This window comes from Pseudomonas sp. LBUM1666 (assembly GCF_059695775.1).
Map to the genome: position 1 here is coordinate 3,376,145 of NZ_CP166789.1, position 454,318 is coordinate 3,830,462.

The 454,318-nt window shown below is 58.9% G+C and carries 421 protein-coding genes, 4 tRNA genes, 23 pseudogenes and 2 riboswitches (2 of these 450 cut by a window edge); of the genes and pseudogenes, 207 read left to right on the forward strand and 241 right to left on the reverse strand.

All coding sequences use genetic code 11. The features are described 5' to 3' along the window. From ACA056_RS15255 to rarD, 3 genes are all read left to right on the forward strand, one after another. Positions 1 to 254, forward strand: the 3' portion of a protein-coding gene (locus ACA056_RS15255) for an MFS transporter (RefSeq protein ID WP_046047218.1). 1,057 nt of this gene lie to the left of the window's left edge; only the last 254 of its 1,311 coding nucleotides appear in the window; the start codon falls outside the window, past its left edge; it ends in the stop codon at positions 252 to 254. A 133-nt stretch (positions 255 to 387) separates the two neighbouring features. After that, positions 388 to 1,401: an aldo/keto reductase gene (locus ACA056_RS15260; protein ID WP_111450105.1), complete on the forward strand. Its 1,014-nt coding sequence runs from the start codon at positions 388 to 390 to the stop codon at positions 1,399 to 1,401. Positions 1,402 to 1,699: 298 nt separating this feature from the next. Next, positions 1,700 to 2,587: an EamA family transporter RarD gene (rarD, locus tag ACA056_RS15265; RefSeq protein WP_497265777.1), complete on the forward strand. Its 888-nt coding sequence runs from the start codon at positions 1,700 to 1,702 to the stop codon at positions 2,585 to 2,587. A 65-nt stretch (positions 2,588 to 2,652) separates the two neighbouring features. Here rarD and hppD read toward each other — a convergent pair whose 3' ends face one another. Together hppD and ACA056_RS15275 are read right to left on the reverse strand one after the other, a co-directional pair. Beyond that, complete coding sequence (gene hppD, locus ACA056_RS15270) at positions 2,653 to 3,729, reverse strand: 4-hydroxyphenylpyruvate dioxygenase (protein WP_046047435.1); 1,077 nt, start codon at positions 3,727 to 3,729, stop codon at positions 2,653 to 2,655. A gap of 252 nt (positions 3,730 to 3,981) precedes the next feature. After that, the gene (locus ACA056_RS15275; RefSeq protein WP_497265779.1) at positions 3,982 to 4,926 is read right to left on the reverse strand and encodes a DMT family transporter; all 945 of its coding nucleotides are present in this window, start codon (positions 4,924 to 4,926) and stop codon (positions 3,982 to 3,984) included. A gap of 79 nt (positions 4,927 to 5,005) precedes the next feature. Between ACA056_RS15275 and ACA056_RS15280 the strand changes: the two genes are divergently transcribed. The 3 genes from ACA056_RS15280 to ACA056_RS15290 all read left to right on the forward strand — a co-directional run bounded on the left by ACA056_RS15280 (position 5,006) and on the right by ACA056_RS15290 (position 8,122). Then, positions 5,006 to 5,878 carry a LysR family transcriptional regulator gene (locus ACA056_RS15280; RefSeq protein WP_497265781.1) on the forward strand — a complete coding sequence of 291 codons (873 nt, stop codon included), beginning with the start codon at positions 5,006 to 5,008 and terminating at the stop codon, positions 5,876 to 5,878. Between the two features lie 112 nt (positions 5,879 to 5,990). Continuing rightward, positions 5,991 to 7,526 (forward strand): EAL domain-containing protein, encoded by a 1,536-nt coding sequence (locus ACA056_RS15285; protein ID WP_497265783.1) that lies wholly within the window; start codon positions 5,991 to 5,993, stop codon positions 7,524 to 7,526. Between the two features lie 233 nt (positions 7,527 to 7,759). Further along, on the forward strand, positions 7,760 to 8,122 hold the full coding sequence (locus ACA056_RS15290; RefSeq protein WP_008155126.1) for a histone-like nucleoid-structuring protein, MvaT/MvaU family: 363 nt from the start codon (positions 7,760 to 7,762) through the stop codon (positions 8,120 to 8,122). Positions 8,123 to 8,295: 173 nt separating this feature from the next. On the opposite strand, the gene ACA056_RS15295 is transcribed toward ACA056_RS15290, so the two are convergent. After that, positions 8,296 to 8,820, reverse strand: a complete 525-nt coding sequence (locus ACA056_RS15295) for a DUF4946 domain-containing protein (RefSeq protein ID WP_403143384.1) — start codon at positions 8,818 to 8,820, stop codon at positions 8,296 to 8,298. A gap of 145 nt (positions 8,821 to 8,965) precedes the next feature. Here ACA056_RS15295 and gloA point away from each other — a divergent pair, with 145 nt between their 5' ends. After that, on the forward strand, positions 8,966 to 9,487 hold the full coding sequence (gene gloA / locus ACA056_RS15300) for a lactoylglutathione lyase (protein ID WP_033055156.1): 522 nt from the start codon (positions 8,966 to 8,968) through the stop codon (positions 9,485 to 9,487). 74 nt (positions 9,488 to 9,561) lie between these two features. Here gloA and ACA056_RS15305 read toward each other — a convergent pair whose 3' ends face one another. From ACA056_RS15305 to ACA056_RS15320, 4 genes are all read right to left on the reverse strand, one after another. Next, positions 9,562 to 10,557, reverse strand: a complete 996-nt coding sequence (locus ACA056_RS15305) for an IS110 family RNA-guided transposase (RefSeq protein WP_497265786.1) — start codon at positions 10,555 to 10,557, stop codon at positions 9,562 to 9,564. A 354-nt stretch (positions 10,558 to 10,911) separates the two neighbouring features. Then, a complete protein-coding gene (gene ahpF, locus ACA056_RS15310) occupies positions 10,912 to 12,474 on the reverse strand; it encodes an alkyl hydroperoxide reductase subunit F (protein WP_497265788.1) in 1,563 nt (520 codons plus the stop codon). Between the two features lie 122 nt (positions 12,475 to 12,596). After that, the gene (ahpC, locus tag ACA056_RS15315; protein ID WP_007975937.1) at positions 12,597 to 13,160 is read right to left on the reverse strand and encodes an alkyl hydroperoxide reductase subunit C; all 564 of its coding nucleotides are present in this window, start codon (positions 13,158 to 13,160) and stop codon (positions 12,597 to 12,599) included. Positions 13,161 to 13,305: 145 nt separating this feature from the next. Beyond that, positions 13,306 to 14,250: a site-specific integrase gene (locus tag ACA056_RS15320; RefSeq protein WP_497265793.1), complete on the reverse strand. Its 945-nt coding sequence runs from the start codon at positions 14,248 to 14,250 to the stop codon at positions 13,306 to 13,308. 178 nt (positions 14,251 to 14,428) lie between these two features. Here ACA056_RS15320 and ACA056_RS15325 point away from each other — a divergent pair, with 178 nt between their 5' ends. Continuing rightward, a complete protein-coding gene (locus ACA056_RS15325; protein ID WP_497265795.1) occupies positions 14,429 to 15,448 on the forward strand; it encodes a DNA-binding protein in 1,020 nt (339 codons plus the stop codon). Here ACA056_RS15325 and gorA read toward each other — a convergent pair. Together gorA and galU are read right to left on the reverse strand one after the other, a co-directional pair. Then, positions 15,445 to 16,803 carry a glutathione-disulfide reductase gene (gene gorA, locus ACA056_RS15330; RefSeq protein ID WP_497265797.1) on the reverse strand — a complete coding sequence of 453 codons (1,359 nt, stop codon included), beginning with the start codon at positions 16,801 to 16,803 and terminating at the stop codon, positions 15,445 to 15,447. The genes ACA056_RS15325 and gorA overlap by 4 nt on opposite strands. A gap of 133 nt (positions 16,804 to 16,936) precedes the next feature. Then, positions 16,937 to 17,776: a UTP--glucose-1-phosphate uridylyltransferase GalU gene (gene galU, locus ACA056_RS15335; RefSeq protein WP_056739849.1), complete on the reverse strand. Its 840-nt coding sequence runs from the start codon at positions 17,774 to 17,776 to the stop codon at positions 16,937 to 16,939. A gap of 267 nt (positions 17,777 to 18,043) precedes the next feature. Here galU and ACA056_RS15340 point away from each other — a divergent pair, with 267 nt between their 5' ends. Continuing rightward, positions 18,044 to 18,232, forward strand: coding sequence for a hypothetical protein (locus ACA056_RS15340; RefSeq protein WP_497265799.1), 189 nt, complete (start codon positions 18,044 to 18,046; stop codon positions 18,230 to 18,232). Between the two features lie 139 nt (positions 18,233 to 18,371). After that, on the forward strand, positions 18,372 to 18,653 hold the full coding sequence (locus ACA056_RS15345; protein ID WP_497265801.1) for a hypothetical protein: 282 nt from the start codon (positions 18,372 to 18,374) through the stop codon (positions 18,651 to 18,653). 11 nt (positions 18,654 to 18,664) lie between these two features. On the opposite strand, the gene ACA056_RS15350 is transcribed toward ACA056_RS15345, so the two are convergent. Both ACA056_RS15350 and ACA056_RS15355 read right to left on the reverse strand, forming a co-directional pair. After that, a complete protein-coding gene (locus ACA056_RS15350; RefSeq protein ID WP_123364930.1) occupies positions 18,665 to 18,895 on the reverse strand; it encodes a hypothetical protein in 231 nt (76 codons plus the stop codon). A gap of 72 nt (positions 18,896 to 18,967) precedes the next feature. Next, positions 18,968 to 19,324, reverse strand: coding sequence for a hypothetical protein (locus ACA056_RS15355; protein WP_497265803.1), 357 nt, complete (start codon positions 19,322 to 19,324; stop codon positions 18,968 to 18,970). A 212-nt stretch (positions 19,325 to 19,536) separates the two neighbouring features. On the opposite strand from ACA056_RS15355, the gene ACA056_RS15360 reads away from it, so the two are divergent. The 6 genes from ACA056_RS15360 (at position 19,537) to ada (ending at position 23,208) form a co-directional block, all read left to right on the forward strand. Beyond that, positions 19,537 to 19,839, forward strand: a complete 303-nt coding sequence (locus ACA056_RS15360; RefSeq protein ID WP_024164534.1) for a DUF1883 domain-containing protein — start codon at positions 19,537 to 19,539, stop codon at positions 19,837 to 19,839. A 29-nt stretch (positions 19,840 to 19,868) separates the two neighbouring features. After that, positions 19,869 to 20,045, forward strand: a complete 177-nt coding sequence (locus tag ACA056_RS15365) for a hypothetical protein (protein WP_497265805.1) — start codon at positions 19,869 to 19,871, stop codon at positions 20,043 to 20,045. 126 nt (positions 20,046 to 20,171) lie between these two features. After that, positions 20,172 to 20,678, forward strand: a complete 507-nt coding sequence (locus ACA056_RS15370; protein ID WP_497265807.1) for a methylated-DNA--[protein]-cysteine S-methyltransferase — start codon at positions 20,172 to 20,174, stop codon at positions 20,676 to 20,678. Continuing rightward, entirely contained in the window at positions 20,675 to 21,379 is a 705-nt protein-coding gene (locus ACA056_RS15375) for a 2OG-Fe(II) oxygenase (protein ID WP_497265809.1), read from the forward strand. The genes ACA056_RS15370 and ACA056_RS15375 overlap by 4 nt, the downstream gene beginning before the upstream one ends. Before the next feature lie 4 nt (positions 21,380 to 21,383). Continuing rightward, positions 21,384 to 22,049 carry a DNA oxidative demethylase AlkB gene (alkB, locus tag ACA056_RS15380; RefSeq protein WP_497265811.1) on the forward strand — a complete coding sequence of 222 codons (666 nt, stop codon included), beginning with the start codon at positions 21,384 to 21,386 and terminating at the stop codon, positions 22,047 to 22,049. Positions 22,050 to 22,134: 85 nt separating this feature from the next. After that, positions 22,135 to 23,208, forward strand: a complete 1,074-nt coding sequence (ada, locus tag ACA056_RS15385) for a bifunctional DNA-binding transcriptional regulator/O6-methylguanine-DNA methyltransferase Ada (protein WP_497265813.1) — start codon at positions 22,135 to 22,137, stop codon at positions 23,206 to 23,208. Here the strand turns inward: ada and ACA056_RS15390 are convergent. Next, positions 23,172 to 23,660: a GyrI-like domain-containing protein gene (locus ACA056_RS15390; protein WP_497265815.1), complete on the reverse strand. Its 489-nt coding sequence runs from the start codon at positions 23,658 to 23,660 to the stop codon at positions 23,172 to 23,174. The two genes, ada and ACA056_RS15390, sit on opposite strands and share 37 nt — an antisense overlap. A gap of 52 nt (positions 23,661 to 23,712) precedes the next feature. Next, positions 23,713 to 24,696 (reverse strand): acrylyl-CoA reductase (NADPH), encoded by a 984-nt coding sequence (gene acuI, locus ACA056_RS15395; RefSeq protein ID WP_497265817.1) that lies wholly within the window; start codon positions 24,694 to 24,696, stop codon positions 23,713 to 23,715. Positions 24,697 to 24,885: 189 nt separating this feature from the next. Between acuI and ACA056_RS15400 the strand changes: the two genes are divergently transcribed. The 8 genes from ACA056_RS15400 (at position 24,886) to ACA056_RS15435 (ending at position 30,998) form a co-directional block, all read left to right on the forward strand. Then, a complete protein-coding gene (locus ACA056_RS15400; RefSeq protein WP_497265819.1) occupies positions 24,886 to 25,950 on the forward strand; it encodes an NAD(P)H-dependent flavin oxidoreductase in 1,065 nt (354 codons plus the stop codon). A gap of 156 nt (positions 25,951 to 26,106) precedes the next feature. Beyond that, positions 26,107 to 26,874 carry a molybdate ABC transporter substrate-binding protein gene (gene modA, locus ACA056_RS15405; protein WP_497265821.1) on the forward strand — a complete coding sequence of 256 codons (768 nt, stop codon included), beginning with the start codon at positions 26,107 to 26,109 and terminating at the stop codon, positions 26,872 to 26,874. Continuing rightward, entirely contained in the window at positions 26,875 to 27,555 is a 681-nt protein-coding gene (gene modB / locus ACA056_RS15410) for a molybdate ABC transporter permease subunit (RefSeq protein WP_497265823.1), read from the forward strand. A 3-nt stretch (positions 27,556 to 27,558) separates the two neighbouring features. Further along, positions 27,559 to 28,638: a molybdenum ABC transporter ATP-binding protein gene (gene modC, locus ACA056_RS15415; protein ID WP_497265825.1), complete on the forward strand. Its 1,080-nt coding sequence runs from the start codon at positions 27,559 to 27,561 to the stop codon at positions 28,636 to 28,638. Between the two features lie 75 nt (positions 28,639 to 28,713). Then, a complete protein-coding gene (locus ACA056_RS15420; protein ID WP_497265827.1) occupies positions 28,714 to 29,754 on the forward strand; it encodes a DNA topoisomerase IB in 1,041 nt (346 codons plus the stop codon). Between the two features lie 73 nt (positions 29,755 to 29,827). Then, positions 29,828 to 30,049 (forward strand): hypothetical protein, encoded by a 222-nt coding sequence (locus ACA056_RS15425; protein WP_497265829.1) that lies wholly within the window; start codon positions 29,828 to 29,830, stop codon positions 30,047 to 30,049. 125 nt (positions 30,050 to 30,174) lie between these two features. Continuing rightward, on the forward strand, positions 30,175 to 30,405 hold the full coding sequence (locus ACA056_RS15430; RefSeq protein WP_010460746.1) for a hypothetical protein: 231 nt from the start codon (positions 30,175 to 30,177) through the stop codon (positions 30,403 to 30,405). Between the two features lie 308 nt (positions 30,406 to 30,713). Then, positions 30,714 to 30,998 (forward strand): hypothetical protein, encoded by a 285-nt coding sequence (locus ACA056_RS15435; RefSeq protein WP_046047412.1) that lies wholly within the window; start codon positions 30,714 to 30,716, stop codon positions 30,996 to 30,998. Here the strand turns inward: ACA056_RS15435 and ACA056_RS15440 are convergent. Then, complete coding sequence (locus tag ACA056_RS15440; protein ID WP_497265832.1) at positions 30,995 to 31,681, reverse strand: TetR/AcrR family transcriptional regulator; 687 nt, start codon at positions 31,679 to 31,681, stop codon at positions 30,995 to 30,997. The genes ACA056_RS15435 and ACA056_RS15440 overlap by 4 nt on opposite strands. A 169-nt stretch (positions 31,682 to 31,850) precedes the next feature. Between ACA056_RS15440 and ACA056_RS15445 the strand changes: the two genes are divergently transcribed. From ACA056_RS15445 to ACA056_RS15455, 3 genes are all read left to right on the forward strand, one after another. After that, a complete protein-coding gene (locus ACA056_RS15445) occupies positions 31,851 to 32,687 on the forward strand; it encodes an NAD(P)H-binding protein (RefSeq protein WP_497265834.1) in 837 nt (278 codons plus the stop codon). Between the two features lie 172 nt (positions 32,688 to 32,859). Further along, positions 32,860 to 33,069 (forward strand): hypothetical protein, encoded by a 210-nt coding sequence (locus tag ACA056_RS15450; protein WP_497265836.1) that lies wholly within the window; start codon positions 32,860 to 32,862, stop codon positions 33,067 to 33,069. Between the two features lie 247 nt (positions 33,070 to 33,316). Further along, complete coding sequence (locus ACA056_RS15455; RefSeq protein WP_497265838.1) at positions 33,317 to 33,526, forward strand: hypothetical protein; 210 nt, start codon at positions 33,317 to 33,319, stop codon at positions 33,524 to 33,526. 28 nt (positions 33,527 to 33,554) lie between these two features. On the opposite strand, the pseudogene ACA056_RS15460 reads toward ACA056_RS15455, so the two are convergent. Next, positions 33,555 to 33,766 (reverse strand): annotated as a pseudogene (locus tag ACA056_RS15460) (hypothetical protein). A 227-nt stretch (positions 33,767 to 33,993) separates the two neighbouring features. On the opposite strand from ACA056_RS15460, the gene ACA056_RS15465 reads away from it, so the two are divergent. Next, positions 33,994 to 34,731 carry an abortive infection system antitoxin AbiGi family protein gene (locus ACA056_RS15465; RefSeq protein WP_497265840.1) on the forward strand — a complete coding sequence of 246 codons (738 nt, stop codon included), beginning with the start codon at positions 33,994 to 33,996 and terminating at the stop codon, positions 34,729 to 34,731. A gap of 429 nt (positions 34,732 to 35,160) precedes the next feature. Then, positions 35,161 to 35,847: a hypothetical protein gene (locus ACA056_RS15470; protein ID WP_497265842.1), complete on the forward strand. Its 687-nt coding sequence runs from the start codon at positions 35,161 to 35,163 to the stop codon at positions 35,845 to 35,847. Positions 35,848 to 35,880: 33 nt separating this feature from the next. Here the strand turns inward: ACA056_RS15470 and ACA056_RS15475 are convergent, their stop codons facing one another. The 14 genes and pseudogenes from ACA056_RS15475 to gabT form a co-directional block, all read right to left on the reverse strand. Beyond that, positions 35,881 to 36,081, reverse strand: coding sequence for a hypothetical protein (locus tag ACA056_RS15475; RefSeq protein ID WP_497265844.1), 201 nt, complete (start codon positions 36,079 to 36,081; stop codon positions 35,881 to 35,883). A 166-nt stretch (positions 36,082 to 36,247) separates the two neighbouring features. Beyond that, a tRNA-Leu gene (locus tag ACA056_RS15480) sits at positions 36,248 to 36,334 on the reverse strand. A gap of 195 nt (positions 36,335 to 36,529) precedes the next feature. Then, positions 36,530 to 36,603: transfer RNA gene (locus ACA056_RS15485), tRNA-Cys, on the reverse strand. Positions 36,604 to 36,807: 204 nt separating this feature from the next. Continuing rightward, positions 36,808 to 36,979 (reverse strand): annotated as a pseudogene (locus ACA056_RS15490) (DUF3079 domain-containing protein). Next, on the reverse strand, positions 36,973 to 37,416 hold the full coding sequence (locus ACA056_RS15495) for a CopD family copper resistance protein (protein ID WP_046027234.1): 444 nt from the start codon (positions 37,414 to 37,416) through the stop codon (positions 36,973 to 36,975). Before ACA056_RS15495 ends, ACA056_RS15490 begins: the two are co-directional and overlap by 7 nt. Positions 37,417 to 37,570: 154 nt before the next feature. Further along, positions 37,571 to 38,011, reverse strand: coding sequence for a CBS domain-containing protein (locus ACA056_RS15500; RefSeq protein WP_497265846.1), 441 nt, complete (start codon positions 38,009 to 38,011; stop codon positions 37,571 to 37,573). Continuing rightward, the gene (gene nirD / locus ACA056_RS15505; RefSeq protein WP_497265848.1) at positions 38,008 to 38,388 is read right to left on the reverse strand and encodes a nitrite reductase small subunit NirD; all 381 of its coding nucleotides are present in this window, start codon (positions 38,386 to 38,388) and stop codon (positions 38,008 to 38,010) included. The genes ACA056_RS15500 and nirD overlap by 4 nt, the downstream gene beginning before the upstream one ends. After that, on the reverse strand, positions 38,388 to 40,949 hold the full coding sequence (nirB, locus tag ACA056_RS15510; protein WP_497265850.1) for a nitrite reductase large subunit NirB: 2,562 nt from the start codon (positions 40,947 to 40,949) through the stop codon (positions 38,388 to 38,390). The genes nirD and nirB overlap by 1 nt, the downstream gene beginning before the upstream one ends. 362 nt (positions 40,950 to 41,311) lie before the next feature. Next, complete coding sequence (locus ACA056_RS15515; protein ID WP_497265852.1) at positions 41,312 to 42,655, reverse strand: OprD family porin; 1,344 nt, start codon at positions 42,653 to 42,655, stop codon at positions 41,312 to 41,314. A 66-nt stretch (positions 42,656 to 42,721) separates the two neighbouring features. After that, on the reverse strand, positions 42,722 to 43,927 hold the full coding sequence (locus ACA056_RS15520; RefSeq protein WP_497265854.1) for an acetyltransferase domain-containing protein: 1,206 nt from the start codon (positions 43,925 to 43,927) through the stop codon (positions 42,722 to 42,724). A gap of 28 nt (positions 43,928 to 43,955) precedes the next feature. After that, positions 43,956 to 44,726 (reverse strand): DUF4198 domain-containing protein, encoded by a 771-nt coding sequence (locus tag ACA056_RS15525; RefSeq protein ID WP_497265856.1) that lies wholly within the window; start codon positions 44,724 to 44,726, stop codon positions 43,956 to 43,958. A 394-nt stretch (positions 44,727 to 45,120) separates the two neighbouring features. After that, complete coding sequence (locus tag ACA056_RS15530; protein ID WP_008055821.1) at positions 45,121 to 45,609, reverse strand: Lrp/AsnC family transcriptional regulator; 489 nt, start codon at positions 45,607 to 45,609, stop codon at positions 45,121 to 45,123. 45 nt (positions 45,610 to 45,654) lie between these two features. After that, positions 45,655 to 46,311 carry an HAD family hydrolase gene (locus ACA056_RS15535; RefSeq protein ID WP_497265859.1) on the reverse strand — a complete coding sequence of 219 codons (657 nt, stop codon included), beginning with the start codon at positions 46,309 to 46,311 and terminating at the stop codon, positions 45,655 to 45,657. 95 nt (positions 46,312 to 46,406) lie between these two features. Beyond that, positions 46,407 to 47,699 (reverse strand): 4-aminobutyrate--2-oxoglutarate transaminase, encoded by a 1,293-nt coding sequence (gabT, locus tag ACA056_RS15540; RefSeq protein WP_497265861.1) that lies wholly within the window; start codon positions 47,697 to 47,699, stop codon positions 46,407 to 46,409. Positions 47,700 to 47,971: 272 nt separating this feature from the next. Between gabT and ACA056_RS15545 the strand changes: the two genes are divergently transcribed. Next, a complete protein-coding gene (locus ACA056_RS15545) occupies positions 47,972 to 48,898 on the forward strand; it encodes a 2-hydroxyacid dehydrogenase (protein WP_497265863.1) in 927 nt (308 codons plus the stop codon). A gap of 224 nt (positions 48,899 to 49,122) precedes the next feature. Here the strand turns inward: ACA056_RS15545 and ACA056_RS15550 are convergent, their stop codons facing one another. From ACA056_RS15550 to ACA056_RS15610, 13 genes are all read right to left on the reverse strand, one after another. After that, entirely contained in the window at positions 49,123 to 50,202 is a 1,080-nt protein-coding gene (locus ACA056_RS15550; RefSeq protein ID WP_497265865.1) for a tartrate dehydrogenase, read from the reverse strand. Positions 50,203 to 50,227: 25 nt separating this feature from the next. Beyond that, complete coding sequence (locus ACA056_RS15555; protein WP_497265867.1) at positions 50,228 to 51,685, reverse strand: NAD-dependent succinate-semialdehyde dehydrogenase; 1,458 nt, start codon at positions 51,683 to 51,685, stop codon at positions 50,228 to 50,230. Between the two features lie 260 nt (positions 51,686 to 51,945). Next, entirely contained in the window at positions 51,946 to 53,103 is a 1,158-nt protein-coding gene (gene argE / locus ACA056_RS15560; RefSeq protein WP_497265869.1) for an acetylornithine deacetylase, read from the reverse strand. Continuing rightward, positions 53,100 to 54,254, reverse strand: coding sequence for an NAD(P)/FAD-dependent oxidoreductase (locus ACA056_RS15565; RefSeq protein ID WP_497265871.1), 1,155 nt, complete (start codon positions 54,252 to 54,254; stop codon positions 53,100 to 53,102). The genes argE and ACA056_RS15565 overlap by 4 nt, the downstream gene beginning before the upstream one ends. Then, on the reverse strand, positions 54,251 to 55,642 hold the full coding sequence (locus ACA056_RS15570; protein WP_497265873.1) for an FAD/NAD(P)-dependent oxidoreductase: 1,392 nt from the start codon (positions 55,640 to 55,642) through the stop codon (positions 54,251 to 54,253). Before ACA056_RS15570 ends, ACA056_RS15565 begins: the two co-directional genes overlap by 4 nt. After that, positions 55,624 to 55,932, reverse strand: coding sequence for a (2Fe-2S)-binding protein (locus ACA056_RS15575; RefSeq protein ID WP_415769402.1), 309 nt, complete (start codon positions 55,930 to 55,932; stop codon positions 55,624 to 55,626). Before ACA056_RS15575 ends, ACA056_RS15570 begins: the two co-directional genes overlap by 19 nt. Continuing rightward, positions 55,929 to 57,770 carry an ABC transporter ATP-binding protein gene (locus ACA056_RS15580; RefSeq protein WP_497265875.1) on the reverse strand — a complete coding sequence of 614 codons (1,842 nt, stop codon included), beginning with the start codon at positions 57,768 to 57,770 and terminating at the stop codon, positions 55,929 to 55,931. The genes ACA056_RS15575 and ACA056_RS15580 overlap by 4 nt, the downstream gene beginning before the upstream one ends. Before the next feature lies 1 nt (position 57,771). Then, positions 57,772 to 58,647 (reverse strand): ABC transporter permease, encoded by an 876-nt coding sequence (locus ACA056_RS15585; RefSeq protein WP_497265877.1) that lies wholly within the window; start codon positions 58,645 to 58,647, stop codon positions 57,772 to 57,774. Then, the gene (locus ACA056_RS15590) at positions 58,644 to 59,600 is read right to left on the reverse strand and encodes an ABC transporter permease (RefSeq protein ID WP_497265879.1); all 957 of its coding nucleotides are present in this window, start codon (positions 59,598 to 59,600) and stop codon (positions 58,644 to 58,646) included. Before ACA056_RS15590 ends, ACA056_RS15585 begins: the two co-directional genes overlap by 4 nt. A 45-nt stretch (positions 59,601 to 59,645) precedes the next feature. After that, on the reverse strand, positions 59,646 to 61,283 hold the full coding sequence (locus tag ACA056_RS15595) for an ABC transporter substrate-binding protein (RefSeq protein ID WP_497265881.1): 1,638 nt from the start codon (positions 61,281 to 61,283) through the stop codon (positions 59,646 to 59,648). Positions 61,284 to 61,366: 83 nt separating this feature from the next. Next, entirely contained in the window at positions 61,367 to 62,641 is a 1,275-nt protein-coding gene (locus tag ACA056_RS15600) for an NAD(P)/FAD-dependent oxidoreductase (protein ID WP_497265883.1), read from the reverse strand. 56 nt (positions 62,642 to 62,697) lie between these two features. Beyond that, on the reverse strand, positions 62,698 to 63,366 hold the full coding sequence (locus ACA056_RS15605) for a haloacid dehalogenase type II (RefSeq protein WP_056743952.1): 669 nt from the start codon (positions 63,364 to 63,366) through the stop codon (positions 62,698 to 62,700). A 461-nt stretch (positions 63,367 to 63,827) separates the two neighbouring features. Then, a complete protein-coding gene (locus tag ACA056_RS15610) occupies positions 63,828 to 65,300 on the reverse strand; it encodes an aldehyde dehydrogenase family protein (protein ID WP_497265886.1) in 1,473 nt (490 codons plus the stop codon). 242 nt (positions 65,301 to 65,542) lie between these two features. Here ACA056_RS15610 and ACA056_RS15615 point away from each other — a divergent pair, with 242 nt between their 5' ends. Both ACA056_RS15615 and ACA056_RS15620 read left to right on the forward strand, forming a co-directional pair. Next, positions 65,543 to 66,400, forward strand: coding sequence for a GNAT family N-acetyltransferase (locus ACA056_RS15615; RefSeq protein ID WP_497265888.1), 858 nt, complete (start codon positions 65,543 to 65,545; stop codon positions 66,398 to 66,400). A 40-nt stretch (positions 66,401 to 66,440) separates the two neighbouring features. Beyond that, on the forward strand, positions 66,441 to 67,154 hold the full coding sequence (locus ACA056_RS15620) for a cupin domain-containing protein (RefSeq protein WP_497265890.1): 714 nt from the start codon (positions 66,441 to 66,443) through the stop codon (positions 67,152 to 67,154). A gap of 82 nt (positions 67,155 to 67,236) precedes the next feature. Here ACA056_RS15620 and ACA056_RS15625 read toward each other — a convergent pair whose 3' ends face one another. The 11 genes from ACA056_RS15625 to ACA056_RS15675 all read right to left on the reverse strand — a co-directional run bounded on the left by ACA056_RS15625 (position 67,237) and on the right by ACA056_RS15675 (position 79,458). Beyond that, positions 67,237 to 68,463 carry an RtcB family protein gene (locus tag ACA056_RS15625; RefSeq protein WP_497265892.1) on the reverse strand — a complete coding sequence of 409 codons (1,227 nt, stop codon included), beginning with the start codon at positions 68,461 to 68,463 and terminating at the stop codon, positions 67,237 to 67,239. A 225-nt stretch (positions 68,464 to 68,688) separates the two neighbouring features. Then, on the reverse strand, positions 68,689 to 71,442 hold the full coding sequence (metC, locus tag ACA056_RS15630) for a cystathionine beta-lyase (RefSeq protein WP_497265894.1): 2,754 nt from the start codon (positions 71,440 to 71,442) through the stop codon (positions 68,689 to 68,691). Positions 71,443 to 71,465: 23 nt separating this feature from the next. Further along, the gene (locus ACA056_RS15635; RefSeq protein WP_497265896.1) at positions 71,466 to 72,122 is read right to left on the reverse strand and encodes a glutathione binding-like protein; all 657 of its coding nucleotides are present in this window, start codon (positions 72,120 to 72,122) and stop codon (positions 71,466 to 71,468) included. Continuing rightward, positions 72,119 to 72,715 (reverse strand): cysteine dioxygenase family protein, encoded by a 597-nt coding sequence (locus ACA056_RS15640; protein ID WP_497265898.1) that lies wholly within the window; start codon positions 72,713 to 72,715, stop codon positions 72,119 to 72,121. The genes ACA056_RS15635 and ACA056_RS15640 overlap by 4 nt, the downstream gene beginning before the upstream one ends. Before the next feature lie 17 nt (positions 72,716 to 72,732). Further along, the gene (locus tag ACA056_RS15645) at positions 72,733 to 73,569 is read right to left on the reverse strand and encodes an amino acid ABC transporter ATP-binding protein (RefSeq protein ID WP_497265900.1); all 837 of its coding nucleotides are present in this window, start codon (positions 73,567 to 73,569) and stop codon (positions 72,733 to 72,735) included. Beyond that, positions 73,556 to 74,344 carry an amino acid ABC transporter permease gene (locus ACA056_RS15650; protein WP_497265902.1) on the reverse strand — a complete coding sequence of 263 codons (789 nt, stop codon included), beginning with the start codon at positions 74,342 to 74,344 and terminating at the stop codon, positions 73,556 to 73,558. Before ACA056_RS15650 ends, ACA056_RS15645 begins: the two co-directional genes overlap by 14 nt. Further along, positions 74,334 to 75,068 (reverse strand): amino acid ABC transporter permease, encoded by a 735-nt coding sequence (locus ACA056_RS15655; RefSeq protein ID WP_462050301.1) that lies wholly within the window; start codon positions 75,066 to 75,068, stop codon positions 74,334 to 74,336. The genes ACA056_RS15650 and ACA056_RS15655 overlap by 11 nt, the downstream gene beginning before the upstream one ends. Next, positions 75,065 to 76,276: an aminotransferase class I/II-fold pyridoxal phosphate-dependent enzyme gene (locus tag ACA056_RS15660; RefSeq protein ID WP_497265904.1), complete on the reverse strand. Its 1,212-nt coding sequence runs from the start codon at positions 76,274 to 76,276 to the stop codon at positions 75,065 to 75,067. Before ACA056_RS15660 ends, ACA056_RS15655 begins: the two co-directional genes overlap by 4 nt. After that, complete coding sequence (locus ACA056_RS15665) at positions 76,273 to 77,697, reverse strand: FAD-binding oxidoreductase (RefSeq protein WP_497265906.1); 1,425 nt, start codon at positions 77,695 to 77,697, stop codon at positions 76,273 to 76,275. Before ACA056_RS15665 ends, ACA056_RS15660 begins: the two co-directional genes overlap by 4 nt. Further along, complete coding sequence (locus tag ACA056_RS15670; RefSeq protein WP_497265908.1) at positions 77,694 to 78,545, reverse strand: transporter substrate-binding domain-containing protein; 852 nt, start codon at positions 78,543 to 78,545, stop codon at positions 77,694 to 77,696. Before ACA056_RS15670 ends, ACA056_RS15665 begins: the two co-directional genes overlap by 4 nt. 70 nt (positions 78,546 to 78,615) lie before the next feature. Beyond that, positions 78,616 to 79,458 (reverse strand): transporter substrate-binding domain-containing protein, encoded by an 843-nt coding sequence (locus ACA056_RS15675; RefSeq protein WP_497265910.1) that lies wholly within the window; start codon positions 79,456 to 79,458, stop codon positions 78,616 to 78,618. Positions 79,459 to 79,710: 252 nt separating this feature from the next. On the opposite strand from ACA056_RS15675, the gene ACA056_RS15680 reads away from it, so the two are divergent. Further along, complete coding sequence (locus tag ACA056_RS15680; protein WP_497265912.1) at positions 79,711 to 80,580, forward strand: LysR substrate-binding domain-containing protein; 870 nt, start codon at positions 79,711 to 79,713, stop codon at positions 80,578 to 80,580. 35 nt (positions 80,581 to 80,615) lie between these two features. On the opposite strand, the gene ACA056_RS15685 is transcribed toward ACA056_RS15680, so the two are convergent. Both ACA056_RS15685 and ACA056_RS15690 read right to left on the reverse strand, forming a co-directional pair. Then, positions 80,616 to 80,831 (reverse strand): TOBE domain-containing protein, encoded by a 216-nt coding sequence (locus ACA056_RS15685; RefSeq protein ID WP_140678013.1) that lies wholly within the window; start codon positions 80,829 to 80,831, stop codon positions 80,616 to 80,618. 137 nt (positions 80,832 to 80,968) lie between these two features. Further along, positions 80,969 to 82,231 (reverse strand): OprD family porin, encoded by a 1,263-nt coding sequence (locus ACA056_RS15690; RefSeq protein ID WP_497265914.1) that lies wholly within the window; start codon positions 82,229 to 82,231, stop codon positions 80,969 to 80,971. Positions 82,232 to 82,501: 270 nt separating this feature from the next. Here ACA056_RS15690 and ACA056_RS15695 point away from each other — a divergent pair, with 270 nt between their 5' ends. The 4 genes from ACA056_RS15695 (at position 82,502) to ACA056_RS15710 (ending at position 88,842) form a co-directional block, all read left to right on the forward strand. Next, positions 82,502 to 83,449, forward strand: a complete 948-nt coding sequence (locus tag ACA056_RS15695) for a LysR family transcriptional regulator (RefSeq protein ID WP_497265916.1) — start codon at positions 82,502 to 82,504, stop codon at positions 83,447 to 83,449. Positions 83,450 to 83,540: 91 nt separating this feature from the next. Continuing rightward, positions 83,541 to 84,344 (forward strand): putative hydro-lyase, encoded by an 804-nt coding sequence (locus ACA056_RS15700; protein ID WP_497273541.1) that lies wholly within the window; start codon positions 83,541 to 83,543, stop codon positions 84,342 to 84,344. Positions 84,345 to 84,718: 374 nt separating this feature from the next. Continuing rightward, positions 84,719 to 85,834 carry a substrate-binding domain-containing protein gene (locus ACA056_RS15705; RefSeq protein WP_497265918.1) on the forward strand — a complete coding sequence of 372 codons (1,116 nt, stop codon included), beginning with the start codon at positions 84,719 to 84,721 and terminating at the stop codon, positions 85,832 to 85,834. Continuing rightward, positions 85,822 to 88,842, forward strand: coding sequence for an EAL domain-containing protein (locus ACA056_RS15710; protein WP_497265920.1), 3,021 nt, complete (start codon positions 85,822 to 85,824; stop codon positions 88,840 to 88,842). The genes ACA056_RS15705 and ACA056_RS15710 overlap by 13 nt, the downstream gene beginning before the upstream one ends. A 4-nt stretch (positions 88,843 to 88,846) precedes the next feature. On the opposite strand, the pseudogene ACA056_RS15715 reads toward ACA056_RS15710, so the two are convergent. Beyond that, positions 88,847 to 88,978 (reverse strand): annotated as a pseudogene (locus ACA056_RS15715) (DUF3859 domain-containing protein); the annotation flags it as partial. Between the two features lie 119 nt (positions 88,979 to 89,097). On the opposite strand from ACA056_RS15715, the pseudogene ACA056_RS15720 reads away from it, so the two are divergent. The 9 genes and pseudogenes from ACA056_RS15720 to ACA056_RS15760 all read left to right on the forward strand — a co-directional run. Continuing rightward, positions 89,098 to 89,400, forward strand: a pseudogene (locus ACA056_RS15720) (LysR substrate-binding domain-containing protein); the annotation flags it as partial. A gap of 302 nt (positions 89,401 to 89,702) precedes the next feature. After that, the gene (locus ACA056_RS15725) at positions 89,703 to 98,351 is read left to right on the forward strand and encodes a GH36-type glycosyl hydrolase domain-containing protein (RefSeq protein ID WP_497265922.1); all 8,649 of its coding nucleotides are present in this window, start codon (positions 89,703 to 89,705) and stop codon (positions 98,349 to 98,351) included. Between the two features lie 76 nt (positions 98,352 to 98,427). Further along, positions 98,428 to 99,153 carry a Crp/Fnr family transcriptional regulator gene (locus tag ACA056_RS15730; RefSeq protein ID WP_201181617.1) on the forward strand — a complete coding sequence of 242 codons (726 nt, stop codon included), beginning with the start codon at positions 98,428 to 98,430 and terminating at the stop codon, positions 99,151 to 99,153. Positions 99,154 to 99,806: 653 nt separating this feature from the next. Then, the gene (locus ACA056_RS15735; protein WP_046056025.1) at positions 99,807 to 100,658 is read left to right on the forward strand and encodes a sugar phosphate isomerase/epimerase family protein; all 852 of its coding nucleotides are present in this window, start codon (positions 99,807 to 99,809) and stop codon (positions 100,656 to 100,658) included. Positions 100,659 to 100,672: 14 nt separating this feature from the next. Further along, positions 100,673 to 101,734 (forward strand): isopenicillin N synthase family dioxygenase, encoded by a 1,062-nt coding sequence (locus tag ACA056_RS15740; RefSeq protein WP_497265925.1) that lies wholly within the window; start codon positions 100,673 to 100,675, stop codon positions 101,732 to 101,734. 54 nt (positions 101,735 to 101,788) lie between these two features. After that, on the forward strand, positions 101,789 to 102,583 hold the full coding sequence (locus ACA056_RS15745; protein ID WP_497265927.1) for an ABC transporter substrate-binding protein: 795 nt from the start codon (positions 101,789 to 101,791) through the stop codon (positions 102,581 to 102,583). A gap of 64 nt (positions 102,584 to 102,647) precedes the next feature. Beyond that, a complete protein-coding gene (locus tag ACA056_RS15750) occupies positions 102,648 to 104,195 on the forward strand; it encodes an amino acid ABC transporter permease/ATP-binding protein (RefSeq protein ID WP_497265929.1) in 1,548 nt (515 codons plus the stop codon). A 59-nt stretch (positions 104,196 to 104,254) separates the two neighbouring features. After that, complete coding sequence (locus tag ACA056_RS15755) at positions 104,255 to 105,043, forward strand: SDR family oxidoreductase (RefSeq protein WP_497265931.1); 789 nt, start codon at positions 104,255 to 104,257, stop codon at positions 105,041 to 105,043. 371 nt (positions 105,044 to 105,414) lie between these two features. Further along, complete coding sequence (locus ACA056_RS15760) at positions 105,415 to 106,341, forward strand: transporter (RefSeq protein ID WP_497265933.1); 927 nt, start codon at positions 105,415 to 105,417, stop codon at positions 106,339 to 106,341. A gap of 199 nt (positions 106,342 to 106,540) precedes the next feature. Here the strand turns inward: ACA056_RS15760 and ACA056_RS15765 are convergent, their stop codons facing one another. Together ACA056_RS15765 and ACA056_RS15770 are read right to left on the reverse strand one after the other, a co-directional pair. Next, on the reverse strand, positions 106,541 to 107,413 hold the full coding sequence (locus ACA056_RS15765) for a DNA/RNA non-specific endonuclease (RefSeq protein ID WP_497265935.1): 873 nt from the start codon (positions 107,411 to 107,413) through the stop codon (positions 106,541 to 106,543). 237 nt (positions 107,414 to 107,650) lie between these two features. After that, positions 107,651 to 107,774: pseudogene (locus tag ACA056_RS15770) on the reverse strand (AraC family transcriptional regulator); the annotation flags it as partial. Between the two features lie 264 nt (positions 107,775 to 108,038). On the opposite strand from ACA056_RS15770, the pseudogene ACA056_RS15775 reads away from it, so the two are divergent. Beyond that, positions 108,039 to 108,275 (forward strand): annotated as a pseudogene (locus ACA056_RS15775) (glutathione S-transferase C-terminal domain-containing protein); the annotation flags it as partial. A 79-nt stretch (positions 108,276 to 108,354) separates the two neighbouring features. Beyond that, a pseudogene (locus ACA056_RS15780) lies at positions 108,355 to 108,619 on the forward strand (hypothetical protein); the annotation flags it as partial. On the opposite strand, the gene ACA056_RS15785 reads toward ACA056_RS15780, so the two are convergent. The 7 genes from ACA056_RS15785 to ACA056_RS15815 all read right to left on the reverse strand — a co-directional run bounded on the left by ACA056_RS15785 (position 108,570) and on the right by ACA056_RS15815 (position 117,605). Further along, positions 108,570 to 109,886 carry an MFS transporter gene (locus tag ACA056_RS15785; RefSeq protein WP_497265937.1) on the reverse strand — a complete coding sequence of 439 codons (1,317 nt, stop codon included), beginning with the start codon at positions 109,884 to 109,886 and terminating at the stop codon, positions 108,570 to 108,572. The pseudogene ACA056_RS15780 and the gene ACA056_RS15785 sit on opposite strands and share 50 nt — an antisense overlap. A 93-nt stretch (positions 109,887 to 109,979) precedes the next feature. Further along, positions 109,980 to 111,197 carry a fumarylacetoacetate hydrolase family protein gene (locus ACA056_RS15790; protein WP_497265939.1) on the reverse strand — a complete coding sequence of 406 codons (1,218 nt, stop codon included), beginning with the start codon at positions 111,195 to 111,197 and terminating at the stop codon, positions 109,980 to 109,982. A gap of 26 nt (positions 111,198 to 111,223) precedes the next feature. Continuing rightward, entirely contained in the window at positions 111,224 to 112,282 is a 1,059-nt protein-coding gene (locus ACA056_RS15795; RefSeq protein WP_497265941.1) for an Ldh family oxidoreductase, read from the reverse strand. Between the two features lie 16 nt (positions 112,283 to 112,298). Then, positions 112,299 to 113,879, reverse strand: coding sequence for an aldehyde dehydrogenase (NADP(+)) (locus ACA056_RS15800; protein WP_497265943.1), 1,581 nt, complete (start codon positions 113,877 to 113,879; stop codon positions 112,299 to 112,301). A gap of 36 nt (positions 113,880 to 113,915) precedes the next feature. Beyond that, on the reverse strand, positions 113,916 to 115,463 hold the full coding sequence (locus ACA056_RS15805; protein ID WP_497265945.1) for a UxaA family hydrolase: 1,548 nt from the start codon (positions 115,461 to 115,463) through the stop codon (positions 113,916 to 113,918). A gap of 160 nt (positions 115,464 to 115,623) precedes the next feature. Continuing rightward, positions 115,624 to 116,586, reverse strand: a complete 963-nt coding sequence (locus tag ACA056_RS15810; protein ID WP_497265947.1) for a LysR family transcriptional regulator — start codon at positions 116,584 to 116,586, stop codon at positions 115,624 to 115,626. A 71-nt stretch (positions 116,587 to 116,657) separates the two neighbouring features. Further along, on the reverse strand, positions 116,658 to 117,605 hold the full coding sequence (locus ACA056_RS15815) for a LysR family transcriptional regulator (protein WP_497265949.1): 948 nt from the start codon (positions 117,603 to 117,605) through the stop codon (positions 116,658 to 116,660). Positions 117,606 to 117,706: 101 nt separating this feature from the next. Here ACA056_RS15815 and ACA056_RS15820 point away from each other — a divergent pair, with 101 nt between their 5' ends. The 5 genes and pseudogenes from ACA056_RS15820 (at position 117,707) to ACA056_RS15840 (ending at position 122,789) form a co-directional block, all read left to right on the forward strand. Further along, positions 117,707 to 119,023 carry an L-fuconate dehydratase gene (locus ACA056_RS15820; protein ID WP_497265951.1) on the forward strand — a complete coding sequence of 439 codons (1,317 nt, stop codon included), beginning with the start codon at positions 117,707 to 117,709 and terminating at the stop codon, positions 119,021 to 119,023. Between the two features lie 305 nt (positions 119,024 to 119,328). Beyond that, a pseudogene (locus tag ACA056_RS15825) lies at positions 119,329 to 120,062 on the forward strand (sigma-54-dependent Fis family transcriptional regulator); the annotation flags it as partial. A gap of 432 nt (positions 120,063 to 120,494) precedes the next feature. Next, positions 120,495 to 120,713, forward strand: a pseudogene (locus tag ACA056_RS15830) (hypothetical protein); the annotation flags it as partial. A 105-nt stretch (positions 120,714 to 120,818) separates the two neighbouring features. Then, positions 120,819 to 121,832, forward strand: a complete 1,014-nt coding sequence (locus ACA056_RS15835) for a response regulator (protein WP_497265953.1) — start codon at positions 120,819 to 120,821, stop codon at positions 121,830 to 121,832. Between the two features lie 3 nt (positions 121,833 to 121,835). Continuing rightward, complete coding sequence (locus tag ACA056_RS15840; RefSeq protein WP_497265955.1) at positions 121,836 to 122,789, forward strand: sensor domain-containing diguanylate cyclase; 954 nt, start codon at positions 121,836 to 121,838, stop codon at positions 122,787 to 122,789. Between the two features lie 142 nt (positions 122,790 to 122,931). Here ACA056_RS15840 and ACA056_RS15845 read toward each other — a convergent pair whose 3' ends face one another. The 9 genes from ACA056_RS15845 to ACA056_RS15885 form a co-directional block, all read right to left on the reverse strand. After that, entirely contained in the window at positions 122,932 to 124,353 is a 1,422-nt protein-coding gene (locus tag ACA056_RS15845) for a mannose-1-phosphate guanylyltransferase/mannose-6-phosphate isomerase (protein ID WP_497265957.1), read from the reverse strand. 133 nt (positions 124,354 to 124,486) lie between these two features. Further along, a complete protein-coding gene (locus ACA056_RS15850) occupies positions 124,487 to 125,578 on the reverse strand; it encodes a mannuronate-specific alginate lyase (RefSeq protein ID WP_497265959.1) in 1,092 nt (363 codons plus the stop codon). Further along, positions 125,578 to 126,975 (reverse strand): alginate O-acetyltransferase AlgX-related protein, encoded by a 1,398-nt coding sequence (locus ACA056_RS15855; protein WP_497265961.1) that lies wholly within the window; start codon positions 126,973 to 126,975, stop codon positions 125,578 to 125,580. The genes ACA056_RS15850 and ACA056_RS15855 overlap by 1 nt, the downstream gene beginning before the upstream one ends. Before the next feature lie 11 nt (positions 126,976 to 126,986). Beyond that, complete coding sequence (algG, locus tag ACA056_RS15860) at positions 126,987 to 128,504, reverse strand: mannuronan 5-epimerase AlgG (RefSeq protein ID WP_497265963.1); 1,518 nt, start codon at positions 128,502 to 128,504, stop codon at positions 126,987 to 126,989. A gap of 85 nt (positions 128,505 to 128,589) precedes the next feature. Continuing rightward, positions 128,590 to 129,978, reverse strand: coding sequence for an alginate export family protein (locus ACA056_RS15865; RefSeq protein WP_497273542.1), 1,389 nt, complete (start codon positions 129,976 to 129,978; stop codon positions 128,590 to 128,592). A 41-nt stretch (positions 129,979 to 130,019) separates the two neighbouring features. Further along, on the reverse strand, positions 130,020 to 131,420 hold the full coding sequence (locus ACA056_RS15870; RefSeq protein WP_497265965.1) for an alginate biosynthesis protein AlgK: 1,401 nt from the start codon (positions 131,418 to 131,420) through the stop codon (positions 130,020 to 130,022). After that, positions 131,417 to 132,631 carry a PilZ domain-containing protein gene (locus tag ACA056_RS15875; protein ID WP_497265967.1) on the reverse strand — a complete coding sequence of 405 codons (1,215 nt, stop codon included), beginning with the start codon at positions 132,629 to 132,631 and terminating at the stop codon, positions 131,417 to 131,419. Before ACA056_RS15875 ends, ACA056_RS15870 begins: the two co-directional genes overlap by 4 nt. Positions 132,632 to 132,748: 117 nt before the next feature. Next, entirely contained in the window at positions 132,749 to 134,230 is a 1,482-nt protein-coding gene (locus tag ACA056_RS15880) for a glycosyltransferase family 2 protein (protein WP_497265969.1), read from the reverse strand. Positions 134,231 to 134,291: 61 nt separating this feature from the next. Next, the gene (locus ACA056_RS15885; protein WP_497265971.1) at positions 134,292 to 135,602 is read right to left on the reverse strand and encodes a nucleotide sugar dehydrogenase; all 1,311 of its coding nucleotides are present in this window, start codon (positions 135,600 to 135,602) and stop codon (positions 134,292 to 134,294) included. A 1,220-nt stretch (positions 135,603 to 136,822) separates the two neighbouring features. Here ACA056_RS15885 and ACA056_RS15890 point away from each other — a divergent pair. From ACA056_RS15890 to ACA056_RS15905, 4 genes and pseudogenes are all read left to right on the forward strand, one after another. Beyond that, complete coding sequence (locus ACA056_RS15890; RefSeq protein ID WP_462049986.1) at positions 136,823 to 137,056, forward strand: hypothetical protein; 234 nt, start codon at positions 136,823 to 136,825, stop codon at positions 137,054 to 137,056. Between the two features lie 7 nt (positions 137,057 to 137,063). Beyond that, entirely contained in the window at positions 137,064 to 137,315 is a 252-nt protein-coding gene (locus ACA056_RS15895; RefSeq protein WP_497265973.1) for a hypothetical protein, read from the forward strand. Between the two features lie 441 nt (positions 137,316 to 137,756). Beyond that, positions 137,757 to 138,032, forward strand: a pseudogene (locus tag ACA056_RS15900) (PAS domain-containing protein); the annotation flags it as partial. A 216-nt stretch (positions 138,033 to 138,248) separates the two neighbouring features. Continuing rightward, complete coding sequence (locus ACA056_RS15905) at positions 138,249 to 139,322, forward strand: methyl-accepting chemotaxis protein (protein WP_497273543.1); 1,074 nt, start codon at positions 138,249 to 138,251, stop codon at positions 139,320 to 139,322. Between the two features lie 296 nt (positions 139,323 to 139,618). Here the strand turns inward: ACA056_RS15905 and ACA056_RS15910 are convergent. From ACA056_RS15910 to ACA056_RS15920, 3 genes and pseudogenes are all read right to left on the reverse strand, one after another. Then, positions 139,619 to 139,714 (reverse strand): annotated as a pseudogene (locus ACA056_RS15910) (type II toxin-antitoxin system ParD family antitoxin); the annotation flags it as partial. 152 nt (positions 139,715 to 139,866) lie between these two features. Further along, complete coding sequence (locus tag ACA056_RS15915) at positions 139,867 to 141,270, reverse strand: MFS transporter (protein ID WP_497265975.1); 1,404 nt, start codon at positions 141,268 to 141,270, stop codon at positions 139,867 to 139,869. 418 nt (positions 141,271 to 141,688) lie between these two features. Next, on the reverse strand, positions 141,689 to 142,321 hold the full coding sequence (locus ACA056_RS15920) for a trimeric intracellular cation channel family protein (protein ID WP_415760009.1): 633 nt from the start codon (positions 142,319 to 142,321) through the stop codon (positions 141,689 to 141,691). A 605-nt stretch (positions 142,322 to 142,926) separates the two neighbouring features. Between ACA056_RS15920 and ACA056_RS15925 the strand changes: the two genes are divergently transcribed. Then, positions 142,927 to 143,112: a ribbon-helix-helix protein gene (locus ACA056_RS15925; protein ID WP_045060687.1), complete on the forward strand. Its 186-nt coding sequence runs from the start codon at positions 142,927 to 142,929 to the stop codon at positions 143,110 to 143,112. Here the strand turns inward: ACA056_RS15925 and ACA056_RS15930 are convergent. Then, positions 143,073 to 143,405: an STAS domain-containing protein gene (locus ACA056_RS15930; RefSeq protein ID WP_497265978.1), complete on the reverse strand. Its 333-nt coding sequence runs from the start codon at positions 143,403 to 143,405 to the stop codon at positions 143,073 to 143,075. The genes ACA056_RS15925 and ACA056_RS15930 overlap by 40 nt on opposite strands. Before the next feature lie 276 nt (positions 143,406 to 143,681). On the opposite strand from ACA056_RS15930, the gene ACA056_RS15935 reads away from it, so the two are divergent. The 4 genes from ACA056_RS15935 to ACA056_RS15950 all read left to right on the forward strand — a co-directional run bounded on the left by ACA056_RS15935 (position 143,682) and on the right by ACA056_RS15950 (position 148,549). Then, a complete protein-coding gene (locus ACA056_RS15935) occupies positions 143,682 to 143,912 on the forward strand; it encodes a hypothetical protein (RefSeq protein WP_140893163.1) in 231 nt (76 codons plus the stop codon). Between the two features lie 812 nt (positions 143,913 to 144,724). Continuing rightward, positions 144,725 to 145,969, forward strand: coding sequence for a malic enzyme-like NAD(P)-binding protein (locus ACA056_RS15940; protein WP_497265980.1), 1,245 nt, complete (start codon positions 144,725 to 144,727; stop codon positions 145,967 to 145,969). 316 nt (positions 145,970 to 146,285) lie between these two features. Further along, positions 146,286 to 147,047: a YoaK family protein gene (locus ACA056_RS15945; protein ID WP_497265982.1), complete on the forward strand. Its 762-nt coding sequence runs from the start codon at positions 146,286 to 146,288 to the stop codon at positions 147,045 to 147,047. A 488-nt stretch (positions 147,048 to 147,535) separates the two neighbouring features. After that, on the forward strand, positions 147,536 to 148,549 hold the full coding sequence (locus tag ACA056_RS15950) for an isocitrate dehydrogenase (protein ID WP_497265984.1): 1,014 nt from the start codon (positions 147,536 to 147,538) through the stop codon (positions 148,547 to 148,549). 486 nt (positions 148,550 to 149,035) lie between these two features. Here ACA056_RS15950 and ACA056_RS15955 read toward each other — a convergent pair whose 3' ends face one another. Then, on the reverse strand, positions 149,036 to 149,266 hold the full coding sequence (locus ACA056_RS15955) for a hypothetical protein (RefSeq protein ID WP_045060682.1): 231 nt from the start codon (positions 149,264 to 149,266) through the stop codon (positions 149,036 to 149,038). A gap of 517 nt (positions 149,267 to 149,783) precedes the next feature. Here ACA056_RS15955 and ACA056_RS15960 point away from each other — a divergent pair. Then, entirely contained in the window at positions 149,784 to 150,050 is a 267-nt protein-coding gene (locus tag ACA056_RS15960) for a hypothetical protein (protein WP_497265986.1), read from the forward strand. Positions 150,051 to 150,194: 144 nt separating this feature from the next. Here ACA056_RS15960 and ACA056_RS15965 read toward each other — a convergent pair. Then, positions 150,195 to 150,350: pseudogene (locus tag ACA056_RS15965) on the reverse strand (diguanylate cyclase domain-containing protein); the annotation flags it as partial. 42 nt (positions 150,351 to 150,392) lie between these two features. On the opposite strand from ACA056_RS15965, the gene ACA056_RS15970 reads away from it, so the two are divergent. Continuing rightward, the gene (locus ACA056_RS15970) at positions 150,393 to 150,614 is read left to right on the forward strand and encodes a transposase (RefSeq protein ID WP_497273544.1); all 222 of its coding nucleotides are present in this window, start codon (positions 150,393 to 150,395) and stop codon (positions 150,612 to 150,614) included. Positions 150,615 to 150,784: 170 nt separating this feature from the next. Here ACA056_RS15970 and ACA056_RS15975 read toward each other — a convergent pair whose 3' ends face one another. Together ACA056_RS15975 and ACA056_RS15980 are read right to left on the reverse strand one after the other, a co-directional pair. Further along, positions 150,785 to 151,573, reverse strand: a complete 789-nt coding sequence (locus ACA056_RS15975) for an SMP-30/gluconolactonase/LRE family protein (RefSeq protein WP_497265988.1) — start codon at positions 151,571 to 151,573, stop codon at positions 150,785 to 150,787. A 97-nt stretch (positions 151,574 to 151,670) separates the two neighbouring features. Next, positions 151,671 to 152,516, reverse strand: a complete 846-nt coding sequence (locus ACA056_RS15980) for an SDR family NAD(P)-dependent oxidoreductase (RefSeq protein ID WP_497265990.1) — start codon at positions 152,514 to 152,516, stop codon at positions 151,671 to 151,673. A 285-nt stretch (positions 152,517 to 152,801) separates the two neighbouring features. Between ACA056_RS15980 and ACA056_RS15985 the strand changes: the two genes are divergently transcribed. Next, on the forward strand, positions 152,802 to 153,740 hold the full coding sequence (locus ACA056_RS15985) for a LysR family transcriptional regulator (protein ID WP_497265992.1): 939 nt from the start codon (positions 152,802 to 152,804) through the stop codon (positions 153,738 to 153,740). A 183-nt stretch (positions 153,741 to 153,923) separates the two neighbouring features. On the opposite strand, the gene ACA056_RS15990 is transcribed toward ACA056_RS15985, so the two are convergent. Next, positions 153,924 to 155,492, reverse strand: a complete 1,569-nt coding sequence (locus ACA056_RS15990; RefSeq protein WP_497265994.1) for a carbohydrate porin — start codon at positions 155,490 to 155,492, stop codon at positions 153,924 to 153,926. A gap of 169 nt (positions 155,493 to 155,661) precedes the next feature. On the opposite strand from ACA056_RS15990, the gene ACA056_RS15995 reads away from it, so the two are divergent. The 8 genes and pseudogenes from ACA056_RS15995 to ACA056_RS16030 all read left to right on the forward strand — a co-directional run bounded on the left by ACA056_RS15995 (position 155,662) and on the right by ACA056_RS16030 (position 164,014). Next, entirely contained in the window at positions 155,662 to 156,936 is a 1,275-nt protein-coding gene (locus tag ACA056_RS15995) for an ABC transporter substrate-binding protein (protein ID WP_497273545.1), read from the forward strand. 21 nt (positions 156,937 to 156,957) lie between these two features. Next, positions 156,958 to 157,920, forward strand: a complete 963-nt coding sequence (locus tag ACA056_RS16000; RefSeq protein ID WP_497265996.1) for a carbohydrate ABC transporter permease — start codon at positions 156,958 to 156,960, stop codon at positions 157,918 to 157,920. After that, positions 157,917 to 158,759, forward strand: a complete 843-nt coding sequence (locus tag ACA056_RS16005; RefSeq protein WP_497265998.1) for a carbohydrate ABC transporter permease — start codon at positions 157,917 to 157,919, stop codon at positions 158,757 to 158,759. Before ACA056_RS16000 ends, ACA056_RS16005 begins: the two co-directional genes overlap by 4 nt. Positions 158,760 to 158,786: 27 nt before the next feature. Next, the gene (locus ACA056_RS16010; RefSeq protein ID WP_497266000.1) at positions 158,787 to 159,932 is read left to right on the forward strand and encodes an ABC transporter ATP-binding protein; all 1,146 of its coding nucleotides are present in this window, start codon (positions 158,787 to 158,789) and stop codon (positions 159,930 to 159,932) included. After that, positions 159,929 to 161,431: a glycoside hydrolase family 32 protein gene (locus ACA056_RS16015; protein ID WP_497266002.1), complete on the forward strand. Its 1,503-nt coding sequence runs from the start codon at positions 159,929 to 159,931 to the stop codon at positions 161,429 to 161,431. The genes ACA056_RS16010 and ACA056_RS16015 overlap by 4 nt, the downstream gene beginning before the upstream one ends. 75 nt (positions 161,432 to 161,506) lie before the next feature. Beyond that, complete coding sequence (locus tag ACA056_RS16020) at positions 161,507 to 162,499, forward strand: LacI family DNA-binding transcriptional regulator (protein WP_497266004.1); 993 nt, start codon at positions 161,507 to 161,509, stop codon at positions 162,497 to 162,499. A 190-nt stretch (positions 162,500 to 162,689) separates the two neighbouring features. Further along, positions 162,690 to 162,794: pseudogene (locus ACA056_RS16025) on the forward strand (IS5/IS1182 family transposase); the annotation flags it as partial. 107 nt (positions 162,795 to 162,901) lie between these two features. Next, complete coding sequence (locus ACA056_RS16030; RefSeq protein ID WP_497266006.1) at positions 162,902 to 164,014, forward strand: CapA family protein; 1,113 nt, start codon at positions 162,902 to 162,904, stop codon at positions 164,012 to 164,014. A 156-nt stretch (positions 164,015 to 164,170) separates the two neighbouring features. Here the strand turns inward: ACA056_RS16030 and ACA056_RS16035 are convergent. The 6 genes from ACA056_RS16035 to ACA056_RS16060 all read right to left on the reverse strand — a co-directional run bounded on the left by ACA056_RS16035 (position 164,171) and on the right by ACA056_RS16060 (position 168,697). After that, a tRNA-Gly gene (locus tag ACA056_RS16035) sits at positions 164,171 to 164,246 on the reverse strand. 62 nt (positions 164,247 to 164,308) lie between these two features. Further along, positions 164,309 to 164,869, reverse strand: a complete 561-nt coding sequence (pgsA, locus tag ACA056_RS16040) for a CDP-diacylglycerol--glycerol-3-phosphate 3-phosphatidyltransferase (RefSeq protein WP_008150904.1) — start codon at positions 164,867 to 164,869, stop codon at positions 164,309 to 164,311. Positions 164,870 to 164,901: 32 nt separating this feature from the next. Continuing rightward, positions 164,902 to 166,725 carry an excinuclease ABC subunit UvrC gene (gene uvrC, locus ACA056_RS16045; protein WP_497266009.1) on the reverse strand — a complete coding sequence of 608 codons (1,824 nt, stop codon included), beginning with the start codon at positions 166,723 to 166,725 and terminating at the stop codon, positions 164,902 to 164,904. 2 nt (positions 166,726 to 166,727) lie between these two features. After that, the gene (gene gacA / locus ACA056_RS16050) at positions 166,728 to 167,369 is read right to left on the reverse strand and encodes a response regulator transcription factor GacA (RefSeq protein WP_123368181.1); all 642 of its coding nucleotides are present in this window, start codon (positions 167,367 to 167,369) and stop codon (positions 166,728 to 166,730) included. A gap of 126 nt (positions 167,370 to 167,495) precedes the next feature. Next, positions 167,496 to 167,939, reverse strand: a complete 444-nt coding sequence (locus tag ACA056_RS16055; RefSeq protein ID WP_497266011.1) for a GNAT family N-acetyltransferase — start codon at positions 167,937 to 167,939, stop codon at positions 167,496 to 167,498. Further along, positions 167,939 to 168,697 carry a carbon-nitrogen hydrolase family protein gene (locus ACA056_RS16060; protein WP_497266013.1) on the reverse strand — a complete coding sequence of 253 codons (759 nt, stop codon included), beginning with the start codon at positions 168,695 to 168,697 and terminating at the stop codon, positions 167,939 to 167,941. The genes ACA056_RS16055 and ACA056_RS16060 overlap by 1 nt, the downstream gene beginning before the upstream one ends. 160 nt (positions 168,698 to 168,857) lie before the next feature. Here ACA056_RS16060 and ACA056_RS16065 point away from each other — a divergent pair, with 160 nt between their 5' ends. From ACA056_RS16065 to ACA056_RS16120, 12 genes are all read left to right on the forward strand, one after another. Further along, the gene (locus ACA056_RS16065) at positions 168,858 to 168,986 is read left to right on the forward strand and encodes a hypothetical protein (RefSeq protein WP_497266015.1); all 129 of its coding nucleotides are present in this window, start codon (positions 168,858 to 168,860) and stop codon (positions 168,984 to 168,986) included. 336 nt (positions 168,987 to 169,322) lie between these two features. Beyond that, positions 169,323 to 170,411: a 3-deoxy-7-phosphoheptulonate synthase gene (locus tag ACA056_RS16070; protein WP_497266017.1), complete on the forward strand. Its 1,089-nt coding sequence runs from the start codon at positions 169,323 to 169,325 to the stop codon at positions 170,409 to 170,411. Positions 170,412 to 170,699: 288 nt separating this feature from the next. Next, positions 170,700 to 171,581: a lipase family alpha/beta hydrolase gene (locus ACA056_RS16075; protein WP_497266019.1), complete on the forward strand. Its 882-nt coding sequence runs from the start codon at positions 170,700 to 170,702 to the stop codon at positions 171,579 to 171,581. 108 nt (positions 171,582 to 171,689) lie between these two features. Beyond that, positions 171,690 to 171,971, forward strand: coding sequence for a peptidylprolyl isomerase (locus tag ACA056_RS16080; protein ID WP_046048458.1), 282 nt, complete (start codon positions 171,690 to 171,692; stop codon positions 171,969 to 171,971). Positions 171,972 to 172,106: 135 nt separating this feature from the next. Then, positions 172,107 to 173,975, forward strand: a complete 1,869-nt coding sequence (locus tag ACA056_RS16085) for an extracellular solute-binding protein (protein WP_497266022.1) — start codon at positions 172,107 to 172,109, stop codon at positions 173,973 to 173,975. Beyond that, positions 173,975 to 175,036 carry a microcin C ABC transporter permease YejB gene (locus tag ACA056_RS16090; protein ID WP_497266024.1) on the forward strand — a complete coding sequence of 354 codons (1,062 nt, stop codon included), beginning with the start codon at positions 173,975 to 173,977 and terminating at the stop codon, positions 175,034 to 175,036. Before ACA056_RS16085 ends, ACA056_RS16090 begins: the two co-directional genes overlap by 1 nt. Next, entirely contained in the window at positions 175,036 to 176,058 is a 1,023-nt protein-coding gene (locus tag ACA056_RS16095) for an ABC transporter permease (RefSeq protein WP_497266026.1), read from the forward strand. The genes ACA056_RS16090 and ACA056_RS16095 overlap by 1 nt, the downstream gene beginning before the upstream one ends. Before the next feature lie 26 nt (positions 176,059 to 176,084). Continuing rightward, positions 176,085 to 177,668: an ABC transporter ATP-binding protein gene (locus ACA056_RS16100; RefSeq protein ID WP_497266028.1), complete on the forward strand. Its 1,584-nt coding sequence runs from the start codon at positions 176,085 to 176,087 to the stop codon at positions 177,666 to 177,668. After that, entirely contained in the window at positions 177,665 to 179,080 is a 1,416-nt protein-coding gene (locus ACA056_RS16105; RefSeq protein WP_497266030.1) for a sigma-54 interaction domain-containing protein, read from the forward strand. Before ACA056_RS16100 ends, ACA056_RS16105 begins: the two co-directional genes overlap by 4 nt. 298 nt (positions 179,081 to 179,378) lie before the next feature. Next, positions 179,379 to 180,770 (forward strand): GntP family permease, encoded by a 1,392-nt coding sequence (locus ACA056_RS16110; protein ID WP_497266032.1) that lies wholly within the window; start codon positions 179,379 to 179,381, stop codon positions 180,768 to 180,770. Between the two features lie 7 nt (positions 180,771 to 180,777). After that, the gene (gene hbdH, locus ACA056_RS16115; protein WP_489263237.1) at positions 180,778 to 181,551 is read left to right on the forward strand and encodes a 3-hydroxybutyrate dehydrogenase; all 774 of its coding nucleotides are present in this window, start codon (positions 180,778 to 180,780) and stop codon (positions 181,549 to 181,551) included. 165 nt (positions 181,552 to 181,716) lie between these two features. Then, complete coding sequence (locus ACA056_RS16120) at positions 181,717 to 183,672, forward strand: acetoacetate--CoA ligase (RefSeq protein ID WP_497266034.1); 1,956 nt, start codon at positions 181,717 to 181,719, stop codon at positions 183,670 to 183,672. A 111-nt stretch (positions 183,673 to 183,783) separates the two neighbouring features. On the opposite strand, the gene ACA056_RS16125 is transcribed toward ACA056_RS16120, so the two are convergent. Then, positions 183,784 to 184,893, reverse strand: coding sequence for a PilT/PilU family type 4a pilus ATPase (locus ACA056_RS16125; protein ID WP_497266036.1), 1,110 nt, complete (start codon positions 184,891 to 184,893; stop codon positions 183,784 to 183,786). Positions 184,894 to 185,013: 120 nt separating this feature from the next. Between ACA056_RS16125 and ACA056_RS16130 the strand changes: the two genes are divergently transcribed. Both ACA056_RS16130 and ACA056_RS16135 read left to right on the forward strand, forming a co-directional pair. Then, positions 185,014 to 187,551: a hybrid sensor histidine kinase/response regulator gene (locus ACA056_RS16130; protein ID WP_497266038.1), complete on the forward strand. Its 2,538-nt coding sequence runs from the start codon at positions 185,014 to 185,016 to the stop codon at positions 187,549 to 187,551. A 66-nt stretch (positions 187,552 to 187,617) separates the two neighbouring features. Further along, on the forward strand, positions 187,618 to 187,893 hold the full coding sequence (locus tag ACA056_RS16135; protein ID WP_007898282.1) for a peptidylprolyl isomerase: 276 nt from the start codon (positions 187,618 to 187,620) through the stop codon (positions 187,891 to 187,893). 121 nt (positions 187,894 to 188,014) lie between these two features. On the opposite strand, the gene ACA056_RS16140 is transcribed toward ACA056_RS16135, so the two are convergent. From ACA056_RS16140 to ACA056_RS16180, 9 genes are all read right to left on the reverse strand, one after another. Beyond that, positions 188,015 to 188,950, reverse strand: coding sequence for a sugar kinase (locus ACA056_RS16140; RefSeq protein ID WP_497266042.1), 936 nt, complete (start codon positions 188,948 to 188,950; stop codon positions 188,015 to 188,017). Between the two features lie 140 nt (positions 188,951 to 189,090). Next, a complete protein-coding gene (locus ACA056_RS16145) occupies positions 189,091 to 190,308 on the reverse strand; it encodes an amino acid deaminase (RefSeq protein ID WP_497266044.1) in 1,218 nt (405 codons plus the stop codon). 39 nt (positions 190,309 to 190,347) lie between these two features. Further along, the gene (locus tag ACA056_RS16150; protein WP_033061664.1) at positions 190,348 to 191,112 is read right to left on the reverse strand and encodes an IclR family transcriptional regulator; all 765 of its coding nucleotides are present in this window, start codon (positions 191,110 to 191,112) and stop codon (positions 190,348 to 190,350) included. A gap of 86 nt (positions 191,113 to 191,198) precedes the next feature. After that, positions 191,199 to 191,588, reverse strand: coding sequence for a RidA family protein (locus ACA056_RS16155; protein WP_497266046.1), 390 nt, complete (start codon positions 191,586 to 191,588; stop codon positions 191,199 to 191,201). Between the two features lie 44 nt (positions 191,589 to 191,632). Beyond that, entirely contained in the window at positions 191,633 to 192,424 is a 792-nt protein-coding gene (locus tag ACA056_RS16160) for an amino acid ABC transporter ATP-binding protein (protein WP_497266048.1), read from the reverse strand. Continuing rightward, positions 192,421 to 193,083, reverse strand: a complete 663-nt coding sequence (locus ACA056_RS16165; RefSeq protein ID WP_253428635.1) for an amino acid ABC transporter permease — start codon at positions 193,081 to 193,083, stop codon at positions 192,421 to 192,423. The genes ACA056_RS16160 and ACA056_RS16165 overlap by 4 nt, the downstream gene beginning before the upstream one ends. Before the next feature lie 9 nt (positions 193,084 to 193,092). Further along, positions 193,093 to 193,755, reverse strand: coding sequence for an amino acid ABC transporter permease (locus ACA056_RS16170; protein WP_008015908.1), 663 nt, complete (start codon positions 193,753 to 193,755; stop codon positions 193,093 to 193,095). Positions 193,756 to 193,807: 52 nt separating this feature from the next. Next, positions 193,808 to 194,656 (reverse strand): transporter substrate-binding protein, encoded by an 849-nt coding sequence (locus ACA056_RS16175; RefSeq protein ID WP_497266051.1) that lies wholly within the window; start codon positions 194,654 to 194,656, stop codon positions 193,808 to 193,810. Between the two features lie 340 nt (positions 194,657 to 194,996). Further along, positions 194,997 to 195,164 (reverse strand): hypothetical protein, encoded by a 168-nt coding sequence (locus tag ACA056_RS16180; protein ID WP_497266053.1) that lies wholly within the window; start codon positions 195,162 to 195,164, stop codon positions 194,997 to 194,999. Between the two features lie 242 nt (positions 195,165 to 195,406). Between ACA056_RS16180 and ACA056_RS16185 the strand changes: the two genes are divergently transcribed. Beyond that, entirely contained in the window at positions 195,407 to 195,838 is a 432-nt protein-coding gene (locus ACA056_RS16185) for a thioredoxin family protein (RefSeq protein ID WP_497266055.1), read from the forward strand. A 68-nt stretch (positions 195,839 to 195,906) separates the two neighbouring features. Here ACA056_RS16185 and ACA056_RS16190 read toward each other — a convergent pair whose 3' ends face one another. Next, complete coding sequence (locus ACA056_RS16190; RefSeq protein ID WP_497266057.1) at positions 195,907 to 197,466, reverse strand: TerC family protein; 1,560 nt, start codon at positions 197,464 to 197,466, stop codon at positions 195,907 to 195,909. A 267-nt stretch (positions 197,467 to 197,733) separates the two neighbouring features. Then, positions 197,734 to 198,600, reverse strand: a complete 867-nt coding sequence (locus tag ACA056_RS16195; protein WP_497266059.1) for a LysR family transcriptional regulator — start codon at positions 198,598 to 198,600, stop codon at positions 197,734 to 197,736. A 103-nt stretch (positions 198,601 to 198,703) separates the two neighbouring features. Between ACA056_RS16195 and ACA056_RS16200 the strand changes: the two genes are divergently transcribed. Then, positions 198,704 to 200,254, forward strand: a complete 1,551-nt coding sequence (locus ACA056_RS16200) for an MFS transporter (RefSeq protein ID WP_497266061.1) — start codon at positions 198,704 to 198,706, stop codon at positions 200,252 to 200,254. Here ACA056_RS16200 and ACA056_RS16205 read toward each other — a convergent pair. Continuing rightward, a complete protein-coding gene (locus tag ACA056_RS16205; RefSeq protein WP_111449822.1) occupies positions 200,244 to 200,648 on the reverse strand; it encodes a MerR family transcriptional regulator in 405 nt (134 codons plus the stop codon). The genes ACA056_RS16200 and ACA056_RS16205 overlap by 11 nt on opposite strands. Before the next feature lie 77 nt (positions 200,649 to 200,725). On the opposite strand from ACA056_RS16205, the gene ACA056_RS16210 reads away from it, so the two are divergent. Beyond that, positions 200,726 to 201,952: an NADH:flavin oxidoreductase/NADH oxidase family protein gene (locus ACA056_RS16210; RefSeq protein WP_497266064.1), complete on the forward strand. Its 1,227-nt coding sequence runs from the start codon at positions 200,726 to 200,728 to the stop codon at positions 201,950 to 201,952. A 127-nt stretch (positions 201,953 to 202,079) separates the two neighbouring features. Here ACA056_RS16210 and ACA056_RS16215 read toward each other — a convergent pair whose 3' ends face one another. The 5 genes from ACA056_RS16215 to cobW all read right to left on the reverse strand — a co-directional run bounded on the left by ACA056_RS16215 (position 202,080) and on the right by cobW (position 210,478). After that, complete coding sequence (locus ACA056_RS16215) at positions 202,080 to 203,726, reverse strand: phospholipase D-like domain-containing protein (protein WP_497266066.1); 1,647 nt, start codon at positions 203,724 to 203,726, stop codon at positions 202,080 to 202,082. A 25-nt stretch (positions 203,727 to 203,751) separates the two neighbouring features. Then, a complete protein-coding gene (locus ACA056_RS16220; RefSeq protein ID WP_497273546.1) occupies positions 203,752 to 204,408 on the reverse strand; it encodes a vWA domain-containing protein in 657 nt (218 codons plus the stop codon). A 2-nt stretch (positions 204,409 to 204,410) separates the two neighbouring features. Continuing rightward, the gene (locus tag ACA056_RS16225) at positions 204,411 to 205,409 is read right to left on the reverse strand and encodes a magnesium chelatase ATPase subunit I (protein ID WP_497266068.1); all 999 of its coding nucleotides are present in this window, start codon (positions 205,407 to 205,409) and stop codon (positions 204,411 to 204,413) included. Between the two features lie 230 nt (positions 205,410 to 205,639). Beyond that, positions 205,640 to 209,413 (reverse strand): cobaltochelatase subunit CobN, encoded by a 3,774-nt coding sequence (gene cobN / locus ACA056_RS16230; protein ID WP_497266070.1) that lies wholly within the window; start codon positions 209,411 to 209,413, stop codon positions 205,640 to 205,642. 3 nt (positions 209,414 to 209,416) lie between these two features. Further along, the gene (gene cobW / locus ACA056_RS16235; RefSeq protein WP_149630175.1) at positions 209,417 to 210,478 is read right to left on the reverse strand and encodes a cobalamin biosynthesis protein CobW; all 1,062 of its coding nucleotides are present in this window, start codon (positions 210,476 to 210,478) and stop codon (positions 209,417 to 209,419) included. Between the two features lie 100 nt (positions 210,479 to 210,578). Further along, positions 210,579 to 210,793, reverse strand: a riboswitch (cobalamin riboswitch). Positions 210,794 to 210,968: 175 nt separating this feature from the next. Further along, positions 210,969 to 211,197: riboswitch (cobalamin riboswitch) on the forward strand. A 121-nt stretch (positions 211,198 to 211,318) separates the two neighbouring features. On the opposite strand from cobW, the gene ACA056_RS16240 reads away from it, so the two are divergent. The 4 genes from ACA056_RS16240 to cobM all read left to right on the forward strand — a co-directional run bounded on the left by ACA056_RS16240 (position 211,319) and on the right by cobM (position 213,481). Next, positions 211,319 to 211,522 carry a CbtB domain-containing protein gene (locus ACA056_RS16240; RefSeq protein ID WP_056741506.1) on the forward strand — a complete coding sequence of 68 codons (204 nt, stop codon included), beginning with the start codon at positions 211,319 to 211,321 and terminating at the stop codon, positions 211,520 to 211,522. Between the two features lie 11 nt (positions 211,523 to 211,533). Further along, positions 211,534 to 212,241, forward strand: coding sequence for a CbtA family protein (locus tag ACA056_RS16245; RefSeq protein ID WP_497266073.1), 708 nt, complete (start codon positions 211,534 to 211,536; stop codon positions 212,239 to 212,241). Continuing rightward, positions 212,238 to 212,651: a cobalamin biosynthesis protein gene (locus ACA056_RS16250; RefSeq protein WP_497266075.1), complete on the forward strand. Its 414-nt coding sequence runs from the start codon at positions 212,238 to 212,240 to the stop codon at positions 212,649 to 212,651. The genes ACA056_RS16245 and ACA056_RS16250 overlap by 4 nt, the downstream gene beginning before the upstream one ends. An 83-nt stretch (positions 212,652 to 212,734) precedes the next feature. Further along, the gene (gene cobM / locus ACA056_RS16255; RefSeq protein WP_008150987.1) at positions 212,735 to 213,481 is read left to right on the forward strand and encodes a precorrin-4 C(11)-methyltransferase; all 747 of its coding nucleotides are present in this window, start codon (positions 212,735 to 212,737) and stop codon (positions 213,479 to 213,481) included. A gap of 161 nt (positions 213,482 to 213,642) precedes the next feature. Here cobM and nfuA read toward each other — a convergent pair whose 3' ends face one another. Together nfuA and ACA056_RS16265 are read right to left on the reverse strand one after the other, a co-directional pair. After that, a complete protein-coding gene (nfuA, locus tag ACA056_RS16260; RefSeq protein ID WP_007898222.1) occupies positions 213,643 to 214,227 on the reverse strand; it encodes a Fe-S biogenesis protein NfuA in 585 nt (194 codons plus the stop codon). 188 nt (positions 214,228 to 214,415) lie between these two features. Further along, positions 214,416 to 216,710, reverse strand: a complete 2,295-nt coding sequence (locus ACA056_RS16265) for a fatty acid cis/trans isomerase (RefSeq protein WP_497266078.1) — start codon at positions 216,708 to 216,710, stop codon at positions 214,416 to 214,418. A 155-nt stretch (positions 216,711 to 216,865) separates the two neighbouring features. On the opposite strand from ACA056_RS16265, the gene metH reads away from it, so the two are divergent. After that, on the forward strand, positions 216,866 to 220,576 hold the full coding sequence (gene metH, locus ACA056_RS16270; protein ID WP_497266080.1) for a methionine synthase: 3,711 nt from the start codon (positions 216,866 to 216,868) through the stop codon (positions 220,574 to 220,576). A gap of 98 nt (positions 220,577 to 220,674) precedes the next feature. After that, positions 220,675 to 220,893, forward strand: coding sequence for a DUF2970 domain-containing protein (locus tag ACA056_RS16275; RefSeq protein ID WP_497266082.1), 219 nt, complete (start codon positions 220,675 to 220,677; stop codon positions 220,891 to 220,893). Here the strand turns inward: ACA056_RS16275 and ACA056_RS16280 are convergent. Continuing rightward, the gene (locus ACA056_RS16280) at positions 220,890 to 221,933 is read right to left on the reverse strand and encodes an ABC transporter substrate-binding protein (protein ID WP_497266084.1); all 1,044 of its coding nucleotides are present in this window, start codon (positions 221,931 to 221,933) and stop codon (positions 220,890 to 220,892) included. The genes ACA056_RS16275 and ACA056_RS16280 overlap by 4 nt on opposite strands. Positions 221,934 to 222,485: 552 nt before the next feature. Here ACA056_RS16280 and ACA056_RS16285 point away from each other — a divergent pair. Then, the gene (locus tag ACA056_RS16285; RefSeq protein WP_497266086.1) at positions 222,486 to 224,144 is read left to right on the forward strand and encodes a nitrite/sulfite reductase; all 1,659 of its coding nucleotides are present in this window, start codon (positions 222,486 to 222,488) and stop codon (positions 224,142 to 224,144) included. After that, positions 224,128 to 224,622, forward strand: a complete 495-nt coding sequence (locus ACA056_RS16290; protein WP_497266088.1) for a DUF934 domain-containing protein — start codon at positions 224,128 to 224,130, stop codon at positions 224,620 to 224,622. The genes ACA056_RS16285 and ACA056_RS16290 overlap by 17 nt, the downstream gene beginning before the upstream one ends. Positions 224,623 to 224,706: 84 nt before the next feature. Here ACA056_RS16290 and sohB read toward each other — a convergent pair whose 3' ends face one another. Then, complete coding sequence (gene sohB, locus ACA056_RS16295; RefSeq protein WP_489263264.1) at positions 224,707 to 225,729, reverse strand: protease SohB; 1,023 nt, start codon at positions 225,727 to 225,729, stop codon at positions 224,707 to 224,709. Positions 225,730 to 225,932: 203 nt separating this feature from the next. On the opposite strand from sohB, the gene ACA056_RS16300 reads away from it, so the two are divergent. The 6 genes from ACA056_RS16300 (at position 225,933) to ACA056_RS16325 (ending at position 232,485) form a co-directional block, all read left to right on the forward strand. After that, complete coding sequence (locus ACA056_RS16300; protein ID WP_497266091.1) at positions 225,933 to 226,643, forward strand: histidine phosphatase family protein; 711 nt, start codon at positions 225,933 to 225,935, stop codon at positions 226,641 to 226,643. A gap of 64 nt (positions 226,644 to 226,707) precedes the next feature. Continuing rightward, a complete protein-coding gene (locus ACA056_RS16305; RefSeq protein WP_008154977.1) occupies positions 226,708 to 227,022 on the forward strand; it encodes an SCP2 sterol-binding domain-containing protein in 315 nt (104 codons plus the stop codon). Positions 227,023 to 227,329: 307 nt separating this feature from the next. Beyond that, positions 227,330 to 229,177 carry an amidohydrolase gene (locus ACA056_RS16310; RefSeq protein ID WP_497273547.1) on the forward strand — a complete coding sequence of 616 codons (1,848 nt, stop codon included), beginning with the start codon at positions 227,330 to 227,332 and terminating at the stop codon, positions 229,175 to 229,177. A 103-nt stretch (positions 229,178 to 229,280) separates the two neighbouring features. Continuing rightward, the gene (locus ACA056_RS16315) at positions 229,281 to 230,144 is read left to right on the forward strand and encodes a LysR family transcriptional regulator (protein ID WP_111449840.1); all 864 of its coding nucleotides are present in this window, start codon (positions 229,281 to 229,283) and stop codon (positions 230,142 to 230,144) included. A 107-nt stretch (positions 230,145 to 230,251) separates the two neighbouring features. Next, positions 230,252 to 231,397, forward strand: coding sequence for an SRPBCC family protein (locus tag ACA056_RS16320; protein WP_497266094.1), 1,146 nt, complete (start codon positions 230,252 to 230,254; stop codon positions 231,395 to 231,397). After that, a complete protein-coding gene (locus ACA056_RS16325) occupies positions 231,394 to 232,485 on the forward strand; it encodes an SMP-30/gluconolactonase/LRE family protein (RefSeq protein WP_497266096.1) in 1,092 nt (363 codons plus the stop codon). The genes ACA056_RS16320 and ACA056_RS16325 overlap by 4 nt, the downstream gene beginning before the upstream one ends. A gap of 11 nt (positions 232,486 to 232,496) precedes the next feature. On the opposite strand, the gene ACA056_RS16330 is transcribed toward ACA056_RS16325, so the two are convergent. Further along, positions 232,497 to 232,736 carry a hypothetical protein gene (locus ACA056_RS16330; RefSeq protein ID WP_497266098.1) on the reverse strand — a complete coding sequence of 80 codons (240 nt, stop codon included), beginning with the start codon at positions 232,734 to 232,736 and terminating at the stop codon, positions 232,497 to 232,499. A 111-nt stretch (positions 232,737 to 232,847) separates the two neighbouring features. Further along, positions 232,848 to 233,090, reverse strand: coding sequence for a DUF465 domain-containing protein (locus ACA056_RS16335; protein ID WP_076030754.1), 243 nt, complete (start codon positions 233,088 to 233,090; stop codon positions 232,848 to 232,850). A gap of 217 nt (positions 233,091 to 233,307) precedes the next feature. Here ACA056_RS16335 and ACA056_RS16340 point away from each other — a divergent pair, with 217 nt between their 5' ends. Further along, complete coding sequence (locus ACA056_RS16340; RefSeq protein ID WP_497266100.1) at positions 233,308 to 233,829, forward strand: DUF4142 domain-containing protein; 522 nt, start codon at positions 233,308 to 233,310, stop codon at positions 233,827 to 233,829. Positions 233,830 to 233,880: 51 nt separating this feature from the next. Here ACA056_RS16340 and ACA056_RS16345 read toward each other — a convergent pair whose 3' ends face one another. Beyond that, entirely contained in the window at positions 233,881 to 234,069 is a 189-nt protein-coding gene (locus tag ACA056_RS16345) for a hypothetical protein (RefSeq protein WP_497273612.1), read from the reverse strand. Between the two features lie 174 nt (positions 234,070 to 234,243). On the opposite strand from ACA056_RS16345, the gene ACA056_RS16350 reads away from it, so the two are divergent. Further along, the gene (locus tag ACA056_RS16350) at positions 234,244 to 236,190 is read left to right on the forward strand and encodes a PAS domain-containing hybrid sensor histidine kinase/response regulator (protein WP_497266102.1); all 1,947 of its coding nucleotides are present in this window, start codon (positions 234,244 to 234,246) and stop codon (positions 236,188 to 236,190) included. 106 nt (positions 236,191 to 236,296) lie between these two features. On the opposite strand, the gene uvrA is transcribed toward ACA056_RS16350, so the two are convergent. The 3 genes from uvrA to ACA056_RS16365 all read right to left on the reverse strand — a co-directional run bounded on the left by uvrA (position 236,297) and on the right by ACA056_RS16365 (position 242,200). After that, complete coding sequence (gene uvrA / locus ACA056_RS16355) at positions 236,297 to 238,921, reverse strand: excinuclease ABC subunit UvrA (protein ID WP_497266104.1); 2,625 nt, start codon at positions 238,919 to 238,921, stop codon at positions 236,297 to 236,299. Positions 238,922 to 239,086: 165 nt separating this feature from the next. After that, complete coding sequence (locus ACA056_RS16360) at positions 239,087 to 241,198, reverse strand: hybrid sensor histidine kinase/response regulator (RefSeq protein ID WP_497266106.1); 2,112 nt, start codon at positions 241,196 to 241,198, stop codon at positions 239,087 to 239,089. Between the two features lie 312 nt (positions 241,199 to 241,510). Further along, the gene (locus ACA056_RS16365; protein WP_008154995.1) at positions 241,511 to 242,200 is read right to left on the reverse strand and encodes a GntR family transcriptional regulator; all 690 of its coding nucleotides are present in this window, start codon (positions 242,198 to 242,200) and stop codon (positions 241,511 to 241,513) included. A 140-nt stretch (positions 242,201 to 242,340) separates the two neighbouring features. On the opposite strand from ACA056_RS16365, the gene ACA056_RS16370 reads away from it, so the two are divergent. The 7 genes from ACA056_RS16370 to ACA056_RS16400 all read left to right on the forward strand — a co-directional run bounded on the left by ACA056_RS16370 (position 242,341) and on the right by ACA056_RS16400 (position 249,706). Beyond that, positions 242,341 to 243,426 (forward strand): ABC transporter ATP-binding protein, encoded by a 1,086-nt coding sequence (locus ACA056_RS16370; RefSeq protein ID WP_497266108.1) that lies wholly within the window; start codon positions 242,341 to 242,343, stop codon positions 243,424 to 243,426. Position 243,427: 1 nt separating this feature from the next. After that, entirely contained in the window at positions 243,428 to 244,345 is a 918-nt protein-coding gene (locus tag ACA056_RS16375; protein ID WP_497266110.1) for an ABC transporter permease, read from the forward strand. Continuing rightward, positions 244,342 to 245,130, forward strand: coding sequence for an ABC transporter permease (locus tag ACA056_RS16380; protein WP_497266112.1), 789 nt, complete (start codon positions 244,342 to 244,344; stop codon positions 245,128 to 245,130). Before ACA056_RS16375 ends, ACA056_RS16380 begins: the two co-directional genes overlap by 4 nt. 36 nt (positions 245,131 to 245,166) lie before the next feature. Continuing rightward, positions 245,167 to 246,219 carry an extracellular solute-binding protein gene (locus tag ACA056_RS16385; RefSeq protein ID WP_497266114.1) on the forward strand — a complete coding sequence of 351 codons (1,053 nt, stop codon included), beginning with the start codon at positions 245,167 to 245,169 and terminating at the stop codon, positions 246,217 to 246,219. Between the two features lie 140 nt (positions 246,220 to 246,359). Then, on the forward strand, positions 246,360 to 247,547 hold the full coding sequence (locus ACA056_RS16390; protein ID WP_497266116.1) for an amidohydrolase family protein: 1,188 nt from the start codon (positions 246,360 to 246,362) through the stop codon (positions 247,545 to 247,547). Beyond that, positions 247,544 to 249,031 (forward strand): amidohydrolase family protein, encoded by a 1,488-nt coding sequence (locus ACA056_RS16395; RefSeq protein ID WP_497266118.1) that lies wholly within the window; start codon positions 247,544 to 247,546, stop codon positions 249,029 to 249,031. Before ACA056_RS16390 ends, ACA056_RS16395 begins: the two co-directional genes overlap by 4 nt. Positions 249,032 to 249,043: 12 nt before the next feature. Further along, positions 249,044 to 249,706, forward strand: coding sequence for a flavin reductase family protein (locus ACA056_RS16400; RefSeq protein WP_497266120.1), 663 nt, complete (start codon positions 249,044 to 249,046; stop codon positions 249,704 to 249,706). A 155-nt stretch (positions 249,707 to 249,861) separates the two neighbouring features. On the opposite strand, the gene ACA056_RS16405 is transcribed toward ACA056_RS16400, so the two are convergent. From ACA056_RS16405 to ACA056_RS16470, 14 genes are all read right to left on the reverse strand, one after another. After that, complete coding sequence (locus ACA056_RS16405; RefSeq protein ID WP_497266122.1) at positions 249,862 to 252,957, reverse strand: error-prone DNA polymerase; 3,096 nt, start codon at positions 252,955 to 252,957, stop codon at positions 249,862 to 249,864. Beyond that, complete coding sequence (locus ACA056_RS16410; protein ID WP_497266124.1) at positions 252,933 to 254,348, reverse strand: Y-family DNA polymerase; 1,416 nt, start codon at positions 254,346 to 254,348, stop codon at positions 252,933 to 252,935. The genes ACA056_RS16405 and ACA056_RS16410 overlap by 25 nt, the downstream gene beginning before the upstream one ends. 7 nt (positions 254,349 to 254,355) lie before the next feature. Further along, a complete protein-coding gene (gene imuA, locus ACA056_RS16415) occupies positions 254,356 to 254,973 on the reverse strand; it encodes a translesion DNA synthesis-associated protein ImuA (protein ID WP_497266126.1) in 618 nt (205 codons plus the stop codon). Beyond that, positions 254,973 to 255,590 (reverse strand): transcriptional repressor LexA, encoded by a 618-nt coding sequence (gene lexA, locus ACA056_RS16420; protein WP_415769598.1) that lies wholly within the window; start codon positions 255,588 to 255,590, stop codon positions 254,973 to 254,975. Before lexA ends, imuA begins: the two co-directional genes overlap by 1 nt. A 69-nt stretch (positions 255,591 to 255,659) precedes the next feature. Further along, positions 255,660 to 255,935, reverse strand: a complete 276-nt coding sequence (locus ACA056_RS16425) for a DUF971 domain-containing protein (RefSeq protein WP_497266128.1) — start codon at positions 255,933 to 255,935, stop codon at positions 255,660 to 255,662. Beyond that, positions 255,932 to 256,894 (reverse strand): HEAT repeat domain-containing protein, encoded by a 963-nt coding sequence (locus ACA056_RS16430; protein WP_497266130.1) that lies wholly within the window; start codon positions 256,892 to 256,894, stop codon positions 255,932 to 255,934. The genes ACA056_RS16425 and ACA056_RS16430 overlap by 4 nt, the downstream gene beginning before the upstream one ends. Further along, positions 256,891 to 257,739: an ABC transporter ATP-binding protein gene (locus tag ACA056_RS16435; protein ID WP_497266132.1), complete on the reverse strand. Its 849-nt coding sequence runs from the start codon at positions 257,737 to 257,739 to the stop codon at positions 256,891 to 256,893. Before ACA056_RS16435 ends, ACA056_RS16430 begins: the two co-directional genes overlap by 4 nt. Continuing rightward, positions 257,739 to 258,521 carry an ABC transporter permease gene (locus ACA056_RS16440; protein WP_497266134.1) on the reverse strand — a complete coding sequence of 261 codons (783 nt, stop codon included), beginning with the start codon at positions 258,519 to 258,521 and terminating at the stop codon, positions 257,739 to 257,741. Before ACA056_RS16440 ends, ACA056_RS16435 begins: the two co-directional genes overlap by 1 nt. 138 nt (positions 258,522 to 258,659) lie before the next feature. Continuing rightward, positions 258,660 to 260,066: an ABC transporter substrate-binding protein gene (locus ACA056_RS16445; RefSeq protein ID WP_497273548.1), complete on the reverse strand. Its 1,407-nt coding sequence runs from the start codon at positions 260,064 to 260,066 to the stop codon at positions 258,660 to 258,662. Positions 260,067 to 260,348: 282 nt separating this feature from the next. Beyond that, on the reverse strand, positions 260,349 to 260,594 hold the full coding sequence (locus ACA056_RS16450) for a 4Fe-4S dicluster domain-containing protein (RefSeq protein WP_007946457.1): 246 nt from the start codon (positions 260,592 to 260,594) through the stop codon (positions 260,349 to 260,351). Positions 260,595 to 260,619: 25 nt separating this feature from the next. Beyond that, positions 260,620 to 262,350 (reverse strand): fumarate reductase/succinate dehydrogenase flavoprotein subunit, encoded by a 1,731-nt coding sequence (locus ACA056_RS16455; RefSeq protein WP_497266137.1) that lies wholly within the window; start codon positions 262,348 to 262,350, stop codon positions 260,620 to 260,622. 11 nt (positions 262,351 to 262,361) lie between these two features. Further along, positions 262,362 to 263,114 carry a GntR family transcriptional regulator gene (locus tag ACA056_RS16460; protein ID WP_497266139.1) on the reverse strand — a complete coding sequence of 251 codons (753 nt, stop codon included), beginning with the start codon at positions 263,112 to 263,114 and terminating at the stop codon, positions 262,362 to 262,364. Between the two features lie 280 nt (positions 263,115 to 263,394). Then, complete coding sequence (locus ACA056_RS16465) at positions 263,395 to 264,363, reverse strand: Gfo/Idh/MocA family protein (RefSeq protein ID WP_497266141.1); 969 nt, start codon at positions 264,361 to 264,363, stop codon at positions 263,395 to 263,397. Between the two features lie 16 nt (positions 264,364 to 264,379). Next, positions 264,380 to 265,267, reverse strand: coding sequence for a Dyp-type peroxidase (locus tag ACA056_RS16470; RefSeq protein ID WP_497266143.1), 888 nt, complete (start codon positions 265,265 to 265,267; stop codon positions 264,380 to 264,382). 185 nt (positions 265,268 to 265,452) lie between these two features. On the opposite strand from ACA056_RS16470, the gene ACA056_RS16475 reads away from it, so the two are divergent. Beyond that, on the forward strand, positions 265,453 to 267,078 hold the full coding sequence (locus ACA056_RS16475; RefSeq protein ID WP_497266145.1) for an NADP-dependent glyceraldehyde-3-phosphate dehydrogenase: 1,626 nt from the start codon (positions 265,453 to 265,455) through the stop codon (positions 267,076 to 267,078). 68 nt (positions 267,079 to 267,146) lie between these two features. Beyond that, on the forward strand, positions 267,147 to 268,166 hold the full coding sequence (locus ACA056_RS16480) for an FUSC family protein (RefSeq protein ID WP_150656028.1): 1,020 nt from the start codon (positions 267,147 to 267,149) through the stop codon (positions 268,164 to 268,166). Between the two features lie 14 nt (positions 268,167 to 268,180). Here the strand turns inward: ACA056_RS16480 and ACA056_RS16485 are convergent, their stop codons facing one another. Continuing rightward, the gene (locus ACA056_RS16485) at positions 268,181 to 269,077 is read right to left on the reverse strand and encodes a DMT family transporter (protein ID WP_095129658.1); all 897 of its coding nucleotides are present in this window, start codon (positions 269,075 to 269,077) and stop codon (positions 268,181 to 268,183) included. Positions 269,078 to 269,212: 135 nt separating this feature from the next. Here ACA056_RS16485 and ACA056_RS16490 point away from each other — a divergent pair, with 135 nt between their 5' ends. Continuing rightward, a complete protein-coding gene (locus ACA056_RS16490; protein WP_497266147.1) occupies positions 269,213 to 269,650 on the forward strand; it encodes an Lrp/AsnC family transcriptional regulator in 438 nt (145 codons plus the stop codon). Positions 269,651 to 269,715: 65 nt separating this feature from the next. Here the strand turns inward: ACA056_RS16490 and ACA056_RS16495 are convergent, their stop codons facing one another. Further along, positions 269,716 to 270,387, reverse strand: coding sequence for a Bax inhibitor-1/YccA family protein (locus ACA056_RS16495; protein ID WP_497266149.1), 672 nt, complete (start codon positions 270,385 to 270,387; stop codon positions 269,716 to 269,718). A 123-nt stretch (positions 270,388 to 270,510) separates the two neighbouring features. Between ACA056_RS16495 and ACA056_RS16500 the strand changes: the two genes are divergently transcribed. Then, a tRNA-Ser gene (locus ACA056_RS16500) sits at positions 270,511 to 270,598 on the forward strand. A 204-nt stretch (positions 270,599 to 270,802) separates the two neighbouring features. Next, complete coding sequence (locus ACA056_RS16505) at positions 270,803 to 271,012, forward strand: hypothetical protein (RefSeq protein WP_497266151.1); 210 nt, start codon at positions 270,803 to 270,805, stop codon at positions 271,010 to 271,012. Between the two features lie 41 nt (positions 271,013 to 271,053). Here the strand turns inward: ACA056_RS16505 and ACA056_RS16510 are convergent, their stop codons facing one another. After that, positions 271,054 to 271,290, reverse strand: coding sequence for a hypothetical protein (locus ACA056_RS16510; RefSeq protein ID WP_497266153.1), 237 nt, complete (start codon positions 271,288 to 271,290; stop codon positions 271,054 to 271,056). A 184-nt stretch (positions 271,291 to 271,474) separates the two neighbouring features. On the opposite strand from ACA056_RS16510, the gene ACA056_RS16515 reads away from it, so the two are divergent. Together ACA056_RS16515 and ACA056_RS16520 are read left to right on the forward strand one after the other, a co-directional pair. After that, complete coding sequence (locus tag ACA056_RS16515) at positions 271,475 to 272,203, forward strand: hypothetical protein (RefSeq protein ID WP_497266155.1); 729 nt, start codon at positions 271,475 to 271,477, stop codon at positions 272,201 to 272,203. A 24-nt stretch (positions 272,204 to 272,227) separates the two neighbouring features. Then, positions 272,228 to 272,905 carry an SOS response-associated peptidase family protein gene (locus tag ACA056_RS16520; protein ID WP_497266157.1) on the forward strand — a complete coding sequence of 226 codons (678 nt, stop codon included), beginning with the start codon at positions 272,228 to 272,230 and terminating at the stop codon, positions 272,903 to 272,905. A gap of 117 nt (positions 272,906 to 273,022) precedes the next feature. Here ACA056_RS16520 and ACA056_RS16525 read toward each other — a convergent pair whose 3' ends face one another. Further along, a complete protein-coding gene (locus ACA056_RS16525; RefSeq protein WP_497266159.1) occupies positions 273,023 to 273,424 on the reverse strand; it encodes a YfeK family protein in 402 nt (133 codons plus the stop codon). Between the two features lie 522 nt (positions 273,425 to 273,946). Between ACA056_RS16525 and ACA056_RS16530 the strand changes: the two genes are divergently transcribed. Both ACA056_RS16530 and ACA056_RS16535 read left to right on the forward strand, forming a co-directional pair. Beyond that, positions 273,947 to 274,150: a hypothetical protein gene (locus ACA056_RS16530; protein ID WP_497266161.1), complete on the forward strand. Its 204-nt coding sequence runs from the start codon at positions 273,947 to 273,949 to the stop codon at positions 274,148 to 274,150. Positions 274,151 to 274,282: 132 nt separating this feature from the next. Further along, complete coding sequence (locus tag ACA056_RS16535) at positions 274,283 to 274,996, forward strand: metallophosphoesterase (RefSeq protein WP_497266163.1); 714 nt, start codon at positions 274,283 to 274,285, stop codon at positions 274,994 to 274,996. A gap of 99 nt (positions 274,997 to 275,095) precedes the next feature. On the opposite strand, the gene ACA056_RS16540 is transcribed toward ACA056_RS16535, so the two are convergent. Beyond that, positions 275,096 to 275,293 (reverse strand): YbdD/YjiX family protein, encoded by a 198-nt coding sequence (locus ACA056_RS16540; protein ID WP_007900300.1) that lies wholly within the window; start codon positions 275,291 to 275,293, stop codon positions 275,096 to 275,098. Positions 275,294 to 275,307: 14 nt separating this feature from the next. Beyond that, positions 275,308 to 277,365 carry a carbon starvation CstA family protein gene (locus ACA056_RS16545; RefSeq protein ID WP_497266166.1) on the reverse strand — a complete coding sequence of 686 codons (2,058 nt, stop codon included), beginning with the start codon at positions 277,363 to 277,365 and terminating at the stop codon, positions 275,308 to 275,310. Positions 277,366 to 277,608: 243 nt separating this feature from the next. On the opposite strand from ACA056_RS16545, the gene ACA056_RS16550 reads away from it, so the two are divergent. Together ACA056_RS16550 and ACA056_RS16555 are read left to right on the forward strand one after the other, a co-directional pair. Continuing rightward, positions 277,609 to 278,976 carry a cache domain-containing protein gene (locus tag ACA056_RS16550; protein ID WP_497266168.1) on the forward strand — a complete coding sequence of 456 codons (1,368 nt, stop codon included), beginning with the start codon at positions 277,609 to 277,611 and terminating at the stop codon, positions 278,974 to 278,976. A gap of 33 nt (positions 278,977 to 279,009) precedes the next feature. After that, positions 279,010 to 279,642 (forward strand): response regulator, encoded by a 633-nt coding sequence (locus ACA056_RS16555; RefSeq protein WP_497266170.1) that lies wholly within the window; start codon positions 279,010 to 279,012, stop codon positions 279,640 to 279,642. Positions 279,643 to 279,909: 267 nt separating this feature from the next. Here ACA056_RS16555 and ACA056_RS16560 read toward each other — a convergent pair whose 3' ends face one another. The 4 genes from ACA056_RS16560 to ACA056_RS16575 all read right to left on the reverse strand — a co-directional run bounded on the left by ACA056_RS16560 (position 279,910) and on the right by ACA056_RS16575 (position 284,512). Beyond that, on the reverse strand, positions 279,910 to 281,256 hold the full coding sequence (locus tag ACA056_RS16560; RefSeq protein ID WP_497266172.1) for a glutamine synthetase family protein: 1,347 nt from the start codon (positions 281,254 to 281,256) through the stop codon (positions 279,910 to 279,912). A 24-nt stretch (positions 281,257 to 281,280) separates the two neighbouring features. Continuing rightward, positions 281,281 to 281,835: a helix-turn-helix domain-containing protein gene (locus ACA056_RS16565; RefSeq protein ID WP_497266174.1), complete on the reverse strand. Its 555-nt coding sequence runs from the start codon at positions 281,833 to 281,835 to the stop codon at positions 281,281 to 281,283. 25 nt (positions 281,836 to 281,860) lie between these two features. Then, a complete protein-coding gene (locus tag ACA056_RS16570) occupies positions 281,861 to 283,150 on the reverse strand; it encodes an NAD(P)/FAD-dependent oxidoreductase (RefSeq protein ID WP_497266176.1) in 1,290 nt (429 codons plus the stop codon). A gap of 159 nt (positions 283,151 to 283,309) precedes the next feature. Continuing rightward, a complete protein-coding gene (locus ACA056_RS16575; protein WP_497266178.1) occupies positions 283,310 to 284,512 on the reverse strand; it encodes an NAD(P)/FAD-dependent oxidoreductase in 1,203 nt (400 codons plus the stop codon). A gap of 283 nt (positions 284,513 to 284,795) precedes the next feature. Here ACA056_RS16575 and ACA056_RS16580 point away from each other — a divergent pair, with 283 nt between their 5' ends. Next, entirely contained in the window at positions 284,796 to 285,365 is a 570-nt protein-coding gene (locus ACA056_RS16580) for an RrF2 family transcriptional regulator (RefSeq protein WP_497266180.1), read from the forward strand. 3 nt (positions 285,366 to 285,368) lie between these two features. Here ACA056_RS16580 and ACA056_RS16585 read toward each other — a convergent pair whose 3' ends face one another. Together ACA056_RS16585 and ACA056_RS16590 are read right to left on the reverse strand one after the other, a co-directional pair. Beyond that, the gene (locus ACA056_RS16585; RefSeq protein WP_497266182.1) at positions 285,369 to 285,704 is read right to left on the reverse strand and encodes a hypothetical protein; all 336 of its coding nucleotides are present in this window, start codon (positions 285,702 to 285,704) and stop codon (positions 285,369 to 285,371) included. Between the two features lie 70 nt (positions 285,705 to 285,774). Further along, on the reverse strand, positions 285,775 to 285,993 hold the full coding sequence (locus ACA056_RS16590; protein ID WP_129443501.1) for a hypothetical protein: 219 nt from the start codon (positions 285,991 to 285,993) through the stop codon (positions 285,775 to 285,777). 170 nt (positions 285,994 to 286,163) lie between these two features. Between ACA056_RS16590 and ACA056_RS16595 the strand changes: the two genes are divergently transcribed. Both ACA056_RS16595 and osmE read left to right on the forward strand, forming a co-directional pair. After that, positions 286,164 to 286,403: a hypothetical protein gene (locus tag ACA056_RS16595; RefSeq protein WP_149630398.1), complete on the forward strand. Its 240-nt coding sequence runs from the start codon at positions 286,164 to 286,166 to the stop codon at positions 286,401 to 286,403. Between the two features lie 13 nt (positions 286,404 to 286,416). Next, positions 286,417 to 286,770, forward strand: a complete 354-nt coding sequence (gene osmE, locus ACA056_RS16600) for an osmotically-inducible lipoprotein OsmE (protein ID WP_497266185.1) — start codon at positions 286,417 to 286,419, stop codon at positions 286,768 to 286,770. 56 nt (positions 286,771 to 286,826) lie between these two features. Here the strand turns inward: osmE and ACA056_RS16605 are convergent, their stop codons facing one another. Beyond that, positions 286,827 to 287,030, reverse strand: a complete 204-nt coding sequence (locus tag ACA056_RS16605) for a DUF2188 domain-containing protein (protein ID WP_111452175.1) — start codon at positions 287,028 to 287,030, stop codon at positions 286,827 to 286,829. Between the two features lie 211 nt (positions 287,031 to 287,241). Between ACA056_RS16605 and ACA056_RS16610 the strand changes: the two genes are divergently transcribed. Next, entirely contained in the window at positions 287,242 to 287,604 is a 363-nt protein-coding gene (locus ACA056_RS16610; RefSeq protein WP_497266187.1) for an NUDIX hydrolase, read from the forward strand. Between the two features lie 5 nt (positions 287,605 to 287,609). Here ACA056_RS16610 and ACA056_RS16615 read toward each other — a convergent pair whose 3' ends face one another. The 8 genes from ACA056_RS16615 to ACA056_RS16650 all read right to left on the reverse strand — a co-directional run bounded on the left by ACA056_RS16615 (position 287,610) and on the right by ACA056_RS16650 (position 295,059). Beyond that, on the reverse strand, positions 287,610 to 288,383 hold the full coding sequence (locus ACA056_RS16615) for a 1,6-dihydroxycyclohexa-2,4-diene-1-carboxylate dehydrogenase (RefSeq protein WP_497266189.1): 774 nt from the start codon (positions 288,381 to 288,383) through the stop codon (positions 287,610 to 287,612). Positions 288,384 to 288,407: 24 nt separating this feature from the next. Next, a complete protein-coding gene (gene benC, locus ACA056_RS16620; protein WP_497266191.1) occupies positions 288,408 to 289,421 on the reverse strand; it encodes a benzoate 1,2-dioxygenase electron transfer component BenC in 1,014 nt (337 codons plus the stop codon). Positions 289,422 to 289,431: 10 nt separating this feature from the next. After that, positions 289,432 to 289,920, reverse strand: coding sequence for a benzoate 1,2-dioxygenase small subunit (gene benB / locus ACA056_RS16625; protein ID WP_497266193.1), 489 nt, complete (start codon positions 289,918 to 289,920; stop codon positions 289,432 to 289,434). Next, positions 289,917 to 291,281, reverse strand: a complete 1,365-nt coding sequence (benA, locus tag ACA056_RS16630; RefSeq protein ID WP_497266195.1) for a benzoate 1,2-dioxygenase large subunit — start codon at positions 291,279 to 291,281, stop codon at positions 289,917 to 289,919. Before benA ends, benB begins: the two co-directional genes overlap by 4 nt. A 269-nt stretch (positions 291,282 to 291,550) precedes the next feature. Continuing rightward, entirely contained in the window at positions 291,551 to 292,510 is a 960-nt protein-coding gene (locus ACA056_RS16635; RefSeq protein ID WP_497266197.1) for an AraC family transcriptional regulator, read from the reverse strand. 114 nt (positions 292,511 to 292,624) lie between these two features. Further along, complete coding sequence (gene catA / locus ACA056_RS16640) at positions 292,625 to 293,554, reverse strand: catechol 1,2-dioxygenase (protein WP_497266199.1); 930 nt, start codon at positions 293,552 to 293,554, stop codon at positions 292,625 to 292,627. A 55-nt stretch (positions 293,555 to 293,609) separates the two neighbouring features. Next, positions 293,610 to 293,900 (reverse strand): muconolactone Delta-isomerase, encoded by a 291-nt coding sequence (gene catC, locus ACA056_RS16645; protein ID WP_497266201.1) that lies wholly within the window; start codon positions 293,898 to 293,900, stop codon positions 293,610 to 293,612. A gap of 10 nt (positions 293,901 to 293,910) precedes the next feature. After that, positions 293,911 to 295,059, reverse strand: coding sequence for a muconate cycloisomerase family protein (locus tag ACA056_RS16650; RefSeq protein WP_497266203.1), 1,149 nt, complete (start codon positions 295,057 to 295,059; stop codon positions 293,911 to 293,913). 127 nt (positions 295,060 to 295,186) lie between these two features. On the opposite strand from ACA056_RS16650, the gene ACA056_RS16655 reads away from it, so the two are divergent. After that, positions 295,187 to 296,071, forward strand: coding sequence for a LysR family transcriptional regulator (locus tag ACA056_RS16655; RefSeq protein ID WP_497266205.1), 885 nt, complete (start codon positions 295,187 to 295,189; stop codon positions 296,069 to 296,071). Here the strand turns inward: ACA056_RS16655 and ACA056_RS16660 are convergent. The 3 genes from ACA056_RS16660 to ACA056_RS16670 all read right to left on the reverse strand — a co-directional run bounded on the left by ACA056_RS16660 (position 296,068) and on the right by ACA056_RS16670 (position 298,376). Continuing rightward, positions 296,068 to 296,310 (reverse strand): DUF1652 domain-containing protein, encoded by a 243-nt coding sequence (locus ACA056_RS16660; protein ID WP_497266207.1) that lies wholly within the window; start codon positions 296,308 to 296,310, stop codon positions 296,068 to 296,070. The two genes, ACA056_RS16655 and ACA056_RS16660, sit on opposite strands and share 4 nt — an antisense overlap. Positions 296,311 to 296,429: 119 nt before the next feature. Further along, positions 296,430 to 297,329, reverse strand: a complete 900-nt coding sequence (locus ACA056_RS16665) for a polysaccharide deacetylase family protein (protein ID WP_497266209.1) — start codon at positions 297,327 to 297,329, stop codon at positions 296,430 to 296,432. Positions 297,330 to 297,428: 99 nt separating this feature from the next. Beyond that, positions 297,429 to 298,376, reverse strand: coding sequence for an ABC transporter substrate-binding protein (locus ACA056_RS16670; protein WP_497266211.1), 948 nt, complete (start codon positions 298,374 to 298,376; stop codon positions 297,429 to 297,431). Positions 298,377 to 298,671: 295 nt separating this feature from the next. Between ACA056_RS16670 and ACA056_RS16675 the strand changes: the two genes are divergently transcribed. From ACA056_RS16675 to ACA056_RS16700, 6 genes are all read left to right on the forward strand, one after another. Further along, on the forward strand, positions 298,672 to 299,670 hold the full coding sequence (locus tag ACA056_RS16675) for an aliphatic sulfonate ABC transporter substrate-binding protein (RefSeq protein ID WP_497266213.1): 999 nt from the start codon (positions 298,672 to 298,674) through the stop codon (positions 299,668 to 299,670). Between the two features lie 49 nt (positions 299,671 to 299,719). Next, positions 299,720 to 300,556 (forward strand): ABC transporter permease, encoded by an 837-nt coding sequence (locus tag ACA056_RS16680; RefSeq protein ID WP_497266215.1) that lies wholly within the window; start codon positions 299,720 to 299,722, stop codon positions 300,554 to 300,556. A gap of 3 nt (positions 300,557 to 300,559) precedes the next feature. Next, the gene (locus tag ACA056_RS16685; protein WP_497266217.1) at positions 300,560 to 301,273 is read left to right on the forward strand and encodes an ABC transporter ATP-binding protein; all 714 of its coding nucleotides are present in this window, start codon (positions 300,560 to 300,562) and stop codon (positions 301,271 to 301,273) included. Between the two features lie 51 nt (positions 301,274 to 301,324). Beyond that, positions 301,325 to 302,005 (forward strand): SOS response-associated peptidase, encoded by a 681-nt coding sequence (locus tag ACA056_RS16690; RefSeq protein WP_497266219.1) that lies wholly within the window; start codon positions 301,325 to 301,327, stop codon positions 302,003 to 302,005. 263 nt (positions 302,006 to 302,268) lie between these two features. After that, complete coding sequence (locus tag ACA056_RS16695) at positions 302,269 to 302,541, forward strand: hypothetical protein (protein ID WP_497273549.1); 273 nt, start codon at positions 302,269 to 302,271, stop codon at positions 302,539 to 302,541. Between the two features lie 90 nt (positions 302,542 to 302,631). After that, entirely contained in the window at positions 302,632 to 302,859 is a 228-nt protein-coding gene (locus ACA056_RS16700) for a DUF6555 family protein (protein ID WP_497266221.1), read from the forward strand. Positions 302,860 to 302,923: 64 nt separating this feature from the next. On the opposite strand, the gene ACA056_RS16705 is transcribed toward ACA056_RS16700, so the two are convergent. Genes ACA056_RS16705 through ACA056_RS16715 form a run of 3 tightly spaced genes read right to left on the reverse strand, consistent with a single transcriptional unit; the run spans position 302,924 to position 304,152 of the window. After that, positions 302,924 to 303,082 (reverse strand): hypothetical protein, encoded by a 159-nt coding sequence (locus tag ACA056_RS16705; protein ID WP_497266223.1) that lies wholly within the window; start codon positions 303,080 to 303,082, stop codon positions 302,924 to 302,926. A 60-nt stretch (positions 303,083 to 303,142) separates the two neighbouring features. Beyond that, positions 303,143 to 303,454 (reverse strand): AzlD domain-containing protein, encoded by a 312-nt coding sequence (locus ACA056_RS16710; RefSeq protein ID WP_497273550.1) that lies wholly within the window; start codon positions 303,452 to 303,454, stop codon positions 303,143 to 303,145. Then, entirely contained in the window at positions 303,454 to 304,152 is a 699-nt protein-coding gene (locus ACA056_RS16715) for an AzlC family ABC transporter permease (protein WP_008157336.1), read from the reverse strand. The genes ACA056_RS16710 and ACA056_RS16715 overlap by 1 nt, the downstream gene beginning before the upstream one ends. 418 nt (positions 304,153 to 304,570) lie before the next feature. Between ACA056_RS16715 and dapA the strand changes: the two genes are divergently transcribed. Genes dapA through ACA056_RS16730 form a run of 3 tightly spaced genes read left to right on the forward strand, consistent with a single transcriptional unit; the run spans position 304,571 to position 306,821 of the window. After that, the gene (gene dapA, locus ACA056_RS16720; RefSeq protein WP_497266226.1) at positions 304,571 to 305,446 is read left to right on the forward strand and encodes a 4-hydroxy-tetrahydrodipicolinate synthase; all 876 of its coding nucleotides are present in this window, start codon (positions 304,571 to 304,573) and stop codon (positions 305,444 to 305,446) included. Positions 305,447 to 305,506: 60 nt separating this feature from the next. Next, on the forward strand, positions 305,507 to 305,881 hold the full coding sequence (locus ACA056_RS16725) for a DUF2784 domain-containing protein (protein ID WP_497266228.1): 375 nt from the start codon (positions 305,507 to 305,509) through the stop codon (positions 305,879 to 305,881). 22 nt (positions 305,882 to 305,903) lie between these two features. Next, positions 305,904 to 306,821: a LysR family transcriptional regulator gene (locus ACA056_RS16730; RefSeq protein ID WP_497266230.1), complete on the forward strand. Its 918-nt coding sequence runs from the start codon at positions 305,904 to 305,906 to the stop codon at positions 306,819 to 306,821. Between the two features lie 2 nt (positions 306,822 to 306,823). Here ACA056_RS16730 and ACA056_RS16735 read toward each other — a convergent pair whose 3' ends face one another. The 3 genes and pseudogenes from ACA056_RS16735 to ACA056_RS16745 form a co-directional block, all read right to left on the reverse strand. Further along, the gene (locus tag ACA056_RS16735) at positions 306,824 to 308,401 is read right to left on the reverse strand and encodes a sensor domain-containing diguanylate cyclase (protein WP_497266232.1); all 1,578 of its coding nucleotides are present in this window, start codon (positions 308,399 to 308,401) and stop codon (positions 306,824 to 306,826) included. Positions 308,402 to 308,573: 172 nt separating this feature from the next. After that, positions 308,574 to 308,744 (reverse strand): annotated as a pseudogene (locus tag ACA056_RS16740) (histidine/lysine/arginine/ornithine ABC transporter ATP-binding protein); the annotation flags it as partial. Positions 308,745 to 308,792: 48 nt separating this feature from the next. Then, entirely contained in the window at positions 308,793 to 309,320 is a 528-nt protein-coding gene (locus ACA056_RS16745) for a DUF3087 domain-containing protein (protein WP_497266234.1), read from the reverse strand. A 211-nt stretch (positions 309,321 to 309,531) separates the two neighbouring features. Here ACA056_RS16745 and ppnN point away from each other — a divergent pair, with 211 nt between their 5' ends. Beyond that, entirely contained in the window at positions 309,532 to 310,905 is a 1,374-nt protein-coding gene (ppnN, locus tag ACA056_RS16750) for a nucleotide 5'-monophosphate nucleosidase PpnN (RefSeq protein WP_008151729.1), read from the forward strand. A 140-nt stretch (positions 310,906 to 311,045) separates the two neighbouring features. Here ppnN and ACA056_RS16755 read toward each other — a convergent pair whose 3' ends face one another. Continuing rightward, on the reverse strand, positions 311,046 to 312,107 hold the full coding sequence (locus tag ACA056_RS16755; RefSeq protein ID WP_497266236.1) for an alpha/beta fold hydrolase: 1,062 nt from the start codon (positions 312,105 to 312,107) through the stop codon (positions 311,046 to 311,048). A 65-nt stretch (positions 312,108 to 312,172) separates the two neighbouring features. Further along, positions 312,173 to 312,436, reverse strand: coding sequence for a DUF2790 domain-containing protein (locus ACA056_RS16760; protein WP_497266238.1), 264 nt, complete (start codon positions 312,434 to 312,436; stop codon positions 312,173 to 312,175). A 184-nt stretch (positions 312,437 to 312,620) separates the two neighbouring features. Here ACA056_RS16760 and ACA056_RS16765 point away from each other — a divergent pair, with 184 nt between their 5' ends. From ACA056_RS16765 to ACA056_RS16775, 3 genes are all read left to right on the forward strand, one after another. Beyond that, positions 312,621 to 313,361 (forward strand): response regulator, encoded by a 741-nt coding sequence (locus ACA056_RS16765; protein WP_017339377.1) that lies wholly within the window; start codon positions 312,621 to 312,623, stop codon positions 313,359 to 313,361. Between the two features lie 197 nt (positions 313,362 to 313,558). Next, positions 313,559 to 313,861 (forward strand): phage infection protein, encoded by a 303-nt coding sequence (locus tag ACA056_RS16770; RefSeq protein ID WP_497266241.1) that lies wholly within the window; start codon positions 313,559 to 313,561, stop codon positions 313,859 to 313,861. A gap of 257 nt (positions 313,862 to 314,118) precedes the next feature. Then, entirely contained in the window at positions 314,119 to 314,343 is a 225-nt protein-coding gene (locus tag ACA056_RS16775) for a hypothetical protein (RefSeq protein ID WP_134417138.1), read from the forward strand. 76 nt (positions 314,344 to 314,419) lie between these two features. Here ACA056_RS16775 and ACA056_RS16780 read toward each other — a convergent pair whose 3' ends face one another. From ACA056_RS16780 to ACA056_RS16810, 7 genes and pseudogenes are all read right to left on the reverse strand, one after another. Next, positions 314,420 to 315,847, reverse strand: a complete 1,428-nt coding sequence (locus tag ACA056_RS16780) for an FAD/NAD(P)-binding protein (RefSeq protein ID WP_497266243.1) — start codon at positions 315,845 to 315,847, stop codon at positions 314,420 to 314,422. Between the two features lie 23 nt (positions 315,848 to 315,870). Then, positions 315,871 to 315,954, reverse strand: a pseudogene (locus ACA056_RS16785) (ABC transporter ATP-binding protein); the annotation flags it as partial. Further along, positions 315,955 to 316,098: pseudogene (locus tag ACA056_RS16790) on the reverse strand (AMP-binding protein); the annotation flags it as partial. 193 nt (positions 316,099 to 316,291) lie between these two features. Next, positions 316,292 to 317,695: an LLM class flavin-dependent oxidoreductase gene (locus ACA056_RS16795; RefSeq protein ID WP_497266245.1), complete on the reverse strand. Its 1,404-nt coding sequence runs from the start codon at positions 317,693 to 317,695 to the stop codon at positions 316,292 to 316,294. Next, positions 317,695 to 318,132 (reverse strand): acyl-CoA dehydrogenase, encoded by a 438-nt coding sequence (locus tag ACA056_RS16800; protein ID WP_497266247.1) that lies wholly within the window; start codon positions 318,130 to 318,132, stop codon positions 317,695 to 317,697. Before ACA056_RS16800 ends, ACA056_RS16795 begins: the two co-directional genes overlap by 1 nt. Positions 318,133 to 318,142: 10 nt before the next feature. After that, positions 318,143 to 319,345 (reverse strand): SfnB family sulfur acquisition oxidoreductase, encoded by a 1,203-nt coding sequence (locus ACA056_RS16805; protein ID WP_497266249.1) that lies wholly within the window; start codon positions 319,343 to 319,345, stop codon positions 318,143 to 318,145. 155 nt (positions 319,346 to 319,500) lie between these two features. Continuing rightward, the gene (locus ACA056_RS16810) at positions 319,501 to 320,064 is read right to left on the reverse strand and encodes a helix-turn-helix domain-containing protein (RefSeq protein WP_497266251.1); all 564 of its coding nucleotides are present in this window, start codon (positions 320,062 to 320,064) and stop codon (positions 319,501 to 319,503) included. Between ACA056_RS16810 and ACA056_RS16815 the strand changes: the two genes are divergently transcribed. The 7 genes from ACA056_RS16815 (at position 320,059) to ACA056_RS16845 (ending at position 327,418) form a co-directional block, all read left to right on the forward strand. Continuing rightward, the gene (locus tag ACA056_RS16815) at positions 320,059 to 321,084 is read left to right on the forward strand and encodes a DMT family transporter (RefSeq protein ID WP_497266253.1); all 1,026 of its coding nucleotides are present in this window, start codon (positions 320,059 to 320,061) and stop codon (positions 321,082 to 321,084) included. The genes ACA056_RS16810 and ACA056_RS16815 overlap by 6 nt on opposite strands. Positions 321,085 to 321,357: 273 nt before the next feature. Continuing rightward, a complete protein-coding gene (locus ACA056_RS16820) occupies positions 321,358 to 324,276 on the forward strand; it encodes a monovalent cation/H+ antiporter subunit A (protein ID WP_497266255.1) in 2,919 nt (972 codons plus the stop codon). Next, positions 324,276 to 324,620: a Na+/H+ antiporter subunit C gene (locus ACA056_RS16825; RefSeq protein ID WP_007986256.1), complete on the forward strand. Its 345-nt coding sequence runs from the start codon at positions 324,276 to 324,278 to the stop codon at positions 324,618 to 324,620. The genes ACA056_RS16820 and ACA056_RS16825 overlap by 1 nt, the downstream gene beginning before the upstream one ends. Further along, on the forward strand, positions 324,617 to 326,299 hold the full coding sequence (locus ACA056_RS16830) for a monovalent cation/H+ antiporter subunit D (RefSeq protein ID WP_497266257.1): 1,683 nt from the start codon (positions 324,617 to 324,619) through the stop codon (positions 326,297 to 326,299). Before ACA056_RS16825 ends, ACA056_RS16830 begins: the two co-directional genes overlap by 4 nt. Next, entirely contained in the window at positions 326,296 to 326,784 is a 489-nt protein-coding gene (locus ACA056_RS16835; RefSeq protein WP_497266259.1) for a Na+/H+ antiporter subunit E, read from the forward strand. The genes ACA056_RS16830 and ACA056_RS16835 overlap by 4 nt, the downstream gene beginning before the upstream one ends. Continuing rightward, positions 326,781 to 327,059: a K+/H+ antiporter subunit F gene (locus ACA056_RS16840; protein WP_497266261.1), complete on the forward strand. Its 279-nt coding sequence runs from the start codon at positions 326,781 to 326,783 to the stop codon at positions 327,057 to 327,059. Before ACA056_RS16835 ends, ACA056_RS16840 begins: the two co-directional genes overlap by 4 nt. Then, complete coding sequence (locus ACA056_RS16845) at positions 327,056 to 327,418, forward strand: Na+/H+ antiporter subunit G (protein ID WP_497266263.1); 363 nt, start codon at positions 327,056 to 327,058, stop codon at positions 327,416 to 327,418. Before ACA056_RS16840 ends, ACA056_RS16845 begins: the two co-directional genes overlap by 4 nt. A gap of 143 nt (positions 327,419 to 327,561) precedes the next feature. On the opposite strand, the gene ACA056_RS16850 is transcribed toward ACA056_RS16845, so the two are convergent. From ACA056_RS16850 to ACA056_RS16865, 4 genes are all read right to left on the reverse strand, one after another. Further along, on the reverse strand, positions 327,562 to 327,999 hold the full coding sequence (locus ACA056_RS16850) for a DUF3995 domain-containing protein (RefSeq protein ID WP_497266265.1): 438 nt from the start codon (positions 327,997 to 327,999) through the stop codon (positions 327,562 to 327,564). A gap of 129 nt (positions 328,000 to 328,128) precedes the next feature. Continuing rightward, complete coding sequence (locus ACA056_RS16855) at positions 328,129 to 329,145, reverse strand: ABC transporter substrate-binding protein (protein WP_497266267.1); 1,017 nt, start codon at positions 329,143 to 329,145, stop codon at positions 328,129 to 328,131. Between the two features lie 118 nt (positions 329,146 to 329,263). Then, positions 329,264 to 329,467 carry a hypothetical protein gene (locus tag ACA056_RS16860; protein ID WP_497266269.1) on the reverse strand — a complete coding sequence of 68 codons (204 nt, stop codon included), beginning with the start codon at positions 329,465 to 329,467 and terminating at the stop codon, positions 329,264 to 329,266. Then, positions 329,467 to 329,937 (reverse strand): hypothetical protein, encoded by a 471-nt coding sequence (locus ACA056_RS16865; RefSeq protein WP_497266271.1) that lies wholly within the window; start codon positions 329,935 to 329,937, stop codon positions 329,467 to 329,469. The genes ACA056_RS16860 and ACA056_RS16865 overlap by 1 nt, the downstream gene beginning before the upstream one ends. A 415-nt stretch (positions 329,938 to 330,352) precedes the next feature. On the opposite strand from ACA056_RS16865, the gene ACA056_RS16870 reads away from it, so the two are divergent. The 3 genes from ACA056_RS16870 to ACA056_RS16880 all read left to right on the forward strand — a co-directional run bounded on the left by ACA056_RS16870 (position 330,353) and on the right by ACA056_RS16880 (position 331,361). Next, complete coding sequence (locus tag ACA056_RS16870; protein ID WP_497273551.1) at positions 330,353 to 330,601, forward strand: hypothetical protein; 249 nt, start codon at positions 330,353 to 330,355, stop codon at positions 330,599 to 330,601. 158 nt (positions 330,602 to 330,759) lie between these two features. Beyond that, positions 330,760 to 330,990, forward strand: a complete 231-nt coding sequence (locus tag ACA056_RS16875) for a hypothetical protein (protein WP_497266273.1) — start codon at positions 330,760 to 330,762, stop codon at positions 330,988 to 330,990. Positions 330,991 to 331,121: 131 nt separating this feature from the next. Further along, on the forward strand, positions 331,122 to 331,361 hold the full coding sequence (locus tag ACA056_RS16880; protein WP_497266275.1) for a DUF2789 domain-containing protein: 240 nt from the start codon (positions 331,122 to 331,124) through the stop codon (positions 331,359 to 331,361). On the opposite strand, the gene ACA056_RS16885 is transcribed toward ACA056_RS16880, so the two are convergent. From ACA056_RS16885 to ACA056_RS16955, 15 genes are all read right to left on the reverse strand, one after another. Further along, positions 331,358 to 331,573 (reverse strand): hypothetical protein, encoded by a 216-nt coding sequence (locus ACA056_RS16885; protein ID WP_046048115.1) that lies wholly within the window; start codon positions 331,571 to 331,573, stop codon positions 331,358 to 331,360. The two genes, ACA056_RS16880 and ACA056_RS16885, sit on opposite strands and share 4 nt — an antisense overlap. Positions 331,574 to 332,410: 837 nt before the next feature. After that, positions 332,411 to 334,015 carry a methyl-accepting chemotaxis protein gene (locus tag ACA056_RS16890; protein ID WP_497266277.1) on the reverse strand — a complete coding sequence of 535 codons (1,605 nt, stop codon included), beginning with the start codon at positions 334,013 to 334,015 and terminating at the stop codon, positions 332,411 to 332,413. Between the two features lie 201 nt (positions 334,016 to 334,216). Beyond that, positions 334,217 to 334,621, reverse strand: a complete 405-nt coding sequence (locus ACA056_RS16895) for a TraR/DksA family transcriptional regulator (protein WP_007907888.1) — start codon at positions 334,619 to 334,621, stop codon at positions 334,217 to 334,219. Between the two features lie 328 nt (positions 334,622 to 334,949). Beyond that, the gene (locus tag ACA056_RS16900) at positions 334,950 to 335,972 is read right to left on the reverse strand and encodes an ABC transporter permease (protein WP_008153855.1); all 1,023 of its coding nucleotides are present in this window, start codon (positions 335,970 to 335,972) and stop codon (positions 334,950 to 334,952) included. Positions 335,973 to 336,029: 57 nt separating this feature from the next. Continuing rightward, positions 336,030 to 337,595, reverse strand: coding sequence for a sugar ABC transporter ATP-binding protein (locus ACA056_RS16905; RefSeq protein WP_283188239.1), 1,566 nt, complete (start codon positions 337,593 to 337,595; stop codon positions 336,030 to 336,032). 70 nt (positions 337,596 to 337,665) lie between these two features. Beyond that, complete coding sequence (locus tag ACA056_RS16910; RefSeq protein WP_134417173.1) at positions 337,666 to 338,592, reverse strand: sugar ABC transporter substrate-binding protein; 927 nt, start codon at positions 338,590 to 338,592, stop codon at positions 337,666 to 337,668. Positions 338,593 to 338,748: 156 nt separating this feature from the next. Then, a complete protein-coding gene (locus ACA056_RS16915; RefSeq protein WP_497266281.1) occupies positions 338,749 to 339,801 on the reverse strand; it encodes a Gfo/Idh/MocA family protein in 1,053 nt (350 codons plus the stop codon). A 152-nt stretch (positions 339,802 to 339,953) separates the two neighbouring features. Further along, the gene (locus ACA056_RS16920; protein ID WP_497266283.1) at positions 339,954 to 340,814 is read right to left on the reverse strand and encodes a sugar phosphate isomerase/epimerase family protein; all 861 of its coding nucleotides are present in this window, start codon (positions 340,812 to 340,814) and stop codon (positions 339,954 to 339,956) included. A 146-nt stretch (positions 340,815 to 340,960) separates the two neighbouring features. Further along, positions 340,961 to 341,986 (reverse strand): bifunctional inositol 2-dehydrogenase/D-chiro-inositol 1-dehydrogenase, encoded by a 1,026-nt coding sequence (gene iolG / locus ACA056_RS16925; protein ID WP_497266285.1) that lies wholly within the window; start codon positions 341,984 to 341,986, stop codon positions 340,961 to 340,963. A 42-nt stretch (positions 341,987 to 342,028) separates the two neighbouring features. Then, the gene (gene iolD, locus ACA056_RS16930) at positions 342,029 to 343,960 is read right to left on the reverse strand and encodes a 3D-(3,5/4)-trihydroxycyclohexane-1,2-dione acylhydrolase (decyclizing) (protein ID WP_497266287.1); all 1,932 of its coding nucleotides are present in this window, start codon (positions 343,958 to 343,960) and stop codon (positions 342,029 to 342,031) included. Positions 343,961 to 344,121: 161 nt separating this feature from the next. Further along, positions 344,122 to 344,943, reverse strand: coding sequence for a TIM barrel protein (locus ACA056_RS16935; protein WP_497266289.1), 822 nt, complete (start codon positions 344,941 to 344,943; stop codon positions 344,122 to 344,124). Between the two features lie 25 nt (positions 344,944 to 344,968). Next, positions 344,969 to 346,471 (reverse strand): CoA-acylating methylmalonate-semialdehyde dehydrogenase, encoded by a 1,503-nt coding sequence (locus ACA056_RS16940; RefSeq protein WP_497266291.1) that lies wholly within the window; start codon positions 346,469 to 346,471, stop codon positions 344,969 to 344,971. Between the two features lie 44 nt (positions 346,472 to 346,515). Next, positions 346,516 to 347,325, reverse strand: coding sequence for a 5-deoxy-glucuronate isomerase (gene iolB, locus ACA056_RS16945; protein WP_497266293.1), 810 nt, complete (start codon positions 347,323 to 347,325; stop codon positions 346,516 to 346,518). After that, positions 347,322 to 348,215, reverse strand: a complete 894-nt coding sequence (gene iolE / locus ACA056_RS16950) for a myo-inosose-2 dehydratase (RefSeq protein WP_497266295.1) — start codon at positions 348,213 to 348,215, stop codon at positions 347,322 to 347,324. The genes iolB and iolE overlap by 4 nt, the downstream gene beginning before the upstream one ends. Positions 348,216 to 348,383: 168 nt before the next feature. Beyond that, positions 348,384 to 350,321 (reverse strand): bifunctional 5-dehydro-2-deoxygluconokinase/5-dehydro-2-deoxyphosphogluconate aldolase, encoded by a 1,938-nt coding sequence (locus ACA056_RS16955; RefSeq protein WP_497266297.1) that lies wholly within the window; start codon positions 350,319 to 350,321, stop codon positions 348,384 to 348,386. A 311-nt stretch (positions 350,322 to 350,632) separates the two neighbouring features. On the opposite strand from ACA056_RS16955, the gene ACA056_RS16960 reads away from it, so the two are divergent. Continuing rightward, complete coding sequence (locus ACA056_RS16960; protein ID WP_497266299.1) at positions 350,633 to 351,553, forward strand: MurR/RpiR family transcriptional regulator; 921 nt, start codon at positions 350,633 to 350,635, stop codon at positions 351,551 to 351,553. A gap of 77 nt (positions 351,554 to 351,630) precedes the next feature. Further along, the gene (locus tag ACA056_RS16965; RefSeq protein WP_497266301.1) at positions 351,631 to 352,242 is read left to right on the forward strand and encodes a glutathione S-transferase; all 612 of its coding nucleotides are present in this window, start codon (positions 351,631 to 351,633) and stop codon (positions 352,240 to 352,242) included. A 309-nt stretch (positions 352,243 to 352,551) separates the two neighbouring features. On the opposite strand, the gene ACA056_RS16970 is transcribed toward ACA056_RS16965, so the two are convergent. Beyond that, positions 352,552 to 353,487 carry a hypothetical protein gene (locus ACA056_RS16970; RefSeq protein WP_497266303.1) on the reverse strand — a complete coding sequence of 312 codons (936 nt, stop codon included), beginning with the start codon at positions 353,485 to 353,487 and terminating at the stop codon, positions 352,552 to 352,554. Positions 353,488 to 353,766: 279 nt separating this feature from the next. Here ACA056_RS16970 and ACA056_RS16975 point away from each other — a divergent pair, with 279 nt between their 5' ends. Next, positions 353,767 to 354,450, forward strand: a complete 684-nt coding sequence (locus tag ACA056_RS16975; RefSeq protein WP_033058247.1) for a response regulator transcription factor — start codon at positions 353,767 to 353,769, stop codon at positions 354,448 to 354,450. Next, positions 354,428 to 355,822, forward strand: coding sequence for a sensor histidine kinase (locus tag ACA056_RS16980; protein ID WP_497266306.1), 1,395 nt, complete (start codon positions 354,428 to 354,430; stop codon positions 355,820 to 355,822). Before ACA056_RS16975 ends, ACA056_RS16980 begins: the two co-directional genes overlap by 23 nt. A 148-nt stretch (positions 355,823 to 355,970) precedes the next feature. On the opposite strand, the gene ACA056_RS16985 is transcribed toward ACA056_RS16980, so the two are convergent. The 5 genes from ACA056_RS16985 to ACA056_RS17005 all read right to left on the reverse strand — a co-directional run bounded on the left by ACA056_RS16985 (position 355,971) and on the right by ACA056_RS17005 (position 360,443). Then, positions 355,971 to 356,723 (reverse strand): HvfC family RiPP maturation protein, encoded by a 753-nt coding sequence (locus ACA056_RS16985; RefSeq protein ID WP_497266308.1) that lies wholly within the window; start codon positions 356,721 to 356,723, stop codon positions 355,971 to 355,973. Further along, positions 356,716 to 357,555: an HvfB family MNIO-type RiPP peptide maturase gene (locus ACA056_RS16990; RefSeq protein ID WP_497266310.1), complete on the reverse strand. Its 840-nt coding sequence runs from the start codon at positions 357,553 to 357,555 to the stop codon at positions 356,716 to 356,718. Before ACA056_RS16990 ends, ACA056_RS16985 begins: the two co-directional genes overlap by 8 nt. 144 nt (positions 357,556 to 357,699) lie before the next feature. Further along, positions 357,700 to 359,034 (reverse strand): acetamidase/formamidase family protein, encoded by a 1,335-nt coding sequence (locus ACA056_RS16995; RefSeq protein ID WP_497266312.1) that lies wholly within the window; start codon positions 359,032 to 359,034, stop codon positions 357,700 to 357,702. A 267-nt stretch (positions 359,035 to 359,301) separates the two neighbouring features. Further along, positions 359,302 to 360,138, reverse strand: coding sequence for an IS3 family transposase (locus tag ACA056_RS17000; RefSeq protein WP_497273552.1), 837 nt, complete (start codon positions 360,136 to 360,138; stop codon positions 359,302 to 359,304). After that, entirely contained in the window at positions 360,135 to 360,443 is a 309-nt protein-coding gene (locus tag ACA056_RS17005) for a transposase (RefSeq protein ID WP_497266314.1), read from the reverse strand. Before ACA056_RS17005 ends, ACA056_RS17000 begins: the two co-directional genes overlap by 4 nt. Positions 360,444 to 360,776: 333 nt before the next feature. On the opposite strand from ACA056_RS17005, the gene ACA056_RS17010 reads away from it, so the two are divergent. Further along, entirely contained in the window at positions 360,777 to 361,823 is a 1,047-nt protein-coding gene (locus ACA056_RS17010; protein WP_497266316.1) for a class I SAM-dependent methyltransferase, read from the forward strand. An 88-nt stretch (positions 361,824 to 361,911) separates the two neighbouring features. After that, entirely contained in the window at positions 361,912 to 362,754 is an 843-nt protein-coding gene (locus ACA056_RS17015; protein WP_497266318.1) for an NAD-dependent protein deacetylase, read from the forward strand. Positions 362,755 to 362,923: 169 nt separating this feature from the next. Here the strand turns inward: ACA056_RS17015 and ACA056_RS17020 are convergent, their stop codons facing one another. Then, positions 362,924 to 363,853 (reverse strand): LysR family transcriptional regulator, encoded by a 930-nt coding sequence (locus tag ACA056_RS17020; RefSeq protein WP_497266320.1) that lies wholly within the window; start codon positions 363,851 to 363,853, stop codon positions 362,924 to 362,926. A 185-nt stretch (positions 363,854 to 364,038) separates the two neighbouring features. Here ACA056_RS17020 and ACA056_RS17025 point away from each other — a divergent pair, with 185 nt between their 5' ends. Genes ACA056_RS17025 through ACA056_RS17035 form a run of 3 tightly spaced genes read left to right on the forward strand, consistent with a single transcriptional unit; the run spans position 364,039 to position 366,632 of the window. Next, a complete protein-coding gene (locus tag ACA056_RS17025) occupies positions 364,039 to 364,737 on the forward strand; it encodes a CoA transferase subunit A (protein WP_497266322.1) in 699 nt (232 codons plus the stop codon). A 36-nt stretch (positions 364,738 to 364,773) separates the two neighbouring features. Next, positions 364,774 to 365,439: a CoA transferase subunit B gene (locus tag ACA056_RS17030; RefSeq protein WP_054051104.1), complete on the forward strand. Its 666-nt coding sequence runs from the start codon at positions 364,774 to 364,776 to the stop codon at positions 365,437 to 365,439. A gap of 11 nt (positions 365,440 to 365,450) precedes the next feature. Further along, positions 365,451 to 366,632, forward strand: a complete 1,182-nt coding sequence (locus ACA056_RS17035; RefSeq protein ID WP_497266324.1) for an acetyl-CoA C-acetyltransferase — start codon at positions 365,451 to 365,453, stop codon at positions 366,630 to 366,632. A 100-nt stretch (positions 366,633 to 366,732) separates the two neighbouring features. Here the strand turns inward: ACA056_RS17035 and ACA056_RS17040 are convergent, their stop codons facing one another. Both ACA056_RS17040 and ACA056_RS17045 read right to left on the reverse strand, forming a co-directional pair. Continuing rightward, complete coding sequence (locus ACA056_RS17040) at positions 366,733 to 367,335, reverse strand: NADPH-dependent F420 reductase (RefSeq protein WP_497266326.1); 603 nt, start codon at positions 367,333 to 367,335, stop codon at positions 366,733 to 366,735. Between the two features lie 26 nt (positions 367,336 to 367,361). Then, entirely contained in the window at positions 367,362 to 368,114 is a 753-nt protein-coding gene (locus ACA056_RS17045) for an SDR family NAD(P)-dependent oxidoreductase (protein ID WP_497266328.1), read from the reverse strand. 112 nt (positions 368,115 to 368,226) lie between these two features. Between ACA056_RS17045 and ACA056_RS17050 the strand changes: the two genes are divergently transcribed. Further along, positions 368,227 to 369,129: a LysR family transcriptional regulator gene (locus tag ACA056_RS17050; protein ID WP_497266330.1), complete on the forward strand. Its 903-nt coding sequence runs from the start codon at positions 368,227 to 368,229 to the stop codon at positions 369,127 to 369,129. Positions 369,130 to 369,255: 126 nt separating this feature from the next. Here ACA056_RS17050 and ACA056_RS17055 read toward each other — a convergent pair whose 3' ends face one another. Then, the gene (locus tag ACA056_RS17055; protein ID WP_497273553.1) at positions 369,256 to 370,572 is read right to left on the reverse strand and encodes an Nramp family divalent metal transporter; all 1,317 of its coding nucleotides are present in this window, start codon (positions 370,570 to 370,572) and stop codon (positions 369,256 to 369,258) included. Here ACA056_RS17055 and ACA056_RS17060 point away from each other — a divergent pair. Continuing rightward, a pseudogene (locus ACA056_RS17060) lies at positions 370,526 to 371,029 on the forward strand (hypothetical protein); the annotation flags it as partial. The gene ACA056_RS17055 and the pseudogene ACA056_RS17060 sit on opposite strands and share 47 nt — an antisense overlap. An 84-nt stretch (positions 371,030 to 371,113) precedes the next feature. Here the strand turns inward: ACA056_RS17060 and ACA056_RS17065 are convergent. Further along, positions 371,114 to 371,383 (reverse strand): hypothetical protein, encoded by a 270-nt coding sequence (locus ACA056_RS17065; protein ID WP_497266332.1) that lies wholly within the window; start codon positions 371,381 to 371,383, stop codon positions 371,114 to 371,116. Between the two features lie 170 nt (positions 371,384 to 371,553). Here ACA056_RS17065 and yddG point away from each other — a divergent pair, with 170 nt between their 5' ends. From yddG to ACA056_RS17080, 3 genes are all read left to right on the forward strand, one after another. Then, positions 371,554 to 372,486 carry an aromatic amino acid exporter YddG gene (yddG, locus tag ACA056_RS17070; protein WP_497266334.1) on the forward strand — a complete coding sequence of 311 codons (933 nt, stop codon included), beginning with the start codon at positions 371,554 to 371,556 and terminating at the stop codon, positions 372,484 to 372,486. A gap of 84 nt (positions 372,487 to 372,570) precedes the next feature. Then, positions 372,571 to 373,245 carry a glutathione S-transferase family protein gene (locus ACA056_RS17075; protein ID WP_497266336.1) on the forward strand — a complete coding sequence of 225 codons (675 nt, stop codon included), beginning with the start codon at positions 372,571 to 372,573 and terminating at the stop codon, positions 373,243 to 373,245. Positions 373,246 to 373,273: 28 nt separating this feature from the next. Beyond that, positions 373,274 to 373,600 carry a putative quinol monooxygenase gene (locus tag ACA056_RS17080; RefSeq protein WP_095131236.1) on the forward strand — a complete coding sequence of 109 codons (327 nt, stop codon included), beginning with the start codon at positions 373,274 to 373,276 and terminating at the stop codon, positions 373,598 to 373,600. Positions 373,601 to 373,682: 82 nt separating this feature from the next. On the opposite strand, the gene ACA056_RS17085 is transcribed toward ACA056_RS17080, so the two are convergent. Both ACA056_RS17085 and ACA056_RS17090 read right to left on the reverse strand, forming a co-directional pair. After that, positions 373,683 to 374,051 carry a DUF6124 family protein gene (locus ACA056_RS17085; RefSeq protein WP_497266338.1) on the reverse strand — a complete coding sequence of 123 codons (369 nt, stop codon included), beginning with the start codon at positions 374,049 to 374,051 and terminating at the stop codon, positions 373,683 to 373,685. 566 nt (positions 374,052 to 374,617) lie between these two features. Beyond that, positions 374,618 to 375,130: a DUF2938 domain-containing protein gene (locus ACA056_RS17090; protein WP_497273554.1), complete on the reverse strand. Its 513-nt coding sequence runs from the start codon at positions 375,128 to 375,130 to the stop codon at positions 374,618 to 374,620. Between ACA056_RS17090 and ACA056_RS17095 the strand changes: the two genes are divergently transcribed. The 7 genes from ACA056_RS17095 to ACA056_RS17125 all read left to right on the forward strand — a co-directional run bounded on the left by ACA056_RS17095 (position 375,113) and on the right by ACA056_RS17125 (position 383,970). Further along, complete coding sequence (locus ACA056_RS17095; protein WP_497266340.1) at positions 375,113 to 375,403, forward strand: MerR family DNA-binding protein; 291 nt, start codon at positions 375,113 to 375,115, stop codon at positions 375,401 to 375,403. The genes ACA056_RS17090 and ACA056_RS17095 overlap by 18 nt on opposite strands. A gap of 159 nt (positions 375,404 to 375,562) precedes the next feature. Beyond that, entirely contained in the window at positions 375,563 to 376,999 is a 1,437-nt protein-coding gene (locus ACA056_RS17100) for an IS1182 family transposase (RefSeq protein WP_497266342.1), read from the forward strand. 493 nt (positions 377,000 to 377,492) lie between these two features. Further along, positions 377,493 to 380,009, forward strand: coding sequence for an arylsulfatase (locus ACA056_RS17105; RefSeq protein ID WP_497266344.1), 2,517 nt, complete (start codon positions 377,493 to 377,495; stop codon positions 380,007 to 380,009). Positions 380,010 to 380,139: 130 nt separating this feature from the next. Beyond that, positions 380,140 to 381,228, forward strand: coding sequence for a formylglycine-generating enzyme family protein (locus tag ACA056_RS17110; protein ID WP_497266345.1), 1,089 nt, complete (start codon positions 380,140 to 380,142; stop codon positions 381,226 to 381,228). Between the two features lie 221 nt (positions 381,229 to 381,449). Continuing rightward, positions 381,450 to 382,070 (forward strand): tyrosine-type recombinase/integrase, encoded by a 621-nt coding sequence (locus ACA056_RS17115; RefSeq protein ID WP_497266347.1) that lies wholly within the window; start codon positions 381,450 to 381,452, stop codon positions 382,068 to 382,070. 234 nt (positions 382,071 to 382,304) lie between these two features. After that, complete coding sequence (locus ACA056_RS17120; protein ID WP_497266349.1) at positions 382,305 to 383,060, forward strand: bestrophin-like domain; 756 nt, start codon at positions 382,305 to 382,307, stop codon at positions 383,058 to 383,060. A gap of 601 nt (positions 383,061 to 383,661) precedes the next feature. After that, positions 383,662 to 383,970 (forward strand): hypothetical protein, encoded by a 309-nt coding sequence (locus tag ACA056_RS17125; RefSeq protein WP_497266351.1) that lies wholly within the window; start codon positions 383,662 to 383,664, stop codon positions 383,968 to 383,970. 371 nt (positions 383,971 to 384,341) lie between these two features. On the opposite strand, the gene ACA056_RS17130 is transcribed toward ACA056_RS17125, so the two are convergent. Beyond that, positions 384,342 to 384,896: a YdeI/OmpD-associated family protein gene (locus ACA056_RS17130; RefSeq protein ID WP_497266353.1), complete on the reverse strand. Its 555-nt coding sequence runs from the start codon at positions 384,894 to 384,896 to the stop codon at positions 384,342 to 384,344. Between the two features lie 178 nt (positions 384,897 to 385,074). After that, positions 385,075 to 385,968 carry a LysR family transcriptional regulator gene (locus ACA056_RS17135; protein WP_497266355.1) on the reverse strand — a complete coding sequence of 298 codons (894 nt, stop codon included), beginning with the start codon at positions 385,966 to 385,968 and terminating at the stop codon, positions 385,075 to 385,077. A 96-nt stretch (positions 385,969 to 386,064) separates the two neighbouring features. On the opposite strand from ACA056_RS17135, the gene ACA056_RS17140 reads away from it, so the two are divergent. Then, the gene (locus ACA056_RS17140) at positions 386,065 to 387,210 is read left to right on the forward strand and encodes an alpha/beta hydrolase (protein WP_497266357.1); all 1,146 of its coding nucleotides are present in this window, start codon (positions 386,065 to 386,067) and stop codon (positions 387,208 to 387,210) included. A 45-nt stretch (positions 387,211 to 387,255) separates the two neighbouring features. Then, a complete protein-coding gene (locus ACA056_RS17145) occupies positions 387,256 to 388,467 on the forward strand; it encodes an MFS transporter (protein ID WP_497266359.1) in 1,212 nt (403 codons plus the stop codon). Here the strand turns inward: ACA056_RS17145 and ACA056_RS17150 are convergent. Continuing rightward, positions 388,445 to 388,759, reverse strand: coding sequence for a hypothetical protein (locus ACA056_RS17150; protein WP_497266361.1), 315 nt, complete (start codon positions 388,757 to 388,759; stop codon positions 388,445 to 388,447). The two genes, ACA056_RS17145 and ACA056_RS17150, sit on opposite strands and share 23 nt — an antisense overlap. Before the next feature lie 99 nt (positions 388,760 to 388,858). Between ACA056_RS17150 and ACA056_RS17155 the strand changes: the two genes are divergently transcribed. Further along, a complete protein-coding gene (locus ACA056_RS17155) occupies positions 388,859 to 389,446 on the forward strand; it encodes a DcrB/PsbP domain-containing protein (protein ID WP_497266363.1) in 588 nt (195 codons plus the stop codon). Positions 389,447 to 389,449: 3 nt separating this feature from the next. Here the strand turns inward: ACA056_RS17155 and ACA056_RS17160 are convergent, their stop codons facing one another. From ACA056_RS17160 to ACA056_RS17170, 3 genes are all read right to left on the reverse strand, one after another. Beyond that, complete coding sequence (locus ACA056_RS17160; RefSeq protein WP_497266365.1) at positions 389,450 to 390,166, reverse strand: alpha/beta hydrolase; 717 nt, start codon at positions 390,164 to 390,166, stop codon at positions 389,450 to 389,452. 183 nt (positions 390,167 to 390,349) lie between these two features. Continuing rightward, positions 390,350 to 391,462 (reverse strand): succinylglutamate desuccinylase/aspartoacylase family protein, encoded by a 1,113-nt coding sequence (locus ACA056_RS17165; protein ID WP_497266367.1) that lies wholly within the window; start codon positions 391,460 to 391,462, stop codon positions 390,350 to 390,352. A gap of 98 nt (positions 391,463 to 391,560) precedes the next feature. Further along, positions 391,561 to 392,340 carry an ABC transporter substrate-binding protein gene (locus ACA056_RS17170; protein WP_497266369.1) on the reverse strand — a complete coding sequence of 260 codons (780 nt, stop codon included), beginning with the start codon at positions 392,338 to 392,340 and terminating at the stop codon, positions 391,561 to 391,563. A 248-nt stretch (positions 392,341 to 392,588) separates the two neighbouring features. On the opposite strand from ACA056_RS17170, the gene ACA056_RS17175 reads away from it, so the two are divergent. Next, on the forward strand, positions 392,589 to 393,263 hold the full coding sequence (locus tag ACA056_RS17175) for a type 1 glutamine amidotransferase (RefSeq protein WP_497266371.1): 675 nt from the start codon (positions 392,589 to 392,591) through the stop codon (positions 393,261 to 393,263). Here the strand turns inward: ACA056_RS17175 and ACA056_RS17180 are convergent. Further along, positions 393,231 to 393,665, reverse strand: a complete 435-nt coding sequence (locus tag ACA056_RS17180; protein WP_497266373.1) for a rhodanese-like domain-containing protein — start codon at positions 393,663 to 393,665, stop codon at positions 393,231 to 393,233. The two genes, ACA056_RS17175 and ACA056_RS17180, sit on opposite strands and share 33 nt — an antisense overlap. 101 nt (positions 393,666 to 393,766) lie before the next feature. On the opposite strand from ACA056_RS17180, the gene ftrA reads away from it, so the two are divergent. Beyond that, the gene (ftrA, locus tag ACA056_RS17185; protein ID WP_497266375.1) at positions 393,767 to 394,741 is read left to right on the forward strand and encodes a transcriptional regulator FtrA; all 975 of its coding nucleotides are present in this window, start codon (positions 393,767 to 393,769) and stop codon (positions 394,739 to 394,741) included. 123 nt (positions 394,742 to 394,864) lie between these two features. Here ftrA and cobF read toward each other — a convergent pair whose 3' ends face one another. Both cobF and ACA056_RS17195 read right to left on the reverse strand, forming a co-directional pair. Next, entirely contained in the window at positions 394,865 to 395,620 is a 756-nt protein-coding gene (gene cobF / locus ACA056_RS17190; RefSeq protein WP_462001639.1) for a precorrin-6A synthase (deacetylating), read from the reverse strand. Next, entirely contained in the window at positions 395,620 to 396,192 is a 573-nt protein-coding gene (locus ACA056_RS17195; RefSeq protein ID WP_497266377.1) for a histidine phosphatase family protein, read from the reverse strand. Before ACA056_RS17195 ends, cobF begins: the two co-directional genes overlap by 1 nt. 341 nt (positions 396,193 to 396,533) lie before the next feature. On the opposite strand from ACA056_RS17195, the gene ACA056_RS17200 reads away from it, so the two are divergent. The 8 genes from ACA056_RS17200 (at position 396,534) to ACA056_RS17235 (ending at position 404,739) form a co-directional block, all read left to right on the forward strand. Then, complete coding sequence (locus tag ACA056_RS17200; protein WP_497266379.1) at positions 396,534 to 397,388, forward strand: MurR/RpiR family transcriptional regulator; 855 nt, start codon at positions 396,534 to 396,536, stop codon at positions 397,386 to 397,388. A 2-nt stretch (positions 397,389 to 397,390) separates the two neighbouring features. Next, positions 397,391 to 398,035, forward strand: coding sequence for a cysteine hydrolase family protein (locus ACA056_RS17205; protein ID WP_497266381.1), 645 nt, complete (start codon positions 397,391 to 397,393; stop codon positions 398,033 to 398,035). After that, entirely contained in the window at positions 398,032 to 399,363 is a 1,332-nt protein-coding gene (locus ACA056_RS17210) for a type I glutamate--ammonia ligase (protein WP_497266383.1), read from the forward strand. Before ACA056_RS17205 ends, ACA056_RS17210 begins: the two co-directional genes overlap by 4 nt. Further along, entirely contained in the window at positions 399,347 to 400,099 is a 753-nt protein-coding gene (locus tag ACA056_RS17215) for an N-formylglutamate amidohydrolase (RefSeq protein WP_497266385.1), read from the forward strand. Before ACA056_RS17210 ends, ACA056_RS17215 begins: the two co-directional genes overlap by 17 nt. A gap of 58 nt (positions 400,100 to 400,157) precedes the next feature. After that, positions 400,158 to 401,507 carry an APC family permease gene (locus ACA056_RS17220; RefSeq protein WP_008153807.1) on the forward strand — a complete coding sequence of 450 codons (1,350 nt, stop codon included), beginning with the start codon at positions 400,158 to 400,160 and terminating at the stop codon, positions 401,505 to 401,507. Between the two features lie 119 nt (positions 401,508 to 401,626). Further along, entirely contained in the window at positions 401,627 to 402,643 is a 1,017-nt protein-coding gene (locus ACA056_RS17225; RefSeq protein ID WP_497266387.1) for an arginine N-succinyltransferase, read from the forward strand. A gap of 61 nt (positions 402,644 to 402,704) precedes the next feature. Further along, positions 402,705 to 403,739, forward strand: a complete 1,035-nt coding sequence (gene astA, locus ACA056_RS17230) for an arginine N-succinyltransferase (RefSeq protein ID WP_497266389.1) — start codon at positions 402,705 to 402,707, stop codon at positions 403,737 to 403,739. A 130-nt stretch (positions 403,740 to 403,869) separates the two neighbouring features. Continuing rightward, a complete protein-coding gene (locus tag ACA056_RS17235; RefSeq protein WP_497266391.1) occupies positions 403,870 to 404,739 on the forward strand; it encodes an isocitrate lyase/PEP mutase family protein in 870 nt (289 codons plus the stop codon). Between the two features lie 66 nt (positions 404,740 to 404,805). On the opposite strand, the pseudogene ACA056_RS17240 reads toward ACA056_RS17235, so the two are convergent. The 3 genes and pseudogenes from ACA056_RS17240 to ACA056_RS17250 all read right to left on the reverse strand — a co-directional run bounded on the left by ACA056_RS17240 (position 404,806) and on the right by ACA056_RS17250 (position 408,227). Continuing rightward, positions 404,806 to 405,107 (reverse strand): annotated as a pseudogene (locus tag ACA056_RS17240) (hypothetical protein). 589 nt (positions 405,108 to 405,696) lie between these two features. Then, the gene (locus ACA056_RS17245; RefSeq protein WP_497266393.1) at positions 405,697 to 406,941 is read right to left on the reverse strand and encodes a M20/M25/M40 family metallo-hydrolase; all 1,245 of its coding nucleotides are present in this window, start codon (positions 406,939 to 406,941) and stop codon (positions 405,697 to 405,699) included. A gap of 212 nt (positions 406,942 to 407,153) precedes the next feature. Beyond that, positions 407,154 to 408,227, reverse strand: coding sequence for a diguanylate cyclase (locus ACA056_RS17250; RefSeq protein WP_497266395.1), 1,074 nt, complete (start codon positions 408,225 to 408,227; stop codon positions 407,154 to 407,156). A 193-nt stretch (positions 408,228 to 408,420) separates the two neighbouring features. On the opposite strand from ACA056_RS17250, the gene ACA056_RS17255 reads away from it, so the two are divergent. From ACA056_RS17255 to hglS, 3 genes are all read left to right on the forward strand, one after another. After that, a complete protein-coding gene (locus tag ACA056_RS17255) occupies positions 408,421 to 409,875 on the forward strand; it encodes a flavin-containing monooxygenase (protein WP_497266397.1) in 1,455 nt (484 codons plus the stop codon). Positions 409,876 to 409,897: 22 nt separating this feature from the next. Continuing rightward, entirely contained in the window at positions 409,898 to 410,854 is a 957-nt protein-coding gene (locus tag ACA056_RS17260; RefSeq protein ID WP_497266399.1) for an alpha/beta fold hydrolase, read from the forward strand. 110 nt (positions 410,855 to 410,964) lie between these two features. Next, positions 410,965 to 412,344, forward strand: coding sequence for a 2-oxoadipate dioxygenase/decarboxylase HglS (gene hglS / locus ACA056_RS17265; protein WP_497266401.1), 1,380 nt, complete (start codon positions 410,965 to 410,967; stop codon positions 412,342 to 412,344). A 60-nt stretch (positions 412,345 to 412,404) separates the two neighbouring features. On the opposite strand, the gene ACA056_RS17270 is transcribed toward hglS, so the two are convergent. Next, positions 412,405 to 413,082: a type 1 glutamine amidotransferase domain-containing protein gene (locus ACA056_RS17270; RefSeq protein ID WP_497266403.1), complete on the reverse strand. Its 678-nt coding sequence runs from the start codon at positions 413,080 to 413,082 to the stop codon at positions 412,405 to 412,407. A 445-nt stretch (positions 413,083 to 413,527) separates the two neighbouring features. Here ACA056_RS17270 and ACA056_RS17275 point away from each other — a divergent pair, with 445 nt between their 5' ends. The 11 genes and pseudogenes from ACA056_RS17275 (at position 413,528) to ACA056_RS17325 (ending at position 427,668) form a co-directional block, all read left to right on the forward strand. After that, entirely contained in the window at positions 413,528 to 414,043 is a 516-nt protein-coding gene (locus ACA056_RS17275; protein WP_054051032.1) for an Hcp family type VI secretion system effector, read from the forward strand. Positions 414,044 to 414,174: 131 nt separating this feature from the next. Beyond that, complete coding sequence (locus ACA056_RS17280) at positions 414,175 to 416,217, forward strand: type VI secretion system Vgr family protein (protein ID WP_497266405.1); 2,043 nt, start codon at positions 414,175 to 414,177, stop codon at positions 416,215 to 416,217. Then, entirely contained in the window at positions 416,207 to 416,947 is a 741-nt protein-coding gene (locus ACA056_RS17285) for a DUF4123 domain-containing protein (RefSeq protein ID WP_497266407.1), read from the forward strand. Before ACA056_RS17280 ends, ACA056_RS17285 begins: the two co-directional genes overlap by 11 nt. Then, entirely contained in the window at positions 416,944 to 421,740 is a 4,797-nt protein-coding gene (locus tag ACA056_RS17290) for an RHS repeat-associated core domain-containing protein (protein WP_497266409.1), read from the forward strand. Before ACA056_RS17285 ends, ACA056_RS17290 begins: the two co-directional genes overlap by 4 nt. A 12-nt stretch (positions 421,741 to 421,752) precedes the next feature. Continuing rightward, a complete protein-coding gene (locus ACA056_RS17295) occupies positions 421,753 to 422,187 on the forward strand; it encodes an SMI1/KNR4 family protein (RefSeq protein ID WP_497266411.1) in 435 nt (144 codons plus the stop codon). 75 nt (positions 422,188 to 422,262) lie between these two features. Then, positions 422,263 to 425,299 (forward strand): annotated as a pseudogene (locus tag ACA056_RS17300) (RHS repeat-associated core domain-containing protein); the annotation flags it as partial. 8 nt (positions 425,300 to 425,307) lie between these two features. Continuing rightward, positions 425,308 to 425,571 (forward strand): hypothetical protein, encoded by a 264-nt coding sequence (locus ACA056_RS17305; RefSeq protein WP_497266413.1) that lies wholly within the window; start codon positions 425,308 to 425,310, stop codon positions 425,569 to 425,571. A 94-nt stretch (positions 425,572 to 425,665) separates the two neighbouring features. Beyond that, positions 425,666 to 426,166 carry a hypothetical protein gene (locus ACA056_RS17310; protein WP_497266415.1) on the forward strand — a complete coding sequence of 167 codons (501 nt, stop codon included), beginning with the start codon at positions 425,666 to 425,668 and terminating at the stop codon, positions 426,164 to 426,166. Between the two features lie 163 nt (positions 426,167 to 426,329). After that, positions 426,330 to 426,665, forward strand: a complete 336-nt coding sequence (locus tag ACA056_RS17315; RefSeq protein WP_497266417.1) for a hypothetical protein — start codon at positions 426,330 to 426,332, stop codon at positions 426,663 to 426,665. Positions 426,666 to 426,847: 182 nt separating this feature from the next. Beyond that, positions 426,848 to 427,165, forward strand: coding sequence for a hypothetical protein (locus ACA056_RS17320; protein ID WP_497266419.1), 318 nt, complete (start codon positions 426,848 to 426,850; stop codon positions 427,163 to 427,165). Continuing rightward, positions 427,162 to 427,668, forward strand: coding sequence for a hypothetical protein (locus ACA056_RS17325; protein ID WP_497266421.1), 507 nt, complete (start codon positions 427,162 to 427,164; stop codon positions 427,666 to 427,668). Before ACA056_RS17320 ends, ACA056_RS17325 begins: the two co-directional genes overlap by 4 nt. Here the strand turns inward: ACA056_RS17325 and ACA056_RS17330 are convergent. The 13 genes and pseudogenes from ACA056_RS17330 to ACA056_RS17390 all read right to left on the reverse strand — a co-directional run bounded on the left by ACA056_RS17330 (position 427,634) and on the right by ACA056_RS17390 (position 438,078). After that, positions 427,634 to 428,446, reverse strand: a complete 813-nt coding sequence (locus tag ACA056_RS17330; protein WP_497266423.1) for a VanW family protein — start codon at positions 428,444 to 428,446, stop codon at positions 427,634 to 427,636. The two genes, ACA056_RS17325 and ACA056_RS17330, sit on opposite strands and share 35 nt — an antisense overlap. 356 nt (positions 428,447 to 428,802) lie before the next feature. Beyond that, the gene (locus ACA056_RS17335; RefSeq protein WP_497266425.1) at positions 428,803 to 429,381 is read right to left on the reverse strand and encodes a hypothetical protein; all 579 of its coding nucleotides are present in this window, start codon (positions 429,379 to 429,381) and stop codon (positions 428,803 to 428,805) included. Between the two features lie 87 nt (positions 429,382 to 429,468). Beyond that, positions 429,469 to 429,636, reverse strand: coding sequence for a hypothetical protein (locus tag ACA056_RS17340; protein WP_415769812.1), 168 nt, complete (start codon positions 429,634 to 429,636; stop codon positions 429,469 to 429,471). 11 nt (positions 429,637 to 429,647) lie between these two features. Then, positions 429,648 to 429,890: a hypothetical protein gene (locus tag ACA056_RS17345; RefSeq protein WP_497266427.1), complete on the reverse strand. Its 243-nt coding sequence runs from the start codon at positions 429,888 to 429,890 to the stop codon at positions 429,648 to 429,650. A gap of 62 nt (positions 429,891 to 429,952) precedes the next feature. Beyond that, complete coding sequence (locus ACA056_RS17350; RefSeq protein WP_497266429.1) at positions 429,953 to 431,017, reverse strand: lipocalin-like domain-containing protein; 1,065 nt, start codon at positions 431,015 to 431,017, stop codon at positions 429,953 to 429,955. After that, on the reverse strand, positions 431,007 to 433,478 hold the full coding sequence (locus tag ACA056_RS17355) for an ABC transporter permease (RefSeq protein WP_497266431.1): 2,472 nt from the start codon (positions 433,476 to 433,478) through the stop codon (positions 431,007 to 431,009). Before ACA056_RS17355 ends, ACA056_RS17350 begins: the two co-directional genes overlap by 11 nt. A gap of 1 nt (position 433,479) precedes the next feature. Continuing rightward, a complete protein-coding gene (locus tag ACA056_RS17360) occupies positions 433,480 to 434,148 on the reverse strand; it encodes an ABC transporter ATP-binding protein (RefSeq protein WP_497266433.1) in 669 nt (222 codons plus the stop codon). A gap of 77 nt (positions 434,149 to 434,225) precedes the next feature. Beyond that, positions 434,226 to 434,471 (reverse strand): annotated as a pseudogene (locus ACA056_RS17365) (SAM-dependent methyltransferase); the annotation flags it as partial. Between the two features lie 51 nt (positions 434,472 to 434,522). Continuing rightward, positions 434,523 to 435,467: a tyrosine-type recombinase/integrase gene (locus ACA056_RS17370; protein ID WP_497266435.1), complete on the reverse strand. Its 945-nt coding sequence runs from the start codon at positions 435,465 to 435,467 to the stop codon at positions 434,523 to 434,525. 1 nt (position 435,468) lies between these two features. Next, positions 435,469 to 435,792 (reverse strand): annotated as a pseudogene (locus tag ACA056_RS17375) (transposase domain-containing protein); the annotation flags it as partial. An 83-nt stretch (positions 435,793 to 435,875) separates the two neighbouring features. After that, positions 435,876 to 436,211 (reverse strand): IS66 family insertion sequence element accessory protein TnpB, encoded by a 336-nt coding sequence (gene tnpB / locus ACA056_RS17380; RefSeq protein WP_497266437.1) that lies wholly within the window; start codon positions 436,209 to 436,211, stop codon positions 435,876 to 435,878. Then, positions 436,208 to 436,492 (reverse strand): annotated as a pseudogene (gene tnpA / locus ACA056_RS17385) (IS66-like element accessory protein TnpA); the annotation flags it as partial. The pseudogene tnpA (ACA056_RS17385) and the gene tnpB (ACA056_RS17380), both read right to left, overlap by 4 nt. Positions 436,493 to 436,540: 48 nt before the next feature. Beyond that, positions 436,541 to 438,078 (reverse strand): IS3 family transposase gene (locus ACA056_RS17390; protein WP_497266439.1). Its coding sequence is split into 2 segments (ribosomal slippage): positions 436,541 to 437,610 and positions 437,610 to 438,078, totalling 1,539 coding nucleotides; the frame shifts between segments, so codons are not numbered across the junction. A gap of 166 nt (positions 438,079 to 438,244) precedes the next feature. Between ACA056_RS17390 and ACA056_RS17395 the strand changes: the two genes are divergently transcribed. Then, on the forward strand, positions 438,245 to 438,502 hold the full coding sequence (locus tag ACA056_RS17395; protein WP_497266441.1) for an AbrB/MazE/SpoVT family DNA-binding domain-containing protein: 258 nt from the start codon (positions 438,245 to 438,247) through the stop codon (positions 438,500 to 438,502). Positions 438,503 to 438,755: 253 nt separating this feature from the next. Here ACA056_RS17395 and ACA056_RS17400 read toward each other — a convergent pair whose 3' ends face one another. After that, entirely contained in the window at positions 438,756 to 439,793 is a 1,038-nt protein-coding gene (locus ACA056_RS17400; protein ID WP_497266443.1) for a GGDEF domain-containing protein, read from the reverse strand. Positions 439,794 to 440,248: 455 nt separating this feature from the next. Between ACA056_RS17400 and ACA056_RS17405 the strand changes: the two genes are divergently transcribed. After that, positions 440,249 to 440,560 (forward strand): hypothetical protein, encoded by a 312-nt coding sequence (locus ACA056_RS17405; protein WP_497266445.1) that lies wholly within the window; start codon positions 440,249 to 440,251, stop codon positions 440,558 to 440,560. A 47-nt stretch (positions 440,561 to 440,607) separates the two neighbouring features. Here ACA056_RS17405 and ACA056_RS17410 read toward each other — a convergent pair. The 4 genes and pseudogenes from ACA056_RS17410 to ACA056_RS17425 form a co-directional block, all read right to left on the reverse strand. Further along, positions 440,608 to 440,769 (reverse strand): annotated as a pseudogene (locus ACA056_RS17410) (LysE family translocator); the annotation flags it as partial. Next, entirely contained in the window at positions 440,770 to 440,985 is a 216-nt protein-coding gene (locus ACA056_RS17415) for a hypothetical protein (RefSeq protein WP_461998138.1), read from the reverse strand. 637 nt (positions 440,986 to 441,622) lie between these two features. Then, a complete protein-coding gene (locus ACA056_RS17420; RefSeq protein WP_497266447.1) occupies positions 441,623 to 443,194 on the reverse strand; it encodes a hypothetical protein in 1,572 nt (523 codons plus the stop codon). Between the two features lie 42 nt (positions 443,195 to 443,236). Then, a complete protein-coding gene (locus ACA056_RS17425) occupies positions 443,237 to 443,392 on the reverse strand; it encodes a hypothetical protein (protein ID WP_497266449.1) in 156 nt (51 codons plus the stop codon). Positions 443,393 to 443,615: 223 nt separating this feature from the next. Between ACA056_RS17425 and ACA056_RS17430 the strand changes: the two genes are divergently transcribed. Continuing rightward, positions 443,616 to 443,825, forward strand: a complete 210-nt coding sequence (locus tag ACA056_RS17430) for a hypothetical protein (protein WP_225570222.1) — start codon at positions 443,616 to 443,618, stop codon at positions 443,823 to 443,825. 23 nt (positions 443,826 to 443,848) lie between these two features. Here ACA056_RS17430 and ACA056_RS17435 read toward each other — a convergent pair whose 3' ends face one another. Then, positions 443,849 to 444,322 (reverse strand): hypothetical protein, encoded by a 474-nt coding sequence (locus ACA056_RS17435; RefSeq protein ID WP_497266451.1) that lies wholly within the window; start codon positions 444,320 to 444,322, stop codon positions 443,849 to 443,851. A gap of 355 nt (positions 444,323 to 444,677) precedes the next feature. On the opposite strand from ACA056_RS17435, the gene ACA056_RS17440 reads away from it, so the two are divergent. From ACA056_RS17440 to ACA056_RS17450, 3 genes are all read left to right on the forward strand, one after another. Then, positions 444,678 to 445,643, forward strand: a complete 966-nt coding sequence (locus ACA056_RS17440; RefSeq protein WP_497266453.1) for an endonuclease — start codon at positions 444,678 to 444,680, stop codon at positions 445,641 to 445,643. Positions 445,644 to 445,832: 189 nt separating this feature from the next. Beyond that, a complete protein-coding gene (locus tag ACA056_RS17445; RefSeq protein WP_497266455.1) occupies positions 445,833 to 446,114 on the forward strand; it encodes a hypothetical protein in 282 nt (93 codons plus the stop codon). A gap of 63 nt (positions 446,115 to 446,177) precedes the next feature. Beyond that, positions 446,178 to 446,402, forward strand: coding sequence for an AbrB/MazE/SpoVT family DNA-binding domain-containing protein (locus tag ACA056_RS17450; protein WP_497266457.1), 225 nt, complete (start codon positions 446,178 to 446,180; stop codon positions 446,400 to 446,402). Positions 446,403 to 446,711: 309 nt separating this feature from the next. Here ACA056_RS17450 and ACA056_RS17455 read toward each other — a convergent pair whose 3' ends face one another. Both ACA056_RS17455 and ACA056_RS17460 read right to left on the reverse strand, forming a co-directional pair. Beyond that, positions 446,712 to 448,271: a sensor domain-containing diguanylate cyclase gene (locus ACA056_RS17455; protein WP_497273555.1), complete on the reverse strand. Its 1,560-nt coding sequence runs from the start codon at positions 448,269 to 448,271 to the stop codon at positions 446,712 to 446,714. 350 nt (positions 448,272 to 448,621) lie between these two features. Further along, the gene (locus ACA056_RS17460; RefSeq protein ID WP_497266459.1) at positions 448,622 to 448,960 is read right to left on the reverse strand and encodes an antitoxin Xre/MbcA/ParS toxin-binding domain-containing protein; all 339 of its coding nucleotides are present in this window, start codon (positions 448,958 to 448,960) and stop codon (positions 448,622 to 448,624) included. Between the two features lie 422 nt (positions 448,961 to 449,382). On the opposite strand from ACA056_RS17460, the gene ACA056_RS17465 reads away from it, so the two are divergent. Continuing rightward, complete coding sequence (locus tag ACA056_RS17465; RefSeq protein ID WP_214382609.1) at positions 449,383 to 449,751, forward strand: hypothetical protein; 369 nt, start codon at positions 449,383 to 449,385, stop codon at positions 449,749 to 449,751. 51 nt (positions 449,752 to 449,802) lie between these two features. Here ACA056_RS17465 and tnpC read toward each other — a convergent pair whose 3' ends face one another. The 5 genes from tnpC to ACA056_RS17490 form a co-directional block, all read right to left on the reverse strand. Continuing rightward, the gene (gene tnpC, locus ACA056_RS17470) at positions 449,803 to 451,329 is read right to left on the reverse strand and encodes an IS66 family transposase (protein WP_497266461.1); all 1,527 of its coding nucleotides are present in this window, start codon (positions 451,327 to 451,329) and stop codon (positions 449,803 to 449,805) included. A gap of 83 nt (positions 451,330 to 451,412) precedes the next feature. Next, the gene (gene tnpB / locus ACA056_RS17475) at positions 451,413 to 451,748 is read right to left on the reverse strand and encodes an IS66 family insertion sequence element accessory protein TnpB (protein ID WP_497266463.1); all 336 of its coding nucleotides are present in this window, start codon (positions 451,746 to 451,748) and stop codon (positions 451,413 to 451,415) included. After that, positions 451,745 to 452,077: an IS66-like element accessory protein TnpA gene (tnpA, locus tag ACA056_RS17480; RefSeq protein ID WP_497266465.1), complete on the reverse strand. Its 333-nt coding sequence runs from the start codon at positions 452,075 to 452,077 to the stop codon at positions 451,745 to 451,747. The genes tnpB (ACA056_RS17475) and tnpA (ACA056_RS17480) overlap by 4 nt, the downstream gene beginning before the upstream one ends. Before the next feature lie 557 nt (positions 452,078 to 452,634). Continuing rightward, a complete protein-coding gene (locus tag ACA056_RS17485; protein WP_497266467.1) occupies positions 452,635 to 453,666 on the reverse strand; it encodes a sensor histidine kinase in 1,032 nt (343 codons plus the stop codon). Further along, positions 453,659 to 454,318: the 3' end of an ATPase domain-containing protein gene (locus ACA056_RS17490; RefSeq protein WP_497266469.1), read on the reverse strand. Its footprint extends 831 nt past the window's final position; only the last 660 of its 1,491 coding nucleotides appear in the window; its start codon lies beyond the right edge, outside the window; the stop codon is at positions 453,659 to 453,661. Before ACA056_RS17490 ends, ACA056_RS17485 begins: the two co-directional genes overlap by 8 nt.

A 454,318-nucleotide genomic window follows, 5' to 3' on the forward strand; every position in this document is an offset into this window, starting at 1 on the left:
CCACCATGGGCGCCCTCACCGGCCTGCCGATGTTCTGGCCGGTGCCGACTGCGCTGCTGAGCGCGGGCGCTGCGGCGGGTGGTCTGGCGTTGATCAACTCCATGGGGCAGATGGCGGGGTTCTTGAGTCCGTATCTGGTGGGTTGGGTCAAGGACAGTACCGGGTCGACTGATGCCGCGCTTTATTTGCTGGCGGGCGTGATTGTTTGCGGGAGTTTGCTGGCACTGCGCATGACTCGGACGTTGCGGGTTTAACGCGTTGACCAATCCCCTGTGGGAGCGAGCTTGCTCCCACAGTTTGGTCCGGGGATGATCGATAATTCCGTTTGCCCCGCCCCACCATTCTGGTATTTGATTGAGCCTTTCTCACCGGTAAAAGGATTTCGTCATGAGCTACCGCACACTGGGTCATTCGGGTTTGCAAGTATCCACCCTGACCCTGGGCACCATGATGTTCGGCGAACAGACCAGCACCGAAGATTCCCTGCGGATCATCGACAAGGCCTGGGACCAGGGCATCAATTTCATCGACACCGCAGACGTTTACACCAACGGCCGCTCCGAAGAGATCGTCGGCGAAGCGATTGCCGGTAACCGCCACGAATGGGTGCTGGCGACCAAGGTCGGTTTCGGCCCGGTGGACGGTGTTCCGAACCGCAGCGGTCTGAGCCGCAAGCACCTGTTCAATGGCATCGACGCCAGTCTGACGCGTTTGGGCACTGACTATCTCGACATCTATTACCTGCACCGCGAAGACCACAACACGCCGCTGGAAGTCACGGTGTCGGCCATCGGCGATTTGATCCGCCAGGGCAAGATTCGCTATTGGGGTTTGTCGAACTACCGTGGCTGGCGCATCGCCGAGGTGATTCGTGTGGCCGATCAACTGGGCGTCGACCGGCCGGTGATCAGTCAGCCGCTGTACAACATCGTCAACCGTCAGGCGGAAACCGAGCAGATCACCGCCGCGCAAAACTATGGCCTGGGCGTGGTGCCTTACAGTCCGCTGGCTCGTGGTGTGCTCAGCGGTAAATACGCGCCGGACGTGAAGCCGGATGCCAACAGCCGCGCCGGCCGCGCAGATAAACGCATTTTGGAAACCGAATGGCGCGTCGAATCCCTGCGCATTGCTCAGCAGATCCAGCAGTACACCCAGGGTCGCGGCGTGGGCATCGTGGAATTCGCCATCGCCTGGGTGCTGAACAACAGCGCCGTCACCTCGGCCATCGTTGGACCGCGTACCGAAGAACAATGGGATGCCTACACTAAGGCTCAAGCGGTGAAGATTACGGCTGAGGATGAGGCGTTTATTGATTCGCTGGTTGTGCCTGGGCATGCGTCGACGCCGGGGTTTAATGATGTGAGCCACTTTGTGTCGGGGCGAAAACCGCGTCTGGCTTGAGATCTTCCCCTCACCCTAGCCCTCTCCCGGAGGGAGAGGGGACTGAATGGGGGATGTTCAGCATATCCTTCGACCTGAAAGTTCCGCATCGAATCCATAATCGAATAGGTCTTTCAGGTCGCAAAATTTCTTGAATCCACTCGGTCAGTCCCCTCTCCCTCCGGGAGAGGGCTAGGGTGAGGGGACGACGGTTTTAAATTCTGCAGGGATGTTGGAAATATTGATCACTCGGCCAATATTCAGCACAAAAACCACGTATCCTGCGCGCCCCGTTTGACCTTCAACCCGCGAGGACAGTTTGTCTAAAGGTATCGCTCTATCGGTTTCAGCCTCGGTGCTGTTTGCCGTCATGTATTACTACACCTCGCTGCTCACGCCTTTGAGCGGCGTAGAAATCTTCGGCTGGCGGATGCTGCTGACCCTGCCATGCATGACCGTGTTCATGGTGATCTCCGGTGAATGGAAACGCGTGGTCGCCCTTTTTCGGCGGCTGGTTGGCCAACCAAAACTGCTCGCCGGCCTGATCGTTTCCGCGACGCTGCTTGGCCTGCAACTCTGGCTATTCATGTGGGCACCGCTCAACGGCTATAGCCTCGACGTGTCCCTCGGCTACTTCCTGTTGCCGCTGTCCATGGTGCTGACCGGACGGTTCGCCTATGGCGAGCGATTGTCTTATCTGCAAAAGGTGGCCGTGTTTTTTGCTTCCCTCGGCGTGCTCAACGAGCTGTATCAGGTCGGCGGTTTTTCCTGGGCGACCTTGCTGGTCGTCATCGGTTATCCGCTCTACTTCATCCTGCGCAAACGACTGGCGACCGACAACCTCGGCGGTTTGTGGATGGACATGGCCTTGATGATTCCGGTGGCGTTCTGGTTCGTTCAGGGCGGTGAACAGGGTTTCGCCGTGTTCGATCAACACCCGTGGCTGTCGCTGTTGATCCCGTTGCTCGGCGTCATCAGCGCATCGGCGCTGGTGGTTTACATCATCGCCAGCCGGCTGTTGCCGTTCAGCCTGTTCGGATTGTTGAGTTACGTCGAGCCGGTGCTGTTGCTCGGCGTCGCGTTGCTGCTGGGGGAAACCATCAAGCCCGGCGAATGGTTGACCTACATCCCGATTTGGTTGGCTGTTGTGGTGTTGGTGTTCGAAGGGTTCAAACATCTGGTCCGGCATCGACGGAAATCGATGTAGGACCGGCACGAAAAAGCCCGGCCAGCATTGCTGCTGACCGGGCTTTTTTTTACATCTGAAACGGCTTAGTCGGTGGAGAGCACGCCACGACGAACCTGGTCGCGTTCGATGGATTCGAACAACGCCTTGAAGTTGCCTTCGCCGAAACCATCGTCGCCTTTACGCTGGATGAACTCGAAGAACACCGGGCCCATCAGGGTTTCCGAGAAGATCTGCAGCAGCAGACGCTTATCGCCTGACTCGGACGAACCGTCCAGCAGAATGCCGCGCGATTGCAGTTGATCAACCGGCTCACCGTGGTTCGGCAAACGGCCTTCGAGCATTTCGTAGTAGGTTTCCGGCGGCGCGGTCATGAAGCGCATGCCGATGCTTTTCAGGTGATCCCAGGTCTTGATCAGGTCATCGGTCAGGAAGGCAACGTGTTGAATGCCCTCGCCGTTGAACTGCATCAGGAACTCTTCGATCTGCCCGGCGCCCTTGGACGATTCTTCGTTCAGCGGGATTTTGATCATGCCGTCCGGGGCGGTCATCGCCTTGGAGGTCAGACCGGTGTATTCGCCCTTGATGTCGAAGTAGCGGATCTCGCGGAAGTTGAACAGCTTCTCGTAGAAGTTGGCCCAGTAGGCCATGCGACCGCGATACACGTTGTGGGTCAGGTGGTCGATGATCTTCAGGCCGGCCCCGACCGGGTTGCGGTCAACGCCTTCGATGAACACGAAGTCGATGTCGTAGATCGAGCTGCCTTCGCCGAAACGGTCGATCAGGTACAGCGGCGCGCCGCCGATGCCTTTGATCGCTGGCAGGTTCAGTTCCATCGGGCCGGTTTCGATATGAATCGGCTGAGCGCCCAGTTCCTGAGCCCGGGCAAACGCCTGCTGGGCATTCTTGACGCGGAACGCCATGCCGCACACCGACGGACCGTGCTCGGCCGCGAAGTACGACGCGACGCTGTGAGGTTCGTTGTTGAGGATCAGGTTGATCTGGCCCTGACGATACAGGTGCACGTCTTTGGAACGGTGGGTCGCAACCTTGGTGAAGCCCATGATCTCGAAGATCGGCTCCAGGGTGTTCGGGGTTGGCGATGCGAATTCGATGAATTCAAAGCCCATCAGGCCCATTGGGTTTTCGTATAAATCTGCCATGGTTGGCGCCTCATCATTTTCTTGTCAATTAACGGATCGTTAGTTGCTAGCAATGCTGAGACCGGCGGGTGGCGCGCAGGAGATGCCCCGCACGCTGCGGGCGAGGAAGTCACCGTAGATCAATTGAAACCCAAAACTCTTCATTGTCGACCCAAGGCTATTGCGGGCGAGGCTTCTGCTGCCAGAAGACGATTATTCTTATATGCGTAACCCGATTCTACACAGCGTAAATCGGTTTGTCCGCCTTCTGTATCAAATCCCCTTTTTCCCTGCTCGCGCAAGGGGTTTGTTGCACAGGAAAATCCCCGCGAGGATCAGCCCTCCTCCCAGGCACATCGCCAGGGTCAACTGCTCGCCTAACAACAGCGCCCCGAGGATCACCGCGGTCAGCGGGTTCAGGGCAATGAACACGCCTGAACGCGTCGCGCCGATTTTGCGAATGCCGTCGTAATAGCCGATATAGGCCAGCGCCGAACCCAGTACGCCCAGGTACATCAGGCTCAACCATTGCGTTGGTCCGAGGCTGGCGAGTGCAGTAACACTCAACTCACCGCGAACAGCGCTGGTCACCCACAGCATCAGCGTGCCCAACAGAATCGAGTACGTCACCGTTTGCACCGGCCCCAGGGTTTGATTCAAATCTTTGGAGAACAGCGAATAAACGCCCCAGCCAAGCACGCAGCCGAAGATCAACAGATCGCCGATCCAGGCATCGGGATTGCTGGCCAATAGTTGAGGATTACGGCTGACGATCACCAGGCTCGCCCCGGTAATGCAGATCGCGATTCCGAAAACTTTTGCTCGGCTCAAGCGCTCCTTGGACAACAGCCATGACGCCAGCCCGATCACGGCCGGGTTCAACGCCACGATCAATGACGCCCGTGAGGCATTGATGTAGTGCAGCCCATAAAAGAAGCACAGGTTGTAGAAAAAGATCCCGAAAAACCCCAACAGTGCCAATTGCAGCCATTGCCTGGGGCTGGGCCGTGCGAGAGGCACGCGAGCCAGGAGCAGAAACACCAGTAACGCCGCGCTGGCCAACAAGAATCGCAGGCTGGCGGCAAACAAGGGGCTGAGGCTGTCGGCCAGAAACCGCCCGGCGACAAAGGTGCCGCCCCAGATCATGGTGACGGCAGCCAGTTTCAGATAAACCGGCACATCCGAAGGGTTGGACAGGCTCTGCTCATAGGTCGTCATAGGTTTCCAGAACGAGAAATCGGGGGAGATGACGTATCATTTGACTAATACCTTCTCATCGTAAAATGAGTAAACACTCATGACCCTTACCCAACTCGAGATATTTTCTCTGGTCGCCGAGCTTCAAGGTTTTACGGCGGCAGCCAATCGCTTGGGGATTTCCCAATCCGCGGTCTCTCACGCCCTCAAGTCGCTGGAACAGGAATTGGGCATCGAGCTGCTGCGACGGCATCAGTCCCGGGTCGAACTCAGCGACATCGGCCAACAGCTTTTGCTGCGCGCCCGGGCGATGCTGGGCCTGGCCAACACCTTGCGCCAGGAAGCGGCCGATGCACGCGGAATGAAACGCGGCACGTTGCGCATCGGCTCGTTCGGCCCGACCTCATCGATCAAATTGCTGCCGCGGATCCTGCAGCACTACCGCGTGGCCCACCCGGGCATCGAGGTCCACATTGACGAAGGCCCGGACCGGCAGGTGATCCAGTGGCTGGAGGAGCGGCGTATCGATATCGGCTTCGTGGTGTTGCCCGAGGAGCGGTTCGACACCTTTGCGCTGATAGAAGACCAAATGGTCGCGCTGCTGCCCGTCGATCATCCGCTGGCCCGTCGCGACAACCTGGCCCTGAGCGATTTGTGCAACGACCCGTTTGTGTTGACTGAGGCCGGCTCGTCGGAACTGGTGTCGCGGCTGTTCAGTGCCGCGCGGCTGACACCGAACATCCGTTATCGCTGCTCACAGCTACTGAGCACGCTGGACACCGTTGGCCGAGGCGATGCGCTGACGGTCGTCGCCGAAAGCTCATTGCCCGACGACCGCGACAGTCGCTACGTGAAAAAACCACTGTCTCCACCGGTCGCCCGTCAGGTCGGTATGGCAGTGCTCGATCAGCGCCAGTCATCACCCGCGACGCTGGCTTTTATCAAATTGGCCGAGGGCCTGAACTACCGCTAAGCGGCACACTTACCGAGGGCCAACTATCATGGCCTCTACCCCAACTCTTTTTGGAAGGCGTCCCGTCCTGCCAGCATTTGAGAGCCCAACTTCATCGTTACAGGTTTCGCAAATGCCACTGAACGTCAAAACCCGCCGCAAACGCGCCACCAGGATGGCTGTCACGCTACTGAGCGGATTACTCCCGGTGTTGTTGGGGTTCGCCATTCTTTATATGCAAGCTGAACGTACGCTCAAGCAAAGTACTGAACAGACGGCCGAAGAAGCCATTCGCCAGTTCGAATTGATGCTCGACAACACCGCCCAAGCCGCTCAGGAACTGCTGCCGCTGGCCGGCCAAAACTGCAACGACATCAAACTGGCATTGCGCGAACAGGTCACCCGCCGGCCGTTCGTGCGCTCGACCAATCTGGTGTGGGACAACACCCTTTACTGCAGCTCTTTGTTCGGTGACGTTCAGGAAAAGATCGTTTCCGGCGACTACAGCAAAGGCGCGTTGTTGCTGATGAAAGGCAACCCGGTCACGCCGGATACCGCATTGCTTGTGTATCGACTCAGCAAAGAAAAACAGGGCGCGATGAGCGCCCTGGACGGGTATCACCTGAGCAACGTACTGCGGCTGATCGGCCGCAAGACATTGCTGCTATTGCAAGTCGGCCCCCATTGGTTGTCCGCCGATGGCAAATTCCATGAGGGTGCCCTGCCTGCCTTTGCGGTGGCGCAAACCAAATTGGCGTCCTCGCGTTACGCCTTTTCGGTGGCGGCCGGATTTCCTGAAGGCGAAACCTGGCGCTTCATGAGCAGTGAATATCCACCGCTGTTCAGCTTGCTGATCTTCTTCGGTGTGATTTCCGGCTTGATCGGGCACTTTGTGCAAAAACGCTCGTCATCGCCGAGCAATGAAATACGGCGCGCCCTGGAAGCTGCGGAATTCATTCCGTACTTTCAACCTGTGGTGCATGGCGACAACAAGAAGTGGTCCGGCGCCGAGGTGCTGATGCGCTGGAATCATCCCAAGGAAGGTCTGGTGCGCCCGGAGCTGTTTATTCCGTTTGCCGAACACTCCGGGTTGATTGTGCCGATGACCCGCTCGTTGATGCAGCAGACGGCCGAATTGTTGGCGCCTGTTTCATCCTCTTTCGATGGCGCTTTTCACATAGGCATCAACATTACCGCCAGCCACTGCAAGGACCTGGAACTGGTCGAGGATTGCCGCCAATTCCTCGCGGCCTTCGAACCGGGTGCCGTCAGCCTGGTGCTGGAACTCACCGAGCGCGAACTCATCGAACCCACGACCATCACCCACCAACTGTTCGAGCAGCTTCATGCGCTGGGCGTGATGATCGCGATCGATGACTTCGGCACCGGTCACTCAAGCCTCGGTTACCTGCGTCAGTTCAATGTGGACTTTCTGAAAATCGACCAGAGTTTTGTCGCCATGATCGGCGTTGACGCCCTCTCACGGCATATCCTGGACACCATCATCGAACTCTCGGCCAAGCTCGATCTGGGTATCGTCGCCGAAGGCGTGGAAACCACTGAGCAAAGTGATTATCTGACCGCCCACGGTGTGAACTTCTTGCAAGGTTATCTGTTCGGTCGGCCGATGCCCGGCGCGGACTTCATTAACGCATTAAGTCACCATTAACTAGCGGCGCTAAGCGACGAGACAAGGAGATCGCGCACCAATTTTAATCAAAAGACTACTGTTGTTACATGAAGAAAAAGACAGGATTTACTCTTGGCCAATTAACTACTACAATTTTTCATGCCTGCGCTAGATTGGCAGGTGAGCCATTATCACCGAGTCGCTTCAAGGCTCTTGGCTTATAGCTTTGTTTGCGGTTGGTATCAGCCAAACACACTATTGGAGTAAAGATATTGTCCAGACTCGCTGAATTTCGTGCAGCTGAAAAGGCCCTTCAAGAGCAGCTCAAGCAGCTGGAAACCCTGAAGAATGATGCCGGGCTCAAGAAAGAAATCGAATTCGAAGAAAAGCTCCAGGGGCTGATGAAAACCTACGGCAAGAGCCTGCGCGACATCATCGCCATTCTCGATCCGAACCCGGCAAAATCCGGTCTGCAACAGGCAACGCCTAAAACCCGCCGCGCTCGCGTGGTCAAGGTTTATCAGAACCCGCACACCGGTGAACTGATTGAAACCAAGGGTGGCAACCACCGCGGCCTGAAAGCCTGGAAGGAACAATACGGTGCAGCTACCGTTGATTCCTGGCTGCGTGGCTAAGCACTCGCGGTGACAAAAAAGCCCTGCCAATGCAGGGCTTTTTCATGGACGCCTTCTAAATGCAACGATTGGCGTCGATCAACTCGCTACTTGTTGAATAACTTTGTGCTTAATCCCTTTGGTATCTAAAAATTTCCGAATGCGCTGAAACCGGCAGCCATTGAAATCTTTAACTAAAGTTTCAAGCTGTTACGGGCAGCCTCTATTTCGTCCTGACTTGCCTTATAAACCTCGGCCTGCCCCGCGTACGAAAGAACATAGGCCTTATCGGCATCCACGGCTGCGACCAATGTTTGAGAGAGCACATGCCTTCCGTTCTGCGTGATCGTGCAGGTAGTTTCCAGCGCTGATAAGCGGCTCAACGTCGTCGGGTGAATCTTGTTGCAGACACTTTGATAACCGCCTTGAAAGAAGTCCTTCTGCACCGACTTGCGCATCTCCAGCAACACGCCTTGCAGATTCACCTGATGACCACTTTCTACCTGAGTCATGGTCAACTCCATCACCATCACCGGTGTGCCGTCCTGATCGTTTTTCACCGCACGCTGGCGCGAAACGTGGGTGTTGGCGTCATCTTGCGGGACGGCTTCGACCTCCCAGCCGTTGGGCCAGGTCATGATTGGCTCGTCTGCGTGAGCGCTGTTAACACCTGAAAGCACGCAGATCAGGACGAACATCGATTTACAAAAACGAATCATTGCAATGAACACTCACGGATTGAACCGTAAAGTCTGAGCCTCGCCCGTCTGTCAGGCAATAGCCGACTGTTTTGGTTTGGTGATGTCAGAGCCCTTGCGTATCATTGTCGCCATTCGTTAGCCCCACTTATTTTCCGGAGGGCCCATGAGCCTGCACGAATTGAACACCTTCCCAGGCGTGACAGCCCAACCTGACACCGCCACCCAGAAATTCGTCTTCAATCACACCATGCTGCGGGTCAAGGACATCACCAAGTCACTGGATTTCTACACGCGCATTTTGGGTTTCTCGCTGGTGGAAAAGCGCGATTTCCCGGAAGCCGAGTTCAGCCTGTACTTCCTGGCGCTGGTCGATAAAAACCAGATCCCGGCCGACGCCGCTGCACGCACTGAGTGGATGAAGTCGATCCCGGGTATTCTCGAACTGACCCACAACCACGGCACCGAGAACGACGCGGATTTCGCTTACCACAACGGCAACACCGACCCGCGCGGCTTCGGTCACATCTGCATCTCGGTGCCGGATATCGTCGCTGCGTGCGAGCGCTTCGAAGCGCTGGGCTGCGATTTCCAGAAACGCCTGAATGACGGCCGTATGAAGAGCCTGGCGTTCATCAAAGACCCGGATGCTTATTGGGTTGAGATCATTCAACCCGCACCGATGTAATCAAAATCAAAAGATCGCAGGCTTCGCCAGCTCCTACAGGTGTACACAGAACCCTGTAGATACTCTGTTCACGGTCAAGCTTTCGCGAGATGTTTTTCGCTAAAAAGCTTGGCCGTATTAAATTCTTCTCCGGAACGCATGCATGCCCATAACCCGGTTAGGTATTTGCGCATGACCGCACCGATGGCCTGCATTTTCTTCTTGCCGCGCGCTACCAGAGCCTCGTAGAAGGCCTTCACACTCTCATCACAACGGATTGCCGTCATCGCCGGCATGAACATCGCTGCGCGCAAGTAAGCATTACCGCATTTGGACATTCGCCCTGGCCGGTTCACGCTGGTGCCTGACTGGGTCAACCTGACATCCAGGCCTGCATAGCGGCTTACCTGCGCCGATTTAAGCGTTACCGGAAGGGTTGTCAGCTCAGCCAGTGCGGCGATGGCTGAGGCTTCTCCAACGCCGGGGGCCGCCATCATGCAGCGAAACTGTAAACTCAGATCCGGGCATTTGGCGATGGCATCACGTGCGGCTTTCTTCAAGCGATCAATCCGTGTGTCCAGCCCTGCAATCGCCTCTTTCTCATCCTCGATCAGCAGCTCCACACTCGTTTCTGTCGCTTGTAGCGCGTGTAATTCGTTTTTGGCTCGTGTTCGATGACCAATCAGCCGATTGATATGGCGGCCAATCGCACGCAGCGTCATTTGATCGGTAGTAGGCGGAACCCAAAGCCTGGGAGTCATGCGCTCGCCATATTCAGCCAGCAATTGAGCGTCTATCTGGTCAGTTTTGCTGTTTTGCAGCATCACTTTTGCAAAATTGTGGAAGCTTTTGGGGTTGATCACCGAGACCGGCAGGCCGGCAGCGTGCAACTCCAATGCAAGATCCAGGTAGTAAATGCCAGTGGCCTCCATGACCACACTCAGCGGTTTGAGACCTAACATCTTTGTCACGGCAGCCTTACGTCCTTTGGGCGTGTGCTGAACGTCCCACTGGCCTGATGTTTTACCGCTCTGCCGCCATCCCATGACAGACGTGCGCGCACCAATGTCTATGCCGACATGAGTATTCATGCTTTTCACTTCCCTGACTTTCGGTAAGATTGCCCCTGGTTCCCCCGACCTCGAATTTCATGCCACTGCAACCTTGTAATGCGAAGTCCGACTTGTCGGCTTCTCGATACTCTTCGTGGTGGGCAATGAGGCGGGGGGGCCTCTCTACAGACAAGGTCAGGAGCAAATCCTGCCTTCAGGAGCTATCGGCCTCCCCCAGAAACGCACTTGCTGTTGTATGAATCCTTGAGCGTAACCTCTCTCGTTGGAATCAAGGTCAACATACAAGGAGCTGGCGAAGCCTGCGATCTTTTGAGTCACACACAAAAAACCCCATGATCGCTCATGGGGTTTTTGTGTTTTCAGCGTCGGGTTTTATGCCGGAGCGGAGGTGCGGATCAAGTGATCGAATGCGCTCAGGGAGGCTTTGGCGCCCTCGCCCACCGCAATCACGATCTGTTTGTACGGCACGGTGGTCACGTCACCGGCAGCGAACACGCCCGGCATCGACGTTTCACCGCGGGCATCGACGATGATCTCACCGCGAGGCGACAACTCGATGGTGCCTTTGAGCCAGTCGGTGTTAGGCAGCAAACCGATCTGCACGAAGATCCCTTCCAGCTCGACGGTACGCAGCTCGTCCGACTGACGATCCTTGTAGCGCAGGCCGTTGACCTTCTGACCGTCGCCCAACACTTCAGTGGTTTGCGCACTGGTGATCACGGTGACGTTCGGCAGGCTGTGCAACTTGCGCTGCAAAACCGCATCGGCGCGCAGCTGCTCGTCGAACTCCAGCAGTGTTACGTGGGACACGATACCCGCCAGGTCGATGGCCGCTTCGACGCCGGAGTTACCGCCGCCAATCACCGCCACACGCTTGCCTTTGAATAGCGGACCGTCGCAGTGCGGGCAGTACGCCACGCCTTTGTTGCGGTATTGCTGCTCACCCGGGACGTTCATTTCACGCCACCGCGCACCGGTCGCCAGGATCACGGTCTTGGCTTTCAGGGTCGCGCCGCTGGCGAAGTGGACTTCGTGCAGCTCACCGCTCTTGCCCGGCACCAACTTGTCGGCGCGTTGCAGGTTCATGATGTCAACGTCGTATTGTTTGACGTGTTCTTCCAGCGCCACGGCCAGTTTCGGCCCTTCGGTTTCCTGCACGGAGATGAAGTTCTCGATGGCCATGGTGTCCAGCACCTGCCCACCAAAACGTTCAGCCGCCACGCCGGTACGAATGCCTTTACGGGCGGCATAGATCGCGGCCGACGCACCTGCCGGGCCACCGCCGACGACCAGTACGTCAAAGGCTTCTTTGGCGCTGATCTTCTCGGCCTGACGTTCGATGCCGCTGGTGTCGATCTTGGCAAGAATCTCCTCCAGGCCCATGCGGCCCTGGCCGAAGTTCACGCCGTTGAGGTAAATGCTTGGCACGGCCATGATCTGACGATCATCGACTTCGGCCTGGAACAGCGCGCCGTCGATAGCGACGTGGCGGATGTTCGGGTTCAGCACGGCCATCAGGTTCAATGCCTGGACCACGTCCGGGCAGTTCTGGCAGGACAGCGAGAAGTAAGTTTCGAAGTTGAACTCGCCTTTGAGCGAACGGATCTGTTCGATCACTTCAACGCTGGCCTTCGAAGGGTGGCCGCCGACTTGCAGCAAGGCCAGCACCAGGGATGTGAATTCATGTCCCATCGGGATGCCGGCGAAACGCAGGCTGATATCGGCACCCGGGCGGTTGATCGAGAACGATGGTTTACGGGCATCGTCACCGTTGTCGAACAAGGTAATTTGGGTAGAAAGACTGGCAACGTCTTTCAGAAGAGCGAGCATTTCCTGGGATTTCGCACCGTCGTCGAGGGATGCAATGATCTCGATTGGCTGGGTGACCCGTTCCAGGTATGACTTCAACTGGGCTTTAAGATTGGCGTCCAACATACGGGCGATTTCCTTTTACTTGAGACGAAAAAAACGCCCGAGCGAATCTCGCCCGGGCGTTTTTGAGGGCGGTTGCAGCTTACTTAGGTGCGGAAACCCGCCCTGATAGTGCTTTCACAGACTTAGATCTTGCCGACCAGGTCCAGGGACGGAGCCAGAGTGGCCTCGCCTTCTTTCCACTTGGCTGGGCAAACCTGGCCTGGGTGAGCAGCGACGTACTGAGCAGCCTTGATTTTGCGCAGCAGCTCGGAAGCGTCACGGCCAACGCCGCCGTCGTTCAGTTCGACGATTTTGATCTGGCCTTCAGGGTTGATCACAAAGGTGCCACGGTCAGCCAGACCTGCTTCTTCGATCAGCACGTCGAAGTTGCGGGAGATGGCGTGAGTCGGGTCGCCGATCATGGTGTACTGGATTTTGCCGATGGCTGGCGAAGTGTTGTGCCAGGCCGCGTGGGCAAAGTGGGTATCGGTGGAAACGCTGTAGATCTCGACGCCCAGCTTCTGGAAAGCGTCGTAGTTGTCAGCCAGGTCTTCCAGTTCGGTCGGGCAAACGAAGGTGAAGTCGGCAGGGTAGAAGAACACGACAGACCACTTGCCTTTCAGGTCAGCGTCCGACACTTTTACGAAGTCGCCATTTTTAAAGGCGTCAGCTTTGAACGGTTTAACTTGGCTGTTGATGATAGGCATCGATGACTCTCCGTCAGGGTTGAAAAGTTTGGTTGAGAAGTTGATGGAGTGAATCCTACCGACTCGATTGCCGGATGGCTCATTGGCAAAGCTCATGCTGCTCATTGGTTTTCGCTATTAGCCGAACGTATTAATAGAAGAAAACTTACTTAGCAGCGCCAATGGTTTTTTCTGCGAGCGGTGTCATCCCAAGAAACGGGCTGGCATCAACATAGCGCATGGCGGACTTCATATCCTTCCAGCCCACGTAACTCATCAACGACTTCAAGTCCCACCCGCTCTGATGGGCCCAGGTGGCAAAGCCGCGCCGCAATGAGTGACTCGTGTAGTGCTCGGCCGGGATGCCGGCGCGCTCCAGCGCCTGGCGCAGTAACGGGATCACACTGTTGGCGTGCAGCCCCTCCTCGCTCAGGTGGCCCCAACGGTCGATGCCCCGGAATACCGGTCCACGGACCAGCGCGGCTTCGGTGATCCAGTCGATGTACGCCTGCACCGGACACAGGCGCAGCAACGCTGGCGTCTGGTAAGTCTTGCCGAGGTTTTCGCGGTCACTCTTGGTTCGCGGCAAATAGAGCGTGATGCCTGAACCGACAGCCGCTTGCACGTGTTCGATCTGTAACCGGCACAACTCATCACTACGAAAGCCGCGCCAGAAACCCAACAGGATCAGCGCCCTGTCGCGTCTGGCCCGCAAAAGGGCCGGTTGATCGTGTTCAGATTTCGCGGTTTGCGCTTCCTGCTCCAACCAGGCAACCACTTGCTCCAGATGCTGAAGCTGTAATGGCTCGGCCTGTTTTTCTTGAGCCGGGTGTAGCGCGCGAATGCCCTTGAAGACCTTGCGCACCACCGGCGCCTTGGTGGGATCAGGAAAACCCTGACTGTTGTGCCATTGCGCCAGTGCTGACAAACGCAACTTCAAAGTATTGATCGACAGCACTCCCGCGTGAGCGACGAGGTAGCGCGCGACGCTGTCGCTGGTCGCCGGCAGGAAGCCGCCCCAACTGACTTCGAAATGCTCGATAGCCGCCCGGTAGCTACGGCGGGTGTTGTCGCGGGTGGCGGCTTGCAGGTAACGATCCAGCTCAGTCATGGGCTCAACTCTCTAAAACGTACCGCTTTGGCGGGTGAAAACGCGCCACATGGCTCATCACACGGGGTAATACCAGTATATCCCGCATGAATACCTATCGTATTTTAAGTTTTAAGTTAGCGTGGTACAGTGTGTACTTAAGTGGCATGTACCACAGTACGAAATCGTAGGAGAACTCATGGCTCGTGGCGGTGTAAATAAAGCAGTGGTCCAGGCAGCACGCTTGGCAATTTTGGCTCGCGGCGAAAACCCAAGCATTGATGCGGTACGGATCGAGATGGGCAACACGGGCTCGAAAACCACGATTCATCGCTATTTGAAGGAGCTGGATGACGGCGCCGAGCGCGCCGAAGTGGCGCCGGAACCGATTGATGACGAGCTGGCGGGGCTGGTTTCGCGACTGGCACAACGACTCAAAGAGCAGGCGCAGGAGCCCATCGATCAGGCCCGCGAGCAGTTCGACAAACAAAAGAAAGCGCTGGATACGCAACTGCATGAAGCCCAACAAGCCAACACGCAACTGCAGCAGCAGTACGAGATACAAAGCCTGGCACTGACCCAAGAGTCCGAGGCCCTGCTAGAAACCCGCGCCATGCTGCAGACCGAGCAAACCCGCAACGCCGGACTGAACCAGGCGCTGGCCGATTTCGAATTACGCTTGCAAGACAAGGATGAGCAGATCCGCTCACTGGAAGAAAAGCACCTTCACGCTCGCGATGCCCTGGAACATTATCGCAACGCCGTCAAAGAACAGCGCGAGCAGGAACAACGTCGCCACGAAGGCCAGGTGCAGCAGATTCAGATGGAGTTGCGCCAGGCCCAGCAAAGCTCATTGGTGCGCCAGGATGAGATCACGCAACTGCACCGCGACAACGAGCGTTTGTTAACGGAGAACCGTGGCACCCTGAGAGAGTTGAGTCTGCTGCAGGATCAACTCAAGCAAACCAACGCTCGACAGGATCAGCTACTGGAACAGGCCAATCGTATCGACAGCGAACGCACCCTCCTCCAGGAACGCTTGCGCGCTGCCCTGCTGGAAAGCCAGTCGCTGAAACAGAGCGTCGATGAGCAGTCGCAGATAAATAAAGCGCTGGAAATTGAGTTGCTCAAGACTCAGGCGAGCCTCGATGAGAGCGTGCGCCTGGCGGCCGTCATTGCGACAGCGCCAGACGCGTCCGACCCCCAAAAGGACGATTAACCCGCGACCGGCGTACGCATGGTGACGAACTCTTCGGCGGCAGTTGGGTGCACGCCGATGGTTTCATCGAAATCGCGCTTGGTGGCACCCGCCTTCAAGGCGATCGCCAAGCCCTGCACAATTTCCCCAGCCTCCGGACCGACCATGTGGCAGCCCAGAACCTTGTCGGTCTTGGCGTCCACCACCAGCTTCATCAGGGTGCGCTCCTGGCATTCGGTCAGGGTCAGCTTCATGGGCCGGAAGCGGCTTTCGAAGATCACCACCTCGTGACCGGCCTCCCGGGCCTCCTCCTCGGTGAAACCGACCGTGCCGATGTTCGGCAAGCTGAATACCGCGGTCGGGATCATCTTGTAATCCACCGGGCGATATTGCTCAGGCTTGAACAAACGTCGTGCCACGGCCATGCCTTCAGCGAGCGCTACCGGCGTCAATTGAACACGACCGATCACATCGCCAAGCGCCAGGATCGACGGTTCAGCAGTCTGATACTGCTCGTCGACCTCGACGAAACCTTTCTTGTCGAGTTTGACCCCGGTGTTTTCCAGCCCAAGATTGTCGAGCATCGGACGTCGACCGGTGGCGTAGAACACACAATCCGCCTCCAGCTCACGGCCGTCCTTGAGGGTCACCTTCAGGCTGCCATCGGACTGCTTGTCGATACGTTCGATGTCGGCGTTGAATTGCAGATCCATGCCGCGCTTCGTCAGCTCTTCCTGCAGGTGTTTGCGCACCGCACCGTCGAAGCCGCGCAGGAACAGCTCACCGCGATACAGCAACGTGGTGTCGGCGCCCAGACCGTGGAAGATCCCGGCGAATTCAACGGCGATGTAACCACCGCCCACGACCAGAACGCGCTTGGGCAATTCCTTGAGGAAGAACGCCTGGTTGGAACTGATTGCATGCTCATGCCCCGGAATTTCCGGAATCTGTGGCCATCCACCGGTAGCAATCAGGATGTTTTTGGCGGTGTAGCGTTCGCCATTGATCTCGACCTGGTGCGGATCAACGATTTTGGCGTGGCCTTCATGCAAGGTCACGCCACTGTTAACCAGCAGATTGCGATAGATACCGTTCAGGCGATTGATCTCGCGATCCTTGTTGGCGATCAGCGTTGCCCAATCGAACTTCGCTTCGCCCGGTGTCCAGCCAAAACCTTGCGACTGCTCGAAGTCTTCGGCGAAATGCGCACCATAGACCAGCAGCTTTTTCGGCACACAGCCGACATTCACACAAGTTCCACCCAGGTAGCGGCTCTCGGCCACAGCCACTTTCGCGCCAAAACCGGCAGCAAAACGCGCAGCCCGCACACCGCCGGAACCGGCGCCAATCACATAAAGGTCAAAATCGTAGGCCATTTTCAATCTCCTCGGCAGTCCACAAGCATACCCGCAGACGTCCGCTGGGCAAGTAGCGCTGCAATCGATATGGGGACGAAAAATGAAAAAGCCACCCGAAGGTGGCTTTTCAATACAAGTGGATCAGAGGCTATTAGTAAGCCTTGCCAGTCTTGTAGAAGTTCTCGAAGCAGAAGTTGGTAGCTTCGATGTAGCCTTCAGCGCCACCGCAGTCAAAACGCTGGCCCTTGAACTTGTAGGCAATCACGCAACCGTTTTTCGCCTGTTTCATCAGGGCGTCGGTGATTTGAATCTCGCCGCCTTTGCCTGGCTCGGTTTGTTTGATCAGCTCGAAAATATCCGGCGTCAGGATGTAACGACCGATGATCGCCAGGTTCGACGGTGCGTCTTCCGGGGCTGGTTTTTCGACCATGTTGCGAACACGGTACAAATCATCAGCGATCAGCTCGCCGGCGATCACGCCGTACTTGTTGGTTTCCTGCGGATCCACTTCCTGGATCGCAACGATGGTGCAGCGATACTGCTCGTACAGCTTGACCATCTGGGTCAGGACGCCGTCGCCTTCGAGGTTGACGCACAAATCGTCCGCCAGCACTACCGCGAACGGTTCGTCACCGATCAGTGGGCGGCCAGTCAGGATCGCGTGGCCCAAGCCTTTCATTTCGGTCTGACGGGTGTAGGAGAACGAGCACTCGTCCAACAGTTTGCGGATACCGACCAGGTATTTTTCCTTGTCGGTGCCTTTGATCTGGTTTTCCAGCTCGTAGCTGATATCGAAGTGGTCTTCAAGAGCGCGTTTGCCGCGACCGGTCACGATGGAGATTTCGGTCAACCCAGCGTCCAGTGCTTCTTCGACGCCGTACTGGATCAGTGGCTTGTTTACCACCGGCAGCATTTCTTTGGGCATGGCTTTAGTCGCTGGCAGGAAGCGAGTACCGTAACCGGCTGCTGGGAACAAGCATTTCTTGATCATAAAAGTCCTTGATAGGGCTGTGTGTACGAGTTTCGGCGCAGTCTAATCAGGCGGCGTGCACCTTACAATGCCCCCGCGCTGGCTAACCGATGCCATCATAGAGAAATATTCTCGCGGATAGTTCCCGAGATAGCTCCGCAGCCTTTATAGATAGCACAGACCACCAGATCTGCACGGCCGCGAATCGCACCACCCTACACCATCAGCACCCGTCGAGTGCATTTGGCGCTATCATTGCGCGATTGAACCAGTCAACGAGGCAGATAGATGTCGGAAGCAAAAAGTGTCAACGGATTCCTGATCAATCAGGCAAAAGACGGCCAGTGGTGGGTAGACAGTACTGGCGGCGAAAATATCGCCGGGCCTTTCCCTACCGAAGCGTCGGCGATTGAAGTGGCATCCGTTCTGGAACTCGAACACCCAGCCCCGAAGCGTCGCGGCAAGGACAAGTCCTGAGAAGCACCGGACTCGACCCAAGCCCTGCCTCGCGCAGGGCTTTTTTGTGATTTCCTGCCACGAAGTGGCCATTCGCTATAACCTTTTGATGCCAGCGCTGTCACAGGCTCAGCCCCTTCATCCTGACGACGACAACGACATGAATAAATTTTTGCCACTGATCGCGGTACTGGCCCTGAGCGGCTGCGCGACTTCCGAAACAACCTACCTGAACAACGGCGAGCAAGGCCTGGCCATCGACTGCTCCGGGGAAGCCAATTCCTGGGCGACCTGCTACGAAAAAGCCGATGCCTCTTGCGCCGGCACCGGCTATCGGATCGTCGGTACCGATGGAACACCTTCGACCAAGGAAAGCGACAAGACCCTGGGTGTCGACGTCGGCAACTACAAGAACCGCAACGTCGTGGTTGTCTGCAAGTAAGGCGCCCTGCCCTACATGTGAATTTCGGCGAACTTGATCCCGAGACCGCGCACCGTCTCGATCAAATCGTCGAGGCTACTGAAGGATTCGACTTCGTCGTTTTCATCCACCAGAAAATAACTGCGCCCGGCGCTTTTCTTGAAAAACACGATCCATTCTCCCGGATTCGCCGGATTCTGAATCACGTGGGTGGCAGAGATGTGACCCTCTGCATGGCGCTCCCGTACCTGCTCTCGCTTCATGCTCGACTCCAGAAATGACAATGCCGCCAAAGCGCTGCTTTGGCGGCATCGGTGCTGACGGGCGACAGTCTATCAGCCGGAAATGCACGCAGTAGCGGCATTGCGTACGTCCATGGGGCGCAACGGCACATTGGAGATACGCTCATGCAACTTGATGCTGCTGCCAGTGGAGCGGTCTTCGATATCAAATACTGCCGCCGGGCCTGAGGAGAACTTCTGCGGCACGATGACTCGCGTACCGTCCTTATGCGGCTCGACTTGCAGGGCTCCCCGGCTGCTGGCCAGTTTCTCGGTCAGGCATTGCGCGTACTCATGAGGCTTCTTGCCTGAAATCACGCTCATGGTCGGCAGCGACTCATTGATCTCCGAGACATTTGCACAACCACTCATCGCTATCGCCATAGGCAGGAACAGAACACCCCACTTCATACAACACCTCCGATAAAGACACTCCGACAGTACAAATGCTGTTTTTCTCCGAGGCTTTCCGCGTTTATCGCTCATAGAATTCCGTATAACTGTTTTTAATTGTCAAAGCAGACCTCGACGACCGGATAATAACCCGTTCGGGCTGATAAACTGCGCCAATCGCACATGCTATCGTTTTGATTTTGTAGAAAAAGCCCTTCTGGAGGCGCCTCATGAAATTTATCCACCAGCGCGAGCACCTCAACGAAGACGACATCGTCGTCATTCAATGCTCCCAAACATGCAATATCCGCTTGATGAACGACGCCAATTTCCGCAGCTTCAAGAATGGCGGCCGCCACACTTACCATGGCGGAGCATTCGACACTTTCCCTGCCCGGATTACTGCACCGAGCACCGGTTTCTGGAACATCACCATCGACACGGTCAACCGCCGGCCGATCAGCGTGACTCGCAAACCGACCCTGACTCACACCATCAAGATCATCCGCCGCTCCAGCACGAAACTGAGCTGAGTGACACCCAAACACCCAGACAAGCAGGTATGACCGTGGCCCAAACGACCAAGTACGTCATCAAATACAAACTCAATGGTGAGCGTCGCTTCGAATTTGCCCAGCTTGAAAACGGCACCGAAGAAGAAGCCAAGGCCGCGCTGGATGCTCTTCATGGTTCGAGCGAAGACGTCATCAGCGAAGTAAGCGTCAGCAAAGCGCTGTAACGGGATCCGGAGCGACAACATGGACGTCTGCTCCTGCCTCTGGAATTCAACCGCAAGCGCCGGAGTGTTCGCTCCATCCCCGCTCCCTAGACTGGCCACCTCAACCTTTGGTTAAGGAGTCAGAACATGTCTACTTCCTCGATTCGCTTCATCAGTGGCACTTCCAGCCTTGGCGTCTTGCTGCTGGCGTTCAGCACCGAAGGTCTGTGCGCGCTGCTGATCGGTGATGATCTGGCAACGCTGGAACGCGATCTTTCGCAACGCTTCCCCGGCCAACCAGCACCGCAGCGCGATGAAGGCTTGATGCCTGCGCTGGAGCAAACCCTGCGCCACCTCGAAGACCCGCGCAGCACCCTGGATTTGCCGCTGGATCTGACGGGCAGCGTTTTTCAACGGCGAGTCTGGGATGCCCTGCGGCAAATACCGCTGGGTGAAACCGCCAGCTATCTGGATATCGCGCGACAATTGGGTCAACCCACGGCTTTTCGGGCGGTGGCCAATGCCTGCGGAGCAAACCCGCTGGCGGTGATCGTGCCGTGCCATCGAGTGCTGCGTCAGGATGGCAGCCTTGGCGGCTACCGTTGGGGGTTGGAGCGTAAACGGCAACTGCTGGATCGTGAGGCGCGGCGATGAGCGAGCGTTCTCTCGATGGACTGGACTGGGAAGCGCTGGCACAACAACTCGATCAGGATGGCTGCGCGATCATCAGGTCGCTTTTAAGCCACGAGAAGTGCGATGAAATCAGCGCTCTATATGCCAGTGCCGAACCGTTTCGCTCGCAAGTGATCATGGCTCGTCACGGCTTTGGCCGTGGCGAGTACAAATACTTCAAATACCCGTTGCCAGATGTCGTCGCCCGTTTGCGCAGTGCGCTCTATCCTCGATTGGTGCCCATTGCCAATCGCTGGTACGAGCACATGGACCTGCCGACCCGTTTCCCTGAAGCGCATGAAGCGTTCCTCGAACGCTGCCATGCCGCCGGTCAGGAACGCCCGACGCCGTTGTTGCTGCAATATGGACCGCAGGACTACAACTGCTTGCATCAGGACCTGTACGGCGAACACGTCTTCCCGCTGCAAGTGGCGATTCTGCTGTCAGAACCGGACGACGACTTCACCGGCGGCGAGTTCGTGCTGACGGAACAGCGCCCACGGATGCAATCGCGCCCTCAGGTCATTGGTCTGAAGAAAGGCGACGGGCTGATCTTTGCCGTCAACCAACGACCGGTCAAAGGCGTTCGTGGCTATTACCGAGTCACCCTGCGCCACGGCGTGAGTCGCCTGCACAGCGGAAAACGGCATACCCTTGGAATCATCTTTCACGACGCGTTATGACCCCATGAACCCGATCACCTTCGACTTGTTTGCCGACGCGGAACCCGAGCAGCAACCCAGGCTCGATCGTATCGGCGAACAGTCCTGCGTCCTCAGAGGCTTTGCCCTGCCCTGGCTGGATCAGTTGCTGCCCGCACTGGACGCGGTTCTGGCGGCGGCACCGTTTCGGCAGATGATCACGCCCGGGGGCTTTACCATGTCGGTCGCCTTGAGCAGTTGCGGCGTGCTGGGCTGGACCACCGACCGCAGCGGTTATCGTTATACCCTCAATGATCCGCTGACCGGAAAACCCTGGCCGAAAATGCCCGAGGTGTTTTTCGAACTGGCGCAAGCGGCTGCGCGGGAAGCAGGCTTTGCGGATTTCGTGCCTGATTCCTGCCTGATCAACCGTTATGTTCCCGGGGCCAAGATGTCGTTGCACCAGGACAAAGACGAAGTTTCCTACGCAGCGCCCATTGTTTCAGTGTCCCTGGGATTGCCGGCGATGTTCCTGTTCGGCGGTTTCGAGCGCAGCGATAAAAGCCAACGGGTGCCGCTGTTGCATGGTGACATCGTGGTCTGGGGTGGCGTGGATCGCTTGCGTTATCACGGGGTCTTGCCGATCAAGGACGGCCTACATCCGCGACTGGGCGAACAACGGATCAACTTCACCTTTCGTACCGCGGGATGAAGCCTTCGAATTCGACCGCAAGACCCGGGGTGCAGCGACCCCGTCGGCTGGTTAATCTGCATGAAACAGGTCAGGACATGAAGCCATGACAAGCCATTCGAAAAAAATTGCCACCGAGAACGATCCTCGCTGGGCCGCCGTCGTCGCGCGTGATCCCCGGGCAGACGGACAGTTTGTGTATGCGGTGAAAACCACCGGCATTTACTGCCGCCCCAGCAGCCTGGCACGGTTGCCGAAACCGCAGAACGTCGAATTCTTCGACACGGCCGAGCAGGCCCAGGCGGCGGGCTATCGCCCCAGCAAACGCGCCGCCAAGGATCAAAGCGACATCGCCGCGCAACATGCTGCGACCGTGGCGGCCGCTTGCCGCCAGATCGAAACCGCAGAGAATCTGCCTGTCCTGAGCGAACTGGCTGTTGCTGCGGGCCTCAGTAGCTTTCACTTCCATCGTGTGTTCAAAGCGGTGACCGGTCTGACGCCCAAGGGTTACGCCGCGGCCCATCGTTCACGCAGGGTCCGTGAGCGCCTCGCGGACGGAGGCTCAGTGACCGACGCGTTGTATGACGCCGGCTTCAATTCCAACAGTCGTTTTTATGAAGCCGCTGATCAGTTATTGGGCATGAAACCCTGTGATTACCGCGCAGCCGGTCAGAACAACGACATTCGTTTTGCCGTCGGCCAGTGTTCCCTCGGGGCGATTCTAGTGGCGCAGAGTGAACGGGGTGTTTGCGCGATCCTCCTGGGCGATGATCCGCACCAATTGGTCTGCGATCTGCAGGACAAGTTTCGGCGTGCGAATCTGATTGGCGCCGATCACACGTTCGAGCAACTGATCGCCAAGGTTGTTGGTTTTATCGAAGCGCCGGCACTGGGCCTGGACTTGCCGCTGGATGTTCGTGGCACCGCTTTTCAAAGACGGGTCTGGCAAGCCCTGCGGGAGATTCCCGCCGGTTGCACCGCCAGCTACGCCGATATCGCTCAGCGTATCGGCGCGCCAAAAGCGATGCGCGCCGTGGCTCAAGCCTGCGGCGCGAACAATCTGGCGGTGGCGATCCCTTGCCACCGCGTGGTGCGCAGCGACGGCAATCTGTCGGGCTATCGCTGGGGTGTGGAACGCAAGCGTCAGTTGCTTGAGCGCGAAAACCCGTCCGAGTCCTGAATTCCGATATAGACCGACACTGAATCCGGGCTGGTATAGACCTCGAAGTCTGTGGCGAACGTGCGGCAAACCTGCGGGTTGTCCTTAAAGTAGGCCCAGATCAGGCCCCACGTCTGAATGACGCTGTCTGGCATCGCCCCTTTGGCGCTGAATACCAGGTAATCGCCTCCCTGCACCTGAACCTGCGGAAAGTCCTCGGAGGGCGCGGTGACTGCCACCCCCGCGGTTACATCGAAGTGGCCCGAAGCGTCGGACTCGTAGTTGGAGTAGACGCCGTACATGAAGGAATCCGGCTGTTTGTGGGGGATCTTGTCGAAGATGTCCTCAACGAAAAATTGTTCCCACATAGGGCCGATGCGCGCAGTGTCTGGCTGCTGCTCTGCGGCATTGCAGGTGCGCACTCGCAGGCCCGAGACGCTAAAGGGCCGCACTTCACGCTGTTTTACATCCATGGTCGATAGTCCTTGTCTCTGTCGTTTGTCTGTTTGATTGGCGGTGAGATGGTCACCGATTGACGTCGACCACCACCCGCCCACGCAATTGACCGGCGAGCAAACGCGGTGCGGCGTCGATCACTTCGCTCAAGCCGATTTCGTGGCTGATCAACGGCAACAAGGTGAAGTCGAGATCCTTGGCCAGACGATTCCAGGCCAGTATCCGCTTGGCTTTGGGCTGAGTCACGCTGTTGATCCCGGCCAGGGTCACGCCGCGCAAAATGAACGGTGCGACTGAAGCCGGGAAGTCCATGCCTTGCGCCAGGCCACACGCGGCGACAGTGCCGTTGGCCTTCGTGCTGGCACAGGCATTGGCCAGGGTGTGGCTGCCGACCGAATCGATGACCGCCGCCCAACGCTCCTTGGCCAAGGGCTTGCCCGGCTCGGACAGCGTGGCGCGGTCGATGATTTCGCTGGCGCCCAGTTGCTTGAGGTAATCATGCTCGGAGGTGCGGCCAGTAGACGCGACCACCCGATAGCCGAGCTTGCTCAGCAATGCGATGGCGAAACTGCCTACACCGCCATTGGCGCCGGTGACCAATACTTCGCCCTGCTCGGGCGTCGCGCCATTATGTTCCAGCGCCAGGATGCTCAGCATCGCCGTGTAACCCGCCGTGCCGATGGCCATCGCTTGCGCCGCGGTGAACGCCTTGGGTAACGGAATCAGCCAGTCGCCATTCAAGCGAGCCTTCTGCGCCAGTCCGCCCCAATGCCCTTCGCCAACACCCCAGCCATTGAGTACGACCTGATCACCGACCTTGTAGTCCGGATGCCCACTGACTTCGACAGTGCCTGCCAGATCGATCCCCGGCACCATCGGGAATTTTCGCACCACTGGGCTGCTGCCGGTAATCGCCAGGCCATCCTTGAAGTTCAGCGTGCTGTACGCCACACGCACCGTCACATCGCCCTCGGGCAGTTGATCGTCATTGATCTCTTGCAGCGTGGCCCGGTAACCGCTGTCGTCTTTGTCGATCAAAATACCTTGGAACATTGCTGCCTCCGTTTGGAATCGCCCAGTTGTGGTGCAATTGAAATAACACATCACAATATTTCACCGTACTCGACTTTAAGCTAAAAGTGGCACTCGAACCGAAAACGCGACTGGCCTTGTATCCGTCATTGCTGATACAAAAACGGTCCTACCGTCCCTGCCCTGTTATGACGTCGGAGAACCCTGCAAATGAGCAAATGGCCAGACACTCGCATTCTTGACCTGCTCGGCATTGAACTGCCGATCATCCAGGCGCCCATGGCCGGCGCGACCGGTACGGCCATGGTTATTGCAGCCAGTAACGCCGGCGGCCTGGGCTCGATGCCCGCCGCCATGTTGAGCATCGATCAGTTACGCGAGGAGCTGAAAACGATTCGTCAGCACACTCAGCGCCCGATCAACGTCAACTACTTCTGCCATCAGCCACCCGCCGCCGATGAGCAACGCGCTCGAGACTGGAAGAATCTGCTGGAACCCTACTACCGGGAACTTGGCGTGGACTTCGACGCGCCGACGCCGGTGTCCAATCGAGCGCCGTTCGATAACGCGGCCTGCGAAGTGATCGAAGAGTTTCGCCCTGAAGTCGTGAGTTTCCACTTCGGCCTGCCGGAAAAATCCCTACTGGATCGCGTGAAAGCCACTGGGGCGAAAGTGCTCTCCTCGGCCACCACGGTCGAAGAGGCCATCTGGCTCGAACAGCAGGGTTGTGACGCGATCATCGCCATGGGGTACGAAGCCGGCGGCCATCGGGGCATGTTTCTCAGTGATGATTTGAGCAGCCAGGTGGGCCTCTTTGCGCTGGTGCCGCAAATCGTCGATGCCGTGAAAGTACCGGTGATTGCTGCCGGCGGGATTGCCGACGCACGAGGCGTCGCGGCGGCTTTCCTGTTGGGGGCTTCGGCGGTGCAAGTGGGCACGGCGTACTTGTTCACGCCAGAGGCCAAGATCAGCGCGTCTCATCACAAGGCGTTGCGCACCGCCAAGGAAAGTGAGACGGCCGTCACTAACATTTTCACCGGACGCCCGGCGCGCGGCATTCTCAATCGGGTGATGCGCGAACTCGGACCGATGAGCGCAAAAGCCCCGGCCTTCCCGCTGGCGGGTGGTGCGCTGATGCCGTTGCGGGCCAAGGGAGAAGCGGATTTCAGCAATCTCTGGGCGGGTCAGGCATTCACGCTGGGCGTTGACATGACCACGGCTGAACTGACTCGGAAGTTGGCTGAAGAGGGGCTGGCGAAATTGCTTCGTCACTAAACACGGCCCTGTAGCGCTGCCGAAGGTTGCTACAAGGACATGCGCGACCTCAACAACGCGCATCCAACACGTTCCGTTTGCAGGCATTTCGCTATATATTCCGCTATATAGCGATTACCCCTCCCTCGCAGCACTTGCCTATAACGGAGCCGTTTCATGACCATTCGTGCCTCACGTTTTGCCCCAACCTGCCTGGCAACCCTGCTTGCAGTGTTCGCTTTCGGGTCCGCCCAGGCGGACGAAGTCCAGGTCGCCGTCGCTGCCAACTTCACTGCACCGATTCAGGCGATCGCCGCCGATTTCGAAAAAGACACCGGGCATAAACTGGTCACCTCCTTTGGTGCCACCGGCCAGTTCTATACCCAGATCAAGAACGGCGCACCGTTCGAAGTGTTCCTCTCGGCGGACGACACCACCCCGCAAAAACTCGAAACCGAAGGCGACACGGTCAAGGGCTCACGCTTCACCTATGCCGTCGGCACCCTGGCGCTGTGGTCGGCGAAAGAAGGTTACGTCGATGCCAAAGGCGAAGTGCTGAAGAAGAACGAATACCAACACCTGTCCATCGCCAACCCGAAAGCCGCGCCTTACGGTCTGGCCGCCACTCAGGTACTGGCCAAACTGGGCCTGACCGACAAGGTCAAAGCCAAGATCGTTGAAGGCCAGAACATCACCCAGGCCTACCAATTCGTCTCCACCGGCAATGCCGAACTGGGTTTTGTGGCCTTGTCGCAGATTTACAAAGACGGCAAAGTCACCGGCGGCTCGGCCTGGATCGTTCCGGCCGACATGCACGACCCGATCAAACAAGATGCGGTGATCCTCAACAAGGGCAAGGACAACCCGGCTGCCAAGGCGCTGGTTGACTACCTCAAAGGCCCGAAAGCCGCCACAATCATCAAATCCTACGGTTACCAACTCTAAATGACACTATCGAGTGCCGACTTTTCTGCCATCTGGCTAACCCTGAAACTGGCGTCGCTGACGACGGTTATCCTGCTGGTCATCGGCACTCCGATTGCGTTATGGCTGTCGCGCACCCGCTCGTGGTTGCGCGGCCCGGTCGGGGCGATCGTCGCCCTGCCCCTGGTGCTGCCGCCGACGGTGATTGGCTTCTATCTGTTGCTGGCACTCGGCCCTAACGGGTTTGTCGGCCACTTCACCCAGTCACTCGGCCTCGGTACCCTCACTTTCAGTTTCGCAGGGTTAGTGATCGGCTCGGTGCTCTACTCTATGCCGTTCGTGGTCCAGCCCCTGCAAAACGCTTTTTCTGCCATCGGCACTCGCCCATTGGAAGTGGCCGCGACCTTGCGCGCCAATCCCTGGGATACGTTTTTCAGCGTGATCCTGCCGCTGGCCCGCCCCGGTTTCATCACCGCTGCCATTCTCGGGTTTGCCCACACCGTGGGTGAATTCGGTGTGGTGCTGATGATCGGTGGCAACATTCCCGACAAGACCCGCGTGGTCTCGGTGCAGATCTACGATCACGTCGAAGCCATGGAATACGCCCAGGCCCATTGGCTGGCCGGGGCGATGCTGGTGTTCTCCTTTATTGTGTTGCTGGCGCTCTACTCCAGCCGTAAAACCGAAGCGGGCTGGAGCTGATCGATGATTCATACGCGTCTGAAACTGAGGTACTCGGGATTCGCCCTGGAGGTGGATCTGCAATTGCCCGGCCGTGGAGTCACCGCGCTTTACGGTCATTCCGGTTCGGGCAAAACCACCTGCCTGCGTTGCATCGCCGGCCTGGAGAAGGCCGAGCAGGGTTTCATCCAGGTCAACGATGAAGTCTGGCAGGACAGCGACAAGAAGATTTTCGTGCCGCCACACAAACGTGCATTGGGTTACGTCTTCCAGGAAGCCAGCCTGTTTCCCCATCTGTCGGTGCTGGCCAATCTGCAGTTCGGTCTCAAGCGCATTCCTCGCCAACAGCGCCGGGTCGACATGGCACACGCGACTGAACTGCTCGGTATCGGCCATTTGCTGGATCGCCATCCGCGGCACCTTTCCGGCGGTGAACGGCAGCGGGTCGGCATCGCCCGCGCCCTGCTCACCAGCCCGAAACTGTTGCTGATGGACGAGCCGCTGGCGGCATTGGATAGTCAGCGCAAAAACGAAATTCTGCCTTACCTGCAACGACTGCACGATGAGCTGGACATCCCGGTGCTGTACGTCAGCCACTCTCAAGATGAAGTGGCGCGGCTGGCCGACCATCTCGTCCTGCTCAGCAATGGCAAGGCGCTGGCCAGCGGTCCCATCGGCGAAACCCTGGCCCGTCTCGACCTGCCCTTGGCGCTGGGCGACGACGCCGGCGTGGTCATTGAGGGGCACGTCAGTGCCTATGACCCCGACTATCAGTTGCTGACCCTGCAACTGCCGAACACGACCCTGAACATTCGGGTGGCTCACTCACCGATGACTCCAGGTCAGGCGCTGCGCTGCAAGGTTCAGGCGCGGGATGTCAGCCTGAGCCTGCAAAGCGTCGAGCAAAGCAGCATCCTCAATCGACTGCCGGTCACCGTGATCAGTGAAATGGGCGCGGACAATGCCGCCCATGTGCTGATTCGTCTGGACGCTGGCGGCACACCGCTGCTGGCGCGGATCACCCGCTACTCCCGGGACCAATTGGGTGTGCACCCCGGCCAGCAACTCTGGGCACAGATCAAGGCGGTCGCGGTGCTGGCCTAAATCCGCTGGCACGACTGCAATGGCGTGCGGTCAATGGCTGTAACGGCCCCTGATCCGTCGCCAAGGACTACCGCCATGCCTGATATCGCGCTGCCCGATGTGCTGCCATCCGACCTGCATTACGTCGATGACACCCAGCCCGGCATCACCCGCAAGAAACTGCGCGGCACGTTCTGCTATTACGACCCTGCGGGTCAGCGCATCACCGATCAAGTTGAGATCAAACGCATCAACGCCCTCGCCGTGCCCCCGGCCTATACCGATGTGTGGATCTGTGCCGACCCGCGCGGTCATCTGCAAGCCACCGGCCGTGATGCCCGAGGTCGCAAGCAATACCGTTATCACCCGCGCTGGCGAGAAGTGCGCGATGCCGACAAATACTCGCGCCTGCGGGACTTCGGCCTGGCCCTGCCGAAACTGCGCAAACAGCTTGAAGCACTACTGGCGGCTCCCGGTTTCAGTCGCGACAAGGTCATGGCCACGGTCATCACCTTGCTCGATGCGACGCTGATCCGGGTCGGCAACACCCAGTACGCTCGGGACAACCGCTCCTACGGCCTGACGACCTTGCGCAGCCGTCACGTCGAGGTCAACGGCAGTGCGATCCTGTTCCAGTTCCGCGGCAAGAGCGGCGTCGAGCATCAGATCACCGTGAAAGACCGGCGCCTGGCGCGGATTATCAAACGCTGCCTGGAAATTCCCGGGCAAAACCTGTTTCAGTACCTGGATGAAAACGGTGAGCGTCACACCGTCAGTTCCTCCGACGTCAACGCCTACCTGCAAACACTCACCGGTGCCGACTTCACTGCCAAGGATTACCGAACCTGGGCCGGCAGCGCGTTGGCGTTGGCAGTCTTGCGGAAACTGCAGTGGGAACCTGAGTCGGATGCGAAGCGGCATGTGGTGGAGATGGTCAAGAACGTCGCCAAACAACTGGGCAACACCCCGGCCGTCTGCCGCAAGTGCTACATCCACCCGGCGGTGCTCGATGGTTTTCTTTTGGGTGCGTTGGCTGAGCTGCCCAGACCACGAGCGCGCAAAGGGCTCAGGGCGGAGGAAGTCGGGCTGGCGGTATTCTTGGAGATGAGGGTCGCAATGGCTGAGGCGACGAACTGACCTGTCTATTTTTTTGCATGATCGCCAATGGCTTCTATAGTTGATGTGAACCTGAATTAGCTGCGGTGACGCCATGGAAGACATTTTCGTTGTGAAGCGATGCAACAAGATCATCATCCATGGTCGCCGGACAGGAGAAACCGATCATCCACCACCCGACGCCGCCGTCTGGTATCGCATCGCCGATACTCGAACTCGCGGCTTCATCGGTGACGGTTTCGATCGTGAAGAAGATGCCCTGCGTGAATGCTGGCAGCTCAATGCCAGGTCGCAAGTGACGGCCCGACAAGGCTAAGGTCACCTGCCTTTTAGGGGTCTATACTGAAAAAGCTGAAGGAACAGCGACCCCAACGGCAGAAAGCTCGCTCCCCGCGGGCTTTTTGCTGCCAATTACAGGTTTCTTGAACGGAGGTGTTTGCCATGTCCGAAAAAGAGTCCATCACCACTCTGCTCACCCTGCTCGACTCCCGTCAGGCTCGCCTGGCAGCGGCGTGCAAGGAAATCGCCGACTGGGTCGATCATCAAGGCGGGCACCCGACGGCCCTCAGAATCCGTGATCGTCTGAACGACATCGAGAAGGACGCGCCACTGATTCGCAATACGCTGTCGTCGCTCAAACCCGTCGACCCGCCCCTACCGCGGTTCAGATGATTCGATCTGGACATCCTCAAGGACACGGCCTGATTCAGGACGCATGAACGGCGACTTTATCGTCACCGGGTGCGTCCTTGCCTGAGCACTTCCTGCTCCATCCCCAACCCAGCCTGGCGCTGGGCTTTTTTATGGCTGCGCAGTCTATTTCACACTGTGTTCACAACTCACGCCCTACAGTGACCGGACTCCTTTGAAGAATCCCCCTGGCCCGCCCGCATGCGGGCCTTTTTTTGCCCATTAACCAGGCAACGAACGTCGCCGTACGCTGGAGGTCAAACCATTACACGCAACGAAGGAGACGTCTGATGGTTACTCACTTCAAAGTTGGCGGGCATTTGGCCTGCGGTCACAAAGGCAGCAAACTCGTTTCAACCAGCGAACTGACCCGAGTGAAATGCAGAAGCTGCCGCAACACCGACGCGTTCAAGGATGCGCGCAAAGACCAGCGCAACGCTGCACGCCGCGCCGCCCGCAAGGCCAAAGTTACGCACACCGCCAATGACTGGCGCGCGGCCTGGGTCGAACGGCTCACCGCCATGGAAGGACTGCAACGATTGCCTCGTGGTTTCACCGGTCAGCCTTTCGTTTAGCTGACAGCATCAGCGGCTGAATCGAATTCACTCGATCCGGCCGCTGGCGCCATGATTTCCAGCAACGACATGCGCTTGAAGGCTTCGACCAGACCACGCCCCTCCTCGGGTGCACATGAGATGGCCAGCCGCATGGTCGCCTCCCCCAAATGCCAGATCAGAAACGCAGACTCCCGAACCCGCAACGCATCACTGTCGGGGAATACCCGAAGCATCGCGTCGGCCAACAACCCGCCCGCAATACGACTTTCCTGCAGTTCCAACTCCATGAGCTGTTTGTCTGCCTGCATCCCGGACCAGATATCACGCATCACCGGTGTAGCAAAAACGATCTCGTAATACTGATCGAGCAGCTCCAAATAGGCTGCTTGCAATCCTTGCGCGTCCTCGACTGCACCCAACGCCTCTTCGATACAGCGACGGCTTTCGGCGTTATAGCGCTCGGCCAGCATCTGAATCACCGAACTCTTGTCGGGAAAGTATTGATAAAGCGATCCGATCGATATCTCTGAACGCTCGGCAATTTCACTCATTTTTAATTGATCGCTGCCCTTGGTCTCGATCAACTGAGTTGCCACGGCCAGAATTCGCTCCTGCCGCTCTCGACTGCGTTGTTGCGTGGGAGTGCGCCGAGTCGGCTCTGAAACAAGCGGCTCGAGCACCTCAGGAATTTTCTTGGGCATGGGTGCACTTCCCGCTCAATAAACATGACATAGGCTCACCTTAGCACCGCTCAACAGATAGCTTCCATACGTCGGTTTCCAGGGTTCTGTCGGTTGACGGCATAACGTGAGGGTTTATCATCTTTTCAACGTGAGCAACACTCACATTAACCCGATGGAGGTGAACGCGATGAAAACTACTCAAGAGAACATCCTGATTCTCGGCGCGACTGGCAAAACCGGTCGGCGAATTGCCCAACGACTGGAAGCTGCCGGCCGGTCTGTGCGTCTGGGTTCCCGTGTGGCGACCCCACCCTTCGACTGGGAAGATCGAGCTACCTGGGAAGCAGCCCTTGATGGCATTCACGCGGTCTACCTTTCCTTTCAACCAGATCTCGCTGTCCCTGGCGCGCTGGAAACGGTTCAGGCATTCACCGATCAGGCGGTCACAAGCGGTGTCAGCAAGCTAGTGCTGCTATCAGGGCGCGGCGAGGTCGAAGCAGAACAGGCCGAACGCGTCATCCAGAACAGCGGAGTCGACTGGACAATTCTGCGTGCCAGTTGGTTCTTCCAGAATTTCAGCGAGTCGCACTTCCTGGGGCCTATCCTTCAAGGGGAGTTGGCCCTCCCCGTCGGTCATATCGCAGAACCCTTCATCGATGCGGAAGACATCGCCGAGATCGCTGTCGAGGCGCTGACCAAACCAGAGCACTCAGGGCAACTCTATGAACTGACGGGCCCACGAGCACTGACATTTGCCGAAGCCGTCGACGAAATCGCCCGTGCGACAAACCGCGAAATTCGATTCGCCGCGGTGCCGCCGGACGCTTATCGTCAGGCGTTGGAACAGGAAGAGCTTCCTGCACAACTGATCGACCTGGTGCTGTATCTCTTCACCACCGTGCTTGATGGACGCAATACACCAGTTGCCGATGGCGTGCAGCGTGCGCTGGGTCGGCCGGCGCGGGACTTCTCCGACTATGTTCGGCGCACGGAGGCTACGGGCGTCTGGGCAAATGAGGGATGAAATCGAAGCAGCGTGCGCTTTCGGTTGGGATAACGGGTGTGCGTTAGTTAGATGATTCTCAAGCCCCTGGCACCCTGCCATTTTTTGGCGGCAAACAGATTTCTCGACTAGGGTTCTATCGAATCGAAATTGCGCCGACGGTATTGGCGGGCACTCATCAAGGAGGGGACAGATGACATCAATTCGAGATACCGAGAAAACCTATCGCACCTGGTCCAGCCCAATCTTGCTTGAACTCAAGGAGAGAGAAGACCAGCTAGACGCTGCAGCCCGCCAGGCCCTTCAAAATGTCTTGGTAGAGAGAAGGCTTGTCGATATCGGCAACCCTTCTGGCGAAGATCGACGCGGCGCTAATCCAGGGGCTAGCGGCCGGGGTCAATAACTGCCACGGGGCTAAAAAACAGCAAGCCAGAAACAAACAAGGGTTTGCCTCAGCTTTCGCTCGCAAACCCTTGGTTTCACAACAACCAGCCAAATCGCAGCCAGCGGGACGACCCCGATATTCAACTGAATCAGCAAATCAACATTGGCGCTATGTCCGCTGTCGAGGCCGGAATGCGCGTGGCCTATGCCTTGCACCTGGCCCTTCACGCACAACGTGAACTCGAAGAGCAACGGGAGAAACTGCTGTGAGCTATCAGGGTGACGACTACCAGTTCAAACACGATCCCGTGTTCGTCTACGACGAAGCCGATCCGCGAACCTACGCCGAGCAGTGGGAGACGTGGTTGATCTGCCGCGACACCACAGCCTGTGACATCACCAATTACCCCGGCACCGCCGAGGAACGGGGCACCCCAAAACCTGTGTACCGGGTCGTGACCAAACGCCGTCGATAAAAAAAGCCCGCCGAAGCGAGCCAGCAATCTAGGACTGGCGTAGCCGCATAATTGCATCGGTGATGGCTTGTGCATTTGCGTCCAGCGTTTTCATGGCCGTCGTGGCGTTAGCTGCAACATCCCTACGCCATTATCTGAGAGCCACTTGGTTATCTCTTCTATCGCTGCACCGAGGGCGTGCTGGTTGTGCAGGAGCAATGTCAGGGCATCCGCCGTGGCGATCTTGCTATCTGAAGACATGGCTATCGTCCTTGAGTGATGATGCGTAAAGCCTAGATCATCTTGCCGTTGGCTGGTTGCGGGTAAAGACACGGCCGACAGGCCCATAGATGCTTTTTGTCAGCTGTATTTTCGGCATATGCACCAATGGCAGATTGCCTTCAGAAAGTACAACCGGCAAAATGGATCCAGTTGATGCGCCAAATCTACCCTCCCCCATTGATTATCATTAACACAAGGCTTTGTACATGTTGCCACGCTCGGTGTCATTGTTTCATTTCACAAAAAACATGGAAATTTTAAAGGCAGTTTTGAAAGAAGGATTTTGGCCAAGATACTGTTTGGAGGATGTGGAGTGGCAAGGTCGCGAACAGAACGACTTTATAGCATATCCAATGGTCTGCTTTTGTGACATTCCCATAAGCAGAATTTCCGAGCATGTTAAATTTTACGGCGACTTCGGAATTGGGTTAACTAAAGAGTGGGGAGCAAAAAACAATCTAAACCCTGTGTTTTATTTCTCCGGAGACAATCCAGTTCACGGGGCAATTAAAAAACTCACAACTGCAGTTGGCGACTTGGAGGATGTCAAAAAGAAAAGTAGCTATGAAAGTGTGCGATATATTTTAGCTCATTCCAAACCCACTAAAGGGCGCATGATTGTTTCTGGCGAGACCGAGCTAAAAGATTTCTATCAGGAGTCGGAATGGCGGTACGTCCCCCAACATAAGGAGGTAAAAGACTTTTTAAGCCTTAAGGATTACAAGTCTGAAGAAAAACTTAATGCGAGCAATGAGAAAACTAATCGACTCTGCAGATTAAAATTTTCGCCAAAAGATGTTAAATACATCTTTGTGCCTAAAGACAGCGAAATACCGGCCATCATGAACTTCATACAAGCCGAGCTTGATACTTTTACAAATGCTGATTTAAAACTATTAATGTCGCGAGTTACCTCTTTGGAAAGTATTTCCTCGGATGTGTAAATTTTAAAAAAGCCTCTAGATTTTCCTCGCGCGTGTCGGGTATTGACCAAATTGGGGCGCCCGGCAAGTGAATCGGCGCCCCGTCAGTTGCGGACCAGCATATCCCCAGAGTAACCCCGACCCGAAACAGAAAGGGCTTGCGTCGCTCCCTTGGCGACCGATAGAGACCACAGCGGACCTTCCTTTTTGTATGTTATAAAATCAGTTAAATTCACAGTTTAAAGGGTGCGAAATGAATTATGAGTTAGGCGTTGATGTCTCAGGCTCTCCGGCACTTCAGAAATACATGGACACCCATAAATTTTTATCCTTGGTACAGGGTAAAAAATTATTCATGTCAAAAATGAGCGGCTTCAAAGACAACTTGGAAGGAGGTTTAACAGCGTCGGATTTTTTGAGTGCACGAATGATGCCCCCATATTTGATGTCATGATGAATAGTCGTGGTGAAGAAGCCGCCAAGGCAATTGAAGAGATTAATAGGCAAACTTTCAAAACAATTTTCGGCCCTCAATTGAAAAACGATGCTGTTGATTTTTTCTACGAGGCAAGAGAGTGGATATATGTTAGCTGTTGGTACAAATCAAATGAAGAATGCCCAGCAATGTGGGATCTCTATGGCGGGAAAAATTCAGTATGTATTTTCACAACGGAAGAGAAATTAAGAAAAGTCACTCTTCACAATCAGGATATTAACAATCTTGTTTTCGAAAGCGTTAAATACATAGATCACAAAAAATCGAAACACCAGGATGTCTTGGCCCCATTTAAATCCAAGGCAACCCCTTATAGCTTTGAAAAGGAATTCCGGAGCATAGCGTGGAAAGATGATGCCGCACCGCTGTCTCAAAAAACAAATGATCTTCCAGGAATAACCTCCGATGAAATCAATTTAACCGAGTTCATTGACCGAATAGTAATCTCTCCCTTTTCTGATCCGTGGTACGCAGAGTCAATTAAAAGCATTTGTGCCCAGTATGCAATAGACGTAGAGATAACCGAATCCACACTTAAAACCGGCAGAATTGACGATCTTTACAAAGCAATGGATTCTCTTGAAGAATTGATAGCCTTGGAAGATCGACGCCAAGGGCCAGCATCGCTGCCCGCTGAATAGCAGTCGGCTGCGCACATGGGGGTGTTTCATTCGCTACCCGCGATCCGTCCAGTACGTACCGTCAGCATTGATCGCGGCAAAAACTTCTGCCAGACACTTTTTATAAAAGGCCTTCGCCTCTAGCTCCGTATCGGGTACTAGATTTTCAAGTCTGATCCTTGCCCTTTTCTGTCCGTAGTTGATTTCAAGCTCTGCGGTGCTGTTGTCTATGGCTTCCCATCTGATGGTGTCCATGGCTTCGGCCTCCTAAGCTCGACACGGTATGTCAGTGTAGGGGCGCCCGGCATTGGCGGAATCATGCCTGACAGGTGGCGGCCGTCTAACAGATACGCTACAGACACGAAAACCACTCACCCAACAAAAAAGGCCTACACCGTTAAGCGTAAGCCTTTGATAAATATGGTGCCCGAAGCCGGAATCGAACCGGCACGCCCTTACGAGCGGGGGATTTTAAGTCCCATGCGTCTACCAGTTTCGCCATTCGGGCGGTAGCGCGGTGAAGCAGTCTGAAGACTGTCAAATAACGATCTGGCAGTTCTGACGCCTGTGCAGCAGAGGGGGAAATATATACATCCCGCCCCGGCGAAGCAAGTTCGCGACTGGCCTTTTCAAGACTAAATCTTGCAGGACAGTGCAAATAAAAAAGCTCCGTAAATCATAGATCTACGGAGCTCGTTTAAAGTGGAGGCCGAGGTCGGAATCGAACCGGCGTAGGTGGATTTGCAATCCACTGCATAACCATTTTGCTACTCGGCCTCAAACATCTGATGTCATGTAGCACAACATCAAACGCGTACAAACTTGGAGTAAGATTCATGATCTAACCCCTTGAAAACATTGAGCTTTTTCAGCGGTCAGTGCTTTCGATGGCGTGAATTATGTACTGATTTCCCGAGGCTGGCAACCCCTTGATTTCAAAAAAAATTCCGTCAGGTGGTTTCTATGTTTAAAGGGGGTTGCTCAGCCCTTCCGGCTGGGATCGTCTTCTACGGCGATCAACGGTTCAATTCCCCAATCCCCATGCAAATACCAATCGTCCGCGATCATTTCGACCGGATGCATCGACCTGTCGGAGCCATCAAGCGCAAGCCAGTGTCTGCACAACGCACCACCGGTCAGCCCCGATTACCACGTCAGGTAAAACATGCCCTTGGCCAGCAGCACGATAACGACCATATGGCAAAACAGGCTGCCATGGATGAAGTGCAGGTAGCGTGGGCTCATTCGGCCGCTTTTGAACAAAAACATGGCGCCCAGGAAATGCAGCAGCACGCTCACGGCCACCGCGATTTTCAACGCCAGCAATGTGCCGAACGATGAGGTCAGTGGTGAGGCAAGGGCTGGCAAGTAACGCAACCAGACCATGCCCAGTCCCGCACCGAACAACACCAGCAACACCCACGGCATCAGCGAGCGGGCCCGGCGACCGATACCCTGCTCCACCAGCAGCATCACCCTGGCAGGTAACTGTTTGCGGATGCTTTCCAGGAACAGGACTTCGAAGAACACTGTGCCGATGAAAATCAGCGCGGCAAACAGGTGCAAGGTCAGAATCAGCGGATAGATCATGGAGTTTTCGCCTTGAGTCAAGGCAACCCGCGCCACGGCGAACAGGGGGTGAGCGCACTGGCTGTCGGTCTCTGGAGACTACAGAGACCGCTTGTCCATGTGGTTGACACCGATCAAGAAACGCGCAAACCCATTCACCGTGGCACCGACCCGTTCAGTGCCCGCGAATGTAATGCTCCAACTGCCGAATCAGATCCGCCTGCTCAACGATAGCTTCCTTGACCAAATCTCCAATCGATAACAACCCAATCAGCTCGCCACCATCCACCACCGGCAGATGACGCAGATGGCTGTCGGTCATGACCGCCATGCAACGCTCGATGCTCTGCTGACTGTCAGCGGTCACCACGGGCGCGCTCATAATGTCGCGCACCGGCGTACCGACCGAAGAGCGCCCCTGCAGAACCACCTTGCGCGCATAGTCACGCTCGCTGATCACACCGACCACCTGCCCACCCTCGATCACCGGAAGCGCACCCACGTTCTTTTCAGCCATTATCCTCAAGGCTTCCACCACCATTTCATCGGGCGCGATGCTATGCACCTGCCGATTTTGCTCGACCTTGAGTTTCAGCAGTTGTGCGGCTGTTTTCATAAGTGTACCCCGACTTCCACCACGCCGCTGTTCAACCGCACGGGCCAGACACGCAGACGCTGTTGCGGATACTCCAGGCAGCTGCCGTCCTCAAGGCGGAAATGCTGTTTGTAGATCGGCGATGCAACCACCAGATCCCCCTTGATGCTGCCCACCAACCCGCGACCGATCACATTCGCCCCGGATTGCGGGTCATGATTGTCGATGGCATAGAGGGTCCGACCCTCAGCACCCGGCAAGTAGAACAGCGCCACTTGCGCGCCGTCGAGCCAGACGACAACGCCGGAGTTGCTGACCAGGTCCTGTTGCTCGCACACCGTTTGCCAGGCCTCGGGATTTTCCAGGGAATCGATGCGTTGGGTATTGGACTGGCTCATCAGGCAATCTCCTCGATAACAGGGATAAGGTTGAGTTCGGTGGCCATGATCGGGCGCCGCTGGCCGCGCTCCTGGACAAAGTGGATGTCCGGATCCGGGCGTTTATCGTTGACGAAGGTACGGAAGCGCTTGAGTTTTTCCGGGTCTTTGAGGGCGTTGGCCCACTCGCATTCATAGCGGTTGACCACCAGTTGCATCTGCGATTCGAGCTCTTCACCCAGCCCGAGGCTGTCGTTGATGATCACGTCCTTGAGGAAATCGAGGCCGCCCTCCAGGCTTTCGCGCCACACCGAGGTACGCTGCAATTTGTCGGCGGTGCGGATGTAGAACATCAGGAAACGGTCGATGTAACGGATCAGGGTCGCATCGTCGAGGTCGGTGGCGAACAGCTCGGCGTGACGTGGGCGCATGCCGCCATTGCCGGCGATGTAAAGGTTCCAGCCTTTCTCCGTGGCGATCACGCCAACGTCTTTGCTCTGGGCCTCGGCGCATTCCCGGGTGCAACCAGACACCGCGAATTTGAGCTTGTGCGGTGAGCGCAGGCCCTTGTAGCGGTCCTCGATGGTCAGCGCCATTTGCACGCTGTCCTGCACGCCATAACGGCACCAGGTACTGCCGACGCAAGACTTCACCGTGCGGGTGGACTTGCCGTAGGCATGCCCAGTCTCGAAACCGGCTTCAATCAGCTCGGCCCAGATGTCCGGCAATTCATGCAACTGCGCGCCAAACAGGTCGATACGCTGGCCGCCGGTGATTTTGGTGTAGAGGTCGTATTTCTTCGCCACCACACCAATCGCGATCAGTTTGTCGGCGGTGATTTCGCCACCGGGGATACGTGGCACCACCGAATAGGTGCCGTTTTTCTGCATGTTGGCCATGAAGGTGTCGTTGGTGTCCTGCAGCGGCACCAGTGAGGCGTCCATGATCGGCTGGTTCCAGCACGACGCGAGGATCGAGCCCACCGCCGGTTTGCACACGTCGCAACCGGTGTGGCCACGGCCATGCTTGGTCAGCAGTTCTTCGAAGGTGATCACCCCTTCTACTCGCACCAGCGCATAAAGCTCTTGGCGGGTATAGGCAAAGTGTTCGCACAGGCTCTTGTCGACGCTGACGCCACGGGCGATCAACTCATGTTCGAACACCTGCTTGAGCAGCCCGGCACAGCCACCGCAACCGGTGCAGGCCTTGGTCTGCGATTTGAGCAGGCCGAGGTCGGTGCAGCCACCGTCGATGGCCGAGCAAATGGAACCCTTGGTCACGTTGTGGCACGAGCACACCGTGGCCGCTTCGGGCAACGCGCCCGGGCCCAGGGTCGGCGCGCCTTCGGACGACGGCAGAATCAGGCTGGCGGGTTCCGCCGGCAGCGCAATCGCGTTCTGCATGTATTGCAGCAGCGTGTCGTAGTAGCTGTTGTCACCGACCAGCACCGCACCGAGTACGTGCTTGCCGGTCGCGTCCACCACCAGGCGACGATAGCTGGCCGTGGTTTCGTCGATGAACTGATAACTGCGCGCGCCCGGCGTGCTGCCGTGCGCGTCGCCGATGGAACCGACATCGACGCCCAGCAGCTTGAGCTTGGTCGACATGTCCGCGCCCATGAACGGCTCGGCGGTTTCGTTGCACAACAGTGCGGCAACACCGCGCGCCATTTGGTAACCGGGGGCGACCAGGCCAAAAATACTGCCATTCCACGCCGCACACTCGCCGATGGCGTAGATGTTCGGATCGCTGCTCTGGCATTGGTCGTCAATCACCACACCGCCGCGCGGGCCGACTTCCAGCGAGCATTGACGGGCCAGTGCGTCTTGCGCACGAATACCGGCGGAGAACACGATCAGGTCGGTTTCAAGGAATTCGTCATTGGCGAAATTCATCCGGTAGCGGTATTCCTCGCCCGCACTGATCGATTGCGTGCCACGCGACAGGTGCATACCAACGCCGAGGCGTTCGATCTGCGCCTTGAGCGCCAGGCCACCGTACTCGTCCAGCTGCACCGGCATCAGGCGCGGGGCGAATTCCACCACATGAGCTTCCAGCCCCAGGGTTTTCAGGGCGTTGGCGGCTTCCAGGCCCAGCAACCCACCGCCGACCACCACACCGCGTCGGGCGTTGCTTGCCGCGGCACGAATGGCGTCGAGGTCTTCAAGGGTGCGATACACCAGCCGCGAATCGCCCTCGGCGCCTTCGATCGGCGGCACAAACGGATAGGACCCGGTGGCCAGCACCAATTTGTCGTAAGAGACACAGCCTTGCGCGGTGATCACTTGGCGGCGGGCGCGGTCGATTTCGAGGACCGGCACCCCCAGATGCAGCGTGACGCCCGGTGTCTGGTACAGCGACGCTTCACCGAGGGCCAGCGACTCGGCATCACGGCCGGAGAAATACTCGGAAAGGTGCACGCGGTCGTAGGCACGCATCGGCTCCTCGCTGAACACGTGCAGCCGATAGTGATCAAGGGCACCGCGTTCGATCAGCTGTTCGACACAATGATGTCCGACCATGCCATTGCCGATCACGATCAGCGTTTGCAGCTTGTTCAAAGTGGCAACATTGGAATTCATAAGAGACACCCGTCGATAGCTGTTCAAAAAGCAAAAAAAAAACGCCTGAAACCTTGCGGTTCCAGGCGTCTTTGCCTGTTCATTTACGGTGCCAGGTCAGGCATCTATGCCGGATCCACCGATGTTGCCCACGACCTGTTCGGCCAATCGATCGTCGTTGACCGAGGGGGCTGCCCACTCGACTGCGTTCACAGTGGGCCTGAACAGTGTCTTGCAGACTTTGTGCCAGTTGGCCAATGGCAGTCCTTGCGCCAGTAAACGTTGACCACAGGTGTCCATGAACGCCCGATGTTTGCCTTCGCATAGTGCAGCGCAGGGATGCGCGGCCTTATAAAAGTGCACAAAGGCGATCCCGTTCCGGATCAGAATTTGCCGCCCAACGGGTATTCGATCGCCAGGCGGATCTGATTGGCGTCCAGCTCCGCCTGCGCCGCGTTCCCGCGATGAACCGCATGGCGCAGGCTGAACGCGAGGTTTTTCGCGACGCCCGACTGCACCACGTATTTGGCCTGCAGATCACGTTCCCAGTGCTTGCCGCCCTGCCCGTAACCCAGCCACTTGTAGCCGCCGTTCGGGTCCATGTGAGTGCCGTCGATACCGCTGCCGCGAACATACAGTGCGCCGAAGGTCAGGCCGGGAATGCCGTAACCGGCCATGTTCAGGTCGTAGCGCGCTTGCCAGGAAGCCTCCCGGGGCGCGTTGAAATCGGACAGTGCCACGGCGTTGCTCAGGTAGATCGCGCCACGGGTCACGTAATCGAAAGGCGTGTCGCCATCGACCTTTTGATAGCCCAGGCCGAAGCTGTGGGCGCCGAGTTTGTAGGTCGACAGCAAACTCCAGGTGGTGTTGTCGATGCGACCGGACAAGGCTTTACCAGTGTCCTGGGTTCGGTACAGATTGAGATCAAAGATCAGGTCCTGGCCTTCCGCCAATGGCTGGGTGTAGACCGCCCCAAGGTAGTGCTGTCGCCAGGTGTCGGCGTAGTCCGCGCTGAACAGGCTGGCGTTGAGTCCTTTGACCGCCGTGTTGCGCACCCCCACCAGATCGAAGCTGTCGCCCTGTTTGCCGTTGGAGTAATTGACCACAAAACCCTGGTCATGACTGGTGGCGTTACGGTCGGTGCTTTCGTTGAAATGCCCGCCATACAGGGTGGTGGCGGGCAGTTCGCGACTGGTCAGCAGCCAGCCGGTGGCGGTCTCCGGTAGCAAGCGGCTGTCGGATGAACCGAACACCGGGGTTTTCACCCGCTGCTCGCCGTAACGCAATTCCGTCGAGGAAAACCGCAGCTTGGCCACGGCGCCGCCTCGGCTGAACTCATCCTTGGGGTGCCCGTCATTGTCCACGCCCAACACCCGCGCCTTGCCGGCCCGGCCGCCGCCGCTGTCCAGTTGCCAGCCGGAATAGACATGGGCGTCCAGCCCCAGCCCCACGGTGCCGGCGGTGTAGCCGGAGGTGAAATCGGCCATCAGGCCGTAAGCCCACTCCTCGGCCAGGTCGCTGCGTTCGGCGCGGGGCTTGAAGGCATTGCGCGCGCCATTGCTCAGTGAGCCGTGTTCATAGTCGCGACGGTCATAGAGGCTGCGGTTGAGCAGGCTCCATTGACTGTCCTCGATAAAGCCTTTTGCGGTGTCTTGCTCTGAAGCCAGGGCGAGCAGGGACTGCCCGCCCAATGCCAATAGCAGGGTATGCGTCGATAGGGTTTTCACAGTGCAACTCCACAGAATTCGGGGTCTGCAAGGTGTCCCGCCGAACGGGGGACACCCTTGGGCACGTCAGAGGTATTTGAGGATCGCGATATCGCGGCGGCGCTGTTTGAGGTTGGCGAACCAGCGCGTCGGGAAGAACAGCAACACCCCGAGGATCACACTCCACAGCCACACCGTGGGCAGGTTATCGAAGCCATAGTAGGCACCTTGATTGGCGCCCCAGATCGCGACTGCCACCAGGTACATGGCCTTGAGTACGTACAAGTGCAGCAAATAGAAGAACATCGGCGCCCCGCCGTAAATCGCCAGGGTCGCGGTGGACCAGCGATCCTGCAGCTTCTCGAACAGCGCCAGCAAGATCAGCGAAAGGCCAATCGTCGGCATCAGGAACATCAGCGAGGGCGGGTACTTCTTGGCGCTCATGAAACTCATGAAGGTGCGCAACGAGTCACCGGTCTGCACCCAGGGTTTCTCGCCATAGACGTTCAAGTAGCGAATGAACACGAACGCCACCAGCAGGCCGGCGCCCAGTTTGAGCAGGCGGGAAATCCGCTCGGCCGGGTCCACGTCCTTGCCGAACCACGGCCCGATCCCCCACCCCAGCAGGATCACGCCAATCCAGGGCAATACCGGGTACGTGGTGCGGGCCCGGGTGAACTCGGTGATGTCGATGAACACCCGCTGATGCAGGATCGACCACGGCACAAAGAACGGCGACTCCGGCCCCACGGTCACACCATCGAGCAGGTTGTGCCCGGCAACAATCGCCACGGCTAGCACAATCAACCAACTGCGTTTGAAGTGCAGCAACCCGGCGAGCACGATCATGCAGATGCCGATGCACCAGATCACCTGCAGCCACAGGGTCTTGGGCGGGAACTCGGCGTTCCAGGCAAAGCACACGAAGGTGACTTCGAGAAACACCAGGAACAACCCGCGCTTGAGCAGGAACACCGAGGTTTCTTTCGCCGTGTGTTTCTGGCTGTAGAGCCAGGCCGACAAACCAGTGAGGAAGATGAACGCAGGCGCGCAAATCTCGCTGAGCATGCGGGTGAAGTACAGGTCCGGCGTGACGCTCAACGCATCGATCGGGTCGGTGACCTGACGGTGCAGCAGAAAGGTTTCCCGCACATGGTCGATCAGCATCAACAGCATGACGAAACCGCGCAAGGCGTCGATCGCCAGCATTCGGGTGTTGGCCTTGACGGCACTGGTTGCAAGCGCAGGGGAAGCGGTTGTCGCCTGCCCTGCCAATCCTGAAGATGGGGTCATATCAGTCACTCATGTAGTGGTCGAGGGATCAGGCCTGTTTCTTGAGCCTGGCGACTTCCGATGCCGGCAGCTGCGACGGCGCACGCGGCAACGGTGTCTGGCCCTGTGATCGATAGAACGACAGCGTCGAACTGAAGCTCTTTATATCGAACGGTTCGGCCTTGCCTTGAGGGCTGATGCGCTCGCCGGGCGTGCGGTCCTTGTATTCGACAGCCACCACGTAAGTGCCCTGCCACGGCAGCTCGAAGCTGACTTTGCCTGCCGCATCGGTGCGCTGGGTGAACACTTCACCGGAGCCGGTTTCCAACACCACGTCCTGGTCGGCCAACGGTTTGGACGCATAGAACACCTGGAACTGCGCCTTGCCTGCATCGGCGACGCCGGTGGGCACGATGTCCAGGGTCAGTTCCGGGGTGCGCGCGCGCAAGTCACCGACCCAACGGGTCGCCGGTGTCCAGTAGGTCTTCAGCGTCTTGTCGGCCTCATGAAGGTCGAAGATCGGATAGTGCGGGTCCTGGGCCAGCAGCGAGTCATCTGCCCGCGTTTGATGCGCCACCGCAAAGGCCTGACGCTGCAAGGTCAGTGTTAACGGCTGGGACCGGTTGCTGATCGACCAGCCCTTGAGTTGCTGGAACCGGTCCATCCCGCCCGGCGTGACTTCCAGCATGTTCTTGTCATATTCCCCGTAGTACAACGCCAGGGGTTGCCCGGGGGGTTGTTCATACCAGATTTGATGCGCCTCGCTGCTGCTCGCCAGCAGGAGGACGCCGTAACCCAATAGTGCTTTTGCGTTGCTCATTCGCATTTTTTACGCTCCGATTGGTGTTGTTCAGCGATTTGTTGCAGCCGCCTCATCCTGTCGAATCAGCGACTTCAAAAACCGCGCCCCTCTCTCTGTACGCATTACAGCGCAGAGACTTTTGCGCTTTGCTCTGAAATCAGCGCATACGGGGCAATCGGCAACTGTTTTTGTGGCTTGAAACAGCCGTTTATGCGGCTTGCGCCAGGATGAAGCGCCTTGGTCGGTTGTGCGGGCCCAATGTCCAAACGCAGTGCATTGCAAATGCAACTGTGGGAGCGGGCTTGCTCGCGAAGAGGCCGTGTCAGTCGGTAGAAATGTCGACTGACAAACCGCTTTCGCGAGCAAGCCCGCTCCCACAGGTAATCTGTATTGGGTTTGGGAATGGAGTCTGTCAGTGGCGCAGGAGTTTACGCAACGGCACGCCGTCCTTGAGCACCGGTGACTTGATGACGATGTAACTGAAGTACTTGGAGATCCCGATGTTCTTGTCCAGCAGGCTTTCGATCACCTCCTGATAATGCTGGATGCTGCGGGTCATGAAGCGCACCAGGTAATCGTAGCCACCGCTGATCAAATGGCACTCGAGCACTTCGTCCACCAGACGGATATTGGACTCGAACTTGGCGAAGTCTTCGCGCTTGTGGTCGCTCAAGGTGATTTCGGTAAACACCGTCACCGAATCGGTGATTTTGGCCAGGTTCAGGTGCGCCTTGTAGCTGGAAATATAGCCGGCCGACTCAAGCCGTTTGACCCGTTGCAGGCAGGGACTGGCCGACAACCCCACCGCATCGGCCAGGCTGACGTTGGTCATGCGCCCGTCCTTTTGCAGCTCCACCAGGATGCTGATGTCGATTCGGTCCAGTTTGACTAACCCTTCCATTGCGTACCTCTTGACTGCCGTTTGTAAGACAATCTTCTAGCAAAATCAGCGCCGTAAAGACAGCTGATGCTGAGCCACCAGATCCGCCATGCTGTTAATACAGTAATCCGCCGCGCACGGCGTGGGCTGTTTTGAGCGGCCGCGACAGATCAGGCACACGTCTTTGGCCGCCTGTCGATCGGCCGAAGGTCGGGTCACGTGCAGGATGCTGCCAGGTTCAAGTTCGTTGGCCTTCAACCACTCTGGATCGAGCAACGGGTCGCTGGCCAGTGAGATGAAATCGTCGGGCATGATCCCTAGTCGCTCGCAGAGCAGCCCTCGATCCTCGGCATCCCGGTCGCCGTGCACCAGCAAGCGGTAGAACTTGCGCAGGTACAACATCGCCCCGGGTGCGTCCTCGAACAGCGACCAGCCCGCCACCGAACGGGCAAAGCTCATGCCCTCCTCCCAGCTGGCTTTCAGGCCCCAGCGCTCGGCCAACTGGCGATGGGCAAAACACAGCACGCCACTAAAGCCCAGTTCAGCGAAACGCGGATACAGCGCACGCACCACCTCGCTGTATTCGGCCAGCACCTGTTCCTTGTCCGGGTGACCGCCTCGGCTGTCCAGCAGCGGTTGCAGTGCCGTCCAGACACCCGAGTCCCGATCGACCAGGACCTCATCGCAATCGATGAGCAGTGCTCGATAATCAGTCAGCCCCATGGTGCGCAAAGCCTCCGATGATGCATTCCATCAATCCATGCTCCATAAACGCTCACGGACGATGCCTTGTGGCACCGCCCCGAGCGGCCATGAGCTCAGTTCAAGACCCGTGCCAATGCCGCTTCAAGAATCTGCAGCGCTTCATCGACTTGTTCTTCGGTGGTCACCAACGGTGCGAGGAAGCGCAGCACGTTGCGGTACACCCCGCATTTGATCACCAGCAAACCGCCGGCCCGGGCTTCATCGATCAGTCGCTGATTCAGGTCGGCGTCCGGCGTACGGGCCTCGTCATTCCTGATCAACTCGATCGCCAGCATGAACCCGGTGCCGCGCACGTCGCCGATTTGCCCGTGACGGGCCTGCAAACGCACCAGTCCCTGACGCAAACGCTCACCGAGTGCTTCGCCGCGAGCCAGCAGCTGTTCTTCCTCAAAGGCCTCGATCACCGCCAGCGCGGCGGCGCAGGACAAGGCGTTGCCACCGTAAGTGCCGCCCAAGCCACCGGGCAGCGGCGCGTCCATGATCTCGGCCTTGCCGACCACCCCGGACAACGGCAAGCCACCGGCCAGACTCTTGGCGACGGTCACCAGGTCCGGCTGAATGCCGGCGTGCTGAAAACCGAACCACTTGCCGGTCCGGCCGAAACCGGTCTGGATTTCATCGAGAATCAGCACGATGCCGTGCTTTTCCGTCAGCGCGCGCAGGGCCTGGAGAAACGCCGCCGGTGCTGACAGGAAACCACCATCGCCCTGCACCGGTTCGATGATGATCGCGGCGACACGCTCAGGGCCAACCTGGGTGGCCAGCAACTCGTCGAGGGCCTTGAGCGCCATCTCACTGGTGACGCCGCGATAGGCATTCGGATACGGAGTGTGGAAGACCTCCGGCGCGAACGGCCCGAAGTTCTGCTTGTACGGCTGGCTCATGCCGGTCAGCGTGGTGCCGAGCAAGGTACGGCCATGGAAGCCGCCGCGGAAGGCGATCACGGCCGAGCGGTTGGTGTGGGCGCGGGCGATCTTCACCGCGTTTTCCACCGCCTCGGCACCGGAAGTAAAGAACGCCGCTTTATACGCTTCCTTGCCCCCGATCATTTCGCACAGACGCTGGGCCAAATCGAGATAAGGCTTATAGGCCACCACCTGGAAACAGGCGTGAGAGACCTTTTGCAATTGCGCCTGCACCGCAGCGACCACCTTCGGGTGATTGTGACCGATGTTCAGCACACCGATGCCGCCGACAAAATCCAGGTAGCGCTTGCCGTCCACGTCCCACAACTCGGCACCTTGGGCGCGATCGATCACCAACGGGTGAGCGGTCACCAGGCCACGCGGCACGAATTGATCGCGCTGACGGAGCAAATGAGGGGTTTCGTCGACTTTGCTATTCATGGCATTTCCCATCGTGAGTCCGGCAACCGGGAGGTGGTTGCGATGGTGTTCAGGTTAAGCCTTGCGCGAAACGATCTACGCCGAACTTGGCCCCTGAGAAATTCGGATCGACTGTTTTCACCCTGCCAAACGGCAGATTCCTTTCACCCGCCGAATCTGCCGGGCCATCGCCGATCGAACATCACGAAACCCGTTTAACCCGGCCCTTTCGACAGATCCTGCGCCGACGTTGCGCGATGATGGACAACACCTTCATCCCTCAGGACATGCCCATGGCCCTGCTTTATAAAGCTGACCCTGTGCGCGGCGAACAGTGGAAAGCGCTGTTCGCCAAACACGCCCCGGATATCGAATGGCGCGCCTGGCCGGACATCGGTGATCCCGCGGACATCGAGTACCTCGCCGCCTGGCAGGCACCCGACGATCTCGAAACGCTGCTGCCCAATCTGAAGGTGTTGTTCGCGTTGTCCGCCGGGGTCGATCAACTCGACCTCAGTCGCTTGCCACCGAGCTTGCCGGTGGTGCGCCTGCTGGACCCCGGCATCACCCGCGGCATGTGCGAGTACGCCAGTTTTGCAGTGCTGAGCCTGCACCGGGACATGCTGCGTTATCGCCAGCAGCAAATGGCGCGGTGCTGGCAGGCGCACTTGCTGCAACCGGCGGCCACGCGGCGGATCGGCGTGATGGGCCTTGGCACCCAGGCTCAGCAGATTCTGGCGACGTTGCAGCCCATTGGCTTTGCCTTGTCGGGTTGGGCGCGCAGTGCGCATCAGGTCGCTGGCGTGGAGTGCTACGCCGGTCGTGAGCAACTGCCGGCATTTCTCAGCCAGTGCGACATTCTGCTGTGCGTGCTGCCGCTGACTGGGCAGACCCAAGGCATTCTCGATCGTGAATTGTTCCGGCAATTGCCCCATGGCGCGGCGTTGATCAACATGGGCCGTGGCGGGCATCTGGTGGAAAGTGATCTGCTTGAGGCGCTGGACAGCGGGCAGCTCAGTGGCGCGGTGCTCGATGTGCTACAGGAAGAACCGGCGCCGGTGGATCATCCGTTTTGGGATCATCCGCAGATTCTGCTGACACCGCATATTGCCGCGATGACGCAGCCGGAAAGTGCGTTTGGGGTGTTGTTGGAGAATATTCGGCGGCATCAAAGAGGCGAGCCGATGGTGGGCCAGATCGATCGGAAGCAGGGCTATTGAAATAGTCAGGTTTAGTATTTGTGGTGGCTGCTAAAGCCACCCCTCACCCCAGCCCTCTCCCCAGTGGGGAGAGGGGAAAGGGAGCAGATCTTCACTGTTTTCGAAACCTGAGTTCGACTCGATAGTTCAGGTCGCAGAATTTCTTATAAACAACTCGGTCAGTCCCCTCGCCCCTCTGGGGAGAGGGTTAGGGTGAGGGGTCGATTTCAGGTCCACCCACACACTCAAAGGCAGGCGGCGATGGCTTTGCCAACATCTTGAGTCGACCCCTTCCCCCCCAGATCCGGCGTAATCGGCCCCTGCGCAATCACCCGCTCGATCGCCTGCAAAATCCCGTCATGCGCCGCACGATAACGCTCGTCTCCGTTGCCGAGGAAATCGAGCATCAACGCCCCGGACCAGATCATCGCAATCGGGTTCGCGATGTTCTGCCCGTAGATGTCCGGCGCCGAACCATGCACCGGCTCGAACAGCGACGGAAACCGCCGCTCTGGATCAAGGTTGGCCGACGGCGCAATACCAATGGTCCCTGCACACGCAGGCCCCAGGTCGGACAGGATGTCGCCGAACAGGTTCGACGCCACCACCACATCAAACCGGTCCGGTTGCAGCACGAAACGCGCGCACAGAATGTCGATGTGCTGCTTGTCCCAGGTAATGTCCGGGTACTGCGCCGCCATCAATGCGGTGCGCTCGTCCCAGTACGGCATGCTGATGGAAATCCCGTTGGACTTGGTCGCCGCCGTCAGGCGCTTGCGCGGCCGGGTCTGGGCCAGGTCGAAGGCGAACTTGAGAATCCGGTCCACGCCGCGTCGGGTAAACACCGATTCTTGCAGCACGAACTCATGCTCGGTGCCTTCGAACATCTTGCCGCCCACCGAGGAATATTCGCCCTCGGTGTTCTCGCGGATCACCACGAAATCAATGTCCCCCGGTTTGCGTCCGGCCAAGGGGCATGGCACGCCGGGGAACAGCCGCACCGGGCGAATGTTCACGTACTGGTCAAAGTCGCGACGGAACTTCAGCAGCGAACCCCACAGGGAAATGTGGTCCGGCACCTTGTCCGGCCAGCCCACGGCGCCGAAGTAGATCGCGTCGAAGCCCTTGAGCTGTTCGAACCAGTCGTCGGGCATCATCTGCCCGTGTTCCAGGTAGTAATCGCAATGCGCCCAATCGAGCACTTCGATGCTCAGATCCAGCTGCCATTTCTTCGCGGCTTGCTCCAGTACTCGCAGCCCTTCCGGCAGGACTTCCTTACCGATGCCATCGCCGGCAATCGCGGCGATTTTGAATGTCTTGCTCATCAATCTGCCTCCCCGTGTCTGTGAATTACAGCCCACCGATGTGGAAGGCTTTGACTTCAAGGTATTCGTCAAGACCGTACTTGCTGCCTTCGCGACCCAGGCCTGATTGTTTGATGCCGCCGAACGGGGCGACTTCCATGGAAATGATCCCGGTGTTAAGGCCCACCATGCCGAACTCCAGGGCCTCGCCGAAACGCCATGAACGACGTAAATCCTGGGTGAAATAGTAGGCCCCCAGACCGTAAGGCGTAGCATTGGCCAGCGCGAGGGCTTCGGCTTCGTCAGTGAAACGCATCAGCGGCGCCACCGGACCGAAGGTTTCTTCGTTGGCCAGCAGCATGCCCGCGTGGGCCTCGCCGAGGACCGTGGGCTGGACAAACTGGCTGTCGCCCTCGGGAATGCCGCCGCAGAGCAAACGTGCGCCCTGGCTCAGGGCATCGTCGATGTGCCGGGCGACTTTGCTCACCGCCGCCGGGTTGATCAGCGGGCCAATGGTGACATCAGCATCCAGGCCGTTGCCGACCTTGAGCTTGCCCACCTCCTCCACCAGGCGCTGGGCGAAGCGTTCGTAGATGCCGTCCTGCACCAGAATGCGGTTGGCGCAGACGCAGGTTTGCCCGGCGTTGCGAAACTTGCTGAGCATGATGCCGGCCACCGCCTGCTCAAGATCAGCGTCGTCGAACACAATGAACGGCGCGTTGCCGCCCAGTTCCAGGCTCAAGCGCTTGATGTGTTCGGCGCTCTGGCGCATCAACAAGCGGCCGACGGCGGTCGAGCCGGTGAAGGAAATCTTGCGCACGCTCGGGTTGCCGGTCAGCTCTTCGCCGATCCCGGCGGGCATGCCGGTCAACACGTTGAACACCCCGGCCGGGATGCCCACGCGTTCGGCCAGTACTGCCAACGCCAAAGCAGACAACGGCGTCAGGTCCGAGGGCTTGACGATGATCGGGCACCCGGCCGCCAGGGCTGGCGCGCATTTGCGGGTGATCATCGCATTGGGGAAATTCCACGGGGTGATCGCGGCGCACACACCCACCGGTTGCTTGAGCGTCATCAGCCGGCGGTCACCGCTGGGGGCCGGCATGGTTTCGCCGTAGACCCGTCGGGCCTCCTCGGCGAACCATTTGACGAAACCGGCGCCGTAGCGAATTTCGCCTTTGGCTTCGTTCAGCGGTTTGCCCTGTTCGCAGGTCATGATCAGCGCCAGGTCGTCGAGGTTGTCGATCATGGCCTGATACCAGCGCTCGAGCAGCGCCGCACGTTCCGCCGCCGGGCGAGCGCGCCAGGCCGGCCAGGCTTTTTCGGCGGCTTCGATGGCGCGACGGGTTTCCGCGCCTTGCATTGCCGGTACGCGGCCAATCAACTGGCCGTTGGCCGGGTCGATGACGTCCAGGGTCGCGGCATTGTCGGCGCCGATCCACTGCCCGTCGACATAGGCGAGTTCTGCTAAAAGGCTGGGGTCTTTCAAACGATTCTTGAGCATGGTCGAGTCCTGATCCGAGACAGGACTCCAGTCTATGGAGATGTGTTGGTGGAGGATGCTGAAAGTGATTTTAGGACAGTGTCGGATGCTGAAATTGGCGGTGGAACGGCAGATTCGTGATCCGTCAGACAAACACAAAACCCTGTGGGAGCGGGCTTGCTCGCGAAAACGGCGGGTCAGTCGATATCAATGTTATTGACACTCCGCCTTCGCGAGCAAGCCCGCTCCCACATTTGATCTGCGTTGGTCTTGGAACCTGATTACAGTTTCAGGGAACCGAGCAGGCCATCAAGAAACCGCTCCCCGGCCTCCATCTGGCTGATCTCGATAAACTCGTCCGGCTTGTGCGCCTGTTCGATCGAACCCGGTCCGCAGACCACCACCGGCACATCAAGGCGTTGCTTGAACAGCCCGCCTTCGGTGCCGAACGATACTTTGGCGGTACCGGTATCCGGCGCGGCAAAGTTCTTCAGAAAGCGCACCGCTTCGACGCTCGGGTGCGTATCGAGACCGGGATAGACGTTGACAGTTTCAATGTCGATCGCTGCGACACTGGACAGTTTTTTAGCCTCACGCACGATGACTTCGGCACGTTCGCGCATCTGTTCCAGGAACTGATCCAGATCGTCCGCCGGCAAGTTGCGCACTTCGAAGTCCAGGGTGCACAGGTTCGGCACGATGTTCAGCGCCTTGCCGCCAACAATCTGCCCGACATGCACGGTGCTGTAAGGCACGTCGTAGTCAGCATCCTGGGCGCCCTGCTCTTGCAATTGCTGTTGGCTTTGACGCAGCGCGGCGATGAAATCGCAGGCCACGTGAATCGCATTGACCGAGCGCGGGGCCAGCGAGGAATGCGCTTCCAGGCCCCGACAATACGTGCGGTAAGACCCCTTGCCCTTGTGCCCCAACACAAACTGCATGTTGGTCGGTTCACCGATCAAACACAGGAATGGCCGCACCGGCGCCAGGTGCAACACGTCCAGCAAACGTCGCACGCCGACGCAACCGGTCTCTTCGTCATGGGACAGCGCCAGTTGCAGCGGCCGGCTCAATGGGCTGTCCGCCGCGTCGAGCATGGCGTCGATGGCCAATGCGATGAAGCCCTTCATGTCGCAACTGCCACGGCCGTAAATCCGCCCATCCTGCACCGTCGCCTGAAACGCCGGGAAGGTCCAGGCCTGCCCCGCCGCCGGCACCACGTCGGTATGCCCGGACAGCAGAATCCCTGGCAACTCGCGAGGGCCGGTGCTGGCGAACAGGTTGGCTTTTTTGCCTGTTTCATCCTTGACGATCAGCGACTCGATGCCTTTGGTCAGCAGCAAATCGCGCACGTACTCGATGAGGGCCATGTTTGACTCCGAAGACACGGTGTCGAAGGCCAACAGGCGTTTGAGAATATCCAGTACACGGGGTTTCATGAGGCCTTGCTCCGTTGCTCGGCTGAGAGGGCGAACCGGTTGATGGAGAACGGCTCAATCGATGTGCTGGTGCTGCCGGTGCTGATCAGTTCGGCCATCACGTCGCCGACGCCCGGGCCGAGCTGAAAACCGTGGCCGCAGAAGCCGAAGGCGTAGAACAAGCCATCGACGGTGCCGCTGGGGCCCATCACCGGCAGGGAGTCGGGCAGATAACCTTCGATGCCGCTCCAGACCCGAATGATGTTCAGGTTGCCGACACCTGGCAGCAGGCGGCGCATCTGCTCCATCTGATTGAGGATGCTGCGTGGTTCGACATAGGCCCGGCGATTGAGCATGTCTGGTTTGCTGCGGTAGCCGCCGCCGATGACGATGTTGCCGCGCGGGATCTGGCGGAAATAGATCACTTCCTCGGGAATTTTGGTGTACACGCCGATCACCGTCGGCAAGGCGTAAGGCACCGGTTCGGTCACGGCCATTTGCGGGCCATGGGTGTCCAGCGGCACCGGTTCGCCGAACTGCGCCGACAGTTTCTGGCCCCAGGCGCCCGCGGTGATCAACAGCTGGGCGGCGCTGAATTGACGACCATCGGTGGTGGTGACGTTGAACTCGCCAGCGACCTTCTGCACTTCGGCGACTTCGGTCTGTTCTTCGATCCGCGCGCCGAGGCGTCTTGCGGCACGGGCAAACGCCGGGGCGGCCAAACGTGGGTTGGCGTGGCCGTCGTGGGGTGCGTAGGAGCCACCCTTCACGTCTGGCCCGAGGAACGGGAACCGCGCGTGCAGCTCGGCGCCGCGAAAGATTTTCAGATCCAGTTGCGCCGCTTCGGGTGCTGCCGCGTAGGCTTCCAGCTCAGGGATTTCGTCTTCGCGGTAACACACACGCATGTGCCCGCTGGCGATGAATTCGAGGTCGTCGTCGATCAACTCCGGCAAGCGCTTCCACAGTGCCCACGAACGGTTGGCCAACGCCAGTTGCCCAAGGAATCGGCCCTGGCGCCGTACGTTGCCGAAGTTCACGCCACTGGCGTACTGACCAATCTGGTCGCGCTCCAGCAGGATCACCGACTGACCGCGCTGACGCAGAAAAAACGCCGCCGCCGAGCCCATCAGGCCGCCGCCGACAATCACGACATCGGCTTTGTGAACCGTCATGGCGACACCTCCTCGGTGAGCATCGAAAGGGGTTTGACCGGCGCCTGACCGCGCTGCCGGCCGACCTGTTGCACGCTGACACCAGCAGCGGCAGCAATCACCTCAGCCCCGGCCTGGGAACAATAACGGCCCTGGCAACGGCCCATGCCGACTCGGCTGAATGCCTTGGCCCGATTGACTTCGCAGGCACCCTTTTCGCTGACGGTGCGGCGCAATTCGCCGGCGCTGATCATCTCGCAGCGACAGACGATGGCGGCATCCGGCAAGGCTTTGGCTTGCGCCGACGGCCATGGAAAGGCCTGGGCCAGCCCCAGGCGAAACTGATCCATCACCGCCAGCGCGTGGCGTTGTTCGTCGCGCAACCCGGCGTTCAACGGTTGGTGCAGATCCTCCAGCAGCGCCATCGCGACCAGCCTTCCAGCATGTTCAGCCGCATCCGCGCCGCGAATCTTCGAGCCGTCCCCGGCCGCGTATACACCACTGACCGAGGTCCGACCGTCCTCATCAACCGCCAGCAACCATTGGCTGGACGCTTCATCGAACCGCAGGCGACAACCGGCCAGGTCCGCCAATTGCGTTTCCGGGCGCAGGTGATAACCCAGGGCCACGGCATCGCAATTGACCGTCAGGGTTTCCCCGCGCGCCGTGCTGACCCGCACGCCACTGACTCCGGTCGCCTCGTCACCCAGCACTTGCTGAGGTTTGATCCCAAGATGTACCGGGATTTTCGCCTGATACAGCTGTGCCAACAGTTTCATCCCGGTGAACAGCAATCCGGGACGCGCCAACAGTTTTGGCATGGCAAGGATGCGTTTGCTCAGCGGTGAGGTATCGAGCACTGCCGCCACGTTGGCGCCGGCCTTGACGTATTGGCTGGCGACCAAATACAGCAACGGCCCGCTGCCCATAAACACCACACTGTGGCCGATGGAGACGGCCTGGGACTTGAGTGCGATCTGCGCCCCGCCCAAGCTGTAGGTGCCCGCCAGTTGCCAGCCTTCGATTGGCATCAAGCGATCGGTGGCGCCGGTGCAGAGGATCAACGCGTCGTAATCCACCGTCGTATGCTTGCCCTGTTTGACGCAGCACAATTGCCCCGGTGTGAGGTTCCACACCAGCGTGTCCGGACGGTAGTCGATCGACCCGCGCAAACGATCGAAGCTTTGGTGCAGGTCCCGGGCCTTGGCGGCTTCGGTGCCGTACAGCGTGACGTAATCGCGGGTAAAGCCTTCCGGCTGGCGACGGTAGATCTGCCCGCCATCCCGACGATTTTCATCGATCAGGATCGGCTTTAAACCCGCAGCCACCAGAGTTTCGGCACAGCGAATACCGGCCGGTCCGGCGCCGACGATAACGACTTTATTAGAGCTCAGCCGTGCAGTGGCCATGTCGCCTCCGGTTGTGTGGTGACGATGTCCAGCCCTTCACGGACTTCGTTGGAGCAGGCACGCAGGCGTTCGCCGCTGCGAGTCCAGACCCAGCAATCCTGGCAGGCGCCCATCAAACAAAAACCGGCGCGCCGGCCCGAATCGAATTCCGACTGGCGCAACGCCGAGCCCTGGGTCAGCAACGCGACCATCAGGGTATCGCCCTGCAACGCCTCGATGGGTGCGCCGTCCACCTTCAGATTGACAGTCGGTCGGCCCTGCTCGGCCAGCCTCACAAAACGCCCCTTCATGCATAGGCTCCCTGGGTCATGATGTTCAAATCCTGCTGGGTTTTCAGCAGCTCGGCCGTGTCGTGGTGGCAAAGGATTTCGCTGCCACCGGCGATGACTCGGCGGTTCGGCGCGGTGTGATTGCACAGGCCGTCGACCCGCACCGGGCACCGATTGAGAAAGGTACACAGCTCCGGCACGTTGGCCTTGGCGCCGATCGGTGGCAGTTCGCCGCAAGTGGTGCCGCAGTTCTCCAGCCAGCCCTGACGCAGTTCCGGCACCGAATGGATCAACAGGTCGGTGTAAGGATGAAACGGTGCCTGGGCGAACGCTTGCCGACTGCCGGCCTGAACCTTGTGGCCGCTGTACATCACCACAATGTCATCGCATAGCGCGCGGACGGTGGAGATGTCGTGACTGATGAACAGGTACGACACCCCCAGTTCCTGACGCAGGTCGCGCAGAAGTTCGAGAATCGCCGCGCCGACCACGGTATCCAGCGCCGAGGTCACCTCATCGCACAGAATCAGATCCGGTTTGGCCGCCAGTGCCCGGGCCAGGTTGACCCGCTGCTTTTGCCCGCCCGACAGTTCATTCGGACGCCGTTCGGCCATCGTGCGCGGCAAACGAACGAGATCCAGCAACTCGCCGATGCGCTCGCGCAATGCGGCGCCTTTGAGACCGAAATACATCTTCAGCGGCCGGCTCAGGATGGTGCTGACACTGTGCATCGGGTTGAGCGCGGTGTCGGCGTTCTGGAACACCATTTGAATGCGGCGGAACTGTTCGGCGGTGCGCTCGGACAGGCTGCCGCCCAGCGGTTGACCATCGAAGGTCAGCCCGCCCAGCGCCGGGGTCAGCAACCCCGCCACCACCCGCGCCAGGGTCGATTTGCCTGAGCCCGACTCACCGATCACGCCGATGGCCTGACCCCGGCGCACGGTCAGGTCGATGTCTTCCAACACTCGAATCGACGGCATGCCGTGCATGTTCTTGTTACCGTAACCGGCGGTCAGGCCCTGGATGGTCAGCAACGGCGTGTCTTGCGCCACATCGCAGGGCGGACGAATCGTCGTGTCCGGCCGCGCCGCCGCCAGCAGGCTGCGGGTGTACTCGTGGGCCGGGGCTTTGAGTAAGGGAGCGGTGGCGCTTTGTTCGAAAATCTCGCCGCCGTTGAGCACCACAATCTGATCGGCCATCTGCGCGACCACGGCGAGGTCGTGGGACACGTAAACCGCCGTCGCCCCACGTTCACGGACCACCCGCTTGAAGGCGCGCAGCACGTCGATCTGGGTCGTCACATCGAGGGCTGTCGTTGGTTCGTCGAGCACTACCAGCAGCGGATCGCTGATCAGCGCCATGGCCGCCATCACCCGCTGCAGTTGACCGCCGGAGACCTGATGGGGATAGCGCTGGCCAATGCGATCGGGGTCCGGCAGCGCCAGGTCGCGGAACAATTCGATGGCCTTGGCTTCGAGCACGGCCCGGCTGCCCAGGCCATGAATCAGCGCGCCTTCCACCACTTGATCGATGAGTTTTTTTGCCGGGTTGAACGCCGCCGCCGCACTCTGGGCGATATAGGACACACGGTTGCCACGAAGGCCTTGCAGCTCGCTTTCGCTCAAGGCGAGCATGTCGTGCTCGCCGATCTGCACCACGCCGGACGCCAGGCGACAACCGCGCCGGGCGTAACCGAGCAGCGCCAGAGCGATGGTGGTCTTGCCCGAACCGGACTCGCCGATCAATGCCAGCACTTCGCCTTTGGCCAGGGAGAAACTCACGCCCTTGACGATTTCTACTTCGCCACGCTCGCCACAGGCGACCACGCGCAGGTTTTCGACTCGAATCAATTCACTCATTTCAATGGCCTCCCGAACGTCGACTACGTCGCGAAGACAGGCGGTCGATAAACAGATTCACACCGATGGTCAGGGTGCCGATGGCCAGCGCCGGAATCACGATGGCCGGCGCGCCCTGGTTGAGGCCGCCAATGTTCTCGCGCACCAGTGAGCCGAGGTCGGCATCCGGCGGTTGCACGCCCAGACCGAGGAAGCTCATGCCGCTGAGCAGCAACACGATGAAACCGAAACGCAGCCCGAGGTCCGTCAGTACCGGGTTGAGCATGTTCGGCAAGATCTCCACGCAAGCGATGTACAGCCGACGCTCGCCGCGAGTGCGGGCCACTTGCACGTATTCCAGGGCTTCAATGTTCACCGCCATGCTGCGGGCGATGCGGAACGCGCCGGGGGTGAAACTCAGCACCGCCGTGCAGATCAGCAAGGTGACCGAGGAGCCGAAGGCCGAGACCATGATCAGCGCCAGCATCTTGCTCGGGATCGAAATAAAGGCGTCCATCAAGCGACTGATCACCTCGTCCAGCCACTTCGGCGACACCACCGACAGCAGCGCGCAGCTGGTGCCCAGACCGCTGGCCAACACGGCCGCCACCAGCGCCAGGCCGACGGTGAAACGCGCGCCGACGAGGATGCGACTGAGCATGTCGCGGCCCAGGTAATCGGTACCGAACGGGTAAACGGCGCTGATGCTGTCAAAGACATTGTCAGAGACCACTTCGCCCACCGGGTGCGGCGCCAGCCAGGGGCCGAAGATCGCCACCAGCAACCAGATAACGCACATCGCAGCCCCGATCAGACCCAGCCAGACAGGACCGTGAGACACCTTGCCAACCGACAGGTCGGGGGTCGCAGGCGTCGATTTCACAATGAGATTGTTCATTGGTTTCTCAGCCTCGGATTGGACAGAATCGCGCACAGGTCAGCAAGCAGCACCAACCCCAGGTAAGCCGTACAAAACAGCATGGTGCAGGCCTGGACCAGCGCCATGTCGCGGTTAGTCACCGCATCGACCATCAGGCTGGCGATGCCGGGGTAGTTGAAAATCGTCTCGACAATGACCACCCCGCCCAACAGGTAGGACAGACTCAGGGCGATGGCATTGGCGATCGGCCCGATGGCATTGGGCAAGGCATGGCGCAGCACGATCCGTATCGGGCTCACGCCTTTGAGCCGGGCCATTTCCACGTAGGGGCTGTCCAGTTGATCGATCACCGCCGCCCGAGTCATGCGGGCCATTTGCGCGACGATCACGCAGCACAGCGTCATCACCGGCAAGGCGTAAGTGCGCATGAATTGCCAAGGCGAGGTGATGTCACTGGCGTACGACAGCGCCGACAACCAGCCCAGGTTCACCGCAAAAATCAGCACCGCCAGGGTCGCCACCAGAAACTCCGGAACAGCGACCATGGCCAGGGTGAAAAAGCTCAGGAAGCTGTCGATGCGCCCCCCGCGGCCCATCGCCGAGCCGATGCCCAGAATCAACGCCACCGGCACTGACACCAGCGCCGTGGCGGCCGCCAGCATCAAGGTGTTGGGCACCCGCCCGGCCATCAACTCGCTGACCGGCATGGCGTTGGAGACCGACTGGCCCATGTCGCCGCTCAGCAGGTTCATCAGCCAGTGCAGGTAACGCAACACACCGGGCTGATCCAGCCCCAGTTTCAGGCGCAACGCCGCCACTTGTTCCGGCGTTGCGAACTGCCCGAGCGATTGTTGCGCCGCGTCCCCCGGCAGTACCGCCGTGATCGCAAACACGACCATGGACACGATCAACAAGGTCACGATCGCGGCGCCCAGGCGCCGGCCGATCAACCACAGTGTGTTGCTATTCATCGCCCTACCCTCATGCAATGTCCCCGTCGCTGCAACCACTGCTCATCAAGCGTCCAGCCAGACCTGCTCGGCGAACATGTAGCCCATGAAACCGCCCAGCGGATTGCTGCCGTAGCCTTTGATGCGCTGGTCGACACCGTCGATGTTGCTGATGAACACCGGCACGCCGATACCGCTGTGGTCATGCACCAGGGTCTGCATGTCGGCGTACATCTTGCTGCGCTTGGCGTCGTCGGTTTCACCCCGGGCGAGCATCAGCAACTGATCGAACTGATCGTTCTGCCAGCCCGATTCGTTCCACGGTGCTTTCGACTGGAAGAACTGCGAGAACATCACGTCGGCGTTCGGCCGCGGATTGATGTTGCCGAAGCTCAACGGGTGCTTCATCCAGTGGTTGGACCAGTAGCCATCGCTCGGCAGGCGGTTGACGTCGAGCTTGAGCCCGGCCTGTTTCGCCGATTGTTGCAACAGCACCGCGATGTCCACCGAACCGGTGGCGGCCGGCGATGCGACCAGCGGCATCGTGATGCTTTCCATGCCGGCCTTCTTCAGCAGGAACTTGGCTTTTTCCGGGTCGTAGACCCGTTGCGGCAGGTCGGCGTTGTAGTAGCGCGAACCGGGGGAAATCGGATGGTCGTTTCCGACCACGGCAAAGCCACGGAACACCGCGGATTTGACCTGTTCACGGTCCAGCAGGTGCTTCATGGCCTGGGTGAACTCGGCGCTTTTGCCCGGCATCTGGTCCTGGCGGATGATCAGGTCGGTGTAGTTGCCCGATGGCGCATCGACGACCCGGTGCTTGGCGCTGGCCTTGATACGCGTGGTCGAGCGCGGGTTGACCTCGTTGATCATGTGTACGTCGCCCGACAACAGCGCGTTGACCCGCGACGGTTCGTCGGCAATGGCGATGAACTCGATTTCGTCGAGGTACGGCAGGCCCGGTTTCCAGTAGCCGGTATTGCGCGCGGCAATCGAGCGCACGCCCGGTTTGAATTCCTTGACCTTGAATGGCCCGGTGCCAATGCCTTGGTTGAAATCGGTGGTGCCTTCCGGAACGATCATCAGGTGCGACACGGCGAGGATCGACGGCAGTTCGGCGTTCGGCGCGCTCAGACGGATTTGAACTTCGTTGGGGCCGGTGGCTTTGATTTCTTCGAACTGCGCCATCAGCGGCATGACCTTGGAACCGGTCAGCGGATCCTTGTGGCGCGACAGCGAGTACACCACGTCGGCAGCGCTCAGGGTCTTGCCGTTGTGGAAGGTCACGTCCTTGCGCAGGGTAATGGTCCACAGCGTGGCATCGGTGTTGTCGATGCGCTCGGCCAGCTCCAGTTGCGGCACCAAGTGGGCGTCGAAACGGGTCAGGCCGTTGTAGAACATGAAGTGGCGCACGTAGTCGGTCGACAACGCGCCTTTGGCCGGGTCCAGCGTATCGGCGGTGGAGCTGGACATGCCGGCGACACGAATCCGCCCGCCCGGTTTGCCTTTGCCGGGGGTGGCGGCTTCTTCGGCGAACAATTTACCGGCGGCGCCGAACAGGCTGCCGGCGCCCGCTGCGGCAACACCGGCCACACCGAGCATCTGCAAGGCGTTGCGGCGCGACATGCCGCGGTTGAGGCCTTCGAAAACCCGCAGGCTTTCCTGGCCGGAGATCAGTTGGGAGTCGATCTTTTTGTCAGTCATATCAGTTGTACCTGTCGATAATGAGAAGGCTCGGGTTGTCCGGAGCGTTGAAACGCAAACGACGGTGACGCCACAACATCAACTCAATGCAAATAATCCTGGAAGCGGTAATAGGCGCCCACAAACGGCAGGAACCACGGCTTGCCGAAATGCCCGGGAATCGCCGGCCATTCGAGTTCACGCCAAGGGTTGGCTTCGACGTTGCCGGCCATGACATCGGCCATGACCTGGCCCATGTGCACCGACATCTGCACGCCATGGCCGCTGTAGCCCATGGAGTGATAAATCCCGCCGTGCTGACCGGCACGAGGCAAGCGGTCGGAGGTCATGTCCACCAGTCCGCCCCAGCAGTAGTCGATCTTGACGTTGGCCAACTGCGGGAACATCTGCACCATCGCCGCTTGCAGCACCTTGCCGCTCTTGGCGTCATTGACGCTGTCCGACATGGCGAACCGCGCACGGCCGCCAAACAGCAGGCGATTGTCCGGGGTCAGGCGGAAGTAGTTACCGATCATGCGGCTGGTGACATAGGCGCGGCGGCCCGGCAACAACTGCTCGATCAGCGACTGCGGAAGGACTTCGGTGGCAATCACAAAACTGCCCACTGGGACGATCCGCCGCCGATACCAGCCCAAACCGCCGTGCTGACAGGCGCCCGTGGCCAGCAGCACCTGACCGGCGTGCAGCGATCCTTTGCTGGTGTTGACCTGATAACCGCCGGCCTGGGCTTTCCAGTCCACAACCGAGGTGCCTTGATGGATCAACGCACCATGGCGAGCTGCCGCTTCGGCCAAACCGACACCGAAGCGCCCGACATGCATCTGCACGCCGTTGCGCTGCAGCAAGCCACCGTGGAACTGCGCTGAATTCACTTCAGCGCGGGTCTGCTCGGCGGACAGCAATTCGACGTCGGCATCGACTTCCTTGCGAATCAGTTCGCACGTCCGTGCCAGTCCCTCGTAGTGCATGGGCTTGGCCGCCAGTTTGAGCTTGCCGTTACGAATCAGGTCGCAGGCGATCTGCTCCTGGTCCACTAATGAAACGACACTCTGCACCGCGTTTTCGTAAGCCTGGTAATAAGCCCGTGCCTTGTCGGCACCGAGGCTGGCGCTGAGCCCGGCGTAGTCCTGGGCAACGCCGGTGTTGCACTGGCCGCCATTGCGTCCCGACGCTTCACCGATGACCCTTCCGGCCTCGAGCACCACCACACTGGCGCCCTTCAAGGCCAACGCCCGGGCCGCCGCCAGGCCGGTGAAACCACCACCGACGATGGCCACGTCGACCTGCCCGGGCAAAGCGCCGAGCTGAGCACCGCTGAACGCCGGTGCGGTGTCGAGCCAGTAGGATTCACTGCCCATGTCTAACCCGCCTATGCCAAAAAAAGAATGCGTGAAGAGCGCCGTTACCGTCCGACTCAGAGACCAACCAGTGCGGCCAGCCCACCGATGTCAGTGATCTGCTGGTAGCCGTAGAAGGCGTTGCCCGGGACTTCGTGACCACGGGCGACGAAGGCCTTGTTCTTGATCTTCATGTCGTGGGCTGGCATCAAGTCATAACGGAAGCTGGAAGAGACATGCAAGATGTCTTCCGGACCGCAGTTGAGGTTGTCGAGCATGTACTCGAACGCGGCCAGACGCGGCTTGTAGGCCTGGGCCTGTTCGGCGGTAAAGACCTTGTGGAACGGCGCGCCGAGCTTGTCGACGTTGGACATGATCTGGCTGTCGCTGGCGTTGGAGAAAATCACCAGCGGGATCTTGTCGGCGATTTTCGACAGGCCGGCCGGCACATCGGGGTGCGGGCCCCAAGTCGGCACGGCGTCGTAATACAGCTGACCTTCGTCACGGTATTCGATGCCCCAGCGCTTGCAGGTCCGCGCCAGTGCGGTTTTGAGGATCTCGTCATAGGGCATCCAGTCACCCATGACCTGGTCCAGGCGGTAGGCCGAGAAGTCCTTGACGAACTGATCCATCTGCTCGGGCTTCACGCGATCGGCGAACAGTTCGCGAGTCATCGTGCCCATGTGGAAATTGGTCAGCGTACCGTAGCAGTCGAACGTAATGAATTTGGGGCGAAGAAAGCTCATTGAGTGCGGTCCTGAAGTTCGTTGAGGTCATGGCGTGACAAGCATTCGCTCCGTTTCCGAAGCTGTGATGCAACGCTGCAGCACACCGTCATTACAACACTGTGAAATCAGCAGATGGCGTTAAAAGCGACCTTCGCTCGATACAAACCACCGTTTTAGCGCCCACCCTCAGCAGACTTTGCGGCGCGCACAAGCCTTGGGCAAACCCCGTATTTGTGCGCTCTTATGGGCCTTTACAGCCCTGCAAGGCCCGATCACGCACCGATCTGCCGCAGAACCTGCGCCGGGCTGAACGAAAACGGGCGCTTACCGAAGGAAGCGCCCGTTTGACATGTTGAAGATCTGGAGGCTGGTGAGAACCTGTGGGAGCGAGCTTGCTCGCGATGAGGCCAGTCCACTCAATATCGATGTCGCCTGTCAGGCCGCTATCGCGAGCAAGCTCGCTCCCACAGGGATTGCGTTTACTGGACGATATCGATCAGCACACTCTTGAAGCGTAAATTGGCTTCGAACGCTTCGCGCCCCAAGTCCTTGCCGATGCCGGAGCGTTTGTAGCCGCCAGTCGGCAGGATGTAGTCGTTACTGCGCCCGTAACGGTTAACCCACACGGTCCCCGCCTCCAGCCGCCGGACCAGACGCAGGGCGCGATTTATATCGGCGGTGTGTACGCCCGCCGCCAGGCCGTAGGTGGCGTGCGCGGCCAGGCTCAGCGCCTGTTCTTCATCATCGAATGCCTGCACCGTCAGCACCGGGCCGAAGATTTCTTCGCAGATGGCCGGGTTGTCATTGTCCAGACCCACCAACAAAGTCGGTTGGTAATATGCGCCGCCCAGACCTTCAAATAATCCGCCGCCGGTCAGCACTTCAGCGCCGGCCTGACGCGAGCGTTGGACGATGCCGTCGATGCGGTTGGCTTGCAGTCGGGAAATGATCGGCGACAACGTGCTCTCGGATGACCAGGTCGGCCCCGGACGCAGCTCCTCGAAATACGCCTGCAAATGCGCAATAAACGGTTCCATGATCGAGCGCTGGATTAGCAGTCGCGAGCCGGACACGCACACCTGCCCGGCGTTGCCGGTGATGGCCAGCGCGACAGTGCGCGCGGTTTTGGCGATGTCCGGTACATCAGCGAATACCAGTTGCGGGCTCTTGCCGCCGAGTTCCAGGGTCACCGGTTTTGGCCCCACCAGCGCGCAGGTCGACATGATGCTCGACCCGGTCGCCGTGGACCCGGTGAACGTCACCTTGGCCACGCGCGGATGGCGACACAAGGCATCGCCCGTGATGCGGCCATCGCCCTGGATAACGTTGAAAATTCCCGCCGGAATGCCCGCCTGCAGCGCCAGTTCGGCAAAGCGCAGGCTGGAGAACGGCGTCAGCTCCGAAGGTTTGAGCACCACGGCATTACCGGCTGCCAACGCCGGGGCCACTTTCCAGGAGGCCATGCTCAAGGGGAAGTTCCACGGTGCGATGGCGGCAATGACGCCGTAAGGTTCGGCGATCTGCATGCCCAGTCGATCGGTCTGGGTCGCCGCCACGTGACCGCCATGCTTGTCCGCCAGTTCGGCGAAGAAGCGAATGCCTTCAGCGACATAAGGAATATCCCAGGCGATCACATCTTTGTGAGGACGCGTCGAGCCTACGGCTTCCAGCGGTGCCAGAATGGCGGCGTCCGCCTCGATCAGATCGGCCCAGCGGCGCATCACCCGCGCCCGCTCCCGGGGTGGACGACTGGCCCAGTCACTGCGATTGAACGCCTGCCAGGCATCAGTGACCGCTTCATCCACCAGGTCGGCATCGGCAATTGGCAACTGGGCATAGACCTGACCGTCAGAGGGGCGCACCACCTCAAGCCCGGGTTGTGCATCGCGGTACTTTCCAGCGATGAAGTGAGCGCTGCGCACAGCGATAAGGCGGGGATCGAAGCTATCCATGGAGCACTCCAAATAAGGGACGATGCGTCGTGAACTCAGGTCTCCATCGTAGAAAAAAAGCCCTGGCATTTGCTGCCGACCTTGCGGTGCATTTAAGTAGTAAGTGTGGTCTGCCGACCTCGGGCTTGCGGAATCTGCCGAATGCGTAAGCCCCCCTTGTCAGGCCTTCACACAGATGGGATACAGGCACCATCGCGCTGGAAATCCGGTCGCTCGCGCACACTGTCCAACGGAGACTCGCCATGTCCGCCTTGCAACAACCTGCTTATGTCTATCGGCCGATGACGGCCGCCGACCTGCCCTCGGCCCATGCCTTGTCCGTGCAGTTGAAGTGGCCCCATCGCCTGGACGACTGGGCCATGTTGCAACGGGTCAGCGACGGCTTTGTGGTGCTCGATGGCGAGCGTCTGATCGGCACGGCTTTCGCCTGCCCCCAGGGTGGCTTCACCACCATTGGCCTGGTGATCGTCAGTGATGACTATCAAGGCAAGGGCATCGGCCGCAAGCTCATGGAACAGGCGCTGGATGCCTGCCAGTCACGCACCCCGATGCTCAACGCCACATTGGCCGGCGCACCGCTTTACGCCAGCCAGGGCTTTGTCGAATTCGGCCGGATTCAGCAGCATCAGGGCAACGTCAATGCACCTGCACCCGCCGCACTGGCCGACAGCGAACGTTGCCGTGCGCTGGACGCGGCTGATCAGGCTCGCGTGCTGGCTTTGGCCAACGCCGGCAGCGGGCTGGATCGCAAAGCGGTGCTCACCGATCTGTTCGAGGTGGTCGAGCATTCGGTGGGGATCGAACGCGACGGCCAGTTACGCGCCTTCGCCTTGCTGCGCCCCTTCGGCCGTGGTCGTTGCATCGGCCCGGTCGTCGCCGAAAATCTCGAACAGGCCAAACACCTGATCGCCGTGTTGCTGGCGCAAATACCAGACGCCTTCGTACGCATCGACATTCCGGCAGACAGCGGCCTGGCCGAATGGCTGGAGTCGGCGGGTTTGAAGCCGGTCGATACCGTGGCACAAATGGCCAAGGGCACTCCACCGCAAACAGCCAATGGCGTCCAGCAGTTCGCATTGGTGACTCAAGCCATTGGCTGATCGCTATCCCTCACAGTCTTTTTTATGGAGCGTCACCCGTATGTCTGAACCTACCGTTCTGCTGTTGGCTCGCGCCGACGGCAGCCGCGTTACCACGTCTTTTACAGCAGCGTCTTTGGGTGCTTTCGATCCGTTCAAGGACGGTCGCCAGTTGGCCTACAACGGCCCGGACGGCGTGTCAGCGGGCATCGTGCACGCCAGCGGAACGCTCGATAGCGATGACTTTCCGCACACCGAAGTGATCGTGGTCCACGCCGGCCACGTCGTGCTGCAATCCGAGGAGCAGACGCTGGAACTGGGTGTCGGCGTCAGCGCCGTGATTGGTCGCGGTACAGCGCTGCGAATCCAGGCTCAAACCGATACATGCTGGGCGTTTTGTGCCGTCACCAGCCCCAGCGCAAACCCGATACCGGGCCTGACCGCGCTCGACCCGCGGGACCTACTCTCGCCTTCGGCTGCACCGGAACCGCAGATTTTGATCGGGCCGACACCGCAGTGCCGGTCACACAACGCCTTCGAAGACAACGCCACCCAACTGCGCGTCGGCGTTTGGGATTCGACACCGTATGAGCGTCACGGCCGCCCGCACAAACTCCATGAGCTGATGAACCTGATCGAAGGCAGTGTCACCCTGCTGGCGCCTGATGGAACGAGCGTGGAGGTCAACACCGGCGACAGCGTGTTTGTGCCGCTCGGTGCAGCGTGCGCGTGGAAAAGTACGCGGTATGTGCGCAAGTTCTATGCGGTGAAGTAGTGGCGTAGTGTCTTCCTGAGTACGCGGTAGTTTGGAAAGGGCACGCTCCACTGCTGCGGCGATGAACGCGTGCCCATTTTTCCTATCCTTTTACGCACACCACCTGACGCAAGGTGTGCAGCACTTCCACCAGCTCGCGCTGGGCGTGCATGACGTGGTCGATGTCCTTGTAGGCCATCGGAATTTCATCGATGACGGCAGCATCTTTGCGGCACTCCACGTGGGCGGTGGCACGGATCTGATCTTCGACGGTAAACAGGCTTTTCGCTTTGGTACGACTCATGGTGCGGCCGGCACCGTGGCTGCAGGAGCAGAAGGAATCCTCGTTACCCAGCCCGCGGACGATGAAGCTTTTGGCGCCCATCGACCCCGGAATAATCCCCAACTCGCCCTTCTTGGCCGATACCGCGCCTTTGCGGGTGACCAGAATATCCTGACCAAAATGCCGCTCTTTCTGCACGTAGTTGTGGTGGCAGTTCACCGCTTCCAGCGCCACCTCGAAGGGCTTGCTGATCACTTTTCGGGTCGCCTGAATCACCGATTGCATCATCAATGCACGGTTCTGCCTGGCGAAGTCCTGAGCCCAGCCAACCGCTTCGACGTAGTCATCGAAGTGCCGGCTGCCCTCTTTAAAGTAAGCCAGGTCACGGTCCGGCAGATTGGCGAGGTGCTGACGCATATCCGCCTGAGCCATTTGAATGAACAGGTTGCCGATAGCGTTGCCGACGCCACGGGAACCGCTGTGCAGCATGAACCAGACCCGGTCGGTTTCATCCAGGCACACCTCGATGAAGTGGTTCCCGCTGCCCAGCGTGCCCAAGTGCCCACGGTTATTGGTGTTGGCGAGTTTCGGGTACTTGCCGGTGATCGCCTTGAACCGCGAGTCCAGTGCCGCCCAGGCCCGATCCGCCTGATGCGGAACGCTGTCCCAGGCACCCTTGTCCCGAGCACCGCGCCCCCCGGTGCGGCCATGGGGCACCGCTTTCTCGATCGCACAACGCAAGCCATGCAGGTTGTCCGGCAAATCGCTGGCGGTCAGCGACGTGCACGCGGCGATCATCCCGCAGCCAATATCCACCCCAACAGCGGCCGGAATGATCGCGCCGACCGTGGGAATCACACTGCCGATAGTCGAGCCCTTGCCCAGGTGAACATCAGGCATCACCGCCAGATGCTTGAAGATGAACGGCATCTTGGCGGTGTTCATCAATTGCTGTCTGGCTTCGTTTTCTACCGGCACGCCTTCGGTCCAGAGCTTGATCGGTTTGCCGTTGGCGACTTCCAGCAGTTGGTAGGTATGTGCTTGCATGATTTTGATTATTTTCTATTTACCGATTGTTCGGCGTTGTTCTGGCGCCTGAGGTGAAAAAGGTATTAGCAGCCGACGCGCCAGCTTTGATTTTCCTACTTCGCGGGAAAAAGGGGGCAAATTTATTTACTCACCGATAACAGAAACGCCGCTCAGTGAGCGGCGTTTTTTATGGGTTCTGCTGGAGTAACGAATAGGCACCCTTTCAACTGTTGGCGGTGGAACCTAGTTATCCATAGCTGCAAACCCGCGCTGCAGGTCCTCAATCAACGCCTCGACATCCTCCAGCCCGATATGCAAGCGCAGCACCGGATTCAATGAACGATCCGCAGCACTGTCGCGATCCGTGGTATCGGCAACGGTAATCAGGCTTTCGTAGCCGCCCCAGGAAGCGCCAAGCCCAAACAACTGCAGCGAATCAATAAAGCGTTCGACGTAGAAAGGGTCCGCATCAAGCAGCTCAAAGGACAGCAAACCGTTGCTGCCATTGAAATCGCGCTGCCACAGGGCGTGACCGGGATGCCCGGGTAACGCCGGATGGAACACCCGTTTCACCTGCGGCTGCGCTTGCAGCCAATGCGCGATTTCAAGCGCCTGGCGCTCGTGCACTTCCAGTCGCGGCGCCAGGGTTCGCGCGCCGCGCAGCACCAGATAGGCGTCGTCGGGGCTGACGGTGGCGCCAAAGGTGTCGCCCATGGACGCCAGCGGCTTCCAGACTTCTTCGCGGGTGCAGACGCTGCCCATGACCACGTCGCTGTGGCCACACAGGTACTTGGTCAACGCCATGATCGAGATGTCCGCGCCGAGGGTCAGCGGTCGGTACAGGTAACCCGAGCCCCAGGTGTTGTCGACGGCCAGGAGAATGCCTCGCGGTTTGCACAGGGCGGCGATCGCCGGCAAGTCGCAGAGTTCATACAGCAAGGAGCCCGGCACTTCGGTGTAGACCATTTTGGTGTTGGCTTGCAGCTGCGCCTGCAGACCGCTGCCATCCGGCGCGAAGTAGGTGACCTGTATGCCGAACGGCTGAAGAAACTCCCGGGCCAGCCGTCGCACGGGCGCGTAGACCGCGTCGCTGATCAGAACGTGATCGCCGGGCCGCAGGTAGGCCAGGAAGGTCTGCGCGATCGCCGCCAGCCCGGTGCCGAACAAGCGAGTGCGGTAACCACCCTCCAGCTCCGTCACCAGATCTTCCAGGGCGAAGGCCGTCGGATTGCCTCGGGCGCCATAGCTCAAGACTCGCTCGCTATCACGGCGTGCACGGGCATCGCGCATTTGCGCCAGGTTATCGAACAGCACCGTGCTCAACCGCGTGACCGGCACGTTGACTGCCCGACCGCCACCGCCCTGCTCGGTACGCGCCGAATGGACCAGACGCGTACGCACCCGGGCATCGCGGGGCACTGTGACGCGCAGCGGCTTGAGACTGGCGATCTCGTCGTCGCTCATCTGCGCCAGCAAACCGATTTCCCAGGCCAGGTACTGACGCGCTGCGTCCTTGTTGCCGGCGTGACGGTCGTGGGTGAAGAACAGAAAATCGATGCACTGTTGATCGGGCGGTGTATTCGCGGATTCCTGCACGGCAAGGCCCGCCGCACGCCAGGCATCGAGGCCGCCGTCCAGCAGACGGACGTGCAGACGCTGGGCTTCGGGCAATTCCAGCGCCGCGAAAGCGGCCAGCAAAGGATCATCGGCGACCAACACCAGTGGCCGCTGCTCACCGGCCACCTCAGACGCCAGCAACGAGCGAATCGACCAGCGCGAGCCAGCGATATAACCTTTGCGATAAGTCATGCTCGGTCGCAGGTCAATCAGCGCAACGGCGTCGTCCTTCAGCGCATCAGCCAGCGCCAGTACAGTGATCGAAGGCAACGCCTCGTGAGCAGCAACTTCGACAGCGGTCAACGCCAGGCTGCTGCTCACGCCGCCCTTCAGGACATACGCTTCATGCCCCAATTGCCGCAACCAACTGGCAACAATCGGCGCGCGCACGCCATCACTGTCGAGCAGTACCAACCGCGCCTGACGCACGCCGACATACAGATCGGTGGATTGAATCAACTGCCCGCCCGGTGTGTGTTGCGCACCGGCCAGACTGCCCGCAGCAAATTCTTCGGCGGTGCGCACATCGCACAAAAACAGACTGCGACCGGCCTCCTTGACCCATTGCTCAACCTGCGCAGCCTCAACGGTCTTCACGCCAGCCCGCTCTGCCAGTTGCGCAGCAGCGAGTCGCTGCCCCGGTAACGTGCCGGTCGAGACCTCCTCGGCATAACGTCGGGTGCTGTCATGCTCCAGCTGAAAATCTTCCAGATACCAACCCTGGGTTCCGTTCTCCAGCGCGTAGATCGGATTCTTCAACCCCAGATTGATCAACGTCTGGGCCCCGATAATGCTGCGGGTCCGGCCGGCACAATTGACCACGATCGGCGTGCTTTCGTCCGGCACCAGATCGTGGACGCGATAACCCAGCTCGCCATTCGGGCAGCACACCGAACCGGGAATGGTCATCTTGCGGTACTCATCGAACGGCCGACCGTCAAGCACCACCAGCGGCTCGCCCCGGGTTTGCCATTCGGCCAGTTGTTTCGCGGTGACATGCGGCGTATGGCTGGCCTCTTCCACCAATTCACCAAAGGCCTTTGAGGGCACATGCACGCCGGCAAACAACTGAAAACCGGCGACCTGCCAGCCATCAGCACCGCCGTCGAGCACATGTACCTGGCTATATCCGAGCGCCTGCAGTCGTTGAGCGGAACGCGCCGAGACATCCCCGCCGTCCTGGTCATAGATCACCAGCCGAACCTGAGGATTCGGCGCCAGACGCCGGACCTCCAGCTCCAGACGGCTATAGGGCAAGTTCACCCCGAAAAACAGGTTGGCTTCGCCATATTGGCCGTGCTCGCGCACGTCAAACAGGGCAATTTCCTGCCCGTCGAACAGCCACTGCTGCAGTTGCCCTGGAGTTACGGTCTGGCTCATGGGAGTCCCGTTTGAAAAAAGAGTTATTGAAGCGCCAGAGAGCGCTCATTGGCCGCGACTTCCCGGCCCTTCGCGTACGCACGCTGAACGGCCGGTCGCGCCTTGAGGCGTTCGCGCCAGGCATGGATATACGGAAAGTCCGCCAGGTCCTGGCCCTGTCGCAACGGTTGAATCCACGGAAAAATCGCCATGTCGGCGATGGAATATTCCCCCGCGACAAAGGGCACTTCGGACAAGCGCGCCTCCAGAACCTTGTACAGGCGCGTCGCTTCGGCATTGAGCAGGTCCAGGGCGAACGTAATCGGCTCCGGTGCCTTCTCCTTGAACAGCTGCAACTGGCTCAGGTACGGGGTGATATGCCCCACCTGCCAGAACAGCCATTCCTGAACTTTTTGCCGCTCGGCACTGCCGGCCGCCGGCAGGAAACGCCCGGCCTTGTCGGCCAGGTAATTGAGGATGGCGCCGGACTCGAACAGGCTCAGCGGCTCGCTCAAGCCCTGCGGCGCATGGTCGACAATCGCCGGAATCCGTCCATTGGCGCTGATGCGCTGGAACGCTGCCTGCTTCTGCTCGCCTTCACGGATGTTGACTGGCAGCAGGCGGTACTCAAGTTCCAGCTCTTCAAGCAGGATGCCAATCTTCAGCCCGTTGCCAGTCGGCCAGTAATACAGATCGATCATGCGTAGGCCTTGATCGACGGCGCCATATGCGAGGCGTTGTAATTGAGAATGCGCCCGTCGGCTTCGACGCCGTAGCGGCCGTTGAGGGACTCCAGCGGCAAACCGTACAGGTGGAAATGCAGGGTCGCCTGCTCGCCTTCGACACGAATGCCATGCAGGTCTTCGCCGAGAAACGAGATGGAGGTGCCGGGTTGCACGATCACTTCTTTTTCCAGGTGCAAGGTGGTGAAACCGAGCTCGCGGCCTTCGTCATCACGACGGTAGACGTAGTTGATTTCCTGGCCTTCGACCGCGCTGATGATCGCCCAGGTTTCATGGTTATGAGGGATCGTACTTTTGCCCGGCAACAACGAGTTCAGGTACAGCGTCGGGGTGTCGCCATCGTCATTGAGACGGTAGCGAAACGCGGTGCTGCCCTGCCCCGGCACCGGCGCCGGGAACTCGTCGAAATTGAACAGATCGCGGCGCTCGGCCAGGACTTCAAGCAAGGAAACGATTTCCACCAGCGCGGCACGGTCGACGCCCCGTTGATGGATGACGCGGATTTTCTTCAGGAAATCCTCGATGACGGCGGCACGGTTAACGGTACTCATGAACAGGCTCCTCGGTATTAGACGGACAGGCTGTAACGGCTCAGGTTGGTCAACAGATACGGATCATTGGCGATGGGCGGCCGGCGTCCCGGATCACCCAGGGCGTGACGCAAAAACTCCTGGGTGCGCTCGCTGGTGGGGTGCTGAAAGATCTGCGCGGCACTGCCGTGCTCGACGATCACGCCGTTCTCGGTGAAGTAGACGATGTCGCTGATTTCTTCGGCAAAACGCATTTCGTGGGTGACCAGCACGCAGGTCATGCCCTCTTCGGTCAGCTCGCGAATCACCGTCAGCACCTCGCCGACGGTTTCCGGATCGAGGGCCGAGGTCACCTCATCAAACAGAATCAGTTCCGGACGCATCGCCAGGGCGCGGGCAATCGCCACCCGTTGTTGCTGACCGCCCGAGAGCTGACCCGGATAGGCATCGGCCTTGTGTTCCATACGCACCTTGGCCAACAAGGCACGGGCGTCTTTCTCGGCGTCAATCCGGTTGCGACCCAACACCTTGCGCGGGGCAATCACCAGGTTTTCCAGCACCGACAAATGCGGGAACAGGTTGTACTGCTGGAACACAAACCCCACGCGCTTGCGCAACTCGATGCGCTGGGCTTCGTGGGCCAGGGTGTGAACCTCTGTCGCGCCGACGCGGATGCTGCCGCGCTGGGGCTGCAACAGCCCGGTGATGCAGCGCAGGATGGTCGATTTTCCGGAGCCGGACGGGCCTATGATCGACACGGCCTGGCCACGGTGCACGTCGAGGTCGATGCCTTTGAGCACCGGGTTAGTGCCAAACGACAGGTGCAGGTCGCGCAGACTGACCAGGGGCTCGGCGACGGTTTCAGTAGAAGGCATAGCGTCGCTCCAGGCGTTGGGTGAGTCGGGAAATCGGGTAGCAATAGGCAAAGAACAGCACCAGCAGGCTCAGGTAAATCACCACGGTAAAACCGGTCATGTTCACGGTGTTGCTGGCGATTTGCGCGGTGTCGATCACGTCATGCACGCCCACCAGGGACGCCAGCGCGGTGCCCATGGTGATCACCGCATACAGGTTCATCCACGGCGGCAACATGCGCTTGAAACACTGCGGCAGAATGATCGAACGGAAAATCTGCCCGCGGGTGAACGCCAGGGAACGTGCGGCTTCCCATTGGGTACTGGGGATCGAGGCAATGGCGCCACGGAAAATTTCCGCGACGTTGGCACTCGCTGGCAAGGCCAGGCCGAGGGTGACCTTGACCCAGTCCGGAAACGAGACATAGGCACTGCCGATGTGGATCTCGAACGGGAACACATAGGTGGTGAAATAGATCAGCACCAGCCACGGCGCATTGCGGAAAACCTGCACCCAGATCCGTGCCGGCAAGCGTAAAAGTCGCAGCGGGGATAGCGCCAATGCGCCCACCAACAGCCCCAGCAACGACCCCAGGCCGATGGCGACGAGACTGATCAGTATGTTCTGGCCAAAGCCTACGGCCAGCGCCGGCGACCATTGCAGCAAGGCCTTGAACACCGGGCTGTGCGGGGCGACATACACCAGCCACAGTACGACGCACATCAACAACAGCAGCTTGCCGACATGCCGCCGCGGCCAGGCCACCGGAGCGGTGACAGACGATTCAATGGCCATAGCCGGGCATCCTCAGGCGCGCTTCAAGGTAGCGCCCCACGCAATTGACGATAAAACTCAGCAGGCCGAAAAAACTCAGGATCAGAATCATCAGCTCCAGCACGTTGTCGCTTTGGGTCCAGATCATGATCGCCGCGTAGGTGATGTCCCCCACGGCAATGGCCGAGGCCACCGCAGTCATCTTCACCAGGTCGATCAGGTTGTTGATCAGCGACGGCAAGGCAAAACGCAGGGCCAATGGCAGTTGCACATTCCACAGCAACTGGCGGCTGCTGAACGCCAGCGAACTGGCCGCTTCCAGCGTCACGGTCGGCACCGCCTCGATGCCGGCGCGCAAGGCTTCGGCATGGAACGCGCCCTTGTGCAACGAGATCACGATCACCACCCAGGCGAACGGCGTTAGCGGGTTGGCCGCGCCGACGGCCTGAGTCAGCAGCATGTTCAGCACCAGGAAGGCGCAATACAGCTGCACCAGGGTCGGCGTGTTGCGGGTGACCTCAACAAATATGCGTGCCGGTTTTGCCAGCCAGGGTTTTCCAGAGGTCAGCATCGCCGCCAATCCGACACCTGCCAGCAGGCTGCCGACAATGGTGAACAGGCAGAGCAGCACCGTGGTTAGCGCCCCCTGCTCCAGGGTTCCGCGTTGATAGGCGTCCAGCAGAAAACCGTAGTTCAGGCCGAACCCGGCAGTCCAGTGGACGAAAAGCTCCAGCCAATGACTCATGGTTCGCCCCGCAATTTCGCGCAGGCGTGAGCGATGCGACGTCCGGCTTCGACAACGCTGTCGGTCGCCGTGGCGATGGACAGGCGAAACCACGGCGACAAGCCATAAGCGCTGCCCGCCACACCGGCCACGCCCTCCTCCAGCAAATACGCCACGACATCGGCGTCGCTGTTAAGGCATTCGCCGTCCGGGCGATAACGTCCCAGTAACCCGGCGCAGCGGACAAACACGAAGAAACCACCTTGGGGTTCGAGTACCTCGATACCTTCCACTTTACGCAAGGCGCTCACCAGTAAATCCCGACGTTGCTGATAGGCCGCCACCTGCTCGGGCAAGAAATCCAGACCACCCTCGAAGGCCGCCAACGCCGCGGCTTGTCCCACCGAAGAAGCCCCCGACGTGGATTGCGATTGCACGACCGCCATGGCGTTGGTCAGCGTTTGCGGCCCGGCTCCGAAACCGATACGCCACCCGGTCATGGCGTACGTCTTGGACACACTGCCCACCAGCAGGCAGCGCGGCTGCAAGTCCGGCGCGACGTTGAGCAGGCTCTGTGCGGGTTGACCGTCAAAGCGGATATGTTCGTAGAGTTCATCCAACAGAATCAGCACCTGCGGATGGCGACGCAGCACCTCGGCCAGGGCTTGCAGCTCGGCCGCGCTGTACACCGCGCCGCTGGGGTTGCCGGGACCGTTGAGAATCAACCAGCGAGTCCGCTCGCCGATGTGTTGGGCCAGATGTTCTGCGGTGAGCTTGCAACCCTGCGCCAGTGCGCACTCGATAAACACCGGCTCGCCGCCATTGAAGCGCACGCTATCCGGGAAGGACGGCCAGTACGGCGTCGGCACCAGCACTTCATCGCCGTCGTCGAGGGTCGCGGCGAAGGCATTGAAGATGATTTGCTTCGCCCCGTTGGCAATCACGATCGATTCCAGCGGATAGTCCAGATGGTTTTCCTGCTGGAGTTTGCGTTGCACCGCGACACGCAGGGCTTTTACGCCAGGCGTCGGGGTGTACTTGGTGGCACCGGCGGCGATGGCGGCATAAGCGGCCTGTTTGATGTGTTCGGGGGTATCGAAATCCGGCTCGCCGGTGGTCAGATCGAGGATGTCGCGACCGGCATCACGCAACGCCGTGGCTTGAGATTTCGCGGCGGCATTGGCCGACAGTGAGACGCGCTGAACGCGCTTGGACAGACGAAGACTCATGACTGAATCACCTCCAATACCTTGCCCGGATTGAGCAGATTTTTCGGGTCCAGCGCCTGTTTGATGCGGCGCATCAGGTCGAGCTCCACCGGGCTTTTGTAGCGCCCGAGCATGTCCCGTTTGCGCTGGCCGATGCCATGTTCGGCGCTGATCGAACCGCCATGGGCATGGGCACTGTCATGAACCAGCAAGCTGAGCGCCGCGTAGTTAGCCATATGCGCCTCGACCGTCGAATCAAGCGGATGAGCAACGTTGTAGTGCAGGTTGCCGTCGCCCAGATGGCCGAAGGTGAAGTGACGGACACCGGGGAAATGCGCCTGCAACAACGCATCGGTGTGGGCGACAAACGCCACGACCTGGGAAATCGGTACTGAAATGTCGTGCTTCATGTTGCGACCGGCGCGCTTCTGCGCCTCGCTCATGTTCTCCCGCAACAGCCACAGGGCTTCGCTTTGGGCCAGGCTTTCGGCGATCAACGCATCGGCCAGCAACTCGTGCTCGAAGGCCTCCCCCAGCACTTCTTCAAAAGCTTGGCGGGCATGGGCTTCGCTGTGGTTGTCGGACAGTTCCAACAGTGCAAACCAAGGCTGATCAGCACGGAGAAAAGGTTGCGGACCTTCGGGGAATTGCTCGCGCAGCAGCGCGAGGCAGTCGGCACTGAGCAGTTCGAACGCGGTGAGACTGGCACCGAAACCGGCGCGGGCATGGGACAGCAATTGCACCGCTTGGTCCAGGGAGTTGAAGGCCAAGAGTGCCGTCGCCTGAGCCTTGGGCAGCGGGAAGAGTTTCAGGGTCGCGGCGGTGATGATGCCGAGGGTGCCTTCGCTGCCGATATACAGGTCGCGCAAGTCGTAACCGGTGTTGTCCTTGCGTAACCCGCGCAGGCCATTCCAGATTTCACCTTCGGCGGTGACCACTTCCAGACCCAGGGTCAGCTCGCGGGTATTGCCATAACGCAGCACCGCGGTGCCGCCGGCATTGGTGCCCAGATTGCCACCGATGGTGCAACTGCCTTCGGCGCCCAGGCTCAGGGGAAACAGCCGGCCGGCGTCACGGGCAACGTCCTGGACGGTTTGCAGAATGCAGCCCGCTTCGACGGTCAGGGTGTCGTTGTCGGTGTCCACCGTCCGCACTCGATTCAGACGATCAAGCAATAGCAACACCGTTCGGCCGCTGACATCCGGGGTCGCGCCGCCCATCAATCCGGTGTTGCCACCCTGCACCACCACCGGCGTATCACAATCCACGCAAGCGCGAACCACGGCCGCGACTTCCTCGGTGTTCGCCGGATGCACCGCAGCGATGACCTGCCCGATGTAACGGCCCTGTTTGTCGGTCAGGTAGTGTGCGGCCTCTTCGCTGCTCTGCACATGACTGGGGCCGAGCAGTTGCTGCAACGCAACAAACAACGGCGAACTCATGGTTGCGACGCCAGCGGAGTCGCGTTGCGGTACTGCTCATGCAGATCACGCAATGCCTGGGACGGCGTCATACCGGTGCGCTCGCCCAATTCGATCAGCCAGCCGCTGCGGTGCCAGTCGCGCACGATGGCATCCAGTTTTGCCTGGGTATCGTGTTCGCCTTTGCGCAGCCAGATCACCGAGTTCGACGGGATCAAATCACCCGGCAGCGGGATTTCATAATCAGCCCACTCGGCATCGCTCAACAGCGCGTGCATGGTCGGGCTGACATGCACCGCCGCCACGCAACCATTACCGCGCAGCGACAACAACGATTCGGATTGGCTGCGGAACGCCTTGATCTCTGCGCCGTAGGTTTCCTGCAAGGGCTTGATGAAGTTGCTGCCCTGGGACACGCACACCGACTTGCCCTTGAGATCAGCCCATTGAGTCACGCCAGCGCCTTTGCGAATCAACGCGGCGCCGCCCACTTCTTCATAAGGTGTGGGCACGTAATCGAGAATCTCGCCGCGTTCTTCGGTGAACTGCATATTGGCGATCAGGATGTCGACTTTGCCCTGTTGCAGGAACTGCACGCGGTTGGGCGCCAGTACCGAAACGGTCTTCGCTTCGACCCCCAATGCCTTGGCGATGCCTTTGGCCAGTTCAACGTTGTAGCCCAGGTGTTCGCCGCTCTTCGGGTCGATGGTGCCGAATGGCGGACCACTGAGAATCACCCCGACACTAATGGCGTGGCGTTGCTCGATCTTGTCCAGCGTGGCATCGGCCTGGGCAAGGCTGGCGCCTAACGCGGCGGACCAGGCGAGGCAAAGCGTGGTCAGGGTTCTGGCGGAAAAATAACGGTTCATGCACGACTACCTTGAACGACCGCCCGGCAAAAGGACGGTCTGTTGAAAACGATGAGGTGGAGAACCGGGGTCAGGCGCCGTTGGCCTGGAACTGTTTCTGCAGTTCCACCAGAGCGGGTGATGCGGGGGTGATTTGGTTGCGGGTCTGGGCCTCAATCAACCAGCCGCTGCGGTGCAGTTCCTTGACGATCGGATCGAGCTTGGCCTGGGTATCGCTTTCTCCGGGGCGGGTCCAGATCACCGACGGCGCGGGGTTGAGCTCCGGTGTAAGCGCGCGATAGCCCTGCCATTCGGCGGTGCCGGCGAGCAGCGGATTGATCAGCGTGGCGTCATGCACTGCCGCGACGCAATTGTTGCCGCGCAGGGCCAGCAAGGATTCCGAAGAGCTCTTGAAGGCTTTGATCTCAACGCCCAACTCGGTGAGCGGCTTGATGTAGCTGCTGCCCTGCGACGTGCAGACCGGTTGGTTTTTCAGGTCTTCCCAACGGGTGATCTTGCTGTCCTTGAGCACCGCAGCGGAACCACCAACGCGATAGAACGGTGTCGGCACAAACCCGAGGATCTCGCCGCGTTCGGCGGTCCACTCCATGTTGGCAATCAGCAAATCGACTTTGCCCTGCTGCAAAAACTGCACGCGGTTGGCGGGCAGTACCGGCACCAGTTGCACTTCGGCGCCCAGTTGCCGTCCCAGCTCCTGAGCGAGATCGACATTCAAACCGCGCGGCTTTTGGCTCGCTGGATCAATCCCGCCGAACGGGCCGCCGGACAGCAATACACCGACCACCAGCACATGCCGTTGCTCGATCTTGTCCAGGGTTGCATCAGCCCGGGCACCGGTGCTGGCAACCAGCGAGATCAAGGCGCCCAGCATCACAGGCAACAATTGTTTAACGGCTGAGCACTTTTGCGACATGGATCTTCCCCTGATGATTGATCGGCGTACCCCGACCTGATGTGGAGGCATCCTAGGTACAGCGTTGAAGTAACGGAAATTCAAATATCTAATATCGTTATAACTTCCCGTGTTCGCACCGGGAGCGTATTTCCACAAAACCCGTATTTATTGGCGATCAAGATCTAACAACGAAAAAACCAGAAAAAACACATAAATAAACGTAATGTTTATGTTTTCATCCTTGATATAAAAACAGCCCCGGAAATGGCCATGCCGACCTCACCCACCCTCGATCTCGAATTGCTGCGAACCTTTATTGCCGTCGTCGACCACCACAGTTTTGCCGAGGCCGGCGCGCAACTGGCACGCACGCAATCATCAGTCACCCAACACATGCAACGCCTGGAACAGCAAGTAGGAGTGAGCCTGTTCGAAAAGCGCGGACGACAAAAGCAACTCACCGAACCCGGCTTGCAGTTGCTGCGTCATGCCCGACAGATGCTGTCGCTCAACGACGAGGCGTTGAACTCCCTGCGTGAAAGCAGCTTGAGCGGCGTGTTGCGCATCGGTTCGCCCCACGACATTGCCGACACCATCCTGCCGCCGATCCTCAGCCACATCGCCCGCTCGGCACCGCGCTTGCGTCTGGAGATCGATGTCGGGCGCAGCCCGTTTCTGATGGACGACTTGCACCGGGGCAAGGTCGACATGGTGATTTCCACCCGCCAGGACCCGAGCCTGGAAGGCTTCGCCTTACGCACTTCACCGGTGTGGTGGATCTGCTCGGCGCGGTACATTCACAACCCCGGCGAACCGTTGCCACTGATCCTCGTGGATGAACCGAGCATCTACCGGCGCTATGCCCTTGAGGCACTGGAACGCGCCAATATCAGTTGGCGCCAGGCGTACCTGGCGTCGAATCTGATTGGCATCAAGGCGGCGACACGTGCTGGTTTGGGTGTCACCCCCCGAAGCATGGAGATGCTCGGTCCAGACATGCGTGTGCTGGGTGAAAATGACGGATTGCCGCGACTGCCGGACGTGACCTACTACCTGTGGATCAGGCCCAACACCGCGAACTTGATTGCCCGAAAGGCCTATGACTTGATTCGCGCGAGCCAGGGGTTGTCCTTTTCTTGACGTGAGCGGCTCCGCGGATTCAAGCCCTGGCCATTTCAGAGCTTGGCGATCGAGACTTCGGTGGATTTGACGAAGGCAATCACCTCGCTCCCCACTTGCAACTCAAGATCGCGCACTGAACGGGTTGTGATCACCGAGGTGACGATGCCGGAGGCGGTTTGCACATCGATTTCGGAGACCACTTCGCCTGTCACAATTTCCTTGATGACACCCTTGAACTGGTTGCGGACGTTGATCGCTTTGATGGTCATGATGAGGCTTCCTGTCTGATGTCGAATACATCCGCACGGATGTGCAGGCCTTCAAAATGAACCTCACGAACGAATATTAAAAGGAATAAATATCGATTTGCTTATTCCTGTATCGAATATAAAGTCCGCCCCAGCATTTACCACAACGCCACGGTATAGCTGACGATCAGGCGGTTCTCATCCAGGTCATTACCGAAGTTCGAGCGCACTGACGCGTTGCGCCATTTGAGGCCGAGACCTTTCAACGACCCGTCCTGCACCACGTAAGCGATATCGGTGTTGCGCTCCCATTCCTTGCCTTCACCCGGCGCAGCGCGTTGCACATTGTCGCCAGAGATGTAGCGGGTCATGAAGGTCAATCCCGGCACGCCGAGTGCGGCAAAGTTGTAGTCGTAGCGCGCTTGCCAGGAATGTTCGTCGATGTTGGCGAAGTCACCGATCTGCACGAAGTTGACCAGGTACGGATCGCTGCGCCCGATATACGGAAACGGATCGTCGCCGCTCATGCGTTGATAGCCAAAGCCCAGCGCATGACCGCCCAGGCTATAGGTGAACAACGCACCGAAAGCCTGGTTGTCGAGATCACGAAAGTTGCCGTCTTCGGTGCTGCGCGCATAGCGTACGTCGCTCTTGAGTGACTGGCCGGAACCCAGGTCCAGCGTGTGCACAAGCCCGAGGTAGTTTTGCTGGTAGATGTTTTCCAGCTGGCCGTAGCGGTACTGCGCGGTCAGGTTCGGCAGGAACTGATAGTCCGCCCCGGCAAACTGAAACTTGTCACTCTGCCCGCCAATGCGATTGGCGGTCATGTCTTGATAGTCGGTGGAGTCGACGAAATTGATCTGCGTGAGTTGACCGGCAGTGAGCTTCAATCGATCGATTTCCTGCACATTCGCCAGGCCGCCCTTGAACGTGCCCGGCAGCAGGCGGGTGTCGTTGGAATTCACCACCGGGTCCTTGATCTGCAACGTGCCGAACTTCAGGGTGCTGTTGGACACGCGCATCTTGCCCGTCAGGCCTAACTCGCCATAACGATCCTGTGAGCCGCCGGACCCATTCGGCGGCAACAGATTGGTGCCCGCCGTACCACCACCGGAGTCCAGCTTGAAACCGGCCATGCCCAAAACATCCAGGCCAAACCCCAACGTGCCCGCGGTGTAACCCGACTCCATCCGCAACAGAAAACCCTGCGCCCATTCCTCGGCCTTGTCGCGCGAACCGTCCTGGCGAAAATCACGGTTGAAGTAGAAGTTGCGCGCTTCCAGGCTGCCTTTACTGTCCGCGACGAAATCCGCCTGAGCGGTCGGTGCACAGAGCAGACTCAGGCCGAGCAATGTGCCCGCGGGGGCGTACCCATTGAATGGGCGGGTGCGACCCGCTTTTGAAGGCACGTGGACAGTCATGATTTTTCCCATGGAAGAGGTTCTCTGCGGCAGCAAGCGAAGATGACGGACACGCCTCATTGTTTTTTTGTGAAGGCGTTGTCGTGGGGGGGGGCGGACGCAGCGACCTGCGTCGTGGGGCGGATTCTTCGTGTCGGGGCAGAACGGCGTCAAACGGGAAAAAAACGAGGTTATACATAAGAAAATTTGATGCCCGCGAAGGCGGACTCTGGAGTAACAATTGCAACTCGCCCCTTCATTACAAGAGCCATAAGCGCCAAGGGAACCGCCATGAACCTCAAATTCCTCGAAACCTTCGTCTGGGTCGCCCGCCTGCAAAGCTTCAGCCTGACCGCCGAGAAAATGTTCAGCACGCAGGCCGCGATCTCCAGCCGGATCGCCGCGCTGGAAGACGAGTTGGGCCTGCGCCTGTTCGTACGCGATTCACGCGGGGTGTCGCTGACGCCCGAAGGTCTCAAGGTGCTCGACTACGCCGAGCAGATGCTCGAGGTTCAGCGTGCGCTGAAACACTCGCTGGACAACACCAGCCCGCAGCAGGGGCTGGTGCGCATCGGCGTGATGGATACGGTGATTCACACCTGGCTCAGCCCGTTGATGTCGACCCTGATGCAGACCTTCCCCGCCGTGGAAATCGAGATCACTGCCGACGCCGCCCGTAATCTCTGCGAGCAACTGCAAAAGGGCTATCTGGACATCGTTTTCCAGACGGACCTGATCCGCCACGAAAGCGTGCGCAACCTCGAACTGGCGCACTACCCCATGCACTGGATTGCCGCCAGCAACTCGATCTACGCCCGGCCTTATGCCTCGCTCACCGAGATGGCCGGTGAGCGCATCATCACCTTCGTCAAACACTCACGACCGCATCAGGATGTGCTCAACCTGCTGCACGCCCATGGCATCGGCGCACCGCGCGTCAGTTGCGTCAACTCGGTGTCGGCCATGACCCGGCTGATTCGTGACGGCTTCGGTATTGGCGCCTTGCCGGCGGCACTGGTGGCCAAACCCCTGGCCAGCGGCGAGCTGATTCAGCTGGATCCCGGCAGCCGCTTGCCGCAACTGGACGTCGTGGCTTCGTGGCGTGCGGGGGTCGGACTGGAACTGATCGAGAACATCGTCGAGATGAGCCGCCAGGTGGTCTGCCAATACGCTGCGGATGTCGGTCCGTTGCTCATGGTGGCGGCACCGGGCCTCGACAACCGACGGCCCCCTGAATAACTTTTAGTTGTCTGGGGGCAACAACATTCCTTGTTGGACGGCATCACCGCGGTTTTCTAAAAAGGGTCAACGAACCTGCCGAGATGCCATGATGAATCAACCCGCCCTGTCCTTCGAACAACTGCAGCGCAGCACCCCTCTCGCCCTGCGTCAAAGCATCGCCGCCGGGCACTATCAGGGTCACACCAGCGGCTTGGGCCAAGACCGGGTGCAAGCCAATATCGTGATTTTGCCCAGTGATTGGGCCAACGAGTTTCTCAGGTATTGCACCCTCAACCGCCAAGCCTGCCCGTTGCTCGACATTACCGAACCGGGCGATCCGTACTTCCGCAATCTCGGAGCAGCCATTGATATTCGCCATGATGTGCCCCGATACAGGGTTTATCGCCATGGCGAACTGAGCGAAGAACCGCTGGACATCGAGCCTCTTTGGCAGGATGACCTGGTGGCCTTCGCCATCGGCTGCTCGTTCTCCTTCGAACAACCGTTGCTGGATGCCGGCATCCCCCTCAAGCACATCGATCTGGGGCGCAATGTCGCCATGTACCAGACCAACATCGACACGCGCCCCACCGCTCGCCTCGGTGGCAAGCTGGTGGTAAGCATGCGGCCGATGAAAGCCGCCGCCGCTATCCAGGCCATTCAAATCACCGCACGCATGCCCAACGTCCACGGCGCTCCCGTGCACATCGGTGATCCGTCGCTGATCGGCATCCACGCGCTCAACACCCCGGACTACGGCGATGCCGTCCCCATTGAAGCTGACGAAATACCAGTGTTCTGGGCGTGCGGAGTAACGCCTCAATCGGTGGTGCAGGCCTCACGCCCGCCACTGTGCATCACCCATGCTCCCGGTTGCATGCTGGTGACGGATTTGTACAACAGCGCTTTGTAAAAGCGTGGGTGTGCCGTAATGCCAATCAGTTAAGGAACGACACCATCCGTAGCGCCGAATGCAGGCTTCGCCAGCTGCTATGGATCGCGTTTTGGCTGCCGTTTTTTTTGACGGGGGTTTATGCGAAGTCGAAGCCTTGTAAAACCAGTCAATGTAGTCAACGATGCAATTGGCCTTCGTCCCTTGTTTTGTGCCACGGACCCTGCCCCATTTCCTGAATGTTCAGGACTAAAGTTCGCGCACATTACCCACAAAAGACCTGGTGACAGCAGAACCGACTATCCTTTCGGACAGTGAACGCTGCACTCTTGGCAAAAAGGGACGCCATGCCAGACCATGATCGCGCCATCGACTCCAGGCCCGGGCTACCCTGGATGGCTTCAATTACGGTTTTCTGTCTTTTCACCGCCACTCCCGGATTCGGCCAGAACCTGCCAACCGCAGCGGGTGTCGAAAACGCCACGGTTACGGTGATTCAAGCGCAGGAAATCGTTTCCAGGGCCACCCTCGAAGCCGTTCGCTGGAGCGGCCCTGAATCCGGCCCGCAAGCCCTGCGGGGCAAGAGCATCGCCTTTGTCGCAGAAGATTTGCGTAACGGAGGCATTGTCGGTGTCGCGCAGGGCGCTCGCGAGGCAGCCAAGGCGCTGGGCTGGACGCTGAAGATATTCGATGGCGCTGGATCATCGGCCGGGCGCACAAAGGCCTTTTCCGATGCCCTGGCAGCGAAACCCGACGGCCTCATACTGTGCGGCTCCGATGCCCTTGAGAACAATGCGGCGCTGATGCTCTTCGCCAAACGGGATGTGCCGGTGGTTGGCTGGCACGCCGGGGCACGACCCGGGCCGATTGACGGCACGCCGGTGGCCATGAACGTCACGACCGACCCGCTCGAAGTGGCTCGCCTCACGGCCATGGCGGCCGTGGCACAGTCAAACGGACAGGCCGGCGTGGTCATCCTGACTGACTCCAAGTACAGCATCGCCATGGCGAAAGCCAAGGCCATGGAAAACGTCATTCGGGCCTGTCGGGAATGTACGTTGCTGGAAGTGCGCGATGTCGCGATCTCCGAAAGTGGCGAGAAGATGCCGGCGATCACCAAGGAGCTGCTTCAGCGCTATGGCAAGCGCTGGACCCACACGCTGGCCATCAACGATATCTATTTCGACTACTCGATTGCCTCATTGACCAACGCCGCAGTACCCAGCGACGGCATCAGTCTGTTGTCTGCCGGTGATGGCAGCGCTTCGGCTTTCTTGCGCATACAGGCAAAAACCTACCAGACCGTCACCGTGGCCGAGCCGCTCAACCTGCATGGCTGGCAAGTGATGGATGAATTGAACCGGCTGTTTGCAGGTCAGCCGGTGAGCGGCTTCGTCGCGCCGATTCACCTGGTCAATGCCGACAATATTGCCTTCGACGGCGGGAAGAAATTCCAGTACGACCCCGACAATGGCTATCGAGACATCTATCGCCACCAATGGAATCCCTGACATTGGACGTTATTTCCCGGCTCGGACGCCGGCTATTGCCGCAATCGCTACGCGCACAGTTCACACTGGCGTTTCTGACGCTGGCGCTGCTGATCCTGGCGAGTGGTGCAACGGCGGTCTACGCCTTGCGCACGTCAAACAGCGCCACCCGCCAGCTGACGGATGAACGACTGGTCCGCATGCAAAATGGGCAAGACATGCTGCAGCGGACCTTGCTGATCGAACGCCAGACCGATCAGCTTCTGACAACCCGCTCCCCCGACACCCTGCGTTCAAGCTATGCGGCGACCGTCGAACAGCTTGAAGCCCTTGATCAACTGGTGCAGCAGCTGACTGCCGCGAACAGTGGCGTGGCGATACTCGACATGCATCAGTCGAGTCAGATGTTCCGCAATACCGCCAACATCGTTGCGCAGCTGCGAGAAAGCCTGCTGCAAACCGAGGTCAACTTCGAGCAAACCATGGAGGCTCACACCGCCCGGTTAACCGCGACTCAGGCCCGGGCCAGCCTGGAACTGGCGGTGTTACTTTTTGATCTGCCACAGGCTGTTGACAGTGAAGCCGTGCAACGGCTGCGGATCCGATATGAGCGCCTGTCACGCACCGCAGGAAAGTTACCCGACGCTAATGTGGAGATGCCCGATCTCTTCTCCCTGCGCCTGAGGCTCATCAATCAGTACAACGTCATCCAGCGTTTCAATGAGGAACTGAAGCATGAGGCCGGGGTTCTGGTCGCGGTGGCCCGTGCGCAATCCAGTGCTTACACCGAAGACTATCGCGAAGCCCTGCAGCGCCTGGTCGAGGCCTCAAACCGTAGCCAGCAATGGGTGCTGATCATGCTGGGCGCCAGCCTGGTGTTCGCCTGGTTCGTGACCCGGGTCTTCATGGGCCGTCATGTGCTCGTGCGCCTGAATGAAATCAGCCGGCAATTGCGTCAGGAACACACTGACAAAACGCATTTGATGATGGCGGAACATGGAAAGGACGAGATCGGCAACATGGCTCGCGCGGTGAATCAATTCCTCAAAGACCGACTTCAGCTGGAAAAAAGAACAGTCCAATTGAGTATCGCCACAGAGCGGCTCGCCCTGCAAAACAGCCGATTAGAGAAGGAAGCCGTCATCCGTACCGGACAACGTCATGTCCTGGAGCTGATCGCCAGGAGCACGGAGCTTGCAGAAGTTCTCGACAGCCTGGCTCACCTGGTGGAGTCCCAGCTGGAGGGGATGATGGTGTCCATCCTGGTGCTGGATGAGGATGGCAAGCACCTGCTGCACGGGGCCGCCCCCAGTTTGCCGAAAGCCTATAACCAGCTCATTGACGGGATTGCGATCGGTCCGAACGTCGGTTCATGCGGCACCGCGGTGTATCGACGAGAACCGGTCATCGTCACGGATATCGAGCTGGACCCGCTGTGGGAGGAGTACCGTTCAGCCGCTGCGCCCTATGGATTTCGCGCCTGCTGGTCGACGCCGATTCTGTCCCATGAGCGAAAGGTATTGGGTACGTTTGCCTTATATTCCAATACCGTACGCAGCCCCAGCTCGACCGAGACGCGACTGATCGACATGGCGACACCGCTTGCCGGCATTGCGATAGAACGCCAACTGACCGAAAAGCGCATTCGCTATATGGGCGACCATGACGCACTGACCGGGCTGCCGAATCGCACACTGCTCGAAGACCGTCTCAAGCAGGCAATACTTTATGCTCAGCGCTACAACCGCCTGGTGACGGTGGTGTTTCTCGATCTGGACAAATTCAAACTGGTGAATGACAGCCTTGGGCACAGTGCTGGAGACGAACTGCTGAAAACCGTCGCCCAGCGCATGCAGGAGTGTGTACGCCGCACCGACACCGTCGTGCGACTGGGTGGCGACGAATTTGTGATCATCCTGTTCGACCAGCCCTCAGACCTCGACGGCGTGACTCCAGCCCTGCACAAAATCCAGGAAGCCATCCTGCGGCCGATTCAGCTCAGCGGACATACACTCCACGTCACCTGCAGCATGGGGTTGGCCACCTACCCTGCCGACGGCAGCGATACCGACACGTTGCTCAGCAACGCAGACGCCGCCATGTACCGGGCCAAGGAGCTGGGTCGCAACAGTTACCAGTTCTATACGAGCGAGATGAATAACAAGGTTCAGGGCAAGCTCGCCATGCAAGACGGGCTTCGAAACGCACTCAACCATGACGAGTTCCTGCTGCTGTACCAGCCACAGGTGGATTTGCAGTCAGGTCAGATTATCGGCGTAGAAGCACTGATCCGCTGGCAACACCCCGAGCTCGGCATGGTGTCTCCCATCAAATTCATTCCGCAGGCCGAAGAGACCGGGTTGATCGTGCCCATCGGCGACTGGGTGATTCATGCCGCGTGCAGACAGAACAAGGACTGGCAGGATGCGGGCTGGCCGCCGATCACCATGTCGGTGAATATTTCAGCACGCCAATTCATCGAAAGGGACCTGATCGACCGGGTGAGGCATGCCTTGCAAGAAACCGGACTGGACCCGATGTACCTTGAGCTGGAGCTGACCGAAAGCCTGATCATGCAAGACCTTCAGCAAGCCATCAGCAAAATGAAGGAACTGCAATCCATGGGGATCAGTCTCTCGATCGACGACTTCGGCACCGGCTATTCCAGTCTCGCAGCATTGAAAAGCTTCCCGATCGCGAGACTCAAGATCGACCAGTCTTTCGTGCGCGACCTGCCCGACAACGAGAACGACAAAGCCATCGCCACCGCAGTGATATCGTTGGGGCACAAACTGAACCTCAAGGTCATTGCCGAAGGTGTCGAAACCGAAGAGCAGCAAACCTTCCTGCGTGAAAACGGCTGCGATGAAATTCAAGGCCACTTTTTCAGCAGAGCGGTCAGCGCAGAGGAAATCAGTCTGTTACTGCGTACGCCCCGGTTGCCTCAACCGAGCCGCATTGCGAGCCCTGACCCGGTAAGGCGAAAACGTGATGTAAAACGCCCAAGCAGTCCAATGCCCGGGCATTAATGACTCAGCGTACGGTAAAACGCTGCTGTGTCAGAAGCCGATCGCCCTGGAACACCATGAAACGCCATTCGCCAGGCACCACTTCAAGGCTTTCAGTGAACTCGTAGCCCATCACATCCTGTGGAGCGCCGGGCACCACTTCAAGGCTTTCAGTGAACTCGTAGCCCATCACATCCTGTGGAGCGCCGGGCACCAGTTTTCTGGATGACTTCGAATATAACGTTGTGGCTAACCGGCGAGTATCTGCAGCAGGATTATCCTCAGGTCACTGTCGATATGCGCGAAGGAGGGTTCGAATATCTCGGTAAGCGTCTCGCCGAAGGCACTCTGGAGTTGGCGCTGACGTACGACCTGGGATTGCCGGCAAACATGGAATGCATCGAGCTGCGCCAGCTGACGGCTCATGCCCTGTTGGCAGTTGATCATCCGTTGGCAACCGAGCCCCATGTCAGTCTGCAAGCACTCAGCGAATGCAATCTGGTGGTGACGGACCAAATCCACAGCTGGCAGCACGTGCTGGACCTGTTCAACTTCTATGGGCTCTCGCCCGACAGCGTCCAGCATGGGGAAGAAAATCGAGTCAAGTATCGTGATACCTAGAGAGTAGTCCTGAGGAGTATCCGCTAGGGGTCGACAGCTGCCCTTCGTGACTGACAGCAATCAGCAGTCACTCCTGACATTGCTATGAACATCCAAAGAACGCGGGCTATGTTCGCCAGCGAACAGACGAACAGCCATCCAAGTCACCACACTCAAGCTGAAAGGCTACGTCCACCAGCGCTGCTCAGTGCTGGCGCAATGCGTTGGCGCACCTATAAAAATGTACGTAATTGTACAATGCGTTTCAGGCTCAGGACCTTATGAACAGCATATGGACACGCCTACAGAAGGTATATTCCCGCTCGTCCGGCTTATGGCGAACCCGTCTGTTTCCCCCACCCCGATTCAAACACGAGCCCATTTTGCGCTCGGAGCTTTTCAGCGCCGATCAGATGGCCAGTCACGGCATCGCCCTGGCCGGGCAGCATCGCCTGACAACGCTGTCCGCACGGGATTCGATGCTGCACAGGCTCGATGATAACGAGGAGCTGCTCAAACGCAGCTGCACGGCGCTGGCCAACGCGCAAGTGTCCAGCCGACGAGTGACTCCGGCAGCGGAATGGCTGCTGGACAATTACTATCTGGTCGAGGAAAACATTCGCACCGCCAGAACGCACCTGCCCAAAGGCTATAGCCGTGAGTTGCCACGCCTGATCAACGGCCCGTCCGCGGGGCTGCCTCGAGTCTACGACATCGCTCTGGAGACCATCTCTCATGGCGACGGTCGAGTCGATGAGGAAAGTCTGAGCCGCTTCATTTTTTCCTATCAGACAGTGATGCCACTTGCCCTGGGCGAACTGTGGGCGATACCGATCATGCTGCGTCTGGCATTGATCGAAAACCTGCGGCGAGTGGCCTCGAGGGTCATGGCCAACGCCGACGAACGCAATCTGGCCGATGATTGGGCCGAACACCTGATCGAAACCTCAGAACGAGACATCAAAAGCGTGGTGCTGACTGTTGCCGACATGGCCCGCTCCGCACCGCCGATGACCGCCGCCTTTGTCGCCGAATTCACCCGCCGCCTGCAGGGCCAAAGCGCAGCACTGGCCCTGGCGCTGAACTGGATGGAGCAGATGCTAAGTGAGACAGGCTCCAGCATCGAACGCCAGGTGCAGCTCGATGCGCAACAACAGGCAGCGGATCAGGTGTCGATTGGCAACAGCATCGGCAGTTTGCGCCTGTTGTCCGCCACGGACTGGCGCGAGTTCGTCGAGTCGATGAGTCATGTCGAGCAGATTCTCTATGAAGACCCGGCAGAAATTTACCGGGCGATGGATTTCAGTACCCGTGACAGCTACCGGCATGTCATAGAACGCCTTGCCCGAAGAAGCCCCCAGCACTCGGAAATCCAGGTCGCCCGCGCCGCGATCAATCTCGCCGCAGCCGGAACCGCCTCAGTCCCCTGCGAACTGCTGGCCCGCCATGTCGGGTATTACCTGATCAGCGCTGGGCTGCCGACGCTAGAGCGACGACTCAACGCCCGGGTGCCGTTTCATGAGCGCTGGAAACGGTTGTTGCAGCAGTCGCCGCTGATGTTTTATCTGGCGCCGGTGGCTTTTCTGACGCTCATCTTCGCCTGGCCTTTACTGGCCTCTGCGCAGCGCGACGGGATGCCCGATGCGGCGCTTCTGATGATGGCGATTCCCTGTCTGATCATGACCAGCCGACTGGCGATCAGCCTGATCAACTGGTTGGTGACGTTCAGTCTGTTGCCGACGACGCTGCCAAAGATGGATTTTGCCAACGGTATACCCGATGGCGCGCGAAGCCTGGTGGTGATCCCGACGCTGATCGCCAGCCCGGCAGATGTGGATGAACTAGTGGAAGGTCTTGAAGTGCGGTTTCTCGCCAACCGCGACAACAACCTTTATTTCGCGTTGCTCAGCGATTTTCTGGATGCGACTGAAGAGACTCAGCCGCAAGACGCCGAGCTGCTCACACAGGCCTCCCGTGCAATCACTCTGCTCAACCGAAAATACGCTGACGGACTCAGCGACCGATTCTTTCTGCTGCATCGGCCGCGTCGCTGGAACGCGAGCGAACGCGTGTGGATGGGCCACGAGCGCAAACGCGGCAAGCTGATCGAACTCAACGCCCTGTTGCGTGGCAATGGGCAGGAACGCTTCAACGCCATCGTCGGCGACATCACCCCATTGCGCGGGGTGCGTTACGTGATCACGCTGGACACCGACACCCTGCTGCCGCGCGATGTCGCTCGCCAATGCGTGGCGGCCATGATGCACCCGTTGAATCGTCCGTTGTTCGACAGTAGCGGCGAGCAGATCATTTCCGGCTACGCAGTTTTGCAACCGCGAGTGGGCATCAGCCTGACCAGCGCCACCCGCTCGATCTACGCCCGGCTGTTTGGCAGTGATGCCGGAGTCGATCCCTACACTCGGACGGTATCGGACGTTTACCAGGACCTGTTCCAGCAAGGCTCCTTCATCGGCAAGGGCATCTACGACGTGGACGCGTTCACCTGCGCCCTGGAAGGTTGCTTGCCGGATAACCAGATTCTCAGCCACGACCTGATCGAAGGGTGTTATGCACGATCCGGCCTGCTCAGCGACGTGCAAGTCTACGAGCAATACCCCTCGCGCTACGGTGCCGATATCAAACGACGGCATCGCTGGGTTCGCGGCGACTGGCAACTGCTGCCGTGGACATTGCCCTGGGCGCGCAACGCCGACGGCAAGTGGGTGCGCAACAGGCTGAGCGTCATGGCACGCTGGAAGATTCTGGACAATCTGCGACGCAGCCTGGAACCGCTGGCGCTATTGCTGATGTTTGCATGGGGTTGGTTTGCCAGCAGTCAGCCAATGAACTGGACCCTGACAGTCATCGGGTTGATGGTGATTCAACCGTTGCTCCGAGTGGTGACCGATCTGATGCAGCCCCCCGCTAATGTGCCCTATGGACAATACCTCAGGGCGCTGCTGGGTGATCTGGCACAAGACCTGGCCCGGGCTTGTCTGACGCTCGCATGGCTGCCCTTCGAGATGTACTACAGCGCCGACGCAATCCTGCGCTCGCTGTGGCGAATCGGCTTCAGCAGACGCCGGCTTTTGCAATGGCAGCCCTCGCGCGAGGTGGAGCGCACCACCGAAAACCGACTGTCCGGCCTTTATCGCCAGATGTGGATCGCGCCGGTGTCGGCCCTGATCTCACTGGCCCTGCTGGCGACGGATCCGCAGACGCTGGCCATCGCTGGTCCGTTGCTGTTGTCGTGGTTAGCGGGCCCCTGGATCGCTTGGTGGCTCAGTTCGGCACCCAAGCAGTCGGTGTTCGCACCGTCGACGGACGACTTGCGCTTCTTGCGGTTGCTGGCGCGCAAAACCTGGGCGTTCTTCGATCAATACGTCGGGCCTCAGGATCACTGGCTGCCACCGGACAACGTGCAGGAAGAACCCAGGCCTGCCATTGCCCATCGCACCTCGCCGACCAATATGGGCATGTCACTGCTCGCCCACCTGGCCGCTCACGATTTCGGTTACTTGAGCACCGAACGGCTGCTGTCCCGGCTTGCGGCGTCGCTGGACAGCATGGACGGGCTGGAGCGTTATCGGCAGCACTTCTATAACTGGTACGACACACAGACCCTCCAGCCGCTGCGTCCGCATTACGTCTCCACCGTCGACAGCGGTAACCTGGCGGGCCTGCTGCTGACCTTGAGCACCGGCATTGCGCAGCTTGCAGACGCCCCGATGTTCGGCCCTGCCGTGATCAAGGGCCTGCGCGATACCCTGGATATCCTTGCAGATTCCCAACGCGCCTCGGGGTCGGATGAATTCGCCCTGCAACTGAGAAAAGGCCTTGAACCGGTCTTGCAAGCTGCGACCCCTGAAGCGCTGGCAGACCTGCTGCACACGGCTCGCATCATGGTCACAGACAAGCAAGCGGACACCGATGAGGAAAGCCTCTACTGGCGAGAAGCGTTTACCCGTCAATGCATCGACTGGACAGAAGAACTGCAGCGCTATCGCCTCCCTGCCCCCTTGGTAACGATTGAATCGCCTTGCACCTTGCGTCAACTGGCCGATCTGAACCCCGCCGACTGGGCCGACGACCATCACCCTGAAATCGAGCGGGTCCGCAGTGACGCCGAGCAGCGTCTGGAAACTCTGAAGCGTCTGGCGTTATTAGCGGCAACGCTGGCGCAGATGGATTTCTCGTTGCTTTACGACAACCACCGTGACCTGTTTGTCATCGGTTACAACGCCGAGGAGCGCAGGCTCGACACCGGTTACTACGACCTGCTGGCGTCCGAGGTGCGGCTGACCAATTACGTGGTTATCGCTCAAGGACAAATCCCCCAACGCGCCTGGTTCACCCTGGGAAGGCTGCTGAGTGAAAACGCTGGCATACCGACGTTGCTGTCCTGGTCGGGCTCGATGTTCGAATACCTGATGCCAATGCTGGTGATGCCCAACTTCGAGGGCAGCCTGCTGGACCAGACTTGCCGCGCCGCCGTGTCGGTACAGATCGAACAGGGCAACAGGCTGGGCATTCCCTGGGGCGTTTCGGAGTCGGGTTACTCCACCGTCGACGCGCACTTCAATTATCAATACCGCGCCTTCGGCGTTCAGGCCCTGGGGCTCCAGCGCGGGTTGAGCAATGACGTCGTGATAGCGCCCTACGCCAGCGCCCTGGCGTTGATGGTCGATGCCGATGCGGCCTGCAAAAACCTGCAACGCCTCGCCCTGCAAGGCTCCGCTGGACGTTTCGGTCTGTATGAAGCAGTGGATTACACCGAGGCCCGCTTACCGCGCGGCCAACACTTCGTCGTGGTCCGGTCTTTCATGGCTCATCACCAGGGCATGAGCTTGCTGGCCTTGACCAGCCGACTGCTCGACCAACCCATGCAGCAGCGATTCGAGGCCGACCCGGCGCTGCGATCAGCCCTGCTGCTGCTACAGGAGCGGGTGCCAAAATCCGCCGCGCCGTACCTGCAAGCCACACAGTCACCAGTACTCGGCGATGTTGGCCAAGGCCAGGATACGGGGCTTCGGGTGTTCTCTGATCCAGGACGAAAGCGTCCGGCCGTGCAATTGCTTTCCAACGGTCGCTACCACGTCATGCTGACCAGCGGCGGCGGTGGTTACAGCCGCCGCAATGAAATGGCCATCACCCGTTGGCAGGAGGACACCTCACAGGACAATTGGGGGATGTTCTGCTACCTGCGCGATGTCCAGACCAATACGGTCTGGTCGGCTGCGCATCAACCGACTATGCATCAACCCGAGAGCCACGAGGCAATCTTCTGCGATTCCCGTGCAGAGTTCCGTGCACGCAACCTGGATTTCGACACGCACCTGGAGATTGTTGTCTCACCTGAAGACGACATCGAACTGCGCCGCCTGCATGTCACCAACCGAGCGTCATCGGCCAGAACACTGGAGATCACCACCTACGCCGAAGTCGTGCTGACAACCCCGGTCAACGACGCGATGCACCCGGCGTTCAGCAAGCTGTTCGTGCAGACCGAATTACTGCCTGCGCTTCAGGCCATTATCTGCAGCCGCCGCCCCCGGGCCAGCGATGAACCGACGCCGTGGATGTGCCATTTGCTGGCGGCACACGGGGTGGACATCGATGCAATCTCGTATGAAACCGATCGCGCCCGATTCATCGGCCGAGGACGCAGCCTTGTGTCACCTGCCGCCCTTGATGCCAATTGCCAGCGCTTGTCAGGCAGTGCAGGCCCGGTGCTCGATCCGGTAATCGCGATTCGCTGCAGGATTACCCTACAACCCGGCCAACAGGCCACCATCGACCTGGTAACCGGTGTCGCCGACAGCCGTGATGACGGCCTTTACCTCATCAACAAATACCGCGACCGCCACCTCGCCGACCGCGTGTTCGACCTGTCCTGGACCCATAGCCAGGTGCTTCTGCGTCAGCTCAACGCCTCGTTGTCCGATGCCCGTCTGTTCGAGCAGATGGCCTCGTCGTTGCTTTACGCGAACGCCTCGATGCGCGCCAACCATGCGGTGCTGATTGCCAATCGCCGCAATCAGCCGGGGCTCTGGGGTCAGGCCATCTCCGGCGACCTGCCTATCGTGTTGCTGCAAATCCAGAGCCTGGACAATATTGCCCTGGTGCAGCAATTGATTCAGGCCCACGCCTACTGGCGGCAAAAAGGGTTGGTGGTCGATTTGCTGATCTGGAACGAAGATCAGGCGGGTTATCGCCAGCAACTGCAGGACGCGATCCTGGGCCTTATCACCTCAGGCAGTGAAGCCACTCTGCTGGATCGCCCGGGCGGGATTTTTGTGCGCCCCGCGCAGCAGATGTCGAATGAAGATCGCGTGCTGTTCCTCTCGGTTGCCAGGCTGGTGCTGAGCGAAGATCTGGGCAGCCTGGCCGAACAGATTCATCGCCGCAAAGTATCACCGGTGCACGCGCCGTTTGTGGCGACCCGTCATTTTCAGGCTCGGCCGGCATCGGTACGACCGAACCGTCCCTTCCTGCTGTTGAGCAACGAATATGGCGGCTTCAGCGCCGATGGCGGTGAGTACATCATCACCGGGCTCGCGCCCGATCCGACACCCGCGCCCTGGGTCAACGTGATCGCCAATGCACAACTCGGCACGGTGGTCTCGGAAGCCGGCAGTGCCTATACCTGGGCCGAAAACGCCCATGAATTTCGCCTGACGCCCTGGCACAACGATCCGGTCACCGATCGCAGCGGCGAAGCCATTTACCTGCGTGATGAAGAGACCGGGTACTTCTGGTCCGCAGCGCCTCAACCCTGCCCCGGACAAGGCCCGTACCAGACCCGTCACGGTTTCGGTTACAGCGTGTTCGAACATGAAGAGGACGGCATTTACAGCGAGCTGTGGATCTACGTGGCGCTGGATGCGCCGATCAAATTCTCGCGGCTAGTGTTGAGCAACCGCTCGGGGCGCCGCCGGTCATTGTCGGTCACAGGGTATGTGGAATGGGTGCTGGGCGACCTGCGCAGCAAATCGGCGATGCATGTGGTCACCCAATCGGATCCCGCCAGCGGGGCCTTCTTCGCCCGCAACGCCTATTCGGTGGAGTTTTCCGAGCGGGTGGCGTTCTTTGACACCGACACGATCGATCACGGTGTCAGCGGTGACCGTACTGAATTCATTGGCCGCAGTGGCACCCTGGCCTCACCGGCAGCGATGCAGCACGCCGGTCTGTCCGGGCGCATGGGCGGCGGTCTGGACCCTTGTGCCGCCCTGCAAGTGTCGATCGGACTTGGCGATGGCGATACTCGGGAAGTCATTCTGCGCCTGGGGGCGGCGTCTTCCAGTAACGCCGCCACCCAGCTGGTGCAGCGTTATCGGGGCAGCCTGGTGGCCGCCGAGGAACTGCAGAAAGTACGGGAACACTGGCGTTCATTGCTCGGGGCGATTCGTATTGAAACAGGCGCGCCTGCGGTCGACGTCATGGTCAACGGCTGGTTGATGTATCAGGTCATCGCGTGCCGTTTCCAGGCCCGAAGCGGCTACTACCAGTCAGGTGGTGCCATCGGTTTTCGCGATCAGCTGCAGGACAGCATGGCGATGATCCATGCAGATCCGGCAGCCGTGCGAGCGCATCTGTTGCTGTGCGCCGGCCATCAGTATGTGGAAGGCGACGTGCAACATTGGTGGCACCCGCCGATGAATCGAGGGGTTCGCACCGCCTGCTCCGACGACTTTTTGTGGCTGGTGGCCGCCACCAACCGCTATGTCGAAATGACCGCAGACGTGGGTGTACTGGAAGAGGCCGCCGGATACCTGGAAGGACGCCAACTAGGGGCCGGAGAAGAGTCCTACTATGACCTCCCCGGGGTATCGCCCCTGCGAGAGTCCCTGTATCAACACTGCGTGCGTGCCATCGAACACAGCCTGCGCCGCGGTCATCACGGATTGCCGCTGATGGGCTCCGGTGACTGGAACGACGGCATGAATCGCGTCGGCCATCTGGGTGCAGGTGAAAGTGTCTGGCTGGGCTTCTTCAGCTATCAGGTACTGGAGCAATTTGCGGTGACCGCTCGCCTGCACGGTGATCACGCATTTGCCAAACGCTGCAGCGACAGCGCGGTGACACTGCAACGCAACCTCGATCAAAGTGCCTGGGACGGCGCCTGGTATCGCCGTGCCTGGTTCGATGACGGACAAATGCTCGGCTCGGCGAGCAATGAAGAATGTCGTATCGATTCCATTGCTCAAAGCTGGTCAGTGCTGTCAGGGGCCGGCTCTGCCGTCCGCCAGATCAAGGCCATGCAGGCATTGGATGAGCATCTGATCAAACGTGACATCCGCGCAGTGTTGCTGCTTGACCCACCGTTTGACAAGGGCACCCTGGACCCCGGCTACATCAAGGGTTACGTGCCAGGCGTGCGCGAGAACGGAGGGCAGTACACGCATGCTGCCGTTTGGGCGGGCATGGCGTTTGCGCAGTTGGGTGAAGCCGGCAAAGCATGGGAACTGCTGAATCTGATCAACCCCGCCGCCCCTGCCAACAACGCTCAAATCGACACCTATAAGGTCGAGCCCTATGTCATGGCCGCGGATGTCTACGGCGCCGCGCCCCATGCCGGGCGAGGGGGCTGGACCTGGTACACCGGTTCTGCGGGCTGGATGTACCGGCTGATTGTCGAGTCATTGTTGGGCGTTCAACGCAGCGGCCGCACGCTCAGAATCGAACCGCTGATACCCGTCGACTGGCCGGGCTTCATCTTGCACTACCGCTTCGGCAGAACCCTCTACCACTTTGATGTGCGTCAGGGCAGTTCGACCTTCACCTCGATTACCCTCGATGGCCAGCCATTGAGTGACTCTGCGCTGACACTGGATGACGGCGTTCTGGAGCATTGGGTTCGGGTAGATTGTCGCGCCCGCTCACCCAGGCCTCAGGCGCTGGAATACGAGCATGCCGCCGATGAATAGACATTGATCACCAGCCATGGCGTGCATGGGAGTACCCTGAGTGGGCACGTCCCTGTTCCGCCACGGATGCTTTGCCATGCATGCCTCCCCCAATCCAAGCCACAATCATCTACTTGCGGCGCTACCGGCCGTCGACCTCCAGCGCCTTGTTCCGCATCTGGAGCAGGTCAGTCTGGCGCTGGGCGATGTGCTGTATGAACCGGGGGACACCTTGCGGCACGTTTACTTTCCGACCGACGCCATCGTTTCCCTGCTTCATGTCACGGAAAACGGCTCGTCAGCCGAAATCGCCGTGGTCGGAAACGAGGGTTTGATCGGCATAGCGCTGTTCATGGGCGGCGAAAGCACATCCAGTCGGGCGGTGGTGCAAAGTGCCGGTGGTGCATTTCGCCTGCCTGGGCAAAAGCTCAAGAAAGAGTTCAACCGTCATGGCGATCTGCTCCTGCTGATGTTGCGTTACACCCAGGCGCTGATCACGCAGATGTCACAGACCGCCCTGTGCAATCGCCATCATTCGATCGATCAGCAATTGTGTCGATGGCTGCTGTTGTCGCTGGATCGTCTGCACGGCAATCGCCTGAACATGACCCAGGAGCTGATCGCCAACATGCTGGGCGTGCGCCGCGAAGGCGTCACGGAAGCGGCCGGCAAACTGCAGCGTCAAGGCGTCATCGAGTACAGCCGGGGCCAGATCACGGTTCTGGACAGAGCGCGCCTTGAACGGCTCAGCTGTGAGTGCTACCTGGTGGTCAAGACCGAAACCGATCGGCTGTTGCATTACACCCGTCGTCAGGACGAGTGATGCGCTCGAATTGATTGCCGGCGGCAATACCGGCTCGAGCGGATATTGCTCCCGCTAACCTCGCATAAGACTAGGGTGAACAAGCGCTCCAGGGACGGATGCAGCGCGAACAGTGGGTCACAATTGATCGATGACCCGCATAGCTTTAGCGTAGTCCCAACTCAGCGCCACCAAGATATCGCAGGCAGCGACAGACCACCTTTCCCGCGAATCCCCCCGCTTTAGTAGATATGTGCGCGCGGCAGCTCTTGGCTTGTAGCAGCCAAGAGCGATGGGCAGCAATCGGCCAAAAGCGAACCATCAGCGCCCCAGTGTCGCTTGGGACTCTTCAAAATGATGCCGTAACAATGGCACCCCTCGCTAATAGCCAGCGTAGACACCTACTCGCCCATAAAACCCCTCTTGAAAACCACGATAAATAGCTAGCTATTTGTTGACGAAAGTCTGAAGTATTCATTTGAATTTTCAGATTCTTTCACCCCGCCGCCTATGCCTAACATCGGCTCCACAGCGAACTAGCCACGGCAGCGCTTAGTGGGACCCATCAGGCAGAGACCCGGCTCAAAAACCCTCTGCCGTTGCTGGCCCTTGATCGCCGACTGGCTTTGTCGAAGTGCTTTTGCAGTAGGCCTAGGGATTTTTGAGGATCACCGATGAAGCTGGAAATTTTCCGCACGCTGTGGGGCTACACCGCCAGCAAGGCCCAGGCGCTTGAAGAGCTGCTGCAGGCGGGCTTTGATGGAATGGAGGCACGTCTGCCGCTGGACGCCCGTGAACGGGCTGAGTTCGCAGCCTTTCTCCAGGCCAATCGCCTGGGTTACATCAGCACAGTCTTCACGGCGTACGATGTGCTGCCGGAGCAGTCGGCGACCCCTGCCGTTCACCTCAATGACCTCGATCAGAAACTCGCCTGGGCCGCCGAACTCGGCCCACGTTTCGTCAACGTACTGGCAGGCAATGATCGCTGGTCCTTGCCACAACAAGTGGAGTTCTTCGGTCAGGCACTGGAGCTGGCGCGCAAGCACGGCCAGGTCTGCAGTTTCGAAACTCACCGCTCGCGTTCGCTGTTCAACCCTTGGGTGACCCTGGAGTTGATCCGTCAACTGCCCGATCTGTTGTTCACCAGTGACATCAGCCATTGGGTCGTGACCTGCGAGCGTCTGTTGAATGACCCGGCCGATGATCTGAGCGCTTTCATCGAGCGGGTTCACCATATCCAGGCACGGGTCGGTTACGACCAGGGCCCGCAGGTTCCGCACCCGGCGGCTCCCGAATATGCGAAAGAACTGGCTTTCCATCAGCAGCACTGGGAAAGCATCTGGCGCTCGCAGCAAGCCCGCGGTTACCAGGTCAGCACCCTGACCCCGGAATTCGGCGCCGACGGCTACCTGCATCATTTGCCCTTCACCAATGTCCCGGTCGCTGACCTGTGGTCATTGAACGTATGGATGGGCCAGACCGAGCGCGAACACTTCGAGCGTTTCCACCACTCAAGCAATCCTTAGGGAGCCGATGCGTCATGCCTGACAATAAAAACAACAGCGCCAGCACTGACACACACAAAGCCAACTTCAATAGCATCCCGGTGGTCAACATCGCCGGTCTGTTCAGTTTCGAACTGGAACACCGTCTGGCTGTGGCCGAACAATTGGGGCGCGCTGCCAGCGAAGTCGGGTTCCTCTATATCACCGATCACGGTATCGATCCGCAACTGATCGCCAACCTGCGCAAGGCTGCCAAGGACTTTTTCGACCAGCCCTTCGACACCAAGATGCGGCACTACATCGGCACCTCGCAAACCCACAAGGGCTTTGTACCCGAAGGCGAAGAGGTCTATTCCAAAGGCAAGCCGGACCACAAGGAAGCCTTCGACGTCGGCTTCGAAGTCCCGGCCGATGATCCGCTGGTGCTGGCCAACACCCCATTGCTGGGGCCCAACGACTGGCCACTGCTTCCAGGTTTCAAGGCGTCGGTGCAGGCCTATTATGAAGCGATCTTCGCCTTGGGCCGGCGCCTGTTCGGCGGCTTTGCCCTGACCCTGGGCCTGGAAGAAAACTATTTCGACAGCCTGGTCACCCGCCCGCCGTCCAAGCTGCGCCTGATCCACTACCCCTTCGACGGTGCCGCCCATGACGCACCGGGGCTTGGCGCCCATACTGATTATGAGTGCTTCACCATCCTCCTGGCCGACAAACCAGGCCTTGAGGTGATGAACAACCTTGGACAATGGATCGATGCACCACCGATTGCCGATGCCTTTGTGGTCAACATCGGCGACATGCTGGAAGTGATGACGGCAGGCGCATTCGTTGCCACTGCGCACCGGGTGCGGAGCGTGAAGGAGGAGCGTTATTCCTTTCCACTGTTTTATGCCTGCGACTATCACACCCAGATCAAACCGCTGCCCGGGTTCGCCCAGGCAGGTAACGACTACGAAGAAATCACGATCGGCGAACACATGTATGGCCAGGCACTGCAGACCTATCAGTATCTGCGTCAGAGGGTGGCCAATGGGGAAGTTCAACTGCCAGGCAAGGCACGCAAGCCCGCCAGTTTCGGACATTTGAAAAATCAGGCTTAACCGTCCTGATTGAAGTTTTCAGTTACCCCTTACCTACGCCGGAGTCAGTAAAAAATGAAAAACAATAAAAAAAACCTGTTGAGCTTGGCTGTATTGGCAGCCGGTATGCTCGGTGCCTCGTTGAGCATGGCCGCATCAGACACGTTCAAGGTCGGCATGGAAATCACCTACCCGCCCTTCGAGTCCTATGACAAGGACAAAAACGTGGTGGGCTCGGACCCGGAACTGGCAACGGCCCTGGCCAAGCACATGAACGCCAAGGTGGAGTTCGTCGACACCAAGTTCCCGAGCCTGATCCTGGGCCTGAACTCCGCCAAATACGACGCGGTCATTTCCGGCATGTACATCACACCGGAGCGCCAGACTCAGGCCCAAACCATCGCCTATGCCAACACCGGTGCCGCGGTCATGGTGCCCAAGGGCAGCGAGATCAATGCGAAAAAACCTGAAGACCTGTGCGGCTTGAAACTGGGCCTGGAACAGGGCACCACCTGGGTCAAGGAATTCAAGAAGCTCTCCGATGACTACTGCGTGCCGAACAACAAAGGCGCCATCACCGTCAGCGAGTACCCCTCGGCGCCCGAAGTGACCCAGGCCCTGTTGTCCAAAAACATTCAGGCCCAGGTTGAAATCGCTGGCGCTGCAAAAATGATCGCGGAAAAGACCAATGGCCGGGTAGTGATCACCACCGAACATCCGATCTATCAGCAAACCCTCGGTATCTTCGTCAAGAAAGGTAACGACGAAACATTCCAGGCCGTGCAAAAAGCCTTCGAGGAGACCAAAAAGAGCGGTGAATACGCCGCTATTCTTAAGAAATATGGCTTGGAAGCACCGACTGCCAACTAAGAACGTGTCCTTGTAGTCTGGTCATCTGCCGCCCCTGCACCGGGGCGACAGATTGAGGTGCCCTATGCAATTCGATTGGTCGTATTTCTTCTCCCTGTTCTCCCTGCCGGACTTCTGGAAGGCGTGCGTCACCGTGGTCCAGCTCAGTGCCCTGGCCTGGTTCCTCGGCATGCTGCTGGGCTTTGGCCTGGCCACGGCCAAGCTGTCCCAGTCGCCCTTACTGCGCATTCCCGCGGCGGTCTACATCTGGTTCTTCCGCAGCATCCCGTTGCTGGTGCTGGTGGTATTTGTCTACAACTTGCCACAATTGTTGCCCGGTAGCGGACCGATTCTGTCAAACCCCTTCTACTCTGGCTTGCTTGCCTTGGTGGTCACGGAAGCGGCTTACATGGCGGAGATCCACCGTGGTGGTCTGATCTCCGTGGCCAAGGGCCAGAAGGAAGCAGGCCGCGCGCTGGGTGTCGGCCTGTTCGGCATGCAGCGCTTGATCGTGATCCCCCAGGCTTTTCGTATCTCGCTGCCTACGCTGATCAATGAATACATCACGGTGGTCAAGCTGACGTCGCTGGTCTCGGTCATCTCCCTGACCGAAATTCTCACGGTCGGCCAACGCCTCTATGCCACCAACTTCCTGGTCATGGAAACCCTGGCTGCGGTGGGCGTGTACTACGTGCTGATCGTCACCGTGTTCGGCTTTTTCCTGCAGCGTCTAGAGCGCTACCTGGACCTGAACTTCCGCAAACCGCATACACTCGATACCGCCGCCGTGGCCAAGCTCAAGGCCTGCGCCGAAGCCTTGCCCGACAATGCGCGTAAAGCCGCGGGCAGCAACGCGACGCCCATCCTGCAACTGAAAAACATCCAGAAGAGCTATGGCACGCACCAAGTGCTGATGGGTATCGATCTGAATGTCGAATACGGCCAGGTGATCTCGATCATTGGCCCATCCGGTTCCGGCAAAACTTCGCTGATCCGCACGGTCAACGGCCTGGAAACTATCGATACAGGCGACATTCTGTTGTTCGGTGAAAAGTTCATCGAAGCTTCGGACAAACCCAACAGCGCCCGTCTGCGCAAGGGTGTGCGGCACATTGGCATGGTGTTCCAGAACTTCAATCTGTTCCCGCACCGCACCATTCTCGACAACGTCACGCTGGCGCCGCGTTACCACGGTATCCCGGGCGAGCTGAGCGAACACCGTGCTTATGCGCTGCTGGACAAGGTCGGCCTGCTCGCCCACGCCCACAAGTACCCGCACCAGCTCTCCGGCGGACAGCAACAGCGAGTGGCGATCGCTCGTGCTTTGGCCATGGAGCCGGACATCATGCTGTTCGACGAGCCTACGTCAGCGCTCGATCCAGAGCTGGTAGGCGATGTGCTGAACGTCATACGCGACCTTGCCAGCGAAGGCATGACCATGATTATTGTCACCCACGAAATGGACTTTGCCATGTCGATATCCGACAGGGTCGTCTTCATGGAGAACGGAAATATCCAACTGGATGCTGCACCTGAAACCATACGCTGCGATGCCGAAGGAGAGCGAGTGCGGCGTTTTATGGGAATCAGTACTCGATCGCCAAGCCTGCCTATCACTGCGAATCATGCGTGAGCAGGGTGCTGCAGTAGGCAACCCCTTTCTTTGAACTTCCTTCTTTCAGGAAAACACGCATGAATCTTGGAATAGCAGGACGCTGGGCGCTGGTGTGCGCGGCCAGCAAAGGCCTGGGTAAAGCCTGCGCACAGGCACTCGTCAGCGAAGGCGTGAACGTGGTGATCACCGCCCGAGGCGAACAGAGGCTGACTGAAACAGCCCGTCAGCTCAGAGCGATAAATCCTGAAGTGACTGTCATCGCCGTAGCCGGAGACATTTCAACACCTGAGGGGCGCGCGGCAGCCCTCATGGCCCATGAGCATTTCGATATTTTGATCAACAACGCTGGCGGCCCTCCTCCCGGGGATTTCCGCGAATGGAACCGCGACGCCTGGCTCAAGGCGCTGGATACCAACATGCTCACCCCTATCGAGTTGATCAAGGCAACGGTAGACGGTATGGCGACACGCGGATTTGGCCGAATCATCAACATCACGTCGAGTGCCGTGAAGTCGCCTATCGAAAGCCTGGGTCTTTCCAATGGCGCGCGCAGTGGTCTGACGGGATTTATCGCAGGGCTTGCCCGGCAAGAAAACATTGCCAGTCGCAATGTGACGATCAACAACCTGCAACCGGGCTCATTCGACACCGATCGACTGCGTGACAACCTGGTCGCTGCTGCCGAAGAGTCGGGGCAAGACAGTGAGACATTCCTCGGCGAATGCCGTAGCGAAATTCCTGCTAAACGCTTCGGCTCACCCGAGGAGTTCGGCGCTCTGTGCGCTTTCGTTTGCAGCAGTCATGCGGGCTACCTGACCGGGCAGAACTTGTTGATTGATGGAGGGGCCATTCGCTCCAGCCAATAAAGACGGCAGGCACAAGTGGAGCGAATGGCATAGAGGCTGAGGCTTTCACCATTTCCGATGTTCACCCATTGCCGGGGTTCTGGGTTTTTCCGAACTGAGCGCCTTCTCCCGCTGGTTCAGGCGGCTTTTCGATTGCAGTCCATCGTTCCAAATGAAAAGCAGAGGGAAAGGCCATGGATAATCTGTTTCGTCTAATGGCGGACACCTTGGTCGTCATCACCCAAAGCGGTTTTTTTACGCCACAGGCAAAAATCGGCCAACAGCTGCCTATCGATTTCGTTTGAGGAAACCGCTGTAAGTGCCAAGCGAATGCAGATGCGCTACAACAAACAGAGAACTCTGGGGTCCTCACAGGAATCGAGCGAATGTGGATGAAACACAAACTCTGCGTCGTCAGGTTGGTTCGGTTCGCATCCGCTTCGCTCATCATAGTAGCCCCCGGTGCAGTCGCAGAGGATCTCGAACCCAGGTCCTACGCCAATACGCCGGTCGGTATCAATTTCCTGCTCATAGGCTACAGCGATCTCCATGGCAACGTGACTGCCAATCCCTCAATCCCGCTCCAGGATGCCAAGCTCAACATCAAGACTGTCGTGTTTGCCTTTGCCAGATCCCTGGACGTCTGGGGCCGCTCGGGGAAGTTCGATATCGTCGTGCCTGAGGCAAAATTGACGGGCTCTGCGTTGCTCGCCGGTGAACCCAAGGAGCGTAATGTTACTGGATTGATCGATCCAAGATTCCGCTTCTCGGTCAACTTATATGGCGCCCCGGCGATGTCCCTGGCTGAGTTCCCCAGCTACCAACAGGATGTGATTATCGGCGCCAGCCTGGCGATCACGGCGCCACTCGGCCAATACGACGATAGCAGGCTGGTAAATCTCGGCAACAATCGCTGGTCATTCAAGCCTGAACTCGGGATTTCCAAGCGCCTGGGGCAAGTGACCCTGGAATTATCCGGCGCGGGAACCTTTTACACCGACAATGACGAGTTACTCGGCGACCACGTACTTTCCCAGGACCCGATTTACCAGGTACAGGGGCATCTTATCTACGCCTTTAGCAACGGTGTTTGGGCTTCGCTGGATACGACCTACTTCGCTGGCGGAAGTAGCTCAGTCGACGGGGTCAGTAACCACGACTTTCAGGAAAACACACGCTACGGATGCACCCTCACGCTGCCGTTGAACCGAAACCATTCGCTAAAGCTGAATGCCAGTAAGGGCGGGCATACCCGCACGGGCAGCGAATACGATGCCATTGGCATAGTCTGGCAGTATCGCTTCGGCGGAGGGCTTTGAAACTCAGGACTTACGCTACATTCCATTCATGCGTTCGTGAGACATTTGTCTGATGCTGGTTGTTACCTGCCATTTGTGACAGACAGGTATCGGCCCAGACTGTGTAAATACTCCTAAGCCAGCTCGGCTGGTTAAACAGGGAAAAGGGGACGGATTTTTTTCGAGAAAATAGAACTGCCCCCTTTTCCTCATCCAGTCATCAAGAGCGCCCTACGGAACCTGTGACCGGTAAATTCCCCAGCAAGTGGAGCCCGGTACTCTTCACGAAAGCGTCATAGTCCATCGGTCTCTCGATACGGGTTTCAGCGTTGGGTAGTACGTAAGCCCAGGCACGCTTGGACGATGCGTCGTAAACCAGCTTGAACAGACGGGTCGGCACCCAGACCTTGTTGTCGCCGATGGTGGTGTGGCCTGAGTCAAAGAGCGGGCCGGTAAAGACAAACACATTGCCATCGGCTCGCTTGGCAAATTTTCTGACATCCGCCTCGACCTTGCTCCAGATCTTTCGGTTGTTGGTGGGGTCTTGCGGCACCATGTTCGACAGCGCAAAGGATTGGGCCATTGCATTGGGGGTCGGTGCATCGGCTGCCGGGGATTGATGCCCGCGGTCCACGGCCGGATGTTGGCTACGGTAGTCGCTCAACTCTGCCCGCCCACTCTTGGGAATACGCGGGTCCGGGTAGAACTGGTTGGTGCGCTCCTCCCCTTTGGCATCCTGCAGCTGGGCGGCATTAAGGCGTTCGACCACTACCAACGGCGTCTTGCTGGTTTGCGAGTACAGCACCGCGAAGTTGTCGGAACATAGGGCCAAGGGTTTCATGGTTGCAGGCACAGTGGCCATGTTGATCGGTTTCGCGGCTGGGAACAGATCTGCGCAGCCGTCAAACGATGTCTGTTTCTGTTTGTTTGAATAGAGTTCCAGGGCCGCGTTCTGGTTGATCGAGCCCGAGCGGGACGCTTGTTCCTGATGCTGGGTGGGCGGCTTGATGAGATCCAGCAGACTGCGGGCTTCTGCCCCTGTCGAGAGCAAAACAAGGGCCGACAGCCCAACTGCAATTTTGCGTAGGTGCATGCTTTTAATCTTCGAATTGGATTGAGGAGTAAACGTACGGCGAGTCCCGATTCACGGAACCAGGTGGAGGCGGTTGCTGATTATCTTGCGGCGAGCATGCTTTCACTGTCCTTGATCAAAATGCCGATGCGGACCCGGACGGCCCGAGCAGTACGACCGCTGACGGTCGTGCGGGATTTATTGACCATGACAAGTCACATAAGTGCTGAGCAGCGTTTACATTCTGCATGCCAATGCCTAAGCGGGCTCGTTAACTGGCGCGAAACGTTGTGCGTACTCCTTTGGACTCACCCCCCATGCGTCGCACGAAGGCTTTTCTGAGCACGTCGACACTGTGGTAACCGCATCGGCGCGCAACCTTGCAGTCGCGGTCGACTACCAGAACGGAATCTTTAGCGGTGTGGACGGGGTTATCGGCCAAATCACCGGACAAGCGCCTCAAACGGTGGGTGACTTCGTACGCGCAAACCGGCAAGCGGTCGAAGTGTGATCACGATGGGCGTATGCGCCTGGTCTTGAACGCATACGCATACGCCGCTTTTCACTTAGCATCCAATGATTGGCCATTCATTTCCAATGGTGTGCCTGATGAACCCCAAAATAGAGCTGTATGGCGCTCATACCGGCCACAGTCATCGATCTGCGCGTCATTGAACAACTTATCTATGCAGAACGGTTTCTTACCGGAGACTTTATGGCCGGAGATCAGTTTTCCATGGCGGACATCTCTGCTTTCACCATTGCGGCATCAATGCGTGACCGGCTGGATTGGGCAGTGCTTTCACGCTTATCACGCTGGTTCGACGTGATCGAAAACAGGCCCGCAGTACAGCGAGGGTTGAAAGCGTTTCGCAATCACTAAGCGCTACCCGCCAGACCTTAAGGAACAGTTGGTCATCACAGGGTGGGTTCAACCACAGAGAAAAAGGCAAAAAGGCGCCGGCAAGCTGCAAGATGTGGAGCGCCATATCGTGGCCATTCCGCATTCACACAGTGCGACAAGGGGACGGGCGACGATTGCTTCATCGCCCTCCTCCAGTCCGTTTGATGGGCAGTCAGATCACGCTGCTCGACTGCCTCAACGGATACGTTGAACCAACGCGACCGTCAGTAACCCCTTGGGCAAGTGCCACCTGCCGCCGATGGCTTAAAGCCCTTACTCGGTCACACCAACGACGTGCTCAGGTGCAGGCTCGGCATCGCTGATCGGCGCGTTGAGCAGCACGTAGTACGCCAGGGCTGAACACAACGCCACCACCGCACTGATCATGAACGCGGTATTGAACGAACCCGAGTACTGGATGCTGAAGCCGGTGACGATCGGCGCGACGGAACCGGCGATGTAACCGCCGAAGTTCTGGATCGAGCCAAACGAGGCCACCCGGCGGCTGTCGACGATGGTATTGACGATCATCCAAGCCGTGGCGCTGGCCATGTTGATGCTGAACAGCGCCAGGCACAGCAGGATAATGCAACCGGTAAGACCCGTGACATACGACAGCGGCACGGTGAACAGTGCAGCCAGCACCAGGCCGGTGATCACGCCGAACTTGCGGCTGGCCAGGATGCTCATGCCACGGCGCACCAGCCTGTCGCAGAAGCGCCCGGCGACGATGGTGCCCACCGCGCCGAAGCCATAGGCCAGCGACACCAGCCACGCGGTCTTGTACAGGTTCATGCCATGCTCACGCTCGAAGTAACCCGGCAGCCAGGTCAGGTGCAGCCACAGCATGTAGATCACGCCCATGAAACCCAGGACCGCCCCCCAGGTGCTGCGGTGCTTGAACAGGTCGAGCCAGCCGGCGAAGTAGGAGACCTTCGGTGCCTGCGAGGTGGCCGCTTGCACATGGGGCTTTTTCTCGGTCGGCAACGGCTTGCCTTCAGCCGCGAGCTCGGCCAGGTATTGCGCCTTGCTTTTGTAGAAGGTCAACCAGCACACGGCCAGGACGATACCGATCGCGCCGGTGATGATGAACATCCCGCGCCAGCCAAAGTTGACCATGAACAACGTCAGCAAGGGCGGCGCCAGGCATGGGCCCAGGCAGGTCGACGACCAGACGATCCCGGTCGGCGTACCACGCTCGTTGGCATCGAACCATTCGGACAGGGCCTTGGCCGCCGAAGGAAACATCGGTGCCTCGCCAATCCCCAACAACACGCGCAGGCCCATGAAACCGGCGAAACTGTTGACCATGCCGAACGTCGATTGAGCCACCGACCAGGCCAGCAACGAGGCGCCCAGGGCGATCTTGCTGCCCAGGCGGTCGATGATCATGCCCATCGGCAACTGCGCAAAAGCGTAGGCAATGGAGAAGGCCGACAACAGAATGCCCATCTGCGAGGGGCTGATCATCATGTCCTTCTGGATCGAGGTATTGGCGATCGACAGCGCACTACGGTCCAGGTAGTTGACGATGCCGATCAACAGCAGGAAGACAACGGTGATGCTTTGATACTTCTTCAGTGTGTTCATCTGATGGCCTTTATTATTGTTATTGCAGCGGTTTCAATGCCCGGTGGTCCTTCAACCGGTGACACACTCATCCTTGGGGTATGACGAAAAAAATCAGGGCTGACGCGCCGTCACCGCAGCCTCGAGCAGGCCACGCCGACTCAGGCTTTCGATCAGCGAACGCAGGCCGAAATCCCACTGCGGCGCCTGGTCGCTGGTGGTCACGCGGTTGCACAGGGTGCCCAGTTGCACGTTGCTGATGGCCACCATATCGCCCGGCTTGTGGGTGAAACCGTTGCCCGGCTGGTCGCGGTCCTGCTTGGGGGCGAACAGGGTACCGAGAAACAGCACCAGGCCATCGGGATATTGGTGATTTTCGTTCAGGGTTTGCTGGACCAGGTCGAGCGGGTCGCGGCTGATCTGGCGCATCGAACTGTGGCCTTCAAGGATGAAACCGTCCTGGCCTTCGACGCGCAAATCCACTTGCGCGTTACGCACGTCATCCATGTTGAAAGTCTCGTCGAACAGGCGCAGCAAGGGTCCCAGGGAGGTAGATGCGTTGTTGTCCTTGGCCTTGCCCAACAGCAAGGCGCTGCGCCCCTCGAAGTCGCGCAGATTGACGTCGTTGCCGAGCATGGCACCCTGTACGGTACCGTTGCTCGACACCGCCAGCACCACTTCCGGCTCCGGGTTGTTCCAGCTGGACTTGGGGTGAATGCCGATGTCGGCGCCGTGGCCGACCGCCGATAGCGGCTGGGCCTTGGTGAAGATTTCGGCGTCCGGGCCGATGCCCACTTCCAGATACTGGGACCACAGGCCCTGTTCCACCAGTACCTTGCGCAAGGCTTCGGCCTGGGCCGAGCCTGGGACGATTTGCGAAAGGTCGGCGCCAATGCGGCTGGCCAGGGTGTCGCGGATCGCGTCGGCCTTGGCCGGATCACCCTTGGCCTGCTCTTCGACCACACGTTCCAGCAGGCTGGCGGCGAACGTCACGCCAGCGGCCTTGACCGCTTGCAGGTCGATCGGCGCCAGCAGCCACGGCAGGTTTTCGTCGCGCCGGCTCGGGTCGCTGTTGTCTAGCAACGCGGGCAATTCGATCAAGGCCTGGGTCAAGGGTAATGCACGCAGATACGCCACAGGGTCAGCCACTTCAAGCAAGGCCGAGACTGTCGCCACATGGGCGCTGATATCGTGCACGGCGCCAGCGTTGACCAGCACCACTGCCGGCCCCTGGCCGGGCAGCCAGACGCGTCCGACCCAGCTGCCGGTATTGAATACGGCGGCGTTGTTGCTCAACTGCAGCGGTGCTTGTGCGCTCGATTCGTTTGTCATGTCTGCACTCTTGTTGTCGTTGTCAGTCATTGAAAAATTGTTGGCAGCTGCAACTGCCCGGCGATCTGGTTGAGGTCATCGACCACCTTCTGCGACAGGCTCACGCCTTCGCGCAGGGCTTGCTCGCGCAGCTTCAGGCCGGCCTGGCCAGGCAAGCGCACCGGGCGCTCGGGGTCGACCGGACGGCTGGCCAGGATCAGCTTGCTCAGGAACGAACTTTCGTCGGTGAAGGCTTCCAGCCCGCCGAAGAAGCGCGGGTCAATCACCACAGCCGTGGCCGAGGCGCCCCACTGGTCCGGGGCGTCCTTGCGCCCGTGGCCGGCCAACCCCGAGGTTAGTGCCTCGACCAGAATTGCCAGGGCAAAGCCTTTGTGACCGAAGGCCTGGCCGCCCAGGGGCAGGATGCTGCCCGGCGGAGTGGTAAAGAAGTCGGCCGGGTCGTCGCTCAGGTGGCCTTCATTGCTCATCAACACCGGGTGAGGCAGTGTGCTGCCGGCATCGCGGCACTGGCCGATCAGACCCAGGGTTACGGTGGACATGCTCACATCCAGCAGGATCGGCTCGCCCCGGGTCGGGATGCCAGCGGCAATCGGGTTGGGCGTGTAGATCGGATCGATCCCGCCATGGGCACACACCAGCCCCACCGACGGGTCCGAGGAATACACCATCGCAACCAGGCCACGGTCAGTGAACGGCTTCAGGTAAGCGGCCAGGCAACCAATGTGCGAGGCACGACGCACCACGGCGATACCTATCCCCTGCTCCGTGGCGCCTTTGGCCGCGCAGTCCAGGGCGCGGCTGACACAATAAGGGCCGAGCAGATAGTGGCCATCGAACAGAGCCGAAATGCCGCTGTCCGAGACTTGCTCAAGCAACTGGGCACTGGCCTTGACCTGCCCTGTCAGCATGCCGCCGATATAGCGGCTCACCAAGTTGAGGCCGTGAGTGCGATGGCCCAGCAATTCACCTTCGAGCAGTACCCGGGTCACCACCTGGGCGACTTCGGCATCAGCCCCGGCTTTTTCGAACAGTTGCTCGACGAACGTGGTCAGCGTTTGTGCGTCGTAGTGTTTGGCTTCAGTCATGCTTGCTGCTCCGTGATCAATCCAAGGTCGCTGCGCTGTGCTTGCCATCGACCAGGCGCTGTATGCCCAGTGGGTTGGCGTTCTTCAAGGCATCGGGCAGCAACGCATCGGGCACGTTCTGGTAGCACACCGGACGCAGGAAGCGATCGATCGCCAGAGTGCCGACCGAAGTGCCGCGGGCATCGGAAGTGGCCGGGTACGGGCCGCCATGGACCATGGCATCGCACACTTCGACACCGGTCGGGTAGCCGTTGAGCAGCACTCGACCGACCTTCACTTCCAACGCACCGAACAGGTGACCAAAAGCGGCCAGGTCATCGTGATCGGCCAGCAACGTGGCCGTGAGCTGGCCACGCAGGGCCTCGACGGCGCGCAACAGTTCTGCTTCATCCGCCACCTGAACCACCACCGTGCAAGGGCCGAAGACCTCTTCCTGCAGCAATTCATCCTGTTCCAGCAACAGGCTGATATCGGCCTCGAACAACTGCGGCTGCGCCTGGTTGCCTGTTTGCGTCAAACCGCTCAAGTGTTTGATACGCGGGTGAGCAAGCAACGCCTGCAAGCCTTTGCCGTAGCTGTTCAAGGTGCCGGCATTGAGCATGGTCTGCGGCGCCTGCTCGGCCATGTGCCCGGTCAAGCGCTCAATGAACGTGTTGAACGCCGGTGAGCGAATACCCAGCACCAGACCAGGATTGGTGCAGAACTGGCCACAGCCCTGCACCACCGAGGCAGTCAGTTCCGTTGCCATCTGCGCGCCACGGTTGGCCAGGGCCTGTGGCAAGACCACCACCGGATTGATGCTCGACATCTCGGCAAACACCGGGATCGGTTGCAGCCTTGCCGCTGCCATGTCGCACAGGGCACGGCCGCCTTTTAGCGAGCCAGTAAAGCCCACCGCCTGGATGCCCGGATGCTTGACCAGCGCTTCACCGACGCCGGCACCAAAGATCATGTTGAACACGCCGGCCGGCATGCCGGTGCGCTCGGTCGCCCGGATCAGCGCTTCGGCGACCCGCTCGGCTGTCGCCATGTGACCGCTATGGGCCTTGAACACCACCGGACAACCGGCTGCCAATGCGGCGGCGGTATCACCACCCGCCGTGGAGAACGCCAGCGGAAAGTTGCTGGCACCGAACACCGCCACCGGGCCTACACCGATGCGGTACTGGCGCAAGTCAGTGCGCGGCAAAGGTGTGCGTGCCGGCAGAGCCTGGTCGATGCTTGCACCATAGAAATCGCCACGGCGCAGCACTTGGGCAAACAGGCGCATCTGGCCACTGGTACGACCGCGCTCACCCTGAATACGGGCGCTCGGCAGCGCCGTTTCCTGGCAGGTCAATGCGATGAAATCCTCGCCCAGTCCATCGAGTTCATCGGCGATGGCTTCCAGGAATTCGGCCCGGCGTACCGCCGGCAGATTTCGAAACAGCGGGAACGCCGCGCTTGCACTCGCCACCGCCGTATCGACCTCCGCCAGGGTTGCCTGATGGAAAGCGCCTGGCAGTCGTTCACCGGTGTGGGCGTCGACGCTGTAGACCAGGGTGTCGCCCAGCGCGCTGCGCTGGCCGGCAATAAAGTTGTATCCGGAAACTTGCATGTGTTTTTCGCCTAGTAAAGGTTGCAGGGCTGTCAATCAGGTCACGGCACCGATCTGCCAGGGCACGAACTCGTTCTGCCCATAACCGTGTTGTTCGCTCTTGCTGCGTTCGCCCGAAGCGATGCGCAGCATCTGTTCGAAGATGAAGGCACCGCGCTCTTCAATGCTGGTGGAACCGTCGGCGATGCCGCCGCAGTTCACGTCCATGTCTTCTTCCTGGTGCTCGAATACCCGGTTGTTGGTCGCCAGCTTGATCGAAGGTGTCGGCGCGCAGCCGTAGGCCGAACCCCGGCCCGTGGTGAAGGCAATCAGGTTGGCGCCGCCGGCGACTTGCCCTGTGGCCGAGACCGGGTCGTAGCCTGGGGTGTCCATGAACACCAGTCCCTTGGCCCGGACCGCTTCGGCGTACAGATACACATCCACCAGGTTGCTGGAGCCGGCCTTGGCCACCGCACCGAGGGATTTCTCCAGGATGGTGGTCAGGCCACCGGCCTTGTTACCGGCCGAGGGGTTGTTGTTCAGTTCGGCGTTCATGCGCTGGCAGTAGTCTTCCCACCAGTGGATGCGCGCGATGAGTTTTTCCCCCACCTCGCGGCTCACGGCGCGGCGCGTCAGCAGGTGCTCGGCGCCATAAATTTCCGGGGTTTCCGAGAGAATCGCGGTGCCACCCGCCGCCACCAGGCGGTCAACGGCATTGCCCAGCGCAGGGTTTGCGGTGATGCCCGAGTACCCGTCCGAGCCACCGCATTGCAGGCCGACGATCAAGTGGCGAGCGCTGACCGGTTCGCGCTGCACCTGGTTAGCCTTTGGCAGCAATGCCTTGACCTGCTCGATGCCACTGGCGATGGTTTTCGACGTGCCGCCTATGCCTTGGATGGTGAAGGCGCGCAACTGGTCGCTGGCCTTCAGACCCTGAGTCTCGAGCAGGCTCTCGATCTGGTTGGTTTCGCAACCCAGGCCGATGATCAGCACTGCCGCAAAGTTAGGGTGAACGGCGTAGCCACCGAGCGTGCGGCGCAACAAACCTAAAGCCTCACCGCTGGGGTCCACTGCGCACCCGGCGCCGTGGGTCAGCGCCACGACGCCGTCGATGTTCGGGAAATCAGCCAGCGCCTCGGGGTGGATATCCCGGCGAAAGTAATCGGCCACGGCCCGGGCCACGGTCGCCGAACAGTTCACCGAGGTGAGAATGCCTACGTAGTTGCGAGTCGCGACGCGGCCATCGGCACGCACGATGCCCTGGAAGACGGCTTCAGTGCTTGGCGTGGGGTGTGCATCGACGCCGAAGGCGTAGTCACGGGCAAAGCCGCCCATCTCCACGTTATGCACATGCACGTGGTCGCCGGCTTCGATGAGCTGCGAAGCAAAACCGATGATTTGCCCATAACGGCGCAGCGGCTGTCCCTGCTCCACGCGTTGGCTAGCGACTTTGTGCCCGGAGGGAATCGGCTGGCGCACGGTGATTGCTTCGGCTTCCAGGCTCAAGCCTTCAGGCAGGGCCTGGCGTGCAATCAGAACGTTATCCAGGGGGTTGAGACGGATCACGGCAGCGTCGCTGGTCCGGGTTCTGGCAATCAGTTGCATGGGACCTCTCAGGGCAGTACGGCTGACTTCTTGTTATGGCGCCGCCCGTTCTGTGACGGGAGAATCTGCGATAACTGTAAGGAGCCAGCCTCAACATTCCCAATGAGATGATCCGATCAACCGATAACCTGGCGTTATCGAATTGTCGAATTGAGCTGCGTTAATCAATCGCCGCGTCCTCCTCCCGTCGCTGAAGCGCGAAATCGAGCAGGATGTCGGCGAACTCACGGGCCGACCCCGTCAGTGGCTCGTCCTTGCGGGTGATGATGCCGTACTCCAACGGCGCCAGGCGCAGTGGGGTCTGCAGCTCTTTGAGCTGGCCGCTTTCCAGCTGCGCTGCCACCATGGATCTGGGCAGCATGGCGATCATGGGCCCCGATTGCAGCAGTTGCAGGAACATCTGCATGGAGATGGTATCGACGCTGTCAGCCGGCGATGCGAGGCCAGCGGCCTTGAACGCTAACTCCAAGCGATCGCGAATGGGCGTACCGACCGGGTACAGCACCCACGGCCACTGGCCCAGCGCTTCAAGCGGTGTACAGTCCAGTTCGTTAAGCGGATGACGGCTGTTGACCACCAAGCTGAAGGGTTCAGGCTCCAATGGGTGGAAGTCGAAGACCTGGCTATAACGCTCTTCCGTGAAGCGGCCGATCATCAGGTCGAGCTTGTTTTGCTCAAGCATGGTGAGCAGGTGGTCGCTGGACTGCTCCACCACTTCGATCGACAGCAAAGGGCTGCGCGCTTTGATAGCTGCGATGGCCTGGGGCAGCACCATCGAGGTTGCTGCAAAAATTCCGCCCACCTTGAGAAAGCCATGGCCGCCTTTGCGCAGCCGGTTGACCTGGTCGACGAACTTGTGTGAATCGGCCAGTGCACCCTGCGCGTAGCGCACCACGTACTCGCCAAGCTCCGTGGGCGGCATGCTACGAGGCAAGCGCTGGAACAGGGCAAAGCCGAACTGCTCCTCCAGGTCGCGCAGCATCTTGCTCAAGGCTGGTTGGCTAAGGTTCATCCGTATCGCGGTGGCATGCATGTTGCGCGTGCGCGCCAGGGTGTCGATCAGCACCAGATGCTTGAAGCGCACCCAGTTGCAGAAGCTGGAATGGGTAATGTCCGACGGCATCGGGTCAGAGCCTCGTTAAAGATGGAATGCAGTGTCTGTCAGGTCATCCGCCCGAACAGACGAAGTCAACGCTATTGCCCCCGCAAATACTGCAGCAGCGTATTCAACGCCACCGACCTTGGCCGGGAACGCAAGGTCAGCAGGCCAATGTTGACCATGGAGATCGGCAGCTCGACCGGCAAAATAGCGACCATGCCATAGCGCGCATAATGCTCGGCCACATCATTGGGCACCACCGCGATCATGTCCGAAGCCTCGAGCATCGCCGTGGTCGCCAAGATCGAAGCGGTCTCAACAATGTCCAGCGACTGCACCATACCGCCGGCCTGCAGGGCCGTTTCCACCCGGTGGCGCATGGGGCTACCGATGGGGTGCAGAATCCAGGTCAAGGTGATCAAGTCGGCCAACTGCAAGGGCGAAGAACCCGCCAACGGGTGACCTGCCCGGGCGATCACGCGCATCTGCTCGCCGTTTTCGAACAGTTCGATGTCCAGGTCCTGACTGTCGCTCTGGTCCGGCAAGCGCCCCAACACCACATCGAAATCACCGCGCAGCAACGCAGGCAGCAAGGTATCGCTGGTACCGACTTCAATGGAAATCCGCACCTTGGGGTGATCGCGTTTGTACGCCAGCACAGCGTTGGTTAGCAGACTGGGGACCGGCCCCATCACGCTGCCGACGCGCACGAGTCCCGTGGCCCCGCGCGCCAGTTCCGCAATCTGCGCCTGGGCATGCTCGAACTCATGCAACGCGCCTTGGGCATAGCGGATCATCACCTCGCCATAAAGGGTCGGTTGCATACCGCGCGGCAAGCGTTCGAAAAGGCGCACGCCGAGGCGCTCTTCCAGTTGCTGCAACAGCAAGCTGGCGGCCGGTTGCGTGGTGTGCATCGACGTGGCCGCCCGGCGCAGGTTGCCGAAATCACCCAGGGCATTGAGCAAGGTGATCTGCCGGCTGGAAATTTTCAGGGCGCCGAGGTTACGTGGCGTGAGTGTGGGGACTTCTGGATTGGGAGACATATCAAATCCGGTATCCATACTTAGGAAACCGTGATTATGCATGTATCACTCAGCGACCTACAGTCGAGTCTTCTTAAGGTCACTAAGAACAAAAATCCATCATGAGCATTCGAATCACCCAGCTGAGCGTTCGCGACATCCGTTTCCCCACTTCCCTGTCGCTGGACGGATCCGATGCGATGAACAGCGCGCCGGATTACTCCGCGTCCTACGTCGTGCTGCATACCGACGCCCCTGTCGGCCTTGAAGGCCACGGCCTGACGTTCACCATCGGCCGTGGCAACGAGATCTGTGTGGCGGCGGTGCAATCCCTGGCACCGATGTTGGTCGGCCTGACCCTGGAAGAGATCATTGCCGACATGGGCGCCTTCTGGCACAACATCACAATGGGCGACAGCCAACTGCGCTGGCTGGGCCCGGAAAAGGGCGTTATCCACCTGGCCACTGCAGCCATCGTCAACGCCGTCTGGGACCTATGGGCCAAACACGAAGGCAAACCTGTGTGGAAGCTGTTGGCCGACATGACGCCGGAACAACTGGTGCGCTGCCTGGACTTCAGCTACGTCACCGACGTGCTCACCCCCGAAGAAGCCATCGCCCTGCTGCGCCGCCAGACGCCGGGCAAGGCCAAGCGTGAGGCGCAAATGCTGCGCGAAGGCTACCCCGGCTACACCACCGCGCCGGGCTGGCTCGGCTACAGTGAAGAAAAAATGCGCCAACTGGCCCGCGATGCGGTCGAGGATGGCTGGACCCACATCAAGCAGAAAATCGGCGCCAACCTGGAAGACGACATCCGCCGCGCCACTATTTTGCGCGAAGAAATCGGTTGGGAACGTACCCTGATGATGGACGCCAACCAGGTCTGGGGCGTCGATGAGTCAGTCGCCAATATGCGCCGCCTGGCGGCTTTCGAACCCCTGTGGATCGAAGAGCCGACCAGCCCCGACGACATCCTCGGCCATGCCAGCATCCGTCAGCGCATCGCACCGATCGGCGTCGCCACCGGTGAACATTGCCACAACCGGGTGATGTTCAAGCAGATGTTCCAGGCCGGCGCACTGGATTTCTGCCAGTTGGACGCGGCTCGTTTGGGTGGTCTCAATGAGGTGTTGATCGTGCTGCTGATGGCGGCCAAGTTCGACGTGCCGGTCTGTCCTCATGGCGGTGGTGTCGGTTTGTGCGAGTACGTGCAGAACATCGCCCTGTTCGACTACATCGCCGTCTCCGCCTCGCTGCACAACCGTGTACTCGAATACGTCGACCACCTGCACGAGCACTTCCTTGATCCCGTTGTGATCCGCCGCGGCCGCTACATGCCACCGCAACGTCCGGGCTATAGCATCGAAATGACCGCTGAAACCCTGGAGCGTTATCAGTACCCCAACGGACAAGTTTGGATCGATATCGCCCGCACCTGATCGCCAAGGGAATGGAGGAAAAGGAAGATCGATTGTTCACGCGGCCACCGACCAATACATAAAGCCCACTTCTTAAAAGGTGGGATTTATGGATCGCACGCTATGATTTGGTCGCCATGAGACCAAGGGGCTTAGCCAATTTTGAACAGACCATCAACAATTTGTGCCGCCCAAGCCTCGCCTTCAAATCGCCGTCTATTTGCTCGGTATCCGCGCGATAAAGACCAACCCTGCGGTAGGCCTTTTGCTGATCTATGTCTACGCCTAAAAAGTGCCACACCACCCTCGAACAAACCGGTTTACGGGAATCATTGGGCTATGTCGCCGGCGCCTTCACTGGCGCCTCGAGCAAGGGCATGCAAGGTCTGTTGGAACAAGCCGACGGCGGCACCCTGTTTCTCGATGAAATCGGCGACATGCCCTGCCCTTGCAAACCCGGCTCCTGCGGGTTCTGGCCGAGGGTGAAGTGGCGCTTCTGGGAGCTTCACGGCGCAAAACGATCGACCTTCAAGTCGTCTGCGCGAGCCACCGCGATCTGGAAGGACTGGTCGCCGCGGGCGAGTTTCGCGAAGACTTGTACTTTCGTTTGAATGGAGCGCGCTTCCAGTTGCCGCCGCTACGCGAACGCAATGACCGACTGGCGCTGATCAAGCGGATTCTCGATGAAGAATCTTCCCTTTGCGCAGAACCTATGCAACTGGGAGGTACGGCTCTGGAATGCCTGCTTGGCTACCGCTGGCCAGGTAACGTTCGCCAGTTACGGCGCGTGCTGCGTTATGCCTGTGCGGTGTGCGATTCAAATCTGATTCAGGTCAGCCATTTGCCCGAGCAATTGCATGGCCACAGCCTTAATGGCCCAAGCTCCGGCGACACCAATGATTGCTGCGCGAGCCCCGAACGCCAGACACTACTCGATGCCCTGGTGCGCCATCGCTGGAAACCCACCGCCGCCGCCAAGGCTTTGGGCATCTCTCGGGCAACCCTGTATCGGCGGGTGCATCAGCACGGCATAGAGATGCCGGGCAGAAGCCAGGTGTAAAGCCTGGGTCCCCCAGCAAACCGTTGTAATGAGCGCTCGTACCGACCCGATCAACAGAAAAGACGATCAACCCGACGGCCCATGTCGCTTGATGCCTACCGTTTTATCGCTGCGAAACATGCTGACAATCGCCCCACAGATCAACGAGCAATGCAATCGCCGCTACGGCGATCATGAAATAACTGGCGGCTTAAGACATGACCACCCCCTCCTGATTGATAAGCGAGAGGCAGGAACGTTCGGGAGGGGATTCAGTGTATCTGTGACTGATCCCCTTTCGGACCCGCCATGCTGGCGGGTCCTCCTGATCTAAAGGCGCTGAAGCCTGCGCCTCCTGATCCGCACACAAATTTCAGGCACAAAAAAACGCCACTCATTGAGTGGCGTTTTTTTTGAATCTTGGAGCGGGAAACGTGAATCGCCCCGGATTCTCTAAACACCTACCGAAAGCGCAAAGCGTTTCTGGAAGAGACCAAGCATTCCATCGACAGTGAGGCGCAGTTGTATTGCTACTTTTACGGCGTGACGCCGGAGTTGAAGCAGGTGCCGAGCAAGAAAAACCTCGAGCAGACTTTCGGGGTGTTCAGTGCCGATATTGAGAACCTGGATCACTTCATCATTCGTCAGGCGCCGGGGTTGGCGAGTCAATAGTCATTGGCTCGGACGTCGCTCTCAATAAAACCCTATTTATAAGATGGTCTTTGTATGCTTATGGAGCATGATGGGCCGTAGTGCTTTCCCTGATGTTCAACGCCGATGAGTACCTATCTTTTGTCAGTGATTCCCCTACTGGTATGTGACGACTCCAACATGGCCCGTAAGCAGGTGTTACGGGCGCTGCCGGCGGACTGGCCGGTTTCGGTCACCGAAGCCGGTAATGGTCGCGAGGCCATGGATGCCATACGCCGGGGTTTGGGGCAGGTGGTGCTGCTCGACCTGACCATGCCGGAGATGGATGGTTATCAGGTATTGAGCGCCTTGCGCGCCGAAGGATTGAAGGCGCAAGTCATCGTGATCTCCGGTGACATTCAGGAAGAAGCGGTGCGCCGCGTGCGTGAGCTGGGCGCGCTGGCGTTCCTGAAAAAGCCGTTTGACGAAAACGAGCTGCGCCAGACACTCAGTCAGCTGGGGCTACTGACGGAACCCGGCCAGGCGTCGCTGGGGAGTCGTCCGGCCGCGAACACGGCCATCAGTTTTCACGATGTGTTCCGCGAAACGGTCAACGTTGCCATCGGCCGGGCGGCCGCCCTGATAGCCAAGGTGCTGGGAGTCTTTGTGCAGTTGCCAGTACCGAACGTGAACATCCTCGAAGTCGGCGAGTTGCACATGGCGCTGACCGATGCCAGCAGCTGCAAGGAACTCACGGCCATCTGCCAGGGTTTTATCGGCAGTGGCATCGCCGGCGAAGCCCTGCTGATGTTTCACGACTCGGAAATCGCCGACATAGCGCAATTGATGCAGCGTCAGAGCACCGATTATTCGGACCTGGAAATGCTGCTAGACCTCTCCAGCGTTCTGATCGGTGCTTGCCTGAGCAGCATTGCCGAACAGATCGATGTGGTGTTTTCTCAAGGCCACCCGCAGATCCTCGGCCAGCACGCGGCCATCGATGAGCTGATCCGGGTCAACCGCAAGCGCTGGAAAAAGACCCTGGCAGTGGAAATCAGCTACAGCCTGGAAGGGCATGATATTCGTTTCGACCTGTTGTTGCTGTTCACGGAAGACTCAATCGAGCGATTAACCCACAAACTCGCCTACTTGATGAACTGAGCCATGAACGATCCTATCGATCTGAACGAGTTTCACTGGTTACTGGCGATCGTCCAGAACATCGACGTCGGTGTGGTGGTGCTCGACCGCGACTATTGCGTGCAGGTCTGGAACACCTTCATGGAGAACCGCTCCGGGGTGCAGCCCAAGGACGCCCAAAATCAGAATTTCTTAAGTCTGTTTCCCGAAGTCGACCGCCAATGGTTCAGCCGTAAGGTGGAAAGCGTCGCTACCCTGGGTACGCCAGCGTTCACTATCTGGGAGCAGCGCCCGTATCTGGTGCGGTTCAAGAACTACCAGCCGATCACAGGCCAGGAAGAGTTCATGTACCAGAACACCACGCTGTTACCGCTGCGCTCCACCGACGGCAAAATTAACCATATTTGCCTGGTGATCTATGACGTCACCGACGTCGCCACCAACCGGCATCAGCTCCAGGCCGCCAATGCGCAATTGCAGCAACTCTCCAGAACCGATCGGCTGACGGGCCTGTACAACCGCGGTCATTGGGAAGAAAGCCTGAAAGTCGCTTATGCTCGGCACCAGCGTTATGGCAATGCCACCAGCCTGGTGATGTTGGATATCGACCACTTCAAGCGGGTCAACGACACCTATGGTCACCAGGCGGGCGACAAGGTTATCGAGGAAGTCGCCAGGCTGATCCACGAGCATGTGCGCGAAACCGATGTGGCTGGGCGTTATGGCGGTGAAGAGTTCGGCGTGGTGCTTTCGGACACCGACAAGACCGGTGGACGGGTTTTCGCCGAGCGTCTGCGTAAGGCAGTCGAAGGGCTGGAAGTGCTGCATAACGGCCAGAGCATCCGTTTCACCATCAGCCTGGGGGTGGCCGACCTGAGCCAGCCCTCGATCAACTACGCTGACCTGATCGCCTGGGCGGACCATGCGCTGTTTGCGTCGAAGAAGGCCGGGCGCAATCGGGTGACGGTGTATGAGTAGATAGATCGTAGTGCCTGGTTTTACGACTGCTGCGCAGCCGAGCCCGCTAACCGCGGGCTTTCTGATCTCCAGGGTTCTATCCCGACGAAGCTCGCGTATCTTCCTCGTTCGATAAGCAAGCCAACGCTTCTGGCAAATGGGCTCAAATCTTGACCTGTTGGATCCTGCCGTAGACATCTTCCAGGCGCTCGATATCGTCCTCGCCCAGGTAGCTGCCGGACTGCACCTCGATGACTTCCAGCGGGATCTTTCCGGGGTTGGACAGGCGATGCACCGAAGCGATCGGGATGTAGGTGGACTGGTTTTCAGTGAGAAGGAAAACCTTTTCGTTGCACGTCACCTGGGCGGTGCCGGAGACCACGATCCAGTGTTCGGCGCGGTGGTGATGCATTTGCAGGGAAAGTTGCGCGCCAGGTTTCACGGTGATGTGCTTGACCTGGTGGCGGGTGCCGCTGTCCACCGAATTGTAACTGCCCCAGGGGCGATACACCGCGCAGTGGCTCTGGGTTTCCGAGCGGCCTTGGGCATCGAGCGCATTAACCAGTTTTTTCACGTCCTGCACGGTGTCGCGGTGCGCGACCATCAATGCATCCTTGGTTTCTATCACGACCAAATCGTCTAGCCCTAGCAGGGTCACCAGCTTGCTACTGCCATGCACGAAGCAATTGCGGCTGTTGTGGCTGACGACATCGCCCTTGAGCACATTGCCATCGGCGTCCTTGTCATGCACATCCCACAGCGAGGACCAGCAACCGACATCACTCCAACCAGCGCTTAGCGGGACGACCCAGGCGCGGCTGGTGCGCTCCATCACGGCATAGTCGATGGAGTTGTCCGGACAGCATTCAAAGGTGACCCGATCGATACTGGTCACGCCTTCGCTGCTGCGGCTGCGCTCCAGGGCCAGCACGCAAGTGTCGTACATGTCGGGTTCGTGAGTGCGCAACTCGTCGAGATAGCGGCTGGCACGGAACAGGAACATGCCGCTGTTCCAGAAGTACTCGCCGGACCGGACAAATTCGCTGGCGGTTTGCTGGTCGGGTTTCTCGATAAACTTCTCGACATTGAAGGCTCCGACACCAGCATCGCCGCAGGCGGCTTTGATATACCCAAAGCCAGTTTCCGGACGCGTCGCCGGAATGCCGAACAGCACCATATTGCCTTTGAGCGCCTCTTCCTGCGCGTGTGACAGCGTGGCGCGCAAGGCGGGAACGTCACTGATCACATGATCGGCCGGAAGCACCAGCAGCAGCTCATCGCGGCCTTCGGCGATCAGCTTGAGGGCCGCCAGCGCCACCGCCGGCGCGGTATTGCGGCCGAAGGGTTCGAGCAGTATCGCCTGCGGCGTACAGCCAATGGCGGCGAGTTGTTCATTGACGATAAAGCGATGCTCCTGATTACAGACCACGATCGGCTTGCCTATACCCTCGAACGCCAGGCGCTGCAGGGTCTGCTGAAACAGCGATCCCTCACCTGCCAGACTCAGGAATTGCTTGGGATACAACTTGCGCGACAACGGCCACAACCGCGACCCACTGCCGCCGGACAGAATCACTGGAATCATTTCACTTTCCTCCCGCACCTTCATCACTCGACATGAAGGCACTTCGAGCAACGAAGGACTGCCTTCCCTTTTACAACACAAGCTCAATTACGAATGGCCCCACCGGGTATCCAGGGCGTGTTGGCTGTTGCATTTATTCTTTCTGGTCAGCAAATAGCTGGGTGATGTCGCCGCCCAGGCGGTAGGTTTTCATCGGTTCGATCGATTGGCGCCAGCGGTTGGTTTGCGCCGAGCAGTCGTACAGCGCGCAGTAAGGTTCCAGCCAGGCAAATTTGCCGTCCTCGTCGAGGTCCTCAAGTGCTTGCTTGTAGCCGGTCTTGCGTTCAAACGAGCGTGGATCCTTGATCCCCTCCTCCACCCGCGCCGCCAGACGCCGCATGGCACCGTGGTTTTCTTCGCGCAGGTCGATGTCATTGGCTCGGGCAAAAGCAGCGATCATCATCAGCGGCCCCATCGCGTAGTTGTGGTAAGCCAGTGCGCGGGTTTCGCGGCTCAGTTCGTTGGGCAGATAGCCGTCTGCATCGACCTGGGAAGCGCCGATGCGAAACTGCGCTACCGACCAGTCGAACAGGTCGCGTCGGTCGACCACCACCGAGGCCGCCATGACGGCCCAGGCCGCCCAATACTGGTGATTGTTCAGTCGGTCCAGTGGCTGGTCCCGCCAGTCCCGCACCACCTGATCGGCGACCTGGCCGATCCAGACCTCGATCGGCCGGGTCTGCGCCTCGCGGCCCTTCAATGGCTGCGAACGCGAATACTTGAGCCGCAGATAGGCCGAAGAAATACTGCCCAACGCCCATTTGCGCATCGACTTGCCGGTATGGGTGTAAGTGGTGCTCAGCAGCGCCTGCGCCTTGGCCCAATCACCCAGCCAGCTCAGGGTGCAGTCCACATAGCCTGCGCGGCCAAGCCGTAAATAGGCGGCGACTTGTTTGTTGATTCCCTTTTCCAGTTCGTTGATATCGGCTGACATTTGTTTGTAGCGTTGGTTGGATTCCACGTTGAGCTGATCACGTGCCTTGCCCGAGCCCTCGTACTTACTGGGGATCAACAGGTCACCGGTATAGGGTTTGGGCGCCGCCGGACAGCTCGGTGCGTCGCCCTTCTTGTCCACGGCCGGCGCGTAATAGCCCTGCGGCGGGCGGAGTTGAGCGGCCACCGCTTGCACGGTCGGCCCCATCAGAATGAAGGCCACGCCAAAGGCGGCCCAATGTCCCTGACGCATCAGTGCCCCTCCGTCTGCGCGGTGCGCAGGGAAGGTGCCGCAGAGATGACTGGCTTGGCACACAAGCGGGCCGAGAGTTCCATGGAGGTCGGTCCAGGTGGTGGCTGCACCTCCATGGAAAGAAACGTCAGTTCGTCCCAGTCCGCATCGGCGCGCAGCTCGAAGACGAAGCGGCCCTGGGTGTTGACCGTCGGCGCACGGCTCAAGCTGATGTTTTCCTGGCGACCGTTCATGTAGGTCAGGGTCGCGCTCATCAGGTGCACGCCGGGATCGGCGAACGTGAGGTCGACCTGATAACGATTGCCCTTGATCGGATACACATTGCCGCCACCACCGTTGAACAACACCTGATTGCGCCCGCTGTGCAGGGTCGAATGGCTTTTGAGCAGCGGCGCCTGGTTGTCGCAGCCATCGCTCAGCGCCGCCATCGCCTGCCGGTAGAAGCTGGATCTGCCGAGGCTGTCGAGATTATCGGTTTCCCATACCAGCACCGCCGGCGGGGCTTTCTGGAAGTCGTCGCCGAGCAGGTAGGCGATCAACGAATCATCGTAGCCACCGCCCGGCACACTGAAGTTGCCGACCGGCGTCTGCAGATACTGTTCGAGGAAACCGGCAAAGTTGAACGCCTCGCCGCTGGCGCTGGTACCGATCAATGCGACCTTGGCGGGGACCTTGGCATCGCCTTGGGCCCGGGTTTGATAACGGGGGACATACTGGGCCGCATAACCGTTGCCGCAGATCTGCGCGGCGGCTTTTTGCAATGTGCCAGAGCGTCCCAACAAGCCGACCGGCTGGCTAGCGAAGACCTGATGCGGCAACGCCTTGAGCACATCGTTGCCCCTGAGCGTCTGGGCCACCAGCTGGGCGCTGCGTTCGGCGCCATAGGGCGTCCAGTTGTGGTCGCCCTTGAAGTAGAAAGGCTGCCCGGCTGGCTGCGGCGCACCCAGCAGGCTGGTGAAGTCGGGGACCAGAATACGTAAGTCGCGCACCCGGTCCAGCGTTTGCAAGTAGTTCTGCCGGGCCTTGGCCTGATCGAAGTTGGCCAGTTCCAGCGGCGTCAGCCGGTCGGCATGCAGCAAGCCGCGGCTGGGTGGCAACACCAACACCAGCTCGACCCCGCGTTGGGCCAGCCCGTCGCGCAGGCGCTTGAGAGCGTTGTAACCGCTCTCATCGAGGCCGAAGTCAGTGCGAAAATCGCTTTGGCTGCGAAAGAGCCACTGGTCTTTGGCCTCCATCAGGGTCGCGTAGTTTTTCAGCGCCGGCTGCTCGTAAAGTGTCGCTTGCGCCGCTTGTGGGCACAGCTGACAGCAAGCTTCGGCGGTGTACTCCGGCTGCGCCTGTCCCCACGTCGGTACAGACAGCAGGCACAGAGCGACAAATCCATGGAGGGTGTTCATCGGCAGGCTCCTCACAGTGTCTCGGGCAGAATCAGCGCGGCTGCATGACGGCGCAGGAGAATGTCCATCAAGTCGCCCTGCACCTCCCCCAACAAACCGGTGAAGGCAAGGCCGTCCTGTTTCTGCGGCGCCAGAAAGGTCAAGTCATAGAGTTCCAGACGCGAGGGTGAAAACACGGTGATGGGGCTGGAACCGTTGCCAATCAGCTTGCCGCCGACCACGGTGAGCGACAGCCTGGCTTCGTAGGGGTCTTCCTTGAGATCGCGGTCGCTGCCGCGCAAATCCTTGATGTGACCGTAGATACCGGTCAGGGCATTGGCCATCAGCTCATTTTCATACAGCCGCACACCGGTGCTGTTACGTACCCGGATCCCGTGCCGCTCATTGTCGGCCGCGCGGTTGCGCCAGAGCAGGTTATTGCCGCTCTCATACAGGGTTATACCGTCGGAGAGGTTCTTGTAGGTCTCGTTGTAGGCCACCAGGTTATTGACGCTGGAACGGTCCAGGACGATGCCCGACAGGTGGTTGTTGTAGGCGCGGTTGTAGATGATCCAGCTGTCGTTGACCTCGCGTGAGAGGATAATGCCGTGCTTCTTGCGGGTACCGAAGGCGTCGTTGTGGGCAATGATCAGCCGGCGCGAACGGTCGTGCGGGTCGATGCCATAGACGATGTTGTCGCGGTAGGAATTGCCGAGAATCACCACGTCGTCGGCCTCATAGCAATAGAAGCCGTACCAGTTGTCGACGAACTCCGAATTGAGCAGCCAGCCGGTCGGCCGTTTGCGTTTCATCTTTGGCGCCATGCTCGGGCTGTACTGGGAAATACTCACCCCATAACTCTTGCTCGCGGTGTAGCCGAAGCTGGTGATGGTGCTGTTGACGATGTAGGTCTCGGTGCCGCCCCAAGACACCAGGAAGGGCCGGAACTCGTCCTCTTTCTTGTACCAGGCCGGGCTGTCGTCCTTCTCGCTCCAGGCGCTGACCTTGGTGTCGGTGATAAATAGCTTGCCGTCATTGACCAGGAATGAACCGCCCTCCTGGGACAATCGCAACTCCTTGACCGACTTGTCGATATGCAGGGTCCCGCCGGGACGTATGACGATCGGCAAGCGCGCCAGAAACACCCCCGGCGCAGTTTCGCGCAAGGCCGTCGGTGGCAGGGTGCGTGCCAGTTGCGTCAGGCTCATGTAGCCACGGTCGATGAAGATCGCCACGGGCATTCGCTGCTGGCGCACCACCCATTCCTTGAGACGCTCCTTGCCGCCGATGAATTCGTCGAGCGCGTTTTCCTTGAGCATTGGCTGGATCAAGGTACGGCCGGCGGGTTTGTAGGAAATCTTCGCCATGGCGGCCTCGGCCGTATAGCCGGACAGGTCGGGGATCTTCGGCTCGCTGATCAGCAAGGGCTTTCCCGGAGCCTCGCTGATGGTATAGCGCGGCGCGAAGACGACACTCGCCGCGCTGACACCCGCGGTCGGCACCAACAGCAGACCCGCGAGCAACAGCCCTATCTTGACGACACTGTCCATAAGCCTCACTCATCAAAATAAATGCAACCTGGTGTGATCAAGGCGCCGTGCCCACGATGGCATCACTGCGGGCAACAACCCGGGCCTAGATTTTCCAGACGAAATCAATGAACGCCCGGTGCATGCTCGAGTCAGTGTCGCTGGCGTAGGCATCGCCCGGGAAGAACACGCCGAGGCGCAAGCGGATCAGCGCCGAGGGTTCGTCGACCCAATCCACCATGCTCGCGGGCAACAGGCCTTGTTTGAAGTACTTGGTCATGACCAGATCGACTTCCTGGCCCAGGTCCTTCTCACCGTCCACCAGAGCCGCATTGATGATCCCGTCGTCGCCGGTGTCCTGCTGGTCGTCGACCCGCCAGAAGCGGTGGTAGACGAGGCTGGCGTCGTAGTCCTCGCGCAACTGCCAGGAGCCGAACAGAGTAGCCACCTGGAGGTTGCTCAGTTCACCGCGAAAGGCTTCGCCGAAACGGTGAACGCGTGAACGCGTGCCGGTGTAGTTCGAGCGGTTGCTCTGCAGGCCGGTTTGCTGGAACACATTCTCCTGGTCGTGACCGCCGCCGTCGCCACGGGCTGCGGCAGCACCGAGGCGCCAGCTTTCATCGATGTTCCAGCGCAGGCCCAGGTCAGCGCCCCAAGCGTTGACGTCGCCACTGGTGTGGCCCGTCGCAATGCGATCGCCGTTAGCGTCGATAACGCTGGTGAGGTTGTCGCGATTGCCGGTCAGCCAGGTCGCGCTGAGCCAGTAATTGACCGGCATCGTCGAGCGAAAGTTGTAGCCGTCACCGTTCGCTTCGAGACCGACCCAGGTCAGGCTGCCGGTGTTGGTCTTGTCGAGCGCATCGAGCTGCTCGCCCGTATTGGGCAGACTGCCGCTATCCTCAACGTGATGTACACGCAGGCCGAACCAGTGATTGGGCGCCCATTGTGTAGAGATGTCGGCGAAGGCATGGGAGCGGTCTTTGTCTTCGGGTGCCAGGTCGCTCAAGTCAGTGCGGTAGTCGGAAAAGCGTTCGGCGCCGCCGAGGTGGGCGCGCAACAGAGTGGTCTCGAAGGACCAGTTGAGCGCTTCGATGTTGGTGTCCATCCACTCGCCGCTGTCCTCGCGCAAACGCTGTCGACCCAAGCGCAAATGCTCGCCCGGATAGGCGGTGATGCCCGAATAATCAACCCAGAACTCACGCAGCGCCAAGTAGCTGTCATCGGTCCCACGGGCGTTACTTTCGTCGACGCCGTTGTTGACCGTATCGGTGTCGATGGTATCGGTCGCCGCCACCGCCTGCCCCATCGCATAGGCACTCCAGTTACCCCACTGGCCATAGGCCCAGGGGCGCAAGTCGATGCCAATACCGTTGACGGTGCCACCGGGCGCGGTGCCCAGGTCGCGGTCTTCCTGCGACTCACCGGTAATCTTCACATCCAGGCCGAAATTCTTCGGCGCCACCTCCGCCGCCAGTACCAGACCGGCACTGCACATCAGCGAAACACCCAGACCACAACCTGCCAACAATGCTTGCTTCATAGTAAGTCCTGTCCATTTTCCGGAGTTTGCAGTCTGGCTAAAGCCGCGCCCGTCAGACGGGCCTGGGCTTCCCCCTCAAGCAAGGGCTGCGCGATTTTCCTTTCTGCCGGGGTCAGCCCCGACTGCAGGGCCGACAGCACTGGCTCTGCATTTACCACGCCCTGACGCTGCGCGAGTTGCGCGAAGACGAAGGCATTGATCCGATTGACCTTGACCCCGCGGGAGTCGGAAAACATGTGCGCCAGGGCCAGGTCGGCGTTTGGCGAACCGTTGCGGGCCGCCAGCAACAAATGTTGCAGTGCCTTATGCGGTTCGACCTGACCCAGATAACCGCGCCGGTACAACTGGCCCAGGTAGTAATGCGCCCCGACTTCACCGGCCGCGGCCGCCTTGAGCAAATGCTCTTCAGCCAGACGCGGGTCCTGCGGCAACCATTTGCCGAGGTAATACAGCCGCCCGGTCAGCAGTTCCGCCCGTGGGTCGCCCGCTTCGCGTCCGCGCTGCAAGGCCGAGAGCAATTGCGGCGCATCGCCTTGCACGGGGTAGTCGTTGATCAACCGTGCCAGGCTGGTCCAGGCCGGAGGATAGACCGGCGCCAGTTCCTCAAGCAGGCGCTGGGCGCTTTGCGCGTCGGCCGGGCCTTCGAGGGTTGGCGACGACAGAACGCGCGCCACTGCCTCGACCCGCAAGGGCGCTACGCGTCCCTCGCGCCAACCCTGGCGCAACTCCACCAGCAAGGCCGCTTGCGCCTTAGGCTGAGCGCGCATTCGGTTGATGGTGGCCAGCTCGACATAACAGGCATCGAGTACCGCCAGCCGAGCCCGGCACATCTGCTCGATTTGCGGCAGGCGCTCCTTATAGGTGCCCTGATTGCGGTAGATCAGAATCTGCGCCAGATCCGCCTCGACAATGCCCTGGGCACGCCAGCCATCGACCTTCTGCTGCGGGTCCACCCCAGGTGCCAAATGCGGGTAACCCAGGTACAACAACGTCAGCGGCACCACCGCACTGAACTCGCCTTTATCCAGCGCGCCTTCCAACAATTGCTGGGCCTCGCGCACTTGCTTGGGATCACTCGGTCCCTGACGCAGCAACAAGCGGCCCAGACGTGCCTGCGCCTTGACCGACTCCGGCGCGGCCTGGCGGTACAAGGCTTCAGCCTCTTTCAGGCTCGCAGGGTCACCCGCCGACGCCGTCAGGTCGCCCATCCCGGCCTGAGCATCGGCATAGCCGTCCTGGGCCAGCGCCGCATAGTGCTTGCGTGCCGTTTCATAATCGCCGCGCAACATGGCCTCGCGCGCCACCCCCTGATCTGGCAGGGTGCCGCAACCATGAATCATCGTCAGAGCAGCGGCCAGCGCAGAAAACCGCAGCCCCGATCGCCATGCGCCGTTCATTTCTCGGCCGCCATGACTTTATTTTCCCAGGCGTTTTTCACCCAGGTATTGGCCGCCCAGGCATTCTTCACCCAGGCATTGCTCTGCAGGTCTTCGATACTGACCTCCACCGGACGCCCGGCCAGATCGGTCTGCAACGTGCTGTCAGACTCAATGGTGACCCGCAGGTCGGAGGCCAGGCCGCCGTTGTCCAGCACCACCGTGGCGATTTTGCCCGTACGTGGCTGTTCTTCACCGACCAGTTGGAAGCTCACTGCCTTGCCAGGCTGGATCTTGGCAAAGCTCTTATAGGGGAAGCGCGCCTCGATGGTTGCCACACCATCGATCGGCATCAACTCGTATACCGTGGTGCCCTTGCCGACGACCTGGCCGTCCGGCACCAACTGCGCCACCACCCGGCAATCGCAAGGGCTGGTCAGCGAACCTTGCAGGGTCCGGCTGAACAGGCGCTCGAGGTTTTCCGGGGTCGCCTGCCCAGGTGGCAGGTTGCCTTTCATCACATCCAGCAACGACGCGGAAAAGGTCGCCAGCGGCGCCCCCTTGGACACCACCGCCCCCACCTTGACCAACGACTTGACGCTGCCGTCGCGCGGCAGACCGATCAACTGGCCGGGCACGTTGACCCGCGCCGATTCGGCGTGAGTGACGAAATAAATGCCATACAACTGGTTCAGCACATAGCCAAAGGCACCCAGCCCCATAAGGAACATCAGCAGGCTCACCATAGTCGCCCGCAAGCGTGCGAAAAAGCCCAGGCCGTTGCCGCTTTCGTGCTTTCGCGGCTTGGTGAAGTTGTCGCGTTGCTGGGTCGCGAGCATGTCCCCCAGGCTGATCACCCCTCCCGAGAGGTAGGAGGTGATCAGATAACGCAATGCGGAGATCGCACGTGGGGGCAGGTTGTGGAACTCGCAACCCACCCGCAGCCCCTCGCTGCCTGCCGAGCGCACGACAAACTCCACGTCGATGGCAAACCCAAGCGCATCGACCTGAAACAGCAGTTTGCCTTTGTGCTGTCGGCCCACGATCAGCGGCGGGTTCGGCTGACTCAGGCTGAAGCCTCCCGCTGACAAGTCGATCAGCTCGCAATCGAACATCTCCCGGTTCGGCCCGTGAAACTTGATCCTCGCCGGTAGATTGAGCCGCGCATGCTGACGCTGCACCTCCGACTCATGCACGACATTGTCATCAACAGCAATACAAGCTGTGTTCATAACGCGTCCCTTCCCATCCACGATTGAGATCGATCCGGCAGGTCAGAGCCGGTGTGCACCTTTATCCTTTACCGCTGTGCAGACCGACACGGCATGCCGACTGCCCTGACACCTGTGCTACACCACCCACATCAGCAGCGCGCAAAACACACTGCCGGCCGAAAAGGTCATGGCCCGCGACGACCAGGTATTGAACCAGCGCTGATAGCTGGCCAGCCCGCGGTCGAGTCTGGTTTTCTGGCGCGTCCACGATTGCCGGTCGAGACGGAAGAACACATAGATCTTCACCATGGCGCCGACCAACTGGTTGTAATAGAGAATCAGTGGATAGGCCGGCCCGACCGGGTGCCCCGAAGCCAGCAACAGCAGACTCAGGATCAAGCGAGTCAGGCCGATCCAGAGCACATAGATCAGTAGGTAGGCCATGCTGTATTTGAGGCTGGCAATGATTGCCACTGACGGCCCGAGCAGGCTGGCCCACATCGATACGCGTTGGTCGAACAGCACCAGCGAAGTGAACCAGCCCAGGCGCTGCACGCCCAAGTGCAGCGCCCGCGAGTTCTGCCGCAGGTTATTGCCATACCAGCGGAACATCAGCTGGCGGCTGGCCTTGAAGAAGCTTTTTTCCGGAGGGTGCTCGACCGTGTTGATCGCCGCATCAGGCACATAAAAAGTGTCGTAGCCCAGCCGCATCAGGCTGTACCAACTGGACTTGTCATCGCCGGTCAGGAAGCGGAAACGCCCCAGGCGCCAGTGCTGCAGATAATCGCTCTCAACGTCTTGAATAAAGCCGGGGTCGGTCACCACCTGGGCGCGGAACACCGACATCCGGCCGGTCATTGTCAGCACTCGTTTGCCCAGTGCCATCGAACACATATTGATGTGCCGCTGGGCAAACCGCAGCTTGTGCCATTGACTCATCAGGTAGCTTCCGCGCACCTCGCAGAACTCATTGGTGGTCAGCCCGCCGACGTTCGGGAACAGCTTGAACCAGGGCACGGTCTGACGCACCAGCCCGGGCGAGAGCACGGTGTCGCCATCGACCACCGCCACCGCCGCATCGGCATCCGGCAAATACCGGGAGATCGCCCGAAAACCATGGGCCAAGCCATCTCGTTTACCGGTGCCGGGAATCCGCACGAAGCTCAGCTTGACCTGCTCCGGCGGGGTATAGCTGTCCCACAGCGCTTTGATCAGCAGTTCATCGGCCAGCTCGACGATGGAACAGACCACCGTGGTCGGGTAACCACAACCGATGGCTTCTTCGATCACCGAGCGGTAGACCTGCGCCGTGGTCAACGCATCGATACGAAAACTGGTAACCAGTAAAAACACGTGCGACGGATCGGCACTGCTGCCCAGCCTGGTGACTTTGCGTCTGTAATAAGGGAAGACCAGATAAAGGAACAGTATCCCCCGCAGGTAATGGATCGCGCCCATCGAATAACGCCAGATACCGACCGCTCCCAGCAACAGGAGAAAGTCCCTGGATTGGGGATCGAACACGGTGCGCGGCAGCAACAGTGCAAGCCCCATCAGCGCGGTGACGTAGAACAGCCAGCCCGCAGCTTCGCGCAAGTAAACCCTGGAATCAGCCATACCTATGACCCCCCGTTCGATAAACCCATGTTGCTTGGGGCGCATCAGCTTCGCGCCTCGCTTACCAGCAGATACCCTCGAGCCGATCGTCACTGGCGTGTGGCAGGAAGCCCACCAGGTCAACCACCTGCTTGCCCTCGGGCACCTGAAGCGCAATGGCTTTGAAGGACTCGTCACTGTTACCCAGCACGATCACCTCCGCCTGCTCGATCACCTTCGCAAGGTCAGGGCATAACAGCGAAGCCAGGTGCGGAATCTTCGACTCGATGTACTCCTTATTGGCCCCGTAGATACGCGCGTATTCAACGTTGCGATCGAAGATATGCAGGTCGTAGCCCTTGCCTATCAACATCTCGGCCAGCTCTACCAGCGGGCTTTCGCGCAGGTCATCGGTGCCCGCCTTGAAGCTCAGGCCGAGTAGCGCGACACGCCGCTTGCCGTAACTGCTGATAATGTCGAAGGCTCTCTGTACCTGCACCGCATTGCTGCGCATGAGCGAGGCCAGTAGCGGGTGCTCGACGTCCATTTGCCCGGCGCGATAGTTCAGCGCACGCACATCCTTGGGCAGGCAGGAGCCGCCGAACGCGAAGCCGGGGCGCATGTAATAACGCGACAGGTTGAGTTTGGTGTCCTGGCAGATCACGTCCATCACATCGCGACCGTCCACGCCGGCGGCCTTCGCGATATTGCCGATCTCATTAGCGAAGGTCACTTTGGTCGCGTGCCAGACGTTGCAGGTGTACTTGATCATCTCCGCCACTTCGATGCTCCTGCGCAGGAGCGGCGCGTCCAGCCCTTGATAGAGCGTGGCGAGCAGGTCACCGCTGCGCTGGTCGAGTTCACCGATCACCGTCATGGGCGGACAGTTGTAATCCTTGATCGCGGTACTTTCGCGCAGGAACTCCGGGTTGATCGCCACGCCGAAATCGACCCCGGCCTTCTTGCCGGAACAGTCTTCAAGTATCGGGATCACCACGTTCTTCACCGTGCCCGGCAGCACCGTGCTACGCACCACTACTGTGTGCCAACTGTGCTTATCGTGCAGGGCTTCGCCGATCTCGCGGCAGACCGACTCGATGTAGACCAAGTCCAGATCGCCATTCTTCTTGCTCGGCGTACCGACGCAGAGGAACGACATGTCCGTGCCCATCACTGCCGCCTTCACATCACGGTCACCACGCAGCCGCCCAAAACTCACCCCCAGCTCGAGCAGCGGCTCCAGGTCGGGTTCAACGATGGGCGACTTACCCTGGTTGATCAGGTCGACCTTGACTTGCGAGACATCCACCCCGATTACGTCATGGCCGCGAGCACAGAGACAGCCCGCACATACAGCGCCCACGTACCCCAAACCAAATATGCTGATCCGCATCGGTGAATCCCCCCGTATACCCTGATTCAGGAAGGCCATCGGCATGCCGCACAGGCCGATAGTCGCTCTACCGCACCAACTAACTGGCAGTTAGGTACAACTTGATTTTCGATCACACTCGAAGAACTGGGAGTGTAGACAAACATAACTTAGGCGCTGTCATTTTTTAGAAGAAATCTCGCGCGCTTCGCGCCGACAACATGCGTAGTTAAATGAGCAAAGCGAGTGCCAACATCGACAACAGGTTGCCTTTTAAAAAAACACTATTCAAATCAATTAAATATGAAAATTGCCGCGACTGAAAACTTGAACAAAAGAATATATCCGCGCACCAAAAACAAGCAGATATTTACGATACTTACCGGACAAAAATGCCTAAAGCCCTGACACAGTGCAGCGCCAACGTTGCAACTTTGTAAGAGCACCCATTAAATTCATCGCACAGTGTAAAGCAATTGAAACATGTCAATTTTTTAATAACTATTTATTGGCGCTCGCACTACACGCAATAGTTAATATCTTTTAAAAACTAAACTTTTCAGGGACGCTCCGAATAAGTCCTCGAATGCGCTGAAATGCAAAACGGTTTGCGCCAAGTCCGCCAAACCGACCCAAGGGCAGGCGCAACACCGTCTAATCTGAATAGAGCACGACTACAAACACACCTCTAGCCTCTTGATACAGGGGAAACGGGATGACCGGAATAACAGCGCGCCAATGCTCGTCATGGGTCCTGCCCTCCCTGCTCGCCATCAACCTGGCGCTGACAGCGGGATGCTCGCAAAAAATCCCTGGATAATTACATACGCTATGCCGGCTGATCCGGTGGCACGCCGGATACCTGCCAAGTGGTGTTGTCGGAGTACAGAAATTAATAGCGCCCCGCATTAACGGGTACTAGGCTGCGGACGATGTCACGTCGTGTGGCGGGGGACGCCCGTGCCACCATCGAAGGAATGGTTATGAGGCGGACGTCCACGTCAGGAAAAATCGAACACAAACGAGGAATAAAGTCGGCTCTTCGGGCTTATGCAAATCCGAGTGTTGGCGCTGATGTGATTTTTACCCAAGCCGCCGGAAGGGCGAAAGCCCTCCTCGATGCCTTGGATGCGTTAAACCGGGCCCTGGATCGGATCAGGATTGGCGAAAGTCACAGGGTTGTGACTTTCCATTAAGTCAGCACGAGTCAACTGGTGCGACGTAAATTTGCAGGGGGCTAGATGGCACTTACCAAACCCAATCAGGAACTCAGGCGTGACCTTCAAGGTATCGCCTCCGATCTTAAATGGTCGGCGGTGGAGCTAAAGCGTATCGCTGAGCGGCTGACTCTCGCCGGCAATGAGATCGATGCCCAGGCTATCCATCACCTGATCACTATTTTTAAAGCTGACGAAGCAAGACTTAACGCCCGTTCGGCCGAGATCTCTGTCCAAAATCCCGAGTCAATAGCCTGAGGTCAACATGGCCCTCACCAAACCGAATCAAGAACTGTGCCGCGACCTGAAATCCGCTTCGCGCGCCCTAGAGGAAGCCGCTCATGAGTTACTCGGGGCAGTAAAGCAGTGCAGCGAGGTCGAGTTGAAGGTAGCGATGCAAAAGTTCGAAAAGCTGCACCAGCTGGCAGACCGGCTGATTGCACATGCAGATAAGGTGAAGGCTGGAAGAATTACTCATGATCCAGAGATGGGTAGTTGGCCTGGCGGAGATATTTAGGGAGCATGTCCCTAGCCGATCTGGAACGAGGGTTGATGACGTGGCGCACTCACTTCAATACCAGATAACCGAATCCGTTCGGGTCGTTGAGATCGAGGCGGGGAAACTGCTCGATTTGGCAACAATGCTGAAGGACGCTGGAAATGATGTCTTGGCGACGGCGGTCTCGAGCCAGGCGAATAAGCTGCTTGAGGCTGCGGTAGCGCTGAGAATTGCGATGGCAGGCTGACTGCTTATTGATAAGAGAAAGCTTGCCTCTTTGAGTCTACAGACGAGTTTTTTCAATCAAAATCAAGGCCATATCCACACGAGCAACTCGGATCCAAAATAGCTCAACAATTTAAATGCAACTCATTGTTATAAAAGAGATTTTTAAAAAAGGCGCTAACCTTTTTCAAGTACTAGCCGATGGCCTCTTAAAGGAACCAAGGAGCAATCGGAATGAGAAATAATCAGCCAGTTACGCAGCGTGAGATTTCACTCGCACCTCAGCAGAAACTCATCTCGACTACAAATGATCGAGGAGTTATTACGTACTGCAATGACGCCTTCGTAGAAATCAGTGGTTTTGATAGAGCCGATCTGATTGGCGCCCCGCAAAATATCGTCCGCCATCCTGACGTCCCCCCTGCCGTATTTGCCCATATGTGGGGTGCTCTCAAGCAAGGCCACCCGTGGATGGGAATCGTCAAGAACCGTTCTAGAAATGGCGATCACTACTGGGTCAACGCATACGTCACACCGATATTTGAAGGCAGCCAGGTGGTGGGCTTTGAATCGGTCAGAGTCAAACCAACGACTGATCAGATTCGCCGTGCTGAATCCCTGTATAAGCGCATCAGCCAGGGAAAACCGGCCATCCCCCGCCAAGACGCTTGGCAACCTGCCCTGCTAGATTGCTTGCCGTACATAGCCATGGGACTGGCGGGTACCATGAGCGGCTTGCTCTTCAGCGCGCCCGTGGCGATTGCCGTGGCCGTAGGTATAGCCGTGCCGATCGGCTTGCTCTCTTCACGCTGGCAGATGCGAGGAACTTTGCGCCTGTTGCAGATGGCTGAGCCCTCTACCTCCGACTCACTGATCGCTCAGATGTACAGCGATGCGCGCGGCCCACAAGCCCGCCTGGAAACTGCCTTCGTCAGCCAGACTTCGCGCCTGAAGACTTGCCTGACGCGCCTGCAAGACACCGCCGAACAACTCAGCGAGCTGGCGGGACAATCCGACGTACTTGCCACTGACAGCTCAAAAGGCCTTGATCGCCAGCGCGTCGAAACCGAACAGGTGTCTGCCGCGGTCAACCAGATGGCCGCGACCACCCAGGAAGTCGCCAGCCACGTCCAGCGTACGGCTGATGCCACCCAACAAGCTAACCTGCTGACCAGTCGCGGCCGCGAGGTGGCCCGAGACACCCGAGAGGCTATCGAGCGCCTCTCCGCCGTTGTCGGCGAGACAAGTCTGACAGTTGCACAGCTGGCCAAGGACAGCAACGAAATAGGGACAGTCGTTGACGTGATCAAAGGAATCGCCGATCAGACCAATCTGCTGGCACTGAATGCCGCCATCGAAGCAGCGCGCGCCGGCGACATGGGCAGGGGTTTCGCTGTCGTGGCCGATGAGGTTCGCCAACTGGCCCAACGCACCTCGCAATCCACCACCCAGATCCATGACCTGATCACCAAGCTCCAGACGTCGTCCAACAATGCCGTGCAGACCATGGAGAGCGGTCATCGCCAGGCCCAAGAAGGTGTGGCCTGGGTACTTGAGGCAGACAAGGCATTGGTGGGCATCAGCGAAGCGGTCTCCCACATCACCGACATGACCACCCAGATTGCCGCGGCCACTGAAGAGCAAACTGCTGTCGCCGAGGAAATAAGCCGAAACATCACCACGATCGCCCACTTGGCCGATCAAACCTCGGAACAGGCCCACCAATCGGCAGATCTGAATAAGGAGCTGACCAAGACCGCGTCCACGCAATACTCATTGGTTGAGCGGTTTAACCGATAACCGATCAATCCTCATGGAGAGGCCCGCCTTCCGCGGGCTTTTGCCCGCGCTTTCGTATCCGCCGTGTCATGCCTTTGTCACACCCACCAAGCACAATGGGGTCAGCCAAAAGGATTTGGCCCCATCGACAGAGAAACCGGCTAAGTGCCAGGTTTTTTCGTTCCAGCGACATGCTTTTCACGAAGTGCTCACAGAACGGAGCGCAGATTGAACGGACAAAAGGATTTGACCCCATACAGAGAGCCCGCAATACGCGGGCTTTTTGTTGTCAACCATTCCCGCTGCTAAGCTTCCCACTCTCTCGAATGGATGCCGATAGAGGTCGCCTGACGCAGGGTCTCAATTTCGGCGGTGTCTTCAGCGACGCGCTGTTCCAATAGGCGCAAACCTTCATGTCCCAGCGGTCAGGTGACCCCGGCAATTGGACGTATGTACGCCGCTTTTCAGATTGTCACTGTGGGTGAATGTCCCGTCCTCGAAACGTGAGCGTGATAATGCGGTTCCCGGCGCTCGGCTGAGTGCCAAGCACTTTGGCAGGCGTTTGCTAATCGTTGGCTCGCTTACGCTGCAACACCGACTCACCTGCCTGTGGTGGCAGTCGCAGGTTGTCCAACAGTGCGATTGCAGCTATTACCGCCACACACAGGAACGTCAGCTGGAAGTCGACAGTCTGGGCGGGCCCTGTAGTGCCATGGATGTTCATCGCGAGACGAAGCAACAACGCGCCGATGGCAACCCCCATCGCCATGCTCAATTGGAAGAACATGCTAAACAGGGTTGAAGCGTCGCTCATCTGCTCCTTGGGGATTTCGGCAAAGGCCAGTGTGTTGAACACCGTGAACTGCATGGAGTGTGACAAGCCACCGACGAACAGGATGAACACAATCAGCGCCGGACTCATGTGCTCATCCAACAACGCACACGCCGCGATCGCCAGGACGCCAAGGATGCCGTTGACCATCAACACCGGACGAAATCCCCAGCGCTGCATCACCCAAGTGGTGAAGGGCTTCATGGCCAGATTACCGGCAAATACCGCCAGTACCAGCAGCCCCGCATCGAACGCAGAAAGTCCGAAAGCCAGTTGAAACATCAGCGGTAGGAGAAACGGCAATGTGCTGATGGCAATCCGGAAAATCGACCCACCGCACAGGCAGATGCTAAAGGTACGAACGCCTGTTACACCCAGCGCCAATAACGGTTGCGCATGACGACGCATATGTCGCCAGGCAAAGACACCGAGAACCACACCGGCACCATTCAGCGCCAGCCCCTGCAACAAATCGGCACGGTTTTGCCCGAGCATCTCGACGCCGTACAACAAGGATGCGCTAGCGAAGCCGACCAGCAGAAAGCCACTGAAATCGAAAGTCCTGGAACTGACGTCGTCCTGTTTGGGAACCAGGACCCATGCGGCAATCAGGGCCAGCACGCCCAAAGGCAGATTGAGGTAGAAAATCCACGGCCAGGAAGCGTGGGTGACGATGAAACCGCCCACGGGAGGCCCGAGTACCGGAGCGACCAGACCGGGCCAGGTGATGAATGATATCGCCCGTACCAGGTCTTTCATCTCGGTGGTGCGAAGCACCGCCAAACGCCCCACCGGTACCATCATCGCTCCGCTGACACCCTGCAACACACGTGCAGCGACAAAGGTTTCCAGGCTGTCACTCAACCCACACATCAACGATGACAGACTGAACAGCACAATTGCGGAACTGAATACCAGGCGTGAACCGAAGCGATCAGCCAACCAGCCGCTGATGGGGATGAACACCGCAACGGCGAGCATGTAGGCGCTCATACCAATGTTCAGGTCCACCGCCGCGACGCCAAACGTCCTGGCCATATCTGGCAACGCGGTAGCGATCACTGTAGCGTCGAGGTTCTCCATAAAGAACGTGACGGCTACCAACAGAGCAATCCATGTTGAACGGCGTTGAGACATCGGTCATTCCTGTTCGACTTCGTCGTAGCTCGACACTGTACGTTACGTAAAAGCGCCCCATCGCCTTGGCTCGTATTGTCCGCTGATATCCTGCTCGGAGTCTGCGATGTCTGATCGCGAAATCATCACTCCTGACACCATGAGGTCTATCGTCCAGGTCGCGGGTTACGCCCCTGCCGTCAATATCGGCGAGACACTGTACTGGGTCACCCGGGTTTTGACCGATCACCTTCCTTGAAAAGCAATCGTCGGGATCGTCGCTGTTCTGCCGTTTTATTTCTACCGTGGCGCTGGAGCTCCACTTTTCTTTGGACGAAAAAAAGGCTGCAGGAGCAGCCTCAAGGATGGGGGGGCAGAGATGACTTGGCATCACTCATGTTTTCTTATAGAGCGTAGCTTTGTCGGCCAAGCAACAAGATCAATCGACTACATGAAACTTTGGCAGCATCCATTTCCAACGAATGGCGGCAATACGGCTGACAAAAACGAACGCAATGGCGATTGCAGACGCGACTTCAAGTGAAATCTGCAAATCCAGCAGCGTGATGTAGGCGACGGCACCCAAAATACTGATGGATGCATAAACCTCACGTTTAAACACCAACGGGATTTCGTTACACAACACATCACGCATCACACCCCCTGCGACTGCGGTAGCTACGCCCATGATCACTGCGATGCTGGGAGGGAGGTTTTGCTGAAGAGCCATATCTGTTCCTCTGACCGTAAATACAGCCAATCCAAATGCATCGGCTACCAACAACACCCTCTCGTTGAAGGTTTTCAAGGTCCTCGCCCAAATCATGGTTCCTAGCGAAGCACTAACCCCTACCAAAAAGCCATTCTCATTGGAAACCCACTCGATCGGATAATGCGCCATCAGTACGTCACGTAAGGCACCGCCGCCTAAAGCGGTGACTAAACTGATGGTGATTACGCCGAACCAGTCCAACGATTTTCGCCCTGCCATCAGGGTGCCCGTCACTGCAAAGGCTGCTACGCCTGACAACTCACAGTAATAGATCACCCAGCCAGCGTGGTAAGCCTTCATCTATGGAACCAGCCTGTACTGCAAATGGGAAAAGCCCTTGAAATGAGGCGTCTTCAAAGACACACATCAGGGTCTAATTACATTACCATAATATGATAATGATATTTCAACTGCGGCATGCAATGAACACATGGCAAAAAAAACACAACGGCGTATCGTCATGAGAATTCACCGCGTGAAAAAACCACTGTCGAATCAAGCGTGCGGGTCGAAACGGTAGGAGATCTGGCGATGGCGTATAGCCCAGGGGGAGCGCAGCCCTGCTTGGCGATAGCCAAAAATCCGGACGACGTTTATCGTTTTTACAGGTAAGGGAAATCTCGTCGCGATCATTTCCGACGGCTCGGCGGCATCCATCTGGAGGGGATGGCGGAGTCTAAGAGTCTGGAGATCGAGCAAGCGCTGATCGCTAAATGCGACATCCCGGTTTTCTCAGACGAACCACACGGGATGGCAATTGTGTTGGTCCTTTCTGGTAGGCGTACCGTCGCCATTTTCTGACCACGGTCAATCAAGTTGACTGCAACGAACCTAACCGGTGACAAATAAATCCTCGACCATTATAATTTGATTAACATCGACCGTTTTAGGGTACAGACAATTCCATGGAAAATAAGACTGCACGACTTACTGTGCTCATTGATCCCGTCAAGAAAAAAGCGCTTGAGGAGCTTTGCGCATCTCAGGATCTGACGCCTTCTCAGGTCGTTCGTCAGCTCATTCGGGATTATCTGGAGACGCATGGCGTTTCCTACGCGACCAAAAGCAAAACTGCGGCCAATGGTAAGTGATTCATCTGCGCATGAGCGGGTACGACGAATGCCTGCTCATCGCTCCTTCTACTCTCTTGCAACTCATCTCCAGCCTTGAGTCTTGCCGATCTCGGCGTAACGGCCCAGTGCGCCACTGAAGTCAGCATGATACGGCTATGAGCCGAGTACCTGAAGAATCCCCCCTTGTCGAGCTTGCCAAGGACTCTTTCGTTGGCTTCACACACCTTCACGACGATGCCGCGTTTGCGCAACGGCTCAATAACTTCGAGCAGCGTTTCTAAGCCGGTGATATCCGAAGCCAGAGGCGCCAAGAAGAAGATGTGATCACGTGGCCAAGGGTAGCGCCACGACGCCGACGAAGCCCCCCGAGACGATATTTCGAAGTCACCGCTCGCGCCGTAACAAGCCTGCTTTCCAGGCTTCTCCTATCGCAATCATGACTAGCCTCGCATTGGCGGCATGTGCATACTAATCACACATAGTGATAATCGAAAAGCAATTGGCCTCGCCTCGTACGACACCAGCGACACCAGCGACACTGTAGATTCGGTGCCGAGAGCGCATAAACATATGCCCGGAGACCCCGCATGAAACGCGAAGACGTCAAAACCAAACACGGTGAAGGCATGCACTTCGACACGCATGTGATAGCCAATCCGGCCAATACGCACGAATGGATCATTCTTTTCAAAAAAGAAGCAGGCAGAAGCTATTTTCTAGTCAATGACAACGAGGAAATCGAGTCATTTGGACGCCTCGATGAACTGATCCATGAGCTTCGCGAGCTTGGTATCAAGTCCGCTGAAGTTCATTTCTGATGATTCCACTTAGAGAGCTTGATCATGTCAGTAAAGGTTGAGTATCTGTCCGGTCAGAGCGAAGCGCTTTGATCTGTTTGTTTCGGTAGCCGCTGCATCCAATTTCGGACTGAGCACGGGGCAAAGGACTATACCGCCACACTCAAAGAAAGAATCGACGCCCCCATGCCTTCCCGCCAACTCACCCCGCCGCTTACACTCAAGACCATTGATCAATGCTGATCCGGTCATTTCCCTCCACTGGGCAAGCTCGACGCTTGTCGAGTAGAAACAGAACACCAAGCCCCTTGACGATGAAAGCCATTGAATGACAGCTCAGAACACCCCATGAACTGTTGCCTATTAATTGACGCCGGGCTGATCAGGTTTAATCGCGCCCGGTACAGAAGCTCCGGGCACCACTATCCCTCGTGCGCTCAAACAGGGTTGCCGGGCACCTCTCTCATCGCCTTTATCATGGCCGCACCCCCTTCGCTCCTAGCTATTTTGATCCGCTATACCGCCTTCATCTAAGCCTATCGTTCTCGCCCATAACTTCAGCGCCTTGACGCTTGGGACATTCGCGCGCGCAAAAAAATGGCCACACGAGGTGGCCTAAGACGGGTTCAAGCATAGGAGGATCTCTATTGACCACCAGATACAGGCCCGCCCTGAAGTCTTAGGCCAATAGTGTGGGTTCGCCGGCTGATAAACCCCTTCATCAGCAGCGCTCCGCTGACAACTTGATCCTGGTCTGTGGGTCAGGACCTCGTTGCCTTGCATTATAATAGTGTTAACATATGGTTGTAATCAATGTCTAATTAGGGGATCGCATGACTACCGACTTCAAGAAGGCCGCACTGGATTACCACGAATTCCCAATCCCTGGAAAAATCAGCATCGCGCTGACCAAGCCTGCCGACACAGCCGCCCAACTCGCACTGGCCTACAGCCCAGGCGTAGCCGAGCCCGTACGCGAAATTGCGAAGGACCCAGAGAATGCTTACCGCTACACCGGTAAAGGAAATCTGGTGGCCGTGATCACCAACGGCACCGCCATTCTGGGCCTCGGCAATCTTGGCCCCTTGGCCAGCAAGCCGGTCATGGAAGGCAAGGCATTGCTGTTCAAGCGTTTTGCCGGGATCGACTCGATCGATATCGAAGTCAATGCTGAGAGTTCCCAGGCCTTTATCGATACAGTCGTGCGCATTGCTGACACCTTTGGTGGCATCAACCTGGAAGACATCAAAGCTCCTGAGTGCTTTGAAATCGAAAAGGCACTGATCGAACAGTGCAACATTCCAGTCTTCCATGACGATCAACACGGGACTGCCATCGTCACTGCAGCCGGAATGCTCAATGCCTTGGAGATTCAGGGCAAAACCCTGGAAAATGCGAAAATTGTTTGCCTCGGTGCTGGTGCCGCCGCCACTGCCTGTATGCGCCTACTGCTTAGTCTTGGCGCTCAAAAAAGTAACCTGTACATGGTTGATCGTACCGGTGTCATTCACTCCGCACGCGAAGACCTCAATCAATACAAAGCACAGTTCGTTAACGACGGTGGCCCTCGTACGCTGATGGAAGCCATGAACGGCGCTGATGTGTTTGTCGGTCTGTCTGGAGCCAATCTCCTTCCGGCAGAAACGCTGGCAGCAATGGCTCCCAATCCGATCGTGTTTGCCTGCTCGAACCCTGATCCTGAAATCAGCTACGAGCTGGCCATGGCGACACGTGATGATCTGATCATGGCGACTGGTCGCTCTGATTACCCGAATCAGGTGAATAACGTTCTGGGCTTTCCGTTCATCTTCCGCGGGACGTTGGATGTTCGGGCAACCCGGATTAACGAAGCGATGAAAATTGCGGCGGTGGAAGCACTGCGCCAATTGGCCAAAGAGCCTACTCCTGTGGAAGTGCTACAAGCATTCAACGTCGATAAGCTTGAGTTTGGGCGCGATTACATCCTCCCCAAAGCGCTCGATGCTCGCCTGCTCGGAGCAATAGCCGGCGCAGTGGCCAAGGCCGCAATCGACACCGGCGTTGCGAAGCTGCATTACCCGGCGCACTACCCGCTCTAAGCTGACGTCAATCATGCTGATGTATCGCAGCTGCACGACCTTTTTCACGGTTGGCAGCTGCCGCACCTGGGATTATCCAGTCGCTGCACCTTCTGAAAATCGGCAGTCCAACACGTGCAGGTCAGCCGCTTTTGGCTGATCACTAAAGCCCCATCTGCTGCTCCAGCAGACGATCCTGTTCACCGATCAGAAGAAACAACAGCGGCTTCAACACTGAATGAACAGACCCGTCTAAATCGCGAGAACCCGGTGATATCAGATATGCGTAATCGGTTGGCTTTTTTGCTCTTCATACCCTTGAGACAAGGGTGAATAAATGCCGATCAAATATGTCAGGAGCCTCACCGGGCGAAGGCGTACCACAACCGCAAACCGACACCTTGGGTTTGCCTTGGCCTTCGTCGCGGGAGCAATCAACGCTGGCGGTTTCCTGGCGGTGCATCAGTACACCTCACACATGACAGGCATCGTCTCTTCGATGGCAGACAACAGTGTACTGGGAGCCTACGACCTGGTGCTTAGTGGCGCCGGCGCATTGTTGTCCTTTCTGGCTGGGGCTGCGGGCTCTGCAGTCATGGTCAATTACTCCCGACGCAGACGGTTGCACAGTGAGTTTGCAGTGCCCCTCCTGTTCGAAGCCTTTCTGCTCATCTGCTTCGGATTTATGGGCGCTCAGCTTTCCACCGTGGATGGTTTGTTCGTGTCCGTCACCGTGATGCTGCTGTGTTTCATCATGGGCCTGCAAAATGCGGTAATCACCAAAATTTCCAAAGCCGAAATCCGAACGACTCACATCACCGGCATCATCACGGATATCGGTATCGAGTTTGGAAAACTGTTTTATTGGAATGCCGTCAGCACATCGCCCCATCCAAAAGTTCTCGCCAATCGAACCCGGCTCAAAATACTGATACTGCTCGCACTGAACTTCTTCTTCGGCGGCGTGGTGGGTGCATTTGGGTTCAAACACATTGGTTACATCTCTACGGTACCGCTCGCGATGGTTCTGGTGACGCTGGCAATCGTGCCCGCCTTTGATGACGTCAGGCTCTTTGTCCGCCGCATCATGCGAAAGTGAGCCAATGACTTTTGATGAGCGCGAGTCCCCTGGTTTTGGCCTGGCAGTACGACGACCAGAACGATTCTAGCCACAATTCGTGCTCTTTTATTACTGCCTGAACGCCACCTCAACATGTAACGCACAGACGCTCGAATACCTTACCGCCTCCAGATGAAAACGCGCCTAGCCACCGCATCATATTACCATTATATGTTAATGTAATGCGCATACTCGCAGGAGCAATGACAGCACGCTTGACCCGGTAACTCGCCCCGTAGCAGCAGCATCCTCGAGTAGTTCTGTGCGGCGCGAGATCTGACACCCTCTCAGGACGCCCGTCATTTGATCCGCGATGACCTGCGCAGTCACGGCGCGGAGGATGAAACACAGCACACTGGCGCGGTGAAAGCCGTCAGACCATCAACGCCTATCAGCAGACTCGTGACACCAGTCTCAATGACCCAATCAATACAGCAGGCTGACAAAGCCCTGTTAAGGAAGAGACCATGAGCAGAACAATCGCAATCATCAAGGGCGACGGCATCGGCCCTGAGATCATGCAAGCGACGTTACGCGTACTCGATGCCCTTGACTGCAATCTTCGCTACGACTTCGTAGAGGCCGGCCTGGAGGCACTGCAGCAACATGGGCAGTTGATGCCGCCCGCCTCCATCGACACGATTGCCAAACATGGCATCGCACTCAAAGGCCCTCTGACGACACCGATTGGACGTGGATTCTCATCGATCAACGTTCACCTTCGCCGGCATTTTGATCTCTACGCCAATGTCCGACCAGCGATCAGTTTCCCGGGGACCCGTTCGCGCTTCGAAGATATCGACATCATCACAGTGCGCGAAAATACCGAGGGGGCTTACTTACCCGAAGGACAGAGTATTTCAGAAGACGGCGAAGTCGCTTTGGCGAGCATTCGCGTCACACGCACAGCCTCCGAACGTATCGTGCGATACGCGTTCGAGCTGGCTCGTAGCAAAGGCCGCAAGAAAGTTACCGCGGTGCACAAGGCCAATATCATCAAGTCTTGCTCCGGTTTGTTTCTTGAGGTTGCACGTGAGGTCGCGGCGGATTATCCGGAGATCGAGTTTCACGAAATGATCGTCGATAACGCCTGTATGCAGTTGGTAATGAATCCCCATCAATTTGACGTCATTGTCACCACCAACCTGTTTGGTGACATCCTTTCAGACTTGTGCGCAGGCCTGGTGGGTGGATTGGGCTTGGCGCCCGGGTCTAACATCGGCACCGATGCGGCCATCTTCGAAGCGGTCCACGGTTCGGCACCGGACATCGCGGGCAAGAACATCGCGAACCCATGTGCATTGTTGTTGGCGGCTGCGGACATGCTTGATCACCTAAACATGGTAGACAAGGGGACACGCATCCGTACCGCTATCCGCGTTGTTCTGCAAACCTCCTGCGATCAAGTGACACCGGATATGGGGGGAACCGGTACGACTGAGTCCTTCGCTGACGCCTTGGTGGCCTACTTGCGTGACTAGATAGACGTAATCGCCAGCTCAGTCAGAGCTGGCGTTTTTATATCAAGACCTCGAAGCCATCATTAGTGACCAGGACCATCTATTCCCATTGGGGCGAGAGCGAAAGATCCTGGGTGATGCCTGTCTGCCTCAACGGGTATTAATTTGTCGAATAATCCTCGACAAGCTCAAAGACCTTTACTTATAACTTTCCGCCCCCCAAACCGAAAACATTATTATTTTTGTTATGCCTCAATCTTTAAAATAGAACAAGGGCTTAACATTTAGTTACTTACTGCTATTTCTGTCATCGATTATCGGCGCCGCATAAGGGTATAGATGCGGAGCGTCAATACGCTCTTTCAACTTTTCCGCGTAGTCTTTTGCGCCCTGCTCATTGCGGAACTGAATTCGCCGGGCACCTACACACACGGACCATAGATCTTCACTCTGACTAGACAGATGTTCGACCCTGACAGACATGACGACACTCCAGGGAAAAGTAATTCAAAAATGAATTTCAGCAACCTTGATACCGATTTCACGCAGTTCATGAATCAAATCATCAAGGTGTCGGAAGGGTTCGATCTCTTCGTTGTCATTGACCAGGAAAAAGCTTCGTCCCGCTTCCTTTTTAAAGAAGGCAATCCACTCCTGGGTATTGGCCGGATTGGCAATTAAATGGGTGTCAAACTGAATGCCTTCAGCATGTTTTATTTTTACGTCCTCACGTTTCATGCAGCTCTCCAAGCGCTCACGTATTTCAGTTCTCATGCGTGATTTTGCCTCCCTGCAATTGAGCAAAACACTTCGTCCCAGCCTGAGGCAAGGGCGAGCAGTTTGCCTTTCTATTATCACTGCATGATAATATTATGCACATATGAACCCTCGGAGGCTAGTCATGAGCAGTACCACCGAACCCTATGAGGTACGTCGGCCCGAGTGGCCCCGCCCGATGCTTTGTCTTTGAGCGCACAGGACCTTGCGGATGAGCTTCAAGTGATAAAAGGCTCTGACGGCCAGATCGAGAACAAAACCGAACCAGAAAAGCTCTCGCGATCAGTAATGAGCTATCAGCGCCACGCATTGAAGGTGATTGTCTGTACGAGCCCAAAGCGACTTACTTCACCGTGATGATTGCACCTTGAAGTGCACATATGGCGTCATGTCAAAGGCATGAGATGAGTCCCTCGCCGCAACGGATTGCTTTTGATTTACCGCGTACGGTTTCTGAATTTTAAGGACGAAAGTCATCATGCGAAAAACAGAAATTAAGATGTGTGCCCCGCTCATTGCGCCAACACTGGAACCTGGGCAGCGATTGTTGGTTTGCTTTGAGCAATGCGTCGTCGTCCAGCAGGGAGAAACGAAAATCTATCAGGTTGTTTTTGACTGCAAAGCACCGAAAACAACACGAATTCTTTGGACAGAGGACGAGTGGATTTTCATCGGCAGACACAAGCAAAATGCTGAAAAAGATCCTTCGCTGGCTGCATTTGTATCAACACTTAAAACTGAATAGAACGCTCATAGTGAATGACCATGACTTGATATCAATAGAGACCAGTCAGTCCGCACGCGGGAAAAAGCAGTCCCTCGCTCATTAACCACATGCATGCGAGAGTTGACCTGCTATGACTGACCGATATTAAAAATACACGTTAATTTACCAGTTTACTTGGTTGCGGCCATTACGCTTGGCTCGGTAGAGCGCATCATCTGCACGAATCAAAAGGCTTTCCACATTGTCGTCTGTATTGGCGAGCGCGACACCAAAGGACGTAGTTCCAGAATCAAGTACTTCGTCGGTGCCACGACTCGGTGCATCCAGACCTGCCTGTTTCCGGTCTCGCTGGAAAAACTGATCCCCAAGGAACACTTGGTTCGAGTCGTCACCTGTACGCGGTCAATCTGTACCCCGGGCAACTGGGATCCGATATGGTGCTTCCCAAAAGCACAAGGCGCCCCTCTTTTTGATCCTGCCGGTCAGCTCAAACTTTACCTCTATGGCTATTTTCAGCGGATTCGCTCATCGCAGCGTCTCAAAGCCGAGTGCCAGCGCAACATCGAAGTGTGGTTGATCTAACGGGCCAAATCCGACTTGAAGACCATCGCCGACATTCGCAAAAACAATAAACTCGCCTTTGGGGCGACGTGCTGTACCTTCGTCCGGTTTTGCTGAGCGGCCGATCCGATCTCATATGGCGTTGCTGCACAGCACATCCGATTTGAGTGTGGTCTGCGTTATGGGAGGCCTCAAAGCTCCTTGAACCGATGCCGGGGAACGCCGGGAATCGGCAGTCGGATGCAGTAGATATTTCCGGATTCGGGGAAGTCCGCTTGCTCGGCAGGCGACATCCCGAATTTGGCGCTGGTGATGAATAGCGTGCGCATGTCCACCCCGCCGAAGCAGCAACTGGTGGGGCGCGGAACCGGCATCTCAAGCGTCTGGGTCAGTTCGCCGTGGCGATCGTACCTGAGCAGACAGCCGCCATTGAACTGGCACACCCAGATTCCTCCTTCCGCGTCCATCGCCAACCCATCCGGGCGACCGAGGTCCGGCGGTGTCTGGACAAACACCGATACCTGCTCCAGGTATTTGCCGGTGGCCGGGTAGCGGGCGCGGTAAATAGTGCGCGCTACCGAGTCGACAAAAAACAGTTCACTGCCATCGATCGACCACACCAGACCATTGGGCAGGCAGATAGGGTCCAGTATCACCGAGGCGTTCAGTCCTGCGTCATATCGATACAGCTTGCCGGTATTTTTGCTGTGAGCTTCGTCCATCAATCCGGTGATGAAGCGTCCCTGAGGATCACAAGCACCGTCATTGAAACGATAGGACGAAAGCGTAATGGCCAGTTTCGAGTTTTGGCTCACCCGAAGGCTGGCACGATTCAGAATGGCGACGCCGGCATTCTGGGTAAAGATCAGGTTGCCGGCACGAGTCAATGCCAACGCGCCGATCCGTGATGGCGACTCGTAGAGCCGTGTAAGGTTGGCCTGTTCGTCCAGGACGTTGATCTGTCCTCCTGAAATGTCCACGAACAACAGGGCGTTTCAGGTTTCGTCCCAAACCGGGCTTTCGCCCAGATCAGACTGACACGATGAAAAAAGACGCAGCTCTTCCTGAGCAGGCATATCAACACTCCTTGATGTGGTCCCACAATTGAGCAATTTGCTCGGCGCTGGATGCCTCGACCCGGGCCAGGTCGACGGGATAGTCGACGCCCTTGTTCTCGGCAAACCGTGTAGCAGTGAATTGGCCATTGCTGGCTCGCAGAATGTAGCCGGTGTCCTGACACAGTTGCGAAGCCAGGAAAATCACACCGGGCGCCACCCACTCAGGCTTCAGATTGTCCGGTTCCCCAGTCACGCCCCACATCCTGGTTTTGGCGACGGGCGATACCGCATTGACCAGGATGCCATCGGTCGCGCCTTCCATGCTCAGCGCGTTCATGATGCCCAGTTGCGCCATCTTGCCCGCCGCATACGCCACCAGGCCCGGCTGAGCATATTGCTGGTACATCGCCCGATCCGAAGAGGTCAGCACCACGCGCGCAGTCGCAGATTGCCGAAGGTATTTCCAGGCATGCTTGCACAACCAGATGGGCGTATAGATATTGATATCCACCGCGCGCTCGATAAATGACAACTCGGCCTCTTCAATCGATTGATAACCGACCCAACCGGCGTTGTGAATCACGATATCGAGTTGGCCGTAGGCCTCGATGGCTGTCTCGATCAATTGCCGACAACCGTGCTCGTCAGCCAGGTCGCCGTGGTGACCGACAACGCTGTAACCCTCGGACTGAAGCGTCCGGGCGGCATCGAGGGCAATGGACGTATCTGCTCCATCGCCGATATTGTCCGCACCGATATCACTGATCACGACATTGGCGCCCAGCCTGGCCAATTCCCGTGCATAGACGAAACCCAGGCCTCGGCCAGCGCCCGTTACAATCGCCGTCCTTCCTGAAAAATTCATCGTTCCCCCCCTTGATTGCCACTTCACCTTAACAATGAAAAGGAGGGTTGTTTAATACTAATGAGGGGCGAAGTTGATACCTGGCTCATATCAAATCAATGCCTGGATCAAGCCCGCAAAAACCCGCTCGTGAACTTAAGCAGAGGGGTCATGTCTCGTATGCGGGCCTGCACGGTTTCTACCCGGGGCGCTAATGACAGCATCGCTGTGCTCATCGATGATCCCGGAGGGATGACGCCCGACCCACTTCGCAGCACTGATCAATTCAAATGAAGGAACGGAAGAATGATCGAAACCCGACTGCTCAGGCAGTTCATCGCCGTGGCCGAAGAACTGCATTTTCACAAAGCCGCGATTCGCCTGCACATGGCCCAGCCGCCCCTGAGTCAGGCCATCAATCGCCTGGAAGACAAATTGGGTTTCAGCCTGTTCACGCGTAATAAGCGCGGGGTAAAACTGACACCCGCCGGCAGTGCCTTTCTGGACGCGGCCTACAGCACACTCAAGGAACTGGAACTGGGGGTGGAACACGCCCGCCAAGTGTCCGAAGGCATCGCCGGCAAACTCACGGTCACCGCGGTGTCCATTGCTTACTACGAGTCGTTGCTCAACACCCTCAGGCAGTTTCGCGAAACCTTTCCCAAGGTCCAGCTGATCATCAAGGAAATGCCATCTTCCAGCCAGGCCAAGGCGATTTTGTCCGGAGACGCAGATATCGCCTTCATGCGCAAACTGCCCATTTCGACGGACAACATCGAATCGCGCTTGTTGCTCGACGAAGAAATCGTCATGGCACTCCCCACCCATCACCCAAAAGCACAGGCCGGGAAAATCGACCTGCGGGATTTCGCCGGCGAAGACTTCGTGTTCACACCCTTAGCCCTGGGCACCGGTTATCACAGCCAGCTCATTGCCTTGTGCGAAGCCGCCGGTTTTTACCCGAAGGTGGTACAGGAAGCCGCGCAGATCCACACCTTGATCGGCCTGGTGGCCTGCGGCTTCGGCGTGGCCCTGGTGCCCGAATCCATCGCCAGCTCGATCATGCGCGACAAGGTCCTGTTTCGCAGAATCCTCCCGGTGACAGAATCGCCCAACCCCGCCATCGGGCTGTACATGAGCTGGAATACCCACAACGAATCACCGCTGATGGACAGCTTTATTTCCATGCTCGACTTCAGCGCAGAGCCTCATGTCGAAGGTGCCCTGGCCGAACAGGTTCGCTAGAGCGCCACGTTGTAGTCCTTGAGCCAAGCCCCCAGGGAGAGCGCCGTTTAAAGTTCGGCCAGGCTGACAACGCTGAACACGACCAACACTACTGCGCCAACGCACGTAAAGTGGAGCAGCGGAACGATCGACAAACGCCAAAGGTTGGTTACAGCACAAAACCTGTCGCAGATGAAGCCGATATCAAAACCAGGTTTCCATCTGTATGCCGTACTGCCATACGCCTCCGGCGTTGAAGTCCGACTTGCCGAAGTTGTCTGTGGAACTGTATCTGTCCAGGTCCGAAGACCAGTTCATGAGGCTGGCGAACACTCGCAATTCGGGGCGTGTGAGCAGGTCTCCAACGTCGGGTTTGAATGTCGGGGCGATAGTGAATTTCCAGAAGTTGCCGTCGACCGCATTACGTTGTAGATAACCCTTCGGGTCGAGGTTCATGGTTTGCCAGCTCAATTCGTAGGCCATCTCGAAATTGCTGTTGATTTCATTGGCCAAACGCACGTTCAGTGTCATCCAGCGGTAGTCATCACCTTTGACGTATCGATCCTTGCTCTGTTCGGCCAACAAACTGGGGCCGACTCGCCAGCCAGGCGCAAGGGGTGTCTCGCCGTAAAGCGCCATCCGCAGAGCGCGGGCGTCGTCGATGAGTTCGCCATACGAGCCAATGTTTTTGACTTCTGCCCCCAGACCTTGCCCATAGAGCAGTGCCGTTTTGAAGAAGCCTTCCCTGCCGAAAAAGTCTTTCCGGTGATTGGCCAGCATGCTGTGCAAGCCGGAATCCGCAGGCGTCAGGCCCGCTTCATTGGTGCGGGTGCCGATGTCGTTTTTCTTTGAGCCGATGCCATTGAACATCCACTGCCACTGACCATTATCGAAGAACTGGTTGGAGGTCAGGATGTAGCTTTCCACATCGGCATTGATACCGCCCTCACTGAAATCCCCGTAGTTACGCCCGATCAAGGAGTAATTCGACCGCCAGTTCTTATTCATCTGCACATCGTAGATTCCACCTCCGGTGCCGGCCAGATAGACCACGTCGGAGTCCAGCCAATGGATATCAAAGTTATCTCTGTCGAATCGTTTGCCTGCCCACAAGGTGGAGTTCTCGAACACTGAGTTGCCCTTGAAGGCGGCGAGATGATCGAGTTCGGTAAAGACCTGACGCACGTTCAGATTGCTTTCGTCGGCCGTCCAGTCATTGGAACTTTCCACACCGTCGGCAATGGAAACCGTGAATTTGGAATGGGTGCCGTTCTGCCCATAGGCCTCTTTCGACAGGTCGATGCGCATGTAGGTGTCGTCTTCATTGCCGAGTCGCCCGACGGCGCCACCGACTGAACCGGCTGGGGTTGTATAAGGCCCGCCACGCCCCCCCCCCAGCCCATCGTTGATCAGTAATCCGGAGCGAGCGTAACCCTTGAAGCTGAACCCGTCAGTGAGGTGTCCTCCGGTACCGCCCTGCTTTTCCATGCTTTGCTGACGAGCTTCGAGTTTTGCCAGTCGAGTGTCCAAAGCAGGCGCCGAGATGGCTGTCGCAGTGGACGCGGCGGGTTGCAAGACGGGAGTGGCGAGTTTGATCTGCTGCAATTCCCTGGCAAGCGCCTGGGTTTGCTGTTCGGCTGCGGCCGCACGCTTTTCCGCGGCGCTGGCACGGGCTTCAAACGCGGCCATGCGTTCTTCCAGAGTCGCGGAGTGAGAGGTCGCCGCCGAGGTGCCGAGCACGCCTGCGAGTAGCCAGCTTGATGCTTTCTGCATGTGGATTTCCCTGTTTTGTTTTTATTGTTTTGTTCCCGCGACCGGCCTTTTTTTCCTGAGGTATGAATTGTCAAAATCGACGAAAAAAAGGATGCCTCATCGCAAATACGCTGCTACATTTGGCGATGTTAACGTTAACTTCTCTAAAAACAAAAATAAAGAGGGCTTTATGAAACAGCTGAAATCTCTCCTTCCAGCAGCGCTGCTCACCCTCTGCGCCGGGCTTCCATCCCTCTCGAGCGCAGCCGATTTAACGATCTCGTGCGGTGCGGTAGGTGCGGAATTGCAACTCTGCAAGGAGGCTGTCGAGGCGTGGTCGAAACAGACCGGCAACAACGTCGAGGTGGTTTCCACGCCTAACTCGGCAACCGAGCGGTTGTCGTTCTACCAACAGATTCTCAGTGCGCAATCCAGCGACATCGACATCATTCAAATCGATATGGTGTGGCCGGGGATGCTGGCCAAACATCTGATGGATCTGCGCGAGGTGCTTCCCGCTAACGCGACCCAGGGTTACTTCCAGGCACAGGTGGATAACGCCACGGTGAACGGACGGCTGGTGACGATGCCGTGGTTCACCGACTCGGGTCTGCTGTATTACCGCAAGGACTTGCTCGAGAAGTACAACCAGCCGGTTCCCCGGACCTGGGAAGAAATGACCGCGACCGCCAGAAATATTCAACAGGCCGAGCGCACTGCCGGGAACCCCAATGCGTGGGGTTACATTTTTCAGGGGCGTGCCTACGAGGGCCTGACGTGCAATGCGCTGGAGTGGATCAGCAGCCAACCGGAAGGCGGACTGGTCAATTCACGAGGCGACATCGTGGTCAACAATCAGGCCTCAAGAACAGCTTTGACCCTGGCGAAAAGCTGGGTCGGAGACATCTCCCCGCGAGGCGTGCTCAATTACACCGAGGAAGAAGGACGTGGCGTATTCCAGTCGGGAAATGCGCTGTTCATGCGTAACTGGCCTTATGTCTGGGCCCTGGTGCAAAGCCAGGACAGTGCCGTAAAAGACAAGGTCGGGGTCGCTCCCCTGCCCCGCGGCGGCGAGACCGGCAGCCATGCCTCCACCCTCGGTGGCTGGGGCCTGGCGGTATCGCGTTACAGCGCCCATCCAAAACTTGCCGCAGAGCTGGTGACCTACCTAAGCAGCGTCCAGCAGCAGAAACATCGGGCTCTGGTCGGCGCCTATAATCCGGTTATCGAGTCGCTCTATCAAGATCCCGAACTGCTCGCGGCAATGCCTTATTACGCTCAACTGCACAGCATTCTCAACGATGGAGTGATGCGCCCCGCCTCAATAACCGCCGATCGCTATCCACGGGTCTCCAATGCGTTCTTCGATCGAGTGCATGGCGTGCTGGCGGGCGAGCTGCCTGTCGATCAGGCGCTGGCCGAACTGGAAAGCGAACTCACGCGCATCAAACGCCGGAACTGGTAAGCCACAAGGAAGGAAATCACCATGTCTGTCTCTGCTACCTCTACCCCCTATGACGAGCTCCTACTCACCCGGGAAACACCTGTACAGCGTCGCCGAGTACGCGCTGCCTGGTTGTTTCTGACTCCGATGTTGCTGTGTCTGGCCCTGGTGGCCGCCTGGCCGCTGCTGCGGACATTCTGGTTCAGCCTGACCGACGCCAACCTGGCGGACACCGGTGGCGGAACCTTCATAGGCTTTAGCAATTATCTGTTCCACAACGGCTCCAGCTGGTCAGGCATCCTGGTCGATCCTCAATGGTGGAACGCGGTGCACAACACCTTGCATTTCACCGTGGTATCGGTGGGGCTGGAAGTCGTACTGGGGCTGCTGGTGGCGTTGTTGTTGAACATCAAGTTCACCGGCCGTTCCCTGGTGCGTGCGTTGATTCTGATTCCCTGGGCGATTCCTACCATTGTCTCGGCGAAGATCTGGTCATGGATGCTTAACGACCAGTTCGGCATCATCAATCATCTGATGCTGAGCCTCGGCCTGATTGACGCGCCTCTGGCCTGGACGGCGGATGCGGACCTGTCGATGTGGGCGGTGATTATCGTCGACGTCTGGAAGACCGTCCCTTTTGTCACGCTGCTGATGCTGGCTGCCTTGCAGATGTTGCCGAGCGATTGCTACGAGGCTGCCAGGGTCGATGGCATTCATCCGCTGAAGGTGTTCTGGCGTGTCACGCTTCCCCTGCTGATGCCCGCATTGTTGGTGGCGGCGATTTTCCGCATCCTCGATTCCCTGCGGGTATTCGACGTCATCTATGTGCTGACCTCAAACTCTTCGAGCACCATGAGTATGTCGGTCTATGCCCGCCAGCACCTGGTGGAGTTCCAGGACGTTGGTTACGGCAGCGCGGCCTCGACGCTGCTGTTTCTGGTCGTTGCGGTGATCGCCATGCTTTACCTCTACCTCGGACGCCGTCAACTGGAGGTCCGGTCATGAGCCTGCGTCTACTGAAAAAAGCGCTATTGCGCCTCGGGTTCTGGTGTTTGATCGGGGTGTTGCTGCTATATGCGGTCTTCCCTTTCTACTACGCCATCGTAACTTCGCTGAAGCCGTCCAGTGCCTTGTTCGAGGTGAGCTACTGGATCGAAAACCCCGACTTCTCCAATTACACGGCGGTACTCCACCAAGCCTCATTCCTGCGGGCGATCGGCAACTCGCTGGTGGTTGCGCTGTGCGTGGTGACACTCGCGCTGTTCCTCAGTCTGACCGCCGCCTATGCCTTGGGAAGGGTGAAATTCCGTGGGCGTGGCACGGTCTTGATGATGGTTCTAGGCGTGTCGATGTTTCCCCAGGTCGCGGTGCTGTCAGGGCTATTCGAAGTGATCCGTGCCCTGGGTCTGTACAACACATCTTGGGCTTTGATCCTGAGCTACACGATTTTCACCCTGCCCTTCACCGTCTGGGTGCTGACTACGTTCATGGGGCAACTGCCCCATGAACTGGAAGAAGCGGCAATCATGGATGGCGCCTCGCCCTGGGTCACGCTGACCCGCGTGCTGTTGCCGTTGCTCTGGCCCGCACTGGTCACCACTGGTTTATTGGCCTTCATCGCAGCGTGGAACGAGTTCCTGTTTGCCCTGACCTTCACCCTCACCGACACCCAACGCACGGTGCCGGTGGCCATCGCCCTGATTTCCGGCGGCAGCCCCCATGAGTTGCCTTGGGGGTTATTGATGGCCGCATCGGTGGTGGTCACCGTCCCACTGGTGATTCTGGTGCTGATCTTCCAGCGCCGAATCGTTTCCGGTCTCACTGCCGGCGCGTTAAAGGGTTGATGCCCAACAAAGACAAGGAACAGCATCGTGATCAAATTGAAACTGGACAATGTGAACAAACAATTGGGCGGCATGCGGATTCTTCGCGACGTCAGCCTGGAAATCGCGGCGGGTGAATTCGTGGTGTTCGTCGGCCCTTCGGGCTGCGGAAAATCGACCCTGCTACGACTGATCGCCGGCCTGGATTCGATCTGCGGCGGCGACCTGCTGATCGACGGGCGACGGGTCAACGACCTGGAACCGCGCGAGCGTGGTGTCGGTATGGTGTTTCAGTCTTATGCGCTATACCCGCACATGAGCGTCTACGACAACATCAGTTTTGGTCTCAAACTGGCCAAGACGGAGAAGACCAGCCTGCGCGAGCGCGTGCTGAAAACGGCGCAAATCCTGCAGTTGGACAAATTGCTGCAACGCAAGCCAAAGGAGCTGTCTGGAGGACAGCGTCAGCGTGTAGCAATGGGCAGAGCCATGGCGCGGGAGCCGGACATTTTGTTGTTCGATGAGCCGCTCTCCAACCTGGATGCGTCCTTGCGGGTGCAGATGCGCAACGAAATCGCCCGGCTGCATGATCGACTGGGCTCGACCATGATTTACGTCACCCACGATCAAGTGGAAGCGATGACCCTGGCCGACAAAATTGTCGTGCTCAATGCCGGTCGCGTGGAGCAGGTCGGCTCACCGCGCGAACTCTATGAACGTCCGGCCAGTCGCTTTGTCGCCGGTTTTCTCGGTTCGCCCAGAATGAATTTTCTGCCGGCGCGCCTACAGACGCCAGGCGAAACCAGCCTGGTCGATACCCTCGTATGGGGCATCACGCCCCTGCCCTTCGACAGCTCGAACCTGACGGCAGGCACGCTGCTGAGCCTGGGGATTCGCCCGGAGCACGTGTCGCTCAAGGCGGCAGAGGGAACTGCCGGCGTCGTCGTGACCGGGGTCGAATACCTGGGTAGCGAAACCTATGTGCACCTCGATACAGGTCAGGACGAGCCACTGATCTGTCGTTGCGAAGTCAGTGCCGGTTGGCGGGTGGGCGATCGGGTTGAGCTGCAGCTGGACATCGACAACCTGCACCTGTTCAACGCCGACGGCACGGCCTTGAAGCGCCACGCACACGCCATTGAAACCCTGCCGGATGGCGTCCCTCTGCGCTCGGCACGAGCAAGCGCCCTATGACTGTGTATTTGAATCCTATGAACGACCCAATGTCTTCCGTCCTTGATCTTGCGCAGCGTGCGCTGAGTGATGGCCTGTCTCGCGTCATTGATGATTATCGACCCGGTTATCATCTCGCCCCTCCCGCGGGCTGGATGAACGACCCTAACGGGGTGGTGTACTTTCGTGGCGAGTATCACGTTTTCTATCAACACTACCCCTTCGAAGCGAAATGGGGCCCTATGTATTGGGGCCACGCCAAGAGTGCCGATCTGGTTCATTGGCAGCACCTGCCCATTGCGCTGGCACCCGGCGATGACTTCGACCGTGACGGCTGTTTTTCCGGTAGCGCGGTGGTGTGTGGAGATACCCTGGCGCTGATCTACACGGGGCACACTTGGCTGGGGGACGTGGGTGACGAGCGCTCGATCCGTCAAGTTCAGTGCCTGGCCACCAGTGTCGACGGCGTCCGGTTCGTCAAGCATGGCGCCGTCATCGAGACCGCGCCGCAAAACGCGATCATGCACTTTCGTGACCCCAAGGTATGGCAGGAGGATGACGATTGGTACCTGATTGCCGGCGCACGTCTGGGTGATAGGCCGCTGCTCCCGCTGTACCGTTCCACGGATCTGCACACCTGGGAGTTCCTCGACTATGTGTCCAGCGGCAGCGAGGGCGATGGCTATATGTGGGAGTGCCCGGATCTGTTTCGACTGAACGGACGCGATGTGCTGCTGTACTCCCCTCAAGGCATGCAACCTCAGGGTTACGCACGGCTCAACAAATACCAGACCGGTTATCGAGTGGGCCGACTCGACAGCGAATGGCACTTCACGGGCGGGCCTTTTATCGAGCTGGATAACGGCCATGATTTCTATGCAGCGCAAACACTACTGGCCGCCGATGGTCGGCGCCTTGTGTGGGCGTGGCTCGACATGTGGGAAAGCCCGATGCCGAGCCAGGCCCATCACTGGTGCGGCATGCTCGGTTTGCCGCGCGAACTCGAACTGTGCGCCGATCGCCTTTGCGTGTATCCGGCACAGGAGCTCACCGCTCTACGCAAAGCGCCATTGCCGGGCACGCTCTGGTGGGGTGGGTCGGGAACCCGGTGGGTGCCGGAAGTGAATGGCGATATGCTCGAAATCCATGTGCATCTGGATCTGCTCGGCTGCACCGACGGCCACCTAGGAATCGCCTTGCGTTGCAGCGACGATGGTCATGAAGAAACCCTGCTTTACTACGATGCGTCGCTGCAGCGTCTGGTGCTTGACCGTAGCCGCTCGGGTGCGCAAGTCACCGGTCAGCGCAGCGTGGCGATAGACCCGACACAAGTGCAACTGGAACTGCGTGTGTTCCTCGATCGCTCGTCCATCGAGGTGTTCGACGAAAACGGGCAATTCAGCCTCAGCAGTCGCGTCTATCCGCGGCCCGACAGTCTGGGCGTGAAGCTGCTGGCCAGCGGGAGTGGCGGGCGTGTCTCCATTCCCAAGGCATGGCCTCTGGCCTCGGGATGGCTGTGAGCAGCGTCATTCGAGTCGCGAGAAGCCCGGGCCCTGTGTCATGATCCTGCGTCAACCTGACCGGCCTCGCCTCGCATGACTTCAGTGAAAGACGTTGCACAGCTGGCCGGCGTGTCCCTGATGACGGTTTCTCGAGCGCTCAACAACCCGGAAAAACTGAGCCCCGAAACCCTTCTGCGGGTGCGTCGCGCCATTGATGAACTGCAATTCGTACCGAGCCTGTCGGCGCGCAAGATGCGCGGCGACAACCTCCAGTCGCGCACCATCGGTGTGTTCGCACTGGACACCGCGACCACACCATTCGCGGTCGAGCTGCTGCTGTCCATCGAACAGACCGCGCAGCAGGCGGGCTGGAATGTGTTCATCCTTAACCTGTTAAGCAATCCCCCCACCGACCAGAACATAGACCTGATGTTGTCGCACCGTCCCGACGGGTTGATCTTCAGCGCCATGGGGTTTCGCCAGGTGTGCATTCCCGAGCGGTTGAAGAGCAAGCCACTGGTACTCGCCAATTGCCTGGCCGATGACAGTCGCCTGGTCAGTTATGTGCCAGACGACGAAAAGGGGCAGTATCGAGCCGTACATCACGCGTTAAGCCAAGGCTATCGGCGCCCGCTGTGTATCAATCTGCCAAAACAGAGTCTGGCCTGGGACCTGCGACAAAAAGGCTTGCAGCGTGCCTGTCAGGCATTCGGCCTGGCGCCTGACGCACTCCTGCAGTACGACCTTTCCGATCATGACGCCTACGTTGAAACCGCAGCCATACTCGACCGGCACATCATTGACGGTCGTCCCCAATTCGACATTCTGATCTGTGGCAATGACCGTATTGCCTTTTGTGCCTATCAGCTGTTGTTGGGCCGTGGCCTGAAGATTCCCGCCGATGTCGCTGTGCTCGGCTATGACAACATGATCGGCATCGCCGAACTGTTCATCCCGCCGCTGACCACGGTGCAACTGCCGTATTACGAGATCGGTCGCAATGCTGCCCGGCACCTGATCGAGGCCCTCGAGGTATCGGGAGCCCAGCCAGTTGATTGTCCATTGGTGGTCAGGGCGTCGCTATGACAGATTGCGCCAGCTAGGTTGTCAACGATGCTACCAGCGGCCGAACGACCCTGGTCTTAGGCACATTGGGAATGTGCTGGCGCAAAGGTACGGGGAGCGACCCGGGGGTCGCCGACCTGCTCGATAGCCTGCGCTACGCGTCAGCCAATCACATCGAGTTTCCGGATGCTTGCTGAAGGTGGAGCGCTTTTTCCAGAAGCTGAAGCAGTTTCGCCGGATCGCAACAAGGTATGAACGACTGGCAAGAAACTATCAGTCGATGCTGAGCCTGTCAGCCGTAATATGGCGGGCCTGATTGAGAACACCACCTGGCTATAGTTGAGGTGTGATGATCGTTTTGATGGGGCCGCTGGTGCGCTAATCGGGGGGCTGTCCCCGGTTTACGTTATTCGGGAGGGTGCCATGGCAGCTGTTACCGATACGCTGAAGCTGTTTCTCGCCGGCGACGTCATGACCGCCCGCGGCATCGACTCAGTACTGCCGCATCCTGGCGATCCGCGGCTTTACGAAACCTACGTCAAGAATGCCGGCGATTACGTCCGGCTGGCAGAAAGACTCAATGGCCCAATTCCTCGCCCAGTCGATTTCACCTATGTCTGGGGCGCTGCGCTGGATGAGTTCGAACTTCGCCAGCCACACGCACGCATCATCAATCTGGAAACGGCTGTGTCCCGCCGCGGACGACCGGAGCCAAAGGGCATCAATTACCGCATGAGCCCGGAGAACTTCCCGGCCATCAGCGCAGCCGGCATCGACTGCTGCGTGCTGGCCAACAACCATGTGCTGGACTGGGGGGCCGCCGGCCTGGCCGATACGCTAGATACCTTGGCGAGCAACGGTATGTGCAGCGCCGGCGCCGGGCACAACCGGCAATCTGCCGAAGCGCCCGCCGTGTTGCCGCAGCCTGGTGGGCAGCGCTTGCTGGTGTTTGGCCTCGGCGCACCCGACAGCGGCATTGCGCCAGACTGGGCCGCCACGGATAGGCGCGCGGGCGTCGCGCGGCTGGAGGATCTGTCGATGCAAAGCCTGCGCCCTGTGGCCAAACGGATTCTCGAGGGCAAAAATCCGGGGGATCTGGTGGTCGCCTCCATTCACTGGGGTGGCAACTGGGGGTTCGATATCCCGCGGGAGCAGGTCCGGTTCGCCCATGCCTTGATCGACGAGGCCGGAGTTGACGTGGTGCACGGGCATTCCTCGCACCACGTCAAGGGCATCGAGGTGTACCGCGAACGCCTGATTCTCTATGGCTGCGGTGATCTGCTGAACGATTACGAAGGCATCGAGGGCCACACCGCCTTTCGCGGCGACCTGGGGGTTCTATACTTTGCCTCGTTGGACCCGGGCGGGCACCTGCAATCGTTGGATCTGATACCCACCCGCCTCCATCGTTTTCGCATCTGTCGCGCCGAAGGGGATGACCGTCAATGGCTGCACGACACCCTTTCTCGCGAGTGCGCACGCCTGGGCAGCAGCATCCAGCCGGGCGTGAAAAACGCCTTCGAGTTGCGTTGGTAGGAGCGTCTGGACCCGACTAAAGTAACCGCTCCACACCCCCCACTCTATCCAAGGCGGGGCATGTTTTTTCAGAGGATGTCGCGGGAAGAGCCAAAGAAAGACTTTTCTTTGGACGAAAAAAAAGGACCTCTTTTCAGAGATCCATTTTTTAATGCTTGGAGCGGGAAACGAGACTCGAACTCGCGACCCCGACCTTGGCAAGGTCGTGCTCTACCAACTGAGCTATTCCCGCGTCTTGGTGAGGCGCATTCTATAGAATCCAGATGCCCCGTCAACCCCTTGATTCAAAAAAGTTTATTTCTTTTCCACGTCGGTCTTCAGATGCGGCCAGGCAGCCCGCAAATATTGGACCATGGACCACAACGTCAGGCCCGCGGATATCAGCAGCAAGGCGTAACCCAGCAGCACCCAGAACGTGAAATCCGACGGATTGGCCAGCAGGATCACCAGCGCCAGCATTTGCGCGGCGGTTTTCCATTTGCCCAGGTTCGACACGGCGACATGAGCGCGGGCACCGAGTTCGGCCATCCATTCGCGAAGTGCCGAAACGACAATCTCGCGACCGATGATCACGGCGGCCGGCAGCGTGAGCCACAGGTTGCCATGTTCTTGCACCAGCAATACCAGCGCAACGGCAACCATCAGCTTATCCGCCACGGGATCGAGAAAAGCCCCGAACGGTGTGCTTTGTTCCAGTCGGCGGGCCAGATACCCATCCAGCCAGTCTGTGGCGGCGGCAAATGCGAACACCGAGGCGGACGCCAGGTAGCTCCATTGATACGGCAGGTAGAACAGTAAAATGAAGATCGGAATGAGCAGGACGCGTAGTACGGTAATCAGATTAGGGATATTCATCGGCACAACTGGCTACGAGGTGAGGGGGCATTCTACTCGCTGTGCAGATTGGCATAAATCAACTCTGCGAGCTTTTTACTGATCCCGGGTGCTTTGGCGATCTCTTCGATGCTGGCACGAGACAGCTCCTGCAATCCACCAAAATGTTTCAATAAATCGCGGCGACGGGTCGGTCCGACACCGGCGACGCCCTCCAGTGTAGACGTGCGGCGAGTTTTCCCACGACGGGCGCGGTGCCCGGTAATCGCGAAACGGTGAGCTTCGTCGCGTATCTGCTGGATCAAATGCAGCGCGGGGGAATCACCGCGCAAGGTGAATTCGTGGGCAGCATCGTTCAGGTACAGGGTTTCGAAACCGGCCTTTCGCGTGGCGCCCTTGGCTACGCCCAGCAGAATCAGATCAGGCACGGCCAGTTCATTGAGCACGTCGCGGGCCATGGACAGCTGCCCCTTGCCACCGTCCACCAGCAAAATGTCCGGTAGCTTGCCCTCCCCGTCCTTCAGTTTGCTGAATCGTCGGGTCAGGGCCTGATGCATCGCTGCGTAGTCATCGCCCGGGGTGACGCCTTCAATGTTGTAGCGACGGTAGTCGGACTTGATCGGACCTTCGGGACCGAACACCACGCAGGAGGCCACGGTCGCTTCGCCACTGGAGTGACTGATGTCGTAACACTCCAGACGCTGTGGTGGCTCGTCCAGGTTCAGCACTTCTGCCAGCGCATCGAAACGTGCGGCAACGTGTTGACGATTGGCCAGTCGCGCTCCCAGGGCCTGCTCGGCATTGGTGACCGCCAACTGTTGCCAGCGTGCTCGCGTACCACGAACCCGATGACTGATGGTCAATTCGCGACCGCGCAGCTCATCGATGGCCGTAATCAGGGTCGGGAAGTCTTCGTGAACCACGTTGACGATCAGTTCACTTGGCAAGTCGCGCTCGGGACTGCTGATGAAGTACTGGCCGAGAAACGCCGCCATGACTTCAGAAACGTCCTCTTCAATACCCACCTGCGGAAAGAAGTTCTTGCTCCCCAGCACCCGCCCGCCGCGCACACTGATCAGATGAACGCAGGCACCACCCGGATTGACAAACGCCGCGATCACGTCGACATCGCCCGTCCCGCCTTCCATGCTTTGCTGGTCCTGGACCCGGCGCAGTAATGAAATCTGATCCCGCAACTCGGCCGCACGCTCGAATTCGAGGTTGATCGCCGCCTCTTCCATACCTGCGGACAACTCGTCCGTCAACGCATTGCTGCGCCCCTCAAGGAACATCACCGAGTGTCGTACGTCTTCGGCATACACCTCAGGTTCCACCAGCCCGACACAGGGCGCCTTGCAGCGTTTGATCTGGTATTGCAGGCAAGGACGCGTGCGGTTCTTGTAATAGCTGTCTTCGCACTGACGAACAAAAAACGTCTTCTGCAGAAGGCTCAGGCTTTCGCGAATGGCGCCGGCGCTGGGATAAGGGCCGAAATATTTGCCCTTGGCCTTTTTTGCACCGCGATGGATGCTCAAGCGAGGGAACTGGCCATCCGAGAGAAAGACGTAGGGGTAGGATTTATCGTCGCGCAGCAGGATGTTGTAGGGCGGACGCCACTCCTTGATCAGCGTCTGCTCAAGCAACAAGGCTTCGGTTTCATTGGCCGTAATCGTCGTTTCGACCTGAGCGATACGCGCGACCAGCGCCGCGGTCTTGGGCGCAAGACCGGATTTGCGGAAGTAACTCGACAGGCGACTCTTGAGGTTCTTGGCCTTGCCGACATAGAGCAGGCGTGCCTCGCTGTCGAACATGCGATACACACCGGGACGCCCACTGACCGTCGACAGAAAGGCGCTTGGATCGAAGACTTCAGTCATTTTCAGAGGCTGGCATCGACCATGCCGTGACGAACCGCCAACAGCGTCAACTCGACATCGCTGCTGATCGAAAGCTTTTCGAAAATGCGGTAACGGTAAGTGTTCACGGTTTTTGGCGACAGACACAGTTTGTCGGAAATGATCTGGACCTTCTGACAGCCGACAATCATCAGCGCGATCTGGATTTCCCGCTCCGACAAGGTGTCGAAAGGCGAATCATTGGTCGGCTGGAAGGATTTGATCGCCAGTTGCTGTGCAATTTGCGGGCTGATATAGCGCTGCCCGGCAAACACCAGGCGGATAGCCTGGACCATTTCCGGCAGCCCGGCACCCTTGGTCAGATAACCCGCGGCACCGGCCTGCAACAACCTCGTCGGAAACGGATCTTCTTCGCACACGGTGACCGCAACGACTTTGATATCCGGATGACTGCGCAATAATTTGCGTGTGGCTTCAAGACCGCCAATGCCGGGCATCTTGACGTCCATCAGTACCACATCGGGTTTCAACTCACGCGCCTTGAGCAGGGATTCTTCGCCTGACTCAGCCTGGCCGACTACTTGCAGGCCATCGATGTCAGCCAGCATTCGTGTAATGCCTGTACGAACGAGATCATGATCATCGACTACTAGCACCCTAATCAAGCAGACACCTCGCGAAATGGTCTTATTGGGTTGCCGACACCTTAGCAAAAAGCAACTGGCAGACCTAGCGGCAAGCGTCATATAAAAAGTTTCAATACATCTTGAAAGGCTTGTCGTAAGCGTGTTTCAGCCGGGCGAGGCATCGATATCGCGCTGCATTTTCAGGAAACACTCGTCTGTGCCGACCACTTTCAGCCCCTTTCTCTCATACAACGCTTGCGCGGGATTGTTTTCAAAAACCGTCAAACGTAATGCCGGACGCCGTTCCTTGCACGCCATGGCGAACACCTGATCAATCGTCCAGGAACCGGCGCCCTGCCCTCGGAACGCTTCGACGATGTGCAGTTCGCGGATGTACAAGGCTTTGGCATCACGACTCAGGCTGACAAAGCCCACCAATGCCTCACCGCGCACAATCAACCAGTTCTCGCGCCCTGCCCAGCCAACATCGAAACCTTCGTCCTGCCACAGCAGATCGTGCTGAATGTAATAGCGCAGCATATTTTTGCGAGTCAGTTCACGAGCGAAGTCGAGGTCCCGGAGCGCCGCCGGACGTAATTCAAATACCATCAAGCCTCCGCGACAGCCACTATTTGCCCCTTCCAGCCATCAGCATCGCGGCGAGCCACGACCATCAGGTTGCCTGTACCCGGTGCGGCTGCAACCAGCGAGCCGTTCGACGCCCAGATCGCGCTGCGTCCTGCCGATTCCCAGCCACCCGTTGCACCGCCATGATTGGCCATCAGGACCGTCATCGAATGAGCGCTGGCGTAGCCTTGCAACAACGCGGTATCCGGGGCGTAGCCGTTTTCCGTGATCAGCACGCCCGCCGCATAGAGATCGGCGCCTTGCTGCGCCGCCGCGGCTGCATGACTGGCGTGAGAGAAATCCGCGCACACCGCTAACGCGACCGTATCGGCACCTACGGTCAGGGGCGAACCACCGGTTCCCGGTGCAAATGCCACTTCCTCGCCTGGATGCAGATGTTGCTTGCTGTAGATCCCGAGCGATCCATCAGCGCCCAACACCAGCGCCCCAATCAATACGGACGAATCCTCCGACAGGCGAATCGGCATCCCGACGACTGTCGTCACACCGACTTCCCGCGCGAAATCCCGTAGCGGTTGCAGAATCTCGGCGTCTGGCGCAATAGCCAATTCAGCCGCAAGTCCACGCTCGTACCCGGTCAGCGATAACTCAGGGAACACCAGCAATTGCACGCCCTGCTCCGCGGCAAGTTGCATGAAGCGCTGATGCCACACAATGTTTGCGGCAAGGTCACCGGCGATGGAGATCGATTGAGCAGCGGCGATGATCAGGGGCGTCATGGTTCGTCCTTGTGACGTTGTATGTAAGCGGAATACAAAGTGTGTCACAACCGGCGACGCACTCAAGCGATAGAAAACGCCTTCGGTGATCGATAGCATTTTCTGATTGAATCCACGTGCCGGCCTCGAGTAAGCTCGGCGCACTCATCGGAGACAAACCATGTTCAACACCCTCTCACAGCTTCGTACCGCCAGCGCCCTGCGCTCGGTGGCGGCTGCCCGGGTGAATGACGCTTGTGCTCCGGTCAGCTTTTATTTTGGGTATTGGTTTAGCCACTGGCGCGCCTGATACCCACACGGCGCCCACTTTAAACGGGTCGCCACCAGAGAATTCTCAACCCCCGGTCGGCTTCCCGACCGGGGGTTTTGTTTTTTCAGCCCCGCACATTTTTAGCGACACACCAGACAACCAGAGGATTCAAAAATGAACTACGCCACTTATTACCGTTACGACAGTTTTACCGCCTGGCGATTTAGCAGCCTCCGCTCGGGACAGCCTGCCGCCTCCGATCGGTCACCCACAGGTGGCAAGCACACACACGCAGCCAATCCGGCCAATTGTCGAACACCCCAGTAGGGCCGAGTGCGCGGGAACGAACCCGCCGCCAGCCCAGGAAGCCCGAATATGAACTCGTCCGTCTCTGCTCTGCCGCTGTCCACCTTGAACCCTGCCAATGAAGCGCTGACCCTGCGTCTGCCCAGCTCATTGCAACTCAAACAGCAACTGCCACTCAGCAACGCCCTGAGCCAGCAAGTCGCCGCCCACCGCCAAGCGGTTCGCGCGATCCTCAACGGTGAAGACTCCCGTCTGCTGCTCATTGTTGGCCCCTGCTCGATTCACGATCCTCAGTCCGCCCTCGAATACGCCAGCAACCTCGCCCGCCTCGCCGCCGAGGTCAGCGATGAAATGCTGCTGGTGATGCGCGCCTACGTCGAAAAACCCCGCACCACGGTCGGCTGGAAAGGCCTGGCCTACGATCCCCGCCTGGATGGCAGCGATGACATGGCGGGCGGTTTGACGTTGTCCCGCGAGTTGATGCGCGAAATGCTCCGACTGGGACTGCCGATTGCCACCGAACTGCTGCAACCGATGGCTGCCGGCTACTTCGACGATCTGCTGAGCTGGGTCGCTATTGGCGCTCGCACCACCGAATCGCAGATCCATCGGGAAATGGCCAGCGGCCTGAGCATGCCGGTCGGCTTCAAGAACGGCACCGATGGTGGTGTCGGTGTGGCCAGCGACGCCATGCGCTCGGCCGCCCATCCACATCGCCATTTCGGTGTCGACAGCCAGGGTCATCCGGCAATCATTCAAACGCCGGGCAATCCCGACACCCACTTGGTGCTGCGTGGCGGACATCGTGGGCCGAACTACGACCGCGACAGCGTCGCCCGGGTGAACAGCGACTTGACCAAACTGAAGATCCCGGCCCGGATCATGGTCGACTGCAGCCATGCCAACAGCGGCAAAGACCCGTTGCGTCAGCCCGCGGTCTTTAACGATGTGCTTGAACAGCGCCTGCAAGGTGATCGATCACTGATCGGCATGATGATCGAGAGTCATCTGTTCGAAGGCTGCCAACCGCTGGGCCCGTCAATGCGTTACGGCGTGTCAGTCACGGACGGCTGCCTTGGCTGGAGCGGAACGGAATTACTTTTGCGCCAGGCAGCCGATCGGCTCAGAGCGCAGAGCAGCGATCAACAATCGGCGTGAGCCCCCCCCTCTTCCAGTCTTCCCATCGAGGACTGGACGTCGGAATCGAGACACGATTAACAGGCAAAGGGTGTTCACGGAGTAGGCCATCGCAGGAAAACGCTCTGTTACAGATAAAAAGATGTCCAAATATTCCGACCAAGACCTCATGCACTTTCGAACTTTCGTACATTTTCTATTCCGTTTTCACCAGGTTACAGCGGCTTCTTCATACAACGCCGAACCACTGGTGTGCTTTAGAGTGAGCCCATCAACACACCTCTGAACGACTGCGAAAAAGGAAAGAACATGCTACGGAATGCAACTACTCAGTATCCGATCCTGTTGGTCCACGGGCTCTTCGGCTTCGATCGCATCGGCAAGATCGAACTCTTTCATGACGTCAAGCAGGCCCTCAGGAGTGCAGGCGCAAGAGTGTTTATCCCGCACTTGTCGGCTACCCATAGCAATGAAGTCCGCGGCGACCAACTTCTGGCGCAGATCGAACGGGTACTGGAAGGAACCGGTGCAAACAAAGTCAACCTGATCGGCCACAGCCAAGGCGCACTCGCTGCACGTTATGCGGCAGCGACAGCGCCGGAGGCAATCGCTTCGGTGACGTCCGTCAGCGGACCGAATCACGGCTCGGAACTGGCCGACTTCTTGCGCAAGGCGCTGACGCCCGGGCGCCTGCCGGAACACGTCGCCGCGACGGTTGCAACGTTGTTTGCGGATTTTCTATCGCTGCTCAGCGGCCACCGTCACCTGCCGCAGAACGCCATCGCCGCTCTGAATGCCCTGACCACCGAAGGTGTAGGCGCGTTCAACGACAAGTACCCCCAGGGCTTGCCAAAAACCTGGGGTGGCAAGGGTCGCGAACTGGTCGACGGCGTACGTTATTACTCCTGGAGCGGCACCTTGCAGGGCGACACCCTCGACAAAGGGCTTGATGCACTGAGTCCGCTGCACGGGTTCCTCCGCGCCTTTTCCCACTACTTCACCACCGAACCCGAGCAGAACGACGGCCTGGTTGGCCGCTACAGCTCTCATTTAGGCAAAGTCATCCGATCCGACTACCCGCTGGATCATCTGGACAGCCTCAGCCAGACCGCCGGTCCGCTGCGCAAGGGCATCGACCCGATTGCCCTGTATGTGCAGCATACGGAGCGTCTGAGAAATGCCGGTCTATAAAGGAATACCGTACCGGCCTGCATAGTCTGTACGGAACTTTGAGAAGAAATAGACCACTGAATCCGGTAGGCTCCGCACTTTACTGAACATTGAAAGGAGTATTTCACCATGGCTAAAGCCACTGCCCGTCACATCCTCGTTGCCAGCGAAGCCAAGTGCAACGAATTGAAAGCCCAAATCGAAGGCGGCGCTGATTTCGCCGAAGTCGCCAAAGCCAACTCCACTTGCCCGTCCAGCCGCCAGGGCGGTGATCTGGGTTCGTTCGGTCCAGGCCAGATGGTCAAGGAGTTCGACGCCGTGGTCTTCAGCGCACCGATCAACGTGGTGCAAGGCCCGGTCAAGACCCAGTTTGGTTACCACCTGCTGGAAGTGACCAGCCGTCAGGACTGATCAACCCTTGAGTTTTCTGCACAACGGCCCGCCTTTTGGTGGGCCGTTGTGTTTGGGATACGTGATACGGGTGGCGAGGGACGCGCCGCTAGCGTACAAATTGTGGTTATTGACCACCCGGCTCTAAGGCTGACAATGCGACTGGCGTTCCCTACTTTATTGTTCACTGCCGTGACCCTGTTGTTGAGCGTCACCGGTGTGAATGCAGCACCGCAGCATGCGTTGACCGTGTACGGTGAACCGGCGAAGTATCCTGCCGGCTTCAGCCATTTTGCCTACACAAACCCGCAAGCCCCCAAGGGTGGCACGATGCGCCGCTCGGCCGTCGAAATCGGTCATTTCGATCATATGTTGCCCTACATCGATAAAGGCATTGGCGTCACACAGATCGACGGCCTGCTTTACTCGCCCCTCGCCCAGCGTTCGCTGGACGAGCCTTACACCGTGTACGGCCTGGTGGCACAGAAGATGGAGCGCTCGGACGACGGTTTGTTCCTGCGCTTCTACCTGAACCCCAAGGCCCGTTTCGCGGACGGCAAACCGATCACGGCCGAAGACGTGCGCTACACCTTCGACCTGTTGATGACCCAGGGTAGTCTGCGTTATCGCACCCAGTTTGCCGACGTCAAAGGCGTCGAAGTGGAATCACCTTTGACGGTTCGGTTCGACTTGAAAAGCAATGAAAACCGTACCCTGCCCCTCGATATCGCGACTCTGCCGGTATTTCCCGAGCATTGGTGGAAGACTCGCGACTTCGCCAATGGCGGCGGTTACGAGCCACCTTTGGGCAGCGGCCCCTACAGGGTAGGAAAGGTCGACTCCGGTCGCAGCATCACCTTCGAGCGCAATGCCGATTGGTGGGGCAAGGATTTACCGGTCAGCCGCGGCCTCTACAACTTCGATCATTTCAGCATCGAGTATTTCGGCGATACCGATGTCGCCCGCCAGGTTCTGCGCGGTGGTGCCTACGACTATAACCGCGAATTTTCCGCCACCGGTTACTCCATCGGCTACGACAGCCCGGCCCTGAGTGACGGGCGCCTGCAAAAGGCGCACCTGGCAACGCAAGCTCCCCAAACGGCTCAGGGCTTTGTGTTCAACCTGCAAAACCCGCTGTTCCAGGATCGTCGAGTGCGTCAGGCGCTGGCCATGCTCTGGGATTTCGAGTGGAGCAACCGGCAGATGATGCGCGATATGTACATCCGCCAGCAGAGCTTCTTTTCCAACACCGACCTCGCCGCCCGAAAGCTGCCGGACGCCGGCGAGCTGGCGATTCTCGAACCACTGCGCGGGCAGATCCCCGACGAGGTGTTCACCCAGGTTTTCGAATCACCGAAAACCGATGGCAGCGGCGTGATTCGCGACAAACAGTTGCAGGCACTCGACTTGCTCGAACAGGCCGGCTGGAAACCCGATGGCGATCAACTGGTCAATGCCGAAGGCAAGTCATTGAGTTTCACTTTCCTGGTCAGCCAGAACGGCATGGACCGATTGCTGCTGCCTTATAAACGCACCCTGAAACAGATCGGCATCGACATGAACATCCGCCGCATCGACTCGTCCCAATACGTGAATCGCCTGATGAGCCGCGACTACGACATGATCGTCACCGGCTACCCGGTCACGACGTCGCCCGGGGGTGAACTGCTCAATTACTTCGCCTCGGTCTCGGCCAACGACCCTGGCGCCAATAACTACATGGTGTTGAAAAATCCGGCGGTCGACACACTGATCGCCGGGCTGGTTCGCGCCACCACCCAACCCGAAATGCTGCACTACGCCCACGCGCTGGACCGGGTGCTGCAATGGAACTACTACTGGATTCCCAACTATTACCCGCCGGGCAGCTCCACCGTGTGGTGGAATCGTTTCGGCAGGCCCAACGAGCAAGCGAGCAATGACGAAGCCATCGAGAGCTGGTGGGAAATCAGTACCACGCCGCTGACCAACCAACAGATGACCGCTGAGCAAATCCGCCGTGGCAAACCCGGAGGGCCGCACTGATGTGGGCTTACATACTGCGGCGTCTGCTGCTGATCATCCCGACGCTGGTGATCATTCTTCTGGTCAACTTCATCATCGTCCAGGCCGCGCCGGGCGGCCCGGTGGAACAGGCCATCGCGCACTTGCAAGGCATCGGCGGCGCGAGTGTCGGCGGCGGTTCCGGCGAACGCATGTCCGGCACCTCCCGATCCAGTCGCGGCCTCGACCCGCAACTGATCAAGGACATCGAAAAGCAATACGGCTTCGATAAGCCGGCGCACGAACGCCTGTGGCTGATGCTCACCAGTTACGCGCGCCTGGACTTCGGCAAAAGCTTTTTCCGTGGCGCGTCCGTCACCGACCTGATCCTGGAAAAAATGCCGGTGACCATTTCCCTTGGGCTCTGGGCAACGCTGATCACCTACCTGGTGTCGATCCCTCTGGGCATCCGCAAGGCTGTGCACCACGGCAGCCACTTCGATATCTGGAGCAGCACCGCGATCGTCATCGGCTACGCCATGCCGGCGTTCCTGTTCGCGATGTTCCTGATCGTGGTCTTCGCCGGTGGCACCTCGCTGAACTGGTTCCCGGTGCGCGGGCTGGTCTCGGACAACTTCGAATCGCTGTCGACCGTGGGAAAAATCGCCGATTACTTCTGGCACTTGGTGCTACCAGTGACGGCGCTGGTGATCGGCGGGTTCGCCACGCTGACCATTCTGACCAAGAACTCCTTCCTCAATGAAATCACGCGCCAGTACGTGGTCACCGCCCGCGCCAAGGGTCTGAGCGAACGCCGAGTGCTCTACGGTCACGTGTTTCGCAATGCCATGTTGCTGGTGGTCTCGGGGATTCCCCAGGCGTTCATCAGCGTATTTTTCGCCGGTTCCCTGCTGATCGAAGTGATTTTCTCTCTCGACGGACTGGGTCGCATGAGTTACGAAGCCGCGGTTTCCCGGGACTATCCGGTGGTGTTCGGTTCGCTGTTCATCTTCACGCTGTTCGGTCTCTTGATAAAACTGGTCGGCGACCTCTGCTACACCCTCGTCGACCCGCGTATCGACTTCGCCGCGAGGAACGCCTGATGTTCAAGCTCTCGCCGCTAGGTCGTCGTCGTTTCGAGCGCTTCAAGAAAAACCGTCGTGGCTGGTGGTCGCTGTGGCTGTTTGTCGGCCTGTTCCTGCTGACCCTCGGTGGCGAGCTGATCGCCAACGACAAACCGCTGATCGTCAGCTATCAGGGCTCACTCTACTTCCCGGCCCTGAAGCGTCATACCGAGCAGGAGTTTGGCGGGCAGCTGCCGTTCCAGGCGGACTACCGCAGCGATTATGTGGAGAAGCTGATTCACAAGGACGGTGGCTGGATGCTGTTCCCGCCAATCCCTTTCAGCGACGACACGCCGAACTATGACCTCAATCAACCGGCGCCCAGTCCTCCGACGAAGGTCAACTGGCTGGGCACCGACGACCAGGCGCGGGACGTGTTGGCCCGAGTGATTTTCGGTGCACGGGTGTCGATCCTGTTTGCCTTGATGCTGACGTTTGTCAGCGCACTGATCGGCATCGCTGCCGGCGCCCTGCAAGGCTATTACGGCGGCTGGGTCGACCTGATCGGTCAACGGTTGCTGGAGGTTTGGTCGGGGCTGCCGGTGCTGTACCTGCTGATCATCCTGTCGGGGTTCGTCGAACCTAATTTCTGGTGGCTGCTGGGGATCATGGCGCTGTTTTCCTGGCTGGCCCTGGTGGACGTGGTCCGCGCCGAGTTCCTGCGCGGACGCAACCTGGAATACGTCAAAGCCGCCCGGGCGTTGGGCCTGACCGACCGCAAGGTTATCGTCCGGCACATCCTGCCCAACGCAATGAACGCGACCCTGAGTTATCTGCCGTTCATTCTGACCGGGGCGATCTCGACCCTTACCGCCCTGGACTTCCTCGGCTTCGGCATGCCCGCCGGCAGTGCATCGCTGGGCGAGTTGATCGGTCAGGGCAAGCAGAACCTGCAAGCGCCATGGCTTGGGCTGACGGCGTTTTTCACCCTGGCGCTGATTCTTTCTTTACTGGTGTTTATCGGGGAGGCGTTACGTGATGCTTTCGATCCACGATCTTGATCCTCGATTTGATGCGGACTGCTGATATGAGTAACAACCTGATCGAAATCCGTGACCTCAGCGTGGCCTTCAGCGGCCAGACCGTGGTGCGCAATCTGTGCCTGGATATTCGCCCCGGCGAGTGCCTGGCGCTGGTGGGTGAGTCGGGCTGCGGCAAGTCGGTAACCGCTCACTCGATCCTGCAACTGCTGCCCGAGACCGGCACCGAAACCACGGGCAGTATTCGCTACCGTGGCCAGGAGCTGGTCGGCGCTCCGGCCAAGGTGTTGCGAGAACTGCGGGGTAACCGCATCGCGATGATCTTCCAGGAGCCCATGACCTCGCTCAACCCATTGCACAGCATCGAAAAACAGATCGGCGAAACCCTGCTGTTGCATAAGGGGCTGGCCGGTAAAGCGGCGCAAGCGCGGATACTCGAGTTGCTGCATCTGGTCGGCATTCAGAAGCCCAAAGAGCGGCTCAAGGCCTATCCCCATCAATTGTCCGGCGGCCAGCGGCAGCGGGTGATGATCGCCATGGCCCTGGCCTGCGAACCGGAGTTGCTGATCGCCGACGAACCGACCACAGCGCTGGACGTGACAGTGCAGCGCAAGATCCTGCTGCTGCTCAAATCCCTGCAACAGCGTCTCGGCATGTCGCTGCTGCTGATCAGCCATGACCTCAATCTGGTGCGCAGCATTGCCCAACGAGTCTGCGTGATGAAGGCCGGCGAGATCGTCGAGCAGGCACCTTGCGAAACGCTGTTTACCGAACCGAAGCATCCTTACAGCTGCGTGCTGCTGAACGCGGAACCGGAAGGTGAAGCACTGCCCCGGGACGAGCGCGAGAACGTGCTTGAGGTGGATGACTTGCGGGTGCAGTTCGCCCTCAGCGGCGGGCTGTTTCAGCGCAAGACCTACCTGAAGGCCGTGGATGGCATCAGCCTCAACATTCAACGCGGCAAGACGCTGGGCATTGTGGGCGAATCCGGTTCCGGCAAGTCGACGCTGGGTCAGGCGATCCTGCGTCTGCTCGATTCCGAAGGCAGCATTCGCTTTCAGGGTGCAGCGCTGGACGGCCTGACGCAAAAACAGCTGCGGCCGTGGCGCAAGAAAATGCAGGTGGTGTTCCAGGACCCGTTCGGCAGCCTCAGCCCGCGAATGTCCGTGGCGCAGATCATCAGTGAAGGCCTTGAGGTGCATAGCCAGTTGACGGCTGACGAATGCAAAGCCGAAGTGATTCGGGCATTGGTGGAAGTCGGACTTGATCCGCAAAGCCGTCATCGCTACCCGCACGAGTTCTCCGGCGGCCAACGTCAACGCATCGCCATCGCCCGGGCGCTGGTGCTGAAACCGGCGCTGATCCTGCTGGACGAACCGACCTCGGCGCTGGATCGCACGGTGCAAAAACAAGTGGTCGCCCTGCTCCGCCAGCTTCAAGAAAAACATGGCCTGACCTACCTGTTCATCAGCCACGACCTGGCGGTGGTGCGCGCACTGGCTCACGACATGATCGTGATCAAGGACGGCAAAGTGGTGGAAAGTGGTGCCAGCCACGACGTGTTTGAATCGCCGCAGCATCCGTATACCAAGGAGCTGTTGGCGGCGGCGCATCCTGGGGCTGTGCGATGAACACCACCGAAAGCCTCAAGGACTACCAGCGCGTTCGCCTGCTGGCGATCCGTTCGTTGTTCGAGATCATTGAGCAGTCGAGTGAAGGCACGGTGATTGTCGACCGCGATGCGAACATCGTCTGGATGAACGAGCGCTATGCCCGGCGCTTCGGCCTGGAATCGGCGGAAGTGGCGATCGGCAAGGCCTGCGAAAGCGTGATCCCCGGTAGTCTGTTGCGCGAGGTGGTGCGCACGGGGCGGCCGATCTTGCTCGACATGCAGGACACCCCCAAAGAACCACTGGTGGTGATGCGCCTGCCGATTCATGACGACGCCGGCGTGGTGATCGGCGCCATCGGGTTTGCGCTGTTCGACGAGTTGCGCAGCCTTTCGCCGATGCTCAAGCGCTACATGAGCATGCAGGAAGAACTGGCGTCCACCCGCTCGCTGTTGCGGTCGCGGCAAACCAAGTACAACTTCGCCCACTTCATCGGCACCAGCGCCGCCAGCCTCGAAGTCAAGCGCCGCGCCCGACGCAGTGCCAGCGCGGAATCCCCGGTGTTGCTGCTCGGTGAAACCGGCACAGGCAAAGAGCTGCTGGCTCAGGCGATCCACGGCGCTTCGCCGCGCGCGCACAAAGCCTTTGTCAGTATCAACAGCGCGGCGATTCCCGAATCGTTGCTGGAAGCGGAATTCTTCGGCACCGCGCCCGGCGCATTTACCGGTGCTGATCGCAAGGGCCGTGCCGGCAAGTTGCAGATCGCCCAGGGTGGCACCCTGTTTCTCGATGAAATCGGCGACATGCCGTTGCCACTGCAAAGCAAATTGCTGCGGGTACTGCAGGAAAAGGAATTCGAGCCGGTGGGCTCCAACGAAGTGATTCAGAGCGATGTGCGGGTGATTGCCGCGACCTCCACGGATTTGGAAGCCGCGATCAAACGCGGTGAATTTCGCGCCGACTTGTATTACCGCCTCAACGTGCTGCCCATCCAGGTCCCGCCGCTGCGGGATCGCCTCGACGATCTCCCGGCTCTCAGTGAAGCGATTCTAGAGGAGCTGCGCAGTCAACACGAATTGAACCGTGAAGCCCTGAACCTGCTGGGTCAGCACGCCTGGCCGGGGAACATTCGCGAGCTGCGCAATGTGCTGGAGCGGGCGGCATTGCTCAGCGATGACCTGGTGCTGAACACCGATGATATCCGCGCGGCGATTGGTACGTTCACACCGGTAGAGCGTGTGGCGCCGGTAACGATTGAACCGGTTGCGCATGAGACGTTTAGTGAGGCTCGGGAGCGGTTTGATCGACAGTTGATCGAAGCCGCCCTCGCGCAATGTGGCGGGAAGGTTGTTGAAGCAGCGGCGCGGTTGGGGCTGGGGCGGTCGACGTTGTACAAGAAGATGGTGGCGTTGGGGATTGTTGAGTCTCAATAAAGAGACATTAATCTCTATTGGTAGACAGAGCCTCTTCGCGGGCAAGCCTCGCTGCCACAGTGACTGCGTCGAGCCACAAATTCAGCGGTAAACAAAAAACCTGTGGGAGCGTGGCTTGCCCGCGAAGACGTCCGCACAGCCGTAAAAAGTCTCAAATCAGAGACAGATAACTGAAAATCGCTTCACCAATAAAAAAATATCCTTATATTTCAATATGTTGAACGACTGGCACGAAACTCGCTATAGCCCTCTCCCACAAAGATTCACAACACAAAAATAACAATCCAGGAGACACACCATGAGTGTGATCATTGCCTTGGCAGCCCTCACGCTGCTAATGCTCGCGGCTTACCGTGGCTACAGCGTTATCCTCTTTGCCCCGATTGCCGCCCTCGGCGCCGTTCTGCTCACTGACCCTTCCGCCGTCGCCCCCGCCTTCACCGGGGTGTTCATGGAGAAAATGGTCGGTTTCATCAAACTGTATTTCCCGGTATTCCTGCTTGGCGCAGTGTTCGGCAAGCTGATCGAGCTGTCGGGCTTTTCGCGCTCCATCGTCGCCGCGGCGATTCGCCTGCTCGGCACGAGTCAGGCGATGCTGGTGATCGTGCTGGTCTGCGCCCTGCTGACTTACGGCGGCGTGTCGCTGTTCGTGGTGGTGTTCGCGGTCTACCCGTTTGCTGCTGAAATGTTCCGCCAGAGCAATATTCCCAAGCGACTCATCCCGGCGACCATCGCCCTCGGTGCATTCTCGTTCACCATGGACGCCCTGCCCGGCACCCCGCAAATCCAGAACATCATCCCCAGCACCTTCTTCAACACCACCGCCTGGGCCGCGCCTTGGCTGGGCCTGATCGGCGCGATCTTCGTGGTCTGCGCCGGCATGCTGTTCCTCCAGCGCCAACGCAACAAGGCTCAGCGCGCCGGTGAAGGGTATGGCACCGATCTGCGCAACGAGCCGGAAACCGCGGCCGACATCAAACTGCCCAATCCGTGGATCGCCGTGTCGCCGCTGTTGGCCGTCGGCATCATGAACCTGCTGTTCACCCAGTGGATTCCACAGTGGTACGGCAAGACCCACAGCCTCGCGCTGCCGGGCATGGCCGCACCAGTGACCACTGAAATCGCCAAGCTCACGGCGATCTGGGCCGTTCAGGCAGCCTTGCTGGTCGGCATCATCATGGTGCTGGTGTTCGGCTTCCAGGCGATTCGCGGCAAGTTGGCCGAAGGCAGTCGAAGCGCGGTCAGCGGTTCGCTGTTGGCGGCGATGAACACCGCGTCGGAGTATGGCTTTGGTGCGGTGATCGCCTCCTTGCCGGGCTTCCTGGTATTGGCCGACTGGCTCAAGAGCATCCCCAATCCGCTGGTCAACGAAGCGATTACCGTGACCCTGCTGGCCGGCATCACCGGTTCCGCATCGGGCGGTATGAGTATCGCGCTGGCCGCCATGGCCAATGACTTCATCGCCGCGGCCCATGCGGCAGACATTCCGCTGGAAGTGCTGCACCGCGTTGCCGCAATGGCCAGTGGCGGCATGGACACCCTGCCGCACAACGGCGCGGTGATTACCTTGCTGGCGGTGACCGGCCTGACCCACCGCGAAGCCTACAAAGACATTTTCTGTATTACGCTGATCAAGACCCTGGCGGTTTTTGTGGTGATCGGTACTTTCTACGCCACTGGCATTGTGTGAGGTATACATGACGACTCTTTCGGGCAAGACCGCACTGGTCACCGGTTCCACCAGCGGCATTGGCCTGGGCATCGCCCTCAGCCTGGCCAAGGCTGGCGCCAATCTGATCCTCAACGGTTTCGGTGATGCGTCCAAAGTGATTGCCGAGGTCGAGCAATTCGGTGGCAAGGTTGGCCATCACCCGGCCGACGTGAGCAACCCTGAACAGATCGCCGACATGATCGCTTACGCCGAGCGCGAGTTCGGCGGCGTGGACATCCTGGTCAACAACGCCGGTATCCAGCATGTGGCGCCGGTGGAAGAATTCCCGGTGGAACGTTGGGATTCGATCATTGCGATCAACCTGTCGTCGGTGTTTCACAGCACCCGTTTGAGCCTGCCTGGCATGCGCGCCAAGGGCTGGGGACGGATCATCAACATCGCTTCGGTGCACGGTCAGGTCGGGTCCGTGGGCAAGGCGGCTTACGTGGCGGCCAAGCATGGGGTCATCGGTTTGACCAAGGTGGTGGGGCTGGAAACGGCGACCACAAACGTCACCTGCAACGCCATCTGCCCGGGCTGGGTGTTGACGCCACTGGTGCAGAAGCAGATTGATGACCGCATCGCCAAAGGGATCGACCCGCAACAGGCGCAACATGATTTGCTGGCCGAGAAGCAGCCTTCCCTGGAGTTTGTGACGCCGCCACAATTGGGCGAACTGGTGCTGTTTTTGTGCAGTGAGGCTGGTAGCCAGGTGCGTGGCGCGGCGTGGAATATTGATGGAGGGTGGTTGGCGCAATAATCACCAGCAGACACTTGTGGTGAGGGGGCTTGCCCCCGTTGTGCGGCGAAGCCGTCCTGAAAATAGTGGCGCCAACCATTTTACGACTGCTGCGCAGCCGAACGGGGGCAAGCCCCCTCGCCACAAAAGCCAGTGTGAGTACACATAAGAAAGAAGAGGCAAGCCATGTCCGACATCCTCTGGCAACCCAGCGCCAAGCGCATCGGCAAGACCCGCATGGAGGCCTTTCGGCGCTTCATCAATCAGCGACACAACCTCCACGTCGACGACTACCCTGCCCTGCACCAATGGTCCATCGATCAGCGTGAAGCGTTCTGGCAGGCCATCGTCGACTTCTTCGACATCCGCTTCCACGATCAACCGGACGCTGTGCTGGTGGAAGGCCCACAAATGCCCAGCGCCCAATGGTTCCCCGGCGCCACCCTGAACTTCGCCGAACACCTGATGCGCCGTCGCGACGATGCCGTGGCGGTCATTGCCATCGGCGAGAACGGCCAGCGTGAACACCTGACCTGGGCGGAACTGGCCGAGCATGTCGCCGGGTTTCAGAACAGCTTGAAAGCCGTCGGTGTCGGCCTCGGTGACCGCGTCGCGGCGTGCATGCCCAATACCTGGCAAACCCTCGTGGCGATGCTCGGCACCACCAGTTTGGGAGCGATCTGGTCCTGCTCCTCACCGGACTTTGGCACCCAAGGCGTAATCGATCGCTTCGGCCAGATCGAGCCCAAGGTGCTGATCACCTGCGCCGGTTACCGCTATGCCGGCAAAGAGATCGACCAGACCGCCAAGGTCAATGAAATCCTCGAACGCTTGCCGTCCTTGCAGCAGTTGATTGTTGTGCCTTACGCCCGTCCGCAAGCGCACATCGAACACTTCCACACTCGGGCCAACGTGACGCTCTGGGATGATTTCTACGACGCTGGCGGCGAACCGGATTTTGTTTCCGTGCCCTTCGCGCATCCGCTGTACATCCTCTATTCCAGCGGCACCACCGGCGTGCCGAAATGCATCATTCACAGCACTGGCGGGGTGTTGCTGCAACACGTCAAGGAACATGGCCTGCATTGCGATCTCGGCCCCGGCGACCGTTTGTTCTACTACACGACGTGCGGCTGGATGATGTGGAACTGGCTGGTCTCGGCGCTGGCCGTGGATAGCGCGGTGGTGCTGTACGACGGCTCGCCGTTTCATCCCGCCCCCGAGCGTCTGATCGACCTGATCGACGACGAACGCATCAGTGTCTTCGGCACCAGCCCCAAGTACCTCGCGACCCTGGAAAGCAGCGGCATCAAACCTCGCGAAAGCCATGACCTGAGCAGCCTCAAAACCTTGCTCTGCACCGGTTCCGCGTTGTCACCGCAGAGTTACGACTACGTCTACCGCGACCTCAAGCCTGATCTGTGCCTGGCCTCGATGTCCGGCGGCACCGACATCGTTTCGTGTTTTGTGAACAGCAATCCGCTGCAACCGGTACGCCGTGGCGAGATACAAGGCAAAAGCCTGGGCATGGCGGTGGAAGTCTGGAACGACGACGGCCAACCGGTGATCGGCGAAAAAGGTGAGCTGGTGTGCACCCGGCACTTCCCGGCAATCCCCATCGGTTTTTGGAATGACCCTCAACAGGAAAAACTTCGCGCCTCGTATTTCAGTCAGTTCCCCGGGGTCTGGGCCCAAGGCGATTACGCGGAACAATTGCCCCATGGCGCGATGATGATCCACGGACGCTCCGACGCCGTACTCAACCCCGGCGGCGTGCGCATCGGCACTGCGGAAATCTACCGTCAGGTGGAGAAAGTCCCACAAGTGCTGGACAGCGTGGCCATCGGTCAACAATGGCAGGAGGACGTGCGGGTGGTGCTGTTCGTACGGTTGCACGAGGGTGTCGAACTGGACGAGGGGCTGGAACAGCAGATCCGCCAGGTCATCCGCGCCAACACCACACCACGGCATGTGCCGGCGAAGATTGTCGCGGTGACGGACATTCCACGGACGATCAGTGGCAAGGTTGTCGAGTTGGCCGTGCGAAATGTGGTGCACGGGCAGAAAGTGAAGAATACCGATGCGTTGGCCAATCCCGAGGCGTTGGAGCAATTTCGCGACCGCCCGGAACTCATGGACTGAAAAAATCCACTGTGGGAGCGGGCTTGCTCGCGAAGGCGTCGGGTCAGTCAATATCAATGTCGACTGACACACCGCCTTCGCGAGCAAGCCCGCTCCCACATTGGATTTATGTCAGTCCATTAATCCCCATTCGCCCGGCGGCGCATGGGGGCTCGATGATGCTTCGGCGTGCAGCTTCAGCCGCAGGCGCAAATTGTTCACCGAATCCGCATGTTTGAGCGCTTCTTCCTCATTGATCGCCCCCTCGACGACCAACTCGAATAGCGCACAGTCAAACGTCTGCATCCCCAGTTCCACAGACTTCTCCATGATCCCCTTGAGTTCTGAAAGCTCATTGCGCCGGATCAGGTCGCCGATGGTCGGCGTGCCGATCATCACTTCCACCGCCGCCCGTCGCTGACCGTCCCGGGTGTGCACCAACCGCTGGGACACGAACGCTTTCAGGTTGTTGCCCAGATCATGAAGCAGCTGCGTCCGGCGTTCTTCGGGGAAGAAGTTGATGATCCGGTCCAGCGCCTGATGGGCGTTGTGGGCATGCAGGGTGGAGATAACCAGATGACCGGTATCGGCAAACGCCAGCGCATGCTCCATCGTCTCGCGGTCACGGATTTCGCCGATCAGCACGACGTCCGGTGCCTGGCGCAGGGTATTTTTCAATGCGGCGTGAAAACTACGGGTATCGACGCCGACCTCGCGCTGATTGATGATCGACTTCTTGTGCCGATGGATGTACTCGACCGGGTCTTCGATGGTGATGATGTGGCCACTGCTGTGGCGATTGCGGTAGTCGATCAACGCGGCCAGCGAAGTTGACTTGCCCGAGTCAGTAGCGCCGACGAACAGCATCAATCCTTGTTTGAGCATCACCGTTTCGAGCAGCACCGGCGGCAGCTTGAGGTCTTCGAAACGCGGAATGTCGAGTTTGATGTTGCGCGCCACGATCGATACATCGTTGCGTTGTTTGAAGATATTCACTCGAAAGCGCCCGATACCGGTCAAAGAAATCGCCAGATTCATCTCCAGCTCCCGATCGAACTCCAGACGCTGTTCGGCGTCCATGATGGACTCGGCAATGGCCGCTATTTCTCCCGGCTTGAACGGCTGATCGGCCAAGGGTTTGAGCACACCCTCGAACCGTGCGCTGGGTGGCGCACCGGTAGACAGATAAAGATCGGAGCCATTCTGGCTGGCCAGGAGCCTTAACAGTGCATCGATTTCCATGGCAAAAAGCACCCGCGAAGCATTCAATGAATAAAAATGACCCAAATTGGGTCATCCAGCGTCTACTGCGGTACAAGGATAGTTGACACCGCCACACCGACTTAAGTGCAGGACATCTTGATGAACGCATCACCGACCGGCAGCGATGCCCAGGCCTTGATTGCCCGACTGGACTGGAGACGCAGCCCGCTGGGCGCTGCCAGTACCTGGCCGCAAAGCCTGCGAACCGCCGTGGATATCGTGATTCATTCGCCGATGCCCATGCTGTTGCTGTGGGGCCCGCAACTCACGCAGATCTACAACGACGGTTTCGCCCTGCTGGCCGGCAGCAAGCATCCACACGCATTCGGACAGCCGACACACCTGATCTGGCCAGAGTTAAAAGACTTTACCGACCCCATTTACAGCGCCGTCCTACAAGGACAGGTGCGGACCTACAGCGAACAGCGCTTCAACTTACAGCGCGATGGCCATGATTCCGACTTCTGGCTGGACCTGACCTACAGCCCCATCCGCGATGAAAGCGCCCAGGTCGCCGGGATTCTGGTCACCGCCATCGAAACCAACGAACGCCGACGCATCGCCCTCGAACTCGAGCAGCGTTCGGCTGCCAGCCTCAAGGCCCAGCACGAAACCGAGGAGCGCCTGCAACTGGCCCTCGCGGCCACCGACGCCGTCGGTACCTGGGACTGGGACATCAGCGAAGACCGCTTCATTGCCGACACCCACTTCGCCCAGTTACACGGTATCGACCCGCTGCTCGCCAGCCAGTTGCCGATCAGCGCCTACCTCCAGGGGGTGCACCCGGAAGACCGCGCCATGGTTGCCCGCAGCATCAAGCACTCCATCTCCCAGGGCACCGAGTACGCCGAGGAGTATCGCCTGCTGCAACCCGACGGTCAGCTGCGTTGGGTGTTTGCCCGGGGTCGTTGCTACAAGGACCACCATGGCCGGCCGATTCGCTTCCTCGGTGCTGCCCTGGACCTGACCGAACGTAAACACACAGAACAAGCATTGCGGCAAAGTCAGACCGAGCTGCAACTGATCATCAACGCCATGCCGATCCTGATCAGCTACGTAGACCGCGAGGAACGCTTTCGCCTGAACAATGCCGCCTACCTTGACTGGTACGGGCTCACGCCTCAGGAGCTCTTTGGCAAAACCATCCGTGAAGTACTGGGTGAAGAAGCCTATGCCTTGCGCGCCGAACACATCGCCCAGGCGCTGTCCGGCAAGCCTTGTTGTTTCAGCATCCGCACCCCGCACCGTGACGGCAGCATCCGCCATGCCCTGATGAACTACTTGCCGCGCCACGGCGCGGATGGTGCGGTCAATGGTTTCTATATCTTTGTGATTGATGAAACCGAGCGCAAACAGACCGAAGAAGCCCTGCGCAACCTCAACGAGACCCTTGAGGAACGAGTCGCCGCCCGCACCCAACAACTGGCCGAAGCCAACCAGCGACTGCAGAACGAGATGTTCGAACGCGAGCGCGCCGAAGAGGCGTTGCGCCATGCACAGAAAATGGAAGCGGTCGGCCAGCTCACCGGCGGCATCGCCCATGACTTCAACAATATGCTCACCGGGATCATCGGCAGCCTCGATTTGATGCAGCGCTACATCGCCGACGGGCGTGTCGCCGAGATTGGCCGTTTCACCGAGGCGGCAGTCTCCTCGGCCAACCGCGCCGCCGCCCTGACCCATCGCCTGCTGGCGTTTTCCCGGCGCCAGTCACTGGACCGCAAGCCGCTGAACGCCAATGATCTGATCCACTCTCTGGAGGATCTGCTCAGCCGGACCAAGGGCGACCACATCGAGCTCAAACTGCAACTGGCCCATGACGTCTGGCCGGTCAGCACCGACGTCAGCCAGCTGGAAAACGCCCTGCTCAATCTGGTGATCAACGCCCGGGACGCCATGCCCGACGGCGGCGAGTTGCGGATCGAAACCGCCAACGTTTACCTCGACAGCAGTGACATCAACACCCTGGAACCGGTCAAGGCCGGGGATTATCTGATGATTGCCGTCAGTGACAACGGTACCGGCATGACACCGTCGGTGCTGGCCAAGGCCTTCGACCCGTTCTTCACCACCAAACCCATCGGCCAGGGCACCGGTCTTGGGCTGTCGATGATCTATGGATTTGCCCAGCAGTCGGGCGGGCATGTCAGCCTGTTCAGCTTGCCGGGCCAGGGCACCAGCGTTCGTCTGTACCTGCCGCGGCTGCACGCCGCAGAGCCCGAAAACATCCTGATGCCGGTCACCAGCGAGGCGCCGGCGGCAATTGCCGGTGAAACCGTGGTGTTGGTGGAGGACGACCCGGCGGTGCGCATGCTGGTGCTCGACCTGCTCAACGAGCTGGGTTACCACGCCCATGAAGCCGAAGACGCGAAGACCGCCCTGCCCCTGCTGGAGTCCGACCTGCGGGTCGACTTGTTGGTCACAGATGTCGGGCTGCCGGGGATGAACGGTCGGCAACTGGCGGAGATTGCGCGCCAGCACCGCCCCGAGCTCAAAGTGCTGTTCATGACCGGTTACGCGGAAAAAGCCGCCGAGCGCCAGGGTTTCCTGGAGGAAGGCATGGACATGGTCGCCAAGCCCTTTTCCATTGACCTGTTGGCCAACAAGATTCGCGCGATGATCGGCCAACCGGACTGAGTTAAGGCATAATCCCGCGCGCCCCGCTGGCACCAACATAGCCACCACCGTTGCAAGGTACTGCCCATGAAAGCTCAAGCCCGCCATATTCTGGTGAAAACCTCGGAAGAAGCCGAACAGCTCAAACAACGCATCGCCAAGGGCGAAGCCTTCGATGTGCTGGCCAAGAAGTATTCCACCTGCCCGTCCGGCAAGCGTGGCGGCGACCTGGGTGAGGTGCGGCCCGGGCAGATGGTCGGGGTCATCGATGCCGTGATTTTCAAAAAACCGCTGCGCGTAGTGCACGGGCCGATCAAGAGCAAGTTTGGCTATCACCTGGTGCAGGTGTTTTATCGGGATTGAAGTGGTTGGCTGAGAGCCCTGTGGCGAGGGGATTTATCCCCGTTGGACTGCGCAGCAGTCCTATTTTTTGGGGCCGCTGCGCGACCCAACGGGGATAAATCCCCTCGCCACAGAGATTGCATCAACTCTTTGGGATCAGTGCTCCCGGCACCTGAATCACCCAACTCGCCAAGCGATGCCCCGCTTCAGCAGCCTCAACCGGGCTGCCGCCCTTGAGCCGACTGGCCAGGTACGCGGCGCTGAACGAATCCCCCGCCGCCGTGGTGTCCACCACTCGCTCGACCACCTGCGCCGGCACTTCAAACGACTCGCCATCACAACGAATCAGACACGCCTCGGCGCCACGCTTGAGTACCACCTCGGGCGTGCCAATCTGCTCGTAAGCAGCAAATACCGCCGCGCAATCGGAAAAATGAAAAAGCGCCTGATCGTCATCGACAGTCAGCAATGCCAGGTCGACATAGGGCAGAACGCTGCGATAGGCCGCCCGCGCGTCCTCGATCGACGCCCACAAACGTGGCCGGTAGTTGTTGTCGAACACGATCCGTGCATCCCGCTGCCGGGCTTCGATCAGGGTTTCCAGCAACTTCTCTCGACCTTGCACGCCGAGCACCGCCAGGGTGATGCCGCTGAAATACAGCACATCGTAATCCGGCAGCGCCGCCAGGATCGGCGCGGCGGCCGGAGTGGTGAAACAATCGCGGACGGCCGCTTCATTGCGCCAGTAAAGAAAACGCCGTTCGCCGGCAGCGTCAGTCTGGATGCAATACAAGCCGGGCAATCGGCCCGGCAAGCGCTGGACCATACCGAGCCCGATGCTTTCGTCGGCCCAGCTCTGGCACATGGCATCGCTGAAACTGTCGTCGCCCAGGGCGGTGACGTAATCCACCGTGCCGCCCTCGCCCAGCTCCCGGGACAGGTAGACCGCCGTGTTCAAGGTATCGCCACCGAAACTCTGTTGCAGACTGCCGTCGGCGCGTTGCTGCAACTCGATCATGCATTCGCCGATCAGGGCGATGCGCGGGGTGTTGGGGCCGAGGGTGCTGATGGTGTTCATTGGTGTGGGTCTCGGGTGTTTCTATGTTGTCTGGTAGGGCCTAATCGCGAGCAAGCTCGCTCCCACATTGAATCTTCATTGTTCATGAGATCAGTGTGGGAGCGAGCCTGCTCGCGAAGGCCGCGCCTCGGTCTCAAGCCTTAGAAACAGGTTTCCATGGTTTCGATAACATTCAGTTGTTCATCCACCAGACACCCTATGCGCCACTTGTCGAACGTCAGGCACGGATGGGAGGTGCCAAAGGAAATAATGTCCCCCACTCGCAACTCAACCCCCGGTGCCACGGTCATGAACGCATGCTGGTCCATCACCGCCGTCACCTTGCAGGCGCTGACATCGTCGCCCGTCGCCGGCACCACGCCCGCCTTGTAACGCAACAGCGGAACCGGCAACCCGGCGTCGTAGGCCACGTCGCGTTTACCCAGGGCGATCACCGCAAAACCCGGCTCCGGCAACGACTGCACGTGAGCCCAGACTTCCAGCGCCGGGCGCAGGCCTTCGTGCAGGTCGCTGCGGCGGTCGAGCACACAGCATTGCGCTTCTTTATAGATGCCATGGTCGTGAGCTACGTAGCTGCCGGGACGCAGCACGCTGAGGAAACGCCCAGCGGCGTTCTGGGCTTCGAAGGACTCAGCGATCAGGTCGTACCAGGCCGAACCCGACGCGGTGATGATCGGTTTGGGAATGGCGAACGCGCCGCTGTCCTGTAATTGAACGGCCAGGCGCACCAAAGAATCAGCGAACGCACGGATGCCGCTCACCGCGTGATCGCCGTGAATCACCCCTTCGTAACCTTCGATCCCGGTCAGCGCCAGGGCCGGTTGTGCAGCAATGGCTTTGGCCAGCGCGACCACTTCGTCTTCTGTGCGGCAACCGCAACGACCGCCGACCACGCCGTACTCGATCATCACGTTCAAGCGCACACCGCGGGAGGCGAAATACGCGCCGAGATCAGCGACGTTGTCCAGGTGATCGACCATGCAATGGAAGTCGAAAGCAGGGTCTGCCAGCAGATCGGCGATCAACGCCATGTTCGGCGTACCGACCAATTGGTTGGCCATCAGTACCCGATGCACGCCATGGGCGTAAGCCGCGCGGGTTTGCGTGGCGCTGGCCAGGGTGATGCCCCAGGCACCGGCGTCCAGTTGGCGGCGAAACAGCGCCGGGGTCATGCTGGTTTTGCCGTGGGGGGCGAGTTCGGCACCGCTGTTGCTGACAAAGGTCTGCATCCAGCGAATGTTGTGCTCCAGGGCTTCGCGATGCAGCACCAGCGCAGGCAGGCTGACGTCGCGCACAAGATTGGCGCCTGTATGGGCAAAGCCCTTTTCCACGGTGGCAGTATTTTTGGCAGAAAACATGGTCGAACTCCTCACATTCGCGGCCGCAGGCAGCCGCTGTTATTCGTTGATGCGACGGGCCAGGCTGTTGGCGCTGTCGATCAGCACCCGGCGGTAGTCGTTGTAATTGTTCTTGGCATCGGCCCGTGGGGCGACGATGCACAAGGTCGCAATAGCCACACCGTTCGGGTCTTTCACCGGGGCGGCGAAGCAATGGGTAAAAGTGTCGGCAACGCTATCGAAAGAGAAGAAGCCATCGATAGCGGCCTGACGGATTTCACCGAGAAACTGCTCCAGCGGCAGGCGCTCGCCGTTGGGCAGGATGAAGTCGTCGTGATCGATCAGGTCGACGATTTCCTGGTCGCTCAAATGCGCCAGCAGCAGGCGTCCGGAAGCGGTCCAGGGAATCGGCGCGTTCTCGCCGATGTCCGAGGAAATGCGAAAATGCCGCTCGCCCTCTTTCATCAAGGCCACGGTGTATTTGCGCCCGTTGAGCAGGCACATCTGCGCGGTTTCGCGGGTCTGGCTGACGATCTCCTGCAAGGCGTGATCGGCCTCGCGGGTCAGGTCGAAATGGCGCAAATGCGCCTGCCCGAGGAAGTACAGCTGACGGCCGAGGTAGACATGACCGTCCTTGCCCACGGCCTCCAGAATCCGCCGTTCAAGCAAGGAGGCAACCAATTCGTAGACCGTGGATTTCGGGCTGCCGATGCCGCTGGCGATTTCGTTCGGGCGCAGGGGTTTGCCGACTTCCTTGAGGAAATCGAGGATATCGAACGCCCGGTCCAGACCGCGAGCCCGGCGCTTGATGGTGTCTTCGGTCATGTCTTCAGGTTCCCATTCAAAGTGGCCGGGAGTTTACCGCCAATGATCGTTCCCACGCTCCGCGCGGGAACGATCAGTGCTTAGGGTCAGGCCTTTTTCTTGTACGCGACGCAGTCAATCTCGACCTTGCAATCGACCATCATGTTCGCCTGCACACAGGCCCGGGCCGGTGCGTGTTCGCTTTTGAAGTACTCGGAGAACACCTTGTTGAAACTCCAGAAATCCCGTGGGTCTTCCAGCCACACACCAGCGCGCACCACGTCTTCCAGGCCATAACCGGCCTCTTCGAGAATCGCGATCAGGTTCTTCATGGCCTGGTGAGTCTGTTCGACGATGCCACCCACAATGATTTCGCCATCCAGAGCCGGTACTTGCCCGGACACGTGCAGCCAGCCATCAGCCTCAACGGCGCGGGCGAAAGGACGGGGCTGGCCACCACCGGCGGTGCTGCCGGTGCCGTAACGAGTAATGCTCATGAGTATTTCTCCTGATTGAAAAGTGAAAATGCTTTTGAAAAAAATCAGAACCGCGTGTTCTTGAGAAATTCCGCCAGACGCGGTGATTGCGGGCGTTCGAACAGTTCCTTGGGTGGCCCCTGCTCTTCGATCCGCCCCTGATTCATGAAGACGATCTTGTCCGAGACCTCGAAAGCGAAGCGCATTTCGTGGGTCACCAGCAGCATGGTCATGCCGTCCTCGGCCAGGCCTTTGATCACGCTCAGCACTTCGCCCACCAGTTCCGGATCGAGGGCCGAAGTGACTTCGTCGAACAGCATCAGGCTCGGGTTCATCGCAATCGCCCGGGCAATCGCCACGCGCTGCTGCTGACCACCGGACAACTGACCGGGGAAGTGATCGCGGCGTTCCAGCAAGCCGACCCGCTCCAGCCATTTTTCCGCCAGGGCCACCGCTTCATCCTTGTGCAGCTTTTTGACCTTGAGCAAACCGAGGGTGACGTTCTGCAACGCCGTGAGGTGCGGAAACAGGTTGAACTGCTGGAACGCCATGCCGGTCATTGCCCGATGCCGGGCGATGACTTTTTCCGGGTGCCGCACGCGCTTGCCGTTGACCTCGTCATAACCGATGGACTCGCCATCGAGCATGATCTGCCCGCCCTGGAACTCTTCGAGCATGTTCACGCAGCGCAGCAGTGTGGTCTTGCCCGAGCCGCTGGAACCGATCAGCGTCACGACGTTGCCGCGCTGCATGGTCAGGTCGACGCCCTTGAGCACTTCGAGCTGGCCGTATTGTTTGTGCAGGCCGCGGATGTCCAGCAGGGCCTGACCGTTTTGAGTGTTGGAAGGTTGAGTCATGGCAAGGCCACCCGCTTTTCAATGTGCCGGCCGAGTAATTCGATGGCGTAGTTGATGACGAAAAACAGAAATCCGGCGAACAGGTAAAACTCGAGGGTCATGAAGGTCCGGGCGATGATCTGCTGTGTGCTGAGCAACAACTCGGCAACACCGATCACCGACAACAGCGTCGAAGCCTTGACGATCTCGGTGGACGAGTTGACCCAGGTCGGCAAGATCTGCCGCAACGCCTGAGGCAACAACACGTAGCCCAAAGACTGAAAGAACGTCAGGCCAATCGCCTTGCTCGCTTCCATCTGACCACTGGGCAACGCTTGCAGCGCGCCACGCACGATCTCGGCGACGTGGGAGCCGCAAAACAGCGTCAGCCCCAACGCACCCGCCTGAAAGGCACTGATCTGCCAGCCCAGCGCGGGCGCCATATAGAAGCAAGCGAGCACCAAGACAAACACGGGCGTGCCGCGAATGATGTCGACGTAAAACCGAAACGGCGCGCGCATCCAGAATTTGCCGTAGGTCAGCACCAGACCGGCGACGATGCCGACCATCGTGCCCAACAGAATCGCCAGGGCCGAGACCTGCACACTGGTCAAAAAACCTTGCCACAGGACTTCCCGCGCAACCCATAACTCATGCAACCAACTAGGGGATTCGTACATGTGGGCCTCCTATCGGCGAATCGCCAGACGCTGCTCGAGGTAACGCAGCATCATGGCAATGAGGTAACAGGCCGCCACATAGAGCGCTGTGGTCACCAGCCAGGTTTCAATCACCCGGTAGCTCTCGACATTGATTTTGCGCGCGTAATAGGTCAGCTCCGGCACGGCAATCGCCGCGGCCAGCGAGGTGTCCTTGAACAGCGAAATGAAGTTGTTCGACAAGGCCGGCAGCACATTGCGCAGCATCACCGGCACGGTGACGTATGCCTTGACCTGCCACTCGCCCAAACCGATCGCCAACCCCGCTTCGCGCTGGCCTTTGGGAATGCTCAACAGACCACCGCGGAACACTTCGGTCAGATAGGCCCCGGCATACAGCGACAGCGTGATGATGAAGGACGGGATCTTGTCCAGACGGATCCCCAGGCTCGGCAAGGCGAAGTAGATCAACAGAATCAACACCAGAATCGGCGTGTTACGGATCACCGTCACATACACCGACGCCAGCACCCGCAACGCACGGTGCTTTGACAGCAAAGCAAACGCCATCATCAGGCCGATCACGCAGCCGATGGCGATCGACACCAGCGCCAGTTCAAGGCCCAGACCGAGCCCCGCCAGCAAGGTGTCGAAATCGCGCCACACGGCGGCAAAATTCAACTGATAGTTCATGGTCAGCGGTACCTTGAACGGGGCGATTCATGACCGCCCCGCTCTCACGAGATCATTTGAATTCGACGGGGAAACCGATGGCTGGAGTCGGCAGATCGACACCGAACCACTGCTTGAAGGAGGCCGCGTAGGTCGGGAATTCAACACCGGTCATGGCTTCATGCAATGCGGTGTTGACGAAGTTCAGCCAGTCCTGATCGCCGCGCTTGACCGCGCACGCGTAGGTTTGCGGGCTCCAGGCATAAGCCGGGCTGCGATAGCGGCCGGCGTTCTGCACCATCAGGTATTTCACCGACGACTGATCGGTCGCAGCGGCGTCGGCACGGCCGGAGTTCACCGCCTGATACATCAGGTCCACGCTGTCGTACTGATCGACCTTGGCCTTGGGCAAGGCCTGATGCACCAGTTCTTCGGCATACACGTTCTGCAGCACCGCCACGGTCACGCTGTCGCCGGCGGCTTTGAGGTCTTCGATTTCCTTGTACTTGCTGTTGGCCGGCAACAGCAGGCCGACGCCTTCGCGGTAGTACGGCAGCGTGAACGCCACCTGCTGAGCACGGCTGGCAGTCACGGTGATGAACTGGCAACTCATGTCGACCTTGTCCGTCAGCAGGTTGGGAATCCGCGCATCGGACGACTGCACCACGAACTCGACTTTGCTTGGGTCGTTGAACAACCCCTTGGCCACCATCCGCGCGATATCGATATCAAAACCCTGCAACTTGCCATCCGCTCCCTGGAAGTGCCACGGCGCATTGGTACTGCCCGTGCCCACAATCAGTTTCCCGCGGGCCAGCACGCTATCGAGCTTGCTGTCCGCCGCCTGGGCCACACCCATGGCAGCAGCCGAAGCCGCGAGAACAAAAACACACGCTTTAAACAAGGAAGGTCGGCGATGCATGGCAAGCACTCCAGGGTGATGTTTATTCCGCTATACCGGATATAGGTATGTAACAACGGAATAGACAGCAGAAAGTGTGCCACAGGATGTGGGCGGAATGTTGGGGAGATTGAAAAGTGTTTTGAATCAAATAGATGGAAAAAAATACAACACCGACGTTACGAAATGCACAGGTGAACGACCGCTACCGTTGGCTACAAAGTGCGGGTACCTGGTTCACAGTTGGAGTTTTGATGGGCTAATTCGGTGCGGCGCTGCATCAGACAAGGCAGCCGGAAAATAAACTTAACAACGTCGATTAGCGATCGGCTCTTTCCAGGCTTTATCAGAGAACTCCAACTCATAGGTCATCAATTGAAACCCTTATGATCGGATCGTTTTCCCGCTCTTTACAAAGGGTAAGTAACTCCAAATCATCCAGGCGATCCATCATGGGGAGACGCTCGGTACTTACCAGTTGTTGCCCTTCGGTTGGCGGATTGATCTTGCGCTCCAAGTTCCCACTCATCTGTTCAGATACTCCTTTCCCACAGTCCATGACTGTCTCCATTGAAGAATGAACAAAAAGTATCACGCCACACGCTTCCGGCTTTCCGTGTGTCCTGTCGGGTTGGTCCTGAAACACGGTAAGGAGTGTCCAAGTCTACGTAGGAAAACCTACCTACCTGTTATTTCTGACAGTAGACCTTTCCCCGCGCCTTCCTTTACCGTCGACGGACCGTCAATGGCCGTTGTGAAAAGGAGATTTCAATGAGCTCGAAAATCGCTCACAAAGCGCTGGCCCCGGTCTACCGCAAGGCCCTGAAAACCTGGCGCCCGGTGATCCTGTACTTTGGCAATCAACACTGCCCCGCCTGCGAAACGGCCGGGCCGATTTTTCGTCAGATTGGCGAACAATATCGCCATCACGCGAACATCTACATGCTCAATACCAGCGAATCCCCCCGTCACCCGGACGTCACCGGCACACCCACCGTGCTGTTTTACAAAGATGGGAAGTTGCTGAAGAAGCTCAAGGGAATCGGCACTGAGCAAACCCTGCAAGAAGACTTCGCCAGGCACATCGGCAAGGTGAAACCCAGACACGCGGCTCGCAAACAAAGCCATGACCTGGCGTGGTTGCATCAAACCCTGCGGACCCTGTGCACTGTGCCTCGGGCACGTCAGGTGGGCAGGGCTTGAGTTGTCTGTCGCCGGATAGAGCGCTTTCGTGAGCAAGCCCGCGAAGGCCCCTCAAATCCGGCGCAAAATTACCCGCCGATACGCGCCAGCAACACTCGCGTCACCCGCCGCTCTTCAATCGCCACCACGGTCATCCGCCAGCCTTCCCACTCATGACTGTCACCGATCATCGGCAGGCGATCCAGCACGCTCACCACCAGCCCGGCCAGGGTCTGATAGTCGTCGGTGGGCTCTGCCGCAAACCCGGTCCGCTGTCGCACGCGCGCCAGGTTCAACGCGCCGCTGACCATGAATCCGCCCTTCTCCTCGACCACATCCGGGCCCTCGATTTCGCTGGCGTCGGGCAACTCGCCGGCGATCGATTCGAGAATGTCGGTCATGGTCAACACACCGACGAAGTCACCGAATTCATTGACCACAAACGCAATGTGCGTCGAGGCTTTGCGCATCTGCTCCAGGGCATTGAGGATCGAGTAACTGTCCAGCAAGTTGATGGTCTTGCGCGCCAGTTGCTCAAGACCGGGCGAGTTGCCGGCCAGGTATTCCTTGAGCAATTCCTTCTTGTGCACGAAGCCCAGCGGCTCATCCACTGCGCCATTGCGAATCAGCGGCAGGCGCGAATAGGACGAATGCATCAGGCGCGTGCGAATGGCGTCGGCATCGTCGGACAGATCGATGTGATCGACATCGGCGCGCACGGTCATCAAGGTGCGGATCGGTCGCTCGGCGAGTTGCAGCACACCACTGATCATCACTCGCTCGCGACGGTCGAACAGTTCTGCGCTTGGTGCTTCACCGTTGTCCAGCATGTCGGCAATCTCCTCGCCGACCTCCTCCACCGCCAGTTTGCGGCCACCGAGCAAACGCATCACGGCGTGGGCCGTGCGCTCACGTATCGGTCGCAGGCCCTGCATGGATTTTTTGCGGCGAGCCCGGGCGATCTGGTTGAAGATCTCGATCAGGATCGAGAAACCAATGGCCGCGTACAGGTAGCCCTTCGGAATGTGGAAACCCAGGCCTTCAGCGGTCAGCGCAAAGCCGATCATCATCAGGAAGCCCAGACACAGCATGATTACCGTCGGGTGTTCGTTGACGAATCGAGTCAGCGGTTTGCTGGCGACGATCATCAGGCCGATGGAAATAATCACGGCGATCATCATCACCGCCAGTTCATCGACCATGCCCACAGCGGTAATCACCGCGTCCAGAGAGAACACCGCATCGAGCACCACGATCTGCGCCACGATCGGCCAGAACAGTGCATAACCCGCGTTGGACGAGCGCTGGCCGATATGGCCTTCGAGCCGCTCGTGCAGTTCCATGGTGGCCTTGAACAACAGGAACACACCACCGAACAGCATGATCAGGTCGCGGCCGGAGAAGCTCTTGTCGAACACCTCGACCAGCGGCTGCGTCAGCGTCACCAGCCACGAAATACTCGCCAGCAGGCCCAGGCGCATCAGCAATGCCAGGGACAAACCGATGATCCGCGCACGGTCGCGCTGCTCGGGCGGCAGTTTGTCGGCGAGGATTGCGATAAACACCAGGTTGTCGATGCCGAGCACCAGCTCCAGCACAATCAAGGTCAACAGGCCCAGCCACGCGGTGGGGTCAGCTATCCATTCCATAAAAACGTCTCGATCTCTTCAGTGAATTCAGAATGCCGGGCACGGCAAGGCGCGGCGCGGAGGCCGTGGAACTGCAATGTCAAAGGTATTCAGAAGTCGAAAGACTGGGTGTTTCGCGTGCATCAAGACCGCGCAGTAGCGCGAGGAGAAAGGATAACCGGGAGGCTCCGAGAGGGTGTTCATGCACGTCCTGAAAGGAAAAAGGCCTTGGAGCGTACAGGCAAAAGTGACATTTCCTACAGTTGGAAATCATTACAAAATCTGTAATCAGCGATTTTTGACCCGCTCGATGTACCTCGCCACCGCCGGTGATTTGTCGAATCGCCGATGGATCAACGACAACCAGGAGCTCGCCTCACACCCATTGATCGGCCGGTACAAGACACCGGGCAGACTGACATGCCCGACCACCGATTCTGGCACCACCGCCACGCCCTGCCCCAACGACACCAGCGCAATGACCGCCACCAGCCCGCCCGGTTGCGCCCCCAGTTTCGGCGCAAATCCGCCTTCGGCGGCGACTTGCAAGGTGCCGCTGATTTGTTCCGGCAGGATGAACGTCTCGTTCTGCAAATGTTCCGGACCAATCTCTGGCAGTCGGCACAGCCAGGACTCGGTCGGCAGCGCCAGCACGAAGCCTTCTGCGTCCAGGCGAATGGCTTCCAGGCCGTCTGGCAAGGTCATGGGTGAACGGACATAGCCAATATCGAAACGCCCCTCGACCACCATCATCGGTAATGACGCCATGGGACTTTCCCGTACGTTCAGGCTGACGTCAGGACACTCGCGGCTGAAGGCTTGCACCTGTTTCTGCAGCAAGCCCGAATACACCGCCGAAGCCACGTAACCCAGTTCGATATGGCCAATATCCCCGCGCCCGGCACGCTGGGCGTTGAACTGAGCGTATTCGAATTGCCGCACCGTCGCCTCGGCCTCGATCAACAGCGCAGCGCCGGCCTCGGTCAGGCTGACTTCACGTGTCTGGCGCACGAACAATCGCGTGCCGAGTTCGTTCTCCATGTCCTGGATCTGTCGAGTCAAGGTCGGCGGTGCGATGCCGAGTTGTTCGGCAGCGCGGGTGAAGTTGCCTTGCCGGGCAACGGCCAGAAAATAGCGGAAATGCCGTATGTCCATGGATGCGTTAGCTCAAAGGTAATGAAGTGACAAGGCACGCCTAACAAGGGAAGCGCCAACAGGCGATAAGCTGCACTGACTTTCACAGTAGAGAAACGTTGCCATGCCCGTCAAACCCAAGGTGAGCCCGCGCCTGACATTACTCACAGCCTCAGGCGTTTGCTCGCTGATCGTTCTCGACACCAACATCGTCGCCGTGACGCTGCCTACGATCGCCCGGGACCTGGGCGCAAACTTTGCCGACATCGAATGGGTAGTCAGCGCTTACATGCTGGCCTTCGCCGCTCTTTTGTTGCCGGCTGGCAGCATCGCCGACCGCTTCGGCCGGCAGAAAACCCTGATCTGCGGATTGGCCATTTTCATCCTCGCGTCCATCGGTTGTGGTGCCGCGCCCAATGCGCTGTTCCTCGACATCGCCCGGGCGATCAAGGGTGTCGGCGCAGCATTGCTGCTGACTTCGGCCCTCGCCTCCATCGGCCACACCTTTCACGATGAAGTGGAGCGGGCCAAGGCCTGGGCGTTCTGGGGCGCGTGCATGGGGGTGGCGATGACCGCCGCGCCGACGGTCGGCGGGCTGATCACCGAATACATGGGCTGGCGCTGGATTTTCTACCTTAACCTGCCCGTCGGATTATTCCTGATGGTGATGGTCTGGCGCGCCGTGCCGGAGTCCCGCGACACTCAGTCCGCACGCCTCGATCCCTGGGGCAGCCTGGCGTTCAGTGCGAGTTTGCTGTGCCTGATCTGGGGCCTGATCGAGGCGAACCGGATCGGCTGGAGCAACCCGCTGACCTACGCCCGGCTGATCGGCGGTGCCTTGTTGCTGGGGCTATTCGTGGTGATTGAACGGATGCAGCGGCGGCCGATGGTTGACCTGCAACTGTTCAAGCATCCGCGCTTCATCGGTGCGCTATTGGGCATGTTTGCCTACGCCGGTTGCGCGCAGGTGATGATGACCCTGCTGCCGTTCTACCTGCAAAACGGCCTGGGTTTCTCGGCCATCGCTTCAGGTCTGGGGATGCTGCCGTTTGCCCTGACCATGCTGATTTGCCCGCGCATCGGCGTACGTCTGGCGAGCCGGTTTGCCCCCGCCACATTGATGGCCGCCGGTTTGACCCTGGTCGGCAGCGGCAATCTGCTCAGTGCCTGGGCGGTCAACAGCGGCGGTTACCTGCCCTTCGCCCTGGCGATTGCCGTGACGGGCGCCGGTGCCGGGCTGCTCAACGGCGATACGCAAAAGAACATCATGGCCTGCGTGCCACGGGAGCGCACTGGCATGGCTTCAGGCATGAGCACCACCATGCGTTTCAGCGCCATCGTGCTGGCCATCGGCGTGTTCGGTGCGTTGCTGTCCAGTCATACCGAATTGTTGTTGCGTACCAGTCTGTCGGAGCATGGCGCGCAATGGCTCGGCCAAACCCAGGGCATCGCCTCGCGGGTGGTGGCCGGCGACATGACGGCCGCGATGGGCCTGTTGCCGGAAGCCGCACGAACCGTGGTCGAACCGTTGGCTCGCCAAGCCTTCGTCGGTGGTTTCAGTCTGCTGCTGTGGGTCGCGGGGTTATTGGCACTATTGGGAGCGCTGGTGGTGGGCGCGCTGATGCGCAATCCGATCCCCGCCCCCTCGGCTGCAGCCCTCGGCGCTAAGGCTTGAACGACGCCAATACCCGCTGGGCATTCGCTTCGCAGCCCATGCCCTCGGGCCGCGTCTGAATGTTGTCGATCACCTCCAACAGCTGCGCCTTGCTCTGCGCCAAGTGCAGCTGCATCTCTTCAATCTGCTCGACTTTGCGCGTAAGCCCCGCCAGCAATTCGTCTTGCTTGAACTCACCGGTCGCGCTGTCCGGCAATAACTGTTTCAACTCTTCCAGGCTGAACCCGGCCTGCTGGGCGCAAAGAATGATTTTCAGGGTTTGCAACGCTTGGTCGGGATAATGCCGGTAACCGTTGGCCCGGCGTTCCACCTGCCGAATCAAACCCTGAGCCTCGTAAAACCGAATGCGCGACGCGTTCAACCCGCTCAGTTGCGCCAATTCACCTATCTTCATCTCAGCCTCATTTGCCTGCTTGACATTAAAGTTAACTTTAAGCTTAGCCTCTACTCATCACTGATGAGGAGTCAAGCATGTCGCCCTTCCAAGTATTGAATTTGCCCAACGGCCAGACCATCGGCAACCGCATCGGCAAAGCCGCGATGGAAGAGAACCTCGCTGACAGCGGGCAGGCACCTGCGGAGGCCTTGTTCCGGCTGTATCAGGCGTGGGCCGAAGGCGAAGCCGGCCTGTTGCTGACCGGCAACGTGATGATCGACCGCCGCGCCATGACCGGTCCCGGTGGCGTGGTGCTGGAAGATGAACGGCACCTTGAACGCTTTCGCCAGTGGGCAACTATTGGCCGGGCCGGTGGCGCGCAGTTCTGGATGCAGCTCAATCATCCCGGCCGTCAGACCATGGCCAACCTCGGCCAGCAAGCGTTGGCGCCATCCGCTGTGGCGCTGGATCTGGGTGCGTTCTCGAAGATGTTTGCCGAGCCCAAGCCCATGAGCGAGCGCGACATCGAAGACGTCATCCAACGTTTCGCCACCAGCGCCGCCCTGGCGGAAAAGGCCGGTTTCACCGGGGTGCAGATTCATGCCGCGCACGGTTATCTGATCAGCCAGTTCCTCTCGCCCCTGACCAACCGTCGAACCGACCGCTGGGGTGGCTCTCTGGAAAATCGCGCTCGCTTGTTGTTGGCGGTGGTCAGCGCCGTGCGCCAATCTGTGTCGCCGCAGTTTTGCGTATCGGTGAAGCTCAACTCCGCGGACTTCCAGCGTGGCGGTTTCGATGCCGACGACGCCCGGCAAGTCATCGAGTGGCTCAACGATCAATCGATCGATCTGCTGGAACTCTCCGGCGGCAGCTACGAAGCCCCGGCCATGCAAGGCGAGGCCCGGGATGGTCGGACCCTGGCGCGTGAAGCGTACTTTCTGGAGATGGCCGGAGAATTGGCCAGTGTGGCGAACATGCCAGTGATGGTGACCGGCGGGATTCGACGCCTGGCGATCGTCGAACAGGTGCTCGACAGCGGCATCGCCATGGCCGGGATCGGCACGGCGCTGGCGATCGAACCTCAACTGGTCAAACGCTGGCGCGAAGGTCAGAACAGTCACCCGCAACTGCCGCCGATTCGCTGGAAGCGCAAACCCCTGGCGGCACTGGCGAGCATGGCCGTCGTGAAATTCCAGCTCAATCGCCTGAGCCGTGGGCGCAAGACCCGTCCCGATGTTTCGGCGATTTGGGCGTTGATTCTCGACCGCGTGTACATCGCCCGACGTACTCGTCAGTACCGGCAGGCGATGGGAATTAAGTAATCACGTTGTCGAAGATCAAATGTGGGAGCGAGCCTGCTCGCGAAGGCGGAGTGTCAGACAACCTCATTGTTGACTGGTAGGCCGCCTTCGCGAGCAGGCTCGCTCCCACAAAGGGGCGAGTGCGTGCTTACCGTCCGGAAAAACGCAATCTGGATAGCTGACGTAAATCCCCGTCGAGGTAATAGTCATCGGTCCAGCTGTCATCCGCCGCCAACGGATGGACCTGCTTGAGCGCGAGTTTTTTGGCGAAATAGCGAAAGCGGTAATGCTCGTAGAACCGCAGCAGTTCCAGACCATAACGGTCTGCCAGATCGGTATCACCGCGAATGATCAGGTAGTTCTCGTCATTGCCATTGCTGGCCGCGGCACTGAGGTTATGGCTGCCGCTGATGATCGTCGGCGCATCGCTGGTGAAGTCCGTCACCACGGCTTTGGTGTGCACCAGCAGGTTGCCCTTCTGGCCTTTCATGTTCTCCCTGAGCCAGCCTTCCAGCCCGGTGTTGAGCAGCGCGGTAGCGGCGAATTCGGCGGTGCGGTCGGCGTGGAAACCGGTGATACGGCTGGCGGTGTTTTGCAGGCCGTAACGCAAAATGTCGTCGTGGGGCAGGCCGAGCAAGGCGTTCAGGATGTCGTCGGGCAAGGCGAACGCGGTGACGAACAGCACGTCTTTTTTCGCCGCGTTGATGATCTCGACAAACGCTTGCAGATCCCCTCTGCCCGAGCGCGGTGAGAAACCGGCGAACATCGGCTGCAGCGAATCCATCGGATTGTTTTGGGTGATCCAGTTTCGGGTGTCGCCGACATCCGCCGGGTTAGCCCAGACCTGCTCGAAGGTGTGCAGATAGCTGGCGCTGACGCGCGTGTCGTCCAGCACATGCACCACGTTGGCCTGGCGGTAAACGCCGTTGGGCGTGAAATTGGTACTGCCGCAAAGCACCGCTTCCGGCTGACGCTGCCCCGCCGCGTCGAGCCGGCTCAGCACCATGAATTTGTTATGGAAGATATTGTGGGTGACCCGCCCTCGCTTGTTCTCAGCCGGGATTTTTTCCAGGCTGGCCTCGTTCATGGTGGTGTCCTCATCGCCCGGCTGGGCGTGATAGAGCACGCGAACGTTTACCCCACGCTCGAACGCGGCATTGACCGCATCGACGATGGCCTGCAATTCATACTCGTAGATGGCAATGTCCAGCGCCCACTGGCCATCCACCGCACGCTCGATAAACTCCAGCAAGCGCCCGAGCAGACCGTTTTCCAGCCATTGCCGCGGGACATCCGGCCAGGCTTCGATGGGCAGGTTCTTGTTGGCGCTGATCATCGCGTCGAGTTCGGGAAACTTGCGCTGGAACGCCTGGCTGGCGGCCACTGCGCGATTGAAGATCACACTTTGGTTATTCGGCTGACCATTGTCGGAGGTGACCGTCACTTCCAGGAATTCACCCAGTTGCGGCGCATCAACGCTGCCGTAAGCCAGGTGGATTCGGTAATGGATCGTCATCCCCGGATTGACCGCGTAATCGGCCCAGCGAAATTTCTGCAATGGTGCGATATCGCTTGGAGTGGCGTGAAACTGGGGAAAGGTATGCACCTTGCCGGGGAAAGTCAGGCTGTTGAACAGGAACAGCCAGGGCTTGGGGCCTTGCTGTTTTTCGATGGCGAAACCCAAGAGGCCTTTACGGCGGGGTTCGGCCAGGTCCATGGCCAACAGCACGCCATTGGTGCCGGCGTAGGCCTTGACGCGGAAATCGTCCTGATGGTTGGCGGCTAGAACGCGCATGACTCACTCCTGTGATCTTTCCGGTTCACTCCATATCATCGATATGTCGATATTCGGCCTGCAACTCGGTAGCCATCACCTTAGCCCGCCCAAGCCGAATCGGCCCGCGTTCGATGTCGATCAGCAGCCCCGGACAATCAAGCGCCGGCAATATCGACCAGTCCTTCAATCGGCCATCGGTCACCAACAACAAGCGCTGATGTTCCGCCGGAAAACGCTTCTGCCTTACCGCCAGCCACCGCCCCGCCTCACCCAGCGCCGCCAGCAACGGCGTACCACCGCCCGCTCCCAGCCCATCAAGCCAGTTGCGCAAACCCGCGGAGGCTTTCAACCCTTGCACTTGCCATTTCGGCACATGACCACTGGCAGTGAGCAACGCCAGGCGTGCGCGTTGGCGATAGGCATCGTCGAACAGTTGCGCCAGCAAGCCCTTGGCATCGCTCAACGCCTGATGTCGACGAGTCGAAGCCGAGGCGTCAACGATCACCAGCCACAGCTCGTGGGGCGAACGGGTGCGCAAGTGAAACAAGACATCGTAGCGCTGACGCGGGCGGCCGTTCAGCAAGGTGCCGGGCCAATTGATCGAGCCGCTGCGCGCCGCGTGACGTTTACCCTGTTTGCCGTTATCCAGTCGTCCGGCGCGGGGTCTGGCATTCGCCCCCGCGTCAGATCGAGGGCGAATGCCTAGGGCTTTTTTGGCCAGCTCGGCACGTCACGTCGTGCGCCGACCGGGAGCGCCTGAGCGGGCATTTCACCCCATTGGCCCTGGCCTTCGCTCGGGTTGGAATGTTGAGTAGAAGGCGGCTGGCTTTGTTGCGGTGCCGGTGGCGATGGCTCACGGCGGCGATGGCGCAAGGCAAACTCGGCGACCGCGTCGATATCTTCCTCGGCGATGGCGCTCGCCCCGCGCCACGCTGCATGGGCACGCGCCGCGCGCAACCAGACCAGGTCGGCCCGCAAGCCATCGACACCGGCGGCAAAGCAGCGCTCGGTAATCTGCGCCAGCGTATGATCGTCAAGCGGGATACTTGCCAGCGCGCTGCGCGCTTTCTGGCAACGTTCGCGCAGCGACTGCTGTTGGCTTTCCCATTCGGCGCAGAAGTTGTGGGGATCGCTGTCGAAATCCAACCGTCGCCGGATGATCTGGCCGCGCTCGGTCGGTGCAGTGTGGCCACTGAGGGCGACGTTCAGGCCAAAACGGTCGAGCAGTTGCGGACGCAACTCACCCTCTTCCGGGTTCATGGTGCCGATCAGGACGAACCTCGCCGAATGCCGATGGGAAATGCCGTCGCGCTCGATCAGGTTGGTGCCGCTGGCGGCCACATCCAGCAGCAGGTCCACCAGGTGATCGGGCAGCAGGTTGACCTCATCGACGTAGAGCACGCCGCCGTCGGCCTTGGCCAGTACACCGGGAGAAAACTGTGCGCGCCCCTCGCTCAGGGCGGCGTCCAGGTCGAGGGTGCCCACCAGCCGTTCTTCGGTGGCGCCAAGCGGCAAGGTGACGAATTGGCCGCTGGCCAGTAGATCCGCCAGGCCTCGGGCCAGGGTCGATTTGGCCATGCCGCGAGGGCCTTCGATGAGTACGCCGCCGATTTTCGGGTCGATGGCGGTCAGGTAGAGGGCGAGCTTCAGATCGTCGGCGCCGACCACGGCGGATAGGGGGAAATGGGGGGTGTCGGTCATGGTTTGTCTGGGTCCGTGGTCGTTGGTTTGGTGGTGGGGTGTCAGGGGGATCGGCCCCTCACCCTAACCCTCTCCCCAGAGGGTAGAGGGGACTGACCGAGGTGCTTATCAGAAATTCAGCGACCTGGGCCTTCAGGTTGAACTCAAATTTTGGAAGCGATGAAGATCGGCTCCCTTTCCCCCTCTCCCCCGTGGGGAGAGGGCTGGGGTGAGGGGTGGCTCTAAAGAGCTCATCCATCTTCTTCAATATCCAACAACAAATTCTCCAGCGCCTCGCGATACTCGCCCGGCTCCTTCCACATCCCCCGCTGCTGCGCTTCCAGCATCCGCTCGGTCATGTCACGCAACGCATGCGGATTATGCTCGCGGACAAAATCCCGGGTCGCCGGATCCAGCAAATACGCATCCGCCAGCAACGCATACTGGTGATCGTCGATCAGCTGCGTTGTAGCGTCGAAGGCAAACAGGTTATCCACCGTCGCCGCCAGTTCAAACGCGCCTTTATAGCCGTGGCGCTTCACGCCGTCGATCCACTTCGGATTGGCTGCCCGGGAGCGAATCACTCGGTTGAGCTCTTCCTTCAACGTGCGGATCTTCGGTAAATCCGGCTGACTGTGATCGCCATGGTAACTGGCCGCGGCTTCACCACTGAGGCTTTCCACCGCCGCGAGCATGCCGCCCTGGAACTGGTAATAGTCGTTGGAATCAAGCAAGTCGTGTTCACGGTTGTCCTGGTTTTGCAACACAGCCTGAACCTGGCTCAGGCGCTGAGCGAACTGTTCTCGCGCCGCGGTGCCTTCGTCAGAACCGCCGTAAGCGTAGCCGCCCCAGTTCAGATAAACCTCGGCCAGGTCGTCGCGGCTTTGCCACAGACGACCGTCGATGGCGCCCTGCACGCCCGCGCCGTAAGCACCGGGTTTGGCGCCAAAGATGCGCCAACCGGCCTGACGCTTGGCCGCGTCTTCATCCAGCCCCGATTGCATCAACGCTTCGCGCTCGGCACGCACCTTGGCGGCCAGGGGGTTGAGGTCGTCCGGCTCATCGAGGGCGGCGACCGCTTGCACGGCGGCGTCGAACAGGCGGATCAGATTGGCAAAGGCATCGCGGAAGAATCCGGAGACGCGCAAAGTCACGTCCACCCGCGGACGGTCCAGCAGGCTCAGCGGCAGAATCTCGAAGTCGTCGACTCGCTGACTGCCCGTGGCCCAGACCGGGCGCACGCCCATCAGTGCCATGGCCTGGGCGATGTCGTCGCCGCCGGTGCGCATGGTCGCGGTGCCCCACACCGACAGGCCGAGCTGACGCAGGTGATCGCCGTGGTCTTGCAGGTGTCGTTCAAGAATCAGGTTGGCCGACTGGAAGCCGATACGCCACGCGGTGGTGGTCGGCAGGTTACGCACGTCCACCGAGTAGAAGTTGCGCCCGGTCGGCAGCACGTCGAGCCGACCGCGACTCGGCGCACCGCTGGGGCCGGCCGGCACGAAGCGGCCGCTGAGCGCATCGAGTAGACCGCGCATTTCCGCCGGGCCGCAGGCGTCCAGTCGTGGCGCGACGACTTCGCGCAGGCTGTCGACGATGGCTTTCACCTCTGACCAGCCTGGCGCGTTCAGTTGCTCAACCTCAGTGTGCAAGGCTCGCTCGATCAGTTGCCCGGCAAACAGTTCCAGACGTTCGCGGGTATCACCGGCTGTGCGCCAGACTTCATCGATGAGGGATTGCAGTTCAATCGGACGCGGCCCGCTCCAGGGTTCGGCAAGCGCACAATCCAGCGGATCGAAGCCCAACGTGAACGCCTTGGCCAAGGCCCGCAGCAGGCTCGATTGCGCACCACGTCCATCGCCACGCGGAATACGCAACAACGCCAACAACGTATCGATACGCAAACGCCCGGTCGGTGATTCGCCGAAAATGTGCAGGCCGTCGCGGATCTGCGACTCTTTCAAGTCGCACAAATACGTGTCCAGACGCGGCAACCAGATCGCTGCATCGGCATCACTGTCGAGTTTTTCGTCCAGTTGCAGTTCGCGGTCGATGTGCGTCTCGCGCACCAGTTGCAGGATGTCGCGCTGCAATTCCCGGGCACGGTGCGGATCGAGCAATTGCGCTTCGTAATACTCATCGGCGAGCAATTCGAGGTTGCGCAACGGCCCGTAAGTTTCGGCGCGGGTCAGCGGCGGCATCAGGTGATCGATGATCACCGCTTGCGTGCGGCGCTTGGCCTGGGCGCCCTCGCCCGGATCGTTGACGATGAACGGATAAATGTTCGGCAACGGCCCGAGCAGCGCATCCGGCCAGCAATTTTCCGACAGCCCGACGCCTTTGCCCGGCAGCCATTCGAGGTTGCCGTGCTTGCCGACGTGGATCACGCCGTGGGCGCCGTAGGTGTTGCGCAACCAGAAATAGAACGCCAGATAAGCGTGAGGCGGCACCAGATCCGGGTCGTGATACACCGCGCTCGGGTCCACCTGATAACCCCGCGCCGGTTGAATGCCGACGAAGGTCAGGCCAAAGCGCAGTCCGGCGATCATCATTCGCCCGCCACGGCACATCGGGTCGCTTTGCGGCGTGCCCCATCGTTCCAGCACGGCCTGGCGGTTGGCCTCGGGCAAGGCGTTGAACATCAGGTTGTAGTCGTCCATCGACAGGCTTTGATGACACGGACGCTGGTCGAGGGTGTCGAGGTCGTTGCTGACGCCGCCGAGCAATTGCTGGATCAACGCGGTGCCAGTGTCGGGCAATTCGGCGGGTAGCGGATAACCTTCTTTATAAAGCGCACGCAGGATGTTCAGCGCCGCGGCCGGCGTGTCGAGGCCGACACCATTGCCGATGCGACCGTCGCGGGTCGGGTAGTTGGCGAGGATCAGAGCGATGCGTTTTTCAGCGTTGGACACTCGCGCCAGATCAATCCAGCGCCGCGCCAGTTCGGCGACAAAATCCATGCGCTCCGGTTGTGGCCGATAGCAGACCACATCGGATTGACTGCGCTCGCTGCGCCAGGCCAGGTCCTTGAAGCTGATCGGTCGGCTGATGATCCGCCCGTCCAGTTCCGGCAGTGCGATGTGCATCGCCAGATCGCGTGGACCGAGGCCTTGTTCGCTGGCGCGCCAACCCGGTTCGTTGTCCTGGGCGCAGATCGCCTGGATCACCGGAATGTTGCGGCGAAACGGTCGCAAGTGCGGCGCTTCGGGGCTGGATTGAGCGAAACCGGTGGTGTTGAGAATCACCCCCGCCTCGACTTCGTCCAACAGGTCCTCGACCACCGTCAGGCAGCCGGGCTCTTTCAAACTGGCCACGGCAATCGGCAACGGATTCAACCCCGCCGCCTGCAACCGCTGGCAGAAAATGTCGATGAACCCGGTGTTCGCCGCCTGCAAATGCGAGCGGTAAAACAGCACCGCCGCCACCGGTTGATCGGCCTGCCAATCGGCTTGCCAATCCTTCAGTTCAGCGGGGCTTTTGTGCGGGTGGTAAATCGCCGTGCGCGGCAGGGTTTGCGGCTCGGCCCAGGCGTAGTCGCGATCCAGCCAACGATTGGCGAGACAGCGGAAAAAATCCAGGGCATTGCTCATGCCGCCCTGACGCAAAAACTGCCAGAGCCGATCGCGGTCGCAGGCAGCCACCGTGCTCAGCTCGCTGAGTTCCGGGTCCGGGCGGTCATCGCCTGGCACCAGAATCAGTTGCACGCCGCGCTGGGACAATTCCACCAGACGCTCGACGCCGTAACGCCAATAGGCGATGCCACCGTGGAGCGAAATCAGAATCACCTTGGCATGGCGCAGCACTTCGTCGACATACAGATCGACTGACGCGTGATTCTGCACCTGCATCGGATTGGCCAGACGCACGCTGGGGTAATCGTCGGGCAACTGCTGCGCCGCTTCGGCGAGCAACGCCAGGCTGGAGTCGCCGCTGCACAGGATCACCAGCTCGGCGGGGGTTTGTCCAAGGTCGGCAATGTTGTCATCCGACACGAAACCGCCGGGTTGGGTCCTGAGCAGATGCATGGCTTAAACGCTGAGCGCGGCGCGCAATTGCGCTTCAAGCAGAGTGGCGTCCAGTTCCTGGCCGATCAACACCAGACGCGTGGTGCGCGCTTCGTCGGCGCCCCACTGACGGTCAAAGTGTTTATCAAAACGCGTGCCCACGCCCTGGATCAGCAGGCGCATCGGTTTGTTCGGGATCGCCGCGAAACCTTTGACGCGCAGGATGCCGTGCTGGACCACCAGTTGGGTCAACGCGTCCAGCAGCAGGCTTTCGTCGGCTTGAGGCAGTTCGATGGAGATGGAGTCGAAGGCATCGTGGTCGTGATCGTCTTCGCCTTCATGGTGGTGATCGTGATGGCTGTGACGGCTGTCGATGTGTTCTTCAGAACCGGCGCCGAGTCCGATCAGCACGTCCAGTGGCAGACGACCGCTGCTGGCTTCAATGACTTTCACCGCTGGTGGCAGTTCTTCAGCGACTTCCAGGCGAACGCGGGCCAGGTCTTCAGGGCTGATCAGGTCGGCCTTGTTGAGGATCACCAGGTCGGCGCTGGCCAGTTGGTCAGCGAACAGCTCGTGCAGCGGCGATTCGTGATCCAGGTTCGGGTCGAGTTTGCGCTGGGCATCGACCTGGTCCGGGAAAGCCGCGAAGGTGCCGGCGGCGACCGCAGGGCTGTCGACCACGGTGATGACCGCGTCAACGGTGCAGGCGCTGCGGATTTCCGGCCACTGGAAGGCTTGCACCAGGGGTTTTGGCAGGGCCAGGCCCGAGGTTTCGATGAGGATGTGGTCGAGGTCGCCGCGACGGGCGACCAATTCGCGCATCACCGGGAAGAACTCTTCCTGAACGGTGCAGCACAGGCAGCCGTTGGCCAGCTCGTAGACGCGGCCGTTGGCTTCTTCTTCAGTGCAGCCGATGGAGCACTGTTTGAGGATTTCGCCGTCGATGCCCAGCTCGCCGAACTCGTTGACGATCACCGCAATGCGGCGGCCCTGGGCGTTGTCGAGCATGTGCCGCAGCAAGGTGGTTTTGCCCGAGCCGAGGAAACCGGTAACGATGGTGACGGGGAGTTTGGCCAGTGTTTTCATCGAATGCCCTTTGGCAAGGTGGCGGGCATACGGGACGACAATCGCTGCGACGGATGCGCGCGCGGAAGAGTTCGCCACCGGATCACCCCGCCCGGTTGTAGTGAGAATCTGTGTCGAGGCAGGTCTCCTGGCTGACGGTGTGCCGGGCTTGTGGGCCAGGCATTCGCTGCGCCTTCCCGCGAACCCGTTGCACAGGGTTTGCAGTGGCGTGGCAGCGAACATCACCGTTCACAGTTGCGGGGGCAGCCGCGGCATCGACCGCGTTCCCTTCTTAGCTTCGGCAGACGCCGAAGAACCTCGAAAGCGCAAGGCTACGCATCGTGTGGGGGCGGGTCAATGTCTTGTAGCGCCTGCACCGGCTCCTTCGCGAGCAGGCTCGCTCCCACAGTGACCGCATTTCCCCGCGGGAGCGAGCCTGCTCGCGAAGAAGTCACCTTGGTCTCGAGTTGAGAACCCTTGCCAATTGACGCCCAACCCTCGCCCATGCTCTCCTACACGCCTTGTTACGGGTGCCCTTCACAGGGTGAAACGGGAAACCGGTGAATCATGTGCTTTACTCTAAAGTCATGTCAGTCCGGTGCTGCCCCCGCAACGGTAAGCGAGCGAAGCGTCAGATCCACTGTGCCAGCAGTTCGGCATGGGAAGGTGATGCTTGCAGGTCAAGGCGAAAGCCAACGCCCCTCGTGAGCCCGGAGACCGGCCCGCAACACAAAGTGACCATTACGATCACTGAATAACAAACCCGCGGTGGGCGGGCGCTGTTTGAATCTCTGCGTGCCCGACTCGCAGGGGTCTTCCATGCGCTCTATATCACCCGCTGACAGACCAGAGGGAAGCGCCATGTCGATCATCAGCAGCACCGGCAGCAACACCGATAAGAGCACCGCCAGCACCACCAATACCCTGACTCAACGCCTGACCGCCGCCGCATGCGCGTCGATCCTGGGCGCGTGCCTTGTGTATTTCGCCGGTTTCTCGCACATCGAAGCGGTGCACAACGCCGCGCACGATACCCGCCACAGCTCTGCGTTCCCGTGCCATTGAGACCTGCTGACATGATCAAGCGTATTGCGCAAACCGCAGGGTTCACCGGGCTGTTGGCCGCCCTGTTGCTGACCCTGCTGCAAAGTTTCTGGGTGGCTCCGCTGATTCTGCAGGCCGAGACTTACGAAAAATCCGAGCCTGCCGCTGTTGAAGTTCACGAACACGCCGCAGGTGCTGTCGCCGCTCACACCCACGATGCTGAAGCCTGGGAACCGGAAGACGGCTGGCAGCGCGTGCTGTCCACCACCGGCGGCAACCTGGTGGTAGCAGTCGGTTTCGCCCTGATGCTCGCTGGCCTCTATACCTTGCGCGCACCGACCAAAACCTCCCAAGGCCTGCTTTGGGGCCTGGCCGGTTACGCCACGTTCGTGCTGGCACCGACCCTCGGTCTGCCGCCTGAGCTGCCGGGCACTGCCGCGGCTGATTTGGCGCAACGGCAGATCTGGTGGATCGGCACGGCCGCCTCCACCGCCGTCGGCATCGCATTGATTGTGTTCAGCCGTCACTGGCTAATGAAAGTGCTCGGCGTGGCAATCCTGGCCGTTCCTCACGTGATTGGCGCACCACAACCGGAAGTCCACTCGATGCTGGCTCCGGAAGCCCTGGAAGCGCAGTTCAAAATCGCTTCGCAGCTGACCAACGTGGCATTCTGGCTGGCCCTGGGCCTGATCAGTGCCTGGTTGTTCCGCCGCAAAAGCGATGGTCAGTACCACGCATGATTGAGATCAGCACAGCGCCGACGTTAGTGGTCGGCCTGGGCTGCCAGCGCGGCTGCCCCGTCAGCACGCTGCGGGCGCTGCTCGATCAGGCGTTACAGGCTCATAAAATCGAACTTCACCAGATCAAGGCCCTGGCCAGCATCGACCTGAAGCGCGAAGAGCCTGGCTTGATCGAATTGGCCGAACAGCTTGCGTTACCATTGCAGTATTTCAGCTGCGAACAATTGGCCGTCTATCAACCGCAACTTAGCCATCGTTCAGACATCGCGTTCGAACGCACCGGCTGCTACGGCGTCGCGGAAAGTGCCGCCCTGGCCCTGGCCGAACACTTGGCCCAGGCACCGGCAAAATTGCTGATCTCACGACAAAAATATGCCCAGGCCACCTTGGCGTTGGCCGGCGCTGCATAAAATCCTCGATAATCCCCGTCTTTGATCATGAGCAATCTTCATCTGAAGCCTTGCCCAGCCCCTTTTTCTCACAGGAACCGACGATGACCGTCTACTTCATTGGCGCAGGTCCCGGCGACCCGGAACTGATCACGGTCAAAGGCCAACGGCTGATTCGCAGCTGCCCGGTGATCATCTATGCTGGCTCCCTGGTGCCCGCCGCCGTGCTGGAAGGCCATCGCGCCGAACAGGTAGTCAACAGCGCCGAACTGCACCTGGAACAGATCATCGAGCTGATCAAATCTGCCCATGCCAAGGGCCAGGACGTGGCCCGGGTGCACTCTGGAGATCCGAGTCTTTATGGTGCGATTGGCGAGCAGATTCGCTACCTGCGCGAACTCGACATCCCGTTTGAAATCATTCCCGGTGTCACGGCCACGGCGGCCTGCGCGGCGCTTCTGGGCGCGGAACTGACGTTACCGGACGTGTCGCAAAGCGTGATCCTGACCCGCTACGCCGACAAGACTGCCATGCCCGCGGGCGAAGAGCTCGGCAGCCTGGCGCAGCACGGGGCGACTATGGCGATTCATCTGGGGGTCAATCATCTGGAGAAGATCCTGGCCGAATTGCTGCCGCATTACGGCGCGGATTGCCCGATCGCGGTGATTCACCGGGCGACCTGGCCGGATCAGGATTGGGTGGTGGGGACGCTTGAAGACATTGCCGCGAAGGTTGAAGCCAAGGGGTTTCGGCGCACGGCGTTGATTTTGGTGGGTCGGGTTTTGGGCAGTGATCACTTCAGTGAGTCGTCGCTGTATCGCGCAGGACATGCGCATTTGTATCGGCCATAGGGCCTCATCGTCGGAACGCCGCCCGGAGCAAGCTCGTTCCCACATTAGAATGCGATCAACTGTGGGAGCGAGCCTGCTCGCGAAGGCGTCAGTGAATTTCACGCATAAAAAAACGGCGCTCACGGGGCGCCGTTTTCTTATGTCTGCAGCGAACGCCTTACTTAGTAGTAGGCGTTTTCTTTCTGCGTGTGGTCGGTGACGTCACGAACGCCCTTGAGCTCGGGAATGCGCTCGAGCAAGGTGCGCTCGATGCCTTCGCGAAGGGTGACGTCTGCCTGGCCGCAGCCCTGGCAACCGCCGCCGAACTTCAGCACGGCGATGCCGTCTTCGACCACATCGATCAGGCTGACCTGACCGCCGTGGCTGGCCAGCCCCGGGTTGATCTCGGTTTGCAGGTAGTAGTTGATACGCTCGTTGACCGGACTGTCGGCATTGACCATCGGGACTTTGGCGTTTGGCGCCTTGATGGTGAGCTGGCCGCCCATACGGTCGGTGGCGTAATCGACTACCGCATCGTCCAGGAAGGCTTCGCTGAACGAGTCGATGTAAGCGGTGAAGCTTTTGAGCCCCAGCGCCGTGTCTTCAGGTTTTTCTTCGCCCGGCTTGCAGTAGGCAATGCAGGTTTCGGCGTACTGGGTGCCAGGCTGGGTGATAAAGACGCGGATGCCGATGCCTGGGGTGTTCTGCTTGGAGAGCAGATCAGCCAGATAATCGTGGGCGGCGTCGGTAATGGTAATAGCGGTCATGGAAACTCCTCGCAGGCTTGGGCGCAGTTTACGCCAATCATCGCGCCGTACAAAGTCCTAGTATTTTTGTCGGGAAAGAGCGGTTATCGCCATCCTCACCGGTTCACCGTCAATCCGGCCTTTAAGCCACCGATCGCTGCATTTTCCCACCCTTTCAAATCCGACACCAACCCACCCTCAAAGGTCGATCAATGATTCTCGTACCGGTTCATGTCCAGCACACCCTCTTCCACCGGTTCGGTCTCATGGACGTACCGGCTCAGGTCATGGAAGTAGAACCAGAACTGCGGATGGCTGCGACGAATCCCCCAGCGTTCGACGATTTTTTCAAACCGATTGGCGTCCTTGGCGTTTTCCATCTCGTCCACGAACTCAGGCACTTGCTCGGCCGGAATGTTGAACATGAAGTTCGGATAGCTGCTGAGCACACCCGGATAAATAGTCAATGTGTCGAGCCCTGGCTGATACCGCAGGGATTCACCGAGCAGGAACGCGACGTTACTGTGCGCCCGGTTGCGCAGCAGGCTGTAGATCTCGCGCTTGCCGCCCGCGGTTTCGATGCGCAGCAGGGTCGCTTCCGGCAACTTATCGATAACCTTCAGCCCGGCCGCCGGACACGAAGTCAGGCGACTCAACGCCTGCTCGGCGCTCTGCAAGGCCAGATCTATGTTCGGCCGCGAGCAATACGCGCCGTCACAACGGTTGATCGGATCCGGCTTGGCGTTGAGGTCGCCGTAACGGGCCAGCAACTGCAGGGCGAAATCGCGTTTCGGGTCCTTTTTGTCCAGTACCAGCGCCGTCTCTTTGTCGTTGTCGATGGCCTCGTAGTCCAGCCACATCTTGAATTTTCCGCCGTTCTGGTACCAGTCGTCGAGGTAATCGTCCCGCGAATCGGCCGGCATCAGGCGCAGGAAGTTTTGCTCGGCGCCGTTGCGAATCAGGTCGAAATACAGGCGGGTCTGGGCTTGATGGGAGACGTTGCCGAACACGTCGAAGTTGACTGCCAACTGATAATACGTGCGCTCCAGCAGCGGGAAGTCGAACAGCCACATCGTTTGCGGCACGTCACCGATCAGGCCTTTGTTCACCGAGGCACTGTCAAAATGCCGGAAGATCGTCAGCAAGGCGTTGTCGTTGCCGGCCCACAAGGTCGACCAACTCGGCGCCGGCGCATCGGCGTAACTGTCACGGCGCAGCGCCTCGTACTCGTTGCGCTTGTTGCGGTAGTCATGCCACAGGCTCAGGACGCTGCCGACATCGTCGTTCTGCCCCGGCATCGCCAGCAACGGTGTGGCCTGGCCGCGGTAGTTTGGATCGATAATATAGAGATCGTGCTCAGGCGCCTGGAACAGTGCCCAGAAGTTATCGCGGATCACGTCGGTGGCGATCTGCCCACGGCACACCGGGCCGCGAATAAACGTACGGACGAAGTATTCGGCGTTGTCGAGCATGAATTGATAACGCGCCTGGGCCGGGATCGCCTCGAACGTGGTGAACGGATTGGCCCGTCGCTCCGGCCCGTAGCCTGGCAAGGCGTTGACCTGCCAATTGCCGTTATAGAAGAGGCTTTTGATCCGTGCCATCTTCGCCGCGCTCAACGGGTAGGTGATGTGGGTTTTCTGCACAATCACGCCTTGCACCGGCCACAAGCGGTAATACACCTGAGTGCCTGGATCGTCATTCGGGCGGCGTGTGTTGATCAGATCGATCGGCTGGCCGGTCGGTGTGCGCGAACGTACCCATTGAAAAAAATGCCCCGGCTCGCCGTCCTTGAAATAGAGATGAGCGAGAAACCAATGCTCGAACAACCAGCGCCCCACCAGGCTTTGCCGTGCGCCCGGTGAATTGAGCAGGTTTTCCCACTGCACCACCTGCAACGCTTCTTTGGCGCTCGGCACAAGGCCTTGCTCGTCAATCGGCGCGCCGGACGCCAGCCAGCGTTGCAGCGTCTGGTATTGCTGGTCGGTCAGACCGGTGACCGCCAGCGGCATGCCCTCTTTGGGATGTGATTTGGCGTAGCCGTCGAACTCGGCCGGCATGGCGCACATGTTTTCCCGGTTCAGTCCAAGGACGATGTCCTCCGGCAACTTGGCGTTGGGTTGCAAGGGAGTTTTGTGGCCCAACTCAAGCATCCGCGCCATCAACGCGGCCTGACTGCCCTGAGCGTCGAGCACCGAATAGAAGTCCTTTTGCTGCCAGGCGCGTTTACCGAAAGCGTCATAAAACAGCCGGGTCGGCGCGGCAGCCTGGCGTCGTTCGCCGTCGTAGACCGGGATCTTGGTCGCGCCACGAGCAGCCCCTTCACCGCTGCCCAGGTTGAGCTGACAGGCGGAGTCATTGCAGGCATGGCAGGCCACACACTTTTCGGTGAAGATCGGTTGTATGTCCCGGCTGTAGGAAATGGCAGAGGAAATGGCCGGATCCTGCGCGGCGGCGCCCCAGCTTAAAAACAGCAAAACCATGCTGACGACGCGAAAAGACATATCCCTGGTCCCGATCATGAAAAAACGCCGCGATTCTACCGGTCTGCACCCCACTCAAACATGAGCGATATTCATGCAAAACCGGGACATGCTCTAAAACCGCACAGGTTTGCTATTATCCCGCCCCTTCGTCATGGTCTTTCCGAGTAGTCCAAATGTCCGATCGCAGTGTTCGCCTTCAAGCTCTCAAGCACGCCCTCAAAGAGCGCATCCTGATTCTCGATGGCGGCATGGGCACGATGATCCAGAGCTACAAGCTCGAAGAGCAGGACTACCGCGGCAAACGCTTCGCCGACTGGCCAAGTGACGTCAAGGGCAACAACGACCTGTTGATCCTGACACGCCCGGACGTGATTGGCGCCATCGAGAAAGCCTACCTGGATGCCGGCGCCGACATTCTGGAAACCAACACCTTCAACGCCACCCAGGTGTCCCAGGCCGATTACGGCATGCAAGGCCTGGCGTACGAGCTAAACGTAGAAGGCGCACGTCTGGCGCGCAAGGTTGCAGACGCCAAGACCCTGGAAACCCCGGACAAGCCGCGCTTCGTCGCTGGCGTGCTCGGTCCTACAAGTCGCACCTGCTCGCTGTCGCCTGACGTGAACAACCCCGGCTACCGCAACGTGACCTTCGATGAACTGGTGGAAAACTACACCGAGGCCACCAAAGGCCTGATCGAAGGCGGCGCCGACCTGATCCTGATCGAGACCATTTTCGACACCCTGAACGCCAAAGCGGCGATTTTCGCGGTGCAAGGTGTGTACGAAGAACTCGGCGTCGAATTGCCGATCATGATCTCCGGCACCATTACCGATGCCTCCGGCCGTACGCTCTCCGGCCAGACCACCGAAGCCTTCTGGAACTCCGTGGCCCACGCCAAGCCGATCTCGGTCGGCCTGAACTGCGCCCTCGGCGCCAGCGAGTTGCGTCCGTACCTGGAAGAGCTGTCGAACAAGGCCAGCACCCACGTATCCGCGCACCCGAACGCCGGCCTGCCGAACGAATTCGGCGAGTACGACGAACTGCCGTCGGAAACTGCCAAGGTCATCGAAGAATTCGCCCAAAGCGGCTTCCTCAACATCGTCGGCGGTTGCTGCGGCACCACGCCGGGCCATATCGAAGCCATCGCCAAGGCCGTGGCCGGTTATGCGCCGCGTGAAATTCCGGACATCCCGAAGGCCTGCCGCCTGTCGGGCCTGGAACCGTTCACCATCGATCGCAACTCGTTGTTCATCAACGTCGGCGAGCGGACCAACATCACCGGTTCAGCCAAGTTCGCCCGCCTGATCCGTGAAGACAACTACACCGAAGCCCTGGAAGTCGCCCTGCAACAGGTCGAAGCCGGCGCCCAGGTGATCGACATCAACATGGACGAAGGGATGCTCGATTCGAAGAAGGCCATGGTGACCTTCCTCAATCTGATTGCCGGCGAGCCAGACATCTCCCGCGTACCGATCATGATCGACTCCTCCAAGTGGGAAGTGATCGAAGCCGGCCTGAAATGCATTCAGGGCAAGGGCATCGTCAACTCGATCAGCATGAAAGAAGGCGTCGAGCAGTTCATTCATCACGCCAAACTGTGCAAGCGCTACGGCGCCGCCGTGGTGGTGATGGCCTTCGACGAAGCCGGCCAGGCCGACACCGAAGCGCGCAAGAAAGAAATCTGCAAACGCTCCTACGACATTCTGGTCAACGAAGTCGGCTTCCCGCCGGAAGACATCATCTTCGACCCGAACATCTTCGCCATCGCCACCGGCATCGAAGAACACAACAACTACGCTGTGGACTTCATCAACGCCTGTGCCTACATCCGTGACGAACTGCCGTACGCGCTGACCTCCGGAGGCGTGTCCAACGTGTCGTTTTCGTTCCGGGGCAACAACCCGGTGCGCGAGGCGATTCACTCGGTGTTCCTGCTGTATGCGATCCGCAACGGCCTGACCATGGGTATCGTCAACGCCGGCCAGCTGGAGATCTACGACCAGATCCCGGCCGAACTGCGTGACGCCGTGGAAGACGTAGTGCTCAACCGCACCCCGGAAGGCACTGACGCCCTCCTCGCCATTGCCGACAAGTACAAGGGCGACGGCAGCGTCAAGGAAGCCGAGACCGAAGAGTGGCGCGGCTGGCCCGTCAACAAGCGTCTGGAGCATGCGCTGGTCAAAGGCATCACTACGCACATTGTTGAAGACACCGAAGAATCGCGTCAGTCGTTCGCTCGCCCGATCGAAGTAATCGAAGGCCCGCTGATGTCCGGCATGAACATCGTCGGCGACCTGTTCGGCGCCGGCAAAATGTTCCTGCCGCAAGTGGTGAAATCCGCCCGCGTGATGAAGCAGGCCGTGGCCCACTTGATCCCGTTCATCGAACTGGAAAAAGGCGACAAACCGGAAGCCAAGGGCAAAATCCTGATGGCCACGGTAAAAGGCGACGTGCACGACATCGGCAAGAACATCGTCGGCGTGGTGCTGGGCTGTAACGGCTACGACATCGTCGACCTCGGCGTGATGGTCCCGGCCGAGAAAATCCTGCAGGTAGCCAAGGAGCAGAAGTGCGACATCATCGGCCTGTCCGGGCTGATCACCCCTTCGCTGGATGAAATGGTCCACGTCGCCCGCGAGATGCAGCGTCAGGACTTCCATCTGCCGCTGATGATCGGTGGCGCGACCACCTCGAAAGCGCACACGGCGGTGAAGATCGAGCCCAAATACAGCAACGACGCAGTGATCTATGTCACCGACGCCTCTCGCGCCGTGGGCGTGGCGACGCAGTTGCTGTCCAAGGAATTGAAGCCGGCGTTCATCGAGAAGACTCGCCTGGAATACATCGAAGTCCGCGAGCGCACCGCCAACCGCAGCGCCCGCACCGAACGCCTGAGCTACCCGGCGGCCATCGCCAAGAAGCCACAGTTCGACTGGAGCACTTACGAGCCGGTCAAACCGACGTTTACCGGTGCCAAGGTGCTGGACAACATCGACTTGAAAGTCCTGGCCGAATACATCGACTGGACGCCGTTCTTTATCTCCTGGGACCTGGCTGGCAAGTACCCGCGCATTCTGCAGGACGAAGTGGTCGGTGAAGCCGCCACTGCGCTGTTCGCCGATGCTCAGGAAATGCTCGCCAAGCTGATCGACGAGAAACTCATCAGCGCCCGTGCGGTGTTCGGCTTCTGGCCGGCCAACCAGGTGCGTGAAGATGACATTGAAGTCTATGGCGATGACGGCAAGCCGATTGCCAAGCTGCATCACCTGCGTCAGCAGATCATCAAGACCGACGGCAAACCGAACTTCTCCCTGGCTGACTTCGTTGCACCGAAGGACAGCGAAGTGACCGACTACGTGGGTGGTTTCATCACCACTGCCGGGATCGGCGCCGAAGAAGTGGCCAAGGCCTATCAGGATGCCGGCGACGATTACAACTCGATCATGGTCAAGGCCTTGGCCGACCGCTTGGCCGAGGCTTGCGCCGAGTGGCTGCACCAGCAGGTCCGTAAAGATTACTGGGGTTACGCCAAGGACGAGACGCTCGACAACGAGGCGCTGATCAAAGAGCAATACACCGGCATCCGCCCTGCCCCGGGCTACCCGGCCTGCCCGGATCACACCGAGAAATCCACGCTGTTCAAGTTGCTGGACCCTGAGGCCTCGGAAATGAAAGCTGGCCGCAGCGGCGTGTTCCTTACCGAGCACTACGCCATGTTCCCGGCAGCAGCGGTCAGCGGTTGGTACTTTGCTCACCCGCAGGCGCAGTATTTTGCCGTGGGCAAGATCGACAAGGATCAGGTGCAGAGCTACACGTCGCGCAAGGGTCAGGAGTTGAGCGTAACTGAGCGGTGGTTGGCGCCGAACCTGGGTTACGACAACTAACTCCCTTCCCTCTGATCGTTCCCTCACTCTGCGTGGGAACGATCTATCACTGCAACATTGTCTATGCTTAGCTCTCACACATGCGTGACGAGGGGTTTATGGACGATCCAGCCGACAACAAGCCGCCCACTTTCTGGCAGATGCTGCATAGCATCATGGCGGCGGCGTTCGGGGTGCAGAGCGGGAAGAACCGGGCGCGGGACTTCACTCACGGCAAACCCAGTCATTTCGTGATTCTGGGGATATTGTTCACCGCGGTGTTCGCATTGACGCTGTATGGCATCGTGCAACTGGTGGTGCATCTGGCCGGGGTTTAGCGCATCAAGGTTTGCAGGCTGAACGGATAGCGATACGACGTCGACCGGCCCTTGGCTGAAAGACGGCGGAAGTTCACACCGTAATCCGGTGATTCTCCCATGGCCAGCAATCGCTTGGCCTGTGCCTTGTCGATCAGTTGCAACAACGGGATTTGCCGGTCTCGGCCGCCGTAATGGCTGAGATCCACGCCCTGCTCAAGATCATGCAACTCCACCAGCGCCCAGCCGCCCAACGTGAAGTGCCCGCCCAACAGCACGCTGATGCGTCCGTCGACTGTCGCCTGTAACGCCGCCGGCGAGGTGTTGACCGCACTGAACAACGCATCCTTGCCGGGTATCCCACCCGTCTCCGAATACGCCTGCATGGCGCCAAACGCCATTTCGTCATTGGCTGACCACACCAGCGAGACCTTCGGGTAACGCCGAAACAGAAGTTTGGCCTGTTCGTAGGCCCGTTCCCGAGTCCAGCCGCTATAAACCAGTTGGCGCAACCGCACTTCAGGGTGCTCGGCCAAGGCCCGCATCATGCCTTGCTCGCGCAGTTGCGCCGAAGGGGTGATCTTCAGGCCGGAAAACGCTAGCAACTCAATGACCTGACCGGGCGCCGCGGGCGGATGCTGGCGAATCAGTTCCTTGAGCATCAGGTAGCCACCCTCCTCATCGTTGGGCACCAGGCTGCCCAACTGATCAGAGCGATCCCCCAGCAGACTCTGCTGATTGGCCGTCAGCGAAGCGTTAACCATAAACAGCTTTACCCCGCTGCCCTGGGCCAGACGAATGATCTGCGGGGCGACGTACTGTTCGTTGGCGAACACCAGATAGTCCGGACGATCGGGGCCTTGCAGCGCCTGACGCGCTTGCGCCAACGTGAGCTCCGGCATGCGTCGGGAATAGAGAATTCGCAGATCAATGCCCAGATCCGTGGCTGCCGCCTGCATGAATTGCGAATAGCTGATCCAGAAGGCTTCGTCAGTCTTTCCGGGGCTCAGGAACAATACCGATTCCGCGCGCGCAACGGGGCCGTAAACCGCGCCAAGCATCAGCAGGAATGAGTAGAAAACTTCAACATTGATCGTCCGAGCCCCCCGGCAATTCGCCGCGCATTATAGCCAGCGAAGTCCCGGAAAACGGCGTTTATTCCGGTTATTGTCCGACAATCGTCGGAATGGAGCCCGGACGGGGTCGGTTATTGATGGCTGACCCAAAATACCGCTGTGCCCACGACCAGAATGATCAGGAACAGAATTGCCCAAGCATCGACCGTGCTATCGGGTTTTGACGTTTTAGTAGGGTTGCTCATTGCATCGCCTCTTGTCGGTTTTATCGGTGATTGCATAAAGACTCGAGCACAGTAAAGACGACGATTGCCCGCACCACAAATAAGGGTTTAGTAATAACGGTTCTCGTTAGTCGTTTTGGTTCTTTACATATACTCAAACATCACTTTTGCGCATAACTGCAAACTGGTATCTTGCCCCGGCTCCGTTGGGAGTGCGCGGCCGTGCGCGCAGAATTGCCGAGGCAGTATCGGAGACTTCTAGGCGAAAAACGCAACTGGATCCGACCGGCCCAAGCCTGAGAACAGGACTTATATGTACGTATATGACGAGTACGATCAGCGGATCATCGAGGACCGCGTCAAGCAGTTCCGTGATCAGACCCGACGCTATCTGGCAGGTGAGCTGAGCGAAGAAGAATTCCGCCCTCTGCGCCTGCAAAATGGCCTTTATATCCAGCGCTTCGCGCCGATGTTGCGGGTGGCGGTGCCTTACGGCCAACTGACTTCGCGCCAGACGCGAATGATGGCCAGGATTGCCCGTGACTACGACAAGGGCTATGCCCACATCAGCACCCGGCAGAACGTACAGTTCAACTGGCCGGCGCTGGAAGACATCCCGGACATCCTTGCCGAACTGGCGACCGTGCAAATGCACGCGATCCAGACCAGCGGCAACTGCTTGCGCAACGTCACCACCGACCAGTTCGCCGGTGTCGCTGCCGACGAGCTGATCGATCCGCGCCCATGGTGCGAGATCGTTCGTCAGTGGACGACATTCCACCCTGAATTCGCTTACTTGCCGCGCAAGTTCAAGATCGCCATCAACGGTTCGACTTCCGACCGTGCGGCCATTGAAGTCCATGACATCGGCCTTGAGCCGGTGCACAACGCTGCTGGCGAGTTGGGCTTCCGTGTGCTGGTGGGTGGTGGTCTCGGCCGTACCCCGGTGGTGGGCGCGTTCATCAATGAATTCCTGCCGTGGCAAGACCTGTTGAGCTACCTCGACGCCATCCTGCGGGTCTACAACCGCTACGGCCGTCGTGACAACAAGTACAAGGCGCGGATCAAGATTCTGGTCAAGGCCCTGACACCTGAAGTCTTCGCGCAAAAAGTCGACGCAGAGATGGAACACCTTCGCGGTGGCCAGACCACGCTGACCGAAGCCGAAGTGCATCGCGTCGCCAAACACTTCGTCGACCCCGAGTACAAGGCTCTGGACAACCAGACCTTGGCGTTGGCCGAACTCGATAAAGAACACCCAGGCTTCGCGCGCTGGCGCACCCGCAATACTCTGGCCCACAAAAAGCCAGGTTATGTGGCCGTGACCCTGTCCCTGAAGCCGACCGGCGTTGCGCCGGGCGACATCACCGACAAGCAGCTCGATGCCGTTGCCGACCTGGCCGATCGTTACAGCTTCGGTCAGTTGCGCACCTCCCACGAGCAGAACATCATTCTGGCCGACGTTGAACAAAGTCAGTTGTTTGCGATGTGGGGCGAGTTGCGCGAGCAGGGCTTCGCCACGCCGAACATCGGCTTGCTGACCGACATCATCTGCTGCCCGGGCGGCGACTTCTGCTCCCTGGCCAACGCCAAGTCGATCCCGATCGCCGAGTCGATCCAGCGTCGCTTCGAAGATCTGGATTACCTGTTCGATATCGGCGAACTGGACCTGAACATCTCCGGCTGCATGAACGCCTGCGGTCACCACCACGTCGGCCACATCGGCATCCTCGGGGTGGACAAGAAAGGCGAAGAGTTCTACCAGGTGTCCCTGGGTGGCAGCGCCAGTCGTGACGCCAGCCTGGGCAAGATCCTCGGCCCGTCCTTCGCCCAGGAAGCCATGCCTGATGTGATTGAAAAGCTGATCGACGTGTACATCGAACAACGTACCGAAGACGAGCGTTTCATCGACACCTATCAGCGTATTGGCATCGACCTCTTCAAGGAGCGCGTCTATGCAGCGAATAATTAAGAACAACGAAGTCGTCGACGAAACCTGGCACTTGCTGCCCAAGGACTTCAACATCGACGAGATCAGCAACTGCGACGACCTGATCGTCCCGTTGCAGCTGTGGCGCGAACACAGCCGAATGCTCAAGGCCCGCGATGGCGGCCTGGGCGTGTGGCTGGATGCCGATGAAGAAGCGGAAGAAATCGGTGACGACGTGGAAGATTTCCAGGTGATCGCCCTGAACTTCCCAGCCTTCACTGACGGTCGCAACTACTCCAACGCCCGCCTGCTGCGTGACCGTTACGGGTTCAAAGGCGAACTGCGGGCAATCGGCGATGTGCTGCGCGACCAGCTGTTCTACCTGCACCGCTGCGGTTTCGACGCCTTTGCGATCCGCGCCGATAAAGACCCGTACGAAGCCCTGGAAGGTCTCAAGGACTTCTCGGTGACCTATCAGGCTGCTACCGACGAACCAATGCCACTGTTCCGTCGCCGCTAAGCACGCGTACAACAAAAAGCCCTGAATCGGAAATCCGGTTCAGGGCTTTTTTTGTGTCCGGCGTAAACGATTACGCGACGGTGCTTACCAGAAGCGTTGCTGGGTCAACCGGCTCCACCAGCTCAGCAGCACACGATCTACCGAGCCGCTGGCCGCCATGCCGATGCGCTCCTGCAGGCTTTTGCGTTCGGCGTAGTGCAAGTGGTACAGCTCGGACTTCTTGGCACGTTCGGCGAGGTATTCATCGCTGGTCTTGAGTTCGTCCACCAGTTGCTTGTCCAGCGCCGCGACGCCGAGCCAGATTTCACCGGTGGCCACTTCGTCGATGGCCAGTTGCGGGCGATAGCGGGAGACGAAGTTCTTGAACAACTGGTGAGTGATGTCCAGGTCTTCCTGGAACTTCTCGCGGCCCTTCTCGGTGTTTTCGCCAAACACCGTCAGGGTGCGCTTGTACTCGCCCGCGGTCAGCACTTCGAAGTCGATGTCGTGCTTTTTCAGCAGGCGGTTGACGTTAGGCAACTGCGCCACGACGCCAATCGAGCCGAGAATCGCGAACGGCGCACTGATGATCTTCTCGCCGATGCACGCCATCATGTAGCCGCCGCTTGCCGCGACCTTGTCGATGCACACGGTCAACGGCACACCGGCATCACGGATACGCGCCAGTTGCGAGGACGCCAGGCCGTAGCTGTGAACCATGCCGCCGCCGCTTTCCAGACGCAGCACCACTTCATCCTTGGGCGTGGCGAGGGTCAGCAGCGCGGTGATTTCATGGCGCAGGCTTTCAGTCGCCGATGCCTTGATGTCGCCGTCGAAATCGAGCACAAACACCCGTGGCTTGGCCTCGGTTTTCTTCTTTTGCTTTTTCTCGGTTTTAGCTTCGACCTTGCGCAAGGCCTTGAGCTGGTCCTTGTCGAGCAAGGTTTGCTCCAGGCGTTCACGCAGCCCTTTGTAGAAATCATTGAGTTTGCTGACTTGCAACTGGCCGACCGACTTGCGCCGACCTTTGCTGCGCAATGCCGCGAAACTGGCCAGGACCACCAGAATGGCGATCACCAGTGTCACGGTCTTAGCCAGAAAAACTGCGTACTCGGCAAAAAACTCCACAGGGACTCCTTTAATACGATGCGCTGCAAAAACGCGCGCGGGATACCTCCAGCATACCCATGCGCCGCCCCGGCGGCCAGCCGTGAAACCTCTGGCAACAGCCCTGTAACGGGCATTTCAAACAAGCGTATGTTTTTTCATTGACAGCTCACCCTCATCCTCATAACCTCGCCGAACCTTCAACGTACCGGGATGAAGCGGACGTGGGCAGTATCTATTTGATTCGACATGGCCAGGCCTCCTTTGGTGCAGACGACTATGACGTCCTGTCGCCCACCGGTGTTCGCCAGGCAGAAGTCCTCGGTCAGCACCTCGCCGAGCTGGGCATCAGCTTCGATCGCTGCCTCTCGGGCGACCTGCGCCGCCAGCAGCACACGGCCAACAGCGCACTGGAACAGTTCGCTGCGGCAGGCTTGCCGGTTCCCGTCCTGGAAATCGATTCCGCTTTCAATGAGTTCGACGCCGACGCGGTGATCCGCGCGCTGCTGCCAGCGATGTTACCGGACGAGCCCGAAGCGCTGCACATCCTGCGCAATGCCGCGCAAAACCGTGGCGAGTTCCAGCGCATCTTCGCTCTGATCATCGAGCGCTGGCTCGCCGGCACTTATGACACTCCTGGCCTGGAAAGCTGGCTGGGGTTTGTCGAACGGGTGCAAGCCGGTCTGCAGCGAATCCTCGAAAGCGCCGACAACACCCAGAAAATCGCCGTGTTCACCTCCGGCGGCACTATCACGGCCCTGCTCCATCTCATTACGCAAATGCCAGCAAAGCAGGCGTTTGAACTGAACTGGCAAATCGTCAACACCTCGCTCAACCTGCTGAAGTTTCGCGGTCGCGAGGTGGCTCTGTCTTCTTTCAACAGTCATGCGCACCTGCAACTGTTGAAGACCCCGGAACTCATCACGTTTCGCTGAGTCCGGACTATTGTGACCCTGGCTGTATTCACCCAGCTCTAATTACCCAAGAAAGGATCGAACCATGACCTCCGTAGCTGATGCCGTACAAGCAATGAAAGCCAAGTTCAACCCAGCCGCTGCTGCCGGTCTGGACCTGGTATTCGGTTTCCGCATCGACGACACCAAGAACTTCTCGCTGATCGTCAAAGACAGCACCTGCGAGCTCCAGGAAGGCGAAAACCCGGACGCCCAGGTGACTCTGGTGATGGACGGCGAAACCCTGGAAGGCATCGTCAGCGGCGAAACCGACGGCATGCAAGCCTTCATGGGCGGCAAACTGCGCGCTGAAGGCGACATGATGCTGGCCATGAAACTGTCCGAGCTGTTCCCGGCCTAATCGCGCTGCTCCCGACCTTCGGGGGCTCGCCTGGCTGCAAACGAATCCCGCCCCTCGTGGCGGGATTCGTCGTTTTTCGCCATTGGAAAACGGCTACCTGTGGATTTGCCGTCTATATTCCTTCTGGCCGCATGCGTCAGACATCGGCTGTTTGCCCTCGCTTTTTTTATCAAGAGCCTTTGCGCGGAGCATTGCCATGAGCCCACCTGACGACCACGACGGATTTAACCGCCGACGTGTACTGCAAGGCCTTTCGGCAGGCGCCGTCGGTGCCTGGATCAGCCCGCTAATCGCAGGGAGTAAAACCATGCCCGACGCCCCCGCCGACCTCATCCTGTACAACGGACGCCTGCACACCGTCGACCGCAAAAAACCTCAAGCCAGCGCCGTCGCGATCAAGGACGGACGCTTCGTGGTGGTCGGCAGCGATGCCCAGGCCATGGCCCTGCAAGGCCCCGGCACGCAAATTATCGACCTGCACGGTCGCACGGTGATTCCCGGTCTCAACGACTCGCACCTGCACCTGATCCGTGGTGGCCTCAACTACAACCTCGAATTGCGCTGGGAAGGCGTCCCCTCACTGGTCGATGCGTTGCGCATGCTCAAGGATCAGGCGGACCGCACGCCAACGCCGCAATGGGTGCGGGTGGTCGGTGGCTGGAACGAGTTCCAGTTCGCCGAAAAACGCCTGCCGACGATTGATGAACTGAACAAGGCCGCGCCAGACACCCCGGTATTCGTCCTGCACCTCTATGATCGCGCACTGCTCAACCGCGCCGCGTTGAAGGTGGTCGGGTATACCCGTGACACGCCGAACCCGCCGGGTGGCGAAATCCAGCGCGATGCCAATGGCGACCCGACGGGCATGCTGATCGCCCGCCCCAACGCGATGATTCTCTACTCGACCCTGGCCAAGGGGCCGAAACTGCCGCTGGAATACCAGGTCAACTCCACCCGCCAATTCATGCGAGAACTCAATCGCCTGGGTGTCACCAGCGCCATCGATGCCGGCGGCGGTTATCAGAATTATCCGGACGACTATCAAGTCATCCAGCAACTGGCCAAAGACCAGCAGCTCACGGTGCGCATTGCCTACAACCTATTCACGCAGAAACCCAAGGAAGAGCTGACCGACTTCAAGAACTGGACCAACACCTCCCACTACGGTCAGGGTGACGATTTTCTACGGCATAACGGTGCCGGGGAAATGCTGGTGTTCTCGGCGGCCGACTTCGAAGACTTTCTCGAACCCCGCCCAGACCTGCCGCAAACCATGGAACAGGAACTGGAACCGGTGGTCCGCCATCTGGTGGAACAGCGCTGGCCGTTCCGTCTGCACGCCACGTACAACGAATCCATCAGCCGCATGCTCGACGTGTTCGAGAAGGTTAATCGCGACATTCCGTTCGACGGTTTGCCGTGGTTCTTCGACCACGCCGAAACCATCACCCCGCAGAACATTGAACGTGTCAAAGCCTTGGGTGGCGGCATCGCGATCCAGGACCGCATGGCATTTCAGGGCGAATACTTCGTCGACCGTTACGGCGCCAAGGCTGCCGAAGCCACGCCGCCCATCGCTCGTATGCTGGCCGAAGGCATTCCGGTCGGTGCCGGCACCGATGCCACGCGCGTGTCCAGCTACAACCCCTGGACTTCGCTGTACTGGCTGGTCAGCGGTCGCACCGTCGGTGGTCTGGCGCTGTACCCGCAAGGCTTGAGCCGCGATACCGCGCTGGAACTCTTCACCCACGGCAGCGCCTGGTTTTCCTCCGAGCAAGGTAAGAAAGGCCAGATCAAGGTCGGGCAACTGGCGGACCTGATTGCGCTGTCGGCGGACTACTTCCACATCGAGGATGAAGCGGTCAAATGGATCGAATCGGTCCTGACCATCGTCGACGGCAAGATCGTCTACGGCAGCGTCGAGTTTGAAAAACTCGGACCGCCTCCCGTCCCCGTGGTGCCTGAATGGTCGCCCGTTGCCAAAGTACCGGGCCATTGGAAACCCCTGGCGCCGCTGACGGCGCAGGTTCATCAATGTGTCGGGGCTTGCGCGGTGCATGCGCATAGCCATGAACGGGCGCGGCTGTCCTCGGCGCCGGTCAGTGATTTCGCCGGTTTCTGGGGAGCGTTTGGTTGCTCCTGCTTTGCGTTTTGAACGAATCGCCAAGTGAAAGGAGAATCTGTGGCGAGGGAGCTTGCTCCCTCGCCACAGGTGAGCGGTGCTCTTACAATGGCGCACCTCCTGTACCGGCCGCCCAATGGACATCGATCTCGCCCGCACCTTTCTGGAAATCGTCCGCCACGGCAGCCTTGCCGCAGCCGCCGAAAAACTCCACGTCACCCAGACCGCGATCACCGCGCGCGTGCAGAAACTCGAGAGTCAACTGGGCAGCACCCTGTTCGTGCGCAACCGCGCCGGTGCGCGCCTGACGCCTAACGGTGAAGCCTTCGTGGTCTACGCCAATCAACTGGTCGAAACCTGGGAAGCGGCGCGACGGGACTTGCCGCTGCCCGAGGGTTACCGCGACGTGTTGCACATCGGTGGCGAGGTCAGTCTGTGCAACCCGCTGATGCTCAGTTGGGCCGGCGCGCTGCGCGAGAAGATTCCCAGCCACGCCCTGCGCATGGAAATCCGTGACGGTGAGAACCTGCTGCGCCAACTGGAACTGGGGGTTCTGGATGCAGCGCTGGTTTACCAGCCCGAGTATTGGCCGCGCCTGCAAGTCGAGCAGGTGCTGGAAGAAAAACTGGTCCTCATCCGCCTGGCCGCACGACCGGATCCCTACGTGTACATCGACTGGGGCCCGGACTTCCGCCGTCAGCACGATGCGGCCCTGCCGGAAAAAGCCAAAGCTGCGTTGAGCTTCAACCTCGGCCCACTGGGCTTGCAGTACATTCTGGAAAACGGCGGCAGCGGCTACTTCCGCACCCGGGTGGTCCAGAGTTATCTGCAAAGCGGTGTGCTGGAGCAAGTGCCCAAAGCCCCGGAATTCAGCTACCCGACCTATCTGGTTTACTCCCGCGACCGCGACTCCGCGACCTTGCAACACGCCTTCGACCTGCTGCGCGAAGTGATCAAATCCGACGATGACTGGTCGCAGCGCTGGAACCCGCTGACCTGAATCCGGTTTGCACCGGATCATGGCATCTGTGGCCTCACGGTTCGGCCCTCCTAAAACGCCGGGATCGTCTAATCTGCTGGAGATAACAAAAACAACAGGTGAACGCAGTGAGGCAAACCACCGAAGCATTCCGCGCCCGCTACCGCGCTGCTATTCATCCGCTCTACAACCCATGGCTGCACGGCGCTTTTGTGCTGCTGTTCGGGGTGCTGGCCATCGGCGGATTCTGGAGCACCGTGCACCAGGTACAGCCACTGGAATGGCTGGCGGTGCCGTTGACGTTGTTGTTTTTCAACTTCGGCGTGTACATGGTCCATCGGCACTTGGGGCATCATAAAAAAAACTTCGCGCGAATGTTCTACGCCCGCCATGCCGGCGACCATCACAGTTTTTTCACCCCCGGCCATATGACCTACAACAGCGTTCGGGACTGGCGGGTGATTTTGTTTCCAGCCTGGCTGATCGTGTTGCACACGGTCGTCATCACCCTGCCCGTCTGGTGGCTGCTTGCGCAGTTCGATGCCAACGTCGGCGGGTTATTCGGCGGCTGCCTGGTCCTCGGCTACCTGACCTATGAAGTGTTCCATGCCTGCGAGCACCTGCCACCCGAGAACCCCGTCACACGGTTGCCGTGGATCCGCCAGATGCGCCGCCTGCATGAACTGCATCACCGTCGTGAGCTGATGCAGGAACGCAATTTCAATATCGTTTTTCCGCTGATGGACTACCTGTTCGGCACCCTCTATTGGGAACCGGAGCCAACGGACCTGCACCCGACGAGAACGACCATGACCTGCATGCAGCATCAGATCGACATTGCTGGAAACCCGATTGACGTGCTCGCCTATGCCAGCACCGTGACCCGTTGGCCGGAGTGGCATCCTTCGTCCTTCAAGGTCGATGGCCAGAGCGGTCCATTGCATGCCGGGGGGCGGTTTGAGGAAGACATCAAGGCGGGCGGGCGTGAGGGACACTTGCACTGGGAGGTTAACGAATACCTGCCAGGACGCCGCTGGAGTGCCTGGGCCCATGACGATCACGGGTTGTCTTTAGCGGTGACTTACGAATGCGAGGCCTTGGGCGACGGCACACGCTTCATCCGCACGCTGGAGTATCAGTTCAGCGGCCTGGCGATGCGCATTGCCAATCGACTGTTGCTCAAGCGTCGCATCGATCGTGAGTCGGCAGCGTCGATGCTGGCGTTGCGTGAGATGGCGCAAAAACAATTGGCCCCGGCAGGAGTCAGCGCGTGAGTCGAACCGTCAAGTTTCGCCATGTGGTGTTGCTGGTGATCGTTGCCATCGGCGCCTTTCTGCTGCTGATGCCGACCAAGGTTCAACCGGTGGCCTGGACACCGCCACCGGCGCCCTCCCTCACCAGCGGCATCTACGCCGACAATCAGCGCCTCAAAGACGTGGAGCGCGTCGGCGCCGCTGATATCGACGGACCGGAAGCGTTGCTGCTGGAGGAAGACGTCCTCATCACGGGTTTGCATGACGGCCGATTGATCCGTACCAGCCTCGACGGCAAGGTCACCAAGGTTCTGGCCGATACGGGCGGCAGACCCTTGGGGCTGGCCCGTCACCCCAACGGCTTGCTGGTGATTGCCGACGGGGTCAAGGGCTTGCTGTCACTGGATGGCCAGGGCCGGTTGATTCCATTGACCACGGCGGCCAACGGCGTGCCCTTCGGTTTCACCGACGACGTGGCGATCGACAAGTCCGGGCACTACGCCTATTTCAGTGATGCCTCCAGTCGATTTGGCTACGGCAGTGACGGCGAAGCGATCATCGAGCATGGCGGCGATGGCCGCTTGCTGCGTTATGACTTCCAGACCGGCAAGACCGCGGTCCTGCTGGATAAGCTGGAGTTCGCCAACGGCGTGACGTTGGGACCGGACGATGCCTTTGTGTTGGTCAACGAAACAGGCGCCTATCGCATCAGTCGTTACTGGTTGAGCGGCCCCAAAGCCGGCACCCACGATCTATTCATCGACAACTTGCCAGGGTTGCCGGACAACCTCGCCTTCAATGGCCGCGACCGCTTCTGGGTGGCGCTTTATGCACCGCGCAACGCACTGCTCGATGCCACCGCACCGCATCCCTTCGTGCGCAAGATGATCGTGCGAGCCATGACTGTCCTGCCGAAACCGGTGGAGAAACGCGCCTTCGCGCTGGGCCTGGATCTGGACGGTAAAGTGATCGCCAACTTGCAGGACGGTAGCCGCGACAACTACTCGCCAATCACTACCGTTCGCGAGTATGGAGATTGGTTGTACTTCGGGTCGTTGAAGGCGAAAAACATGACGCGATTGCCGTTGAGCAAGGCATTGCAACAGTAAACGTGCCTGACTCAACGCGGATCCACCTCACCATCGCGTACCGCGTTATCCGTTTCTTCAAGCACCCTTTCCGGGTCCATGGCGGTGGAGTCATCCTCGTCCATCGGGATGGCACCTTCGTTATTCGGCAATTCGTCGATGCCCGGTTCATCTTCCGGATTGACGGTGGTGCGTCCTGGACTCAGGGGTTCGGGATGTGTCGGGATGGGGTCGTAGCCACCCTGCTCTTCGCTGGGGAATTTTGGATTCATGGGGGCACCTCGCATGGAGCCGTAAATTCGGACTCTGAACATTCGAGGTGCCGGTATTTATCGCCGTTCAAATTTTTCAGTCACCGATCGTCGGTGACCAGACAGGGCGCGTCAGGACGGCGTCTGGAGCCGATCAACGATCTTTTGCTTAACCTGCACGCGCTTCTCCTTGAGTTTCTTCAATGCGTCATCGCTGGGCGCATCCGATTTGGCGGTTTCGGCCTTTACGACCTCGGCGTCCGCCTGCGAATACTTGTTGATCAGTGAATCCAGTAACGGATCCTTGGTGCGTTTTTGCTGGATATCTTCCTTTGAAAGTTTGAGATCCTGATAAAGGTCGTGTGGCACCGGCATGGAACACCTCCGTTTGTTGATCGGAGGCAAACGCGATCAATAGCGTTCACCAACTATCAGAATGGCCTCGGTTAGCCGGTTCTGTCGACCGCCTATCAGACCAGCGGTGCCCGTTCGTCGCCATGCCGCAAACGCAATAAAACCTTTGTCCGCTCGTCGACCTCCACACGTTAACGATCAATCGATCGCCCATGAAAACCTATGTGGAGAATAACCAATGGACGGATTTACCCTGCGCCACCTCACGTTGGCCGTTGCCTTGAGCACCAGCATGGGCACGGCGTTCGCTGCCACTTCCAATGACTTCGTCGACAGCGCGGCCGCGGGCGGCATCGCGGAAATCGAAACGAGCCGATTGGCCCTGGAAAAAAGCTCATCGGCGGACATCAAGGCATTCGCCAACATGATGATCACCGACCATTCCAAGGCCAACGATGAACTGGCGGCGCTGGCGAAAAAGAATGACATCGAGGTGCCGGACAGCACGACGCTGGTCAAACAGGCGAAAGAGAAAATCCTCGACTTGCGCGATGAATCCTTCGACGCGGCCTATGCCAACAATCAGGTGAAGGCTCACGAAGACACCATCGAGCTGTTCAAGAAAGAAGCCAACACCGTGACGGACGACAAAGTCAAAGGCGCCACGGACCTGAAAGGTTTCGCGCAAAAAATGCTGCCGGCGCTGGAGAAGCATCTGGATATGGCGAAACAGCTCCAGGCGGCTCATCCGGGCAAATAGCCCTCCCACGAAAAGGCCGCACCGTTTGATGCGGCCTTTTTCAATCCCTGACTAGCCACCATCGGTGTCGATATCGGCATCGGTGTCATCCCCGGGTTTGGGCCGGTCGGGATTGGGCTTGAAACCCGGGCTGAACTCATTGTCGTTATCGGTGTGGAGTTGCTTCTGGTCGACCGCTTCGTCTGCGCTTTCCGGTTCGGCGGTTTTTGCGTTTTCCTCAAGATCACTGTCTTCTTGCATAAGTACCTCGTTCATCACTGCATGTGCGCGGCTGAAACAGTCGAGCCTTGAAGATTCGAAACCGCCCGGCAAGCAACGTTCCATCGAATGGATCGCCGACCCTTTGACTATGCTCAAGTGAACGGACACTTGTTGATCATGTACAGCTGTTGGTCATTGCTCTGGAGCCTGTCGATGAAGCGTGACATCCGTTTGCTGATCGTCGACGACAACATCGCCACGCGCTACGCCCTGCGCCGGCGCCTGGAACGCCACGGCTATGAAGTGCTCGAAGCTGGCACCGGCACCGAAGGCCTGGAGCTGATCGACAGCGTGACGATCGACGCGCTGATACTCGACGTCAATCTGCCGGACATGAGCGGCTTCGACATCGTGCGCAAACTGCGCGCCGAACCCGCCACCGCCCTGCTACCGGTGATTCACGTCTCGGCGGCCTCGATCCAGACCGGCGACATCATTACCGGCCTGGACGCGGGCGCCGATGCCTACCTGATCCACCCGGTAGACCCGGACGTGCTGCTCGCGACCTTGCGCACCTTGCTGCGGGTGCGTGAAACCGAAAATGCCCTGCGCGAAAGCGAGGCGCGGTTTCGGGAAATCTTTGTCAATGTCTCGGCGCCCATCGCGGTGCTGGATGCCGAGTTGAAGGTGCATGAATGCAACCATGCATTCGCGCAGCTGATTCAGAACAACCTCAACCCGGACACCCTGCGCGAGTGCTTTGCCGAGGATCAGGACGTCGTCATCGAGGAACTGCGTCTGCGTCTGGCCTATGGCGAGCGTTGGAAAGGCACCCTGAGCATGCGGGTCCACGGCGAGACTCGTGAAACCGAGTGGCAGATTTCGCCGTACCGCACGCCGGAACTGAGCCTGGTGTTTGTCGAGGATGTCACTGAACACCGACACCGCAAACGCTCGCACCTGGCCCGGCTTGACGATGCCACCACGCAGTTGGCCAAAGAAGTCGCCGAGCGGGCGCGAACCGAAGCTCAGCTGCTGCAAGTGCAGAAAATGGATGCACTGGGCAAGCTGACCGGGGGCATTGCCCACGACTTCAATAACTTGCTGACCGGCATCATCACCAGCCTGGAATTGATTCAGAAACGGATCGCCGCCTCACGCACCGACAAGGTTCAGTTTTACGCCGAAGCCGCCTTGAACTCGGCCATGAGTGCCGCGTCCCTGACCCATCGCCTGCTCGCCTTCGCGCGCCAACAGCCACTCGATACCCGGCCCGTGGACATCAACGAGCACGTGCGTTCCCTTGAGGAACTGCTGGTGCGCACCATCGGCGAGCGCATTACCTTGAAACTCGAATTGACCTCTAAAGCCGCCATCGCCCTGGTCGACCCCATTCAGCTCGAAAGCGCGATGCTCAATCTGGTGATCAACGCTCGCGATGCCTTGCCCCAGGGCGGCAACATTTGGGTCAGCACCTATGCCGCCTATTCCCATGGCGATCCCAATCTGGCCGATGGCGCCTATGTCGCGTTATCTGTGCGCGATGACGGTACCGGTATCGAACACAGCGTGATCAACAAGGTATTCGACCCGTTTTTCACCACCAAGCCGCTGGGCCGGGGCACCGGGCTGGGCTTGTCGACGATCTACGGGTTCGCCCGGCAATCGGGTGGCGATGCGCACATCCGCAGCGTCGCCCGGCGCGGCACCGAAGTGACCATCATGCTGCCGGCCTGTTCAGACCCCACGGCCGGCGAAGGCGAGCCAGCCACCGTCGATCATCAGGGTGCCGGCGAACATGTGTTGATCGTCGAGGACACGCCGTCGGTGCGCATGTTCGTGGCCGAAGTGTTGGTGGATGCCGGTTACCGTTGCACGCAGGTGGGCGACATCGAAGGTGCCCTCGAGCGCCTGCAAAACGATGAGTCCATCGACCTGTTGCTGACGGACGTCGGGCTACCGCGCATGAGCGGCCGCGAGCTGGCCGATGTGGCACGGGGCTGGCGCGAAAAGCTGCCGATCCTGTTCATGACCGGTTACGCCGAAACCGCGATCAACCGTCAGGTGTTCCTCGGTGATGGCATGGAGATGCTGATCAAGCCGTTCCAGATCAATGAACTGCTGGACAAGGTGCGGCGCACGCTCGACAGCGCCAGATAGATTGCCTTCGCGAGCAGGCTCGCTCCCACATTGGATCGGTGGTGTTCACAAATCCCCTGTGGGAGCGAACTTGCTCGCGAAGAGGCCAGCACAGGCATCGGCAAAATCAAGCCATACCAAGGGTTCTTGCAAGAAACGGCGCCGTCCGGCTCTTTTTACTCTTGGCGACCTTCTGCGGTGTGCCTGCAATAACAATCTTGCCACCCTGATCCCCCGCCCCCGGGCCGATGTCGATCACCCAGTCACTCTGCGCCACCACGCGCATTTCATGTTCGACGACGATCACCGTATGCCCCGCCGTCACCAGCGTATTCAACTGTTCGAGCAAGCGATCGACGTCCCTTGGGTGCAAACCCGTGGTGGGCTCGTCGAGCACATACAGCGTTGCCCCGCGCTGGTTGCGTTGCAGCTCGGTGGCCAGTTTGATCCGCTGGGCTTCGCCGCCCGACAGCTCGGTCGCCGGTTGGCCGAGGCGCAGGTAACCCAGGCCGATATCGCGCAGCACCTCCAGCGAGCGGCGAATACCCGGTTGTTCGGCAAACACCGTGACCGCCTCGTCCACCGTCAGTTGCAACACCTGGGCGATGTTCAACCCTTGCCAGATGATTGCCAGCGTCTCGGGGTTGTAGCGCGCGCCGTGGCAGGTCGAGCACGGTGCATAGACGCTGGGCATGAACAGCAACTCGACGCTGACAAAGCCTTCACCTTCGCACGTCGAGCAGCGACCCTTGGCGACGTTGAAGGAAAACTGGCCCGCGTCGTAACCCTCGGTCTGCGCCTCGGGTGTGGCGGCATACAGTTTGCGCACGTTGTCAAAGAGACCGGTGTAGGTCGCCAGATTCGAGCGCGGCGTGCGGCCAATGGGTTTCTGATCGACTTGCACCAGGCGCTTGATCGATTCCAGCCCCGCCGTGACCTGACCGCCGCTGACTTGCGGTGCGTCATCCTCAAGGCTCAACGCTTCGGGTTCGCTGTCACTTGCCGCTCGCCCGAGATGCGCGCCCACCAGTTCCAGCAGCGCCTGACTGACCAGACTCGATTTACCGGAACCGGAGACGCCGGTCACCGCGGTAAAACAACCCAGCGGAAACTCGACGCTGAGGTTGTTCAGGTTATTGCGAGTGATGCCTTCCAGTCGTAGCCAATCGTTCGCCTTGCGGCTGGCTTGGGGCTGAGTGACCTGCTCGGCGAACAGATAAGCGCGCGTCTGCGAGCTCGTCACCTGCGCCAACCCTGGCGGCGGTCCGCTGTACAGGACTTGGCCGCCATGCTCGCCGGCCGCCGGGCCTACGTCGATCAACCAGTCGGCGCGGCGCATGGTTTCCAGGTCATGCTCGACCACGAACAAGGTGTTGCCGGCAGCCTTCAGGCGTTGCAGAGCTTCGAACAATGCTTCGCCATCCGCTGGGTGCAATCCGGCCGACGGTTCATCCAGCACGTAGATCACGCCGAACAACTGCGAACCCAATTGCGTCGCCAGGCGCAGACGCTGCAACTCGCCGGACGACAGCGTCGGCGTGCTGCGTTCCAGCGCCAGGTAACCGAGCCCCAGATCGGTCAACGTGCTGACCCGTTCCAGCAAGTCCTGAGCGATCCGCTGCGCGGCCAGGCGTTTCTCCACTGACAGGTTCGGTGTGTGGCGTACATCCGGCGCGTTGGCGTGACCACTGGCGCCGTGGGCCACTCGTTGCTCGCGGGCTTCGCGGGTCTGGTCGTGCGTCAATACTTCGCCCGCCGCCTCGGCCTGTTCGAGGTAGCTGTGAGCGGCCACTGGTTTCAAGACTTCGGCCACTTGCAGCAACGCCATCTGCGACAACTCGCCAATATCGTAACCGGCAAAGGTCACCGACAACGCCTCGCGCTTGAGCCGTTTGCCGTCGCACAACGGGCACGGGCTGCCGAGCATGAATTGCGAGACGCGCTTCTTCATCAGCGCGCTTTGTGAGTGGCTGAAGGTGTGCAGAATGTAGCGCCGGGCGCCGGTGAACGTGCCCTGGTAACTCGGTTCCATGTTGCGTTTGAGCGCGACTCTGGTTTCTTCGGGGGTGAGCCCGGCATACACCGGCACCGTGGGTGTTTCTTCAGTGAAGAGAATCCAGTCGCGCAGTTTTTTCGGCAGATCCCGCCAGGGTTTATCGACGTCGTAACCCATCGTCACCAGAATGTCGCGCAGGTTCTGTCCCTGCCAGGCGGTGGGCCAGGAGGCGACCGCGCGCTGGCGAATGGTCAGGCTCGGGTCCGGGACCATCAACGCTTCCGTGACTTCATACACCCGCCCCAATCCATGACATTCGGGGCACGCGCCCTGGGGCGTGTTGGGCGAAAAGTCTTCCGCATAGAGCATCGGTTGCCCCGGCGGATAACTGCCGGCCCGGGAATACAGCATGCGGATCAGGCTCGACAATGTCGTCACGCTGCCCACCGAAGAACGCGTGCTCGGCGTACCCCGTTGTTGCTGGAGCGCCACCGCCGGCGGCAAGCCTTCGATGGAGTCGACGTCCGGCACGCCGACCTGATCGATCAGGCGCCGCGCATAAGGCGCCACGGATTCGAAATAGCGGCGTTGCGCTTCGGCGTAGAGGGTCGAGAACGCCAACGACGATTTCCCCGAACCGGACACGCCAGTGAACACCACCAGGGCATCCCGGGGGATGTCGACATCGACGTTTTTGAGATTGTGTTCCCGGGCGCCGCGCACCCTGACCATGCCGGAGGGGGGATTGGAAGTCATGGACCAGCCTTGATTTGAGAGTTCTAAGGAATGATTGATAGCGTGGGTCCATACTCGATCAAAATGTGGGAGCGGGCTTGCTCGCGAAAGCGGTCTCTCAGTTGACATCTCTATCGACTGACACGGCCCCTTCGCGAGCAAGCCCGCTCCCACATTTTAATTGCGTTAGCCATTGAGGACGGTGCGAACCATCTGGGTGAGCGCCTCGGGGCTATAAGGTTTGCTCAGCAAATAGGTATCCGGACTGAGTTGATGATTGCGCGAGATAATGTCACGGGTGTGGCCCGAGGTGAACAGCACGGCCACCGGCGGCGTCTGCACCTTGGCCCAGGCGGCCAGGTCCGAGCTTTTGATCAGGCCGGGCATGACCACGTCGGTGAAAATCAGGTCTACCGCGGCGCCATCCAGCAACATCTGCATCGCGACGTCACCGTTGGCCGCCGTCAGCACTTGATAACCTTCTTCGCTCAGCAGCTCTACCGCTGAGCTGCGCACCGCCTCGTTGTCCTCGACCACCAGAATGGTTTCGTGTCCGCCTCGCTGTTGCGGGTCATGACGTGTCGTTTCGTTGAGCATCGGGCGCAGGCTGCGCGGGAAATACAGCTGCACCCGAGTGCCCTGGTCGACCACGCTGGAAATCTCGATATGCCCGCCACTCTGCTTGACGAAACCGAACACCATGCTCAGGCCCAGCCCCGTGCCCTGGCCATCGGCCTTGGTGGTAAAAAACGGTTCGAAAGCCTGCGCGAGCACCTGCGGCGACATGCCAGCCCCTCTGTCAGCCACCGCTACGCAGACATAGTCGCCGGCAACGATACCCTTGCCTGCACAAAACTTGCTATCAAGGGCGATGTTCTCGGCGTTCAAGTCAATGGTCCCTTCGCCATTCATGGCGTCACGGGCATTGATCGCCAGATTGAGGATGGCGTTTTCCAGTTGATTGCAGTCCACGTAGACGTACCAAAGGGCTTCGGCCGCGGTGACATTGATCTGGATGGTTTCCCCCAGCGCCCGCTGCAACAATTCCCCGAGCCCATCGAAGACCTGCCGCAGATCGCAGACCGCTGGCGACAAGGGCTGACGACGGGCGAACGCAAGTAGTTGCGAAGACAGTTTGGCGCCACGTTCGACCGCGGCAATCGACGCACTGACCCGACGCTGCACATTGGCGTTGTCCGGCTCATGCCGCGCCAGCAAGTGCAGATTGCCGGCGATCACCTGCAACAGGTTGTTGAAGTCATGGGCCACGCCGCCGGTGAGGCCGCCGATGGCTTCGAGTTTCTGCGATTGACGCAGTTGTTCTTCAGCGGCCAGACGCGCTTCGACTTCGTCGGCAACGCGCTGTTCCAGGTTGCGGGTGAACTTGAGCAGGGATTCTTCGGCGGTCTTGCGTTCGTGAATGTCGATCAACACCCCGGGAAAACGGAACGGTTCGCCCTGCTCATTGAACTCGCAGCCACCACTCGCCTGCACCCACAGATAACTGCCATCCGGACGCAGGACCCGATACTCGGCGTTAAAGGGTTCGCCGGTTTCCACTGATTGATTGATCTGCTCCTGCACCCAGCTGCGGTCATCGGGATGGATCCGTGCTTCGGCGATGTCCGTTGGCAGGTCGGCCAGGTTTTGCTCCGGCGGGTAGGAAAAGGTGCGGGCGAAACGCTCGTCACCGGAGAGCGCATTGCCCTTGATGTCCCAGACGAACGAGCCGAGCAAAGCCCCGGCATTGAGCGCCAGGCGCACCCGTTCGTTGTCGGCGTGATAGGCGTCCTCGGCGGCCTGACGGCGGCGTTCGGAAATCACATGCTCGGTGGTCTCAACCACCATCGCCATGACCCCGGCCGGTTTCCCGTCATCATCCGCCACCGGGCTGTAATAGAGGTCCAACCAGACGTCTTCGGGAACCCCGTCGCGCAGCAACTCCAGTACTTTATTGCGATAGGACAAGGTGCCGCCGGCCAGGCAGGTGTCGACCACATGCCGATTGAAGTCGGCGACTTCCGGCCAGCCCAGTTCCACCGGGGAACCCAACAGGTAAGGATGGCGGCCACCGGCGAACTTCGAATACGCATCGTTATAGATCATGTAACCGGGGCGGCCCCACAGCATCACCATCGGCAGTGGCGACGCGAGCATTAACTGCACCGCGCTGCACAGGCTTCCGGGCCAGGTGTCCATGTTCCCCAGCTCAGTCAGGCTCCAGTCGAACGCGCGGATGCGCCCGGCCATTTCACCGTTCCAGCCTGCACACCCATGGCTATCGTCTAGAAACTGCATCGACTGACTCTGTATCCCTGTAGATGACTGGCTTGAGGGATCGCAACGGCATGACGACGGTGCGTGCCCGTTTGTTTCGAGCATCGCAGCCGCCAATGGTTTCATAGAGGTTAGCTGATTCTTGATTTGCAGATTTTTGTGGGTTTGCCCTGACGGTTTTGTAGCAGCTGTCGAGGCTGCGTTCGGCTGCGAAGCAGTCGTAAACCCTACATGAGAGTTTGTCCTGACACACCGAGGTGTCTGATTTCACGACTGCTTCGCAGCCGAACGCAGCCTCGCAGGCTCGACAGCTGCTACACGGTTTCAGCGTGGCTAAACCTCGATCAGGTGCTTGAGCGGGTGGTAGCCGGTTTTCAACGTGGCGGCGACGTCGAGAATCGCCTTCTCGATGCCATTCAAATGCATGCAGGTCAATTCAATCGCGGCGCTCTGGTTGCCGGCTTCGATGTACTCGATCAGCCGCAGGTGTTCATCGTCGCGGCAAGCTTCGTGACTGTCGTCATCCAGCGCGGCGGCGTACAGCGAGGCGCGGGAAATCAGTTTGCGGAACCAGTCCAGCAACACCGGGTTGTTCAGGCTTTGCGCGAGTTTGATATGGAATTCGCCGAGCAAATGAATCAGCCGTTCATGGTCGCCGCTGCGGTGCGCTTCATCCTCCAATAACAGGTGATCACGCAGGTCCTGGGTCACGGCAGTATCACGACGACGACAGAGCTCAGTGACGATGCCGATCTCGATCAGGCGCCTCGTTTCAAACAGCGAGCGGATCTCCTCATCACTGGGCAACGACACTGACGCCCCTTTGTTGGGCTCGGTGGTGACCAGGCCATCGGCCTCCAACTGTTTGAGCGCGGCACGAACCGACGTCCGGCTGACATTAAAAAGTTCGGCCAATGATGCTTCGCCGAGCTTCATGCCGGGACGCAATGAACGTTTGCTGATCGCCTCGTAAACCCCTTGGTAGACGCGGTCGACCGTGGTCTCGAGTTTTTTCTCGGTCATCTGAACACTCCTTTAGCGCTAAACAACCGGCCCCAGGCGATGAGCAGCCTTTGAAAAAGGGGGTTGCACGAGCAGATTAATCCGGTTATTTCTAGATTGCATCCAGATATTGCATACAATAATTAGAGGAATGCACCAATATGGGTCATCCAACAGCGATTGAAGTGCGTAACGTCTCCAAGCGGTATTCCGACGATCCGGGGCTGGCTCCAGCCCTCGACAACGTTTCAGTCGACATTGCCGACAATGAATTCTTCACCCTGCTCGGCCCCTCCGGCTGCGGCAAGACGACCCTGCTGCGCACCATCGCCGGCTTCGAACAGGTCAGCGAGGGCGAGATCCGTCTGGCGGGCGAACCGGTCAATGATTTGCCACCGTTCAAGCGCCGGGTCAACACCGTATTCCAGAGCTACGCGCTGTTTCCGCACATGAGCGTCGCGCAGAATATCGCCTTCGGCCTCGAGATGCAGGGTCTTGATCGCAAGCTCATCCCGCAACGGGTCGATGAGATGCTGGCGCTGGTGCAAATGCAACACTTGGCCCAGCGCAAACCGGCCGAGTTGTCCGGTGGCCAGCAGCAGCGCGTGGCCCTGGCCCGGGCCCTGGCGCCGAAACCCAAAGTGCTGTTGCTCGACGAACCGCTATCAGCGCTGGACTTGAAGCTGCGCAAGGAAATGCAGGTCGAACTCAAGCGTGTGCAGAAAGAAGCCGGGATCACCTTCATTTTCGTCACCCACGATCAGGAAGAAGCCCTGACCCTGTCCGATCGTATCGCCGTGATGTCGGCCGGCAAGATCCTGCAAATCGGCACACCGAACGATATCTACGAACGACCGCAGCACCGTTTCGTTGCTCAATTTATCGGCGACATCAACTTCCTCCCCGGCCACCTCAAGCGCGGCCAGCAGAACGAAAAACTGTTCGTGCCGAGCGGCATGCCGGTGGAAATCCCTTGCCCGGCTCAATGCTTCGATGGCGCCAGCGTGCAACTGGCGTTCCGCCCGGAACGCTCGCAATTGGTCGACCCGGCGCAACCGCATCACCTGCGCGGCGTGATTGAAGCGGTGTTGTATGTCGGCACCGCGACCCTTTACCAGTGCCGGTTGAACAACGACATCAAGGTCATGCTGCGCGAGAACAACGAAGGCCTGAACCGCGGCCGGGTGGTCGGTGATCGCGTCGCGGTCAACCTGCCGCCCCACGCCTGCCTGTTGATGGAGGCCTGAGATGAGCGTCAGCAGCACTTCTCCCGCCCTCAACCGTGCGCTGTTGCTCAGCCCGGTGGTTCTGACTTTGTTGGCGCTGATCGCCATTCCGCTCGGCATCATGGGCTACATCAGCCTGCTGCCGCGCAACGTTTACGGCGGCGTCGACTGGCAGGCCAACTGGCAATTGCAAAGCTACGTGCAGCTGTTTTTCCAGGAAGGTTTCGACGGTGAACTGGAACTGAACTGGGTCTACGCCCAGGCGCTGTTGCGCTCGGTGTTCCAGGCCGGAGGCACCACGTTGCTGTGTTTCCTGTTCGGCTTCCCGGTGGCCTTGTGGATGTCGAGCCTGACACCGCGGCGGCGCAACCTCATGGTCTTGCTGATCACCATTCCGTTCTGGACCAACCTGCTGATCCGCAACTACGCCTGGTTGATCATCCTGCGCGAGCATGGCTGGGCCGCCCAAAGCCTCAACGCGCTGTTCCCCCAGGCCGGTGGCATCACCCTGCTCTACAACGACTTCGCGGTCAGCGTCGGGCTGGTCTACAGCTTCCTGCCGTTCATGATTTTGCCGATCTACTCGACCCTGGAAAAACTCGACTGGCGTCTGGTGGAAGCGGCTTACGACCTCGGCGCCAATCGCAGGCATGCGTTGCGGCGGATCATCCTGCCGCTGTCGATGCCCGGCGTGATTGCCGGTGCACTGCTGGTGTTTGTGCCGAGCCTCGGTGCCTTCATCACCCCGGCGATTCTCGGCGGCGGCAAGACGCTGATGATCGGCAACCTGATTCAGCAACAGTTCGGCACCGCGCGTAACTGGCCGCTGGGCAGTTCGCTGTCGTTCCTGTTGCTGGGGATTCTGCTGCTGTCCCTGTTGCTTTACGCCCTCTATAGCCGCAGCGCCGCCAAAACTCTACGCCGGGGAGCCACCGCATGATCGCACTGCACCTGAAAAAACTGCCCCTGACCCGTGAAGTCAGCCTGTTGATCCTGGCCTATCTGTACGTGCCGATCTTTGTGCTGATCGCCTACAGCTTCAACGCCAACCGTTCGGCCACGGTGTGGACCGAGTTCTCCTTCGCCTGGTACGGGCGGATTCTGGTCAACCCGTCGATCCAGACCGCCGCGCTGAACTCGATCATCGTCGCCGGCATCGCCACGGTGTGTGCCACGGCCATTGCGTTGCTCGCGGCGTTGGCGACGTACCGGCCGTTCTATGGACAGAAGATGGTCGAGGGCGGGATCAACCTGCCGCTGATCCTGCCGGAGATCGTCACCGCCGTCGCCACCCTGCTGCTGTTCATGGCGCTGGGGATCAAGCTCGGTTTGCTGACGGTGATTGTTGCGCACATCGGCTTCTGCATTCCTTTCGCCTACCTGCCGATCCGCGCCCGGCTCAACGACTTGGACAAGAGCTTGCTGGAGGCGGCGAACGATTTGTACGCCAACCCGTGGCAGGTGTTTCGCCGGGTGACCTTGCCGCTGTTATGGCCGGCGGTACTGTCCGGTTCGGTGCTGGCGTTCGTGGTCAGCCTCGACGATTTCATCATGACCTTCTTTGTGGCCGGTCCCGGTTCGACGACGTTGCCGGTGTACATCTTCTCGGCGATCAAGTCCGGCGTAACGCCAGAAATCAATGCGATCTCGACCCTGATGCTGGTGATTTCCATCGTGCTGGTGGTGCTGGCCTTCTGGCTGGGACAGCGCGGCAAAAACCAATGAGCCCTTTCCTTCGCGGTACTTTCGGAGCGTAAAACAATGATCTTGAAAAGCATGCGTTACGGCGTTGCCGGTCTGGCCCTCAGTTGCTTCAGCGTTTTCACCGCCCAGGCCGCCGAACCCAAGGAATTGTTCTTCTACAACTGGACCGACTACTACCCGGTCGATCTGCTGGCCAAGTTCGAAAAGGAGACCGGGATCAAGGTCACCATGGACGGCTACGACAGCAACGAAACCCTGCTGGCCAAGTTGCAGGCCGGTGGCGCGGCGTATGACGTGATCGTGCCGTCGCAGTCGATCATGCGCACGTTGATCAACCAGAACCTGCTGCTGCAAATCGACGCGTCGACCCTGCCCAACTTCCAGTACGTCAAACCGGCGTTCCGCGACCCGAGTTTCGATCCCGGTCGCAAGTTCTCCGCCCCGTACCTGTGGGGCACCACCGGGTTTTCCTATGACAGCGCGCGGGTGCCCGGCGGCAAACTGGACGATTCATGGAAAGAGTTCTTCGAACCGCGCAAGGAACTCGAAGGCCAACTCGCCGCCCTCGACACCTCCAGCAGTGTGATCAACGCGGCCAGCCATTACCTGAACGTCGACGAATGCAGCGAAAACCCGCAGGACGCCAAGCGCATTCTGGAGCTGCTGAAAAAACAGAAACCGCACTTGAAGATGTACAGCTCGGACAACACCGTCGACCGCATGGCCTCCGGTGAAGTGATCATGATGCAGAACTGGAACGGCTCCACCGCCCGGGCGACGTTGCAAAAAAGCACCATCAAGTACGTGTACCCGCGCGAAGGCCTGGCGATGTTCCAGGACAACTTCGCCGTACCGAAAAGCGCCCCGCACCCTGGCAACGCGAAGATCTTTATCGACTGGATGATGAAGCCGGAAAACGCCGCCGCCGTGTCCAACGCCATCGCCTACGACAACGGCATCCAGAGCGACAAACTGATCGACGCCAAATGGCGGGTGATGGACGCGATCAACATGCCCGACGAGTTCGCCTCGCGCTTGCGGCCGGAGAAAGAGTGCAGCAACAAGGCGCGGGAGCTGCAGGACCGGATCTGGTCGAAGCTCAAGGGTTGATTGCCTGGCTTGAAACCGAGTCGCGGCCATCGCGAGCAGGCTCGCTCCCACATTGGATTTGCGGTGTTCACAAAACCCTGTGGGAGCGAGCTTGCTCGCGATGAGGCCCGCCCAAACACCACAAAAATTCGAGGTATGTAATGACCTGGCTACGCAACGTCCGCCCCTACGGCTCCCCCGCCGAAGACCTGCTTCTGGAAAACGGTCTGTTCAAGCAACGCCGCCCGGCATCGACCGCCGCACTGACCGCCACCGACATCGACGGCCAAAACCAGCTTCTCACCCCTGCCCTGGTTGAAAGCCACGTCCACTTGGACAAAACCCTCTGGGGTCAACCCTGGCGCCCGAACAGCGCCGGCCCGACGCTCAAGGACTACATCGCCAACGAGCGCCGCGTGCTGCGTGAAGTCCAGGCACCGATTGCCCAGCGCGCCGGCGCCCTGCTGGAAAACTGCATCGCCCGTGGCTCGCTGACGATGCGTTGTCACGTCGACATCGACCCGGAATTCGGCCTGCGCCACGTCGAGGCCATGCAGCAACTGCGCGAACGTTACCGCGACCTGATCGACCTGCAACTGGTGGCGTTCCCGCAAACCGGCCTGATCAGCCGCCCCGGCACCGCCGAACTGATGCGCGAAGCCATGGCCCTGGGCGTGGAAAACGTTGGCGGTCTCGACCCGTGCGGCATCGACAATGACCCCATCGCCCAGCTCGACTTCGTCTTTAAGCTGGCCAACGAATTCGAACGTGGCGTCGACATTCACCTGCACGACAAGGGCGAACTGGGCCTGTGGCAAATCGCGCGGATCGCCGACTACACCGAACGCTTCGGGCGTCAGGGTCGGGTGATGATCAGCCACGCGTATTGCCTTGGGATGTTGCCGTGGAGCCAGGTCAAACCGGTGGCCGAACGCCTGGCGGCGCTGGGCATTTCACTGATGAGTTCGGCGCCGGCCGATTGCGCGGTGCCGCCGTTCCTCGCACTACGCGAGGCCGGGGTGAATCTCTGCCTGGGTTCGGACGGCATTCGCGATGCCTGGTCGCCCATGGGCAACGGCGACATGCTGGAACGGGCGATGCTGCTGGCCTTTCGGTTCGACTTGAACAAGGACGATGAACTGGCAGCGGCGTTCAACGCCGCCACGGTGAATGGCGCTCGGGCGCTGGGCTGTGAAGGTTATGGGGTGGAGATCGGTGCGCCGGCGGACTTTTTGCTGATGCAGGTACAGACGCTGGGTGAGGCGGTGGTGTCGCGGCCGGTGCGGCAGGTTTATCGCGGCGGCGAGTTGATCGCTTCCGGTGGCCGACTGCTGGAAAGTCGCTTGTGAAAAGGATTGGATTGAAAGCCAGTTGCGTGGTCGGGTTCGACGGCACCCAGCATGTGCTGTGGCGCGACGGCGAAGTGGTGTTCGAAGGTTCGCGCATCGTGTTTGTCGGGCGTGACTATCCGGGGCCGGTGGATCAGTGGATTGATTACGGCAACGCGTTGATCGGTCCGGGCTTCATCGATCTGGATGCGCTCGGGGATCTTGATTCGACGGTGCTGACGCTGGACAACGGCGATGAACCCGACATGGGCCGGATGTGGTCCGAGGACTACCTGGCGAGTGGTCCGCGGGAGAGTTACACCGCGGATGAACAAGTCTTCAAATACCGCTACGCCTTCACCCAGCTGATCCGCAACGGCATCACCACCGCCATGCCGATCACCTCGATGTATTACCGCGAGTGGGCCGAGACTTACGACGAGTTTTCTGCAGTGGCCGGTGTGGCTGCCGAGTTGGGGCTGCGGACTTACCTTGGTCCCTGCTACATGAGCGGCATGAGTTACTGGCGCGCCGATGGAAGCCTCGGGCATCACTGGGATGAAGCGCGAGGCATGGCAGGGCTCGATGCGGCTGTTCGGTTTTTCCATGATTTCGACGGTGCACACGAGGGTTTGATTCGCGGCGCGCTGCTGCCGGACCGCATCCAGACCTGCACCCCGACCCTGCTGCAACGTACTGCCGCGCTCAGCCGGGAACTGAAAGCGCCGATGCGTTTGCATTGCTGCCAGGGGCTCGGTGAGGTGGCGATGGTCGAGCAACTGCGCGGTTCTTCGCCGCTGGGTTGGTTGCAGCAACTGGATCTGCTGACCCCGCGCAGTCTGCTGCCCCACGGCATCTACACCTCAGGCGATGACGATCTGCAACGCGTGGTGGATGGCGGCGCGAGTCTGGTGCATTGCCCGGTGGTGTTTGCCCGTGACGGCGAGGCACTGAACTCTTTCGGTCGCTATCGGGCCAAGGGCATCAACTTCGCCTTGGGCACCGACACCTGGCCGGCGGACCTGCTGGAGAACATGCGCCAAGGTTTGAACATCGCCCGACTGATGGAGGGCGGCAACTCGCTCACCTCCACGCTGGACCTGTACAACGCCGCCACCCTCGGTGGCGCCAAGGCTTTGGGCCGCGATGATCTGGGCCGTTTGGCGCCGGGCGCCAAGGCCGACATCACGGTGTTCAGTCTTCGCGGCCTGCATTTGGGGCCGCTGTTCGACCCACTGAAAAACCTGGTATTGGCCGGGCGCGGTGACGACTGCATCGCCAGCTACATCAACGGCCGCTGCGTGATGCAGGACGGTCAGGTTCAAGGTGTCGACTACCCCGCCCTGCAACGCCAGGCCCAACAACAATTCGAAAAACTGATGCGCAGCCACAGCGACCGGGCCTTCGGCCAACCGGACTGGAAAGGCTTGTTCAAACCGGCCATCCCGTTCGCTGACGACTACAGCGCAGACGCGCCGCTGGGCGCGATTGATCCCCTTCTTTAGAGAATTCTGCCCATGCAAAGCTTCGACTTCAGCCAATTGAGCCCGCGAGACAAATACAAGATTCTGATCGGCAGCGTGGTGCCACGGCCGATTGCCCTGGTCACCACCATCGACGGCGAAGGTCGGATCAACGCGGCGCCCTTCAGCTTCTTCAACGCCCTCTCGGCCGACCCGCCGATCCTCGCGTTGGGCGTGGAAAACTACGGCGACCAAAGCCCCAAGGACACCACGCGCAATATCCAGCTCAACCAGGAATTCACCGTGAACATCGTCAGCGATGCCCTGGTGGAAGCCATGAACGTCTGCGCCGTGCCGTTCGCCCCCGGTTTCGACGAACTGACTGCCGCCGGCCTCACTGCCATTCCCGGCACCACGGTCAAATGCCCACGAATCGGCGAAGCCCCGGTGGCGTTGGAGTGTCGGCGGATGATGGCGCTGTCCATCGGACAGTCCCGGGAGATTATCTTTGGCGAAGTGTTGATGGCCCATGTGCGGGATGAATTGATCGACCCGAAAACCCTGTATATCGATCAGCTCGGGCTCGATGCGATTGGCCGGATGGGTGGGCATGGGTATGCGCGCACGCGCGATTATTTCGATTTGCCGACAAGATCGTTGCAGGCATGGACGGAGGCGCCGGGGGGTGGGGAGCGGTTTTGGCCTGAGGGCAAATAGAGCGAGCATACACATCACCTGTGGGAGCGAGCTTGCTCGCGATAGCGTTGGATCAGCTTGCATCTATGTTGAATGTGCTGCCGTCATCGCGAGCAAGCTCGCTCCCACAAAAAGCTCCCTCCCCACAGTAAGCACTGGTCACAACAGGATCAGCGTCAACGGAAATCCCGGCTGCGCACACTGATGCCGTCGAGCAATGGGCTCAGGTCGCTCAACCGTCCGGCAATCAAATGCCGCACCTCGCCTTCCTTTTCCCAGCGCCCGTCGACCTTGAGCAATTGCGAGCCGACCAACACCTGGCGCTGCCGGTCGGCCAGGTCGCGCCAGACAATGACGTTGACGTTGCCGAACTCATCTTCAAGGGTGACAAAGGTCACGCCACTGGCGGTGCCCGGGCGTTGTCGACCGGTCACCAACCCGGCGACGCTGACCGGTCGCCCATGCTCGACCTCCAGCAGTTCCTTCGAACTGCGGCAGCGTCGGGCTTTCAATTCACCCCGCAACAACGCCAGCGGATGCGGACCGAGCGTGGTGCCGACACTGTTGTAATCGGCTAGCAGGTCCTCGCCGACGGTGGGTTTGGGCAACGACACCGCATCCTCCTGCCCCGGCAGACCGGCAAACAAGCCGAGCTGTTTCTGCACCCCCGCCACTTCCCATCGAGCCTGATGACGGTCACCCGCCAGGCCGCGCAGCGCACCGGCATCGGCCAGTTGTTCCTGGGCGCGGGCGTCAAGTTGCGCCCGTTCGCCGAGGTCGGCAATGTCGATAAACGCCCCCTTCGACCGTGCGGTTTCGATGCGCCGGGCATCGTCCTCACGAAAGCCCTTGATCATCCGCAACCCCATGCGAATCGCCGGCTGGGCTCCGGTGATCGGTTCGAGGCTGCAATCCCAGTCACTGGCGCGCACGTCCACCGGGCGAATCTGCAAATGATGTCGGCGCGCGTCCTGCAGAATCTGATCCGGGCTGTAGAAACCCATGGGCCAGCTGTTGATCAACGCACAGGCGAAGGCCGCCGGCTCGTGGCATTTCAACCAGCAACTGGCGTAGGTCAGCAAGGCGAAACTGGCGGCGTGGGACTCGGGAAAACCATAACTGCCGAAGCCTTTGATCTGCTCGAAGATTTGCGCGGCAAACTCGGCCGTGTAGCCGTTTTTCTTCATCCCGGCGGCCAGGCGATCCTTGTGCGGTTCCAGTCCGCCGTGGCGTTTCCAGGCCGCCATGGAGCGGCGCAACTGATCGGCCTCGCCGGGGCTGTAGTCGGCGGCGACGATGGCAATCTGCATCACCTGTTCCTGGAACAGCGGCACGCCCAACGTGCGCTTGAGCACGGTTTCCAGTGCCGGGGACGGATAGACCTCGGGTTCTTCCTTGTTTCGGCGTCGCAAGTACGGATGCACCATCCCGCCCTGAATCGGCCCCGGACGGACAATCGCCACCTCGATCACCAGGTCATAGAAGGTCCGGGGTTTGAGCCTCGGCAGCATCGACATCTGCGCCCGGGACTCGATCTGAAACACGCCAATGGTGTCGGCACGGCCGATCATGTCGTAGGTCTGCGAGTCTTCGGACGGGATCGTCGCCAGGCTCAGGTCCCGATGGCGATGACGGCGCAACAGATCGAAACAGCGGCGGATCGCACTGAGCATGCCCAACGCCAGGATATCCACCTTGAGCAGCCCGACGGCATCGAGGTCGTCCTTGTCCCACTGGATGATGGTGCGCTCGGCCATGGCGGCGTTTTCCACCGGGACCAGGCTGTCCAGAGGCTGCTCGGAAATCACGAAACCGCCGGGGTGCTGGGACAGGTGTCGGGGGAAACCGATCAGTTGCCCCGTCAGGCTGAGCACCCGGCGCAGCACCGGGCTCTCGGGATCGAACCCGCCTTCAAGCAGGCGTTCCACGGGCGGTGTTTCATCACTCCAGTGGCCACAGCAATCAGCCAGGGCGTTGATCTGATCCGGCGGCAAACCCAAGGCCTTGGCCACATCCCGCACCGCGCCGGCCGCGTGATACGTGCTGACCACCGCCGTCAGCGCCGCGCGGGTCCGGCCATAGCGCTGGAACACGTACTGCAAGACTTCTTCGCGGCGTTCGTGTTCGAAATCGACGTCGATGTCCGGCGGTTCGTTGCGCTCTTTGGAGAGAAAGCGCTCGAACAACAGCGTGGTGCGATCCGGGTCGATTTCCGTGATCCCCAAGGCAAAACACACCGCCGAGTTGGCCGCCGAACCACGGCCCTGACACAGGATTTTTTGCTCACGGGCGAATCGCACAATGTCGTGAACCGTCAGGAAATAGCTTTCGTAGCCCAGTTCGGCGATCAGTTCCAGTTCCTTGTCGATCTGCGTCAGCACCTGGGCCTGCGGGCCTTTTGGCCAGCGCCACGCGATGCCCTCCTCGGTCAAATGACGCAGCCAGGATGTGGCTGTCTGGCCTTCAGGGACCAACTCCCGGGGATATTGATAACGCAACTGACCGAGGTCGAAGGTGCAGCGCCGGGCGATGTTCAGCGTTTCGTCGAGCAGTGTTTGCGGGTAGATCGATTGCAGAGCCTCGAGACTGCGCACATGCCGCTCGCCATTGGGATGAAGACGCAACCCGGCCTCCGCCACCGGCAGGTGATGACGGATCGCGGTCATGGTGTCCTGCAAGGCGCGCCGCCCACGGGCGTGCATGTGCACATCACCGCTGGCCACTGCCGGGATTCGCAGCTCCCTCGCCAAGGCCAGCAGTGCGCCCAGTCGCCGGGTATCGTCCTGGCCGCGATGCAGCTGGACGGTCAGCCACAGGCAATCGACGAAGGTCTGCTTCAGCCAGAGGCCCTGTTCGAAGTCATCGACGGCGTCCGGCACCCACAACGCCAACAGCCCCGGCAAGGGTTCACTGAAGTCTTCCCGCAGCACTTGATACTGGCCTTTCTGCGTGCGGCGCCGCGCTCGGGTAATCAGTCGGCACAGCGCTTGATAACCCTCAAGGTTTTCCACCAGCAACACCAGTTTCGGACCGTTCTCGATGCGCACTTCGCTGCCGATAATCAGCGGTAGCTCCACGGATTTGGCCGCTTGCCAGGCGCGGACGATACCGGCCAGGGTGCATTCGTCGGTGATTGCCAAGGCCTGATAGCCCTGCTTTTTCGCCCGTTGAAAGAGTTCGAGGGCACTGGAAGCACCGCGCTGGAAACTGAAGTTCGACAGGCAGTGCAGCTCGGCATAGTCGACGCTCATGCGAACCAGCCTTGCAGCCACAACGGGCCGTCCTCACCAACCGCACGATAGGCCCAGCCCTGCTGGCCGGAACGGGTTTCGATCAGGAAGTAGTCGCGGCGCACATCGGCGCCGTCCCACCAACCGGACTCGATGCGTTCCGGCCCCATCAGGATGCGCGTCGAACCTTCGTGCACCGCCAGCGGTTCAGTCAGCAGCCATCCCGGACGTTGCACCGTAGGCAACCCTGCACAGCGCTGACTGTCGACACTGGCCTGCCACGCGCATTCCGGCCGGTGATCGGCCTGGAACCGCAAGCCCTGCACCGCGTCATCTCCCAACCGCGCGCGCAAGCGTTCGCGCAGTTGCTCCCAGGGCAAGGACTGCTGCGGGCGGTCGTCGAACAGTTCCTGATACTGGGGAACGAAGGCCGGCAAGTCTTCGGCGCGCAGGCGAAAACCGCGCACCGGGGCCTCGACCTGGACGTGCTCCAACCGGCCACGGGCCAGTTCAAAGAGCATCGCCGGATCACGTTCGGCGCTGAGCAGGCCGACCTTGATAACCGTGTCCGGCAACCCGGCGTGTTCCAGGTGCAGGTCGAAACGCTGCACGCCGCTGTCCCGCCCGCAAAGAAACGCCGACAGGTCGCCGGTTAGCCGGCGTAACGGAAACAGCAGCGCCTGATGGGACTGCACGTCGAAGTTGAGCTCGATGCGCACATCGAAGCGGTCCGGCGGCAGGTAGAACGCCAGCGCCAGCCGCCGTAACCCGAGCAAGGCGTCCAGATGCTTGAGCACCTGGGCCTCGAAACGCCTGGCCAGGCTATGGCGAGGCAACGCCTGAACCTGACTCAAGGTGCGCAACCCCATGCGCGACAACGCGGTGGCAACGCTGGTTTCCAGCCCGATCCGGTCGATGGGCAACTGCCCTAGATGATGTTGCAAGGCTTGATCGTCGGGCACCACCAGACCGTCATAAGCGTTGGCCAGTACCCGTGCCGCCACTGGGTTGGGCGCGGCAACAATCCGATGGCGAAACCCCAACTCGACGAGCTCGGCCCGCAACCGCGCCTCGAATTGCGGCCAGGCACCGAACAAGCCCAGGCTGGACTCGATTTCAAACACCACCGCTCGTGGGTAATGCACGCTGACTTGTGAACTGAATCGATAAGCCCAGGCGGCCAGAAACTGCTGCCAGTGCTCGATCTCGGCAGCGTCGTACTCAGCTGTGACAAACCCTTTGCTCAAGGCCTGGGCGGCGGTCATCGACTGGCCCGGACGCAAGCCCAGCGCCCGGGCCGAAGCGTTGACCGCTTGCAACACCCGACGCTGGGCCGGGCCGGTCAGCAGGGCCAGCGGCTCATCGGGATCGGCGCGCTGACGCAGTACCACGTCCAGCGCCAATTGCGGGAAGAGAATGCAGACCCAGCGCATGGCAACCTCAATGTCCCACGGGGAAGGCAATCGGCGCCGAACGCGCCAACCCACCCCGGCACTTGAGCACGCGCAATTGCGCAGGCCTGGCATCGATGGCGATGCGCAGCGCCGCTGGCGAAGGGTTGATCGCCTCATTGATCGAGCGATAGGCGAACGCCAGGGTCGAGCCGGTTTCCGCGGCCACCTGCAAACGTCGTAACGCCCGGTCATCGGCCTTGTGCGGCCAGCACAGCACTGCGCCGCAACTGCCCGAACGCAGGCATTGTTCCGCTGCCCACAAGGCATCGCGCTCGCTGGCCTGGATGATCGACAACTGACGCAGATCGACCCCGGCGTTCTGCCAGGCCTGGGGGTATGGCACGTAAGGCGGCGCCACCAGCACGATCCGCTCGCCCGCAGCGGACAACCGCGCCAGCGCCGGCCACACCAGTTGCAACTCGCCAACACCCTGCCCGGCCAAAAGGATTTCGGTCAGCGCCGCTTCCGGCCAGCCACCCGTAGGCAACGCCGCATCCAGCGCGGCATGCCCGGTGGGTTGCGGGCTGACGGCCGGTGGCGCAGGCCAGCCCTTCCAGACCTGGCCGCCATTGAACAGCGTATCCAGCGCAACGACGGCGCCCATCACCCTTGCCTCACCAGACCGCAGAACACCCCTTCGATGGCCAGGTCCTGACTGGCTTCGACGATGATCGGCTTGTAGGCCGGATTTCGTGGCAGCAATCGGACAACCTCGCCGACCCGTTCGAAACGTTTGATGGTGACTTCGCCGTCGAGTCGCGCGACGACGATCTGGCCGTTGACCGCCTCGGGATTGCGGTGAACGCCCACCAGATCGCCGTCGAGAATGCCGTCCTCGATCATCGAGTCCCCCTGGACCCGCAGCATGTAATCCGGCACCCGCGAGAAGATCGACGGGTCGAGTAGCAAGCGGCTGTGAACCTCGGCATCGGCACCGATCGGCGCACCCGCCGCCACCCGGCCGAGTACCGGAATGTCCAGCAACTCGGGTCGCGCCGGTTGCCCGAGCAAACGAATGCCCCGGGCCTGATGCGCATTGACCTCGATGAAACCGGCCTCGGTCAGCGCCAGCACATGCTTGCGCGCCACGCTACGGGAGGCGAAACCGAACGCCTCGCTGATTTCAGCGAGGCTCGGGGACTGACCGTGCTCGGCGATTCGATCGCGGATAAAGGTCAGGATGGCGGTGCGGCGGGGAGTTAAAGTCGTCATGGAGTACATTTGTACTCTTTTGGCTTTTTTCTGGCAAGGACCGCCAGTCAGCAAATCCTTCTGCCCCCCCCTACAGATTCAGGTCAGACCAGAGAGGTAGGGCCAAGGGTAGATCCCGCGCTCATGGCCGTCGCTGAAAATCAGTTGCAGGCCGTAGCCCTGGGAATTGAGTTCGACCACACGGATGCGCTCATCGACTTTCACCCTCAACCCTTGCAACCGAAACGCCCGGCACTGCGAACACGGACACTGTCGACGCAACTCAGCGTGGTCCAGCAACTGCTCGCGACCATCCGGCCAGTTCAACCGCAGCTGTTGTTTGCTCTGGGAATTGCCAATCGCCACCGGGCTCATTGCAGCTGACTCAAGGCGATGCGCACGGCTTTGCGCACTTCCGGGTCGCCGTCATCCTGCGCAGCCTGCAAGGGTGCGATAGCGCCTCGGTCGTTCAACTCTCCGAGGGCCAGGGCGGCTTCCTTGCGCAGGTTGCTGATGCGGTGGCCGAGGGTTTCGATCAGCGCTTCAAGGGCCGGGACGTAACGCAAACGACCGAGGCTGCGGGTGGCGCGCAGGCGGACTTGCCAGTAATCGTCGCTCAAGGCTTCGACCAAGGCCGGGCCTGCGTCGACGTGACCGACCTTGCCCAGCGTGGTGGCGGCTTCTTCGCGGACTTGCCAGGCTGCGTCCTGCAAGGCGTGGCGCAGCGCCGGCAGCACGTGGGCGTCGGAGGCCAGGCCAAGGGCTCCGGTGGCGGCGCGGCGAACTTCGGTGTCCGGGTCGTCACTGGCCAATCGGGCAAGGGCCGGCAAGGCGTCGAGTTGCTTGAGCCAGCCGAGTACGCCAACGGCTTCGCGACGAACACTGGCGTCTTCATCGCTCAATGCCCCTAAAGCAGCAGCGGCGGCATCGGGAAAACGCAACTCGCGCAATGCCCGGAAAGCGGCGATGCGCACACTGATGTCGGCATGCCCGGCCCACGGCAGAATCACCCTGCCCGCCGCCTCGGTCTTGAGCAGACTAAGGCTTTGCGCGGCGGCCGCTTGCACGGCTTGGGAAGGATCGGTCAGCGCCTGACACAGCGCTTCCACCACCGGTTCGTCCTCCCAGGCTTCGAGCAATCGTGCGGCTTCGGCGCGGACTTCTTCGGTCGGGTCTTCAGCCAGCCGATTGACCAGCCAAAGCAGACCGTCCGGTTCTTCAAGATCGGCCAGTTCGATCAGCGCGATCCGGCGCACGCCGGGATCTTCATCCGTCAGGCGTGGTTGCAGGGCGAGAATGTCGTCGTTATCGGTTACATCGAATAGAGAGGTCATAGGGCAAATCGCGGCAGTTTGTTTTCAAGGGGAAGTCCGAGAGGGTTCAGGCGCGGTAACTGCCTACCGTCTTCGTGACGCAGCAACTCGAGGCAATGACGCTTCAAGCGGGAGAACTCGTGGCTGGTGACCAGTTCGGTGGTGCGTGGCCGTGGGAAATCGAGGCGCAGGTCTTCGATGATCCGGCCCGGGCGCGAACTCATGACCAGCAGCCGATCGGCGAGGAACAGCGCTTCATCGATGTCATGGGTGACGAACACCACGGTGGTGCGAATTCGCGTCCAGATGTCCAGCAGCAGCTCCTGCATGTTCAACCGGGTCAGCGCGTCGAGGGCGCCGAAGGGTTCATCCATCAGCAACAGGCGCGGACGGTTGATCAGCACCCGGGCGATTTCGACCCGTTGTTGCATGCCACCGGAAAGCTGATCGGGCCAGCGATCGGCAAACCCTTCGAGGCCCACCAGGGCAAGGATTTCGTCGGCGGCTTTGTGGCGTTCGGTTTTGCCGATGCCGCGCATTTTCAGGCCGAAAGCAACGTTGTCGCGCACGGTGCGCCAAGGGAACAGCGTGTGGTGCTGGAACACCATACCGCGTTGCGGAGACGGGCCCGAGACTGGCGCACCGTCGACTTTCAGGGTGCCGGTTCGCGGTTGCAGGTGACCGGCCAGCGCACCGAGCAGGGTCGATTTGCCGCAACCGGACGGCCCGAGAATGCACACGAATTGCCCCGGCTCGATCTGGCAATCCAGACCTTGCACGGCTTCGAAAGCTTGCTTGTCTTCGCCGAGGACGATGGACAGTTGGCGGATGTCGATCCGCCCTTCAGGGGTTTGCATCACGCTCATCAGGCTTTTCCTCGTGGTCGGTGCCAGGGCGTGAACAGCCCGCCCAAACGTTTGATCAGCAGGCTGCTGCCCATCCCCAGTACGCCGATCAGCAACATGCCGACCACGATGTCGGCGTAGTTCTGGATGGTGTAGGACTCCCAGGTGTAATAGCCGATGCCGTACTGGCCGGAGATCATTTCGGCAGTCACCAGGCAGAACCATGAGGTGCCCATGCCGATCGCCAGGCCGGTGATGATGCTCGGCGCAGCGCCGGGCAGGATCACCTCCAGCAGAATCGCCCTACGCCCTGCCCCGAGGCTTTTCGCCGAGGCGATCAGCCGAGGGTCGACGCCTTCGACGCCATGCACGGTGTTGAGCAGAATCGGGAACAGCGCGCCGGTAAAGGTGATGAAGACCATCGACAGTTCTGACGAGGGGAACATCAGGATCGCCAGCGGAATCCAGGCCACGGCGGGAATCGGGCGCAGGACTTCCAGCGGTGGTAGCAGCAGGTCTTCAGCCCATTTCGAGCGACCGATGGCCAGGCCTAAAGCGATGCCGATGATCAGCGCGCTGAGATAACCGGCGAAGACCCGGCTGAGGCTGCTGCCGAGGTGTTGCGCGAGCTTGCCGGAGTCGCCGAGGCCGAGGGCAGCTTCGATGACCGCCAGTGGCGTCGGGACGTTGGCGAAGGTGACCAGGCCGAGGTTCCAGTGGTGACTGGCGGCGAGTTGCCAGAACAGGAGGCAGAGCAACAGTGAGGCTGCTCTTGGAATCCAGCGTGTTATGGATCGGGACATAGATCTTCCTCTCAACCGAAACCCTGTGGGAGCGAGCCTGCTCGCGAAAGCGGTGGGTCAGTCGACATTGGAGTTGAATGTCAGTCCGCATTCGCGAGCAGGCTCGCTCCCACAGAGGGATTTGCAGTGTTCTGGGGTTTAGCGGGTGGCGACGGCCTGGGTGGTGGCGTCGGTGAAGTCGAAGACTTTTCCGCCTTGTGCCGTGGCAAATTGCTGGGCCTGGCCTTTGAGCAGAAACGCGCTGAGGCGCCCTTTCGCATCACTGGCAAACCACGCCTGATCCGCCAGCAACTTGATCCCGCTGTCACTCGCCTGGGCATACACCGCGCGGATGTTTTTGCCTTCCTGCTTCAGGCTGGCCAACGCGGTGAAGGCCGACTCCGCCGAGGCGTACTGCCGAACCTTCGGCTCGCCACGCACCCAGATCTCCGCCACATGGCTGAAATCGGTGATGGCTTTGCCGCTCGACGCATCCACCGCCTTGAGCGGTGTCTGTCCGTAGTTGGCCAGTTGCGCGGTGTAATCCAGGTTCGAGGCCTTGAACGCGGCGCGGATGTATTGGTCGTCGATGAAGGTATTGAGGTCCAACCCGCGATCAGCCTTCTTCAACAGCTTGAGAGTATCGATGGCGGTCCCGACGGCCTGACGGTATTCCGGCTTCCAGCTCAGGTCGCGGGTTTGCACGCCCAACGGACCGTGGAACAGGTAATTGACCTCGGCATCGACGCCGGTGACCTTGGCGATCAACTCGCTGTATTTCTCCGGCTCAGCTGCCAGCAACTGGTTGGCTTCAAGGCTTGCGCGCAGGTAAGCCACGACGATTTCCGGGTACTTTTTCGCGTAGGCCTGATCCACCAGCGCACCGTGGAAGGTCGGCGCATTGGCCTGGGCGCCGTCATAAATCTTGCGAGCGAAACCGCGGCTGGGGAACAGTTCGGCAAACGGCACGAAATCGGCGTGGGCGTCGATCTTCCCGGCCTGCAAGGCCGAGCCGGCGACTTCCGGCGGCTGGGCGATGATGTTCACGTCTTTGAGCGGATCCCAGCCTTGGGCCGCGACCGCCCGCAGCAACATGCCGTGCGCCGTCGAGGCGAACGGCACGGAAATGGTCTTGCCCTTGAGTTCGGCCAGCGACTGCACGCTCGATGCGCTCGGCACCACGATGCCGTTGCCGCTGCCCTTGATGCTGCCTGACAGGACACTAATAAACAGGCTGTGCTTGCCCGCGGTTTCGAACGCCACACCGTTGAACGAACCGGGGAAATCGGCCATGGCGCCTAAGTCGAGTTTGCCGGCGACCATCTCATTGGTCAGGGGCGCGCCGCTGGTGAAGTTTTTCCACTCCACCTCGTACTTGGCGTCTTTGTAGGGGCCATCGTGGGGCAGGTATTTGTCCAGCAGGCCCAGTTCGCGAATCAACAGGCCGCCGGCGGCGCAGTTGATCGTGGTGTCCTGGGTGCCGATGGCAATGCGGATGGTTTCGGCCGACGCCGACAAGGTGAATGAAGCCAGTACCAGACCGGCAAACGCTGCACGCAGCAATATTGGTAAAGACATGGGTGTATCCCCTCGAATCATTTTTAGGATATTCGTCTCCGCCACGATCAGGGCGTGGTGGGAAACGAGGGGTGTTTTGGATCAGGCGTCCGGTGGTTGCCGGGTAGCTTTTTGGGTTGCTTGTACCGGTTTCTTGGGTAAGCAAGATTTGCGGCCGACTTCGATCCACTGTGGGAGCGAGCCTGCTCGCGAAGGCGCCCGATCAGTCAATAGAGATGCCAGCCGTGCCGACCTCTTCGCGAGCAGGCTCGCTCCCACATGGATTGCGTTTCAGCGCAATAAATAGGGGATTTCAACTTTCACCGCCCCGGTCGGGCAGTCCTTTTCGCATGGCATGCAGTACCAGCATTCGTCGAACGCCATGTAGGCCTTTTGCGTGGCCGGGTTGATCGCCAACAGGTCCATCGGGCACACATCGACACACACGGTGCAGCCCTTGTGGGCGATGCAAAGGTCCTCATCGACCGTGACGGGCGCGTTGGAGCGGAAGAAGATTTCCTGGGGTTGATAGGCCATTTCGCGGTCTCTCTTTTTGTGAGGCTCAGGCAGCAAAGGCACCGACCCGCAGCCGGTCGTAGGCCTGCATTTCATCGGCGTCCAGCGGGATGATGTAAGGCTCGACGGCTTTCTTGAAACTGGTCATCTGGCCGTCGTCACCCTTTTTCAGGTGGCAATGGCAGAACCAGTCGCTGTCGTTGCGTTGCGGGTGGTCGACCCGATAGTGGTAAAGCCCCCAGCGGCTTTCGGCGCGGAACAGCGAAGCGCGGGCGGCCATTTCGGCGCAGTCGCGGATCATGCTGACTTCCATGGCGCGCATCAGTTCGTGGGCGTTGTGGGCCTTGATCTGATCGAGATCGCGCTGGATATCGCTGAAGCGTTGCAGGCCGATTTGCATCTTCTTGGTTACTTTCGGCGGTTGCAGGTAGTCGTTGACGAAGCGACGCAGCTTGTACTCCACTTGCGCTGGCGGCAGACCGTGTTCGCGGTCCAGCGGTGCGTAGACCCGGGCTTTTTCCGTTTCAATCTGCTGGGCATCGACCGCTGAAAACTCGCGTCCGACGACAAAATCCGCCGCGTTGGTGCCGGCAAACCAGCCATAGGTGAACGCGCCGAGCATGTAGTTGTGCGGCACCGCGGCCATGTCACCCGCCGAGTACAAACCCTTGACCGAGGTTTCCGCCTTCTCGTTGACCCACACACCAGAGGCCGAGTGACCGCTGCAAAAACCGATTTCGGAGATGTGCATTTCAACCATTTGTGTGCGGTAGTCGGTGCCGCGATTGGCGTGAAACTGGCCACGACTCGGGCGTTCGTTGCTGTGCAGGATCTCTTCGATGTTCTGGATGGTTTCCTCGGCCAGGTGATCGAGCTTGAGGAACACCGGGCCATTGCCGCTTTCGAGTTCCTGGTGGAACTCCCACATCATCTGGCCGCTCCAGTAATCGCACTCGATGAAGCGTTCACCCTTGTTGTTCGCGGTGTAGCCGCCTAACGGACCGGTGACGTAGGCGCAGGCCGGGCCGTTGTAATCCTTGATCAGCGGGTTGATCTGGAAGCATTCCAGGTTCGCCAGTTCTGCCCCGGCGTGATAGGCCATGGCGTAACCGTCGCCGGCGTTGGTCGGGTTTTCGTAGGTGCCCATCAGGTAACCTGAGGACGGCAAACCGAGACGCCCGGCGGCCCCGCAGCACAGGATCACGGCTTTGGCCCTGATCACGTGGAAGTCGGCGGTGCGGCAGTCGAAGCCCATCACACCGTTGACCGCGCCCGCTTCGTCCGTCAGCAATCGCGTGCAGACCAGCCGATTGGTGATGCTCACCCGCGCCCGCTTCAACTGGCGATACAGGACTTTTTTGATGTCATGCCCTTCCGGCATCGGCAGCACGTAGGCGCCCATGTGGTGGACCTTTTTTACCGCGTAATCGCCGGTTTCGTCCTTCTCGAACTTCACGCCCCAGCGATCCAGTTGCTCGATGGTTTCGAAGCTGTGGGTCGCGTAGGCATACACCGCTGCCTGATTGACGATGCCGTCGTTGGCGATGGTGATTTCCTTGGTGTATTGCTCGGGCGTCGAGTGGCCGGGAATGATCGCGTTGTTCAGGCCGTCCATGCCCATGCTGATCGCGCCGCTACGTTTGACGTTGGCCTTGTCGATCAACAGCACGCGCAAATCGCGGTTGCGTTCCTTGGCCTTGATCGCCGCCATCGGTCCTGCGGTGCCGCCGCCGATCACGACGATGTCGTATTCCTGTTCGAGCGTCTTTCTAGTCATTGAACCGTGAGTCATGCCTGCGCCCCTTTTTGCCGGTCGATCCGCAGACGGTACTGGAAGGCATCGCCGCGGTAGTAAAGGTGTTCGAAGTCCACGGGTTGGCCGCTGGCGTCGTGGGTCAAGCGCTCGATGCGCATGATCGGCGAGCCGGGCTCGACGTTCAGCGCCTGGGTCAAGTCGCTGTCGGCCAGCACCGCGTCGATGGCCAGATCCGCGTGACCGAGGGCCAGGCCGCAGTCGTTTTCCAGGATCAGGAAAATGTCGCGGGTGACCAGATCAGCCTTCTCCAAGCGCTCGCCGATAGTTTTTGGAAGGTAGGTGATTTCCAGCGAGATTGGCTCGCGGTTGATCAGCCGCACGCGTTTGATCTGCGCCACGGTCTCGCCTTCGGCGACTTGCAAGCGCTCGGCAACAAGTTTGTCGGCGGGAATGAATTTGAAACTGCGCAGGCGGTTGATCACCTCATAGCCGCGCCCGGTCATGGACTCGGCGAGCCCTTGCAGGGTGCTGACGTTCTGGAAGGTTTTCGGCTTGGCGACGAAGGTGCCCTTGCCGTGGATCTTGAAGATCAGCCCTTCTTTCTGCAGATCACCGAGGGCCTGGCGCACGGTGATGCGGCTGACTTTGAACAGCGCGCCGAGTTCGCTTTCGGAAGGCATCTGGCTGTCTTGCGGGTATTCGCCGTCGAGGATGCGGGCGCGAAGCACATCCCGCAGTTGGGTGTGCAGCGGAACGCTACTGAGGGAGAGAACGTTATCGGTCATGGAAGATCACTTGTCATAACGAGTTATGACGTGATCTTAAAGTTCTAATGACAGGCTTGAGAAATACTGTTTGAGCATAAGGTTAGATTCGCAAAACGACCGCGGACTGTGTAGCAGCTGCCGAGCAGCGCGAGGCTGCGTTCGACGGCGCAGCAGTCGTAAACCCTACATGCAAGATTACCCTGACACACCGCGCTACCTGATTTCACGACTGCTTCGCAGCCGAACGCAGCCTCGCGCTGCTCGGCAGCTGCTACATCGGCGGGGCATTCAGTGAGCGTTAGCGGCGCTTGAGGATCTGGTCCATTACCCAGTCGGTTTTCAGCGCTTGTTCGGCGACCGCCGGGTGCTGCGCTTCACCCCGAATGTCCGCGTTCATGCCCAGTACGTGATGCCACTGGATGTGCTCGTGATTGTCGATGTGCAGGCTGAGGGTTTCATCGGCTTCAAGCTGAACCGGATGTTCATCGAATACGGAAAAGCTGATCCGGCCTTTGCTGCCGATCAGCTCGACCCGATCTTCGCGTCGGTCCGCGACGAAATTCCAGCAGCCCATACCCAGGACGCCCGAAGCAAACCGCCAACTGGCGCTGACGGCATCTTCGGCGGCATACAAACCGGCTTGCCGAGCCGTAAACCCGGCGACTTCGACGATGTCACCGAGCAGGTACTGGAACAGGTCGAAGCCATGACTGGCCAGGTCGGCGAAATAACCACCGCCAGCAATGGCCGGGTCGGTGCGCCAGTTGTCGGAGCCATCCTGATCCTCCGCCGATGGCGCTTTCGTGAGCGTCCAGGTCAGGTGCCGGACCTCGCCGATCCGCCCTTCCTCCAGCCATTGCCGCACTTGCTGGAAGCGCGGTAATGAGCGTCGGTAGTAGGAAACAAACAGGTGCAGCCCGGCATCGGCAAAGACCTTTTGCATCTCACGGCTTTGCCCGGCATTCAGCGACATGGGTTTTTCGACGCAGCAATGTTTGCCAGCGGCGGCCACCCTCAAGGCGTAAGCGTGATGACTGTCAGGCGGCGTGGCGATGTACACCGCGTCGACCTCGGGATCATTGATCAACGCGTCGACGTCGGTGTAGACCCGAGCGATGCCATGGCGTGCGGCGAAATCCGTCACCGCCTCCAGACGCCGGCCCATCACCGCCACCAGCGCCGAGCCGGGCGCCTTGTAGAAGGCCGGCCCGCTCTTGCGTTCAGCGACGCTGCCACACCCGATCATGCCCCAGCGCACCACGTTCATACTCACTCCTTGATGTTTAGCCGACGCGCAGAGCGCGCAGGTCCAGATGACCGTCCTTGAGCGGCGGGCACCAGTAGTAGCCGCCAGTGATCGGCCGGCTGATGCGGTACAAACCGTCGGTGATGCCATCTTCCAGACCGCTCATGCGGCGCAGTTGGGCTTCGAAGGCGTCGAGGGAGAAACCGAAAGCCAGGAACATCAGGCCGGCGCGATCCCCTTCGATCCACGGCATCGAGCGACGGACCACGAACGCCTCGGGGGCGAAGCTTTCCTGGGCGGTGCGTTTGACGTGAGCGGAGATCGGCGCGTCGTCGAGTTCTTCGTTGTCGCTCAAACGACGACCCATGATGTTGTCCTTCTCATGGGACGGCATCCCGTGGAAACCCTTCAGGTCGTGCTGCCACTGTTGGATCGCGGCGAAGCTGCCACCGACCATTCCGTCAGCGCCATCACCCACCAACGCAGCAGCGACGGCGGCTTCGTCGTGAGGGTTTTCGGTGCCGTCTTCGTAACCGGTCAGGTCGTGGCCGGTGAGGTGGCGGAAGGTTTCGTTCATCTGCACCAGGCGCAGGGCCGGGGCCAGCGCCGCTTCGATGGCGTTGCTGCGGTTGAGCAATTCACCACGGTCGACACCGTGCAACCAGCACCAGAGCGCGTGCTGGGTCGACGGGTTATCGACTCCGACACCGGTCAACGCTGGGAAGGCGCGCAGGCCTTCGATTTGCCCCTTGAGGGCCTTGACCAGGGATTCACCGAACCCAACCACTGCCGACTTCCCGTCCACCAGCCCCAGCAGGTTTTCCAGCGCGGCCGGCAAGGCAGCGACAGATTCGAGTGCGAAGAACATATGACGGGCTTGAGGCGGAACTGGGGTGGCGAGAATGCCCGGCTGGTAGTAACTCATATGAACTCCTTTAGAAAGAGCGCGAAGTTTAACCGCAGCATCGGCCGTTGTGTGTTCTCAGGTCAAAAGATCGCGGGATCATGAGATTGGCACTTAAAAAGTCGTGCCAATAAGGCGTATAACCTTTGAAGTGAATCTGAACGGCAAGCAGCCAGCGCATGGCTTACATCACATGGAGTAGCGACATGACCACAGCACATATCCTTGGCAACCTGTTTCCCGACTCCACCGACATCCCGGAAAAATACCGACTCGACGGCCAGACCGAGCAGCGTGAATACCTGGTCGACGGCGAGCTGAAAACCTGGTCCGGGCCCCTCGCTCAGGTCCGCAGCCCGGTGTACCTGACGGGTGAAAATGGCGATGAACAAGTGATCCTTGGCAGCACGCCACTGCTTGATGCCGACACTGCATTAACCGCCCTCGACGCCGCCGTCCGTGCCTATGACCGGGGCCAGGGTCTGTGGCCGACGATGCGGGTGGCCGAACGCATCCAGCACGTCGAAGCCTTCCTCGGACGCATGCGTGAACAGCGCGAAGCCGTGGTCAAGTTGCTGATGTGGGAAATCGGCAAGAACCTCAAGGACTCGGAGAAAGAGTTCGACCGCACCTGCGATTACATCGTCGACACCATCAATGCGCTCAAGGAGCTCGACCGTCGCTCCAGCCGCTTCGAACTGGAACAGGACACCCTCGGCCAGATCCGCCGCGTACCGCTGGGTGTGGCGTTGTGCATGGGACCTTACAACTACCCGTTGAACGAAACCTTCACCACGCTGATTCCGGCGCTGATCATGGGCAACACCGTGGTGTTCAAACCGGCCAAGCTGGGTGTGCTGCTGATTCGTCCGTTGCTGGAAGCGTTCCGCGACAGCTTCCCGGCCGGGGTAATCAACGTGATCTACGGCAGCGGCCGCGAGACCGTCAGCGCGCTGATGGCCAGCGGCAAGATCGATATCTTTGCGTTTATCGGCACCAACAAAGCCGCGAGCGACCTGAAAAAAATCCATCCAAAACCGCACCGCTTGCGCGCGGCATTGGGCCTGGATGCGAAAAACCCCGGCATCGTGCTGCCCGAGGTGGATCTGGACAACGCGGTCAGCGAAGCGCTCACCGGCTCGCTGTCGTTCAACGGCCAGCGTTGCACCGCGTTGAAAATCCTCTTCGTCCATGAAGACGTGGTCGACTCGTTCATCGAGAAATTCAACGCCAAACTCGCCAACCTCAAACCCGGCATGCCGTGGGACAGCGGCGTGGCGCTGACGCCGTTGCCGGAAGCGAGCAAAGTCGATTACCTGCACTCGCTGGTGGCGGATGCCGTGAGCAAAGGCGCCGCCGTGGTCAACCCCAACGGCGGTGAAGCCCGCGCATCATTCTTCTACCCCGCCGTGCTGTACCCAGTGACGCCGCAGATGCGCGTCTATCAGGAAGAACAGTTCGGCCCGGTCGTGCCGATCGTGCCGTACCGGCATCTGGACACGGTGATTGATTACGTTCTGGAATCGGACTTCGGCCAGCAGTTGAGCATCTTCGGCACCAACCCGGTGGCGGTCGGCCGGCTGGTGGACACCTTCGCCAACCAGGTCGGCCGGATCAACCTCAACGCCCAGTGCCAGCGCGGCCCGGACACCTTCCCGTTCAACGGCCGCAAGAACTCCGCCGAAGGCACACTGTCAGTGCATGATGCGCTGCGGGTGTTTTCGATCCGGACATTGGTGGCGACCAAGTTTCAGGAAACCAACAAAGAACTCATCAGCGAGATCATCAGCGGACGCAGTTCGAGCTTCCTGACCACCGATTACATCTTCTGAGGAGACCGAGCCTGAGCACCTTCAGAGCCAACCGACTGCCACCGCTGTTGCGCCGACTGCTGCGTCCGTTGCTGGACCCGTACCGGCGCTATCGCCACGCCAGAGTGATCCACGCGGTACGTGTATCGCTGGGGTTGCTGGCAACGATCCTGCTGACCACTGGCATCAATCTGCCCCACGGTGAGTGGGCGTCGGTGACGATGCTGGTGGTGATCGGCGGCTTGCAGCACCACGGCAACATCGGCAAAAAAGCCGCCGAACGCGCCATCGGCACCTTGATCGGTGCCGGCGTCGGCTTGCTGCTGGTGGCGCAACAGGCCTGGCTCGGGATGCCGTGGCTGACCTATTTCGCGATGGCCGTGGTCTGCGGGTTTTTCTCGTACCACGCCATCGGCAAGGGCGGTTACACCGCACTGCTGTCGGCGATTACCGTGTTTATCGTCGCAGGGCATGGCGACAACCCGATTACCGACGGGTTGTGGCGTGGGGTGGACATCCTGATCGGCATCGCCCTGGCCCTGGCGTTTTCCTTCGCCCTGCCGCTCTACGCAGTTTATTCCTGGCGCTACAACCTGGCCGATGCCTTGCGCGACTGCGCGACGATCTACGGGCGAATCATCAATGGCCAATCGGTCACTGATGACGAACACCATAAACTCGTCGGCCGCCTGAACACCGTGATGGTGCAACTGCGCTCCTTGATGCCATCGGTATCTAAGGAAGTGCGGATCTCCATGACCGAACTCGATGCCATTCAGCGCCACTTGCGGATGTGTGTCAGCACCCTGGAAATCCTCGGCAACACCCGACCGGACGCCAGTGACCCCGATGCCATGGCCCATCTGCAATCAGCCTTGAAAGCCGAGCATCGGCTGATTCGGGTGCAATTGATCGGTATGGCCCGGGCGCTGAAATCCGGTGCGTCCCAGCGGCTCAGTCGGCCCGTCGAACTGCCGTCGGATTCAAGTCTGACCGCGCCGGTTTACAATCCGCTGGACGGCTACCGGTTATTGGTCCGGCAATTAGCCGCCAACATCGGCGAGATGCGCCAGCGCTTGGCCAAGACGGCACCGCGCTGGAACATCTGACGTTTCTTTACGGCTTACTGCGTCGTCACCGTCCGACGAAACTTAAGGCTCCAACCCTGTTGCATGCCGGCAGCGGCCAACAGAATCGCAGCGACACCGATCCATTGCAGCGGTTCCAGGCGATGGCCGAAGGCAAACCAGTCAACGAAAATCGCCGCTATCGGGTAGATGAAGGACAGCGCACCGGTCAGTGCCGTCGGCAGTTTTTGAATGGCGCCGTAGAGCAGCACATACATCACGCCGGTGTGGACAATGCCCAGGGTTACCAGGCTGGCCCACGCGCTCGGCGCTTGCGGCAGTGCCGAAAAGTGCGCGAATGGCGCGAGTAACAGCACGCCGGTGGTGACCTGGACCAACGCGATCAGATGCGGCGGTGTACCGGTCAGGCGTTTGATGATCAACGCGGCAATCGCGTAAAGAAATGCCGCCCCCAGCGCCAGCGCGATGCCCATCAGGTAATCATTGCCGCTCTCGCCCTGCCCGCCATGTGCACTGACAATCGCCAGCATCCCGAGAAACGAAATGCCCAGCCAGAACAGTTTCTGCAGGGTGATTTTCTCGTTGAGGAACAACGCGGCCAATCCCACCAGCATGAACGGCTGAACGTTGTATACCGCGGTGCCGATGGCAATCGAGGCGCGGGAGTAAGAAGCAAACAACAGCACCCAGTTGCCGACAATCGCCACGCCGCTGAGCACAGCCAGCAAGAACGTGGTGCGGGTCAGAATGCCGGGGCGCAGGAAGCCGAATGCCGCGCAAATCAGCAACAACGTGCCGGCGCCGAACACGCAACGCCAGAACACTACGTCCAGCACCGGTTGCCCGGACACCAGCACGAACCAGCCGATTGTCCCGGAAATCAGCATGGCGGCGGTCATTTCGAATGACCCGTGACGTATTGTTTTGTCCATCATCAGACTCCTGTGTTTGAGCCCAAAGTATGCCAATCCGCCGGGGGGCTTCTCCAGAGCAAAAAGCAGGCTAAACTCGATTTCTGCCTTTTTTATCAAGGCGGTTTGAGTTAATTGCCTAATAGGGGTTTCGCCATGACCGACGATATCGACCAAGTGCTGATCACGGCATTGATGGAAGACTCACGCCGCTCGCTCAAGGCTCTGGCGCAGATCAGCGGCCTCTCTTCGCCCAGCGTCGCCGAGCGTTTGCGTCGCCTCGAAGAGCGTGGCGTGCTCAAAGGCTACACCGTCGAGATCGACCCGAAATGCTTCGGGTATCAACTACAAGCCATCGTCCGCATTCGCCCGCTGCCAGGCCAGTTGCAGGAAGTGGAACGGCAGATTCAGGCCATTCCCGAATTTACCGAGTGCGACAAAGTCACTGGCGACGACTGTTTCATCGCCCGCCTGCACGTGCGTTCGATGGAACAACTGGACACCCTGCTCGACCGCCTAAACACCCACGCCGAAACCAACACTGCAATCGTCAAGAAAACCCCGGCCAAGCGCCGCTTGCCACCGATGGCGTGACCCTTTACTCAAATCACAGGCAAGAAAAACCCCGCCGAAGCGGGTTTTTTCCTCAAGGCTGACGATTAATCATCGCGGCTCATGATGCCGAACAGCTGCAACAAGCTGATGAACAGGTTGTAGATCGATACATACAGGCTGATGGTCGCCATGATGTAGTTGCGCTCGCCGCCGTGAATGATGGCGCTGGTCTGGAACAGAATGCAGACCGAGGAGAACAGCACGAAACCTGCGCTGATCGCCAGTTGCAGACCGCTGATCTGGAAGAACAGGCTCGCCAGCGTCGCACCCAGCAGCACGAAGAAGCCTGCGGTGATGAAACCACCCAGGAAACTCATGTCCTTGCGGGTAATCAGCACATAAGCCGACAGACCGCCGAACACCAGTGCAGTCATCGCAAACGCGGAACTGACCACCTCGGCGCCGCCCTGCATACCCAGGTAACGGTTGAGGATCGGGCCGAGCAGGAAACCCATGAAACCGGTCAGGGCAAATGCCGACACAAGGCCCCAGGCCGAATCACGGAGTTTGTTGGTGAGGAAGAAAAGGCCGTAGAAACCGATCAGCACCACGAAAATGTTCGGGTAGCCGACACGCATCTGCTGAGCGACAAACGCCATCACGCCGCTGAATGCGAGGGTGAGAGCGAGTAAGCCGTAAGTGTTGCGCAGGACGCGGCTAACCTCTAGCTGCTCAACCTGCACGCTGTTATTAACTGCGTAATCCTGTTCGCGCATGGCGACACTCCTGTTGGTTTGAAACGTTCAGTCGCAAAGATCATAACAGACGCTCTGTAACAAGCTATGCAGAGAGTTTGACAGTGTGTTTCATTCAGGTATTATGGCGCCCGCAACGCAAACGGAGGTGTGGCCGAGTGGTTTAAGGCAACGGTCTTGAAAACCGTCGACTGTAACAGGTCCATGAGTTCGAATCCCATCGCCTCCGCCATCTTTATACGACAAAGCCCTGATTATTCAGGGCTTTGTCGTTTCTGGGGTTTGGGTGGCGGCTCTTCTTTTTGGAGGCGTTACAAAACTATTTGGTAACCGTTACAAAACTTTCCGGTTTTTCCCATCCTGCGGCGTCCTGCCGATCGTTAAACATCCTTCATGTAACGCGATGCTACGCTGTCCTCAAAACAGAGGATATGCGATGCCCCATTCAGACTTGCTCCCTTCCCTGCTCTACAAGATCAACGAAAACCAACTCGCCCTCGAAGCCGCCATCATGGAGCTTTCGAACTGGGTCGAGACTCGCGGCTCGGCTGACGTCGCAGACAATGTGCGCGGCGCCTTGGACACCATCGACAAGAACGAGGAGTTCATCAAGCTTACGCTCGCGGTCCTGATGGCGCCGGAGTGACCGTTACCGGCTGTGAATTCAACCGGTCGCTGCACCGCGCATCAACTGGGCTGATCGACGACCCGAATCTGCGTCAGCCCTACCAGCTCAGCCTGCTCTAAAATCTCCTGCGCCGTCGCGTCCGCGGTGGGCATGATCAGGCTGTTCTCTCCATCCCCAAAATGCAGCTGTAGCAGGTGCATTGCCGCCTCATGGACGGGCAGCTGAGGCTGCTTGAATTCGAACATGTATGTGCGGGGCTCGCCGTTGAACAGGTATTCCAAGGTAAAGTTGCGCATGGTGACATCCTCTTAATGGGAGAAGTACAGCTAATTATCCTGGCTTAATGGTCAGTTTTTAGTTCAAGTGTTCCACCGACCGTACATCTCTCATAACCTACGGTCCGTCGCCTCACCCTCGCCACAATAGCCACGCCTCAATTACTGTACATACAACCAGTATCTGTACAGAGAATCCGTTCTCATGAATTTCGACCAGGCTAAAGCGCTGAGACTTCAGCAGTGGCGCTCGACCCTCGACGACCACGACTTTCGAATGCAGAACCCCGAGGCCCACCGACAGACCCTTCACGAAATGAGCTCTGCTCTTGTTACCGAGGGATTGATCGATGAACTCCAGCAGTTCGAACTGAACGAGATGGCGAACGCCGCTTACTGGCACGCCGTGGAAGAATTGCATACCTCACCGGCCCGGTACTGCGGTGCTTCAGCCTATAACGTTTTGTCGCGCGGCAATGGCGAGCTACTCGGCCGCATTGGACAGTCAATTTTCTATGCCATAAGCACGCTTGCCGACAACGCACGATCCTCATACGACGGGAAGATTTACCGCGATGCCACTGGAGCGAACCTTGTGTTCAACCCGTCCGGGGTAGTTGCGAGAATTACCGGGCTTACCTTGACCCTGCCTAATGGGCAGCAGTACGACCTTGCCGAAACAGGGCGAACGTTCGAGGGGATGACCTACGAGCCGATAGAAGATCCGGACCTCTACCGTGCGCTGGTGGACGTCGCCCAAATTGCCCGCGAGTGCTGCGATCTACGTGCTTTCGAAAGAGTGCGGCCGCGTCTCGATTTGGCCAGGTTCTGCACCTGCCCCGCTTGCCTTGATCGTTTTGACCGGTGTGAAGATTGCCCGACTTGCGCTGGCAGAGGGTTTGTAACGAAGCCGGCGGCCACTGGTCTACCCTGAATAGTACAGCCGGAGGGTTCAACCATGTGCGGACGCCTTTCACAGTACCGCGGCATTCACGACTTCGTCGCAGCGCTCAGCATTCCAAACGCACTGATCAACTATGCCGGCGACCAGCCTTTCGAGCGCTACAACGCCGCCCCGACTACCCAGCTGGCCATCTTTCACCAGGAGGGTCAGTTTCTGCGCGCTGACATGGTCCGTTGGGGATGGCGGCCGCACTGGGCCAAGGATCGCGCCGCGCCGATCAACGCCCGGGTTGAGAAGGTCGCCCACTGCCCATTCTTCAAAGCGATCTGGCCGCACCGAGCAATCATTGCGATCGACAACTGGTTTGAGTGGGTTTATGAAGGCGGACCGAAGAAGCAGCCTTACCTCATTCGCCACCGTGACCGGACGCCGATCCTGTGTGCCACGATCGGTCAGTACCCTATCGCCGAACGTGAACCGGGCGAGCATGACGGCTTCGTGATCATCACCGCAGATAGCGCCGGAGGCATGGTAGACATCCACGACCGACGCCCAGTGACATTGAACCCCGAGCTGGCCCGAGAATGGCTGGACCCGGCCACACCAAAAGAGCGCGCCGAACAAATGGTGTTGCTCCAAGGTGAGCCGACTGAGGCTTTCGAGTGGTTCAAGGTCGACCGAGCCATTGGCAATGTGCGCAACCAGGGGCCGGATTTGATCAAGCCTACATGAGTCGCTATCTGTCGAGCTGGACTCGGCAGTTCACGTAAGTGTCAGTGCCAGGTATTGCACCGTACGATCGGCACTTCTGATCAAATGGGCCGGGCTTTCTCGTTTCGGGGGGTAGCCTCAATGAAGCTGACGTTGTCTCTGTAGCTCTGTCTTCAACCAGGTGCTCGTCGGCTGGACGCCTGTTGAGCAACGCACTTCATAGGCCTTGCCATTCATGCTGCTTTTAGTGGCCGCGAGATCGATGAAGTCTTCTGCGCTGCTCACCAGGTTCTTGCCTTCGAGATAATTCAGCTTCTTTTCGAGATGTGCCCGAGCCTGGGGCCCAGGGTATTCACTGCCGTTGCGCACGAACTTACACTCACTGCGCTCCACAAAATCCAGCAAGCCCTTTATCTCCTGGTTCGCCTGTGGCGAGGTTTGAGCCTGTGCACAGCCCGCCACTGCAAAAAAGCCAATAGAAGCAGTGATCAACCATTGGCGGAAAATGGGCCGAGTCACCGCTACTTTCAAAATCCACATGATACTTCCTTGTCCTAAAAGGCGTGACTGTAGCGCGGCGTCGCCCGAGCAACCAGCAGAACGCTGTGCGATGTGGTTCGTTCGAAAGGATCAACCTGTGGAAGAGAAATGGGATCAATGAGCCCAATGCCTCTGTGCGCGAGCAGTTGGCCAAAGTCGCAGTTACTTATCCCTGTATCGGCATCAGACTCATTGATCGTTGCCCAGCTCAATGTTGGGCGATTTCCATCTAACCGAATGGAGATGCATTGGCGCGTCATTAGCGGCCATGCACCTATTTTTTTAACAAAACAACTGCTGCACGTCTAATCACCTTTTTCCCCGGCCTTATAGGCTCCGGAAATATCGGCACCACCATTCGTCGCATCAAAAACGCTGCGCGATTTTTTTGACTATTCCTGGCTTAAGGTTTGCACAAGACGCTCGTAGCAGCCCCAGAACGACGTAATTCTGACGCGGCAGCACTTTAATTAACGCTTAGGACGCCAGCGATGCGCTTGGTCAGTCACCGGGAGATGTAACGTGTCAACTCTCAACGAAATCGCAGCGAACCACGCGAGAATGGCCAAGGCTCTTGTCGAAGAGTCGACCGGGCTGAGTGAGCGCCCCACCCAGATAGTGGATAGCTTCGAAGTTACATCCATGGATAGGCAACACATGCCTCTGCACCTTATCGCCGGCGTGCAGGACAACCATTTCGGGCAAGCAAAGGCCTACTCGCTCTGACGATGCTTGATCCGGGCAGCCTGTCGGGCAGGCGGTAAAGGACTGCCTGCCGGCGCGCTAACGGTCGAGTACCACTTTCTGGCCTAAACTCAACTGACTAGCCCGTTGGGGAGCTGCCGGAGTGGCATTCCCATGCTCGAAACTGTAGAGATGTCACGCGTGAAGCACTTCGCCGCAAATGTTGCCGGCCGAGATTTCGCGGTCGGTGATATTCATGGCCATTTCACTGGGATGCAGGCCGCTCTGGATGCAGCCGGGTTCAACCGCTTGGTAGATCGGCTGTTCAGTGTTGGCGATCTGATTGACCGCGGGCCCGAGTGCCGTGACGCGCTCGATTGGCTGGACAAACCATGGTTCCACCCGGTGCGAGGCAACCATGACGACTACGTGGTGTATTTCGATACCTGCGACATCGACAGCTGGATGCTCAACGGGGGCTCATGGTTCACGGGCCTGTCGTTGATCGAGAAGCAAGCATTCGCGGCGCAGTTCGCCAAGCTCCCTATCGCGATCGAAGTCGAAACGGCACACGGCCTGATCGGCATCGTGCACGCCGATTGTCCATTTCCATCATGGCAGCAACTGCGAAAGGAACTGGAGTCGCCGGAAAGCAACAGGCGTCTGCAGGAGTTGCAGCACTACTGCATGTGGTCACGAAGGCGGATCGATCACCAGGAGACGCATGGCGTTGAAGGCCTGCGCGCACTGGTCGTAGGGCATACGCCGCTTTATATGCCCGTCAGTCTTGGCAATGTAATTCACATCGATACGGGTGGCTGGAGGCCGGACCGTGGTTATTTCACCCTGCTGGATCTCGAAACGCTCCAAACCATCCCCGCAAGCTGACTCAACACGGATGGGCCAACGCCATTCACTCAAAAAAAACCCGGCCTCATCAGCCGGGTTTTTTATTACCTATTTAAGTGGCATCACTGCCACCGACCATCAACAGCACTTTGGCCCAGCCTTGCTTCCGTAACGAGCTTCCTGGCGTTCCCGAAAGAACACCTCGTAACTCATCACCGGTTTGTCCGGGTGCTTGGTTTGCATGTGCTCGACGTAGGTGTCGTAGTCGGGCATGCCGACCATCAGGCGCGCGGCCTGACCGAGGTATTTACCGAGGCGACTCAGGTCATTGAACATGCTGCAATCCTCGATCAAGCGTCCGGCAGAGCCTGGAATGGCGCTTCTTTATCCGTACGTTCCTTGGTGCCCCAGGCGGCGATACCGACCTTGAGTGCAAAGAACAGAATGCTGAAGACCACCAGCAAGAACAGCGCGGTCAGCGTTGCGTTGGTGTAGGCGTTGTAGATCACGTGCTGCATCTGGTCGATGCTCTTCGCCGGGGCGAGGATCTGACCGTTGGCCAGGGCATCGCTGTACTTCTTGGCCAGGGCCAGGAAACCGATCGCCGGGTTGGCATCGAACAGCTTGATGAAGCCTGCGGTGGTGGTGCAGATCAGCAGCCACACTGCGGGCAACATGGTGACCCAGACATAGCGCTGACGTTTCATTTTGATCAGCACAACGGTCGCCAACATCAGTGCGATACCGGCCAGCATCTGGTTGGAGATACCGAACAACGGCCACAAGGTGTTGATGCCACCCAGCGGATCGATCACGCCCTGGTACAACAGATAACCCCACATCGCCACACAACCGGCAGTTGCGATCAGGTTGGCGGTCCAGGATTCGGTGCGTTTCAGCGCTGGCACGAAGGAACCCAGCAAGTCCTGCAGCATGAAACGGCCGGCACGGGTACCGGCATCGACCGCGGTCAGGATGAACAGCGCCTCGAACAGGATCGCGAAGTGGTACCAGAACGCCATGGTGTTTTCACCCGGCAGAAGTTGGTGCAGGATCTGCGCGATACCAACCGCCAGGGTCGGCGCACCGCCGGCACGGGCCAGGATGGTGGTTTCACCGATGTCCTTGGCCACCGCTTGCAGCGCTTCCGGCGTAATCGCAAAGCCCCAGCTGCTGACGGTCTGAGCCACCGAAACAGCATCGGAGCCGACAAGTGCCGCCGGGCTGTTCATGGCGAAGTACACGCCCGGTTCGATCACCGACGCAGCAACCATTGCCATGATGGCGACGAAGGACTCCATCAGCATGCCGCCGTAACCGATGTAACGGGCATGGCCTTCGCTGGCCAGCAACTTCGGCGTAGTACCGGAAGCAATCAGCGCGTGGAAACCGGAAACTGCGCCACAGGCGATGGTGATGAACAGGAACGGGAACAGACCGCCCTTCCACACCGGCCCGGTGCCGTCGACAAACTGGGTGAGTGCCGGCATTTTCAGGTCAGGCATGGTGATCAGGATGCCGATCGCCAAGGCCACGATGGTGCCGATTTTCAAGAAGGTCGACAGGTAATCCCGCGGCGCCAGAATCAGCCACACCGGCAATACCGCGGCGACGAAACCGTAGCCGATCAGCATCCAGGTGATCTGGATCCCGGTGAAGGTAAAGGCCTTGGCCCAGACCGGATCAGCGGCAATCTGCCCGCCCAGCCAGATCGAACCCAGCAGCAAAAGCACACCGACAACGGAGATTTCACCGATGCGGCCCGGGCGGATGTAGCGCATGTAGATGCCCATGAACATCGCGATCGGGATAGTCGCCATCACCGTGAAAATGCCCCACGGGCTTTCGGCCAAGGCTTTTACAACGATCAGCGCCAGCACCGCGAGGATGATGATCATGATCAGGAAGCAGCCAAACAGCGCGATGGTCCCGGGGATGCGGCCCATTTCTTCACGGACCATGTCGCCCAGGGAACGACCGTTGCGGCGGGTGGACATGAACAGGACCATGAAGTCCTGAACGGCACCGGCCAGCACCACGCCGGCAATCAGCCACAGCGTACCGGGCAGGTAACCCATCTGCGCCGCCAGGACCGGCCCCACCAGCGGACCCGCACCAGCGATGGCGGCGAAGTGGTGACCGAAGAGTACGTGTTTGTTGGTCGGCACGTAGTCCAGACCATCGTTATTAACGACAGCGGGCGTGGCACGATTGGGGTCGAGTTGCATCACCTTGGTGGCGATGAACAGGCTGTAGTAGCGGTATGCGACGAGATAGATAGCGACTGCTGCGACTACGATCCAGAGGGCATTGATCGCTTCGCCGCGGCGCAGGGCCACGACACTTAGCGCAAACGCTCCCAGGACAGCCACGGCAAACCAGGCGAGGTGTTTAGCCAGACGGGGCATAGCGTGTCTCCTGCCGACAGCCAGTGGACTGCGGCGGTAATTTTTATAATTGTGTCCGCTGTGCGGAGCTGGCCCAATATCCCCGCAAGCCGTCTACAAATAAATCCGCGTTACTACGTACGTCGCACCTACGTAGTTCTACGTAGACGGTTGGTCATCCCGTCCAGCACCGCTACTGGACGCGCGTATCTTTGGCATATGATGCCGGGCCTTCGCCTTCCCTCGGTCCGGACAGGAGCAGAGATGCAGCTCAAACACAAAATCGTCGCGCTCGGGATTCTGCCGCTGGTATTGGCCATCGCCGTCATCTGCGCGCTGGTGATTTCCATGAACCGGCAACTGGGTGAACAACAGGCGCAACTGATCGAAGACAGCATTCTGGCCAGCAAGCGCGCCGAACTGAAGAACTACGTCGAAATGGCGCAAAGCCTGATCGAGCCGCTGTACGACGACGGTCACGGTGATGAGCACGCACAGCAAAAAGTGCTGGAAGAACTGCGCAAGCTCAGCTTTGGCATCAATGGCTACTTCTTCGTCTACGACCACGAAGGTCGCAGCCTGATGCACGCGCGCCAGTCCGAGCTGGTGGGCAAATACCTGTGGGACATGAAGGACCCTCACGGTTTACCGGTGATCCAGGCGTTGCTCAAAAGTGCGCAATCGGGCGAAGGTTTTCAACGCTACGCCTGGAACAAACCCTCTTCCGGCCAAGTGACCGACAAGCTCGCCTATGTGGTGATGCTGGATCGTTGGGGCTGGATGCTCGGCACCGGCATCTACCTTGAAGACGTTGAGCGCGCGACCCAGCAGGCACGTGACGAAGTGGCCCAGGGCATTCGTAAAACCATGCTGGCGATTGCCGCGGTGGCCCTCGTGGCGGTGCTGTTTGTCTTCGCCAGCGGCATGACGCTGAACGTCAGCGAGCATCGTCTGGCCGACAAAAAACTTCAGCGCCTGACTCAGCGTATCGTCAGCTTGCAAGAGGAAGAGCGCTCACGGGTTTCCCGTGAACTGCACGACGGCATCAGCCAGCTACTGGTCTCCATCAAGTTTCAGTTCGAACTGGCCAGCCATCTGCTCGAGAATGGGCAAGCACACGACAAGGGCTTGAGCACGCTGAGGGACGCGACGGAACGCCTGGGGGAAGCGATTGGCGAGGTTCGCAGCCTCTCCCACGACCTGCGTTCCTCGCTGCTCGACACCCTGGGCCTGCCCGCTGCGATCGGTCAACTCGCCGCAGAATTCGAGCAACGCAGCGGCCTGGTGGTGACTTTTAACGACAACGAATTTGACTGTCACTTGGTCGATGGGGCAGCGGTCTCGCTGTTTCGCATCGTGCAAGAAGGCCTGACCAATATTGAACGACACGCCCAGGCTAAAAACGTCTCCATTACCCTGCACGGATCCGAAGATTCCGTACGGTTGACGGTGGTCGATGACGGTATCGGTTTCAACGTCGCCCAGGTCGAACGTCGTCATGCGGGCATTGGCCTGCGTAATATCCGTGAGCGTGTCGAGCATTTTGGTGGACGATTCGACCTGATCTCGATGCCGGGAAGAAGCGAGCTGGACGTTTGGCTGCCAATGAAAATGCCCGGTACAACACGCTGACTGGCCCCCTGACAACAAGAGTGAATACCCGCGATGAACCTGCCCTACCCGATCCGCGTCGCCCTGGTCGACGATCACGCCCTGGTCCGCGACGGGATCAAAGCACTGCTGGCGGTCATGGCCCCCCTGGAAGTGGTGGGCGAAGCCGAGAGTGGCGCGGATGCCATTGAAATGGTCGGGCGCTGCCAGCCGGACCTGTTGCTGGTCGACATCAGCCTGCCGGACATGAACGGGCTCGAGCTGACCCGGGTGTTGCGCAGCCAGTACCCGTCGCTCAAAGTGCTGGTGCTCAGCATGTACGACAATAATGAATACGTGAGTGAGTCCGTTCGCGCGGGGGCCAGCGGCTATGTGCTGAAGAACTCACCGTCGCGGGAAATCATCGCGGCGATCGAAGCCATCGCCAGTGGTGGCACGTTCTACAGCGCCGAGATCGCCCAGCGGCTCATCGCCGATAAAAATACCGACAACGAGCTGACACCGCGCGAGAGCCAGGTGTTGTACAAGATGGCTCAAGGGCTGAACAACAAGGAGATGGCCCGCGAACTGGACATCAGCGTTCGCACGGTAGAAACCCATCGATTGAGCATCCGTCGCAAACTCAACATCGACAAACCGGCGGCCCTGGTCAAATACGCGATCGATCACGGGATCATCTCGCGGTAGCGGATATACATCATTTGCCGCTGTGATTGTGGTCTCGATGCACCAGGTCAGATGCGCACCGGTCCGAATTTCAGGCAAAAAAAATCCCAGGCAGCTGATGGACGCCTGGGACTCAAAATGCATAAACCGTGGTGGTGAACGCGGGGCGAATATTACTTAATATTTCCGCCTGTAACAATATATTTTGATTCACTATCCAGTTACTAAATCTTCTAACCCATTAAATATCCACATATTTTTTATGTACGAGTACCGACAAAGACTGATTTAGAGGTACCAGCGATACTCCCGCGCACTGATGTCTTGCAGGAACGCCAAATGGTCCTGGCGCTTGTTTTCGCAGTACACATCTACAAATTCTGCCCCTAAACCCTCGCGCAACTGCGCGTTGTTTTGCATCGAGCGCACGGCCTCCAGCATCTCCAGCGGGAAGTCGATTCCGCTGCCACGATCTTCGTTGAGGGATGCAATCGGTTCACGCCCCACTTCCAGCCCTTGCTCCAGCCCGACCAGAATCGCCGCCAACACGAGATAAGGATTGGCATCCGCGCCCGCCAGGCGATGTTCGATGCGCAGATTTTTAGCGTCCGACTCCGGCACCCGCAGGCAGGCGTCACGATCTTCAAAGCCCCAACTGGCGCGCGTCGCGACATTCACCGTGCCGCTCAAGCGACGCATGGCGTTGTGATTCGGTGCAAAGATCGGCATGCAATGCGGCAACACTTCAAGGCAACCGGCCACTGCATGGCGCAGCGCCTGCTGATCGTTAGCCGCCAACAGGTTGGTTCCCGCCTCGTCGTAAAGGCTCACATGCACGTGCATGCCGCTACCGGGATGCTGCAGGTAGGGTTTTGCCATGAAGCTGGCGCGGTGGTTGTGCTTGAGGGCCACCCCCCGTGTGCTGCGGCAGAACAGGGCCGCCCAATCGGCCGCACGCAGGCCGTCATCAAGGTGACCGAAATTGATCTCGAACTGGCCCGGGCCCAACTCCGCAGTGATCACCGTGGCATCGATGCCTTGCGCCCGCGCCGTCTCGACCATGTCATCGAGTACCGGTGAAAATCTCGACAGCCGTTCGATGTGCATATTCGGCTGATCATCGGCATCGTCGGTCAGCTGATCGCGAGGGAACTGTGGCAAGCCGTCACGTAGTTGGCGATCAAACAAATAGAACTCCAGTTCGAAGGCCACCACGGGGAAAATCCCTTTTCGGCCGAGGCGCTCGAGCACCTGCGCCAACACTTCGCGCGGCTCGAAGACGATTGGCTTTTCAGTACCGCTTGAGGTAATCAGCATCTGCCCCAGCAGTTGTTTTTCCCAGCTCACGGGCTTGAGCGTACCGGGCACCAGGCGGCGTGGAGCATCCGGGTCGCCGTCGTTAAAACAGTAGTCGCCGATTTTGAACAGACCGCCCTGCGTACCCAGCAACACACAGTTTTGCGGCAGCTTGAGCGCGCTGCCTGCGGCGACCTTCTCGAGCATTTCTATCGGGTAGCGCTTACCGTAAAAATGCCCGGGGATATCCAGGGAAATCAGGTCAACGTAACGCACCTGCGGGAAGCGCTGACGAAACGCGCGAACCTCAGCAACCAGATCAGAGCAGACAGCATCCATCGTTAATGTTCCTTGTTGTTTTTATCAGGTGTAAACCCAAAGCACTCGGGTGAGCTGATCCGAGAGGTTGCCGTAGCGACAATGCGTATGACTGGCCAGCTGAAAACTGTCGCCGGTGCGCAATGTCACCGGGTTATCGTCATCCAGCCACAGCGTCAGCTCACCCTCGAGGACATAGCCACCCTGCTCCGAGCTGTCGTTCATGTGCCGATCACCACTGCTGGCGCCGGGCTCCAGTTGGCTTTCAAGCATTGAAAAGGATGCCCTCATCTTCGGAGAGACGAGGATGTCGGTAATCCCGTCGGCGTAATACAGCGTGCGTCGCTCATCCGGGCGAGTCACCCAAGGCAATGCCATGGGCTTGGGCAAGCTGTAGAAATAGGTAGTCGGCACGCCGAGTGTTTCGCTGATGGCGGTCAAGTCCGCCACCGTGGGACGTGACAACCCCCGTTCTACTTGCGAGAGAAAGCCGACCGAACGACCGATTTTGTCCGCCAGCTCTTTCAGCGTGTATTTTTTGTGTTTGCGCAGGTCCTGGATCAGGATCGCCAGCGCCGAGATTTCTTCTTGCATGTCCATCTAAAGGCTTCCAGAAATTGATGCTTCAAATACTGTCGCGCAGCCGATACCAGGCCTTGCCGATGGCTTCCAGCGGTGCTGCCAAATACTGTCCACCGGGAAAGCTGCCGTTGATCAACCCTTGGTACAACGCCAGCTCATCCGGCTGGCCAAGTATCGCGTCGGACACGGCACGCGCCCCGGCCAATGTCGGCAGCACGCCATGACCCGAGTAACCCTGAAGCCAGTAGAGATCGCCACGTCGACCGATGTCAGGCGTGCGCTTGAGGGTCAGATCGATGTGTCCTCCCCAGGCAAACTTCAGTTCGACGCCCTTGAGCTGCGGAAACACGCGCTCCAAAAAGGGCCGTGTCGCGGCGGCGATGTCCTTCGGCATGCCGCCCAGGTAGGTGCAACCACCACCGAACAGCAGGCAGTTGTCCGGCGTACGGCGGAAATAATCGAGGACAAACTGGTTGTCGGTGACGCACACATTGCTGGGTAGCAACGCGGTCGCCTGTAGCTCTGAAAGTGGCGCGGTGGCCACCTGATAAGTGCCAACCGGTAACACGCAACTCGACAGTTGCGGATCAAGCCGATCAAGGTAGGCGTTGCACGCCAGCACCAGCACGTCAGCGCGAATGCGACCGCGTTCAGTGGTGACTATGTACTGACCGCCCTCTTCGCGATAACTCAACGCCTTGCTCTGTTCATGAATGCGTCCACCGGCCTGTTCAATCGCAGCGGCCAGGCCGAGCGCCAGTTTCAGCGGATTCAAATGCCCGCCTTCAGGATCAAACAGACCTGCCTGGTAACGCTCACTGGCGACCCAATCAGGCAACGCCTCGCGCGCGATGAACTGCAAACCATCGTGGCCCCACTTGTGGCTGGCCTCGTGTTGCCATTCTGTCAGCAGACTCACCCGACGCGGCATCACCGACGTCCAGAGGTGGCCGGGTCGATAGTCACAATCGAAACCATGGCGGGCAGGCAAGTCTCGCAACTCCCGTGCAGCCCAACGCATGCTGTCCCACAACCGGCGCGCTCGCTCATAACCCAGCGCCGCCTCCAACGGCGGCATGTCACACGACCAACCAAGAATGGCCTGACCACCATTGCGCCCCGAGGCGGCCCACGCCACCCGACTGGCTTCCAGCAACGTCACGCGCTTACCGGCCAGCGCCAGACGCAACGCCGTATGCAACCCACTGAAGCCAGCCCCGATGATCAACACTTCGGTGTCCTGCTCGCCCTCCAACGCGGCTCGATCGAACAGACGATCGGCGCAGGTGTGGGCGTAATAGCTGGCGACGTGCTGGGTAGATTGCTGAAACATGCAGGCCTCGTGAATTTTTATACTTATATTTTCATGAAAAAGTACACGTTAAATTTCACGATCGCAACCGTTCAAGGCGCAAAAAAAATCCCGCCCAAGAGAACCCGGGCGGGATTTTTTCTAAGCAGGTAGCGCTATCGAGACAACGCTAACGACTTTTCAGGCAATCGGAATCAATGGATCCGCTGCTGCCCATGCTGTTTCGCGATTGGCCACCGGAGGATAGATCCACTGGGTGTTGATCTGTGTCTTGAGAGACTTGCCTTCCTGTTTGATCAGCTTAACCTCGCGATCCCAACCTTCAGTGTAAACCGCGCCCCAAGCTCCCAAATCCAGGCAGGTCACGTATTTAGGCTGGCTATACGGAGTCGGATCCACACCCAGAATCTGTGCAGCAACGTTATTGCCGGCATGGCGACCCAATACGATAGCGTGCTGACAGGTCATCAATGCGAAGTTGCCAATGTCATCGCTGGCGGCGTAGGCGACGTCGCCGGTGGCGAAGATGTCTTCCTGGCCAATGACTTTCAAGTGCGCATCGACGTGCAGGCGGCCCAGGTGATCGCGTTCGGCCGGAATCTGCTCGGTCAACGAGCTGGCGCGCACACCGGTGGTCCAGACCACGGTGTTGGCATCGATGCGCTGACCATCGGTCAGGGTCACGCCATTTTCATCGACGGCGACGACCGACGATTTCAAGCGCCATTTCACGCCCGTTTCAATACTGGCTTCAGCGATCGACTTGGCGATCTCGGCGCCCATGGACCCGCCAACTTTCTCGCCACGATCAACGATGATCACTTCGATGTCAGCGCGATCACCCAGGATGGCACGCAGACGCGCAGGCATTTCAGTCGCGGTTTCAATCCCGGTGAAGCCACCACCGGCCACCACTACAGTGTTGCGGGCTTTGCTTTCTGGCAGGTTGACCAGGGACTTGAGGTGATTTTCAAGGCGTACGGCCTGTTCGATCTGATCCACGTCGAAAGCGTGTTCCGCCACACCTGGCGTGTTCGGCAATGCCAGGCGGCTGCCGGTCGCCAGAACGAGTTTGTCGTAGCTGCACACTTGCTGGTTGCCAGATGCATCGAGGTAGCCGACACGTTTTTGCTCAACGTCGATGGTTTCGGCAGAGCCTTTGATGAAATTGACGCCGACCGCATCGAACAGTTCGCCGATCGGTGCGGCCAGCTGGTGAGCATTCGGCTCGTAGAAGCGCGGACGGACTCGCAGCTCGGCCTGAGGGGCCAGAACGGTCACTTCAACGTCGTTGTGACCATGAATGTCGAACAGACGCGTGGCGCTCAAAGCCGTCCACATGCCACCGAAACCTGCGCCGATAACCAAGATGTGCTGTTTCATTTTTAACTCCGGGGGAGAAGACCAAGTGATTAATTCGTTAAAGGTCACGCTCTTCGGTAGCGACGACGTACACTGCCGACCTTACAACTGCGACTATATTGATCCTAGTTACTTGGCACAAAACGAAATTACTGATGGTTAGCATCGAAAGTTTTGATTTGTCCAAAAAAGGCTTATAAACAGCCAACTCCGCCGCACCACGAGCCGTTAATACGCGACCGGATGCGTTGCTTGGCTCGCTTTCCGCTGTTAACATTTACGACAAATTTAGTCGGAGATCACTATGTCTCTTTACAGCGCAGGCGTTGAGTACGGCATTCATTGCCTGATTTTTTTGGTGGGCAATAGCGGCGACACCCGTGAGGCGAGCGTGCGCGACCTTGCCGAGCTGCAAGGCGTACCACAGGACTATCTGGCAAAAATTTTCACCAAACTGGCCAAGGCAAAACTGGTTGTCGCCACTGAAGGCGTGCGCGGCGGGTTCAAGCTGGCCCGGCCTTCTGACGAAATCAGCATTCTGGATATCGTCAATGCCATCGACGGCCAGAAGCTCATCTTCGATTGCCGGGAGATTCGGGGGCGTTGCGCCTTGTTCGAAGGTTCCGCGCCGGCGTGGGCGCTGGCGGGTCAGTGCTCGGTGCATGCCGCCATGATGACCGCGCAGAAACGCATGGAAGACGCCCTCGCCCAGCAGACCATTCTTGATCTCGCCAGGAAGGTCGGACGAAAAGCGCCGGCGCAATTCAATGCTCAGGTGGACAACTGGATGAACGATCGTCGGGAAAAGAAAACCAGTGCTAGCACTCAGGCAAGCGACGACCCGATCATCCAGGTGACCGATATCACCGACTAAACCTTACAGACAATCACGCACTGCCTGACGCAACGCCCCTGATTTCGCCCAAGGCGGCCCCTGATAAAGCGATACGTGACTGCCATCCTTCGATTTCACGATATCTACGATCTCGTCGGCCGTGATGATGCTCGGCGCGGTGACCCTGTAGCCATTGGAAATCGCCGATTGGGTGGTGTTGGGTATCTCCTTCTGCCACGCCGGCAGCACGCACGCGGCATACTCTTTTGGCGCCTTGTTGCTGTACTTGCTGACATTGGGCTCACCTGGCACCAGGGACGCGGGCAACGAACAGCCCGCCAGCAACGCCAACCCTACTCCCCCAATCAATTTGCGCATGACGCTTCCTTATCCCGAAAAAGGGGAATGTAACGTGTCGCTGTCCAGACATCCATCCGCTGCACTGAACTCAGCAAGGGGCGTTGTGATCGCCGGGATCCGGATACGACCTCTCGTTCAGATAAGTCATCCATCTTTCGTACGCTTCATGCTGCCATTGAGTGACCCGCTCCCATTCCGGGCCGCTCAGCTGATGTGCAGAAATCAGTTTCATCATTTCCGTGGTGGCCGCGTCCAGATCAACCATCAGCTCATGGGCATGAAATCTAAAGTCATCAGTAGCCGTCATTTGAAGTTGCCTCGCCCTAGCAAAAATTCACTACCTCACTACGACATCAGATCTGCGGGTTAGCGTTCATTTTCCCGACAAAAGGCTGCACCCACGCCCCAGACGAACAAAACGCCCTGACCCGGGAAATGGGACTAAAATTTCGTAGCGGGGATTGGCAGGAGGTCATCATGTGGCTTAACGAATCTGAAAACGAACTTCGGCGTAACCTGCAAAGCGTTGCGTCGGATTTGAGATGGTCAGCGGTAGAGCTTTTGCGCATCGCAGAGCAGCTACGCTTGGCCGGCAATGATGTGGATGCGCAAGCAACCCTAAAGCTGTGCGAGTTGTTCCAGGGCGATGAAGAACGACTGAAGGGTTATGCCGAGGAAGTGAAAGCCAAGATTATCACTCGAACGAAAGCTCAATAGCAGGAGCACTGCCATGCACAAGCCTCTATGCGCGCTGGTCGTTGTACTGGCTGCGTCGGGTGGCTGCAGCACCGAAACCCGTGTCTATCGGGATCAGCCGTTGGTCGCAAAGGTCGAGACCGGCATGAGCAAGGATCAAGTCCAGCAGATCGGCGGCCAGCCTTTATCCATAACGGATCGCACCGTTGAGCCTGGCACTTGCTTTGACTACAAGCTGACGCAGGCCGGCCATCAGCAGACGTACAACGTCAGTTTCGATGGCAGGGGCAAGGTCGACCATAAAAGCTTCATGACCTGCGCAGAATGGAGTCACGCGCAGCAAAAAGCCCGAGAGCCTTCCCGCAGCACTGGCGGTGGCGGTTATTAGCCCGGACCTCAGCGCCCAGCAAAGAAAAGCCCCGGCGAACCGGGGCTGCAAGCACACTATTTATCTGATTTCTGGCTGCGTGCAGGCCGACTTGCTCTGGCCTTGTAGCCGGGAAGAGCGGCCGCAAAGGCCAGTGCTTCCTCTCTACTGCCAAAGGCTCCAAGCCGGTCACCTTTGGTGCACACCCGCCATGGGCCGTTGTTCACGCTGAGTACGTCATAACCGTTCATGTGCATTTTGGTCAGCATCGGAACGCTCATAGTCACCTCCCTTTCGGCAGTGATGATCCTGGATTCACTTGAATACCTTACACCCGACCTTCCATGAAGTGCCAACCAGACGTCGCGCCAGGATTTCGGCACCTGGTTGCACTTTCAACCTCGTCCATCACTCCAACCATTGAGACAGACACCCCGGCTCGAATATTGCATTTTTATGACTGATTTATGACAAATGACAATCAGGTAACACATGAAAGTACGCGCAACCGTGATTTGCGAGCAGGACCGGCACATTCTCCTGGTGCGCAAGCCAAGGAGTCGCTGGACGCTGCCCGGCGGAAAGGTTGAGCGCGGCGAAACCCTTGCTGACGCTGCCACGCGAGAACTTCAGGAAGAGACAGGGCTTGGGGTCGACGGGTTGCTGTATCTGATGGAGTTGCAAACGGGCAGCACCCGACACCATGTGTACGAGGCCTTTGTGGCGAACGCGGATGAAGCCCGCCCGCAAAACGAAATTTTCGATTGCATCTGGTATCCGCTGGACGCGGTCCAGAACCTGAACACAAGCGACGCCACGCTCAGAATCATCAAAGCGTTTCAGCGTCGACTGTAAGTTGCTCAGCCCTGGTCGCCGCCACCGACCGGCATGATCATGCCAGTGATATAAGACGCTTCGTCGCTGGCCAGAAACAGAATAGCGCTTGCCTGTTCATCCAGCGTGCCATAGCGCTTCATCAAACTGCTGTCGAGCGTCTGGTCGACAATCTGCTGATACCAGACCTTCTCTTGCTCGCTCTGATCGGCAATGTTGCGCGGAATGACCCGCGGCGGCGCTTCGGTGCCACCGGGCGCGGTGGCATTGACCCGAATTCCGCGACCGGCGGTTTCGAAGGCCAGGCAAGCGGTCAACGCGTTGACCCCACCCTTCGCCGCTCCGTACGGCACGCGATTGACACTGCGCGTGGCGATGGACGAAACGTTGACGATGGCGCCACTCCCCTGATCAAGCATGAACGGCAGCGCGGCATGACAGCACCACAGCGTCGGGAACAGCGAACGGCGCACTTCAGCCTCGATCTGCGACGCGTCGTAATGCTCAAAAGGCTTGGTCCAGATCGTCCCGCCCACATTATTGACCAGCACATCCAGACGTCCGAAACGCTCGACGGCGGTTTGCATGACGCGACTGCATTCGCTGTATTGCTCAAGATCGGCGGTCAGCGCGAGCACCTGGCTGCCCTGCCCCAATTGCTGCTGAACCTCAAACACCAGCTCGGAGCGATCGACCAGAATCAACCGCGCACCTTCCGCCGCCATGCGCTCGGCAACACGCCGACCGATGCCTTGGGCCGCGCCGGTGATCAGCGCGACTTTTTCGTGGAATCTGTTCATGTCTCTCTCCCACAACAGCGCGACTCAGGCCGCGCTGGCGGCAAATTTCTCGTAGTAAAAGTTTGTCGGCGCAATGCCTTTTTCGCGGATGAACTGGCTGACTGCCTCGACCATCGGCGGTGGGCCGCACAGGTAGACATCGACGTCGCCTTCGTTCAAATGCTGCGGCTCGATGTGTTGGGTCACGTATCCCTTGAGCGGGTGCTGACTGTCCGGGTTGGCGACGCAAGCACTGAAGCTGAAGTTCGGGATTCGTGCGGCGAAGGCTTCGAGTCGATCCATCTCCACCAGATCGAAATCGTTGGTCACGCCGTAGATCAAATGCAGCGGATGCTCACTGCCCTGTTCGGCGATTTTTTCCAGCATCGCCGTGAATGGCGCCAGCCCCGTACCGCCGGCCAGCAGCAACAACGGACGGCGAATGTCGCGCAGATAAAAACTGCCCAACGGCCCGGCCAGGCTCATGCTGTCGCCGGCCTTGGCCATGCCGGTGAGGAAGCTGCTCATCAAGCCGCCGGGCACGTTGCGGATCAGGAAACTGACCTCGCCATCGCGCTGCAACGAGCTGAACGAATACGCGCGGGTCTGCTCGCTGCCGGGAATTCCGAGGTTCACGTATTGCCCCGGCAGGAACGCCAGTTTGCTCAGGGCTTCGCCCTTGATCGACAACGCGATGGTACTGTCGGACAACTGGCGCACGGCGCTGATGGTGGCGTCATAGCTCGCCTGACGGGTGCGGCAAACCTGCGAAGAGGTCGGCACGCGTATCACGCAATCGCTCTGGGCGCGCATCTGGCAGGTAAGGACGAAACCTTGCTCGGCTTCTTCCGCGCTGAGCGCATCTTCGATGTACTCCTCGCCCAACTCATAACGGCCGGCCTCGGCGAAACATTTGCAGGTACCGCAGGCGCCGTCGCGGCAATCCAGTGGAATATTGATGCCTTGGCGATACGCAGCATCGGCCACGGTTTCGCCGACATTGGCGTCGATGAATCGGGTGACGCCGTCTTCAAAATTGAATGCGATGGAATGAGTCATGACCGCTGCCTCACAGGTGGTAGACATCGATGACCTGGCGAACGTAGTCGTTCTTCAGGATCACTTTCTTGGCCTTGATCAGCGGGTTTTCACCGCGCACATCGAGGGTGTAGAAACTGCTGCCGAAATAGCTGTCGACGGTCTTGTAGCGAAAGCTCAGGGTGTGCCAGTTGAAGCGCACTTTGCACAGCCCGTCGGCCTGTTCGAGCAGCTCGATGTTGCTGATGTTGTGCGAGGTGCGGGTGTCCGGAATGCTCGCGCTGGAACGTTCGGTCTTGATGCGGAAGACGCGGTCTTCCAGGCCAGTGCGGTTGCCGTACCAGATCAGCGAGATTTCCCGCTGCGGGTCTTCGGTCAACTCGTCGTTGTCGTCCCAGGACGGCATCCAGAACGTCGCATCCGGGGCGTATAACTCCAGCCATTCGTCCCATTGTCGGTCATCGAGGTAGCGCGCTTCGCGGTAGAGAAAATCGCGTACGGCGTCATAGGTGATGGTCATTGCACGGCCTCCACAGGAATCAGGTCGGACTGCTCGGCGGCCAAGGCCTTGAGCATGGTCTGCTGCCAATACTTGTGTTGCAGCACGAACAGGCCTTCGTCTTCGGTGCGCACGCCGCTGAGCAGCGGATGCAGGTCGATTTCCTTGGCCGCCTCATCGGCGCCTTCGATCCAGTGTTCGGCGCCACGGGACATGTCGTTCCAGGCGGTCACGCTGCCCTGATAACTGGTCTGGCAGGAACGAAACTCTTCCAGGTCGTCCGGGGTGGCCATGCCGCTGACGTTGAAGAAGTCTTCGTACTGGCGAATCCGGCTCGAACGGGCGTGGTCGCTTTCGCCTTTGGGGGCGATGCAGTAAATGGTGATTTCCGTGCGGTCGACCGAGATCGGCCGGGCGATGCGAATCTGCGAACTGAACTGGTCCATCAGGTACACGTTCGGGTACAGGCACAGGTTGCGCGAGTTCTCGATCATCCAGTCGGCGCGGGCCTTACCGAAGTCCTGGGCCAGTTCATCGCGACGCTCGTAAAGCGGACGATCTTCAGGGTTGGCCCAACGGGTCCAGAGCAGCATGTGGCCCTTGTCGAAGGAATAGAAACCACCACCCTGCTTGGCCCAACTGCCGGCACTCATGGTCGGGTTGCAATCGCCGGCCTCGCGCTGCTTGCGCTGGTTCTGGGTGGCGGCGTAGTTCCAGTGCACGGAGCTGACGTGATAGCCGTCGGCGCCGTTTTCCGCGGTGAGTTTCCAGTTGCCTTCGTAGATGTAGCTGGAGGAACCGCGCAGCACTTCCAGGCCATCGGCGGACTGGTCGACGATCATGTCGATGATCTTTGCCGACTCGCCCAGGTGTTCAACCAACGGCACGACATCAGCCTTGAGGCTGCCAAACAGGAAGCCGCGATAAGACTCGAAACGCGCGACTTTGGTCAGGTCGTGGGAGCCTTCGCAGTTGAAGCTGGCCGGGTAGCCCGCTTCGGCCGGATCCTTGACCTTGAGCAGCTTGCCGGAGTTGTTGAAAGTCCAGCCGTGGAATGGGCAGGTGTACGAGCTCTTGTTGCCAGACTTGTGCCGGCACAGCGTCGCGCCTCGATGGCTACAGGCGTTGAGGAACGCATTGAGCTCACCGTCCTTGTTGCGCGCGATGAAGATCGACTGGCGCCCCATGGTGGTGGTGTAGAAGTCGTTTTTGTTGGGGATCTGGCTTTCGTGGGCCAGGTACAGCCAGTTGCCTTCGAAGATGTGCTGCATCTCGAGATCGAACAGCCGCGGGTCGGTGAACATCTCGCGCTTGCAGCGATAGATGCCCTGTTCTTTTTCATCTTCAAGCAGGGAGTGAAGGTATTCGGGTCGCAGGGACATGGCCGCCGCCTCCATTGTTTTTATTCAGGCAGGGCCATGCTAGGACGGGGGGATGTGGCGGACTATCCGCTGGGTGCAGACCTGTATCCGTTTACTGCAAAGGGAGATGCGACGCTTGACTTGTGGCGAGGGGGCTTGCCCCCGTTCGGCTGCGCAGCAGTCGTAAATCCTGACGATGTGGTGTGCCTGACAGAATGCCGAGGGCCGCTTCGCGACCCAACGGGGGCAAGCCCCCTCGCCACAGGTGATGCGTCGCTCTCTGGTATCAATCAGTGGCGGCGTTTGAGGGTGTCGGACGGCAGTTCGCCAAACTGTTTGCGGTAGCTGTCGGAGAACCGGCCCAGGTGCAGGAAGCCGTAATCCATCGCCACTTCCGTGACGTTGCGCACGTTGCAGGTCGGGTCGCTCAGGCAGGCGTTGATGCGCTCAAGGCGTTTTTGCCGGATGTAGTTTTTTGGCGTGGTGCCGGCGTTGCGTTCAAACAATCCGTACAACGAGCGCAGACTCATCCGCGCCTGGCGCGCCAGTTCTTCACTGTCGATGTCCTGTTTGAGATGGCCCGCAATGTAGTCGGCAATCACCTCGAACGTGGCCGTCTGCGAGCCGAGACTGATCCGGCTGACGTTGGTCTTCATCAGGCTGAGCATCTTGCTGACGATGATCTGCGCGTAGTGCTCCTGCACCCTGGGAATCTGCTCGGCGGCCTCGGCTTCCTGGCAAATCATCGCCAGCAGACCGACAAAGCCTTCCAGTTCATCGAGCTGGTAACGGTTCTCCAGAAACCGCACGCCCTGCCCCGGATACCGCCAGCGCTGTTCATCGCACACGGATTCCAGTAACGGGGTGGGGACTTTGAGGATGAATTTTTCGCAATCGTCGGAATACGTCAGGTCCACCGGATCGTCGGGATTGATCAGCAGCAACTCGCCGGGCGCGAAGTAGTGTTCCTGGCCGTGGCCGCGCCACAGGCAGTTGCCGCGCAGCAACACTTGCAGGTGATAGATGCTTTCCAGCGCACCGGAAGTGACCCGCACGCTGCCGCCATAGCTGATGCGGCACAGGTCGAGGCTGGCAAACTTGCGGTGATTGAGGCTGGCCAGCGGTCGCCCGGCCCGGGGCATCAGAATGCAATGGTTACCGACATGCTGATTGACGTACCCCGACACCGCGTAAGGGTCGGCGTGGTCGAATACGGTGCTGCGCTGACTCAACAGTTGCGCTTGCATCATCGGGTCACTCTCATTGTTGTTATAGGTAACGTCGGGCCATTCCAGGGTCAAACGCAGAAGACCACGAGATAAACGTTCGGTTATCTCGTGGCCCGGCTCCGCTGTTCGAGGATATCAGTCCTCGAGCGCGCGGACCCGCTCGTGGCGTTGCTGCTCGTCGGGTTGTGCGGAGGTCTGCAAGGTGAAATCGAAGTCGATTTCGGCAAAACGACCGCTGATACCATGCGCCGCTGCGCGTTGTGGATCGTCGCTGAAGGTGATTTTGGCAATCAGCTCATCGCGAGTGGCATAGGCGAAATCGTCATGCAGGTATTGATCGCCATCGAGGTTGATCTGGGTGGTCAGGTGACGATGATCCGGCGCGGAGATGAAGAAGTGAATGTGCGCCGGCCGTTGCCCATGACGGCCCAGTTGATCGAGCAGTTGCTGGGTCGGACCGTCCGGCGGGCAGCCATAGCCCGACGGCACGATGCTGCGGAAACGATAACGGCCTTCGGCATCGGTGACGATACGACGACGCAGGTTGAACTCCGACTGGGTGCTATCAAAGTAGGAGTAAGTGCCGCCAGTGTTGGCGTGCCAGACATCGACCACCGCACCGGCCAACGGTTCGCCGGCGGTGTTCTTGACCTGGCCCTGCATGAACAGCACCACACCTGGATCGACGCCGTCATCCAGTCGCGCTTCGCCTTCCGACAGCGGCGCACCCGCCACGTACAGCGGGCCTTCGATGGTCCGCGGTGTGCCGCCGGACTTGCCGGCCTGCTCGTCTTCGGCGTCCATCAGCAGGTCGAGGTAATGCTCCAGACCGAGCCCGGCCACCACCAACCCGGCCTCTTGCCGCGCACCCAGCACGTTGAGGTAGTTGACGGCTTTCCAGAACTCTTCCGGGGTCACGGCCAGGTCTTCGATGATGTTCACCGAATCACGCAGGATGCGGTAGACCAGGGCCTTGACCCGCGGGTCGCCAGCGTCGTTGAGCAGACCGCTGGCCTCTTCGAGAAACTTCTGGACACTGGCAGTGTGGGAAATCTTGACGTTCATTTTGGTGGGTTCCTCATCTTGTAATTATTAGCGTAGCGAACTGAACAGGCTGGGTTCAGCGGTCATCCTCGCGGATGGAAGAAGGATGCCGGCACATCGCGTCGATCTCGATCGCCATGTACGGAAACAGCGGCAATTGCATGAGCAAGTCGTGCAGTTCCTGAACGCTGTCGACGTCGAAAACGCTGTAATTGGCATAGTGCCCGGCGATACGCCACAGGTGACGCCACTTGCCTTGCTCTTGCAGGCGCTGGGCCAGGGCTTTTTCGTCAGCCTTCAATTTGGCGGCTGCTTGCGGATTCATATCGACCGGCAGGTTCACGGTCATTTTTACGTGGAACAGCATAGTGCTCTCCTCAGGCTTGATGAATGGCAGTAGACGATTTGTCACGACGGAAGAACGCCAGACGTTCTTCATCGAGGCTCAGGCCCAGACCCGGTGTTTTCGGCACGTGCAGCTCAAAATCGCGATAGACCAGCGGCTCGCTGAGAATGTCTTCGGTCAGCAGCAATGGACCGAACAGCTCGGTATCCCACGCCAGCTTGTTCAGCGTGATAAAGGCATGGGCCGAGGCCAGGGTGCCGATGCCACCTTCGAGCATGGTGCCGCCATACAGGCCGATACCGGCGGCTTCGGCAATCGCCGCGGTTCGCAGCACGGCGCGCGGGCCGCCGTTCTTGGCGATCTTCAAGGCAAACACCGAGGCCGCGCCTTCACGGGCCAGGTTGAACGCATCTTCCACGCATTCGATGGATTCATCGGCCATGATCGGCGCCGGGCTCATGGCATTCAGGCGCGCCATGCCGGCGCGGTTGTTGCGCGAGATCGGCTGTTCGATCAGGTCGATACCGTTGGTTCCCAGGATCCGGCAGGCGCGCAGCGCAACCGCTTCATCCCAGGCCTGATTGACATCGACCCGCACGCTGGCGCGGTCGCCCAAGGCTTTCTTGATTGCAATAACGTGAGCCAGGTCGCGGTTGACTTCACCGGCCCCGATTTTCAGTTTGAAAATCCGATGGCGGCGCAGGTCGAGCATCTTTTCCGCTTCGGCGATGTCCTTGTCGGTGTCGCCACTGGCCAGGGTCCACGCCACTGGCAGTGCATCGCGAACGCGGCCGCCCAGTAACTCGCTGACCGGCAGCCCAAGGCGTTTGCCCTGAGCGTCGAGCAAGGCGGTTTCGATACCTGATTTAGCAAAAGTGTTGCCACGGATGCTGCGCTCCAGGCGCAACATCGCGGCATTCACGTTGGCGCTGTCCTGGCCCAGCAACAGCGGCGCGAAGTGTTTGTCGATGTTGGTCTTGATGCTGTCAGGGCTTTCGTTGCCGTAGGCCAGGCCACCAATGGTGGTGGATTCGCCAATACCTTCAATGCCGTCGGCGCAGCGCACGCGAATGATCACCAGGGTCTGGTTCTGCATGGTGTGCATCGCCAGCTTGTGCGGGCGGATGGTCGGCAGATCGACGATGATCGTCTCGATCGATTCAATGGCTGTTGCAAGCATGTCGATACCCATCAGGTTCTTAAAGTTCTGGAACCGATTCTGGTACGGCTTTTTTCGGGAAGCCAATATAGAATTGGTCTGACTTGATACCTTTAAGGTATGCAACCGACTTGTGTCTGGAGGCCCCATGGAACTGCGTCACCTGCGGTATTTTCAGGTGTTGGCTCAAACCCTCAATTTCACCCGTGCCGCCGAACTGCTGCACATCGCCCAACCACCGCTGAGCCGGCAGATGCAGCAACTGGAGGATGAACTCGGGGTATTGCTGCTGGAACGCGGGCGGCCGCTGAAGCTGACCGACGCCGGGCGGTTTTTCCATGAGCACTCCACCGCCCTGCTCGAGCAACTAAACAAGGTGTGCGACAACACGCGACGGATCGGTCTGGGCGAGAAGACTTGGCTGGGCATCGGTTTCGCCCCGTCGACGCTCTACGGCGTGCTGCCGGAACTGATTCGCCGTTTGCGCAGCGGCGAGCCCCTGGAGCTTGAGCTGGGGCTCTCGGAAATGACCACGTTGCAGCAGGTGCAGGCGCTCAAGGCCGGGCGTATCGACATTGGTTTCGGCCGAATCCGCATCGACGACCCGGCCATCATCCAGACTGTGTTGACCGAAGATCGGCTGGTCGCCGCCCTGCCCGCCGGCCACCCATTACTGGCCGGGCCGATCAGTCTTCGCGAACTGGCGAAAGAACCCTTCGTGCTGTACCCCGGCAACCCGCGCCCGAGCTATGCCGACCATGTGATCGCGTTATTCGAATCCTACGGCGTGAGCATCCACGTAGCGCAATGGACCAACGAGCTGCAAACAGCCATCGGTCTGGTGGGAGCGGGAATCGGCGTCACCCTGGTGCCGGCCTCGGTGCAATTGCTGCACCGCGACGACATTGGTTTCACGCCGCTGCTGGAAGACAACGCGACCTCGCCGATTATTCTCAGCAGGCGCGTGGGCGACGTATCGCCGGGGCTGAATCATTGCTTGAAGATGATTGATGAACTGCAGCCGCGGGCCTAGCCGGCAAACGCCCGACGACCGGCGCGCATCTCAATGCGCAACTCGCCAATCAGATTGGAGATATCACGAACGGTGGTCAGCCGTTCGGGTGATACACCGGTGATCAACAGATCAATGCGCCCGGTGGCGGGTTCGTAGACTTTGATCCGCAACGTTTCGTCGGGATTTACCGTGCAGGCACAGGAAAGCGGTTGAAAACCGGACTCAACAATGCGGCAAAGCTCAGGAACTGAAACCATGACTGGCGCCTCCGTGGCCATTAATCGGATCCAACTTGCTCAGCATAGATGCGCTTTCCCCATCCTGCGCCCGCCAATGCTGAAAATAAGTGTTAGCTGTTTCTCACTTTGGCAACCTTTCAGTGAGAATCCCCACCCCAAATCCAATTCCAGAGCCCCGGTAATTTAACCGACTGTGAACTGTCGCGAACGGTACGCGCCATGGCGGCCCGTTGCAGCGCTGCCGTGTCGTCGTAAAACGGCTTTTCTGCGGTTTTCACACCGGAAGCCTGTGCACTGTCGAGGAGGATTTGCAGGTACTCCCGAGTATGCCGGGCGGTGTAGCGATTGAGGTCGTGGAAGGTCACCACCACCGGAATCACCCCGTCCACCACCGGCAACTCGTCAAGCGCGATGCGCTCGCGCACTTCGGACATTGTGCGCAAGAAGTGGGCCCGCCGCCGGGGACTGGCGTTGAAGCCCCAGATCTTGCCGTCATTGGCGCTCAGGTCGGTCAGCAGCACATGCATGCCGTGTTGCTGATAGGCCGCGAAAGTGCGCTTGTCGTAGCTCCAGAATGGCGGGCGCACCAGGGTCGGTGGCGCACCGGTGATCGCAGCGATGTCGGCGCTGCCGTGGGTGAGGGACTGCTCCAGTTCTTGCGGATCCAGGGATCGATGATTGGCGTGCCCGGGCGTGGCCGTGTGAAAGCCCAGGATCTGACCTTCGGCCTGTTCGCGATGCATGACCTGGCGCCCTATTTCACTGCCGCCGGCGCGTGAGGCACGGGTCTGCACGAAGAACACTGCTTTGAGATTCGGCTGCACCGGGTTCGTCGCCAGACTGTCGAGCACCGTCATCGTCGGATTCCAGAAACTCGAGGCGCTGGGACCGTCGTCGAAGGTCAGCAGAAAACGGATCGGAGGTTGCGCGCTCAGACGCTGTTCGGTCTGCGGCGTCATTTCGATGGGAGAAGCGATACACCCAACCAGCCCTGTAGCGATGATGAGTGCAGATAGAACCTTGAACAGCCGTTTCATGTTTTGCCCATTTATCCTTCGTCGGCCCGCAGGTCGCTGCGGGCCGAGGTTGGATAAGGGTACACAGTGTTTGGTTCCAGTGCTGCCCGGCATCGTGGGTTACTGGTCAAACGCCTGTTGAAACGAGCTGTCGATAAGCGGGGCAGTCGCCAGCGCAGCCGGCAGCGCTTTTACCTTGAACAGGAAGTCCGCGGTGCTTTGCAGATCCTTTGCTGCCTGCGCATCCACCGGGCCGACGGTCATGTGGGCCTGGCGCAACCAATGGCGCGAAACGTTCTGGTCAAGGTTGGCTTTCTTCGCCCAGAGATCGGCGTACTCGTCGGTGTGGCTGTCGACCCAGGCCCGGGCCTTTTTCAGGCGCAGCAGAAAGTCGGCAATGGCTTCGCGTTTGCTGTCGATCGACGACGTCGAGGCGGCGATGGCACTCAGGCCGGGCATCAGGTTCTTAGCGGTGAGGATCGGCCGGGCGCCGGAGAACAGAATCTGCTGGGAGATGTAAGGTTCCCAGACCGGGAACGCGTCGATGCTGCCCTGAGGCAGCGCGGCGGCGGCATCGATCGGCATCAGTTTGATGAAGTCGACATAGTCTTCCGGCAGGTCGGCTTTTTCCAGGGCGCGCAGGGTCAGTTGCTGGCTCCAGGCGCCGGGCCAATAAGCGACTTTCTTACCCTTCAGATCGGCGATGGTTTTGACCGGCGAGTCCTTGGGCACCAGCAAGGCGATGGTGTCGGGGTTCTGCCGCGACACGCCGATCAGTTTCACCGGCGCCTGCTTGGCGGCGAGGAACAGAAAACCCGAATCGCCGAGAAAACCCAGATCCAGCGCGCCGGTGTTCAGCGCTTCGGCCAGTGGCGCGGCGGCCTGGAAGTGCTTCCAGTCGACGGTATACGGCGCGTCTTTCAGTACGCCCGACGCCTCCACCGAAGCGCGAACGTTGTAGTAGTTCTGATCACCGACGTGCAGGACGACGGGCTCGGCGGCGTAAGCCAGTGGTGCGGCGAACAGTGCGCTGGTCAGCAGACTGCGCACGAATCGGGACAGGTTCATCGGGGGCTCCTTGAGGGTTGTTGCGATAGACCATAACGCTCTTACAAGAAGCTTTTAAAATTCGATTAATGCATAAGCTCATGACCAGCAGCGAACTGTGTTTGCCCAGCAACAGCGACTAAACAGACTGTTTTCCCTTGAACATTTCTCTGCCGCTGCTTCAGCGCCAAGGCCTTGAAAACACTCGTCACGTAAAACATGGCACAGAGCCTGCAATATTCCTTTTATGCAGGAAGCATTTATAAAAATGATTTTTTGGAAATAAGAACCTCGCCGCCTTGCCTGGAGCTGTCCCATGAAAACCACCTTCCGTTTCCCCCACGTCAGGTCTCTGCTCAGCGCCTGCGCCCTGGCGCTGAGCCTGCAACCGCTTGCCCAGGCCGCTGAAGCGCCACCGGCCGAGGTGCATCTGGATTACGCCTATTACTCGCCCGTGAGCCTGGTGCTCAAACACTTCGGCTTTCTGGAAAAAGCCCTGCCACAGACCAAGGTCAGCTGGGTGCTGAGCCAGGGCAGCAACCGCTCGCTGGAATACCTCAACAGCGGCGGCGTCGACTTCGCCTCCTCCGCCAGCCTCGCCGCCGTGCTGAGCCGCGCCAATGGCAGTCCGATCAAATCGGTTTACGTCTACAGTCGCGCCGAATGGACGGCGTTGGTGGTGCGCAAGGACTCGCCCTACAAGACCGTGGCCGATCTGAAAGGCAAAAAAATCGCCGCCACCAAGGGCACCGACCCGTACCTGTTTACCCTGCGCAGCCTGCAACAAGCCGGCTTGAGCAAAGACGATGTGGAACTGGTGCATTTGCAGCACCCGGACGGTCGCACCGCGCTGGAAAAAGGTGACGTCGACGCCTGGGCCGGACTCGATCCGCACATGGCCGCGAGCCAGGTTCAGGCCGGTTCCCGATTGCTCTATCGCAACACTAATTTCAACAGCTACGGCGTGGTCAGCGTCACCGACACCTATGCGAAAGAGCATCCGCAGACCATCGAAACCGTCCTGAAAGCGTACGAAAAGGCACGCGACTGGGCGGTAAAAAATCCTGACGAACTGGCGAAACTGCTCGCCACCGAATCCGGTCTGCCGCTGGAAGTGGCCAAGCTGCAATTGTCGCGCACCGACCTGAGCAGCCCGCAATTGACCGCCAAGGACGTGATCGCCTCCAAGGCTGCCGCACCGATTCTGGTTTCCGAAGAACTGGTTCGTCGTGGGGTGAATGTCGATCAAGTGATCGACCAACTGATCGACACCGGCTTCAAAGAAACCGTGGCTCGTGTAGGAGCTGTCGAGTGAAACGAGGCTGCGATCTCTTGATCTTGATTCGTCGTGACCGGAGAACCCAATGACCAGCAAAAGCAAACACCTGTCCGCCCCGCTGGCATTGCCCGCACTCCGACGCCTCAACAACGCCTGGAAACTCCGCCTCAAGGCCCTCGCCCTACCGGTGCTGATCATCCTGCTGCTGGAATTCGTCGTGCGTATCGGCTGGTTGCCGTCTTACCAGATGCCGGCCCCCAGCGAGATCGCGCTGACCTTGAGGGACCTCGCCGAAGGCGCGCTGTGGAAGCACATCAGCGCCAGCCTGTTGCGGGTGCTGTTGGGTTTCGCCATCGGCGCCAGTCTGGCCTTGGTATTCGCCGCGTGGGTCGGTTTGAGCCGCGAAGCCGAAGCCTGGCTGGAGCCGACGTTCGCCGGCCTGCGCTCGATACCGAGCCTGGCCTGGGTGCCGCTGTTGCTGCTGTGGTTGGGCATCGACGAGACCTCGAAAATCGTCTTGATCGCCATCGGTGCCTTCTTTCCGGTGTACCTCAACGGCGTCGCGGCGATCCGCGACATCGACCGCAAACTGGTGGAAGTCGGGCAGATGTACGGTTTCAGTCGGCTCCGACTGGTGCGCCGAATTCTGCTGCCCGCCGCCCTGCCCGGCCTGTTCACCGGATTGCGCAGCGGTATGAGCCTGGCCTGGATGTTTTTGGTGGCTGCCGAACTGATCGCCGCGACCAAAGGACTGGGGTATCTGCTCAGCGACGGTCGCGAGACTTCACGCCCGGACATCGTGCTGGCGGCAATCATCGTGCTGGCGCTGCTGGGCAAACTCAGCGACGGCATTCTCGCCGGCCTGGAGAAACGTTTCCTCGCCTGGCGCGACACCTTCAACGGCCAAAGCGCAAAGGATTGAGCCATGACCGACCACCTGCTGGACATTCGCGTCGAGCGCAAAACCTTCGCCGCCACCACCGTGCTCAAGAACATCCATTTGCAACTACAGCCTCGGGAAGCCGTCAGCCTGCTGGGTCCCAGCGGCTGCGGGAAAAGCACGTTGCTGCGGATCATCGCCGGCCTGGAAAAGGACTTTGAGGGCGAAGTGCTCAGCAGCGCCGGGGAAGTCGCTTTTGTGTTCCAGGAGCCGCGACTGATGCCATGGCTGACGGTCGAACAGAACATCGGTTTCAGCGCCGACAACCAATACGACAAAGCCTGGGTCGGGCAACTGATCGACGAAGTCGGCCTCGGCGGTTTTGCTCAAGCCCTGCCCAAAGCGCTGTCGGGCGGCATGGCGCAGCGGGTGGCGATCGCTCGCGGCCTCTACTCGCGACCGCAAGTGCTGTTGCTGGATGAACCCTTCAGCGCGGTAGACGCCTTCACCCGCATGAAATTGCAAGACCTGCTGCTGCAACTGACCGAACGTCATGCCATCGCCCTGCTGCTGGTGACCCACGACGTGGATGAAGCGCTGTACCTCAGTGATCGGGTGCTGGTGATGGACAATCGTCCCAGCAGCATTCGTCAGGAGCTTGCGGTGCAACTGGCCCATCCCCGTGACCGGCGCGACCCTTTGCTGGCGCGCCTCAAGGCCTTGTCGCTGACCGAGTTGCAGCGCGCCCATGTAATCTGAGCAACTAAGCTGAAAGCTCCAGCCAGAGAGCTTCAGTCAGAGGATCAGCTGATGTGCGGACGCCTGTCGCAGTACCGTGGCATTCACGATTTTGTCGCGGTGCTGAGCATCCCCGACGCGTTGATCAACCACGTCGGCGATGAACCGTTGGCCCACTACAACGCGGCGCCCACCACGCAACTCGCCCTTCTGCATCTGGAAAGCAACGGCCTGCACGCCGACTTTCAGCGCTGGGGATGGCGGCCGCACTGGGCGAAGGATCGGGCGGCACCAATCAATGCGCGGGTCGAAAAAGTCGCCCACGGCCCGTTCTTCCGGGCGATCTGGCCGTACCGCGCAATCGTGCCGCTCGACAACTGGTTCGAATGGGTCGACGCCGGAGATTCGACGAGGCAACCGTGGCTCATCCGCCGACAGGACCGGGCGCCGATTTTATGCGCGGCGATCGGACAGTTTCCCGGCACGGGGGGTGAGCCGCGGGCCGACGACGGTTTTGTGATCATCACCGCCGACAGTGCGGGCGGCATGCTCGACATTCATGACAGGCGCCCCGTGGTGTTGTCTGCGCCGCTGGCGCGGGAATGGCTTGACCCGGCCACCCCCAAAGAACGCGCTGAGGAGATGGCGCTGTTGCAGGGCGAAGTCAGCGAGGTTTTCGAGTGGTACAAGGTTGACAGAGCGGTGGGCAATTCAAGAAATCAAGGCGCTGCACTGATTGATGAAATTCCATAAACGTATCAATACCGACATAAATGCAGGCATACGTAACAGTTATATATACATATTGATCACTTGATCGTTACACATGTCGTTTCATCCAAGAAACACTTGCCTTTGTTTGGCGATTTAACTATTAACCGCCTGTCTGACACTTCGATACATTTAGAACAACTATGGATAGCATGCGCGCCGCATTCCCTCGGCACCCCGCAATTGACCAAAGAGTCAATAAACCAAGGAAATCCCTAAAACAACAAGCCTTGCAGAGAATTAAATTGCGCGACGATCTCACAACTAATCAAGTCGATGGTCTGACGTGTGTTTATCTTTCGAAGACAGAACGTTACCCACTCGACTGTTTTATCGGGCAATACATAAAGACCCGCAACCTGCATTCAATTGCCACTATCGGCAGCCTCCTGCGTACAACCCTCGAACGCTATCCGGGCAAACCTCCAGTCATGGTCAACGAGCTGAACGCCTGGATCGACAAAACCTTGGGTTATAGGGCCTCCCACCCCGATGTTCTGCAGTTGGAAGACGTTTGAGTTGATGGACCGGGTTCATTCAGCCAAAGAACTGAACGAACCCGACATCGAGCCACTCTCAATACTGAGCTTCGGCCCAAGGAGGAATATATGAGCAAACTCGTCCCCTATGCCGTGCACTATATGTTCGACGGCGTTCGTCAGCACTTTTTCAAACTGGCCGAACAGTTTTCCGATGTCGAGGCGATACATTCGGCTTCCGCCCATGCTTATCCCGACTCCGGTCGTCAAATCGCCGCACACGCCAACCTCGAAACTGCGCGCGTCGAAGCGCAGCAATTGGGCATTACACACATTCGCTGGAATGAAGCGATCTGATTTAAATAATCGTCCAAAGAAAAGCCCCGCTTGATAGCGGGGCTTTTTTGTATGTGCAAATCGGTCAAGGCCTCAGCGGACGTTCCTGGTCGCGATCTGACAGCTCTTTACCGTCGTCGGGGTGCTTCCAGTCCGGCGTTGAACGCCGCTGCCGCTCGATCTCCTCTTCCGTGGGTTCATCCATCTCTTCATCCGGGTCCGGACGCTTTGGTTCATTCGCCATGCTCACCTCTCTTCCTGAAGGGGTCCTCTTTAAGCGTAGAACAGTTTCGACGGGAACGACTCAGAGCCACCAACGCAGCAAAAAGAAGAACCCCATGCTCAACAACATGCTGAGCAAGGTATTACGGGTGTAAAGCACCAGCCCCACCGCCACCAGCGAACTGAGCAGATACGGGTTGTCCCACTGCAGATTCAGCTGCTTGTCCGGCATGAACACGATCGGCCCGCAGATCGCCGTCAGCATGCCCGGTACCGCAAAACCCAGGAACTGCCGCGCATTACTGCTCAAGCGCACGGGCAGCCGCGGCTCCAGAAACACATAGCGGTTGAGGAACACCAATAGCCCCATGCCAAAAATCACCGCCCAGACCATCATGTGCGCCCACCGTAGAATTTGTTGCAGATAAAGCCTGCGGTCATGCCCGCCAACCCCGACAGCACCAGCGCCGAGCCCCATTGCCAGTAGCTGAACAGCACCGAGCAGAACAACGACACCGCCACGCACACCACGGTCGGCACGTTTCGCACCACCGGGGTGATCAGGGCGATAAAGGTCGCCGCGATGGAGAAGTCCAGTCCCAGATGTTCCAGCCCCGGAATGCTGCTGCCCAGCACGATGCCGGCCAGGGTGAAGAGGTTCCAGGCGATGTAAAACGTCAGGCCGACACCCAACGCGTACCAGCGGTTGAACTGTTGTTTGTCATGCGCACTGGTCAGGGCGAACAGCTCGTCGGTGAGCAAAAACCCGAGCCCCACACGCCAGCGACCCGGCAACGGTGAGATCACCGAACGCATGCTCATTCCGTAGAGCAAATGCTGGGAGGTCAGCAGCAGCGTGGTCAGCAGAATCGAAAAGATCCCGGCACCGCCCTTGAGCATGCCGATCGCCACCAGTTGCGCGGCACCGGCGAATACGATGCTCGACAACCCCTGGCCTTGCAGGGGCGTGAGATTGGCTTCGATGGCCATGGAGCCAGCCAGCAGCCCCCACGGCGCGGTGGCCAGGGACAACGGCATGATCGCCGCAGCGCCGCGAAGAAAGGCACTGCGCGGCATGAGTGAATTGGACATAACGCTCTACAACCAGGGAAAGACCTCAGACTGTGCCAGCAGTCATGGCCGAAGGCTTGAACAATCTTGCGCACTTGGTCCGCGGCCAAGCACAACGGGAGAATGCGTGCGGAGCTCGCTGATTTTCGCGATTGACAAAAATCGCGCTGGCTTTTAAAACTGAGCGCCTCATTCAGGGTGTAAGCAAGTATGTCCGCAACCTTCAACCTCAACACTGTCGTCATTGGCTTGAATGCCAAGGCGCAAGGTTGCGTTGCGCACGCCCTCAAATCGAAGAAACAGTCGCTCATGTGACCGGGGCGCGCTGTCCCGTCAGATGAGCTGACAGGACATTGAGCGCGACGGACTCCCTCCCCTTGCTTACTGCCTTCTACGCTTCTGACGGTGACGAAATCGGTCAACCTTCAGGAGTACGTGCATGTCATCGTTTCAAGGTATCTGGGTCCCTCTCGTTACACCGTTTCGCAACGGTGCGATCGATTTCGTCGGCTTGCGCCGGCTGGTCAGTCATCTGCTGGAAAAAGGCGTCGATGGCGTTGTGGTCTGCGGCACCACGGCGGAAGCGGCGGCACTGAGCAAACACGAGCAACTGGCGGTGCTCGATGCGGTGCTGGCGCAGGTGCCGGCGGAACGGGTGGTCATGGGCCTGGCCGGCAACAATATGACCGAGCTGCTGCAATTTCAGAGCGAAATCCTGAAACGTCCACTGGCCGGTTTGCTGGTACCGCCGCCGTATTACATCCGCCCTTCCCAGGCGGGCCTCGAAGCGTTTTTCAAAACCGTCGCCGATGCCTCCAGCGTTCCGCTCATTCTTTACGACATCCCTTACCGCACCGGCGTGGCGTTCGAGCAGGCAACCCTGCTCAACATCGTCGCCCATGAGCGAATCGTCGCGATCAAGGATTGCGGCGGCAATCAGGCCAACACCCTGGCGCTGCTAGGCAGTGGCAAGGTCGACGTGCTGTGCGGCGAAGATAACCAGATCTTCAGCGCCTTGTGTCTGGGCGCCAAAGGCGCCATTGCCGCTTCGGCGCATGTTCATCCGGAGCTGTTCGTGGCGTTGTATCAACAGATCCGCGACAACCGGTTAGCGGCTGGTCGAGCGACATTCTTCCAACTGCTGCCGCTGATTCACAGCCTGTTCCTCGAGCCCAATCCCGCCCCGGTGAAAACCGCCCTGGCCCTTGAAGGCTTGATCGACGACGAACTGCGCGCGCCGATGCAACGCAGCAGCGAAACCATGGCGGTGCGTCTGAAGGAAGTGCTGGCGGCGTTGAGCAGCAACAATCGATAGAGTGCCAGCAACCAGCCCGAGTACCATGGAGCCATTCGCATAACGCGTCAGGGAGTCGACATGCTTTACCGAATCGCCGCCGACGGGCTGGTCCTGTTTCATCTGTTGTTCATTTTATTCGTGCTGTTCGGCGGGCTGCTGGTGCTCAAATGGCGCCCCTTGGTCTGGTGGCACCTGCCTGCGGCTGCGTGGGGCGTGTCGGTGGAAGTCTTCCACCTGATCTGCCCGCTGACCGAGTGGGAAAACCTCATGCGCGACGCGGCCGGGCAAACCGGTTATGGCGGCGGATTCATCGAACATTACGTTTGGCCGGTCATTTACCCGGCGGGCCTGACACCGGCGATTCAGCTGGGACTGGGCAGCGTGGTGCTGGCGATCAACGTGCTGGTCTACCTAAGATTGTTCAGACAGTGGAAGTTACGTCGGGCAACCTGAAGCCGATTCGAGGATTCAGACCATGTTGTCGATTGACGATCTCACCTTGCTCGAAGCCATCCGCGAAACTGGCAGCCTGTCACGGGCCGCGGCCCACTTGGGCAAGGCGCCCTCGACGGTGTCCTACGCGGCGCGGCAACTGGAGGAACGCTTTGACGCCTTGCTGTTCGACCGTCGTCGCTACCGCTTGCAGCTGACTCCGGCGGGTGAGTTGCTGGTGAACGAGGCGGCGCGACTGATGCAAGACGTCTCGCGGCTGACCCAGCGGGTGCAGCAAGTGGCCAATGGCTGGGAGAGCCGGCTATGGATCGTCACCGATGAGTTGCTCGAATTCGAAGCGTTGATCCCGGTGATTCACGAGTTCGATGCGCTGGAGTCCGGCGTGCCGTTGCGCATCACTCAGGAAGTCCTCAAAGGTGTTTGGGAAGCCCTGCGTGAAGGCCGCGCGGATTTGATCATCGGCGCCACCAACGAGCCACCCGCGATCCCTTCCTTGCGCTGGATGCAACTGGGGGAAATGGAATGGGTGTTCGCGGTTTCGCCCCGGCACCCGCTGGCCAAGGCCCAAGAGCCGATCTCACGCGCCATGGTGGCGCAGCACCGGGCGATTGTCGTGGCCGATTCGTCCAGGGTTTCCGAGGGCAGCACTTACGGCGTCTCCGGCGGCCAACCGGTGCTCGCCGTGCCGACCATGCGCGCCAAGATCCTCGCCCAGTGCGACGGGTTGGGCGTGGGTTGGTTGCCGAAGCATCGGGTCGGCTCGCTGCTGAAAAACGGCACGCTGGTTGAAAAACAAATGGCCGATCCGCGTGAGCCGAATATCTTGTATGCCGGCTGGCGTGGCGATCATGACGGCCGCGCCCTGGGCTGGTGGCTGGAAAAACTCAAGCAATCGTACCTGTCCACCAAACTGGTTCAGGGCAGTGACCGGTTTGTTTGAATTCAGTTGGCAATGACGCTCATGTTCCGGCCGCTGGCCTTGGCCACGTAGAGCGCCTTGTCGGCGGCCCCCACCAGGTCGTTGGGCTGGACTTGTGACGCCGGATCGTAAGCGGCGACCCCCAGGCTGACCGTCACTGTGCCTTCGGCCCCTTCACGGTGCTCGATTCCGGCTAGCTGAACCGCGCGACGGATTTTTTCCGCCACCATAAACGCCCCCACGTAGTCGGTCCCGGGCAGCACCACCGCAAACTCTTCGCCGCCATAGCGCGCAGCCAGGTCGCCGGGGCGCTTGATGTTGTCCCTGATGATCGTGCTGATGTTGCGCAAACACTCATCGCCAGCCACATGACCGTAAAGATCATTGAAGCTCTTGAAGTGATCGACATCGATCATCAGCAGCGCGAGGTGGGTCTGGTTACGCCTGGCGCGGCCCATTTCGGCGAGGATGAACAGATCGAACTGACGCCGGTTGGAAAGCCCGGTCAGCGCGTCCTCCAGCGCCAGCAACTCAAGACTGCGGTTGACCTCGATGAGTTTTTCCTGCGCATCCAGCAGAACGTTCTGCACGTGATTCTGCTGCTTCATGAGGCGAATGAGGCGATAACCGAGGACGCCCAGAAACCCCAGGAATAACGAGACGATGCCGGCACTCAGCAGTACCTCCTTACGCCAGGCTGCCAGGACTTCATCTTTATTCAGCGCCGCAAAGATGATCAGCGGATAACCGTCGACCCTGCGAAAACCGACCACACGCTCGACCCCATCCACATAGGACGGGACCATTGCCGTGCCTGAATTGCCCTTGGGCAACAATTGCGTAAACAGCGGCCCCTTGGCGACGCTGGTGCCGATTTCAGTTTCTTTGAACGGCCGGCGAACGACGATGGTGGCGTCGTCGGCGATCAGGTTGATCACGCCGTTATGACCCATGTCGATGCTGTCGTAGAGCCCGAGAAAATGGCTGAGATAGATCGTTGCCAGCGCCACGCCGGCAAAACGGCCATCCGGATGATTGACGCGACGGGACACCGTCATGATCCATTCACCGCTCGAACGACTCTTGATCGACGGGCCGATGTGAGGCCCACGATCGGGATGATCACGATGGAAAATGAAATATTCGCGGTCGGAATTGTTGGCATTGGGCAGGACGGCGCCGTTGGAATTGGCAATCCAGCGCCCCTCTTCGTCATAGATAAACAAGCCATGGATCTGACTCAGTTCACTGCGCTGGTCCTTGAGCAAGCGCTCAAGCCTGGGTACCCGGGCCTGGTCGATACCGTCGTTTTCGAGGCGATCCACCAAGGTAAACAGCAGCGTATCGGCCTGCTTGATCGACGCCTGCGCTTGCGAGGCCAGGGTCTGGGCAAGGTTGGACATCGCCACTTCTTTGTCATGCAGGTGGTACTGGCGCGAGTTCCAGGCTTCCCAAATCACGATAGCCGTCATGGACAGGCACACCGCAACCAGCAGCATCACCGCAGAGCGAACCTTGAGTGTGACCCCGGCTTGCTCGGCGACCCAAGGCAGCCCATGGCGGGATTGTTCAATACGATTGTTAACGGACGGATGACCCATGACGCTCCCTGAATGCTGATCACATGGCGAATCTTCCCGTTCGCCCTTTTTATGACCCCTGACGGGTATTAGCCGCCTGGTGGGAGGCGACTATGCCTCATCAAACACCCGATAGGTGAATGAGGCGAGAAGTATCCGCATGAACGTTCGACAGGTGGGCCAGTGTTTTGCGTTACTTGAGGTTCCCCGCCAGAAACTGCTGCAACCGCTCGCTGCCAGGCTTCTCCAGAACAGTAGACGGTGCCCCTTGTTCTTCAACCCGTCCCTGATGCAAAAACATGACGTGGGTCGACACCTGCCGGGCAAATGCCATTTCATGGGTGACCACCACCATCGTCCGGCCGTGACCAAAGCGCTGCGCGAGCTGGAAACCAGTCAGCAGTTACCGCGGTCAGGCGCGCGTCTGCTTCACGGCCTCGATCCAGGCGGGATTCAATTGCGTCTGATCAGTCTCGATGCCCAGCGCCTCCATCCGCGCCTTGTGCTGATCCATCTCGCGGGTCAATTGGCTGTGATCACTGGAGTTGCCGTCCAGCTCGTGCATCTGGCTCAACCCAAGATGGTAGAAACGCAGCAGCTTCATGGCCGTCGGGTCCTCCTTCTCCACCGCCGCCGTCACCTGATGCATGACGTTGGTGATGCTCATCAGGCTGCGCTTGAGCTGCCAGCCGTAAACCGCCGGGGCCATCCATGGCTGGGTCCAGAACATGCCGCGCATCAGCGCTGCCATCAGCAGCACCGACACAAACACGCCGCCGACGTTAAATCGCAGATTATCGCCACCGGGTTCGCCGAACAGCGCCACCGCCGTGGTGGACAACACCATCGCCAGGGCCAGGAAAATCAAGGCTATGATTATCGTGCTGCGTCGCGTCTGGCTTCGATAGCGTTCGGGGTTCTGCGGCTGGATTTCGAACATCGCGACGGGGTTCCTTGAGGGCATGGGTAAAAAGGCTGCGGGGCATTATCGCCTCTGCAGGGGATTTAGCTATGCTGAGGCTCCTTTTCATCTTTTCATCGTCAAACGGGGAAATGGCGATACAGCGCAGTTCGTGCCATCTTCTTTCATGGAACCATACTATTCGGATGCCATTTGCCTGTATGGATGGCATCGTTTTAAGGATCATTGAATGACCCAACGACAAGTAATCAACGCCTCGGTCAGCCCAAAAGGCAGCCTGGAAACCCTTTCTCAACGTGAAGTACAGCAACTGAGCGAAGCCGGATCCGGCAGCACCTACACCTTATTCCGCCAGTGCGCCCTGGCCATCCTCAATACCGGCGCCCATGTCGATAACGCAAAAACCATCCTTGAAGCCTACAAAGACTTCGAAATCCGCATTCACCAACAGGACCGCGGCGTACGCCTGGAACTGCTGAACGCCCCGGCCGACGCCTTCGTCGACGGCGAAATGATCGCCAGCACCCGCGAAATGCTCTTCAGCGCCCTGCGCGACATCGTCTACACCGAAAACGAACTCGACGCCCAACGCATCGACCTGAGCACCTCCCAGGGCATCAGCGACTACGTGTTCCACCTGCTGCGCAACGCCCGCACCCTGCGCCCCGGCGTCGAGCCGAAGATCGTGGTGTGCTGGGGCGGCCACTCGATCAACACCGAAGAATACAAATACACCAAGAAAGTCGGCCACGAACTGGGCCTGCGCAGCCTCGACATCTGCACCGGTTGCGGTCCTGGCGTGATGAAAGGCCCGATGAAAGGCGCGACCATCGCCCACGCCAAACAGCGTATCCACGGCGGCCGCTACCTCGGCCTGACCGAGCCGGGCATCATCGCCGCCGAAGCGCCCAACCCGATCGTCAACGAACTGGTGATTCTGCCGGACATCGAAAAACGTCTGGAAGCGTTCGTCCGCGTCGGCCACGGCATCATCATTTTCCCGGGCGGCGCCGGCACGGCCGAAGAGTTCCTGTACCTGCTCGGCATCCTGATGCACCCGGACAACGCCGGCCTGCCCTTCCCAGTGGTCCTCACCGGACCGAAACATGCCGCGCCGTATCTGGAGCAACTGGATGCATTTGTCGGTGCCACGCTGGGTGAGGCCGCGAAGCAGCACTACGAGATCATCATCGATGACCCGGCCGAAGTCGCGCGTCAAATGACTCAAGGCCTCAAGGCGGTCAAACAATTCCGCCGCGAGCGCAATGACGCGTTCCATTTCAACTGGCTGCTGAAGATCGACGAAGGCTTCCAGCGCCCGTTCGATCCAACCCACGAAAACATGGCCAACCTGAAACTGAGCCGCAACCTGCCGGCCCACGAACTGGCCGCCAACCTGCGCCGCGCGTTCTCCGGTATCGTCGCCGGCAACGTCAAGGACAAGGGCATCCGCCTGATCGAAGAACACGGGCCGTACCAGATCCGTGGCGACGCGGCGGTGATGCAACCGCTGGATCAACTGCTAAAGGCCTTCGTCGCCCAGCACCGGATGAAACTGCCAGGTGGCGCGGCGTATGTGCCGTGTTATCAAGTGGTTGCGTAACAGGCCATTCCCCCTGTGGGAGCGGGCTTGCTCGCGAAGGCGGTGTGTCAGTCGACATTAATAGTGACTGAAACTCCGCCTTCGCGAGCAAGCCCGCTCCCACATTAGATTGCTGCCTGGCTTGCAACAGGTGCGCGATCTCAGAGGTGATCCGCGTCGATCACTGCCTTGGCAAAGGCCTGCGGATCTTCCTGCGGCAAGTTGTGGCCGATGCCGCCGTTGATGAGTCGGTACTCATATTTGCCGGTGAAACGCTTGGCATAATCCTCGGCAGCCGGATGTGGCGCCCCGTTGGCATCACCTTCCATGGTGATGGTCGGCACCGTAATGACCGGGGCCTTGGCCAGCCGCTGCTCCAGCGCTTCATATTGAGGTTCGCCCTGAATCATGCCCAGCCGCCAGCGATAGTTGAAGATGGTGATAGCGACGTGGTCAGGGTTTTCCAGGGCGGCAGCACTGCGGTCGAAGGTGGCGTCGTCGAAGTTCCATTTCGGCGATGCCAGCTCCCAGATCAACTTCGCGAAGTCGTGGCGATTTTTTTCGTAACCGGCCTGGCCGCGTTCGGTAGCGAAGTAGAACTGGTACCACCATTGCAGCTCGGCCTTGGGCGGCAACGGATTCTTGCCGGCGGCCTGATTGCCGATGAGGTAGCCGCTCACCGAGACCAGCGCCTCTACCCGCTCCGGCCAGAGCGCCGAAACGATGCCCGCCGAGCGCGCGCCCCAGTCGTAGCCACCGAGCACCGCCTTCTTGATCTTGAGCGCATCCATAAAGTCGATGACATCACTGGCCAGCGCGGCAGGCTGGCCGTTGCGAACAGTCTTGTCAGACAGGAAATGCGTGTCGCCGTAGCCCCGTGCATACGGGATAAGCACCCGGTAACCCTTGGCCGCCAACAAGGGCGCCACTTCGCTATAGCTGTGAATGTCGTAGGGCCAGCCGTGCAGAAGAATCACCACCGGACCATCGGCGGGGCCGACTTCGGCGTAAGCCACATTCAGCAACCCGGCGTTGACATGCTTCAGCGGGCCGAACGAGTCCGCCTTGAGGGTGCCGGCGCTAGCCACCACTGGCTCTGGCGTCGCGGTTTGCGCATTGGCAGCACCAAGGGCACCTAACTGCATCAGCGCGAAAGCGAGGACCGATGGGCCAAAGAAACGACGACGTGAGTCGTTTTTTTTGCTCAACACATTCATCTTCATGGTGATTTCCCTGGAAGTCGTTGACCGGGTGTTTTGGATCGACAGCGATGAGCGTAGTGAAAAGACTAGCCGCCCTGATTGCCGCACTCTGCGAATTTGCTGTAATCGAGGACTTTCTGTGCGCCACTGGAATCGAGGTAGGTCAGTCGGGCATCGACAATGCCGCAATTGCCGCCGCCGTTGTCGACGAGGGAAACCACTTTCTTGATATCCAGGTGGGTGCCGTGAGAAGTTGTCTGCGACGGCGCTTGAACATCGGCATGGGCCGAAAACGCTGCAACGTTCAGGACCGCGAAGAAGCTGGCGGCAATCAGTTTGTTCCAGTTCATGGTGATTTCCTCAGGGTTGCAATGGGCAGTGTTTGTGAGGCAAGTCGCGTTGTCTCGATGGAACCCATTTAATCGGCCCGAAGTATCTGCCATGTGTCGTAGAACCGGGCGTATTAAGGCGTAAGGTGTCACACAGGGCGCCAGATACAGTGCGATACAAAGCGAATAACAAGAGGCTTGAGCGATGGAACATGTGAACCACATCCTGATCGTCGACGACGACCGGGAGATTCGCGAGCTGGTCGGCAATTACCTGAAAAAGAACGGCCTGCGCACCACCGTCGTCGCCGATGGTCGGCAGATGCGCAGCTTTCTGGAAACCAATCAGGTGGACCTGATTGTGCTGGACATCATGATGCCTGGCGATGACGGCCTGCTGCTGTGCCGCGAATTGCGCTCGGGCAAACACAAAGCCACGCCGATCCTGATGCTCACCGCACGCAACGACGAAACCGATCGCATCCTCGGCTTGGAAATGGGTGCCGACGACTACCTGACCAAACCCTTCGCCGCCCGCGAACTGCTGGCGCGGATCAACGCCGTGTTGCGCCGCACCCGGATGCTGCCGCCCAACCTGCTGATCACCGAAAGCGGCCGGTTGCTGGGCTTCGGCCGCTGGCGCCTGGACACCACCGCCCGGCACTTGCTCGACGAAGACGGCACGATGGTGGCCCTCAGTGGCGCCGAATACCGTCTGCTGCGGGTGTTCCTCGACCACCCGCAACGGGTGCTCAGCCGTGACCAGTTGCTCAACCTGACCCAGGGCCGCGACGCCGATCTGTTTGACCGCTCGATTGATTTGCTGGTCAGCCGTTTGCGCCAGCGATTGATGGATGACTCACGGGAGTCGACTTATATCAAAACCGTGCGCAGCGAAGGCTACGTATTCTCCTACCCGGTGGAATTGCTCGGCGCAGAATCATGAAGCTCTCCGCCAGCAGAACCTGAGGAGACTTTTTCATAGGGTTTTGTATCCGTCTGTATAAGAAACCGCGACAGATACGCAGACACCGATTTCGGCTTGTTCGAGCACACATCACCGATACACCCGAGCGTTTAACTGTGATCACCGGATAGCAGCAGCTACCGACCCACTCAAACTAAACGCACGGAGAATTACCCATGTTCAACTTCTCGAAAGTCTCGTCCCTGGCACTCGGTCTGGCACTGGTTAGTGGTCTCGGCCTGTCGAGCCTGGCGTCGGCCAAACCCGTTAGCGCTGTTTCCCACAGCCAGATCCAGCAACTCCTGGTGGAAGGTGGTTCTGATCGGCTGCAACAGAACCGCGTCGCTGAAGGCGGTGCCGAGCGGCTGCAAGAACTGCGCGAACGTGTCGCACTGATCAGCCCGAGCAACGCAGTGCGCGGCGGTGTGGTCGTCGCTGAAAACCGTCCTGAATTCGGTTCGAAATATCAGCGGTATTGATTGAGGTCCACACACAACAAAGATCAATTGTGGGAGCGAGCCTGCTCGCGATAAGGCACTGTCAGTCAACATCATTGTTGAATGACACACCGCCATCGCGAGCAGGCTCGCTCCCACATTTTGATTGTGTTTTGTAGCACACACCGCTGACGGCGGATCAACGCGCTCGATAACAACTATGCGTCAGGGTGTTTTTTCATCGCGACGCTCCAGCACTACAGTGGGCCCATCTTCTCCCCACGCTCTGGAGCACCATCATGAAAAGCATCATCGGTCTTGGTTTCGCCCTTTCGGTTCTTGGCGCTACCTCCGCCATCGCCGCCCCACACGCCACCTCGCAAGTCGTTGCCGCGGCCAAAGTCAGCCAACCGGCCACATTGAATGTGAACACCGTCGGCGTTGATCACAAAGACAGCCAGGCGAGCACACTCTACGTCGCTGAAAACCGCCCTGAGTTCGGTTCGAAGTATCAGCGTTATTGATCAACGGCTTTGCACCGCTTGAAACAACAAACCCCGGGTAGATCCGATCTACCCGGGGTTTGTTGTTTCTGAAGGTTTAGCCCGCCAACCGCGCCGCCAGCGCCTTGGCCTGGCTCGCGACGTCGGTCACTGCCGTGCTTTCCCACCACATGCCGCGCAACGGTGGGCCCATGGCGAACAGACGGCTGGCGGCTTGTTCATCGGCATCCAGCACCGCGCCGTCGACTGCCGCCGCAATCCCCAGCGCCAACGGCCCGGGCCGGACAAGTCCGCGGGCCAGCAGTTGCTGTGGCAGCGGTCGGGCGACCCGCCGCCAGTCGTATTCGATGCCGCTGGAATTGATCAATGCCGCGCCGCTGACAACGGTAGTTTCTGCTTCACCTCGACGGCGGATGCGGATACTGACTTCACCGCCCGAAGAAGGCTCCAACCCTTTGAACGACGCGGCCTGAATCCGCAACCGCCCTTCCTTGTGCAACCGTTCCACCAGTTCGGCACTCAACGGCGGCGAGCGGTGGTGATGGCTTTCCCACCACGGCCGCACATGCCGCACGAACTGCCGACGCTGCACGTCCGTTGCCTGATTCCACAAGCGGCCGATGTGCGCCCGTACGGTGTCGAGCGGCGCCTGCCAGTCGATGCCTTGAGCGATGGCGTCCCGGCAATGCCGACGCAGTTCGCGCACCAGCTGTCGCGGTGTGCGAATGCTCTGATCCTTGGCGAGAAAATCCACCCAGACCGGAGGTTGCCGACGCACGTGAGGCAGCAAGCCATGCCGGGAAAACACTTCGATCGGCCCGCGATGCCCGGCCTGTTCCAGCGACACCACGGCATCGACCATGGTCAGGCCCGAACCGATGATCAGCACCGTCGACTGCGGATCGAGTTGCTGCATGGCCGCGACATCCCACGGATCAAGCGCAGCGGCGTTCAAGCCGCTGGATTCGGTCTGGGGCGTGCGCGCAGCGGGGAACATCCCCGTGGCCAACACCGCATAAGCGCCCTGCAAGTGTTGCCCGTCACTCAACGTCAGCAACACAGAATCATCCGCCGTTTGCAGGTCAATCACCTCGGCCCGCACATGCTCGACCGTTGAACCGTTCAACACCCCCACCGCTTGCGCTTCCGCCAGGCGCTGCCGCACGTACAGACCGAAAATCCCCCGGGGCGGGAACAATTCGCTGACCGGCACATGTTGCTCGTCAGACTCCGCCCAGCCACCGGCCGCGATGTACTCGGTCAGCCATTGGGTCAGGTCGTCGGCGTTGTCCGGGTCGACGCTCATCCGCGCCGCATTGCCGTTGAGCGTATGGCCCAATTCGACCGCGCTGTACGCCTCGCCCCGTCCCAGTTCGGCGCGGGGTTCGATCACCAGCACCTGGCGTTTGCCCGGCAGGCGCAGCAACTGCGCCGCCAGCATTGCGCCGCTGAGGCCGCCGCCGACGATCAGGATGTCCGCGTGGCGAATGGCGTCGGTGGCCTGTCCGCTTTCGGTTTCAGTCATGGCGTTCTCACTGATCAATGTTTCATCTCGAAAATCTCCTGGACGATAATAGGCGCCAAACCCATGGAAGGTTCATCAAGCAGTACCAAAGTAGGTCGCGTCAGCAATTGGCCATGACGTTTGTGCCGCAAGGCCGGTTGCAAGGATCTGACCTGAGCCCAGTGGCGCAATTGCTCCAAAGCCTTGGGCAGATCGACCCGCCACTCTGCAGTGTCCGCGATTGGCGGACGTTTGAGTTCGTGCACGCTCATGGGATTGACCTCCTGTTCATGGGCAAAAGCGCGCGGTGGTCCGCCGGGCTGAGATCTATGGAACGACGCTGATCCAATGTGGGAGCGAGCCTGCTCGCGATGGCGGTGGATCAGGCAACATCTATGTTAAATGTACCGGCCTCTTCGCGAGCAGGCTCGCTCCCACAGGGGATTTGTGTGGTGTTCGAGTCTTCTATGCGGACGCGACTTTCTTCTCCTGCTGCCGCAACGCCGCCAGGTCTCGATAACCCGCGCCCGGATGGATCTCCGGCAATCGCGGCCCTTCGCCAAACAACTTCTCGCGCAAGGTCCCCGGCGCGTATTCGGTTTTGTAGACCCCACGTTTCTGCAGCTCCGGCACCAGCAGTTCTACAGCGTCGATGAAGGTCTCGTGCGTCAATGCATAGGCGAGGTTAAAGCCGTCCACATCAGTCTCCTCGACCCACTCCTGCAACAAGTCGGCGACTGTCTCCGGGCTGCCTACAAACAACGGACCAAATCCGCCAATGCCGACCCAGTCAGCCAATTCGTTAGGGGTCCAGACCTTGTTCGGGTCCGCCGTGGAGAACGCTTCCACCGCCGATTGAATGGCGTTGGTGTGCACGTGTTTGAGCGGTTCATCCGGTTTGAACTGGCTGAAATCGATCTCGGTCCAGCCAGAGATCAACGCCATCGCGCCTTCGTAGCTGACCCAGGTTTTGTATTCCTCAAACTTGGCTTTGGCCTTGGCGTCGGTCTCGCCAAGGATCACGGTTTGCAGGTTGAAGATCAGAATCTTCGACGGATCGCGTCCGGCTTCGGCAGCCCGACGACGGATGTCGGCAACGGTTTTCTTCAGCAGCACTTTCGACGGCGCAGCGACGAACACGCACTCGGCATGCTCGGCCGCGAATTGCTTGCCGCGACTGGATGCGCCAGCCTGATAGAGAACCGGCGTGCGTTGCGGCGAGGGTTCGCAAAGATGAATGCCCGGCACCTGGAAGTGTTTACCGATGTGCTGGATTTCGTGGATTTTGCTTGGGTCGCTGAAAATGCGCCGCTCGCGATCGCGCAGGATCGCACCCTCTTCCCAACTGCCTTCCCACAGTTTGTAGCAAACCTCCAAATACTCTTCGGCGAAGTCGTAACGGGCGTCGTGTTCGGTCTGGTTTTTCTGGCCGAGGTTCTTCGCACCGCTTTCCAGATAAGAGGTGACGATGTTCCAGCCGGCACGGCCCTTGGTCAGATGGTCGAGCGTCGACAGGCGTCGGGCGAACGGGTACGGATGTTCGAAGGACAGCGAGGCCGTCAGGCCGAATCCCAGATGCTCGGTGACCAGCGCCATCGGCGGAATCAATTGCAGCGGATCGTTGACCGGCACCTGCGCCGCCTGACGGATCGCCGCGTCACCGTTGCCGTTATAAACGTCGTAGATGCCCAGCACGTCGGCGATGAATAAACCGTCAAACTTGCCGCGCTCGAGGATTTTCGCCAGATCGGTCCAGTACTCCAGATCCTTGTACTGCCAGGAGCGATCCCGCGGATGCGCCCACAACCCCGGCGACTGGTGGCCGACGCAGTTCATGTCAAACGCGTTGAGACGAATTTCGCGGCCCATCAAACAGCACTCCTGAAGCTTGGGGGATGGATGCCGTTGAGGCGGAAATTACCGATGAGGTGGAGTTTTCGGTGCAATGGGTCATGCAACGATCCGGGCAACACGGTGCGTTGGCCGGTGAGTTCGAATTCAGCGTTGCTGACGGCATTTAGCGCGTCGGCGCTGGCCAGGTGCGACTCGGCGATGGCGACGCTAATTTCCGTGTCGTCATCAACGCTGTTCAGAAAATCTTCGGCACGCTCGAGCAGCGCGGCGGCGACTTCAATGCGGATGTGCAAATCGCCGAAGCGGCTGATGACGTAAGGGTCATCCGTGGTTTGAGTCTGCTGACGGACGAAACGCAACGTCGCATCAAGCACGCTGCGAGCGTTGTGCAAATCATGCTGACTTTTGGCCAGGGGCTGCCCGGCAACAATCGGTTGAGTCAAAGCGTTCATGGTGGACTCCTCAGTTCCAGGCGTGGCGCGCAGGCTTCACGCCGTTGAGCAAGTAGTTGCCGATCAGGTGGTATTTCCAGCGTGCCGGATCGTGCAGGGTGTGCGTCCGGGCGTTGCGCCAGTGGCGGTCGAGGTTGTATTTGCCGAGCACCGAGCGAGTACCGGCCAGTTCAAAGAGTTTGCTGCTGGCAAGCAAGGCGATCTCGGCGGACAGCACTTTGGCCTGAGCGACCACCACCGAAGCACGGGCCACCGTGTCTTCGTTGGGGTTGAGCAAGGCATGGTCGATTGCGCGGCCGGCCTTTTTGAGGATCGCTTCAGTACCGTGGACTCGCCATTCCAAGTCGCCGATCGCGGCGATGCTGAACGGGTCCTGCCAGCCGTGATCCTGTCCGCTGTCGATCCAGGGTCGGGCTTCGCGGGCGTAGCGTTTGGTTTCTTCCAGGGCGCCGACGGCAATGCCGGTGTCCACGGCCGCCTGAATGATTTGTGAAATCGGGCCATCGGCGGTGGGCTCGTCGAAAGCTTTGTGAGCCGGAATGACCGCGCTGAGCGGTACTTTCACTGCGTTCAAAGTGACGCCGCCGCTGGCCGTGGTGCGCTGGCCGAAACCGTCCCAGCTGTCGATGACGGTCAAGCCGGGAGTGTCACGCTCGATGAAGGCAATGAAGGCCTTGTTCTCTTCATTAACCGCCACCGCTGGCACGATGTGCGCGAACAGAGCGCCGGTGCAGTAGAACTTTTCGCCGTCGATTTGTGCGGTGTCTTTATCGAAACGGATTCGGGTTTCGAAGGCCCCGGCGTTTTTGCTTTTGGATTCGGAGAAAGCGTTGCCGAAACGGTAGCCCTGCAGGACTTTGCCGAAGTAGTAGCGCTTCTGCTCTTCGGTGGCGGTTTGCAGCAGGATGTCGAGTACGCCGAGGTGGTTTTGTGGGATCTGGCCGAGGGATGAGTCGGCGGCGGAAATGATCTTGATTACTTCGGCGACGGTCACGTAGGACACGCCAGCGCCGCCGTATTCCTTGGGAACGGTGATACCCCAGAGGCCGCTGGCGGAAAACTCGTCGAGCTCGGCGACTGGCAGGCGTCGCTCGCGATCCCGCACGCTGGCTTCGATGGCAAAGCGTGCTGCGAGCTTGTGGGCGACGGCAATCGCCTCGGCGTCCGAGCGGATCACATGGGCGGTGCGAGGGGGTTGGGCAGAGGCTGTCATGGGCCGACTCCGGGATCTGGTGAATGCACCAGAGCTTTTGCAGGAGTCGTGCCTGAAACAAAATCACTTTATTTTCAATATGTTAAATAATTATCCGAGAAAGGCTCGCAGCTTTAAAACAGCAAAGTGTCTATCCAGTGTTGATCCGCAAACAGTTAGATCACCACATTTCGCACAAACCGCGCCGCCACCGGCCCATCGTTACGATAGGCGTGGGGCTGGTTGCTGGCGAACATGTAGAACTCACCGGCAGCGATCTCATGGGGTGTATCACCCAGCATCAGCGTCAGGCAGCCTTCAAACACGTAGATCTGCTCACTCCAACCCTCGGCATCCGGTTGCGACGGATAAATCTCCCCTGGTTGCAGGCACCATTCCCACTGTTCCACCTCGCGGGTAGCGGTGGCTTTGGAGAGTAAAACGGCTTTGCTGCCAGGAATCGTCCCGGCCCAGGCCACTTCGTTGATGCGGCTCGGGTCGCGTGCGTCCGGGGCCTGGATCAGGTCGCTGAACGCCACGTCCAGCGCTTCGGCCACGCGGTCGAGGGTGGTCAGGCTGACGTTCTTCTCGCCGGCCTCGATCGCCACTAGCATCCGGCGGCTGACACCGGATTTTTCCGCCAGAGTTGCCTGGCTCATGTCGGCGGCGTGGCGCAAGCGTCGAACGTTCTGGCTGACGTGCTGGAGGACCGAAGCCCGCTGGGTAGAATCTTTGTGCACTATATTGCTCACTTGGTGGGGTTGGGCAGTATACTGCGCAACATTCGGCGCATTGTGCGTCCCCCTCAGGTAGCGCGCAAGGTCATGACGTCGGTGAATACCCCTTACACTTCCTCCCGTTTCTCGCGGTTCAGCAAGGCCGAGTGCGTGCTGGTGCTGATCACCATGGTCTGGGGCGGCACCTTCTTGCTGGTGCAGCACGCGATGACCGTCAGCGGGCCAATGTTCTTCGTCGGTCTGCGCTTTGCCGCCGCGGCGATCATTGTTGCGCTGTTTTCCTGGCGACACTTGCGTGACCTGACCCTGTTCGAAATGAAAGCCGGGGCCTTTATCGGTGTGGCGATCATGCTCGGTTATGGTTTGCAGACCGTCGGGTTGCAGAGCATTCCCAGCAGTCAGTCGGCGTTTATTACTGCGTTGTACGTGCCCTTCGTGCCGTTGTTGCAATGGCTGGTGCTGGGGCGGCGTCCGGGGTTGATGCCGAGCATCGGGATCATGTTGGCGTTTACCGGGTTGATGTTGCTGTCAGGACCGGCCGGCGCTTCTTTCAATTTCAGCCCGGGTGAAATCGCGACGTTGATCAGCGCCGTGGCGATTGCGGCGGAGATCATTCTGATCAGCACGTATGCCGGCCAGGTCGATGTGCGGCGAGTGACGGTGGTGCAATTGGCGGTCACCTCGGCGTTGGCGTTTTTGATGGTGGTGCCGACTCAGGAAAGGATCCCGGACTTCTCCTGGCTGCTGTTATGCAGCGCGTTGGGCCTGGGCGCGGCCAGTGCGGCGATTCAAGTGGCGATGAACTGGGCGCAGCAGAGTGTTTCGCCGACCCGGGCGACGTTGATTTATGCCGGCGAGCCGGTTTGGGCTGGGATTGTCGGAAGGATCGCGGGTGAACGGTTGCCGGCGATTGCGCTGGTGGGTGCAGGATTGATTGTGGTGGCGGTGATTGTCAGCGAGTTGAAGACCAAGGGTAAGGCTGTTGCGGCTGAGGAAGAGTTGGAACAGGAAACGCAGGGTTAAGCCCTCAAGATCGGTGGTGCCTGGTAAATAGCTTTCGCGAGCAGGCTCGCTTCCACATTGGTTCTGTGTTGTGCCGCGATGGTATGAACACCGCTGGACCTTGTGGGAGCGAGCCTGCTCGCGAAGGGGCCAGATCCGCTGAACACCCCCCTTCGAAACAATGTGAATCAGGTTTTTTCCGTCTACCTTGTAGGATTCTGCGACAGCTTGGCGTTTGGTGATCCGGGAACTGGCACGTATGATGCTTTACAAACTTCCGCAGATTAGAAGCCTATGTCCCTGATAGTTCTACTGCTTCTGCCTTTTATCGGCAGCTGTCTGGCAGCCTTGCTGCCGCACAACGCGCGTAACACCGAATCTTTGTTGGCTGGCCTGGTTGCCTTGATAGGCACCGTTCAGGTCGCCCTGCTGTACCCGCAAATCGCCGATGGCGGCGTGATCCGCGAAGAATTTTTCTGGTTGCCCAGCCTGGGCCTGAACTTCGTCCTGCGCATGGACGGTTTCGCCTGGCTGTTCTCGATGCTGGTGCTGGGCATCGGCACGCTGGTTTCGTTGTACGCCCGCTACTACATGTCGCCGGACGATCCGGTGCCACGGTTCTTCGCATTTTTCCTGGCATTCATGGGCGCCATGCTCGGGCTGGTGATCTCCGGCAACCTGATCCAGATCGTGTTTTTCTGGGAGCTGACCAGCCTCTTTTCATTTCTGTTGATCGGTTACTGGCACCACCGCGCCGATGCGCGTCGCGGTGCTTATATGGCGCTGATGGTCACCGGCGCAGGCGGTTTGTGCTTGCTGGCGGGGGTCATGCTGCTCGGCCATGTGGTCGGCAGCTATGACCTGGACAAGGTCCTGGCCGCCGGCGATCTGATTCGCGCGCACACCCTCTACCCTATTCTGCTACCCCTGATCCTGATCGGTGCCCTGAGCAAAAGCGCGCAATTCCCCTTCCATTTCTGGCTGCCCCACGCCATGGCGGCACCGACTCCGGTTTCGGCCTATCTGCACTCGGCGACCATGGTCAAGGCCGGGGTGTTTCTACTCGCACGACTGTGGCCGTCGCTGTCCGGCAGTGAAGAATGGTTCTACATCGTCAGCGGCGCCGGTGCCTGCACCCTGTTGCTCGGCGCGTACTGCGCGATGTTCCAGAACGACCTCAAGGGTTTGCTGGCCTATTCGACCATCAGCCACCTCGGTCTGATCACCCTGCTGCTGGGCCTGAACAGTCCGCTGGCCGCCGTGGCCGCAGTGTTCCACATTCTCAACCACGCCACGTTCAAGGCTTCGCTGTTCATGGCCGCCGGAATCATCGACCACGAAAGCGGCACCCGGGATATCCGCAAGCTCAGCGGCCTGATCAAGCTGATCCCTTTCACGGCCACCCTGGCCATGGTCGCCAGCGCCTCGATGGCCGGTGTGCCGCTGCTCAACGGCTTCCTCTCCAAAGAGATGTTCTTCGCCGAAACCGTGTTCATCAATGCCACGGCCTGGATCGAAATGACGCTGCCCATCGTCGCGACCATCGCCGGCACTTTCAGCGTCGCCTACTCGCTGCGCTTTACCGTCGACGTGTTCTTCGGCCCGACCTCCACCGACCTGCCGCACACGCCGCACGAGCCGCCCCGCTGGATGCGCGCGCCGGTGGAGTTGTTGGTATTCGCCTGCCTGGTCGTGGGGATTTTCCCGGCGCAGGTGGTCGGCCCGTTGCTGGCCGCCGCTGCCCTGCCGGTGGTGGGCGGCACCTTGCCTGAATACAGCCTGGCGATCTGGCACGGCTGGAACGCGCCAATGATCATGAGCCTGATCACCATGTCCTGCGGCATCGTGCTTTATCTGCTGTTGCGCAATCAGCTCAAACACGGGCGTTTCAAGTACCCGCCGATCATTGGCCGGTTCAACGGCAAGCGCCTGTTCGAACGCAGCCTGGTGATCATGATGCGCCTGGCCCGTCGTCTCGAGCGGCGGATCAGCACCAAGCGCCTGCAAACCCAATTGTTCCTGTTGGTGCTCGCGGCCGTGTTGGCCGGGTTAATCCCGATGCTCCACAGCAGCCTGAGCTGGGGCGACCGGCCGAAGATTCCGGGGTCGATCGTGTTCGTGACCCTCTGGCTGCTGGCGATTGCCTGCGCCCTCGGCGCGGCGTGGCAGGCCAAGTATCACCGGCTCGCGGCCCTGACCATGGTCAGCGTCTGCGGCCTGATGACCTGCATCACCTTCGTCTGGTTCTCGGCACCGGACCTGGCCTTGACGCAACTGGCGGTCGAAGTGGTGACCACGGTGCTGATCCTGCTGGGCTTGCGCTGGTTGCCTCGACGGATTGAAGAGGTCTCGCCGCTGCCAAGCAGCCTGCGCAAGGCGCGCATCCGCCGTATCCGCGACTTGCTGCTGTCGACCGTGGTTGGTGGCGGCATGGCGTTGCTGGCCTACGCGATGCTGACGCGCCAGACGCCGAACCACATTTCTTCGTTCTACCTCAGCCGTGCCCTGCCCGAGGGCGGCGGCAGCAACGTGGTCAACGTGATGCTGGTGGACTTCCGCGGCTTCGACACCCTCGGCGAAATCACCGTTCTGGTGGCGGTGGCATTGACCGTGTTCGCCCTGCTGCGACGCTTCCGCCCGCCAAAAGAAAGCCTGCAGTTGCCGGCCCAGCAGCGTCTGCTGGCACCGGACGTGGTGACCGATCTGGTCAACCCGCGTCACGCCAGCGACACCGCGCTCGGTTTCATGATGGTGCCGGCGGTGCTGGTTCGCCTGCTGCTGCCGATCGCATTTGTCGTGTCGGTCTACCTGTTCATGCGCGGGCACAATCAACCGGGCGGCGGCTTTGTCGCAGGCCTGGTGATGTCGGTGGCGTTCATCCTGCAATACATGGTCGCCGGCACCCAGTGGATCGAGGCGCAGATGAGCCTGCGACCGTTGCGCTGGATGGGCACCGGCCTGCTGTTTGCCACGGTCACCGGGCTCGGGGCGATGGCCGTCGGTTATCCGTTCCTGACCACCCACACCTGGCATTTTGAACTGCCGGTGTTCGGTGACATTCACATCGCCAGTGCGCTGTTCTTCGACATTGGCGTGTACGCCGTGGTGGTCGGTTCGACCCTGTTGATTCTCACCGCCCTCGCTCACCAATCGGTACGGGGTCACAAGACCGCTGCCCTGCCTCGATCCGTCGCCACGCAAGGAACCGTCTGATGGAAGAAGTCATCGCAATCGCCATCGGCGTGCTGGCCGCGTCCGGCGTCTGGCTGATCCTGCGGCCACGGACGTTTCAGGTGGTGATGGGCCTGTGCCTGCTGTCCTACGGCGTCAACCTGTTCATCTTCAGCATGGGCAGCCTGTTCATCGGCAAGGAGCCGATCATCAAGGACGGCGTGCCGCAGGACCTGTTGCACTACACCGACCCGCTGCCGCAAGCGCTGGTGCTGACCGCCATCGTGATCAGCTTCGCCATGACCGCGCTGTTTCTGGTGGTGCTACTGGCCTCTCGGGGCCTGACCGGTACCGACCATGTGGATGGCCGGGAGCCTAAAGAATGAATCTGATGCCGCACCTGATCGCTGCACCGATTCTGCTGCCGCTGCTGACCGCCGCCGTGATGCTGATGCTGGGGGAGAAACACCGTCCGCTGAAGGCCAAGATCAACCTGTTTTCCAGCCTGGTGGGGTTGGGCATTGCCGTGCTGTTGCTGCAATGGACTCAGGAGACGGGCGTCCCCGGTTCCATCGGCGTGTACCTGCCGGGCAACTGGCAGGTGCCGTTCGGTATCGTGCTGGTGGTCGATCGACTGTCGGCGCTGATGCTGGTGCTGACCGGGATCATCGGCGTCAGCGCCCTGCTGTTCGCCATGGCCCGTTGGGACGGCGCCGGTTCGAGTTTCCACGCACTGTTCCAGATTCAGATGATGGGCCTGTACGGCGCGTTCCTGACGGCGGACCTGTTCAACCTGTTTGTGTTTTTTGAAGTGTTGCTCGCGGCCTCTTATGGCCTGATGCTGCACGGTTCGGGTCGGTCGCGGGTGTCGTCGGGGCTGCATTACATCTCGATCAACCTGCTGGCCTCGTCACTGTTTCTGATCGGCGCGGCGCTGATCTACGGCGTCACCGGCACCCTGAACATGGCCGACCTGGCGCTGAAAATCCCGCTGGTGCCGGAAGCCGATCGCGGCCTGCTGCATGCCGGCGCCGGGATTCTGGCCGTGGCGTTCCTGGCCAAGGCCGGGATGTGGCCGCTGAACTTCTGGCTGGTGCCGGCCTATTCCGCGGCGAGCGCGCCGGTGGCGGCGATGTTCGCGATCATGACCAAGGTCGGCGTCTACACCTTGCTGCGCTTGTGGACCTTGCTCTTCTCGGGTCAGGCCGGCGCCTCGGCCTACTTTGGCGGCGACTGGCTGATCTACGGCGGCATGGCGACCATCGTCTGCGCCGCCGTGGCGATCCTCGCCGCACAACGACTGGAGCGCCTGGCCAGCCTGAGTATTCTGGTGTCGGCCGGGATTCTGCTGTCGGCCATCGGTTTCGCCCAGCCCAACCTGATCGGCGCGGCGCTGTTCTATCTGGTCAGCTCGACCCTGGCGTTGAGCGCGTTGTTCCTGTTGGCCGAGTTGATCGAACGTTCGCGTTCAGCCAATGAAATGCCGTTGTTCGATGACGGCGATCTGCCGCGACCGATGGAATCCTTGCAGCCACCCAAAGGCATCAACCTCGATGACGAGCAGAAAGCCGTGGTCGGCCAGGTGATTCCCTGGACCATGGCGTTCCTCGGGTTGAGCTTCATTGCCTGCTCGCTGCTGATCATCGGCATGCCGCCACTCTCTGGATTCATTGGCAAACTCGGCTTGCTCAGCGCCCTGCTCAATCCGCTGGGCCTGGGCAATGGCAGCGATGAGCCGGTTTCCAATGCCGCGTGGGGCTTGCTGGCGTTGCTGATCCTCTCCGGGCTGGCGTCGTTGATCGCGTTCTCGCGCTTGGGCATCCAGCGCTTCTGGACACCCGAGGAGCGGCCGTCGCCGCTGCTGCGACGTTTCGAATGCGTGCCGATCATCGCGCTGCTGAGTTTGAGCATTGTGCTGACCTTCAAGGCTGAACCGCTGCTGCGCTACACCCAGGCGGCCGCCCAAGCTTTGAACAACCCGCAGCAATACGTGATGGCGGTGCTCGGCACCCGTGCGATTCCAAGCCCGGAAGCCAAAGCCGCGGTAGCGGAGGTGCAACCATGAAGCGACTGTTTCCTGCTCCGTGGTTGTCGCTGGCGCTGTGGTTGCTGTGGCTGGTGCTGAATCTGTCGATGAGCCCCGGTAATCTGCTGCTGGGCGCGGTGCTGGGGTTTTGCGCGCCGCTGATGATGCGCAAGCTGCGACCGCTGCCGATTCGTATTCGTCGGCCGGGCGTGATTGTGCGTTTGTTCTTTCTGGTCGGTCGCGATGTGGTGGTGTCAAACCTCGTCGTGGCCTGGGGCGTGCTCAACGCCGGTCGCCGTCCACCGCGCTCGCGCTTCATCAAGGTGCCGCTGGACTTGCGTGACGCCAACGGCCTGGCCGCGTTGTCGATGATCTGCACGGTGATTCCCGGCACCGTGTGGTCGGAACTGGCGCTGGACCGCAGCATTCTGTTGCTGCACGTCTTCGATCTGGATGACGAAGCGCTGTTCATCCGGCACTTCAAGGCGACCTACGAGCGCCCCTTGATGGAGATCTTCGAATGAGCGCCTTGCTGTCGAACGCAATCCTGCTGAGCCTGTTCATTTTTTCACTGGCGATGATCCTGACGCTGATCCGGCTGTTCAAGGGCCCGGCGGCGCAGGACCGGGTTCTGGCGCTGGATTACCTGTACATCATCGCGATGCTGATGATGCTGGCGCTGGGCATCCGTTATGCCAGTGACACTTACTTCGAGGCAGCGCTGCTGATTGCGCTGTTCGGTTTCGTCGGCTCGTTTGCCCTGGCGAAATTCCTGCTGCGTGGCGAGGTGATCGAATGAGCGCTGAACTGTCTTTGTGGGTTGAAATTCCGGTGGCGATCCTGCTGGTGCTCAGCAGTCTGTTTGCGCTGATCGGCGCGGTTGGACTGGTGCGAATGAAGGACTACTTCCAGCGCATGCACCCGCCCGCGCTGGCGTCGACATTGGGTGCCTGGTGCGTGGCGCTGGCCTCGATCATTTACTTTTCGGCGCTCAAGTCCGGGCCGGTACTGCATGCCTGGCTGATTCCGATTCTGTTGTCGCTGACGGTGCCGGTGACCACGCTGTTGCTGGCGCGGGCGGCGCTGTTTCGCAAGCGCATGGCGGGAGATGATGTGCCGGCCGAGGTGAGCAGTCGGCGCACGGAAAGCGGGAGTTAAGTTCGTAGATTTGTATTGATTGTGAGGGCCTCTTCGCGAGCAGGCTCGCTCCCACAGTTGATCTCCGTCGGACACAAAATCTGTGTTCACTGAAAATCCAATGTGGGAGCGGGCTTGCTCGCGAAGGCGATAGTCCGGTCGACTCAGATCCAGGCAACGGCCAACAACCCCGCCCCCAACACCACGCACAGCGGCGAATAAGCCCAGGTGTCGAGCCGCGCAAACTTCGAATCCTTCACCTGCTTGAAGAACCCAATCAAATTCGAATCGCCAATCGCCCTGGCGAACATCAGCATCGCAATGGCGCTGATCACCCATTGCAGCGACCAGTGATGCACCGTCGGCAGATATAGCCCGACCCGCATGCACACCAGCATCGCAATCAGCAGCAACCCGACCGCCACCAGCAACGTGGCAAAACCTGAAGGCTTGAAGGCGGGCCTGGGTTCTCCGCCGTCCTCCGCGGATATTCGCGGAACCGCCGCCTCGCTACCCAACGTGCCACCTGCCGCCCAGTACAGGTGGATCAGGCTGATCAACAGGAAGATGGCAGCCATCCATTGCGCGATCAATAGGCTCATGTTCAGTGTTCCAGCGTGAAATGTCGCAGCAGGATGAACTTCCTTGAACGATTTTGTAAGGGTATTCGTCAGCAATGGCGGACGGCCATCAGTGCTGATCGATGACTTTGCACCGCCATGGCCTACCCCTTACTTCAATTCTGCAGACACCTTGTCGGCCACGTCCTTGGGCACCCAGGCCTGCCACACGTCCGGGTGCGCCTTCATGAACGCCTCCGCCGCCTGCCTTGGCGGGGTGTGTTTTTCGCTCATCTCGGCCAGCGCCTTGTTCAATGGATCAATCGGCAAGTCGACCTTGCTGAAGAACTCGGCAATCTGCGGATACTGTTTCTGGAATGGCGTGGACACGCCAATGGACAGCTTCGAGGGCAGTGAGCGAGTCGGTTTCGGATTTGGGTTGTCTGCGTCGGTCAGGGTTTTCCAGGCGTCGGCATCGAAAGGTGGCTCTTCGAGTTGAATCAGTTTGAAGCGGCCGAGCAAAGGTGTTGGCGACCAGTAATAGAACAGCACCGGTTTGCCGCGCCGAATCGAAGAACTGATTTCCGCATCCAGCGCTGCCCCTGAACCGCTGCGGAAATTCACATAGCTGTCGTCCAGCCCATACGCCTTGAGTTTCTGTTTGTTGACCACTTCCGATGTCCAGCCGATCGGGCTGTTGAGGAAGCGCCCCTTGCCCGGGGTTTCCGGATCGCTGAACACGCCCTTGTATTTCGGCAGGTCGCTGACACTGCGCAGGCCCGGCGCCAGCGGCTTGATGCCTTTCGCCGGGTCGCCCTTGATCACGTATTCGGGCACCCACCAACCCTCGGTGGCGCCCTTGACCGTATCGCCGAGACTCGCGACTTTGCCTTCGGCCTCAGCCTTGACCCAGACCGGACTGCGACCGGCCCATTCTTCGCCAATGACCTGAATGTCATTGTTGGCCAGTGCGGTCTCCAGGGTGATGGTCGTCCCCGGCAAAGTATCGGTCGGCAGCCCGTAGCCCTTCTCGACAATGATCCGCAGGATATCGGTGATCAGGCTGCCGCTTTCCCAGTTCAGGTCAGCGAAGTGGATCGGCGCCTGGGCAGCGAACACCGGAACGGGTGAAGCCAACAATCCGAAAGTGGCCAGGGTAGCGGCCAGCAACCGTCGAAATCCGTTCATGCTTTTGCACCTCGTGCTGTTCACAGCAATAGCAGGATGGCCTGGCAGAAGACCGCAAAGCCTCTGAATACTCAGTCAACTGACTGTAGTAGAGGTTCCTGCTTTCGAGGGAGGTCAATCAGTTTTCGGGAGGTTCCTGCAAGCGCGCCAGCGCTCTTCGTACCATGCTGGCGTACTCCGCCGGACGCAACGTACAGATCTGTGACGCCACCCAACCCAGCCATGCACCTTGCAAAACAGCCTTCTGGTCGAACAGCCGATGGGCTTCGGCTTGCGCACTGGCCTGGTTCTGTTCGTGGAAGTCGGCGCGGGTCAGGGGCATTATTCGCTGGCCTTGAACGTGACCAGTTCACCCTTGCGCCACTTGGCCGCCTTGGCAGTCACGGCTTTCAGGGTTTTGGTCAGGCCTTCCTGCAACTGCTGGTGAGCGGCGAACACCATCACCACGCTATGACCTTCCTTGAACGCGATCCCGTGACCATCAGCGGTGGTGACGAACGCGTAATCACCCAGGCCGTAAACCGTCAGTTTGATTTCGCGGAATTTGATGTCCAGCTTGCCGCCTTCGCGGCTGGGCAATACAGAGGCACTGAAATGATCGCCGACCTTGAGTTTAAGCCCTGGTTTGTCATCAACCACCAGCGCCTCTTCGGTGTCGATCTCGGCAATATAAATGCCTTCAGCGTTCTGTTCGGTGATGTAAACAAAACGTGACTGGAACTGTTTAACCAGCTTTGCGCGCAAATCACCCAGCACGAACAAAGCATGCATATCGAGATTACTTACTGCCAAGGAAACATCCCCACATCTGAAAATGATGCTGCACGCAGGAAAACAGCGCACAGCAGAAAAAAGCGGCAATGCCGAAGGTGTATAGCCAAATGACCCGGGTTGAAATCCTGAAACGAGCAGAGCGCTCATTCATCGCGAGGTTTAAGAAGACTACTGGAACAACACTCACGTCGTCTTGCCTGGCGTTCGTCAGAGGTTGAAGGAAAAAGCCCTTCCGACGGCCAGAAAAACGGGACTACCAACTTTAGGGAAAAAGCTCTTTAAAAAAAGCACTTTTCCGACATATCGCCAGCAAAAAATTGCTTTAGATGAACATCGATCGCCAAACACTGACGGTGATTCTAGAGCAGCGATGCTCCCTGAGACTACCCAAAACCACGTACGCACGTCGGTAAAACAACGAAAAGGACTTCATATGTGCACGCTGACACATTTTGCTCACCCCCAGGCCCCCAATACGAACAGCTTGAGGACACTGCCCCCCGGGATGTTTCAACCGCATGAATACTACCCTGAAGCGCCCGCCCGGCCACGCTTTCAGGTCATTCTGGCCGGCAATGCCTTTTTTCATATCAAGGAACTTTCCACCGGTCGCGTCAGAGGTTTCCGCGGCAATCATAACGAAGCCTGCGCCCTTGCCCGCTCGCTCGAGTTACACGGTTGACGGTCCCGCCACGTTCATTTCCATAGACGCTTCGTCATGCCGGCGACTTAACTCAGCCGCCGGCATGCAACTACTGCCATACTGCCCGACCAATGAAACCCGTCCCCAGGGTGGGCGGCGTTCAAAACAACAGAATATTTCCAAGGGAAGGCGGCTACGTGACGGAATTTGATATCGGCGAATTTTTTATCCGGGGCGAAGCCAGAGAGGTCGAAGGCGAATTCCAGGCAGTCATTGTCATGCGCGCCAAACCACCGCTGACCACCGTGACGTATCACCAGGTCGAGAAGGATCGCTGGTTCAAGACCTCGGACGTCGCCGCCATTGCCGCCCAGGATGCCGCCAAGGCGCTGAAGGTTGCGGTCGATGAAGGGGCATTGAAAGCCTGATAGTCGGTTTGCAGTCTATGCTCATTTTTGCTTACGAACATCGCCATCGAACTCCTGAAGCGCGGCTCCCTCAGATGCAATGAAGCCGCACTTCAGATCTCGCTCTCGACGCGACCCGCTAGGAGATGAACATGGATTCACCCATACATGACTTGAAAGGTTTGTTCGACCAACTCGGTCTGGACTCCAGCGAGAAGGCCATCGACGATTTCATCGCCAGTCATTCGCCCTTGGCTGACAACAAAAAACTCATCGATGCCGAGTTCTGGACCCCGCAGCAAGCCGGCTTCCTGAAAGAACAATTGCGTGAAGACGCGGATTGGGCGCGGGTGGTCGACGACCTGAACCTGCGCATGCATCAGATCCACTAGCCTCTGATTCCATGCAGGCTGTCGGGTGTTTCGGCGTTCAGTTGCGCCAACCAGGCAGCCCTGCACTCCTGCGCCTCTTCACGACTTGAGAATGCCGTTCCCCGGCGCTCGCCATTGAGCAGCACCACCCAACACACGCTCTTCCCCAGCGAACGCAAACTGGCAGGCACACCGCTGCCTATCATGACTGCGACATCGACTTTGCTTTGCATGCTGACCTCTCGAATTTCATTAGCAACCTAACTATGTAGGCATGGTAATGAGTTCATCGGCGAGGAAACAGCAACGGCGCTGCACAGATTAATTGCCAGAATCGCAACAATGCCGTGACGTTTTGCCATGGTAGTTGCGGCGGCTGGGTACATATCCGTTTTTGCGGTAGTGGCGGCTATCGGTTTCGCTTTTACAGCGAGTCACTTTGGAAAAGCGCCAAAGTAACCAAAGCGCTCTTGCCCCTGTCGTTCGGTGCCTCGCCTAGGCTCGGCATGCCCTCGCTCCGGTCCTGCTCCGTGGGCCCGCCGCCATCGGCCATCCATGGCCGGGGGCGGCTAACCCGGCATCCATGCCGGGTTGCCCACTGCGCAGAACCTCCACTCGGCCTCTCGAGGGGGCGGTGCATCAAGATCAAAAGCTGCAGGCGAGCTAACGCTCGGCCTGTTGAGTGGTGAAGAGCGTGCGTACACCCCCTCTCCCCGGTAGGAGCTGTCGAGTGAAACGAGGCTGCGATCTTTTGATCTTGCTGTGGCTTTTGATTTTGATCTGATGCCTCTTTCCCAGAGGCCGAACGCAGGCATTGCGCAGGGGGCACCGCGGCAAGGATGCCGCGGTAGCCGCCCCCGGCCATGGATGGCCGATGGCGGCGGGCCCCCGGAGCAATGCCGGAGTGAGGGCATGCCGAGCCTAAGCGAGGCACCGAATGGCGGGGCAAAAGCCCTTGGTTACTTGGGGCTCTTCCAAGTGACTCGCTGTAAAAGCGAAACCGCCAGCCGCCATCACCGCAGAAACGGATATGTACCCCAACAACCCTAAGTGAACAGCATCACGGTCAATCAACGAGGATTTTCCGGCTTATAACCCAACCGCAAACCACCCCAATGCCGGCCCTTGAGCATGATCGGCACCGAAAGGTCGTGCATCAGTTCACCGGTGTCGCGGGTGTAGGTTTGCAGCAGTACGGCCTGCTGGTGACTGCCGCAGCGGATTCCGGTGCGGTCGGCGAATTTACGTTTGGTGCGGTTTTGCAAGGTATCGACCTGCGCATCACCGGTCAGTGGTTGGCTGAAGACCTTGTTGTGGGTCGGCACATAGCCCTGCTGCGTACAGGCGATGGCGAACACCAGGCCTTCATGACGCGGCAACAAGGGTTCCTGGATCGCCGGCAAGACCTTATCGGCGTAGCGATCGAAGCGGGTCTGGTATTTGACCGGGCTGGTGTTGGGAATGGTTTGGTAATTGCGGTCAAACAGGTCATCGAGGCTCACTCGGCCCTCGTCGATATCCACTTCAAAGCGCGCCGCAATCTGACTTGCGCCTTCGCGGGCCAGGTCATAAATCCGTTGGTGATAGTCATCCAGCCCGACTTCGGCGAGACGTTCGCTGATGGTTTCGGCCTGACCTTCCATTTGCACCGCAGCCTGGGCCAGGCGCTGGGTCTGTTGGTCGCTGATCGCCAGGTCGCTGCGCATCTGTTCGATGGCGTGAAACAGGCTATCGAGTTGTTCGCGGTTGGTGTCGGCGCCCCTGGCGATTTCCCCGACCTGGCTTTCGACGCCGGCAGCCAGACGTGCAATGTTCTCCAGGTGCTGACCGGTGTGCTCGACCTGCTCGACACCCGTGTCGAGGTCGCTGGACAGTTGACGGATCTGCTCCACCACTTGCGCGGTGCGTTGCTGAATATCAGCGACCATCTCCCCGACTTCGCCAGTGGCCGTCGCCGTGCGCGCGGCCAGACCGCGAACCTCATCGGCCACTACCGCAAATCCGCGACCATGCTCGCCGGCCCGCGCCGCCTCGATAGCCGCGTTCAATGCCAGCAGATTGGTCTGGCTGGCGATGGACTGGATCACCAGGGTGACCCGTTGGATATCGTCACTGCGCAGGCTCAGGGCTTCGATCAGTTCACGGCTGTTGCTGGCGCGCTGACTGAGTTGATGCATACGGGCGATGGACTCGATCAGCTCCGTACGTCCTGCAGCGCTGCTTCGATGAGCCTCGCTGGCCGCACTGAGCGCTTCCCGACTGAGTGTCGAGGTGGCTTGTTCGGTCGCGATCATCACTTCGGCGTTGCTGACAATCTGCGCCGCGGCACCGAGCTGCGATTGCAGTTTGTCGGCCAGTTGCTTGACCGAAAAGGCCACACCGGCGGCAGACAACGCGTTATGGCTGGTGGTGTAGGAAAGATCGCGAGTCAACTCGGCAATCGCGCTGGCGCTGTCAACGGGGGTTGTCTCAGGGATGGCGCGCGAGCGCAAGCGAGGTAGCCAGATAATCAGCACGGCCAATGGCAGGCCAAGGTAAAGCGACCAGCCGCCCAGCGTCATGCCACACAACAACAGCATCAGGGCGATGCTTTGCAGGGTCGGCGTCAGCCAAAGGTTTTTCGGCAAAAGTACGGGTGCAGGCACTGCCGCATCCACAGATCCGTCACGCGTCATCTTCGTCACCCCACCCATAATTCTAATTGTTGTATCGGCATTAAACGCCACTACAAGGCCATTATCTATGGTCCATTAGTAGTGGGCGTTGCAGCAGATCAATAGAAGTGCGCGGGTTTTTCGCAGACGAAAAAAAGCATCGCGGGCAAGCCTTGCTCCTGACAGGAGTGAGGCTCGCCCGCGATGCGGGGCGTTACGAAATCAGGCCTGACGCTGGTGCTTGTCGATCTGTTCGTGACGCTCTTGAGCTTCGATGCAGTATTTGGTGGTCGGGCTGATCAGCAGGCGTTTCAGGCCAATGGCCTCGCCGCTGTCGTCGCACCAGCCAAAGCTGTCTTCCTTGATGCGTTCCAGAGCCTGTTCCAACTGAGGCAGCATGCGTTGGTCGCGATCGATCGCGTTCACCAGCCAGGTGCGCTCTTCTTCAACAGAAGCAGCGTCGGCCGGATCGGCCGGGGTATCCAGGCTTTCGATGGCGATGCGGTTCTGTTCGATGCGCTCATGGGTTTCGACTTTCATGTTCTGCAACAGCTCAGAGAAAAAAGCATGTTGCTCGGCATTCATGTAGTCATCCGCCGGCATGGCCAGCAACTTGTCCTTTGTCATTGATATCTCTATAAAAAAACGTGCATTAAGGCGAATTAGGGAGCGTTCCGGCGGACCTGGTCTGGCCATCGGAAAGGCGCCGTTTAATTCCAAGCGCCACCCGGCACTCAATTTACGAGGGGCGGCAGTCTAAGGCCGACTTGAGGCCTCAGCAACTGAAAAGACAGCGAATTTGTCCGACAAAGCCCTGAAAGTGCTCTACGGCAGTCTTTGCGATGGTTATCGGAGTGCGTTTATAGCAAGAAATTCAATCGAGCGGCTGTATAGAGAAGACAAATGGCTGCGCCACGCGGGTCAGGCGTGGCGCATTGGCTGTTGTATTTGCGTTTCAGCGCTTGAGTTTGCGCTTGTTGCGGTACTGATCGATGACCACTGCGACTACGATGATCAGGCCTTTGATGATGTCCTGAATGTAAGCATCGACGCCGACGAAGGTGAAACCGCTGGCCATGACCCCGAGGATCAGTGCGCCGATCACCGTGCCGGTGATGCGCCCTACTCCGCCGGCCAGGCTGGTGCCGCCGATCACGGCCGCGGCAATCGCGTCCAGCTCATAAGACATGCCCATCCCGGCCTGCCCGGTCGCGGCCCGTGCCGACGCCACCACACCCGCCAGGCCTGCCAGCAACCCCGCGATGCTGTAGACGATCACCAGATGCCGCTTGACGTTGATCCCCGAGGTACGCGCTGCCTGCATGTTGCCGCCGATGGCGTAGGTGTACTTGCCGTACTTGGTGTAACGCAGGGCGATGTGAAAGATCACCGCGACCACCAGGAAAATGATCACTGGCATCGCGCCGTGTCCGATCGCCGTGTAGGAATCCGAGAGCATGCTCACCGGTTGGCCTTCGGTGTAGTAACGCGCGAGGCCACGAGCCGAGACCATCATGCCGAGGGTGGCAATGAACGGCGGGATACCAGTAATGGCGATGATGCTGCCGTTGATCGCCCCCGCCAGCAGTCCCACCCCGAGCCCGGCAATCACCGGGATCCACACCGGCAAGTCAGTCAGCGACGGGAACACCGCCCGAGCGAAGTCCGAAGTCTGGGCCAGACTGGCGGCGATCATCGCCGACAGCGCCAGCACCGAGCCGGAAGACAGGTCAATGCCGGTGGTGATAATGACCTGGGTCACGCCGATCGCCAGCAGACCGATAATCGACACCTGCAGGATCATCAGCACCAGACGCTGGGAGTTCATCAGGAAGCTCTGGTCGCGCACGATCCAGCCAAACACTTCAAAGACCAGGCCGATGCCAATCAGCACCAGGAAAATACTCAACTCGGTCGGAAAGCGCCGGCGACTCTTGACCGGTGCCGTTGCTGGCTTGTTTTCCAGTATCGCGTTCATAAACACTCACCCTTCTATCGCGTCGCCGACGCTGGCCAAAACCAGCGCCGGCATCCATTAGTGAACCGCGGACATGCCCGAGGCCAATTGCATCACTCGTTCCTGGGTCGCTTCGCTGCGGTCGAGGGTGCCCATCAGGTCACCCTCGTGCATGACCATCACCCGGTCGCTCATGCCCAGCACTTCCGGCAGCTCCGAGGAAATCATGATCACCGCCATGCCTTCGCTGGCGAGGTAGGAAATGAGCCGGTAGATCTCGGCCTTGGCGCCGACGTCGATGCCGCGGGTCGGCTCGTCGAGAATCAGAATCCGTGGGTTGGTCATCAGCCAGCGTGCCAACAATGCCTTCTGTTGATTACCGCCGGATAAGGTGTCGATGCACTGCTCCAGCGACGGGGTCTTGACCCGCAGCTTCTTGCACATGTCTTCGCACAAGGCGCGCAAGGCTTTTTGCTGGATGAAACCGTGGCCGGCGTAATGCGGCAACACCGCCATTTCCATGTTCTCCAGTACCGACAGGCACGGGAACAGGCCGCTGAGCTTGCGATCTTCGGTCAGTAACGCGAAGCCCTTCTCGATCGCCATGTGCGGATCACTGATGCGCACCACTTCGCCGTCGAGGCGAATCTCACCACCGTCGCTCGGGGTGATGCCGAAAATCGCCTCGGCGACGTTGGTCCGCCCCGAGCCCATCAACCCGGCGATGCCGAGGATCTCGCCGGCATGCAGGTCGAAGGAAACATCCTTGAAAATGCCGTCCAGTTTTAGATCACGCACCGACAGCAGCAGATCGCCGATCGGCTTTTCACGCACAGGAAACAACTGGCTCAGTTCGCGGCCGACCATCATCGAAATCAGGCTGTCGCCGTCCATGCTGTCGGCCCGCTGCAAACCGATGTAAGCGCCGTCACGGAACACCGCCACTTCATCGGCGATGCTGAACACTTCGTTCATTTTGTGGGTGATGTAGATGATGCCTTTGCCCTGACTCTTGAGGTCGGCAATGATCGAGAACAGATGCGCAACTTCCTTGTCGGTGATGGCCGAGGTTGGTTCATCCATGATCAGGATGTCGGAATCGTAGGACACGGCTTTGGCGATCTCGACCATCTGCCGTTCGGCGATGCTCAGGTTGCCGACCTGCTCTTCCGGATCGAGGTTGATCCGCAGGCGTTCCAGCAGTTTCGCCGTGCAGCGATGCATTTCACGGTGGTCGATCATGTGGAAACCGTTGAGCTGCTCACGGCCGATCCAGATGTTCTCGGCGATGCTCATGTGCGGCATCAGGTTGAGTTCCTGGTGGATCATCGCGATTCCGGCCTGGAGCGCAGCCAATGGCGTTTCGAAAACCACCGGTTTGCCTCTCAGGCGAAGTTCACCGGCGTCCGGCTGATAGATGCCGGCAATGATTTTCATCAGGGTGGATTTGCCCGCGCCGTTTTCGCCCATCAGGGCCAGCACGGAACCGGGGCGTACCCGAAGCTGCACATCGGACAAGGCCACCACACCGGGAAATCCCTTGCTGACGTTGATGATCTCCAGCAGGTACGGCTCATCGACAGGTGTTGCAGCTGGCTGGATACCCACTAACGGGGTGCTCGAAGCAGTCGCTGAAGCGAACATGATCAGGTACTCCATCAGCAAGGTCGCGGTCGCAACCTTGCGTATTTATTGTTGTTATTGAACGGACGGGCTATTTGAACGTGTCGACGTTTTGCGGGGTGATCAAGCGGTATGGCACCCACACGGCCTGTTCAACCGGCTCGTTCTTGGCCATTTTCACGGCGGTGTCGATCGAACCGTCCGCCTGACCCTTGGCGTCCTGGAACACCGAGACGGCCAGGGAGCCCTTCTTCACCGCGTTCAAACCGTCGGGCGTACCGTCGACACCGGCGATCAGCACGCTACCCTTTTCGACACCCGCCTGTTGCAGGGCCATGGCCGCGCCAATCGCCATCTCGTCGTTGTTGGACACGATCGCGTCGAACTTGCGGCCCTGGGTCAGCCAGTCGTTGACCAGGGTCATGCCCTTGTCCCGCGACCAGATGCCGGTCTGCTCTTGCTCGATCTTGATGTTCGGGTATTTGGCCAGAACGTCTTTGACGCCCTTGGTGCGGTTGGTGGTGGAGTTGTTCGCGAGGTCGCCCAGCAGAATCACGATGTCGCCCTTGCCGCCCATTTTGTCGGCCAGGTACTGCATCTGCATTTCACCGGCCTCCAGATCGTTGGAGGCGACAGTGACTACGCCTTTGGGCAGCTTCAGGTCATCGGGGCGGCGGTTGACGTAGACCAGCGGGATGCCGGCCTTCACGGCGGCTTCGGTGATTTTCTTGGTGGCGGCGGTATCCACCGGGTTGACCACGATGGCATCGACCTTCTGGCTGATGAAGCTTTCTACCTGGCTCAACTGCTTGACCACGTCACTGCGGGCGTCTTCGAATTGCAGCTGCACGCCCTCGGGATAGGACTTGGCTTTCTTGTCCATGGATTCGCGCAGGTAGGTCAGCCAGGTGTCGTCGAATTGGGACATGCTGACGCCGATCTTCATATCAGCGAGCGCCGCACCACTGGCGAACATCAGGGACAAGGCAAGTGAGGCGAAGCGGATCTTGGTCTTCATGAAAAGTCTTTCTCCACATTCTTGTTGGTTTTATGGATGAGGCGTGACGATTTTCAGTAAGTAGGCAAGCGGGAAAGCGTTGAAAACGAGCGAGAGGCAATTCGCTGGAAATGACTTTATTGGAATATTATTTCTATATCAACTCATTTTAGAATTTTATTCTGATTTTATTCCATGACTCTCAAACGGGCTCAATGCCACCACTTGATGCCGCTCGGCGCTCAGTCGCGCAGCGTCTAGCACGCGGGTGGTCGCCAGTGCATCACGGGCATCCACAGGCAGTGGGCCACCGCTCTGCAACGCGGCTTGCAGCTGTAAATAGAACTGATTCCAGCAACCGCGCTCGGAGGGAACCCGCTCGCGCACTTCGCCCTGTTCGAACCAACCCCAGCGGCGATGCTCTTCAACACCCCAGCGCTCACCTTCAGATTTCGGCGAGAGCCCGGCGAGTGCCGATGCTTCTTGCCCGTCCAGGCCATCGACGCTGTAACAGCCTTGGCTGCCGGTCACCCGAAAGCGCGGGCCTGGGGTGTTTTGCAGGCAACTGCCACCCAGGTGTGAGGTCACGCCACTGGCATGGGTCAGGGCCATAAAGAAGCCGTTATCGAAGACCTGGCCTTTTTCCAGATAATCCAGTTCGGCGTAGACCCGTGTCACCGGGCCGAACAGCAACAACGCCTGATCCACCAGATGGCTACCGAGATCGCGCAGGAAGCCACCGCCACTGCCGTTGTTCACCGCCTGTGGTGAGTAACGCTCGATCCGCGATTCGAAACGGGTGACCTGGCCCAACGCACCAGATTCGATGAGTTTGCGCACGGTCAGGAAGTCCGAATCCCAGCGCCGATTCTGGTAGACGCTGAGCCGCACGCCCTGACGCTCGGCCATGGTGATCAGGGTTTGGGCTTGCTGCGCGTCAGCGGCGAACGGTTTGTCGCTGACCACCGCCACACCGCTTTCGATGCCATCGAGCACCAGTGCCGGACGACCCTTGAGCGGCGTGGACACCACCAGCACATCGATCCCGGCCTCCACCAACTGGCCGATGCTGTCGAACGCTGGCACACCGGGGTGTTCTGCCGCCAGCAACTGTCGGCGTTCCGGTGAACGGGTAACCACACCGACGAACGTCGCCGCCGGCAAACTGCTGATCAGCGGAGCATGGAAAAACCGGCCGCCATGGCCGTAACCGACAAGTCCGATACGCATGAATCAACTCCTTCTTATTGTTATTACGCCACTCACTGGATCGAAACCGCCCTGTAGGAGCTGTCGAGTGAAACGAGGCTGCGATCTTTTGATCTTGAAAGATCGCAGCCTCGTTTCACTCGACAGCTCCTACAGGGGCTTTGTGGTGGCCGTTAGTGGCAGAGTTCGCTTTTGACCCGTTCAAGCATCATCCGGTTGGATTCATCCGGCCGGTCTTCCCAGGCAAACACCGAGACCGTGGCGATGCCGTCGAACTGGATCTCGCGCAGGGTACCGAAAAACGCGTCCCAATCGACTTCGCCCTGACCAATGTCCAGATGCTGGTGCACGGTGGCGACGACACCCGGTGGGTTGACGATGTAGCGCAACCCGGAAGAAGCCTTGTGGTTGTAAGTGTCGGCGATGATCAGGTGGCTCAGCTTCGACCCGGCATACTTGAGCATCGAGGCGATATCGCCTTTGCCGTCGTCATAGAAGAAGGTGTGCGGCGCCGCGTAGAGGTAGTTGATCCACTCGCGATCCAGACCGCGAATGATGTCCACCGATTCGTTGTTACGCTCGCAGAAGTCGTAAGGATGAGCCTGAATATCAAGCTTGATACCTTGGCGCTCGAACTCCGGGATAAGCTCATCCATGGAACGCATGAACTGGTTCTCGCAGACCAACGGGTTGTCTGACTGGCCGGTGAACTCGGTGTTGACCAACTCGCAGTCCATCTCCACGGCAATCTGAATCGCCCGTTTCCAGTTGCGTACCGCCGCAACACGCAGGCCTTCGTCGGCAGCGGCCCAGTGGTACATCGGCAACAGGGAAGAGAGTTTGACCCCGGTGTCGCTCAGGGCTTTGCGAAACTCCTTGATCCGCGCCTTGTCGACGCGCGGGGCTTTGTAGAACGGCAGGAAATCTTCCCGGGGCGAGAGTTCGATGTGTTCGTACCCGAGTTCGGCAACCTTATCGACCATCTTGCCCAGGGACAAAGTGCGGTACATGTAAGGGTCTAGTGCGATGCGCATTTTATTGTTCTCCTCAACCAGGGCCTCAGCCTTGACACTCCCCCTGTGGGAGCGAGCCTGCTCGCGAAGGCGGCGGCACAGTCAATATTAATGTTGCCTGACACACCGCTTTCGCGAGCAGGCTCGCTCCCACAGGGGATCGGGGGTTAGCCGTAGAAGTGTGGGCGCTCTGGCAGGCCGACTTTTACGATCGCCCCGCTGTTCTGTGCTTCGATGCACGCGTCTGCTGCGACGGCAGCGGCGAAGCCATCCCACGCTGACGGGCCGCCAACCTGGCCAGCCCGAACGCCATCGATAAACGCCTGCAACTCAACGTCGTACGCGGCAATAAACCGATCCTTCCAATCCATCAAAATCGCGTTGGACAACTTCGCCCCGCTGCGCAACTGAACCTGCGACGGCTCCGGCAGTTTGGCGATGCCGGTCTCCCCCACCACTTCGCACTGGATGTCGTAGCCGTATTGGCAGTTAACGAACACTTCCACGTCGATGCGCGTGCCCTTGGCGGTTTCCAGCAGCACGATCTGCGGGTCTTTCAAATGCGCGAGGGCCTTGCTGCTCTTGCGCGGGAACACAACTTGCACCGACACGTAATCGTCGTCGAGCAACCAGCGCAACACGTCCAGCTCATGGATCAAAGTGTCGGTGATCGCCATGTCGGTTTTGTAGTTCTCGCCCACGGTCGGGTTGCGGTGCGCGCAGTGCAACATCAATGGCTCACCAATCTGACCGCTGTCGATCACTGCTTTAAGTGCTCGATAACCTTCGTCATACGGACGCATGAAGCCGACTTGTACCAGGCGTTTGCCGTGGGCCACTTCAGCCTCGACGATCTTGCGGCAGCCTTCGGCGGTGACGGCCAGCGGCTTCTCGCAGAACACCGGCTTACCCGCTGCAATTGCGGCCAGCACGAACTCTTCGTGGCTCGGGCCCCAGGAGGTGACGAGGATCGCTTCAACTTCTGGCGCCTTGATCAGCGCGTGGCCGTCGGGATAGACCTCGGCGGTCAGCTTCAGGTCGGAAACGACCTTCGCGGCTTGCTGCAAGTTGATGTCGGTAACCGCCACCACCTGGCTATTGAGCAAGGTCTGGCTGCAACGACGGATATGGTCCTGGCCGATGGCCCCGGTTCCGATGACGCCGATACGCAGTGAATTAGAGAGCAATGACATGAAGATTCTCCTGTGAAAATTTGTTGTTGGTATCAGGGGCAATCAGTACTGACGGGCCTTGGCCAGTCGTTCATTCAGGGTCTTGGCCACCGCATCGGTGCGGGCGCTGGTGGAGACTTGCGCCACGCCGACCCGCCACCACGACAGGTATTTGTGAATCATGGTTTTGGGCAGGACCTTGATGTCGATCAGCGTCGACACCGTCTGCAAGCGTGCATCGGCCAATGCGGCTTTCAGCTCTTCGACCGTGTTCACTTTGTAGGTCTTGCAGCCATAGGCCGCCGCGCTCATTGCGAAATCCACCGGCACGAACCCGCCGTCGAGCTTGCCGGTTTCCGGGTTGCGGAACCGGAACTCGGTGCCGAAGCTGTCCATGCCGTGTTCCATCTGCAGGTTGTTGATGCAACCGAAGGTCATGTTGTCGAGCAACACCACGTTGATCTTGCGTCGCTCCTGAATCGAGGTCGCCAGTTCGGAGTGCAGCATCATGTAAGAGCCATCGCCAACCAGCGCGTAGACCTCGCGATCCGGCTCGGCGAGTTTCACGCCCAGTGCGGCGTTGACCTCGTAACCCATGCAGGAATAGCCGTACTCGACGTGATAAGTGTTCACGCCCTTGCTGCGCCAGCTGCGCTGCAAGTCGCCGGGCAGGCTGCCGGCAGCGGCGACGATCACGGCGTCATCGGCGAGGGTTTCATTGAGCACGCCGAGCACGCGGCTCTGGGTCAGGCAGGACCCGGTCAGCTCGATGAATTCGCGCAGTACGGCCGGGTCCATGTGGTCGTTGATTTCCGGGATGAAGTCCTGGGTCTGGTATTCGACCTGATAGATACGGTCGACTTCCTCATCCAGTTGCACCTTGGCCTGGCGAGGTTGATCACCCCACGCAGAACGGTATTCGCCCAAGGCTTCAGCCAAGGCTTGCAACCCGACTTTGGCGTCCGCCAACAGTTGCACGCCGTCGAGCTTCAGAGCATCGCAGGGGCTGATGTTGAGGTTGAGAAATTGCACGTCCGGATGCTGGAACAGGGATTTCGACGCAGTGGTGAAATCACTGTAGCGGGTGCCGACTCCGATGATCAGATCCGCATCACTGGCCAACAGATTCGCCGCCAGGCAGCCGGTTTCCCCAATCCCGCCAACGTTCAGCGGGTGACTGGACACCACCGCACTCTTGCCGGCTTGGGTTTCGGCGAAGGGAATATCGAAGCGCTCGGCAAACGCCTGCAAAGCGGCATTGGCGCCGGAGTACCTGACCCCTCCACCGCAAATGATCAACGGCTTGCGCTTGCCTTTGAACAGCGCCAGCGCATCACCCAGCATCGCTTCAGTCGCCGGACGACGCTCGATGCGGTGCACGCGTTTTTGCAGGAAGTAATCGGGGTAGTCGTAGGCCTCGGCTTGCACATCTTGTGGCAAGGCCAGGGTCACCGCGCCGGTTTCGGCAGGGTCGGTGAGCACGCGCATGGCGTGGATCGCCGCCGTCATGAGTTGCTCGGGACGGTTGATGCGGTCCCAGTATTTGCTCACGGCCTTGAATGCGTCGTTGGTGCTGATGCTCAGGTCGTGGAACTGCTCGATCTGTTGCAGCACCGGGTCCGGCTGGCGGCAGGCATAGACATCGCCGGGCAACAGCAGCAGTGGAATGCGGTTGGCGGTCGCCGTCGCGGCGGCGGTCAGCATGTTCGCCGCGCCCGGCCCTACCGATGAAGAGCAGGCGTAGATCTTGCGCCGCAGGTGTTGCTTGGCGAAACCGATAGCCGCGTGGGCCATGCCTTGCTCGTTACGACCCTGATGGACGATCAGGTCGCCGCTGTCCTGTTCCAGAGCCTGGCCCAGACCTAGTACGTTACCGTGGCCGAAAATGGTAAAGATCCCGGCGACAAATTTGCTTTGAACCCCATCGACCTCGATGTACTGGTTATCGAGGAATTTCACCAGGGCCTGGGCCATGGTCAGTCTTGTCGTAGTCATAACCGATCCTTCAATAAACGAAGAAACCCTGTGGGAGCGAGCTTGCTCCGGGCGGCGTTCCGACGATTGCGGTGTGTCAGGCGCTATCAATGTTGAATGTGCCGCCATCATCGCGAGCAGGCTCGCTCCCACAGTTGATTTCCATCAGCCCGAAAGCGTTGTCAGGCCCGGGATTTTTGTAGGTGATCCATGCTCGCGCCGATCGCCTGCTGGATATCCGCCAGGCCATGGACGCTGTCGGCAAACGGTTCGAACGACAGGTAGCCGCTGTAACCGCTGCTGAGCAAGGTGTCGATTTGCGCCGCGTTGCCAAGGATGTCGCCCTCGCCCACCAGCACCCGATGCCCGTCGCGAATGCTCGCCAACGGTGCCTCGGCATCCTCGACACCGGAGATGTGCACCAACCCGGTCAGCTCGGGGAAGAACTCATGTTCGCTGGCCAGGTGATGGTGAAAGGTGTCGTGAACCAGACGGAACACATCCAGCCCACCGATGGCCTTGATCGCGTCCACTGCCGTGCGCTTGCGGCGCAGCGAGCACTCTTCGAAACCCAGCGGTTCGATGAAACCGAGAATGCCGTGTTCGCGCAGGATCGGCGCCAGCTCAGTCAACGCCGTGCGCAAACCTGAAGCACGTGCGGCCTCGTTACGCGGGTCGGCACGGTCATTGAGCGGACACATGACCAACCCTTGAGCGCCGCAATCACGTGCATAAGCGGCCAGCTTCAAGGCTTGAGCACGACGCTCGTCATTCCACACATCAAACGGATACAGCGCGTTGATCGACAGCACGGTAATGCCTTGGGCGGCACACAACTCACGGACGCGCTCGGGTGCGGTGCCGTCTTCGATCTCGACGCCTTTAAGGTCGTTGCGAACTTCGATGGCGTCGGCCTTGAGGGTCACCGCCAGCTCGATAAACGCGGGCAGGGACAAACGTGGGGCGACCATACGGTTCAGGGCGAAACGCAGGGGTTTGCTCATTATTGTTGTTCTCCGCACAGGTGAATTAGTTGGCCGTCGGCATGCTGAATTCAGGGCCCTTGGCAATGCTGTCAGGCCAGCGCTGCATCACGCTTTTGTAGCGGCTGTAGAAGCGGATGCCTTCTTCGCCGTAAGCGTGGTGATCACCGAACAGCGAGCGTTTCCAGCCGCCGAAAGAGTGCCAGGCCATCGGCACCGGTATCGGCACGTTGATGCCGACCATGCCGACTTTGATCGTGCGGGCGAAAGCTCGGGCGATGCCGCCGTCGCGAGTGAAACAGGACACGCCGTTGCCGAACTCGTGGGCGTTGATCAACGCGACGGCGCTGGCAAAGTCCGGGACGCGAACGATGCCCAGCACCGGGCCGAAGATCTCTTGCTGGTAAATGCTCATCTCGGTCGTGACGTTATCGAACAGCGTCGCGCCGACGAAGAAGCCGTTCTCCGCACCCGGCACCTTGAATCCACGACCATCGACAATCAGCTGCGCACCTTGCGCCACACCCTGGTCGATAAAGCCTTCGACCTTGGCTTTGTGTTCGGCCGTCACCAACGGCCCCATGTCGCTGTCGCCCTTCAGGCCGTTGCCGACTTTCAGTTGATCGATACGCGGCAGCAGTTTGGCAATCAGTTGGTCGCCGACATCGCCCACCGCCACGGCAATCGAAATCGCCATGCAGCGCTCGCCAGCCGAGCCGTAAGCGGCACCGATCAAGGCATCCGCCGCTTGATCCAGATCCGCGTCGGGCATGACGATCATGTGATTCTTCGCCCCGCCCAGCGCCTGCACGCGCTTGCCGCGGGAGGTGGCTTGCTGGTGGATGTACTCGGCAATCGGTGTCGAGCCGACAAAGGAAATCGCCTCGATGTCCGGGTGTTGCAGCAACGCGTCGACCGCGGTCTTGTCGCCCTGAACCACGTTGAACACGCCGTCCGGCAAACCGGCTTCGCTCAACAGACGGGCCATCAGCACACTGGCGGACGGGTCGCGCTCGGACGGTTTGAGGATGAAGCAGTTACCGGTGATCAGCGCCAGCGGGATCATCCACAGCGGCACCATTACCGGGAAGTTGAACGGCGTGACGCCGGCACATACGCCCAGCGGCTGACGCAGGTTCCAGTTATCAATGCCGCCGCCGATGTTGTCGCTGAACTCGGTTTTCAGCAGGTTCGGCGCGCCGCAGGCGTATTCGACGATCTCGATGCCACGGGTGACTTCGCCCTTGGCATCCGAAAAGACCTTGCCGTGTTCGCGGCTGATGATTTCTGCCAGTTCATCGTGATGAAGGTCGAGCAATTCCTTGAACTTGAACATCACCCGCGAACGGCGCAGGGACGATTGTTCGGACCATGCCGGAAAGGCTTTCAGGGCCGAGGCGACGGCTTCGTCGACGGTCTTCTGGCTGGCCAGCCCGACGCGTGCCTGAACGCTGCCGGTGGCCGGGTTGAAGACGTTGCTGAACCGTTCGCTGCTGCTGTCTTGCACTTGACCGTGGATGTAATGGCCGATGACCGGGGCGTTGCTCATTGATCGTGTTCTCCGTGCAGAGGTTGGAATTCAGGCTTTTTAGTTCAGAGATCGAGCAGCCAGCTGTGCTGCGGATCGTTATGGAACTGCCAGACACGTTTCGGGCCGGCCATCACGTTCAGGTAATACGACTCATAGCCGTACGGCACGCTGACCGGGTGATAGCCCTTGGGCACAACCACGAGGTCGCTGTTTTCCACGGCCATGGCCTGATCGATGCTGCGATCGTCGGTGTACACCCGCTGGAACACGAAGCCCTGGGGCGGGTTGATCTGGTGGTAATAGGTTTCTTCGAGAAAACTTTGGTGCGGCAGGTCGTCGGTGTCGTGCTTGTGCGGGGGGTAGCTCGACGAGTGACCCGACGGCGTACGCACTTCCACCACCAGCAGCGAATGGGCCGGTTCGGTGTCCGGCAGGATGTCGCAGACGTAACGGGTGTTGGCGCCTTTGCCGCGCACGCTGCGCTTCATGGTGTCGGGTTTGATCAGCCGTGGGCCGAGGCCGTTGGTGGTCGAACCGGGCGCGGCGCAAACGGCGATTTGCACATCGCTGAGCGCGACCACTTGCGCCTGACTGCCGGGTGGCAAGTACGCGGCGAAGGGTGATTTGTCTTCGAACACCGACTGACGATCACCAATGTTGTCCCAGTCGAACGCGCCCTGCCCCGGCGCTTCACCCTTGATGCTGACCCGACCGCTGAGCAGCACCAGGCACAGTTCTTTATCACCGGCCGACACCGGCAGGGTTTCGCCCAGACTCAAGCGGTAAGCGGCGAAGCCGACGTATTCCAGCTCACCTTTGCCCAACTCGACCATGGTCCGGCCACGGGCATTGCTTTTGACCAGCTGGCTCATATCGCAATCCTCTCGTCGAGCAGCGCACGCAAGGTGTCGTAGCCTTTTTTGGCGTAGACATAACTCGGCGCCACCGCTGGGTCCTGTTCGGCTTCGACCACCAGCCAGCCGTGGTAATCGGCAGCCAGCAGCACGTCGAGCAAGGCGCCGAAATCGATATCGCCATCGCCGGGCACGGTGAACGTGCCGTTGATGATGCAGTCCGGGAAGCTCCACAGATTGTTGCGCGCCAGTTGCACCACCGGTTTGCGCACGTCCTTAAAATGCACGTGGCAGATGCGTTCGATGTGTTTGCGCAGCACCTGCAACGGTTCGCCGCCACCCATGTAGCAATGGCCCGAATCGAACAGCAGACCGACTTCGCTGCCGGTCAGCGCCATCAGTTTGTCGATGTCTGCCGGGGATTCGACGTAGGCGCCCATGTGGTGGTGATAGGCCAGGCGTACGCCTTGGGACAAGGTGAAGCGCGCCAGTTCGGTGAGCTTGTCGGCGTATTCCTGCCAGGCCTGTTCGGTGTGGAATCGCGGGCGTTCAACCAGCGGAATGCGTTGGCCTTGAATGGAGTCGGCGACTTCACCGTACACCAACACCTTGGCGCCGTTTTTGGCCAACAGCTCGACATGGCTGCCGATGGCGTCGATTTCTTCGGCTACCGAGCGACGGGCCAGACGGCTGGAATACCAGCCGGACACCAGGGCCAGGTCAAAGGAACGCAGTACATCGCCGACCCCCTTGGCGTCCTTGGGGAATTTGCCGTTGAGTTCGAAACCTTCGTAGCCGATTTCCTTGCCTTCGCTCAAAGCGGTGCTCAGCGGCGTCTCGCCACCGAGGGACGGCAGGTCGTCGTTGCTCCAGGAGATAGGGTTGATGCCAATTCGAATAGCGGGCATGGCTGCACCTTTTATTGTTTTACCTAACCAGTAAGAGCGACACTGTTCCCTTGTGGGAGCGAGCCTGCTCGCGATAGCGGTGTATCAGGCGACTTTAATGTTGACTGTCAGTCCGCTATCGCGAGCAGGCTCGCTCCCACAGGTTCAGTGTTCACACATTGAAAATGTTCAGCTCCGTGCTGTACGCCAGGCTTCGATCAGTTCAACGAACGTGCCCTGCACTTGGCGGATCAGCGCTTCATCATCGATTTCACCGGCCATCCACGCGCGGCTCGGCTCCTGGAAAATCGTTCGGCCGACTGCAAACCCGCGGCAAGTCTGACTCTGGCGGGCCTGTTGAAACCCTTCGGCCAGTGCCGCTGCCGGTGCATTCAGCCCCAGCAACACCACGCCTCGGCAGTACGGATCACGTTCCTGAATCAGCTCGTCGAGTTGCTTCCACTCCTCGGCGCTCTGCGCTTCGATCTTCCACCACGCCGGGTAAATGCCCAGGTTGTAGAGGCGTTTCAGCGCGCGATACAGCACGTCCGGATGGGTCGACGGGTGATCCTTGGGCGGGATGATTTCCAGCAGCAGCTCATGACCGCTGACCTGGGATGCCTGGTACAAACCCTTGATCTGCGCTTCCTGTTCCAGTCGCAACAGCGGCTCGTCGTCGGGGTGGAATTGCACCAGGCACTTGATGATTTGTTCCTGCGGCCAGGCGATCAGGTTGCTGCCGATGGAGCGCCCATGTTCGAAAGCCAATGGCCGCGAACCCTGCACTTCCACCGGACGCGCCACCCACCAGCCGCGACCGGTGGCGGCGTTCAGGGAGTCCTGGCCGAAACGTTGATCGGCCAGCAGCCCGACATCGGCCTCGATGCCTTGCTCGCGCAAATCGGCTTCGACCCGCTCCACGGCTTTGATAAACAGTTGCTTGAGTTCGCCGATGGCGCTCAGGTCGCGACCGCCCTTGTGCGCCAGTTCCACCAGTTGCCCGCGATGGTCGAAGGCAAAAATGAACAGCTGCTTCCACTGTTTGCGCGGCACGCTGACCTGATGCAGACGCTGCAACATCGCGTCCTGATCCGGCCGGGTAATCGGCACCGGGCTGTTAAACAGATAGTCGAGTTCGGCGCGGGTCGGCATCGCCGGGGCGCAGGCGTGGCGTGACACCACCAGACCGCCGCAGGCATTGGCCAACTGGCAGCAGCGCTCGTCGCTCGCATCCTCCAGCCAACCGGCGAGGAAGCCCGACATGAACGCATCGCCGGCCCCCAGCACATTCAACACTTCCACCCGAACGCCGGGATAAATGGCGCCGTCCTCGAGACGTTCCGGGATCATCCCGTGAATCACCGTGCAGCCCTGCGGGCCGAGCTTGACCACCAGGGTCGCCGCGCTCAGGCGCCGCACATTACGCAGTGCGGTGAGCAAATCCTCGGAGCCGCCGGCAATCAGGAATTCTTCTTCCGTGCCGACGATCAGGTCGAAACGCGGGAGGATTTTCTGCACATGCTGGCTGACGTTCTGGTCGGCGACGAAACGGGTTTCGCCGTCGGCCTTGCCGGCCAGGCCCCAGAGCACCGGGCGATAGTCGATGTCCAGCACCCGTTTGACGTTGTGCTTCTCGGCGTAATCCAGCGCCTGAATGCTCGCCTTGTAGACGCCGTCGGTGGAGAAATGAGTGCCGGTGATCAGCAAGGCTTTGCTGGAAGCGATGAAGGCTTCGCTGATGTCTTCGGCCCGCAGTGCCATGTCGGCGCAGTTTTCGCGGTAGAAGACCAAAGGAAAGGTTTCGCGATCCTTGAGGCCCAGCAGGACCATGGCGGTCAGGCGTTCCGGATCGACCTTGATGCCGCTGACATCGCAACCTTCGCGGGTCAGGGATTCAATGAGGAAGCGGCCCATGTGGTCGTCCCCTACCCGGCTCAGCATCGCCGATCTCAGGCCCAGCCGAGCCGTGCCGAAAGCGATGTTGGCGGACGACCCGCCGAGGTATTTGGCGAAGCTTGAAACATCTTCCAACCGCGCCCCGACTTGCTGCGCATAGAGGTCGACGCCTAGGCGCCCCAGGCAAATCAGATCCAATTGACGCCCACTGGCAAAACGAGTCTGGCCCATGCTGGCTCCTGTTATTTTTATCAGCCTGCGTTCGGGGCGATGGCCGCGCCGAACACTCTTGGTGGATGCAGACTAAAACGTCCGGGACCGAACAATCAATAATTATTCTAAATATTTTTTACGTGGAATATTTTTTCCAATAAGCTTGAGTGCAAGCGTTCCAGGGGCAGTGCATCGTTTCAGCACACCTCGTACTGACCGCAAGCTCAAGATTTTATTCCGGCCTACCCTGTAGACTGCGCACAGCCAACCTATTGTCAGGGGATGACGGCATCCGTCCTCCCTATAAGAACAAGCCAGAAGGATTCCTTATGACCCGCACCGATCAGCCGGCGACGACCGAGAGCACGCCCGACAGCGATCTCGCCAGCCCCCCGATCAACGCCGAGCGTCTGCTACAGCTGATCACCAACGAATATGAAAGCCTGCCGCGCCAGCTCAAACGCATCGCCAGTTACATGAGCCAGCAGAGCGACCGGATCATGGTCGACCGCATCAGCGACATCGCCCGTGAGTGCGAAGTGCATCCGTCCGCGATCGTGCGGTTTTCCCAGCGCTTCGGGTTCAGTGGCTTCAGCGAAATGCAGGGGCTGTTCCGCGAGGCCTACACCCACAAGACCACGCCGGTGCAGAACTACCAGCAGCGCATTCGCAGCATGATCGCCAACAAGTCGCAGAAGGCCAGCGGCGGCGACCTGGCGCGCGAGTGCATCAATGCGACCCTGTCGGGCATCGAACGGCTGGGGCTGGAACTCGATGATCAGGCCTTCGACAAGGCCGTCGACCTGGTGGTGAATGCCGACAATATCTACGTGGTCGGGGTGCGTCGTTCGTTCGCGGTGGCCGATTACCTGGTCTACAACCTGCAACACACCAACAAGCGCATCCATCTGGTTTCGGGGCTCGGCGGCAGCTACCGCGAGCAGATGCGCAGCGTGCGCGCCAATGATCTGGTGATCGCCATCAGCTTCACGCCCTACGGCAAGGAAACCCAGCACTGCCTGCGCATCGCCCAGCACCATCAGGCAAAAACCCTGATCATCACCGACAGCAACCTCTCGCCTCTGGCAAAACGCGCCAACACCGTGCTGCTGGTTAACGAAGGCAGTTCGTTTGCGTTCCGTTCGTTGAGTGCGACGCTGTGCCTGTGCCAAGCGCTGTTTATCGCCGTGGCGTATCGGCTGGAATTGAAGGTCGATGAGATTCACGAACAGGTCGGCTTCGAAGATTAGCGCCCACGCCGTTTGCAGCTCGCTGAAGCTAAACTAAGGTTGTCCATCCCGAAATGGACATCTGAAGGAGCGGTTCAATGAAGCTGATCGGCATGCTGGATTCACCCTACGTGCGGCGCGTCGCCATCTCTGCCAAACGCCTTGGCATCCCGCTGGAACACCAGTCGGTTTCGGTGTTTCGGCATTTCGAGCAATTCCAGCAGATCAACCCGGTGGTCAAGGCGCCCACCCTGGTGCTGGACGACGGTGAGGTGTTGATCGACTCGACGCTGATCATCGACTACCTGGAAGCCTTGGCCGGTCCTGCCAACAGCCTGATGCCCGACGATCTCGCTCAACGCTTGCGCTCGCTGCGCCTGATCGGTCTGGCGTTGGCGGCGTGCGAAAAGTCCGTGCAGCTCTACTACGAACGCAACCTGCGGCCGGCGGACATTCAATTTGAACCGTGGGTGGAGCGGGTCGAAGGGCAACTGGCGGCAGCCTATTCGGCGCTGGAGCGGGAGCTGGAAATGCAGCCGCTGAAGACTGACGGGGCGATTGCTCAAGACGGAATTACGTTGGCAGTGGCGTGGAGTTTCACCAATCTGGTGGTGCCGGATCAGGTGGATGTGAATCGGTTTCCACAGATCAGTGCGTTTACGGCGTATGCCGAGGGGCTTGAGGATTTTGTCAGTACGCCGATCGAGTAGATGGATTTGCTGTGCCTGATCGGGCCCCATCGCGAGCAGGCTCGCTCCCACATTTGATCTGTGTCGCTCACAAACTTTGGGTTCGCTGAAGATCTACTGTGGGAGCGAGCCTGCTCGCGAAGGCGGACTGGCAGTCACCATCAATCTAAAGATCAGCCCGCTCACACAAAAACGCCGCTTCCACCAGAGGCAGAAGCGGCGGAGGCATGAGCCCCAGTGGTATCAGGTGAACAGGGCGATCAGGATGATGATCGGAATCGGTACGCCGAGAAAGAACAGCAGTAGTGAGCGCATGGTAGTTCTCCTGGGTTAGCGAACAGGCGAAGTGGTGGTCACGTAAGCGTCGGATTCCAGATACACCACGGCATCCCGACGACGGCCGCCAAAGGTTGCAGCGAGGCTGGCGAAAAACGCACCGATCAGCAGCGCAATGAACATCCACAGCGAAGTCCAGGCAGCGACTTTAGCGGCGGTGTCGGCGGCTTGTTGGGCGGCGAGTTTGGCGTCGGCCACAGCTTTTTGCGTGCGGGCATACACTTCATCAACGCGACGTTCCGCGTCTGCTTGAGTGAGGTTGGTCCGTTGGGCGACAAGTTGCGCCAGGTAGGTGCGGTCTTCGGCAGCCAGTTGACCGTCGTTGCTCAGGCTGCGCACGAAGATGCGCGTCACAGTGCCATGAACGGCGTCATCACTGATCGCCGCCGGGCGATCATCGCGGAACAGGCTGTCGACGAAGTAACCGTACTGGTCACTGTCAGTGTTGCCGGCAGCCGTGCCCGCCGCTTGAGTCGCGGCACTCGCGGCGCCGCCAACCACGCTCGCCCCGGCCTGCACGCCACCGCTGACAATGCTGCTGACCGAGCCGACCACCAGCGTCGCCGTCACCAGTGTCGCCACGCACCAGGCCAGAAAGCCATGGGCGGTGTCACGGAAGTAAACCTCATCACCGTGCATGTACGCCCACTTCACCCGCAGACGACCGGCGATGTAACCGCCAAGCCCGGACGCCACGATTTGCGTAGCGGCCAACCAGACAATCGTTGAAATGCCCAGGCCCTTGGCGCTCACCCCTTCATTGGCCCACGGCGACACCGCCGAAAAACCCAGGCCAAAGCCGAGCAACACGAGGATCAGCGACAACGCCGCCGCTGCAGCAGCCCCCGCGAAGATCGCCCCCCAGGACACGCCAGAGAGCGTGCTCGTTTCTTCGAAGGCAGGATAGAAACCATCAGAGGATCTATTCATTGTTATATCGCTCCTGGCAGGAAAGATGGTGTTACAACTCTTCAACGGAGGAAGTGCAGTCACCGTGCCAGTCGCTAATTTTAAATAAATTGCTGTATTTCAATAAGTTATAAAGTTTGAACTTCCAATGGCCATGCAATTTGCAAGGAAGCGGTCTGTAGCGACGGGTTTTATGCATTGATCAAAAAGGTCCCTGCATGAAGTTTTATTTAGAAAGCCCGCACCCATTTCTTGGCAAAATGCCGCTCAACGTTGAGTACTCCTAATCAGGCCCGCCCTATGACCCGCATCTTGACCATCGAAGACGACGCCGTGACCGCCCGGGAAATCGTCGCCGAACTGAGCAGCCACGGCCTCGACGTGGATTGGGTCGACAACGGCCGCGAAGGTCTGGCGCGCGCAGTCAGCGGCAACTACGACCTGATCACCCTCGACCGCATGCTGCCCGAGCTCGATGGTCTGGCGATTGTCACCACGTTACGGACCATGGGCGTGGCGACGCCGATCCTGATGATCAGCGCCCTCTCCGACGTCGATGAGCGTGTGCGCGGCTTGCGCGCGGGCGGTGACGATTACCTGACCAAACCGTTTGCCACCGATGAAATGGCCGCCCGGGTCGAAGTCCTGCTGCGCCGGCAGAACACCGTGACGGCCCAGGCCACCACGTTGCGGGTGGCGGATCTGGAGCTGAACCTGATCAGCCATGAAGCCAGCCGCGACGGTCAGCTGCTGACGCTGTTGCCCACCGAGTACAAGTTGCTGGAATTCCTGATGCGCAACACCGGGCAGATTCTGTCGCGAATGATGATTTTCGAAGAAGTCTGGGGTTACCACTTCGACCCCGGCACCAACCTGATCGACGTGCACATCGGCCGGCTGCGCAAGAAGATCGACCCGCCAGGCAATGTCCCACTGATTCGGACCGTGCGAGGCTCGGGTTATGTCATTGCCGAACCCCTCTAACGGCTGGCGCTCTTCCAGCAGCCGTTTGCTGGCGCTCTACAGCTCGCTGTTCGTGATCTGGAGCGGGATTCTCATGGGGGTCATGTACTACGATGTTTCCTCTTATCTGGACAACCTGGCCAAACACTCGCTGATGCAACGTCAGCATCTGTTTTCACGCTTTTCGGGTGACCAACTAGTGGACGCCCTTGCCGTCAGCATGACCTTCGACATTCGCGGTATCGACGCCTATGGCCTGTTCGATAGCCAGCAACGCTACCTCAGCGGTGCTCTGCGTCAGTTTCCGGAAGGGCTGCCGCTGGACGGCAAGATTCACATGCTCAGCGACTGCGCCGATTCCGACGACCCGACCCTGCCCGCCGACAGCTGCGACGCGGTGGCGACCCAGACCAAGGACGGCCGCTGGCTGATCCTGGTGCGGGACAACGGTTCGTTGTTCGCCGTCACCCGGATCATCCTCCACGCGTTGTTCTGGGGCGTGACCTTGACGGTCCTTCCGGGCATCGTCGGTTGGCATCTGTTGCGCCGCCGACCTCTGCGGCGGATTCGTGCGATCCAGGCCAGCGCCGAGGCCATCGTCGCCGGCGACCTGACCCGGCGTCTGCCATTGTCCAATCGCCGCGATGAGCTGGACATGCTCGCCGCCATCGTCAACGCCATGCTCGAACGTATTGAACGCTTGATGAACGAGGTCAAGGGCGTCTGCGACAACATTGCCCACGACCTGCGCACACCGCTGACGCGCCTGCGGGCGCAGCTGTACCGGATTCAGCAACAGGCTGATGAGGGTTCGACGCTGGCGGTGCAACTGGACTCAGTGCTCGGTGAAGCGGACACCTTGATGGCGCGTTTTCGAGGGTTGCTGCGGATTTCCGAGCTGGAAGATCGTCAGCGGCGTTCGGGTTTTGTGCAGCTGGATCCGGTGCCGTTGTTGCAAGAGCTGCATGACTTTTATCTGCCGTTAGCGGAAGAAGGTGAGCTGGTTTTCAAGTTGCAACTGCCTGACGTCTTGCCGCCACTGAATGGCGATCGCGCGTTGCTATTCGAAGCGGTGGCGAACCTGCTGAGCAACTCGATCAAGTTCACGCCGCCGGGTGGCGAGGTGATTTTGCGGGGGGTCAATGAGGGGGAATTTACGCGGATCGAAGTGCTCGATTCGGGTCCTGGCATTCCGTTGGCCGAACGAGAGGCAGTGTTCCAGCGCTTTTATCGTGCCGATGGTGGTAACCAGAAAAGCGGGTTCGGGCTGGGGCTGTCGATCGTAGCGGCGATTGTCAGCCTGCATGGGTTTACGCTTGAAGTCGGTACTAGTGAACTCGGCGGTGCGCGGTTAATGCTGGATTGCCAGCAAAGCTTGATTCCCCAGACCTGATGCTAACTCAAGAACAAAGTAGATCCTTGTGGGAGCGAGCTTGCTCGCGATAGCGGTTATTCAGTTGACAAGGATGTTGCCTGGCCCGCCGCCATCGTCGGAACGCCGCCCGGACCAAGCTCGCTCCCACAGGGGATTGGTGGTGTTTTCAGTAGCCCACCACCCCTTCTTCATGCATCTGCCGCAACAACTCCGTCCCACTTTCCATAAACTCCGGCGACCCAGCCATCCCCGCCTCCACCGCCAATCCTTCCAGCTGCTCACGCCCGCCCAGGTGAGGAAATTCCTCAATCCGCTGCAACAACCGCCACGCCAACGGGCTCAGTGCAGAAAACTTCACACTCCAGTCCTCAGCCCGACGCACCAGCAGCAATGTCGGCTGAGCCGGTGCTGTCTCCGGTTGATAATCCGGCCCCACCAACTGCACCGGCCAGGCATACGCCAACGGCCAGGCCAGCGGCGAAACCTGCAACGGTCGGTCCAGCAGCAACCCGGCATCGCTCACCGGCAACGGCTCAGCCTCGGACTGCTGCAACGCCATCTCAACCCATTCGTAATGCGCCAGTTCCACCATGAACGGCGGCCACGACCCTTCGCTCAACGCTTGCGGTTCCGAGGCCAGGAACTCGACAAACTCCTTGGCGATCTCGCCGAATTTCGGCGTGTGCGCGCGGTAGTCGCGCAGGAAAATCCGTACCAGTGAACGCCAGTGTTCATCACCGAGAATCTTGATCAGCACCGGAAAGGTCCCGCTGAGCAACGACGACAGGTTCGCGAAAATCAGGTCGCGGTAAACCTGCGCCCGTGTCACGTCCATCCCGGCCGGTGGCGCGCAATGATCGGGATCGCGCAGGTAAAGGCCCAAGGTGTTTTGCTGCTGAAGCAGGCTCGGCTTATCCACGGTTCGTCCCCTCGGTTTGCAGGCGGCGAATGGTCTGTAACTCGGCCACCAATTCGGAAAATACCGGAAAGTTGAAATCCCGTTCCAGCAGCGTCGGTTGCGCGCCGAATCGAGCGTAAGCCTCCGCCAGCAACGACCAGACCACCGGTTTGACCGAAGCGCCGTGGGTGTCGATTTTCAAGGTGTCGGACTCATCGAAGTGCCCGGCCACGTGCATGGCCACCACCCGGCCCGAATCGATGCCGGCCAGAAAGGTTTGCGGATCAAAACCGTGATTGATCGAGTTGACGTAGACGTTGTTGACGTCCAGCAACAGGTCGCAATCGGCTTCGCGCAGCACCGCGTTGGTGAAGGTCACCTCGTCCATATCCTGTTGTGGCGCGGCGTAGTAGGAGACGTTTTCCACCGCCAGGCGCCGCCCAAGAATGTCCTGGGCTTGGCGAATTCGCGCGGACACGTGGTGCACCGCTTCTTCGGTAAAGGGCAACGGCAGCAGGTCGTAAAGGTGACCGTCATCGCTGCAGTAGCTCAAATGTTCGCTGTACAGCGGCACGTTGTAGCGATCGAGGAAAACCCGGACATCCTGCAGAAACCCGACGTCCAACGGTGCCGGGCCGCCCAATGACAGGGACAAGCCATGACAGGACAACGGATAACGCTCGGCCAGGGCACGTAACGCATGACCATGAGCGCCACCGATACCGATCCAGTTTTCCGGCGCGACTTCCAGAAAATCGAAATCGCCCGCACGGGCTGCCTGAAGGTCCTTCATTAAACCGCGACGCAAACCGAGCCCGACGGTCGCCTTCGCTGATGTGTTGGGGGTCTGCATGATGTCGATCTCAATGATTGTCAGAACGGAATCACAGTTAACCGAAAGGGTGTATCGGGTCTGTGTTCCGCTCTGGCAGAAAATCGCAGCGGTTGTAACGCCAGCGGGTCTGTACACACTGAGGTACAGACCCGCCGTTGCGCGTTAAGCCAGGTCGTACTTCTCGCGCACCAGATGACCAATGCCGATGCGATCCAGCACGGTCATCGGGCATAGGAACGTTACGCGCACGGTGCCCGGCAAGCGGCTGATGTCGATCGAACCGGTGATGGTCGCGCGGTTGAGCACTTCGTCGTATGGCAGACCGGTGACCGAGGCGGCGCGTTTCAAGCCGTTCTCTACCGCGACGTTGAGGTTCTCGCCGCTGCCGATAAAGGTGATCGGCCCGCTCTGCTCGATGTCGTGCTGACCCCAGCGCTCGCCCAGTTCGCGGACTTTCTGCCGCTGCTGGGCATTCATCGGCCGGGCCATGGGCGGCAAGTCGTCGAGATTTTGCAGCAGGATCGGCCCTTCCAGCGTCAGGCGCTTCACCACTTCCACCACCACTTCGGTTTCCCCGGAGCAATCGGTGGCATGCCCGGCGATCTCACCGTTGCCCTGCTGGGCGTGCATGTCGCCCATGTACACGCCGGCGCCTGACACCTTGACCGGGCAGATCAACACGCAACCCTCGCGGATCGAGTTGGTGTCCATGTGACCGTCAGTCTTGGCCGCGTGCAGTTCTTCGCGGGTCATGCCAAAACGGTGCGGCGCGCCGATCAGGTATTGGCCGAAATCGGCGCAGTTATGGGAGTCGGGCAAATCCCGGGACGGCGTGGTCCCGATGTTGCCGAGGAACGGCCGCATGTGCGCCGCCACACCGGGGATGTCGGCGCGCGCCAGGGACAGGATCGAATGTTGCGCGGCGAATTCCGGCAGCGCCGACATTTTGGATGCGTTACCGGCCAGTTGATTGGCGACGTCCTGATTGACGGTCAGGCTGACCTGATTCTGCGCATCGAACACAATTACGTAGCCATGGCTGAAGCGAAACGCGCTGACTTCGGCGCCACAGGTGTTACAGCGAATCGAATCCTCACCGATGCCTTCGACATGGCTGGCCGGATGTTCGGTGCCGCACTTGGCGCAGAATTTGGAGACGAACGGATCGCCGTGGTAGCGACCTTCAACGAAGCTCATCACCCCGGACGAAGTGGCCAGCGAGGTGACGCGCATGCGTTTGATCTTGATCGCCACCGCGTCGCCGATTTCCGCACCGGCAATGGCCACCGGTTGCGTCACTTCGTGGCCACCCTCGAAGGCCGGCGTGATCATCGGCCCCCAACAGCCCGGCGGTGTACCGGTGATCAGGGTGCCGCCGTCGGCCAGTGGCCCGAGCATCGGCTGGCTTGGGCCGATGATGCCGCTGGTGTAGTGGTCGACGCGCAGGCGATTGACGGGTGTGGGTTTCAGGTCGGTTTCAGGCAGGAGCGTAGTCATTGTTGTCCCCTTCACGGTGTATAGGGTGCCAAATGGCCTACGCAGTTCATCGCAGGTTTGTATCTCGCCTGTGTTCGGCAGTGGCCGGGAATGAAGTGGAATGTATCGGGAAGACGGTTAGATACAGTGGCATACACGACACCAATCCCCTGTGGGAGCGAGCTTGCTCGCGATAGCGGTGGGTCAGGCAACATCATTGTCGACTGCAAGTCCGCTATCGCGAGCAAGCTGAACTGGTCCAGTAATTTTGGACATTTTTTTCGGTTCTCACGCCGCCAGCTTTTCCGCTGCTACAGGTGAGTGGTAACCGTTGTAACTGTGGCGCCTGACATTGTTGTAGCGCGTCACATAGCGGTTTATATCAACTCGGGCTTCGTGTTCCGAGTTGTAGCCGTCTTCAGGCACCCATTCGGACTTCAAACTTCCAAAAAAACGCTCCATCGGGGCGTTATCCCAGCATTGGCCTTTTCGACTCATGCTTTGCCTAAGCTCGTGCGCCATCAGTTCGTCCCTGAATTTATGGCTGGTGTACTGACATCCCTGGTCAGAATGGAACAGTACGCCTTTGGGTTGCCCTCTCAATTCGACGGCCATTCGCAGTGATTCGCGTGCCAGCGTCGCGTCGGCGACCAGTGAAAACGACCAGCCCACCACTCGTCGCGCAAATAGATCCAGAACGACTGAGAAGTAGAGCCAGCGCTTGCCCAGCTGGATATAGGTGATATCCGCGCACCAAACCTTATTGATATCAGCTACGTAAAACTCACGCTCCAGCTCATGCTCAGCCACCAGCGACTCAACGCCCGATGACTTGTACTTGTGAGGTCTGCGCTGACGGCTAGCGATCCCAGCTTCCTTCATCAAACCGCGGGCCATGTAGCGGCCCACCTGATGGCCGTCACCCCGCAGATCTTCGGAGAGGGTTCGTGCACCTGCCGAGCCTCTTGATGCCTTGTAGTATTTAATCAAAACAACCTTGAGCGCTTCGCGCTTCGGGTTGGTTTTACCTTGGCGCTGGCGCCAGGCGTAATAGCTGCTGCGGTTGACTTCAAACACGCGGCAGCAGTCTGTAATGCCGTACTGCTCGCCCAGCTCACTGATCAGAGGGAATGATCTTTGGAGTCCAAAAGCAGGAGAGCACTGGCCTTTTTTAGGATTTCGATATCCCGGTCTTTCTGCCTCAGCAGGGCTTTGAGTTCCTGGATTTGCTTCTGGTCGGCGGTGATCGCCTTGGTACCCACAAGCGTCGATCCGGCGCGCTCTTTTCGCACCTGATCGACCCAGCGGCGCAAAGCTGTTGGGCCGATATCCAAGCTGGCACAGATCTCGGGAATCGGCTGATCCTCATCGAGCACCATGCTTGCAGCTTTGAGTTTGAACTCACTGGAATAGGATTTTCGCATCATCATGCACACCTCAGATTTGGGCGCCATCATAGCGCCCTATTGATGTGTCCAAATTCATTAGGCCAGATCAGCTTGCTCGCGATAGCGGTGGGTCAGGCAACATCATTGTCGACTGCAAGTCCGCTATCGCGAGCAAGCTCGCTCCCACAGGGTTGGGTGTCAGTCAGGGGAGATGTGGCTTTCGTCGCTCCAGGCAGCGGTGCACGGACCCCGGACTAGACTTAATGCACGCAGGGCGTGGTTATCGTCCTGTTCATTCCCACGACCACCGTTCAGAGGTGAACGCCTCGAAAAACAAGGCTTCTGGACCGTGATCCTGCTGAAGGAGCACACGTGATGGACGAGGCCAGACTCAATGATTTCATGGGCAAACTGGTGAACGACATGGGCGGTGCGGCGATGCTCGCCAACGTCATCCTCGGCGAAGAGCTCGGACTGTACCGGGCCATGGCCGACAGTCAGCCAGTCACCCCTGAAGCCCTCGCCGACAAAACCGGCTGCAACACCCGCCTGCTGCGCGAATGGCTCAGCGCCCACGCCGCTTCCGGTTACATGGAACACCGCGACGGCCAGTTCCGCCTGCCCGAAGAGCAGGCCCTGGCGTTGGCGATCGAAGACTCACCGGTCTATATCGCGGGTGGCGTCGGGGTGGTTGCATCGTTTTTCCATGACAAGGACAAACTGGTCAACGCCATGCGCGGCGACGGTGCCCTCGCCTGGGGCGATCACCATCCGTGCATGTTCAGCGGCACGGAGCGGTTCTTCCGGCCAGGTTATAAAGCGCATCTGGTCGCCGAATGGCTACCGGCGCTCGAAGGCGTGGTCGCCAAACTGGAGGCTGGCGCCAAGGTGGCGGATATCGGCTGCGGCCACGGCGCATCCACCGTGATCATGGCCCAGTCGTTTCCGGATTCGCGGTTCATCGGTTTCGACTACCACGCGCCCTCCGTCACCGTCGCCACCCAGCGTGCCGAAGCCGGTGGCGTGTCTGGACGTGCGCGGTTCTTCCAGGGCACGGCAAAAAGCTTCCCCGGCAACGACTATGACCTGGTCTGCTACTTCGACTGCCTGCACGACATGGGCGATCCGGTGGGCGCGGCGCGGCACGCTTATGACGCGCTAAAACCGGACGGCACGGTGCTGCTGGTGGAACCGTTCGCCAACGACTCGCTCGACGACAACGTCACCCCGGTTGGCCGCTTGTTCTACGCCGCCTCGACCTTCATCTGCACCCCGAACTCGCTGTCCCAGGAAGTCGGCCTCGGGCTCGGCGCCCAGGCTGGCGAGGCGCGGCTGCGCAAGGTCTTCACCGAGGCCGGGTTCAAGACGTTCCGGCGGGCTACGGAAACGCCGTTCAACCTGATTCTGGAGGCGCGTAAATAAACGTCGGATCATCACCCGGACGGGCAACCTGTCCGGGTGACCGGCCAATGCTACCCTGCAAGCACTCATGGCCCTGCGGAGTGTTGAAATGCTCGACAACCTCATTCGCGAACAACTCGACCGCCTTCAGCAGTTAATGACCGACCAGCCGTTTGTGGTCCTGACCGGCGCCGGCATCAGTACTCCGTCGGGCATTCCGGATTACCGCGACAACCAGGGCGTGCGGCGTGGCCGACAACCGATGATGTATCAGGAATTCCTCTCCGCCCCCGAATCCCGGCGTCGCTATTGGGCGCGGGCGATGCTCGGTTGGCCGCGAGTGCGCCAGGCCCAGCCGAACGTGGCCCATGAGGCCTTGGCCCGTTTGCAAAGTTCGCAGCAGATCAGCGGGCTGATCACTCAAAACGTCGACACCCTGCACGACCAGGCCGGCAGCCATGACGTCATCGAACTTCACGGCAGCCTGCACCGAGTGTTGTGCCTGGACTGCGGAAAACGCAGCGAACGGGATTCGATCCAGCAATTGATGGAAGCGCAGAATCCGTATCTGGCCGGCGTGGACGCGGTGCAGGCACCCGATGGCGACACGTTGCTGGATGCGGCGTTTGAGGCGCGGTTTCAGGTGCCGCATTGCCCGCATTGCGCGGGTGAGCGGATGAAGCCGGATGTGGTGTTTTTTGGCGAGAATGTGGCGCAGGTGACAGCGGCCAAAGCGATGGCGGCAGTCGAAAAGGCTGCGGGGTTGTTGGTGGTGGGGTCTTCGTTGATGGCGTATTCGGCGTTTCGGTTGTGTCGGGCGGTGGCGGATCAGGGGAAGCCGTTGATTGCGATTAATCTGGGGAAGACTCGGGCGGATGACCTTCTTGACCTGAAAATAGAGGCGTCGTGCGAGCGGCTTTTACCCCTACTGACGCAACGCCTGATTCGTTGATGCCTATGGGTTGGACTTTAGATCCACCCCTCACCCCAGCCCTCCCGAAACGTCGGACCGCCCCAGAGGGGAGAGGGGAAAGGGAGCAGATCTTCAAGCCTTTCAAACCTGAGTTCGACTCGATATTTCAGGTCGCAGTATTAGGAGCAAACACCTCGGTCAGTCCCCTCTACCCTCTGGGGAGAGGGTTAGGGTGAGGGGGTGGATTCAACTGTCGCCCCAAATCTTCAGCTTTAAGAATATCGAACAACGCCTGCGCCGCCGCCGACAATTCAACTCCAGGCTTGGTCAACACCCCAATCGCCCGCTCCACCACCGGATCGCGCAAGGTAATGCACCGCGCCCCGAGTTCCAGCATCTGCCCGACACACAACGCCGGCACCGCGCTCACCCCCAATCCACTGGCAACCATCCGCCCAACCGTCGCCAACTGATGGCTTTCAAACTCCACCGGCAACTTCATCCCACGCGCCTGCAAGTGCTCTTCGAGCATCACCCGAACCGTCGACGGTCGCTGCAAGGTGATGAACGGTTCCTTGAGCAAGGTCTGCCAATCGATGTCTTCCCGTTCAGCAAAAGGAGAATCTTTCGACACCACGGCAACGAAACGGTCCATGTACAACGGCGTGAATGCCAGCGATGAACTCTGAGTCGGCTCAAACGCCACCCCCAGCTCGACCTGCCGATCACGCACCATCTCCAGCACCTGCTCGTTGATCACGTCATTCACCGTGACGTTGACCTTGGGATAGCGCGCCCGAAAGGTTTTCAGGATCGGCGGCAGCAGGTTGCCGGCAAATGAGGGCATCGCCGCCAGCGTCACGCGACCGCGCTGGAGGGTAAAGCGTTGGCGCAGCTCATCCTCGGCATTGTCCCAGTCGGCAATCAGACGACGCGCCAGTGGCACCAGCGACTCGCCTTCCGCGGTCAGCGCGACATTGCGCGTGTTGCGGGTGAACAGACGCCCGCCCAGCCCCTCCTCCAGCGCCTTGATGGTCAGGCTCAAGGCCGATTGCGACAGGTGCAACCGCTCGCAAGCCACGGCAAAACTCAAACTCTGGGCGACGGCCAAAAATGCCCTGATCTGCTTGACTGTCATGTTCGAATTGCTCCAGTAATGATCGCAGGCGCTCCATTCGCGAGCAGGCTCGCTCCCACAGGATTGATTGGTGAGTTTTATCTATCAATCAACCTTAAAAATCAACTTAACAAATGAATACTGCAGCGAGACACTCCATCCCCATACGGCTAGCCAGCCGCCCACAAAGAATAAAAGAGGTGCATATGGCAGGTTTCGACAAGCGCGTGAGTTCCTACGAGGAAGCCCTTGCAGGTCTTGAAGACGGCATGACCGTGATCGCCGGCGGCTTCGGCCTGTGCGGGATCCCGGAAAACCTCATCGCCGAGATCAAGCGCAAAGGCACGCGTGACCTCACCGTGGTTTCCAACAACTGCGGCGTCGACGGTTTCGGTCTCGGCGTGCTGCTGGAAGACCGGCAGATCAGCAAAGTGGTGGCGTCCTACGTCGGCGAGAACAAAATGTTCGAGGAGCAACTGCTCAGCGGCGCTATCGAAGTGGTCCTGACCCCTCAAGGCACCCTCGCCGAAAAAATGCGCGCTGGCGGCGCCGGCATCCCGGCGTTCTTCACCGCCACCGGCGTCGGCACTCCCGTTGCCGACGGCAAGGAAGTCCGCGAATTCCACGGTCGCAAGTACCTGATGGAAGAATCCATCACCGGTGACTTCGCCATCGTCAAAGGCTGGAAAGCCGATCATTTCGGCAACGTCATCTACCGCCACACCGCCCAGAACTTCAACCCGCTGGCCGCCACTGCCGGCAAGATTACCGTGGTCGAAGTCGAAGAAATCGTCGAACCCGGCGAGCTGGACCCGGCGCAGATCCACACCCCTGGTATCTACGTCGATCGGGTCATTTGCGGCACGTTCGAGAAGCGCATAGAACAGCGCACCGTGCGTAAGTGATCCCCTGCCCCCGGACCGAATGAAGGAATAACAACAATGGCACTTTCCCGCGAACAAATGGCTCAACGCGTCGCCCGCGAAATGCAGGACGGCTTCTACGTGAACCTGGGCATCGGCATTCCGACCCTGGTCGCCAACTACATCCCTGAAGGCATGGAAGTCATGCTGCAGTCGGAAAACGGCCTGCTGGGCATGGGTCCCTTTCCTACTGAAGAAACCATTGATGCCGACATGATCAACGCCGGCAAACAAACCGTGACCGCACGTATCGGCGCGTCGATCTTTTCCTCGGCCGAGTCCTTCGCGATGATTCGCGGTGGTCATGTCGACCTGACCGTACTCGGTGCGTTTGAAGTGGACGTGGAAGGCAACATCGCCTCCTGGATGATCCCCGGCAAGCTGGTCAAGGGCATGGGCGGCGCCATGGACCTGGTGGCCGGCGCAGACAACATCATCGTCATCATGACCCACGCGTCCAAGGACGGTGAGTCCAAGCTGTTGTCCAAATGCAGCCTGCCGCTGACCGGCGCCGGGTGCATCAAGCGTGTGTTGACCGACCTCGCCTACCTGGAAATCGAAAACGGCGCGTTCATTCTCAAGGAACGCGCACCGGGCGTCAGCGTCGAGGAGATTGTCGCCAAGACCGCCGGTAAACTGATCGTGCCGGATCACGTTCCGGAAATGCAGTTCGCTGCCCAGTGAGGAATCATTCCATGCAAGAAGTCGTCATTGTCGCCGCCACCCGCACCGCCATCGGCAGTTTCCAGGGTGCCCTGGCCAACGTGTCCGCGGTTGATCTCGGTGCCGCGGTGATCCGTCAGTTGCTGGCGCAAACCGGCCTGGACGCTGCTGAAGTCGATGAAGTGATCATGGGCCAGGTGTTGACCGCCGGCGCCGGACAGAACCCTGCGCGCCAGTCCGCGATCAAGGCTGGCCTGCCGTTTACCGTGCCGGCGATGACCCTGAACAAGGTCTGCGGCTCGGGCCTTAAAGCGCTGCACCTGGCCACTCAGGCGATTCGCTGCGGCGATGCCGAGGTGATCATTGCCGGCGGCCAGGAAAACATGAGCCTGTCCAATTACGTCATGCCCGGCGCCCGCACCGGTCTGCGCATGGGTCACGCGCAAATCGTCGACACCATGATCAGCGACGGCCTGTGGGATGCGTTCAACGATTACCACATGGGCATCACCGCCGAGAACCTGGCCGAGAAGTACAGCCTGACTCGCGAGCAACAAGACGCCTTCGCCGCAGCCTCGCAACAGAAAGCCACGGCCGCCATCGAAGCCGGGCGTTTTGCCGATGAGATCACGCCGATCCTGATTCCTCAGCGCAAGGGCGATCCGCTGTCCTTCGCCACCGATGAACAACCACGCGCCGGCACCACCGCCGAAGCGCTGGGCAAACTGAAACCCGCCTTCAAGAAGGACGGTTCGGTGACCGCCGGTAACGCCTCGTCCCTGAACGACGGTGCCGCCGCCGTGATCCTGATGAGCGCCGAAAAAGCCAAGGCCCTGGGTCTGCCAGTGCTGGCGAAAATCGCTGGTTACGCCAATGCGGGCGTCGACCCGGCAATCATGGGCATCGGCCCGGTCAGCGCGACTCGTCGCTGCCTGGACAAGGCCGGTTGGTCCATCGACCAACTGGACCTGATCGAAGCCAACGAAGCCTTTGCTGCGCAATCTTTGGCGGTGGCCAAGGACCTGGAATGGGACCTGAACAAGGTCAACGTCAACGGCGGCGCTATCGCCCTGGGTCACCCGATCGGCGCCTCGGGTTGCCGGGTGTTGGTGACCTTGTTGCATGAAATGATCAAGCGTGACGCCAAGAAAGGCCTCGCCACCCTGTGCATCGGTGGTGGTCAGGGCGTGGCACTGGCGATCGAACGGACGTAAAGCGTTCAACAGACGGCGCGGGGACCCACGAATATCCGTTCGCCGTCTGGCAAAACACCCGGTGCGACTCACGTCGTACCGGGTTCTTTTTGTCTGGTCGTCAGGCAAATTTCACCAGATTCAGCACCGGCAGCGGACCGCCTGGAAACTGCACGAGCCGCGCCCCGACGCTCAGTTCCCCAAGATCAATCCCGAAGAAGCCCAGCTGTTCGATCAGCGCCGCCACTTGAGCTTTCGCATCGGCATCATCACCGGAGAGAAACAGCACCCGCAGCCCGCCCTCCGCCGCCGGATCGCTTTCCAGAAAACGCGCCTGAAGGTGATTGAACGCCTTCACCACCCGTGCACCGGGCACCCATTCAGCAAACACTTCGCTGGAGGTGCGGCCCTGCAAATCCACCGCCTTAAACGATGGCGCCTCGATTGAGTTATTGGCGTCGATGACAATCCGTCCGCCAAAATCCGGCAGGCCGGCGAGCGCGGCCGGCAACCTCGACCAGTTGACCGCGACCAGCACGATGGCTTGTGCGGCGGCCTCCTCGCGGGTTCCGGCACGCGCCGTTGGCCCGAGTTCTTCCACCAGCGAGGCCAGGCTTTGCGGGCCACGGCTGTTGGCGATCACCACTTCAATGCCTTGACGCGACAGTGCTCTGGCAAAGGCTGCGCCGATTGCGCCGGCGCCGATGATTCCGATGGTGCTCATAGTGTTTTCCTCAAAAAGTGATGGGCTTAGGCTGTGAAGCCGCCATCCGCAACAATGTCGGCGGCGGTGACGAACGACGCCTCGGGGCTGGCCAGGAACGCTACGACGCTGGCGATTTCCTCAGGTTTGCCGTAGCGGCCGATCGCGATGCCAGGGCCGACGATGTCGCTCACCGGGCCGCCATCAGGGTTCATGTCGGTGTCGGTCGGGCCAGGGTGAACGGTGTTGACGGTGATGCCCAATGGACCGAGATCCCGCGCCAGGCTGCGGTTGAAACCGGCGATGGCGCCTTTGGTCAGGGTGTAAAGCGAAGCAGTCGGGAACGCTGCGTAATGAGTCATCGACGAACCGATGTGAACGATCCGACCACCCGCCTTCATGTGCCGTGCCGCCTCTTGGGTGGCGACAAACACGCCGGTGACGTTGACCGCGATCATGCGTTGGTAGTCGTCGAAACTGATGTCCTGAATCGGCCCGCCGAGCGCGATACCCGCGTTGTTCACCAGAATGTCGAGGCTGCCAAAGGCTTCAACGGTGCGAGTGACCGCAGCGCGCACGGCCGCTGGATCACCGGCATCGGCGGCGATGGCCAAGGCGCGACCGCCAGCGGCTTCAATGGCTTGCACCACGTCGGCCGCTTTGGCCGGGGACGCGCTGTACGTCAGCGCGACGCTGGCACCGTCAGCCGCCAGGCGCTTGGCAATCGCCGCGCCGATGGAACGGGAGCCGCCGGTCACGAGAGCGGTTTTGCCGCTGAGGGGAAGTTGAGAGGTTGTCATTGGGTGTTCACTCCGTGGGTTGTCGTTGGAGTGAATACTGCGCTTGCCATTAGCACTTGATTAGCGGGTAATGCCTTGAATGATCTTCAAGCATGACTAGCAGGTGCGTGCCGTGGAAACCCTCGCCAACCTCGAATCTTTTGTCCGCAGTGCCGAAACCGGCAGTTTTTCCGCCGCCGCACGGGTGCTCGCGCTGACCCCTGCCGCTGTCAGCCGCAACGTGGCGATGCTCGAACGCAACATCGGCGTGCGGCTGTTCCAGCGCTCGACCCGCAAGCTGTCCCTGACCGAAGCCGGGGAACGCTTTCTGACGAGCATCGGCGGAAATCTGGAAGCGTTACAGACAGCAATCAGCGCGGTAAGCAGCGACCAAGGCGAGCCGGCGGGCTTGCTCAAGGTCAGTCTGGCGCCGACGTTTGGCATCGGTCATGTCTTGCCGCTGCTGCCGGTGTTCCTGGCGCGCTACCCGCTGATTCGCCCGGAATGGCACTTCGAAAACCGCCCCGTGGATTTGATTGCGGAGGGATATGACGCGGCCATTGGCGGCGGCTTCAAGTTGACGCCCGGGGTGGTGTCGCGGACGTTGGCGGCAGCGCATGTGGTGGCGGTCGCCTCTCCCGCCTACCTCGCAGGACGCAGCCTGCCCGAGAGTCCGGCGGACCTGTCCGGACACACCGGCATTGTGATGCGCGGCACCCGCACCGGGCGGATTCGCCAATGGCTGATGCACGATGGCGCCGGCAACGAAGCACCGGCCACTCTGAACGAACACATTGTGCTCAACGATCCGGCCGCCATGCGCGAAGCGGCGATACTCGGTCTGGGCGTGACGCTGCTGGTGTTGCCGGATGTGCTGGCGAATATCCAGCGTGGCGAACTGGTGCGCCTGCTGCCCGATTGGCGCGCCGACGCGGGGCCGATTTCGCTGTATTACCCGAGCCGGACGTTGATGCCGGCCAAGACTCGGGTGTTCATCGATTTTGTGGTCGAGGCGTTTCAGAGGGAGACCGCGTAATCGTTCTTCGCGAGCAGGCTCGCTCCCACAGTTGATCTGCGGTGAACACTAAATCGGAGAGCCCCAATCCCATGTGGGAGCGAGCCTGCTCGCGAAGAGGCCCGGTCAGGCAACACAGCTTCCGGCTCAGGCTACGAACTGCAGAATCAACCAGCTATTCGCCCCGCTGATCACCACAAACAACCCCCACGCCAGCACCCGCGTCGGCCACCGGTTCACCAATGGCCCCATGAGCCTGTGGTCGTTGGTCATGCGAATCAGTGGATACAACGCAAACGGCAATTGCAGGCTCAACACCACCTGACTCAACACCAACAGCTTGCCGATCGCATCGTCACCCATCAGCCAGACACCAATGAACGCCGGGATCAGCGCCAGCCCGCGCGTGAGCAATCGCCGTTGCCAGCAAGGAATCCGCAGGTTCAGGAAGCCCTCCATAATCACTTGCCCGGCGATGGTCCCGGTGAAGGTCGAGCTCTGCCCCGAAGCCAGCAACGCGACACCAAACAACACGCTGGCCAGCGCCCCGCCCACCAACGGGTCGAGCAGGTGATAAGCGTCCTGGATGTCGACCACGTCGGTATACCCGGTCTTGTGGAACGCCGCCGCGGCGAGGATCAGGATGGCCGCGTTGACCAACAACGCCAGGGCCAGGGAGCCGATGGTGTCGATGCGCGCCAGTTTCACCGCGTCCTGCTTGCTGGCCAGGTCCTCGCCGATCCTCCGGGTCTGCACGATGGAGGTATGCAGGTACAAGTTATGCGGCATCACCGTGGCCCCGAGAATACCGATGGCCAGGTACAGCGGCGCAGCATCACCGATGGCGGACAGTGACGGCGTGAACCCCCGGGCGACGTCCGGCCAGTAGGGTTTTATCAGCAGCAATTCAACGAAGAAACACACGCCGATGGTGCCCACCAGCACCAGCATGATTGCTTCGAGTCGGCGGAAGCCACGGTTTTGCAGGGCCAGCACCAGCAAGGTGTCGAACGCCGTGAGCGCGATGCCGAAGGTCAGCGAACAGCCCAACAACAAATGGAACGCCAGGGCGCAGCCGAGCACTTCGGCCAGGTCAGTGGCGATGATCGAGATTTCCGCCAACACCCACTGGGTCCGAGCGGTCCGCGTGCTGTAGCGCTCCCGGGACAACTGCGCCAGATCACGCCCGGTGGCGATGCCCAGGCGCGAACACAAACACTGCACCACCATCCCCGCCAGACTCGCCAGCAGCACCACGAACAACAAGCTGTAACCAAACCGCGAGCCGGCCTCGATGGCGGTCGCCCAGTTGCCCGGGTCCATGTAGCCGATGGACACCAGCAAGCCAGGACCGGCAAAGCGCAGCATTCGCTTGAAGAATGAGGCGCGGGGATCGACGGCAACGCTGCCGGCCACTGCCGTTGTGCTGTCGTTGATTCCGCCGTCCCTGGTGTTCTCGGTGATCGCCGCCGCGACCGCCCTGCTGGCGGCGCCGTATCTGTTTCCCTCGGTACAGCCGATCGTTTCAGGCCCGGCGCCGAAGTCCGACAAATTGCTGTTGCGCATGATTGCCGGCGCCCTGCTCACCCTCGCAGTCACGTTGTTGGCCAGCACAGTCGGCGAACGCTGGAGCGGCCTGCTCGCGGTGTTCCCGGTGCTGGGCAGCGTGATGGCGGTGTTCTCCCAGCAAACCCGCGGTCCGGCTTTTACGGCCGCGCTGCTGCGGGCGACGGCGACTGGCATGTATTCGTTTGCGGCGTTTTGCCTTGTGTTGGCGCTGGCGTTGCCGAGGTTTGGCTGGTGGGGTTTCGGGATGGGGGTGGGGGTTTCGTTGGGGATGTTGCTGGTGACTAAGAGACTGGTAATGGGTTCAAAAGAAGGTTCGACCGTATCGAAGAACTTGCAGAAGGCAGACACGTAACAACTATTCCCGAACACTCAAAAAACGCCCGAAGCAACCTCGGGCGCTATTGCAACGTGCTGAAGTCACCGATGAACTGTGTGCTTACAAATACACCGGAGGCGATGCCGACGCGTTAGGTGGAGCCCCCAGTTTATCGTTGCAAACAACAATCTCGCGTACGTTCACTGGAAGACTCGATACGACAATCTTGTAAGGATGAGGCCCGTGATTTTCATAGCTGTCGATATCCCCTCTTCCCAACTCCTCCCATTTGTTTCCGTTCTTATAGTAAGCCACCGCCTTACCGTAACTATTAGTTTTGCCCTCAATTATCAAGCTCAATGCTGCACTTATTACATTTTCATTCGCCATGTTTAATCTCCGGTTTCTGTCGTAAGCGGACAAGTTACGGAGCCAGTATTCTCTGAGCCTTGAATTATGCCTACCTGTCACAAATTACAGTTCAGACGAATGGTATCCCTGGTAAACACTGCTACGCTTGAGGCACGATGAAATTCGTCCTTGCCCATGGAGAGGCGCACGTGACCGACTCAAACCAGGTATTCCACTCCAATAAAGCCCCTCACTCCGCCACCGCCGTTGGTGTCATCGCGATATTTCTCTGGTCCTCACTGGCATTGCTGACCACCCTCACCGAAGGCATTCCACCGTTTGAACTGCTGACGCTGGGTTTCGGCGCGGCGTTCGCGGCGAGCCTGGTGATTCTGGGCCGACGCGGGATCGCCGGTTTCAGTAGCTGGCGACAGCCCTGGGCTGTATGGGCGACCGGGTTCGTCGGAATTTTCGTTTATCACGCGCTGTACTTTTTCGCACTCAAAGCCGCCCCGGCGGCCGAAGCCAGTCTGATCAACTACCTTTGGCCGCTGTTGCTGGTGTTGCTGTCGGCGTTCTCGGCCGGAGAAAAACTGCACAAGCGGCAATTGCTCGGCGCACTGCTGGGCCTGGCCGGCACGGCTTTCATCATGCAGCAGCGCGCTCCGAATGCTGATGCCGCGATGCCCATCGCCGGTTATCTCGCGGCGTTCGGTTGTGCGCTGATCTGGTCGGTTTACTCGGTGATCAACCGCCGGTTCAGCGAAGTACCGAGCAGCATCATTGGTGGCATCTGTGGCCTGGTCGCCGTGGCCGGACTGGTCTGTCACCTGGCGTTCGAAACCACGGTGCAGCCCGACTTCAGCCAATGGACCGCGATTGTCGTCCTCGGGCTTGGACCGGTAGGCCTGGCGTTTTTTGCCTGGGACCACGCCACCAAACACGGCAGTCTGGCGACGCTGGGGGCGCTGTCCTACCTGGCGCCGCTGATTTCCACGGTGTTGCTGATCACCGTGGGGAGCAGCCATGCCAGCCCGATTCTGATCGTCCCCGCGCTGCTGATTATCGCCGGGGCAGTCATCGCCACGTCGCGATCAACCGCTAAAGTGCCGACAACACGTTCGATAGTTTCGAACGAGTAAAGCAAGTAGCTTGCACGTCATTCGAACGTGTTTACTGCAACATCAGCCTCAGTTCAAAACCAACCACTGACTGAGGCCTACACCATGAAGTTCTTTTTCCACCCTTCGCCGAACCCGATGAAAGTCGCCCTGCTGCTTGAAGAGCTGCAAACCCCCTACGAATTGATCGGCGTCGATACCTTCAAGGGCGAGCAACACCTGCCGGCCTTTTTGGCGATCAACCCGAACGCCAAAGTACCGGCCCTGGTCGATGGCGACGCCACCGTCTTCGACTCCCAGGCGATCCTGCTGCACCTGGCGCAAAAACATCAGCGTTTCCTGCCGACCTCCGTGGCCGGGCGAGCCGAGTTACTGTCCTGGCTGATGTTCATCGCCACCGGCCTGTCGCCATTTTCCGGCCAGGCGGTGCATTTCCTGCACCACGCACCGGAAGACCTGGCGTATGCGAAAAACCGCTACCTCAAGGAAGTCGAACGCCACTACCGCGTGCTCGATCAGCGACTGGCCGACCATCAGTACCTGGCCGGCGACTCCTATAGCATCGCCGACATGGCGCTCTGGGGTTGGGCCAATTACGCGCCGTACATCCTCGGCGAGAACGGTCTGGCGGCGTACCCGAACGTCAAGCGCCTGTTCGATGAAATCAGCGCCCGGCCGGCCGCCCAGCGGGCCCAGGGTTTGAAAGACAAACTGGTGCTGAAGGCTGAATTCGACGAAGAAACCCGGCGCAATCTGTTCCCGCAGAACCAGGCGCAGTAACCCATTCACAGCATTCGAAGGTGATGAAATGAGTGATCAAGTCGCGTTTATCGTTTACCTGCCGGCCAAACCGGAACGTTTCGCCGAAATGAAAGAACGGCTGCTGGACGTGGTGCACCAGATGTCGGCCGAGCCGGACTTCGTCAACACCTGGGTCCACCAACTCCAGGACGACCCGAACACCTTGGTGCTTTACGAAACCTGGAACTGCAGCAAGGACGACTTCATTACGCGTCACCTGAGCAAGCCGTATCGACAGGCGTATGAACAGCTGCTCCCGCAGTTGCTGGTCAGCGAACGTCGCATTGAGTTTCTGGATGTGATCAAGAGCTATCCGGTGCGACGTGGGGTCTGAGAGGACCTTCCAGCGTGACCACGAGCCGCGTGAATGCTGCTAAACAGCGAGGGCGCAAGCGCCCTCGCTACCCGCCTGGCGACTACCCAGGCTTGTGGTTATCCAGTACGCGATTGACCGCTAACTCCCCCAACATGATGACCCGTTGCAGCACCAGCATCGTTTGCCGTCGTGGGCCGTCCGTCAAGTCGGTGAGATCGTTGACCATGGCGCTGGCGGATGCCAACGATTCGCAGGCCTCGACGAGCAACGTTTCGTCATCCACCGCTGCGTCGATGGTGAAAATGGTGCTGGGCTTGCGGGGCGGTATCTGCGTTTTCGACGCCCCGGGGTCGAGGTAGAAGCTGAGTGCGCGGTCGGCCGCCTCTTTCATTTTCTTGGGGTCAAGATCAAGAAAGGCGTCGTAGGGTAACGGACCGGTATTCGGGGGGTTGGGCGTAACTTTGAACATAGATGAAACTCCGATGCTACTTAATTGGAGCCATCACCATCTCGCTACCAAACGGAGGGTGGCGGCCATACGGAGGTTGGTAGACCGGGCATCGGAACCGGCGCCCCCGGAGGAGCCCTACGCATGGCCACCATGAAACCGCAGCCCTGGGAAAGGACCGCCAAAGGTGACGCTATGCGTCGATGCTACGGGTCTACCAAACCCGATCACTGTTTTTCAGTGACAGGGAAACGATATAGCCCGCCCCACAGCCGCACAAGCCAGCGGATTCTGGCGTACACGTAGGCAACGGCGCAAGGCGGTGTAGCCGTTAGGACGTAACAGCGGGTGTCTTTAAACGCGAACCTTGATACGTGTTTATGCGCATCAAAAGCCGTGAATTTCTTCGCCCGTTTTTTGGCTGGGTAATTACACCTACTTGCCCACCCATTTGCATTCGACCTGACCCGTCATTTGCATCGGATTTGACCGGCACGCTTCGCGGACATAACCGGCAGAGAACGGCCAGAAACAGACACTCAGGACTTACGTTCTTACCCTGAGCACCACCGCTGCCCCAAAGGCACTCAACTTAGGCATAACGATGCCGGAAAGAGCAGCATCAACAGCCATCCCGCCACAAAAAGCCCCAGTCCGAACGTCAGATGCGCAGTGACGCTTCTGCGCCTTGCCACGCTCGGTACCGCTGTCTTCGAAGCGGCAACGCCGAAACCGAACGCGGGCTGCATGATGAAGAAAGGCGCAATCACACTGACCAACCCCATCACCAGCGCAGGCACCAGCGTGGGGTTGCAGATCCAGGCAAGCCCTTTCGCACCGATCAGCACCATCGCGAAGACAATGCCCGTGACGTAATGGAACACCCACCCCATCAGGCGTTCATTCCTGACAGGAGCCGCCGTCATGATCGGGGCGTGACGAAACCGCCCTTGCAACATGTGGCCCAGCCAACGACCGACCAGGCCATAGTCAAGCGACGCCAGGCCAAACACTCGTGCTTGAATAAAAGCCGATATGCCATGATCAGCGTGTTTCGTGCCGATGTACTCCAGCGATAGTCCTTGATCGCGCTCGGGCAGTCGGCAGAGTTTTCACTGGACGATCTCGTCGCCATGCTGGACGCGGAGGGTCAGCCTGACATTGATCGCCAGCGGCTTAACGAAAAGGCTGACGAACTGAACCGTACCATCGAGCGACTCAGCGCCATACGCGACGAGCTTCGTCGAGTAGCGTCCTGCCCTGCTGCTCGTCACATTGAATGCTCAAAGTTTCAGAAAATGCTGAACGCCATCGGGACGGGGGATATCAAGAGAAAAACCGGAAAAGGCGACCTGCGCAGACGTGGATTGTGAAAGGGAGACGTGCCTGTTTTGGATCGATAGCAACCCTCTCGGACACTCAGCTGTCGGCCAGAAGTGGACCGCTATGAACGTCTGCTTCTGACCCAGGCTGTGTGAAAACACCTGCAATTGTCTAATCTTCTGATCGTCGAGATCGTAGCGGGGGCGATCATGAAGCGATTCATTGAAGGTGAGGCTCGGACGCAAGTCACCTTGCTGCCGGAGTGTCTGGACGATTACGTAACCGAAGAAAATCCAGTCCGAGTGGTCGACGTTTTCGTCGATGAACTCGACCTGGGTGCACTTGGGTTTGAAGGTGTTGATCCTGCTGCAACGGGTCGTCCGGCCTACCACCCAGCGGTGTTGCTGAAGATCTATATCTACGGCTACCTCAATCGGATTCAGTCCAGCCGCCGGCTTGAGCGTGAGGCCGAGCGCAACGTCGAGTTGATGTGGCTAACGGGGCGTTTGGCTCCGGACTTCAAAACCATTGCCGACTTTCGCAAAGACAACGGCAAAGCCATTCGCAACGTATGCCGCCAGTTCGTAGTTCTTTGCCGCAACCTCAATCTCTTCTCTCAGTCGATCATCGCCATCGACGGCAGCAAATTCAAAGCCGTCAATAATCGCGACCGCAACTTCACTCAGGGCAAGGTGAAGGCACGCATGCAGCAGATCGAGCAGAGCATTGATCGCTATCTGGCGGCGATGGATTCGGCGGATCGGGCAACGCCCGAAGTGGCCGAGGCCAAAGCAGAGCGGCTTAAAGAAAAGATAGAAACACTGAAAAAGCAGATGCAGAAACTCAAGGAAATCGAGGCACAGCTCCACGAAAGTCCAGACCAGCAGATTTCCCTCACAGACCCAGATGCACGCTCAATGGCCACGAGCGGTCGAGGCACCGGGACGGTTGGCTACAACGTGCAAACCGCTGTCGACGACAAACACCATTTGATCATTGCCCATGAGGTGACCAACGTTGGCAATGATCGCGGGCAGCTGAGCAATATGGCGAACCAAGCGCGTGAAGAAATTGGAGCTGAATCGCTAACGGTGGTGGCTGATCGAGGCTATTACAAAGGTCTGGAAATCCTTGCTTGCGAGCAAGCCGGCATCACTGCCTTCGTACCGAAACCCCTCACATCTGGCAGCAAAGCGGAAGGCAGATTTGGCAAGCAGGATTTCATCTATCTTGCGGCGTCGGACGAGTATCGATGCCCTGCGGGGCAGTTACTAACCAGGCGACATTCGTCGACGGAAGACGGCATGTTATTGCATTGTTATTACTTCTCAGGCTGCCAGTCCTGCTCAATGCAAAAGCAATGTACGACGGGTAAGGAGCGTCGGGTGAAGCGCTGGGAACATGAAGCGGTAGTCGACGCGATGCAGGTTCGGCTGGAGCATGACCCGGGGAAGATGAAGGTTCGCCGCCAGACTGTTGAGCATCCTTTTGGAACGCTCAAATATTGGATGGGAGCCACCCACTTCCTGACCAAAACACTTCCGCGAGTAAGTACCGAAATGAGCCTTCATGTGCTCGCCTACAACCTCAAACGAATGATGAGCATCTTTGGCATCGCAGGACTGCTTGAGGCGATCAGGGCGTGAATCCAGCCGCTTGGCTCGCCCGTTAGTAGCCGTTTGGGCCGCTGACGCGGCCCAAACGGCATTAGGAACGTCTATGTAGCTGACTAAGGTAATTCGCGCTTCCGCCCGCTGATTTCACAGGCAATCCTCGCGCCTCTCAGTTTTCGACGTATTTAGCGCGTTTTCACACAGCCTGGGCCAGAAGCGGACATGACTGACTTCCTCAGAGCGTGAAGCGGAAAATTCGCTAAAGCAAAATGGTGTTTTGTCGGAAGGATAATCACACAGGGTGAGCATTGCAGGTTTCACCTGCCCTTCCTGGCTCAACCTGCCCGAAGGTTTTCCTGAGTTGGCGAGCAGTTGAGCGCGCTACCGTCCATCGAATGCGTGCCAGCCCGCATTACCGGCACAGATTCCGCGGCTACGCTTCACTAGCGAATGCTACACCTACCTACGCCCCGCAGTTCTGAGCGTGCCCATCGAACTCAATCAGTTCCGAATGGAGCAAAGAGCTATGCGCCCCTTCAAGTTGATCGCTTACCTCCCTGTTGCGATTGCCGGCGCCTTCCTGGCATCGGCACCCGTGTTTGCCGAGCAAGTTACCGGCACACTAGGTTCACCCAGCGCCACCATCAGTATCAGCGGCTCGCAGCTGCCACCCCCCGATCCGAAATTTGGCGGAGTCATTCAGGAAGACGCCCTGCAGTCCAAACCGTGGTGGGCGCCGCGCGTTGTTCCGCCGAAAGGGGCGCCCAACGTGCTGTTGATCATCACCGACGACGCCGGCTTTGGCGTGCCCAGCACCTTCGGTGGCGTCATTCCGACACCCGCGATGGATCGCATCGCGCAGCAGGGGCTGCGCTTCAACCGGGTCTTCTCTACGGCGCTGTGCTCGCCGACTCGGGCCGCACTGATCACCGGGCGCAATCACCACTCGGCAGGCTTCGGTGTGATCTCTGAGCAGTCGACCGGCTTCCCGGGCTACAACAGCATCATCGACCGGGACAAGGCGACGATCGGGCGCATCCTGCTTGATAACGGCTACTCGACTTCCTGGTTCGGCAAGGACCACAACACGCCAGTCTTCGCTGCCAGCCAGGCCGGGCCGTTCAATCAATGGCCAACCGGCATGGGCTTTGAGTACTTTTACGGTTTCGTCGGCGGTGATGCCAATCAATGGGAGCCAAACCTGTTCCGCAATACGACCCAGATCTATCCGTTCCTTGGCAAGTCGCCCGGCACCTGGAACCTGGTCACGGCTATGGCCGATGACGCGATCGACTGGATGACGCGTATCCATCAGATCGACCCCAACAAACCGTTTTTCATCAAGTACGCGCCCGGCGCAACGCACGCGCCGCACCACCCGACCAAGGAGTGGGTAGACAAGATCAGCCAGATGAAGCTCTTCGACGAGGGGTGGAACAAAGTGCGCGAGCGCATCTTCGAAAACCAGAAGCGCTTGGGGGTGGTTCCAAAAGATGCCCAGTTGCCACCGTGGCCGAAAGAGGTGCTCAAGGAGTGGGACCAACTGACGGCCGAGGAGCAGAAGCTCTATATCCGCCAGGTTGAGGTCTTCGCCGCCTATGCCGCCTACAGCGACAGTGAGATCGGCCGCGTCGTCCAGGCGGTCGAGGATCTGGGCAAGCTCGACAATACGTTGATCATCTATATCAACGGTGACAATGGCACCAGTGCCGAGGGGGGTCCACTTGGCACCCCCAACGAAGTCGCCTTTTTCAACGGCATCAGTGTGCCGGTTGCGGAACAGATGAAGTACTACGACGTGTGGGGCACCGATAAAACCTATAACCACATGTCGGCAGGTTGGTCCTGGACCTTCGACACACCGTTTTCCTGGTTCAAGCAAAATGCCTCGCAGCTCGGCGGCATCAATCAGAACATGGTGGTCTCATGGCCGGCGCGGATCAAGGACAAGGGCGGCCTGCGCGAGCAGTTCGTGCATGTGATTGATGTGGTGCCAACAATCCTTGAGGCGGCCGGCATCCGAGCGCCCGACATGGTGGATGGCATCGCGCAGAAACCGATCGAAGGGACGAGCTTTGCCTACACCTTCGATGCGAAGAATGCCAAGGTGCCGTCGCAGCACACGACGCAATACTTCGAAATGTTTGGCCAGTGGGCCCTGTACCAGGACGGCTGGTTTCTGAGCACGAAGGTCAATCGTGCGCCGTGGGAGGCCTTTGGCCCGGCCAATCCGGATCCGTTGAACAACCAGGTGCTTGAACTCTTCAACCTTAAAACCGACTTCAACCAGACTGATAACCTTGCGGACAAGAACCCGGAAAAGGTCAAGGAGATGAAGCAGGCGTTCATTGCCGAGGCCAAGAAGTACCAGGTGTTACCGCTGGACGCCTCGGTGGCTGCGCGCATCATTGCGCCGCGCCCAAATATCACCGCTGGACGCACGGAGTTCGTCTATACGAAGCCGATGACCGGATTGCCGCAGGGTGACTCGCCGCTGTTACTAAACACCTCCTACACGATCAACGCCGACATTGAAGTACCGCAGGGTGGTGCCGAAGGCATGATCCTTACGTCTGGAGGACGGTTCTCCGGGTATGGGTTCTACCTGCTGAAGGGTAAGCCAGTGTTCTTGTGGAACCTGATTGATCTGCAACGCCTGAAGTGGGAAGGCCCTGAGGCGCTACCGCCGGGCCGTCACACGATTGAGTTTGACTTCAAGTACGACGGGGTGGGTGTGGGCACGCTTGAGTTCAACGACTTCAGTGGCCTCGCCCAGCCTGGCACTGGCACGCTCAAGGTGGATGACAAGGTGGTCGCTACTCAACGCATGGAGCGCACGCTGCCGATGATCCTGCAGTGGGACGAGGCGTTCGACATCGGTTCCGACACACTGACCGGCGTGAACGATGCGGACTACCTGCCGCCGTTCCCACTGACGGCCAAACTGAACCAGCTGACGATCAAGGTCGATCGCCCGCACTTGTCACCCGAGGACATCAAGAAGTTGCAGGCGGCAATGGAGCAGAAGGCAAAGCAGGATTGAGCACCGGCTCGGGTGTGAGGAGCGCAGACCGTTCCTCTCTGGACGCGGATTTCACCCGTGGTCAAAGGGTTAGAAAGGGTCACAACCTACAGAAACCAAGGGAGCGCAAATGCTTATCAGGAATCGGCGCTTGGGCATCGTTTTAGTCGCAGTCGGGATAGTATCTGCCGGCCTGGCTTTTGCTACGTACCAGCACATTCGCGGACCGTCACCGTTGACCCTCGGTGATGGGGAAAATGGCCCCGTGGGTATGGTCTGGCTCCCTGCGGGTGAATTTTTGATGGGCAGCGATCATAAGCAGGCGCGACCTAACGAGGGGCCGGCCCACAAGGTTCGACTCGACGGCTATTGGATCGACCGCTACGACGTCACCAATGCCGATTTCGCCCGTTTCATTGCTGAAACGCATTACATCACCACCGCAGAACGCAAACCCAAATGGGAAGATCTGAAGGTACAGCTACCGCCGGGTACTCTGGAGCCGGACGACAGTGTCATGGTGCCTGGGGCATTGGTTTTCGCAGGCACCGACAGGCCAGTCGCCCTGAACGATTTCAGTCAGTGGTGGGCATTTGTCCCCGGGGCTGACTGGCGCCACCCGTTGGGCCCCGACAGTTCAATTGAGGGTAAGGAAACCCATCCCGTGGTGCAGGTTTCACTTGAAGATGCGCAGGCGTATGCAACGTGGGCACATAAGCGATTGCTGACTGAAGCTGAATGGGAGTACGCCGCAAGAGGCGGACTGGAACAAGCGACCTATGCATGGGGGAATGATTTCACACCCAATGGAGAAAAAATGGCGAACACTTGGGATGAGGTACAACCGTTTCCCGTGACCGGGACCAGTAATAAATTCAAGATCGGCACCAAACCGGTAGGCAGTTACAGACCTAACGCCTACGGGCTATACGACATGTCCGGGAACGTTTGGCAGTGGGTCGCCGATTGGTATCGTGCCGATGCGTTTAGAGTAAGGCATCAGCCGGCAGGTGCGGCGGCTGTGAACCCGGCGGGGCCATCCGATAGCTATGACCCCGAACTCGGGGTTACCGCCAACGCACCACAGCGTGTGATCCGAGGTGGTTCTTTTCTTTGTAGCGACAGCTACTGTACGAGCTTTCGAACCAGTGCCAGGCAGGGTGCAGATCCTATGAATTCCATGTCCCATCTCGGGTTTCGCTTAGCGATGAGCAATGAGCAATGGGAAAAGAACCGCTGAATAAATACGTAGGTGGGTGCCATTCTCTACCGACAAGATTTGACGTAGCTGCGTGTAGAAAAGAAGTTTTCGCGATCAATGCATAGACCGTCAGGTCTGGGGCGGCTTTTTCAACACAATCGGCCGTTTTCTGCCTGTCACGACTGACCGGTTTGGGTCGGATAGCGACCACGCACCGTGACTGATCCACCCTTGTCCTCCCTCAACGTGGAGGACAAGCCATGAACACTATTGCTACATACAGCCATCAGCCTTGGAACAAGGGAAAGTTTGTCGGGCAGAAAGCCCCGCTCCGAGTCAGAGATATCTGGGCCATCCGGGTAAGACTCCAGCTCGCGGAGAAGACACGGGATCTGGCTCTCTTCAACTTGGCTATCGACAGCAAGCTGCGCGCCTGTGACTTAACCAAGCTGCGTGTACGGGACATAGCCCATGGAGAACATGTGTCGTCACGGGCCATCGTGACGCAGCAGAAAACTCAGCACCCAGTTCAATTTGAAATCACTGAGCAAACCCGAGCGGTTCTGGAGGCTTGGATGCATCAGGCCCGCCTTCGCAGCGAGGACTTCTTGTTTCCGAGCCGGTTGCACAGCTCAGATCATCTATCTACCAGGCAATACGCTCGAATAGTCAAAGCCTGGGTGACAGCCATTGGCCTTGACCCAACCATGTACGGTACTCACACGCTACGGCGAACCAAGGCATCGCTGATCTATCGCAGGACGAAAAACCTGAGAGCAATCCAACTCCTGCTTGGTCATACGAAGCTTGAAAGCACCGTCAGATACCTGGGAATCGAGGTCGATGATGCCCTGGAAATGGCGGAACAGACGGAAGTCTGACCATCCACTGCGACGGTCGAGGCTAGACCGTCGCAGTCCGGCCAGAAGCGGACATGGAAAGTTTCGCGCTGAAATCGCACTACACTCCACCAGAGCAGCAAACGATCCTGAGCGCGCCGCTCGCAACGCAATTCGAAAGGCTGCTTGCCATGGCGGGCGTGTTACTCGCATGCGGCGCAAGCCTTCCCGACGACGGCAGGAATGCCAAGGTGATGCGATGCGCAATTTTCTCTCATGAACCATTTCGCTGTCGGACTGATCGCCTTCGTCGCTATTTTCGGTGGCGCTCTTGTTGGCATCTTTGCTGCGCGGGCTCTGCCCGAGCATCACCTCAGCAATGAGTCGCGCAATGCGATTTCCGTTTCGGCGGCGATTGTCGGCACACTTTCGGCCTTGGTGATCGGCCTGATGATCTCGACGGCGAACAGTTCGTTCTCGACACGGTCGAATGAAGTATCCAGGATCGCCGTCGACATCGTCCGCATCAACCGCGTGATGCAGCGTTACGGGCCAGAGGCGGCGGATACCCGCGTTAAGCTGCGCAACTACGCGAGGGTGAAAATGCAGGAGTTGTTCCCGGCGGCGGGGGAACCATCACAGTCAACCGAAGCGACTGTCCGGATGATGGAGGCGACACAAGAATCGATTCTATTGCTTGTGCCGACTGATCCGAGACAGCGCTGGCTGCGCTCGCAGGCACTCACGCTTTCGGACGATTTGTTACAGGCGCGCTGGCTGCTAGCGGAACAGCGTGCCAGCAACATTCCGATGCCGTTCCTTATCCTGCTGATCTTTTGGCTTAGCCTTGTTTTTGCCAGCTTCGGCTTGTTCGCACCTCGCCATGCCACGACTATCGCCGTTTTCTGCCTCTGTTCGGTTGCGGTTTCGGGAGGCATCATAATGATTCTGGAGCTGGACTCGCCCTTCTCCGGCCTCGTCCATGTCTCCGGCGAGCCGATGCGCCAAGCGCTGCTCGAGATCCTCCGTTGATCGATTAGTCGAGAGTGGGTTCGGTCAGCACGTCAAATTCGCCTAGCCGAAGACCTCACTATGTCCGGAACTGAGACACGCGAATATCTCCTTTTAAAGGCGACTGTATGGCTGGAGCGGGTCGATTGCAGCCCCTCGTGACAGGCAGAAATCGGCTTTTTGCTGCCCGCTCATCTGCTCAGTCGCACACTTTTCACCTGCCAACTTCAAACTATTACGGCCCAGAAAAGCTGGACCTCATTGGTGAGGTGGGTATGTCTTCCGATTCGAGTTTTCGAGACCAAACACAAGGTTCTGTTCCATCCAAGCCTGAGCCAGGTTCAGATGAGCCGACGCTAGATCCAGACGATCCGAATAAATACGATCCGTTAACAAAACCCAGCGATGATCGCCCAGAAGACTGGAAAGAACCTGGTGAGAGGACTACACCAGAGGCAGATGAAATAACACCGCTATCAGACGATATGCGATAGGAGAGAAAGCCCGGCCAGCAAGCCGGGTTTTTTGTGTTCGCCGTCTGTCCAATGGTAGGCACTTGCAGCGCACGACCGCTTCTCATGTTTAAGCACGGAAATCACGCACATTAGGTCGGAGAGCCACCATGGAAATTAACGAGAACGCACCAGGCAATAAATCGCAGCAACGCGAAACACGCACCACGGACAACGAAACTGGCCACGACCCGAGCTGGAACCAGTACGAAGTTCCATTACCGACCGACGATGAAGCTCCTGTCGATGCAGATATGGATGATGTGGATGCTACTAATTCGGTATCGAGTGAGCATCCAAAAGCTGGTACGAACAGCCACGTCGATAACCCAGACAACGACCCACAGATGAACGACCAGGACGAAAACGATAAGGAGGCTCGCGGGATGCCTGCGAGTGACCCTGAATCAGGTGCCTGAATTAGTTCGGATGATTTCCGATGCCCGCTCAACGCGGGCAGCCCTCGGGGAGGCCTGAACGTCGTTAGCCAGATAGTGCAACGTACGGAATCAACGTCGCCAGCCCGCGCACCCTGACCTTACATGCATTCGGGGTGGTGCGAGACGGGATCAGCGAGACCGATGCAATAGGGCGTCGGCGCCGTGAACGTCTTCGGCAGACAGCGGGATTTAGGTGTGTTGCGCCGACCGGTTGAATCCACAGCCGATTGCTGCCTGTCGTAACTGACCGAAATCCACAACCCTTTGCAGACATTCATAACAATCAAGCTAAAAGACCAGCTTAGTCGGTCCCGGTGAACGAGCCGAACGATTTGAATCTAATGCCCCATTTAAGAATTATCCGCCTCGGGCGCACGGAAGGCCTTACTGTAGTAACCGGACTGGTCGAAACAGCAAACGTGCTTCTTGCCGGATGCGAGCATTTCGCAGGCATCACTGATTCGTTTTGCGCGGGTCTTGAGTTGCTTGGCTGAAGTAATCCAGTGAATCCAGTCTACTCGTGCGATGGTCGTCGTATTGTTCCAGACTTTACGAGCCTCAGGAGTGGCTGCCAGTGCCTCCTGAAAATCTGCCGGGATGTCAGGCTCGGGTTCCTTCTTCACAGAGGCTAGCTCCAGCGTAACGATGTCCCCAACAGCCGCGCCTGCGGCTTCGAGTAACTCTCTGCTGACCCGCAGCCAATGGCTCAGCTGACCATCCGGCTCAAGGGTTGCCTGGAAGTGGTGCGCATTGATTGTGCCTTCAACTGTCGTCCTTCCTCGCCTCGGAAGCTGTTCACTCGCGTCTCCTGGCAGTACCAGAAACGCCCACGACGTATCATTACCAGGCTTTGCCGGACGGAGAAGCTTTGCTTCGAATCGGGATTTCACATCGATTGTTGTCATTGCAACTCCTCCAACCAATACGCCTGACGACTCAACTACGGGAAAGATTCAGTGCAGAGGGTCGACGCTACCTATTAGCCACTAGTCTGTCCAGCGGCTGCTTATGGCCGTTTTCTGCCTGTCGCGAAGGGCGCTATCGACGCATAGCAGACGTTGCCGCGCGTCGAATGTAGAAGGCTCAGCTTCTATATTTCAGCGCCTCCACCAATGCAGAAAAGGCGGGAGACGCCTGGCGTCTGTTGGGGAAATACAAATGGTAACCCTGAAACTCAGGGCACCAGTCGGCCAAGACTTCTTTGAGTCGGCCGTCGGCCAGATACGGTGCTACCAATTCCTCTGGTACGTAGGCTAAGCCAACGCCATCAACGGCGGCATTGAGTACATGCATGATGCTGTTGAAAACAAGTTGTCCATCTGCCTTGACGGTAAAAGCCTGACCATTCCTTTCAAATTCCCATGCGTAGATCGCTCCTGATGGTCTGTGTCGGATATTCACGCAGTCATGCCCGGTCAACTCATGGGGGGTTGTTGGTGCCGGGTTGCGTTCGAAATATTCTGGAGAGCCCACCACAGCCAACCGCCAATCTGGCCCTATGCGAACGGCGATCATGTCTTTGCTGATCGATTCGCCCATGCGAATGCCAGCATCAAATCGCTCCTCGACCACGTTGGTGAATCCATAGTCGACGTAGAACTCCAGTGTGATATCCGGGTAGCTCTTCAGGAAGCTTGCAAGCATCGGCCGAATGCACAACTCAATCTGATCATCAGTACAGGAAATACGAATCGTGCCACTGGGCTTGTCCCGCAGCTCGCCCAGCGCTTCAAGCTCGGCAGTGATCTGATCAAAAAGCGGAGCGATCGAGCGCATCAATCTTTCTCCCGCCTCTGTGGGCGACACATTGCGTGTCGTGCGGGCCAGCAGTCGTATCCCCAGTCTTTGTTCAAGTGCCCGGATCGTATGACTCAGCGCAGAAGGAGTAATGCCCAGTTTGGCGGCGGCTTTCGTAAAGCTTTGATCTCGCGCCACCGCCAGAAAAGCTTGGAGATCGTTGACTTTGGTATTGGCCATTGCTGAGTTTTTCTCAAAACTACATGAAGATTACGCCTACTAATCAAGATATCTCTAATCCGTCAAGCTCTGTCACCTATCTGGAACGGAGTACTGATGATGAGCGAGACACCTGTAACCCTCCTTGAAACTACAGAAGCCTTGGACTCTCCAGGGCTTGATCGGCGCGCATTCGTAAAGGCCACCGGCGTCAGCATTGCGGCTCTGGGCGTCCTTTCAGTCGCAGGCGGTTCTGCCTTAGCAGCTGACTCGAAAAGCGCTGTCAGCCCGCCGGAAGGCGCCGACAATTTTTACAAAAGCGACAAGGTCACCGTGCAAAAGGTGGCCTTCAAGAACTCATACAATCTTCAAATTGTGGGCAATCTTGTAACGCCCAAAAATCTGGCTAGAAACGCTAAAGCGCCTGCAATTATCGTCGGTCATCCCATGGGAGCAGTCAAAGAGCAAAGCTCTATGCTCTATGCACAAAAGCTGGCGGAACAAGGCTTCATCACGCTGGCGATTGACTTGCCTTTCTGGGGAGAGAGTGAGGGCCTGCCTCGTAACCAGGTTGCCCCCGAAATGTATGCCGACGCATTCAGTGCCGCCGTTGACTACCTTGGCACGCGGGACTTTATCGATCGCAACCGTATCGGCGTACTGGGTATCTGTGGCAGCGGTGGCTTTGCCATCAGTGCGGCCAAGATGGATCTGCGTTTGAAAGCTGTGGCCACCGTCAGCATGTACGACATGGGCGCCGTCACCCGTCATGGTCTGAGGCACTCAGTGACTGTCGAGCAACGCCAGGCCATGCTCGCCAAAGCCGCCGAGCAACGCTATGACGAGATCTCTACCGAAACATTGCAATTTCTGAACTATCTGCCTGCGCAGCCTGGCAAGGAAACCGACCCGGTAACTCGCGAGTTTTGGGACTACTATCGCACGCCACGCGGCATCCATATCCCTCATGGCAGTACGTTGGAACTGACGCAAAATCGCGCCTTGACCAGTGAAGTCAGGTTCGTGAATTTCTATCCATTCAACGATATCGAAACGATTTCCCCACGTCCGCTGCTGTTCATATCTGGCGATCAGGCGCACTCCAGAGAGTTCAGCGAGGACGCCTACCAACGCGCCGCCGAACCTAAGGAACTGGCCTGGGTTCCCGGCGCGGGTCACGTGGATCTGTACGACCGCGTGAACTTGATTCCCTGGACCAAGCTCACCGCCTTTTTTACCCGGCACCTGACGGTGGTTGGCTAAAAGGCCAGTGCTTCAGCCAACAACTATTTGATGAGAGGTTTTTGAATGACGGCTCAAGTATTCGACACCCCGGCAGGTGAGGCCCTCGGCACGCCGGGGACTGGGGAACTGCCGGCTTACTGGAGTGGCATCTTTGCGATGACACTGTGCGTATTCGCGCTGATCGCCTCGGAGTTCATGCCTGTCAGTTTGCTCACGCCGATTGCATCGGATCTGCAAATCAGTGAAGGACTGGCCGGGTATGGGATCGCCATCTCCGGCGCCTTCGCGGTGCTGACAAGCCTTTCGATTTCCAGGCTAGCGGGTTCAATGGACCGCAAGACGCTGTTGCTTCTACTGACCGGGATTATGTGTGTGTCAGGGCTGGTGGTCGGTCTGGCGCCGAACTATCAGGTGTACATGATTGGTCGTGCGCTGATCGGCGTGGTGATCGGCGGATTCTGGTCGATGTCGGCGGCAATGGCCATGCGCCTGGTACCTGCCCATAGCGTGCCCAAGGCTCTGGCAATCTTCAACGGCGGCAATGCTTTGGCAACCGTAGTGGCCGCACCACTGGGAAGCTATCTGGGGAGTGTCATCGGTTGGCGGGGTGCTTTTTTCTGCCTTATTCCGGTAGCGATCATCGCGTTGATTTGGCAGTGGATCAGCCTGCCAGCCATGACGCCAGCGCCGCGCAAAGCGGGCGCTGGCAATGTCTTCCGATTGTTTAAGAGCCCATTGGTCAGTTTCGGCATGTTGAGTGTGGGCATTTTCTTCATGGGGCAGTTTGTACTGTTCACCTATCTGCGCCCGTTCCTGGAAACCGTCACTGGTGTAGATGTATCCATGTTGTCGATGATCCTGCTGGTCATCGGCGTGGCGGGTTTTGTCGGGACCATTCTGATCGGCACTTTCCTGAAAACCGGCATGTACCGCGTCCTGGTCTGCATTCCACTCTTGATGGCCGCCATTGCACTTTCCTTGATTGCCCTTGGCGGCGGAGTCGTGGCAGCTTTTGTACTGCTTGGGCTGTGGGGCCTGATCGCGACGGCGGCACCTGTGGGGTGGTGGTCGTGGTTGGCCAAGGCGTTGCCCAAGGATGCTGAAGCCGGTGGCGGCCTGATGGTGGCAGTCATTCAGCTATCCATTGCGCTGGGCTCTACCCTCGGCGGGCTGCTGTTCGACGGGAGCGGCTATCGCATGACATTTCTCGCAAGCTCGATCTTGCTGGTACTCGCGGCAGTGACGGCCTTTTTCACATCGCGAAACCAGGTTTAATAGAGGGCAGATTGAGTAAGGCAGGCAACTGTCCACAATTTGTCAGATCGGATTTGATCCAACGTCTGCTATTGGCCGATTTCTGCCGGTGGCGACCGACAGAAATCGACCAAATACCAGCGAGCACCGGCAAGAATCGGAGATCAGTGCGGCGCACGTTTTCGAAGTTGCGCATGTGGGTGACGCTGGGCCAGGCCGCGGTGCGGTTGCCCCATAAGCGCAGGCCGGTGCCGTAGGAATTGAAGACGGTGGTGATGCCGCGGTTGGTTGGAGCGGGTCCATAAGTAGCCAAAGGAACGTGACCGTCCGTTAGACTGCGCTGGAATGCGCCGCAACCTCCATGGGATGATCGCCCCCCACCGCGAGACCGACCATCCCCTGGAGTTTTTGAATGTCATTGTTGAGTAAAAAAACCGTTGTCCTGTTGTTGACGGCGGTTGCCAGTCTGGGAGCGCTGAATGCGCAGGCCGCCAAGGCCACTGCCAGCGATACAGCGCCCGCACAGAAAGTCTCGATGCTCGGCGGCAAGTTCACGTTCACCCTGCCTAAAGGCTTCGTTGCCAACCCGTTGCCTGCCGGCGACGCGGCCACCGGCACCGCCGGGGCAACGGGCACCATGTACACCAATCAGGCGACTAAAACCGTAGTGATCGCCGCTGAAAACACCATCCCCGGCGGCCTCAACGTCAAAGACAACGACGGTAAGTTCCTCGACTCCGTGGCGTCTGACTTCGCCACCGAACAAGCAACGGCGCTGCCGGACTTCACCAAACTCAGTGAAAAAAGCCTGACTCAGAAAGGCACCGGCCTGGGACTGCGGCAGATCGACAGCACCGCCACCCAGGGCGGCGGCAAAACCCTCGACACCACAGTGATGGCCGCGTCCAACACGCGCATGGCGATTGTTCAGGTGATTTCCCGCCTCAGCGACAATGCTGGCCACGAGACGCTGGTCAAACAGATCGTCTCCGGCAAGTAAGCATCAAGGATTGAGACGCTGCAACCAGGCGCTCAGGTCCTGCATTTCGACAGCACTGATGCTGTGACCGACGCCAGGGTAGGCATGAAACTCAGGCTTGAGTGACAGGCTCTGCAACAGGCTGTCGGCGTCTGTGCCGTCATTGTAGGGAAGGAGTGTGTCCGCGGTGCCATGACCAATGAAAATCGCCAGCTTCTGGCGCTGTTCATCCGGTTTCAGCCCGGACTTGAGCACCGGCAAAATCCGCCCGCTCAACGCCGCGATCCCGCCCACCGCCTCGGGATGACGCAGGGCCACTTCGTAGGACATCATCGCGCCCTGGCTGAAACCCACCAGGAATATCTTGTTGGATTCGGTGTGATACTTCTTCGCAGCCTGTGCGACAAAATCCAGCAATACGGCGCCGCTGGATTTCAGATCATCCGTCTCACCGTCGTAGGCGCCATCACCTTTCTGGCGGAACCACTGATAACGGCCCTCCTCTATCACCTTCGGTGCCCGCACCGACAGGTAGTTGTAGGGCGCGGGCAGTTCATCCTTGATGTCGAACAGGTCCTCCTCGTTACTGCCAAAACCGTGGAGAAAAATCACCAGGGGCTGATTGCGCGATTCGGGGTTGGCCTGCTCCAGGTACTTGAGCGGCAGATCGGTTTGCAGCGGGGTTTGAGCGTGGACGGCGGCGGACGCCAGGAGTGTCAGCAGAGCGAGAAACTTCAACATAAACCTTCCTTCACAGAGCGCAGGATTCGGGGCAGAGCCTAACACTGTGAAGCTTGCCGGGGGATTATGGCTGTTGCTGACGCCGCCATCGCGAGCAAGCTCGCTCCCACAGGGGAATGCATTTCAAATGTGGGAGCGAGCTTGCTCGCGATGAGGCCCTTAGACGCTACGAAGATCCCTCGGTTAATCGTTGATGAGTTTCCCGACCCGAATCAGCTCATGCCCCGCGACCTTCGCCTGCCACGTGCCCGGCTGCGTATAGCGCCCGCGATCGATGGCAAACAACACGCCACTGGTCCCGGCGCAAACTGTCGTGACCCGATCATTCAGCGGGTCGACCACTTCAAACAGCGCATCACCCTTCTCCACCCATTCACCCGAATCGCGCAGGAAACTGACGACCCCATGATGCGGCGCGAACAGGTATTGGGTGCCTTCGAACGGCATGCCTTCACAGCATTCGCTCGGTGCCGCAGGCCAAGTGCCTTTGATGAAACCCTGCTCGGCGAGGAACCCGAGAATCGCCTCGCAATTGGCCTGAGCCTGATCGACTCGCGTATCCCCCATGCTGCCCAGCTCCAGCGTCGTCGCCAGGTTGGCCGGCGGGATCGCGGCCTCAGGGAAAGCCCTGGCCAGGCGCAACCACGGCGATGAACACGACTCATCGAATGAGCTGCCGCCGGAGTCTTCGCAGAGCAACGCAACCCCAGCCTTCAAACGAGCCGCCAGGGACTGCCACTGCGGCCAGTGTTGCGGCAAGGCATACAGATGAATCGCCGCGTCAAAATCACAATGCAGATCGAGGGTGATGTCGGCCTCACAGGCGTGGCGCAGCAGCAAGCGGTGCATGGCTTCCAGCTGCGAGGTCGGTGCCGGCAAATCGTCGAGAACCTGGCCCATGGTCTGGCGAATCAGCGCAATGTTGGCAGCCGCATCACTGCCCAAGCGATCACCTATCAATTCGGCCACCGGTGCGCTGAGTTCGACGAAGGAGCGGTTGAAGTTCTTGCCGCTGCCCAGCTCGAAGCGGCCCATGTGGCTGCCTTGCAGGTGCTGATCGAGACCAATGGGATTGGCCACCGGGACCAGTTCGATCACGCCCTGCAACTGACCTTGGGTTTCGAGTTCGGTCAGACGCTTTTTCAGTTCCCACGCCGTGCGCATGCCCGGCAGTTCATCAGCGTGCAGGCTGGCCTGGATGTAGACCTTGCGAGTGCCCGCGCCATAACGAAACACGCTGAGGGTGCGTTCGGTGCCCAGGTGGCTCCAGGGCAGTGAATGGTCGATGCGTTGCATGGGGTGCTCCTGTGTTCGCGTGCTGCGCAGAATAAATCATCAAGGCATAAAAAAAGTGGCAACCGCGTCAACAGTTGCCACTTTTTTGAACGGCGTGATTAATGGCCGTAAACGTCAAAGTCGAAGTACTTGTCTTGCACTTGCTTGTACTTGCCGTTGGCGCGGATTTCGGTGATGGCGGTGTTGAATTTCTCTGCCAGGGCGGTATCGCCCTTGCGCACAGCAATACCGGCGCCGCCGCCGAAGTACTTGGCGTCTTCGTAGGTCGGGCCTACGAAAGCGAAGCCTTTACCAGCGTCGGTTTTCAGGAAACCGTCGTCCAGGTTGACCGAGTCGGCCAGCATCGCGTCGAGACGACCGGCGACCATGTCCAGGTTGGCTTCCTGCTGCGAGCCGTAACGAACCAGATTGATACCGGCCGGCACCAGCACTTCAGTAGCGAAACGGTCGTGGGTACTGGCGCGCAACACACCGACTTTCTTGCCTTTGAGTTCGGTCAGCGGGTCCTTGATGTCGGTGCCTTCCTTCATCACGAAGCGCGCCGGGGTGTGGTAGTACTTGATGGTGAAGTCGACGTTCTTTTTGCGATCGTCGGTGATGGTCATGGACGACAGGATCGCGTCGATTTTCTTGACCTTCAGGGCCGGGATCAGGCCGTCGAACTCTTGCTCGACCCAGGTGCACTTCACTTTCATCTGCTCGCACAGCGCGTCGCCGATATCCACGTCGAAACCGGTGAGTTTGCCGTCAGGGGTTTTCATCGAGAATGGCGGGTAACCGGCTTCGATACCGAGGCGGATCGGCTTGGCGTCTTCGGCCACAGCCGTCAGGGACAACATCGACAGTGCCAAGGCACCGAACATCACTAGCTTCTTCATTTATAACTCCTGTGTGCGGAGGCTTTTATTGGCAGCTTTCGGTAGCTGCTTCCGATTGGAGAGCACCGAAGTGGGCGGCAGTCTAGAGCGGCTACAGGAGGGCAAATTGTGTTTAAGCGACAAATACTTATAGAAAAGTGGCTGGCGGATTCGAGCCCCTTGAAGCGTGCGCCAAGCCGGTGCAAAGACTGTAGGACAAGCCCTTTTTTCAGACAAAACCTACAAGCAAAAACTACAAGAGAGCCCTTATGCCCACGTTGAACCTGATCCAGCACCACCCCGCCGAAGGTCCCGGCGCCATTGCCACCTGGGCTGCGTCCCGAGGTTTGACCCTGAACGTCTTTCGCGCCGACCTCGGCCAGTTGCCACCAGTGAGTGCAGCACCCGTGATCCTGTTGGGCGGGCCTTATGAGTCCAACGCTGGGCCCGCGTGGCTGGAAGCTGAACGTCAGTGGTTGGCGGGCAGTCTGGATCATGGCGCGCCGGTGTTTGCGATTTGCCTGGGGGCGCAGTTGCTGGCGCTGAGTCTGGGCGGGAAGGTGCGGCGGATGGATCGAACCGAAACCGGTTGGACCCGCGTGACGTTCGTCGATGGTCAGCATCTGAACGTGCTGGAATGGCACGAAGACGCCATCGACCTGCCGCCAGACGCGCAGTTGCTGGCCAGCAGTGATCAGTGCGCTCAGCAGATGTATCGCGTCGGGCCGACGCGGGTGGGTTTGCAGTTTCATCCAGAGTGGAATGCTGAATCGGTAGCGATGCTCAATGAACACTTTGCCGACGAGTCACCGCTGCCCCGGGGTCAACGGGACAGCGCCGCCTATGCAACCGTGTTCGAGTGGTTGCAGGCGACGCTTGATGCTTGGTGGTCAGCGCAGGTCTCGGCCCGATCAGCACTCACAACCGATCACGGCACTCACTGACTGTTGCACCCTCGCACTCAACTCAAACCCTTCATCCAGCCACCCGGTCACCCCGCCGATCATTTCCTTGACCGGGTAACCCAGCGCCGCCAGTTTCACCGCAGCCTTGTTGGCGCCGTTGCAGTGGGGCCCGGCGCAATACACCACGAACACGCTGGTTTTCGGGTAGGCCGCCAGACTTTCAGCGGTCAGCAGTCGCCCCGGAATATTGATCGCTCCCGGCACATGACCACGCTCGAACGCGAGCGGACCGCGCACGTCCACCAGGACAAAATCCACTTCGCCGGCCTCTTGGCTGCCGTGGACGTCGGAACAGTCGGTTTCGAAGGTCAGACGGTTGCTGAAATGCATCAGGGCGATGGCCGATGGGGCGGCGGGAATCTCGCGGACCAGGCTGGTCATGGGCTGTACTCCAAAGTCTCGGTGGGTGTGAGAAGACTTTATCCGCCCGACGTTTGCGGCTACAGTGGCGCACAAGACACTCACCGGGAACTTTCCGCCAAATGCAGCCTACCCCTGGATTGGTCGCGATTCTGGCCTACGACGGCCTTTGTACGTTCGAATTCGGCATCGCCGTGGAGATCTTCGGCCTGGCCCGTCCGGAGTTCGACTTCCCTTGGTACGAGCACCGGATCGCCGCCGTTGATCAGGGCCCGATGCGCGCCATGGGCGGTATTCAGGTGCTGGCCGATGGCGGCATGGAGCTGCTCGAGGACGCCCGGACCATCATCATTCCCGGCTGGCGTGATCGCAGCGCCCCGGTGCCTGAGGCATTGATCGCGGCCCTGCGCCAGGCCCATGCGCGGGGTGCGCGGTTGTTATCGATCTGCTCGGGCGTGTTCGTGCTGGCGGCCACCGGTTTGCTCGACGGTCGCGGCGCCACCACGCACTGGCGCTACACCGCTGAGTTGGCCGAGCGTTTTCCGAACATTCTGGTGGACCCGGACGTGCTCTATGTCGATTCAGGTCAGCTGATCACCTCGGCCGGCAGCGCTGCCGGTATCGATGCCTGCCTGCACTTGGTGGCGCGGGACTTCGGTACGCAGGTGGCCAACTCGGTGGCGCGGCGGCTGGTGATGTCGCCGCAACGCACTGGCGGCCAGGCGCAGTTCATTCCGACACCGGTCAGTCCTACGCCTCGTAGCGATTTGTCCCGCGTCATGCAGTGGGCACGCGAGCGTTTGCATGAACCGCTGGAGGTTCGCGAGCTGGCGAGTGAGGCGGCCATGAGTGAACGGACTTTCCTGCGCCGCTTCACTGAAGCCACCGGCATGCCGCCCAAAGCCTGGTTGCAGCATGAGCGCCTGGGCCGGGCCCGCGAGCTGCTTGAGAGCACAAGCCAAAACACCGACCAGATTGCCCAGCGCTGCGGTTATCGCTCGGTGGAGAGTTTTCGGGTGGCGTTTCGCAGTGTGGTCGGCGTGCCGCCGTCGGTGTATCGGGAGCGGTTTGGACGGGAGGTTAAAGCAATAGTTTGAGGTGTGTTTTAGGGCCTCATCGCGAGCAAGCTCGCTCCCACAGTTGACCGAGTTGTCTGGACGGCCGCGGTCTATGTGGGAGCGAGCTTGCTCGCGATGAGGTCAGCCCAGACACTGCTTATCTCAAGGCTTACGCAGCAGATACGTATCCATAATCCACCCATTCTCCAACCGCGCCGCCTTGCGCACTCGTTCGATCTCATCAGCCACCTCCTTGAGCTTGCCGCTGATCAGGATTTCATCCGGCGTCCCCAGGTAGGCCCCCCAGTAAATCTCTGTCTCCTGATCCGCCACCTGATGGTAGGAATCCTCCGCATCCAGCATCACCACCAGGCTGTCGGCATCGCTCACCTGCCCCGCCGCCAGGCGCCGGCCGGTGGTGATTTCAATCGAGCGGCCAATGCGGTTCAGCGGCACCTTATGCTGCGCCGCCAGCGCCTGGACACTGGTGATGCCGGGGATCACGTCGAACTCAAAGACGCACCGGCCCGAGGCCAGAATCGCCTGCAAGATCCGGATCGTGCTGTCGTACAACGCCGGATCGCCCCACACCAGAAAACCGGCGCACTGGTCGTCAGTCATTTCCTCGCTGATCAACCGTTCGAAGGTCTGCTGCTTGGCCAGGTTCAGGTCCTCCACGCTGGCCTTGTAGTCCACATCACCGCGTTCGCGCTCCGGGCTGTGGGCTTCGACGAAGCGGTAGTCGCGATCGGTGATGTAGCGCTCGCAGATCTCACGGCGCAGGTCGATCAGTTTGTCTTTGCTCTGGCCCTTGTCCATGAGGAAAAACACGTCGACGAGGTTCAGCGCTTTCACGGCTTGCATCGTGATGTAATCGGGATTGCCGGCACCGATGCCGATGACCAGAAGTTTTTTCATCAATGTGCTCCTTCAAGGTCAGTGCCCAGCAAGCGTAAGCGCCAGCGGCCGTTGAACCGCAACTCGATGGCCGACAGCGGTTCAACGTCGATCAGGTTGAACGCTGCGCCTTGCAACACCTGCGTCAGCGCGGCGCGAATGATAAACGGATGGGTGATGGCAACGATGTGTCCCGGTGTGGCCTCCAGTGTTTTCAGCCAAGCGGCCACCCGCTCACCGAGTTGCACCACCGACTCGCCGCCGTGGGGCGCCGAATTCGGATCATCGAGCCAGATCTGCAGCGTTTCGGCTGCGGTTTTTTGCAGATCGTCGATCCGTACGCCTTTCCAGTTCCCGAAATCGCAATCCCTCAGTGCCTCGACAATCTCCACGTCGCTGCCGAACAGCTCGGCGGTTTGTCGGGTTCGCACTTCAGGTCCACACACCAGTCGCGGCGTCCCCTTGAACTGAGCACGACGCGATCCCTTTGCCGATTGCCAATCCATCTCTATTGGCTCATTCGTAGGAAAACACGCCAATTTTTGCGCGACGGTTCGAGCGTGGCACATCAAGGTCAAACGGGTCGCCTGCACGAAGGATCACTCTGTCGATGGAATGGAAAACGGCAACACGCCGCAAACAATTGCCCAATTGTGCCGCAAGAAGCGCGATCCAGGGCGTTTCGTTTGATCCGGCCATCCAGGCTCGAAAACTTAATACACCTGAAAAAATCGGCTATATCCGACACCGCTATGGGCGATGGACTATAAGCTCAGTCGACTTCCATGTAGCCCAAGGCCCACGGGCTTTTCGCCCTATTTTGGGGCTTTAAAAAACCATCGAAAAATTCACTAGACATGTTGAGTCCGCTACATAAATACTGTTTTAGCAATTTATGAAATGAAACCGACACATCCATCCAGCAGGAGCCCGGATGCCTTCCCTTAGAGACCTGATCACCGATCCCGGCCTGGAACTTACGCCGTCGGAACGCAAAGTCATCCGTGCCTTGCTGGACCAGTACCCGCGTAACGGACTGGGCCCGATGTCACGTTTGGCCGAACATGCCGGTGTCAGCGATCCCACCATCGTGCGACTGGTCAAAAAACTGGGTTTCAGCGGTTATGCCGATTTCCAGGAAGCCCTGCTCAGCGACATGGATCACCGCCTCCGTTCCCCCAGAGCCCTGTTGCAACCTCGTGCTCATCTTCAGAAAGGCGACGCCTGGAGCCAATATCTGGCGCACAGCCATCGAGCGCTGGTGGACACCCATGCGCTGACCCAACCCGAAGATGTGCGGATTCTGGTGGAGTGGCTGCTCGACACCCGCCATCAGGTGCATTGCTTCGGGGGGCGCTTCAGCAGTTTCCTCGCCAGTTATTTACTCAATCACCTGCGCTTGCTGCGTCCGGGCTGTTTCGCGCTTGAAGACAACGCGCAACTGCCCGATCGATTGTTCGACGTGCAGCGTCAGGACGTGGTGCTGGTGTTCGACTATCGCCGCTACCAGTCACAGGCTCTGCGCGTGGCCAATGCGGCGAAAAGTCGATATGCACGCGTGGTGTTGTTCACCGACATCTATGCTTCACCGTTGCGGGAAATGGCCGACCTGATTATCAGTGCGCCGGTGGAATCGGTGTCGGCCTTCGACTCCCTGGTTCCGGCGCTGGCCCAGGTCGAGGCGCTGATCGCCTGCCTGTCCCTGCGCAGCCCGGGTCTGGCCGATCGCCTGGAAGGCATCGACGCCCTGCGGACCGACTTCGACACCCACCTGCTGGAGGATAAATAAGGATGTTCACGCTCCCCCACCACTCGCCTCGGGATTTGCCATTCGTCACCGATCACACCGCGCTGTTGCTGGTGGACATGCAACGCGCCTGGCTTGAGCCGCAGTTCGACCCGCACCTCAACGGACCGGACGCCGAGTACTTCCTGACCCGCACCCACATGCAGGTGGTGCCCAATCAACGCCGGTTGCTCAGCGCCTTTCGCAGCGCCAGGCAAAACGTGCTGCACACGATCATCGAAAGCCTCACCGCCGATGGCCGCGACCGCTCGCTGGACCACAAGCTCTCGGACATGCACTTGCCCAAGGGCAGCCCACAAGCACGGATCATCGACGACCTGACCCCGGCAGAAAACGAAATCGTGCTGCCCAAGACCTCGTCCGGAGTCTTCAACTCCACCAACATCGACTACGTGCTGCGCAACCTCGGGACGCGGCACCTGATCATCGCCGGCATCGTCACCGACCAGTGCGTGGACATGGCCGTGCGTGACGCCGCGGACCGCGGTTATCTGGTGACGCTGGTGGAAGATGCCTGCGCAACCTACACAGCCGCGCGGCATCAGGCCTGCCTGAATGCAATCAAGGGTTACTGCTGGATCACCGACACCCAGACTGTGCTCGGCAGATTGCAGGAGATGCAACCATGAGCGAGCGCCTGTTGCCACTGCCCATGACCACCCTCGTCACCACTGACCTGATCGGCGTGACACGCGGGCGTTCCTTTCCCACGGACGAACTCGAGCACTATCAAAGGACAGGTTGTGGCTGGGTGCCGGCCAACAGTGCGCTGACCCCGCAAGACATCATCGCCTACGCCAACCCGTGGGGTGCTTATGGAGATTTGCGGCTGATGCCCGATCTGCTCAGCCGAGTGACGGTCAGTAACGGCCCGGATGCCAACGCGCCGGCGCTGGACTTTATTCACAGCGACATTCGCGAAACCGATGGCCGCCCATGGGGTGCCTGCCCGCGTACGGTATTGCGCAACGAGGTAGAGCGTTATCGCGCCGAGCTGGGCTTGCAGGTCAATGCGGCGTTCGAGCATGAATTCAACTTGAACACCGGTGACGTTGAACACCTGGCGTTTTCTCTGCAAGCCCAGCGTCAGGGTGCCGAGTTTGGCGGTTGGCTGCTCAGCGCCCTGCGTGCCGGTGGCGTCGAGCCGGAAATGTTCCTGCCCGAGTACGGCAAGCATCAATACGAAATCACCTGTCGCCCGACCCTGGGTGTGGCCGCTGCCGACCGTGCGGTGAACGTTCGTGAAATCACCCGCGAGATCGCCCGGCAAATGGGCCTGGGGTTGAGCTTCGCGCCCAAAACCTCGGAGCACGCGGTGTGCAACGGTGTGCACCTGCACGTCAGCCTGCTGGACCTGGCTGGCCAACCGGTGATGTACGACGCCGGCACCACCAATGGCTTGTCGACCCTCGGCCAGCACTGGGCCGCCGGCATCCTGCATCACCTGCCGGCGCTCTGCGCGTTTACCGCGCCGACGCCAGTGTCCTACGAGCGTTTGCAGCCCCTTCACTGGAGCGCGTCCTACGCTTGCCTCGGGCAACGCAACCGCGAAGCGGCGCTGCGCATCTGTCCGACGACAAGCCTGGGCGGCAAATCGGTGGCGTCGCAATACAACCTGGAATTTCGCGCCATGGACGCCACGTCCTCACCGCATCTGGCCATGGCCGCGCTGCTGATTGCCGGCCGGCTGGGCATCGAACAACGCCTGGTCTTGAACGCAATCACCGATGAAGTCCCCGACTCCCTGAACGAAGAGCAGCGCCAGGCGCGCGGCATCGTCGCCCTGCCCGCTTCCCTTGCCCAGGCCCTGGACTGCCTGCGCAACAGCGAAGCCCTGATTGAAGCCCTGCCGAGTGCGTTGCTGGACACCTACTTCGCCCTTAAAACCGAGGAACTGACGCTGACGGAACAGCTGTCGCCCGCCGAACGCTGTGAGCACTATGCGCGCCTGTACTGAATCTGCTGAGCTCGGTCTTTACACCGGGCCCGCGTACACCCTGAGTCGGGAAGACTCCGATCACCCGTTGATTCTGGTGTGCGAACACGCCAGCCGTTTTATTCCGGCCGGGTTAAATGACCTGGGCCTGAGTCACGAGGCGGCCCGTGAGCACATCGCCTGGGACATCGGCGCCCTGGCGCTGGCCGAGGGCTTGTCCCGAGCATTGGGCGCAACCCTGTTGGCGGCCAATTATTCGCGACTGTTGGTCGACCTCAACCGACCGCGCCAAGCCCCGGACAGCATTCCGGCGAAGAGCGAGATTTATCAGGTGCCGGGCAACCGGGATCTGGACGAGGCCACCCGCGAGTACCGTCGGCAATCTTTGTTCGAGCCGTTTCACTCGCGTCTGACAGACTTGATCGACGAACGTGTCGCTCAAGGACGACCGGTGCGGGTGGTGGGCATTCACAGTTTCACGCCGGTCTATCACGGTCAGCCCCGTGTGCTTGAAGTTGGCGTGTTGTATAGAGAGGCCAAGGAATATGCCCAGCGCTTGATCGATGGCTTGAGTCAGCACCCATTGAAGGTTGCCGGTAATGAGCCGTACAAAATCAACCCGCTGGGCGACATGACCGTGCCGGTCCACGGCGATGCACGCAGCCTGGCATCGGTGTTGATCGAGGTGCGCAACGACCTGCTGCGCACACCTGAAGACATCCGTCGTTTTACCGAATACCTGGCACCGCTGTTGTAAAGGAATCGCTTTAAACTCGCGGCTTGCAGCTGCTTAACATCCCAAGGAGAAAGGCTTCATGGAAATAGAAGAATTCGGCTACAAGCAAGAGTTGAAACGCAGCCTGTCGCTGACCGACCTGGTGGTGTACGGGATGATCTTCATGATCCCCATCGCACCGTTTGGTGTTTATGGCTACGTCAACGCCGAGGCCCCGGGGCTGGTACCGCTGGCCTACATCATCGGCATGGTGGCGATGCTCTTCACGGCCCTGAGTTACGGCAGCATGGCTCGGGCCTTTCCGATTGCCGGTTCGGTTTATTCCTACGCGCAACGGGGCCTGAATCAGCACGTAGGGTTTATCGCCGGTTGGCTGATGCTCCTCGATTACCTGCTGATTCCGCCGCTGCTGTATGTGTACGCAGCGATGGCCCTAAATCATTTGTACCCGGACATTCCGAAGGTCGGTTTCATCCTGGCCTTCCTGGTCAGCGCGACCTTCGTCAATTTGCGGGGCATCACCTTCACCGCGCGGATGAACATCATCTTTCTGCTGGCGCAACTGGTGGTGCTGGGGATCTTCCTGTTTTACGCCTGGAACGCGCTGCACAGTGGCGGCGGTAACGGTCAGCTGACATTGGCGCCGTTGTACAACCCCGAGACGTTCAACTTCGCCCTGCTGATGCAAGCGGTGTCGATTGCGGTGCTGTCGTTCCTCGGTTTCGATGCGATTTCCACCCTCGCCGAAGAGATCAAGGGTGACCCGGGCCGCAGCGTCGGCAAGGCCGCGCTGATCACGCTGGTGGTCATGGGCGTGATCTTCGTCGTGCAGACCTGGATTGCGACGGATCTGGCGGCCGGCATGGGTTTCAAATCGGCTGACACGGCTTTTTATGAAATCGCTGAACTCGCGGCCGGCAGCTGGCTAGCCACCCTGACCGCCGTGGCGACGGCGCTGGCCTGGGGCGTTGCGGTGGCAATCACCTCCCAAGCGGCAGTGTCTCGTCTGCTGTTCGGCATGGCCCGAGACGGCAAGCTGCCAAAGGTACTGGCCAAGGTTCACCCCAAACACAACACGCCGTACGTGAGCATCTACCTGGTGGCCGTGCTGTCGCTGGTGATCTGCTACCTGTTCATCAACTCGGTGGACACCCTCACCTCACTGGTGAACTTCGGCGCACTGAGCGGTTTCATGTTGCTGCACCTGACGGTCATCAACTACTACTGGCGTCGGCAGAAATCCGGCCAGGTGATCCGTCACCTGATCTGCCCGGTGATCGGCTTCATCATCGTCGCGGCCATCATGTACAACATGGGCGTCGATGCACAGAAGCTCGGCCTGATCTGGATTGCCCTGGGCCTGGTCTACCTGTTTGTACTCAACAAACTGGGCACCCGTGCGGTACTGCCCGACCCAAGCAATGGCTGACAAGAAAAAGAGCTGCGTCTGACAAAAAATCAGGCGACAGCCGATTTAACGCGTGGAAACCGACAGTGATAGTCAGGTTCGGTGCCAACCACCGAACCCTTTGATACAGGAGTGCATCCATGCTGGTCTTACGCCCAGTCGAGTTAACCGACCTGCCCCAGTTGCAGCAACTGGCGCGCGACAGTCTGGTAGGCGTCACGTCTTTGCCGGACGACACCGAATGCCTGCGCGAAAAGATTCTCGACTCCTGCGCCTCATTCGAAAAAGACGTTGAGGGTCATGGCCCGGAGAACTACTTCTTCGTGCTGGAAGATCTGACTCGAGAGCGTTTGGTGGGCTGCTCGGAGATCCTTGCCACCGCCGGTTTCAGCGAGCCGTTCTACAGCCTGCGCAACCGGCACTTCACCAGCGCCTCGCGGGAGCTGAACATCGAGCACGGCGTGCCCGCGTTGTCGTTGTGCCACGACCTCAGCGGCCATACCTTGCTGCGGGGTTTTCATATTGACGCAGCGCTGGTGCGAACACGGTTCTCTGAACTGCTGTCCCGGGCGCGGCTATTGTTCATCGCCGCCCACTCGCGGCGCTTTTCCGAAGCCGTCATCACCGAGATCGTCGGCTTCAGCAGCGATGAAGGGCACTCGCCGTTCTGGGATGCGGTGGGCAAGCACTTTTTCGACCTGCCCTACGCCGAGGCCGAGCGACTTTGCGGCCTGGAAAGCCGAACCTTCCTCGCTGAACTGATGCCGCAATACCCGATCTACGTGCCGATGCTGCCCAAGGCGGCGCAGGACTGCATCGGCCGCATCCACCCCGATGGCCAGGAGGCCTTCGATATCCTCGAGCGCGAAGGCTTCGAAACCAACAGCTACATCGACCTGTTCGACGGCGGTCCGACGTTGTATGCGCGCACTCCCGCCATCCGCTCCATCGCCCAGAGCCAGACCGGCACGGCGAAACCGGGTGCGCCGATCGATGCCCGTGGCAGCTATCTGGTGAGCAACGATTCGCTGAAGGACTATCGCGCCATCGTCGCCGATCTGGATTACCAGGCCGGGCAACCTGTGAAGTTGAGCGCCGAGATGTGCGCCGCCCTGAACGTGACCGAAGGCAGCCCGATCCGGCTGATCGCCCTGTGAGCATCACCCGGCCCCGCGCCCAACGACAGCGCCCGAGCGGGCGTGCAGAAGGAGTTGCATCATGATTGTCCGCCCGGTTCACGTCACCGACCTGCCCGCCTTGCTGAATCTGGTGCACCAGGCCGGCCCCGGCTTCACCACCCTGCCGGCCAACGAGGAACGCCTGACCCACCGGGTGCGCTGGGCCCAACGAACTTTCGCCGAACAGGTCGAACGCGCTGATGCCGATTACCTCTTCGTACTCGAAGACGACGATCAGCAGTTGGTGGGCGTCAGTGCCCTGGTGGGCGCCGTGGGCCTGCGCGAGCCATGGTACAACTACCGGGTCGGGCTCACGGTCAGTTCGTCACCGGACCTGGGTATCCGGCGACAGATCCCCACATTGTTCCTGAACAATGAAATGACCGGCCAATCGGAGATTTGCTCGCTGTTTCTGCGACCCGATCAACGCCAGGGCAATAACGGTCGATTGTTGTCGTTGGGGCGTTTGTTGTTTGTGGCCGAATTTCCACACCTGTTCGGCGACAAACTCATCGCCGAACTGCGTGGCAGCGCCGACGAACATGGCTGTTCACCGTTCTGGGACAGCCTGGGCCGGCACTTCTTCAAGATGGATTTCAGCCACGCCGACCACTTGTCGGGACTGGGCAGCAAGTCGTTCATCGCTGAACTGATGCCACGCCAACCGCTCTACACCTGCCTGCTCACCGAACAGGCCCAGGCCGTGATCGGCAAGGCGCACCCGAACACCGAACCGGCGCTGAAAATCCTCACCGCCGAAGGGTTTGCCCATAAGGGTTACATCGACATCTTCGACGCCGGCCCGGTGATCGAAGCCCCGGTCTCGAACATCCGCACCGTGCGCGACAGCCAACCGCTGCTGCTGGCCATCGGTACGCCCGACGAGCAGGCCCCGGTGTGGCTGATCCACAACCGTCGCCTGGAAAACTGCCGCATCACCGCCGCTCAGGCCAGGCAAGTGGGCAACAGCCTGATCGTCGACCGCCTCACCGCCAAACGCCTGCAACTGCAACCCGGCAACTCGGTACGCGCCGTGCCGCTGCTCAATCAACAGCAGCAGTCAGTGGCGGCGTGACCGACGGTGGTCCATCCGCCTCTGCAAAATCGTCATCATCCTTCCCCTGCTCGCGTGATAGCCTTTTGTTCCTTCGGCGTTGACACTTTTGCTCAAGCCCTTCCATTCCCATTGCAGTGGTGGAACTCATATGTCCAGGCTTTCTCATCAAGATTTACGCCGTAACTTTCGCGAGCTGTTCGCTTCCAACACCTGCTATCACACGGCGTCGGTCTTCGACCCGATGTCGGCTCGCATTGCCGCTGATCTGGGTTTTGAAGTGGGGATCCTGGGCGGTTCAGTCGCATCGTTGCAGGTACTGGGCGCCCCCGACTTTGCCTTGATCACCCTCAGCGAGTTTGCCGAGCAGGCCACTCGCATTGGCCGTGTCGCCCAATTGCCGGTCATCGCCGACGCCGACCACGGCTACGGCAACGCGCTGAACGTCATGCGCACCATCGTCGAACTCGAACGTGCCGGCGTGGCCGCCCTGACCATCGAAGACACGCTGCTGCCCGCCCAGTTCGGCCGCAAGTCCACCGACCTGATCGGGGTGGCGGAAGGCGTCGGCAAGATTCGTGCGGCACTGGAAGCCCGGGTCGACTCGGAGATGGCGATCATCGCCCGCACCAACGCGGGGATCCTGCCGATCCAGGAAATCATCAGCCGCACCAAGCAGTACCAGCAGGCCGGTGCGGACGGGATTTGCATGGTAGGCGTGCGGGACTTCGACCACCTCGAACAAATCGCCGAGCACCTGAGCGTGCCGCTGATGCTGGTCACCTACGGCAATCCGCTGCTGCGCGACGATAAACGCCTGGCCGAACTGGGCGTGCGGGTCACCATCGACGGCCACGGCGCCTACTTCGCCGCGATCAAGGCCACGTATGACAGCCTACGGGAACAACGGCAGATCTTTACCCAAGCGTCGGACTTGAGCGCTACCGAGCTGACTCATACCTATACGCAGCCTGAGGAATACATCCGTTGGGCGGAAGAGTTTATGAGCGTCAAGGAGTAACTACAGCGAGAGTGTTTACCGGTGGCGACGGAGCTTAACTCCCTCGCCACAGAACTCACTCGCCTGTCAGGCCGGAGTCTTGAACTCCCCCTCCCGCTGCAACGCCCGCGCCTGAACCACATTCAGCATCGCGCAGCCTTCGCGCATCAGCAGATGAACCGCCCGGGTAACGCGCATCAGATCGCAATCGGAAATGTCTTTGAGGTTCAGGCTGGACAAGGTGTCCGCCAGATCGCGAACCACGGTGAAACGATGCGCAGCGCAAGCGGCGATGTCGCTGAGTTCTTTGTGGGTGTTGATGAAGAGCACCGGGGTTTCGGCGTCGTGGTGTCGATGGGGAGGTTGCGGGGCATGACTTGGTCGAACATGGGGTGTAACTCCATATTTGAGCTACCACCGTTCGCGGCCAAGCGAATTAAGGTGGCAGCTGTGTGCGGGTTGGCCGACCGGCACACCCACAACCGGCACACCCAAAGGTGTCCCGCGCACAGCTGCCATAACACGACGTCCAGACATGAAAATGCCTAAACAATGACGCTGATGCGTTTGGTGTGATCGACCGGCCAAGGTCGTTCGCAGAGTTTTCCGCGAGCCCGAACTATAGGGGTCGATGCCGAAACGCGGCAACAGGGTACGTTGTAGGAAACGTCTTGGAAAGTTGTGGGGTGGTTTTGACGGCGGTATCTGGCTTGAGAAACACCCCTCACCCTAACCCTCCCGAAACGTCGGACCGCCCCAGAGGGTAGAGGGGACTGACCGTGGGTTTCTTGAGGAATCCGGCGACGTGAACGACCGAGTTGAATGCGATTTTTAAGTGATTTGCTGTTGGCCGAATCCAAGTTCGACTCAATCTCTCAGGTCGCAGTAAATAGCCAAAACAACTCGGTCAGTCCCCTCGCCCCTTTGGGGAGAGGGGTGGATTCACCTGACCCACCCCCCCTCAAAACCGCACGCAATTCAGTGAGCCTTAGCCAACTCCATAATCATCCGCGACAACAGATAAATCCGCGGCGCCACGCTCTCAACCTCCGCGTATTCCTCCGGCGTATGAATATTGCCGCCAACAATCCCGAACCCATCCAGCGTCGGCGTACCCACGCCCGCTGACAGGCTGGCATCCGCCGCCCCACCGCTGCCTTCTTCCGTCAACTTGCGGCCAATTTCCCCGTAAATCCCCTGAGCCATGGCCATCAACCGATCCGATTCCGGCGTTTGCGGCATCGGCGGCAATCCGCGCTGAAGTGTGGTGGTGACTTCTGTGTCAGCAATCAGCTCGTCTTTCGAAACCCGCGCCAGGTCCTTCTCGATCCGGTCAAACTCCTCCGGCACTGCCGCCCGCACGTCAGCCTTGGCGGTGGCTTGGTCCGGTATCACGTTGGTGCGGTCGCCAGCCTTGAGTACGGTGAAGTTGATGGTGGTTTTCTTCTCCGCGTCGCCCAGTTTGCCGAGCTGCAAAATCTGGTGCGCCGCTTCCATGGCGGCGTTGCGTCCCAGCTCCGGCGCGACACCGGCATGAGCCGCCTTGCCCTTGACCTCGACCACTGCGGTGGCACTGCCTTTGCGCCACACCACCAGGCCATCCGCCGGGCGGCCCGGTTCGAGGTTGAGGGTGACGTCGTGGGTCTTGGCGGTTTTCTTGATCAGGTCGGTGGCGATGTCCGAGCCGGTTTCTTCGCTGGCGTCGAGCAGAAAGGTGATTTGCGCGTAGTCCTTGAAGTCGAGGTTTTTCAGGACTTTCAGCGCGTAGATCCCGGCAACGATGCCGCCCTTGTCATCCATGACGCCCGGTCCATAGGCGCGGCCGTCCTTGATGTGGAACGGACGCTCGGCGGCCGAACCTTCCTTGAAGACGGTGTCCATGTGCGCCATCAGCAGGATTTTTGCCTTGCCGGTGCCTTTCAGGGTCGCGATCACATGGCTGCTTTTGTCTGGGGTATTGGGCACAAGCTCGATGGTCGCGCCGAGTTTTTTCAGTTCGTCGATGGCAATGTCGCTGACTTTCGTCAGGCCCGGTTCATAGCCGGAACCGGAGTCGATGTTCACCAAACGTTCCAGTAACTTCAGGGCTTCGCCCTTGTACTGTTCGGAATCGGCGAGGACTTGTTTGTGCGGTTCGGCGAAGGCGGCGGGAGCAAAAGCGCCGAGGACGAGGGTCAGGCCAAGGCTGGTGGCCAGAAGGGAGCGAGGGAGATTGAACGTCATGAATCGATCCTTGTTTCGTGTCGGGGGTGAAAAACACCCTACCTGACTACGGCGCAAGGCTCTAGACCGAATGCGACACAGACGAACCTGATAGACCGAAGATCCTGTGGGAGCGAGCTTGCTCGCGATAGCGGTGGGTCAGCTTGCAATGATGTTGATGAACTGCCGCCATCGTCGGATCGCCGCCCGGAGACAAGCTCACTCCCACAAGGTCACACCGAATCGAGCAATTCGTGATGCGGTTTGCCATCGCTGCAACAGATGACGCGGTTGCGACCGGTGGCTTTGGCTTCGTAGAGCGCCTGGTCGGCGTCGTTGAGCCACAGGGTTGCGTCGGTGTGTGCCGGGTTGAAGGCGGCCAGGCCGATGCTCAGGCTGACTTTCAGCGCCGGGCTCTGCTCATAACCCAAGGTGGCGAAGCGATCACGCAGGGCATCCATGGCGGCCGCAGCGCTCGTGAGGGGAAGGTCCGGGAGGATCACGCAGAACTCGTCGCCACCGTAACGCCCGGCAACATCCGCCGCACGCAGGTTCTGCTTGAGCATTTTGCTCAGCTGACGCAGAACGATGTCGCCAGCGACGTGGCCGTAGGTGTCGTTGATGGTTTTGAAATGGTCGATGTCGATCAGCGCAATCGCCCCGCCCTGCTGCTGACGTTTGCAACGCTGGAATTCGATCTCCAGTTGATCCTTCCAGGCGCCGTGGTTCAGCAGGCCGGTGAGGCTGTCGGTGCGGCTCAGGGCCAACAATTCACGCTTTTGTCGGCCGAGGGTGTAGGCCTGGCGGAAGCAGATCCAGCCCAATGCCAGCGGATACAAACACATCAAGGGCAAACAGGCATACATCTGCAGTTGGCTGGTTTGCGGGACGAAGTCGGGGGAGAAAATCAGCAGTCCGACGCCCATCCCGAGAATCTGCGCCACGGATCCCGCCAACAGGAAACGCAAACCGCCAATGGCCACATTGTTCATCGCCATCATGGCCAGGGTCGTCGCGCCGGGAAGCGGATTGAAGTGCATGGCGGCGACCCAAAAGCCGCCGAGAAAGGCGTCCACCAGCAGGTTGCGGTGTTCGGCGTGATAAGGCACTTGCGCGCGGCGCGCCCATTGATAAGCCAGGTGCGGCCAGACGACGGCGTTGAGCAGCATCGCCACCCAGATCCACGGTGCAGGGTTGAGTGGATACATCGCCGCGCTCACGAGCAACAGCCCCAAAGCCAAACCCAGGATTCGCGATGTATAGAGCCTCCTGGCCAGTGAAAGTCCTTTTCCTCCCGTTTTTCCCATAGGAGCCTCTGCGCCACAGAACGGAACCTGAAAACACAAGGGTTTCAAGTGTGATGAGAGTCTATCAGGGTAACGGCAAATAGCCATCACCGGCTGGCGGACTGAATACCGAGGCATAGCCATGAGGCGAGCGTTCAATGATTGGCTATAAATGAAAGGAGGGTTCGATCAATAACGATAAAAAAGGAGACCCATGCAGACCTTTCAAGTGTTGATCATCGGCAGCGGTTTTGGCGGCCAGTGCGCCGCGATCAATTTGCTCAAGGCAGGCATCGGCGATTTCCGCCTGCTGGAACGACGGGACTTTTTCGGTGGCACCTGGTGCCAAAACACCTACCCCGGTGCCGCGGTCGACGTGCCCTCGCCGCTCTATTCGCTGTCCTTCGCCCCCTACAGCTGGACGCAAATGTTCGCCGAGCAGGCCGAACTGCACCACTACACCCAGTACGTGGTGGAGCACTTCGGCCTGCGAGACAAGGTGGAACTGCAGGCCAATGTCGAGCGCATCGAATGGGACGACGACGGCAAACGCTGGGCGGTGCGCACCGCCAGCAAAGGCACATTCCATGCGCAGTTCCTGATCAACGCCACCGGGCCGCTGAGCCAACCCGTGGTCCCCCACTTCGAGGGCCAGGAGCGGTTTCAGGGCAAGACTTTTCACACCAACAATTGGGATCACACCTACGATTACCGGCAAAAACGCGTGGCCATCGTAGGCAGTGGCGCCAGCGCGGCCCAGGTTATTCCGACGATTGCCCCGGACGTCGAGCATCTGCATGTGTTCCAGCGCACGCCGCACTGGGTATTGCCTCGGGCCGACCGTGCCTTTGGGCCTTTCCAGCGTTGGTTGCTGGGGCTCAAACCGGCCTATAAGTTATTGCGCTGGATGATCTACTGGCAGTTCGAAACCCGAGTGATTGCCTTCAAGTATTCGAAACCAGCGATCCGCTTGGTCCAGCAACACGCCCTGCGCTTCCTCAAACGGCAAGTGCCTGACCCTCAATTGCGGCAGAAACTGACGCCTGACTATGCCATCGGCTGCAAACGGATAATCATCTCAAGCACCCTGTACCCGGCACTCGGTCGCAGTAATGTGACGCTACACAGCCGCGAACAAGGCATCGCCGCCATCGATGAAACCGGCATCATCACCCAGGACGGCCAACACATCGACCTGGACCTGATCGTCTGGTCCACCGGTTACGACGCCACCGACGGGGTGATTTCCTACCCGGTCACCGGCAAAAACGGCACACAACTCAAAGATTTCTGGGCCCAGTATCCACGGGCCTATCTCGGCACCAGCCTGCCGGACTTCCCCAACCTGTTTATCGTCACCGGCCCCAACACGGGCATCGGCCACACCTCGGCGCTGTTCATCATCGAGTCTCAGATGAACTACATTCTCGATTGCATCCGCACGTTAAAAGAACAGGGTTTGCGCAGCATCGAGGTACGCCCCGAAGCAGAACGTACCTACACTGAAATGATCCACCGGGAGATGGAGCGCACGGTATGGAAGTCCGGGGGCTGTCACAGTTGGTATCAAAGCAAGAGCGGTCATGTGATTGCGATGTTTCCGGGGTTCAGTTTCAGCTATCACCGGTTGACCAGAGCGCTGAAACCCGCCGATCACATTCTGTCCTGATCACGTAAAAGGAAGATGCCTGATGCTTTTGTTGGTTGTCGCAATCGCAGTTTTCGTGGCCTGGAGCTGGTTGAGTTACCCGGCCATCGGTCATTGGCTCTATGACTTGAACATGTCGATAGAGGCCAAGCTGTATGGACTGCACAAAATTGTCGTGCCGATCGCCGAAATGACCGTCTCGACCTGGCAAGGCGGGCCGTACGAAGCGTCCAGCAGCGTGCTGATGCTCCACGGCTACAGCGCCGACAAAAATATCTGGCTGCGTTTTGCCCGGCACTTTGTCGGCAACTATCGGGTGATCATCCCCGACATCGCCGGCCATGGCGAAACCGGCTTCAAGGCGGGCGGCGGCTACGACATTCCGTTGCAGGCCAAGCGGATGATCCAGTTGCTCGATGTCTGCGGCGTCGAGAAAGTCCACGTGATCGGCAACTCGATGGGCGGTTACATGGCCGCGTGGCTGGCGGCCACGTACCCGGATCGCATTGTTTCGCTGGCCCTGATCGACCCCGCGGGTGTCACCGCCCCCGAAGCCAGCGACCTGGAGCGGCATTTGGCCAAGGGCCACAACCCGTTCCTGATTCATTCACGGGAAGAATTCCAGCGCTTCTACGCCATGACCATGGCCGAACCACCGTGGGTACCCAAAGTGGTGCTGGACGCCATCGCGCAGCGCTATGAACAGAGTCGCGATGAGCTGGAAGAAATCTTCAACGACTTCCGTGCCAGCCCGCCGATGGAACCGAAACTGCCCGACATCAAGTGCCAGGCGCTGTTGCTGTGGGGACACAAGGACCGCTTGATCGATGTCAGCAGCGTGGCGATCTGGAGCAAAGGCATCGCCGATCTGCGAGTGGAAGTCTGGGACCACACCGGCCATATGCCGATGGTGGAACAACCGACGAACACGGCGAGGTTGTATCGGGAATTTTTGGCATCGCTGCGCTCTGAAAGCCCTCAGGATCAGCGACTGCATTGAACAAGCAGTCCTTTGCAGAATGAAGTTCGTAAGATTCTTCGTTTGTCGGCGCCGCGCAAGGCTGCGATCTTTTCCCGCATCCTTTACGTCACCGCACCAGGAAGTTTTTTATGAGTCACCCGAACTTCGTCAGCCCTGATCTGATCCGTCAACGCTTCTCCAAAGCGATGTCCGACATGTACCGCGAAGAAGTGCCGCTGTACGGCGCGCTGATGGAGCTGGTGGAACAGACCAACCGTCACGTGCTGGACAGCGATCCGCAGATCGCCCGACAGTTGAACAGCACCGGTGAAATCCAGCGCCTGGACCTGGAGCGGCATGGCGCGATCCGTGTCGGCACCGCCGATGAACTGGCGACCCTCGCCCGGCTGTTTGCGGTGATGGGCATGCAACCGGTGGGTTATTACGACCTGACCCCGGCCGGCGTGCCGGTGCACTCGACGGCTTTTCGCGCGGTGCATGAAGCGGCGTTGCAGGTCAGCCCGTTCCGGGTATTCACCTCCCTGCTGCGCCTGGAACTGATCGAAGACCTGGAACTACGAGCGTTCGCCCAGTCGGTGCTGGATAAGCGTTCGATCTTCACGCCCACGGCGCTGATTCTCATCGAGCGCGCCGAAACACAGGGCGGCCTCACCGAACAGGAGGCCCAGGACTTCGTCGAACAAGCGCTGGAAACGTTCCGCTGGCATCACACCGCCACCGTGACCGCCGAGCAGTACCGCAAACTCAGCGCCCAGCATCGCCTGATCGCCGACGTGGTGGCGTTCACCGGCCCGCATATCAACCACCTGACGCCGCGCACCCTGGACATCGACATCGTCCAGGCGCAAATGCCTGCCCACGGCATCACCCCCAAAGCGGTGATCGAAGGCCCGCCCCGCCGTCAGTGCCCGATCCTGCTGCGCCAGACCAGTTTCAAGGCCCTGGACGAGCCTGTCGCCTTCACCGATCAAACCCAGACTCACGGCAGCCACAGCGCCCGTTTCGGCGAGATCGAGCAACGCGGCGCGGCGCTCACCCCCAAAGGCCGGGCGCTTTACGACCGTTTGCTCAACGCTGCCCGGGATGAATTGAAAGACTTCCCCAATGAGGCCAATGCCGCACGTTACAACGCGCTGATGGCGCAGCACTTTGCAGAATTCCCTGACACCGTTGAGGGCATGCGCCAACAGGAACTGGCGTACTTTCGCTACTTCGTCACGGAAAAAGGCTTGGGGGCCGAAGAGCTGAAATCGTGGTCGCTGGAAGATCTGCTCAGCGGCGGGTATTTGCGGGTTGAACCTTTGGTGTACGAAGACTTCCTGCCGGTTAGCGCAGCGGGGATTTTTCAGTCAAACCTGGGAGATGCGGCGCAAACCCACTATGGCGTGCAGTCGAACCGGCAGGTGTTCGAGAAGGCGCTGGGGCGATCGACGATTGATGAGTTGGCGTTGTATGCCGAGACGCAGCGGCGCTCGATCGAGGAATGTTTCGCCGCATTGGACGATTAACCGTTCACGCCGCAAAAAGATCGTCCGAGGCTCGAGCGGCGTTCGGACGATCTTTTGATCTTATTTCAGCTTCGCCAACAACGCCTCAGCGGCAGCCTCGGACGACGCCGGATTCTGACCGGTAATCAGCAAGCCATCAGTGAGCACATAACTCGCCCAGTCAGCCCCCTTGGAATAGACGCCACCCTTCTCCTTAAGCATGTCCTCCACCAAAAACGGCACAACTTTCGTCAGTTGCACAGCCTCTTCCTCAGTGTTGGTAAACCCCGTCACGCGCTTGCCTTTGACCAGCGGCTGGCCGTCCGCGCCCTTGACGTGACGCAACACACCCGGTGCGTGGCAGACGGCCGCGACCGGTTTGCCCGCCTGGTAAAACGCCTCGATCAGAGCGATCGAAATTTTGTCTTCGGCCAAATCCCACAGCGGGCCATGCCCGCCCGGGTAGAAAATCGCGTCGTAATCTTCAGCCCTCGCGCTGCTCAGCAGAGCGGTAGACGCCAATGCGGACTGGGCGGCGGAGTCTTTGCGAAAGCGCTCGGTGGCCGCAGTTTGCGCGTCCGGCTCGTCGCTTTTTGGGTCCAGCGGTGGTTGGCCGCCCTTGGGCGAGGCCAGGGTCAGCTGAGCGCCGGCGTCCTTGAAGGCAAAGTACGGTGCGGCGAATTCTTCCAGCCAGAAGCCGGTTTTCTTACCCGTGTTACCCAATTGATCGTGTGACGTTAGAACCATCAGGATTTTCATGTCGTTCTCCTTGAGTTCGCAGATGTTCATTCATCTCGGCGCTGAGTTTGACCTCCAGGCTGCAGCATTCGTTGCACCTGTCACCCTAGCGGTTCTGCTACCGGTTTTCGGCAAATCAGACGATGGGTCACCGAATGATGGCCAACCGCCTTGATGCGCAAGAAGTTGCGCACTCGACGCTGCGAAAGCCCTTCCCGGGGCGCTGATCGCCCGGCCCGTCAGGCGCTCCAGCCAAGTGCGCAAGAAGTTGCGCAGTACTGCGCAACTTCTTGCGCACATTCACAGGCGATCGCTGCAGAAGATTCTCCGCGAGCTCCTAAAATCCTCTCAACCACCTGATTTATATAGCCTTAACCGTTTCTGGCACGGACCTTGATAACAGTCAGGCACCCACCGGGCGATACCGCCTCCCGGGCACCCTCAATTTTTAGCAAGGAGCACATCCATGGCTACACCAGCGTACATGTCCGTCACTGGCGAAAAACAAGGTCTGATCACCGCCGGCGCATTCACCGCCGACTCGGTTGGCAACACTTACCAGGAAGGCCACGAAGACCAGGTCATGGTTCAGGCTTTCAGCCACGACGTGATCATCCCGCGTGACCCACAGTCCGGCCAACCGACCGGTCAGCGCGTTCACAAGCCAGTCGTGATCACCAAGGTCTACGACAAGGCTTCGCCACTGCTGCAAGCTGCTCTGACCTCCGGCGAGCGCATGAGCGAAATCGTTATCCAGTGGTACCGCACTTCGGCTCAAGGTACCCAAGAGCACTACTACACCACCAAACTGGAAGACGCGATCATCGTCGCCATCAACAACAAAATGCACAACTGCCAGGACCCGTCGAACTCGCACTTCACTCACCTGGAAGAAGTGCAATTCACCTACCGCAAAATCACCTGGACCCACGAAGTATCCGGTACTTCGGGTTCCGATGACTGGCGTCAGCCAGTCGCTTAATCGCGGCTGACCGCTTCACGCATCGGCCAGCTCTGCTGGTCGATGTTGTTTACGCCTTTCCAGAATTTTGCGTCTGCTGATCCTTTGATCGGGTATTGGTTTACGCCGCAGCACTGCACGAGGAACAAGGGATGTTCGCGCCGGCCAATCAAACTCACTTTGCCCTGACCATCGAAGGTCTTTCCAGCGACTTCCAGGTTCTTTCCCTGCAAGGTCGGGAAGCCATCAGCCAGCCTTTTGTGTTTGAGGTGGAGCTGGTCAGTGAACAGCCGTCCCTGGACCTCGAGACCCTGCTGCACAAACCGGCCTTCTTGCAGCTCTCGCCTGACGGCAGCGGCATCCATGGCCAAATCTATCGCGCCGCCCAGGGTGATTCCGGCAAACGCCTGACCCGCTACGCGGTGACCCTGCGTCCGCAACTGTCTTACCTGGCGCACCGCATCAACCAACGCATCTTCCAGAACCTCACGGTGCCGAAAATCATCGGCAGCGTTCTCGAAGAGCACGGCATCCAAAGCAATGCCTACGAATTCAAAGTCGGGGCGATTTATCCGGAGCGCATTTACTGCGTTCAGTACGATGAATCGGACCTGCAGTTCGTTCAGCGTCTGTGCGAGGAAGAAGGTATCCATTACCACTTTCAGCACAGCGCCACGACTCACAAACTGGTGTTCGGCGATGACCAGACGGTGTTCCCGAAACTCGCGCCCGTAGCCTACCAGCAAGACTCCGGCATGGTCGCCAACGACCCGGTGATCAAGCGCTTCGACCTGCGCCTGGAAACCCGCACCAGCCGCACCACCCGCCGCGACTACGACTTCGAAAAACCACGCATCACTCTCGAAAGCGAAAACCGCGGCGACGCCCTGCCCGACCTCGAAGACTACGACTACCCCGGTCGCTTCATCGACCGCGAACGCGGCAAGCACCTGGCCAAACGCGCCCTCGAACGTCACCGCAGCGACTTCCAGCTCGCCGAAGGCAAAAGCGATCAGCCGTTGCTGGTCAGCGGCCATTTCCTGGCCCTGACCCAACACCCGAAAGCCAAATGGAACGATCTGTGGCTGCTGACCGAAATCCTCCACGAAGGCAAACAGCCGCAAGTGCTGGAAGAGTCAGTCACCAGCGACACCACCAAGCTGAAAGACGATTTCCACCAGGGCTACCGCAACCGCTTCCAGGCCACCCCGTGGGACGTGCCGAACCGCCCGCCGCTAACGCAAAAGAAACCGCGCATCCTCGGCAGCCAAAGCGCCGTGGTCACCGGGCCCAAGGGTGAAGAGATCCACTGCGACCAATACGGCCGCGTCAAAGTGCAATTCCACTGGGACCGCGAAGGCCAGGCCGACGACAAGACCAGTTGCTGGCTGCGCGTCTCCTCCGCCTGGGCCGGCGCCCATTACGGCGGTATCGCCATCCCGCGCATCGGCATGGAAGTGCTCGTCTCCTTCCTCGAAGGCGACCCCGACCAACCGCTGATCAGCGGCTGTCTGTACCACAAGGAAAACGTCGTCCCGTACGCCCTGCCGGCGAACAAGACCCGCAGCACCTTCAAAACCCTGAGCTCACCGGGCGGCGGCGGTTACAACGAACTGCGCATCGAAGACAAAAAGGGCCAGGAACAAATCTTCCTGCACGCCCAACGCGACTGGGACGAAAACGTCGAGCACGACCAGAAAATCCGCGTCGGCAACGAACGCCACGACACCGTCGAGCAAAACAGCTACAGCGAATTCAAGGCCGAAGAACACCACACCGTCTACGCCGACCGCAAAGTCGAAACCCGCGCCAACGACCACCTCACCGTGGGCGTCAACCAGCACATCAAGGTCGGCACCGGCCAATTCATCGAGGCAGGCCAGGAAATCCACCTGAGCAGCGGCATGAAAGTCGTGCTCGAAGCCGGCAGCGAACTGACCCTCAAGGGCGGTGGCAGCTTCATCAAGATCGACGGCAGTGGCGTCACCCTGAGCGGCCCGGTGATCAACATGAACTCCGGCGGTAGTCCGGGGAACGGCACCGGCGCCGCACCACTGATGCCCGGCGTGTTGAAACAGGCCGACGCCGACAAGGCCGGCGCGGTCCTGACCCCGGCGCAGATCAACACCCTCAAACGCAACGCGCCGTTCTGTGAAGAGTGCGAGAAATGCAAGGCAGGTGCTTGTGCGATCTGATCTTTTGACCCCGCAGGATTGGCTGGCGGAACGGCCGTTGCAGGCTAATGAACGTCTTTATTTGATTGTCAGTGCGGCGAGCGATGCCGAGCCACTGAAGGCCTTCTACCAGCAGGAGATGGCGCCGGAGCTGATCCCGATCTGGAGCGGCACGCCGTACGCCGATTGGCAGCCAGTGATGCCCTACCTCGCCGAACTGAAACCCAACGCCGGTTTCCTTCAGTGGATTGCTGAAACCGACGCTCAGGATTGGGGCTGGCTGGCGGTGTCCACCAGCACCCCGGACGTGGTGTTCGAACATCTTCGCAGTTTGACTCAAGTGCGGATGCCGGATGGGACCGAGGTGTTCTTTCGGTTTTGGGATGGGCGGCATATTTTCCCGATTCTTGAAGGATTGGGAGCTGGCGCGGGAGAAGTTTTGCCGGTGTTTGACCGCTACCTGATCAATGGCCAGCCACTCGACGTGGGACCGAGGGGAGTGCCACCAGCGAAGGCCTGGCCATGGTGGGAGGTGCCGCAGAAGTTAGTCGACACGCTGGCGAAAAAAGACCACACCACCGTCGTCGACAACCTGATGCAGTGGCTGGGAGAGGACTGCCCGGAACTGTTCTTCGCCTTCCCCGAAAGTAACTTGCGCCACAAGGTCGAGCGCTTCGTGCGCCAACAATCCAATACAGAAGATATGGCAGAGCGTCTTGCTGCTCAGCTGACAAAGGAAGTCACGTCATGAATACCCCGATTGGTACCTTGGTCCTGCGCGTGCTGGACGCCAAAACACCTGACGTGAACCTGATTCTCAAAGACTTCAAGAGTTGCCTGAGTGACTACAAAGACTGGGCCGACGGCTTCTGGACCGGTTGGGCGCTGGACGTGGATCAGACTTTCAAGGTCGGTAATGAAGTCAGCATTACCAAGCGCAAGACCAAGACCGGCGCCGTCGAAACCTACGCCACCTGCCCCCTGGCCGGCGATTTCACCGTGATCCACATGTTCGACTCGGCGCGTTTCGTACCGATCGGCAATACGCCGGTACGCTTGGAGCCAGTCACCAAAGGCGTCGTTTACGACGACGTCACCGGTCCGGCGATTGAAACCACCATTGGCCCCAGCGGCATCAAGGTCATCGATGGCTGCAAAAAAGGCCAGATGTATCGCATCACCTTCTTCCCGAACGTGTCCCAGAGCGACGTCAAGGCACTCTACGACTCGTATCAGGGCGTGATCGGCAAACTCAACGGCTGGCTGCAAAGCGAGTGGTCGGGCAAGTTCCAACCGCAGTGGACCAGCTACTCGGCGGCTGACCGCATGGGCCGCTCGGTCATTTTGTTGAAGCGCGCGATGGATGGCCTGGAGCAAGCGTTGCTCCGGCTGTGGGACGACATCAAAAGCCTGTTCGAACTGCTCGCGCACCCGAAGGAAAACCTGGAAAAACTGCGCAAATACCTGTCGGACGTCGAGATCGACAAACTCTATGCCGCGTCCAAGGAATCGATTGCCTCGGGCTTGTTGATCCTCAGCGACGAACCGCTGATGTTCATCTACGTGTCGGCGATTGTGGCCTGGGTCGGTATGCTGCCGCCGCAAGTGGTTGTCGATGTGGTGACCGCCATTGCGTCCGAGTTCCTGGTCAACGTGGTGCTGGGTATCTGCCTCACCGGCGGTGCCGGTATCGCAGTGCGCGTGGGGACCAAAGCCCTGTCCACGGTCAAATCCGGTGAGGCCGTCAAATACCTCGAAGAACTGGCCGCGACACTGATGAAGTTGAGTGGCGAGCACAGCTTGCCGGCGCACGCCGAGGTTTCGAAACCGGTGATTGCCAGCGCCAAGAACGTGCCGATGAAACCGACGAAAACAGCGGCGATCAAGATCGACGAGGCGGCGGCCAACGGCTCGAAGAGTCAGGTGCCGAAAACCACGGACACGCCGAAGCAGGAAGTGAAGGATGCTTCTTCGTTTCCGCGAGATAAAAAACAGCAACAGAACAATCTTGAGCCGAAAGAAAAGGTTGACGATGCTTCTAGTCAGTCGAAAACCCCTGACGATAAAAGTGCAACCAGTGCCGAGAAAACCTGCACCAACAACTGCCCGGTATCTATGGTCACTGGCGAAGAGCTGCTAACGCTGACCGATGGCGAACTCGGCGGACTGCTACCTTTCGAGTGGACTCGCCTTTACCGTACCAGCGCCGCGGAAATCGACTGTGGCCTCGGTTACGGTTGGAGCCACACCTTGGCACAACGCGTGGATGTGAACGGAGAGGAGGTGGTCTGGACCGATCACGAAAATCGTACAACCACCTTTCCGTTACCTAGCCGCAAGCGACCTGCAATCACCAACAGCCTGTCACAAGCAGCCATTTTTGTTGGCGAAGACCCATCTGAGCTAGTTCTCGCACAGGCAGGTGATCGCGCACAGTTCTATCACTTCCGCTACAACAGCAAGGGTTCTACGCTGATCGCAATCAGCGACAAATACGACAACCGCCTACACATCACCCGTGATATTCACGGGCGAATCAAACGGGTCGATAACGGTGCCGGTCGGGCCCTTCTCGTACGATATGACCGCAAACACATCGTTGCTATCGACTATCAGCAGTTCAGCCCGGCAGACAACCTGGAGGATGCTTGGAACACCATCCAGACGATGGTTAGTTACAGCTATGACTCACAACACCGGTTGATTGAGGCAAAGAACGCGGCAGGTGAAGCAGAGCGCTACGACTACGACGATCAGAACGTGATTCTGGAACGGCAACTGACTGGTGGCGCCAGTTTCTACTGGGAGTGGGAAAAAGAAGGCAAGTCGGCTCGTTGTATCCATCACTGGGCGAGTTTTTCGCAGATGGACACGCATTACGCGTGGGACGACAAAGGCTCCGTCGTCGTTACCAATATCGACGGCAGTGAAGAAATTTACACCCACGACGATCAAGCCCGTTTGATTCGAAAATTGGATCCGGACGGTGCGGAGCATCTCAAAGGCTACGACGACAAAGGCCGTTTAGTTACAGAACAAGATCCGCTCGGAGCGGTTACTGAGTACCGTTATAACGAGGCCGGCCGGCTGGTCGCAGTCATTCCCCCAGAAGACGAGCCCACCACTTACTCCTATTACAACGGTCACGTCCGTCTGATGCAGCGCGGTCAAGCGACTTGGACATATTGGCGTAACGATCAGGGTGATATCACCGAACAAATTGATCCGGATGGCCACTCGACCTACTACATCTACGACCAGCAAGGTCGTTTGCTGGAGATCCGCCAACCCGACGGCAGCCGTCATCAACTGGGCTGGAACAACCTCGGGCAATTGCTTGAAGAGCACCTGCCTGACGGTGGTCAGCGCAAGTACCGCTACGATGCGCTGGGCCGTCAAATCACCCGTCAGGACGAAAGTGGTGCCATCACCCAGTACCAGTGGGACGCAGCCAATCGCATCGCACAGATCATCCTGCCCGGCGGCGCCATCCGCGCGTTCACCTACAACGCCTACGGTAAAGTCACCGCCGAGCGCGATGGGCTAGGCCGTATTACCCGCTACGAATACGCCGACAACCTCCACCTAGTCAGTCGTCGCATTAATCCTGACGGCAGCCAACTGCGCTATCGCTATGACAACTCGCGCTTGTTGCTCAGCGAAATCGAAAACGAACGTGGTGAGCGGTATCACCTCGACTACTTCCCTAATGGATTAGTACAACAAGAAATTGGCTTCGACGGACGTCTCACCGCCTATGAATATGACCTCAATGGTCAGTTGTTAAAGAAAACCGAATTCGGCGATGATGGCAGCGAACTAGTCACTGAGTTCCAACGTGATACTGCTGGTCGTTTACTAGTAAAAACATTGGCCGATGGTCAGAAGATCCATTATAGCCACGACTCGTTGGGGCGGCTGGTTAACATTGATGACGGCAATTGGCCGATCGCTTATGAGTACGACCTTCAGGATCGCCTGATTACGGAACATCAGGGCTGGGCCACTTTGCGTTACGAGTACGACGCCGTCGGCCAACTAAAACATTGTCGCCTCCCTGACGGCAGCAAACTCGACTACCGCCATAAACTTGGGGGTAGCCTCAGCAGCATAGATCTAAACGGCTCACGACTGACTACCCACCAATTCAGTGGGGGGCACGAACAACAACGCCAACAGGGACTGTTGCTAAGCGAATATCAATACGATGAACAAGGCCGACTGCAGGCTCACGCAGTCAGTCAGCAAGAGCGAAATTTGTTCCGGCGCAGCTACGCTTACGACGCCAACGGCAATCTCGCCGGCATCGACGACAGTCGTAAAGGCAATCGCAGCTATCACTACGATCCACTTGATCGTCTGATCAACGTCCGTGGCGCAATCCCGGAAAGCTTTGCCCACGACCCAGCCGGTAACCTTCTCGGCCAGGGCGACCAACCTGCCGCCAACCTGGCCAACGTCAAAGGTAACCGCCTGCTAATGCAGGGCGACCGGCACTACGATTACGACGCTTTTGGCAACTTGGTCCGTGAACGTCGTGGCGCCGGTCAGAAACTGGTTACCGAATACCGTTACGACTGCCAGCACCGATTAATCGGCGTTAGCTTGCCAGGCGGCAGTAACGCAACCTACAGGTATGATGCTTTCGGTCGCCGCGTTGCCAAGACCGTCGACGGATTAACGACTGAGTTCCTCTGGCAGGGCAATCAACTGATTGCCGAAAGCGGCGACAATCGTTATCGCAGTTACATCTACGAGCCGGGTAGCTTCCGGCCACTGGCAATGCTGGACGGCGAAGGCCCACTGAAAGCAACGCCGTTCTACTACCAACTCGACCACCTTGGTACCCCACAGGAACTCACCGACTACAGCGGCGAGATCATGTGGTCGGCGAAATACCGCGCCTATGGCAATCTCGCCGCCCTCGATATCGCGGAAATCGACAACCCATTGCGCTTCCAAGGGCAGTACTTCGACGCAGAGACGGGCTTACATTACAACCGGCATCGCTACTACAATCCGAGTAGCGGGCGGTATCTGACACCGGATCCGATCAAGCTGGCGGGTGGGCTGAACAACTACCAGTACGTGCCAAACCCTACCGGATGGGTGGATCCGTTAGGATTGCAAACGCTAAAAGACTGCCCGCCGCCTAAAACGGAAGAGTTGGCAATCCACCAGCAAGCTCAGTCCAAGGGATTTGAGAACGTAAAAGTAACGCCAAATGGCGGCCCTACATTCCGGGATTCTGAATACCTGTATCCCGTTGAACCTGGCCAAAAAAACATTGTGAAAGTCCCGATGACTGGTAGCAGAAGGAACGATTTTAAGTTAGCCAATGAGGAAGCGGGTTTGAAGGATCACATACCTACAGGTATGGACTCTCCACCCGACTATACTTGGCACCATTTGGATGATTATGATCCTGTAACGAATACATCAACATTAGAACTTGTGCAACGGAAAGCTCATAAAGCTACTATTCCTCACAAGGGCTCCGTAAGCCAATATGAAGCGCATCACGACGTAGAATATAAACGCTAGGAGAATTTACAAATGAATTTACAAGACCAAAATCTACCAGTAACAGACGCAGACATAAAAAACGCAGAGCAACAGCTAAATATAAAATTCCCAAAAGAATTCAAAGAGTTCTACAAAATAAACAACGGAGGCCACTCGGAAGTGAATTTGTTTGAGCTTAATGGTAACGGCTATAAGATAAACGAATTCCTACCTTTGAAATATGGGGGCGACACTATCGAGTCAACCTACAAAGAGACATTCGTTCACAACTCATTAATGCCGAAAAACCTTGTTCCTTTCGCTGCTGATGCGGGAGGGGACTATTTTTGTTTTTCTATCAAAGAAAATGAATATGGCAATATTTACTTCTATGAATCCGAATACTACGACAACCCTGTCAGATCACATGTTTTTTTAGCTAACTCGTTCTCGGAGTTCCTAGAAAAGCTTGTAGTTGATATTTAATTTAGAAAAATAGGGGACAGATTTATTTTCCACGCAATCACGAAAATAAATCTGTCCCCTTTTGGTTAGTCTGACCATTTCCGCTACAACACCAAAGGCGCGTCGCTGATTGCCATCAGTGACGATTATGGCAATCGCCTGCACATTACTCGTGACATCCACGGTCGAATCAAACGTGTCGATAACGGTGCCGGTCGCGCCCTCCTCGTGCGTTACGATCGAAAGCACATCGTCGCCATCGACTATCAGCAGTTCAGCCCGGCTGACAATCTGGAAGACGCCTGGAGCACCATCCAAACCTTAGTCACCTACAGCTACGATGCCCACCAGCGGCTGATCGAAGCCAAAAACGCCGCCGGTGAAGCCGAGCGTTAAGGTTACCAACGCTGATGGCAGCGAAGAGGTCTACACCCACGATGATAAGGCTCGACTGGTCGCCAAAGTCGACCCGGACGGTGCGGAACACCTCAAGGTCTATGATGACAAGGGTCGCCTGATCGCCGAAAAAGACCCACTCGGCGCAGTCACCGAATACCAGTACAACGACGCCGGCCGACTGGTCGCGGTCATTCCACCGGAAGATGCACCGACTACCTACGAGTACTACCGCGGCTTCGTCCGCGTTGTGAACCGTGGGCCGGCGACCTGGAAATACTGGCGCAACGACCAAGGCGACATCACGGAACAAATCGACCCAGACGGCAATTCGACCCATTACAGCTACAACCGCCAGGGCCGCCTGCTGGAAATCCGCCACCCCGACGGCAGCCGTCATCAGCTGGGTTGGAACAATCTCGGCCAACTGCTCGAAGAACAGCTGCCGGACGGCGGTCAACGCAAGTACCGCTATGACGCGCTAGGTCGGCAAATCACTCGCCAGGACGAAAGCGGCGCGATCACCCAATACCAATGGGACGCGGCGAACCGCCTCGCGCAAATCACCCTGCCCGGTGGCGCAACCCGTGCGTTCACCTACAACGCCTACGGAAAAGTCACCGCCGAACGTGATGAACTGGGTCGAGTCACCCGCTTCGAATACGCCGATAACCTGCACCTGGTCAGCCGCCGCATCAACCCGGATGGCAGCCAGCTGCGCTATCGCTACGACAACTCGCGCCTGCTGCTCAGCGAGATCGAAAACCAACGTGGCGAGCACTACCACCTCGACTATTACCCTAATGGTCTCATCCAGCAGGAAACCGGTTTCGACGGTCGACGTACCGCCTACGAATACGACCTCAACGGCCAGTTGCTGAAGAAAACCGAGTTCGGCGACGACGGCAGTGAGCTGGTCACTGAGTACCAACGCGACACCGCTGGCCGCTTGCTGGTGAAAACCCTGGCCGATGGCGAGAAGATTCACTACAGCTATGACGCCCTCGGTCGCCTCGTGAAAGTCGACGACGGCCACTGGCCCCTCGCCTACGAATACGACCTGCAAGACCGCCTCATCACCGAGCACCAAGGCTGGGGCACCCTGCGTTACGAGTACGACCAACTCGGCCAGCTTAGCCATTGCCGCCTACCCGATGGCAGCAAACTCGACTACCGCCACCAATCCGGTGGTCGCCTGAGCAGCATCGACCTTAATGGCTCGCGTCTGACCACTCACCAGTTCAGCGCCGGTCGCGAACAGCAGCGTCAACAGGGTCTGCTGCTCAGCCAATACCAGTACGACGAACAAGGTCGATTGCAAGCTCACAGCGTCAGTCAGCAAGATCGCAACCTGTTCCGGCGCCGATACGCCTACGACGCCAACGGCAACCTCGCCGGCATCGACGACAGCCGTAAAGGCAACCGCAGCTACCACTACGACCCGCTCGACCGCCTGATCAACGTCCGTGGCACCACCCCGGAAAGCTTCGCCCACGACCCAGCGGGCAACCTCCTGGGTCAAGGCGACCAGCCAACCACGAACCTGGCCAACGTAAAAGGCAATCGCCTGCTCATGCAGGGTGATCGCCATTACGACTACGACGCCTACGGAAATCAGATCCGCGAACGCCGTGGCACCGGGCAAAAGCTCGTCACCGAGTACCGATATGACTGCCAACACCGATTGATCGGAGTCAGCCTCCCTGGTGGCAGCGTCGCAAGCTATGAGTACGACGCCTTCGGCCGTCGAATCGCCAAAACCGTCGACGGCCAGACCACAGAGTTCCTGTGGCAAGGCGAACGCCTCATCGCCGAAAGCGCGAGCAATCGCTATCGCAGCTACATCTACGAGCCGGGCACCTTCCGCCCCTTGGCGATGCTCGATGGTGAAGGCCCACTAAAAGCCGAGCCGTTCTACTACCAACTCGACCACCTCGGCACTCCGCAGGAACTCACCGACTACAGCGGCGAGATCATGTGGTCGGCGAAATACCGCGCCTACGGCAACCTCGCCACCCTCGACATTGCGGAAATCGACAACCCGCTGCGCTTCCAGGGTCAGTACTTCGATGCGGAATCGGGCTTACATTACAACCGGCATCGCTACTACAATCCGGGTACTGGGCGGTATTTAACGCCGGATCCGATCAAGCTTGCGGGTGGGTTGAACAACTACCAGTACGTGCCAAACCCTACGGGGTGGGTGGATCCGTTGGGGTTGAGTTGTGTCCCGGGCGATTGCCCTGACGCGTCCCCTCCGCTGACACAGTCACAAATTGAGGAAATCACCGCAATTCCGAAAGGGTCTCGACCAAATCCAAGTGAATATCTTTCGTCGGAATATATATCCAATCACCTGGCTCAGTTTGATAGCGGTGCAACCAGATTTATGACCCAATCTAACCTAGACAAATATGGTATTGGTCAGCGCGATGGAACATCTTTTATCATGCCTAAGACTGAGGCTGATAAATTACTGTCCTCAACTAAAGGGAATGCATCCGCATTAGAAAACTCACTTGGATTGTCACCAGGTTTTCTAGAAAGCAACAAGCTAGTACGAGTCGATATCACTAACCCCCGGGAGCTCAACCTCAGAGTTCCGTCTGGAAATGAGGCGGGAGCCAATGAGTTTTGGATTCCTGGTGGTAAGCTGCCAAACGGAAACAGCGAGGCAGTAATTGATGTTGGAGGTGTTCATTCGCCAAAACTAGAGATATCACCGCTGGATTTATAGGAAAAACAATGAAATTCAATGATATTTTTTTCAGTAAAAGCGAACGATTCTCTGTCGGCATTGAAGAAGAATCAGGGAAGTTCTACGTTTCGATACCCGTCAGCAACCGAATGGTTGACTATGAAGAGTATTTCGAAATTGACAAGAGCACCTTTGATACATATATAAACAATCCAGCTTCAGCACTGTCATTTGTCGAACGCTGCCGAAACCGAGAAGTAGACCATCTATTGCTAATTCAGCCTGGAATAGATCGTGGCGTCGCTACCTAGAGCCGACCAAAAAGAGACAGGTTTATTTTATAGGTACTCTACGAAGATGCGGACTCCTTGCTGTTAAAAATTCGAAGGCCACAAGGCATTACGAGTGTGGGTTAAAGGAGATAAAGGGGGAACAGTGAAAACCACGTTCGAAACCGCCTTAGATCAGCATGAAATTTCCGATTTTTTCAAAGGCAATGGAATCTATTTCGCAAGGGGGTCCGAATGGGGCGACCATCTATACATAAGCAACTGGCAGGAAATGTGCAGCGTACTCAAAACCCAAAACGCGGCACAGAGCCTACTGACAACTTTATTTCAAGAATACGTTCGATACTTGGATGAAAACTACGAAGAAACTGAAGGGCTACTTTCCAACATAGCAGCCTATTACATAGCAAGAGGCATGTTTCAATTTTTATCGGCCGACAACTATGAGCTTATTAAGAGCCTCGATACAAAAGACAAAGAAAACATAGGCCGCCTATTTAGACTCTTAAGAAAAGAGTACGACAGAAAGAACAAAGATCTACCAAACTACTCATTCGATCAAGAAATTAAAAAATTAAAAAGAAACGGCTGCACCATCGAACTTGAGGTTCTTTAAGGGAAAAGTTGACAGCTGTTGGCGATATTGTCGGCATTGGACGCGGAGTGGCTTCTGGACTTTATAGAAACAGCGCGATTCACGTCCGAAGAGGTATTTGTCCTGACGTTGAGCGCGAAAATTGGCTCACTTAGCGTTCGTCGATATTAAATGAGGACTGTACGTGAGCAATCATTCAGTCAAAGCCTATGTCACCCAAGCAGATGGCGGTTACGTCCGATTAAAGCTACTTGATACGGAGTTGAAAAATACGTTGCTCGACCTTGGTTTTTCCCAAGAAACACACGTTGACGAGTACAAAATTTCAAGTTCGGATGATGCCATCAAGGCCAATATTTTTGCCAAACTACGAACCCTGGATATTTGCTTTGCTCATGGACGTGAGTGGTGCCCTGCTGAGGTTTTTAAACACCTCAGAGATATCGGGGTGCTGAGCGGTGGATTCAGAGTGATCATCTGGACCGATCCCGGCCGTTACGTGGTGCGGGAGGAAAAATAACTATTGAAGTTGCCTCAACGGCGACAAAAAAACGAAAAAAACGGGACAGATTTATTTTTTATATGGATCAAGTGGTAACGCTACAGCCAGCACCGCCCTCGCAGTTAACTGCCCCAGAGAAACGTTGGTACCCCCTATTGGTCCTTCAATCAGCGCTTTCACTCCGGACAGGAGTCCACCACATGCCTTACCCCGATCTGCAAAACGCTGTTCAACGTGTCGGGTTCACCATCACTGATTACTCGGATCAACGAGCCTACTTCGGCTGTTGGTCGCTAACCGTCGAAGGTCATGGGCACACCTACTTGATCGTCAACGAAGGTCGAGACGGTTGGCTGATGTTTTATCGCGCAGACGCGGCGGGGACAATGACTGAGTTAGCCAAGAAAGAATCGGCCTGGATGGATGACGTCGACAAAGCAACCCAATGCCTGATCTGGCTTTCTGACAGCCGCCCTACCCCACAGCCCCACGAATCACGGCTTATGAACCGAATTTGAAGACCCGTGAAAACGCGTTCGTGACGCTACTGACCACCACCGAACGCCCCGCCAAGGTGAGCGCTCACTGGCGCTTTCAAGATCCAGCGTTGATGAACGCGATTCACAGCGGCTTGGTCAACGTTTCACTCTCGACGTCTATTACCACTCGCGATAATCGCAGAACGTGGATGGTGGTCGACCAGATAGCACTTGAATTTGGCTCTATCGGACAACAGACGAAACATCCGGGCCAACTTGGTCGCACAGACCAAAGCGGGATGGAGGCATTATGTGCCAAGAAAGGCGAAGCGCTTGGACGACCGTTTTCATTCTATTTAGGGGACAGCCTGGATCGTTTGAGCCATGTCGAATACTTATGGTCTGCGCAGATCTCAAGCCGATGCCTCTATGACAATGGCGCGCTTCTGCACGGCTTTGCGTTAAATAAAAAAACGGGCAATCCAATGATCGCCCGTTTTATGCATTTCAAGTCAGCAAACTTTCCTCAACCTCATACTTAACCACCACCCGATTCTTATAAAGTCGCTCACTCTTCAACACCTGACTCTCCTGCCCCTTGCTCCTGACCTCCCGCCATATCTCGTTCTCGCGAAAAACCCGGCCACCGTCTCGCACAAACCGATGCCCAAGTTGATAAACGTGATACCGAAACTCTCTCACCTGATCGCACAACAACTCCCCTTCCAACTGTTGCTCGGCGACATTCAGCTTCAACTGAAAATAACGATCAGTCGGGTTATGCAACACCAGGTCAATGTAGTTGTGAAAGATCGCAGCCCCGGAGCCAAATGGCAGTACCCGCCCTTCGTCAGGAAAAGGATCGAAGCTGTGGTTCGACCGTTCAACCACGACCAGTGGCGAGTGAATCGCCATCCAGTGAATCAGGTTGCTCAGTTGGCAGATCCCGCCACCGATGCCGCTGCGGGCTTCACCAAATGACAGCTCCATGCCTTCGACATAACCGCGTTTGCGGGTGGGTCGACCCACGAGGCGGCAAAATGAAAAATATTCGCCAGGACCGATGATGACGCCGTCCATCGAATCGACGGCCAGTTTCAGGTTGATGACTTTGTTGTGTTGCAAGACAAGATCGGAGTTGCCGAGTTTGCGGATCAGTTTGGAGGTGTGTTTGAGGTAGCGGAATGGCAATCGGGATACGACGCCCACCGAAACAGCATATTGCTTGCGGGAGAAGCGCCAGGCCAATTGCCGGAACAGTCTTTTTTGCCACACTCGAAGCCAGTAGAGCGCCGGGTGGTAGAGGGAGAGTGGTTTCATCCGTGTCAGAACGGCGGCAGCCGTTTTCTTCCTTGATCTGCAAAATGCCGCGCATCTTAACGTATTGCTGCAGGTGTGTATCGCACGTCGATAAGGTGTTCGCCCAGTGTAATGGCCTGGCAATCCATGCACCGGTAAAGAGCCCTGACACTGGGCGAACGGGAAGTATTTTAATAGAAAGTTTCGAATATGTCCGCGTATATGAACATGAAATTTATCGAAACAACATTGATTAAATGTCGGCCTAAATACTATTTAAAGACCGCCAAAACTCACCAGTTAGACCATTAAAACTGATTGTTCTTATACAAAAAAGTTGTACAAGAACAATCAATATATAGAGCTAATGCTCAGCTTCAGTGCTTGCTGGTCACTGTCAATATGTCGGTATAGGTCACAACAACACTCTGTCCAACTTTCAGATCTTTCAATTTCGCTTGAACTTCGGGTCTTACGACGTCAACGGTCTTGGACTGGCCGGCGGGGTTTTCGAAGGTGACCTGGTTTTTCTTCACGTCGATTTTGGTGATTTTCAGTTGGACCTGCACCTGACGGTAGGCTTCGCCGCCCGGGTTGTCGCTGCCGGGGGCTGCGCGGACTTCGCCAGCGCGTTCGACGGTGCCTGGCAGGCCTTTGTCGACATCGGTGTCGAGGTAGGCGGCGACAGCGCTAGTAACCTTGACATCGACTTGGTCGCCGACTTTCAAGTTGCCGAGGTTTTTGGCCTTGTCAGTCAATTGCACATGGACCTGACGACCTTCCGGCCCTTCAAGAACAACCTGATGGTTGGCAGCATCGACCGAGACAACTTTGGTGGTGACCTGATCCGCCTCCACAACGGCAGACAGCGGGATGTCCGCAGCCGTGGCACTAAGGCTGGCGGCAGACAGCAGAGTCGCAAGGGTGATGGCTTTGGTCAGTGCGTGAAGTTTCATAAGCGGTACATTCCCTGTGAATTGGAGGCAGCAAAGAGCGCTGAACCACCGTCCAGCGCCCTCTGTGCAGATGAGCATAGACGCTGATCAGGGAGTGTTCGCAGTTTCTTGTGCGGTGGATTCACCGCTGTCTGTGCCCTTGCCGCTTTCCTTGCGTCGGGTCGGATCGGTCGGGCGCAGGGCGTCGTTGTCGCGCTCGACTTCACCCGGTGGCCGCGGTTCGTCAGGGTGCTCAGTGGGGGTCGTTGGTTTCATGTGTGTTCTCCTCAGGCTTCGGGATCGTCGACTTTCTGAGCGACGTTCACGGCAGGCGAGTCTTTATGGGATTGATCGGCCTTGGCCTTCAAGGCTTGCCATTGTTCCAGGTCAATGGCGCCCTGCCCCAGCAAGTCGTCGGCCACTCGTAGCAGTTCGGCGTAATGGACGTCGGGGGATTGTTGCCAGTAGGCCTTGTCTTCAAACAGGCGCTGCCACGAATCAAGGTCAGGCGGTTTCAGGTCTTCACTCATGGCGGGCTCCTGTGAACGGGCTTCTAGAATTAGGAGGCCATCGCTCTGCCGAGAGTTCCGACTCAATACCCGGTCATTTCCAGATAACCCTGCCCACCATGGCTGCCGCTCAATTGCACCGGCCCTTCCCAATAGGGAATGCGCAAAGCCATCCACGCATTGGGGTTGAGCGCGCTGATTGTGATGTCGAGGTGTTTGTCGGGGATTTTGATTGACCAGCGCACCGGCATCGAACGTCCGGCCACTTTGGCAGTGTCTTGCGGTGTGAGGCTGATGTCGGCTGCGTGCAGCAACTGCGTCTGGCCCTGAGCGTCGATCCAGGTGCCGGTGAGGTAAGGCGCGCCGTCCTTCTGCCGCATGCGATAGAGCATCACCTGTTCGCCGCTGTCCAGGTGCAGGGAAAACCAGTCCCAGCCCGTCTGGTTGGCGGTCAGGGGCTGGCTGCTCCATTCGCGGTCGAGCCAGGCCGGGCCGCTGACTTGATACGTTTTGCCGTCGATTTCCAGCGTGCCGCTGGCCTGAAAAAACGGCTGACTGTAGTAGTACGACGCCTGCCCTTGTTCGGACTTCTGACTGAAGCCTTTGTCGCCCTGAAGCACCAAAGGACGTGTGGAGGTCAGCCGCAGTTGATAGCCAAAATCCTTGTCTCGGGCGCTGAGTTGAAGCTCCGCCATAGGGTCGGAACCCTGACTGCTGAAACGCCAATCATCGATCCACGCGTTGAACGGCGTGAGACTCACACCAGCCTGGCCAACGCCGCCACGGGCGTAACGCTCGGCGGCGTGATGTTCCGTCGCCGACGTCACGGCCGCGTGGCCAAGCCAGATAAGTTGATTACCCCAGCCAGCGACCTCGGGCGTCGCTTTGAGCGCGCTGCGAAACAGCGTCCATTGCGCGCCGAACTCGCGCCCCTGATCGTCCTTGAGGTTGGCGGTGACGTACCACCATTCAATGCGAAAACCGTCATGAGGACCATGATCCGCCGGAAAGCTGAACACCCGACCGGGCACCACCGGAGTGAACGCGGCGGCCTGATGACCCAGACCCGCGAAGCCTTTCTCAACAGGCGCCGAGTTATCGCATCCGCCCAACAAAGCCAACAGCAACACACCGACCTTAATCTTCATGAGTAAACGTCCTCAGCAGATCCGCCGGTTGCGTGCGGTACAGCGAGTACAGCGGCCACGCCGACGCCAATAAAGTCGCCAACAGCGCCAATCCCATCAACTGCAACAGCTGCAGCGGAAACACCCGCAGCGGCAAGCGCCAGCCGAAGGCCTGGACGTTGATCACTGTGTCCAGGCACCACGCCAACGCGATCCCCAACGGTAACGCCAGCACCAGGGTCAGCACCGCCAGCAACCAGGTCTGCCCGAGATTGAGCAACATCAATTGCCGGCGAGTCACGCCGAGCGCCCACAGCGGGGCGAGTTGCCCGAGGCGACTCTGGCTTTGAGTCAACAGGCTGATGAACAGCGCCACGCCCGCGACACAGAGGGTCAGGCTGTTGAGCGCGGCGGTCGCGGCAAAGGTGCGTTCGAACACTTGCGTGGACCAACCCTTGAGCCGGGCCTGGTCGACGATGCGGCTGTCCTCCAGCGTGAAGCGGGTTTGCAGCGCGGTCTGGAAGGCAGGGATCAACGTCGGGTCGATGCGCAGGTTGAAACGGCTGGGTGTCAGCTGCGGCCAGCCGCGCAGCAGATGGCTGACGTTGACCAGAATGTGGCCCTTGGGATTGCCGTAATCGGCGTAGATGCCGACGATTCGTGGCGACCAGGGGCCGTTCGGGGTGGGAATCGTCAGGTGATCGCCAAGGCGCACCTTCAGCCGACGGGCCAGTTGTTCGCTGAGCATCAGTGCGTCGTCCTTGGCCAGTCGGTCCCAAGGGTTGTCGCCCAAGGCTTCCAGCAGCGGCCAATGCTGGCGATACATCGGGTGGTCGATCACGCCGAAGACGTCCGCCGGCCAGCCTTGCACCTGGATCGACACTTGCCAGTTGGGCAGCACTGCCGTGAGTTCGGGTTGCTGCTTGAGCCAGGTTTGCAGCTCTCTGGCCTGGGCCGGATTTCGCGGATTAACGTACAGTTCGGCGGTCAGGCGTTGTTCGAGCCAATCACTGAAGGTCTGACGAAAACCAGCCGTCATGCTGCCCGCTCCAATGTTCGCCGCCAGTGCCAACAACAGCGCCATCAGCGCCAGGCTCAGGGCCGGCAGTTGCTGACGGCAGTCGGCGAGAAACCATTGGCCGAGCACCGAGCGACTGCGATGCAGCACCAGGTTCAACACCCAGTTGAGTACCACCGGCAACGCCAGCGCAGCGCCGATCAACAGTGCCGCCATCAGCACGAAGCCACTGCTCAGGCTGTCGCCAAAGATCAACGCCAGCAGTGCGATCACCGCAGCAATCGCGGCAACCCAACCCTGACGCCGCAACCAGTGCGCGTGAGCCTGATGCCAGGCTTGCGGGTCGGCCAGGGCCAGCAAAGGCAGGCGCGCGGCCCGCAACAAACTGTTGGCCCCCGCCAACAACGCGCCCAACAGACTCAGGCCGACGCCGCTGAGCCACCACCACGGACTGAGGCTCAGTTGCCCCGCCACTTCGGCGCCGTACAACCCGCGCAGACTGGCGGCGACGTCCGGCAACAGCACGCTGGCCAGCAGGTAGCCGCTGGCGACCCCGGCCAGTCCGCCGATCAACGCCAGCCCACCCAATTCGACCGTCAGACAAGTAATGAGCATTCGCGCACTGACACCGCAGGCGCGCAGGGTTCTGAGCAAGCCACGGCGTTGTTCCAGCGCCAGACCGATCGCGGCGTGGACGATGAACAGGCCGACCACAAATGACAGAAAACCCAGCGCATCGAGGTTCAGGTGAAAGCTTTCGGTCAGGCGCGACAAATTGTTCTCTTCGCCGCTGGTCTTGAGCTGCAGTTGACCCTTGAATTGATCAGGCAACGGCGCGGTGAAATCCTTCGGCAGCAGCAGGCGTGACAGCTGATCTGGCAGGCCCAGAATCTGCTGGGAGAAGCCGATGTCCACCAACAACACGCCGGGGGCCATATCGGTTTGGGCATGCAGCGGCGGCAATGCCTGACCACTCAAAGTCAGCGGGCGTTCGCCCTCGTGCAGATCCAGAGCCTGCAACGTCTGCGGCGAAATCCAGGTACTGCCCGGCGGGCTGAAAAACTCGACAACCTGCTCAATCGGCAACGCCTGCCCGGCCACTGAGGAACCGACGGGCAACGACACCGGCTCGATCCCCATCAGCTGCAAGCGCTGGTCGTCATGGCCCTTGAGCGTCACCCGACCTTGCAGGACCGGCGACACCGGCCAGCCCGCACGGCGCAGGTCGACAAACACTTGCTGGGAGAAGGTTGCGCCACTGGGTGAACTGAGGCTGGCCTGGGGTTCGCCACCGATCAACTGACTGGCCCGGGCATAGCTTTCGCGCGCCTGGCTGTTCAGCGCCTGCACGCCGGTCAGCAGGCTGGTGGCGAGCCAGAGCCCGGTCAGCACACTGAAAAACTGCACCGGATGCTGCCGCCAATGACTGAGCAGCGCCCGCAGCGTCTCGCGAAAGACCCGCACCTCAGCGCTCGTCCACGCCAGCCAGACGACCACCGTGGAGCACCACTTTTTCGGCCAGCCGCGCGGCAACCCGTGGGCTGTGGGTGACCATCAACAAGGTGGTGGGACTGTCGTCGAGCAACTCCAGCAACAACTTCAAGACCTCATCACTGGCGGCTTCATCGAGGCTGCCGGTGGGTTCGTCGGCCAGCAGCAGTTTTGGCTGCGACGCCAGGGCACGGCCCAGCGCGACCCGTTGCTGCTGGCCGCCGGACAGTTGTTCCGGATAACGCCGCAGCAAATCACCCAAGCCCAGACGTTGCACCAGATGCGCCTGCCAGCGCGGATCATGGCGCCCCGCCAATCGCGCCTGGAACGCCAGATTGTCCTCCACGCGCAAACTGCCGATGAGGTTGAACTGCTGAAACACCAGGCCGATTTCGGTCCGCCGCCAGTTCGCCAGTTGCCCTTCGTTCATCTGCTCCAGCCGATGTTCGCCGCTGCGGATGCTGCCGCGATCGACCTTGTCCAGCCCGGCAATCAGGTGCAGCAAGGTGCTCTTGCCACTGCCCGACTCCCCCATCAACGCCAGGCTGCTGCCAGGTTTCAAGGTGAGGTCGACACCTTGCAGAACCGCTAATGGGCCCTGGGGAGTGGCGTAGCTTTTGAAGACGCCTTGGACCGAAAGCATGGGGAAAACCGTTCGATGTGCGTGGAGCAAGGATAGCGGACGGCAGCAGCACCGCGAATAGGTCCCGATCCTGAAACCTATCGCTTCACCGCCACCCACGTAAAACACAACGGCAGCTGCGCCGTTTGCTGCTCATACCGATCATAGAGTTCCTCGCGGTTGGAATGTGGGTACTCCTTGAAGTGGCTGATCTGCAATCCGGCGTCGATGGCGCCGGTGAAGATGGCGCCCAGGGTGTGGACGAACCAGTAGGACGAAGGCGCCTGCTGGTCGACTTTGCCTTCGTAGACGATCGGTTGGTCCTGCACGAAAGGTTCGCTGCGAATTTTATGGGCAGGCAACAACACGTGTCATTTGATGACCTGGCTTAGCCCTTAGCTCAACTCATCAGTATAGAAATCTTCCCTGACAGAGTGCATTATTTGCCGCAACTGATTGATAACATTATCAAGCATCGCTGTTACTTCTGCGGAGCCTTTCCGTGTTTCAAGCTCGCTTTTTAGCGCTAAAAGCTCATCATATAAGCGATCGGCGGCATGTAATCGAGTGATAGCTCGATCAACACCACCCCAGACATCTATTTCGCTCCACGCGATATCAATATAATGCCAAAGACTATGTACATTACTGTGACCAGTTTTCACTGCAACACGCTTAAGAATTGATTCATAATCACTATCAGTCATCATTCGTCTCGACTTTCCCGTTCCCTTCATAAATTCCTTGAGATGTACCAATACCTCTAATGTTATAAAGCGATGTCGAAACATACTGAAACAGGCTTGATGATCTTTAAATCCAGCAGCGTTTGCAAGACGCTTAAAATCGCTTTCCAATGAAACCTTTTTAATCGGTGCACCATCAACCCTAATAAATAAAGAATCACCTCCCCTATTTTCACAGCCAACCGCCAATAGAGCATCTTGGTATTTTGATCTTGAATTTAGATAGCGTTGAAAAGTCGCAGCATCCTTGAGGGTAATTGGAAAACTTCGCAATGGTGCAACTGCCCTACGACGCTTTTTTGTAGGGATATATATAACCTTCAAATGTAAAATATCTGAATGCATCCTAACACTTATATCAACCATTTCACTAGGGCGCAGCCCAGTTCTTTTCATTAACCAAATCATAAAGTGACGCCGAGATCTAATATACTCCCTCTTAGCACATTCAAAGCTAGACACACTAGGATCTCTCTGAGTAAAAGCTGACTCCGATTTTTCTGGCACTCTTAAAGAATCAATGTACTCTTCAATCCCCTCAATAATCTCAACTGAAATCGGGTGCTTTGGCTCTCGGCTTTCTCTTGTGGGCATTCTGCGGTGGCAGCGGTGCGCGCTTGGGTTGCTGGCGCACTTTGGCTTCGACAGCTGCCGGTTGCAGCGCCTCAAGCTCCGCTTCGATAGCCGCGATATCGGTATCTATCAAATCGTCGAGCAAGCTGGCCTGATCCGGACTTAGCTGCTCACTGCGCTTGGCAAACTTGAAGCGCTTGAGCAGCGCGATCTCGTGGGTCAGCTTCTCGTTGACCGACTTGTGATGGGTGATTTGCTTGTCCATCGTCTCGACGCGCTGGATCAACTGCGCCGAGGCACGCAGTTCTTCAGGGTTTAATTGATCGAGATTCGGATGCGAAGTCATGCCGCCGATTTTGCCAGAGAGGGCTCATGGCGGCGATAGACTGATGGGCCAATTGCGCTGGCAAGCGCGCCATGGCATACGAATTAGAGCACCGTGATGGCTCCTCCGGAACCGACGCGTTGCCAAGGTAAACCGAGCACTAAGGCTTGAAGTTGCTCTGCATCCAACTCGACTTCAGAGCCGTGCCGCACGCCTGGCCAAAAGAAGCGTCCTTGATTCAAGCGCCGGGCTGCAAGCCAAATCCCCACGCCGTCATGCACCAACACTTTCATGCGATTGGCGCGACGATTGGCGAACAGATAGGCACAGTGCGGCTTCGCCGCACCGAACACCGTGACAACTCGCGCCAGCGCGGTTTCAGTGCCGGCGCGCATGTCCATGGGCTCGGTGGCGAGCCAGACGGAGTCGATGCGGATCATTGCGTTAGTCCGCGAACGAATCGGGCACAGCCATCAGGATCGGAGGCCGGCCATTTCACGGTCAACGTTCTTTGCCCGCATGACAACTCGATGCTGACGGACTTCTCGCTCTGAATGTTTGGTTCCAGCTTCACCGGCAAGAAAGCGGGCAAATCAGTGAGCTTTTGATCGCGGTAAAGCGGCAACCATTTGCGCACGACGTTAGCGTTGATGCCGTGACTCATTGCGACACTGGAAACAGAGGCGCCCGGTTGGAGGCATTCTTGGACGATTTGGTTTTTGAAGAGCCGGTACGTGTCAAGGTACCTGTCACCTTGTTCCAACTGTTGTTAGCCAGCTGCACCCTTAACCTCAGGGCGCTCTGGGTTTAAATACACCGCATCTGCCAGCTTCCAGTTGCGTGTCCGAGTACTCCAGCGGCTCGGATTAGCGTCCCTGGCGTCTTCATAAAGCACTGCTCTAGCTTGTAATAGAACCGTCGCCTTGCCCTCGTGGCGTTCGTTCGGCGTGACGTATTTCAAGGCGCTGTGGCGGTGATCTTCGTTGTACCACTCGATAAATTTCTGCACCCAAAGCCTTGCTTCAGTGACCGTATCAAATGGTTGATCCGGCCAGAGTGGGCAGTACTTGGCGGTACGGAAAAGCGCCTCGGCATAAGCGTTGTCATTGCTCACCCTCGGCCGGCTGAAGGACGGCTCGACGCCCAGGGCGATCATGCTTTCACGTAATAAAGAGCCTCTCATAACGTGGCCGTTATCCGAGTGCAACACCAACGGACGACCCGCTGTGTGCTCCCGCAAGCATCCCTTTCTGAGCAACTCACACGCGTGTTCGGCACATTCCACCTCATGCACTTCATTAGCGACCAGCTTGCGGCTGTAGACATCCTTGACCATGTACCAGTAGAAAAAACGGCCTTTGACGGTGCTGGGCAGCCAGGTGATATCCCAGCACCACACCTGATTGGGTGCGTCAGCACGGTGCGTCGTCAGTACTCTGCGTTTCGGGGTCTTGGTACGACCACGGCGCACGTTTTGATTGGCGGCTTTTAACACACGGTAAAACGTCGACTCCGAAGCCAGATAAATGCCTTCATCCGCTAGTTTTGGAACGATTTGGTGCGGGGTGAGGCTGGCGTAGCCAGCCTGATTGGCAGCATCAAGCACCGCTTGGCGTTCTGTCTCACTGAGCTTATTAGCCGGAGCTGCCCGTTGAGCCAGCCGTCGTCCGTCACAGTCAGCGTGTCGCCAGCGTTGGACTGTGCGCAGGCTCAGCCCCAACTCATTGCAGGCTCGATATCGACGAGCGCCATTGAGTACCGCGTCTGCAATCAACTTCATGGCTTGCGTACGATCAGAGGCGTCGATCAGTCTTCCTTGTCCTTGCCCCAGATCGCATTGGCTTTTTTTCTGAGATCCAGCAAGGCCACCGCCTCCGCACGTCCGGCATCAGACTGAATCAATTGACGCTCAAGTATTTTGATACGCCGTTGCTCGGCCGTCTTAGAGGTTCGAGAGTTGAGATCAACGACCGGATTGGCGTTTTGGCATGCCATTCGCCACTGTTGGATTTGCTCAGGGTAAATGCCTTTGATTCGGCAATACTGAGAGATCTCCACCTCGCTCAACGGCGCGGTTTCCATGACAGCATTGAATTTATCGGCGCTAGACCATTGGTCACTGGTCTTGCCGTTTCCCGGAACGATCAAGCCTTTATCTCTAGCCATTTGTCTCCAATTTCGCAGCGACTGTGGCGTGAGATTGAGCGCAACGGCAAGTTCTGCCACTGATCGATTGAGGGGCGGCATCATTTGCAAAACGACCCAGTCTTTGAAGTCGTTGTCGTAGCGTTTGCCTAGCTTGGACATCGATATGTACCTTCGCCCTCTTGAATGAACGAGTCAATCAACAAGGGCGACAGGTAGCCTGACACGGAGGGGAGCTTTGGATAAGAGGTTCGTTGGCGCATGGTGATCCGCTTGTGGGTTTAAAAATGGTGTCCACTTAAATAGGTGGACACCATCGCCCTAAGCGATGGCGTCAGGAAGGCGTGTTTGCCGGACACTTACAGTTATTATCGAAGAATGGGATGGTGACGGTGCGATTCGAATTCCCGATGAGACGTTGCAGGAGTTGGAGCTGGATGTCGGCGACACTGTGTATCTGATAGAAGAATTTGTCGGCAATACGCGCTGCCTAGTCCTATCAAAAAAGCCTCAAATCACAGATCGGATAGTCGAGCTCACTGAAGCTTGGAATAGCGAACAGCGCGGCAGCCTCGAAGACAAATGAGGAAGCCATAAAATGCTTCGCTGAACCAGTACATCAGGCTGAACTTCAGAGTCCTCCGCCAAGCCGGAAACGCATACCTGGACACATCACCTGAAGGCGCGAGATCGAGCCGGGCTTAAGCCCGAAGGAGCGACCTCTCCACCGACGTCACTTCACACCACAGCTTAGCTATGACTGCCATGCGGAATGAGCGCGAATCGAATCACCATATCCTGTGGGCTATGTGATTGCAGCTTGAGTCCGAACCCCAGTTTCAATTCACTCGGTTGCGCCCGCTGCGCTTGGCTTGATAGAGGGCATCATCGGCACGAGTCAGAAGGCTTTCCACATCGTCACCAGCTTTGGCGAGGGCGACACCAAAGGACGCAGTTACAGTGTCTAGCACCTCATCCGTGCCACGAACTTTGATCCGCAACGCCTGAATTTTTAGGCGCAGTTGCTCAGCAAAAGTATGAGCACTGGTGAGATCAAAACACTCTTGCAGGACTACACAGAACTCTTCACCACCATAGCGTGCCGCCAGGGCCTGAGGCGGGATTGAGTTCCGTAACACCTGACCAACATGCTCCAGTACGCGGTCGCCCAAAGGATGGCCATACCGGTCATTGAACTGCTTGAAATGATCGATATCCAACATGACCAATGCCACCCCATGAGGCGCGTTGATCAATGCATGCTCCAGCAAGCGAGTGAAGGTTGCTCGGTTCAACACCTTAGTCAGCCCATCCAAAGATGCAGCCAGTTGGGCTCGCTCGAGCTTGTCTCTCAGACTCTTAATTTCATTTTGCGCTGAGTGCAGTTGGGAGAGAAAAAGCTCCTGCTGATCCTGCATGACCTGGGTGCTCTGTTGCAGCTCACTCAGAATGGCGGGCAACCGCTGGTCGACCGGCTCCGCGAGCATTTCCATGCAATGGCCAAGACTGGCTTGAAAGTTGAAACTGCCATTCACGCTACGCGAGACATTACGCTCCATGTCGTCAACCAGATCGATCGCTTGTTGTTGCCCTGCGCGCGCTTCTTCCAATTCGTCACGAATGATGTAGTCGCGAAAAAGCTTCGTAGCGGATTCTGGAGGGAAACAGTCGAAGTCTTTGACCACCCTGTCCAGATGGCGATTAAGCTCTGGCTCCTGACCTTTGCTGTAGGTGTACCAGAGAGCATAGTGCACGGGATTTGGTGGAATGTTGTGACGCACCATCAGTGGTACGGCCTGCTTCAGCAGAGCCGCCGCCTCGCGGGAGTCCTCTGGATACAGCGTTAAGGCAGTCGCACGCGTCTCTGATTGGCTCATAACGTCACTGTGGTTGGTTTTTATTGGCATATATGAAGTCGCGCGCAGCATATCCTTACGCACACCAAGAGGCCATACATAACGTATGCCTACTCCCTGTTGAAACTAGCTATAGACCGAACTTCACATTGCCGTTATGCGTTCAAGCCGATCCAGACATGGATACCCACGTAGAGGCCAACACCAATGATCAGCGTGCTGGAAATCGAAAAGGGATCGTAGCTTTGTACTCTCTCACTGCCTGTGTTCCTGTCGATTACGGAATCATCCCAGGCATGTACCCAATTTGACACGATCGCCGTGTTGGAAGAAATTGATGATCCGCCTCTCCTCTTCGACTTGAAATCCTGTGGCTGTATCTGCAGCCCATTTTCGACACGATCGATTGGATATTCCCCAACCGGCCACTGGCCCAGTTGTTACTGGGTGCCTGGTTTCCTAATAGGAGTAACAAATTGCTGACTCGTCCCGACAAAGATGCGCTACGTGCGATGCTGGAATCTCAAGTTCAACAAAAGCTACAGCATGACCCTGACGCGGTAACGACTTATGCAGCACAGCCTGAACCCGAACGAAAGCCATACACCAGTAAGCCCACGGTTCAGGACAAGGCGTTTCACAGGGAGCTCGATCAGATGCGTGCGGATGCTGAAGCCGGAGTGATGCATAAATCAGTGCGCGAGCCAATGGAGGATGGTGAGTCTAGCCTTGCCCTCAATGATTACCCTGGCTTGAAAGAGGCAGGCTCTGCATCAAATCAGTGGTGATGTTTTGGCGCCTGTGCTGCGGTAATCGGTACCTGGCCGCCCTCCTCTTATGCAGCCTGTCGACGCATGGTCAGGATGGCTGCTCCGAAGCAGATGAACGTCGACCCAACTACCCGGCTGACCCACCGGGATAGCTCGGGATGGGTCAACACGCCCTTGGCCCAAGAGACCAGTGCGGCATACAGACTAAGAGATGTCACCGAGACCGATCACGCGAGCTTTATGGCTCCGCCCTGGATATCGTCACGCGCCATTCGTAAGTCAATAGCGTCCTGATTGAGTCGGTGAATCATATTGAGCAACCGTTGGCGTAGCACTTCGTCTTGGAGTTGCTCTGCTGCGCGCATCATATCGAGCGCCGCTACCTCATTGTTAGTGGCGACGGAGTCGAGCAGTTTGCGCATGCTTCTTGATGGTCGATTCATCTCCAACTCCCTGGATTTCAGTGACGCGAATCATATGGCCAGAATGTTTCGTCAGTATTTCAGTTGCACGTACTGGTTTTGATTCACCGGCTCGGGCTGATTTGACGCTAGCTGGAGGGGTGCCCCGCGAGGTATCAATTACGCTTGTCGCGCCAATCCGTGATGTAGCTAAATCGCTACCATTAAGCCGGGCTTTGCCCGAATGAGCGATTACAACAATCAACATCAGGCGTTACCGCTGAATGAGGCACGTGACGAAATTTAAACGAGCATTCCCCTCTCCAGACGATCGATAAGATCGAGGACAGCGTTCGTTTCCACCCTCGTGCACAACATGTCGATGGACGCCTCGAACCAAGTCCACGAACCGGCGAGCACATCCATTTCGTCGCAGCGGAAACATCCTCTTCGAACGAGGACAGAGTTTGCCCAAAGACAGCAACTGACTGGCCAATAATGAGCAAGTGAGATTAGGGACGGTGATCCAATCGGTGGCAACCTGCGTAGTTACGCAAGGTGGGATCCCCAGCTGTTTACGCTGATGGGTACTTCCATCAATTTTTCGGTCTGCCCGATTCGTTGAGGTTAGTTTTGGCAACCACCTGCGCATGCCGTAAAGATTACCTGCTCCCGCTCATTACATTTGATGATCGTAACGCGCCATCTTCAGCATTCCGTACACGAAGTCTAGCTTCTCTTCGGTCGGCTCATCGTCGCGCAGCCAGCGCACCTTGATTCCCAAGTATTGCGCCCATTCGATCCCCTTTTTGAAGCATCTCTTGCTGTCATTCTTTGCGGCGACTTCTACGTACTGATTCACCAAATCATATTGCTGTCTACCAGCTCGATACTTGGCATTGTCAAAAGCCGTCTGGTAATAGCCCATGGCAGCTTTGTAATCTTCTTTGCGATAGTGATACACCGCTCGCAACCAAGGCTCCATCCAGCAAAGGTGCTCCTCTAACCCTAAGGCTTTTACCTTGAGAGCGTACTGGTCTATCTGGGGCCGCTGAGTGCTCACATCTTGTTTGAGCCGAAACCCCAGCCCCACCATCTCAGCGAAGCCTTCAGGAGGGCTGAAAGGCATTTTCCGTTTGTTCAGATCAATCGGGGTGCATACAGCAAAACGCCCATACTTACTGGTAAGTGCCGCGACCACATCATCACGCAATGGCTGGTTTGGCCGGGCATCATGGAGCTGCTGCAGCTTATCTCCTGCAGCATCTACTTTCGCAAAGAAAAACCCCCAATAGTTACTACTGGCGTCAAGCCACACCTCCATTGCAGCTTCAGGTGACTCTGGATGTTGCATGACCGATTTCATTGCAGCCTTAAACTCATCGACATCCTCTGCGATCCAGTTAGAGTAATCTCGGAGTTGAGCGCAGACTTCCATCAAATAGCTGGCATCGTAGGCCCGCAGTATTTCCCTCGCAACGTAGCTCGTGACCCGAGCCAACACTAAGGCGGTCACAATGCTGGCCTGCACCGAGCTTGAAATTTCTCGACCTTGCTGAGCCATGGCCTTAAAAGAGTCGTCGAAGTTTTTTATCAGGGCAGCCAAGGCCGGCACAGCCGATCCGCGCGTCCAGTTGATTGCATTGTCGAGATTGTTTTGACGAGCCGCATCGTCACTGACGGAGTTTTTCCCTGGGTAATGGAACTGCGTCTGCGAGCTTTCACAAAGCTGGTAGGCCCAGCGCATCACCTTCTCTAGCGGCATTATCAGTTTGCCGTTTTCATCGATTGAAGGCAGATACCAGAACTTCTCTTCGGGCGTATCAAGGTCAAAGTCTTCAATCTTGTAGCGGAGCAGATTCCGATTCAGCGACACCACGATTAGTGAAACAGCTCTGATAGTAATGAAGTAACGAAGGGTCTCAGCTTTGTTCAGATAAGTGCCCTCGCTGCGCACCAGCTCGTTATAGGCATCGTAAAGGTCAGCCAAGGTGTCGCCGATAGCTCCCATGATGCGGGTGCTAGGCAGGTAGCCGGTGAGGATGTTGCTGAGTGATTGAACAGACTGGCTGAAATTCGAAGACAGATGCCCTTTCTCTTCGGCTAGCCTACCTAGCTTTTTCTGCATAGCCTTTTTGGCTTTTTCATCGAAGTCAGCATAGGTAGTCTCTTTGCGGGGAAGAACACCAAACGCATCGTAGGCTAGCTTGACCAGTTCGCCCTGGGTGGCAAAACAAATTTTTGTGCTCATATCAAATCCTTGATCCCCCCGGCCAAAGACCGGGGAGCATTCCTAGCGCTGATTCGGGTTCAGTTGCTTGCCACGGTTACCGTGAACATGAGCATTTGTTGGATTGGTGCCAGAGCTGCCACGATTGTTGTTGAGCGCATCTGATCTATCGTTTTGCTGCTGGCGTTGCTGATTGTTGGATGCGGTTGGTTTAGACATGTCAGTCTCCTAGTGAGTGAGTACGTCAGATGGATCCTATCCACTCGATCTGGATACGTATCTAGGATTTTTGGAGACGTACTTTCCGCCGCGACGCCAAGCCCCTCCAGCTTGACGCGAACAGGCACAGGCAATCAGCGCCAGGTGTTTCCGCTTTACGAGCACACAGCTCATCTCACGGAGCTACTTCAGCTACGCTTTTCTTTCCACGGAGGAAATCGCGATGCCCAGTTCAGACCTGCTCCCATCTCTGCTATTTAAGATCAATCAAAACCAGTTAGCCCTAGAGGCCGCCATCATGGAACTGACGCTGTGGGTTGAGCAGCGCGGATCTGCAGAGGTCGCTAGCAACGTTCGGGGTGCGTTGGACACCATCAGCAAGAACGAAGAGTTCATCAGCATGACTCTCGCTGTGCTCATGACGCCAGAGTAACCAGCCACGATCCAGGAATAGGATCACCAATCGGGCTCTGGCTCTGTACCCAAATGAATCGACATAATCAGCGCACGCCGGTAGTGCAACGGGGTGGCGTTCAACTCGATGGACAGAAGTCGGTCAGCCGCACTAACCAGGGCGTCAATCCGCTCGCGAGGCACTGCTACATACGCAACCAGGCGTTTCCCGCTTGCCGTCATAGACCCGATTCCTTTTGGAGGATCTATGTCTTGCATCAATCGAGGATCTGCGTATAGCTGGCATTCGACTTCTGGGTATTTGAAGCTCTCCGGGTAGAGAACTTCGCCCTTCAGCGTCAGGATCATATGTTCATGATAATGACCTTCGTTAGTCCTCAAATTGTTGGGCAGGGCGAGTCTTAGTGACCACGTAAAATCCCACCCGGACAGCTTGATTTGATAGAGGGCACGTTGAGTTTCGAGCCGGGGCCGGCCTCGCCGAATGTTAGATTTTTTCTGGGGTGTACGAGGCATAGCTACCTCCATCAGAAACGGCCAGCCTGTGTAAAAGATTAGCTAACTCCCCCGGCTGACCTCAAAAGCATATTCGCACTGCTTATCGCTAACTGATTCGGACGCTGCGGCCACGCTTTCCTAGCTCGTCTTGCTGGCTCTGGGCCTGTGCCGAAGCGGCAGCCGGCCACCATCTTCCCCCTTCAACATATTCATGGTGCTCGGCATGACCAATGCCGACACGGCCATACGTAGCGCTCTACGCCGCAACTCGTGCGCCTGTAACGCACCTGCATCTTCGCATTCGGTAGTTCTCCTTCGGTGCACATGGAGTCGTGCGTATACTTCGCTTCTTCTCAAGTACTTAAGCTTTCCAATGAAAAAACTGTTTTCCGTAGTAGCGCTGGCCCTCTCCGTAATTACCCCCGCTTTCTCAAGCCCTCCCTCGACTTTTTCCGAAGCCAAGGTCATAGCCAAGCAGAAAATTTATCTCGACCAGGCGAACAGCTCCATGGGCGAGTTGTATTGCGGCTGCAAATGGACGTGGGTTGGCAAATCAGGTGGTCGTATCGATGCTGAGTCATGTGGCCTTAAGGCCAGAAAGCAAGAGAGTCGGGCGGAGAGAACTGAGTGGGAACACATAGTTCCAGCGTGGACATTCGGTAACCAGCGTCAGTGCTGGCAGAACGGTGGTCGCGAGCATTGCGTGGACGATGATCCGGTATTCCGCGCGATGGAGGCAGACCTTTTCAACCTCTACCCATCTGTAGGTGAGGTAAATGGCGACCGTAGCAATTTCAACTATGGAATGGCTTCCGGGGTAGCGCCGCAGTATGGGCAGTGCAAAACGCGAGTTGATTTCGATCAACGTGCTGCGGAGCCGCGTGACGAAGTCAAAGGGCTGGTCGCGAGAACAACCTTTTACATGTTCGACAGATACAAACTGAGCATGTCTCGTCAGCAGCAACAGCTACTTATGGCCTGGGACAAGCAGTACCCGGTTTCGTCCTGGGAAAAAGAGCGCGATCGACGCATTGCAAACATCATGGGGCATTCCAATCCGTTCGTAACTGGTGAGCGTCAATGGTCACAAGGGTACAAAACAGTTGGTGACGGCGTGGTTAGCGCCATTTCTGTTAATCCTACGCGCGTTCCAGCTCAGCCAAACCCAGCGAGCGCGAGCGGAGTAGGTTCGATCATTGGCAACCGGAAAAGCCTGGTCTACCACCTTTCAATGGGGTGCCCTGGTTATAGTCAGGTGTCCGAAAAAAATCAGGTCTCCTTCATGTCAGAGTCTGAGGCCCATGCGGCAGGATATCGAAAAGCAGGTAACTGCAAATAGGTGCGCTTGCTGAAAGCCGGCCTTGCCAAAACGAGGCCGGCACCCAACATCAGACTGAAATGTGCACCCTGTTTTTGCTATTTACATTCTTGATACGTCATTCACGGCACGCGGTTACAGCTCAGGCTCGGTCGCCCATCTTCGACCATTCAATGAGCCAATCGCTGACCGTCAATTGGGAGTAACAAATTGCTTACCCGTCCCGATAAGGATGCCCTCCGTGCAATGCTGGAGTCGCAAGTCCAACAAAAGCTGCAGCAGGAACCTGATGCGGTAACGACCTACGCAGCAAAGCCTGAGCCAGAGCGTAAACCGTACACGAGCAAGCCGACGGTGCAGGACAAGGCATTTCACAAAGAGCTCGAGCAGATGCGTGCGGACGCCGAAGCTGGAGTGATATATACGCCTAAGCGCGAACCGGAGGACGGAGGCGCTCCTAGCCTTAAGCTTGATGATTATCCGGATCTGTAAACGTGCCACTGAAAAATCTACAGGCGGGAACGGCTTGCCGGCTCATAGCAACGGAGATCAAATGTGAAAAAGCCACCGATGAAAATCGTCATCGAAGAATGGGATGGTGACGGTGCGATTCGAATTCCGGATGAAGCGTTGCAGGAGCTCGAACTGGATGTCGGCGACTCTGTGTTTCTGATCGAGGAGTTTGTCGGCAACACGCGATGCCTAGTCCTATCAAAAACGCCTCAAATCGCGGATCGAATAGACGAACTCACTGAGGCCTGGAACAGCAAACAACATTAAAGCGCCAAGAGGTGATGATGAATTTCCTCCACAGTGCACCGTAGGCTCGCGATGAAACTCGTAAGGTTGATTCGTCAAGCTGAGAGCGCCGAATATGCGGGGCTCGCCACTAAAGCGCTAGACTCGATACCCATGACCGGAAAAGGCCAGCTCTAAGCAAAGGCACTCGCTGACATATTCACGCCCCCACCCGACCTTATCGTCTCATCACCCTTCGAACGAGCAATCGCAACCGCATTCCATAACACCACGATGACCGAGACCGCGCGACAAGTGATGTTGTGAAATGACTTGGTGATCATAAACATCTCAAGGTTCTGGATATTCAGTGATCGCAACTCCTTTGCGACCTAGCTGTTTCACTCCGTACATAGCTTGATCCGCGGCTTTGAGCAATGCGTCGAGGCTCTGTCCATGCAACGGGCAAATTGATACACCGATACTGCATGAAAGTGAAAGCTCACCTGCGCTTGTCACGACTGTGCCCGCAACGGAGTCGAGCACCCTCGCCGCTCTGGTTTCAACACTTTCTGGGTTGGATAGATCCGTAATCAGAATCACGAACTCATCCCCTCCATAGCGTGCGACCGTATCAGTCGAGCGAGTGGCCTGAAGCATGCGACTAGCGACCGCTCGGAGAACCTGATCACCGATCTCATGACCGTGCTGATCATTTATTTGTTTGAAATGATCCAGATCGATCAACAGCACCGCAAACGGCTCCGCCCTCTCTTTCCAATCGGAGAAGGCTTGCTGAAACCGATCAGCAAATAGATAGCGGTTTGGCAGCTCGGTGAGTACGTCATGGGTCGCAAGATAGGCGGATCTTTTGTGCTCAACCTCAGCCCTTTCTATCGCCCTAAAGTGCCGAATCAGTACCCCAGGAATAAGAAAGAGAGCCGCAGCCAGAACCGAAAGGATGATCAGTGCTTGCGCAGTCAAAACGTCTGCAAAACGTAACTGACGCTCAAACAGCAGTGTCATCGGTTGCGAGGTACTTCTGATTTCGACTCGATCAGTCAGGCGCGGCAAAAATAGACGATCAAGAAAGCCAGCATTGTTGGCGTTCGTAGAGAACACGTTACTTTCAGATCCTGCCCCGGCTTTCATGACTGCGCTGATATGAACCAAGGGATCTATGTTCGCATCATTGACCGCATCCAACAGCGAGCTGGTCTTGATCAAAAGCAAAGACACCATGGTGCTTCCGAAAAAATTGGGCCGATTGCTCTCCCTTAAATTTTCGGGCCGACTCACGGACTGCATGAGAATGTAAGCGCTGCCTCCTTCGTACATAGAGAAGACAGGTGATACAACCGGCTTCGGATTATTGTGAGTGCGGGCCAACGCGTAGGAAAGATGCCCAACGGTTTCCAACCTAACGCCATAGATAGAACTGGATTCGGGAAGCGGCGGGTACATAAACAACACAGGCCAGGTCTCACTGAGGTAGGCCTGATGCTGGGCAGGTTGCTGGGTGAGACTCGGGAAGTCTTTGAGCTCAAAGTCCGGACGCCAGGTGCGGCGCATCAGAGTCTCAAATGCAGCCTGCTCCACGACGGGAACCGCCCTCGCCGCCTCGAGCATGTAAATATGAGGGTATGCGGCCAAAACGGCTGACGCATAACGGGCTGCGGCCTCCGTGTCGCTCTGATCGACCGCTTGGAGAAATGCAGAGAACCCCGACAATACCGCTTCATTGGTATCAAGCTGATTTCGCACGATGCTCGAGATGTTCTGCACGTAATCCGAGAAGCGTGTCTCCCTGCGTTGAGTTTCTGACTTAAGCAGTAATAGAGCCGAAAAACCAACCAAGCCGACAGCCAAGACAATGAAACCCAATAAAGACCTGCGCCGTTTAGTCAACATCATCCTGATATCCCTATGCGCAGTGTAATGCGTGGTGCTTCGGCCAACCTCATAGGTCTCAGCTCGCGCGGTTTCGGGGCGTTACTGCTGCTCCAATCTCGTATGAAGTGACCATCGCCAATTCTAGGCATATTGCCATCATTCAGAAAGCTGAATCTCGACTCTGGAACTGCGACCCCTGACAACGCTGGGTAGAAATGAGGCAGAACAGTCATGGCATGCGCTACTGCGGACTGAGTTGCCAGGCCACACTACGTGAAGATGTTAGGTCGAGCCAGGCATGGGCCCGAAGGAGCGATAGCCAATGAACCTGAAGGCCTCAAATCCGCCAGACCGTTGGTAACTCAATCTCATACAAGCACTCCCCTCCCCAGTCCCCCGATAAGATCGAAAACAGCTCTCGCTTCCACTCTCGTCCTCAACATTTCCAGTGGGCGCTTTGAACCGAGCCCTCGAGCCGGCGAGTTCATCCATTCCGTTGCAGCGGTGACGTCATCCTCGAACAGGGTTAAGGGGTTCTCAAAGACAGCAATCAATGCGACCAAACGGTCGCTTTCAACGGTGCTGAGTAAGCGTCCGGTGATCACGCCTAGCGAACGGTGCTGTCGGTGTGCTACGGAAAAATGAACTGTTTCATAGCTGCCATTATTGCGATCACCAGAACGGCGAGCCCCACCGCTGAAGTCCACTCGGATTCCGGTGTATAGGCAAACCAAGAGCCCTTCGATGGATGTTTACCTAGCGAGATAAGCCTCATTATGGGCCAACCAATAGGAAAGCAGATGGCGCGAAAAATCACTTCGATCAGTATATCAAGCACGCTTGTACGTCCTTTTTCTGGGCGATAGAAACGATTGTAGCGTCTGGCCATTCCATTAGAGGTTACACGACCGCACCCAATTGGTAAGCGTCCGGCCAAGATCCCAAAGCTAATGGCAAGGGCGTCAGGAAGGCATATTGCTCGGGCGGCTATTGCTTGCGGTTGGTGGACGCGATGATTTCGATGGCCGCCCCCCTAGAAAGGACAGTAAGACTCCGGTCGTCGGGTCGCGGGATAGCTGGCCCCGGAAACGAAAGATACTTTGTGTGATCACTACATCAAGGACGGCACATGGAAATTACGATTCGCCGGAAGAGTGGTTTTTTTGATAACTCCTATGGACGATGCGTCCCGCTTTTAGTCCTCTTTGACGGCGCGGTTGTGGGCCGCTTGGCAACCGGCGAAATCATGGCCCTGACACTCCCGGACGTCTGCGGAACATTGCAAGTCGGCCTCCTTGACTCTAGGAAATCGCCTTACATTGGAAATATGGCTGATGACATCGTCTCGACCAGTAGGGGGCTTGGTATTTCCCCGAACCAAGCCGTTCAGGCTTTTTCAGTGAGGACTCGGAGGTGGGTTTTTTTTGATGTCGCTGATTTGGTGTATTTTGGGCCGCTTAGCCGCTGGGTGTTCGCGGTCGAGAAAGAGCCGACATAGGGGGCTTGTGAGGCGGTTACTTGGTAAGCCCAGCTATTACCCTTTGCGCGGTTAGACGGGCACCCATCTATGCGGCAGCAGCTCGTTAATCTCGCTCGCCCGCTGCGTCGGCAGGCGTGTGAGAACGTCCTTCAGGTAAGCATACGGATCATGGCCATTGAGTCGTGCCGACTGGATCAAACTCATGATCGCAGCCGCGCGTTTGCCGCTGCGTAACGAGCCTGCGAATAGCCAGTTCGAGCGCCCAAGTGCCCATGGCCGGATTTGGTTTTCGCACCAATTATTGTCAATGGGTACGGCCCCGTCATCGAGATAGCGCGTCAGCGCTATCCAGCGTTTGAGGCTGTAATCAAAGGCCTTGGCGATGGCCGAGCCCTCAGGCACAAGCTGTCTCTGGGCGATCATCCAGGTATGAAGTGCCTCGACTATGGGCGCAGCTTTTTCCTGTCGTATTCGTTGCCGAATATCCGGCTCCAGCTCTCGAACTTCTCGTTCAACTTCGTACAAAGCCGCGATGTAGTGCAGCGCTATTTCGGCGATCTGGCTCTTGTTGGTGGCATGCAAATCGAAGAATTTGTGGCGCGCATGGGCAATGCAGCCGATCTCCGTAACGCCCAGTTCGAAGCCTGCCTTGTAGCCAGCGAAGTCATCGCAGACCAACTTGCCGTTCCAGTGGCCCAGAAAGGCTCGGGCATATTCGCCAGCGCGGCTCGGGCTAAAGTCGTAAACGACCGCCGCCAGATCGGAGAACTGGCTGGTGGCATAGGCCCAGACGTAAGCGCGGTGAGTTTTCTTCGCGCCTGGCGTCAGCATTTGTACCGGGGTTTCGTCAGCGTGTACGACGTCGTGCGTCAGCACGGCGTCGCGCAGCGCATCAACCAGCGGCTGTAATTGCACGCCGCAGTTGCCCACCCACTGCGCCAAGGTCGAACGGGCGATGGGCAACCCAGCGCGGCCGAAGATTTTCTCTTGGCGATACAGCGGCAGATGGTCGGCGAACTTGGCAACCATGACGTGGGCTAGCAGGCCCGCCGTCGGTATGCCTTTATCGATAACGTGCGCCGGCACTGGCGCCTGAATCAGCGTTTCGCACTGCTCGCAGGCCCATTTCCCACGGACGTGGCGTTCGACAGTGAAGACGCCCGGCGTGTAGTCGAGCTTTTCGCTGGCATCCTCGCCGATGCGCTTGAGGGCGCAGCCGCATTGGCAGTGGCTGTTGTCAGGCTCGTGATGGATCAGTGTGCGTGGAAACTGCGATGGCAGTGCTGCACGCTTGGGTTGCGGGCGCACTTTTGCTTCGACGGGTACTGGTTGCAGCACCTCAAGCTCGGCTTCGATAGCGGCGATGTCTGTGTCGATCAAGTCGTCGAGCAGGCTGGCTTGATCCGGGCTCAACTGCTCGCTGCGCTTGGCAAACTTGAAGCGTTTGAGCAGCGCGATCTCGTGGGCCAGTTTCTCGTTGACCGACTTGTGATGAGTGATTTGCTTGTCCATCGTCTCGACGCGCTGGATCAACTGCGTCGCCAAGGCACGCAGTTCTTCAGGGTTTAATTGATCGAGATTCGGATGCGAAGTCATGCCTCCGACTTTGCCAGAGAGGGCTAGTGGCGGCGATAGACTGATGGGCCAATTGCGCTGGCAAGCGCGCCATGGCAGACGAGTTAGAGCACCGTGATGGCTCCTCCGGAACCGACGCGTTGCCAAGGTAAACCGAGCACTAAGGCTTGAAGTTGTTCTGCATCCATTTCAACTTCGGAGCCGTGTCGGACGCCAGGCCAGAAGAAACGTCCTTGATTCAAACGCCGGGCTGCAAGCCATATCCCGACGCCGTCATGCACCAATACTTTGATGCGATTGGCGCGGCGGTTGGCGAACAGGTAAGCACAGTGCGGCTTTGCCGCGCCGAACACCGCTACGACCCTTGCCAGCGCGGTTTCAGTGCCAGCGCGCATGTCCATGGGCTCGGTGGCGAGCCAGATGGAGTCGATGCGGATCATCGCAACAGGTCTCGCAGTAATGCAGAACACGCTGCTGCTTTTTCTGCCGGCCAACTCACAACGATTACGCCTTTTGAATGCGGCACTTCGATTCGGATCGTGGCAGGAAGGGTCTGATTCATCGCCACCGGCGGAGATGTCTTGATCGGGATGAAGGCGGTTTGAAGTGTCAGGTTTTTCTGCGCATGCACCCGAATCCATTTATGGACAAGGTTGGCATTGAGATTATGGGTCAACGCGACATTTGCAATGGAGGTGTCAGGCTGAGCGCACTCGGCAATGACCTGGGACTTGAAGGACTTGGAGTAGGAACGGCGTTCTTGTGGCATGGGTGTCCGCTTAAAAAGGCTAAAAATGGTGTCCACTTAAATTTTGGTGGACACCATCGCCTCAAGCGAAGGTGTCAGGAAGGTGTGTTGCCCGGACGGTTACCAGCATTCAAGGCTCGGCCCGGCTGGTCGCACGACCGCATTCATGTCGTTCAATGACACAGATGTGAACTCTCCGAATTAAAGGCTATGAGGGTTCGGTAGCGATGACTCATTGAGATGTGAACTCCAAGCTGCATACGCGTCCGAATGTCGCGTTACAGCCGCACTCCACCTTTCACCGGAAAGCTCACGAGCTGAGACCAACATCATCATTTTGTTAACAGCTGCATCTAGGTCTAAAAGCAGCTCATGAGATTTAAATCTAAAGTCGTCCGCTGCGTTCATGTCGGATCCTGTACTCGGCGGGTCTGACTCGAAGTTACGAGTCGCAGCGCCCACCAAGAATCTTGATAGCGTTTTTTAATGGATCAGCCAGAGCGATGGACGGCAATAATATTGTCTGGTGAAAGCTGGTGTATACCCCAGGATTCAGATGAATCACTGTCCATGCCTCTTTATTCGTTTGAATGGATCACCAACGGTAACGTGACCACGAACTCGCTCCCCTTGCCATCACCCTCGCTCATGCCGGTAACCTCGCCACCGTGCGCCTCAACCAGCTCGCGGACTACCGACAGTCCGATGCCCAAGCCTGACCCATTGAAGCCGACAGCATGCACGTCCTGAACATAGGGGTCGAAAATAAACGGGAGTGCTTTAGCTGAAATGCCGATTCCATTGTCGGAAATGTTTATCTTCAAAACGTCGGACGCTACTGTTACAGACAGTTTAATTCTACCGTGGGTCGGTGTGTATTTAGCCGCATTCGCCAGAAGATTGTGGAGAATCTGGGCGAGGCGCCCTGGGTCACCATTTACCATCAAGATGCCGTTGGGAAGATGGGCGTTGAATTGCTGCTCTTGTGCGTCCATTAAAGGGCGGCACGCATCAATGGCCTCACGCAGAACTTGAATCATGTCGACATCGCGGCGATTGAGTCGCAACTTGCCAGTGCTGGCACGGGAGACGTCCAGCAGATCATCGACTAGCTGTGACATATGTTGCACTTGGCCTTCGATCAATTCCCGCATCCGAGGCAACTGATCGCTAGGCAAACGCACCATACGTTCTGCAATCATACTGATAGGCGTTAATGGGTTACGTAGCTCATGAGCCACCGTCGCTAGTATGCTTTTTTGCTGACTCAGTGCGCGCTCGGCTACAGCCTGAAGGTCTTGAGCGCTGAGTGCGGCTATGACCAGCTGGGCATTAGCCTCACGTAGTTCCTGGTACAAACGTTGCTCTTCCAAGCCAGGGGCAACTATAGCGTCTGACTGCACCATGAGTTTCGCCGGTACTGGCTGCTGATTGGCCTCAATCACCTGCTCGACCTGCTGGCTATCCACCAGCCGGCTGCTGGTGTCGCTCAACTCTTTTTGCAGTGCTGCCAGCACGGCGCGCGCTTCAACGGTTTTCTGGCCAAGCAGGAAGAGTTCGTGAGCGGCATTAGCGATCTCACGTTCATTCTTGCCAGCGACATTACTCATGAGTCGGACTCAAAAATTTTATCTCCTGAGTGTGACGAACCTGAACTCTGTTTGTCGGTCGACCACCGAGCAGACCTTCCTGGTCTGGCAGCATTTCGCCGATCTGCAGGCCGTTTTCGTCGATGCGGTACAGGCGCAGCTCATCGGAGTGGGCGCTGGCCCGCAACTTGACCACGGCCATGATGCGCAGTAAGCGACTCTCTACTTCGATATAGCGTTGGACAATGATTGCGTCGGTGAGAAACGCTGTGCCGTAAGGGCTGAAACGCAAGTCGGTGTAGCGGTCTTCCAGCTCGGAGGTCATCAGCACACTGACCCCGGCACCGGTCAGCGCGGTGACCATGCGCGATAGCGATTCACGGAAGTCTTCACGGAAGGTCGGCGCCAGCGCCAGTTCGAAGCCTGACAACGAGTCGATCACTAAACGAGTGGCTTTCAGGCGAGAGATCTCGGCCAACAGCAACTGGACGATTTCGTCGATGGACAAGTCCGGTGCACGACTGTCCACCAAACCGACCTGACCGTTTTGGATCAACTGAATGAGGGTGGCATTTTGGAAGTGATTGGGCCGTTGTTCGAACACCGCGATCACGCCGGTTTCGCCGTTGCGTGCGCCTTCGGCCAGGAAGGTCGCCGCCAGAATGCTTTTGCC

What these genes read in the sequence shown, in the direction of transcription:
- ACA056_RS15260 (WP_111450105.1), top strand. Translation starts at nt 388, where the DNA reads ATGAGCTACCGCACACTGGGTCATTCGGGTTTGCAAGTATCCACCCTG.
- hppD (WP_046047435.1), bottom strand. Translation starts at nt 3,729, where the DNA reads ATGGCAGATTTATACGAAAACCCAATGGGCCTGATGGGCTTTGAATTC.
- ACA056_RS15275 (WP_497265779.1), bottom strand. Translation starts at nt 4,926, where the DNA reads ATGACGACCTATGAGCAGAGCCTGTCCAACCCTTCGGATGTGCCGGTT.
- ACA056_RS15280 (WP_497265781.1), top strand. Translation starts at nt 5,006, where the DNA reads ATGACCCTTACCCAACTCGAGATATTTTCTCTGGTCGCCGAGCTTCAA.
- ACA056_RS15285 (WP_497265783.1), top strand. Translation starts at nt 5,991, where the DNA reads ATGCCACTGAACGTCAAAACCCGCCGCAAACGCGCCACCAGGATGGCT.
- ACA056_RS15295 (WP_403143384.1), bottom strand. Translation starts at nt 8,820, where the DNA reads ATGATTCGTTTTTGTAAATCGATGTTCGTCCTGATCTGCGTGCTTTCA.
- gloA (WP_033055156.1), top strand. Translation starts at nt 8,966, where the DNA reads ATGAGCCTGCACGAATTGAACACCTTCCCAGGCGTGACAGCCCAACCT.
- ACA056_RS15305 (WP_497265786.1), bottom strand. Translation starts at nt 10,557, where the DNA reads ATGAATACTCATGTCGGCATAGACATTGGTGCGCGCACGTCTGTCATG.
- ahpF (WP_497265788.1), bottom strand. Translation starts at nt 12,474, where the DNA reads ATGTTGGACGCCAATCTTAAAGCCCAGTTGAAGTCATACCTGGAACGG.
- ahpC (WP_007975937.1), bottom strand. Translation starts at nt 13,160, where the DNA reads ATGCCTATCATCAACAGCCAAGTTAAACCGTTCAAAGCTGACGCCTTT.
- ACA056_RS15320 (WP_497265793.1), bottom strand. Translation starts at nt 14,250, where the DNA reads ATGACTGAGCTGGATCGTTACCTGCAAGCCGCCACCCGCGACAACACC.
- ACA056_RS15325 (WP_497265795.1), top strand. Translation starts at nt 14,429, where the DNA reads ATGGCTCGTGGCGGTGTAAATAAAGCAGTGGTCCAGGCAGCACGCTTG.
- gorA (WP_497265797.1), bottom strand. Translation starts at nt 16,803, where the DNA reads ATGGCCTACGATTTTGACCTTTATGTGATTGGCGCCGGTTCCGGCGGT.
- galU (WP_056739849.1), bottom strand. Translation starts at nt 17,776, where the DNA reads ATGATCAAGAAATGCTTGTTCCCAGCAGCCGGTTACGGTACTCGCTTC.
- ACA056_RS15340 (WP_497265799.1), top strand. Translation starts at nt 18,044, where the DNA reads ATGTCGGAAGCAAAAAGTGTCAACGGATTCCTGATCAATCAGGCAAAA.
- ACA056_RS15345 (WP_497265801.1), top strand. Translation starts at nt 18,372, where the DNA reads ATGAATAAATTTTTGCCACTGATCGCGGTACTGGCCCTGAGCGGCTGC.
- ACA056_RS15350 (WP_123364930.1), bottom strand. Translation starts at nt 18,895, where the DNA reads ATGAAGCGAGAGCAGGTACGGGAGCGCCATGCAGAGGGTCACATCTCT.
- ACA056_RS15355 (WP_497265803.1), bottom strand. Translation starts at nt 19,324, where the DNA reads ATGAAGTGGGGTGTTCTGTTCCTGCCTATGGCGATAGCGATGAGTGGT.
- ACA056_RS15360 (WP_024164534.1), top strand. Translation starts at nt 19,537, where the DNA reads ATGAAATTTATCCACCAGCGCGAGCACCTCAACGAAGACGACATCGTC.
- ACA056_RS15365 (WP_497265805.1), top strand. Translation starts at nt 19,869, where the DNA reads ATGACCGTGGCCCAAACGACCAAGTACGTCATCAAATACAAACTCAAT.
- ACA056_RS15370 (WP_497265807.1), top strand. Translation starts at nt 20,172, where the DNA reads ATGTCTACTTCCTCGATTCGCTTCATCAGTGGCACTTCCAGCCTTGGC.
- ACA056_RS15375 (WP_497265809.1), top strand. Translation starts at nt 20,675, where the DNA reads ATGAGCGAGCGTTCTCTCGATGGACTGGACTGGGAAGCGCTGGCACAA.
- alkB (WP_497265811.1), top strand. Translation starts at nt 21,384, where the DNA reads ATGAACCCGATCACCTTCGACTTGTTTGCCGACGCGGAACCCGAGCAG.
- ada (WP_497265813.1), top strand. Translation starts at nt 22,135, where the DNA reads ATGACAAGCCATTCGAAAAAAATTGCCACCGAGAACGATCCTCGCTGG.
- ACA056_RS15390 (WP_497265815.1), bottom strand. Translation starts at nt 23,660, where the DNA reads ATGGATGTAAAACAGCGTGAAGTGCGGCCCTTTAGCGTCTCGGGCCTG.
- acuI (WP_497265817.1), bottom strand. Translation starts at nt 24,696, where the DNA reads ATGTTCCAAGGTATTTTGATCGACAAAGACGACAGCGGTTACCGGGCC.
- ACA056_RS15400 (WP_497265819.1), top strand. Translation starts at nt 24,886, where the DNA reads ATGAGCAAATGGCCAGACACTCGCATTCTTGACCTGCTCGGCATTGAA.
- modA (WP_497265821.1), top strand. Translation starts at nt 26,107, where the DNA reads ATGACCATTCGTGCCTCACGTTTTGCCCCAACCTGCCTGGCAACCCTG.
- modB (WP_497265823.1), top strand. Translation starts at nt 26,875, where the DNA reads ATGACACTATCGAGTGCCGACTTTTCTGCCATCTGGCTAACCCTGAAA.
- modC (WP_497265825.1), top strand. Translation starts at nt 27,559, where the DNA reads ATGATTCATACGCGTCTGAAACTGAGGTACTCGGGATTCGCCCTGGAG.
- ACA056_RS15420 (WP_497265827.1), top strand. Translation starts at nt 28,714, where the DNA reads ATGCCTGATATCGCGCTGCCCGATGTGCTGCCATCCGACCTGCATTAC.
- ACA056_RS15425 (WP_497265829.1), top strand. Translation starts at nt 29,828, where the DNA reads ATGGAAGACATTTTCGTTGTGAAGCGATGCAACAAGATCATCATCCAT.
- ACA056_RS15430 (WP_010460746.1), top strand. Translation starts at nt 30,175, where the DNA reads ATGTCCGAAAAAGAGTCCATCACCACTCTGCTCACCCTGCTCGACTCC.
- ACA056_RS15435 (WP_046047412.1), top strand. Translation starts at nt 30,714, where the DNA reads ATGGTTACTCACTTCAAAGTTGGCGGGCATTTGGCCTGCGGTCACAAA.
- ACA056_RS15440 (WP_497265832.1), bottom strand. Translation starts at nt 31,681, where the DNA reads ATGCCCAAGAAAATTCCTGAGGTGCTCGAGCCGCTTGTTTCAGAGCCG.
- ACA056_RS15445 (WP_497265834.1), top strand. Translation starts at nt 31,851, where the DNA reads ATGAAAACTACTCAAGAGAACATCCTGATTCTCGGCGCGACTGGCAAA.
- ACA056_RS15450 (WP_497265836.1), top strand. Translation starts at nt 32,860, where the DNA reads ATGACATCAATTCGAGATACCGAGAAAACCTATCGCACCTGGTCCAGC.
- ACA056_RS15465 (WP_497265840.1), top strand. Translation starts at nt 33,994, where the DNA reads ATGTTGCCACGCTCGGTGTCATTGTTTCATTTCACAAAAAACATGGAA.
- ACA056_RS15470 (WP_497265842.1), top strand. Translation starts at nt 35,161, where the DNA reads ATGATGAATAGTCGTGGTGAAGAAGCCGCCAAGGCAATTGAAGAGATT.
- ACA056_RS15475 (WP_497265844.1), bottom strand. Translation starts at nt 36,081, where the DNA reads ATGGACACCATCAGATGGGAAGCCATAGACAACAGCACCGCAGAGCTT.
- ACA056_RS15495 (WP_046027234.1), bottom strand. Translation starts at nt 37,416, where the DNA reads ATGATCTATCCGCTGATTCTGACCTTGCACCTGTTTGCCGCGCTGATT.
- ACA056_RS15500 (WP_497265846.1), bottom strand. Translation starts at nt 38,011, where the DNA reads ATGAAAACAGCCGCACAACTGCTGAAACTCAAGGTCGAGCAAAATCGG.
- nirD (WP_497265848.1), bottom strand. Translation starts at nt 38,388, where the DNA reads ATGAGCCAGTCCAATACCCAACGCATCGATTCCCTGGAAAATCCCGAG.
- nirB (WP_497265850.1), bottom strand. Translation starts at nt 40,949, where the DNA reads ATGAATTCCAATGTTGCCACTTTGAACAAGCTGCAAACGCTGATCGTG.
- ACA056_RS15520 (WP_497265854.1), bottom strand. Translation starts at nt 43,927, where the DNA reads ATGACCCCATCTTCAGGATTGGCAGGGCAGGCGACAACCGCTTCCCCT.
- ACA056_RS15525 (WP_497265856.1), bottom strand. Translation starts at nt 44,726, where the DNA reads ATGAGCAACGCAAAAGCACTATTGGGTTACGGCGTCCTCCTGCTGGCG.
- ACA056_RS15530 (WP_008055821.1), bottom strand. Translation starts at nt 45,609, where the DNA reads ATGGAAGGGTTAGTCAAACTGGACCGAATCGACATCAGCATCCTGGTG.
- ACA056_RS15535 (WP_497265859.1), bottom strand. Translation starts at nt 46,311, where the DNA reads ATGGGGCTGACTGATTATCGAGCACTGCTCATCGATTGCGATGAGGTC.
- gabT (WP_497265861.1), bottom strand. Translation starts at nt 47,699, where the DNA reads ATGAATAGCAAAGTCGACGAAACCCCTCATTTGCTCCGTCAGCGCGAT.
- ACA056_RS15545 (WP_497265863.1), top strand. Translation starts at nt 47,972, where the DNA reads ATGGCCCTGCTTTATAAAGCTGACCCTGTGCGCGGCGAACAGTGGAAA.
- ACA056_RS15550 (WP_497265865.1), bottom strand. Translation starts at nt 50,202, where the DNA reads ATGAGCAAGACATTCAAAATCGCCGCGATTGCCGGCGATGGCATCGGT.
- ACA056_RS15555 (WP_497265867.1), bottom strand. Translation starts at nt 51,685, where the DNA reads ATGCTCAAGAATCGTTTGAAAGACCCCAGCCTTTTAGCAGAACTCGCC.
- argE (WP_497265869.1), bottom strand. Translation starts at nt 53,103, where the DNA reads ATGAAACCCCGTGTACTGGATATTCTCAAACGCCTGTTGGCCTTCGAC.
- ACA056_RS15565 (WP_497265871.1), bottom strand. Translation starts at nt 54,254, where the DNA reads ATGACGGTTCACAAAGCCGATGTCGTGATTGTCGGCGGCGGCCTGATG.
- ACA056_RS15570 (WP_497265873.1), bottom strand. Translation starts at nt 55,642, where the DNA reads ATGGCCACTGCACGGCTGAGCTCTAATAAAGTCGTTATCGTCGGCGCC.
- ACA056_RS15575 (WP_415769402.1), bottom strand. Translation starts at nt 55,932, where the DNA reads ATGAAGGGGCGTTTTGTGAGGCTGGCCGAGCAGGGCCGACCGACTGTC.
- ACA056_RS15580 (WP_497265875.1), bottom strand. Translation starts at nt 57,770, where the DNA reads ATGAGTGAATTGATTCGAGTCGAAAACCTGCGCGTGGTCGCCTGTGGC.
- ACA056_RS15585 (WP_497265877.1), bottom strand. Translation starts at nt 58,647, where the DNA reads ATGAACAATCTCATTGTGAAATCGACGCCTGCGACCCCCGACCTGTCG.
- ACA056_RS15590 (WP_497265879.1), bottom strand. Translation starts at nt 59,600, where the DNA reads ATGAATAGCAACACACTGTGGTTGATCGGCCGGCGCCTGGGCGCCGCG.
- ACA056_RS15595 (WP_497265881.1), bottom strand. Translation starts at nt 61,283, where the DNA reads ATGACTGACAAAAAGATCGACTCCCAACTGATCTCCGGCCAGGAAAGC.
- ACA056_RS15600 (WP_497265883.1), bottom strand. Translation starts at nt 62,641, where the DNA reads ATGGGCAGTGAATCCTACTGGCTCGACACCGCACCGGCGTTCAGCGGT.
- ACA056_RS15605 (WP_056743952.1), bottom strand. Translation starts at nt 63,366, where the DNA reads ATGAGCTTTCTTCGCCCCAAATTCATTACGTTCGACTGCTACGGTACG.
- ACA056_RS15610 (WP_497265886.1), bottom strand. Translation starts at nt 65,300, where the DNA reads ATGGATAGCTTCGATCCCCGCCTTATCGCTGTGCGCAGCGCTCACTTC.
- ACA056_RS15615 (WP_497265888.1), top strand. Translation starts at nt 65,543, where the DNA reads ATGTCCGCCTTGCAACAACCTGCTTATGTCTATCGGCCGATGACGGCC.
- ACA056_RS15620 (WP_497265890.1), top strand. Translation starts at nt 66,441, where the DNA reads ATGTCTGAACCTACCGTTCTGCTGTTGGCTCGCGCCGACGGCAGCCGC.
- ACA056_RS15625 (WP_497265892.1), bottom strand. Translation starts at nt 68,463, where the DNA reads ATGCAAGCACATACCTACCAACTGCTGGAAGTCGCCAACGGCAAACCG.
- metC (WP_497265894.1), bottom strand. Translation starts at nt 71,442, where the DNA reads ATGAGCCAGACCGTAACTCCAGGGCAACTGCAGCAGTGGCTGTTCGAC.
- ACA056_RS15635 (WP_497265896.1), bottom strand. Translation starts at nt 72,122, where the DNA reads ATGATCGATCTGTATTACTGGCCGACTGGCAACGGGCTGAAGATTGGC.
- ACA056_RS15640 (WP_497265898.1), bottom strand. Translation starts at nt 72,715, where the DNA reads ATGAGTACCGTTAACCGTGCCGCCGTCATCGAGGATTTCCTGAAGAAA.
- ACA056_RS15645 (WP_497265900.1), bottom strand. Translation starts at nt 73,569, where the DNA reads ATGCCTTCTACTGAAACCGTCGCCGAGCCCCTGGTCAGTCTGCGCGAC.
- ACA056_RS15650 (WP_497265902.1), bottom strand. Translation starts at nt 74,344, where the DNA reads ATGGCCATTGAATCGTCTGTCACCGCTCCGGTGGCCTGGCCGCGGCGG.
- ACA056_RS15655 (WP_462050301.1), bottom strand. Translation starts at nt 75,068, where the DNA reads ATGAGTCATTGGCTGGAGCTTTTCGTCCACTGGACTGCCGGGTTCGGC.
- ACA056_RS15660 (WP_497265904.1), bottom strand. Translation starts at nt 76,276, where the DNA reads ATGAGTCTTCGTCTGTCCAAGCGCGTTCAGCGCGTCTCACTGTCGGCC.
- ACA056_RS15665 (WP_497265906.1), bottom strand. Translation starts at nt 77,697, where the DNA reads ATGAGTTCGCCGTTGTTTGTTGCGTTGCAGCAACTGCTCGGCCCCAGT.
- ACA056_RS15670 (WP_497265908.1), bottom strand. Translation starts at nt 78,545, where the DNA reads ATGAACCGTTATTTTTCCGCCAGAACCCTGACCACGCTTTGCCTCGCC.
- ACA056_RS15675 (WP_497265910.1), bottom strand. Translation starts at nt 79,458, where the DNA reads ATGTCGCAAAAGTGCTCAGCCGTTAAACAATTGTTGCCTGTGATGCTG.
- ACA056_RS15680 (WP_497265912.1), top strand. Translation starts at nt 79,711, where the DNA reads ATGCCGACCTCACCCACCCTCGATCTCGAATTGCTGCGAACCTTTATT.
- ACA056_RS15685 (WP_140678013.1), bottom strand. Translation starts at nt 80,831, where the DNA reads ATGACCATCAAAGCGATCAACGTCCGCAACCAGTTCAAGGGTGTCATC.
- ACA056_RS15690 (WP_497265914.1), bottom strand. Translation starts at nt 82,231, where the DNA reads ATGACTGTCCACGTGCCTTCAAAAGCGGGTCGCACCCGCCCATTCAAT.
- ACA056_RS15695 (WP_497265916.1), top strand. Translation starts at nt 82,502, where the DNA reads ATGAACCTCAAATTCCTCGAAACCTTCGTCTGGGTCGCCCGCCTGCAA.
- ACA056_RS15700 (WP_497273541.1), top strand. Translation starts at nt 83,541, where the DNA reads ATGAATCAACCCGCCCTGTCCTTCGAACAACTGCAGCGCAGCACCCCT.
- ACA056_RS15705 (WP_497265918.1), top strand. Translation starts at nt 84,719, where the DNA reads ATGGCTTCAATTACGGTTTTCTGTCTTTTCACCGCCACTCCCGGATTC.
- ACA056_RS15710 (WP_497265920.1), top strand. Translation starts at nt 85,822, where the DNA reads ATGGAATCCCTGACATTGGACGTTATTTCCCGGCTCGGACGCCGGCTA.
- ACA056_RS15725 (WP_497265922.1), top strand. Translation starts at nt 89,703, where the DNA reads ATGAACAGCATATGGACACGCCTACAGAAGGTATATTCCCGCTCGTCC.
- ACA056_RS15730 (WP_201181617.1), top strand. Translation starts at nt 98,428, where the DNA reads ATGCATGCCTCCCCCAATCCAAGCCACAATCATCTACTTGCGGCGCTA.
- ACA056_RS15735 (WP_046056025.1), top strand. Translation starts at nt 99,807, where the DNA reads ATGAAGCTGGAAATTTTCCGCACGCTGTGGGGCTACACCGCCAGCAAG.
- ACA056_RS15740 (WP_497265925.1), top strand. Translation starts at nt 100,673, where the DNA reads ATGCCTGACAATAAAAACAACAGCGCCAGCACTGACACACACAAAGCC.
- ACA056_RS15745 (WP_497265927.1), top strand. Translation starts at nt 101,789, where the DNA reads ATGAAAAACAATAAAAAAAACCTGTTGAGCTTGGCTGTATTGGCAGCC.
- ACA056_RS15750 (WP_497265929.1), top strand. Translation starts at nt 102,648, where the DNA reads ATGCAATTCGATTGGTCGTATTTCTTCTCCCTGTTCTCCCTGCCGGAC.
- ACA056_RS15755 (WP_497265931.1), top strand. Translation starts at nt 104,255, where the DNA reads ATGAATCTTGGAATAGCAGGACGCTGGGCGCTGGTGTGCGCGGCCAGC.
- ACA056_RS15760 (WP_497265933.1), top strand. Translation starts at nt 105,415, where the DNA reads ATGAAACACAAACTCTGCGTCGTCAGGTTGGTTCGGTTCGCATCCGCT.
- ACA056_RS15765 (WP_497265935.1), bottom strand. Translation starts at nt 107,413, where the DNA reads ATGCACCTACGCAAAATTGCAGTTGGGCTGTCGGCCCTTGTTTTGCTC.
- ACA056_RS15785 (WP_497265937.1), bottom strand. Translation starts at nt 109,886, where the DNA reads ATGAACACACTGAAGAAGTATCAAAGCATCACCGTTGTCTTCCTGCTG.
- ACA056_RS15790 (WP_497265939.1), bottom strand. Translation starts at nt 111,197, where the DNA reads ATGACAAACGAATCGAGCGCACAAGCACCGCTGCAGTTGAGCAACAAC.
- ACA056_RS15795 (WP_497265941.1), bottom strand. Translation starts at nt 112,282, where the DNA reads ATGACTGAAGCCAAACACTACGACGCACAAACGCTGACCACGTTCGTC.
- ACA056_RS15800 (WP_497265943.1), bottom strand. Translation starts at nt 113,879, where the DNA reads ATGCAAGTTTCCGGATACAACTTTATTGCCGGCCAGCGCAGCGCGCTG.
- ACA056_RS15805 (WP_497265945.1), bottom strand. Translation starts at nt 115,463, where the DNA reads ATGCAACTGATTGCCAGAACCCGGACCAGCGACGCTGCCGTGATCCGT.
- ACA056_RS15810 (WP_497265947.1), bottom strand. Translation starts at nt 116,586, where the DNA reads ATGCCGTCGGACATTACCCATTCCAGCTTCTGCAACTGGGTGCGCTTC.
- ACA056_RS15815 (WP_497265949.1), bottom strand. Translation starts at nt 117,605, where the DNA reads ATGTCTCCCAATCCAGAAGTCCCCACACTCACGCCACGTAACCTCGGC.
- ACA056_RS15820 (WP_497265951.1), top strand. Translation starts at nt 117,707, where the DNA reads ATGAGCATTCGAATCACCCAGCTGAGCGTTCGCGACATCCGTTTCCCC.
- ACA056_RS15835 (WP_497265953.1), top strand. Translation starts at nt 120,819, where the DNA reads ATGAGTACCTATCTTTTGTCAGTGATTCCCCTACTGGTATGTGACGAC.
- ACA056_RS15840 (WP_497265955.1), top strand. Translation starts at nt 121,836, where the DNA reads ATGAACGATCCTATCGATCTGAACGAGTTTCACTGGTTACTGGCGATC.
- ACA056_RS15845 (WP_497265957.1), bottom strand. Translation starts at nt 124,353, where the DNA reads ATGATTCCAGTGATTCTGTCCGGCGGCAGTGGGTCGCGGTTGTGGCCG.
- ACA056_RS15850 (WP_497265959.1), bottom strand. Translation starts at nt 125,578, where the DNA reads ATGCGTCAGGGACATTGGGCCGCCTTTGGCGTGGCCTTCATTCTGATG.
- ACA056_RS15855 (WP_497265961.1), bottom strand. Translation starts at nt 126,975, where the DNA reads ATGAACACCCTCCATGGATTTGTCGCTCTGTGCCTGCTGTCTGTACCG.
- algG (WP_497265963.1), bottom strand. Translation starts at nt 128,504, where the DNA reads ATGGACAGTGTCGTCAAGATAGGGCTGTTGCTCGCGGGTCTGCTGTTG.
- ACA056_RS15865 (WP_497273542.1), bottom strand. Translation starts at nt 129,978, where the DNA reads ATGTGCAGTGCCGGTCTGGTACTGGCGGCGGAGGTGGCGCCGAAGAAT.
- ACA056_RS15870 (WP_497265965.1), bottom strand. Translation starts at nt 131,420, where the DNA reads ATGAACGGCGCATGGCGATCGGGGCTGCGGTTTTCTGCGCTGGCCGCT.
- ACA056_RS15875 (WP_497265967.1), bottom strand. Translation starts at nt 132,631, where the DNA reads ATGAACACAGCTTGTATTGCTGTTGATGACAATGTCGTGCATGAGTCG.
- ACA056_RS15880 (WP_497265969.1), bottom strand. Translation starts at nt 134,230, where the DNA reads ATGGCTGATTCCAGGGTTTACTTGCGCGAAGCTGCGGGCTGGCTGTTC.
- ACA056_RS15885 (WP_497265971.1), bottom strand. Translation starts at nt 135,602, where the DNA reads ATGCGGATCAGCATATTTGGTTTGGGGTACGTGGGCGCTGTATGTGCG.
- ACA056_RS15890 (WP_462049986.1), top strand. Translation starts at nt 136,823, where the DNA reads ATGGCACTTACCAAACCCAATCAGGAACTCAGGCGTGACCTTCAAGGT.
- ACA056_RS15895 (WP_497265973.1), top strand. Translation starts at nt 137,064, where the DNA reads ATGGCCCTCACCAAACCGAATCAAGAACTGTGCCGCGACCTGAAATCC.
- ACA056_RS15905 (WP_497273543.1), top strand. Translation starts at nt 138,249, where the DNA reads ATGAGCGGCTTGCTCTTCAGCGCGCCCGTGGCGATTGCCGTGGCCGTA.
- ACA056_RS15915 (WP_497265975.1), bottom strand. Translation starts at nt 141,270, where the DNA reads ATGTCTCAACGCCGTTCAACATGGATTGCTCTGTTGGTAGCCGTCACG.
- ACA056_RS15920 (WP_415760009.1), bottom strand. Translation starts at nt 142,321, where the DNA reads ATGAAGGCTTACCACGCTGGCTGGGTGATCTATTACTGTGAGTTGTCA.
- ACA056_RS15925 (WP_045060687.1), top strand. Translation starts at nt 142,927, where the DNA reads ATGGAAAATAAGACTGCACGACTTACTGTGCTCATTGATCCCGTCAAG.
- ACA056_RS15935 (WP_140893163.1), top strand. Translation starts at nt 143,682, where the DNA reads ATGAAACGCGAAGACGTCAAAACCAAACACGGTGAAGGCATGCACTTC.
- ACA056_RS15940 (WP_497265980.1), top strand. Translation starts at nt 144,725, where the DNA reads ATGACTACCGACTTCAAGAAGGCCGCACTGGATTACCACGAATTCCCA.
- ACA056_RS15945 (WP_497265982.1), top strand. Translation starts at nt 146,286, where the DNA reads ATGCCGATCAAATATGTCAGGAGCCTCACCGGGCGAAGGCGTACCACA.
- ACA056_RS15950 (WP_497265984.1), top strand. Translation starts at nt 147,536, where the DNA reads ATGAGCAGAACAATCGCAATCATCAAGGGCGACGGCATCGGCCCTGAG.
- ACA056_RS15955 (WP_045060682.1), bottom strand. Translation starts at nt 149,266, where the DNA reads ATGAAACGTGAGGACGTAAAAATAAAACATGCTGAAGGCATTCAGTTT.
- ACA056_RS15960 (WP_497265986.1), top strand. Translation starts at nt 149,784, where the DNA reads ATGCGAAAAACAGAAATTAAGATGTGTGCCCCGCTCATTGCGCCAACA.
- ACA056_RS15980 (WP_497265990.1), bottom strand. Translation starts at nt 152,516, where the DNA reads ATGAATTTTTCAGGAAGGACGGCGATTGTAACGGGCGCTGGCCGAGGC.
- ACA056_RS15985 (WP_497265992.1), top strand. Translation starts at nt 152,802, where the DNA reads ATGATCGAAACCCGACTGCTCAGGCAGTTCATCGCCGTGGCCGAAGAA.
- ACA056_RS15990 (WP_497265994.1), bottom strand. Translation starts at nt 155,492, where the DNA reads ATGCAGAAAGCATCAAGCTGGCTACTCGCAGGCGTGCTCGGCACCTCG.
- ACA056_RS15995 (WP_497273545.1), top strand. Translation starts at nt 155,662, where the DNA reads ATGAAACAGCTGAAATCTCTCCTTCCAGCAGCGCTGCTCACCCTCTGC.
- ACA056_RS16000 (WP_497265996.1), top strand. Translation starts at nt 156,958, where the DNA reads ATGTCTGTCTCTGCTACCTCTACCCCCTATGACGAGCTCCTACTCACC.
- ACA056_RS16005 (WP_497265998.1), top strand. Translation starts at nt 157,917, where the DNA reads ATGAGCCTGCGTCTACTGAAAAAAGCGCTATTGCGCCTCGGGTTCTGG.
- ACA056_RS16015 (WP_497266002.1), top strand. Translation starts at nt 159,929, where the DNA reads ATGACTGTGTATTTGAATCCTATGAACGACCCAATGTCTTCCGTCCTT.
- ACA056_RS16020 (WP_497266004.1), top strand. Translation starts at nt 161,507, where the DNA reads ATGACTTCAGTGAAAGACGTTGCACAGCTGGCCGGCGTGTCCCTGATG.
- ACA056_RS16030 (WP_497266006.1), top strand. Translation starts at nt 162,902, where the DNA reads ATGGCAGCTGTTACCGATACGCTGAAGCTGTTTCTCGCCGGCGACGTC.
- pgsA (WP_008150904.1), bottom strand. Translation starts at nt 164,869, where the DNA reads ATGAATATCCCTAATCTGATTACCGTACTACGCGTCCTGCTCATTCCG.
- uvrC (WP_497266009.1), bottom strand. Translation starts at nt 166,725, where the DNA reads ATGACTGAAGTCTTCGATCCAAGCGCCTTTCTGTCGACGGTCAGTGGG.
- ACA056_RS16055 (WP_497266011.1), bottom strand. Translation starts at nt 167,939, where the DNA reads ATGGTATTTGAATTACGTCCGGCGGCGCTCCGGGACCTCGACTTCGCT.
- ACA056_RS16060 (WP_497266013.1), bottom strand. Translation starts at nt 168,697, where the DNA reads ATGACGCCCCTGATCATCGCCGCTGCTCAATCGATCTCCATCGCCGGT.
- ACA056_RS16065 (WP_497266015.1), top strand. Translation starts at nt 168,858, where the DNA reads ATGTTCAACACCCTCTCACAGCTTCGTACCGCCAGCGCCCTGCGCTCG.
- ACA056_RS16070 (WP_497266017.1), top strand. Translation starts at nt 169,323, where the DNA reads ATGAACTCGTCCGTCTCTGCTCTGCCGCTGTCCACCTTGAACCCTGCC.
- ACA056_RS16075 (WP_497266019.1), top strand. Translation starts at nt 170,700, where the DNA reads ATGCTACGGAATGCAACTACTCAGTATCCGATCCTGTTGGTCCACGGG.
- ACA056_RS16080 (WP_046048458.1), top strand. Translation starts at nt 171,690, where the DNA reads ATGGCTAAAGCCACTGCCCGTCACATCCTCGTTGCCAGCGAAGCCAAG.
- ACA056_RS16085 (WP_497266022.1), top strand. Translation starts at nt 172,107, where the DNA reads ATGCGACTGGCGTTCCCTACTTTATTGTTCACTGCCGTGACCCTGTTG.
- ACA056_RS16090 (WP_497266024.1), top strand. Translation starts at nt 173,975, where the DNA reads ATGTGGGCTTACATACTGCGGCGTCTGCTGCTGATCATCCCGACGCTG.
- ACA056_RS16095 (WP_497266026.1), top strand. Translation starts at nt 175,036, where the DNA reads ATGTTCAAGCTCTCGCCGCTAGGTCGTCGTCGTTTCGAGCGCTTCAAG.
- ACA056_RS16100 (WP_497266028.1), top strand. Translation starts at nt 176,085, where the DNA reads ATGAGTAACAACCTGATCGAAATCCGTGACCTCAGCGTGGCCTTCAGC.
- ACA056_RS16105 (WP_497266030.1), top strand. Translation starts at nt 177,665, where the DNA reads ATGAACACCACCGAAAGCCTCAAGGACTACCAGCGCGTTCGCCTGCTG.
- ACA056_RS16110 (WP_497266032.1), top strand. Translation starts at nt 179,379, where the DNA reads ATGAGTGTGATCATTGCCTTGGCAGCCCTCACGCTGCTAATGCTCGCG.
- hbdH (WP_489263237.1), top strand. Translation starts at nt 180,778, where the DNA reads ATGACGACTCTTTCGGGCAAGACCGCACTGGTCACCGGTTCCACCAGC.
- ACA056_RS16120 (WP_497266034.1), top strand. Translation starts at nt 181,717, where the DNA reads ATGTCCGACATCCTCTGGCAACCCAGCGCCAAGCGCATCGGCAAGACC.
- ACA056_RS16125 (WP_497266036.1), bottom strand. Translation starts at nt 184,893, where the DNA reads ATGGAAATCGATGCACTGTTAAGGCTCCTGGCCAGCCAGAATGGCTCC.
- ACA056_RS16130 (WP_497266038.1), top strand. Translation starts at nt 185,014, where the DNA reads ATGAACGCATCACCGACCGGCAGCGATGCCCAGGCCTTGATTGCCCGA.
- ACA056_RS16135 (WP_007898282.1), top strand. Translation starts at nt 187,618, where the DNA reads ATGAAAGCTCAAGCCCGCCATATTCTGGTGAAAACCTCGGAAGAAGCC.
- ACA056_RS16140 (WP_497266042.1), bottom strand. Translation starts at nt 188,950, where the DNA reads ATGAACACCATCAGCACCCTCGGCCCCAACACCCCGCGCATCGCCCTG.
- ACA056_RS16145 (WP_497266044.1), bottom strand. Translation starts at nt 190,308, where the DNA reads ATGTTTTCTGCCAAAAATACTGCCACCGTGGAAAAGGGCTTTGCCCAT.
- ACA056_RS16150 (WP_033061664.1), bottom strand. Translation starts at nt 191,112, where the DNA reads ATGACCGAAGACACCATCAAGCGCCGGGCTCGCGGTCTGGACCGGGCG.
- ACA056_RS16155 (WP_497266046.1), bottom strand. Translation starts at nt 191,588, where the DNA reads ATGAGCATTACTCGTTACGGCACCGGCAGCACCGCCGGTGGTGGCCAG.
- ACA056_RS16160 (WP_497266048.1), bottom strand. Translation starts at nt 192,424, where the DNA reads ATGACTCAACCTTCCAACACTCAAAACGGTCAGGCCCTGCTGGACATC.
- ACA056_RS16165 (WP_253428635.1), bottom strand. Translation starts at nt 193,083, where the DNA reads ATGTACGAATCCCCTAGTTGGTTGCATGAGTTATGGGTTGCGCGGGAA.
- ACA056_RS16170 (WP_008015908.1), bottom strand. Translation starts at nt 193,755, where the DNA reads ATGAACTATCAGTTGAATTTTGCCGCCGTGTGGCGCGATTTCGACACC.
- ACA056_RS16175 (WP_497266051.1), bottom strand. Translation starts at nt 194,656, where the DNA reads ATGCATCGCCGACCTTCCTTGTTTAAAGCGTGTGTTTTTGTTCTCGCG.
- ACA056_RS16180 (WP_497266053.1), bottom strand. Translation starts at nt 195,164, where the DNA reads ATGAGTGGGAACTTGGAGCGCAAGATCAATCCGCCAACCGAAGGGCAA.
- ACA056_RS16185 (WP_497266055.1), top strand. Translation starts at nt 195,407, where the DNA reads ATGAGCTCGAAAATCGCTCACAAAGCGCTGGCCCCGGTCTACCGCAAG.
- ACA056_RS16190 (WP_497266057.1), bottom strand. Translation starts at nt 197,466, where the DNA reads ATGGAATGGATAGCTGACCCCACCGCGTGGCTGGGCCTGTTGACCTTG.
- ACA056_RS16195 (WP_497266059.1), bottom strand. Translation starts at nt 198,600, where the DNA reads ATGGACATACGGCATTTCCGCTATTTTCTGGCCGTTGCCCGGCAAGGC.
- ACA056_RS16200 (WP_497266061.1), top strand. Translation starts at nt 198,704, where the DNA reads ATGCCCGTCAAACCCAAGGTGAGCCCGCGCCTGACATTACTCACAGCC.
- ACA056_RS16205 (WP_111449822.1), bottom strand. Translation starts at nt 200,648, where the DNA reads ATGAAGATAGGTGAATTGGCGCAACTGAGCGGGTTGAACGCGTCGCGC.
- ACA056_RS16210 (WP_497266064.1), top strand. Translation starts at nt 200,726, where the DNA reads ATGTCGCCCTTCCAAGTATTGAATTTGCCCAACGGCCAGACCATCGGC.
- ACA056_RS16215 (WP_497266066.1), bottom strand. Translation starts at nt 203,726, where the DNA reads ATGCGCGTTCTAGCCGCCAACCATCAGGACGATTTCCGCGTCAAGGCC.
- ACA056_RS16225 (WP_497266068.1), bottom strand. Translation starts at nt 205,409, where the DNA reads ATGACCGACACCCCCCATTTCCCCCTATCCGCCGTGGTCGGCGCCGAC.
- cobN (WP_497266070.1), bottom strand. Translation starts at nt 209,413, where the DNA reads ATGCATCTGCTCAGGACCCAACCCGGCGGTTTCGTGTCGGATGACAAC.
- cobW (WP_149630175.1), bottom strand. Translation starts at nt 210,478, where the DNA reads ATGAAAACACTGGCCAAACTCCCCGTCACCATCGTTACCGGTTTCCTC.
- ACA056_RS16240 (WP_056741506.1), top strand. Translation starts at nt 211,319, where the DNA reads ATGTCGATCATCAGCAGCACCGGCAGCAACACCGATAAGAGCACCGCC.
- ACA056_RS16245 (WP_497266073.1), top strand. Translation starts at nt 211,534, where the DNA reads ATGATCAAGCGTATTGCGCAAACCGCAGGGTTCACCGGGCTGTTGGCC.
- ACA056_RS16250 (WP_497266075.1), top strand. Translation starts at nt 212,238, where the DNA reads ATGATTGAGATCAGCACAGCGCCGACGTTAGTGGTCGGCCTGGGCTGC.
- cobM (WP_008150987.1), top strand. Translation starts at nt 212,735, where the DNA reads ATGACCGTCTACTTCATTGGCGCAGGTCCCGGCGACCCGGAACTGATC.
- nfuA (WP_007898222.1), bottom strand. Translation starts at nt 214,227, where the DNA reads ATGACCGCTATTACCATTACCGACGCCGCCCACGATTATCTGGCTGAT.
- ACA056_RS16265 (WP_497266078.1), bottom strand. Translation starts at nt 216,710, where the DNA reads ATGTCTTTTCGCGTCGTCAGCATGGTTTTGCTGTTTTTAAGCTGGGGC.
- metH (WP_497266080.1), top strand. Translation starts at nt 216,866, where the DNA reads ATGTCCGATCGCAGTGTTCGCCTTCAAGCTCTCAAGCACGCCCTCAAA.
- ACA056_RS16275 (WP_497266082.1), top strand. Translation starts at nt 220,675, where the DNA reads ATGGACGATCCAGCCGACAACAAGCCGCCCACTTTCTGGCAGATGCTG.
- ACA056_RS16280 (WP_497266084.1), bottom strand. Translation starts at nt 221,933, where the DNA reads ATGCTTGGCGCGGTTTACGGCCCCGTTGCGCGCGCGGAATCGGTATTG.
- ACA056_RS16285 (WP_497266086.1), top strand. Translation starts at nt 222,486, where the DNA reads ATGTACGTATATGACGAGTACGATCAGCGGATCATCGAGGACCGCGTC.
- ACA056_RS16290 (WP_497266088.1), top strand. Translation starts at nt 224,128, where the DNA reads ATGCAGCGAATAATTAAGAACAACGAAGTCGTCGACGAAACCTGGCAC.
- ACA056_RS16305 (WP_008154977.1), top strand. Translation starts at nt 226,708, where the DNA reads ATGACCTCCGTAGCTGATGCCGTACAAGCAATGAAAGCCAAGTTCAAC.
- ACA056_RS16310 (WP_497273547.1), top strand. Translation starts at nt 227,330, where the DNA reads ATGCCCGACGCCCCCGCCGACCTCATCCTGTACAACGGACGCCTGCAC.
- ACA056_RS16315 (WP_111449840.1), top strand. Translation starts at nt 229,281, where the DNA reads ATGGACATCGATCTCGCCCGCACCTTTCTGGAAATCGTCCGCCACGGC.
- ACA056_RS16330 (WP_497266098.1), bottom strand. Translation starts at nt 232,736, where the DNA reads ATGAATCCAAAATTCCCCAGCGAAGAGCAGGGTGGCTACGACCCCATC.
- ACA056_RS16335 (WP_076030754.1), bottom strand. Translation starts at nt 233,090, where the DNA reads ATGCCGGTGCCACACGACCTTTATCAGGATCTCAAACTTTCAAAGGAA.
- ACA056_RS16340 (WP_497266100.1), top strand. Translation starts at nt 233,308, where the DNA reads ATGGACGGATTTACCCTGCGCCACCTCACGTTGGCCGTTGCCTTGAGC.
- ACA056_RS16345 (WP_497273612.1), bottom strand. Translation starts at nt 234,069, where the DNA reads ATGCAAGAAGACAGTGATCTTGAGGAAAACGCAAAAACCGCCGAACCG.
- ACA056_RS16350 (WP_497266102.1), top strand. Translation starts at nt 234,244, where the DNA reads ATGAAGCGTGACATCCGTTTGCTGATCGTCGACGACAACATCGCCACG.
- uvrA (WP_497266104.1), bottom strand. Translation starts at nt 238,921, where the DNA reads ATGACTTCCAATCCCCCCTCCGGCATGGTCAGGGTGCGCGGCGCCCGG.
- ACA056_RS16360 (WP_497266106.1), bottom strand. Translation starts at nt 241,198, where the DNA reads ATGCAGTTTCTAGACGATAGCCATGGGTGTGCAGGCTGGAACGGTGAA.
- ACA056_RS16365 (WP_008154995.1), bottom strand. Translation starts at nt 242,200, where the DNA reads ATGACCGAGAAAAAACTCGAGACCACGGTCGACCGCGTCTACCAAGGG.
- ACA056_RS16370 (WP_497266108.1), top strand. Translation starts at nt 242,341, where the DNA reads ATGGGTCATCCAACAGCGATTGAAGTGCGTAACGTCTCCAAGCGGTAT.
- ACA056_RS16375 (WP_497266110.1), top strand. Translation starts at nt 243,428, where the DNA reads ATGAGCGTCAGCAGCACTTCTCCCGCCCTCAACCGTGCGCTGTTGCTC.
- ACA056_RS16380 (WP_497266112.1), top strand. Translation starts at nt 244,342, where the DNA reads ATGATCGCACTGCACCTGAAAAAACTGCCCCTGACCCGTGAAGTCAGC.
- ACA056_RS16385 (WP_497266114.1), top strand. Translation starts at nt 245,167, where the DNA reads ATGATCTTGAAAAGCATGCGTTACGGCGTTGCCGGTCTGGCCCTCAGT.
- ACA056_RS16390 (WP_497266116.1), top strand. Translation starts at nt 246,360, where the DNA reads ATGACCTGGCTACGCAACGTCCGCCCCTACGGCTCCCCCGCCGAAGAC.
- ACA056_RS16400 (WP_497266120.1), top strand. Translation starts at nt 249,044, where the DNA reads ATGCAAAGCTTCGACTTCAGCCAATTGAGCCCGCGAGACAAATACAAG.
- ACA056_RS16410 (WP_497266124.1), bottom strand. Translation starts at nt 254,348, where the DNA reads ATGCGCTGGGTCTGCATTCTCTTCCCGCAATTGGCGCTGGACGTGGTA.
- imuA (WP_497266126.1), bottom strand. Translation starts at nt 254,973, where the DNA reads ATGGGCGCCGTCGTTGCGCTGGATACGCTGTTCAATGGCGGCCAGGTC.
- lexA (WP_415769598.1), bottom strand. Translation starts at nt 255,590, where the DNA reads ATGTACTCCATGACGACTTTAACTCCCCGCCGCACCGCCATCCTGACC.
- ACA056_RS16425 (WP_497266128.1), bottom strand. Translation starts at nt 255,935, where the DNA reads ATGAGCCCGGTGGCGATTGGCAATTCCCAGAGCAAACAACAGCTGCGG.
- ACA056_RS16430 (WP_497266130.1), bottom strand. Translation starts at nt 256,894, where the DNA reads ATGACCTCTCTATTCGATGTAACCGATAACGACGACATTCTCGCCCTG.
- ACA056_RS16435 (WP_497266132.1), bottom strand. Translation starts at nt 257,739, where the DNA reads ATGAGCGTGATGCAAACCCCTGAAGGGCGGATCGACATCCGCCAACTG.
- ACA056_RS16440 (WP_497266134.1), bottom strand. Translation starts at nt 258,521, where the DNA reads ATGTCCCGATCCATAACACGCTGGATTCCAAGAGCAGCCTCACTGTTG.
- ACA056_RS16450 (WP_007946457.1), bottom strand. Translation starts at nt 260,594, where the DNA reads ATGGCCTATCAACCCCAGGAAATCTTCTTCCGCTCCAACGCGCCCGTC.
- ACA056_RS16455 (WP_497266137.1), bottom strand. Translation starts at nt 262,350, where the DNA reads ATGACTAGAAAGACGCTCGAACAGGAATACGACATCGTCGTGATCGGC.
- ACA056_RS16460 (WP_497266139.1), bottom strand. Translation starts at nt 263,114, where the DNA reads ATGACCGATAACGTTCTCTCCCTCAGTAGCGTTCCGCTGCACACCCAA.
- ACA056_RS16465 (WP_497266141.1), bottom strand. Translation starts at nt 264,363, where the DNA reads ATGAACGTGGTGCGCTGGGGCATGATCGGGTGTGGCAGCGTCGCTGAA.
- ACA056_RS16470 (WP_497266143.1), bottom strand. Translation starts at nt 265,267, where the DNA reads ATGAGTTACTACCAGCCGGGCATTCTCGCCACCCCAGTTCCGCCTCAA.
- ACA056_RS16475 (WP_497266145.1), top strand. Translation starts at nt 265,453, where the DNA reads ATGACCACAGCACATATCCTTGGCAACCTGTTTCCCGACTCCACCGAC.
- ACA056_RS16485 (WP_095129658.1), bottom strand. Translation starts at nt 269,077, where the DNA reads ATGGACAAAACAATACGTCACGGGTCATTCGAAATGACCGCCGCCATG.
- ACA056_RS16490 (WP_497266147.1), top strand. Translation starts at nt 269,213, where the DNA reads ATGACCGACGATATCGACCAAGTGCTGATCACGGCATTGATGGAAGAC.
- ACA056_RS16495 (WP_497266149.1), bottom strand. Translation starts at nt 270,387, where the DNA reads ATGCGCGAACAGGATTACGCAGTTAATAACAGCGTGCAGGTTGAGCAG.
- ACA056_RS16505 (WP_497266151.1), top strand. Translation starts at nt 270,803, where the DNA reads ATGCCCCATTCAGACTTGCTCCCTTCCCTGCTCTACAAGATCAACGAA.
- ACA056_RS16510 (WP_497266153.1), bottom strand. Translation starts at nt 271,290, where the DNA reads ATGCGCAACTTTACCTTGGAATACCTGTTCAACGGCGAGCCCCGCACA.
- ACA056_RS16515 (WP_497266155.1), top strand. Translation starts at nt 271,475, where the DNA reads ATGAATTTCGACCAGGCTAAAGCGCTGAGACTTCAGCAGTGGCGCTCG.
- ACA056_RS16520 (WP_497266157.1), top strand. Translation starts at nt 272,228, where the DNA reads ATGTGCGGACGCCTTTCACAGTACCGCGGCATTCACGACTTCGTCGCA.
- ACA056_RS16525 (WP_497266159.1), bottom strand. Translation starts at nt 273,424, where the DNA reads ATGTGGATTTTGAAAGTAGCGGTGACTCGGCCCATTTTCCGCCAATGG.
- ACA056_RS16535 (WP_497266163.1), top strand. Translation starts at nt 274,283, where the DNA reads ATGCTCGAAACTGTAGAGATGTCACGCGTGAAGCACTTCGCCGCAAAT.
- ACA056_RS16540 (WP_007900300.1), bottom strand. Translation starts at nt 275,293, where the DNA reads ATGTTCAATGACCTGAGTCGCCTCGGTAAATACCTCGGTCAGGCCGCG.
- ACA056_RS16545 (WP_497266166.1), bottom strand. Translation starts at nt 277,365, where the DNA reads ATGCCCCGTCTGGCTAAACACCTCGCCTGGTTTGCCGTGGCTGTCCTG.
- ACA056_RS16550 (WP_497266168.1), top strand. Translation starts at nt 277,609, where the DNA reads ATGCAGCTCAAACACAAAATCGTCGCGCTCGGGATTCTGCCGCTGGTA.
- ACA056_RS16555 (WP_497266170.1), top strand. Translation starts at nt 279,010, where the DNA reads ATGAACCTGCCCTACCCGATCCGCGTCGCCCTGGTCGACGATCACGCC.
- ACA056_RS16560 (WP_497266172.1), bottom strand. Translation starts at nt 281,256, where the DNA reads ATGGATGCTGTCTGCTCTGATCTGGTTGCTGAGGTTCGCGCGTTTCGT.
- ACA056_RS16565 (WP_497266174.1), bottom strand. Translation starts at nt 281,835, where the DNA reads ATGGACATGCAAGAAGAAATCTCGGCGCTGGCGATCCTGATCCAGGAC.
- ACA056_RS16570 (WP_497266176.1), bottom strand. Translation starts at nt 283,150, where the DNA reads ATGTTTCAGCAATCTACCCAGCACGTCGCCAGCTATTACGCCCACACC.
- ACA056_RS16575 (WP_497266178.1), bottom strand. Translation starts at nt 284,512, where the DNA reads ATGAAACAGCACATCTTGGTTATCGGCGCAGGTTTCGGTGGCATGTGG.
- ACA056_RS16580 (WP_497266180.1), top strand. Translation starts at nt 284,796, where the DNA reads ATGTCTCTTTACAGCGCAGGCGTTGAGTACGGCATTCATTGCCTGATT.
- ACA056_RS16585 (WP_497266182.1), bottom strand. Translation starts at nt 285,704, where the DNA reads ATGCGCAAATTGATTGGGGGAGTAGGGTTGGCGTTGCTGGCGGGCTGT.
- ACA056_RS16590 (WP_129443501.1), bottom strand. Translation starts at nt 285,993, where the DNA reads ATGACGGCTACTGATGACTTTAGATTTCATGCCCATGAGCTGATGGTT.
- ACA056_RS16595 (WP_149630398.1), top strand. Translation starts at nt 286,164, where the DNA reads ATGTGGCTTAACGAATCTGAAAACGAACTTCGGCGTAACCTGCAAAGC.
- osmE (WP_497266185.1), top strand. Translation starts at nt 286,417, where the DNA reads ATGCACAAGCCTCTATGCGCGCTGGTCGTTGTACTGGCTGCGTCGGGT.
- ACA056_RS16605 (WP_111452175.1), bottom strand. Translation starts at nt 287,030, where the DNA reads ATGAGCGTTCCGATGCTGACCAAAATGCACATGAACGGTTATGACGTA.
- ACA056_RS16610 (WP_497266187.1), top strand. Translation starts at nt 287,242, where the DNA reads ATGAAAGTACGCGCAACCGTGATTTGCGAGCAGGACCGGCACATTCTC.
- ACA056_RS16615 (WP_497266189.1), bottom strand. Translation starts at nt 288,383, where the DNA reads ATGAACAGATTCCACGAAAAAGTCGCGCTGATCACCGGCGCGGCCCAA.
- benC (WP_497266191.1), bottom strand. Translation starts at nt 289,421, where the DNA reads ATGACTCATTCCATCGCATTCAATTTTGAAGACGGCGTCACCCGATTC.
- benB (WP_497266193.1), bottom strand. Translation starts at nt 289,920, where the DNA reads ATGACCATCACCTATGACGCCGTACGCGATTTTCTCTACCGCGAAGCG.
- benA (WP_497266195.1), bottom strand. Translation starts at nt 291,281, where the DNA reads ATGTCCCTGCGACCCGAATACCTTCACTCCCTGCTTGAAGATGAAAAA.
- ACA056_RS16635 (WP_497266197.1), bottom strand. Translation starts at nt 292,510, where the DNA reads ATGATGCAAGCGCAACTGTTGAGTCAGCGCAGCACCGTATTCGACCAC.
- catA (WP_497266199.1), bottom strand. Translation starts at nt 293,554, where the DNA reads ATGAACGTCAAGATTTCCCACACTGCCAGTGTCCAGAAGTTTCTCGAA.
- catC (WP_497266201.1), bottom strand. Translation starts at nt 293,900, where the DNA reads ATGCTGTTCCACGTAAAAATGACCGTGAACCTGCCGGTCGATATGAAT.
- ACA056_RS16650 (WP_497266203.1), bottom strand. Translation starts at nt 295,059, where the DNA reads ATGCTTGCAACAGCCATTGAATCGATCGAGACGATCATCGTCGATCTG.
- ACA056_RS16655 (WP_497266205.1), top strand. Translation starts at nt 295,187, where the DNA reads ATGGAACTGCGTCACCTGCGGTATTTTCAGGTGTTGGCTCAAACCCTC.
- ACA056_RS16660 (WP_497266207.1), bottom strand. Translation starts at nt 296,310, where the DNA reads ATGGTTTCAGTTCCTGAGCTTTGCCGCATTGTTGAGTCCGGTTTTCAA.
- ACA056_RS16665 (WP_497266209.1), bottom strand. Translation starts at nt 297,329, where the DNA reads ATGAAACGGCTGTTCAAGGTTCTATCTGCACTCATCATCGCTACAGGG.
- ACA056_RS16670 (WP_497266211.1), bottom strand. Translation starts at nt 298,376, where the DNA reads ATGAACCTGTCCCGATTCGTGCGCAGTCTGCTGACCAGCGCACTGTTC.
- ACA056_RS16675 (WP_497266213.1), top strand. Translation starts at nt 298,672, where the DNA reads ATGAAAACCACCTTCCGTTTCCCCCACGTCAGGTCTCTGCTCAGCGCC.
- ACA056_RS16680 (WP_497266215.1), top strand. Translation starts at nt 299,720, where the DNA reads ATGACCAGCAAAAGCAAACACCTGTCCGCCCCGCTGGCATTGCCCGCA.
- ACA056_RS16685 (WP_497266217.1), top strand. Translation starts at nt 300,560, where the DNA reads ATGACCGACCACCTGCTGGACATTCGCGTCGAGCGCAAAACCTTCGCC.
- ACA056_RS16690 (WP_497266219.1), top strand. Translation starts at nt 301,325, where the DNA reads ATGTGCGGACGCCTGTCGCAGTACCGTGGCATTCACGATTTTGTCGCG.
- ACA056_RS16700 (WP_497266221.1), top strand. Translation starts at nt 302,632, where the DNA reads ATGAGCAAACTCGTCCCCTATGCCGTGCACTATATGTTCGACGGCGTT.
- ACA056_RS16705 (WP_497266223.1), bottom strand. Translation starts at nt 303,082, where the DNA reads ATGGCGAATGAACCAAAGCGTCCGGACCCGGATGAAGAGATGGATGAA.
- ACA056_RS16710 (WP_497273550.1), bottom strand. Translation starts at nt 303,454, where the DNA reads ATGGTCTGGGCGGTGATTTTTGGCATGGGGCTATTGGTGTTCCTCAAC.
- ACA056_RS16715 (WP_008157336.1), bottom strand. Translation starts at nt 304,152, where the DNA reads ATGTCCAATTCACTCATGCCGCGCAGTGCCTTTCTTCGCGGCGCTGCG.
- dapA (WP_497266226.1), top strand. Translation starts at nt 304,571, where the DNA reads ATGTCATCGTTTCAAGGTATCTGGGTCCCTCTCGTTACACCGTTTCGC.
- ACA056_RS16725 (WP_497266228.1), top strand. Translation starts at nt 305,507, where the DNA reads ATGCTTTACCGAATCGCCGCCGACGGGCTGGTCCTGTTTCATCTGTTG.
- ACA056_RS16730 (WP_497266230.1), top strand. Translation starts at nt 305,904, where the DNA reads ATGTTGTCGATTGACGATCTCACCTTGCTCGAAGCCATCCGCGAAACT.
- ACA056_RS16735 (WP_497266232.1), bottom strand. Translation starts at nt 308,401, where the DNA reads ATGGGTCATCCGTCCGTTAACAATCGTATTGAACAATCCCGCCATGGG.
- ACA056_RS16745 (WP_497266234.1), bottom strand. Translation starts at nt 309,320, where the DNA reads ATGTTCGAAATCCAGCCGCAGAACCCCGAACGCTATCGAAGCCAGACG.
- ppnN (WP_008151729.1), top strand. Translation starts at nt 309,532, where the DNA reads ATGACCCAACGACAAGTAATCAACGCCTCGGTCAGCCCAAAAGGCAGC.
- ACA056_RS16755 (WP_497266236.1), bottom strand. Translation starts at nt 312,107, where the DNA reads ATGAAGATGAATGTGTTGAGCAAAAAAAACGACTCACGTCGTCGTTTC.
- ACA056_RS16760 (WP_497266238.1), bottom strand. Translation starts at nt 312,436, where the DNA reads ATGAACTGGAACAAACTGATTGCCGCCAGCTTCTTCGCGGTCCTGAAC.
- ACA056_RS16765 (WP_017339377.1), top strand. Translation starts at nt 312,621, where the DNA reads ATGGAACATGTGAACCACATCCTGATCGTCGACGACGACCGGGAGATT.
- ACA056_RS16770 (WP_497266241.1), top strand. Translation starts at nt 313,559, where the DNA reads ATGTTCAACTTCTCGAAAGTCTCGTCCCTGGCACTCGGTCTGGCACTG.
- ACA056_RS16775 (WP_134417138.1), top strand. Translation starts at nt 314,119, where the DNA reads ATGAAAAGCATCATCGGTCTTGGTTTCGCCCTTTCGGTTCTTGGCGCT.
- ACA056_RS16780 (WP_497266243.1), bottom strand. Translation starts at nt 315,847, where the DNA reads ATGACTGAAACCGAAAGCGGACAGGCCACCGACGCCATTCGCCACGCG.
- ACA056_RS16795 (WP_497266245.1), bottom strand. Translation starts at nt 317,695, where the DNA reads ATGGGCCGCGAAATTCGTCTCAACGCGTTTGACATGAACTGCGTCGGC.
- ACA056_RS16800 (WP_497266247.1), bottom strand. Translation starts at nt 318,132, where the DNA reads ATGAACGCTTTGACTCAACCGATTGTTGCCGGGCAGCCCCTGGCCAAA.
- ACA056_RS16805 (WP_497266249.1), bottom strand. Translation starts at nt 319,345, where the DNA reads ATGACAGCCTCTGCCCAACCCCCTCGCACCGCCCATGTGATCCGCTCG.
- ACA056_RS16820 (WP_497266255.1), top strand. Translation starts at nt 321,358, where the DNA reads ATGTCCCTGATAGTTCTACTGCTTCTGCCTTTTATCGGCAGCTGTCTG.
- ACA056_RS16825 (WP_007986256.1), top strand. Translation starts at nt 324,276, where the DNA reads ATGGAAGAAGTCATCGCAATCGCCATCGGCGTGCTGGCCGCGTCCGGC.
- ACA056_RS16830 (WP_497266257.1), top strand. Translation starts at nt 324,617, where the DNA reads ATGAATCTGATGCCGCACCTGATCGCTGCACCGATTCTGCTGCCGCTG.
- ACA056_RS16835 (WP_497266259.1), top strand. Translation starts at nt 326,296, where the DNA reads ATGAAGCGACTGTTTCCTGCTCCGTGGTTGTCGCTGGCGCTGTGGTTG.
- ACA056_RS16840 (WP_497266261.1), top strand. Translation starts at nt 326,781, where the DNA reads ATGAGCGCCTTGCTGTCGAACGCAATCCTGCTGAGCCTGTTCATTTTT.
- ACA056_RS16845 (WP_497266263.1), top strand. Translation starts at nt 327,056, where the DNA reads ATGAGCGCTGAACTGTCTTTGTGGGTTGAAATTCCGGTGGCGATCCTG.
- ACA056_RS16850 (WP_497266265.1), bottom strand. Translation starts at nt 327,999, where the DNA reads ATGAGCCTATTGATCGCGCAATGGATGGCTGCCATCTTCCTGTTGATC.
- ACA056_RS16855 (WP_497266267.1), bottom strand. Translation starts at nt 329,145, where the DNA reads ATGAACGGATTTCGACGGTTGCTGGCCGCTACCCTGGCCACTTTCGGA.
- ACA056_RS16860 (WP_497266269.1), bottom strand. Translation starts at nt 329,467, where the DNA reads ATGCCCCTGACCCGCGCCGACTTCCACGAACAGAACCAGGCCAGTGCG.
- ACA056_RS16870 (WP_497273551.1), top strand. Translation starts at nt 330,353, where the DNA reads ATGTGCACGCTGACACATTTTGCTCACCCCCAGGCCCCCAATACGAAC.
- ACA056_RS16880 (WP_497266275.1), top strand. Translation starts at nt 331,122, where the DNA reads ATGGATTCACCCATACATGACTTGAAAGGTTTGTTCGACCAACTCGGT.
- ACA056_RS16885 (WP_046048115.1), bottom strand. Translation starts at nt 331,573, where the DNA reads ATGCAAAGCAAAGTCGATGTCGCAGTCATGATAGGCAGCGGTGTGCCT.
- ACA056_RS16890 (WP_497266277.1), bottom strand. Translation starts at nt 334,015, where the DNA reads ATGACGCGTGACGGATCTGTGGATGCGGCAGTGCCTGCACCCGTACTT.
- ACA056_RS16895 (WP_007907888.1), bottom strand. Translation starts at nt 334,621, where the DNA reads ATGACAAAGGACAAGTTGCTGGCCATGCCGGCGGATGACTACATGAAT.
- ACA056_RS16900 (WP_008153855.1), bottom strand. Translation starts at nt 335,972, where the DNA reads ATGAACGCGATACTGGAAAACAAGCCAGCAACGGCACCGGTCAAGAGT.
- ACA056_RS16905 (WP_283188239.1), bottom strand. Translation starts at nt 337,595, where the DNA reads ATGTTCGCTTCAGCGACTGCTTCGAGCACCCCGTTAGTGGGTATCCAG.
- ACA056_RS16910 (WP_134417173.1), bottom strand. Translation starts at nt 338,592, where the DNA reads ATGAAGACCAAGATCCGCTTCGCCTCACTTGCCTTGTCCCTGATGTTC.
- ACA056_RS16915 (WP_497266281.1), bottom strand. Translation starts at nt 339,801, where the DNA reads ATGCGTATCGGACTTGTCGGTTACGGCCATGGCGGCCGGTTTTTCCAT.
- ACA056_RS16920 (WP_497266283.1), bottom strand. Translation starts at nt 340,814, where the DNA reads ATGCGCATCGCACTAGACCCTTACATGTACCGCACTTTGTCCCTGGGC.
- iolG (WP_497266285.1), bottom strand. Translation starts at nt 341,986, where the DNA reads ATGTCATTGCTCTCTAATTCACTGCGTATCGGCGTCATCGGAACCGGG.
- iolD (WP_497266287.1), bottom strand. Translation starts at nt 343,960, where the DNA reads ATGACTACGACAAGACTGACCATGGCCCAGGCCCTGGTGAAATTCCTC.
- ACA056_RS16935 (WP_497266289.1), bottom strand. Translation starts at nt 344,943, where the DNA reads ATGAGCAAACCCCTGCGTTTCGCCCTGAACCGTATGGTCGCCCCACGT.
- ACA056_RS16940 (WP_497266291.1), bottom strand. Translation starts at nt 346,471, where the DNA reads ATGAGCAACGCCCCGGTCATCGGCCATTACATCCACGGTCAAGTGCAA.
- iolB (WP_497266293.1), bottom strand. Translation starts at nt 347,325, where the DNA reads ATGAGCCAGCTGGTCAAAAGCAATGCCCGTGGCCGGACCATGGTCGAG.
- iolE (WP_497266295.1), bottom strand. Translation starts at nt 348,215, where the DNA reads ATGCCCGCTATTCGAATTGGCATCAACCCTATCTCCTGGAGCAACGAC.
- ACA056_RS16955 (WP_497266297.1), bottom strand. Translation starts at nt 350,321, where the DNA reads ATGGGCCAGACTCGTTTTGCCAGTGGGCGTCAATTGGATCTGATTTGC.
- ACA056_RS16960 (WP_497266299.1), top strand. Translation starts at nt 350,633, where the DNA reads ATGACCCGCACCGATCAGCCGGCGACGACCGAGAGCACGCCCGACAGC.
- ACA056_RS16965 (WP_497266301.1), top strand. Translation starts at nt 351,631, where the DNA reads ATGAAGCTGATCGGCATGCTGGATTCACCCTACGTGCGGCGCGTCGCC.
- ACA056_RS16970 (WP_497266303.1), bottom strand. Translation starts at nt 353,487, where the DNA reads ATGAATAGATCCTCTGATGGTTTCTATCCTGCCTTCGAAGAAACGAGC.
- ACA056_RS16975 (WP_033058247.1), top strand. Translation starts at nt 353,767, where the DNA reads ATGACCCGCATCTTGACCATCGAAGACGACGCCGTGACCGCCCGGGAA.
- ACA056_RS16980 (WP_497266306.1), top strand. Translation starts at nt 354,428, where the DNA reads ATGTCATTGCCGAACCCCTCTAACGGCTGGCGCTCTTCCAGCAGCCGT.
- ACA056_RS16990 (WP_497266310.1), bottom strand. Translation starts at nt 357,555, where the DNA reads ATGCAGACCCCCAACACATCAGCGAAGGCGACCGTCGGGCTCGGTTTG.
- ACA056_RS16995 (WP_497266312.1), bottom strand. Translation starts at nt 359,034, where the DNA reads ATGACTACGCTCCTGCCTGAAACCGACCTGAAACCCACACCCGTCAAT.
- ACA056_RS17005 (WP_497266314.1), bottom strand. Translation starts at nt 360,443, where the DNA reads ATGATGATGCGAAAATCCTATTCCAGTGAGTTCAAACTCAAAGCTGCA.
- ACA056_RS17010 (WP_497266316.1), top strand. Translation starts at nt 360,777, where the DNA reads ATGGACGAGGCCAGACTCAATGATTTCATGGGCAAACTGGTGAACGAC.
- ACA056_RS17015 (WP_497266318.1), top strand. Translation starts at nt 361,912, where the DNA reads ATGCTCGACAACCTCATTCGCGAACAACTCGACCGCCTTCAGCAGTTA.
- ACA056_RS17020 (WP_497266320.1), bottom strand. Translation starts at nt 363,853, where the DNA reads ATGACAGTCAAGCAGATCAGGGCATTTTTGGCCGTCGCCCAGAGTTTG.
- ACA056_RS17025 (WP_497266322.1), top strand. Translation starts at nt 364,039, where the DNA reads ATGGCAGGTTTCGACAAGCGCGTGAGTTCCTACGAGGAAGCCCTTGCA.
- ACA056_RS17030 (WP_054051104.1), top strand. Translation starts at nt 364,774, where the DNA reads ATGGCACTTTCCCGCGAACAAATGGCTCAACGCGTCGCCCGCGAAATG.
- ACA056_RS17035 (WP_497266324.1), top strand. Translation starts at nt 365,451, where the DNA reads ATGCAAGAAGTCGTCATTGTCGCCGCCACCCGCACCGCCATCGGCAGT.
- ACA056_RS17040 (WP_497266326.1), bottom strand. Translation starts at nt 367,335, where the DNA reads ATGAGCACCATCGGAATCATCGGCGCCGGCGCAATCGGCGCAGCCTTT.
- ACA056_RS17045 (WP_497266328.1), bottom strand. Translation starts at nt 368,114, where the DNA reads ATGACAACCTCTCAACTTCCCCTCAGCGGCAAAACCGCTCTCGTGACC.
- ACA056_RS17065 (WP_497266332.1), bottom strand. Translation starts at nt 371,383, where the DNA reads ATGGCGAATGAAAATGTAATAAGTGCAGCATTGAGCTTGATAATTGAG.
- ACA056_RS17075 (WP_497266336.1), top strand. Translation starts at nt 372,571, where the DNA reads ATGAAGTTCTTTTTCCACCCTTCGCCGAACCCGATGAAAGTCGCCCTG.
- ACA056_RS17080 (WP_095131236.1), top strand. Translation starts at nt 373,274, where the DNA reads ATGAGTGATCAAGTCGCGTTTATCGTTTACCTGCCGGCCAAACCGGAA.
- ACA056_RS17085 (WP_497266338.1), bottom strand. Translation starts at nt 374,051, where the DNA reads ATGTTCAAAGTTACGCCCAACCCCCCGAATACCGGTCCGTTACCCTAC.
- ACA056_RS17100 (WP_497266342.1), top strand. Translation starts at nt 375,563, where the DNA reads ATGAAGCGATTCATTGAAGGTGAGGCTCGGACGCAAGTCACCTTGCTG.
- ACA056_RS17105 (WP_497266344.1), top strand. Translation starts at nt 377,493, where the DNA reads ATGCGCCCCTTCAAGTTGATCGCTTACCTCCCTGTTGCGATTGCCGGC.
- ACA056_RS17115 (WP_497266347.1), top strand. Translation starts at nt 381,450, where the DNA reads ATGAACACTATTGCTACATACAGCCATCAGCCTTGGAACAAGGGAAAG.
- ACA056_RS17120 (WP_497266349.1), top strand. Translation starts at nt 382,305, where the DNA reads ATGAACCATTTCGCTGTCGGACTGATCGCCTTCGTCGCTATTTTCGGT.
- ACA056_RS17125 (WP_497266351.1), top strand. Translation starts at nt 383,662, where the DNA reads ATGGAAATTAACGAGAACGCACCAGGCAATAAATCGCAGCAACGCGAA.
- ACA056_RS17130 (WP_497266353.1), bottom strand. Translation starts at nt 384,896, where the DNA reads ATGACAACAATCGATGTGAAATCCCGATTCGAAGCAAAGCTTCTCCGT.
- ACA056_RS17135 (WP_497266355.1), bottom strand. Translation starts at nt 385,968, where the DNA reads ATGGCCAATACCAAAGTCAACGATCTCCAAGCTTTTCTGGCGGTGGCG.
- ACA056_RS17140 (WP_497266357.1), top strand. Translation starts at nt 386,065, where the DNA reads ATGATGAGCGAGACACCTGTAACCCTCCTTGAAACTACAGAAGCCTTG.
- ACA056_RS17145 (WP_497266359.1), top strand. Translation starts at nt 387,256, where the DNA reads ATGACGGCTCAAGTATTCGACACCCCGGCAGGTGAGGCCCTCGGCACG.
- ACA056_RS17155 (WP_497266363.1), top strand. Translation starts at nt 388,859, where the DNA reads ATGTCATTGTTGAGTAAAAAAACCGTTGTCCTGTTGTTGACGGCGGTT.
- ACA056_RS17160 (WP_497266365.1), bottom strand. Translation starts at nt 390,166, where the DNA reads ATGTTGAAGTTTCTCGCTCTGCTGACACTCCTGGCGTCCGCCGCCGTC.
- ACA056_RS17165 (WP_497266367.1), bottom strand. Translation starts at nt 391,462, where the DNA reads ATGCAACGCATCGACCATTCACTGCCCTGGAGCCACCTGGGCACCGAA.
- ACA056_RS17170 (WP_497266369.1), bottom strand. Translation starts at nt 392,340, where the DNA reads ATGAAGAAGCTAGTGATGTTCGGTGCCTTGGCACTGTCGATGTTGTCC.
- ACA056_RS17175 (WP_497266371.1), top strand. Translation starts at nt 392,589, where the DNA reads ATGCCCACGTTGAACCTGATCCAGCACCACCCCGCCGAAGGTCCCGGC.
- ACA056_RS17180 (WP_497266373.1), bottom strand. Translation starts at nt 393,665, where the DNA reads ATGACCAGCCTGGTCCGCGAGATTCCCGCCGCCCCATCGGCCATCGCC.
- ftrA (WP_497266375.1), top strand. Translation starts at nt 393,767, where the DNA reads ATGCAGCCTACCCCTGGATTGGTCGCGATTCTGGCCTACGACGGCCTT.
- cobF (WP_462001639.1), bottom strand. Translation starts at nt 395,620, where the DNA reads ATGAAAAAACTTCTGGTCATCGGCATCGGTGCCGGCAATCCCGATTAC.
- ACA056_RS17200 (WP_497266379.1), top strand. Translation starts at nt 396,534, where the DNA reads ATGCCTTCCCTTAGAGACCTGATCACCGATCCCGGCCTGGAACTTACG.
- ACA056_RS17205 (WP_497266381.1), top strand. Translation starts at nt 397,391, where the DNA reads ATGTTCACGCTCCCCCACCACTCGCCTCGGGATTTGCCATTCGTCACC.
- ACA056_RS17210 (WP_497266383.1), top strand. Translation starts at nt 398,032, where the DNA reads ATGAGCGAGCGCCTGTTGCCACTGCCCATGACCACCCTCGTCACCACT.
- ACA056_RS17215 (WP_497266385.1), top strand. Translation starts at nt 399,347, where the DNA reads ATGCGCGCCTGTACTGAATCTGCTGAGCTCGGTCTTTACACCGGGCCC.
- ACA056_RS17220 (WP_008153807.1), top strand. Translation starts at nt 400,158, where the DNA reads ATGGAAATAGAAGAATTCGGCTACAAGCAAGAGTTGAAACGCAGCCTG.
- ACA056_RS17225 (WP_497266387.1), top strand. Translation starts at nt 401,627, where the DNA reads ATGCTGGTCTTACGCCCAGTCGAGTTAACCGACCTGCCCCAGTTGCAG.
- astA (WP_497266389.1), top strand. Translation starts at nt 402,705, where the DNA reads ATGATTGTCCGCCCGGTTCACGTCACCGACCTGCCCGCCTTGCTGAAT.
- ACA056_RS17235 (WP_497266391.1), top strand. Translation starts at nt 403,870, where the DNA reads ATGTCCAGGCTTTCTCATCAAGATTTACGCCGTAACTTTCGCGAGCTG.
- ACA056_RS17245 (WP_497266393.1), bottom strand. Translation starts at nt 406,941, where the DNA reads ATGACGTTCAATCTCCCTCGCTCCCTTCTGGCCACCAGCCTTGGCCTG.
- ACA056_RS17250 (WP_497266395.1), bottom strand. Translation starts at nt 408,227, where the DNA reads ATGGGAAAAACGGGAGGAAAAGGACTTTCACTGGCCAGGAGGCTCTAT.
- ACA056_RS17255 (WP_497266397.1), top strand. Translation starts at nt 408,421, where the DNA reads ATGCAGACCTTTCAAGTGTTGATCATCGGCAGCGGTTTTGGCGGCCAG.
- ACA056_RS17260 (WP_497266399.1), top strand. Translation starts at nt 409,898, where the DNA reads ATGCTTTTGTTGGTTGTCGCAATCGCAGTTTTCGTGGCCTGGAGCTGG.
- hglS (WP_497266401.1), top strand. Translation starts at nt 410,965, where the DNA reads ATGAGTCACCCGAACTTCGTCAGCCCTGATCTGATCCGTCAACGCTTC.
- ACA056_RS17270 (WP_497266403.1), bottom strand. Translation starts at nt 413,082, where the DNA reads ATGAAAATCCTGATGGTTCTAACGTCACACGATCAATTGGGTAACACG.
- ACA056_RS17275 (WP_054051032.1), top strand. Translation starts at nt 413,528, where the DNA reads ATGGCTACACCAGCGTACATGTCCGTCACTGGCGAAAAACAAGGTCTG.
- ACA056_RS17280 (WP_497266405.1), top strand. Translation starts at nt 414,175, where the DNA reads ATGTTCGCGCCGGCCAATCAAACTCACTTTGCCCTGACCATCGAAGGT.
- ACA056_RS17290 (WP_497266409.1), top strand. Translation starts at nt 416,944, where the DNA reads ATGAATACCCCGATTGGTACCTTGGTCCTGCGCGTGCTGGACGCCAAA.
- ACA056_RS17295 (WP_497266411.1), top strand. Translation starts at nt 421,753, where the DNA reads ATGAATTTACAAGACCAAAATCTACCAGTAACAGACGCAGACATAAAA.
- ACA056_RS17305 (WP_497266413.1), top strand. Translation starts at nt 425,308, where the DNA reads ATGAAATTCAATGATATTTTTTTCAGTAAAAGCGAACGATTCTCTGTC.
- ACA056_RS17320 (WP_497266419.1), top strand. Translation starts at nt 426,848, where the DNA reads ATGCCTTACCCCGATCTGCAAAACGCTGTTCAACGTGTCGGGTTCACC.
- ACA056_RS17330 (WP_497266423.1), bottom strand. Translation starts at nt 428,446, where the DNA reads ATGAAACCACTCTCCCTCTACCACCCGGCGCTCTACTGGCTTCGAGTG.
- ACA056_RS17335 (WP_497266425.1), bottom strand. Translation starts at nt 429,381, where the DNA reads ATGAAACTTCACGCACTGACCAAAGCCATCACCCTTGCGACTCTGCTG.
- ACA056_RS17340 (WP_415769812.1), bottom strand. Translation starts at nt 429,636, where the DNA reads ATGAAACCAACGACCCCCACTGAGCACCCTGACGAACCGCGGCCACCG.
- ACA056_RS17345 (WP_497266427.1), bottom strand. Translation starts at nt 429,890, where the DNA reads ATGAGTGAAGACCTGAAACCGCCTGACCTTGATTCGTGGCAGCGCCTG.
- ACA056_RS17350 (WP_497266429.1), bottom strand. Translation starts at nt 431,017, where the DNA reads ATGAAGATTAAGGTCGGTGTGTTGCTGTTGGCTTTGTTGGGCGGATGC.
- ACA056_RS17360 (WP_497266433.1), bottom strand. Translation starts at nt 434,148, where the DNA reads ATGCTTTCGGTCCAAGGCGTCTTCAAAAGCTACGCCACTCCCCAGGGC.
- ACA056_RS17370 (WP_497266435.1), bottom strand. Translation starts at nt 435,467, where the DNA reads ATGCCCACAAGAGAAAGCCGAGAGCCAAAGCACCCGATTTCAGTTGAG.
- tnpB (WP_497266437.1), bottom strand. Translation starts at nt 436,211, where the DNA reads ATGATCCGCATCGACTCCGTCTGGCTCGCCACCGAGCCCATGGACATG.
- ACA056_RS17395 (WP_497266441.1), top strand. Translation starts at nt 438,245, where the DNA reads ATGGCGTCAGGAAGGCGTGTTTGCCGGACACTTACAGTTATTATCGAA.
- ACA056_RS17400 (WP_497266443.1), bottom strand. Translation starts at nt 439,793, where the DNA reads ATGAGCCAATCAGAGACGCGTGCGACTGCCTTAACGCTGTATCCAGAG.
- ACA056_RS17415 (WP_461998138.1), bottom strand. Translation starts at nt 440,985, where the DNA reads ATGAATCGACCATCAAGAAGCATGCGCAAACTGCTCGACTCCGTCGCC.
- ACA056_RS17420 (WP_497266447.1), bottom strand. Translation starts at nt 443,194, where the DNA reads ATGAGCACAAAAATTTGTTTTGCCACCCAGGGCGAACTGGTCAAGCTA.
- ACA056_RS17425 (WP_497266449.1), bottom strand. Translation starts at nt 443,392, where the DNA reads ATGTCTAAACCAACCGCATCCAACAATCAGCAACGCCAGCAGCAAAAC.
- ACA056_RS17430 (WP_225570222.1), top strand. Translation starts at nt 443,616, where the DNA reads ATGCCCAGTTCAGACCTGCTCCCATCTCTGCTATTTAAGATCAATCAA.
- ACA056_RS17435 (WP_497266451.1), bottom strand. Translation starts at nt 444,322, where the DNA reads ATGCCTCGTACACCCCAGAAAAAATCTAACATTCGGCGAGGCCGGCCC.
- ACA056_RS17440 (WP_497266453.1), top strand. Translation starts at nt 444,678, where the DNA reads ATGAAAAAACTGTTTTCCGTAGTAGCGCTGGCCCTCTCCGTAATTACC.
- ACA056_RS17455 (WP_497273555.1), bottom strand. Translation starts at nt 448,271, where the DNA reads ATGTTGACTAAACGGCGCAGGTCTTTATTGGGTTTCATTGTCTTGGCT.
- ACA056_RS17465 (WP_214382609.1), top strand. Translation starts at nt 449,383, where the DNA reads ATGGAAATTACGATTCGCCGGAAGAGTGGTTTTTTTGATAACTCCTAT.
- tnpC (WP_497266461.1), bottom strand. Translation starts at nt 451,329, where the DNA reads ATGACTTCGCATCCGAATCTCGATCAATTAAACCCTGAAGAACTGCGT.
- tnpB (WP_497266463.1), bottom strand. Translation starts at nt 451,748, where the DNA reads ATGATCCGCATCGACTCCATCTGGCTCGCCACCGAGCCCATGGACATG.
- tnpA (WP_497266465.1), bottom strand. Translation starts at nt 452,077, where the DNA reads ATGCCACAAGAACGCCGTTCCTACTCCAAGTCCTTCAAGTCCCAGGTC.
- ACA056_RS17485 (WP_497266467.1), bottom strand. Translation starts at nt 453,666, where the DNA reads ATGAGTAATGTCGCTGGCAAGAATGAACGTGAGATCGCTAATGCCGCT.